Raw genomic sequence first — 327,848 nt, forward strand, 5'->3', positions numbered from 1 at the left:
TCTTTTTACATAACCAATCTTTACGGGTGTTTTCATTACACTAAAATTTTAGTGTATCGCTATTTCAGGACGGGACATTTCTTAGAATAAAAAAAGCCTCGCAATTGCGAGGCTTTTATATCCTTATTTTGTTTTATATATTCTATAAACCAGCATCTTTCCAAGTCCAAGTAGAAATGTCTAAAGCAGCAGCATCTTTCCCAGAATTTAATGTGTATTTACTAGTTTCACCAGATATAAGAGTAGCATCTGCATCCGCACCTTCTATTTGAACGTTAGCTAGAGCTCCAGCATCTTTCATATCTAAATCTACAGCATAACCAGATAAATGTAAACCAGTTATTGTACCACCAGAAGTTTTCTTGAACTGTAAAGCAGTACCATCTACAGAAGAAATAGCAGTTATGTTAGTAAAAGTTGGATTACCGTTATTTTTATCTCCTTCAAAAACTGTAGAGAAACCAGCAACAGTATGAGAAATGTAAGCATTAGTTACAGATCCATTCCACTCTTCTGTCCAGTCAACAGCATCATCACTGTTATTTTCTAAGTAGATATTAGTTACAGAAACACTTCCACCGAAAAATTCGATACCATCGTCATCACCATTAATTACAGCAATGTTTTCTAAAGTTGTTCCAGAACCTACAGCATATAAAGAAACACCGTTGTATTGAGACTCAGAGTTAATTTGAGCTCCTGTTCCTTTAAGTACTAAGTTTTTAACAGATCCAGAATTGTCAGTAGCATCAGTACCACCGTAAACAAAACCACCAATTTCAGCAGTAGCATCAACACCAGCAGATGTTATTGCATTACCACATATTGTTAATCCTCCCCAATCTCCAGGTTCACCTGCAGCAGAAGCAATAACAACTGGGTTAGTTTCAGTACCTTGTATGTCTATTGTACCACCTTGTAAAACTGCAATGTAAACACCAGTACCACCATCTCTAGCAGTAATTTTAGTTCCTGCAGGAATAGTTAATTTACCACCTTCTTGAACTATGTAAGAAGAGTTTAATGTATATGCTACAGAAGCATCTAAAGTTACGTCACCTGTAACCGCACCTTGTAATAAGCTACTTTCAAAAGAGATATCTGAGCTTACCCATGGGAAGTCTTCTGCAGTTGTATTAGGAACAGCAGTAGTATTTAATGAGTATTTTAATTTACTTTCATCCACATCTGTAGTAGTTTCATCATCTTCATTCATTGCTACAGGAGTATAACCATCAACAAAAATTACGTTAGCTACATCACCAGCATCTTTCATATCTAAATCAACATCATATCCTACTATAGAAAGACCGTCAATTGTACCACCAGAAGTTTTCTTGAATTGTAATGCAGTACCACCTACAGTAGAAACAGCAGTGATGTTATTAAATTCTGGGTTACCGTTATCTTTGTCTCCTTCAAAAACTGTAGAGAAACCAGCAACTGTATTAGATATGTAAGCATTTGTTACAGATCCGCTCCATCCTTCTGTCCAATCTATTGAATCGTCACTATTGTTTTCTAAATATAGGTTAGAAACTTCTACGGTTCCACCAAAAAACTCAACACCATCATCATCACCATTAATAACTGCAAGGTTATCAACTAAAGTTCCAGAACCTACAGCGTAAAAAGAAACACCATTGTATTGAGACTCAGAGTTAATTTGAGCTCCAGTACCTGATATTTGTAAATATCTTATAATACCAGAACTATCAGAATCATCAGTACCACCATATATAAAACCTCCTACTTCAGCAGTTGCATTAGCACCTGCAGTTGTAGTTGCCTTACCGCATAGTGTTAATCCTCCCCAGTCACCAGGGTTACCATCTGCAGAAGACATAATAACAGGATTTCCTTCAGATCCATTAATATTAATTGTACCACCAATAAGTGTTGCGATATAAACATCTGTACCACCATTATCTGCAAGAATTTTTGTTCCAGCAGGAATATTCAATGTAGCACCTTCATCAATAATAAATTGACCAGTTAAATTGTAAGAAGTACTAGCAGTAAGAGTGTAATCTTCTTTTAATGTTCCTTTTAAAATACCTGCTTCTAAGTTAGCGATAACTTCTGTTGCTTCTTTTCCTATTGGCGCTGGATCATCAGAGCTACAGCTCGTTAGTATAATAGCTGAAAACACTGCGGTTATACTTAAAAGTTTTACAAATAAATTTTTCATTTCAATTTTCAATTTAGAATTTGGTTAAATATTCTTATTATCTGTGCAAAATAAGTGGATTTCTGTTGCTTTGTGTTTAACTAAATATTAAGCATAAGTTACCTTTCTTTGGGTAAATGAGCACTTATGTTAAGCTAGTGTTAATCGTATTTTGCCCCTTTTGTGTATAAAATAAAACAGTCCTGAATACATAGTATTCAGGACTGTTTTATTTTATATTAGAACCCTTGTCATAAGGATTGTAATTTTTACCTTAAACTTATTTGGGATTAAAAATTATATTTTAAACTTAAGTTTAATTGAGCGCCTTTTTTATAGGATAAAACTACTTTGTCAGATTCAACACCTGTATTAAGATCTTGTATTAATTGGGTTTGTTGTATATCTGGATTAAGTAAATTTCTTCCTACTAATTTAAGTTGTAGTTTTTTAGTTAGCATTTTGCTTAAAACTAAATCTAGGGTAAAAAAGCCTTTTTCAATTATTTCATCATTATACAGAACATCACTATTGTTAAAATCTTCTGGAGAACCAAGAACATAAACTTTATCTGAAGAATAATTTCCTGTTAAAGTAGCATTAAACTCTTTTTCGGTTTTGCTATTATAGCTTAACGAACCATTTAATATTAAGTCTGACGCACCTTGTAAATCAGATTCTGTTTTGTTTTTGTATTGAAAAAACTCTGATAAATCTTGGTTAAACCACATTTTAGTAATGTTTGTATTAAAATCTAAAATGCTTTCTTCATCTTCGTTTTTAAGAAGACCTAATCTAGCTTCTATTTCTAAACCATAAATGGTAGCTTTTTCACCAGTGTTAGCATATTGAAAATTTCCTGAAGAACCTCTTGTTTGTGCTAAGTTTATAGGGTTTTTAATGTTTTTATAAAAACCAGTAGCGGAAAGTAATTGACCTCTACTCGGGAAAAATTCATACTTTAAGTCTACATTTAAAACATCAGATTTTTCTAAATTCGGATCACCGCTAGTAACACGACCAGTTGGGGATACATATTCAAAAGGAGCTAGCTCTTTAAATTCTGGTAAGGTTTGTGTTAGACTTGATGCAAAACGAATAGCATTTTTTTCGTTTAAAGCATATTTTAAATTTAAACTTGGATATATTTCTGTGTATTCCTTTTTAATAGAACCTACTCTTCCAACAAAGTTAGCAACATCCCAAAGAACATTTATTTCATCGCGCTCAAATCTTACACCAGCATTACCAGAAAGTTTTTCGCCAAAATGAAAGTCTAAGTTAGCATAACCTGCTATAACATTTAAATCTGCATCGTATCTATCCGCTTCTCTTTCTCTTAATACTAAGCCATTATCAAAGTTATCTGCAGTAAAAGTTTCGGAAAATTGATCTACTGTAGATACTTGAAAGTCTCTTGCTCTAACACCAGCAAATAAGGAACTAAATACTCTGTCTTTTTGACGAAAATTTACACCAATGTTTAGTTTAAATTTATGGATGTCATATTCATCTAAGGCTCCAAAAGAAATTGCATCATTAATATATGCGTTGTATTCAGTATCCTCAATTTTTTGACTAGATTTTCTTTGTTGAAAATCTCCAACGTGTGCATATTGTACTGTATTTGGGTCTAGTATATTTGCTTCGTTTCTAATTCTATTAGGCTCTTGTGCTAATACATAGTTATAACCACCAGCCCAAGTTAATTTGTTGTTCTCTTTAATGTTATGAACACCTTCTATTTGATTTACTAATAAAATAGTTTGCTTAAAGTTTTGGTCTCTTACAAATGCACCATCTTCTTGTGGATCCTGGTCAAAAACGTAGCCTTCACCGTTTCTACCTTGCTCATAAACATTATCATTACTTGTATTAACCGCTAAACTGCTAATTTTAAGCCTATGATTATCACTTAATTTTAAACCTAAATTTAAATATCCTGTAGTATTTGTTCTAGAGCTAAATGACTCCGCGTCTGTAAATTCGTTATCTAAAACATTAGAACGGTAGCTTCTAAAAACACCTTCTTGGTATTGGTATGATTTAGAGTGAGAACCAGCAACAAATACTTTTAATTCTTTTCCGAATATCTCAAATTTCTCAGCACCAGAAAGAGATATACCATAATTGCCAGTATTTTTTTGTTTTAAAGGATCCCATCCTTGTCTTGTAATTAAATCTACAAGAGCATATTGTTTTTTATGAAAACCTAAAGTTACATCTTCGGTAGCAATACTTCTTTTAAAATCACCATCTAAACCTAGAACATTAGTGTTGTATCCTGAGCTTAGACCTACAGATAATGCTTTTTTAGAATAACTTTTAGAAGAAATATCTACATTACCAGAAGTCTGGTCGGCATAGCTAGAAGTGGAATAGGTTTTACTAATACCAACATTTTCAATAATGTTAGTAGAAAATAAATTTAGATTAATATTTTTATTATTAACATCATCAGAAGGTATTGGCAAACCATTCATAGTGGTAGATAAATACCTGTCACCTAAACCTCTAATGTATATGTCTCCTGACCCTTCACTTTTAGAAACACCAGCAATTTTTGTGGTTGCAGCAGATGCATTAGATACACCAATTTTTGAAAGACGTTCTGCACCAATACTTTCTTTAATAACAAGAGCCTTCTTCTGATCTAGTAATAAAGCAGCTTCAGAATCTTTTCTAGCTGTTGTAGTTACAACAACTTCATCTAAAGACATTCCTTCAGAAGCACTCATTGGTGCATTTATAGTGGTTACTTTTCCACTCTCTACGGTTACGTTAGGAATTTCTACAGTTTCGTATCCTAAGTAACTAAATACAACAGTATAAGTTCCTGGCTCTACATTAGCTATTTCGTATAAACCATCAAAATCTGAAGTGGCACCTTTAGTAGTGCCTTTAATTAGAACATTAGCAAATGCCAAAGGTTCATTATTAACTTCTTTGTCTGTAAGAGTACCAACAATACTCCCTGTTTCCTGTGCCTGTAGTAGCGCTACGCTAAATATTAAAAGACACGTAAGTAATTTTCTCATTAAAAAATTTAGTTTGTTCTATTCTGGCGCAAAGAAAGTTCTAGGGTGTAAAAGTCGGGTTACCCCCATGTTAAACATTTATTGCCTTAGTGTTACTTTATTGTTACTATATTAAATCAACGTTAAGAGCTATTTAGTGTAATAGTATTATCTTTACATTTGGCGGATTAACCAATTTTGATGACCGATGAAAAAAAAAGAGATTAAGATTTTATTAGTAGATGATGAGCCAGATATTTTAGAAATTGTAGGATACAATTTATCTACAGAAGGTTATCAAGTACTAACGGCAAAGAACGGTGTAGAAGCAGTTGCAATGGCCAAAAAGAAATCTCCACATTTAATTATTTTAGATGTTATGATGCCAGAAATGGATGGTATTGAAGCTTGTGAAATAATTAGAGGTACAAAAGGGTTAGAGAATACAATCATTACTTTTTTAACCGCCAGAGGAGAAGATTACTCCCAAGTTGCAGGTTTTGATGCAGGCGCAGATGATTATATTACTAAACCAATAAAGCCAAAAGTTTTAGTTAGTAAGGTTAAAGCATTACTAAGAAGGTTAAAAGAAGAAAATGCTGCATCGGAAGATATTGTAAAGGTTGGTAATATTGTAATTAATAGAGAAGAGTATAAAATAATTAATGACGGAAAGGAAATTATTTTACCAAGAAAAGAGTTTGAACTTCTTGCATTACTAACTTCTAAACCAAGTAAGGTTTTTAAAAGAGAGGTAATATTAGATAAAGTTTGGGGTAATGAGGTTGTTGTTGGCGGCCGTACTATAGATGTTCATATTCGTAAGTTAAGAGAAAAAATAGGAGACGATCATTTTAAAACTGTAAAAGGAGTGGGGTATAAGTTTGTATTATAATGTCAATAAAATTAAAAAGGTCATATAGATTTGCATTAAGGTCCTCTATTACTATAGCCCTTACTGTTACCTTTTTTTTATTTTTTTTGCAAAAATATTTTAATACAGTAAATTTTTATATTTTAATAATAGTTGCCCTATTTTTATTTGGATTTTCATTTATAGTATTACAAGTAAGAATAGAAAAATTCATCTATAGAAGAATAAAAAAAATATATGATGATGTTGCTCTTTTAGAATCTTCTTCTTTAGCTGTGGATCCTATTACTACAGATATGCGAACCCTAACTGCAGAGATAGAAAAATTTGCCAAAGACAAAAAAATAGAGATAGACACTCTAAAGATTAGAGAAGAGTATAGAAAAGATTTTTTAGGAAATGTTTCTCACGAATTAAAAACACCATTATTTACTGTTCAAGGGTATATTTTAACCCTTTTAGATGGTGCAATGAATGACTCTAATATTAGAAAAAAATACCTTCAAAGAGCAGCAAAAGGAGTAGACCGTTTAATTTATATTGTTAAAGACTTAGATTTAATTACCAAATTGGAAGTTGGAGATTTAAATCTTGAAATGACATCTTTTAATATTATAGAGCTTATTCAAAATGTTTTTGATCTTTTAGAAATGAAAGCCCTTAAAAAAAAGATTACGTTAACTTTTGATATGGATTATCCAGAACCAATTCAAGTATACGCCGATCAAGAAAAAATACAACAAGTAGTAACTAACTTATTGGTAAACTCCATAAAGTATGGGCATGAGAATGGTACTACAGAAGTAAGTGTAGAAAATTTAATTAAAAACAAAGTTATTATTCGTGTAACAGATAACGGTGAAGGTATAGCAAAACAGCATATTCCGAGATTATTTGAGCGCTTTTACAGAGTAGATAAAAGTGGAAATAGGGCTGTTGGTGGTTCCGGACTTGGACTTTCTATTGTAAAACATATTATAGAAGCACACGAAGAAAAAATCTATGTAGAAAGCGTAGAAGATGTAGGTTCTGAGTTTTCTTTTACCTTAGAAAAGAGTATTAATGAAATAGATACAATTGTTTAATTGCTTAAGCGATTCAATTTCTTAGCTTTGCCACACAAAAAATACTACTTCTGTGGGAAGCAAAAACAAACTAAAAAGATTTAAAGAAAACGAAACCTTCTCTAATGTTATACAACCAACTAGAGAAGAAATTGTAGATAGTTCTTTTTCTTATAAAGGAAATTGGAGCAAACATTTTGGTAATACCAACCCTATAGTTTTAGAATTAGGCTGTGGTAAAGGAGAATATACTGTAGGTTTAGCTCGTAGAGATAAGAACAAAAATTATATTGGAATAGATATTAAAGGCGCACGTTTTTGGAGAGGTGCTAAAACTGCTATAGAAGAAAATTTGTCTAATGTTGTTTTTATAAGAACTCAAATAGAATTAATAGATCAAATTTTTGCTGCAAACGAAGTGTCCGAAATATGGATAACTTTTCCAGATCCTCAAATAAAATACAAGCGTACTAAGCATAGAATGACAAATAAAGAATTCTTGGCTAAGTACAAACAAATTTTAAAACCAGAAGGAACAGTTAACTTAAAGACAGATTCTGAGTTTATGCATGGCTACACTTTAGGGTTATTACATGGTTTAGGGTTAGAAGTTTTATATGCAAATCATGATATATATAAAAATGCTGGGAGCCCAGATGAGGTTTTAAAAATTCAAACTTTTTATGAAAATCAGTATCTTGAAAAAGAAAAACCAATTACCTACATTAAATTTAGAGTAGCTTAGTAGTTATGGGGCATTTATTAATTCTTTTTTTTGCAACATTTTTTGCAGCATTTATAGCTACAGTTCCTCCGGGTTTATTAAATATGAATGCAGCAAAAACAAGTGTAGAGAAAGGAAAATTAAATGGTATTATATTTAGTTTAGGCGTTTCTATAGTTGTTTTTATACAAGCTTATATTGCAGTATTAATTTCTAAGTTTTTACATAATAATCCAGAGGTAATAGAGGTTTTGTTGCAAATTGCCTTAGTAGTATTTGCTTTTTTTGCTGTGTTTTTTTTCATTGCTGCCCGAAAGAATAAGAAAAAGAAGAAAAAAGTCCTTAAAATAAGTAAAAAGAATAGTTTTTTTAAGGGAATGTTATTAGCCTCTTTAAATCTATTAACCATTCCTTATTACAGTGGACTAAATGTTATGTGGAATGCATCTGGTTGGATAAAATTTCAGCTTTGGGATATTGTAGTCTTTGTTTTTGCAGCAGGTTTGGCAACCTTCTATGTACTCTATTTGTATACTATTTATTTTAATAAATTAGAAAATAAGACAAATAAGTTCTCTAAAAACTCTAATTATATCTTAAGTGGTTTAATGCTGGTATTATTTATTATTACACTTATTAGATTGTTAATGACAGCGTAAATGGCAAACAATGAAAACTTTTTTGAAAGAGTCTATGAGGTAGCACGTTTAATACCAGAAGGAAAAGTAACTTCCTATGGTGCAATCGCAAAATATTTAGGAGCGGCTCGTAGTGCCAGAATGGTTGGTTGGGCTATGAATGGATCTAGTCTAAAAGAAGATGTTCCAGCGCATAGAGTAGTAAATAAAGCAGGAATTTTAACCGGAAAGCATCATTTTGATGGTACTAACCTTATGCAACAATTATTAGAAAATGAGGGGGTTGTAGTTATAGATAATCAAATACAAAATCTTGAAAAACATTTTTGGGATCCTTTTGAAGAACTTTCGGAATAGATTTTGATGCTGTAGTCTTGTATGAAGCAAACTATTTTTGGTGTTCTATTCTTTACTTTTTATTCGTTATTCGCACAAGTTGAAATAACGAATATAAAACTACCTAAAATTATTTTATCAGAGCACGATAGTATTCTTTCAAGTTCTGTTGATAGAATGGCTCCTGTTATGTCTCAATTTTTGGGAATAAATATTAAAGACAGTTTAGATTTAAACAAGAAAAAAGACTTTGGGAAGTATGAAGAGATAAATAGGATATCAGATAGTATTTCTATTTATGTAGATGCAAATAATACTAATTTTAGAGTACATTTCTGGTCTTCGATTCCGCCACCTCCACCGCTAATGGAGAATAAAAGATATTCAAAATTAAAAATAGAAAACCTTAGTGCATATAATGAATTGATGGCGAAAAAATGGGACAGTATGGCTGTAGCTTGGGAAAAGCAATGGGATATTGAAACAAGGCAACATCAAATTGCATATCCTGTGTATATATTTAATAATAGTAGTAAGAAAACTATAATTCAAAATCCAGTAGGTGGCAGAATAAACAAAGATTTATATGTTATTTTAGAAGGAATAGACAAAAATGGAGAATGGCAACCCATAAATTATTGGGAACAATTTAGTTTTGTCTGTGGGACAGGTCATCGTAATTATGTGCTTAATCCAAAATCATTTCTAATTGTTGCAATAAAAAAATACTCAGGGCATTATAGAACGAAGTTACGAGTTAAATTTAAAAATTTTGATGATATACATTATTCCAATGTTTTTGATGGATATATAGATTATTGTCAGTTTGATAAGCATGAGGTATTAGAGGATCTAAATTTAAGATTTTCTTACAGAGGTGTAGAATATCTGAGGGAAAGAGTAAATAGAACTTTTTTGGATAAATAAGGATTGCACCATTGTTTACAAGCAAGTCTTTTTCAATAGAATACCATTAAATTCTCAGCCCTAAGCATTATCTTTGTTGTTTAGAACGAATACAAAGTAAGTTTGATTATGACGTTGAAAAAACAAGACATTCTTAAAGCCCTAGAGTTAATAACTGTACCCGGAGAAGGCCAGAATATGGTAGAAAGCGGAGCTGTTAAAAATATTCAAGTTTTTGGGGATGAGGTAGAGGTAGATATTACAATAAATAATCCAAGTCTACAAGCAAGAAAAAAGACCGAGGTAGAGATTTTAAAAATTATTCATAAAGAAGTTTATGAAAAAGCTAAAATTAAAATCAACATTAAAGTAGATACACCAGCACCAAAGGCTAATAAACCTAATGAAATAAAAGGAAAGCCACTTCCTGGAATACAAAACATTATTGCTGTAGCATCTGGTAAAGGGGGTGTAGGAAAATCTACAGTAACCGCAAATTTAGCAGTTACTTTAGCAAAAATGGGATTTAAAGTTGGTTTGTTAGATGCTGATATTTATGGGCCATCTATGCCTATTATGTTTGATGTAGCACATGAAAAACCATTGGCTATTAATGTGGATGGAAAATCTAAAATGAAACCAATAGAAAGTTATGGAGTAAAAATGCTATCTATAGGTTTTTTTACAGAACCAAGTCAGGCTGTAATTTGGAGAGGGCCTATGGCTGCAAAAGCATTAAATCAAATGATTTTTGATGCCCATTGGGGAGAGTTAGATTTTCTACTATTAGATTTACCTCCAGGAACTGGAGATATACATTTAAGTATTATGCAAGCAATGCCAGTAACAGGTGCTGTAATTGTTAGTACACCACAAGAAGTTGCTTTAGCAGATGCTCGTAAAGGAGTAGCAATGTTTCAGCAAGATTCTATAAATGTGCCTGTTTTAGGAATTGTAGAAAATATGGCTTATTTTACTCCAGAAGAATTACCAAATAATAAATATTATATCTTTGGTAAAGAAGGAGCTAAAAATTTAGCGGAAGATTTAAAAGTACCTTTATTAGGAGAAATACCATTGGTGCAAAGTATTAGAGAAGCAGGAGATGTAGGAAGACCAGCAGCTTTACAAACTGCAACACCTATAGAAGCAGCCTTTGAAGAATTAACAAAAAATATAGCTCAAGAAGTGGTAAACCGAAATAAAAATTTACCTCCTACAGATGCTATTAAAATAACAACTATGGCAGGTTGTTCTAGTGTAAAAAAGTAAATAAAATGACTACAGAAGAAGTAAAACTAAACGTTGAAAAGGCATTAGAAGAAATTCGTCCTTTTTTAAAAAGTGATGGTGGAGATATATCTTTAATATCTATAGATGATGACAAATCTGTTAAAGTAAGATTAGAGGGTGCTTGTGTTGGCTGTAGTGTTAATCAAATGACATTAAAAAGCGGTGTGGAAATGACTATTAAAAAATATGTTCCGCAAATTGAAGAGGTAATTAACATTTCATAATATTTTTATAACAAAATAATACAGCCTGCCTTGTAAAGGCGGGCTTTTTTGTGCGACAATTATTTTAAAAAAAGGTATTTTTGCCATTTATTAGCAATTGCTAAAAAGATTAACTTTTAGAATACAAATTAATGTCAGACGTAAAAATTAAAATTACGGATAGAGAAGGGGTTTCTCACGAGGTAGATGCCCCTACAGATATGAATATGAATCTTATGGAGGTTGTACGCTCCTATGAGCTTGCTCCAGAAGGTACCATAGGGGTATGTGGTGGTATGGCCATGTGTGCCTCTTGCCAATGTTATATAAAGTCGGATCACAATCTTCCAGAAATGTCTGATGATGAGGAAGCAATGTTGGCAGAAGCTTTTAACGTAGAAGATAATTCTCGTTTAGGTTGCCAGCTTCACATAACAGAAGATATGGACGGCTTAGAAGTAGAACTTGCCCCAGAAGACCTTTAATCATTATAAAGCGTTTTGTTAAATCTAAACAGGACAGGTTTCTGGTATAAGTAAAGCACTTTTAATAGCATTACTCCAAATACTATAGCCTTTTTTGTTTAAATGTAAACCATCACTAATATAGAGCTCTGGTCTTGGTCTGTTTTCAGAACTAATCATTTGCGCAAAAACATTAATAAATTGTGCTTTTAGTTCTCCAATAATATATTTTGATAATAATAAATTGGTTTCTATAATATTAGGAATCATGGCTTCGCGTTCTACACTTGGTTTTAGGCTTATTAGCGCTAAGTTAACTTCGGGGTATTTGTTGTAGATTAAACGAACCAATTCTTGACAATCTGCCAAAACTTGCTGCGGTGTTTTCCCTTCACTTAAATCATTTTCCCCTGCATAAAGAACAATTTTAGTTGGGTTAACCGCTGTAAAAATTTCATCAAAATAATGAATACACCAGGCAAAAGTGGAACCGCCAAAACCAAGATTAATAATATTTAAAGGGTCTAAATCTTTTTTCATGCTAACCCACAAGCGTATAGATGAGCTACCATAAAATACAAAAAGCTGCTCTTGGTGATCTAATTTGTTAACACGCTTTCTTAATCTTTTAATTTCATTAGACCACATTGCAGGGGGCTCACTTAGATTATTAATATCCGTTGCATTACTTACAAGTTTGTCTACTGTTTTACGTGCTTCTTTTACATACTCGGCATACTTTTTTTGATATTTATTTACAAAGCTAATTAGGCTTTCTGTATCGTAATTTTTTACATGTTGGCTTAATGTAAAAGGAGGATAAATTTTACAATAAAATAAATTGTCTTTTATTCTATTATCAAAATTTACAATTACTATGGGAACAATACTAGGTTCAATATCCATATTCATGGCTAGTTTAAAACTACCTAACTTAAAAGGTCCTGGGGAGTTTTCTGTACTATATGAAGTTCCTTCTGGACTTATAATTAAATTACGACCATTTTTTAAATGCTCCTCTGCTTCTCTATAAAATATACTTCGAGATAATTTTTTACTCTCTTTCGTAGATTTTTCGGACTCCTTAGTATATACATTTATATGCCCTAATTTGTTGTAATAATTTTGGTGACCATATTCTTGACCACGGCCTATTCTAACCGTTCGTATACCAGAATCATTATATTTTTCTTGTAATACCATAGCACTAATAAAATGCGAGTCTAGTGTTATTTGAAAATTATTATTTAAGGTATATTGCGAATCATTTATTAGGTGATTGTATATGAAAATATTGCCGCTTTCTTCGGGTAAATTTTCCCAACCATCAATATGATAGTTTTGGTTTTTAAATAGTTTTTTTGTGGCTTCTGCACATTGTTTTCTAACTTCTAAAACGTTGTTGGTAGTACTGTTAACAACAGTACTATATATGTTTTCTAATCCTTTTATAAACTGTAATTCTTCATTGTCATCTTTTAAAAGTTCTAAGCTTAAAGAAGCAATATGACGTTCTAAAGAGGTGCCATTGGCCAATATATTTTTTAGACCTTCATAGGCAATTTCTTTAGTGTTTACATTATTTAAAAGGTGAATTGTTTGGTGTAATTTAGAGTGTAAAGGAAGTCTAGATTTGTTGTTTTCAATTAAATGGAATACAGCTTGTAAGTTATGCTTTCCTAATAGTCCAACATATCTTAAAAAAGCGGCGTTAATTTGGTTGCCAATAAGCCATAATAATTGTTTGTAAAATTGCTTTTCAAATTTAGTGTCTAAAGTAAAAAGTGATGAGAGTTCTTTGTAGGGAATAAAGTATATGGCTGTTTTTTTATCGGTAATAGCAGAACAAATGTCTTTATCTCCTAAAAAGCTAGACCACCCAAATATGAATCCAGCATCTCTAATAGACCGTTGTTTAATTTCTATGTTACCTTCAATTCTTTTAATACTTACTTCGCCATGTATTAAAATAGATAGGCCATTCGTAAAGCGATCTTGTATATAAAGAACCTCATGCGGTTCATATTCTCTTCGTTCTGCAAGAGCAGCTATTTTGGATAGTTTTTTTTCGGAAAACTGGTCTAAAAATGGCGAACAACGCATTAAGCTAATTATTTCAGACGGCTTGGCCTTAGGAGTCATAAAAAACTCTCTGTCATCTTCAAAAGGCCTAGAACGTACAGGTTGCAATAGTTCTATTTGTTTTAATAAAGCTGATTTTTGTTGATGGTATAATTTTGAGGCAATATTTTTTAGCAATGTATTTTTACTGTCTTTTGCTAAATAAGTTTCTAGTTGTGTTATAGGAATTTCAAAAAAAGTAGCTCCTTTAGAAGAGGTTACTGCTTTGTAATTATATCTTTTAGGGTTATTTAAACCATTTATACCAAGCGTACTCATGGGTTCAGAAATTTGGCAAACTAAAATGTCATTTTCTGGCTCTTTAAACTCAATGTAATAATCTACCAAACCTTTAAGAATCCATCTAAATTTTTTTACTTCTCTATGGATGTTAAAAAGGACATGATTTTTTGGGTATTCTTTAGTTTTTCCTTCTGGAAAAATGGCTTTTAATTGTCTGAAATGAGCGTCGTTTTCCAATCTTAGCATAATTTTGGTTTCTACTAACTTCATCAAATTAGTTAAGAATTGAAAAGATTGGACCCTTTACTTATAAATAAATATGATTTTGAAAATTACAGGGTATTTTTATATTGGTTTTGGTAAAAATAGGGGGTCTTAAATCTGGATACTATTTATAAGTTTTTTGTAAAACAGCAAGTTAGGCCCAAATTTTATATTCTAGCTTGGTAGGTAAATAAGTTATAATACCTTCCTTCTTTTTTAATAAGTTCATCATGAGTACCTTGTTCTGCAATGCGCCCATTTTCAATAACTAAAATTTGGTTTGCTTTGCGTATAGTACTTAATCTATGCGCTATTACAAAAGTGGTTCTTCCCTTTGTAAGTGTTGCTAAACTTTTTTGAATTAGAGCTTCACTTTCTGTGTCTAAATTAGAAGTGGCTTCGTCTAATATTAAAATTCTAGGATTTGCTAAAATGGCTCTGGCAATAGCAATACGTTGGCGTTGTCCTCCAGAAAGTTTTACACCACGCTCTCCTATTAAGGTTTCTAAGCCATCATCAAAACGGTCTGTAAACTCATCTACATAAGCAGCTTTTACTGCTTCTTGAAGTTCTTCTTCTGTTGCTTCTGGTCTTGGAAAAAGGATGTTATTGCGAATGGTACCTTCAAACAAAAATTCATCTTGTAAAACAACTCCTAAGTGTTGCCTAAAACTATTTAAGTTTATTTTAGACATATCTTTTCCATCAACAGTAATGGTTCCAGATTCTGGGTTTAAAAAGGTAGCTGCTAAACCAGCAATAGTAGATTTTCCGGACCCAGAACTACCAACAAGAGCTACTACATTGCCTTGTTCTACATTAAAATTTATATTATGAATAACTTCTTTGCCTTCTTCGTAGGCAAAAGACACATTGTTAAATACAATATCTCCTTTAATAGTATCTAGTAGGGTAGTTCTATTTTCTTCATCAGACTCTGGTGTCATATTCATTAGTTCTTCGGTACGATCTAGCCCTGCCAAAGCCTCTGTTAATTGACTTCCAATATTACTCATTTGTACAATTGGAGCAATCATTAAACCAAGTAAAAAAGTAAAGGTTAAAAAATCTCCTAAGCTAAGGTCTCCTTGCATAATTTTGTAACCGCCAATTCCCATTATGCCTGTGGTAGCAATTCCTAATAAAAAGGTAGAAGCACTTGTCATAAAAGCAGTGGCGGTTAAACTCTTTTTTACGTTCTGGAATAGCTTTTCTACACCTTCTTCAAATATTTTATTTTCTTGTTCTTCTGCGTTAAAACCTTTAATAACACGAACACCACTTAAGGTTTCTGTTAATCTTCCTTTTACTTCTGCATTAATTTTTCCGCGGTCTCTAAAAACGGGCCTAATAACTTTAAAAGCCTTTAAAGCAACAACCGCAAAAATGGCTAAAGGAATTATAGTAAACAAAGTCATGCTAACACTAATTCGTAATAATAATATAAGAGATACCACAGCTGTTATTGTTCCGCCAACTAGTTGCACTAATCCTGTCCCTATTAGGTTACGAACGCCTTCTACATCGCTCATAATTCTAGAAACTAAAGCTCCAGATTTAGCATTATCAAAAAAACGAATAGGAAGAGAAAGTACCTTTTTTTGTACTTGTGCTCTAAGCTCAGATATTAAATATTGTGCTTGTACACTTAGTATTTTAGTTAAAAGAAAAGATGTGATTGCTTGTACTGTAATAGCTAAAATTACAGCTCCTACTAAAAGTTTTAAAAACTCAATGTCCTTATTAGGGATAATATCATCCATTAAATATTTAAGAGAAAGTGGCGCTACAAAACTTGCAGCTTTACTTATTACAATTAATAATAAACCAATAAATACCAATTTTCTACGTGGCCAAATAATGGTTTTAAATGCGGAATAAATGCTAACTTTTTTAGCTGCCATATAATCTAATTACGTTATTGTGCAAGGTACTTTAAAAAGGTAAATTAGTGTATTTCTTATGGGTAGAATTTAGAAAATTTACTCTTTTGTAATAATTAAAGTAGCTTTAGAACCAGAAGATAGAAGCCATTTGTTTGCATATATTAATTCTCCTTTATCATCATACACATTTATTTGTGCTGTATTAGGAGCAGAAGAGCCATTATTTAATGCTTCAAAATCTATTCTATTAAACCCTTTTTTTAAATCTACATTTACGCCTTTAAAGGCGCTGGTTAAAAGAATGTTAGGGTCTGCAACTACATCATTTACCCAAATTTTTACACGATCACCATCTACATACTCATGATCACGACAAACAATACCTATAAATTTTCCATTGTTTTTTACATCTCCTAAATACTGATCTCCAAAAAAATCTTTGGAACCTTCTTTAGGTTCTCTAGGACCAACTTTGGGGTCTATTTTAAGGTCGTGTCCTGCTTGTACCAATTCTCTTTCGGGTAACATTTTTACGGGTCTACGACCAAGAGAGTCTTTAATATTTATGTCTGGTTGTTTGTTAATTACTGAAGGGATATTTAATACAGGTCTTTTGCTAGTAGTATTATTTTCTTCTGCTTTTATACTTAATGGGTTTTGGGTAGGTAAATCGCTCTGTGCATTCCCATACTGAAATATCAGAAGAAAAAAGAAAAGAAAAAATATTTTATGCAGGGGTTTCATTAAAGTCTAGAATTTAAAACAAAGATAGCAAATACCCTGCCATTGCGTGTTTTACAAATAGTTAAATACCACTATACTTTTTACAAAGTAGAAAGTATAGTGGTAAAATATATTAGTTATCTGTTTCTGGGGATATGTATTTATAAACAACTCCTGCTAAAATAGCACCAATAATAGGAGCAACCCAAAATAGCCATAATTGCCCAGTTGCCCAACTGCCATCTGCAAAAATAGCCTGACTTGTACTTCTTGCAGGGTTTACAGAGGTATTTGTAACAGGGATACTAATTAAGTGAATTAAAGTTAAACAAAGTCCTATTGCTAAACCGGCAAGATATTTTGGGGCTTTAGAATGTGTTGTTCCTAATATTACAAATAGGAAAATAAATGTCATTACAATTTCTGTAATTAAAGCAGAAGCCATGGAGTAATTTCCTGGAGAGTGTTCTGCAAAACCATTTGCTGCAAAGTCACCAACTTCAAAACCTGGTTTTCCAGTAGCAATTACATATAAAATTCCTGCACCAGCAATGCCGCCTAGCACTTGCGATAGTATATATGGAACTAACTCTTTACCGTTAAAACGGCCTCCTATCCATAAGCCAATAGAAACCGCAGGGTTTAAATGACAACCAGAAATGTGCCCTATAGCATATGCCATAGTTACAACCGTTAAACCAAATGCAAGAGAAACTCCTACAAAACCAATTCCTAAATCGGGGAAACCAGCTGCTAAAACTGCGCTACCGCAACCACCTAATACCAACCAAAATGTTCCAATAAATTCTGCTATTAATTTTTTCATGTTTAATGTATTTAAGTTAATGATTACTAAATGTTTAGTGTACTTAAATATATGAAATTATATAATAACAATTATGGGCTAAGTAATAGGAGCTATTATTTTATTCTCCTAACTCAGTAATTTTTTTTTCGTAAAGTTTTTTACTTTCTACAACCGCAACATTAAGTTCTTGCATAATACCTTCTACTCTACCTTCTATACTTTTCATTTGGTCATTAATGTTATCAAAAGAATTAAGAGCAGCAGCAACCTCTAAGGCTTTTACAACTTCTACCGCATCGCCATGTAAAATTCTAAGCTTTCCTATTGCTTTAGAAGTATTTTCTAGGGTAGCATTATATTTTGTTTTTGCTTTATTAATAGCACTTAATAATGTTTTTTTACTTGTTTCATCACTAAGGCTATTGGTTTGCTTTTCCATTGCTCCAAAAAGGTTAGAAGCTTTGGTTTTTAAATCTTCGTACTCTTTATTTAGATTTTCTACGCGTTTATTTACTTTTTCCCAATCCCCATATACTTTTGCAAATTCTTTGTCTTCATTTTTTGTGTCTTCTAATGCACTTTTTAAGGCATTTAAAGATTCTAGTCCTTTGTTAACATTTTTGTTTGCGTTAGACTTTTTCTTTTCAAAAGTGGAAACTTGCGATTTAAACTTGTCTTTTAAACGTATTAAATCTTCCGGGCTTTTATTTTTCCAACAAGAAACAAATAGTAAAGAAATTAGTACAATACAGAATGATTTTTTAAACATGGTTTGTGTTTTATTATTAAAGAATGCAAAGTTCGGTTAAAATTAATTAATAGGGTAAAATAGGTAATATTGTTAAAAATAATGCAAGTTTTTAGATTAGGGTAAGCAATGAGCATATTATTATATTGATAACAAACAGCTTTTTAAATTATATAATTAAAATAAAAAAGGGATATATTTTTTAAAAATGACAAATATCATATTCTTTGGCTTAGATATCATCTAGTTTTATTAAGAATAAAATTAGTGAGTTATGGAAGTCAAAAAAAACCCAAAAGCAGATTTAAATAGAGACAGTGGCCTCTTTTTTGTAATAGGCCTAACTATAGTATTGTTTGTAACTTGGAGAGCCTTGGAATACAAAACATATACTAAAAATGACGTAATTGTTGAGATGCTTAATGTTGCAGATGATTTGGAAGAAGAAGTACCGCAAACAAAAGAATTAAGAGCAGAATTACCACCACCACCGCCTGCTGCTCCAGAAATTATAGAGATAGTAGAAGATACAGAAGATATAGAAGAAACTATAATAGAAAGTACAGAATCTAGTGAAAATACTATAGTAGATTCTCCAATATTAAATGTAGATGATGTTGAAGTAGGCGATGAAATAGAAGAAGAAATAATAGTTCCTTTTGCAGTTATAGAGAATGTGCCTATTTTTCCAGGATGCGAAAAGTATAAAACAAATGCAGAACGTAAAAAATGTTTTGCAGAAGGTATACAAGCACATGTGATAAAACAATTTACATACCCAGAGAGTGCAGCAGATATGGGTGTAAAAGGAAGAGTTTTTGTTCTTTTTGCTATTAATAACAAAGGATATATAACTGGAGTAAAAACTAGGGGTCCAGACCCAAGATTGGAAAAAGAAGCTAGCCGTATTGTTACTACTTTGCCAAGAATGACACCTGGAATGCAAAGAGGAAAAGCTGTTAAAGTACCTTATAGTATCCCTATCAATTTTGTTTTAAAATAAAAATATTAAAGATTATTGGTTTGGTAATGAGATAATTTTTGAGGTCCTTCTAAAACTATTCTAACAATTTGTAAAGTGCCATCTTCTTTTGTAGCAATTTGCCATTTTATTAAAACTATTTTGCCATTTTCAATTTCAATACCTGTAATACTTCTAGGATGAACACAACTACCATCATTAAAAAAGGGAATGTCTCCTGGTTCTGGAAAACGGGGTCTATGTGTATGGCCAACAACAGTAATTTTTAGATTATTTTTTAATATCCATTTTTTTATTCTTTTCTCAACTTTTATAAGCTCGGTATAGTTTTTTGCCGGGCTTGTTGGGTCTGCAATACCCCATATTTGTAGTGGTTTCCAAAGTACACGCACTAGGAACCTGCCCCAGCGCCAAAAAATATAATTCCACCAATCTGCTTGATGTCCATGAGTTAAAAAAATCTCTTGGTTAGTTTCTTTATGTTTTAATACAACGGCTTCATTATAAACAATGTCTTTAAAAAGCTCTTTATCTTCTGCATCAATAGGTTCAAAATAACTAGATAAATGCTTTTTTACATATTCAGGGTCTTTATAAACCATATCATGGTTTCCCCAAATCATATGTAATCTATTAGTTAAATGAAATTTTTTAAGAAGTTTAAAAATACTTTTATGAGCTTCAAAAATAGATTTAAAATGCATATTCTCCCATAACTCATCTCCATCTCCTAATTCACAATAATTAAACCCCTCTCTGTAATAATGGCTTAGTGCGTGGTAATATATATTTCTGTTATTTGCAAAATCATCTGCAAAACTATTATCTCCTCTATGACAATCACTAAATAGTATAAATTTTGAAGAATCATCAAAAGGGACAATTTTCGCATTTTTATAAGCTTTTGTTAATCTAGAAAAAGAAGACATAGTATTAATTTTAGATAAATATCCGAAAAACTAGTTAAGAACACCCTTTTTTAACATAGTTAAAGCCTGTGTTTTTTGTAATTTTGTACGTAAATAACCGACATAAAGGGATATGATAAAAACTCTAGACAAATTAATGCCCATAAAGCATGTTATTAGTTTTAACAAGCTTTTAATGCGTTATGAGGAAATAGAAAAAGGAGATGATGCATTTTTGTCTGCTAGAGCTTCTCATATTTTAAAGACTCAAGAACCATTTCCTGAGCTTAGAGATGGTTTTACAGATGTATCTCTATTACTAAAACACAGAGATATTATAAAAATAATTTTACAGGATACCTTTTCTGAAGTGTTAACAGGGAATGAAATAAAAGTAGCCTCTTTACCATACAACAATGTAATTTTTAATTCTTCTAAAAGGTTCCAGAATATACTAAGAGATGCTGGGAAAGATTACGAGCCATCTATAAGTAATATAGATAATGGTAATGATTATATAATGGCCTGTATTATTATTTTAAATTTTTACTACGGTTATAAATTAGATTTTAGAAAGCCATTTTTTTATAATATACCAGATAAAAGTGGTGTTATGCACCATTATAGAATACTTTATAATGCCGATTTTTTAGAAATACTACCTACTGAGAAAGCTAAGGAAATTACTAGAAAAGATGTAGATGAGCTTTTGGCAAACCCTGATAATATAGCATTATGGATGGAAAAGATACCTCCCGGAAGTTTTATTTCTAAAGGCTTTGTTATTTCTAATATGTTTGATGTTACTACGGAGCATTCTATATCTCAAATAAAATCACAATTAATAGCTAGTGATAAAAGAGGAAACGAAAATTTTATAGATGATTTACAAGAAATTTTTAGATCATTTTTTAGGTTACCAGATATAGAAGTTGGTTTTGTAGTCTATAATTCTAGAGACAACCTATTAGAGCCAGTATATGGTAATAATGTAAAGAGCTTTATATTAAATGGAAAGAGTGCTGCAGATTGTAAAGATATACTTTGTGAAGATTCATATTCTAAACTACTTAATGAAAGTAGCTATTTTACAATTCCTAACCTTGACGAGTTTAATAAAGCTACAAACGGAGCCGCACCATATGAAGTTCTTAATAAACAGGGAGTAAAAAGTGTAATTTTTGCACCAATTGCATCTGATGGAGAATTACTAGGTGTTTTAGAAGTAGTTTCTAATAAAAAGAATGTACTTAATGGTGTTAATGCTAATAGGTTAGATGATATTATGCCATTTATAGTATCTGCGGTAGTAAGATCTAAAAACGAAGAAGAAAATTATATTGATGCAATCATACAAAACGAATGTACTTCTGTACATTCTTCTGTGTATTGGAGATTTAGAGAAGAGGCAAAATTCTTTATTAAAGACCAACTAGAAGGTTTGCAACCTTCCTTTAAAGAAATTACTTTTAAAGATGTATTTCCACTTTATGGGCAAATAGATATAAAAGATTCTTCTAAGGCAAGAAATGATGCTATTCAGAAAGATTTACTCATACAACTTACACAAATTAGTAAGGTTCTTGAAAGTACTTGGCAAAAATATAAATTACCAGTTTATGAGGAGTTATTATTTAGAGTAACAAACCATTTAGATAGCATAAAAGAAATGCTCTATACCAACAGTGAGCAATCTATTTTTGATTTTGTTCAAGAAGAAATAGTTCCTGTTTTTAATCATATTAAAAATTTAGATAAAGATCTTGAAAAAAAGGTCATAGAATATGAAAACGGAATAGATTTAGAAACTAATTCCTATTACGATCATAGAAAACAATATGATGATAGCGTAACTTTAATAAATAAAAAATTAGCATCTGTATTAGATAAAAAACAAGTTGAAGCACAAGAAATGTTTCCGCATTATTTTGAAAGATATAAAACAGATGGTGTAGAGCATAACATGTATGTTGGGGCTTCTATTTCCCAAGATAAGGAGTACAATAATATATACCTTAATAATTTAAGATTGTGGCAATTACAGGCAATGTGCGAAATGGAAAATAGGCACTACCAATTAAAAAAAGAATTGCCAGTTCCTTTAGATGCTGCTTCATTAATATTAGTACATAATTCCTCTTTATCTATTAGATTTAGGATGGATGAAAAAAAGTTTGATGTAGATGGTACTTATAATGCACGTTATGAAGTAATAAAAAAGAGAATAGATAAATCTTACATAAAAGGAACAAGCGAAAGGCTAACACAAACAGGAAAAATATCTATTGTTTATTCTCAAAAGAAAGACGAGTTAGAGTATTTAAGATATATTAAATTTTTAAAGTCTAAAGGATATTTTACAGACAAAGTAGAAATAGTAGAATTAGAAGGCTTGCAAGGTGTTTCTGGACTTAAGGCAATACGTGCAGAGATTTTATATAAAACAGATAAGTCTTCTAAAAAAACATATACCTACTCAGATTTAATGGAAGAGTTAAAAGAATAAAGTATATTTTTTAGGCCTAATTAGCTATAGGTACAAAGTATTTAAAAGAGATAGCAAAACCTATAACTGAAACTACCATTCCTATCATAAAAATGGTATACGTCCACCTTAAAATTTTGTACTTTTTATTTAAAACTAATCCAAGAAAATATAAATCCTTGGTCAAAGAAGAATAGATATAATCTTTGTCTTTAACTAGCTCATTAATTGCCCATTCATATTGCTCTAATTTCATTTTATGAAAATTACCAAAAAATAAAAGGTTTACTTTTTTTTGTTTTACATCATCTTCGGTAAATTCTCCACTAGTAACATTAGGTCTAGTAGCTAAAACAGCCAAAACCATAGAAATTACACTAAAAATTACAAAAATTATAGTAGGGTAAATTAAATAGCTATTAGAAGGGTTATCTAATTTAGGAATAAGATTAGATAGTGCTAAAGAAATAATAATAGCATTAACAGACAGTAAAATATTTGCTTTAGTATCTGCAATGTTACTAAGGGTTATATGGTTTTTTAGCGTAACTCTATATAAGGTTTGTATACCTCTATCTGGGCTTTCACTTTTATAAGAGGCTTTTAAAGCTTCTTTTTTAGCAATAGCTTTGTCTTCCTTTTTTTCTTTAATAAGCTTTTTTAAATTTTTGTCTTTTTTTGGCTGCCAGTTTTCTATAGCATAATCTGTATAATACCTATGTTCATTTCTAAACATTTTAATATTTAGATTTAACCATTCTCTGTAGGTGTATGTGGCAATGTTTAGTAAACGAAGTTCTTCTCTTAAAAACTCAGAAGTTTCTAAATAACTACTTTGTGCAAAATGAGAAGCATCTGCATCTCTAAGAATTTTTTCTTGTAAAGTTTCAGGAATAGCAAAGCGTTGTGTTGCCATTATACATTGGCTAACTTTTTCTAATAATTCTGGATTATAGTTTTGAGTATTTAGAAAATCTCTTGCAATTTTACAACTATTTTCCTCATGGTTGTCTTTACCTAGAGTATAGCCAGTATCATGTAACCATGATGCTATAATTAGAACTTCTTTTTCCGTTTCAGGTAAATCGCAGGAATCTAATAATTCTTTAGTACTTTTAACCACTCGTTGAGTGTGGCGTAGATTATGATAAAGGTAATTGGCATCCAGTTTATTAGATAATAATTCTTCGACAAAATGTTGTGTTTTTTCAATTATTCCTGTCATAATCCTAAACTATAATATTTTTACAAAGTACAAATTTTATATTGAAGAGCATAGTTATGAAAAAATATTACTTAGGATTACTATTTATGATAGTTTTGGGAAGTTGTGCTACAAAAAAAGAAAAGTATGCTAGCATGGATAGTGCTATAGATGTATCTACAAATAAAGAAATATCGCATACCTTTTATTTAATAGGAGACGCAGGTTTATCTCCAGAAAATAAGCTTAACCCCACCTTAGAATTATTTAAAGAAAGACTAGAAAAAGCGGAAGATAATAGCACCGTTTTATTTTTAGGAGATAATATTTACCCTGCAGGTTTACCAGATAAAAATAAAGATGTAAAAAATTATAAGATTGCTAAAAACCATTTAGATGCGCAATTAAAAACACTTTCTAATTATAAAGGCAATACAATTTTTATTCCTGGAAATCATGATTGGTATAATGATGGATTAAAAGGCCTAGAAAGAGAAGAAAAATACATACAAGATGCATTAAATAGTAAAGAAGTTTTTTTTCCTGAAAATGGTTGCCCTATAGAAAAAATAGAGATTAATGAGAAGGTTGTAGTAATAGCAGTAGACTCTCAATGGTATTTAACTAATTGGGATAAACACCCAACAATGAATGATGATTGTGAGATTAAAGATCGTGAAAAGTTTTTTCAGGAATTAGAAGGACTAATTAAGAAGAATGAAGATAAAACCACTATAATTGCTATTCATCATCCAATGTTTAGTTATGGTATACATGGCGGGCAAACATCTTTTAAAAAGAATATATATCCAGGGCATACAAGAATTCCACTTCCAATATTAGGCTCTTTTATTAATGTTTTGCGAAGAACAACAGGGGCTTCTGTGCAGGATATGAACAATCGTAAATACAGAGAGTTAAGAAAAAGGATAGTAACTTTAGCGCAGTACTCCGATAAAGTTATTTTTGCTTCTGGTCATGAACATACATTGCAGTACATAGTAGAAGAAAATATACCTCAGATAGTAAGTGGTTCTGGGGCTAAAGAAGAAGCCTCTAAGTTATTAAATGGTGCTAAATTTTCTACAGGTAAAAATGGGTATGCGGTTTTAGAGGTGTATAAAGATGGCTCTTCTAGAGTACGTTATTATGGCATTTCTGAAAAAAACACAGAGAAATTTTTATATACTTCAGAAGTTTTGCCATCGCAAAGAAAAGAAAATAAAAGAGCATACAACACCTCTTTTCCTCCTTTAGTAGAAGCTTCTATTTATAGTAAAGAAGAGGTAGAGAAATCTAAATTTTACACATGGTTTTGGGGAGAACGTTATAGAGAAATTTACGGACAAAAAGTAACAGCTCCTACAGTAAATTTAGATACTTTATTTGGGGGGTTAAAAGTAATAAGAAAAGGAGGTGGTCATCAATCTAAATCATTACGACTAGTAAATAGTAAAGGTCAAGAATATGTTATGCGTGCCTTACGTAAAAGTGCCGAAGTTTATTTACAAGCAGCAGCTTTTAAAGACCAATATATAATTGGTGATTTTGAAAATACGTATATACAAAAAACACTTTTAGATTTTTATACGGGATCTCATCCTTATGCTCCTTTTACTATTGGGACCTTGTCTGATGCTGTAGACATATACCATACAAATCCTGTATTATATTATATTCCTAAACAACCAGCAATTAAAGAATATGCAGATGAGTTTGGAGATGCATTATATATGATAGAAGAGCGCACAGATGATAATCATGGAGATCAAAAAAGTTTTGGTTACGCTAATAAGATGAAAAGTACAGATGACTTACTCAAAAAATTAAGAAAAGACGAAGATTTTAAAATAGATAAACAAGCTTATGTAAAAGTTCGCCTTTTTGATATGCTTATTGGAGATTGGGATAGGCATACAGACCAGTGGCGTTGGGCAGAATTTAAGGATAATGAAACTGGAGAAACTATATATAAACCTGTGCCTAGAGATCGGGATCAAGCTTTTTCTATTATGGGAGATGGGGCTTTTATGAGTTTTGCAACAAGAGGAATACCTGCGTTACGTTTAATGGAGGGTTTTCACGAAGAAATAAGAAATGTAAAAGGGTTTAATGGTTCTCCAATGACATTTGCTTTAGATATGACTTTGTTACCAGAAACAACGTTAGATTTATGGTTGCAACAAGCTAAATATTTACAAGAAAATATTACAGAAGAAGTAATAGATAAAGCTTTTTTAAATTTCCCAGAAGAAGTACGAGGAGAAAAAACTAAAGAATTAAAGAGTATTTTACTTTCGAGAAAGAAAAATATTGTAGAAACAGCTAAAACATATTACAATTTGTTAAACAAGTTTTCTACAATTACGGGTACAGATAAGGATGATTATTTTACTATTACAGGGCAAGAGAATAATAGTATAAGGGTAGAAGGGCATAGGATAAAAAAAGGAAAAAAAGGAAAACAGTTTTTTAGCAAAACATATACTAAAAATATAACTAAAGAGATTTGGATTTATGGTTTAGATGATGATGACTATTTTGATATAAAAAATGTCACAAAGAATATGCCTAAACTACGTATTATTGGTGGGCAAAATAATGATGTATATGATATAAAAAATAGTAAGGGAGTTTATCTTTATGACAATAAACTTAAAAAGAATACTTTAAAAAATACTAAAAGAGCAAAAGTACGTTTCACCAAAGATTATGAAACCAATACTTACCAACCTATAAAATATAAAACTAGTAATAACCAATTAATACCTACAATTGGTTCTAATCCAGATGATGGCTTTAGATTAGGAGTCTCTAACACCTATGTTTATAACGGACTTAGACAAAACCCATTTACAAGAAGGCATATTTTAAATGCACAATTTTATTTTGCAACAAATGGTTTTGATCTAGCTTATAAAGGAGAATTTGCAAATTTTATTGGGAAAGTTAATTTAGAGGTATTAGCAAAATTAACCAGCCCAAATTTTAGTGTTAATTTCTTTGGTTATGGTAATGATACAAACAACTTTGATAACGATTTAGAATTAGATTATAACCGTGTAAAATTAGAAACTTTTAAAATTTCTCCATCCTTAGTTTGGAGAGGAGAAATGGGTTCTAAACTTAGAGCAGGGATAGCATATGAATCTATTGAGGTAGAGGAAACACAAAACAGATTTATAAATACATTTTTAACATCTGCTAATATTGATAATAGTAAAAGTTTTGTAGGAATAGATGGGGAATATTCCTATAGTAATTTAGATAATAAAGCGTTTCCTACTATGGGGATGGCAACATCATTACGTGCAGGTTACACAACAAGTGTAGATGGTAAAGCAGATAGTTATGGGTTTGTTATACCAAGTATTTCTTTTGACTATAAATTGGTTTCTAGTGGCCGTTTGGTACTTGCAACAAAATGGAAAGCTCATTTTAATATAGGAAATGGGTATGAATTTTATCAAGCAGCAAGTATTGGGGGTATAGATGGGTTACGTGGTTTTAGAAACCAAAGGTTTACTGGGAAAACTGCGTATTATCAAAATACAGATATTAGATATAATTTAAGAAAAATGAAAACAGGAATAATGCCTATTACTATAGGGGTTTATGGTGGCTATGATTATGGTAGGGTATGGTTTCCAGGGTTAAGTTCTAACCAATGGCATACTTCTGCTGGAGGTGGGTTTTTCTTAAATGCTTCGGATGTTGCATCAGCTAAGTTTGCTCTTTTTAATAGTGAAGATGGCGTTCGCTTCTCTTTTGGAATAGGGTTTGGTTTCTAAATGTTATTTTAGTTTAAAAGAATACATATTTCTTCCAGTAGGCCCTTTTTTTTCATCAGATAGTAATAAGGTACTCTGATTTAAAAAACAAACAGATTCTAATTGGTTTGTAGATTCTAAATCTATAGTCTCTACTTTTCCTTTAGAAAAATTAGCATCTTTAAAATCGGTTATAATAAATAACTTTCCATAGCTTAATAAAACCAATTTAGAGCCATCTGGAGCTAAATCTGCAGAGGTTATCTGGCATGTGTTCCAATCATCACAAAAATTTAATGTATCTACTAATTGGGCTTTATGATTTCCTGCAATAGAAGGTATTTTGTATACAAAAGCTTCTCCGTTAAATGGGTGCGAACGGTTTTTAGTGATTAAATATAAAAAGTTGTTGTAATAAAAAATAGCCTCAGCATCATAAAATAAATGACTTTTTTTAGGAGGAAATTTTTCTTGTTCAGGATAATAAAAATGTATTGCTTCAGCATCAATTTTGTCTCCTTTTTCTATTTCAGGATTTGGGATTTTATATATAACTAAATCTTTACGTTTATTATCATTATTACCAGTATCTGCAATATAAACATTGCCTTTATCGTCTTTAGTAAGGTCTTCCCAGTCTTTATTTTTTCGTTTTTTAACTTCTAGTGTTTTTGTGATTTTGCCTTTAAAATTTGTTTGATAAATTTTATTTTTATTTCCACTATCTTCCACAAACCAGGCGTGGGTTTCAGAGAAAGATACAATACCAGAATTTTCACTTAATTCTTTTGGTAGCTCGGTAATTAAAACTAGTTTGCTAGAATTATTGCAAGTATTTAAGCTAAAAATTGTAATAAGAAAAACTAGAAACTTTAACATTGCACTGTTTTTTTTAGGATAACATACCCAAAGTTAAATTATAAAATAGAGAAGGGCTTTAGTTTCTACTTTGTTTAACATCAATTTATACAAGTTTGTGATAATTTTAGTTTTTAAATAAGATGTTTTTAAGATAGACTTGCTTTATAGAGAACTAAAATAAAAATGGGATAAGTGAGTATACTCACTTATCCCATTTTTATTAAACTATTTTTGTATTAGTTCCAGAACATAGCATAAAGAGCTACTAAGACAATCATTACGGCAAAAGAACCAATAGTAAATAAAGAAGATGTTTTAAATATATCTCCAGAAAGGTTGATTCCTTTTTCGTCGTCTTTTCCATTATTCTGCATATAACTTAATACAGCAATAACTAACATCGTTAATAAAGTAGTATATCCCATTTGATCCATGAAAGGAACATCTACAAATAAAGCACTTGTAGACCAACCATTAGGAGCTACTTTAAAGTACATAGCAATAGGAATAGAAACTAATGCTCCAATAATGGCAGCTTTGTTTGTTGTTTTTTTCCAGAATAGCCCTAAAAGAAATACCCCAAGAATACCAGGACTTACAATACCTGTATACTCTTGAATAAATTGAAAAGCTTGGTCTATTCCTCCAAGTAATGGAGCCATAATAGAAGCAATAATTAATGCAACTGCAGCAGAAATTCTACCAACATTCACGGTTTTTTTATCACTAGCATTCTTATCAATATATTGTTTATATATATCCATTGTAAAAATGGTAGATGTTGAGTTAAGCATAGATGCTAAAGAAGAAACAATAGCAGCAGCAAGTGCAGCAAAAGCAACCCCTTTTAATCCTGTAGGTAAAAATTGTAATAACCATGGGTATGCTTTATCGGCTTGTTCTAAAGAAGGTAAATTCTTTAAACCAGCTTCTCCAAGGCTAGCCAAAATTTCTGGGTCGTTAACCATTACGTAAGCTGCAATACCAGGTAAAACAACTATAACAGGTATTATTAATTTTAAAACAGCTGCCATAAGAATACCTTTTTGAGATTCCTTTAATGATTTAGCTGCAAGTGTTCTTTGTATAATATATTGGTTAAAGCCCCAATAGTAAAGGTTTGCTACCCATAAACCACCAACTAGTACTCCAATTCCTGGTAGGTTTTTGTATTGCGGGTTAGATTTATCTAAAATCATAGCAAATTTATCAGGAACAGCATTATATACAACTTTTACACCTTCAATAACTCCTTCGCCACCAGATACGGTATTTAAAGCAAGGTATGTAGTTACTAAACCACCTAAAACTAAAAATACTACTTGTATTACATCTGTCCATGCTACAGCAGATAATCCTCCGTATAAAGAATATGCAGCAGCAAATAATGCTAGCCCTATAACACCATAAACCATTGGTATTCCCATAATAGTTTCTAAGGCTAAAGAACCTAGGTATAGAACAGAAGCTAAGTTTACAAAAACATATAGTGCTATCCAGAATACAGCTAATATGGTTTTTAAGTTAGTAGAGAATCTTTTTTCTACAAATTCAGGAATTGTGTATAATCCTTTTTCAATAAAAATAGGAAGAAAATATTTTCCAACTATAATTAAAGTAAGTGCTGCCATCCATTCATAGGAGGCAATTGCTAAGCCTAATGCAAAACCGGAACCAGACATTCCAATAAACTGTTCCGCAGAAATGTTCGCAGCAATTAATGATGCGCCTATTGCCCACCAAGGCAAAGATTTACTTGCTAAAAAATAATCTTCAGCGTTTTTTTGATGGCCTTTTTTATCACGAGATACCCAAAGGCCCACTCCTAAAATTAATACAGCATATGCAGTAAAAATAAAATAATCCCAAAATTCAAATGCAGTGGTCATAATTTCTTGTTTGGTTGTTAAATTGTTTAAAAATTATATAAGTGTTGAGGCTTATATAAAAAGGGTAATAAACGTACAATATACGGTTAATATTAATAATGGTAAAAATTAAGCGATTTAATTAACATATTGGCCTTTTTTTTAACTTTTTTTATGTCAATTCATAATATCTGTTGTCTTCCATAAGAAAAAAAAGAGAAAATTACATGGGAGGGTTTGTAAATCCCTAAAAATCAGCATCAATTTTAAAAAAATTTATTTTAAAAAAGGATTAAAAATAACATATTCTTATTACTTGCTAACTAAAAAGTTCGGACTTTTACATCTCTGAATTTAAAGGAGTTTAAGCATTTATTTTTAAATATATTTTATGCAAAGTATTGGTTTTATTTTTGATTTAGATGGTGTTATTGTAGATACTGCTAAATATCATTTTTTAGCTTGGAAAAAACTGGCGAATGAGTTGGGTTTTGAATTCACCTTAGAACAGAATGAAATGTTTAAAGGGGTAAGTAGAAAAAGTTGTTTAGAAATACTATTAGATATAGGAAAAGTAACAGCAACACAAGAACAATTTGATACTTGGATGCATGATAAAAATGTAGACTATTTAGCTTATATAGAAAAAATGGATGCTTCAGAAATTCTTCCAGAAGTTCCTAGAGTATTAAGATTTTTAAAAGAAAATAAAATACCAATAGCACTTGGTTCTGCCAGTAAAAATGCGAAACCTATTTTAGAAAAAGTAGGTTTGTTGGCGTATTTTGATGCAATTTTAGATGGTAATAATGTTACTAAAGCAAAACCGGATCCAGAAGTGTTTTTATTAGCGGCAAAGGAATTAAATATAGCTCCAGAAAATTGTATTGTTTTTGAAGATGCGGTAGCTGGTATAGCTGCAGCAAATAATGCAAAGATGATAAGTATTGGTATTGGCGATGCCAGTATTTTAATAGAAGCTAAGCACAATTTTAAAGATTTTACAGAAATGTCTTTAGATTTTATTAAAGAATTAATAGGTAAAAAATGAATCAGGATTATATAAAACCAGACAATTGGTCTATCATAGAAGAGGGCTTTAATGCAGAAAGGGTAAAATCCTCCGAAAGCCTATTTAGTATTGGTAACGGGGCTATGGGGCAACGCGCAAATTTTGAAGAAAGCTATTCTGGCGAAACTTTTCAGGGTAGTTATATAGCAGGAGTATATTACCCAGATAAAACACGAGTAGGTTGGTGGAAAAATGGATACCCAGAATATTTTGCAAAAGTATTAAATGCTCCAAACTGGATTGGAATTAATGTTTTTATAAATAATGAACCTTTAGATTTAAATACTTGCAAAGAAATTTCCGATTTTAAAAGGGAGTTAAACATGCAAGAAGGATGGTATAAAAGAACTTTTAAAGCTACGTTACCTAATACCAATAAAGTAGAAGTTGCCATTACTAGATTTTTAAGTTTAGATATAGATGAGGTTGGTGCAATTTCGTATACTGTAAAAGTTGTAAACCATGATGCCGTTGTAAAGTTTGTACCTTATTTGGATAGTGGTATAACAAATGAAGATAGTAATTGGGACGATAAATTTTGGAATACAACTAGGGTAGATACCTCTGAAAACAGAGCTTTTATAGAGTCTCATACCATGAAAACCAATTTTAAGGTATGTACATTTATGCAAGCCAATGTAGTTTACAAAGCCAATGAAATTAGTGTTGTTAAAGGAGAAAGTTCAGAAACTTTTATAAGTGCTATTATAGAACAAGAGGTAGAAAAAGGAGAAGAAATTACATTATATAAATTTGGAGGTTATACGGTTTCTACAAATCATGAAAGTGGTAAACTACAAGAAGCAGCCAATATTGCTTTAGACAAAGCTAGTACGCTTGGGTTTCATAAATTATTAGAAAAGCAGAAAAATGCTTGGGCTAGTATTTGGGAAATGAGTGATATTTCAATCCTTGGCGACGTAAAAGCACAACAAGCCATTCGGTTTAATATTTTTCAATTAAATCAGACCTATTTAGGGACAGATTCTAGGTTAAACATAGGCCCAAAAGGATTTACCGGAGAAAAATACGGCGGTAGTACTTATTGGGATACCGAGGCTTATTGTATACCATTTTATATGGCAACAAAAGACCAACAAGTAGCAAGAAAATTATTAAAGTATAGATACAATCATTTAGAGAAAGCTATAGAAAATGCGCAAAAATTAGGCTTTGTAAAAGGCGCTGCGCTTTACCCAATGGTAACTATGAATGGTGAAGAATGCCATAACGAGTGGGAAATTACTTTTGAAGAAATTCATAGAAACGGTGCCATAGCTTTTGCCATTTATAATTATTACAGGTACACAGGAGACTATAGTTATATCCAAGAAATGGGTCTAGAAGTATTAATTGGTATTGCCCGTTTTTGGCAACAAAGAGCAACCTATTCTTCTGCTAAAGAAAAATATGTAATTCTTGGTGTTACTGGCCCTAATGAGTACGAAAATAATGTGAACAATAATTGGTATACTAACTATATTGCTAAATGGTGTTTAGAATTTACAGCAGCGCAACTACGCAAAGTAAAAGAAGAATATGCAGAGGAGTATACTAGAATTATAAATAAAACTGCAGTTTCAGATGCAGAGATTAAAGAATGGAAAACGGTTGCCCAAAACATGTATTTTCCATATTCAAAAGAGCATAATGTATACCTACAACAAGATGGTTTTTTAGATAAAGAATTAATAAAAGTATCCAATTTAGATACATCGCAAAGACCAATAAATCAAAAATGGAGCTGGGACAGAATTTTGCGATCACCTTATATAAAACAAGCGGATATTTTACAAGGTTTTTATTTCTTTGAAAACCATTTTACACAAGAAGAGCTAGAAAATCATTTCGATTTTTACGAACCATTTACAGTGCATGAATCTTCTTTATCTCCATGTGTACATAGCATACAAGCTGCTAAATTAGGAAGGATGGAGCAGGCATATAATTTTTACTTACGAACTTCTAGGTTAGATTTAGATGACTATAACAAAGAAGTAGAAGAAGGTTTGCATATTACAAGTATGGCTGGTACTTGGATGAGTATTGTAGAAGGTTTTGGAGGTATGCGCATACAGGAGAATACACTTTCATTTATGCCTCAAATTCCAGAACAATGGTCTTCGTATTCTTTTAAAATAAACTTTAGAAATACTATTATTACGGTTACGGTAAATACCAAAGAAACAAGTTTTAGTATTCTTGGAAACCAAGAGGTAAATATACTGGTAAACCATAAAAAGGTATTACTTATTCCAGGAGAAGTAGTAAAAGTTAGTAATTAGTATAACCACATGGCAAAAAAGAAAAAAGCAACAGTATACCAAGTTTTTACCAGATTATTTGGGAATACAAATACTACCAATAAACCTTGGGGTACTATTGAAGAAAATGGAGTTGGGAAGTTTAATGACTTTACTGTAAAAGCTTTAAAAAGTATAAAGGAATTAGGTGTTACACATATCTGGTATACAGGAGTACCACACCATGCGGTAATAAGAGATTATACAAAATTTGGAATTTCTAACGATAGCCCAGAAGTTGTTAAAGGTAGAGCAGGTTCCCCGTATGCTGTTAAAGATTATTATAATGTAAACCCAGATTTAGCGGTTGATCCAGAAAATAGGCTGCAAGAATTTAAAGATCTAATAGAGCGTTCTCATAAAATAGGCTTAGAAGTTATTATAGATATAGTTCCAAATCATGTAGCTCGTAAATACAAAGGAGAAACTAATCCAGACGGAATTGTAGATTTTGGTGCTAAGGATGATACTACGGTAGAATATAATAAAAATAATAACTTTTATTATATACCTGGAAAGGAGTACAAATCGCCAGATTGGAAAGAAGGACTTTTACCTTTAGGAGGTAACCCAGAAGAAAAAATAGAACCTTTTAAAGAGGTTCCTGCTAAGTGGACAGGTAACGGGTCTCGTTTAGCACAGCCAAATATTAATGATTGGTATGAGACTGTAAAAATAAATTATGGAATACGACCAGATGGAATGTATGATTTTGATACGTTACCCGAAGACTATTTTCATAAAAACTACGAAGAACATTATGCCTTTTGGAAAAATAAAGAGGTGCCAAATTCTTGGATAAAGTTTAAAGATATTGCACTGTACTGGCTAAATTTTGGTGTAGATGGTTTTAGGTATGATATGGCCGAAATGGTTCCGGTAGAGTTCTGGAGCTACCTAAACTCCCACATAAAAATGCAAAAAAACGATGCCTTTATAATGGCAGAAGTATATAATCCAGATTTGTATAGAGATTATATTTTTCTTGGTAAAATGGATTATTTATATGATAAGGTAGAACTGTACGATAGCCTTAAACATATTATGAAAGGATATGGATGGACAGACCATATAGCCGTGGTTCAAAATAATCTAAAAGATATTGAGCATAATATGCTTCATTTTTTAGAAAACCATGATGAACAACGTATAGCTAGTCCAGAATTTGTTAGTAAAGCAGAAATAGGAAAACCAGCTATGGTAGTTTCTGCAACATTAAGTACTGCACCAACTATGCTCTATTTTGGGCAAGAAGTAGGAGAGCCTGCAGTAGAAAATGCAGGTTTTGGAAGTGCTTCTAGAACCTCAATTTTTGATTATGTTGGGGTGCCAACTTTTCAAAGATGGGTAAACAATAAAAAGTTTGATGGTGGTCAATCTACAAAGCAAGAAAAGGAATTAAGAGATTTTTATAAAAGACTATTAAACTTTACAAAAAATAGTAGTGCGTTAATGGGTTTTTATCAAGAAATCCACTTTTACAATAAAGAAACTACGAAAGATTATGATCATCGAATATTTTCTTTTGTACGTTGGGATAAAGAAGAAAAACTACTTATTGTTTCTAATTTTGATGCAGAAAAAACCTATAATCTAGATTTAAAGTTGCCAGAAAGTATGGTAACCTCTTGGGGTTTAACAGATGACACGTATGAACTAGAAGAAAAACTATATGGAAAAATTAAGCCTCCTCTAGAAGTAAAAAATAAAGAAGGTCACATTAAAATAGAATTACTTCCATTAGAATCTTTTATCTTTCAGCTTCAATAAACAATATAAAACAGATGTTAAAATATTGGTTTAGTCTTGTTTTATTATTTTCATTTAGCTGTATACCAATGAATAAACCTTTAGTAATAGGACATCGTGGAGCCATGGGTCACGAAACGGAAAACACAATAACATCTATCCAAAAAGCTTTAGATTTAGGAGTAGATATGATAGAGATTGATGTTTTTAAAATTAAAAGTGGTGAGATTGTAGTTTTTCATGATGATACTTTAGAAAGGCTAACCAATGGTAAAGGGAAAATAGAAGAATATACCTTTACAGAGTTACGTAAACTTGTAGTAACGGGGAATCATAAAATTCCTTTGTTAACAGATGTTTTGGATGCAATAGATGCACAAGTGCCTTTAAATATAGAACTTAAAGGAGCAAATACCGCCAAAGAGGTTAATACTATTGTTTTAGAATATGTGAAAGATAAAGATTGGGCATTAAGTGACTTTATTATTTCTAGTTTTAATTGGGATGAGTTAAGAATAATGCGAGATACCAATAGAAATATTAGCATAGCGGTTTTAACAGAAGGAAACCCTGAAGATGCAATTACTATAGCAAAGGAGTTGCATGCAGAGGCAATTAATCCTAATTTTAAAATGCTATCCTTAGAAATTGCAAATACTATAAGAGATGCTGGCTTTAAAATATATACTTGGACCGTTAATGAGTCAAATGAAATTAACGGAGCAAAAAGATGGGCAGTAGATGGTATAATTACGAACTTTCCAGAACGAGTTAACTGATGTTTGATGTTTTAATAGTAGGAGGAGGAGCTTCTGGTTTTTATGCAGCCATACATATTGCAGAAAATAACCCTAATTTAAAAATAGGAATCCTAGAGAAGGGGAAAGATGTTTTATCAAAAGTAAAAATATCTGGCGGCGGCAGATGTAACGTTACACATGCCGAATTTGACCCAAAAGAATTATCCAAGAATTACCCACGAGGAGAAAAAGAAATTTTAGGACCTTTTCATACCTATTGTAGTGGAGATACGGTAGGCTTTTTTTCAGAAAAAGGGGTTAATTTAAAAATAGAAGAAGATGGCAGAATGTTTCCAGAATCTAATTCTTCGCAGACTATAATAGATTGTTTTTTAACCGAAACTACCAAACTTGGAATCAAAATTATAACGCAAAATGCTGTAGTAAATATGGAAACTTTGTCAGAAGAAAAAGGTTGGAAAATAACTTGCGTTAAAGAAATTTTTAAGTGTAAAAAATTGCTAATTGCCACAGGTAGTAGCCCTAAAATATGGTCTATTTTAAAAGGACTTGGGCATACAATAGTACCTCCGGTTCCATCCTTATTTACTTTTAATACAAAAGATAATCGTATTTCTAAAATTCCAGGAGTAGCTACAAATGCAATAGTAAAAGTATTGTCTAAAAATAAGATTTCTACAAAGATTACGGTGCCTTTAAAAAGTGCTTTAAAACAAGAGGCTTTATTAGAGACAGAGGGGCCAGTATTAGTTACACATTGGGGATTAAGTGGTCCTGCAATTTTAAAATTATCTGCTTGGGGAGCAACTATTTTAAACGGCCTTAATTATAAGTTTACGATTGCAATAAACTGGTTGCCAGATTTTCATGAAGGGGCTATTGTAGATTACTTAATGAAGATAAAAGAGGTAGAAGCAAAAAAAACTATCCTTAGAACAAAAGCTGTAGAACTCCCTCGTAGACTTTGGATTAATCTTGTAAAAGCATCCGGAATTAATGAGACCTTAAAATGGGCTGATGTTACTAAGAACCAATTACACCTTTTAGCAGACCAATTAACGAATTGTAAAATAAACGTTGATGGTAAAAGTACCTTTAAAGAAGAGTTTGTAACTGCTGGCGGGGTAGATTTAAAAGAAATAAACTTTAAAACCTATAAAAGTAAAAACTTGCCTAACTTGTATTTTGCTGGCGAAGTAATTAATGTAGATGCCATAACAGGCGGATTTAATTTTCAGAATGCATGGACAAGTGGGTATATTGCAGCGCAGGCAATTGCATCAGAATTTTAAAAATATGAAAACCTATATAGCTTTACTTAGAGGAATTAATGTTGGCGGTAAAAATAAAATTAAAATGGCCAATTTACGCCTTCTTTTAGAAGAAAACGGTTTTAAAAATGTACAAACATATATTCAAAGTGGCAATATTGTATTTAACACATCAGAAGAAAATAAAAGGGAACTAGAAAATATAATAGCAGAAATAATTAAAAAAAACTATGATTTTGAGGTTCCGGTGGTGGTAAAAACAGGGGAAGAAATACAATCTATTCTTACAAATAATCCATATAAAAATCAGGAAGATTTAAATAGTAATAAAATTTACTTTGTCTTATTAAAAAAACAACCTTCAGAGGAAAATAAAGAAATCTTAAACGCTATTTCTTTTACAAATGAATCCCTAGAAATTAACCCTAACTGTGTATATTTAAGATGTGCTTTAGGAGCAGGAAAAGCTAAGTGTACCAATAATCTTATAGAGAAAAAGCTTAAGGTAGCTGCAACTACTAGGAATTATAAAACAATGCTAAAACTGCAAGAGATGGCATTAATTTAATTCCCATATTTTATAATTTAAGATGGTAGCAAAACTTACCCATAAAATATAAGGAATAAGCATGTAAGCAGCAGTTTTGTTTACAATTTTAAACCATTTAAAAGTAATTAGAAGCATAACTACTAGTGCAATAATTATAAAAAGAGCCCATAATGGCTGTTTTAGTCCAAAAAAAACAATACTCCACAAGGCATTTAATAATAACTGAAAACCAAAGTGATATAGGGCAGTTTTTACCCACAAGTGGTAAAAGCCTTTTGCCAAAACCAAACCAGCAGCTATCCCCATTAAAATATAAAGAAGTGTCCAAACAGGAGCAAAGACCCAGTTAGGAGGATTAAAGTTTGGTTTGTTTAAAGTAACATACCAATCATTGACCGAACTTTGTGTTGCAAAGCTCGATAAAAAGCCAATTACAAGACAAAGACAAACACAAATTATAATATATAATAATTTCTTTTTCATGAAAAGTTGGTTAGGTCTAAAATAGTAATTTATTTTAACTAGTTACCAATTTATAAGTGGTTAAACTATCTTTGTTAAAAAAGTAATCTAAATGACCAAAAAAGACTTTATCCCTTCAGAGTATACAAAATTAATAGCGAAAGGAGAAGTAACTTGGAAATCGCCAAGTAATATAGCTTTAGTAAAATATTGGGGTAAGGAGGCTAATCAAATTCCGGCAAACCCATCTATAAGTTTTACTTTAGATACTTGTGCAACTACAACCACAGTAGTATACAAGAAATTAGAAAATAAAGCACAAGATTTTTCTTTTGATTTATTTTTTGAAGGAAGTCTTAAAGAAGACTTTAAACCAAAGATTCAAACTTTTTTTAAGAGAATAGAAGACTATTTACCTTTTTTAAAAAACTATCATTTTAAGATAGAAACATCAAATTCTTTTCCGCATAGTAGCGGTATTGCCTCTTCTGCTAGTGGACTATCTGCTTTGGCATTAGCGCTTATGTCTTTAGAAAAAGAATTAAATCCAGAGATAACACAAGAATACTTTATTAAAAAAGCTTCATTTTTAGCGAGACTAGGTTCTGGTAGTGCAGCACGTAGTATAGAAGGCAATTTAGTACAATGGGGAAACCATGAAGGTACCACAAATAGCTCTAATTTGTACGCAATTAAATACCCATATAAAGTACATGAGTCTTTTAAAAAGTATCAGGATACAATTTTGTTGGTAGATAAAGGACAAAAGGAGGTAAGTAGTACCGTTGGACATAATTTAATGCATAACCATCCTTTTGCAAAAGAAAGATTTAAACAAGCGCATGAAAATCTAGATGCATTAAAAGACATTTTTGCAAATGGAGATTTAAAAAAGTTTATAGAAATAGTGGAGAGCGAGGCATTAACACTACACGCAATGATGATGACAAGCTTGCCTTATTTTATATTAATGAAACCTAATACGCTAGAAATTATTAATAAAATATGGGCATTTCGTAAAAGAACAAACAAAAACGTTTGTTTTACTCTAGATGCAGGAGCTAATGTTCATGTTTTGTATCCGGAGTTTGAAAAGGAAGAAACATTGCAGTTTATTAAAGATGAGTTAGTTGCATATTGCCAAAACGGGCAGTATATTTGTGATCAAATAGGTTTAGGTGCGACACAATTAATAGTTAAGAAGGAATAATTATTAATTAAAACGTTCGTTATTTGTTTATGAAAGAAAACATAATCAAGAGTAAGAGCTTTAATTTTGCGGTAGATATTGTTTCTTTATATAAATCATTAGTAGCTCATAATAAAGAGTTTGTAATGTCTAAACAGTTACTCAAATCTGGTACCTCAATTGGAGCAAATATTAGAGAAGCTGAATTTGCAGTGAGCAAACCCGATTTTATTAATAAGATGACTATTAGCCTAAAAGAGGCAAATGAAACTGACTATTGGTTAGATTTATTAAATAAAACGGCGTATATTAATGATGTGGATTATAAAAGATATAAACATCAAATACAAGAGATATTGAAAATATTGGTAAGCATTGTAAAATCATCAAAACAATAATTATTAATTTTTCATTACTAATTATAAATTAAAATTATGAAGGGTCCCCTTTTTTATTCTAAAATATTATTGTTTGGCGAGTATGGTATCATAAAAGATTCCAAAGGTTTGTCAATACCTTATAATTTTTTCAAGGGAGCCTTAAAGATGGATGAAAATCCATCAAAAGAAGCAATAGAATCTAATGTTCATTTAAAGAACTTTGCTACATACTTAGAGAAAATACAAAAAGAGAGTCCAGAATTATTTTCTTTTAATTTTAAGGCTCTAACTAAAGATGTAGAAGCAGGAATGTATTTTGATAGTTCTATACCGCAAGGGTATGGGGTTGGTAGTAGTGGCGCTTTAGTTGCTGCCATTTATGATAAATATGCAACTAATAAAATTACAGTATTAGAGAATTTAACTAGAGAAAAATTATTAACTCTAAAATCTGTTTTTGGAACAATGGAGTCTTTTTTTCATGGTAAATCTTCTGGTTTAGACCCATTAAATAGTTATTTAAGCTTACCTATCCTTATAAATTCTAAGAATAATATAGAGTCTACCAGTATTCCTTCTCAGAATAAAGAAGGTAATGGCGCGGTATTTTTGTTAGATAGTGGTATAATTGGAGAAACAGCTCCTATGGTAGAACTTTTTATGGATAAAATGAAAAGTGAAGGCTTTAGAAGTATGTTAAAAGACCAATTTATAAAACATACCGATGCTTGTGTAGAAGATTTTATTAATGGTAATGTAAAATCTTTATTTGGTAATTTAAAGCAACTATCGCATGTTGTTTTAGATAACTTTAAACCTATGATACCTACAAAATTTCATAGCCTTTGGAAAAAAGGAATTGAAACAAACGATTACTACTTAAAACTTTGTGGTTCTGGTGGTGGTGGTTATATTTTAGGGTTTACACAAGATATAAATAAAGCAAAAAAAGCACTTAAAGGGCATCAATTAGAAGTGGTTTATAACTTCTAAATACAACACATGCTTTCTAAAAAAAACAAACAACTATTTCTTAAGTTATTAAGTTTGTTTTCTGTTGTTCGTGGCTACAATATTTTAATGGTAGTTCTTGCGCAATATTTAGCTTCTATTTACATTTTAGCACCAGATTTACGCGTTAGAGAAGTAGTTTTAGATATAGATTTGTTTATTATTATTCTAGCATCAGCATTAGTTATAGCAAGTGGTTATATTATTAATAATTTTTACGATTCGGAAAAAGACTTAATAAATAAACCAAGAAAAACAATGTTAGATCGGCTGGTAAGTCAGCGTTTTAAATTAACTACTTATTTTATATTAAATTTTTTAGCAGCTTTTGCTGCTAGCTATGTGTCCTTTAAGGCAGTAGTATTTTTTTCAGCATATATATTTGGTATTTGGTTTTATTCTCATAAACTAAAAAGAATCCCTTTTGTAGGTAATTTTATTTCGGCAACGCTAGCAATAGCCCCTTTTTTTGCAGTTTTTGTGTATTATAAAAACTTTGAAAATGTAATTTTTGTACATGCCATGTTTCTCTTCTTATTAATCTTAGCAAGAGAAATGATTAAAGACTTAGAAAGTATGAAAGGAGACATTGCGCAAGGATATAAGACTATTCCAATTTTGTATGGCATAAGAATGTCAAAATTTTTAATTGCAACTTTAATTTTATTAACCTTAATACCGTCCCTATCATTAATAACACAATTTAATATTGGTTACATGAATCTTTATTTTATAGTTTGTGTTGTATTATTAATTTTATTTCTAGTGTTATTATTAAAAGCACATTTAAAAAAACACTTTGTGTGGCTTCATAATATTCTAAAATTTATTATTATAGTAGGTGTTTTTAGTATTCTATTAATTGATATTGATTTGGTATTAAACAGGATATTATAGTTTAAAGATTTTATTTTTTAAGTATAACTATATAGGCAACATCCATTTATATACCTTTGCAAAAAATTATTAGTATGGCAAAGTCAGGTTCAAATGATAGAAAGAAGTTTTCAGGAAAGGGTGATAGAACTTTTAAGAAAAAAACGTATGGTAATAGTCCTGCTAAAAAACAAGCAGCACCAAAGAAGCCATCGGACCCAAACTCTATTCGTTTAAATAAATATGTAGCAAACTCTGGCGTATGTTCTAGAAGAGATGCCGATATTTATATTTCTGCAGGGAATGTTACGGTAAATGGAAAACCTATAACAGAAATGGGTTACAAAGTAAAACTAACCGATGAGGTTAAGTTTGATGGCCGTTTGCTAAACCCAATTAAAAGAGAATATGTACTTTTAAATAAACCCAAAGATTTTTCTACTACCGTAAGAGATGAAAGAGGTAGGCGTAATGTTGCCGGACTTATTTCTGCTGCATCTGATGCTAAACTATTACCTATAGATAAAATGGATAAAAATGCTACAGGACTTTTGCTTTTTACCAATGATGGAGATTTAACCAAAAGATTAAAAAGCCCTATAAACGGACTTCGTAAAATTTATCATATAGTTTTAGATAGAGATTTAAGAAGTGTAGATTTAAAACGTATTAAAGAAGGGTTAACTGTTGAGGATAAGGTTGTTAGAGTGCAAGATATTAGTTTTATAGATGACGCTCCAAAAAGAGAAGTTGGAATAGAAATATTTAGCTCTAGAAACCGTATTGTAGAACGTATTTTTGAGGAACTAGATTATAAAGTAGAAAAGATAGATAGAGTAGCTTATGCTGGTTTAACAAAAAAAGATTTACCAAGAGGGCATTGGAGGTATTTAACAGACCAAGAAGTTATTAATTTGGGAATGATTAAGTAAGATGAAATTTATACAAAATATAAAAGCAAAGCCATTTATAACTTTATGGGGATTGGCATTTATGTTTTTAGTGTATACTTTGTATTCGCAATGTTACTTAATAGATACTACATTAGATATTAACGTGCATGATACTTATTATGTAATTGCACACAGACATGTGTGTAATCTCCTTTTTATTTGGTTTGGATTATGCGGACTAGGGTATTGGGTGCTATCTAAGTTTAGTATAAAATTAATAGATTGGCTAACTATAGCTAATGTAGTATTTAGCTTAATAGGGTTATTTCGAATTATTCTCCCCATTAATATATTTCAACAAGAACCTAGATATTATACTAATACAGCTTTTTTAAAAGTAGATTATGTGCTTTCCTTTTTTTTATTTTTTATAGGTCAAATCATCTATTTTTTAAATGTGTTTCTGTCTATTATAAAAAAGTCAGAATAAAGAAGTAAGTCACTTTACAATAATTATAGATAAAAAAAGCATTGATCATAAATAAAGTAACCATAACCTAAGCTTAAGATAACTTTACAATAGTATAAAATCTAGATATTTGCAGTGCTACTTAATTAGTTAAGAGCATAAAAAAGCAAGCCTTAAGACCGATATTTTTATCGGTTTTGTCTTTTCTAGAGTTTTAATTTTCCTTCTAAAACGATTTTAGCACAACCTGTTATACTCATTTTATCCTCAGCAAGGAGGTTAACTTCTAAAAATCCAGTTCTTTTGGAGGATTGAAAAGACTTCATTTTTGTTTTTCCTAAAATAGCTCCCCAATATGGCGCTAAAAAAGTATGTGTAGCTCCAGTCACAGGGTCTTCATTGGTACCACTCCAAGGCCAAAAATATCTCGATTCAAAATCAAAATCACTTTTATTGGATAATGCGGTAACAAGAACTCCATTTATGGAATCATGCGATTTGTATAAAGCTTCAAAATTTGGAGTTAAGTTTTGTAAAACAATACAATCTTTTATATGAAGCAACATAATTTTAGTTTCTTCATTATAAACGCAATTAATTACTTCTTTTATTCCTAAAGCACTTAATAAATTGTTAGAAACCGTAAATGGAATTGTAGCATACTTGGGAAATTCCATTTGGATAGTATTGTCGTCGTTTTTTTCAATTTTTAGCTTTAAATTTTGAATATTGGTAAACTGAATGATATTAAGACTTTGGTTTTGTTCAAAAATAACTTTTGATGCTGCTAAACTGGCATGGCCGCATAATGGAATTTCCATTTTTGGAGAAAAAAAACGAATTAAAAATTCGTTTTCGTTTTGCTGAAATACAAAAGTGGTTTCTGAATGTCCTAACTCTTTAGCTATAGATAACATTATATCAGCTTCTAGTTCTTCGGTTGTAATACATACTCCAGCTGGGTTGCCCTTAAAGGGTTCATTTGTAAATGAATTAACAATATAGGTTTTCATGTTTATTTGGCTATAAGTGTGTTTTTTGAACTTCTCGTAATGCCTGTTTAAAAGAATGTACAGATTTAGTTACATCTTCTTTTGTTGTTGCCCAAGAACAAACACTAATACGAATTATTTTTCTGTTTTTCCAAATAGAACCGCCAACCCAGCATTCTCGTAATTCTTGAATTCTAACTAAAGTTTTATCGGTAAGGTCGTCTGTCTTGCAAGAGACCATTACCTGATTAAAAACAACATCATTTAGTACGGTAAACCCGTTTTCATTTTTTAATTCGTTGGCGAATTGCTGTGCTCTTTTATGCATTCCTAGAATCATCTCATCGATACCACTTTTGCCTAAATATTTTAGAATGGCCCAAAGCTCCACAATTCTGGCTCGTCTGGACATTTCTGGCGTATAAAAAGTCCCATCTCTCTCTTTACTTGTTACAATATAACTACCAGACATATGTAAGGCACTCATTAAAGCTTCTTTATCTTCACAAAGAACAATGCCATTATCATACGGAGTATTTAATGTTTTGTGCCCATCTACAGCCCAAGAATTTGCTTTTTCTGTACCTTTTGTTAAGTGTTTAAGTTGGTTTACGGCTCCAGCCCACATTCCAAAAGCACCATCAATATGCACCCATGCTCCAGCTTTATTGGCCTTTTTGCATATCTGTTCAAAATCATCAAACGAGCCACTATTTACATTGCCCGCTTGTAGAATAAGTAAGCTTGTATTATCCATTTCTGGTATTAAATGAGGTAGTATTCTCCCTTGCTCATCAACATTTACCCACTCTATATTGTTTTTTCCAAAACCTAACAAGCTAACAGCTTTCAATACAGTAGAATGCGCATGTTTTCCGGTTATTACTCTAATTTTTGGTGCATTAGAAAATCCTTGGTCATTAATATTCCAACCTTGGTTGGCTAGTAAACGATATCTGGCAGCGGCTAATCCGCAAAAAGTTGCCATAGATGTACCACTTACAAAACCAGCAACAGTTTGCTTTGGTAGATTAAATATATTTTTTAACCAATTTTCAACTACGGTTTCTAGTTTTGAACCAATAGGAGATAGCACATTCATTGTTGGCGATTGATCCCAATAAGTAGCTAAGTTTTTGGCAGCTAGCCCAACTGGTACAGAGCTACCGCATACAAAACCAAAGTACCTGCCTCCCATATTTGCTACGGTTGCAGGAGAACCAAATGTGTTTAAGTTTTCTAAAACAGTATGTGCATTAGAACTATTTTCTGGCATTTCTTCATCAAAATTCTTTAAACCCTCTAAGGCTTTTTTTGTAGGATAAACATTTCTATTAAAAATAGTAGTTAAATATTCATATCCTTTCTTTTGAGCGGTTTGGTATATATTAACGTCTTGTATATCGTTATACATTTTATCTTGAATTGTAACTTTTTTTTCCATACTAAAAGATTGTAATAATTCTTATCAAAGATGTTTTAAATAAAAACACCATAACAGATTCAGTTTTTGTAATTTTAACCAGTACAGATGATTATTTTAAAATGAAAAATGTAAACAAAACCTTTTTATATACCAATATTGCTTCGGCAATAGAGGAACAAATTAATAGCGGAGTTTTAAAATTTGGAGATAAATTACCTTCTGTACGTATTCTACAAAAAGAGTATGGAGTTAGTATAAGTACAGTTCTACAGGCTTACTATAATTTAGAAGCTAAAAGCCTTATAGAGTCTAAACCTCGTTCCGGTTATTATGTTCTTTTTTCAAAAGACAAATTATTAAAGAGTCCTGAAAAGACTACCCCTAATTCTAAAGCTTCTCATAAAAGTAAAGCAGAAATAATTATAGATTTTTATCAAACTATAAATGAGAAAGACATTATTAATTTTTCATTAGGAGTACCAGCTCCGGAGCTTTTACCAGTTGCCAAACTGAGTAAAACAATGCATGAGACAATAATACATTTAAAAGCAGGTGGAACCTATTATGATACAATACAAGGTAGTGAAAACTTAAGAAGACAAATAGCGCAAAGAACTCTATTATGGGGAGGAAATTTAAAAGAAGAAGATATAGTTATTACAGCCGGTTGTACAAATGCGCTGTCTTTATCTTTAATGGCAGTAACTAACCCAGGAGATACTATCGTTGTTGAAAGCCCAGTTTTTTTTGGAATACTGCAATTGGCAAATACTTTGGGTTTACGTGTCATAGAGTTACCAACAGAGTCTTCTTCTGGGATGGACTTGAGTGCTTTAAAGGAAGTATTGAAAAAGCAAGATGTTAAGGCTATAGTTTTAATATCTAATTTTAATAACCCACTTGGGAGTATTATGCCCGATTCTCATAAAAAAGAAATAGTAGAAATTATTAAAGCGCACCAAATACCACTAATAGAAGATGATATTTGCGGAGAAATTTATTACGGAAAAAATAGGCCAACTACATGTAAATCTTTTGATGATAGTGGGCTAGTGCTATGGGTGGGGTCCTTTTCTAAAACTTTAGCAGGTGGTTATCGTGTAGGGTGGGTAGCACCAGGGAGGTTTTTAAAAGAAATATTACAATTAAAACTTTGTTTATCTTCTTCTACAACAACAATTACACAAGAAGCAATTGCTAATTTTCTAAGGAAAGGAAGATACGATTATCATTTAAGAAAATTAAGACAAACATTACATGCTAATAGCTTAAAATATATTACTACCATAGCAAAATATTTTCCAAAAGATACTAGAGTAACAAAACCGAAAGGTAGTTTTCTTTTATGGGTAGAACTTAACCCCAAAATAAACGTAAAAGAGGTATTTAATATGGCAAAAGAGAAGGGTATGGTATTTAGTCCGGGGACTATATTTACTTTACAAAACCAGTACCAAAATTGTATGCGCCTGAGTTATGGTTTACTGTGGAATACTAAAGTCGAAAAGGCTTTGAAAGAATTAGGAGAACTTTTAAAAAATAGTAGTTTTTAATAAAGAACCTTTATCATCGTATATTTTCCAAGGACCACTTTTTTTACCATTTAGATAATTTCCTTGATCATGAATTTTACCGTTTTTGTAAAAAGAAGTCCATGTGCCGTTGGGTTTTCCGTTTTGGTAATTCTCTACGTTTGCTATTTCTCCAGAATCATAATAGGTTTTCCATTCTCCAGTGGCTCCTTTGGTATTGTAAATTCTAACATATTTTAGTGTGCCATCTTTTGCATAGTGTTTCCAGATACCATCTTTATTATTATTTAAATGATTTCCACCAAAATACAATTGTCCATTATTATGATACGCTTTCCACTCTCCGTCTAAAATATCCTCTTTAAAAGTTTCTATTTTAAAGATGTTGCCATTGCTATAATAGCGAACCCATTTTCCATTTTTTTTATTATTGATTAGTTGTCCAGTGAATTTTACACTTCCATCTTCAAAAAAGTCTTTTACATCAATAGTTTCTTTTTCATAGGAAACGGTAACACCATTTTTTTCTTTGTTTGATGTATTACAACCTTGGATTAACAAAAAAGTAACTAAAAGCAAGAATATGTATTTTTTCAATGTAAAAGTCTATTAATTAGCATTCCATTTTTCCCAATCATGAGGCTCTTTTTTACCATCCCAAAAATACTTAAAAGGCAATGGTTTTTCTTGCCACGGAGCAAGAGGGTATATATCGTAGTTATCATCATGGTCATAAAGACCGTAGGTAGGATTTTTTCCCCAGAAAAACTCAAATTTTACAGTTTCTTTAATTTCGTTAAGGTATACACTACCTAGCACCATACAGTGGGTAGATCCACTAACAGGTGTTGTAAATGCCTTAGTACTTTCTATTTTTAAAATTGTTCCAATTGGGATTTTATAAATTGGATCCGAAGTCTCATAAAAATTAGAATTAGTCAAATCTAAAATATAAGGGTTTTCTAAAGCGTGTTTATGTATGGTTATATAGCATTCTTGCTTGGTTTTTAAACTTTTATTAATAATAGTATTATAGGGGTATTTAGTAGATAAGTCTTTGGTTTTTGTCCTAAATACTAAAAAAAAAGAGCCAACAATAATAATTGCGCTAAGTATTAGTAATCCAATTATTATTTTTTTTAAAATCATAGTAGTAATTTTAATCTATAGCGTAACCATCTCCAAATTGATAACTTATAATTAATCCATGCGTATTTCCTAGAGGAGAATCATTAGTTGCAAGATTGTAATTATAAATAGCGCGTACATTATCAAACAAATAAATACCAGCTAAAATATTTATGGAGTTATTGGTTCTATATCCAGTACCAATTTCAAATTTATTTCTAAAACTTACCGCAACATTAATATCTGCTTGTAATGCAACGCCATCTTCATACTTTAATAAAACGTTTGGCTTTATCATTAAATCTTGAAAACGATTATTAAAGAAGCGATACCCAAAATACCCATAATACGGACTATTTAAATTTATGTTATCGTCTGTTGCTAATGCATCACCTAAAATATTTGGAGTAGAAACTCCTACATAAAAAGAGGCATGGTTAAAAAGAAATCCTAAGCCAATAGTAGGTATAGAACCATTAATATCTTGAGCAAAATTTTGGTCGCCAATAATTCCTAGTTGGGTTAAATTGTCTTGGTATTGTTGCAAGCCAGCTGTAATACCAAAAGAAAGTACACCAGCATCATAAAGCTGCCAATAGGGTCTATTGCTTTTAAAATCAAAAAATATTTTATAAGAATATGAAGCAAAAAAACTTGTTGAAGTTGTTACCCCAATTTCATCTCTAATTACTCCTGCTCCAATACCTACTTTATTGCGGTTAAGAGACCCATGACCACTTAATGAAAATGTTCTAGGACTACCATCAAACTGATTAAAAAAACCAGAATTACTCATAGAAAATTCTGTGTTTTCGGTTAAACCTGCGTAGGCAGAATTTAGGATAAAAGGATTATAATTATATTCTGTGAAAGTGGGCGTTTGTTGCCCAAATATAGAACTATAAGATACAAGTGACAGTATAACACCTAGTGCTAGCGTGCCAATATTTTTATTTAATTTCATTGGATTAACGCTTTAGAACTAAGAATCCTTTTGTTTTTTTAAGAATGGTTTCTCCTTCAATTTGAATATTAAAGAAATAGGTGCCTGCTGGTAATTTTCCAGCGCCCATTTTGGTTTTTAAATTTGCTTGACCTCGGAAAACGGCTGTATTATTATCATAATTATTTATTTCAAATACAGCATCTCCCCATCTGTTATAGATCATCACTACATTTTCTGGGTAGTACTCAATATTATCTATGTGCCAATATTCGTTTACTCCATCACCATCTGGTGAAAACCCATATTTAGTTTCATCTTCAGGAATAATGGTGGTAAAAGATTGTTCTTCGCATTGTATGGCATCTCCTTTACTATTGTATGGAGTAATTGTCACATATATTTGTGTATCATAAGGATATTCTTGATTAGGTGTGTAACTAGTTTCACTACCCATTTCTTGGCTGTTAACTATATCTGTTCCTCCTGGAGTTGTGCCAATGGATAAGCGATATCCATCTGTTTTTTCTACCTCTTCCCAAGAAATGGTACTCTCTAAAGGAACATCATTTTCGCCATTAAAAGGGCTAGATAATGGGGAACATTCAGGAACTGTTATTTCCGTCTCAAAACTTTCAGAAATACATCCAATAGCACTTCCAGATGTATTGTATGGTGTAATGGTAACATAAATTAAACTTTCGGAAGGTAAATCCTCGGCAAAAGTATAATTGGTTAAAGAAGCTACGTCTTCATTATTAACAATGTCGTTACCTCCTAATGAAGTACCTACAGAAATTCTATATCCATCTGCATCAAAACTTGTATTCCAAGAAATGTCAGTCATAACCGAAACTTCAGTTGCATTGTTTAATGGAGATACTAAATTTGTACAAGGAGGAATTGGTCTTACCGTAAAACTTTCGGTAGTACACCCAATGGCATCGCCAACTTCATTATATGGTATTATTGAAACTGTTACTATTTCTCCTGGGCCAAATGCATTTGCGAAAGTATGTGTGGTTCCAGTAACTACTAAATCGGTTTCATTGTTTGCCGTAGTACTGCTTCCAGAAATGTTTATTGTATAACCATCTGCATCCGTAATTTCATTCCAAGAAATTTCATTAACATTTGCCACTACAGCTCTATTTAATGGGCTAATAAGGTTAGTACATAATGGTACAGTTTTAATGGTAAAACTTTCTGAAGTACACCCAATAGCATTGCCAACTTCATTATATGGTATTATAGTAACCGTAACGGTTTCTCCTTGTTCAAAATCATTAGAAAAATTATAGTTTGTAGCGGTAGTATCAAAATTTGTAACATTGTTAGTTGTACTACTACTAGCAGAAACACTTAACCTATATGCTGTAGCATTAGCAATAGCATTCCATTCTAAATTAGTATCTATAGCAACATCTATAGCACCATTAACTGGTAGAGTTATGTTTGTGCATGATGGTACAGGTTTAATTGTAAAGCTCTCCGAAGTACACCCAATAGCATCCCCAACTTCATTATATGGTATAACGGTTACTGTGACTGTTTCTCCTTGTTCAAAATTATTAGCAAAATCATAAGATGTAGTTGTAGTATCAAAATCTGTTAAGTTGTTTGCGGTGCTACTACTAGCGGTTACAGATACTTTATAACCAGTGGCATCTGTTACAGTATTCCAGATAATATCAGAATCTACTGCAATATCTATAGAACCATTTGCTGGTGAACTTAGAGTTGTGCAAGTAGGCACAGGTTTTATTGTAAAACTTTCCGAAGTACACCCAATAGCATCTCCAACGGAGTTATATGGTATAATGGTTACGGTAACAGTTTCTCCTTGTTCAAAATCATCAGCGAAATTATATGTGGTACCCGAAGTAATATCAACATTTGTTATATTGTTTAACGTGCTATTACTTGCCATAACGGTAAGTTTATAACCGTCTGCATCTGTGCTTGCGTTCCATTCTAAATTAGTGCTTGGAGCAATATCAACAGCTCCTGCTGTTGGTGTTATTAAAGTAGTACACGTTGGTACTGGAGGAGGAATAATAGTAAAGCTCTCCGAGGTGCATCCAATAGCATCTCCTGTAGCATTGTAAGGAATAATGGTAACCGTAACAGTTTCTCCTCTTTCAAAATCATTTACAAAGGTATAAGTAGTACCAGAGGTTACATCAAAATTGGTTACATTATTTCCAGTACTGCTACTTGCGTTTACAGTTAGTTTGTAACCATCTGTATTACCGCTTGCGTTCCACTCAATATTTGTGTCTACAGGTATATTTGTAGCTCCATTATTGGGTGTTAATAAGGTAGTGCATAGAGGCACTCCGTCTGTTGTAAAACTTTCTTCAGAGCAACTAATAGCATCCCCATTACTATTATATGGGGTTACCGTAACATAAATAGTAGTGCTCTCAGGTAAATCAGCAGTTAGATCGTGAATTAAAACATCTCCAACATCTCCAGAATAAATATCAGAACTGCCTGAAGACGTACCTACGGATAATTTGTACCCCGTAGCAGAAGTTATTTCGGCCCATGTTAAATTGATATCCGGGGCAACTGCAGTTGCTCCATGTATTGGCGCAGATAAACTTGTACATGACGGTGGACTCGTAGAATCTCCTGTAGTAAAGGTTTCTTCTATACAACCTGTTGCATCACCTTCTGCATTATACGGAATAATAGTTACGTAATGCATCCTAACTTCTTGTAAATCTCCAGGAATATTATATGTGGTAAAATTACCAACGTCAATATTGTTTACTACTTCAATTCCACCAGAAGTAGTTCCAACAACTACTAAATATCCAGTAGCGTTAGATACCGCTGTCCAACTTAATTGCGTATCAATAGGTACGTCAGTTGCACCATTCAATGGAGTTGTTAAATTTGTACAAACTGGTGGTACAGGAATTATTTCTGTATGGAAGCTTTCTTCGGTACAACTTGTGGCATCACCCTCATCGTTGTAAGGAATAATAGTCACGAAAATATCACTGTCTTCAGGTAAATCCGTTGTAAGGTCATATGTAGTAATGTTTCCAACATCTTCAGCATTAAGAATATCGCTTGCGCCAGTAGAAGTGCCAACAGTTATTTTATAACCATCTGCATTAGAAATTGGGTTCCAACTTAAATCTGTGGTTACTGGAACATTTGTTGCGGCATGTAAGGGATCTGTTAAATTGGTACATTCAGGAATGGTTGCTGGGCTGTTAGATATAGTAAAACTTTCTTCGGTACATGGACCAATAGCATCTCCTTCTGTATTAAAAGGAATTAAGGTTACGTAGACTACATCTCCAGTATTGAAATCGGATGCAAACTCGTATGAGGTTTCATTGGTTATAGTGGCATTATTTACAATATCGTTGCCTCCTGGGCTTGTGCCTACTGTTAAGCGGTATCCTTCTGCGTATAAAGCGTGTTCCCAAGTAATATTGGTATTTACCGGTACATCTGTATCGCCATTAAGCGGAGAGGTTAATAGTGTACAATCTGGTATGGGACAATCGCGAACATCTTGGTTAAATGTCCATCCAAAATTGTCTATCATAGATTGTCTTTCTTCTTGCGCATCGCAATAGGGTAGGCCTTCTGCACCAAGGGTAATACCTGGAGTCAAATTTTGTTCTGACCAAGCTATTAGGGTGTTGTCGTAATTTTCTCTTACCAATGCCGTATTATCTAGCATATCTCGCATATCAGTTACGCTGCTTACATCCCATTCTGCTAAACTTTGGTTTAAAGCAATGGCATTATAGAAAGCAGAACGCATGCTTACAGTACCTAAATTCCATAAATTCATAGGTTGGTTGTATGCCGATGCATTGCTAAACATATAGTCCATATTGTTTACGCCAGACAAACGCCAATTGTTTATATTTTGGTTAAAGGTGGTTGCGCCGCTAAACATTTCTTCCATAGTAATTACTCCTCGTACATTCCAATCGCTAATATTTTCATTAAAGGCTATGGCATCTTTAAACATATCTTCCATAGTAGCTACAGAAGCTACATTCCAAGAGTTCATAGTTTGGTTATAGGCTGTAGCTCCATTAAACATAGCTTGCATTGTAGTTACAAAAGAAACATCCCAAGGGTCAATGTTTTGGTTAAAAGTAGAAGCTCCCATAAACATTTCTTGCATGGTTAATGCTTCACCAGTATTCCAATTGGATATTGGTTCATTAAATGCTAGAGCGTTTTTAAACATGGCTTCAAAATTGGTTACCACGGCTGTATTCCAATTATTCAAGGGCTGATTAAATGCTGCAGCATCTTCGAACATCGATTCCATTAAGGTAACCGAACTAACGTTCCATGTATTTATAGGTTGGTTGAACATTGTTGCATCTTCAAACATACTTATCATATAGGCTACGGCACTTACATTCCAGTTATTTAAAGGTTGGTTAAATGTACCTGAGCCTCTAAACATCGCAGACATGTCTACTACTGAATTAACGTCCCAATTGTTTAAGGGCTGGTTAAATGCAGATGCATAACTGAACATATAGGACATGTTTAAAACATTTGTTACGTTCCAAATATCAATATCTTGATTGAAGAGCCTAGAACCACTAAACATACTTCTCATATTAGTTACGTTACTTACGTCCCAATTATCCAAGGACTGATTAAATACAGATGTATTACTAAACATAGAATCCATGTTAGTAACATTATTGACTACCCATGAATTTAATGGTTGGTCAAAAGCCCTAGCAGTATTGAATGTGCCTCTCATGTTAATCACATTACTTACATCCCAATTATCTATATTTTGATTAAAAAGTTCAGCTGAATTGAACATTTCTTCCATACTGGTAACATTGATAACATTCCAGTTGTCCAAAGGTTGATTAAATACGTCGGCTCTTTGAAACATTGACCTCATAGATGTTACATTACCTACATTCCAAGAGTTCAATGGTTGGTTATATGCATCATTATTAGCAAACATATATTCCATGTTTGTAACGTTACTTACATCCCAGCTATCTATATTTTGATTAAAGGCTACTGCACTGTTAAACATATTTGGCATTGAGGTGACATTTCCTACATCCCAGCTATCCATGGGTTGATTGTAAATACTTGCTTGATAGAACATATTGGACATGTTGGTTACATTACTGACATCCCAATTATCTATATTAGAATTGAATAGATAAGTTCTCCTAAACATTCGAGACATATCTGTTACTTGGGTTAGGTTTGGTACATCTGTAGCATTATACTCCATATTTTCGCAGAAGTAAAAGGCCTGATTCATACTTTGCCATATCTGGTCTCCCCATTGGTCCATTGAAATAAGTTTTTTATTATCTCTATTGCTTGATTCTTGACGGAACGAAGGGAAATCTCCAATAATTGCAATGGTGTAAATGCCAGGATTTAAATAGGTGTGGGTTATGTCGGTAGATACATTGTTATCATATTGTCCATCTCCCCAATCAATATTAAAGTCGTATGTTAAATAGTCAGGATAGCCATCGTTTAGTTCTATTCTATATTGATTTGCTGCAGAAGAACTGGTATCTAAATTTCTAGTATCAATCGTAATTTTAAAAACATCTGTTCTATTTGCCCAGCTTTCTACAACTGTAAAGCTAGTTTCTTGACACCCAGTTGCTGGTCCTTCGTCATTATAGGGTACAACAGTTACATAAACGATATCTCCCGGGTCAAATTCGTTGGTAAAGCTGATGCCAACAGTATTTCCTACATCAAGGTTGTTCGCAGGAGAGCCATTAATGTTAACAAAACTTCTTACTCCACCCCTTTCTAATTCCAAGTAAATGCGGTATCCCGTAGCATTAGGTGCTGGATCCCATCTAATATCACTGTTCGCAGGCGTAGCCGTGTCACTTGCATGTGGCATGGTAATATCGGTACAAAGTACATACGAACAGTTGACCGCATCTCCAGAGATTGTCCAGCCATAATTGTCTATTAAACTTTGACGTTGGTTTAGGGCATCACAATATTGTAGGTTTGTTGCACCTAAATTTATTCCAGTATTTACAGCTTGAGCTGACCAAGCTATTAAAATATCATCATAATTTTCTTGTGAAATACCACTATTGGACAACATATTACCCATATTTGTTGCGGCACTTATATCCCAAATACCGAGATTTTGGTCGAACGCGGCGGCATTATTGAATGCACTTCCCATATTGGTGACACTACTTACATCCCAACTATCAAGTGAATGGTTGAACATTGAACAGCTAGCAAATATTGAAGAAATATTAGTAAGGCTACTAGTTATCCAGCTATTTAAGGGTTGGTTAAAACTGTCGTTTTGTAAAAACATGGATTGCATGTTAGTTACATTAGTGACATTCCAATTATTCAGTGGTTGGTCAAATGCATCTGCATTTCTAAACATTCCAGACATGTTCGTAACAGACGATACGTTCCAATCATTTATATTTTGATTGAATGTACTGCTATTGAAAAACATAGAAGACATATCAGTAACTGATGAAACGTCCCAATTATTTAAAGGTTGATTAAATGCAGAGGAAGTTGGACTTGTAGATGCAGCAAACATTTGTGACATGTTGGTTACAGCAGAAACATCCCAGTCGTTTAAAGGTTGGTTAAACACTCTGGCAGATTGGAACATTTGCGACATATTTGTTACAGAAGAAACGTTCCAATTGTTTAGAGGCTGATTAAAATTTGGTGTGTCGGCAAACATTTGTTGCATGTTGGTTACAGCAGAAACATCCCAATCATTCATTGGATAGCTAATAGCAGACTCATGAAATGCCCGGTACATATTGGTTACATTGCCAACTTGCCATGTACTTATATCCTGATTAAAATCGTTGGTTCTAAAGAACATTAAATTCATATCGGTTACTTGGCTAACATTCCAATTGTTTAGCGGTTGGTTAAATCTCCTACACGCAACGAACATTCCAGACATATCGGTAACTCGACTAACGTTCCAATTATTGATATTTTGATTAAAGTTTACACATGCATAAAGCATTTCTTTCATATTGGTAACAGATGAAGTATTCCAGTTATCCAAAGGTTGATTAAATGAGGTGTTTTTAAATGTTTCGGACATATCGGTAACCGAATTAGTAGTCCAAGAATCTACTGGTCTATTAAATATTGAACATTCAGCAAAGACTCCTGAAATATCTGTTATCGTAGAAACATCCCAATTATTCACAATTCCGGTGAATGAAGTTCCTCCTCTAAACATATTTTTTAAACTAGTAACCTGAGAAAGATCTGGCGAATCAATTAAATCAAAATTCATATTAGAGCAACCAAAGAAAGCATTCTCCATAGTCTGCCATTGAATATCACCCCAAGCCAATATTTCAATAATTTTTAGTTTATCATTAGCCCGGTCATCATTAAAATAAATAGCTGGGAAAGTGCCGCTTATTTCAATTGTATAGGTCCCTGGTGCTGCATAATCATGGGTTATATTGCCTGTTACTCCAGTATCTGTAGAGCCATCTCCCCAATCTACATCATAATTGTAAGTAGTGTATGCGGGGTTGGTAGGAATAGTTATTTGGTTGTTAGCAGAAGAACCTGTTTCTGTGTTATTGGTATTCCAGATAGAGGAAAATTCTTGCCCGAAAACACAAAAGCTAAAAAGTAATAGGAGCGTAGTAAGTATATGTTTTATCATAGTAGGTTTATGTATGGAATGGTAACGTTGCTTTTTTTTTATTATGATTTATGTTGTAATTGAATTTGTCTTTTTGTTGTGAACCTTATGTTTTTATAGGTAAACAAGACAAAATTAGAGGTTCATATATAGGTGTAGTAGGCTGAAAACAGGGAAAGTTATTAGGCTGTAAATAGCCTTTGCATTTTAATACATAATAAAAGCGGTAATTAAATAGTAGCTACTATTTAATTACCGCTTAAAAAATAAGAAAAATGGAGTTGGTGCTTTTACACCTTATTCATTTTCTCACGAATTTCATTTAAACAAAGGTTGCCTAAACTTCCTTCATGTGTGTGTCTAATATCTCTTTTTGGAGAAAAAGTACCTTCGTTAATTTCTATACCCATTTTTTTGTAAGCATCTCTAAAAGGTATTCCGCTTAATACTAACTCATTAAGGGTGTCTACACTAAATAGATAATCGTACTTAGGGTCTTCTAAAATTCCTGTGTTTACTTTAACTTCTTTTAGGCTAAAAGTTAAAATGTCTAAACAAGATTTTAATTCTTGAATTGCAGGAACAATAACTTCTTTAACTAATTGCAAATCTCTGTGATAACCACTAGGTAGGTTATTAGTAATAAGAATTAATTGGTTAGGTACTGCTTGTATTTTATTACACTTACCTCTTACCAACTCAAAAACATCTGGATTTTTTTTATGTGGCATTATACTACTACCTGTAGTAAGCTCATCTGGGAAGGAAATAAAATCAAAATTCTGGCTCATATACAAGCAAATATCCATAGCCATTTTAGATAGAGTAGAGGCAATACTACTCATACCAAAAGCAGTAGCCTTTTCTACTTTTCCTCTCCCCATTTGCGCAGCAACTACATTGTATTTTTGTGTAGCAAAATCCATTTCTTTGGTAGTAAAACTTCGGTCTATAGGAAAAGAACTTCCATAGCCAGCAGCGCTTCCTAGTGGGTTTTGGTCTGCAATTTTGTAGGCAGCATCAATAAAGTATAAATCGTCTATTAAACTTTCTGCATAAGCAGAAAACCATAGGCCAAAAGAAGAAGGCATCGCAATTTGTAAATGCGTGTAACCAGGAAGTAGCACTGTTTTGTATTTATCTGCAAGATTTATAAGAAGACTAAAAAGAGATTTAGTTTGCTCTTTAATTTCTTCTAATTCATTTTTTAAATACAAATGCATAGCAACTAAAACTTGGTCATTTCTAGATCTTGCCGTATGTATTTTTTTCCCAGTGTCTCCTAGTTTTTCAATTAAAAGATATTCTATTTTAGAGTGCATATCCTCAAAAGAATCTTCAATAGTAAAAGTTCCTTTTTCAATAGTTTTTTTAATAGATGCCAACTCTTGCACAAGAGCATCCGTTTCTTTTTGTGTAAGTAAACCAATTTTTCCTAGCATTTTAGCATGCGCTGTAGATGCAATTACATCGTACTTTGCTAATTGTAAATCGAGTTCCCTATCATTACCAACCGTAAAATGGTCAATTTTTTTATCGGTGCTAAATCCTTTATCCCAGAGTTTCATAATTAGTTATAAGTTTTTAGTTAGAAGATTTTAGTCTTCTGTTTTTGTGTATTTTTTTATTAATGTATAGGTCATTTTTTGCACTTCAGCACAAAGATTTAAAATAGGTTGTAGTTTTTGGCCTGAAATAAAATCTAATCTTTCTGAAATTTCTAATTGTGTTTTAAGTTCATTTATAGAACCATTGGATATTTCAAGAAAATGGCGAAATGAATTGTTAGAATTTCGTCCACTTCCTTCCGCAATATTACTAGGGATGGATACCGCACTTCTTCTGATTTGGCTTGTTAATCCAAATTTCTCTTCAGAAGGAAAATTTGCTGTAGCTTTATAGACTAGTTCAACCAAATTCATTGATTTTTGCCAAACGATAAGTTCTTTATAATTATACATCTTAAAACTTTAAACTACTAACTATTTACAAAAAAAGAAATCCGTTTAATATTTTAATATATAAATCTATTCCTTCTTCAATTTCATTTATGTAGATAAATTCATCTGCTGAATGTGAGCGAGTACTGTCTCCAGGTCCTAATTTTACAGATTGGCAAGTTAATGCTGCTTGGTCGGATAGTGTAGGCGAACCATAGGTTTCTCTTCCTAAAGCTATTCCACTTTTAACCAATGCATGGTTTTGGTCAATTTTTGAGGAGTTTAGCTTAAGTCCGCGTTCTTGAATTTCGCATGGCGCTTCTGCCTTTAATAAATCTGCTATTTCTTTATTCGTATAACTGTCATTAACACGAACATCAATAACTAGCTCTACTTGTGCGGGTACCACATTGTGTTGGCTTCCAGCATTTATTTGTGTTACTGTGAGTTTTACATCGCCTAATGCTTCAGAGGTTTTGGGAAATTTGTAATTCTTAAACCAATCTAAAACTTCAATAGTGTTATAAATAGAATTATTATTGTTTGGGTGTGCCGCGTGGGACGGAGTTCCTTTTACAATAGCATCAAAAACTACCAAACCTTTTTCTGCGATTGCTAATTGCATTAACGTTGGTTCGCCAACAATAGCAACATCTATTTTAGGAAGGCTAGGAAGTAATCCTCTTAAACTGTTAACTCCAGCATTTTCCTCTTCGGCCGAAGCTACCATAAGAATATTATGGTTTAAATTTTCTTGCGCATAAAAATGAGAGAAAGTTGCTAAAAGAGAAACCAAACATCCACCAGCATCATTACTTCCTAAACCGTATAATTTACCGTCAATTACTTCCGGTAAATATGGGTCTCTGGTGTAAGCTTTATTAGGTTTTACGGTGTCATGATGAGAGTTTAATAATAAGGTTGGTTTACTAGCGTCCCAATGTTTGTTTTTTGCGTAAACGTTATTATTATCTCTTGTAAAAGGAATAGAAAAACTAGTAAACCAAGCTTCAATAGCATTGGCTGTTTTATCTTCTTCTTTAGAGAAAGATTGGATACTTATTAGTTGCTTTAATAACGCAATAGCTTTCTCTGTAAGTGCTTTTTGTTCCATTTATAAAGTAATTGATGTAAAGAGTTTAGCATTTGGCTGTATCATTTCAATATCCCCCAAACAAACTTTATTTACGTTGTTATGAAGCGCATGAAAACAATTTTCCAATTTAGGAAGCATACCATCTGCAATAATTTTTTGCTCTAAAAGCTCTTGGTATTTACTAGTGTTAATGTCTGTTACTACAGAGTTTTCATTTTTAATGTCTAAAAGAACTCCTTTTTTTTCAAAACAATAATAAAGAGTTGTTTCATAAATTTTACTCATCCCAATAGCTACTTCAGATGCTATAGTATCTGCGTTTGTATTTAAGATGTTTCCTTCGCCATCATGAGATAATGCACAAAAAACAGGAGTTACTCCAGTTGTAATAAGGGTGTTTAAAAAGGATGCATTTATACCATCTATATCGCCAACAAAACCAAAATCTACTTCTTTTACAGGTCTTTTATGTGCTTGTATTGCGTTACCATCTGCGCCACTTAATCCTATAGCATTAGTTCCATTTGCTTGTAAGCTAGCAACTATATTTTTATTGGTTAATCCTCCATAAACCATAGTAATAATTTCTAGGCTTTTAGCATCTGTAACTCTACGACCGTTTACCATTTGGGATTCTATCCCTAATTTGGCTGCCAATTGTGTTGCAAGCTTACCGCCACCATGCACTAATATTTTAGCGCCTTTTAATTCAGAGAAAAAGTTTAAAAATTTAGCAAGCTCTTCTTTGTTCTCTATTACGTTACCTCCAATTTTTACGATGGATAATTTCTCTTTCATTATAGGTTTTCTAATATTTTCTTAAGTACTATTTGCGCAGCGTACGTTCTATTATTTGCTTGTTGTATAACGATAGATTGGTCACTATCTAAAACAGCATCATTTACTACTACATTCCTACGAACAGGTAAGCAGTGCATGAATTTAGCGTTTCCTAATTTTTCTTTAGTCATCATCCAACTGGCATCGGTATTTATAACTTTACCGTAGTCTTTATAATTACTCCAGTTTTTTACCGAAACAAAATCGGCATTTTTTAAAGCCTTTTCTTGGTCATGTTCTATAGTTACTCCATCAGTAATTTTTGGATCCAGCTCGTACCCTTTTGGGTGCGTTAAAACAAAATCGGCATCCTGTAATTGCATCATTTCTACAAAAGAATTTGCAACTGCATGTGGTAAAGCTTTTGGATGCGGTGCCCATGATAAAACTACTTTTGGTCTTTTAGTTGTTTTATTTTCGTCTATGGTAATAGCATCTGCTAGGGCTTGTAAAGGGTGGCCAACAGAACTTTCCATATTTAGAATAGGAACAGAAGCATATTTTTTAAAGCCATTAAGAACTACTTCGGCTTTATCTTTTTCTTTATCCGTTAATCCTGCAAAAGCTCTAATACCAATGATATCACAATATTGTGAGACTACTTGTGCCGCTTCTTTTATATGTTCTGATGTACCTTGGTTCATGATTGTGCCATCCCCATATTCTAACGCCCAACCTTCGTTACCAAAATTCATAACCATTACTTCTAAGCCTAAGTTTGTTGCAGCTTTTTGGGTACTTAAACGGGTACGTAAAGAGTTATTAAAGAATAGAAGTCCTATAGTTTTATTTGTACCAAGAGCAACATCTGCTTTTGGGTTTTTCTTAAGGTTTTTAGCTTCTTCTACTAGTTTTGGTAGGGAGTCAATATCGTTTATAGAAAGATAGTTTTTCATTGAAAAGGTATTAATAAGTAGCCAGTTACTGGATTACTTTTGTAAAATTACTTTTGTTATTTATGGCGTCTAGAATAAAGTTTTCTTTTAACCCGTTTACAATCCAAGTTTCAATATTTGCTTTTTGAGCAATAGTTGCAGCTTCAATTTTAGATTGCATACCACCTGTTCCGTGCGATGATTTTTCATCACTTATTTCCTTTACTAAATTGGATAGGTTATTAACGGATTGGATAGTTTCTGGGGTTTCTTTACTTATAGAGTCTTTAGTGTAAATACCATCTGTATTGGTTGCAATTATAAGCAAATCGGCTTGTAAAAGGCCTGCCGTAAGTGCTGCTAACTTATCATTATCCCCAAATTTTATTTCATCTGTAGAAACGGTATCATTCTCATTAATGATAGGGATAAAGTTGTTAGATACTAATACGTTAATAGTGTTTTTAATATTAATTTGTGATTCTTTTTTTTCAAAATCTGAATAAGACAATAAACATTGCGATGTAAAAAGACCAAGTTCTCTAAAGTTCTCTTGAAAAATGCGCATAAGATGGGGTTGCCCTATAGAAGCTAATGCCTGCTTTACATTAATTTCTTCTCCGTTGTGTTCTAGTTTTACAAACTGTTTTGCAGCAGCAATAGCTCCAGAGCTAACTATAATAAACTCATAGTCTTCTTTTAAACTAGCAATTTGCCTTCCAATATCTTCAATTTTACCTCTAGATATATGGTTGGTTTCTTTTGTTAGCGTATTAGAACCAATTTTTAGTAAGATTCTTTTTTTATTCATATTCTAGTTAACTCTTGAATTTTGGCTCTTCGCCTTTAGCTTTTTGTACTATTTTTTCATATTAACACCTCTAAGTTCATAGAAGTAAAATTTCCCTTTGAAGGATGGGGGCATTATCTTGTTTGTCCGTTTCCTAAAATATACCATTTATTGGTTACTAAATGCTGTAACCCAATTGGTCCTCGTTGGTGTAATTTATCTGTGCTAATGGCTAATTCTCCTCCAAGACCAAATTGCCCTCCGTCTGTAAATCTTGTAGATGCGTTATGGTACACAGCAGCAGTATCTACTAATTGCATAAAGGTGTCTGCATTCTCTTTATTAGCTGTTATAATTGCAGCAGAATGTCCGCCTCCGTATTTATTAATTTTTGTAATAGCTTCTTCTAAAGAAGGTACTTGCCCAAAAACAATTTTATAATCTAAAAACTCTTCATACCATATGTTTTCATCTTTTAGCATGGAGGTGCCCTCTAAAGAAGAAAAAGCTTCATCGGTAATAATCTCTACATTACTTTTCTTAAGCTCAGCCATTAAGTGTTGTACAAAATGTTGCTTTCTAGGCATATCTGCAGCAATAAGAACTTTGTCTAAAGCATTACAGGCCGATATTTTAGTAGTTTTTGCATTTATAATAATGTCTAAAGCCATTTGTAAATCGGCTTCTGCATCTACATACACAAAATTGTTTCCTCTACCACTTACAATAACTGGGCAGGTTGCATGCTGTTTTACAAAAGCAATTAATTTTTCGCCACCTCTAGGGACAATTAAGTCTAATTTTTGGGTTGGTTTTTCTAAAAATTCTTGGGTTTGTTTTCTGTCAAATTGCAAATAAGAAACCCAATCTTTAGTACAGTTATGAGACTCTAAAGCTTTATGCCATAAATTTACCAAAACCAAATTACTATTTAAAGACTCTTTACCGCCTTTTAAAAGTATTTTATTACCAGATTTAAAAGCAATACCAGCAGCTTCTATGGTAACATCTGGTCTAGATTCATAAATAATTAATATAGTTCCAAAAGGCGCTGTTTTATTACTTACTTGAATACCATTATCATGCGTAAAGGCAAAACGCTCAATCCCTAATGGATCTTGCTCGTTTGCTAATTGTTTTAGAGATAAGACCATACCATCTATTTTAGATTGGTCTACTTTTAAACGGTCACCCATGGCTAAATCTTCACCAGAATAGGCATCTAAATCTTTTTTGTTTGCGGCAAGGATGGTCAATTTATTTTCAATAATTAAATTGGCCATGGTTAGTAATACCGCGTTACGTTCTTTTATGTTTAGTAAAATGCTCACTACAATTCTTCTTTAAGGGCATTAAAAAATAAGTCTATATGTTCTTTGGTGCAGTTAAGGGCTGGTAAAAAACGTAGTAGTTTTTTATTCATAGCACCACCAGTAAAAATATGTTGGTTGTAAATCATTTTTTTGCGTAGCTCTCCTACTTCAAAATCAAATTCAATTCCAAGCATTAATCCTTTTCCTTTGATGTTTTTTATTTGTGGAATTTCCTTTGCTTTTTCTTTAAAATAAGCACCAATTTTAGCGGCATTTTCAATAAGATTTTCACTCTCTAATACTTCTAAAACAGCTGTTGTAGCAGCACAAGCTAAATGATTGCCGCCAAAAGTGGTTCCTAACATTCCGTAAGAAGCTTCTATACTCTCGTGTATTAGTACACCACCAACAGGAAAGCCGTTACCCATTCCTTTTGCAATACTTATAATATCTGGTTTAATATCATGATGTTGAAATCCAAAGAATTTACCACTTCTGCCAAAGCCACATTGTACTTCGTCTGCAATAAGAAGCGCTCCATTTTCTTTGGTTAATTTGGTAATTGTTTGAAAAAATTCTGTATTAGGCTCATCTAAACCTCCAACACCTTGTATTGCTTCTAAAATAACCCCGCAAATATCTCCTTTACTAATTTCTGCAGTAAAGGCAGCAATATCATTAAAAGGTAAAATAGTTACTTTTTGTTGTTTGTTTATTGGCGCATTAATTTTCTCATTATCTGTTGCAGCAACTGCTGCAGATGTTCTTCCGTGGAAGCCATTTTTAAATGCAATTACGCGAGATTTCCCAGTTTTAAAAGAGGCTAATTTTAAAGCATTTTCATTGGCTTCGGCCCCAGAATTACATAAAAATAAGTTGTAATCTTCACAGTTAGATAACTTGCCTAGCTTGGTAGCAAGCTCTACTTGTAAAGGGTTCTGTACTGCATTGCTATAAAAACCAATTTTGTCTAATTGGTTTTTAAGTTTTTCTGCATAATGAGGGTGCCCATGACCAATAGAAATTACAGCGTGTCCGCCATAAAAATCTAAGTATTCTTGTCCTTTATCATCTATAACTACCATTCCTTTTGCAGAAACGGGTGTTACATTATAAAGTGGATATACATCAAATAATTTCATACTATGTTTTTTAAGAATAGGTTGGATTTACCCTTTTTTAATTTGATTTATTTTTTCGAAGGATGCTACAATTCCTTGAATTAAGGAAGAGCTTAAGCCTTGATGCTCCATTTCATTTAATCCTTCAATAGTACAGCCTCCAGGAGTGGTTACACGGTCTATTTCTTCTTCCGGATGATTCCCAGATGCTAATAATAAACCGGCTGCACCATCGCAAGTGTGTTTTGCTAATTCTTGGGCTTCTTTAGCTTCAAAACCTAGTTGTATAGCACCTTGCGTGGTAGCACGTATTAAACGCATCCAAAAAGCGATACCGCTTGCACAAATTACCGTAGCGGCTTGCATTTGCTCTTCTGGAATAACCATAGATGCACCTACTTTATCAAAAATAGATTGCGCTATAGCTATTTTGCTTTTACCAATATCATTACTACACATACAAGTCATAGACTTACCTACCGCAATAGCAGTGTTTGGCATGCTTCGGATAATATTTTTATCACTACCAACAATACTTTCTATACGAGCAATACTAAACCCAGTAATTACAGAGATTATAATATGGTTTGACATTAGTAAATCTTTTACATCTTCTAGGATGGCCTCTAAATGGCGCGGTTGAATAGCAAAAATTAGAACGTCAGAATTTTTAACAGCTTCTCTGTTATCACTGGTTAAAACTACGTTTTCATAACTAGTGTACTCTTTAATGTCCTCTAGATTTCTTTTGGTTAGGTACATAGAACTAGCTCCTTTGCTATCTAATATTCCTTTACCAATGGCTAATCCTAAATTTCCTGTTCCTATGATGGCTACTCTCATACTCTTAGTATTATGTGGTTAGTACAACGTATTAAGTTTTTAATGCCTTAAAAATGTACAACTTTTGATGGTTTAAATTTTCTTTTCGTTCCTATTTATTATTGTTAGCAAAATGCGTTAAGTAGTTAGTATTGAGGTTGTTATTTCAATTCGCAATAATATTTTCATTACTCATTTAAAATACTCCAGCCTTTAAATTTAGACCTTCGTTTTCATTAAACCCAAACATTAAATTCATGTTTTGTACTGCTTGGCCAGATGCTCCTTTTAAAAGGTTATCTATGGCAGAAGTAACCAATAAAGTATTGCCATGTTTATGTAAATGAATATGACATTGATTGGTATTTACAACTTGCTTTAAGTTTATAGGCTCTTCAGAAATTTGCGTAAAAAGTGCATCTTTATAAAAATCATTGAAAATAACTTTGGCACTTTCTAGATCACCCTCATATTTTGTATAAACTGTTGCTAAAATTCCTCTTGTAAAGTTTCCTCTATTTGGAAGGAAGAAAAGCTCTCCTACATTTTCTTGTAAACTAGCTAGACTTTCTCCTATTTCTCCTAAATGCTGATGCGTAAAAGGTTTGTACCAAGACACATTATTATTTCTCCAGCTAAAATGCGATGTTGCCGATGGACTTACGCCTGCACCTGTACTACCGGTAACAGCATTTATATGTACATCTTTACTTAGTTTGTTTTCTTTTGCTAGTGGTAATAAAGCTAGTTGTATTGCAGTTGCAAAACAGCCTGGATTAGCAATATTTTTTGCTTTCTCAATTTCCAATTTTCTTAGTTCTGGAAGTCCATAAACAAAAGTTCTGTCGTTTAAAGTCTCATCCGCATTTAACCTAAAATCATTACTTAAATCTATAATCTTGGTATCTTTAGAAAACGCATGCGCATTTAAAAACTTGGTAGAATTACCATGCCCTAAACAAAGGAACACTAAATCTGCATTTAGATTTACATCGCCCGTAAAAGCCAAATCGGTAACACCCAATAAATCGGCATGAGCACTGGTAATTTTTTTACCAGCTCTTGTGGTACTATACACAAAATCTATTTCTGCTTGCGGGTGGTTTAATAAAATTCTAATGAGTTCTCCACCAGTATAACCAGAACCACCAATAATTCCTACTTTAATCATTTTTTTGATTTACATGGTTATATATTTTTCCAGAGTTAGAAAGTATTTTAATAAAACCTTTAGCATCATCTGCGGTCCAACCTTTATTTACTTCCCCATATTTACCAAAAGCATCGGTCATTAAATCGTGTTTAGAAGCTATTCCATTTAATCTAAACTGGAAAGGGTAAAGGCTTAAGAAAACATCACCAGAAACATTCTTTTGTGTATCTGTAAGGAAAGCTTCAATATTTCGCATTACTTCATCTAAGTAATTGCCTTCATGTAATAACATTCCGTAGAAGTTGCCTTGCTGTTCTTTTTGGTATTGTTGCCATTTGCTTAACGTATGTTTCTCTAGTAAATGGTGTGCTTTTATTATAATTAATGCAGCGGCAGCTTCAAAACCAACTCTACCTTTTGTGCCAATAATAGTGTCTCCAACATGAATATCTCTTCCAATAGCATACTTAGAAGCCATAGCTTCTAGCTTTTCTATATTTGCAACAGGACTATCTTTAGTACCATCAATAGCAACTAATTCTCCTTTTTCAAAAGTTAGTTTTACATCTTTAGGCTCTTTTTCTTGTAACTGACTAGGGTATGCGCTATCTGGCAATGCTTTTTCAGAAGTTAGCGTTTCTTCACCACCAACAGATGTTCCCCAAAGCCCCCTATTTATAGAATATTTAGCTTTTTCCCATGAATAGTCTACGCCGTTTTCTTTTAGATATTCTATTTCTGCTTCTCTAGATAGTTTATTATCTCTAATAGGAGTAATAATTTCTATTTCTGGAGCAATAATTTGAAAAATCATATCAAATCTAACCTGGTCATTACCAGCTCCAGTACTACCGTGCGCTATATAATTTGCACCAATTTTTTTAGCATAATTTACAATCTCAATAGCTTGTACAATACGCTCCGCGCTAACAGAAAGAGGGTACGTATTGTTTTTTAATACATTTCCAAAAATTAAATATTTAACCACCTTATCATAGAAGGTTTGTACGGCATCTAAAGATGTATAACTAGTAGCTCCTAAATCTATAGCTTTAGAATTAATAGTAGCAATTTCTTCTTTAGAAAAACCACCTGTATTTACACTTACAGCATGTACTTCAAATCCTTTGTCTTTTGATAAATATTTTGCGCAATAGGATGTATCTAAACCTCCACTATATGCTAAAACTAATTTTTTCATTCTATGTATTATTTACTCCCGTATAAACGGAAAATCTATTTTTGTTTCTTTTTTAGGAATAATTGTTCCTTTATTTTTTTTAACCTTTGAAAAGCCTTGCTATTCACTTTTTCTGGTTCTTGTATTTTTTGTTCTTTGGGTGCTACTTTGGGATCATGTAACATTCCTGTGCAGAGACACATTTTTCTTTCGGTACGAGTTAAAATATCGAAATTTTTACAGGTTTGGCAGCCTTTCCAGAATTCTGGGTCATCTGTAAGTTCTGAAAATGTAACAGGTTTGTAACCTAGCTCATAGTTAATTTTCATTACAGCTAATCCGGTAGTTATACCAAATATTTTAGCATCAGGAAATTTTTCTTTAGAGAGGTTAAAAACCGCTTTTTTAATTTTTTTTGCTAGCCCTTGGTTTCTATAATCTGGATGAACAATAAGTCCAGAATTGGCAACAAATTTTTCATGCCCCCAAACTTCTATATAGCAGAACCCTGCAAATTTATCCCCATCAAGAGCAATTACGGCATTACCGTTCTCCAACTTTTTTTGAATATATTCTGGAGTACGTTTTGCAATACCTGTACCTCTAACTTTTGCAGATTCCCCAATGGTATCGCAAATAATTTGAGCGTATTTAAAATGTGATGTATTAGCAATTACAATTTTCATTGAATGCTTGTTTTATTAAAAATAATGAATAACTTATTGTTTTTGAGAAGGGAAATGGACTCACCTATTTCCATAAATATAACGCACCCCTACGGGCGGCGGCGAGTGGGAACAAAAGAACATGCTGGAGCAGTTGTCCAGATGTTTGTATATGTATGTGCTTTTGTTTTCATTAGAGACCAAATGTACAAATTATACTGAAAAAACAATACGAACTGTTTAATTTTTACAAAAAAGCCGCTTTTTGTTACGTTGTGTTATTAATTCGTAAAGGATTATTGCAAAAACAGAACTATATTCAATGAAAAGAAACCATAAATTCTCCTTAAAATCTGGTTGACCATATGCCCAATAGCTTAAAATTACTGCTGAAGACCAGACTACTGCGTATTTGTAATTTGTGAAAAGGGTTAAAAGGGTTAAAAAGATAATATACCAAGGATGCACGGTTGTAGAGATAAAATAATAGATGGTTAATATAAATAACATGGAAGAAATAAGGGTGTTTAAATTCTTATTATCTCTTAAAAATGTAAAAAGCAGTACTATACTAATGGTTATAATGGGGGTTATTTTTCCATACGCTTTAATAAGCTCCCAGGGTTTAGCATCAAAAAATGAAATTGCAGTATGTTTTATAATATTATAGATACTACCATTAAACTCAAAATTAGAGAACCAAAGTCCAACGGTTTCAGAATAGTTTGCTATAAATTCGGAAGAATAAAAAGGCGCTAAAAGAATAGTTGTAGTTATGCCTACTATGGCGTAAAACGGAACACTTTTTTTAAATTTAAAATGTGTTAGGAAAAGTGGTAAAAAAAGTAGAGGAACTAATTTTGTTAGTATAGAAAGTGCATACACTACGGCACTAGTTTTCCACTTGTCTATAGATAATAAATATAAAGACCAGATAAAGAAAAAGAGCATTACACCTTCAAAATGTAAATTGCCAGTAAGTTCTATAAGTACTAACGGGTTTAAAAAATACCAAAATATTAGATGTGGCGAGCGGTTAAGGTTTTTTAAAAGTTTACGTCCAAAATAAACAATACCAATATCTGCAAGAATAATACTAATTCTCATTATGGTTATAGAACCTAATATTGTTTTACCGCCAAGTAAAGAAGCTAGAGCAAATATAAGTTGATTTAAAGGGGGATAGTTACTATAAAATTTTGGGCTTAATTCTCCCATGCCATTATAGAGTTCTTGCGCATTTGCAATTGGTAAATCTTTTTGCTCTATAAGTACCTTAGGAAGGTATAAATATGGATTCTTAAAATTATTTAGTAGCTCTCCGTCCCATATAAAGCGATAAAAATCTTGAGATAAATTGGGTTCAGCAAATAAAAAAACCAATCTAAAAAGAACACCAACACCCAATAGAAATTTAAAATTCCATTTTTGGAATTGTATAATTTTATAACAGAGAAAAAATAATGCAATACAGAGCGTAAGAAGTTTTATAAAATCTTCTCTTTGCAAGTTGTAAGCAAACGATGCATATAAAGCAATGCTTGCTAGGACAAGTAATATAGAATATTTATGTAGTTTCCAATGGGAAGTTAGTTGCCTCCACATACGTAAGTTGGTTTACTGCAATATACGAATAACCAATAATACAGATTGTTTTTTTAATTAGGTTTTGGAAATGTATTTTTAAAATTAAAAACACTAGTACTTGCTCCATTTTTTTGAAGCTCGGCAAGCTTTTCTACTGCTTCTTCCACAGAAGGATATTTTCCTTCTGGAATCCACCACATTGCAGTACTTACATTACCATAATTTTTAAACCACTCTTTGCGTCTTCTTAAAAAATCACTGTGTATTGTTTTATAAACATAATTACCTAAAGCTTCTACATTTTCCCAGACAGAAATGTTTATAATAATTTGAACATCATTAAAAGGGTTTAGGTTAGTGGCATTATTAGAATCATCTTTTAATCGCCAAATAAAACCATCACTATTTTCTGCAAGAGTATTTATAGTGTCTAGATTTTCTACAAACTCTTTCATTATAGAGTCCTCTATAGTTACTCCTTTAATTCTTGCAACATTTATTTCTGCTAATTTATATTTCATTCTATAGTATTGTTTTAACCCGCTTTATGCATTAGAACATCTGTTACGTATTGAAATTACTTCAAAATCAAACGCTTCGCTGTACTTTTTAATTTAACCATAGCGGTGCTATGCTAAAATTAATAAAGCACTTGACTTTATTATACTTTCAATCCTCACGACGACTTTCTAATACATAATTCGGGTTTAAGAAGTTTCAATAGTTCTAAAAGTTAAATTAATTCTAGTGCTATGTACTTTCTTGGTTGGTGGTAATCGGTGCAACCAGTGTTTTTGTGTTGTGCCTTTCATTACCAATAAGCTGCCTTTTTCTAGTACTATACTAATATTTTGTTTGGTGGTTTTATGTTTAAAAAGGAATTTTCTTTCTGCTCCGAAACTTAAAGAAGCTATAGCTCCATTTTGTTTTAAATCTTTTTCGCCATCGCTATGCCAAGCCATACCTTCTTCTCCACTATGGTAAAGGTTTAATAAACAAGAATTATAGGTTTCACCAGTCTTATTTTCAACAAGGTTTTTTAGCTCTAAAAGTTCTTTTGTCCAAGGGATAGAAATTTTTGTGTTGTTAGAATAGGTATATTCAAATGATTTTTCGGCATACCAAGCCACTTTACGTTTTGTAAAAATTTGTTTTCCAAAAATTATAGCTTCATCTGGTTTCCATTCTATGGTATTTAAGAGAATGTCATAATAATATTGACATTTAGAAAGGTCTAAAATAGTACCATAATAAAGTACTTCTCCATCAAAGGGTAAAATGTTTGGTGTTTCTTCTGTATTAAATAAATCCATCTTGCATAAAGATATACAAGATATTAAAATAAGAGTACTATTATTAAATTATGCTCTAGCGGTAAGCGATTTAAAAAACACGTATCCAAAACCTAGAAATAGCATAAAATGAAAAGGGAAAAGACCAAAATCATTTAACGGTACCGCACTATACATTCCAAAAAGGAAGTATAACATAAGGGCTGCTTCTAATATCATGTTCGGAGATAGTTTTTTGGTTAGGTATTTATTGCCTTTCCAACTATCTGTAATATTATTAAGATTAAATTTTGGAGTACGTACAAACTCACTTCTTTTACCCATGTGGCCTTCTAAAACAGCAATAGAATTGTGTAAAGAGAACCCTAGCGCAATAGAGAAAAAGGTGAAAAATAGTTTTATATAATCTATAAAATTATCAAAACTACTACCTTGAATACTTTTGTAGGTAAACCAATAACAGATAAATAGTATTATAGTACTTACAATAAAGAAACTTGTAACTTCAAAAACCCAACCTAGATGACCGTAACTGTTTTTAATATACAGCATAGGTATACTTAGTAATGCAACTATAAAAACGCATAAAAACATAGAGCTATTAAGCAAATGCATTACACCATGAAATTTAGTTTTAAAAGGAATGTTTTTAGAAGAAACAACACTTGTAACAGTCTTTCTAAAATTTTCGGCCCCACCTTTGTTCCATCTAAATTGTTGGGAACGAGCAGCACTAATAACTACAGGTAATTCTGCAGGAGTTTCTACATCTTCTAAATATTTAAACTTCCAGTTTTTTAATTGCGCTCTATAGCTTAAATCTAAATCTTCTGTTAGGGTATCTCCTTCCCAGTTACCAGCATCTAGAATACATTCTTTACGCCAAATACCAGCAGTACCATTAAAGTTAATAAAGTGTCCTTTTGCATTACGCCCAACTTGTTCTAACGTAAAGTGCGCATCTAAAGCAAAAGCTTGTATACGCGTTAAGGTAGAGTAGTCTCTGTTTATGTGTCCCCAACGTGTTTGTACAACACCAATTTCTTGGTCTTTAAAATAGATAACCGTCTTTTTTAACCAGTCTGAGTCTGGTAAAAAATCTGCATCAAAAATTGCAATAAACTCTCCTTTTGCAATTTCTAAACCTTCTTTTAAAGCACCTGCTTTAAAACCTTGTCTATTTTCTCTTCTTATGTGTTTTATATCTAAACCAGTAGCTTGTAATTTTTTTATATGCTTTGCAGTGTCATGAACAGACTCGTCCGTAGAGTCATCTAAAACCTGAATTTCTAATTTACTTTTAGGATATTCTAGCTTGGCAATATTTTCTAACAATCTATCCATTACATATTCCTCATTATAAACAGGAAGTTGTATGGTAACAAACGGAATTTCTTTTGGGTCTAAAAGGTTATATTTTGGAGCGGTTTGGTTTCTCCTTTTATAGCCTAAATAGTTGACTAATAGGTTAAGCTGAGCTAAACTATAAAAGAATATCAGCAATAACGCAATGCTGTAAATACCAATAATGATGTAAGCAATAGTTAGTCCCATTTTATTTGATGCTATATTTAAATATCCAACCTAATATTTTTATGCCCGCAAATATACTACCTTTTACTGTTCCAGACACTTTTGAGATACCAATTCTTTTTTTGTAACGCACTGGTACTTCGATATATGCTATTTTCTTTTTTAGAGCTTTTAATTGCATTTCTACGGTCCAACCATAGGTTTTATCTTCCATGTTTAAAGATAACAACGTATGGTACTCTATAGCTCTAAACGGCCCTAAGTCCGTAAATGTTGCCCTAAAAAACAACTTCATTAAACTGGTTGCTAGCCAATTACCAAAAATTTGCTGCGGTGTCATACTACCATCTTCTCTTAGTTCTTTTACTCTGGCACCTACTACAAAGTTTACTTTTTTATCTATAATTGGTTGTATTATTTTAGTGAGTTCTTCTGGATAATCAGAATAATCACCATCTATAAATACAATTATATCTGGTTTGTTGGGTTGTTTACTAATATAATTCATGCCTGCTAAACAAGCATAACCGTATCCCATTTTTGTTTCTGTTAAAACAGTTGCTCCAGCATTTTTAGCGTTTTCCACGGTATTGTCTGTAGAATTATTGTTAACAACAATAACTTCAGACACTAAAGATGGTATTTCTTTTATTACATGTGCAATAGAATCTGCTTCATTAAAAGCAGGGATAATAACTTTTACATTGGTCATTAATACAAATCAGATAATTTATTTTCTTTTTTAAAACTAGAAAAGCTAGTCCACTCTTTTATTCTTTTACCATTGGAGTATCTTACGGCAGCGGTTATTTTTTTGTTTTTATACTTTAAACAGTAACCGTTTTTTACACCATTGGTAAGCTGGCATTTATGGGCAATAGCTCCTTTAGAATCATAAAAAAGCCACCATTTAATCATTTGTCCGTTTTTATAATTTCCTTCTTTAACACGAACATTATGTTTGTTGTAAAAATACCAGTAGTTTTCTTTTTTGCCATTGTAATAATGCCCTTGTTTAGAGACTACACTATTTTCATGATAAAATTTCCAATATCCTGTTTTTATATTGTTTTTAAGCCAACCTTCAGACTTTATTTTTCCTGTTTTATAAAATTCCTTATGATAAATAGCGTATTCTTTTTCTTTTAGATTAAGAAAAAGGCAAAGAAGCGCCATCATGGGTATTTTAAAAATCATTTTATTTTTTATTAACTAATTCCATTAAATCTACATCATTCCCTAATAATACTTCGGTAGGGTTAATACGTCCTTCTTCTGGTCCGTTTTCCAGTTTTAATACCCCTCTTGGGCATACCGCAGAACATACACCACAACCTACACAACTAGAACGTACAATGTTTTCCCCTTTTTGAGCATAAGCTCTAACATCTATACCTTGTTCACAATAGGTAGAACAATTACCACAAGAAATACATTGACCGCCATTGGTTGTTATTCTAAAACGCGATTTAAAACGTTGTACAAAACCTAAATAGGCAGCTAACGGGCAACCAAATCTGCACCAAACTCTATTCCCAAAAATAGGGTAAAAACCAGTTCCAATTACACCAGCAAAGATAGCTCCTATTAAAAAGCTGTAGGTATTCATTATACTTTGAACTTTAATGCCTAGTACAGTTCCGGTTTCTGCAAAAAAGCCATATAATGTAAATCCGGTCATAACTAAAGCAAAAAGCAATACACCATGAATTAACCAACGCTCTACTTTCCATGAAAATAAAGATTTACTAGAGTGTTGGCGGTACGGGTCTCCTAGAGTTTCAGCAAGTCCTCCACAACCACAAACCCATGAGCAGTACCATCTTTTTCCAAAAAAGTATACCATTACAGGAACAATAACTACCGTTAATAAAATACCCCAAACAAGAATAAATAAACCTAAACCACCGCTTGAAATAAGCTCTTTTAAGTTCCAACTGAAAAAGAAATCATAATCTAATGGGAATGCATTTTTAAAATCGTATCCTTTGGAGTAAGATAACTGTAATCTTACCATGATTTCAGGTATTAAAAAAGCAAATACAATTTGAAAGAACAAAACCGATGTTGTTCTTACTATTTGGTACATATTATGGCGATATTTTATATACATACGAATAGCCATAACGGTCATAACAACACAATACATAAAGCCATAAACAAACCAGTGACCAGCTAAATTTCCGCTTAAGGACTGGCTTATTGGGTCTACTAAATACGTCCAGTTTACCGCATACTCCGATTTAAAGTATAAAACAAGGTAAAAACTTACCAGAAATATAAATACCAACCAAGCAATCCATCCTTTATTCGTAGAACTTTGGTGATAAATATGGTCATTTTTAATTCCTTTTTTTCCTAAGGTAACTACTTGCGGAAGAATAAACATGAGGGCTCCAATAATACCTAAGCCAAAGGTTAAAAACCACATTAATCCTTTATTTTCAGGTATGAACCCGTAGCCAGATTTTTTACGGATAGCAGTTGCAAAATCATCACTTCCGGCATATACTTTTTTACCCCATTCTTTGTTTTTAGAATGTACTTTGTTGGCATCATTAATAGTAGTTTCTACTATTGGGGCTAGTGATGTTATTCCTGAAAAATCTTTACCAACAATTTTGCTTTTAAGATCTTGTATAAAAATTTCACTTTTAATACCTTGATTGGTAATTAATTCCTCAAAGTTTTTTTCATCAAGTTTAAAATTGCCTAAAAATGGGAGGGCGGCAAAAATCCCGAATCCTACTAAAAAGATGGTTATCCCTATATTTTGTATTGTTTTCATCATTATGCTCTTGCTTTAGACGTTGCGAAAATTCTTTTCCAGCTTTTTTTCTTTGGAGTTATGTTTGTTCCGTTTTCATGGTTGTATTTTGCCAGTATTTCTTTTTCATAATGGGCATAAAATTCTGGATCAAAATGGGCATCTTTAAGATACTCTAAAACGTATTCTATACTCTTGTTTTCGGTTAGCCAACGGTCAAAAATGTTATGTCGCATGCGAATTCCAAAAGTGTTTATTCCTAAAAATGCTTTGGTATCTTTATGATAAGCAATGGTTACGCATATTTTTTCTTTGGCATGCCTCCAATGAAAGTGTTTTTCTTCTTCACTTTTACTTCGTTCGCTAAATACCCAACCATAAGTTTGGTATTCTAAGTCTAAAAATTTGGCAGAGTTAAACCAGTGTCCTGGCTTGTATTCTGTAGGGTTACCGCATATAGTTTGTGCAAGAGTTTCTCCCATCATTCTTCCGGTGTACCAAACAGCTTCTATAGGTCTTCGGTTACCAATTGCTTGGTGCTGTTCTGCACAATCTCCAATGGCATAAATATTAGGAATGTTAGTTTCTAATAGCCTATTAACTTTAACACCACGACCCAGTTCTATACCAGAATCTTTAAGGAAATTAATGTTAGGAGAAACACCAGCTGTTAAACCAACTACAGAACACTTTATTGTATCTCCTTTGTCTGTTACAATAGCTTTAGCATTACCATTTTCATCTGCCAAAATTTCAACTAAATTAGTTTCTAAGCGTAAATCTATATGGTGTTCTAGTATGTGCTCATTTATCATTTGCGATTCTCCGCTAGGTAATACTCCGTTCCAAAAACTACTTTCACGAACCAAAAATGTAACAGGAATATCTCTGCTGCGTAGCATTTCAGCCATTTCTATCCCAATTAAACCGCCACCAACAATAACAGCTCTTTTACATACCTCTTTATTAGGAGCATTTTTTTCTAAAGTATCTAAATCTTGTTTAGAATATAAGCCTTGTACACCTCCCAAATCTTGCCCTGGCCATCCAAATTTGTTGGGTTTAGAACCAGTAGCTATAATTAATTTGTCGTAAACAATATCTGTACTGTTTTCTATTTTAAGAATATTGTTTTTGTGGTCTATAGTTTTTACATATCCTTTCACTAAATCTATCCTATTCTTTTTCCAAAACCAATTTTCATACGGCTGCGTATGTTCAAATTTCATGTGACCCATATACACATACATAAGAGCAGTTCTAGAGAAAAAATAATCTGTCTCCGTAGATATAATTGTAATTTTCTTATCAGATAATTTTCGAATATGGCGAGCGGCTGTTACGCCAGAAATACCATTACCTATAATGACTATATGTTCCATAAATTTGATTGGTTATTGGGTTTAGGTCGAAGTTAATTATAAAAACTTAACAAAATTTCGAAATTTATTTTTGTGATAATCACGTGATATTTTTCGTGATAACTATGTGATACTTTTGAAGTTCCTTTGACCCAAGAAAGAAAAAGTATTGCTTTGTTAAGTTTTTAAAATATACGCGACATAGCATATGTGAATTGTATTTAAAACGTAAACAATACAATTTATGTTATAGTTTATCGATATAATTTATAGGAATTTTCTTTCAAAAAAATGAAACAATTAAAAATATAATTATGAAAAAAATAGTAATCTTGGCAGTATTATGTCTTATAAGCTATAAAAGTAATGCCCAAAGCACAGATATGTTTTTTACAAAAGCGGAAGCATTTTTTAGTAAACATGTTAAGAATGGAAGAGTAGCGTATTCAGAAATTAAAAAGGATACCAAAGAATTAAATGAAATATTAGATTTAGCAAAGTCTATAGAAGTAGATAAAGCAAAGTCTAAAGAATACAAAGCTTTTTGGATAAACGGTTACAATTTAATTGTAATAAAAAGTATTGTAGCCAATTATCCTATTAAGTCACCTTTAGATAAAGCAGGTTTTTTTGATAAGATAAAACATAATATTGGGGGTAAAAATATTACGCTTAATGATATAGAGAATAAGCTGTTAAGAGGAAATTTTCCTAAGGAACCTCGTTTTCATTTTGTTCTTGTATGTGCAGGTTTAGGCTGCCCACCAATAATAAACACTGCATACAAGCCAAGCACTTTAGAGAAACAATTACAGATGCAAACTGTTGCAGCACTAAATGATGCTAAGTTTATACAGGTAAATAAAAACAAAGTAAAAATTTCTCAAATATTTGAGTGGTATAAAGGAGATTTTACTAAAAATGGATCCTTAGTAGACTATATTAATACATATAAAAAGGAAAAATTACCAATGAAAGCTAAGGTGTCTTACTATCCTTATGACTGGACGTTAAATGATTTAAAATAAAATAATAGCAACCTAAAGAAAATATAATGAAATCAATAAAAAAATATATAGTTGCATCAGCAGTTCTTTTAGCAACTAGTGTAAGTTTTGCTCAAGAAGAAATGGAAGATAAAAAAATGATGTCTTCTGAACCAGAACAAGAAAAAAGTAATATTCAACAATACACACCATCTAAATTAATAGGAAAAGGACAGGTAGATATTAAATGGTTCAATAATTTATATACGCAAACAAAAAGTACTTTTTCTGATGGAAAAGAACCAAGGCAAACTTTTTTTACATCTACTTTAGAGGCGTATACGGGAGTTGGTAAGAATAAAAGATGGAATGTTGGAGCAATTTTTGAATTCCGTTCTAATGTTATAGGAGATAGAGGTGCGTTAGATGTTTTTAAATTTGATGGAGAAGATACTACAGCACGTTCTGGATTAACTTCTATAGCGCCATCTGTAAAATTTGTGCCTTTTAAATCGGTTAGTAATTTTAGTATTCAAAGTTCCTTCTTTATTCCTCTAGTAGATAATGAAACAGAAAATGGAGTTTTTCTAGATCAAAAAGGATATACTTGGCAAAATAGATTCTTTTATGATTACACATTTCCTGGAGATAAATGGCAGTTATTTACAGAGTTAAACTCGGAGTTAAATTTTGGAGATAAAGCAGATAGTTTTGCTAATAATAGTTTAAACCTTACTCCAGGAGTGTTTTTAAGCTATTTCCCAAGTTCTAAATTTACAGTTTTGGCATTAGTGCAACACTCACAGCGTATAGATTTAGGAAATAATTTTACACAAGATTTTACAGCTGCAGGTGGTGGTGTTAAGTACCAGTTAACAAATGCTTTAAACTTAGAAGCTTTGTATACAAATTTTTTAAGAGGAAATAATACAGGTTTAGGACAAACTTTTAATTTAGGACTTAGAGTTATCTTATAGAGAAAAATAATTACTGTATTTTAGGAGTCTTAATTACTTTAAATGAAAAAATTAGGACTCCTTTTTTTGTTGTTACAATTTTCTTGTGCTAGTCAAAAAAACATAAAAATTAACGGAGTTAGTTTTGTAGCTTCTAGAGCGCAAGTAACACAAGAACATGTAAATAGTGTTTTAAATGTAAATGCAAATCATGCTGCAATAATGCCATTTGGTTTTGTTAGAGATATAAACTCGTCAGAAATTTTTTTTAATACAGAAAGGCAATGGTTTGGAGAAACAAAAAATGGAGCAAAGCAATATATAAGTATCTTACATAAGAATAAGATAAAAGTAATGCTTAAGCCTCAAATATGGATAAGAAGAGGAGAGTTTACAGGAACTCTTAAAATGAAAACAGAAGAAGATTGGCTTGCTTTAGAAAAATCTTATGAGAAATTTATAATTACGTACGCTAAGTTGGCTCAAGAAAGTAAAACAGATTTACTATGTATAGGTACAGAGTTAGAGCAATTTGTTGTTCGCAGACCAGAATATTGGAAGCAGTTAATTATAAAAATTAGAAGTATTTACAAAGGGAAATTAACCTATGCTGCTAATTGGGATGAATACCCTAAAGTTCCTTTTTGGAAAGAATTAGATTTTATAGGAATAGATGCTTATTTTCCATTGTCAGAATCTAAAACGCCATCTGTGGAAGAGTTGAAAGAAGGATGGCAACCATGGAAAAGCAAAATGAGGGTTATTTCTGAAGAAAATAATAAGCCTATAATTTTTACGGAGTTTGGGTATAGAAGTGTAGATTATAATGCTAAAAAACCATGGACTGTAGATCGTACTAATGAGGCTGTTAATTTAAAAGCACAAGCTAATGCAAAAGAGGCTATATTTAGTGAGTTTTGGGAAGAAAAATGGTTTGCAGGCGGGTATGTTTGGAAATGGTTTGTAGACCATGAAAGTAGCGGAGGAAAAAAGGATAATAGGTTTACGCCCCAAAACAAACCAGCCGAAGAAATAATAAAGAGTTTTTATAAGAACAATTAAAATGAAAAATTATATTCTTTTTATATGCTGTATTTTGTTCGTTAGTTGTTCTGAAGATTTAGAAGAAACTAAAGAAACATTACAAAGCAACATAGACGGCAAAAATATTGTTGTAGATAATGTAATTGCCTGTGCAGCTAGTGGCAAAAATGAATCTAAAGTTAGCATATTTTTATACCCTAGACCTGGAGCTACCAATATTCAATGTTACGCAACAGCCACAGAAGATTTTGATAAAAATAATTATAGAAATTATAAGAAAGTTAATGCATCATTATCTAATGTATTTAATGGTTATTTAATGAAGTTTGATGTAGATTTTGATTCTGAAAAATGGGTTATTGTAACGTTTGATGAAGAAGATAAAACGCACTTGTGTAACCCAATTAGGTTAAAACAATTTACAAAACCTACAGAGTATTTAGTAGATAATGTTACTATAGATGCCAGTACCCAAATGCCTAATTTTATATGGGAAGATGGGAGTTTTTTAGATACTAAAATTTATTTTCAAGTAATATCAAACACTCAAAATAATCTTTTGTCTGGTACTTATACCTATGAGAAGCAGTTTGTATATTATAATTTAGATAATGTAATTTTAAATGTAACCAGAGATAATCCACCAGAGTTAAATAACAATACCAATTATAACTTTACATTAATGGGTGTGAGTGAAGATAATTGGGTAAATTTATTTTCAGAAAAAACTTTTACCACACAATTTTAAAAAATGTACAAAAGTATTCTTGTTCTAGTATTAATTTTAGCGGTAGCAATAGGTAATGCTCAAGAAGAGAATTTTACAATATCTAAAATAGAAATTACAGGAGCAAAGAGAACTAAGACCTCTTTTGTAAAGAATCTCATAAAAATAAAGGAAGGTGTAGTTTTAGACTCTGTTCAATTAGTATCAGACATTGCACATTTAAAAAGATTAGCATTTATTGCAAATGCAACATTCAAAGTAACTAAAAATGTAGATAATACCTGTGAGGTAAATTATCATTTAGAAGAGAATATTACTTTAATTCCGTTTGCTAATTTGTTTAGTTCCTCTAATGATGATTTTGCTTTTAGAGTTGGTTTGCAAGAGTTTAATTTATTTGGTCGCGGTGTTACCCTAGGAGGTTTTTATCAATATGATATTTTTAATTCTTATGGAGTTAATGTTAGAGCGCCTTATTTGTTTAGTACTAAATTTGGTTTAGCATTTAGCTATAAAGACTTAACCACACAAGAACCAGTTTTTTTTGATAACAATACCGCAGATTATAAGTACAACAATAAAGGAGCAGAGCTTTTAGGATTATATCAAATAAACTTTAAAAACAGAGTAGAGCTTGGTTTTAGTTTGTTTACAGAAGATTATAATTATATTTCTGGAGCTACAAACGCCTCAGTTCCACAGGCGTTAAAGGTAGATAAACATTTATTTAAGCTTATTTATAATTATTCAGATATAGAATATCATTACCAATATTTATCTGGTTTTAGGAGTAACCTTAATTTTCAATACGTTGGTAGTACCAATGAAAATTTACCAGAGTTTTTAATAGGCTTTAATGATTTTGCTTTCTACAAAAGAATTAAAGAAAAAGGAAATTGGGCTAGTAGAGTTCGTTTAGGATTGGCAACCAATGTAAATACTCCTTTTGCGCCATTTACAGTAGATAATAATATAAATATACGAGGAGTAGGTAATACTATAGATCGTGGTACAGCAGCAGTTATAATAAATTCAGAATACAGGCATACTTTAATAGACAAAGACTGGTTTGTTTTACAGAGTAATGTATTTATAGATGGTGGTACTTGGAGAAACCCTGGAGGAGATTTTGGAGATTTTAGCGATGACCAAAACTTGAGAATATACCCGGGAGTAGGATTGCGCTTTATGCATAAAAAAATCTTTAATGCCATTTTTAGGATAGATTATGGTTACGGTATTACTAAAAATGCATCTAGAGGCTTAGTCTTTGGTATTGGTCAGTATTTTTAATAGGAATAAAAATTTAATTACTTTTTTTAAAACCTGTAGCACATTTAAAAAAGTTATATAATTTTGATGCAGAACTTTAAAAAGTTAGGCATTATTTTTGAATCCTTTTTTATATGAAATTTATCTCTCTTTCTTTTTTTAAAAACGTTATAACACTTGTTTTTCTATGCCTCTCTTTAAGTGTTATGGCTCAAAAAGATTCTTTAGAAACTGTTATTGCAGAAAAAGGAGAAGGTATTTATGCCTTGTTACGAAAAAAAGGAGTTAATCCTTATGAAACTTTTGATGCTTTTGTAGCACTTAATATAGATAATATTAGAGATAGTATTCATGTATACGAAGGGCGTACGTATAAAATACCTAATGTAGAAGAAAAGGTAAAAGTACAAGAGCCACAAAAAGCAATACCTAATGTTGCGCCAAATGCAGGAAAAGGATATGGTATTTTTGGAAAAAAGTATAGAAAAGTCCCCATTAAAAGTAGCAAATTAAAAAATGCCGTTTTTTATTTAGTTGCAGGTCATGGAGGGCCAGACCCAGGAGCTATGGCTACGTATGCAGGAAAGCCTATTGCAGAAGATGAATATGCTTATGATATAACTTTAAGGTTGGCAAGAGAATTAATTTCGCATGGAGCACTTGTTTATATTATTATAAGAGACAATAATGATGGAATAAGAGATAAGCGTATTTTAAAAATAGACCATGATGAGGTTGCGTACCAAAATAAAGTTATTCCTCTAAACCAACTTGCTAGATTAAAACAGCGTGTAGATATTGTAAATGAATTATACGCAAAGCACAAAGGACAATACCAGCGTTTAATTGTTACACATGTAGATAGTAGAAGTAAAGGTCAGAATATAGATGTTTTCTTTTACCACCATGAAAAAAGTAAAAGTGGTAAAAATTTAGCAGAAAATATTCATAAAACTTTTCAGAAAAAATATAAAAAGTACCAGCCAAATAGAACTTACTCGGGTACTTTTGAGCATAGAACAGAACTTTATTTGGTAAGAAAAACATGGCCAGCAATGACCTTTATAGAAATTGGTAATATTAGAAATAAGAAAGACCAAAAAAGAATTTTAGAACCAGATAACAGGCAAGCCCTTGCTAAATGGATAAGTGAAGGGGCTATTTTAGATTTCCAAAAAAGATAATAAGTATTAATTTTTAAGAAGGCAAAAATTACCTTTTTAATAAAGAATTAGTGTCTCTAAATTAAATTAGTTAACTTAGTTAACTAATTTTTAAGTATTTTTGTTGTAGTTCCATTTTATATAAAAAGATAGAAGTAAAAAAATAAACCTAAAAAATATGGCCAACTATCGTATCACTATTGATAAAGAAGAAATTTTAATTGATAAACAGGCAGTAGAAAAAATAGATGTAAGTAGTATTAATGATACTCATTTTCATGTGTTAAAAAATGCAAAAGCTTATAATGTAGAGTTAATTAGTTCTAATTTTTTAGAAAAGGAAGTAACCATTGCCGTAAATGGGAACACACATGTTCTTAAAATAGAAGATAGTTATGACCAAATGGTTAAAGAGATGGGATTGTTTTCTAATGCTTCTCAAAAATTAAATAATGTAAAAGCACCAATGCCAGGTCTTATTATAGATATTCTTGTAGAAGAAGGGCAAGAAATAGAAGAAGGCACACCGCTATTAATTCTATCCGCAATGAAAATGGAAAATATAATCTTATCGCAAGGAGAAGGTACTATAACATCTATAGGTGTTAAAAAGGATGATGCTGTAGATAAAGGTCAAATAATAATTGAGGTAGAATAATATAATAGGATGAAAAAAATAGTAATAGCCAACCGTGGAGAAATAGCATTGCGTATAATGAAAACTGCCCAAAAAATGGGTATTAAAACCGTTGCAGTATATTCAGATGTAGACCGTAATTCGCCTCATGTAAAATTTGCAGATGAAGCAGTTCTTTTAGGAGCGGCACCATCCTCAGAGTCTTACTTAGTAATGGAAAAAATTATTGATGCAGCGAAGACTACTGGAGCACAAGGAATTCACCCAGGATATGGGTTTTTAAGTGAAAATGCTGTTTTTGCGCAAATGGTAAAGGATAACGGACTAACCTTTATTGGTCCTAAACCTCATGCTATAAAAGTAATGGGTAATAAATTAGCAGCAAAAGAAGCCGTAAAGGATTATAACATTCCAATGGTTCCAGGTATAGAAGAGGCCATTACAGATATAGATTTAGCTAAGAAAATAGCAAAACAAATAGGCTTTCCTATACTAATAAAAGCATCTGCTGGTGGCGGTGGTAAGGGTATGCGTGTTGTAGAAGCACTAGAAGAGCTTCAAGAGCAAATGGAAAGAGCCATTAGTGAAGCCGTTGCTGCTTTTGGAGACGGAGCCGTTTTTATAGAAAAATATGTAACCTCACCAAGGCATATAGAAATTCAAGTATTAGCAGATAATCATGGAAATGTTGTGCATTTATTTGAAAGAGAATGTAGTGTACAACGTAGACACCAAAAAGTAGTAGAAGAAGCACCATCTATAGTATTAACTCCTGAGATTAGAAAAGAAATGGGAGAAGCTGCTATAAAAGTAGCAAAAGCTTGTGATTATGTTGGAGCAGGTACTGTAGAGTTTCTTTTAGATGGCGATAAGAATTTTTATTTCTTAGAAATGAATACTAGGTTACAGGTAGAGCATCCTGTAACAGAGTTAATTTCAGGATTAGATTTGGTAGAGCAACAAATTAAAGTGGCTCGTAATCAAGAGTTAGAGTTTAAACAAGAAGACCTTAGTATAAATGGCCATGCCTTAGAAATTAGAGTGTATGCAGAGGATCCATTAGAAAATTTTATGCCAAGTATAGGAACCTTAGAAACATATATAAGACCAACAGGGGAAGGTGTTCGTGTAGATGATGGTTTTGAGCAAGGCATGCCAGTTCCTATTTACTATGATCCAATGTTATCTAAGTTAATTACTTATGGTAAAAATAGAGACGAAGCAATACAGTTAATGATTAAAGCAATAGAAGGGTATAAGATAGAAGGGGTTTCTACCACCTTACCTTTTGGAAAATTTGTGTGCGAGCATGAAGCTTTTCAATCTGGTGATTTTGATACTCATTTTGTAAAAAAATATTATAACCCAGAAAGCTTAGAAAAAGAATTTTCTAAAGAGAGAGAAGTAGCTGCCGAAGTTGGTTTGTGGTTATATCTAGAAAATCAAAAAAAGATTAAAACAAGCAAAGTACTAGCATCTAACTGGAAAAAAAATAGAATCTAGTTTTTCTAAAGAAAGGTAAAAAGCATACAATGAAAGACAATCAAACAATATTACAAGATAAATTAAAAGCATCTAAATTAGGTGGTGGTCAAGAACGTATTAAAAAACAGCATGCTAAAGGAAAACTAACGGCACATGAGCGTATTCATTTTTTATTAGATGAGGGTTCTTTTGAAGAAATGGGTGCTTTAGTAACGCACCGTACTAAAGATTTTGGTATGGATAAGCAGGTTTTTTACGGAGATGGTGTAGTTACAGGTTACGGTACAATTAATAGTAGACAGGTATATGTTTTTGCGCAAGATTTTACTGTTTTTGGAGGAGCTTTATCCGAAACACATGCCGAAAAAATATGCAAAGTAATGGATATGGCTATGAAAATAGGGGTGCCATTAATTGGTTTAAATGATAGTGGAGGGGCACGTATTCAAGAAGGAGTTAGGTCTTTAGGAGGATATGCCGATATTTTTCATAAAAACGTAATGGCATCGGGAGTAATTCCTCAAATTTCTGCTATTATGGGACCCTGTGCAGGTGGTGCTGTTTATTCTCCTGCAATGACAGATTTTACGTTAATGGTAGAAAACTCTAGTTATATGTTTGTTACTGGACCCAATGTGGTAAAAACAGTAACAAATGAAGAAGTAACATCAGAAGAATTAGGAGGAGCTAGTACACACGCTACCAAATCTGGGGTTACCCATTTAACTGCTGCTAATGATATTGCATGTATAAACCAAATAAAGCAATTGGTTAGTTATATGCCACAAAATTGTGAGGATACTCCAGAACAATTACCTTATGTATTAGGAGAAGAAATAAGAGACGTTTTAGAAGAAATAGTGCCAGAAAATGCAAATCAGCCTTATGATATGCGTCATGTAATTAATGGTATTATTGATGAAGAATCTTTTTTTGAAATACATAAAGATTACGCAGAAAATATTGTAGTTGGTTTTGCTAGAATTGCAGGAAAAAGTATTGGTATTGTTGCCAATCAGCCTATAAGTTTAGCTGGTGTTTTAGATGTAGAAGCATCTAAAAAAGCGGCAAGATTTACACGTTTTTGCGATTGTTTTAATATTCCTTTATTAGTATTAGTAGATGTCCCAGGGTTTTTGCCAGGAACAGATCAAGAATGGAATGGGATTATTACTAACGGCGCAAAATTATTATACGCTTTAAGTGAAGCTACGGTACCAAAAATTACAGTAATTACTCGTAAAGCTTATGGTGGTGCCTATGATGTAATGAATTCTAAACATATTGGTGCCGATATGAATTATGCATGGCCAGGAGCAGAAATTGCTGTGATGGGAGCAAAAGGCGCAAGTGAAATTATTTTTAGAAAAGAAATAGCTTCTGCAGAAGATTCAGAAGCAAAACTTATAGAAAAAGAAAAAGAGTATGCAGATAAATTTGCAAACCCTTATAGTGCAGCAGAAAGAGGTTTTATAGATGAGGTTATTTTACCTAAGGACACCCGTAAAAAACTTATAAAAGCTTTTGCAATGTTAGAAAATAAAAGTGTTACATTGCCTAAAAAGAAGCATGGAAACATCCCTTTATAAGTAAGTAACTTAGGGGAAAGACACTGCGTTTATAGGAAAATAATTTAAAATTCGAGGCTATCCTCGGAGCATTTAAATCTCAATTATCGAGTAAATAAAATAGAATGGATACAAAAACGATGTTTAAAGAATTTTCAGAAACATCTTCTAAGGAATGGACTTCTATTATTGAGGAAAATTTAAAAGGAGCCAGTTTTGAAGAAACTTTAGTTTGGCAATCTGCAGAAGGGATACAAGTAGCTCCTTTTTACCATAAAGATTTAAAAGGTTCAGAAACGCTAACGTCACTACAAACTAAAACTTGGAAAATTGGTCAGTTCATTACGGTAATAGATGCTGTTAGTGCAAATAAACAAGCAGTATCTTCCTTAAATGGCGGCGCGGAAAATTTATGTTTCTATATTACATCCGAAGAAATAAATATAAGTTTATTACTCTACGAAATCGATTTAGATAAGATTTCCATATACTTTAATTTTTCTTTTTTATCCTCTAATTATATTAAAGATATACTAAGTTTTATAGGTAAATCTAGGAACAATATATTCTTTAATGTTGCTATTCTAAGTAACCTTGGCACCTCTGGAAACTGGTTTACAAATAAAGAAACCGATTTTAAAATTTTAGATGAAATTGTAGATTTGGGTGTGCCAAATGTGTTAATGGTTAATGCAGCATCTTACCAAAATGCAGGAGCAAATATGGTAGAGCAGTTAGCAATATCTATAGCCCATGTAAATGAGTATTTTTCTTATTTTGAGGAAAGAAAAGAATTGGAGAAAATAAAAACCATAACTTTTAAATTAGCTATTGGTACCAATTATTTTTTTGAAATAGCAAAACTTAGAGCACTTCGCATCTTATGTAATGTATTACAAGAGGTTTATAATACCACAATTCAAATACATATTATAACAGAACCTACAAAGCGTAATAAAACATTGTATGACTATAATGTAAATATGCTTAGAACTACAACAGAGGGTATGTCTGCAGTTTTAGGAGGGGCAAATACAGTATTTAATATGCCTTATGACGCTATTTTTCATGCTAGTAATGATTTTGGAGAGAGAATAGCTTTAAATCAACTTTTGTTATTAAAAGAAGAAAGCTCTTTAGATAAAGTAAATAACCCTGCAGATGGTTCTTATTATATAGAAAGTATTACAAATCAGTTAGCAGAAAAAGCATTAGAACTATTTAAAGAAATAGAAAATGGTGGCGGCTTTATAGAATCTTTGAAAAAAGGAGAAATTCAAAAGATAATATACAAAAGCGCATTAAAGGAACAAGAAAAATTTAATACAAATGAAGAGGTTCTTGTTGGTACTAATAAGTATAGAAATCTTACGGATAAAATGAAGCAAAATTTAGATTTTGTACCATTTGCATCAGATATTTTAAAAAATACAGAAGTAGAGCCTATTGTAGAGAGAAGGTTAGCTGAAAAACTAGAACAAGAAATTTTAAAAGATGAGTAGAAAAGATTTTCAACATATAACCTTAAAAGAAAGTTCTAAAAGTTCTGTGTCAATAACAGAGGAAGAAAAACATACTACTGCAGAAGGTATTGCAATTAAAAAACAATATGAGGAAGATGCAATTAAAGGGGTTCCTCATTTAAATTTTGTTGCAGGAACACCTCCTTTTCTTAGGGGGCCTTATGCAACCATGTATGTGCAACGCCCATGGACAATAAGGCAATATGCAGGTTTTTCTACTGCAGAAGAAAGTAATGCTTTTTATAAACGAAATTTAAAAGGTGGTCAAAAAGGATTATCTGTTGCTTTTGATTTGCCAACCCATAGAGGTTATGATAGCGATCATGAAAGAGTAGTTGGCGATGTTGGTAAGGCAGGTGTAGCAATAGATTCTGTTGAGGATATGAAAATTTTGTTTGATAGTATACCGTTAGATAAGATGTCGGTTTCTATGACCATGAATGGTGCCGTATTACCAATTATGGCATTTTATATTGTAGCAGCAGAAGAACAAGGAGTAGATGCTAAATTACTTTCTGGAACAATACAAAATGATATTTTAAAGGAGTTTATGGTTCGTAATACCTATATATATCCACCAAAACCATCTATGCAAATTGTTTCCGATATTTTTGAATATACGAGTAAAAACATGCCTAAATTTAATAGCATTAGTATCTCTGGATATCATATGCATGAAGCTGGAGCAACTGCAGATATAGAGTTGGCTTATACTTTGGCAGATGGTTTAGAGTATATTAGAACAGGACTTGCTGCAGGCATGAAAATTGACGATTTTGCACCAAGACTTTCTTTTTTCTGGGGAATAGGAATGAACCATTTTATGGAAATTGCTAAAATGCGTGCAGGTCGTATGTTATGGGCAAAATTGGTAAATCAATTTAACCCAACAAATAAAAAATCATTAGCATTACGTACACATTGCCAAACTAGCGGATGGAGTCTTACAGAGCAAGATCCATTTAATAATGTAGCAAGAACAACTATAGAGGCTGCAGCTGCTGTTTTTGGAGGAACACAAAGCTTACATACCAATGCTTTAGATGAGGCTATAGCATTACCTACAGACTTCTCGGCAAGAATAGCAAGAGAAACACAAATATTTTTACAAGAAGAAACCAAAATTACGAAGACTGTAGATCCATGGGCAGGTAGTTATTATGTAGAAAGTTTAACCAATGACCTTGTTGCAAAAGCATGGGAATTGTTAGAAGAAGTAGAAGGCCTTGGAGGAATGACAAAAGCTATTGAAGCTGGTATTCCTAAAATGAGGATAGAAGAAGCTGCTGCAAGAAAACAAGCTCGTATAGATAGTGGGCAAGATGTTATTGTTGGAGTAAATAAATATATTTTAGAAGAAGATGAGGAGCTCCAAATTTTAGAGGTAGATAATGCTGAGGTACGCCGTAAGCAATTAGAACGTTTAAAGAATATAAAAGGAAAGAGAAATTCTGTAAAAGTAAAAGAAGCTTTAGATAAACTAACCCAAGCGGCAGATTATAAAATGAATTCTCCTTCTAAGATTATAGATAAAGATGAATTTAATTTATTAGCTTTAGCTGTAAATGCAGCAAGAGAAAGAGCTACATTAGGAGAAATAAGTGACGCTTTAGAGAAAGTTTTTGGGCGTCATAAAGCAATAATAAAAGCAATATCTGGAGTGTATTCTAAAGAGATTAAAAATGATGATGGTTTTGAGAAAGCCAAAAAAATGACAGATGCTTTTGCAAAACAAGACGGCCGTAGACCAAGAATTATGATTGCCAAAATGGGACAAGATGGTCATGATCGTGGAGCAAAAGTAATTGCAACTGGTTACGCAGATATTGGTTTTGATGTAGATATAGGACCACTTTTTCAGACTCCAGAAGAAGTTGCCAGGCAGGCGGTAGAGAATGATGTACACATACTAGGAGTTTCATCATTAGCAGCGGGGCATAAAACTTTAGTGCCTACAGTAATAAAGGAACTAAAAAAATATGGAAGAGAAGATATAATGGTAATTGTTGGGGGCGTTATACCAAAACAAGATTATCCTTTTTTATTAGAGGCTGGAGCCGTAGCTGTATTTGGACCAGGGACAAAAATAAGTGCTGCCGCAATACAAATATTAGAGATTTTATTAGACAACGATTAAGCCTGTTTTTAGGCTTTTTCAGCATCAATAAGTTTGTGAAAAGATTTAATCTTTTCGTCTTCATTAACTAATTTAGTAGTGCATTGTTCTAAAAACCTAAGAAAAGAATCTTTTTCATCAGAAGAAAATCCTTCGGTAAGGAAATGAATAACACCTAGTCTTGAGGGTTGCGTTTTATCTATTAAAGCAATTCCTTTTTTAGTTAATCTAAGACGTTTTTTTCTACGGTCTTGCCCATCTTCAAACTGTTTTATCAATTTCTTATCTAAAAGTACATTGATAAGATTCGTTATATTTGCTCTAGAAACATTTAAAGATTCTGCTAATTCGCTAGCCATAAGGTCTTTAACGTGTTTTTCTCTTTTGAAAAAAGGAAGATTAGGATTGCCTGAAAGGTGCAATAATATAAGCCATTGTTGTGTGGTTAGACCAACTTTTAAATAGACATCATCACCAATCTTTTTAAGTTGATTAGCTAAATCAAAAATACTTAATACAATAGATTCTTCAATGCTTTTATTAATCATGGTGTGTTTAGTTTATGTATAAAAATGGCGTGCAAATATATAATTTATATGCTTAATTATATAGTTTGTTAACTACTTTTAGTTGGGTTTGTATAAATAATTCTTTATTAGGAATTTTATCTTCAAAAGAATTAGCAGGATAATGTTTATAAGTAGCATAAGAATAAGAGTATAGTTCAAATCTTTGTCTTGCAATATAGTTTTGCATGGATATTTTGGAACGATAATCTCTTAATGCATTAATGTCTATATAACTGTTTGCTACCATACTATCTCCCGTGCCAGCTTCAGAAAGTACATGTCCTTCAAAATGTACAATTTTAGATAATCCATCCGTACTTGCAAATGGGAATTCTATTCCAGAAATACCTGCAGAGTTTGCAGAAACGGTGTAGGCCATATTTTCAATAGAACGAGCTCTTTTTGCAATATCTTTATGTGTTAAATTAGGGCTGCCGGCTTCAGAAGAAGAATGTAAAAATATTTCTGCTCCTCGCATCATTAAGCAGCGTGCAATTTCTGGGTATAATATTTCTTCAGATGCAATACAGGCTAATTTTCCAAGTTTTGTATTTGCAACAGGAAACAAGGATTCTTCACCATATAGTTTTATATATTTATCCAGAACATCATGAGGTGTGGGGGCAAACATAGAATTTAAACGTCTATATTTTAAAATAAGTTCTCCTTCATCATCTATAATAAAGCTACTTTGGAAATATAAGTCTGGAAAATTTTCATCCAATTCATAAAAATTACCAGATAAAAAAATAGATTCTTTTTTACAGAACTCTTTCATTTGCGAAAAAAGAGTATGATCTGTAGTTATACAAGCTTTGTTATGCCATTCTTTTATAGATTCTCCAAAAGGGAAGCTAGTTAAAAAATATTCTGGTAATACAACTAGTTTTAAATCTGGGCCTATAAATTTTTTAGAACCACTAGTTTGTGCTAATACAGTATTTAATGTTTTTTGCATTAATGCATGAGCAGATTCCTTGTCTTTACAAGAGTTTATTGCTGCACATTCTATTTGTAGCGCTAAAGCTTTGTATCTTTTTATCAATGGATATTTTTTTAATGATTTTCTTAAAGTTACATAAAATAGTTAACATTATTAACTATTTTATGTAAGAAATTCATTCTTTCTGTGATAAAAGATATTAAAGTTATTAATTAGTAAGTTTAAACTCTAATTCTTGAATTGGGGTATTTTTTGTTGGTTCTGTTTTTTCAATAATTTGCCAGCTTACACCTGCAGTATCTTTAAAAACAAAAGCATTTTCTTCAAATTCATTCTTTAGTATTTGTGTAGGGTTTAGTTTATGTTCTAAAACTAATTTATGAACCATTTTTAGTTTGGGGGTATAAAAAGAATGAAGTGTAATTCCTTTTTCGCCTACTTTTTGTTTATCAGATTTATTGGTTTTATCTCCTCTTGGAATAAAAAATTTCATTTTACCACAAATATTATTAGGAGACACAAATCCTTGGTACCAATGACTATAGCCAGGTTCCATTTGAAAAACACGTTTAGGACCTTTTAACCAATCGCCATCTATAGCAGGCGCTTCTTCTGCCTGTAGTCCTAAAGCAGAAGATAAATAAGACATTTGTTCTAAAGATGTGGCATTAATAACAAAATCATGATGTGTAAATTCACTTGTTTTAAGAGCAGTATCATCTTCAATAGTACCATAACCTGGAATTTTGTACCCATAACGTTGAAAGAAAATATGATTAAAAAACTCTCCATAAACAGCATTTTCACGGACTATTATTGGTCTATTAAAAAAATCTTTCTCTTCAGTATTTAATCCAAAAAGGTCATCTGCAATAGGCTCTGTAGGTAGCCATGGTTTCTTACCATCTTCTCTTGCAGTTTGGTATATATCAAATAATCTAAAAATATCATTGGTGCGCATAACAGCTATTCTTGAACCAATAGTTTCTACAGGAGCATAACCAATACCTTCTCCAAGTGGTTTTTCCCATTCTAATATACGTAACAAGCCATGGCTATCTATGGTACCATTTTGTAAACGGTATGAGGTAAGTTTAGAGTCTACACCATAAAGTGTTTTAGCTTTTTTTGCAGTAATAGAAGAACTATCTATTACTTTAAAACCAAAGTCTCCAAAGTATTTTTTTGCATATTCCGCATTACTTACACCAATCATTACTTCATATAATCCACTAATGCCAGTGTCTGGCAGTTTTTGTGTTACAGCTTTTGTTGTCATAAAATGTATAGTTAATAGTAAAGTGTATTTTCTTAAAAACATAGTACAGTTTTAAGAACCAATGTTAAGTATAAGTTTTCCAAAATTTTCTCCTGTATATAACATTTTCAAAGCAGATGAAAAGTTTTCTAGCCCAAAAATGGTATGCTCTTTTACTTTAATTTTACCGTCATTAATCCATTCCGCAATTTCTTTTACTGCAGCAGGCCATTGCTCAACATAATCAAAAACAATAATGCCGTTCATTTTGCCTCTTGCAGATACTATTTTCATATAATTTTTAGGGCCGTGAATATTTGCCATATCATTATATTGTGAAATAGCGCCACAGATAACAACACGTGCACCACGAGCTAAGTTTAAAAGAGCAATATCTAAGGTAGGACCGCCAACATTATCAAAAAATATGTGAATACCGTTAGGAGCAAACTTTTTTAATTGTTGGTCAATATCTTCTGTTTTGTAATTAATGGCATAATCAAATCCACATTCTTCTATTAGGAATTTGCATTTTGCATCACTACCTGCAGAGCCAATAACAGTGCAACCTTTTATTTTTGCAATTTGCCCTACAGTAGAACCCACTATACCTGCTGCACCAGAAATATATACTATATCTCCAGAAACTGGTTCTCCTCTTTTTAGAAGTCCAAAATAGGCGGTCATTCCCGGCATTCCTAAAATTCCTAAGTGATGAGAAATTTTACTGTTAGATATATCTAAAGGAGTAAGTCCTTCTCCATTAGAAATACAATAATTTTGTGCGCCTAATAATCCAGATAGATAGCTACCTTCTTTAAATTTGGAGTTTTTAGATTGTATTACTTGTCCTGCAGAAAATGTTCTAACAACAGCTCCAATTTCTATTCCTTTAATGTAGGTTGTTCCCTCGTTCATCCAACCTCTAATGGCTGGGTCTAAAGAAATATCATGTATTTTAATTAAGATTTCTCCGTCCTTAATTTCATTTAGTTCTTCAATTATAACGTCAAAATTACTATCTTCTATTTCTCTTTTTGGTCTATTAGCTAAAATTACCTTTGTGTTTTTCATTTCATCTGGTATTTGTAAAAGCATACGTAGGTTTTATACTTCATTTTTATAGAAGCATGTTAAATGTGCTTCAATTTTATCTAAAAATACAAAAAAATAGTTAACATTGTAAATAATTAACTATATTAACTAAAATTTTAAATATTACATTTGTTTTGATAAGGAGAAGGAAAGTTACAATAGACAATAAAAACATCCATTTTTACATTTTGGGTGCAGGCCCTGCTTTAGTAATGTTTCATCCATCTCCTCATTCTGGAGAGTTGCTACTGCCTTTGGCTAAAGAGTTAGCTTTAGATTATACCGTTATTTGTGTAGATACCCCAGGTTATGGTAAGTCTGATGCATTACCTAATAAGCCTATTGATTTAACAAATTATACTGCGGTATTTCATGCGTTTTTTAATAAACTTAATATGGAACAACCAGTTTTATATGGTTCTGCAACGGGAGCTCAAATAGCAATAAGATATGCTTTAGACTATCCTAATGAAGTGTCTCATATTTTTTTAGATAATGCAGCTCATTTTAATGATGCTTTAAGAGCAAGAATATTAAAACATTATTTTCCAGATTTAACTCCAGAATTAAGTGGTAGTCATATTAGAAAAGTTTGGGAAATTACAAATAAAATGTTTCAGTATTTTCCTTGGTGTTTTAATGAAGAAGAATATGCATTACATAGACCACAATTACCCAAAGAAGCTTTGCATGGTATAGCATTAGATTTTTTTAAGGCAGGAAAAGATTATTATGTAGCATATGAAACTGCTTTTAAACATGAAAAAGCAGAATATGTGCAAGAACTTAAAGTGCCTACTACTATTTTTAGATGGAAAGGAAGTATCATTAAGCCTTATATAGATGATTTGCTAAGTTTTAAATTTCCAAGTTGTGTAGAAACAGTTTCAATACCTGAAAGCCATGTAGAAAGAAATTTAGAAATGATAAAGCAACTGCGTAATAAAACAAAAAGGCTCGTAAGTTATAGTCTTCCTGAAGCATTAAATATAGAACCCAAAAAAGAAGCTAAAGCTAAAGGAGTTACGCCTAAAAAGACTTTGCCAAAGGTTTTAGAAAACGGCTCTCATTTTATAGAAGCGTGGGAATTACTTAAACGCTATAACCCAGAACTTAATGCTGTAGAATTACAAGATTTAATGATTGAATGGTTTTCAAAAAGTAAAAATTAGTAATATGAAATCTATATTTAAATTTCTAGGAATAAATTTTCCTGTTTTTTTTAGTGCAGAAAGTTTTAGTAAAAATAATGAAGAAATATCCAGTGACCTTTCTTTAATAGAAGGAGAGTGGGATAATTTTCAACAATACTGGCAAGAAAATACAGAAGAAGAAATTCATGGTATTAAAACGGATGATTTACACAGGCATTTATCATTAAAAATAAAAAAAGAAAAGAAGGGAACTTTTTTAATAGAAGTAAGAGAGGGTAGAAACGGAGAAAATTTTATAGAAAATCTACATTTCTCAATAGAAGACCTAAAAAATAATAATGTTAAACTAAGGGGAGATACTCTTTTTATAAAAGGAGAAAATCATTTTAAAAACAAAGATGCCTATAAGTTTATTAGAGTAAGAAAATTTTCTGGTTGGATAGAATATCCTATAACAGAAGATAATGTACATCATCAAGGAAATCTTGAAATTCATGATCAAGGAGGTATGGCAGAGTTAGCTATTGATGGTGTAGATTATACCGTAGAATTAACGCAATTAATTTATGGTAAAAAATTAGAAATCATGAAGCTTGCTGTTTATGACATGCCCTTAAATAAGGTGGGTATTAATAGCACTTCTATTAGCTATACTTGGGTAAACCCAGATGCAAAAAGAATAGGAATAAATTTAAGGAAAGTTATTTCTGGCTGGACATTTATTGAGCCAGGTTTAGTTAATCAGAATACCTGGAGAAAAAAAGAAGAATAATGAATGCTATTTATAAGTCTAAAGGAAATCATATAGTTGTTATTGGCAGTAATAGCGGAATAGGAGTAGCTTTAGTACAACAACTATTAGAAACCGGAGCAATAGTAATTGGTGCAGATATACAGGACAAATCTAAAATAACAAATAAAGAAGGTTACTTCTATTTAAAAACAAATCCGTTAGATACAGAATCTGTTAAACAGTTAGTGAGTTTTGTAAAAAATAAGACAGATGAAATTATTGGCTTAGTAAATTTATCTGGAGCTATTACGCATTTTAAATCTATAGAAGAAATAAGTCAAGAAGAATGGAACCACACCTATGATATTAGTTTTAAAAGTTGTTTTAATTCTTGTAAAGCATTTTTACCTTTATTAAGAAAAAACACCAATTCTTCTATTGTAAACATGTCTTCTGGTTTAGCCTTTATAGGGCAAAAAAACTATGGCCCTTATACTGCAGGAAAAGCATCTGTTATAGCTTTTAGCAAAACTTTAGCTGCAGAAGTTGCGCCAGAAATTAGAGTAAACACTCTTGCTCCAGGAGCAGTAGACACTAATTTTATTTATAAAGAAGATGGTACTACGCGTTTTAACAAAGAGCAATATAAAAAGATAGTCCCTTTAGGAAATGTAGGTAAATCAGAAGAAATTAGTTCTGTTATCCTATTTTTATTAAGTGATGGTGCAGTACATATAACAGGGCAATGTTTGCATGTTAATGGCGGTGCGGGAATGCATTAATAAGTTTATCCCATGGTTCCTTTTACCAAACCACCATCTACAGAAATAGTTTGTCCAGAGATATAACTACTATGTGGCGATAATAGCCAAAGTGCTAAAGATGCAAAATCTTCTGGCTTTCCTATTTTTTCCATTGCAGCTTGTTTAGCTACAGAAGCTCTAACCTCAGATTCCGGAATTCCTTTAAGTTCACTATTTTTCTTAAATAAATTTTCCATGCGTTGTGTAGCATGAAATCCAGGGCCAAGAATGTTTAAGGTAACCCCAGAAGTTCCTATTTCTTGAGAAAGTGTTTTTACATAACCCACTACAGCTAATCGCATGGCGTTGCTAAGTACTAAATTTTCTATAGGCTGTTTTACAGAGACACTTTCTATGTAAAGTAAACGCCCATATTGTTGCTCCATCATTTTAGGTAGTAGGGCTTGTGTTAACCCAATTTTCCAACGTACTACAGTTTTGTAAGCATCATCCCAATCTGTTAATTTTGTTTCCAAAACAGGCATTGCCGGTGGTCCGCCAGAGTTAATAACTGCTCCTGTTAAAACTCTATTTCCTATAGTATTTAAGATAGTATCCAAAACTTTTTCATCCGATAAATCGCCAGCAATTATTTCTATGTTATCACTTAATTTTTGAAGTTCTTTTAGTTTTTCAATAGTACGGGCAACTGCAATAACTTTAGCGTTCTCAGAAATTAATTGTTCTGTAATTGCTTTACCAAAACCGCTTGTTGCACCACCAACTAAAAACAGTTTATTGTTAAGATGTAAGTTCATTTTGTTTATTTATTATTTTTTTGAAAAAGAAAATTACTCCCACAGCAATTATACACATTACTACACCATAAACACCTGCTGTAGCGGCCATCTTTGGTTCGTTTAATAATCCTGCAGAAAGTGCAATTGTCATTCCTAGAACATTATTTTGCATACCAGTCTCTATAGCAATAGTAGCGGCTTGTTTGGTAGATACCTTTAAGGCTTTAGCGCTAAAAAAACCAACAGATAAAGTTATAATATTAAGTAAAATAACCCCTAAAAAAGAAGCTTTAATAAAAAACCAACTATCGCCAATTTCTTCAAGTTTCATAACCATTAGTACTAGAGCTAAAACAATTACTATTCCAGAACCCCAAGAAATTACGGGTTTGCTTTTTTCTGAGAAATCTGGAAATTTATTATTAATGTACATACCAATAAGTACTGGTAGCGCAGTTAATTTAAAAATATTTAGAATTGTTGGTCCAATTGGTAATTGTATGTTTTTAGAGGCTGCCCCTAAAATAGTATCTAACGAAAAGTTTATAATAAAAGGAATTGTAACAATGGTAACTAAACTTGTAATAGCAGTTAAGCTTATAGATAAGGCTGTGTCTCCTTTAGCTAAGTGCGAAAATAAATTAGAAACAGCGCCGCCAGGACAAGAGGCTACAACCATTAACCCCATTGCAATCATAGGTTGCATAGGGATAATAGAAATAATGGTGAATGCTATTATAGGAACCATAACAATTTGATTAAATAAACCAATAAAAATGGCTTTTGGAGCTGTACCAACACGTTTAAAATCTTTAGCGGTTAGTGTAAGTCCCATTCCTAACATAACTAGAAATAAAATAGTTTGAAGAATGACAGGTATGTATGTTAAAATTTGCTCTGTCATTTAGTTTTTTAATTATTTTTCCAAGCGTTTAAAATAGTATTAGATGAAGCAGACCAAACTGCTTCATGACTACCAAGATACTCTAAAATTTTTTCTAAATATTTTATTCTATGCGGTTGCCCTAGTACCCATGGATGAATATTTATACTTAAAATTCTTCCTCCTTGCGTTTCCGTTTCTTGTAACAGAAAATGAAAAGCATCTATTACTTGATGTTTCCAATCTTCAGCGGAATGAAGATTGTTTAAAATAATAAAATGATCATCTAATTCTGTAGTCAATGGCATAGCTGTTAAGATACCATTTTTTGTTTTAAAATTGTATGGCATTTCATCATTTACCCAATCGCAAAAATAAGTAATGCCATTTTCTGCTAATATATCTGGGGTGTTTTCCGATTCATTTTTTGCAGGACTAACCCAACCATTAATTTCTTGACCAGTAAGTTTTCGTAAACTATCTAAAGAACGTTTTACAAGTTCTTCTTCCTCCTTTATGTTTTGCCCTCCATAATGTAATTTGTCCATGTCATAACCATGACATAAAATTTCATTACCTCTATCTTTTAATGTTCCTGTTAGATAGGGTAGACGTTCTGCCAATCTAGTGTTCATAGCAAAAGTAGGAGTAATGTTATATTTGTCTAATGCTTTTAAAAAGCGATAAATTCCAATTCTGTTACCATAATCTCGTAAGCTGTAGTGTCTTAAATCGGGATAAGGCTTTGTCATACCACCAGGAACTTTAAATGGTATTCCTTTTTGATTTAATGGAAAAAATTGAACACCAACATTTACCCAAAGAGCTATTTTTTTACCATTAGGCCAAGTAATAGGTTTTCTGTTACTAAGCATATCCCAATCATAACGGTCGTGATCCATGCCATACGAGCGTTCCGGATACTCTAGGTAGGTTTTATTTAGTGCCATATTTCTTGTTTTTTTGATGAATGTCTTCCAAAGAGGCATCATAATAATTGTCTAAATAGTAAGAAGCTATTTCTTTCCCTGTTGTTATCCAAACATCAGAATGTCCTGTAATATATTCTAAAGCCTCTTCATAAGCTTTTATTCTATGCGCATTGGTTACCTGGTAATTGTGGGTAGGAATACACATAATGGTTCCACTTTCGGCTCCTTCTGCATAAAGGCGGTCAAAATTATCTTTAAGTTCTTGTCCGTATCTACGAGGAGTTATTTTTTGCACTAAATATGCTATTGTATCATTCATTTCTAAAGAATACGGAATAGAAGCAAAACGTTTCCCACTTCTTAAATTAATGGGAGTTGGTTGGTCATCGTGAAACAAATCACAAGAATAGAACCCTGCTTCATCTCCAAAAAGTTCTGTACCAACTTCTGCGAATAAATCTAAGGTGTTTTCGGAATGTGAAAGTGCGGGAGCTAAATATCCTGCACATTTTTGCCCTGTATGTTTATATATAGTTTCTATAGAATCTTTAATCATTTCTCTTTCCTGAGTTTCAGACATCCCGTAGGTATAGCGTGTATTATAAATACCATGGCTAAAAAATTCCCAATTACGTTCTTTACACAATTCTATTATTTCAGGATGATGGTCACATAAAGCAGTAGATAAAGAAATAGAACCACGAATACCGTATTTTTCTAAAAGCTTCATCTGGCGAATATGGCCAACTCTATTACCCCAATCTCTACTGGTATAACCAGGTAAAGCAGGACTAGGTTGCGGCCAAGGTTTCCTAAACGGATTATCTGGCGGGTTAAGCTCATAAAATTCAATATTTGGAGCTACCCAAAAAGCAACTTTAGCGCCATTTGGCCATTTTATTTTTGGTCTGTTTTCATAAGGCCAATAATCGTAATATCCTGGGTCTTCCTTCATAATTATATACTATTTAGCCATGTAAAAACTTCATCCACTTCAAGTACGTCACAATATTTTAAAGATAAATCTGTAAGATTTGCATAATGGTAACTCTCATGTTTATCTGCAACGCATTCTTCAGGAATTATAGTTCTATATCCTCTAGAAAGAGAATCTACTCCTGCAGCTCTAATACAGCCAGAAGTAGAGCCACCAGTAAGAATAATAGTATCTACCTGATGCCATACTAAAAGGGATTGTAATGGAGTTTCAAAAAAAGGAGAAGGCATTTTCTTTTCATAAAAAACATCGGTGCTCCTATCTAAAATTAAACGATCATCTAATTCCGAACGTTCGGAACCAAATTTTATGTTTTGTAAACTATCTGGAGTGTCGGTTCGGGTTCCCCAGATACCAGCATCTGCAGCAGTATCCATATAAGCAACATTGGTCCAGACTACTGGCCATCCTAATTTTCTGAATTTTGCAGCAAGCTCGTTTACGTAATCTAATTGTTTGGGATCCGCTTCATAGGCTGTTTTAAAAAGGTCTGTTCTTGTGTATGCTTTTTGAATATCTATATTAACCAGGGCAGCTTTTTTTCCAAATCCAAAACGTTTACGAGCAGGGTTGGCCTTTACTTCAAAATAAAGTTCTTTTGCGGTTTTATTTGTAGTCTGCATATTGTTATTTTTTTAATAGGTTTTTACCTTTTATTTTTCTTCTTAATTTTTGAGGATTGCATAGAAATTATAACCCAATTAGTTTCTTGTTTTTTCCATACTACAGTAAGTCTATATTCCCCTTCATCAAGCCCTTTAAACTTTCGTTTGTTACTATAATTTGTTAGAATTACATTAGTATCAATATTTAAAAAGGAAATATCCGAATTCTCATAACTTTCAAAAGCGTTCTTAATATTAGCTAAGGCTTCTTTTTTACTATATTTTTTTCCACTTTGTGAAGTAAGAATAAGATTATCATGGTATATTTTATCTGCCAAGACTGCATCGCTATTTAGATGTGCGGTTTTTAAATTCGTAATCTGAAGTAATATTTGTTCTTTTTCAGCAGTACTTATTTCTTGAGAAATACAACCCATGTAAATAAATAACGTACAAAATATGGTAGCTACTAATTTCATAAGATTATTCTGTTTTAATTATTCCTTCTGCAATCATTTTTTCAATAGTTGCATCATCTATATTTAGGCCTTTTAAAACTTCAGTTGTATGCTCTCCAATTTTTGGAGGATCTAATCTTTTTTCAACTCTAGTGCCTTTATATTCTATAGGGAATTTTGGTAGTTTGGTAATTTTACCACCTCCCATATCAACCTCCATAAGACTATTGCCTTTATTTAATTGTTCATCTTCAAAAAGGTCTTCGGGTCTACTTATTGGAGCAAAAGGAATATGTCCTTTTTCGCATTTTTCTATAATTTCTTGTTTGGTAAATTGTTTAACTCTTTCTTCTAATGCGGGGATAAACCATTCTCGTTCATCAATGCGTAGGTTGTTGGTTTTTAAGCGCTCGTCGGCTAACCAATCTTGCCAGTTAAAAACTTCGCAAAAACGTTCCCAATGTTTTTCACTTATAATGCCAATAAAAGTTTTGTCATTGTCCTTAGTGTCAAAAACTTTATAAATAGACCAAGCACTTACTCTAGATGGCATTGGCGGAATTTTATAATCTATTTGTGAAGAATATGCCATGTGTTGCCCCATTAAAAATGCACAGGTTTCAAACAAAGCAGATTTTACAAAGCCGCCTTCTCCTGTTTTCTCACGTTCGTATAATGCTTGTAAAATGCCAATATAACCAAACATACCGCCTGTAATATCTATTACGGATGTTCCTGCACGTAAAGGGTCTCCTTCACGACCGGTCATATATGCAAGGCCTCCCATCATCTGAACAACCTCATCCATTGCATGACGCTTCTCATAAGGGCCACTTAAAAAACCCTTAAGAGAGCAATAGATGAGGCGTTTGTTTAGATGTTTTAATTTATCATACCCAAGTCCCAAACGATCCATAGTTCCAGGACCAAAATTTTCTACAACAACGTCATATTCTTTTACAAGGTCATAAATAATTTTACGACCTTCTTCTGTTTTAATATTTACAGCAAGACTTTTTTTATTTCTATTATAAAACCAGAAATACCCTGTTCCAAAACCTTGTAGCCTTCTGGTACTATCGCCATGTACGGGTTCTACATGCAATACATCGGCACCCATATCTGCAAGCATAAGCCCAGCACAAGGCCCCATAACTGCATGTGTAAATTCTAATACTTTTATACCTTTTAAAGGAGAACTCATTTATTTTGAATTTAAAGATTTATAAAAAGTTTCTGGAGCATCTTCAATTTGTGTATCTAATGTAGCGTTCCATCTATTTAAAAAGCCGAACATAGAAATTACACCTACTATTTCTACAATAGCTTCACTGTCATAATGTTTTTTTAGCTCTATAAAATCGGCATCGGTAGTTTGGTTAGGAACCATACTGCCATTAACCGCAATATTTAGAGCAGCTTTTTCTGCTTCAGAAAAGATAGGGGAGGTTTTATATTCCCATAGTTTTTCTAATTTTTCTTTTTCTACACCTTGCTCGTTAGCTCCATAGGCAGTGTGGGCACTACAATATTGGCAACCACTTACTTTGCTAGAAAGGTGTCCTATCATTCTTTTTAGGCCAGCATTAACTTTACCTTCTTCATATACTGCTTTTGCTAATAAAAAAAAGGATTTTAGAACCTCTGGTTTATGTGCCATAATAAGTCCGTCATTAGGTAAAAAACCCATCCATTTTTCAGCATTAGAAAATAGGGAGCCTAACTCGCTTTCTTTTGGGTTTGCTATGGGATCTATTCTACTCATAATTTATAAAGTATAATTTCCATTTTTATTAAGATATGGTACTAATCCGCCTTCGTTTAAGATAGCTATCATTATATCTGGCAATTTTGTTGCAGTATATATTTTATTGGCAGTAATATCTGTAACTGTTCCTTCTTTTAGATTTACTGCAATTTTTGCTCCTTTTTGAATAGTATGTTTGCCAATTTCAAGAACAGGGAGTCCAATATTAATAGCATTTCTAAAAAAAATACGAGCAAAATCTTCTGCTATAACTACGGATATTCCGGATTGCTTTAATGCTAAAGGTGCTTGTTCTCTAGAGGAACCACAGCCAAAATTTATCCCAGCAATAAGTATATCTCCTTTTTGTACTATTTTATTAAAATTTGGGTCTAAATCTTCTAAAACATGATTTGCTAGCGTAGATAAATCTAGAGTTTTGGTGTATTTTCCTGGGATAATACGATCCGTATCAATATGGTCGCCATACACATGTGCTTTAGCTTCTATTATTGTATTTATGGAGCTCATATTAAATATTTTTTGGGGTTCATAATTTTACCTTCTAAAGCAGATGCAGCTACAGTGGCTGGTGCTCCTAAGTATATGTTAGAATTTGGGTTACCCATTCTTCCTCTAAAATTCCTGTTTGCTGCAGAAATAACAACTTCGCCATCCGCAGGAACCCCTTGGTGTGTGCCAACACATGGGCCACAACCCGATGTTATTAAAGATGCGCCAGATTCTATAAGCGTAGCCATAGTACCATTACTCATAGCATCTAGTAAAACACTTTGAGAAGCAGGAGCAATAATTAATCGCACATCTGGATGTATTTTTTTGCCTTTTAAAATCTTAGCAGCAATATCTAAATCTTCTAGCCTACCATTGCAGCAAGTACCTATAAAAGCATAGTCTACTTTTGTTCCTTCGTAGTTAGATATATTATGTACGTTATCTGGAGATTCAGGCGCACTTACTTGCGGTTCTAAATCAGAAACATCAAAGGAAAATGTTTTTATATAATTAGCATCTTCGTCTGGAGTTATAGCACTAAAATCATAGTCGAGTTCTAAACCAGTAGGATGTACTATACCGGTTTTGGCTCCCATTTCTGAAGACATATTTGCAATAGTCATTCTACTAGCAAGACTTAAACTTTCAAAAGCTTCTCCGCAAAATTCAATAGCTTGGTAAGTAGCTCCTGAAACGGTTATTTTACCAACTAAAAAAAGGATTAAATCTTTAGCAGTAACACCATCTTTTAATTTTCCTGAGCAATGTACCTTTATGGTTTGTGGTACTTTTAACCATATTTTTCCGGTCATCATTACCGCAGCTAAATCCGTAGAGCCAACCCCACAAGCAAACGCATTTAACGCACCGTAAGTTGGGGTATGAGAATCTGCACCAATAAAAATATCACCTGGTTTTACATATTCATTTTCTACCATAACTTGATGGCAAATACCTTCTCCAATCTCAAATAAGCGCATGCCTTGTTCTTTGGCAAAATCGCGCATCATTTTATGTAAATTGGCAATACGCTCGTTAGGAGATGGCGCGGCATGGTCAATAATTAAAGCACATTTATCAGGATTAAAAACCTTTGTGCCTCCCATTTCTTTAAATGCTTTTATAGTCAAAGGACCAGTAGTATCACTAGCCATACAACCATCTACTTTACTAATAACTAGTTCGCCTGCAAATACTTTACGGCCAACGTGATTAGATATTATCTTTTCTGAAATTGTTTGTCCCATTAAATTATTTTAATGTCATTATTATCTATTAACTGGTACATTTGTCCTGGTAGTTTATGACCAAGAGTAGTTTCCAATTCTCTACTTATTTTTGCAATCTTATTAATGTCTATACCGGTTTCATAACCCATTTGATGTATCATATGCACACTATCTTCAGTAGCTATATTACCAGTTGCATTTTTTATAAAAGGGCACCCACCTAAACCACCAAAAGCAGTATCAAAAATTTGAACACCAGCTTCTATAGCGGCATATAAGTTGGCATATCCTTTATTTTCTGTATTATGTAGATGAAGAATTACTGGAATATCTCCTGCTTTTTCAACTACTTTTTGCATTAGTTCTCTTAATTGTTTTGGGTTTCCCATTCCTGTAGAATCTGCTAATGCAAGCTCATTTATTCCAGAGTCTAAATGGTGATCTACCATGTCTAAGACATGAGACTCCTCTATTTTTCCTTCATACCTGCAACCAAAAGCACATTGAATTCCTCCTCTAACAGTAATATGATTTTCTTTAGAGAGTTGTACCATTTTTTTAAAAGCAAGTTTCGCCTCTGAAAGTGTTAAGCGAGCGTTTTTTTGACTATGCGTATTACTAGCAGAAATAGAACACGAAAGATGATCAAGTTTGGCAGCAATAGCACGTTCTACTCCTTTTAAGTTTAGTACAAGTCCGCTATAGATTACATTTTCCTTTTTGTCTAATTGGTTACATAATTCCTCTGCATCTGCCATTTGTGGAACCAATTTTGGATGCACAAAAGATGCAACTTGTATACGTGTAACACCAGCATCTACTAATTGATCTATATAATCTAGTTTTTTTTGGGTAAGAATAGTTTTAGAGAGGGTCTGAAAACCATCTCTTAAACCTTGTTCTTCTATAATAATGTGTTTATTATTCATAAAATAAATAGTAACAGCTAAATTAGTTAACTAAGTTAACTAATTTTATTGAAATAGCCTATTTTAAAATAGAAAAGTAGGTTTTATAGGTATAAAAAAAGTAACTTATATATGGTATGTTTTATATAAAAAGAAGCTAAAGTGCTAAAAATTAGTTAACTTAGTTAACTAATTGCTATTTTACATAAAAATAGTTCTCATAGAATTTTTGAAAATGTATAACATGATGAAGATAAGAAACCCGTATACAGGAATTTATGATTATAATTTGAAGACCGATACTATAGTTGAAATTCAGGATAAATCAAAAGAGCTTAGAAGTAATAAAAAATCTTGGCAAAATGCAGGAGTAACGTATAGAGCACAGATTCTTCAAAAATGGAAAAAAAGTATTGAAAAATATGAAGAAGAAATTGTACTAGCTTTAAGTGAAGATACTGGCAGAAATTATATTTCTAAATATGAAGTAAAAGGTATTTTAGGGATGATAGATGGTTGGTGTTATAAAGCGCCATTAATTATGAAAGATATTGATGAAAAGCCTTCTGTTTTTGATCCTAATGTTACCATAGTAGAAAAAAGAATATCTTTTGATTTAGTAGGGGTAATAGGGCCATGGAATTTTCCTATTACACTTTCTCTTATTGATGCAATACCTGCATTAATGGCTGGTTCTGCAGTACTTTTAAAACCAAGTGAAGTAACCCCAAGGTATTTAGACCCTTTAGAAAAGAGTATTAAAGAAGTTCCAGAGCTAGACGCCGTTTTAAAATTGGTAAGGGGTGGCGCAGAAGTAGGCAAGGAAGTAGTAAATACATCAGACGCTATTTGTTTTACAGGCAGTGTGGCAACAGGAGAACATATTGCTTTGGCTTGTGCAAAGCGTTTAATACCTGCTTTTTTAGAATTAGGAGGAAAAGACCCAGCCATTGTTTTAGAAGATGCAGATATAGAAATTGCAACAGATGCGGTTTTGCGTTCAGCTGTAGGAGCAACAGGGCAAGCTTGCCAGTCTTTAGAAAGGATATATGTGCATAAAAATATATACAGCAGTTTTTTAGAATTATTAATTAAGAAAGCCAAAGAAGCTACGTTAAATACAGGAGAAAAATCTAAAGGACAAATAGGTCCAATAATCTTTGAAAAACAAGCAACAGCAATCCAGGAACAAATTAATGATGCAAAGAGTAAAGAGGCAGTTATTCATTGTGGTGGAAAAATAGAAAACCATAATGGAGGATTATGGTGTAGACCAACAGTTTTATCTAATGTGAATCATGGTATGAAAGTTATGTCCGAAGAAACTTTTGGACCTTTAATTCCTGTAATGTCTTTTTCAACAATAGAGGAGGCAATAGAATTAGCAAACGATTCTGAATTTGGATTATCTGCATCTTTATTCTCAAGTAATACAGATGCAATTAATAAAATTTCTTTTGAGATTGAAGCTGGCGCAATTAGTATTAATGATGGTAGCTTAACTAATAAAATATATGATGCAGAGAAAAATGCATTTAAAAAATCTGGATTAAATGGTTCTAGAATGGGAGATGCAGGTTTGTTACGTTTTTTTAGAAAAAGAACATTACTTATTCAAACAGGAAAACCACAAAGTATACTAGATTTTGAGGAAATAAAATTAGAAAAATAAATTAAATATTAGGAAAGTATGAAAAGGTTGAAAGCATTTACAGTCGTAATTTTATTATTCTATTGTTGCTTCGTGCGATCTCAAGACGCTAAAGATATAAATGATGTATGGATTGAAGCAAAATTATCTGGAGCAGCCTTTGTAACTCATGATATTGAAGGTAGTGTTCAGTTTTATCAAGATTTCTTGGGCTTTAAAGAGTACAAAAGAATGTATTTAAATACTCCAACGGGTTTAGCTCCGTTTGGAGTTACTAAGGAAGAAAAATTATTATATGTAGCTTTAGTTCCTGCTGCTTGGTCTAAGGAAAACTCAAACTTTCCAGGTTTAAATTTTGTAGAAATAAAGAAAGCAAAAGTTGGTTCTCTTGAACAAAATGCTAAACGCAAGCCAATAGCAGGTGAAATATTAAAAGCATACGCGGTAAAGGGTTTAACAGAAATAGCTAAAAGAATGGAAGCTAAAAAAATCCCAATTGTTACACCTTTGGCTCTTTCCATTACTGGGAAGTCAATGACATTAACTGTGATTGATCCTAATGGAGTTAGGGTTCAAATGTATGAGTATATAAAGAAAGAATAATCTGATATCCAAATATTAAAAAAGGTACTATCGTAATGGTAGTGCTTTTTTATTCCCTTTTTTGGAGGCAATGTAATATGAAACGCATCTAATTTTGTGAAAGTTATAAAGTATAAAGGAGACTTTTTATGCGGTTGGGCATGAAATTCAATTAACTAATAAAATATAAGATGTAAAAAATTAGATATAAATATTAGGGTTAAAATAGTTTGTGTATTATAAGAAAGAGCTTCATTAAATTGTTTTAGAAAGTTTACTTTAATTTTTAGAATAAGAGCGCTATTGTATATTAAAAATATTTATGAAATGTGCTTAAGAAAAAAATGCCTTTTTGATAACATTATCAAAAAGGCATTAATTAGAATTCAAAAAAAAGAAAGTGTTGAAAATATCAATGCTTTCTTTTTTATATATAAGTTGGAAAAATTAAAGACATCTTGAAAAATCATAAACAAGATGCCTTTTAAGACTTACTAACTCAAAAAATATTTTTTTAAAAGGTATACCCTAAAGTAAATAATACTCTTTTAGGATTTTGGAATACAGCAGATGATATTCTTCCTATACCATCTGGATTAGCTTGTAATTCTCTTAAACTAGCATCTCCATCCTGCCCTCCAACAACAAGTTGTCTTGCATTGGCTCCATCAAAAAGATTCTTAATACGCATACTAATTTTTAATTCGTTTTTACCCATAGGGAAGGTATAATATGCGCCAAGATTATATTCAGATAATGTTGGTAATTCAACAAGATTTAGCACATCTGCGTAAGCTCCTGAATATGTAATACCTCCAAAGTCTGCACCCCATCTATCTGTGCCATAGCCAATATTTACATTATAAATAGTATTGGGTCTATTTTGTGCTTTTAATCCGCCTATATCAAAAGCTTGCGAACCATCATCTGCAGTAATTACGGTAAGCCCATATACATTGTCTGGATCCGTACTAGAACTTAATGGAACTAAGAATGTTTCATATTCAGAATTAGATAATGTAACAGCTCCTCTTATTAAAAGTCCTTTTATAGCTTTTGGCGTATATATGGCAGAAAGTTCACCACCAAATACTTTATTAGAACCAGCTGGCTCCTCTACAAACTCGCCTAAGTCACCATTAAAAATAGTTGCAGTTCTATTGTCTATAGTAGTATTAAACATCGTTATATCAACCGTTAAATCTCCTAAACCTGCTCTATATCCTATCTCTAAATTATTAACTACTTCGTTATCATCAGGTAGTTCTGTAGTTAAATTAATAGACCCAGGTAATGAAAATGCTCTAACAAAATTTCCATAAATAGCGGAGGATTTTCCTAATAAATAATTAGCACCTATAGAATATGATAAATCCTTGAATTTTAATTCATTTTCTTCAAATGTACCAGGGTCGTAATTTATTCCAGTAGATCTAATTTCTTCAGGATCATTGTTAAACCTTGTTTTTAACCAATCATAACGAAAAGATACATTAACACTTAATTTGTCGTTAAAAACCATTTCATCCCCAATAAAAATAGCCGTGCTTGTTTCCTCTCTATTGGATGAAGTGTTAGAAATGTAAGAGGTACTTGGTAAATTTGGATTACTAAAACTACCTCTAGTAAAACCATTTGGACCTACAGTTGGATTTCTAAAGGCAACGCTAGATCCGTAAATAAAGTTTAGCCCTAAACGATCTCTTTCGGCAGTACTATAGTAAACACCTCCACTAATATTGTGTTCAGTATTGGCTCCTTTAATCTGTTTTGAAATTCGATGTTCTGTAATTAAATCTCTATTTTGGTTATCTGCCTGACCATTAAATCTGCTGACAGTAGTATTAACATCGTAAAAAGTAGAGAAGTTAAACTCATTTATGTCTAGGTATTTAAAGTCATTATATCTAAACCTTTCATTCCAGAACCATCCGTTTCCTAAATCAATATTAAAATCAACACCGACTGTTGTTCCACGAGATTTCTCCTTGTTTCTTCCAGGATTATCTCTAAGAGCAGCACCAGTATTAGCATCTGTCGCAGCAGAAGTATCAAAGAAACCATTTCTAACTCCTACTTCACCAAAAGCCTGAGTAAGATTTCCTGCATCATTAAAGAATGTATTTGCGGGGTGCCATCCATCAAGTATTTTGCCATTTTCTAAATCCCAAGGAGCATCTGTAATATTTTGAAACTGGTTATTAAAAGTACTACCATAAACACGAATGGAAGATGTTTCCGTAATTAACCAATCAAAATTAGCTCTTATTTGCGCTCCTCTATCTTTTTCAAATTGTTCTTTTACACCAGAATCTTCTAAAAGGTACCCACCAATATTATAGCGAATTTTTTCAGTAAGAGGGCCATTAAAGTTAAAATCTGTACGAAAATCTACTTCATCTTCAAACTGGTGTCCTTCTCTTGAATTATTACTATACTTTGTTAAAGAAAAAGAACCTTTGTGTTCTGTTCCACCTGTTTTAGATATAATATTTATGGCACCAGCTGCTGCTGCTCTACCAAATAAAGTTGCCGCCGCACCACGAACTACTTCAATATTTTGAATACTTGGGTCAATACCATAGAATTCTTGAGTACCTCCAGTTAATCCTTGCGTACCAGAAATTGGTAAACCATCTATTAAGGTCGTTGTATAACTTGATCCACCAGGAAAACCACGAATGTTAAATCCACCTTTTCTACCTTGTGTTTCGTCAATGGTAACACCTGGTGTATTTTGAATTGCCTCTGTAAAGGATTCAGGTTTTAAAATATTTAATTCTTGTGTCCCAATAGTATTAATGGCAGTTGTAGCTTGTAGTTTTCTTACTGGTTTTCTTGTAGAAGATACTACTACTTCATTTAATAAACTAACATCTTCTTTAAGTTGAATGTTAACTACCGGCCCATTTACTTCAACTTTTTTACGGCCAAAACCAATATAAGAGATAACTAGAATATCTCCGTTTGCTGCTTGTATGCTATACATACCATTTTCATCAGTAATTACACCATTAGAGGTGCCTTGTTGCTGTACCGTTGCTCCCAAAATTGGAACATTGTTGTCGTCTGTTACTGTTCCTGTTACTGTTCCTTGAGCAAAAGCTCCTATGGAACATAGTAAAAAACTAAGGAAACAAATCAAATGTGAAATTTTGTACGTTTTCATAGGTGTTTAATTATTAGTTCAATTTAGTTGATTTAACATAGTGTTTTTGGTGGTTACAAGCTTTTCTATTGGTGTATTTATAATAGATTAGGCTCTAAATTCTTTACCAATATAATAATTAATAATGTTAATCGTTAATTAAATTAACTATTTTTTTAAAAAAAAGTTGATTTTTATAATTTTTAAGGTAAATTTTTAATATTATTTAATATTTAGCACGTATTTTTAATTATTATTCAATGGTTACTATATTACGTTGCTAATATTCTATAAATAATAGCCTATATATTAAGGTATATTTTTTCATTTTTTAGAATAATTAGTGGTAAAAATTCTTAACAATAAAATTAATTAATTATATGAACTATTAATTAAGTTAATTATTTATTTTGTACATTAGGATTGTAAAAATAATTTACGTTTACAGTTTAAATAACTAAGATTACCTAATTTAAAATATTTAATATGAGACTAATTAGTAGTTTATTCCTTATCTTTTTTATTCTTATAGGTTGTAAAGAAGAAAAACAATTAAATATCCAGAAAGAAAAAAAAGAAGTATTACATCCATCTCAAGATAAAATATCTTACCAAAATGCTCCAGAACCTCTTAAAATATGGGTTAATGCAAGAGCAGGTACTGGAGAACCTGTACACTGGATGGCAGAAGGTAGTGTATATGAATACCCATCAGGTAAAAAGCTTTTTGGAATGATAGGTTTTGATAGTTCTACAATTATTTGGCCAGAAGAAGAGAATGGAGAAATAACTCATTTAACCAGAAAAACTTTTGCATACACAGATCCTGAAACAGGAGATGTTATTACAGAATATAATGGAAATAAAGTAGCACCAATTGCATATCCATATCAAATGATAACTTATAGGTTAGAAAATAATAAAATTTATGGAGATGTAGAACAAGGAGTTGGAGATAGAGTTCAGAATATTAAGGCTAAAGAGGGTATACCATACAGAAAAATGGGAAATACATATGTTTATAATGCATCTGTTTTTTTAGATTTTCCTTTACCCTCAGGAACTCAATATCAGGCATGGGAAAATTATGATTTTTTTATTCACCCAGAGGGTAGTGTAGAAGAACCACACCAAATGAGTTGGCAGCGGTATGGGCAATTACCTAAATGGGCAGGCGGTGGCCCAGCTATTATTCAATTATATTCTTGGCGTGTAGAGAGTCAGGAAGAGTTTCCTGTTAATCTTTTAAAATGGGCAAAAGAAAATAAACCAAATTGGCTTAGTCCTCCAAAAAATATAGAAGAAGTAAGAATGTTACAGAAAGGAAAAGGAGGCCCAGGGTGGGGAGGTTAAAGAAATAAAAAAATGATTCAAAAAACCTTGTTTGTAAATATTTACAAGCAAGGTTTTTTTTATGGTTTCTATATAAATTTAGTAAAACCTATAGTACTAGCACTCTATATAATTAATTTTTATTGCATAAAAACATAGTTAACATTATTAATAGTTAACATTATTAATTAATTTTTATTACCTTTATACAGTATTTAACATACTCAATAGTAAGATTATGAATAAAACAGAGGTAACTAACGATTTAGAGTGGAATCAAGAAATAAAAGAATGGATAACATCTTTAGATGAAGTTATTCAGGATATGGGAGATGAGCAGGCAGCGAAACTTATTCGCCGTTTACGAGCATTTGCAATTAAAAAAGGAGTAAAATTAGCAGGAGAAGCACTCAATTCCCCATACATAAATACTATAAATGTAAAACACCAGCCTCCATATCCAGGAGATACGGTGTTAGAAACTAAAATAGAAAACATTAACCGTTGGAATGCTATGGCAATGGTATTACAAGGTTATGATAGTGGTGCGGGAGTAGGCGGGCATATTGCAACCTACGCATCGGCTGCAAGTATGTATGAAGTTGGGTTAAATCACTTTTTTAGAAAAAAATCGGAAGATTATGGAGGAGATTTAGTTTCTTTTCAGCCACATGCTGCGCCAGGAATTTATGCACGGGCATTACTAGAAGGAAGATTAACAGAAGATAATCTTAAAAATTTTAGAAGAGAACTACAGGAAGAAGGTGGCTTGCCATCGTATCCACATCCAAGAAGAATGCCATCATTTTGGGAAATACCTGCGGCTTCTATGGGGCTTATAGGTGTTAGCGCAATATACCAAGCACGTTTTCAAAAATATTTAGAAAACAGAGGTTTAAAAGAGAAAAAAGGAGGTAAAATTTGGGCATTTGTTGGGGATGGAGAAATGGATGAGCCAGAAACTCTTGGAACTTTAAATATTGCCGTAAGAGAGCAGTTAGATAATTTAGTGCTTGTAGTAAATTGTAATCTACAGCGATTAGATGGTCCTGTTCGTGGTAATGGAAAAGTTATTCAAGAATTAGAAAGAAGTTTCTTGGGAGCAGGTTGGAATGTAACCAAAGTTATTTGGGGTAGTGAGTGGGATTCTTTAATAGAAAGAGACCATAAAGGTATTCTGGTAGATAGAATGAATGAAGCCTTAGATGGTGATTACCAAATGTACTCTGTTTTACCAGGCGATGAAGTTCGTAAACATTGGATAAAAGATAATCCAGAGTTAGAGCAATTAATGCAATCTTTATCGGATGAGGAAATAAGAACTATTAGACGTGGAGGGCATGATTATAAAAAAATATTTGCAGCATTTGATAAAGCAGCAAAACCAAATGGAAAGCCAAGCGTAATCTTAATGAAAACCCTAAAAGGGTATGGAATGGGAGATTCTGGTGAAGGAAAAAATACCACGCACCAGAAAAAAAGTATGACGGCAGAAGAACGTATAGATGCTGCTGCAAGATTTGGTATTCCAATGAGTAAGGAAGATGCTGCAAAAGCTAAATTTTATATTCCCTCTCCAGATAGTCCAGAGATTAAATACCTTAAAGAAAAGAGAGAAGCTTTAGGGGGCTACTTACCAGAGCGTAAAGATGAAAGTATTACAATAAAAACTCCTGGAGACGATTTATTTGGAGAGTTTTATGAAGGTACAGGAGATAGAGAAGTTTCTACCACTATGGTTTTAGTAAGGTTAATAACAAAACTAATTAGGCATGATGGTATTAAAGAATATATAGTTCCTATTATTCCTGATGAGGCAAGAACTTTTGGTTTAGATGGCCTTTTCCGTTATGCAGGAATTTATCAACCCAAAGGGCAATTATACAAACCAGTAGATGCTGGTAGTGTATCTTATTACAGAGAAAGTGTAGATGGTCAAATACTACAAGAGGGTATTTGTGAAGCTGGTGCAATAGCTTCTTTCATGGCAGCAGGTTCTGCTTATGCTATGCATGGTTTACCAATGATTCCTTTTTATGTTTTTTATTCCATTTTTGGTTTCCAGCGTGTGGGAGATATGATTTGGGCCTGTGGAGATATGCTTTGTAAAGGTTTCTTAATTGGAGGAACTTCAGGAAGAACAACTCTTAATGGTGAAGGAGTACAACACCAAGATGGACATTCACATATGTTATCTAGCGTGGTTCCAAACATGAAAAGTTATGACCCTTCCTTTGCGTATGAATTGGCGCTTATTATTAAAGATGGTATCTATAGAATGTATGAGATGCAAGAAAAAATCTTTTATTATATCACCGTAACTAATGAAAATTATACCATGCCTGTAATGCCAAAAGGTATAGAAGAAGGGGTAATTAAAGGTATGTATCGCTACCAAAAATCAACTAAAAAATCTAAAAAGAAGGCGCATTTAATGGGAAGTGGTTCTATAATGAGTCAGGTTTTAGAAGCTAAAGAGTTGTTAGAAGGTATGAATATTTCTACAGATATTTGGAGCGTTACAAGTTACACAGAGTTACAAAGAGATGCTTTAAATGTAGAAAGAGAAACATTACTTTCTACAACTACTAAGAAAGCTAAATCTTATGTAGAAACTTTAGTAGAAAAAGAAACTGGAGTTTTTGTTTCGGTATCTGATTATATGAAATCTTGGGGTATGAGTATTTCTAAATGGATGCCAGATGCGTATCATGTTTTAGGGACAGATGGTTATGGTTTAAGCGAGTCTAGAACCGATTTAAGAGACTATTTTGAAATTAGTCCTAAGTACATTGCTTTAGCAGCACTTCAATTACTAAGAAAAGAAGGAGAGGTTACGGCAAAAGAAGTTAAAGATTTTATTAAAGCACAAAATATTGATAGTGCTAAAATTAACCCTGCATTGTAATAAAGCATAATTCTAGAAAGATGATTGAATTTAAATTACCATCCTTAGGAGAAGGCATAGAAAAAGGAACTATAATTTCTATCTTAGTAAAAGAAGGGGATACCATAGAGGCAGAACAATCTTTAATAGAGGTAGAAACAGATAAAGTAGTAGTAGAGGTACCTGCAGAGCAAGGTGGCGTAATAGCCTCTGTTTTAGTTGCTATTGGCGATGAAATAGGAGAAGGAACTCCTTTTTTAAAATTAACAGGAGGAGGAGATACTTCTGCTGCAAAAGAACCTATTAAAGAAGAAAAACACGTTGCTAAAAAAGAAGAGCTTAAACCTAAAGAGGAACCTGTAATAGAAGAACCTGCTAAAGTTGCGGTTGCAGCGCCTGTTGTTGCGTCACCAAAAATAGAGATACAAACAGAACTTAAAAAAGGGTATAGAGCATCTCCTTTAGCAAGAAAAATGGCAAAAGAAATTGGCATTAATTTGGCTAATGTTCCGTTAACCAGAGAAACTAAAAGAATTTCTTTACAAGATGTAAAAGATTTTGCCAAACAATTAAATGAGGGTAGAGCAAAAGGAATAGGCACTACGAATTTACCAGACTTTACTAAATGGGGAAGTATTTCTAAAAAGCCTTTATCAGGAATATCGCAAGCTACAAGTAAAAACATGAGTGGGTCTTGGTCTGTTATTCCGCATGCATGGTTACAGGAAAAAGTAGATATTACTAAATTAGAAGCAAAGCGTCAGGAGCATAAAATTGCTATAAAAGAAAAAGGAGGAGCATTAACAATTACTAGTATTTTGGTAAAGGTGGTTGCCAAGGCATTAGAAAATTATCCTATTTTTAATTGTAGTTATGATACTAATACTAATGAAATAATCTATAAAGATTTTATTAATGTTGGAGTAGCAGTAGATACAGATCGTGGACTTTTAGTGCCAGGTTTAAAAAGCCCAAATACTAAAAGTATTAGCCAAATAGCCATGGAATTAACAGATGTTTCTACCAAGGTAAAGCAAAAGAAAGTTTCTAAAGAAGATTTAGAGGGTATTACTTTTACTATTTCTAATCTTGGTGGAATTGGAACTACAGCTATTTTTCCTTTAGTAGCTTTTCCTCAAGTTGCTATTTTAGGAGTTGCTGCTAGTGCAACGGAGCCGGTTTGGGTAGATGGGGAGTTTAAACCCAGACTACTAATGCCTATTACTATTGGTTTTGACCATAGAATAATTAATGGAGCAGATGCAGCACGTTTCATAAAACATATAAAAGAGCTTTTAGAAGACTGGTTTTTGCTAAGCTTATAATAATTAAAAAAGAAATAACATGAGCGTATTTTTAATTCTTAAATATTTTCACATTTTGTTATTTGTATTTTGGTTAGGGACAGATATGGGAACCTATTATTCTAGCAAGTTTGTAATAAACTCAAAACTTACGGCTCCGCAACGAGCAACAGCATTACAAATTTTATTAGGTTGTGATTTGGGTCCCCGTATGGCTATGCCTTTAATTATGCCTACAGGAATTCATATGGCTAGTATAATGGGAGCTGTAAAAATTAGTAATCTTGGACTTGGCCTACTATGGGGGGCAGCGTTACTCTGGCTGTTTTTAGTTTTAAAAGTCCATTTTGGAAAAGATGAAACAAAAAAAAAGAATCTAAAAGAGATAGATTTTTGGATACGTCCTATTATTGTATTTGGAGTATCTGCTTTTGCTATATATTCCTTATTCGTTCCAACATATATTGTAGCGCCTTGGATATCGTATAAATTATTAATTGTCTGTGCATTAATACTTTTTGGTTTAGGAATAAGACATCAATTAGGAATATTTACACCTGCATTTGTGAATCTAATGCAAGGAAAAAATATAGAGGAATCTAATGCTATTATGAAGACTAGAATGGATAAATGCCTTCCTTATGTTTATGGTATTTGGATTGGTCTACTACTTAATGCCGCTTTTGGAGTACACTTAATTTAATTTAAATATGAAGCATAAAACCATAAGAGGATATATTAGGTATACTAGTAAAAAGCCAGAACGATTAAATGAAGAAAGAGGACGAGAGTTTTTTACTATAACTACACAGCGTGATGCAAAAGTAGTTATGCAAGCACATTGTGAAATTGATGACGCTCCTAATGTGGTTCGTGATGTGGTTTTAGCAATGGAAAAAGATGGCACGCCCATAGATTGTAGTGTTCGTTTATCTGTTGGAGATCAATTTGAGGGCTCAGGATGGTTTCGTATTACACCTACTTATGCAGAATGCGAAATGATTAACCGTAGCGATGGCCGCATTTCTCAAAAAATTGAAGTTACCTCACCTGTTCGTTGGTTACAAGCGCATCCTATTGTAGGCGATGGTATTTTAATGAAAACCTATGATTTATCTAAAGGCCCAGGAAAGCAAGTTTTAAAAGATTTTATGCTTACCTCTCCAGACCATAGAGGTGCTACTGGGCCAATGCTCTTTAAAATGACAAAAATGAGTATAGAATATATAGGCGAAGAAGAAATCACTATTGCTGCAGGGACATTTAAAGCGCGTCATTTTGCCGTGGGAGACACTGCAGGGAGTCTTCTAGAAGAACATCCGCCTTACCATGTTTGGGTAACAGCAGATGAGGATTACTTATTCTTAAAGGCAAGTGCTGCAGGGTATATGCAAACACATTATGAACTAGAGAGTGTAGAATATTTTAATTGATTTATTCTTTCTTAATGAAAATTATAAAAGCTGTTTTTTGATGTGTAATTCATATTCCTTCAAAATATCTTTTCGGTCTTCCTCACTTATCCTAGAAGCACCAAACGCAACAAAATCAGGTAGTATATCAAACCCAATTAAGTTAAAAATTCCTTGATGTATGTTTTTTAGAATATCAGAAATAGTTCTTTCATGTGCACCATTTTTAGAATAAAAATCCGCAGGACTACCAGTTGTTATACAGAGCAATGCTTTTTTATTTTTAAAGCGACCTTCCTTGTAAAAACCATAATCTCCCCCATAAGCAAAACCATATGCTAAAACACGGTCTACCCAACCTTTTAAAATAGCAGGCATACCAAACCACCAAAGCGGAAAATTAAAAATAAGAACATCGGCCTTGCTCAAAAGTTCCATTTCTTGTTTTAGCTCCTCAGAAAACAAATTATTTTGCTGTGCATATATTTGCTCTGAAGCATATTTGTAATAGGGAGCTTCGGAAGTCTTTTTAAAGTCGTGTTTACCGCCAACAGGGTTAAAATTCTTTTTATATAAATCTGAAACAGTTACGGTATGGCCGGCTTTTTCAAAAGTAGATTTAGCAATATTTACCAGAGCAGAACAAAAGGAATCTGCGTTTTCATGAGCATGTACAATTAGTATATTCATAGTGTTTTTTAGTTAAAGAGCAACAACTACTTTACCACAACTTTTACCTTCTAGTAAGTATTTAGATGCATCTATAATAGATTCAATTCCGTTAAAGATAGTTGGGTCAACTTTTATTTGAAGTTTTTTCTGTTGGTATAAATCAAATAAATAAGCACGTGCTTCTGGGTGTTGTTCCTTGTACAAATGATTCATAAAACAACGAACAGAAGCTCCTTTCCAATACATACTTTCATATACTCTAGGACCATGTACTTGCTCAAATTCTGGAGCAGTTAATTCTGTTGCTAGACCACTAACAACTAAACGACCTAAAGGAGCTAAGTTTTGTAAAAAAGCATCGAACATATAACTACCTACAGAATCAAATCCAACATCAATTTTATTGGCATATTCAGATTGAAGTATTTCCGAAATATTTTCTTTTCTGTAGTTAATAATTCTATCACAAGCATTAAGGTTTTTAAGTAATTCTACTTTTTTATCATTACCACAAATAGCAACCACATGGCAGTTTTTTTGTTCAGCAAGTTGCACTACAATATGTCCTAAACCACCAGAAGCAGCAGAAACAACAATGGTTTCTCCTTCTTTTAATTCTGCAGTGTTTTTTAAAGCTAAATAAGCAGAAACCCCAGTAGGATTCATAGTTAAATATTCTGGTGTTGCTTCTGGAATTTTAATAGCATTGTTTTCTAATACAACTTGATATTCTTGGTAAGCGGTACCAACTTTTACCGTGGAAATTGCATCTCCAATTTTTATATTTTTTACCGCTGTTCCAATATCAGAAACTATTCCAACAGATTCTACTCCAAATACATATGGAAATTGAACATTTATGTATGGTACTTTTCCTTTATAGAGTTCTCTATCATAAATAGCATTAATACCAATAAAGGTGTTTTTAATTAGAACCTCAGAACCCTTTAATTTAGAAATGGGAGATTCTATGATGTTACTAGCTTTATGAATGCTTTCTGAAAATTGTTGTATTACAAGTTGTTTGTTTAAAATCATATATTAATTACTTTAGAATAAACAAACTGTCTGGCAAGTTTTCATTTACCTCAAAATTTTTCCAAATAACTTCATTAGCTATCTTTTTGTCATAAAAGAGCTCTACTCTTCCTGCTTGCAACCAAGAATATTCGTCTTTACTAAAGAATTCAGAGTATTCTCTATGATGCCATCCGCGAGGAGTGTTAAAAGCTACTTTTACAATTTTAAAATCTTCTTTATCAATACCAAAGAAAGTTTCTCCCTTGTTTGGGTCGGTAACTTGTATAGTATATGCTGGCTTTGTTTTTACAGTGTCATCTGGCATAATTTTTAAGGAATAGCCTTTGTCTAGGGCATGGCGTATTGCACCGTATCCAAAGTTAGATGCCCATCTATTATCTGCTGCCGATTTTTCTTGCTTACCATTAAGATCATACGTGTTTTCACCATCATAGCTAACCATAAAAACTGGAGTACTATCTTTAAAGGATTCTATGCGTACTTTTCCGTTTGCTTTATGCGCAGCATCTTTTGTTTCTGCAAATTTACGCCACATATTATGGGTTTCATGAGTTACAGGCTTTCCTTCATAATAGAAAATTCCATACCCTTTTAGAGTTAAACTTTTAGGTTTTTGCCAAAAAATACCACCTGCTTTTTCATGTGCTTTTTGCATAATTTGCGTTGCAGTTAGCGGCTCTATAGTTTTGTTTTCTTTACAGCTATATAGAAATACTATTGCTAAAGAAATTAGAAAGAGTAATTTTTTCATGGATTATAGTTTTATTTACAAGTTTGTTCTTTTAGGTTAATTGTTGGTCCTTTATCATGTACCCCAAAAACAGCGTTTCCATCATTATCTGTGGCAGTATCTTCTAATAGTAAAGCGTCTTTTCTTAAGATTAAGGTTTCATTTAGGTATACTTGTTTTCCAAACCTATCTGAGTAATAATTACATTCGTTTTTCTTTAAATACCCTTTAAAAAAAGAGTCTTCTTTTTTCCAAAAAACATCGCATCCTGGTTTAAGGAAAAAATCATCTTCTGTTAAATCTTCAAACACTTCAGGATTTAAATGACCGTTTATTAGTTTCTTAGGTTCTTTTGGAGTGTATATTCTTAGTCTAATAGCTTGTTCTTTTTTAACAATCTCAAAAGCATATATTCTTTGACGATACAAATCATTTAAATCATAATGCTGTGATTGCTGTGCGTAAAGTTTTCGGCCTGGAATAAAATCTAATGGTACTTCATGAAATATATGATGTGTTTGTCGGTGCCTTTTATTTGCTTCTATTTTATCTGTAGCTTCTTTATATACCTGTTCATGATTATCATACTCTCCAGGAAACCATGCTAAAAGGGTATCTAAGTCTTGTTGTAAGGTGTTATAAGTACTTTCTTTTGAAGAGTTAGTGGTACTATTTTTTGTTTTTGAAGCACTAATTAGAGTACTTACAAGTACTAAAAATAAAATTGTTTTATATTTTTTCATGAGATTTATTTGTTATTAAATATTGGTTGTATTCTTGGGATAAAAATCATTATAAATAATGCCGATATAATATGTAGAAATGCTACTATAATAAATACAGGAGAATAAGAAATAGTGTCTACTAGCCAGCCAATAATTGGAGTAAAAAGCATGGCACCAAAACTACCTGCAGAACCAGTAATGCCCCAAATGGAAGCGGCATCTTTTTTGGAAAAAACATCAATAGGTAAAGTAAATAAAGAAGATTGTTTAAACTGCGTAGCAAAAAGTGAAATACTAATAAGTGCAATTGCTATGTATGGAGACTCTACATATAAACAACCTAACACGGGAACAACTAAGATGGCACCAATCCATAACACCCATTTTCTAGAAGCGTTTAAGGAAAACCCTTTGGATATTAATTTTTCACCGGTCCAACCACCAATAAAGCTACCTATATCTGAAAAAAGGAAAGGTATCCAAGCAAACATTCCAATTTCTGTTAAACTAAAACCCTTTTCATCTGCTAGCCATGATGGTAGCCAGAAAACAAAAAAGTAAAATGCCCCGTCTGATATAAATCTTGCTAATGCTAAACCCCAGACTTCTTTATACTTAAAATAATGTAGCCAAGGCAGTTTTTCGTTTTTTTGTTCTACTTGCTTTTCTGCTTGAATTAGTCTTAATTCTTCTTTAGATATTCTAGGATGCTCTTCAGGTTCATAGTAAATCCAACGCCATAAGAGTAGCCATAAAAAACCTAGAGCACCAGTTACTACAAATGCCATTTTCCAGCCAAAAGAAAGAATAAGCCAAGCTAATAATGGAGGGGCAATTATAGCGCCTAAACCAGGCCCCATATTTAAAATACCAACAGCTTTGGAGCGTTCCTCTTTTGGGAACCATTCGGATATGGCTTTCATTCCTGCGGGATAGTTGCCAGCTTCTCCTATTCCTAATAAAAATCTAAAAATACCAAGGCTTAGCATTCCTTTACCAAATGCATGTAACATATTTGCAATAGACCACCAGATAATAGCTAGAGAAAATCCTTTTTTTGTTCCTAAAACATCAATTAACCTGCCAGAGATTATTTGCATAATAGTGTAAGACAATAAAAAGGCACTTACAATCCAGCTATATTGTTCGTTAGAAAGGTTTAAATCTTTACGCATGACAGGAGCAGCAACAGAAAGAGCTTGCCTATCTATATAGTTAATAGTTGTAGCCAAAAAGATGGTTCCTACAATCCACCAGCGAAGATTTTTTTGATTTTTCATTATTAAAAATCATTCTTTTTTTCTCCAAAATTTCTATACTTACCTAAAAATAATAAGGGAAATGAGCCTGCAAGAAACGCAATCATGGCATAATATAAAATAGTATCATAACTACCAGTAGCAGTAAAGAATTTGCCAAAAATTACAGGTCCAAAGCCAGCTCCCATAGCAAAAAAGCCATATAAAAACCCGTAGATAGCAGCGTAGTTTTTCATGCCAAAATAACGAGAAACTAAATAGGCCATAAGATCATATTCTACACCAGCTCCAAAGCCTAAAATAACAACAGCAATAAGTGCATTTGTATAGGATAAATCTGCTCCTTGTAAAATATAACAAGATATGGCTGGTATACTTAATAATACAAAAGCCACGGCAGGAGCCCAAAATCTATCTATTAAATAACCTCCAAGCAATCTACCAACTAAAACTGCGTACCCAATAACACTTGCTAAGATAACAGCATCACCAGTATTAAAACCTTTAGTAGATAACATGTTTTCTAAATTTGGTATAGGCCCACCAACTGCAAATGATATTAAAATAAAACAGAAAGCTAGTAACCAAAATTTCCAATCCTTAAAGGCCTCTTTTACAGTCATTCCAGAGTCGTTATTTTTTCCATGGTTTGGAATTTCGGCACGTAATTTGGCAGCTTTTTTAGCTACTTTAGGGTCATTAATATCTCTAAAAAAGAAAAATGCAAGAGGAAGGGCTATTAGTAAGGGAAGTAGACCAACACCTAGGTATGCAGTTCTCCACCCAAAATTTTCAATCAATGAAAATGCATAAAGTTTTGCAAATGCACCAAACAAGCCAGTACCAAGTAAGGAAAGCCCTAGAGCTAAACCTCTATTTTCATTAAACCAGTTATTTATAGCACGTGTCCATGTCATTGGTAGCGTTCCTGCTCCTGCAAATGCCATTAATCCCCAAAGTATATAATATAAAAGAGGAGAACCGTTATTAAAATTAAAAGAAATAAAAATAAGTCCAAATAATAATAAAGAGCATAGAGCTGTTTTTCTTGCTCCAATTTTATCTGCTACATAACCAATTAATGGACTAGCTATTAATGCCGAAATAGTGAAAACCGTAAGTCCTCCCATTACAGTATCCATTCCCCACCCAAAATTTTTAGTTAATGGAATAGCAAATACACCTATGGTATAAAATGGTAAAGGAGACATTCCTAATCCAATACCAAAAGTAGAAGATAATATTACTGGCCATCCATATTTAAATTCTTTAAGGTTAGAAAATTTCATAGTTTATCTATTTAATTAGTAGTTCATTTTTTATTTAAAAAGCCTTTTTTCACGAAAAAATTACTCAATTTCCATCAAAAACAGGTAATTAGATTAGTTTTTTTTATTTTGTTTACTAGTTTTTAAGCAACACTTTTTTTGTTTTAAATATCTGACAATTAATTAATTGCAATGCTTTTAAGAGTGTTTTTTTAAATTGTTAGACCAAAAATTATTTATAAATTTAATGATTAAGTATGTTAATTATTAATAAAATTAACTATTTTTATGAAGTAAATGCAAAACACCTGACTTATAAATAAATTAATATGAAGAATTATGAATTAAAATTATTTCCTAAACATACAGGGATTTGGGAAGGTACATATAGAAGAATAGGAGCAGACGGAATTCTGATAGATCAATGGAAAAGTAGACTTACAATTAGATTTTTACCCGATGGAAGATACCATCAAGTAAATCAATATTTCTGGGAAGATGGTTTTGAAGAATGCTTAGATTTTGGAATAAATAGTTTTAATGATAAAGGAGAGCTAATTTTTGAAAATCCAAGATTATCAGGAAAAGCATGGGAAACTGGTAGGAGTGTGGTTCTTATTTGGGATTATAAACACAGACCAGGAATGACTCTTTTTGAACAAATAGATTTAATAGGCAATGACGATCATAGAATAAGAGTTTGGAAATGGTCCGAAAAAGATACCTTCAATGGTGTAACCATGATTGAAGAACGTAAAGTTGCTACAGAAGAAGAAATAGACCCTCAATTCTGGGTAGACCTTCCTAACAAAAGAACAAACGGACAAGCTTCAAGATCTGATAGTTAATTTCTAACATCAGCTAATAAAATTTAAAATACTCATAATATGGGAATGACCATTACTGAAAAAATTATGGCCCGCAATAGCGGAAGAGACCATGTAGTGCCAGGAGAATTAGTGTGGACAGATGTGCATACAGTAATGACAATGGATTACCTTGGTAAAACTTGTTTTGATAAATTTAGATCCCTTGGTAAAACCGAGGTGTTTAATAAAGATAGGGTAATATGTGTGTCGGATCACTTAGTGCCTCCTCCAAACCAAAAGTTTGCTACAATGTTAAACGAGTGGAGAGAGGTTGTAAAACAACATGATATTACTAATTTTTATGATTTAGGTAGGCAAGGTATTGCACACCAAATTATGGTAGAACAAGGCCATGTACTTCCTGGAACAATAAGTATTGGGACAGATTCTCATGCAAATACATATGGTGCCGTTGGTGCCGTTGGTAATGCAATAGGAGTTACTGATGCCGCTGTAGCTATGGCTACTGGAAAAGCATGGTTTAGAATTCCAAAAACAGTAAAGTTTCATGTTACAGGAAAGTGGCAGCCGTGGGTAATGGCAAAAGATTTAAGTCTTCATATTATGGGGATGATGCATTGGAATGGGCATTTATTGTACAAGTCTATAGAGTTTACTGGACCAGCAATTGAAAGTTTAAGCATGGCAGGTAGAATGACACTGTGTAATATGACGGTTGATTTAGGAGCAAAAAATGGAATTATAGCTCCAGACGCAATAACCCAAAGATATTTAAAAGATAGAGCTATTGGAGATTGGGATATGATAGCTAGTGATGCTGATGCAGAATACGATCAAGTGTATACTATAGACATTTCTGATTTAGGGCCAACAGTTGCTATGCCTGGAAAGTTAGATGATACAGTGCCCGTAGAAAAACTTATTGGCACCAAATTTAATAAGGCATTTGTAGGTACATGTACTAATGGTAGGTTAGAAGATATTGCTACAATTGCAAAAATTTTGAAAGGGAAACAAGTACATAGAGATGTAAATATGATTTTAGTGCCTGCTAGTCAAACCGTTTATTTGCAGGCATTACGTGAAGGTCATATAGAGACTTTAATAGAAGCAGGAGTAGCAGTAGATACTCCAAGTTGTGCTGCATGTGCAGGAATACATACTGGTGTTGCAGGTGATGGTGATATAGTTCTTAGTGCAGGAAATAGAAACATGACAGGGCGTATGGGAAGTAAAAAAGCAGAAATTTATTTAACATCGCCAAGTGTGGTTGCAGCATCTGCTTTAACAGGAGTAATTACAGATCCAAGAACTCTTAGTATATAAAGAATTATGAAAAGACGCTCCTTTATACAAAAAACAGGAATAGCTGGGTTAGGTGTAGCGCTAAGCCCTTTGGCTTGTACTAAAACCAAAGCTTTAGATACAGAATTCCTTATTTTGGGAGGGGGCTTATCTGGTCTTTATTTAGCATATCTACTTGAAAAAGAAGGAAGAGATTATATTTTATTAGAAGGTAGTGGTAGAATTGGCGGAAGAATGTTTACGCGCAAGGATATTAATAGAGATGTAGGAGGAAAAGGTATTGGAGATGGTTATGCAGAAGTCATGTCTCTTATTAACGAATTTAATACCGAGATGATAGATATAACGGATTATATGAATTCGCCAACGGCAATCTATAAAGACGGTGTATTGCATAATACTTGGGACAGTAAAGAACCAAACCCAAGAATGCTACAGTATATAGCATTTGGTAAAGAAAAACAATTAGGAGCGTTAGACGAATGGTATAAAAGACCAGAGTTAGATGAGGTTTATAGTAAAGTTTTAAAACGTAATGGTTTATCTGAAGCAGATTTAGATTTGGTAAATATTACTGCTAATTATAATGACGTTAGGGAAACTTCTGTTATGAATGCCTATCATAGTAGTGCTTTTAGAAAATATAATATCTCTAAGAGAGTACTTAATTTTAAAGGAGGAACAGCTCCATTTATAGAGTCTATAGCAAAAAGACTTAAAAAACCAGTTTTAAAAAATAAAATGGTTACTTCTATAGATGATTCTGGAGAGAGTGTTTTGGTTACTTGTAATGATGGTACAAGTTATAAAAGTAAAAAAGTAGTTTCTACATTGCCTTTTTCTACATTGAGAGATGTAAAAATGAACGCTAGTTTTAATACCAATCAAGAAAAGGCTATTCAAAATTTAAACTACACCAAAATTACTCAGATTCATTTAGCACATAGTGAACTTTTTTGGGAAGAAGATGGTAGCCCCGCTGCAATGTGGACAGATACTCCTTTAGAACGTGTTATGAATTTGAGCTCTCATAGAGATGAAAAACAAATTGCTTGTTGGGTAAATGGGACAGGAACTACTTTTTTTGATACTATGTCAGAGAAAGAAGTTGCAGCGTATACCATTAAAAAAATGAGTGAGATACGGCCAGCATCAACAGGAAAAATAGAATATTTAGGAATGCAAAATTGGGGGAAATATAAATATAATAAAGGAGCATACGCAGAATTTGGTGTAGGGCAAGCTGCTTGGTTTATAGATATGATAAAACCCGCGAGTAATTTACATTTTGCAGGAGAACATACAGCCCATATGTCAAGGGGAATGGAAGCGGCAGCGGAATCTGCCAAAAGAGTATTTTTTGAATTAATTAATTAAATTATAAAATAATGATAAAAGGAAAATGTTGGGTAGCAGACGATTATGTAATGGCCTACGATATTATCATTCAAGAATATTGGACATCTGCAATAGACCCTGCCGAAAATAGTAAGTGGGTAATGGCTGGTGTAAAAGAAGAGTTTAATAAGGAGAATGCATTTAAAGATGCCGGTTTTACTTTTATCGTAGCTGCGCATAATTTTGCAGGAGGTGGTAAATCTATAGAACATGTTATTACTGGCCTTATGGGAGCGGGAGTACAGGCTGTATTTGCAACAAGTTTTGCAAGATTACAGTTTCGTAATGCTATAAACTACGGATTACCATTTGTTACTTGTGATGATATTGATAAGGGGTGTGAAACCGGAGATGAGCTAGAATATAATCCAGAAACAGGTATAATAACAAATATATCTAAAGGAGCCTCTTTTCAATCTGTTCCTGCAGCACCTTTTGTTGCAGAGGTAGGTAGCGCAGGTGGCTTAATGAATTATGTTCGTGAAAAAATAGCTAAAGGAGAACCAATAGAATAAGGTTATGAAAGAGAATAGACTTAAAAAAAGAATAGAAGATGGTAAAGTAGGTTTTGGTATAATAGGACCTACAGTAGACCCTACTATTTGCGAGTATGTAGGCCTTACTGGTATGGATTTTTATATGATGGATGGAGAGCATGGAGCTATTACGGCATCAGAAGTTACCAATATGGTACGTGCATGCGAGTTAGTAAATACCACTCCATTAGCAAGAATTAGAAGCGTAGATACTAAATTAATTCTTCAATATATGGATGCAGGTGTTATGGGAGTAATGATGCCAAGTATTGATACTGTTGACGATGTTAAAAAACTGGTAGAAGCAATTAAATACCCACCTTTTGGAAAAAGAGGTTTAGGTCCTGTTCGTGCGGCAGATTATATGCAAGGGAGTATGAGCCAAGCAGAATATGTAGAGTATGCAAATAAGCAAACATTAGTATTACCGCAGATAGAATCTTTAGAATGTGTAAAGAATTTGCCAGAATTGTGTAAAATTGATGGAGTTGATGGGTTTATTATTGGCCCTAGAGATTTAGCAATGTCTATGGGATATTATGATGGACCGGGACATGATGAGGTAAAAAAACAATTAGATGAAATTTTTGAAACCATAAACCAATCTAATAAATGGTTTGGTACTGTTGCTGGTAGTGCAGCACAAGCAGAAGGATTAATAGAAAAAGGAGCTTCTTTTATCATGAACTCCGTACAAGGTCTTATCAAGGTTTCTGGAAATGCTTTCTTAGAAGCAAGAAAATAATTTGTAATACAAATACTACAAATTATTATTCCGTGTTAATAATAAAAGTTTAATCCTTAAATAGAAAATATGGCAGCATTAGTCGTTTTATTTAATCTAAAAAATAATGCTTCACAAGAAGCTTATGAAAAGTGGGCGCAAACTACAGATGTTCCAACAGCATCTAGCATGTCTTCAGTAGATTCATTTAAAGTATTCAAATTAGGAACCATAATGGGTACTGATAATACATCGCCTTTTCAGTATTGTGAGGTATTAGAAATTAATGATATGACAAAATTAGGAGAAGAGGTAACATCAGAAACGATGCAAAAAGTAGCAGCACAGTTTCAAGAATTTGCAGATAATCCTACGTTTATTATATCAGAACAAATAGCATAGTATATGTATAATCTAAAAGGCAAAACAGCTGTTATTACAGGCTCGGGCAAGCAAGGGGCAATAGGAGAGGCAATTGCAATAAAACTTGCAGGAGAAGGCTGTAATATTGTTATTTCGGATATAGGGGTAACTAAAGGAGAACAGTTTAGTGAAGAGCATGTTGGTACCACAGAAGAAATGGATACTATAGTTGCGAAAATTAAAAAGCTAGGAGTAAACGCAGTAGGTATTTCTTGTGATGTTCGGATAGAAAAGCAAGTAATGCAATTAATTAAAAAATCTAAAGAAGCTTTTGGGACTGTAGATATTTTAATTAATAATGCAGGTATTGGGTATATAATGGAATCTTTTACAGAATTCAAGGAAGAGAGCTGGGATGCTGTTTTAGATGTGAATCTTAAAGGAGCTTTTTTATGTTCTAAACATGCTGCTTTACAAATGATAGAACAAGGAAATGGCGGTTGTATTGTAAATATTGCAAGTCAAGCAGCTAAATCAGGTTTTCCTTTTGCTGCAGCATACACAGCATCTAAACACGGAATGATTGGCTTAACACGTTCTAATGCCGTAGAATTAGGAGCATATAAAATTAGAGTAAATGCGGTTTGCCCAAACCATATTACTACAGGTTTAGGGCATTGGCAAAACAAGTTTTTTAGTGATAAAATGGGGTTAGACTATGATAAATATTTACAATCTATTGTAGATAAAAACCCATTAAAAAGAACAGGTTTAGTAGAAGATATTGCAAAGGCAGTAGCTTTTTTAGCATCCGATCAGGCAGATTATATAACTGGAGAGGCTATGAATGTAACAGGGGGAGAAGAATACCATTAAAAGAAAAATGTATAATGTAGTGTTGGTTATTTAATTTACTTTCAAAAGAGGTAAGTAATGCAATTATCAACCTACAATAGAACTTACTACAATGAAATTAGGAATAGATATAGGCGGAACATTTACAGATTTTGTGTTGTTTGAAGACACAAGCAATCAACTTTATTTTGCAAAAACACTAACAACATACCCAGACCCTACAGTTGGTATTTTTAATGGGATAAAAGAACTAGAAGCTAAGTTTGGTTTTCCAGTAAAAAAGATAGATGCTATTGTACATGGAACAACTTTGGTTACTAATGCAGTAATAGAGCGTAAAGGAGCCAAAACAGCATTTATAACAACCAAGGGTTTTGAAGATGTTTTAGAAATTGGTCGTGAAATGCGTTATGATATTTACGATATCTTTTTAACCATGCCCAAACCATTAATTCCTAGAAACCTTAGAATGGGAATTTCTGAAAGAGTAGATACGCATGGTAATATACTAACAGAATTAGATGAAACACATTTACAGCCTTTAGCAAAAGCTTTAAAGGACAATGGTATAGAGGCAGTTGGAGTTTGTTTATTAAATTCTTTTGCCAATACAAAACATGAAAAAGTACTAGGAGACTTTTTAGCCAAAAATGTACCAGACGTTTATTACAGTCTTTCTTCTGAGATTATGCCAGAAATTAGAGAGTATGAACGTAGTTCGGCAACGGCAATGAATGCTTATGTGCAGCCTATTACAGATAAGTATTTAAAAGATTTTGAAACACAATTGCGAGAATCAGGCTTTTCTGGAAACATAAATATTATGATTTCTAGCGGAAAATTAACCACTATAGATGGCGCTCGTAAATCGCCAATTCATTTATTAGAATCTGGCCCAGCAGGAGGAGCAATGGCAGGTGTTTTTTATGGAACACATTTAGAAGAAGAGAACCTACTTTGTTTTGATATGGGAGGTACCACTGCAAAAGCCTGTGTAATTTATGAAGGAAAACCAGAAATTACCAACCATTTTGAAGCTGGTAGAGTAAAACGATTTAAAAAAGGAAGCGGACTTCCAGTGCGTATTCCAGTAATAGACTTAATAGAAATTGGTGCTGGTGGTGGTAGTATAGCAAGAGTTAATAACATTGGGTTATTAACCGTTGGGCCAGATAGTGCATCGTCTACCCCAGGTCCTGCATGTTATAATTTAGGAGGAGAAGACCCAACCGTAACCGATGCCGATTTAGTTTTAGGATATTTAAATGCAGATTATTTCTTAGGTGGCGATATGCAATTAAGTGTAGATGCCGCTAGAGAAGCAATACGTGTTAAACTTGCCGAACCTTTAAATATTTCTATAGAAGAAGCAGCTATGGGAGTTCATAAAATTGTGAATGAAAATATGGCAAATGCCGCTAGAGTTCATGTTTTGGAAAAAGGAATGGACCCTCGTCATTTTAATATGATAGGTTTTGGAGGTGCAGGACCAGTACATGCTTTTGGTGTAGCAAAATTATTGAATACAAAACGATTAATTATTCCTGTTGGAGCAGGGGTAACTTCTGCATTAGGATTTTTAGTATCTCCCGTGGCAAGCGAAAAAATACACAGTTTTATTTCAGAAATAGAAGAGATAGATTGGAAAGAAGTTAATAGCTTTTTGGAGAATATGGAGCAGGATGGCTATAATTTCTTAGCACAATCTGGAATAGATAAAAAAGACGCTACTGTAGAACGCGTTGTAGAAATGCGTTATAGTGGGCAAGGACATGAAATTACCATAGAAATTCCAGAAGGAGAATTAAGCGAAAATTCTATTCCAGAAATAGAAAAACGTTTTGTTAAAGAATACGAATTTAGGTATAACCGATCTATAGAAGGTATGTCTTTAGAAATGGTAACATGGCGTGTAGTAGTGCAAGGGCCAATTCCGCAAATGAAAGTAAAACAATTTTCTACCACGGCAACCGATGCAGAAGCTTACAAAGGAGTTAGAAAAGTGTATTTTGAGGAAACAGGCTATTTAGATTGCCCTGTTTATGATAGATATGCACTTAAATCTAACGAAAAGTTTGATGGACCAGCCATAATAGAAGAAACAGAAAGTACTACGGTTATAGGGGTTAATAGTTCTGTACATGTAGATAAAGACAAAAATATAATTATCGATTTACATCATTAATTATGAGTTATGATATTCTAATAGTAGGGGCGGGTACAGCAGGAATGAGCTGTGCTATTACTGCAGCAGAACGGGGACTCAAAGTTGGGGTAATAGAAAAAGCGGATTATGTTGGCGGAGCATTACACTGGTCTGGCGGTCATATGAGCGCTGGCGGTACGCACTTACAAAAAGAAAAAGGGATTGAAGATTCTCCAGAAAAACATTTAGCAGACATTTATAGAATTAATAGTAAATCTGGAGATTTAGACCTTACAGAAAAAGCAGTTTTTGAAGCCCCAAAAACGATTCAATGGTTAGATGATTTAGGAATGGAATGGGCGCCAGAATGTCCTAGAATTATATATGGTCATGTAGCTTATGAAACTGCAAGGACTATTTATGGCCCAGAAAAAGCATTAAGTATCTATAAAGTACTTCTTCCGCAATGGGAAAAATATGTAGCAAACGGAAGTATAGAAATTTATTTTAACACCTCATTTTCTGGACTAAGAAAAACAGGAAAACGTTTTGACGGAGTTTTATGTATTACTCCTGAAGGAGAAAAAATATATGAAGGAAAAAACATTGTAATTACTACAGGTGGTTATGGTAGTAATCCTGCTTATTTTAAAGAAAAACATGGCGATATTCCTTTGGTAAGTAGTGCTCATCCTAATGCCACAGCAGACGGACATAAAGTAGTAGAGAAAATAGGAGCCACATTTAGATTAGGAAATTTTCATTTACCTAGTTTGGGTGGTATGGAAGAAGTAGCAGGAAGCGGTCGTGTAGATTTTAATAAAGCTTGGGCAATGGTATTAACCTCTATTTACCGCCAGCCTAGAGATATATATGTAAACGCACATGGTAAAAGATTTATTAGAGAAGATGAGGTAAGTCCAGAAACAAGAGAGCTTACTGTAATGCAACAACCAGATTGGAGTTTTTGGATAATTTTTGATGAAAAAGCTTTGGTTTCTATGGACAATAATGGAAACCACAATCCTATTGTAATTGGTTGGACTGTAGAGCAAATGAAAGAAGAAGCATTAAAAAATAGAGCTTTAACTATGGCTAATACTATAGAAGAATTAGCAGAAAAAACAGGGCTTCCTTTAGATAATTTAGAAAAAACTATTAAAGAATACAACCAAATGGTAGCTACTAAAAAAGACCCCGTTTTTTGTAGAACTTATTTAGAAGACCCAATTAAAGAAGCTCCGTTTTATGCTTTAAAAGTACATGCCTCTGTACTTGTAACCTTTGGAGGTATTAAAGTGAATAAAGAATTACAAATTGTAGATACAAAAGGAATACCTATGGAAGGTTTATACGCCGCAGGAGAATTTTTAGGACTTGGAGCAACAAGTGGAAGTTCTTTTTGTAGTGGTATGGCAATTACCCCTGCGTTAAGTTTTGGAAGGCTTTTAGGAACAACTTTAAGCTAGTTTTTTTCAAAGTTTAACATTCAAAATAAGATTACTAATCAAAAATTAGTTAACTTAGTTAACTAATTGTAATACATGTTAATTCATGCAAACAAAAACAACATTTGATCCAATAGCGCTGAGTATTCTTTGGTCTCGGCTAATAAGTATAGTAGATGAAGCAGGAACAACCTTGCAGCGAACATCATTTTCCACGGTAACAAGAGAATCCAATGATTTTGCAGTAGTTTTAATGGATAGGAAAGGAAGGTCTATAGCACAATCTAGTGTTTCTGTTCCTTCATTCTTAGGAGTATTACCTATGCTTACAAAGGCTTTATTGGCAGATTATTTTCCGTTAGAAACATGGAAAGAAGGAGATGTAGTTATGACAAATGACCCATGGTTATGTGCTGGTCATAAACCCGATATTGGTATCGTTTCCCCAATTTTTCATGAAAATAAATTAATAGGTTTTATTGGCACTATTGCACACTCTCCAGATATGGGAGGCGTATTGTGGGGAGCTGGTTCTAGAGATTTATATGAAGAAGGGCTAATGGTTCCCCCGACCAAACTTATAGCAGAAGGAAAGCCTAACCATACATTATTCAATATTTTAGAACATAATGTAAGAGCGTCAGACCAAACTATAGGAGATATTAGAGCGCAAATTGCAGCTAATGATCAGGGAATAAAATCACTGATGAAATTGATGGAGGAAAATAACTTAGGTGACCTTCAAGATCTAGCAGATGCAGTTATTAACGCATCAGAAAAAGCCATGAGAGAAGCATTGTTAGCGGCTCCAGATGGCAGCTATCAATATAGTTATGATACCGATGGTGATGGTAGAGGAAATGGTTGTCATTTTGAAATTACAGTCACTATTAAAGGAGATGAAATTCATGCTGATTATGAAGGTACTTCTGGTGCACACCCGCTAAGTATTAATGCGGTACTTAACTATACGTATGCTTATACGGCGTATCCTATTAAGTGTACTTTTAGTCCAGATGTTCCAAACAATGATGGTTCTTTTTACCCTATAAAAGTTACCGCACCAAAAGGGTGTTTAGTAAATGCGCAGAAACCGTCTCCACTTGGGGCTAGGAATATTACTGGTAATATGTTGCACTCGGTAGTTTTTGGGGCATTAGCAAAAGCAGTTCCGGAACAGGTACAGGCAGATTGCGGAAGTGCGTGTTGGTGTATTGTATTAAATGGAGAACATAAAGGAAAAGAGTTTGTAGAATACTTCTTTTTAAATGGAGGATATGGTGCAAGGCCAACTATGGATGGAGAGCATGTACTTAGTTTCCCTACTAATGTAGCAAATGTACCTATTGAAGTTTTAGAAACAGATATTGCAGTTTTGGTTACCGAAAAATCGTTAGTACCAAATTCTGGCGGAGAAGGAAAGTATAGAGGAGGTTTAGGGCAACGTTTTAGCTTTAAAAATGTAGGAGAAAATGCTTTAAATATATCGTTACTAACGGAAAAAACACAAACTCCTGCTAAAGGAATTTTATTAGGTCAGGATGGGCAAATGGGAGCAATGGAAATTATTCCGCATAGAGATTTTCCGCCTAAAGGATTAGATAAATTACATCCAGGAGAAGAATTAATATTAACACTCCCAGGAGGAGGAGGTTATGGAGACCCAGCACAACGAGATAAAGTGTTGATAGAAGAAGATAAAGCATTAGGATATATAAATTAAGAGACATGGCAAAGAATTTACCACCAGTTTGGAACAAAATAGCAAAACATGCTATGATGCCAGAAACAAATCATGACGAGAGAGCTAGGTATAATTTCCTAGCAAGTTTAAATAAGCATTTGGCACATGTGTCGCAAGGCAATAAAATGGCTTATGAAAAAAGGGTAGAGCCAGCTTTTAAAGCAAAAAATGGTCGTAATATAGCATCTGTAGAAGAATTGCAAGAAGCCATAAGTAAAGATTCTCATTACCAAATATGGTCTTCTTTACGAAGAAGTACTATGGAAATGAGACAACAAGCTGGGCGATCTATTGTGTTAAGACAGGCGGAAGAATTAAGAGATAAAGCAGAGGGGTTTAATAAAGGAAAATCTACCTTAGTATTAGACCCTAATTGTAAAGTTCCAGAATACTTATTGGCAGTAGATAACCATTTAATGCCAGGTAGTTACCATACCGAATTAATTGAGGGAGACGTAACTCCTGCAGCAAATTACGATTCTGGTATTTTTGTTACTACCGCTGGTTTGTTAGGCAGGTATAATGATGGAGGCGGTAAAGCAATAACAAGTTGGGTAAAGAAAACGTACCCAGACTTTGCTCCAAAAAGAATTTTAGATATTGGTTGTGGCATGGGGCATAATGTATTACCAATAGCAAGAGCCTTTCCTAATGCCGAGGTAATTGCTATAGATACAGGAGCTCCAATGCTACGATATGCGCATGCTAGAGCATTAGATTTAGGAGTAACCAATGTTACGTTTATGCAAATGGATGCTGCAAAAACAATTTTTGAGAATGAATCTTTTGATTGGGTCCAATCCACTATGTTTTTTCATGAAACAGGAGGTAAATCTATATATAAAATAATGAATGAAGTTTACCGTCTTTTAAAACCTGGGGGACTTACCTTACACATAGAACAACCTCAGTATACCAATGATATGACCCTGTTCGAAAAGTTTATTAGAGATTGGGATGCTCTAAATAATAGTGAACCTTATTGGTCTAAAATGCATGATATAGAGCCTATAGATTTAATGCAAGCATCTGGTTTTAGAAAAGAAGATTTTATGCAAATAGGAGCAAAAGCAGAAAACGATTTGGATGATGGCACCCAAAAAGCAGAGGAACCAGAAGATCATGGGCGCTCTCCTATATGGAATGTTTTTGGTGCAATTAAAAATTAAAAAAGAATATTATGATCGATCATATAAAATTAGCATCTAGTAAATCTAAAGGCAAACGCCCGTATTTTCATGAGGATCCTGCGGTAGAACGTGTATTAAATATTACCATGGCAATTGCAGGAGAGTTAGCGGTAATGCGGGAACGTATGGATACTATGGAACGTTTATTAGAGAAAAAAGGACTAGTATCCCAAGAAGAAATAGATGCTTATGTACCAGAAACTAAAGAAGAAGAAACGCAAAGGCAAGAGTGGCATAGCGAGTATATTTCTAGAGTACTACGTATAGTACAACAAGAAATGGAAGAATTAGAAAACCCTGATAAGTCTATTGCCGATATTGCTAATGATATAGATAAAATGTAATGGCAGAACTACACGATAGAATTACTAAGTTTTTTAATGCTATTATTCAGGAGGATATAGAAGAAATAAGAAATGGGTACTGCCAGGATGAGAAAACTTATGTAGTATTAGAAGGACCACGTTACAGTACTAAAGGATTTTCAATGATAGCTAAAGGTTGGGAAGATTTTACGGTTTCCCCTATTGCTATGACTAAAATTGTTTGGACAGAAGGTCCTTTTGAAGAAATTGTAGGCGATATGGGGTGGATTAGCGGTATTACAGAGCTATATTTAAATGTAGGAGGTAAAGAAGTATTTAACACTTTTAGAACATCTTTTGTATTTAAAAGAGAAAATAATGATTGGAAAATTCGTCATGAGCATGTTTCTGCTCCACACCCCGATCCATATGGTGTTGGAGATTGGTTAAAAAATTAAACCATCAAACTTAATTATATGAAACCCATTAAGAAAATAATAATAACCCTAATTTTTTTAATGGGTTTTTTAGTAGGTAATAGTCAGCAAAAAAAAGAAAATAAGGGCTCTAGTTCTCCCGAAATGGTAGAAACCTCAAAAAGTACTATTAAAAGGCTAGCTACTACAGTAGAGCCAAATAGAAAATTTTCTTACCCAGAAAGAGAGTTAGATTATCTTATGCATATTTGGAAAGGAGAGTATGACAATGTAGAGCAGTTAGATTTTGATAAAATTCAGAAATTAGAAGATACTAAACATGATAGAGTTCATGTCTCTGTAAGTCAATTTCAGAATTCTAATTTTGGCGTTGGAGCAGTGTACATAGAAGAATATAGAGAGGATAATAAGAACTTAATTACAAGGCAATGCATATATCAATTAGTGCCAGATGATGCAGAAAATGCTATTAAAGTTAAGGTGTATCATTTTAAAACAAAGAAACCAATACTAGCAAAAGGAGATAGTTTTAATGAGGTGTCTAAATTAACACCAGAATCTTCTCTATTAGAAAAAGGGTGCACTATGCTACTTAGAAGGGAAGGAGATGGGTTTGTTACAAAAACTATTGCTAATTCTTGTACAGATAAAGATGCAAAAGAGTATCAATTTAGTATAACTGAAAATGCATTTAATTTTAGTGATGATAAGCAAAAGAGTGCTTACCAATTAGAAAAAGCGCGTTGTTTTACTTGCATGATAGATTTTCCGAATGATACAAATGGAAGATCTACAGTTACTAATCATTATATAGATATTTTAGATCAAGGAGGATCTTTTAAGTTTACCTATCCGGATGGTCGTAATATGCTGCTTGGAATGCGTAATACTTGGTCTTTTGGTATGCACAGAGAAACTTTTGTAATCTATATTTTAGACCAAGAAACAAATAAAACTTTAATATATTCTTGGGGTAACCCAGGTGCAGATCGTATTGGTTTTAACCCAGGATGGATTCGTGTTCAATGCGATTTAAAAACGCCTCGTAATGTAAAAATGCAACAGGAATTAAGGCCTGGTTCTTAATGTTTACTTTTCATTATGCTTACGTTCCTTTTTATAGCTTGCATAGGTGCTTCTTCTTCCTTTCCAAGGTCTTTCCTCTTCAAAATAATTGGGTTGTACTTTAGAAACATAATCTAGCATAGATGCGGGTATTTCAGAAATATCTACTATTTTTTTACCAGTAGCGCGCCACATTACAAATCCAGGTTTTTGACCCATATGTAACCAAGGCTCCCAGGAGTTTATTGCTGTCCAGAAAAAAGTCTGTTCGCAGGAATCTTTTTTAGGATTAAAAAGTTGTTTTGCATCTGTAACATAAGTTGTAGAAGAGCCAAAATGCATTTGTTCTCCTGCAGATGAAATTGGCCATTCTTCAGGTTGTAGCGGATTTTTAAAACTTGCAGAGCCAGATTCATCTAGCCAAATTTGTTCTCCAGATTGCACCCAATTCTCTTTATAGGGTTTAATGGTTTCTCCAGATAAGATTCCGTCTGGGGTATATGTTGTTTTACTGCCCCCGCCATACATAAAATGAAAAGGTTTTATAATCTTATTGGTATAAGGATTTTTCCAAGTATCTAGAACTTTGCCAGTTTCTATATCTCCAAAAAAACCTAAATCAAAACTTTCTTTAGTATAGTTTTTTTCTTCTTTTTTCCAGTTACTTTTAGCTAAACCTTGTAAAGTGGTTAGTGGTTTAGGGGCTTCACCAGGAATTATACCCCATAAATGTCCAGAAAACCAATTGTATATGGTAGTAGGTTTTAGGCTTCCCATTAAACGAATATGTAATTTAAAAAGATCTTCTTTAGAAAAGGAAGTACTTAATTCTCCTTTTTTTTCTGTGTTAGGAGTAAAAGAAGAAGCTAAGCCTATCCCAGGTATAGCGGCAAATGGTAAAACCGAAGATGTATTTAAAAAGGAACGTCTACTTATTTTTTTTATATCTTTTTTCATACTGTTAAAAATTAATTCTCTTAAATATATTTAAATAATTAATATAATTAACAGTTAACTATGTTAATTATTTTGTATCTTGTTGATGTAATGTCGAAATGAATGCATCAACTAAAGACAATTTTAGAAGTAATTTACAGTGTAGGAGACATAGATAAAGTGACTAATTTTTTCTGTGACTATGGTGGGTTATCTGTTATTGGAAAATACAAGACTAATACATCTGTACTTAAATTTTGGAATCTAAAAGAAGAGGCAACAGCAGACGAAGTTTTAATTCAGTTTAATAAACACACTTCGGGAAAGTTACGATTGGTGAAATTTAATAGTGTATCGCAAGAAATTATTAGGTCTTCTCAAAAACCATGGGATACTGGAGGCATTATGGATATTAACTTGCGAGTACCAGAAGTAGCTAAAACTTTTAATGAAATAAGAGATTTGGGTTGGCATGGTTTAAGTGATCCATTGTTACAGACCATGGGTCCTTTTAAATTATATGATATTTTAATGCAAGGATATGATGATATTATTGTTGCATTTACACATAGAGTAGAACCGCCTTTAGAATTGCCAGAGGGTTATAAAATACCTTCTCATATTTACAATTCTTCTTTAACGGTAAAAAATTTGGAAGCTTCTAGAGCTTTTTATGAGAATCAGTTAGGTTTCACTTTGTTAAATGAGTATCAAGTAAAGAAAGATGAACCTATTGAAAATATGTTTGGTATTCCTATGAACATGATTACAAATGTTACCTGTAAGGCAAATATTTTTTCATTAGACGGTACGCGAGATGTAATGTTTCAATTATGTGAGTTTGATGGTGTAGAGGGTAAAGATTTTTCTAGTCTGGCTATTCCTCCAAACAGAGGGTTGTTGATGTACCGTTGTGAGGTAGAAGATATAACATCTTATTATAATACTCTTTTAAAGAAAGAAGTAAAAATACATTCTTCGTTACAGGAAGTAATAATAGAACCATATGGCAAAGTAAGTTGCTTTGCACTATTAAGTCCAGATGGGGTATGGTGGGAATTTTTAGAGAAAACTAATTAAAAATGATAAAAATGAGAACAAAAATTACTTGGTTATTAGGTGTTGTGTTTACAGTTGGGTTACAAGCTCAAGAAATGACATTTGAAGGAGAAAAAGCTTTAGAGATAAGGCAAAAAACTTCTTGTAGTACTGTGGAAGAAGGTAAGCCTATGTATAGTATGTGGGAGGGTCGTATATACAGTCGTGTACAAGGAGAGAAAGACCGTCATTTATTTAATGTAATAGGGTTTAATGTTAGGCAATGTGATTGTGTAGAAGATCCGGTTAGAGGAAAAGGTTTTAAACTAGTAGGAAGAGAAATAATGATGTATCTAGACCCAGAGACAAACGAAATAATAGATAAATGGAAAAATCCGTGGACAGGTGAAGTTGTAGATGTGGTTCATGTAGCAAATGATCCAGTGAATATGAGAAATACTGTTTATGTTAATGATAAAGATGGTAAACCAACACTAAAAACAGGTTTTAGAAAGTACGGCGAAATTAGTGTTACCTCTCATGAAGTTCCTTTGTTTTATAAAAACCCGCTTGCCGGAGATTATCAAAAATATGTCGGAGGCACCTACCATGCTATGGAAATATTTAATACGTATTATAAGACCGAAGAATTAACTAACCCCAAAATTAAGAATATTAGCCAGTCTAATATATCATGGCAACGTATGTCGCAATGGTTACCATGGATGGAGATGGGAAGCCGTCCTGGGTGGATTATTGCCAATGCAACAGGTAAAAGTGTCTTAAAAAAAGATGAGATTTGGTCAAGATTACAAAAAATATTAGACGAGCGCTATCCAAAATATAATACTCCGCCTGCTATGGATGATAAAAGGCCAAACGAAACCTCTTGGACCGTTTTTAAAAAGTATATAGAAGATAAAGAGGATAGTAAGACACAAAAATAATATTAAAAATGGCAGCATTAAAACAAGGAGATAAAGCACCAGACTTTAAATTAGTTGGCACTAATTTAGAACCTATTACATTAGGTAATTATAAAGGAAAGAATGTAATACTACACTTTTTTCCTTTAGCGTTTACTAGTGTTTGTACAGAACAATTATGTACTGCTAATGGAGAGGATAACGACTATGCTTCTTTAAATGCAGAGGTAGTAGGGGTGTCTGTTGATTCTCCTTTTGTTTTGGACAAGTTTGCTAAAGAAAATAATTTAAAATTTCCTTTAGGGTCAGATTTTAACAGAAAGGTAAGTAAAGATTATGGTGTTTTATTCGATGGCGATTTTGCAGGAATGAGTGGTTTTTCAATGCGTTCTGCGTTTGTAATAGATGGGGCGGGAGTAGTTCGTTATGCAGAAATTACCGATGGGAAAACACTTCCAAGTTTTGTTAAAATTAAAGAGACATTAGCTGGTTTATAGTTTAAAATAAATAAAGTATTAGCTTATGAGAAAATATCTTTTAATAGTAATTATACCAGTATTATTTTCTTTAAAAAGTAATACTATAGAAGAGATAAAATCTTTTAAAGATTGTAAAAGCTGCCCAGAAATGATAGAAATTCCAGAAGGCTCTGTTTATATTGGTTCCCATGAAGAAGAGATTGGAAGAAAAAAAGGAGAGCGTAATAGGGTAAAGGCGACTATAGAAAAACCTTTTGCTATTGCAAAGACAGAGGTTACTCTAGCACAGTTTAGAGTATTCATGAAAGAATCTAAATATAAATCTAATGTGCCAATACGTAACGGAGAACCTTTAATTGGGTGTAACTATTATGATGGTAAAAGTTATGGTTATATAGCATCGCATAACTGGGAAAATCCTGGATATCCGCAACGCGAAGATGCTCCTGTAGTATGTGTAAGTTGGAGTGATGCTAAAGCATATTGCGATTGGTTAAGTAAAAAAACAGGAAGAGAATATAGAGTGCCTTCTACAGTAGAATTTGAGTACGCTACCAGAGCAGGAAGTTCTAGTCCTTGGTTTTGGGGAACAGATCCAGAATTAGCCTGTGATTATGCTAATGTTGGGGATCGTACTTTTTCAAATCAATTCCCTACGAGGCCTATATTTCCTTGTACAGACGGTTATGTGTTTACATCTTCAGTTGCAAAATTTAAGCCAAATGCCTTTGGTTTATATGATATGATTGGCAATGCTTGGGAATGGACAAATGACTGTTTTAAGAACAACTTAGATGATGCTCCCATAGATGGCTCTTCTTATCTAGGAACAAACGAAGAATGTGTTTTTAGAACACCAAAAGGAGGAAGCTGGATTAGCGGTGTAGCGTGGGGAAGAACAGCGGTACGCTCCAGAGATGGCGCAGATTATAAAAGTTTTATGTTAGGATTTAGAGTAGCAGCAGAAATTAAAAAATAATTAAACAGTATAAAATATGAAAACAATAACTAGTCTTTTTTTTATCATAAGTATGATGGTTACTTGTTATGCGCAAAACAAATCTCTAGACTCTCTAGAAACAGAGTTAAATAGTATCATGAATATTTGGCCAGGAAAGTATAACAATGATAAGCAAATTGCAAAAGTAAAAGAAGAAGGGGGAGATGTTTGGTTGTTAGATGATACAGGTAAAGATGGTTATTTACAAATAGAATCGCATTATGTAAAATTAAATAACCCAGCTATTGGTGAACATGTATTATATGTAGAAGAATATAGAGACCACCAACCAGATAGTACATATCGCCAACGTATTTATACCCTTACAAAAGATGATAGTTTAAACATTATTCGTGTTAAAATGTGGCCTTTTAAAGATAAAAAAAAGTATGTGGGAGCTTATAATAACTCAGAATTACTAAACTCAATAACTGCAGAAGAGATAAGTGCATACCCAGATAAATGCGATTTATTAGTTAAGAAAGAGGACGGTAAATTTAATATGTATATGAATGGAACAGACTGTGCTTTTGGAGATAAGTGTTTTAATTATCAGGTATTATTAAGTGAAAATATTTTTAGTTATCGAGATAAAATAACAAAACTATCTACTGGAGAAACAGTTTCAACTGCAGCTAATTATGCATATCATGATTTAGATAGAATTAAGTAAAAGGAGTAAAGAAAAAGATTATGAAAAAAACAAAAATAGATATTCCAACTGGCATAGGAGAAGGAGCTATAACAGGGTATATACATACTGCAACGTTATGTACGGTAGATTTAGATACCTACAAACATTTTTATGGCGATGTTATGAAAATGCAGATAGATGCTGTTGCTTTAACCAAAGATGAAAAAAATGCACAACGTTTATTTTGGCATATTCCATCAAATATTGATTATGATATATACCATTGTTATAGAGCTACAGTCCCAAGTTTAATACAGTTGCGAATTATTCATTTAAAAACCGCTACACCAAAAATTCATAATAGCTATAGTTCCTATGAAACAGGCTCTTTTTCATTAGGTTTTCCAACATCTAATGCAAAGAATATGGATAAAAGAATGCAAGAATATAATGTTCAAGCAATGGCACCAATGCAATTAGGAGATATTGTAAGAGCAGATGGCGAAAAAGGGCAATATCTTGAAACAATTTATAAAGGGCCAGATTATTTGCATTGTGTAGGTATAGAGCGCGTAAATTTTCCGCAATTAGCACCTTGTGATCCTGCAGATGGTTTTGGAGGGCCGGGATATTCTGCTTTTGTTGCAAAAGATTCAGATGCTGAGGTTGCATTTTATACCGATGTGTTAGAACATTACATTCTTTTTGATTCGGTTTGGGAAGCTGCAGATGAAGGAGCCTTAGGGGTGAAAGCAAATACGCCATTTCGTTTTTGCGGTATTTATGCTCCAGAAGCAAAGCAAAACCACTACCTTCTTTTAGATTTTAAAGATGGTAATATGGTAGATACCGGAGTACAAAGTTGTATTCCTAATCAAGGTTTAGGTATGTATTCGTTCCAAACTACAGATATAGATAAGGTTATGGCTAATGCTGTAAAAAATGGTATTACAGTTAAATCGGAAATTCAAGAAATTTCCGATTATATTTTAGGAGACGGAAAAGCCTGTGTCTTAGAAACGCCGAATGGATTATATGTAGAAATTTTTCAACAGCATTAAATGAATTCAATATTAAAGAAGTTTGCAAATATACTCTGCGGTACGCTAGACAATAAAGCACAAATAGAAGCTGAAATTTCCGAAGGGAAGCAGATACACCCGTATGCAAAACATGTAACGGATGTTTGTGACCATCGTATAATAAATAGACCAGAGGGGCATCCTGGAATATACATTTTAGAGGAAAGTTATTACGTTAAGCCAGGGCAATCGGAAACAGAAATTAAACCACTATTTTTTTATATCACTGTAAAAGGAGATACTTCGGTTTTATTACATTCTATGCAAGTTCCACTTCATATGAAACCTGAAGAGGTTATTAATACCAATGACGATTTAGTTTTTGATTTTAACGAATTAGAAATGAGACCTTGGGGGCCTGCAGAATATACTTGGCATGAAGACAAACAATGTTTCACCGTAGATCATGAAGGTCCCATAAATGGAATCTCATTTAGATTAACCGAAACTTTAAAAGAAGGGGAACTTTTTGTGATGGAGTTAGTACATAAAGACGGTGTTAAACTAACCCCATATAATACACCTATACACTATATAAAAATATAACTATGAGCGAAAAACAAACATTTGGCGCCTTATTTGGTATTGCAATATTAGGTACCATAACCTTAGTGGTTACCAACGGAATGACCATATCAGGTATTGGTGTTTTTGATACTGCAATACTCGAAGAATTTGGATTAACCCGTTCTGAACTTAAGCTTCGAGGTTTAGTTAATTTGGTTGCCTCATCGGTCATTATGCCGTTTGTAGGTGCTACTATTGACCGTTTTGGCGTAAAAAAAATGCTTGTAATTGGTTTGTTATTTATTGCTAGTTTACTTTATTCTTATTCACTTGTACAAGCTGCCTGGCATATGTATGTTATACATTTTTTGTTTGCCTTTGCTGTTTCTGCAGCTGGTACTCTTGCGGTTATTATAATGGTTTCACAACGCATAAAAAGTAAAAGAGGAACCGCAATAGGTATAGCTTTAGCTGGTACTTCATTAGGTGGTGTTATTATTCCTCAAATAGGATTACGATTGTTTAATAATTTTGGATGGCGCGGGGCGTTTCAATGGGAGTCTATTGTACCAGTTTTAATAGCTATTGCAATTTTTATTCTTCTAAAACCTGTAAAATATAAGAATAAGAATGTTGATACAGCAGTTACAGATGAAGAAACCGGCCTTGTAGAGTTCACCATTAAGGATGCCATAAAAACACCTGTATTTTGGGCAATTTGTTTTGCAGGTATTTTTTGTTTTTATAGTATCCTTGGTATCATAGATAACTTGTTTTTGTATCTAAGTGAACTTAATTTTACTGCGGAAGAGGCTACAAATGCATTTAGTATCTTTTTTGCTATAATTCTTATTGCAAAACTGTCTTCTGGAGTTGCTACAGATTATATTAATGAGCACATGCTATTTAAAATTCAATTGTTGCTAATGATTTCTGGAGCAGCACTTTTAGCAGTAAACTCTGCAGACCTTATATGGCCATCTCTTATACTATTGGGACTAGGTTGGGGAGGTCTTTACACATTATTTAATTATATAATTATAACCACATTTGGTGTAAAATCTGCCGGGAAAATAGGGGGTCTTATCTCATTTTTTGAAGGAGTAGGCTCAGGTTTAGGAATGTGGTTAACTGCCGTAATTGCAGATGCTACAGGGTCTTATAGTATAAGTTTTTGGTTTATTGTTGGTTTGCTGTGTATAGCTTTAGCTATTTCGTTTTTTATTAAACCCATCGTTCCTGAAAGTAAAAGTATTCCGACTACATAAATGTTTTAATAAATAGGCAAGTAAGCCATAACTCTAAAACAACTTAAAATATGGCAAACAAAAATTCTTTTATAAAGATACTAGGAGTAGCTATTCTAGGAACAATTTTATTAATAGTATCTAATGGTTTAACCATATCGGGAATTACAATTTTTGACGAAGCAATTTTGACAGATTTGGATTGGACTAAATCCGAATTAAAATTTAGAGATTTTATTAATTTAGTATCTGCAGCTTTACTTGCTCCCTTTGTTGGTGCGGTAATAGATAAATACGGAGCAAAACGATTAATGATAATTGGTTTGCTTGTAATCTCTGCAATGCTATACCTTTATTCTAAGATAGCGTTTACCTGGCACGTATACTTAATTCATTTTGTTTTTGCAATTGCACTCTCTGGTGCAGGAGCTCTTGCAGTCTTGATAATGGTTTCAAAACGTGTTACTGAAAAAAGAGGAATAGCTATAGGAATAGCATTAGCAGGAACTTCTGCAGGGGGTATTATTATTCCTCAAATAGGAATTCCGTTATTAAAGAATTTTGGTTGGCGTACTGCATTTCAGTACGAGGCTTTACTACCTATTTTAGTAGCACTACTATTATTTATTTTTATAAAACCTGTTAAGTTTAAAGAGAAAACAAGTACAGATACTTCTGCAAAAGATAAAGAAACTGGGCTAATTGAAATTCAATTTAAAAAAGCGTTAAAAACACGTGTTTTTTGGGCTATTTGTATCGTAGGGGCATGTTGCTTTTATAGTATAATGGGACTAATAACAAATCTTTTTCTATACTTGAGGGAGCAAGATTTTTCAGTGGTCTCTGCAGGAAATACGTTAAGTGTTTTCTTTATGATTATTTTGGGTTCTAAATTGGTATCTGGTACCATTGCAGAATACATAAATGAACATAAGCTTTTTAAAATTCAGGTGTCTTTAATGGCTTTAGGAGCTTTGTGTATTGCCCTTGATTCTCCTGTTTTAGTATGGCCTGCCTTAATATTATATGCCTTAGGCTGGGGAGGTCTTTACACTATAATTAACTATATTATTATTACCACATTTGGTGTTAAATCTGCAGGTAAAATAGGAGGGATAATAGCAGCTTTTAAAGGCCTTGGAGCTGGCTTAGGAGCTTGGATGACAGGTTTAATATCGGACCAAACAGGTTCTTATAGTATGAGTTTTTGGGTGGTAGTAATTATACTTTGTATAGCAATTTCTGTTTCCTTTTTTATAAAACCAATTATTGCTGTTCAAGAAACAGAAAAAGTAACTTCTTAATTTTTGTCCCTATGTTATTAGATATTTTAAAAAATAGAAAACCAGAAAATGTAATTACAGAAACTGAATATGATTATGTTAGACTTAGTGCTAACGAGAACCCTTTAGGTCCTTCTAAAAAAGTTAGAAAAGCTATGATAGATGCTCTTGATAAAGGGTGTCGTTACCCTTATGAAGAAACAGAAGCATTGGCAGAACTTATTTCAAGAAAAGAAGGGGTTTCTAGAGCACATATAGTTATTTGCGTGGGTTCCTCTGAGGGTTTAAATGCTACGGGGTTAACATATGGAGTTAATGGTGGAGAAATTATAACCGCGGATCCTGTATATGATTTTTTAATGACTTATGCAGAGCGTTTTGGTGCTTTTATTAATAAAGTACCGCTAACCAAAGATATGCGTCATGATTTAGCCGAAATGAAGAGAAGAATTACCAGCCGTACTTCTTTGGTTTTTGTTTGCAATCCTAATAATCCAACAGGGGATCTAATTCCAAAAGAGGAGTTGTTAGATTTCTTTACTTCGGTATCGGAAAAAACAACAGTATTTTCAGATGAAGCTTATTGTGACTATATAACAGAGCCAGATTATCCTTCCATGATTGAACTAGTTAAAGAAGGTAAAAATGTAATTGTGTCTAAGTCTTTTTCTAAAGTGTATGCACTTGCGGGTCTTAGAATGGGCTATTTAGTTGCTAGGCCAGATATTGCAGCAAGAATTAGAAAAAATATAATGGCAAGGCCAAATATGATGGCAATAGCAGCAATAAAAGCATCTTATGAAGATGAAGAGTTTTATGCAAAAAGTCTTGCTTATAACATGGAATGTAAACAGTATGTATATAAAATACTAGAAGAGCTTAACCTTTATTATATTCCCTCGCATACCAATTTTATTTTCTTTAATTCCGGCATAGATATTAGAGAGCTTCGCGTACAAATGAGGGATAAAGGAATAGCTATAGGACGCCCTTTTTTACCGCATACAAATTGGTGTCGTATAAGTATGGGAAACATGGAAGATATGATAAAATTTGGGGAGGCTTTAAAACAAGTTATAAATAGATAACCAATAGAATAATCCCTAAAAAAATAAGGCAATAAATAGCTTTTAAAAGCTATTTATTGCCTTATTTTATGTGTATAAGTAATTATTCTTCTTTAATTTGAACAATCATTTCTATTTCACATGCCCCATTAAAAGGAATTGCTGCCATACCCACGGCAGACCTGGCATGTAAACCTCGTTCACCAAAAACTTCAAACATTAAATCAGAAAATCCATTCATCACTTTGGATTGATCTGTGAAATTAGGGTCAGAATTTACCATTCCCAATACTTTTACAATTTTCTCTACTTTATTTAAGTCTCCCAAATACAATTTTAAAGTAGATAAATGATTAACGCCAACAAGTCGAGCGGCATCATAGCCTTCTTCAACAGTTAAATCTTTACCTAGTTTACCTTTGTAATTTTTGGTTTTAGAGAAAGGCAAATTTCCAGATAAATATAGCATGTTGCCACTTTTTACAGCTAATGATATTTTAAAAGTTTTAGGTTCTTTAGGCTCGGTTAATTCTATTCCTAGCTCATTTAATCGTTCTTCTATATCATAATCATACAAATCATTTATAGAAGAGTCTTGGGCATTAGAAAATGTTACTCCCACAAAAAATAATAACAAGATGGCGTTTTTCATAAATTTTAATTTACTGTTTAATATTAGTTGCAATAGTTTTATTGTTTCTAGACCATTCGCTCCAAGAACCAACATAAAGATTAGGAATTTCAAGATTTGCATGGGCCATTGCTAAAAGGGTATGACAAGCTGTAACTCCAGAACCGCAATGTACTGTTACATTTTCCATAGGTTTTGATCCTATTATTTTTTCATATTTTTCTTTTAAAATAGAAGGTTCTAGGTATAGCCCGTTTTCATCTAAATTAGTGCTGGTAAAAGGAATATTGGTTGCTCCAGGAATATGTCCGGCAATTAAATCTATTGGTTCTACTTCTCCGTTATACCGTTCTTTTGCTCTAACATCTATTACAAGATAATCGTTGTCTTGAGAAATTTTCTCTACCTCGTTCATTGTTTTCATTGGTAGCTTCCAGTTAGCTATAGAATAAGGAGCTACTTTGGCAGGTGTTTCTTTGCCAGAACTAGTAGGGTAACCAACTCTTAAAGCTTCTTTTAAGCCACCATTTAATACTTGTACTTTTTCGTGACCAATAGCAGTTAGCATCCACCATAATCGGGCAGAAGCAATAGCAGCACTTTTATCATCATAAATTACAATATGATTATCTGGAGAAATACCTAAATTGGTTAATATTTTTGAGAACTTTTCTATACTTGGTAATGGGTGTCTTCCACCATTTGCAAGATTTTCTTTTATATCAGACAAGTCGTTGTTTAAGTGTACATGTAAGGCACCTTTTAAATGGTTTTCTAAATAGATTGTCTTAATGTCTTTTCCCATTCTAGTATCTATGAGTACTAAATTGTTGTCATGACGAATGGTTAAAAGTTCTTCTGCGGAAATAAGTGGTTTTATCGTTTTGTTGCTCATAGCGTAATTATTCTTTTAAAATTTCATATAGTAAAATAAGGTGCCCATCAAAGTCTATAAAAGCTTGTTCTAAATAAGATTCACCATCTGTAGTATCTTTGCGAAGGTCTAATGTTTTTAACCCTAAAGAAGTAACTTTAGATATCCTATTTTTTAAATCATCTACTTGTAAAACTAAAACAGCCATTCTAGGGCCTTTTTGTTCTGGTAGTTTATATTCTTTTACCTCAGTAAGAGCAAAAGTTCGTTTTTGGGTAGGACTATCTAAAGCACAAAAAGAAACCTGTGCATTTTTTGGTAAGTTAAATACAGGGTAGGAGTAGGAGTCATCTTCCGATTTTTTAATATAGTTAACAGAGAACCCTAAAACATCTCTATAAATGGATAAGGATTTTTTTAAATCTGCAACTAACAGTGTAGCTCTTTTAAACTGTATTGGCATAACAAAAGGATTATATTTTCTCCATCAATTGGTATAGAACTATTAAGTGTCCATCAAAATCTACAAATGCTTGTTCTATAAAAGTTGCATAATCGTTTTCATCTGTTTTAATATCGGTAGTTTTTAGTCCCAAGGCTTTTATTTTAGAAATAACTTGTGCTAAGTCATCTACCTTAATTACAGAAGCAGTCATATGTATGCCTTCTTGTTTTGGTAGAGGTACACCTTTAATTTCAGTTAGCGCAAATGTTCGCTCTTGGGTAGGACTATCCATGGTGGCAAAATTTAAATCGGCTTCATTTGGAATATTAAATACGGGATAAGAGAAAGAGTCTTTCTCAGAAGGTTGAATATAATTAATAGTGAAACCTAAAATGTCTCTATAAATGCTAAGAGAACGTTCTAAATCTGCAACACAAAGGGTAATTCTTTTATATAATAATGACATACTATTTTCTTTTAGTGAATATTTTTTAATTTGCTGTTTTAACTGGTACATAACGGCTAATACTATCTAATAGCGTTTTCATTTCTTCACCAGTTTTGGGTAATTTATATTTTTCTATATCCAAATGATTTATTGGAATTTCTTGACGGTATTGCTCAAAAACAGGTTTTACCATCTCTAGCGCATAATTAGGTATAGTTCTATCTTTTCTAAATGCAGCGATAGGAATTTTAGCTTCTACAATACCATCTTCTTCTTTACTTGGGTGTTTTGCTAAAATTTTACCGTGCGGACTTACAATAATAGATTCTCCTGCATTATAGCCCGTACTTACTGGAAGTGTGAAATTAGCCATGGCCGAATAAAAATCATTACTCCATGCTGTAAAAACAACATCTTCTTGCGCAAAAAGAGTAGCGGTTCTGAGCATTATTTCGGTACCACGCATAGCAAAAGCAGCAAAGATGAAAGGGTCAAATTGCACAGTACTTACAGCTATATTTCCATATTCAGTTTGTAGTACAGGAAACTCTTCTTCTATTCCATATTTTTTACGATACGCATCTCTAACCCCTTCTATGGTGGTTGTAGTAATTTCTTTGGTTTTGTATAAACGTTTTATGTTTCTAGATTTCCAAAACGTTTTTGCAATTTTCCCATCTCTACCCAATACAGTGTTTATACTAAGTATATGGTCTGGCCATGCTGCATCTCTAACATAACTGCCAAAAATAACATAACAATCACAAGACTTTGCAACTTTTCCCAGTCTTTTGGTTTCTGGCCCTGGAACTTCAATTGTAAAAGGCATTTTCTCTTGCCTAGTACCAGAAGAATAGCCCGTAAGTGGAAACTCATGAAATAAAATAATATCTGGTTTGCTGCCTTCGGTTTGTGCTTGGTTAGCAAGTTTTTCCATATATTTCATATTCTCTTCTAACCCTTCTTCAATAGAGTTAAAACTAGAAAGAGATTTTACACGAGTTTGCATTACCTTAATAACTATAGTGTCTTTTTCTAAAGGTACTTTGTTATAGGAGCCATCTGCTTTTACAAGAGTCGCTTTTTTGTCTTGCCTTTCTGTTGCAGTTTTTTCTTGATTAGAATTTGAGCAAGCATTTGTTATGAGAACAAGCATTGCTAGGAAAAATAATTTTTTAGACATTATGTTGTTCTTTAAGTAATTCAATAAATTCTAGCCAAACGCCGTCTGGCGTTCTTATAGAAAAAGCATTGACTTTGCCATATGGCTTTATCTCTAAAGTTTGTATAGGAGTATTTAATTTGCCTCCTTTTTCTACTATTTGTTTTGCATAAACTGCTGCATTTTTTACAGGAAACCGAAGCATTAAAATGCCCAGGTTAGGTGGTTGTGCTAATTTTGAGCAATCTTTTCCTTTTAGTTCTTTTGTTTCCAGTAACTCTATAGAACCAAAGTTTTTACCTTCTGGGTGAATAACACATACAGGAGCAGTTATATCTCCATTAATATTTGGGGGAATACCAATTACATTATTGCCATTACTGCGTTTATCTCCGGCAGATTCGAAGTAGAGTTTAAACCCTAAAATATCGGTAAAAAAAGAAAGGGTTTTTTTATAGTTTTTACAGATGGTTGTTGAGTTAAAAAAGCGACTAGTTTTTTCAAACTCAAAACCCTCTAATGGAGGATGAAATCTTTGCATAATAGCAATAGTTATTCCGTCTGGACCTTTTAGAAGTGCTTCTGCAACATCAAATTCTCCAAAGGTAAAGCGGTGTGGATCTGTAAACCCATTCCAGCCTTCGTTCTGAAAGTTGCGATACATAGTTTCCATGTCTTTTACTCTAGTGTTTACATCAAAAATTCCACCAGAATCCCAAATCTGAGCTCCTGAACGTATTTGTTCTTGCTCCACATTATGGAACTTTACTAAACGTAAAAAACCCTGTGAATCACCAGGTATGACAAGAAGTGTCTCCTCAATGTTTGCCTTATTGTTTAGCTGCCATAGCGTATTTAAGCTTTTATCGGCATAAGCTTGGTGGGCAATTTGCCAACCACAAACATTAACCAAAAAATCAACCCATTTTTTGATATTATAAACACTAAAAACGGCTTCCTGCCATCCTTTAAGATGAGAGTCTGAATCTTTAAAATGTAAATTATGCTTCAGCATTTGTTTTGGTTTTAATTATCCTATTAAATTGAGTAATTCTAGTGCTGTCCTTTCGCCAGATTCCATAGCGCCTTCCATACCTCTGTTCATAACCGCAGTATGTTCTCCTGCAAAATGAATTCTTCCTATAGGAGTAGCAAGATGGTTTGCGAAATCTGTGATTTGTCCAGGTTTCCAGTAAGCATATGCACCACCAGCATAAGGGTTACTTATCCAGGTCCAATAATAAACAAAATCTAGAGCACCTTTAAGACTTGGTCTCATTTCTTCTAGCGTTTTGGTGACAATAGCAATTGCATCTTCTTGTTTCATTTTGTCAACTTCAATAGCAACATTACTATTAAGGAAAGCTACACAACTAGTTACCTTGTCAGGGTTTTGCGGGTCATTTTTCATTGCCATAAATCTACCTGCTAAATTATCGCACCACATGCTTGGAGGTAAGCCATCTTCTTCCCAATATTTTTTCTTTGGAACAAAATGTAATTGTACAACTGGAGTATATTCTAAACCATTAAAGCCCCTTTTTTGGTTCTCTGTAGTGCTTAGAGGTATATTAATATGGCGTAAAGCTGAGGTTGGTAATGTTACTAAAGTGTAGGGTGCTCTTAGGGTACTGCCATTATTTAAAGTTACAGTTGTAGCATCTTCTTCTGAAGAAATACTTTTTACAGGGCTATTTAACATAATATCTTGCTTAAATGCTGCGCCCATAGCCTCTGGTAGTCGTTGGTTGCCTCCTACAATAGCTCCGCCTTTACCAGTAGAAGCTGTTTGTTGTCCTATCCATGTTAGTATTTGAAAATACATCATTATAGAAATGTTTTTTGCATCTACACCGTAACTTGAATTTGTTCCCATACATAGTTTTATAGCATCCTCTGAGAATCCTTTTTCCTTTAGTACCGAATAAACCGACTTATCCCAATCTTTATATTTAGAATCTCTCCAAGCTGCCAAATCATTTGCGGGTAGCGGATTAATTTTAGAGAACATAGGCCAAGTAGTATAGGCCGGCAAAGATTTTCTAAATCCTTCCGGTAAGGTATTAAGCGAGTTTTCTGACCATTTTTCTGGTAGTATAAAATTATTTTTAATATGATATATTAACTCTCCTTTTCGGGCTTCGGTTCTAGGACGGTCGGGCCCTATTTCAATAGTATATTTTTGTGCAGCATCTATAACTCTAGCATAACCAGCACCAATACCATTTGCACCCAATTCTGGATGTCCTGGTACATCTTTTTCATTGGCAGTATGTACGCGCCCACCAAGCCTGTTTGTTGCTTCTACAATTTTTACTTTAAAACCAGCACTTTCTAATATTAGTGCGGCATTTAAACCAGATAAGCCAGCGCCTATGATAATAACATCTGCATCAAGGTTCTTTTTATTGCCTGAAATACACGAATTTAATCCAAAATAGAAAGGAGCAGCAGCCAAAAGAAGACTACTTTTTTTTAGCATATCTCTACGGTCTATTTTTGTAGTGCTCTTGTTCTTTTTATTTTTCATTTTCATCCCACTTTAGTTCTTCTCCAAAAATGTCTGGTTGTTTTTCTTCTGTAGCAGCAATAAAATCTTTTGGTAAATCTTCTTTATTAAAGAAAGTACCTCCACTAGAAGTCCATATCATATGTCCTGGAGTGCCTTGCATTTTTAATATAGAAAGCCAAGAAGTTTCACTAGTCCAATGGTATTCGGATGGTATGTGAGTTAAAGACCTATCTGTTAAGTATTTTTTATCTACATCATAAGTATCTAAAGTCATTTCAGTACGCCAAGTTTGGCTCTTTTTTTCGAACCATTTTGTAAATGCATGGCGAGTAATATGAATTTTATCTCCTAACTCTGTAAATACTAGATTAAGTGGAGCGCCAAAAGCAGTACTTTCCATAGTAAAACTAGCATCTACTTCTGGACCATTCGGTGTCATTATACCTCCGCGAATCCCTGCTCTAAAAGCTGGGACTTCTACTTCTTTACCAGTATATGGGTTTATCATATTACTTAAAAAAGCATTTGTTTTAGGGTCTCTATAAAGTAACCAACCTTTAGATTTAGTTTCTATATCTCCGTTTTCTAATAAGCGCATAATTTTCATTCCGCAACCAGAATATCTAAATACTTCTTTGCCAAATACATTAAGGCTATCTGGTTTGTCTGGTCGTATACCAAAAACACGACCTTCGGAGTAAGAATAAGTCATTTTACCAGAAAGATCTCCCTGCATTTTTTCAAAGATTAGTAATTGATCTTTTGGACTATTAAGGTCATATGCAATTTCTTTTGAAGGTAATGACGTATCTATTTGTTCTTTGGGTTTGTTTTCTTTAGTAGAGCAACTTACAATTAAAATACAGGCCAATAGGCCCAATGTTAATTTATACGAAGACCTAATTTTTTGTAAATAAATCATGAGTTTTGTTTTTAGAGTTAATTATTTTCACATTCGCAAACAGCAGAAACCCAACCTAACTGAAATCCTATTTTTTTAGCTCTTGGTTCTGCAAAAGCTAAAGCAACTGATGCTTTTTGACCTTCTTCTTTAAGACGTAGAAAGAAAAAATTAGAATCTTCTAGTTTGTAAAAAGGGTATTCTTTATCTCTTAATTGAATATAATATGTTTTCCCATTTATAGGGTTTACCATAGAGGCTTTGCCTCCTTGGTTATGTACTTTTAAGTTTTTAAAACTTTTATCTTTTTCGCTTGGAGCATAGTAAGCTGTTTCAAAAAAAGAAACATCGCAATTGTAATAGCTTACTTTTTTCATTTTATGCGGTTCTGCATTAGGATGCCCTTTATGAAAGGAATCGTCTTTAACCAAAAAAGTGCGATCTACGCGCCAATATTGTTTTTCGGACAAGATAATATCATGTACAGAGTACCTTTTTTCTTTTCCTTTTCCAAATTGACAGGCTTTGCTCTCCATGCTTCCATGGTATTGATCTCCTTTTCTTTGAAATATTACATCACAACCATCTAATCCAAAAAGATTTTTTTTAGAAATAGTGTTTATCATAGTTTGGTGCGTGACAGAATCTAAAGCATATTTTGAAGCATCTTTTAGAAAATAAATTTTCATTGCAATACCAGGTTTCTCTTTTAAACTATGAAAAGAGACAAGTCTTTGCCTACTAATTTTTGTTTGGTCATTATCTAAGTATTCTTCCACATAAAAAACAAAGTTCCCAATGCTATCTGCTTTTACTCTTTTATGAATGGCATGCATTTGTTGGTGTTTCTCATTCTCTTTTCCCCACCAATCTCCACGAGCTTCTACCCACATTTGATCGTCATTATCAAATTCGCCTTCAAACCAATTTGCCAAAACTTCTAGGTCGCGTGTATTTGGGTCGCCTAAATCCAGGCTTGTATTAGGCGCAGCCACTGTTAGCTGTAAACCAAAGATTGCTAATAAAATAAAAGTAGTATAGAGTTTCATATAATTAGTTTTAAGCATTAAGTATAATGTCTAGAGCGGCTCTTTCTCCAGATTCAAAAGCACCTTCCATTCCTCTTTCCATAATGGCTGTATGTTCTCCACAGAAATGAATATTTCCGTGCGACTTACGCATGTGATTAGCAAACTTTTTTACTTGTCCAGGTTGCCAATACACCCAATCCCCAGCACCATGAACATCTCTTTCACAGGATTGGATAATTAACCGTTCTAAAGCTCCTTTTGTGGAAGGTCTCATTTCTGCTAACTTCATTTCTACATAATTAAAAACTTGCTCATCCGTCATTAATCTAAATTTATTAGATTCTGGACCGTTTATATATGCAATTGCTGCATCTGGATCTGTTTTGTTTCTTTTAGTACGCACTGCAAAACGTTCTAATGGGCCATCGGTCCACATATTAGCTTCCATACCATCTTTTTCCCAGAAAGGTTCTTTAACAAGAAAGTGTACTTGTACAGAAAGTCCATAGTCCATTTGGTCTATTGCTTCTTTGGTTATTCCAGAAATATGAGGTTCAAAAGTTACATTACGTAAAACAGAAATAGGAATACTACAAATTACCTGTTTTCCTTTATATTCACTACCATCGGCACAACTCACTTGTACAATACCATCTTCTTCTTTAAAACCAACTACGGTTTTACCTAAATGAGGTTCGTTTTTTAAGCTCCCGGCCATGGCTTCTGGTAGTAAGGAGTTTCCGCCTTTTACCATTTTCCAGTTTGTACCATCTGGAAAACTAATTTTACCACTACTAAAATGCATTACGTGGTAACGGCGTAGTTCGTTTATTGCAGAGGTTCTGTGCATTCCGCCAGAATGTATAACAACATTCATTAAGCGAATAGTTTCTTCATTAACCCCTTTAGATCTAAGGTATTGATCATGTGGAATATCATATTTATGAAATTCTGGTTCTAACCAGGCATCTAAAGGTTTTCCAGATAAAGGATTATCTCTGTGCGATATGGTAGAAAGAAAACGATGAGGTAATAAGGTTCTGTCTTCGCCCTCTAGTGGGTTTAACTTATGAGATTCCCAGTTTTTAGCATCTATATAGTTTCCTTTAATGTTATACAACCAAGGTCTATTATTGCCGCCTCCTTCGGGGTTATAAAATTCTAATCCAAGTTTGTTAACCGTACTAATCATACGGGCATAATTTGCTCCTATATATTCTCCTGCAGCTTCTGGTTTTCCTGGAACATCATTAAGGGTGTATACTCTACCTCCCAGACGTTTTCTTCCTTCTATTACCTGTACGTCATATCCAGATTCTTCTAAAAGCATTGCAGCATGTAAACCCGAAAGCCCGGCACCAACAACAATAATATCATGAGAAGCTTTAATAGGTTTATCTTTTATATGAATTGCAGGAGCTTTAGAAGAAGTTACCTCTTTCTTAGGATCCGGAGAACAACTTGCGGGTAGTATTAAACCTGCAGATGCACCGGCAATACCTTGAATGAATTTTCTTCTATTAGTTTTCATGACATTGTAGATTAATTATTCTTCTATTTTTGTTTCTTCTTTAAGGTATTCAATTAAAGCAGTCTGCTGCTCTTCTTTTTTAATGCCAACAAAAGCCATTTTTGTTTGAGGTACGTAACCAGCTGGGTCTTGCATCCATTTACGAATAGTTTCTTCGCTCCATGTAATTCCAGAGTTTTTAAGAGCTTCTGAATATTCGAAACCTTCTGTAGTGGCAGCTTTTTTATTAAAAATACCGTACAGATTAGGGCCTACTTTATGTGCTTCTCCTTTTTTTAAATTGTGGCATGCGGCACAGGCAATAAACATTCTTTTTCCAAGAATGTTTGTATCTTGAGTTTTATCAGAACTAGTTTCGGCTACTGGAGTAGTTTTTGATTCGGTTTTTATGTTAAAGGTTGGCTCTTCTTTTTTTTCTTTTTGGCCACATGAAGAAATTAGCAAAAGGGTACATAAAAATAATGGATAGAAGATTTTCCTAGCCTTTAAATTTAACTTTTCATTTTTTGTTTTACACGCAATCATATTTGGATTTTTAAGGAATAGTAAAAATTAATTAATTAAATTAATAGTTAATAAAGTTAACTAAATATTTTAATAAACAAAAATCTGAATGTTAAAATGTTAGGATATTTTCACTTGAATATTTTTCCTTGTTTAATTACGGTGTTAATTTTTTTAGTGTTTTCTATATTTTCTAAAGGATTGGCATCAAGAATAAGTAGATCTGCCCACATACCTTCTTTAATTTGACCTAGCTCTTTTTCTAAGTTAAAATATTTTGCAGGATTTGTTGTTGCAGTTTTTAATACCTCTATGTTTGGTATACCAGTTTCTGCCAATGCAGCTAATTCTTCATGCAAGCTTAATCCAGGGGTTAAATAGGCTATGGGTGTGTCTGTGCCTGCCATAATAGGAATTTTTGCATCGTATATTTTCTTTATCATTTTAATATGCCAATGGTCATATTTTTTTCTAAAATCTGAGGCTTTCATTTGGGTTAAAGCTTCCGATCTATTTTGCCAATAATGTGCAATAGAATCAGGTAAGGCAAAATAGCTATTCTGCCATTCTTTTTTTTCAAAATACCTTCTACTAAAAAAAGTGTTTAACGCTAATGTTGGTATTTGCCAAGTATCATTTCTTTTTAGTATGGCCAGTATGGAATCTGCTTTAAATTCATCATAATTTTCAATTGCTTTTTTTTGTTGCGCTTTATGAATAGCAGCCCTAAGAGTCCCACCTTGTATATTTGTACCTGCTAAAAGCATGGCTTTTCTTTCTTTTAATAGCTCTTTAGCGTTTGAGGCGCAGGATAATTCTAGGTTACGTATATGCTCCATACTATGAAGGCCAGCATTAGATGCGCTTATTACATCCATACTAAGAGGTATATGGCCAGTAACTTTAAGACCTTTTTTATTAGCAGTTTTAATAATATGAATAAATTGTTCTGGACTAAGCATTTCATATGCTTTTAAGAGATCTACATTTTTTGTTTCAAGAAAATCTATTTGTTTTGTAATTGCTTCAGTAGAATTTAAACCAATAGATAGTTCTGGGTGTCCTGGATCACTACCATCATATACATTTGGAATTCCATCTAACAAGGGGCCGGCCATAAATATTCTGGGAGCTATGGTTGGGTTGGCAATAGCATGGTCTTTCCATTTTTTTACTATAGCTACTTTTCCTCCAGTATCTCTAACACTAGTAATACCATATTTTAAAAATAAATTAGACATAATTGGAGCTAATTCTTCTATATAAGCAAAATGCACATGTGTGTCCCAAAGGCCGGGTATTAAGTATTTATTTGTACCATTAATAATTGTATTTTCTTTAGATAGAACAATATTTTTAGTAGGCTCTATTTTTAAAATTTTGCCATCTAATAAAACTATTGTTTGGTTTTCTTTTAGCCCTTCTAAAGGGTCTATCGTATTAATGTTTTCTATGCAAATTGCATTCTCAAAAAAATACTCTTTAGAACCGCATGAGAAAAGGACTAGCAGTAAAAGTAGAGGTGTATATTTAATGTTTAAAAACATATAAGAGGGTTTAAATTTGTTTAGGTAAAAATAAATGATTAATTTAATTAACTGTTAATATAGTTAATTAAATATACAATTCATAAAATGTATCATTTTACTTATGCAAAATAAAAGATTGGTTCTAGCTTCTCGTCCTACAGATTTTATAACATCATCTAATTTTAAATTAGAAAAAATAGCATTACCAAAGCTTAAATCTGGAGAGTTTTTAATTAAAGTGTTTTATTTGTCTGTAGCTCCTGTTATGAAATTTTATATGTTAGATGGTGCTGGTATTGAGGCGCCTTTACAGGTAGGAGATTTAATGCGAGGAAGAGGAGTAGGAGAGGTAATAGAGAGCAAAAATAATGATTTTGCAGTAGGGGATATTGTACAAGGAAAATGTGGTTGGCAAGAATATGTTATATGCGATGGTAGTCCGTATTATATGATGTATAAAGTAGAACAGCGAATTTTGCCTTATTCTACGGCACTAGGTGTTTTGGGTATGACAGGTTTTACTTCTTATTTTGGTTTATATAAAGTTGGGGCTTTACAAAAAGGAGAAAACGTTTTAGTTTCTGCTGCTGCTGGTGGTGTGGGCTCATCTGTTGGTAGTCTTGCAAAGATTAAAGGGGCTAGAGCAGTAGGTTTTGCTAGTACAGATGAAAAATGCAAATTACTGGTTCAGAAATTGGGCTATGTAGGAGCTATAAATTACAATAGTGAAAATATTGCAGAACAAATTGATGGTTTTTTTCCTGACGGTATAGATGTTTATTTTGATAATGTAGGTGGGCCTTTGTTAGATATTGCTTTAACAAAGTTAAGAAGATATGCTAGAGTGGTTTGTTGTGGTAGAATTTCGCAATATTTGGATGGCAAAGACGCCTCTGTGTATCCTTTAAATAATTGGCATAGAATCGGCGCTACAAGGTCTAAAATGGAAGGATTTTTTATTTACGATTTTGAAAGTGACTTTCCTATAGCAGAAAAGGAAATGTCACAATGGATAAAAGAAGGTAAATTAAATTACCAGGAAGATGTTTTGGAGGGGTTAGAGAATATGCCAATTGCTCTTAATCGTTTGTTTCAAAAAAAGAATGTAGGTAAACAATTAGTTAAAATTAACTAGTAGTAATTTTTCTACGATAAAAATCATACAATTTATCTGGGCTTGCTCCAAAAAGTTTTTTAAAGTGGATTATGCCAAAATAGAATTGTAGCCTGTAAATTCCAATTTCTTCATATCTCCTAGCGGAGGTTTTTACTTTTTGAGGAAGAACAACGAATTTGGTATTCTCATAGACTCTTTCTATAATTTCATTGTCCTCATAAATCTTATATTCCTCATTAAACCCTTTAATTTTTGTGAATAAATTTTTGGTGATAAAAAGGGATTGATCACCTCCCCGGCAAATTTGATAATTAAGTTTAGAGAACCAAGCAAAGAAATTTAAAAAGAGATTACTACTATCAAAAGCCATCCTAAAACAACCGGACTCTTTATTCTTAGAAATAGATTCATGAATAAAAAAATCAAAATTTTTAGGAGGAAAAGTATCTACATGTAAAAAATAAAGAATGTCTCCGGTTGCTTTTTTTGCCCCAATATTCATTTGTACAGCTCTTCCTTTTTTAGAGGAAACCACTATTGCTCCATTTTCTTTAGCAATAGATACAGAGTTGTCTGTGCTGCCACCATCAACAATAATTATTTCTTTTATAAAGTTACTTTTAGAAATACTGGTTTTTAAATGAGAAAGTAATTTAGGAATACTTTTTTCTTCATTTAAAACAGGAATGATAATAGATATTTGTGGGGGATTATTTTTCATTTAAACTCCAATTGTAGTCTAGGTATTTTACACTTGTTTTTTTAGAAAGATTAGTGGTCGTATATGGTTTTATAAAGTCTACAATAGTACCTTTTGTGGTGAAATCTTTTTTAAACCATTTAAAAATTTGAGATATTTCTATTTTAGAAATAGATAGTATATTCCTTTTTGGGTCATTAATAAAATCTTTAGTTGCTTGTTCTAATTGTGCTTCCATTTTTGAAGCAATAAAAGCTTCGTTTTTTAATATTGGGCAAGAGAAAGAAGCACAGTTAATAGCAAAATGAATTCTTGGTTCCTCCATTTTTCTTAGAATTTTATGTTCAATGTCTCCTAAAGAAAGAGTTTTGTTCCCAACTTTTATCCATTGTTTATCCCAAGGTTTTACAATATTTTTAATACTTTTTGTTGGGTAGTTATCTAAAATAAGTTGTACAGTTGCAGCATTATAAAGATTTATATAATAGGCTAATTTTTCATTTTTATTAGCTGTGTTGCTTGTAGGGTTGCTTCCTAATTCGCTTATATAATTAGATAAAGTAATAGTATCTTTAAAAAACCCTTCATAATCTACATTTCCATTAGCATCTACATGAGTTTTTAAAAGGGTATCCCAGCTGCTATGGTCTATTTTATTAGTTTGGCCATTAACTAGGTTGCTAAATAAAGAAAAGATTAATAAGAAGGTGTAGCTATATAATTGCATTGTAAAGCTTTATTTTTTAGTGGTTAAAAATTTTGAAACCTTACAATGCAATAGTAATTTTTTAAGTTATAATTGTTTTATCAATTCTTTAAATAGCTGGATCATTTTAGGTTCTGTATTGCCTGCTACTTTTATTATTTCTTGAATATTAACTGGCTTTAAATTGTCTGGGTCACATTCATCTGTAAGTACAGATACTGCTACAATAGGTAATTTTAAGTGGTTTGCTACAATTACCTCTGGTACAGTGCTCATTCCTACCGCATCTGCACCAATAATTTTTAGCATACGGTATTCTGCTTTGGTTTCTAATTGCGGACCTACTACAGATGCGTATACCCCTTTTTGTATAGAGATATCGTTTTTAATAGCAATGGCTTCTATTTTTTTACGCATGGCAAGATCATAGGGTTCTAACATATCTACAAAGCGATCCCCAAATTCTGCTACATTTTTAAAAGCTAAAGGAGAGCCACCTTGAAGGTTTATATGGTCTTCAATAAGCATAATATCTCCCTTCTTGTAATTTAAATTTATTGCTCCTGCAGCATTGGATACAAAAAGGTTTTTTATTCCCAATTGGTGCATTACACGAATTGGGTAGGTTATGTCCATAAAATCATATCCTTCATATAAATGAAAGCGCCCTTCCATAACCACTACTTTTTTACCTTCTATAGTACCATAAATTAATTTCCCAGTATGAAATTCTACAGTTGCTAACGGAAAGAATGGAATGTGATTATAATGAGCCGTTATAGGGTCTTCTATTTCATTTACTAGCTTGCCTAAGCCAGTTCCTAAAATTATACCTATTTCTGGGTTTAAGAATCCTTTTTTTTCAAGAAAGTCTACAGACTCTTGTAATTGTTTTTTTGTAATTGTCATATGTTTTTAATAAATGGTTTAAAGGCTTCAATGTCTTTAATGTCTTCATAAACATCTACATCATTTTTTGCCTCTAAAATATGTGTTTTAGTGTTTTCTAAATCATTTAATGTGCTCTGTAAAACCGTATTTGTTCCCCATTCTTTGTTTTTAAATAACTTGGAGTTGGGGGTTTTCATTCCTAAAAGATAGTACCCGCCATCTATTGCAGGGCCAATTACATAATCATTAGTGTTTAAATGAATAAATGCATTTTCAATATCTTCAGTAGATAAATCATACATGTCACTACCAATAATAATAATATGCTCAAAACCGGAATTAAATCCGTCATTAAAAGCATTAAACATTCGTTCTCCTAAGTCCGTCCCTTTTTGTATTTTTTTGATATAAGTGGTTGTTTCCCAGGTGTCTTTTTCCCAAATCTCCTCAGAATAAAATACTTGTTTGGTGGCATAAATGCTTTTTGTAATGTTAGCAGTATGTTCTAATAGAAATTTATAAATATCTAAAGCTGCATTTTTTCCAACAGTGGCAGCTAAACGAGTTTTACATTTTCCTAATTCTGGATTTCTAGTAAAAATTAGAAGTAAGTTCTTAGAATTTGCGAGTTCAAAACGAATTGCTTTTTCATCAGTTTTGTTTTCATTTGGAGATAATACACCCATTATTTATGCAGACTTTGTATTTATTTGTAAATTTTTTCGCCCTTTTTTAAGAGCTTGCCCCAATGTTTGTTGTAGGCATGCACTTTTTCGGTTTTTTCTTGATCTAAATTATATACAGGTTGGTCTTGGTTTTTCCATTCAAAAATTCCGCCATATAAATTTTTAACATTAGTAAACCCCATTTTTAGCAAAGTTTCTCCAATGTTTTCTGAGCGAACACCAATAGAGCAATACACAACGATTGGAGTATTTTTATTTGTTATTTTTTTTGAAATACTATCTTTATTAAAAGTATCATAGCCAACCCAGATGGCATTTTTTATATGGCTAACATTAAATTCAGCCGCTTCTCGGCTATCTAATAAAACAATACTATCATTAGGAATTAAATTAGCAACTTGAATATAGGGTACAGATTCTTTGTTGTAGTTTTTTAGAATTTTATCTAGTTTGGATTGCGATTGCAATCTAAAAAAACTACAAATTAAAAATAAAAAAAACCACACATTACGCATACTTTAATTATAGTTTTAATGAGTATAACAAATATACTGTTTTACAAATGTCAGCTTAATCTTGACTTGTATTATTTGGTTGTAAATTTGTTTTTTTTCTAAAGTTTTAATTTAAAATTCGTCGGAAATACTTTAAAAACTTACGGATTATTAAAAATAATGAAGATTTAGTATAAACAAAAAAATCCTTACTCAAAAGAGTAAGGGTTTAATTGTGGTGCCTCCAGCCCCGAAGCTTCGGGGGAACCAGGTTATAGTTGTTTTTTGCTAAGTATATCTTCTAGAATTTCTGGGTTTAGGATAATTTTTTTGATGAACTTGGAACTTTTCATTCGTTTAATAAATTTTTCAAGATAGATTGCATCGGTTTTAAAATTACATTTTTTTGTTAAAACAATTTCCCAGTCATTAGCAGCATTGGTGAACCCTTTTTTAAAGTAATGAGAGTTATGTTGTTCCAGTCTAACTAAGGGATTGATTGATTCTCCCGTGTAATATTTATCTAATGCACCAGAGTAAATAATATATAAATAATGCATGGTAAGTTCTTAAAAACAAAAAACCCTGCATGTGCAGGGTTTAATTGTGGTGCCTCCAGCCCCGAAGCTTCGGGGGAACCAGGTTATAGTTGTTTTTTGCTAAGTATATCTTCTAGAATTTCTGGGTTTAGGATAATTTTTTTGATGAACTTGGAACTTTTCATTCGTTTAATAAATTTTTCAAGATAGATTGCATCGGTTTTAAAATTACATTTTTTTGTTAAAACAATTTCCCAGTCATTAGCAGCATTGGTGAACCCTTTTTTAAAGTAATGAGAGTTATGTTGTTCCAGTCTAACTAAGGGATTGATTGATTCTCCCGTGTAATATTTATCTAATGCACCAGAGTAAATAATATATAAATAATGCATGGTAAGTTCTTAAAAACAAAAAACCCTGCATATGCAGGGTTTAATTGTGGTGCCTCCAGGAATCGAACCAGGGACACATGGATTTTCAGTCCATTGCTCTACCAACTGAGCTAAGGCACCATGCCGTTAAGCGGGTGCAAATATATGTTCAAATTTATTATATACAAACAAAAATGAAAAAAAAGACGATTGTTTTTTTACATTTCTTAATCTTTGTAACATGAATTTAATTGTAGATGTAGGTAACACATATGTAAAACTAGCTGTTTTCGAGGAAGATAGCTTGCTGCATGTGGTTTCTGTAAAGTTAATTTCTTTATCAGAAAATTTAGAAAATATATTTAAGGATTTTCCCAATATTAGTAAAACTATAGTTTCTTCTGTTGGTAGGTTGCATAAGGAATCCTTAAAAAAAATAGCAAAAAGAACACAGCTACATGAGTTAACATCTAGTTCTAAAACTGCTTTTGTTAATAAATATGCAAGCCCAAAAACATTAGGGGTAGATCGTATTGCTTTAGCAATGGCGGGAGTTCTCCTGTATCCTAATACAAATGTGTTAATTATAGATGCAGGCTCTTGTATAACGTATGATTTTGTGACTAGTGGTGCAGAATATTTGGGAGGAGCCATTTCTCCCGGAATTGTTATGAGATATACGGCATTAAATAATTTAACAGCAAAATTACCATTGTTAGATAAAAAGCATGCCGAAGATTTTATTGGAAATTCTACAGAAACAAGTATTCATAGTGGCGTAGTTAATGGTGTTTGTGTAGAAATAGAAGGGATAATTGGTCAATATAAAAGCAGATTTAAAGATTTAACAGTTATTTTAACAGGAGGAGATACTCATTTTTTGTCAAAACGATTAAAAAATACCATATTTGCGGATTCCAAATTCCTGCTAAAGGGACTAAACTATTTGTTGGAATACAACAAACACTAGATGATTAAGAAAATTTTAATTGCAATTGTGTGCATAGCTTCGGTTGGTATGTACGCTCAAGAAGGGTCAGTTTCTCCATATTCTTACTTTGGAATAGGAGAGTTAAGAACTACAAGTACTGTAGAAAACCAAATGATGGGGGGCTTAGGAGTTTATGCAGATAGTATACACGTAAATCTCAAAAACCCTGCAGCATATAGTAAGTTAGGACTTTCTGGTAACAATAAGGTTGGTTTAACTACATATACAGCTGGTATTTCTCATAACAGAATAACACTTAAGAGTTTTGCAGAACAAGAAGAAAGCGCTTTAACAAATTTAGATTATTTAGCTCTTGGTTTTGGTTTAGGAAAAGGCCTAGGTATTGGTTTTGGAATAATGCCTCACTCTTCTGTAGGGTATAATATTGAACAAGGGGCAACTAGTAGCCAAGGGGCTGTGTCAAATGTATATACAGGTAATGGAGGATTAAATAAAGTTTATTTTTCTGTAGGCTATGAGTTTATGAAGGATCTTAGCTTTGGAGCAACTGCGAACTTTAATTTTGGTACTATTAATAGTAGTAGAGTACAATCTACAGAAGGGATTCAATTTGGAACTTTTGATCGTAGAGAATCTAAAATAAATGGTATAGATTTTAATTTAGCAGTAAATTATACACCTAAGGTAACAAAAAAACATACACTTTATACTTCTTTAAGAGTAAAGACTCAGGGTAATTTAACTTCAAGTAATACCCAGGAAATTGGTTCTTTTTCACCAGATAATGGCGTAAATATAGAATTAATAGACGTAGACTTAGATGCGCAAGGCTTAAGAAATACCGAATTTAAAATTGCTCCGGCAACTACTTTAGGAGTAGGTTTTGGAGAAGAAAAGAAATGGTTTTTAGGAGCAGAATATAGTATACAATCTTTAGATTCTTTTTCTAATGACTTTCTTAGAGCAACAAATGTTACCTACGGAGATGCTTCTGCTTTTTCGATTGGTGGTTTTTATATACCAGAATACTCGTCATTTACAAGTTACTTAAAAAGAGTTACTTATAGGGCTGGTTTGCGTGCAGATAACTCAGGAATGATAGTGAATAATAAAGAAATTAAAGATTTTGGCATAACTTTTGGGTTAGGTCTACCACTGGGAAGAAGTTTTTCTAATATTAACCTAGGTTTTGAATTAGGAAAAAGAGGAACTTCTACTGCAAATTTAATAGAAGAAAATTACTTTAAAATTAATATAGGACTTTCTTTAAACGATTTATGGTTCCAGAAAAGAAAAATTAATTAAAAAATAGTACATTAACCACTTTTAAATAAAACCGTAATATGAAAACGAAACTTTACTTCGCAGCAATATTGTTTTTGGGAACAATAGGAGTAAGCAATGCTCAGGCTCAAAATCAAGAATGTATGACCAACTTATCTATATATGTTGAGCATGCTAAAGTTAAAAATTATGAAGCAGCATATACACCATGGAAAATGGTATATGACAATTGTCCTGCTTTAAACTGGGCAAATTTTGCCTATGGAGAAAGAATTTTGAAAGACAAAATTAAAAAATCTTCTGGAGCAGATAAAGATGCGTTAATTACAGACTTATTAGGTTTGTATGATAATAGCGTAAAACATTTTCCAAAGAAAGCAACACCTGCATCGGTAGCAATAGATAAAGTGTTATTAAAGTATGATAACAAAATGACTAATGATGCAGAAATATATTCTATGTTAGGAGATGCGTTTGTTAATGATAAAGCAAATTTTAAAAATCCAAAAGCATTATACTTATATTTCTCTAGTTTGGTAGATTTACATAACTCAGGTGCGAAAGATTTGCAAGAAGTTTTTGATGTTTATGATGATGTTACAGAGAAAATAGAAGATGAAAATCTTAAGTTAACAAACATTATTACAAAGTTATTACCAAAAGAAGAAGCTGGTACATTAACTTCTAAAGAAAAGAAACGTTTAAGTTCTGCAACTACAAATTCAGAATCATTTGGTAAAATTGCAGGAAGTATAGATTCTAAATTAGGAGCTCTTGCAGACTGTGGAAACTTAATACCATTATACGAGAAAAACTTTGAAGCTAAAAAAGGGGATGTAAAGTGGGTAAAAAGAGCAGTAGGGAGAATGTTTAGTAAAGAATGTACTGAAGACCCAATGTTTAAAAAGTTATTTGATGAGCAATTAAAATTAGATCCATCTGCAGATGCTTACATGTACGGAGGTATGTTAAAGCTTAAGTCTGGAGATAAGAATGGTGCAATATCAGATTTTAATAGAGCTGGTGAGTTAGAAACAGATTCTTATAAAAAATCTAACTTATTATACAAAATAGCTACCATATACAAAAAAGGAGGAAGCAAATCTACTGCTAGAAGCTATGCGCAAAAAGCAATAAATGCAAATTCATCAAACGGTAAAGCGTATTTATTAATTGCAAGTTTATATGCAAGTAGTGCAAATAGTTGTGGAGCAACAACTTTTGAAAAACGTGCTATATATTGGAAAGCAGCAGAAATGGCAAGAAAAGCAGGAAGAGTAGATCCATCATTAAGTGGTAGAGCAAACCAATCTGCGGCTAGTTATTCTGCAAAAGCACCAACAAAAGAAATGATCTTTACAGCTGGTAAAGCTGGCCAAACAGTTACTTTTAAGTGTTGGGCAGGTGGTAGCGTAAAAGTTCCTAACTTATAAGATGAAAAATTTTTTTACAGATAATTTAAAAGGCATTGCCATGGTATTTTCCATGGCAATGCTTTTTTTTTCATGTAAAGACAACTATAAAAGAGTAGGAGAAGAGGCTAAGCCCAATATATTTCCTCAAGGAGTTGCTAAAAATTTTGTACTTACCTATACAGAAACAAAAGAAAAATTAGATTCCGACAGTAAAAAAAATTCAAAAGTTTTAGCTATTTTAACTAGTGCTATTAGTGAAGATTATGATAATTTAAATTTTCCGCATAGAACTTTTCCAAATGGAGTGCATGTAGATTTTTTTGATGAAAAAAATAAAAAAAGTACCATAACTGCAGATTATGGTATAATTTATAGTGCAACGAATGTTATAGATTTGCAAGGCAATGTGGTTATAAAAAGTCATGATGGTAAATTATTAGAGACCCCTCAATTATATTGGGATCAATCTAATGAGTGGATATTTACACAAGAAAAGTTTAAATTTACAAATCCGGAAGATGGTACCGTAATGGATGGAGAAGGAATGGATTTTAATAAAGATTTAAGTTTCTTAAACGCTCATAAAACCTATGGGTTAATGCTTATTAAAGAAGAAAAAGATGATTAAGATTTTACGTTATACAGAGTATTTATATTTAATAGTGTTTTTTTTCTCTGTATATAGAGTATTTACGGATTGGACAATAGATAAAAACTCTGCATATTTATTTATTTTTTTTGCGGCAGTATCTTTAGGGATGTTCTTTTTTAGAAGAAATTACCGTAGAAAATTTGAGCAAAGAAAACAAGATAACCAATAAGAGTTTTGGAGACTTCCATAATTATAATACTTATTTCTCTCTTGTTTTCTGCTTTTTTTTCAGGAATGGAAATTGCATTTATTTCTGCGAATAAAATACATATAGAAATAGAGAAAAAGCAAGAAGGTTTTTTAGCAAAAATACTTACAATGTTAACTAAAAAACCGTCAAAGTTCATTGCAACTATGTTAATTGGTAACAATATAGCATTAGTTATATATGGCTTGTATATGGGAGAGCTTTTAATGAGTGTTTTTCTAAATATACAAGGAACAACCACAGGATTCTTTAATGTCTTTTTAACAGATTTTAGTTTGTTTACGCAAACGCTAATCTCTACACTGGTTATATTAGTTACGGCAGAATTTTTGCCAAAAGTTCTTTTTCAAATCTATTCCAATACCCTTTTAAAAGTATTAGCTTTTCCTGCCTATGTATTTTATATTTTATTCTGGGTAGTATCTTATTTAGTATTAAAAGTTTCTGATTTTATTTTAAAAACATTTTTTAAAACAGACGGCGACGAAGTACAGTTAGCCTTTAGTAAAATGGAGCTAGGAGACTACATTACGGAGCAAATGGAGGCTGTAGAAGCTAATGATAATGTAGATTCTGAAATTCAAATTTTTCAGAATGCGCTAGAGTTTACTGCTGTTAAGGCTCGTGAGGTTATGGTCCCAAGGACAGAGATTACTGCGGTAGAATTACATGAATCTCCTAAAGATTTAGCCAAACTTTTTACAGAAACTGGTTATTCAAAAATATTAATATATAAGGAGACTATAGACGATATTATAGGGTATATACATTCTTATGAATTGTTTAAAAAACCAAAGACATTAAAAAGTATTTTATTGCCTGTAGAGCTAGTTCCAGAGACTATTTTAATTCATGACATTCTTAAAATACTTACTAAAAAAAGAAAAAGTATAGCAGTAGTTTTAGACGAGTATGGCGGAACCTCGGGAATAATTACGGTAGAAGATATAGTAGAAGAGCTTTTTGGTGAAATAGAAGACGAACATGATTCTACAGATTTGCGAGAAGAAAAAATAGATGAAACTAACTTTTTGTTTTCCGCTAGATTAGATGTAGATTATATAAATGAAAACTATAAATTAGAATTACCAGAAAGTGATGAATATGAAACTTTAGGCGGATTTATAGTATATAAAACAGGAGAAATTCCTGAGCAAGATTTAGAAATAGTAATAGATAATTTTCAATTTACAATTCTCGAAGTTTCTAATACAAAAATAGATTTAGTAGCTCTTAAAATAATAGAAGAAGACTAGAAGCAATAATAAGTGCTTTAAGGTATTTTTTAGGTTTTATTATTTCAATTAAAAATGGTAATTTCGCGAACTGATTTTAATTATTCCAAACAATGGCAATTTTAGAAAATATAAGAAAAAGAACAACCGTTTTAATCCTTATTATTGGTTTAGCACTATTCGCATTTGTAATTTCAGGTGTTTTTACTAGTAGTAATATGGGCGGTGGAAAAGTAGGTTCTGCTGTTGCAGAGATAAATGGAGAAGAAGTTTCTATAGATGCTTTTAGATCTAAAGTAGAAGCTGCATCTAGAAGAGTTGGGCCAACTACATCCTCTTTACAACTTGTAAACCAGGTTTGGGACCAGGAAGTTAGAAACACTATTTTAGGAGAACAATTTGAAGATTTAGGTATTGGTGTTGAGCAGGATCAAATTATTGATTTCCTTAAAACTACAGGATATGCTCAAAATCCAGAATTTCAAAATGAAAATGGAGTTTTTGATCCTAACAGATTTAAAAATACTATTGCAGATTGGAAATCTAATAACCCAGGACAGTATGATGCTTGGTTAGAAACGGAAAAAACAATTATTCAATTAGCAAAAGAACAAACCTATTACAATCTTATAAAAGCAGGTGTAGGAGCAACTCTAAAAGAAGGAGAGTTAGATTATAAGTTAGCTAATGATAAAGTAGATATAAAATATGCTAGAGTTGCTTACTCTTCTATAGCAGATAGTACTATCTCGGTTTCCAAAAGCGATATTTCTTCTTATATTAACGAGCATAAAGAAGAGTATAAGCAAGAAGACGCAAGAGATATTCAATTTGTATATTTTGAAGAAAAAGCATCTGCTGCAGATGAAACTGCTGTAAAAGAAAAAATAACAAAGTTATTAGCTAACACAGTAGAGTATAATTCGCAAACAGATAGAAACGATACTATCTTAGGATTTAGAAACACAAAAAATGTTACTGCGTTTTTAGATAGAAATTCAGATACTAAGTTTGATACTATTTATAAAGATAAAAAGCAATTACCAGCATTATTTGCAGATACATTAGCAGCATTAAATGTTGGCAATATATATGGCCCATATAAAGATGGTAACTTTTATAAGTTATCTAAGATGGTTGCTAAAAAAGCAAATGGTTCTGTTAAAGCTAGTCATATCTTAATTGCCTATGAAGGTGCAACAAGAGCTAACCCAGAAGTAAAAAGAACTAAGGAAGAAGCAGAAGAAAAAGCAAAGGAACTTTTAAAAGATGCTAAAAAGACAGGAACTGTTTTTGTAGAATTGGCAAGAGATAATTCAGATGGACCATCTGCTGCTAATGGTGGAGATTTAGGATATTTCCAAAGAGGTACTATGGTTCCAAAATTTAATGATTTTGCTTTTGGTAATAAAGTTGGTGCTATTGGATTAGTAGAAACAGATTTTGGTTTTCATGTTATTAAAATAGATGACAAACAAGACATTTATCAAATAGCAACTATTACTAGAGAAATTTTACCATCAGAAGAAACTATTAATACGTTATTTACAGATGCTACAAAATTTGAAATGGAATCTATAGAGGGTTCAAAAGCATTTTTAGATTTGGCAAAGGAAAATGAATATAGCGTGCGTCCTGTAAATAAAATAAAAGCTATGGATGAAAATTTACCTGGCTTAGGAACGCAACGTAGTATAGTACAATGGGCGTTTAATGAAGATACAGATAATGGGAGCATTAAAAGATTTAATGTTAATAATGGCTACGTTATAGCACAATTAACAGCAAAATACAAAAAGGGTCTTATGTCTCCAGAAGATGCTTCTGCTTCTGTGTTACCAATATTACGTAAACAAAGAAAAGCAGCACAAATTATTAGTGCTAACAATGGCAAGGCTTTAGATGCTTTTGCAAAGGATAATAATATTTCTGTTGCTACTGCATCTGCTTTAACAGTAAAATCTCCTACAATTCCTGGTGCAGGTAATGAGCCTGTAGTTGTTGGTAATGCTTTTGGTTTAGCAGAAAATGAAACTTCTAAATTAATAGAAGGTAATACAGGTGTTTTTATGGTTACGGTTACTAAAAAGACAGACGCCATTAAATTAGACAACTATAGTACATATGCAAATTCTTTAAAGAACTCTAATGGTACAAAGGTTACTACAGAAGTTTATAATGCATTAAAAGAAGGAGCAGAGATTAAAGATAATAGAGCTACTTTTTATTAGTAGTATATTTAAGATAGATAAAAAGCCTTCCAATTTGGAAGGCTTTTTTTATAGTACCATTTCTTTATAAGGTATTAGTGTTTCATATCCTTTTCTTTTAAAATAACGCATTTGTCTTGGGGTGCCAGTGGCTAAAACAAAATCGCCTCCCCAGGCGCCTAAACTCTTTATATGTCCTTCAAAATCAGAAAATAAAGCTTCTTTTTGCGTGGGTATTTGTAAAAAGCTAGAAAGGAGATTCTCATGCGCTAAAAGTAAAGAGTTAAAATCGGTAAGACTTTCAGCTATGAGCATTTGCTGTGTAAGCTCAGAGAGTTTTGCAATTAAGTTTGTTTTATCTTTAGCTATAGATTTATAATTAGCAATTCCTTCTCTGCTGTTTTGTTTTTTATTTAAATAAACAAAGTAGAGTTTATCTATAAAAGGAGGGTAAAAATCTGTTTTTTTAACTTCAGGTTTCCCCGCATTTAATTTATAAGTTATGGGGTAATTATGTTGTGCGCAAGCAATATCGTAAGCACTTCCAGAAAACGCATTCCATAATAATTTGTAAGCATCTACTTTAGCCCAACTAGCAATGTTATTTATTAATGTAGAAGAGGAACCAAGTCCCCAATTTCTAGGAAACGTTAATTTGGTTTCTACAAAGTAACCAGCAGTTGCCGAAAGAAAAGGATTAAGTTTCTGCGCTTCAGACAAAATCTTAATTAGTATATCAGCAGTAGATTGCGCTTCAATATTTAAATTATTTTTATTTTCAACTTCTAAGCGTATGGAGTTTGTAGAATCATCAGGTTTTATAAGAAAAGTTGTTTTAAACCAAGTGTCCCCTTTTTCATCTATACTTGTCCATACTATTTCTGGGGCATTATTTATTCTAATAGTAAGTAGTTGCCCATATTTAGTTGGTATTGCTAAACTTAAAGCACCATCTAAAACAGCATATTCACCAGTTAATAATAACTTGCCATTGCTATAGAAAGTTGAATTCATTTTTTATTTTTTAAGTTTTTCATAGGCTTCTATCACGGCACTATGAGAAACGGTATTATTTTTAAAATGATTAATAACCGCCTCTTTTTCTGTTTCTGTAGCTCCTAATTGATTAAGAATATTTAGAAGATGCATTTTCATATGTCCTTCTTGAATGCCAGTAGTAACTAAAGAACTAACAGCGCCAAAATTTTGAGCCAAACCAGCAACGGCAACAATTTGCATAAGTTCTTTGGCAGAAGGTTTTTGTAATATTTCAAAAGCTAATTTTACTAAAGGATGTAAATTAGTTAAGCCACCAATAGTTCCTAATGCAAGTGGTATTTCTATCCAAAATTTAAAAATATTATTCTCTATGGTAGCATGTGTTAAACTACTATAAGAACCATTTTTTGATGCGTAGGCATGTACACCAGCTTCTATAGCTCTAAAATCATTCCCGGTTGCTAATACTACAGCATCTACACCATTCATAATGCCTTTGTTGTGCGTAACAGCTCTATGGGGTTCTGCTTTTGCAATAGCAATAGCTCTAATCATTTTTTGAGCAAACTCTTTTGGGCTTACCTTTTTATGTAAGTTTAGATCTTCTATAGGGCAACTAACTTCTGCTTTTGCTAAACAGTTTGGAGTGTAGTTAGAGAGGATGCTCATTACTACCTCTATATTTTTTTCCTCGTTAGTAAACAACGCATAGTTTTTAGCTTCTTTTTTAAAAGTAGTGGCAAATTGTTCCAAACAACTATTAATAAAATTAGCACCCATGGCATCCATGGTTTCAAAAGTGCAATGTAGTTGGTAGTAATTTTCTAAGCTATCTGTTTTATCTCTTAATTCTATTTTAGTAATACCACCTCCTCTTTTCTCCATATTTTTTGTTATAGAAGAAGCTTCGGAAATAAGTTTAGAATGTACTGTAGTAAAAAAATCTTGTAATTTAGAGAAGTCTCCAGAAAATATAAAATGTACCTGTCCTATTTTTTCAGTACCAATAATAGTAGTTTTAAAACCACCACGATCTAACCAAAATTTTGCAGCTTTACTAGCTGCGGCAACAACAGAACTTTCTTCTATAACCATTGGTATAGAAAGTAATTTTCCATTTATTAAAAAGTTAGGCGCAATTCCTAGTGGTAAATAAAAGTTAGAAATAGTATTTTCTATAAACTCATCATGCAATTTTTGTAGTTGTGCATCTGTGTTCCAGTAGTCAGAAAGTATTTTTTTTGTAGCTTCTGGATGCTTTGTGTATTCTTTTGCAATCCAATCTATTTTTTCTGCTTTCGTAAGTTTAGAAAAACCTGTAATAGGCTTGGTCATAGGTGTTATTTTTTCAATAATACAAAGATAGTTTAAAGTTAACTAGGGGTATAAATTTATTACAAAACTCATGCCATCTAAATTCTCATATACACTAGAGTTTAAACATGTATAATAGTAAGAAATTACAATAAAAGTTATAGTCTTTCACTCATATGATATAATACTTTGATCATATGTTTATTTTTTTGATTTTTTATCGATGTAATATTGCACATATGCTAAGAGTTATTGTAAAGAAAATAGATTTTAACCTATTAAAAAGAATAGAATTAGTAGCTATTTCTATTTTAATAATTACGTTGCCGCAGGTTAATATAAAATCTTTTTTTAATTCAACGGTTACAAGTAAGTTTATTTATTTTTCCTATTTTTTACTTGCTTTACTAATACCATTTATATTACATTTTTTACGTTTAAAAAAAATAAAACTATCTAAATTAGATGGTTTCCTTGTGTCATTTATTTTGTACATAACCGTAAATAGGTATATAATTCAAGGAGATTATAGCTTTTCCATTAGATACTTGGAGTTATTAGGGTTAAGTTTATTATACTGCATTTTGCGAAGTATTAAACCTCACAATTTTTATTGGTTATTTCTTGCTATTGTTATATCAGGAACGATACAGGCTATTTATGGTAATCTGCAATTACTAGGGTATTTTGCTTCCAACCATTCCGGATTTAATATAACGGGTAGTTTTTTCAACCCTGGACCCTATGGTGGATTTTTAGTATGTGTTTGGATACTGGCATTAGGAATGTATCTTTTTAAAGAAAATATCATCCATAAAATCAAAGGTGAGTTTGATAATAAATCAAAATACTATATTAATACCGTTACATATCTTTTTAATTACATTCCATTAGTAGGTTTAGCTACAACCTTATTAGTAATTCCTGCAACACAGTCTAGAGCAGCATGGGTAGCACTTTTGTTAGGAAGTCTTTTCTTATTGATAATAAAACATAAGATTAAGAGTGGGATTTTTAAACCGCAGACTAAAATAAGAAAAGCAATTAGTATTTTATTGGTATTTAGCATTTTAGCGTCTATGTTTTATGGCGCTTATCATTTTAAAAAGAATTCTGCAGATGGTAGGTTATTAGTCTGGAAAGTTAGCGCAAATATAGTTGCAGACTATCCAGTTTTTGGGGTTGGTTTTGATAGGTTTATGGCACATTATATGAACTATCAGGCAAGCTATTTTTTGAATGATTTAGCCTCAAATGAAGTTGAGTTAGCAGGAAATACTCGTTATGCTTTTAATGAATTTATACAATTAATCGTAGAAAATGGGCTTGTGGGAGGAGTTCTCTTGTTATTACTAATTTATGGTATAGTTACAATTAAAATTATGAGTAGCAATAAAGAGATAAGTTACATTATAAAGAGTGTGCTTATAGGTATTGGCATTTTTGCTTCTTTTTCGTATCCCATGCAAATACTTCCTGTAAAATGTATTCTTGTATTGCTATTGGCTCTTATAGCAAATATAGATGTACAAAAGAAGGCTATTGGTTTATTTATGAAGAAAAGAATACAAATAGTATATAAAATATCTTTTCTTACTTGTGGGGTGTTCCTATTATTTTTTGGAATTACTACCCTTAAAAAATTTACAATAGGTTTTAAAACATGGAAAGAAGCTTCATATTCTTTTAACAATGAATTATATAATACAAGTGTAAAAGAATATGAAAGTGTACTAACTATTTTTCATAATAATGGTGTTTTTTTGGAACAATACGGACAAGCCTTAGGTTTTAATGGGCAACATGAGAAAGCATTGTTATTTCTTGCACTGGCCGAAAAGCATGTTAATAGTAATGTACAGCAAACAACACTAGGAGATAATTTTAAAAGACTTACTAAGTATAAAGATGCTGAAATGGCATACGTAAAAGCATCAAAAATGATTCCTAATCTTCTTTATCCTAATTATTTATTAGCAAAATTATATAATGAGAGTGGGCAAAAAGAAAAAGCTATTAAAATGGCTAACAAAGTATTAAAAATGCCTGTAAAAATACATTCTAATGCTGTAACGGAAATAAATAATGAAATGAAAATGATAATAAATAAAAATAATGGAAAACCAAAATTTTAATTTAAATCAAGATTTTATGAACGGATACACTACTATATTTCTAAAAATTGTATTAGCTATAGTTGTAATATATGCACTGGTGTTAGTTATTAGTTTTTTGAGAGATAAATATATTAGTAAAGAATTTAAGAGTTCTAGAGTAGATTATATAGAGTTATTATTATTACTTTATAAGGTATTTGTTACTTCTGGTTGGGGATTTATACTTGGTAATATATTACAATTTACCTTAAAGGCTTTTAGTGCCAATAAAAATAACTTTTTTAAGAAGTTACAAGGAGATTATGACTATTTAATTTTTGGAGTTGTAATAATTTTTATGGGTATTGGTTTTAATGCAGCTAAAAAAGCAATTGAGGCTAGTAGAGAAGAAAATAAAACCTCTGGGTCTTAAAAATAAAACATTCTATAGTATTAATTTAAAAATTGTAGCCTATGAAATAAACCAACAATAACCCAGAGGAAATCTTTAAAATTATAAAGGTTTTAGTTTAAGATAGTCTTATTACTATAACATTCCAAAAGTAGTGTTTCCTTAGTTTATACTTTACTAATAACATTAAATAAAAGAGATAATATCTCAAAATTTTTTAAATACATAAATTATGAAAAAAATAGTTTTAACAGTCCTTATTGCTGTTGTTGCAATTTTTAATTTTACAAATGTGACATTTCAATCTAAAAATTCAGATTTAGCCTTATTTCAGTTAAAAACTGCTCAAGCTTGTGATGGTGAAGAATCAAGTTTTGAAGAAGACGCTTGGGAATTAGACGAAGTAACAGTTTATGGAGATTTGGATGAAGTTCTAGATCCGCTTGATTATACTGATAGTGATGGAGATCCTTTTCCACATAAAACACCTAGTTGTGGTTCAAATTGTGAGGAAGGATGGCATCCAGATCAAGAAACTACTTGGAGCTCTTTTTGGGATACCAACGATGACTATTATCAGGTTCCTGTTGAAATAGTAACACAACATACAGATCCAATTTCTGGTGACGTTACAAATACTCCTGGGTATGCGGTTATTTGTCCAGAAGGACATGATGATTGTTAAAAACAATATAACTTAATGGAATTTTTTAGGTTAATTAATAAGAATTTAAATTTTATAATAAAACTAGTAGCCAATTTCTTTGGCTACTAGTAATAAAAAAACATGAAAAAAATTACTTTAATTACGTTATCCTTTTTTTTTCTTTTTTCTTGTGATAATAAAAATAAATCAAAGAAAAAAGATGATTTAATTTTTAGTGGAGTAAAAAAAAGCAAAAATATTATTGAAATAAAGATTGACTCATTATGCACTGATATTATTAAAATACCAAACGTAGACTCTACATCAAAATTATATTTATCTAAATTTATTGATTCTGTTAGGTTATTAAAGTTAGAAACTACTGAAAAAAGTATTATAGGTAAAATTGACAAAATAATTGTTAAAAATAAAAGTGTTTATATTTTGGATGCTTTTGTAACTAAAGGTATTTATGAGTTTAGTATTGATGATGGTAGTTTTATAAGAAAATATGGAAATTTTGGAAAAGGGCCCTCCGAATATATATATCCTGTTGATTTTAATATTGATAAAAATGAATTAATAATTTTAGATAATAATAAATCTAAATTATTAGTATATGATTTAAACGGAAAGTTTAAACGGAAATTAAGGTTAGGCTTTAGGGCATTAAAATTTATAATTGATAAAGATGGGAGGTATATATATTATACTGCAGGTTCTCCCAATTACTATATTGATAATAGTAATAATTTTTTATTATTAATTGGAAATGGTAAAGGAAATATAAAATACAAAGCTTTTTCTACCCTTCCTATACAGCATAAATTCTCTTTTTTAGGAAGTAATAGTTTAATCATTAATAATGATAATCCGATGTTTCATTTTAGATATGATAATAATATTTATATTATAGAAGGTAATAAAATAAGACCATTCCTTTATTTTGATTTTGGTGAAGAAGCATTGCCAAAAGACTATGACCATAATATTAATCATAAAGAGTTTGTGGCGAAATATCATGGAATAGAATCTCCTTATTTAACGTTTAGTGGGAATTACTTAATAAATAATAATCATATGTTTTTTACTTATAATAAATCTAATCGCCTTGTTACTTCAATATATTCGTTTAAAACAAAAGAAATTATTTCTGGTACGATTTTATCTTCAGAAAATTTTAAAAAAGGATTTGGCACTTTTTCTCCTACTACAATCTATAAAGATTTTTTTGTTAGTTATGCAAATTCGTATGAAATAATTAAAAACAAAGAATTATTGAAAAAATTTCGTGATGAAGAAACAAATAATTTAATTAAAGAAACAACCGAATATGATAATCCGATAATAGTTTTTCAAAAATTAAAAGAATTTTAATATGCTGAAATATATGGTTTTAATAGTATTCGTACTAACAGCGTTTAATTGTCAACAAAAAGAAGAAAAAGTTAAACCTGAAAAAGTAGTTAATGGAGGTTTGGTATATAAGATGTTCGAACAGATGAAATCAAATGGACAGATGTTATTTTCTAAAGAAGTTAAGAATGATACTTTAAATAAATTAAAAATAATCTTAAAGGAGAAACAAAAACTTGTTTTTAGATTTAACACAGCTTCTTGTGGAATTTGTGTAGATAGCGTTTTATTAAACCTAAATAGGTTTTCTAAAGAAAACAATTTAAAAAATGAAATTGTAATACTTACAGCTTATGAAAACAATAGGGATTTACATATTTTTAAGAAGATTAATAATGTAAATTTTAATGTGTTAAACTTTAAAGAAGGTGATTTAAATATCCCGTCTGATAAGGGGCATAAACCTTTCTTATTTGTTACAGACTCTACTCTAATTTGTAAAAGTTTTTTTATACCAGAAAAGAGTTGGCCTTTTTTAACAAAAAAATATTTGGAGCATATTAAGGAAACTTATTTTAATGAAATAAATGAAAAAAAATAAAATACAAGGTATTCTTTTATTAACAGCTGTTTTTTTATTTATAGTTGGTTGGTTATCAGTATATTTTTCATTCTTGCTATTATTTGCTTTTATACCACTACTCGTTTTATTTGAGAATACTAGTAAGGGTAAATTGTTAATTGTTTATATTGTTTTTATATTATGGCATAGCACCACTATTTTTTGGATTTATAAAATAAATGAAGAGGCTTTCATTGCAATTTCTCTAATTAATTCTTTATTTTTTCTTACCCCGTTTGTTTTATACAAATACGGTGTAAGAAAATATAATTATTTGACTGCTTCATTTTTATTTATAGTTTCTTGGGTATCTATAGAGTTTTTGCATCACAAGTGGGGTTTTGCCTTTCCTTATATGACTTTAGGTAATGGCTTAGCTGACATACCTAGATTCATTCAATGGTATGAGTATACAGGTGTTCTAGGAGGTAGTTTGTGGATTCTTGCGGCTAATTTTTTTCTATATGGTATTGTAAGAAAATACAGAAACAAGGAAAAATTTAGTAAAGTAATTGTTGTAGAGGCTCTAATTGTTATTTTTTTACCAATGGTAATTTCTATTGCCATAAATACAAAAAGTATAAATAAAAAAAAGAGTGTTGAAGTTGTTAGCGTGCACACTAATGCCGATTGTTATAATTTTAAATATAAGGTATCTCCTAAAAAATTAGTGAATCATTATTTAGATGCTATTTTGCCTAATATTACAGAAAATACATCGTTTATTATTTTGCCAGAAACAGCTATAAAAGGGAGGTATTGGATAGGTAGAAATAAAGTAAAAGAAAGTGGTCTGTTAAAATACATAAAAGATACTATTAAATTTAAAAGCCCTAATGTAAATCTTATATCTGGAATATTTTTAAACCAGGTTGTAAATGAAAAAGACAAAATAGCTGCTTATGCGCATTTTAATAAAAAATATAAGCGTTCGTTTTATAAATACAATGGGGCTATTAATATTGATCCTAATACATCTTTTTTTGAATATAGAACAAAACAAAAGTTAGTACCTATGGAAGAATCTACACCCTACCCTTCTATAATGTCAGGATTAAAGGGCGTGGTGAAATCATTAGGTAATTTTAATTTTTATTACGAAAAGGAAGACGGAAAAGTGTTTTATAATAAAAGCATAGATACTAAGGCATCTATGCTTATTTGTTACGAATCTTTGTTTGGTGAAGAAACTACTAAACATACTAAAAATGGAGCGGAAGTATTATTCGTAGGTCTAAATGAAGGCTGGTATAAAAACTTAAAAGCGGCATCTCATTTTAATAATTTTGGTGTTTTAAGAGCTATAGAAAATAGAAGGTATGTAGTACGTTCATCTAATGATGGCATAAGCTCTATTATTGACCCTAAGGGTACTCTTGTTAAACAAACAAGTGAATTTAAACCAAGTGCATTAAAAGCAACAGTGTTTGCTAATAAAACGATAACATTTTATGTTAAATATGGGGATTATATTGGTAGATTATCTGTAATTGTTTTAGGGATTTTAATTATTTATAATCTTGTTTTTAAGCTATTTATAAAAGTGAAGAGCCTTAAAAAAAGCTAATGACAAAAAAAGGGGTATCATATAAAAATAAAAGCATTTTTTCTGCTTTTAGCATTATTATCATCTTTGTAACACTAAGTATTATAGGCCTATCTTTATTACAAAGAATTCCTGTGCAATTAATGCCCTCTAAAGTAATACCAACACTTACGCTAAGGTACTATTGGAGCAACACGCCTGCATATGTTATTGAAAAAGAAGTAACTTCTCTACTAGAAGGCGGTTTAAGTACTATAAAAGGTATTAAAAATATTAAATCATCTTCCTATAACGGTAGCGGGGAAATTAATTTAGAGTTTGATGAAGATACCAATATGGATGTGGCGAGGTTTGATGCCGCTGCTATTATAAGGAACACCTATGGTACATTACCGAAACAGGTTAGTTATCCTGTGTTATTTAATAAAGGAGAGTCCTTTCGTTTACAACCTTTATTTACCTATTCTATTTTAAATAATAACGAACTCCCAAACATTCAAAACATTATAGAGAATGAACTCACAAAACCTTTACAATTATTAGATGGGGTTGCAGAGGTAAATACCTATGGTATTTTGCCAGAACAATGGCAAATTTCTTATAATTATTATAAAATGTTTTTAAATGGGATTTCTACTAACGATATAAGGGCAGCTATAAACAGTGCCAAAAATAGTTACCCTTTAGGGACAGCAAATGTTTCTCTATTTGATACTTCTGAAAAGGGACTGGTTTTTGAAACCTCGTTTAAAGATAATTTTGAATGGGAAAAGTTACCTATCAAAAATGTAAATGGCAGGGTTATTATTTTAGGGGAGATAGCAACTATAAAAAAACAAGCTAGTAAATCTACTTCGGGTTATCGTATTAATGGAGTGCAACCTATTGTTTTTGTGGTATATGCTAATGCAGGTATAGGGGAATTAAAATTTGCTAAAAATGTAAAAAGTAAAATTGAAGAATTAAAAAAGAACCTTCCCCCTGGGATGGAGATACTTTTAAGACGTGATAATACTGAATTTATTGAAAAAGAACTTCAAAAAAACAAGAACAGAACTGTTTTAACGATGGGTATTTTACTGGGCTTTATTTTATTCTTCACAAGAAATTTTAAATACTTAAGTATTATAGTTTTAAGTATTTTTTTCAATATTACCATAGCATTTTTATTCTACTATATATTTAACGTACAATTACACATTATTTCATTAGCAGGTATTACCATTTCTTTAGGTTTTTTGATTGATAATAGTATTGTGATGACAGACCATATTATTAATTTTAAAAACAAGAAAGTATTTCTACCGTTATTAGCTTCTTCATTAACAACAATATGCTCTTTATCCGTAATATTTTTCTTTGACGAAGAAACTAAATTAAATTTATTCGACTTTTCTAAAGTCATTATAATTAATTTAAGTGTTTCTCTATGTTCCGCATTGTTTTTAACCCCTGCTTTATATGCTGCTTTTTATAAAAAAAATAGCAATATTTCAGTAAAGAAAAAAAGAAACTATTTTCTAGAACCATTCTACAAGCGAATGCTATTGAGACTATCAAAGATTAGGGTTATAGTATTATTTATATGTCTTTTACTTTTTGGTTTACCTGTTTTTTTATTACCTAGTAAACTGCCTCAAGATAATTTTATAGGAAAAATCTACAACCAAAGTATTGGTAGTGAGTTTTATAATAAAAATATTCGCAGTAATATAAATTTAGTATTGGGTGGTACGCTCCGTTTATTTGTAAACGAAGTGCCGCATGGGAGGTATTTTACAGACAAACAAGAAACAATACTTACCATAAAAGCAATGTTGCCAAATGGAGCCACTTTAGATTTATTAAATGGTGCTTTAAAAAAAGTGGAAGATTACTTAACACAATTTAATGAGATAAAATCTTTTGAAACGAGTATTAAAAAATCAAATAATGCAACCATAACAGTCTACTTTAAGGAAGGTATAGAGGATACATCATTTCCAGTTAATTTAGAAAATTCGGTATTAAAAGAAGTAATTGCCATCGGGAGTACAGATTGGAGGATAAGTGGTGTTGGTAGGGGGTTTAATAATGCAATAAAAGAACGGACTGGAAAGTACAGATTAGAAGTTAAGGGCTATAACTATGATCAAGTTTCTATATATGCAAATAAATTTAAACAAGACTTGTTAAAAAACCCTAGAATAAAAGAAGCTAATATTATGGAGCGTAATTACGCTTTTAGAAATTATGATGAAGAATTTGTATTGGATATGAATCAAGAGAGATTAGCTATACAAGGTGCGTCTGTATTAAATTTATATGGTTTTGTTAAGCAATTATCAACGCGCCAAGAATATATAAGCCGAATTAATTTAGACACCATTTCAAGCGCTATTTATTTAAATTCTGGATATGCAAAAAACTATAAAAAATGGAATATTATGAATGAAAGTTCTATCTCTAATGATGTATTCCTTAAAATAAAAGAACACGGCACAATTAAAAGACAAAAAACGAATAAAGGTATTTATAAAGATAATCAACTTTACACATTGTTTTTAGAATACGATTTTATTGGACCAGATCAACAAGCTGCAATATTCCATCAAGATATAGTTGATAAATTTTCAAAAGAAATCCCAATAGGATATTCAGCAAACAATCCAAATAGAGTCACGCTTAATGAAGAGCAAAAAACTAATAAATTAATTTTTATTGGGATTATTCCTCTACTTATTTTCTTTGTTTGCGCTATTCTTTTTGAGTCTTTTAAATTACCGTTAATCGTAATTTTTTTCATTCCTTTTTCAATGATTGGTGTCTTTTTAACGTTTTATATATTCAATTTAAATTTTGATCAGGGAGGTTATGCTGCGATGATATTATTGAGTGGACTAACAGTGAACGCCGTTATTTATATCATTAATGAATGGAAAGTCCTAAAAAATAATACACCTAAAACTTTATTTAATGCATCTAATATTTTTCAAGAAGCATTTAATAGAAAAATAGTGCCAATACTATTAACAATTGCCTCAACAATTGTTGGACTTATTCCATTTGTTCTAGATGGTCAAAAAGAAGCTTTTTGGTTCTCACTTGCTATTGGTACAGGTAGCGGTCTTATATTTTCTTTATTAGGAATCTTCTTTATACTACCGTTATTTTTTATAAAACCACTAAAGACAAAAGCATGTTAAAATTAAAATACCTAGCAAAATATATGAAACAATATAATATTCCTTTTTATAATCATCTCATTTTAATTTTATTGTTCCTTTTTGTTCTAAATGGTTGTCAAGAAAGTAAAGAGCAAAAAATAGAGGTAACTAAAATCAAAGAGCAAGAAAAAAAAGAAGAAGTAGAAATTATAATAGCTAAAAATACGGGGTTTAATAAGCAAATTATTAGCAATGGTAAATTATATGCCAATAAAAAAAACAGCTTACGTTTTAGATCGTATGGTAAGGTGGCTAAAATTTATGCAAAAAATGGAGATGTTGTAAGTAAAGGAGCTAGAATAGCAAGTTTAGATACGTACGAACTAAATAATGGATTCAAAGTTGCCGAGAATCAATTAAAGAGGGCAGAAATTGATTTTAAAGACGGCCTTATTGGGCTGGGTATAGATCCGAATAAAACAAAAGCAGTACCAGATACCATTCTTAAAAATGTAAAAATTAGAAGCGGTTATTTAAAGGCAAAAACAGATTTATCTAAAGCCAGATACAACTTACAGGGTGCTGTTTTAGTTGCGCCTTTTAATGGGGTTATAGCAAACTTAAATTTATATGAAGGGAATTATATAGACAACTCAAAAACGTTTTGTGATATTATTGATGATAAGGAACTTGAGATACGATTTCCAATTATGGAGTCAGAGTTGTCTGTTATAAAGTCAAAACAAAAAATACAGGTAGTACCATATGCTAATCCAGAACAAAAGATAGAAGGTACTGTAATAGCCATAAACCCATCTGTAAACGAACATGGTTCCGCACAAGGGTATGCGGTTATAAAAAATATAGATAAAACACTTTATGAAGGTATGAATGTGAAATTATATGTTGATGTAAATGTTCCTAATAGAATTACGGTACCTAAAAAAGCGGTTGTGGTAAGGTCCCAAAGACAAGTTGTTTTTACATATGAAAAAGGTTTGGCAAAATGGAATTATGTAGAAACTGGGTTAGAAAATGCAACAGATGTTGTAATTCTAAAAGGAATAAAAGAAAAAGACACTGTAATTGTGGTAGGTAATTCGCATTTAGCAGATGACACTCCTGTTAAAATAAAACATTAGAATGATAAAATTTCTAATACATAGACCAATTGCTGTATGCATGGTATACCTCGCTTTATTTATAGGTGGAATTGTTGCGCTCTATAATTTACCTGTCTCTATGCTACCCAATGTAAAAATACCCAAGCTTAGTGTTCAGGTATCTCATCCAGAGTATAAGGCTAGAGAAATGGAAAAATATATAGTATCTAAGCTAAGATATCCCTTTTTACAAAGTAATCATCTTGAATCGTTACATTGTACTTCTAGAGATGGGCAATCTTTATTTCAATTAGAGTTTGAACATGGAACAGACATAGATTATTCTGCCATAGAAATTAGTGAAAAAATTGACCGAGCTATATCCTCACTTCCTGATGATATGGCGAGACCAAACGTAATAAAATCAAATGTTTCAGATATTCCAATTTTATACCTCAATATAACGTATAAGTCGCATGACGAAAAAAACAATAATGCAGAGCTAAGTAAATTTGCTAAATCAATTTTAAGAAAAAAGTTAGAACACTTAGAAGAAGTCGCTATGATTGATATAAGTGGTGCTGGTGATGAAGAAATTACAATAATTCCAAATTATAACAAATTAGTTACTTTAAACATATCTTATAATCAGCTTGAACGGGCTATCTCCGAAAACAATATAAATTTCAGAAATATTTCTGTTAAAGATGGGGAATATCAATTCAATGTGAAATTTGCCGATAAACTAAATTCTATAGAAGACATTAGAAATATTTATGTAAAATCCAATGCGAAACTTATTCAATTAAAAGATATCGCTGAGGTGAAGCTTAAAGAAAAGAAAAGATCCGGATTGTTTTTATTTTCTAAAGAACAAGCTATATCTATGGCAGTTATTAAACAACCCGCTGCAAAGATAAGTGAACTTAAAAAGGTAGTTTCAGAAACAATTAAAGAAGTAGAAAAAAATCACTCAAATATTCGTATTAATATTTCGAATGATCAAAGTTTACTTTTAGATGTATCTATAGGCAATTTGAAACAAAGTCTATGGATTGGTGCTTTACTGGCCTTTGTTGTTATGTACTTTTTTATGGCCAATATTAAGTTTCCAACTATTATTGGTTTAACAATCCCTATATCTGTGATAATATCATTTTTATTGTTTTATATCATGAATATTTCTTTAAATATCTTATCTATTTCTGGATTGATATTAGGTATAGGAATGATGGTAGATAATGCAATTATAGTCATTGATAATGTAATCCAAAAAATTAAAGAAGATAAGACTATAGAACTATCATGTATTGAAGGTACGAATGAAGTTATAAGACCTATGATAGGAAGTGTTATTACAACTGTTTCTATCTTTTTTCCTTTAATATTTTTAAGTGGTTTAGCAGGGTCTTTATTCTTAGATGAAGCTATTACTGTTGGTATTGGGTTAATTGTTTCTCTATGTATTGCTATTACACTTTTACCGACACTGTTTTATCTTTTATTTAAAGGTAAAGAAGAACAAATAAGAACAATTGGTATGAAGAATAAAAAAAGCCTTTTTTTTTATATAGAAACTTTTTATTCAAGAGGACTTCAATTTGTTTTTCAATATAAAATTTTCGTATTGTCTTTCTTTTTTGTGTTTATACTATTTGCTGTGTTGCTTTATGACAATATTGAAAAGAAAAGATTTCCAACAATTACACAAAATGATATTGAAATAAATATAGATTGGAATACAAATTTAACTCTTGAGTCGCACAGAAATAAAATTAATACTATTCTAAGTGAGTTAAGTGATTATATGGTTCTATCTACTACTTGGATAGGGGAACAAGATTACGTTTTAAATAATATTAATTTTTCTAAATCTGAATCTAAGGTTTATATAAAAAGTAGAAGCCCTGAAGAAATTGACAAGCTAAAAAAGCATTTTATTACGTTTTTTGAAAAAAAACACCCATCTGTTCAATATAGTTTTTCTCTTCCTGAAAATGTTTTTGATAAAACATTTGCTTCAAATAAAAAGGATTTTTCAATTAGAATACAACCCAATGATAAATTTAATAAGTACACTCAATTTAAAACGTTAAGAAATTCTTTAGACCACAATTTAAAGGAGACATCTTTAGAAAAGGATATAAAAGGAGAATATATATCTATTGTTATTGATTATGAAAAACTCAAATTATATAAGATTTCATTAAACAGTGTATACTCCAGGTTGCAGATAGCTTTTAATGAACGGAGCATAGGTTCTTTAAAATCATTTAATGATGTATATCCAATAGTTTTAGGAAGCTCACAAAGAAATCTTTTTGAAACTCTTGATAATTTAGAAATAAAAAATACTGCTGGTATTTCATTTCCTATAAAGTCTTTTATTAAAACTAAAGAATTTACAGATTATAAAACAATAAATTCAGATGAAAGGGGAGAGTATATTCCAATTTCTTATGCTATAAATAGTACTCAGAAAAGTGATTTTGAAAGTATTTCTAATACTTCAATTCAAAATGAAAATGCAGATTTAAATCACTATTTTTCAGGAGCTATATATGATAATGAAGTGCTTTTATCTGAACTATCAATTGTAATGATAATATCAGTTCTATTGCTTTATTTTATTCTTGCTGCTCAATTTGAATCACTTTTACAACCTTTAATTATTTTATTAGAATTACCTATAGATATTGCAGGGACATTATTTTTACTTTATTTAACAGGACAATCAATTAATGTGATGTCTGCTATTGGTATTATAGTTTTAGGTGGTATTGTAATAAATGATTCAATCTTAAAAATAGACACGATAAATAGATTATATAGAGAAGAAAACTATACTCTGTTTAATGCTATAAAAGAAGGTGGACATAGGAGGCTTCGGTCAATTCTATTAACAAGTGTAACAACCATTTTGGCTCTTGTTCCTACATTATTTGGTACAGGCATTGGGGTAGAGCTACAAAAACCTTTTGCTTTCGCCATAATAGGTGGTTTAGCCTTGGGAACAATAGTAAGTTTATATTTTATACCATTACTTTATTGGTTTATTAATAAAAAAAGCATTGATAATGAATAGGTTATTTATTTTTATTTTTATTTCATTTTGGTTTTCTGGATTTAGTCAAATAAATAAAGAAGTAATTTTAACCTTAGAAAACGCTATAAACTTAGCCAAAAAACAATCACCATATAGTATTAAAAATAAAGAAGCTTATGAGGTCTCTTTTTGGCAAAATAAATCTTTCATGGCGGATTTATTACCTCAAGTTTCATTAAGTTTAAAACCCTTTACCTACAATAGGTCTATTGTAAAGCAATTTATTCCAAGTCAATCCTTATTTGGTTATTTTGAACAAAGTAGTTTAAACTCGGATTTAACTTTAACTGTTCAGCAAAATTTAGCTTTTTCTGGAGGAAGAATCTTTTTTCAATCAGATTTTGCTAGGTTAGAAAATTTGGGTGATAATAAGAATTTAGCATTTAGTTCTGCTCCAGTTTTGTTAGGCATTAATCAGCCTCTTTTTAGCTTTAATTCGCTTAAATGGAATAAAATACTTGAGCGCCAAAGGTTTGAGATTTCGAAGCAAGATTACCTTTTTAATATTGAAACTACAGTTCTTGAAACAGTCAATTTATATTTTACTTTATTAGAAAAACAATTGGATTTATCGTTATATGAAAAAAATTATGAAAATTCAGAAAAGTTATTTCAATTAGGTAAGAAAAGATTTGAATTGACTACTCTAAATAAGGCAGAAATGTTAACCTTAAAAATGGAAATGCTTAAAAGTAAAGACAATGCCATTAACGCTAAACTAGCTCATAATGCTGCAAAAGAAAGATTAATTTCTCATTTAGACTTTTCAGAAAAAATGGAATTAAATCTTGAAATTCCGAATAATATTGTTTTAGAGCATATTGATATAGTAAAGGCATTAGAATTAGTAAGGTTAAATAATCCTAATTATTTGTCTCAGAAAAGAGAAGAGATAAATGCTGACATGCAAATAGATAGAGCAAAGAAAACAAATGGTTTTCAGGCTAATATTCAAGCTAGCTTGGGTTTTAACCAGCGTGCAGAAAGTATTAATCAATTTTATAGTGATTTACTTAATCAAGAGCATGTTAATGCTTCAATAACAATTCCTATAATTGATTGGAAAAAAAGAAAAAGTGAAGTTAATTTGGCAATGCATCGCAGTAATGTTATTAAAAGTGATAATACAATTAAGCGTTTCAATTTAGAACAAAACATGATACAAAATATTGAATCTTTTAACTTTCAAAAGAATACATTGTCTATGACAAAAGCTACTTCCGAAATGGCTTTAGAAGTATATGAAATTAACAGAAAACGTTTTTTACTAGGTAAATTAGATGTTAATAATTTAATTATTAGTCAAAACCGAAAAGATAGTGCTATACGAGAGAATTATAAAGCTTTAAGGCAATATTGGGAAAAATACTATTTAATAAGAAAAATGACACTTTATAATTTTGAAACTGATACCCCACTAGCAGTTGATTTTAAAAATTAATAAAAGTAAAAATTGAAAACACGTAGTAATCTTTTTGTAAATATCATACTAATAGCATCTTTATTGTTATTATGCCTTTCTTTTTTTATTGATTTTTATAAGATTCCTTCGGGTTCTATGAACAATACGTTAAAGAAAGGTGATGTGGTTACAATTTTAAAATTTAAAAAAAGTCTTTATAGCATAAAAAAGGATGATATAATTGTTTTTTATTTTCCAGAAGATGATTCTATTATAATAAAGAAAAATCAAAGGAATAATTATAATACAAAGGAGGTTTATGTTATAGATAGTGCCCATAATAACAAGGATAGATTTGATAAATATAAAAGTATTGAAATGATAAAAAGATGTGTTGCTACACCAGGAGATACTCTATTATTACAAAAAGACACCATATTTATAAATGGAAAAAAATGGAAAACTAATGGGGAAATAGTGGTTAAAAAAAATAAATATGTAAGTAGAAAAAAGGGATTTAAAAATAAAGGAAGGGGGAGTATCCAATTTTTTCCGCATTCTAAAGATTATAAATGGTATCTTAGAAATTTTGGTCCCTTGGTAATTCCAGGAGTAAATCAAAGCATTTCATTAAATTCAAAAAATATTTACATATATAAAAGAATAATTGAAGTTTATGAAAAAAATAAACTTAAAATTTCAGATGATAAAATCTTTATTAATGAAAAATTAGTAAATACATATACATTCAAGAATAACTATTATTTTGTTTTTGGTGATAACAGATTAAATTCATATGACTCTAGATACTGGGGATTTGTTCCTGAAAATCATATAATTGGCAGAGCTTTTTTGATTTCGTATTTTGTTGATAAAGCTGAAGAAAAAAGAAAATTAGAAAATTCGTAATGTAAATTTTTATCATGAAATGAAAAAAAACAAACATGTTATATTATCGATAATAATACTTTTTCTTTTAGGTTTTTATGTGTTTTGTAGTAAACAGCCTAGTGACATTAATAAAATGTTAAGCAACGCAGGAGCAAATAAAAAAGAATTACAACTAGTTTTAGATAATTACAGCCAAGAGAAAGATAGTTTAAAACTAAAAGCCGCAGTTTTCTTAATTAAAAATATGAAAGAATTTATTAGTAGTAAAACAAACACATCAAGTTTTTATAAGGATTTTTCTTTTCAAGTCGGAAAATTAAGTGATAGTTTATTTACCCTTAGTGCTAGTGAAAGAAAACATGAATTTAGGAATTCTCATTATGATAGAATTAAGTCTATTTGGAATTCTTTAAAAAATGCTTATGGTTTTAATGCGCATAAAGTAAAAAAGCAGTTAGATATTAATGTAGTTACATCTGAAATGTTAATAGAAAATATTGAATTATCTTTTAATGTATGGGAAATGCCTTGGGCCAAAAAGCTATCTTTTGAAGAGTTTTGTGAATATATATTACCATATAGAGGTTTTGGAGAACCAGCTGTTAAATGGCGAAAAGAGTATTACAAAAAAAACATTTGGGTAAAAGATTCTATGATGGGGTCAAAAGATAGAATTAGGGCTTGTAATTTTATTAATAATGATCTAAAAAAATGGTTTTTTTTTAACAAGTTTTTTATGGATAAATATCCAGGAGGGCAAAATCCTAAAATGCTACTTGAGAGTAAAGTAGGCAAATGCGTTGATCAAGTCAATTTATCTATTTATTCAATGAGGTCAATTGGCTTACCAGTAACTATGGATTATACACCTTTATGGGCTAATTCAAATAATGGTCATACTTGGAATGCTTTGTTATTAGAAAATGGTACTAGTTTAAATTTTCAAGGAGCATCACCATCAAATATTGGTGTAGGAAAAGAACAACGATTTTATTATAATTTATCTAAAGTATATAGAAAAACTTTTTCTGAAAATATGGAGAGTTTATCTAATAAAATTTCAAATTATGAAAATATCCCAATTACTTTAAGAGGGAAACATTTTATTGATGTAACAGGAGATTATAAAAATGTTTTTAAATCTAAAACAATTAGACTTCCAATAAAAAATGAAAATAGTATAAGTGATAAGTATGCTTACTTATGTACTTTTAATAATTCTAAATGGGTTGCTGTAGCATGGTCAGAAATTAAAAACGGGTACGCCACTTTTAAAAATATGGGAGTTGGTGTTACATATTTACTAGCTTATTATAAAAAAGGCAATTATACACCAATTAATGCCCCTTTTATATTAACAGATAAAGATGAATTACAACATTTAACTCCTGTAGATTCTTTTCAAGATATAAGATTAGAAAGAAAATTTCCTTTAAGAGAAAAAATGAAACGGATGTTATGGCCTTTAAAAAATGGAATTTTTCAAGGGGCTAATAAATCAGATTTTAGCGATGCTCAAAATATTTACGAAATTGATGAAAAAGAAGTAATAAAGCCATTTTATGTAATAAAGGAGATTGATAGGGAGAAGGCTTATAGATATGTGCGTTTTATTCCTAAAATTAAAACGGAAATAGCTGAACTTTCTTTCTTTTCTTTTAATAAAATATTGAATAAACACGAGATTCTTCATGGAAATGTTATATCATCAGTAAAGAATAGTGAAACATTAATAGCTAAAATGTTCGATGATAGGATGGATAACTATTTTTCTTACACTGAAAAGGAAAATACTTGGTATGGTTTAGACTTAAAAGAGCCTCGTATTATATCTCAAGTCGGATATTGTCCAAGAAACGATACAAATAATATAGAGCCTGATAATTTGTATGAGTTATTTTACTGGAATGAAGGTTGGAAATCTTTAGGGCAACAAAAAGCAAAATTTTATTATTTAGATTATAAAAATGTTCCTAAAAATGCCTTGCTTTGGCTACGGAATTTGACAAAAGGCAAAGAAGAAAGAATATTTACTTATGAAAAAGGGCAGCAGGTTTGGTGGTAATATTTTATATTAAAAATATGATAGCTAAGATAAATAGAAAAGCTATATAATGCTTAGAAACAAAAGTAATAATATTGTAATGCTAATTCAGAAAACATAAAATGTACCTGTCCTATTTTTTCAGTACCAATAATAGTAGTTTTAAAACCGCCACGGTCTAACCAGAATTTGGCTGCTTTACTAGCTGCGGCAACAACAGAACTTTCCTCTATAACCATTGGTATAGAAAGTAATTTTCCATTTATTAAAAAGTTAGGCGCAATTCCTAGTGGTAAATAAAAGTTAGAAATAGTATTTTCTATAAACTCATCATGCAATTTTTGTAGTTGTGCATCTGTGTTCCAGTAGTCAGAAAGTATTTTTTTTGTAGCTTCTGGATGCTTTGTATATTCTTTTGCAATCCAATCTATTTTTTCTGCTTTCGTAAGTTTAGAAAAACCTGTAATAGGCTTGGTCATAGGTGTATTTGTTTCAATTTACATCTAGATGTAAAAAACTATTAAAATAGGCGTAAATATAAGGATAAAGGGAATAAATTCTGGAAAATCTATTTAACACATTTCTTTGTTATATTTTTCTTATAAAATGCTCTTTTTAGTAAAATTATTAGTATTCTTGATGGATTTATTAAAATTTAAAACATTTATGAGAAAAAATTACATTTTTGTTCTTTTTGTGGTAGGTTTTTTACAAACAGCATTTTCGCAGGACAAAACAATAACGGTGGAAGAAATTTATCAAGGCGCTTTTAGAACAGAAGGGATGGATGTGCTACGTTCCTTAAAAAATGGAAAGCAGTATACGGTACTTAATTTTGATAGAAATACGAGAACAACATCTATTGATAAGTATAATTATAGTACTCTAAAAAAAGTAGAGACTATTGTTTCTTCATCAGATTTAAAAGACGTAAATTATTTTTCGTCTTATGAATTTAGTAAAGATGAATCTAAGCTAATTTTAGCTACAGATTTAGAATCTATTTACAGACATTCTGCTTTAGGAATTTATTTTATTTATGACATTGCAAGTAAGCAAAGTACAAAAATTGCGGATTACAAAATTCAAGAACCATCATTATCTCCAGACGGTAAGCAAGTTGCTTATGTAAAGGATAACAATATATTCTTATTTAATATAGCCTCAAAAGAAACAAAGCAAATTACTACAGATGGTAAGAAAAATGAAGTGATTAATGGTATTACAGATTGGGTTTATGAAGAAGAGTTTGCATTTGTTAGGGCTTTTGAGTGGAATTCTAACGGTACAAAAATTGCCTTTTTACGTTTTGATGAGACAAATGTCCCAGAATTTTCTATGGACGTCTATGGTTCTGCTTTGTACCAAACACAAGAGGTATTTAAATATCCTAAAGCTGGAGAAGAAAATGCTAAAGTGTCTTTACATATGTTTGATGTTGCATCTGGAAAAATAGCAGCCGTAAATCTTAACAATCCTTATTACATACCACGTATTAAGTGGATGCATAATGCTAATTATTTAAGTGTACAAACCTTAAACCGCCATCAAAATAATTTACAATTACTTGCTGTTAATGCTAAAAATAATAAGGTATCTGTTTTATTAGAAGAAAAAGATGAAGCGTATGTAGATATTACGGATGACTTAACTTTTTTAGCAGATGATAGCTTTATTTGGACTAGCGAAAAAGATGGCTGGAACCACATATATCTTTATAATGATTCTGGAAAATTGGTACATCAAATTACAAAAGGAGATTGGGAAGTAACTAGTTATTATGGGTATGACCAAAATGAAGATAAAGTATATTACCAATCTACAGAAAATGGATCTATAAATCGTGGTGTTTATAGTATAGAGAGTAACGGTAAAAACAAAAAAGAATTATCTATTGTAGAAGGACATAATTCTGCAGATTTTAGTGCAGATTTCACCTACTATATTAATACCTATTCTAGTGCAACAACGCCTTCAAAATATACATTACATACTGCTTTGAGTGGTAAAAAAGTAAAAGATATAAAAGACAACACCGCACTTTTAACTACTTTAAAAGAATATAAATTAAGCAAAAAAGAATTCTCTACTTTATCTGTTAACGGGAATGAACTTAATATGTACATGATCAAACCACTAGATTTTGATGCATCTAAAGAATACCCAATGATAATGTATCAATATAGCGGCCCTGGTTCTCAAAATGTATCTAATAGTTGGTTAGGAGCAAATGACTATTGGCACCAAATGTTAGTTTCAGAAGGATATATAGTTGTTTGTGTAGATGGTAGAGGTACAGGTTTTAAAGGTAGAGACTTTAAAAAAGTAACACAAAAAGAATTAGGAAAATTTGAAGTTCAAGATCAAATAGCCGCAGCAGAAAAATTAAGCGAATTACCATATATAGATAAAGATAGAACAGGAATTTGGGGTTGGAGTTATGGCGGTTTTATGTCTACCAACTGTATTCTAAAGGGTAATGACGTTTTTGAAACTGCAATTGCTGTTGCACCAGTTACTTCTTGGCGTTTTTATGATACTATTTACACAGAACGCTATATGCAAACACCACAAGAAAACGCAAGTGGTTATGATGAAAACTCACCATTAAATTACCCTGAACGTTTAAAAGGAGATTATTTATTGATCCATGGTACAGGAGATGACAATGTGCATGTGCAAAACACCATGCGTATGGCTGAAGCTTTAATACAAGCAAACAAGCAGTTTGAGTGGTCTATATATCCAGATAAAAACCATGGTATATATGGAGGTAATACAAGAATTCATTTATATAATAAAATGACTAATTTTTGGAATAAAAATTTAAGAGATAAGCCTAGAAAAGGCAAAAAGGAAAAGTCTATAGAAACTTCGACTAAAGTTAAAGGATAGACTATAAATAAACTTTAATTAAAATAAAAAAACTAACAAATTAGAATATGTCAGATATAAATAAACCAGCGCATCAGAAAGAACTTTTTGGGCACCCAATTGGATTATATGTTTTGTTTTTTACAGAAATGTGGGAACGTTTTTCTTATTATGGAATGCGAGCTTTATTAGTACTGTATATGACAGCAAAAACAATGCAAGCTAATGGGCAAAGTGGCTTAGGTTGGTTAGAGGGGGAGGCTTTAGCGCTTTATGGTTGGTATACTATGTTGGTATACTTAATGAGTATTCCAGGAGGGTTTATTGCAGATAGATACATAGGGCAAAAAAAATCAGTTTTAATTGGAGCAATATTGCTTACTGCAGGTCATGGAGTATTAGCAATTGATGCAATTTGGGCATATTTCACAGGTCTTGGATTAGTAATTTTAGGTGTAGGAATGCTAAAGCCTAATATATCAACAATGGTAGGAGGATTGTATAAGCAAAATGATATTAGAAGGGATAAAGGGTTTAGTGTTTTTTACGTTGGGATTAATTTAGGGTCTTTTTTAGCTTCTTTATCAGTTGGGTTAGTCGCAAAATTTTATGGATGGCATGCTGGTTTTGGTTTGGCAGGAATAGGAATGTTACTTGGCTTAATAGTATATATATATGGTCAACGTTATTTGGTGCATGTAGGTAATGAACCAACACTAGAAGATAAATCTAATGATATTAGTATAGCCACATTAATGAGTCAATTATTAAAATCTCCAATACATTTAGGAATTGTAGGATTAATTATAGCATATGCTATATATGCTGGATTTACTTATGCGGGAGCAGATAATTGGGGATACACAGCATTATATATTGTTATAGCATTAGTTACTGGTATAATGATGATGATTTACAAAAATTTAAACGGACAAGTAGAAAAAGATAGGTACGTTGTATTGCTTTTATCCTTGTTAATTGTAATTGTTTTTTGGGGATGTTTTGAACAAATGGGAGGATTAATGAATTTGTATGCGGAACAAAAAACTAATAGAGATTTATTTGGTTGGGAAGTACCTTCCGCTTGGTTCCAATCTGCTAATCCTGGGTTTATTATTTTATTTGCGGTATTCGTAGCTAATATATGGGCAAAGCGTAAGCTAAAAGGGAAAGAAGCAGGCTCGTTATTTAAAATGGCAACAGGTGTAATAATTATGGGGGTTGGTTTTGTTTATATGGTCTTTGCTTCTATGGAATATGAAGCTAACGGAAGTTCTGCAATGTATTGGTTGGTTTTAGCTTACCTTTTTCATACGATTGGAGAATTATGTTTATCACCAGTATCATTATCTTTCTTCACTAAATTAGCGCCAGCACGTTATATGGCATTAATGATGGGGGTTTATTGGGCTGCAACGGGATTAGGAAATAAAGTAGCAGGTGTTATTGGAGAAAATGCATCAAAAGCAGGAGAACTCAATATTTTTGGAGGACTTTTTATTTTTGCAGTTACTTTTGGAATTTTAGTAATTCTATTAATGAAGCCATTAAAAAGATTAACTCACGGTGCCGAAGATAAAGAAACCATTATTCATCATGATGAAACAGAGGGGTTTGAACTTTCTAATCACTAATATTTTTTAAATTAAATAGATAAGCTCCCTTTTCACCAGTATAGTGAAAAGGGAGTTTTCTTTTGTCACAAGTGGCTTTCCATCTAGCTATATAACTTTTGTAATTACTACCGTCTGCTATAATTTTTGTTGGTTGTACAGTATTTATAAATCTATCTAAATTTATTTTAGGGGAGTTGGATAGTAAATAGATGCCAGATTTTTGTGTGGGCATGTAAATTCCAGTAGAATCAATTATTCTAAAAACCAAGGTGTCGTATACATAAGAATTTAATAAAGGCTTGTAGGCAACAGAATCTATTCTTTTTTCAATTTTATACTTATTTAAGGTAGAGGTGTTCCCCTTTTTTTTGGAAGAAATAACAGTTAAACTAGTTCCATTTTGATGGTATATAACCGAATTTCTGCTTTCATGTAAAACCCATAACTGCTGCTCCTTTTGTAAATTATTATTTTGATAGATAGTTAGTATTTGCCAAAGCAGTAAACTAGCCAAAAAATAGCTTACTTTTTTAAAAGTAGTTTTACTTAGTGTAGTAACTAATAAAATTAAAATTCCGTAGCTAAGAAAAAGCTGTAGTTGGTTAAAAGATATGTTGGAAAATAAAAATGCTTCCTGTTCTGCAACCCAACCAATAATATAGTTCATCCAATAAATTATAGTATTGTACACAAAGACAATGCTATTTGGTAAGCAATTAGTAACTGCTAGTAAAATTACTAGAATTCCAAGCCCCATAATAACTTCTAAAAAAGGAATAATAAGAAGGTTTGTAATAAAAAATAAACCAGGAAATTGGTGAAAATAAAAGAGGGAGATGGGAAGCACGCCAACTTGTGCAGCAATACTAACCGATAAGAGTTGCCAAATTTTATTTAGTACTATGTTTTTAGGGAACCAAAAACGTTGCAGCATAGGAAATATCCAAACAATAGCAAAAACTGCCGCATAGCTCATTTGGAACCCTACCTGGAAAATTAAGTTGGGGTTAATAACCAATAATATAAACCCAATAGACAAGGCAAGAATATTAAAAGTGTTACTTGGTCTATTTAAGTATAATGCATAAGCCACAAAAGAGAACATAGTAGTTGCTCTTATTATGGATGCGCTAAAACCTGCTAACAAAGCAAAAGACCATAAGAGAAAAACTAAAGCGGCTAATTTTATTTTTCTGCCATACGGTAAATAGGTTAAAAATTGTAAAATAAATTCCAGAATAAATAATAAGATACCAATATGTAAACCAGAAACTGCTAAAATATGAACCGCTCCCGCCTTTTTATAATTATCATAAGTAGTCTCCGATAAATCTTGGCGTTGCCCTAATAAAAGAGCCTCTATAACTGCTAATTCTTGCGAGCCAAAAGGGGCTTGTTTTAGTTTTTTAATTATATGGTTTCTTATTTTGGAAGAAAAACCATAAAGTGTGCTATTACTATTTTTATTGCGAATTATATCTTCTTGCTTCAGATTTACTTGGTGGTAAACACCTAAGGATTGCATGTGCTTTTTATAATTAAACTGGTATGGGTTTAATGGGGCATTAATTTCTTTAATAGAAACCACGGTTTTTATTTCATCATCAATATGTAAAGGAAAATAGAGCGAATCTTTATTAATGTTTACTAGAATTTTACCAGAAGAATTTTTGTTTTCTATTGTTTTTACTTCGGCAATATATTTTTTGTAGTAGGTATTTGGTTTTAAAACTTCCGTAATTTTTAATGTGCATGTTTTTGGTGAAGAAGTTTTGTAATGACTGTAGTGCGAGTCGTAATTTAAAGGGGTGTTAAGTGTGGTTGTTAACACTCCTAAGCTTATGGTGGTGCAAACCATGAAAATCGTAAAGAGAAAGTGCTTTATATCCTTTTTTAAAACAAAAAAACAAACTCCTAATGCGGTTAAAAAAATACCAGTAAAAAGAAAAGCGTTATGAATAGTAACTTTTGTATATGTCCCAATAAAAATTCCTACAACTAATAATAAGGTAAGTTTAATAGAAGCAAATTTTAAAAGCTGCATAAAGGAAAATGTATCCTTCTAAAATACTTTATTTTAAACGTATTTTATAGCATCGCTATTAAAACGAAGGAAAACCCATCAACAAAAATTATAATATTCTGGTGGCTTTTACAAAAGCATAATTCCAGAAACCTTCTCTTAAAGAAGAAACAGTAACTCCTCTGGAGCTAGAGGCGTGTATAAATTTTATTTCATCGTTATCTATAGAAACCACCATGCCTACATGGTTTATTCTTTTTCCTTTTCTACTGGTTTTAAAAAAAAGTAAATCGCCCTTAACAACATCTTTAATTTTAACGCGCTTGCCTTCATTAGCCATAGCATAAGAAACTCTTGGTATAGTAATGTCGTGTTCTGCAAAAGAAACGTAGAGTAAACCAGAGCAATCCATCCCTTTTTTAGTGGTGCCACCATATTTATAGCGTACACCAGAGAAAGTAAGTGCTGTATTTATTATTGCATCTGCTTTAGAAAGTGTTTTTTCTGTTATTCTTGTAGTAGTCTTTTTAGGAGTTGGCGCAGTTGGTTCTAGGTCTCCAGCAACTGACACTTTATAGGTCTTACTTTTAGTAGTCGTTTTCTTTTTAGAAGTACCGCAATTTCCTAGCAAGAGTAATAGAGAAATAAAGTAGACTTTGCGATACATGAATTATGGTAATAGGTGTCTAAAGTTAGTTATTTTCTATTAGTAATGTGGCTGCTTTTTCGCTAGCACCACCGCCACCAAGCATTTTTTCTAATTGTTGGTACGCACTAATTTGTTCGTCTCTAGATTTTCCTTTTAGAATTTTGTGCAATTCTTCTTTTAAATTTTTAGTAGTTAAATTGTCTTGAATAAGCTCTTTAACAACTTCTTTTTTCAGTATTAAATTTACTAAAGAAATATATTCTAGAGTAATAATTCGTTTTGCAATTTGATAGGATATCCAGTTTGCTTTATAGCAAACTACTTGCGGTACTTTAAATAAAGCGGTTTCTAGAGTTGCAGTACCACTAGTAACTAATGCAGCAGTTGCATGGGAGAGTAAATCGTAAGTTTTATTGCTTACAAAAGAAATAGTATCATTTAGGTAAGGGGTATAAAAATCTAAATCTAGGCTTGGAGCCCCTGCAATTACAAATTGGTAGTCTTTAAAAGAAGACGTTAGCGAAAGCATAACGTTTAGCATTTTTTTTACCTCTTGTTTTCTACTACCAGGTAATAGTGCAATAATTTCTTTATCTGGGTCTAAATTATTTTCTTTTCTAAATACAGATGCTTCGGTTTTTGGAATATTTTCTATAGCATCTAATAATGGGTGGCCAACAAAATGTACTGGAAAATTATGTTTTTCCTCGTAAAATTCTTTCTCAAAAGGAAGTATAACAAACATGTTGTCTATATCTCTTTTTATTTTTTCTATACGCCCTTCTCTAGAGGCCCATATTTGTGGAGAAATGTAATAATTGGTCTTAAAATTATTGGTTTTTGCCCATTTAGCAATTCTTAAGTTAAAACCAGAATAGTCTATAAAAATTAATACATCTGGGTTAAAGTTGGTAATATCCTCTTTACAAAAGGCAATGTTTTTAAAGATTTTATTTAGGTTAGTAAGCACCTCTAAGAACCCCATAAAAGCAAGCTCTTTATAGTGCTTTGCTAAACTGCCACCAGCCTGTTGCATTAAATCTCCTCCCCAACAACGAATATCTGCATTGGCATCTTTAATACGCAATGCTTTTATTAAGTTAGAGCCATGCAAATCACCAGAAGCTTCACCAGCTATTATGTAGTATTTCATTCTTATTTTTATATTTTCTAAAGTCTAAAGTTCAATGTTTTATAGATTTTGTCTTTATACTATTCTCCCTCTTTTTTATTTATGCTTAGCAGTTTGTATTATGTTTAAAAAAATATTTTTTTGTTGTGGGTTTTAATTTTGAATATTACCATTAACCAACGAAATTAAAAAAGCTTATAATATAAAATAGCTAAGGCTGTAATTAAGGTTGCCAACAGTACACCACGTGCTCTTTGGTCTCTCTTAATTTTTAAAAAACCAAAGAATGCTATTAAGTTTAGAATAGCTCCTAAGGCAAGTAAACTACCAACATGCCCTTGTGTAACAGCTGCATTGTAGGTTTCTACAATTCCAAATTCCGAAAAAATAAGGATATATAAAATAGTACCAATAGTATTTGCAATAATACCAACAATAAATCCTATTAAAATTTCTTTTTTAGTGTTCATTTAAATTCCAGTTATTTATATGGTGAATAGCATGGTGGGCAGTTAAATCAAATTGTGTAGGAACCACAGATATATATCCTTGTGAAAGTGCCCACTCGTCTGTATCTTCCCCTTTATCTAGTAGCTCAAACTCTCCAGTTAACCAATAATAGTCTTTGCCCATTGGGTTGGTTCGTTTATCAAATTTTTCTTTCCAATTTGCTCTTGCTTGTCTGCAAATTTTAACCCCTTTTATTTCTTTTTCTTCTAGTTTAGGAATATTTACATTAAGAACAACACCCTTTGGAATACCGTTGGTAAGTGCTTCGGAAACAATTGTTATAATGTGTTTTTTTGCGGCTTTAAAATTGGCTTCCCAAGAAAAATCACATAAAGAAAAACCAATTGCAGGAACCCCTTCTATGCCAGCCTCAATAGCAGCGCTCATGGTTCCAGAATAAATAACATTTATAGAAGCGTTGGATCCATGGTTTATTCCGCTAACACAAATATCTGGTTTGCGATCTAAAATTTCTTGCAAAGCTAATTTTACACAATCCGCAGGAGTACCACTACAGCTATATTCTTGGTGTAAATTACCTAACAAATTTGTATTCATTTGTTTCACATAGAGAGTGTTGTCTATGGTAATGGCATGTCCCATTCCAGATTGGGGGCTATCTGGAGCAACTACAACAACATCTCCTATTTCTGCCATAAAGCTTACCAAATTGCGTAAACCAGGAGCAGTAATACCATCATCATTAGTAACAAGAATAAGAGGTTTTTTCATAGGGTATACTTTATAGAGTAAAAATACGTTTTTAAAAAAGATATGGCACCCACCTCGATTAACAAAAAAATAACTAAGAAGCATATTGCTGGCATGGTTTTTTCAGTATCTTAGAGAATTGTATGTATTTTGCCACAAAAAGCAGGTAATTTTTATAGCCGTACAAAATGCAAAAATAAAATTATTGAATTTATGAAAAGGAATTTAGTCTATGTATTAACAGTTTTAATGATAGCTGTAGCTTCCTGTAGTTTTACAAACAGGACTTTTGAGAATGACGATAAAGATAAATTGTTATTAGATTTAATCACCTATGTTTTAGAAAAAGGGCATTACGAACCTAAATCTATTGATGATGATTTTTCTGTAGAAGTCTTTGAAGATTTTATAGATATTTTAGATCCAACAAAACGTTATTTTTTAGCAAGCGATATTGAAGATTTTGAGCAGTACAAGTTTCAGATAGATGATCAAATAAAAAATACAGACATTACTTTTTTTAATGCAGTATATGAACGTTTAATGGTTCGTATGAATGATGCAAAGGGAATTTATAAAAACATATTAAAAACTCCTTTTGATTATACCGAGAACGAAACTATAAATATTAAGTACGAAGAAGAGTCTTTTGCAGATTCTAAAAAAGAATTACAAGAAAGGTGGAGAAAGCAATTAAAATATGCAACTTTAGGTACTTATGATGCTAAGTTAAAAAGGCTTACGGAAGATAATGAGAAAGCTGAAAAAGAAGCCTCTAAAGAGAAAAGTGCAATTAGTGTTGAAGCAGAAATTGCAGCAAGAGAAAGTACAGAAAATACGTTAGATGAATTTTTTGATTTTGTAGATGATTTAGAGCGTAAAGACTGGTTTGTACAGTTTATAAATAGTATTGTAGATGAGTTTGATCCGCACACTTTTTATTTTGCTCCAGAAGAAAAAGAAAAGTTTGATACCAGTATGTCTGGTAAGTTTGAAGGTATTGGTGCACGTTTACAAAAAAAGCCAGAAGGAGCTAAAATAGTAGAAGTTATTTCTGGAGGCCCAGTATGGAGAGACCAACGTATTGAAGTTGGTGATGAAATTACAAAAGTAGGGCAAGACGGGGAAGACCCTATAGATATTTCTGGAATGCGTTTAGACGATTCTATAAAACTAATAAAAGGAGCAAAAGGTACTGTAGTAGATTTAACTGTACGTAAAGTAGATGGATCTATAGAAGTAATTTCTATTACTAGAGATGTGGTAGAGTTAGAAGAGTCTTATGCAAAATCTGCAAATATTATAAAAGAAGACCAAAAATTTGGACTTATAAATCTGCCAAAATTTTATGTAGATTTTGAAGATTATAGTAATAGAAATGCAGCATCAGATGTAGCAAAAGAAGTAGAGCGTTTAAAAGAAGAAGGTGTAGAGGGGTTAATTTTGGATCTTAGAGATAATGGTGGAGGTTCTTTAAAAACAGTGGTAGAAATGGCTGGTTTGTTTATTAAAGAAGGCCCTATTGTACAAGTACGTTCTAGCGGAAAAGGAAAAGATGTGTATGATGATAAAGATGAAAGAATACAATGGGATGGTCCTTTAGTAATTTTAGTAAATGAGTTATCTGCATCGGCTTCCGAAATATTGGCAGCAGCAATGCAAGATTATAAAAGAGCTATTGTAATTGGTAGTAAACAAACTTTTGGAAAAGGAACGGTACAAAACGTAATACCTTTAGACAATATAGTTCGTAGTAACGAGCACGGAGATTTAGGCGCTATAAAATTAACAACACAAAAATTTTATAGAATTAATGGTGGCTCTACACAATTAGAAGGTGTAAAGAGTGATGTGGTTGTGCCAGACAAGTATAGCTATATAGATTTAGGAGAAAGAGACCAGAGTAATCCATTAAAGTGGGATAAAATTACACCTGCAGACTACCAAATTTGGGATGGGTATATAGATTATGACAAAACGGTAGAAAGTAGTACAAAACGTATGGCTGCGCACCCTCAAATTAAGTTAATAGAAGAAAATGCAAAGTGGCTTAAAGCGGAACAAGGAGAAACAGAGATTTCTTTAAATTATGAGGTGTATAAAGCAGAAGAGTCTAAAGACAAAGAAAAGTCCGATTATTTTAAGAACCTATCAGACTATGATTCGCATTTAACCTTTACCTCTTTAAAATATGAAGAAAACTTATTTACAAAAGATTCTTTGTTAAGAGAAAAAAGAAACCGTTGGCATAAAAATCTTGCAAAAGATGTTTACGTAGAAGAAGCGGTTAATGTACTACAAGACCTTAAATTAAATAATATTAAACATACAAAATTAGCGAGTGTAAAAGATTAAAAGCTACGTTTTAAAATAAAAATCCCGATTAAATTATTAATTTAATCGGGATTTTTTGTGCTTATTTTTCTTAAATTTAGTATAGAATAGTACTACATTTTAGTATATTTATATCCCTTTAAATCTTTACGAGTTTAAATTTCCCCCTCTACTTTATAAAAACAGAAAGTGACATAAGTATAAACTAATGCCGCTTTAAATGTTTTAGTTCACTTTTTAATAATTTAATAAAAAGGAGTTCATGAAACATTTAAGAAAAAAAATGCCCCGAATTAGAAGTCGAGGCGGCTTAAATGTTTTCACAACGGAATAATCCTTATTGTGAATTGCTTTCAGTGTTGTAAATATATGAAAAGAAAATAATATATAGAATACAGATTTCCGTAAATGTAAAAGAAAACTACTAGTTATATTTAGAGCAAGGTATAACTTAAAAAAAGAGAGCCTATAAAAGGCTCTCACTGAAAACAATTCACAACTAGTCATATACATTAATATATAACTAGAATGGTTAAGGTAATCAAACTATGTTTGACTTAGAGTAAAATTTGGACAATTACTCTAAACAATAAAATTAAAATAACAAATATGAGGTTGGAATTCATACTTCAATATTATTTTTATTTAGGTTGTCAACCTAAAATTGCTAGAGCAAAGATAATAATATTTTTTATATTTGTATATGACTATAATACATTTTTTTAAATGAAGAGAATTTTAGGATTGGATTTAGGAACCAATAGTATTGGTTGGGCGTTGGTAAGCGAAGCTGAAAGTAAAGATGAGAAATCAGAGATTATCAAATTAGGGGTTAGGGTAAACCCTTTGACTACTGATGAACAAACCGATTTTGAGAAAGGAAGACCACTATCTGTTAATGCGGATAGAACATTAAAACGTGGAGCAAGAAGAAATTTACAGCGTTTTAAACTTAGAAGGCAGTATTTAATAGAGATATTAGAAAAACACAAAATAATTTCTAATAAAACACCTTTAACTGAAAATGGTAAAGGAACTACTCATGAAACATTAAGGTTAAGAGCTACTGCTGCTGTTGAGAAAATTGAATTGGAAAATCTGGCAAAAGTTTTGCTGGCAATTAATAAAAAGAGAGGTTATAAAAGTAGTAGAAAGGCGGTAAACGAAGATGAGGGTGTAGCAATTGATGGAATGTCAGTTGCCAAAGAATTATATGAGAAGAATCTAACTCCTGGTCAATATGTTTACCAATTACTAAAACAGGATAAAAAGTACATCCCAGAGTTTTATCGTTCCGACTTACAAAGTGAATGGGATAAAGTTTGGAACACCCAAAAAACATTTTATTCAGAAATTTTAACGGATGAATTGTACAAAGAGCTACAAGGTAAAAACAAAGGTGCTACATGGACTATTTGTCAAAAACCTTTCAATATTGTTGGTAAGAAGCTAGATGGGAAAGCTCAGGAGCAAAAACTAAAAAAGTATCAGCTACGAGCAAAAGCTTTGTCAGAGCAGTTAGGCTTAGAACATTTAGCTATTGTTTTACAGGAAATAAATAATGATGCCAATAAATCGAGTGGTTATTTGGGCGCTATAAGCGATAGAAGTAAAGAGCTTTATTTTGATAAAATTACAGTTGGTCAATATTTAAATAAGCAAATAAAAGAAAATCCGCATACATCACTTAAAAATCAAGTGTTTTACAGACAAGATTATCTAGATGAGTTTGAGCAAATTTGGGAAACTCAAGCTAAACATCATTCGGTTTTAACTAAAGAGTTAAAAGAAGAAGTAAGAGATGTTATTATATTTTATCAAAGAAGATTAAAATCACAAAAACATTTAATTTCTAATTGCCAATTTGAAAAATATCATAAGGCGATTCCTAAATCATCACCTTTGTTTCAAGAGTTTAAAATTTGGGAAAATCTGAACAATGTAAAGTTTAAGGCTACTGATGAAAAGTTTAATAGTTCAAATAATAAAAGTGGAGAAGCAAATCACATTTTAGATGATGAAACTAAAATACTATTATTTGAAGAATTGAATCTAAGAGGAGATTTAAAAGCCAATGAAGTCCTTAAATTTTTAGGGAAGAAAACAAAAGATTGGAACTGTAATTTTGAAAAAATTGAAGGGAATAGAACTAACCAAGCGCTATATGCTATTTATAAAGAAATAGCAGAAATGGAGGGTTATGCTTTTGATTGGTCCAAAAAGACAGCGGCGGAAATAAAAGAGGAATTAAGAGCTGTTTTTCCAGAAATAGGAATTAAACCCGAAGTTTTAGATTTTGATGCTAATAAAAATGGTGCTGCATTTGATAAACAGTATGGTTATGAATTATGGCATTTGTTATATTCGGCTGAAGATGACCATAAAATAGCGGAAGAGGATAAGTTAGTCTACGGTAATTCTAATGTTGCCTTAAAAAAGAAATTACATGCTAAGTATGGTTTTAAACCTGAATATACAGCATGGTTAGTAAACATAAAACTACAACAAGACTATGGTAGCTTATCGGCAAGAGCTATTCGTAAAATTTTACCTTTTCTACAAGGCAGCAATGAGTTTTCAAAAGCTTGTTCCATGGCGGGTTACAATCATTCATGGAGTTTAACTCGAGAAGAATTAAACAATAGAGTGCTAAAAGATAAACTTGAATTACTTCCTAAAAACAGTTTGCGAAATCCAGTAGTGGAAAAAATATTGAACCAAGTGGTAAATTTGGTAAATCAAGTTATTCAAACTTACGGAAAACCAGATGAAGTTAGAATAGAATTAGCTAGAGAGCTTAAGAAATCGGCATCAGAACGTAAAGATGCAACCTCTTTTATTACAAAACGTACCAAGGAAAATGAGGATATTAGAAAATTAATCTCTAAGGAGTTTGGTATTCCTAATCCAACAAAAAATGATGTTGTTAGATATCGCTTGTATGAAGAATTAAAAGATTTAGGCTATAAAACTGTTTTTACTAACAAGTATATTTCTAAAGAGAAACTCTTTTCCAAAGAAATAGATATTGAACACATTATTCCAAAAGCTATGTTGTTTGATGATTCTTTTTCTAATAAAACCTTAGCTTACAGAAAAATAAACCTTCAAAAAAGAGAAAGAACAGCAGTAGATTTTATTGAAAACGATTTTAACGATGATTTAGAAAATTACAAAAATAGAGTTGAGGCACTTTACAACAAAGGTAACGGCATTAGCAAAGGCAAGTATAAAAAACTGCTAATGAGCCAGCAAGATTTACCCGATGGTTTTATTGAGCGCGATTTAAGAAACTCGCAATATATAGCTAAAAAAGCAAAAGCTATGCTGTTTGAAGTGTTTAAAAACGTAGTTTCTACAACTGGAAGTATTACCGATAAGTTGAGGGAAGATTGGGATTTAATTAACGTCATGAAAGAGTTAAACCTTCCAAAATATAAAGCGTTAGGCTTAACAGAAATACAAACAAGAAAAGGTAATAAAAAAGTTGAAGTAATAAAGGATTGGACCAAACGTAACGATCACCGCCATCATGCAATGGATGCATTAACGGTTGCATTTACAACACATAATCATATACAATACCTTAATAACTTAAATGCCAGAAAAGATGTTAAACATAAAAAACATTCAAATATTATTGCCATAGAAAAAGTAATAACCCATAAAAATAGTGAGGGTAAGAAAAAGTTTATTGCTCCAATGTCTAATTTTCGTATTCAGGCAAAAAAGGATATTGAATCTATTATAGTTTCTTTTAAGACAAAGAATAAAGTAGTAACTAAAAATATCAATAAAACTAAATTAAAAGGGAAAGAGAGCTTCAAATCTAAGATACAGCTTACACCAAGAGGTCAATTGCATAAAGAAACGGTTTATGGTAAATCTAAACAACCAATGGATAAAACCGTAAAAGTTAATAAGCGAATTACCTTAGAACAGATAAATAATATTATACATCCTCGAATAAAGGATTATTTATTAGACCATTTAGCAAAATATAATAATGATACTTTAAAAGCTTTTGATACAAAAACACTTAAGAAAGAGCCGTTGATTTTTAACAACAAACTTATAAAAGAAGTGTTCTGTTATGAAGATATTTATACCATTAGAAAAGCTGTTAATGCAGATAATTTTAAAAACGAAAAAAGTTTAGATAAAATTATAGATAGTAATATAAAGACACTTCTTAAAACACGTTTAAAAGCTAATAATGGAAATGCTAAAGAAGCATTTTCAGATTTAGATAATAACCCCATTTGGTTAAATAAAGAAAAAGGTATTGCGGTAAAACGAGTTGCCATTTCTGGTGTAAATAATGTAGAAGCACTTCATGAAAAAAGAGACCATAATGGTAATTTAATTCTAGATAAAAATGGAAAACCAGTACAAAATGACTTTGTGAGTACAGGAAACAACCATCATGTTGCTATTTATAGAGATAATAAAGGGAAACTACAAGATAAAGTAGTATCATTTTATGAAGCAGTTCAACGTGTTAATTCTGGACTTTCAATAATTGATAAAGATTATAACAAACACCTTGCTTGGCAATTTTTGTTTACAATGAAACAAAATGAATTGTTTGTTTTTCCTTCTGAAGACTTTAATCCAAGTGAAATTAATTTAATGGATCAAAAGAACTCAAAGATGATAAGTGAGCATATATTTAGGGTTCAAAAAATAGCAATTAAAAATTATGTATTTCGCCATCATTTAGAAACTACTGTTACAAATGATTTAGAGTTTACATATCGAAGTGTACGTTCTACAGGAGGTCTTGAGGGTTTAGTAAAAGTCAGAACTAATCATTTAGGGAGTATTGTGCAAGTAGGTGAATATTAATTTTTGATTTATGATCAAACGCACCCTCTTTTTTGGTAACCCAGTATACTTAAGCACCCGAAATGAGCAATTGGTAGCAACATACCCAGAAGAGGGTAAAGAAGAAAGAACGGCAGCCATAGAAGATTTAGGATTTGTAGTTTTAGAAAACTCACAAATAACCATTACTACTGGTTTATTAATGAAATTAGTACAAAATAAAACCGCCGTTTTAACCTGCGATAAGCAACATTTACCCTGTGGTTTTTTGCAACCCTTGGTAGGGCATACAGAACAGACGGAGCGTATGCGTCACCAATTAAATGCCAGCGTACCTTTAAAAAAGCAATTATGGCAACAAACCGTACAGGCAAAAATTGAGAACCAAGCACAGCATTTATTAGTACAATCTAAAAACGCCTTAAAGTTAAAACGCTGGGCAAAAGAAGTAAAAAGCGGTGATGCTCAAAACCATGAAGCTTATGCTGCGGCGTACTATTTTCAGGAGTTATTTACAGGTATAGAAGGCTTTAGTCGTAACCAAAAAGGAGTAGCGCCAAACAATCTTTTAAATTATGGCTATGCCATATTACGAGCCGTAACGGCAAGGGCTTTGGTAAGTAGCGGTATGTTACCCAGTGTAGGTATATTCCATAGAAATAAATACAATGCATTTTGTTTGGCAGATGATATTATGGAGCCGTATAGACCTTTTGTAGATATGCTGGTCTATGATTTAGTAGCTACGGGTTGCCAAATAGAAGAGCTTAATATCCAACTAAAAAATGAATTATTGCACATACCCGCAATGGATGTGGTAATAGATGGTAAAAAAAGTCCATTAATGAATGCCATGAGCCGTACCACCAATAGTTTGTACGAGTGTTTTTATGGCAGTAGCCGAAGAATATTATATCCAGCATTAAAGTTGTAAATATGTTTACATAAAGTTGTTTAAAATTAATGATTAGAACCAATATCAGTACGAGCGCAGTCGAGTAACCTTGTCAGTTCGAGCGCAGTCGGGCAACCTTGTCAGTTCGAGCGCAGTCGAGAACAAATTATGTCAATTAATAACAAATCATGAAAACCTATTTCGTATACATATTAAAATGTAATGACGGTCTTTTATATACAGGCCTTACTAATAATCTAAGCAGAAGATTAGAAGAACATCAGCTAGGTAAAAATAAAAGCAGTTATACCTATAAGAGAAGACCAGTGCATTTAATATGGCACCAAATATTTAATGACATTGCACAAGCTATTTTAGTAGAGAAACAAATTAAAAAATGGAGTAGTAAAAAGAAATGGGCTTTAGCCAATGGCGATGAAAAAATGCTAAAAATTTTAGCAGAATGTAGGAATGCTAGTCATTATACCTATAAGCCAGACTGAGGTCTCGACTGCGCTCGACCTGACAAGACTGCGCTCGATTTGACACGATTGCGTACGACCTGTGAAGGCTGCAATAAATCTAAAAAGACTGCACTAGACTTGACACTGTTGTTTTTAATATATAAATGATGAACCAGAGCAATTTTAGCCGTTTAAATCAATATCGTAGTATGTGGGTACTTGTTTTTTTTGATTTACCAACCGAAACTTTAACAGAACGTAAAACCGCGGCACGTTTTAGAAAAAACTTGTTGAATGATGGTTTTGCTATGTTCCAATTTAGTATTTATATGCGTTTTAGTGCTAGTAGAGAAAATGCAGCAGTACATATAAAACGAACAAAAAATATGTTACCCAAAAAAGGTAAGGTGTGTATTATGTAAATAACCGATAAACAATTTGGGATGATGGAGTTGTTTCATGGACAAAAAGAAACACCACCAGAACCACCTAGTCAGCAATTAGAGCTTTTTTAATACAAAAGTTGCGTTTAAAAATGTTAGGTCGAGCGCAGTCTTGTCAGGTCGAGCGCAGTCGAGACCTCGTTACTCTCTTTTTTTTATTTCTAAAAACAAGTTTAAATAACAGTATACCAGCTTTTTATGGCGGGTATACTGTGAATTATCCTATAAAGATAAGAACTGAAAGCAATTCACAACTAGGAGAGCCTTCACAAAAAGCCATAGGTACTGTGAATTATCCTATAAAGATAAGAACTGAAAGCAATTCACAACTCTGTAGTGTATATCGGTTTATATTTTTCAGACTGTGAATTATCCTATAAAGATAAGAACTGAAAGCAATTCACAACTTGCATAGGTTTTAATAGGTGTTGTCATTCACTGTGAATTATCCTATAAAGATAAGAACTGAAAGCAATTCACAACCAAACACTTCTTTAACTCCTCACTTATATGACTGTGAATTATCCTATAAAGATAAGAACTGAAAGCAATTCACAACTAGACAAATATGACCTTTTGGAACTTGGTTACTGTGAATTATCCTATAAAGATAAGAACTGAAAGCAATTCACAACCAGAAGAACCTACATATATACAAGTTACAACTGTGAATTATCCTATAAAGATAAGAACTGAAAGCAATTCACAACAACGGTACAGCTTTAAAAGATGAAACGGCAACTGTGAATTATCCTATAAAGATAAGAACTGAAAGCAATTCACAACGTATAATGAGGTGTACCAGGATGAACTAAAACTGTGAATTATCCTATAAAGATAAGAACTGAAAGCAATTCACAACCGGAATGGTCTCTATGTTGGTAGGTAACTAACTGTGAATTATCCTATAAAGATAAGAACTGAAAGCAATTCACAACTCTCCTGGGTGGGAAAGAATTTAAGATCGGACTGTGAATTATCCTATAAAGATAAGAACTGACCGAGCGTAGCGACCGATGAATACCTATAAAAAAATAAAAAATACATGAATAAAGCAATTTTAAACAGCAATCACCTAAAAAGTAAAAGCCCACTTTTTAAAAAGCAGGCTTTTATAGGTAATCTAAAAAGTATAACATCTTTAATTATGCTACTTTTATATAAGATTTTGGTTCCTCATTTTCTTTAGTTTTAGGGGTTTCTTTATGGTATTTTAGCTTTTTATTTTGAATGTAGGTAACCCAAACTAGTACTAAACAAACAACTGCTGCTGCTCCGTTGCCATCCTTTGCTAATAAATGAGCAATAATGCCAAATAAGAAATTCATGAAGAATCCTGCATAGGCCCATTCTATAAGCCATTTTCCTTTGTTTAATAAAATTATAGTTATGCCTAATAATTGTGCTGCTCCAATAACATATATTAAATAAGTAGGGTATCCTAGTTGTTGAAATTTAAGTACTATTGCATCATAGTTTATAAAAGAATTTGCTACAGCATATACTATAGCTATAGTGAATAAAGTAAGTGCAATACGGTAGTATGTTTTTGTGGTATTCATAGTAATGGGGTTTAAGATTGTTCTGCTAAAGTACTTTCTTAAACCCCATTTTTTAGCGCTTTGTAGCCCAGTTGCTATTTAGTGTAGACCAGTGGTAAAAATCTTTATTTTAACATGTTAGCATGCATTTTTCGCAATTTTGCAAGCTTAGGGGTTATAACAGCACTACAAAAACCTTGTTCTGTATTGTTGCTATAGTAATCTTGGTGGTAATCTTCTGCCTCGTAAAAAATAGGCAATTCGCTAATTTCGGTTACTATTGGGTCTTCGTAATAAGGGCTTACTTCTTTAATAACTTCTTTTGCAATTTTCTCTTGTTCTGGAGTATGGTAGTAAATTACAGAACGGTATTGGGTGCCTACATCACCACCTTGCCTATTTAGGGTAGTAGGGTCGTGGCTGGTCATAAAAATTACTAATATATCTTTATAAGAGATTATATTGGCATCAAAAGTAACTTGTATTACTTCGGCATGGCCAGTAAGTCCAGAACAAACTTCTCTATAGGTTGGTTTACCGGGGGCTGTACCACCACTATAACCAGATACTATTTTTTGTATCCCTTTTATTTGATTAAAAACAGCCTCTACACACCAAAAGCAGCCGCCACCAATAGTAGCAATTTGTATTTTAGAATTATGCATTTATTTCTTTGTTTAATGTTAATGATTCCGAGTTTACACAATAGCGTAAACCGCTTGGTTCTGGACCATCTGGGAAAATATGCCCTAAATGGGAATCGCAAGTGTTACACATAACTTCTACTCTAATCATACCATAGGTAGTGTCTTTCTCATACTTAATAGCATTTTCTTTTACAGGTTGTGTAAAACTTGGCCAGCCTGTACCAGATTCAAATTTAATAGTAGAATTAAATAATGGTGTGTTGCAACAAACACAATTGTATTTGCCAGCTTCATGGGCACTACAAAGCGCTCCAGAATGTGGTGCTTCGGTTCCTTTTTGTCTGGTAACTCTATACTGTTCTGGCGTTAATATTTTTTGCCATTCGGCATCCGTTTTTTCTACTCTTTTATCTGGAGTAGGGTTTCCTTTAACGCTAAAATTAATTATATCTTTCCATGTTAGCATGGTAATTTTCCTTTCTGTTTTTATGAATACTAAACTAGCATAATAGTCTTACACAAGGTACAAACCTTACGTTATATACCACTAAATTACGTTAAATTTGAAACATGAGAAAAAGCTATTCTAATAAGACTATATATTCTATATTAATGCTAATCTGTGTGGTTGGTTTTTGGTTGTTCGAAAATTTTTATACTCCAGCTACGTATTCCGATAAAAATTCTGAGGGTTTAAAAAAAGAGGTTTCTGCGTATTTTATGCCAAGTTCTACCACAGGAAGTATTATAGAGCATTCGTATTATTCTTTATCGTATAATGAGGCTTATGAGCAAGCAGAGTGGGTGGCTTATAAGTTAGATAAAAAGGATTTAACTTATGAGGATAGAAAAAGACCTTATTTTATAGAAGATCCAATGGTAAAAACAAAATCTGCAGATTGGCGAAATTACAAAGGTTCTGGTTATGATCGTGGGCATTTATGCCCTGCAGGGGATCGTAGGTTTTCTAAACAAGCTTATGATGAAACGTTTTATACAAGTAACATTAGCCCGCAAAACCGAGATTTTAATGCTGGTATTTGGAATAGGCTAGAAATGAAAACAAGATACTGGGCAAAAAAGTACGGGAGTGTATTTGTAATAACTGGAGGGGTTTTAGAAAAAGGTTTAGAAGAAATAGGAGACGAAGATGTTGCTGTGCCTAATTACTTTTATAAAATTATTGCGAAAGGAGAAAAAGATAATTTAAGTGTAGTTGCTTTTTTAATGGAGAATAAAGAGAGTTCTTCCCCAATAAAACAATTTTTAGTACCAGTAGATGTTATTGAGAAACGTACTGGAATTGATTTTTTTAAAGAACTTTCTAAAGAAAAACAGGATAAAATAGAGCGAAAAGTTACAACTAATGGCTGGAAATTTTAAAAACTTTCTTTTAGTCTATTAGCATCTAATCGTAAAAAGATAAAGAGTAATATGGTAAAAAATAGTAGACCAGACCCCCCATAACTCATAAATGGCAAAGGAATACCAATAGTTGGTAATATGCCTATTACCATACCCACATTAATTAAAAAGTGAATAAAAAGAATAGAAACTACGCCATAGCCATACATTCTAGAAAATGGGTTTTTTTGTCGTTCTGCCAAGTGTATTAACCTTAGAAAAAGAAATGTAAATGTGAGTACAACTAAAGAAGTTCCTAAAAAGCCCCATTCTTCTCCAATGGTACTAAATATATAATCCGAATGTTGTTCGGGTACAAAATCTCCTTTTGTACGTGTACCTTCTAAAAATCCTTTTCCTATTAATCCGCCAGATTCTATTGCTTTTTCGGACTGGTAGGTATTGTATCCAATAGTTTTTCGTATTTGCTCTAATTTTTTAGGGTCTTTTTCTAACCGCAGCCAAAGACTAAAACGGTCTCTGTGTCTTTGTTCAAAAACATGATTAAAAACAAAATTTACCGATAGCGAGAATAGCACAATAGCAACTAATGCAGATGCAAAAGGTATAATAGGGACTTTAAATGTTTTTCTTTTTATTAAAAAGAAAATGGTAGTTAATAACGCTAAGGAAATTGTAAGCCATAAAGTACCAAACTTTAAGGTAGCCACAAATATGAGAATAACTAAAAATAAGATTCCTAAATAGTATAGCGGTAAACCTTCTCTAAATATTACAAATAGTAGTGCAAAAAATACTAAAGCACTACCTGGGTCTGGTTGCGGTATAATTAAAATAGCAGGTATTAAGAGTATTAAAATGGCGTATAACTGGTCTTTTCTACGTTTAATATCTGTTTGTATATCACTTAAATATTTTGCCAAGGCTAGTGCTGTGGCTACTTTGGCAAGTTCTGAGGGTTGTAGGTTAAAAAAACCTAAATCGTACCATGAGGTTGCCCCAGCAATAGTTTTACCAAAGGGGTATAAACCAAGGAGAATTACCATGGCAATTAGGTAAAAAAGACTAGAGAAGCGCTCATAGAAATTAACTTCTAATGCTAGAACTAGTAAAATAGCTAAGATACTTACTCCTGCAAAAAAAAGCTGTTTGCCATGTAATGCCTTAAAATTAAGTATTTGTGGTTCTGCTTCTGTAACAGTACTAGAATAAATATTTAACCAACCAATGAATACTAAAATAAGGTAGAATAATACACTTAGCCAGTCTATACGTTTTAGAACACTTTTACCAGACATATTCATTAATCTTAAACTCTTCGCCACTATAGGGTTTAGCATATTCGTGCTCTAGAGTTTTTTCTAACATTCTTTTTTCTAAGTCTTTTCTAGTTACGTCTCCTTTAATGTATTTTTCTATCATTAAAGATGCTATGTGCCCTGCGTATCTAGATCCATAGTAGCCATTTTCTATATATACAGCAATGGCAATTTTAGGCTTATGTACAGGGGCAAAAGCAACAAAAACGGAGTGATCTGTTAGTTGCGTTCTTACACCATCAATTTTGGTAAAATTTTCTGCCGTTCCTGTTTTTCCTGCAATTTCTATATCTGGTATTTGCACCCATTTTGCGGTACCTTTTCTATATACATCGGCCATGCCTTGTACTACAGGTTCAAAGTATTTTCGGTCTATTGTAGTATGTTTAGGTTCTGTAAATTTTGGGTTAGAAATAGCTTCTCCTTCAATTTTCTTTAGAATATGTGGCGTAAAATAATGACCTCTATTTGCAATTGCTGCGGTCATATTTGCCAATTGTACTGGAGTAGCTAATACTTCTCCTTGGCCAATAGAATTAGATATTATATAAGAAGAACTCCATCTATTATCTCCATACCATTTATCATAGTATTCTTTACTAGGAATTCGGCCTTTTTGGCCATAGGGTAAATCGTATCCTAGGTAATTTCCTAAACCAAAACTCTTCATGTGTTTTTCCCAAACATCCATGCCTTCATCGGTAGTTTCAAATTTTTCGTATATTTTTCTGAACGTGCCAGCAAAATAAGCATTACAAGATTTATAGATTCCAGAATTTACATTTCGTAAACCACCACCACAGTGGCATCCTTTTTTAGAGCGCCCAACATAAAAACCATTATAACAACGTATAGTTGTATTTTCATCTATTACCCCTTCTTGTAATGCAACAAGAGCATTCAGAGTTTTAAATGGAGATCCAGGTGGTTGCTGTGCTAGAATAGACCTATCCCATGTTGGGTTTGCAATAGTATCATTATAAAGTTTGGTGTAATTTCTAGAACGCTTTCTGCCAACTAATAAAGAAGGATCATAGGTTGGCCCAGATATCATAGATAATATTTCGCCAGAGGAAGGTTCTAAAGCAACAATACCGCCACGTTTACCAACCATTAGTTGTTCTCCATATTCTTGGAGAACTTTATCTATAGTAAGGCTAATTTGTTTTCCTTGTTCCGGAATAGTATCTAAAGAGCCACTTTTATATGGACCTATATCTCTATTAAAACGGTCTTTTTGAATGTATTGTACGCCTTTACGACCTCTTAAAATTTCTTCGTACTGTTTTTCTACTCCTGTTCGGCCAGTTAATTCTCCCTGAACATAGTATTTGTTTTTGGCTAAATCTCTTTCATTAACCTCACTAATATACCCTAATACATTTGCAGCACTATTGGTATCATAATATCGTAGAGAACGTTTTTGAATATAAAATCCTTTGTACTTTCTCATTTTCTCTTGGAGCCTGCCATAGTCTTCTTTTGAAAGCTGATGTACTAATACCGATGGTAAACGTGGAGAATAAACTCTTGCCTTTCTAAGTTGTTTTATAAATTTTTCTTTCTCTAAATTTAATAAACTACAAAATTCTAAAGTATCTAGAGGTTTTACTTCTCTAGGGATTACCATTACATCATAAGCGGGGTCATTACCCACTAATAGCTTGCCATTGCGATCATAAATATAACCCCGTTCAGGGTAATCATAAATTGTTTTTATTGCAGGGTCTTCTGCTATTTGGTCTGGAGAAAAGCTAAATATTTGCAAATAAGAAAGCCTACCCAAAAAGGTAATTCCTATAAGTATAACTAAAGAGGATAATAATAGTCTTTTCATTCTTTTTTAACGCTAAATAAAGTGCTAAATAGTAAGCAAAGTATTAAAGTAGCTAGACCTATGGCTAATGTTTTTTTAAGTATTAGCAATAGGTTCGTAATACTAAATATTTCTAATGTAAAAAATACGAAATGATGCACTACTATTAATAACGCTAAAAAGGTGATTTGTTGTACTTTAGTTGTGTTTCCAAGTTTAAAACTTTGAAATTCTAAGTTTACTCCAAATACAAAATTCATTATAACAGGTCTTAAGTATGCTATAGTAACTGTTGCTGCTGCATTTATAGCCATAGTGTCTGAAAAAAAGTCTATACATAAACCAAGCAAAAAACTTAACCCAATAAAGGCTGCTCTGTTTTCTTTTATAGGATACCAGTATAAAAATAATATATATACCATTGGATTAATAAACCCAAAAAAGTGGAGTCTATTAAACACCAAAACTTGCACTAAGACTAATAGTGTAAAACGTAAAATATTTATAAAAAAATTAGTATTGATCATTGGAAATGGTCTCTTGTTCTAATTTTAGTATTTCTTCTCTATTAGGGTTATTAATTATATAAACGTTTTTAATGTTAGTCATGTCATTAAATAACGAAACATTTATATAGTAAAAACTTTTGGAGTCATCTAGGTCAAACTTTTTTATGGTTCCTATAGGAATATTTTCAGGAAAAATACTACTCATAGCTCCAGTTACTATGGTGTCTCCAATAGTAATAGGCACTAATCTAGGAATATCTATTAATTGCACCGTGTTATAGTGTTCTGTATTCCATATTAGAGAGCCAAAGTGGTCCGTATTTTTAATTTTTGCATTTATATTGGAGTGTTCATTTAAAACACTTTGCACAGATGCATAATTGTTAGAGGTGTTTTCTATAATACCCAATATACCTTTATCGGTTATAACCCCCATATCTTGTTTTATACTGTCTTTTTCTCCTTTATTTATAGTAATATAATTGCGCTGATCTGCATAATTATTTTTTATTACTTGTCCGGAAATTACAGTATAGTTTATGTTGGAAGAATCTATAAGAACGGTATCTTTTATTTTGCTGTTATATAATATTTGACGTAACCTTTTATTATCGTTTACTAGTTTTTGGTTTTCACTTTTTAAATCAAAATAAGAAGTAATATTATAGGAAGTTTGAAAAATTCCGCCTGTTACCCAATTAGAAGAATTAAAAAATTTAGATTGATGAAAAGAATGCGATTGAATAGTGAAAGACAATGAAATAATCATAAAAAAGATATAAAGCAAAAAGGTTTTATATCGAATTAAAAAATTTATTATCTGCCGCATTCAGTTCAAAATTATATACTACCAAAAATAGTATGTTTCAATTTGGGGAAATTGATAACAAAAAACAAAAGAATATACTTAAAGTTTATTTAATTAATATACTCTTATAACGCTCTAAGTTTTTAAGTGCAATACCTGTTCCTCTTACAACCGCTCTTAATGGATCTTCTGCAATATATACAGGTAAATCTGTTTTTTGTGATAATCTACGATCCAATCCACGTAACATAGAACCACCACCAGCTAAATAAATACCTGTATTATAAATATCGGCAGCAAGTTCTGGAGGTGTTTGGGATAGTGTTTCCATAACAGCATCTTCTACACGTAAAATAGATTTGTCTAATGCCTTCGCTATCTCTCTATAAGAAATTTGTACTTGTTTTGGTTTACCGGTAAGTAAATCTCTTCCTTGTACAGATTTTTCCTCAGGAGGTGTTTGTAAATCTTCTGTGGCAGAGCCAATTTCAATTTTTATTGCTTCGGCAGTTGTTTCTCCAACATATAAATTATGTTGTGTACGCATGTAGTAAATAATGTCATTGGTAAAAACATCTCCTGCAATTTTCACAGACTTGTCACAAACAATACCACCTAGGGCAATTACTGCAATTTCGGTAGTACCACCACCTATATCTACAATCATGTTTCCTTTAGGCTGCATAATATCTAAACCAATACCAATAGCTGCAGCCATTGGTTCATGAATTAAGTAAACTTCTTTACCATTTACACGTTCTGCAGATTCTTTTACGGCACGCATCTCTACTTCGGTAATTCCAGAAGGAATACAAATTACCATACGTAATGCAGGTGGAAACCACTTTTTCTTTAACGCAGGGATGTTCTTTATGAACATATTTATCATCTTTTCAGAGGCGTCAAAATCTGCAATTACGCCGTCTTTTAAAGGACGAATAGTTTTTATATTTTCATGGGTTTTACCTTGCATCATGTTGGCTTCTTTACCAACGGCAATTATTTTTCCAGAAATTCTATCACGTGCAACAATAGATGGACTGTCTACAACCACTTTATCTAAATGTATGATGAGTGTGTTGGCTGTTCCTAAATCTATTGCAATTTCCTCTGTTAAGAAATCAAAAAATCCCATAGTTTAAAGTTTGGTTTCGATTAAAAGTGCATTTCGTCGATAAAGGTACTAAAATTAATGCTTAAAATGACGTGTGCCTGTCATTACCATAGCAATTTCATTTTCATTACAGTAGTCAATACTCAATTGGTCTTTAATAGAGCCCCCTGGTTGAATTACACTTTTAATACCACTTTTTCCTGCTATTTCTACGCAATCCGGGAATGGGAAAAAAGCATCACTTGCCATAACAGCACCTTGTAAATCAAAATTAAAAGATTTTGCTTTATGTATAGCTTGGTTTAAAGCATCTACTCTGGAGGTTTGCCCTGTACCGCTAGCACACAATTGCTTGTTTTTTGCCAAAACAATAGTATTACTTTTTGTGTGCTTACATAATTTAGAGGCAAATATTAAATCGTCTAAATCTTCTTTAGATGGTGTAAGCGTAGTTACTGTTTTTAAATCTTCAAGAGCATCAGTTTTAGCATCTTTTTCTTGTAATAGTATTCCGTTTAAACAAGTGCGTACATTGTTTTTTGGTAACTCAATATCATTTAATATTAAGATAATACGGTTCTTTTTCCCTTTTAAAATTTCTAAAGCGTCAGGAGCATAACTAGGTGCGATTACAACTTCACAGAAAAGTTTATGAATTTCTTCTGCAGTTGCTTTATCTATTTCTTTATTACTAATAAGAACTCCGCCAAAAGCAGATACTGGATCACCAGCTAGAGCATCTACATACGCTTGGTGTAATGTGTCGCGTTGTGCAAGACCACAAGCATTGTTATGTTTTAAAATAGCAAAGGTAGGAGCATCATTCTTAAACTCATTCATTAAGTTTACTGCAGCATCTACATCTAATAAATTGTTGTATGATAATTCTTTACCGTGAAGTTTATTAAAAATAGCATCAAAATCGCCAAAGAAAAATCCTTTTTGGTGTGGGTTTTCTCCATAACGTAAAACTTTTCCTTTTGTCTCGCTAATTTTTAAAGCAGCTTCTTCATGATTTTTATTAAAGTAGTTAAAAATAGCGCTATCGTAATGAGAAGAAACATTAAAAGATTTTGCTGCAAAACGCTTACGGTCTTCTAAAGTTGTTGTACCATTACCTTCTGTAATTAGTTCTAAAACCTCGCTGTAGTCTTCCATAGAAGAAACACAAAGAACATCTTTAAAGTTTTTAGCAGCAGCACGTATTAAAGAAATACCACCTATGTCTATCTTTTCTATAATATCTTGTTCCGGAGCACCACTTGCAACTGTTTTTTCAAAAGGATAAAGGTCTACAATTACAATATCTATCTGTGGAATATTAAATTCTTCTAATTGTGCAACATCACCATCATGATCTTGTCTATTTAAGATACCTCCAAAAACTTTTGGGTGTAGCGTTTTTACTCTACCACCTAATATAGATGGGTAGCTAGTAACGTCTTCTACAGGTACAACATCTATTCCTAAGTCCTTAATAAATTTTTCTGTTCCTCCTGTGGAGTATATGGTTATTCCAAGTTCATTAAACTTTTTTACAATTGGTTCTAATCCGTCTTTATGGAATACAGATATTAAGGCTGATGTTGCTTTTTTGGTACTCATTTTTACTTTGCTTAAAATTAAAGTTCTAAGCTTGCAAAAGTAATTTTTTTGAAACTAAAAAAAGAGGTAGTTTATTAACAATAAACCTAAAGTTTTAAAGAATTTGTGATACTTTTTCATTTACATATTCTAAAAAGCGCTCATCTTCTTCAGAAAATGGGTTTGGTGTGTTAGAATCTATATCTATTTGCCCTATATTTTCTCCGTTTACAAATAAAGGGACTACAATCTCTGCCTTAACCGTAATGCTGCAAGCAATATAATTGTCTTGAGCAGCTACGTCTGGAACCACAAAATTCTCATTGCTTTCTGCTACTTGGCCGCAAATACCTTTACCAAAAGGAATAATAGTATGGTCTGTAGGTGCGCCAGCATAAGGGCCCAGTTTAAGTTCTTTTTTGTCTCCATTTTTAAAATAAAAACCAACCCAATCATAATAGGAGACAGATTCTTTTAAAAGAACACAAATTTCTTTTAGTTTTTCATCTGTGTTTGTTTTAGAAGAATTAAGAATGGTAGAAACTTTAGTTTTTAATATAGCAAACATAATAACAGTAATTATAAAAAAGTAAAGCGCAAATTTACAACCTTCTAAAGTTATCTTTTCTTTCTCCTTTAATTTATTAACAATTGTTTTACTAAAACGGATAAGCACAAAATAAAAAGCGGGTGTCTATATAAATATAGACACCCGCTTTTTATATTTTACAATAGTCTTTTGTTATGGCTGTACTTTAACATCAAACTCTATAAAGTCATTGTTTCCAAACCCTGCTTGTATAGCGGTTACTTTTATAAGACCTTTTTTGCCATAATTATCTACAAATTCCACAACATCACCAACTTCTAAGTTTGTTATGTTTTGACTGTTAGTTTTAACAACTACATCTAAATCACCAGAAAGTGTTATGTTGTCAAATGCAGTTACATCAAAATTAGATAAACCAAAAAACATTTCGTTTAAAGTCTCATCTGCATCTTCAGTGGCGCTAGGTTTAAGACCTTCTACAGGGAATCCAAAATTAGCATCATAAGTTGCAGTGGAAGAAAAAGAAGCTAATTCTCCACTAGAAGCTCCTGAAACACCGTAATAGTATCCAAAATCCCAAAAAGCTCTAAATTCTGGGCCTACATTAATTTTGTAAACAGTTTCATTTAATAATGAAAAGAAGGTTTCTGTTCTTCCTTCTACATCTGGAGCGTATAATTTTACTCCGGTATAAGAATGTACTTCTGCTTTAGGATTTGTTCCTGTACCAACGGTTACTGTTATTGTGCCAACTCCAAGAGCTTTTCTTTTGTTTGGGTCTCTAAAATCCCCTTTTCCTGTTGTTGTCCAAAAGCTGTAAACTATAGAACCATTATCTATATTTGGGACAGGTAGGTCAAAAGTAAAATCTATTTCTTTTTTAGTAGCACCATCTAAATCAATAGAACCATCTGCTTTTAAAGCCTTTTTTAAGTCGCTACTTGTTAAATCAAAATCATTAAAAGGCATATCTCCTGCTCCAGAAATATTTTGCGTAATATATAATCTGCGTTGTGTAATATCTGTTGAGGTATAAATAACTCTTCCTGGTACTTTAGTGCCAACTTGGCCATTTGCTTTTGCTGTAAAAATGTCTTTGGAAGGGTCTCCTTGGTTTATTACCAGTGTGGCTACAGTGTCGTCATTGTTTGGGGTTTCAAAAATGGAACCATCGTCACTGCTACAACTTACTAGGAATAAGCTAAAAACAATACTAGCTAAACTTACTTTTGAAAATAATTTCATGCTCTTTCTCATACTTATGCTTTTATAGTTTTAAAATGCGGTTATGTGCATATAGCCTTATTAACTTTAATGTTAGGTTTTAAGTATACTAATTCGTGTTTTTTTTTCTTTTTTTTTGCAGAGGTTCGTTAATAGAATGCTAAAAATTATTTTAAATACGGTTATTTAGTACCTTTGTTGTTATGAAAGAAAAGCTACATCGCTATTTTTCTTGCCTTATGGCTATTATAATTTTGTTATCTACTACCTCATGGAAAGTAGAGAAGCATTATTGTATGGGGCATTTGGTAGATGTTGCTTTTTTTGTAGATGCTCAAGATTGTGGAATGGATATGTCTTCTAATTCTAAAGAAATAGCTAAGGTTCAAAAAAAATCTTGTTGCGAGGATGAATTAATAGCTTTTGAAGGTCAAAACAATGTTAAGCCTTCTTTTAATGATTTTGATTTAGAGCATCAAATATTTTTAGTTACCTATATTCAATCCTTCATAGGTTTGTTTGTTTCTTCTGTAGAAAAAAACCAATCCTATGCAAAATACATTCCACCAAAAATTATCGAGGATATTCAGTTACTTGATAATGTTTTCTTAATTTGATTTTTAACAAATAACGTTGTTTTCTTATTTGAAAATGGCGTATGTGTTATTGTTTTCTGATTTTTTTAGGAAAGCAAATTATAAATCATTAAAAGAAAAACATGAAAAAAATATATAGTATTAATGGGATGACGTGCGGTGGCTGTGTGGCTTCCGTTACGAAAAAGCTTCACGAGATAAATGGCGTTGTTTCCGCTAGCGTTTCTTTAGAAAATTCCGAAGCTTTAGTGCAGTTAGAGAGTCCTTTAGAAATTGAAATTTTTAAATCTGCATTAGGAGACAAGTATACTGTTTCTGAAAAAAATGAAGGTATTAGCGTTGATTTTAACTCCCAAAATTCAACCAATGAGAAGTCAAAAATTCAACAATTAAAACCACTGTTGCTTATTTTTCTATATCTATTTGTTGCAGCAATTTTGTTACAGATAAAAGTGTGGAGTACTACTAGTTTTATGTTAGACTTTATGGGGCTTTTTTATATAGTATTTAGCTTTTTTAAATTGTTAGATTTAAAAGGGTTTCCTGAAAGTTTTAGAATGTATGATCCAATAGCAAAAGTATTTCCATTATATGGTTGGGTATATCCTTTTATTGAAATTGCTTTAGGACTATGCTTTTTAATGAGATTTAAGATACCCATGGCACTTGTAGTAACCATTATAATTCTAGGAGTAACTACAATAGGCGTACTTAAATCTTTGTTGGGTAAAAAAAGTATACAATGTGCATGTTTAGGTACGGCATTAAAATTACCTATGACGCAAGCTACTTTTATAGAAAATGCTATTATGATTGTAATGGCTCTTGTAATGTTATTAACTTTATAGAGCTAGGAATTATGAGAAATATTTATTTACTACTATTTGTAGCGCTTCCTTTTTTTTGTGTTTCACAAGAGAAAGTAGAAGGAATGGTTATGGAAGCAAATATTGCTAAAAAACATATTCCGTTAGAAGGAGCCAATGTATATTGGTTATACTCGCAAACTGGTGCGGTTACAAATGCTGATGGGTTATTTTCTATTCCATATGTAAAGGATTATAATAAACTTGTTATTAGTTACATAGGATATAAGTCGGATACGCTTACAGTTAATGCACCAAGAACTATACATCATAGTTTAAAACCATCAAATGAGTTACATGAGGTGGTGGTTAAACAAGAAAGAGAAAATGTGCAAAAAGCATATTTTAGTTCGCAAAATGTAATTACGGTAAATAGTGCAGAATTACTAAAAGCGGCTTGCTGTAATTTAGCAGAGAGTTTTGAAACTAACCCAGCAATTGATGTAAACTTATCAGACGGATTAACAGGTACAAAGCAGATTGAAATGTTGGGCTTAACTAGTCCGTATTTATTAATTACCCAAGAGAATATTCCTATGGTTCGTGGAGCCTCGCAGGCATATGGATTAACCTTTACTCCAGGTACATGGATAGAAAGTATTCAGATTACCAAAGGGGCGGGTAGCGTGGTTAATGGTTACGAGAGTATATCTGGGCAAATAAATACAGAGTTGGTAAAACCTTTAACGGATAATGCTGTTTTTGTGAATGGGTATGCAAACCAAAATGGACGTTATGAGCTCAATACCCATTTTAATAAAAAACTTACAGATAAATGGAGTACAGGTTTATATATACATGGTAATAAACGAACCCAAAAGGAAGATGGTAATAAAGACGGATTTTTAGATGCGCCTTTGGCAGACCAGATTAATGTAATGAACCGTTGGCAATACCAAGATGCAGAAAAAGGGTGGGTGAGTTTCTTTAATATTCGTTTTTTAAATGATGAAAAACAAGTTGGGCAAATCAATTTTAATCCTAGTATACATAGATTAGATAGTAATAGGTCTTTGCAGAGCGGAGTCGAAGTGTGGGGTAGTGAAATTAACACGCGTCGTTTTGGTACTTCACTGAAATTAGGTTATGTTTTTCCAGAACTTCCGTTTCAAAGTTTTGGGTTTCAGACTTCCTATAGTTTACATAAGCAAGATTCTTATTTTGGCTATAGAACGTATGCTATTAAACACGAAAGTTTGTATAGTAATCTCCTATTTAATTCCATTATTGGGGATACTAGAAACAAGTTTAAAACAGGAATTACTTTTGCGTATGATGGATATGATGAAGAGGTGAGTACGGCAGATTACTCTAGGGTAGATAATTCTGTGGGAGCCTTTTTGGAATATAGCTATGAGAATTTGGAGAAAGTGAGTCTTACTGCAGGTGTGCGAGTAGATAATCATAATAGATTAGGAACCTTTGTAACACCAAGATTTCATATTAGATATACGCCATGGGAAAAAGGAAGCTTACGAGGTTCTTTTGGTAGAGGAAAAAGGGCTGCCAATATTTTTGCAGAAAATCAGCAGTTATTTGGATCCGCTAGAACCATTAATATTGCAGATACCGGTGGTAGTGTTTATGGTTTAAAGCCTGAAGATGCATGGAACTATGGACTAAGCTTTTTGCAAGGATTTAATTTCCTAAATAAAAAAGGAGATATTTCGTTAGATTATTACATTACAGATTTTAAAAATCAAGTAGTAGTAGATTGGGAAAATCCGCAGGAGGTATCCTTTTATAATTTAGATGGAGAGAGTAGTGCTAAGAGTTTTCAAGTGGAAGTGAATTATGAGTTGTTTTCTCGTTTAGACCTAAGAACATCGTATAAGTTTTATGATGTTTCTACCGATTATAATATCGGGAATCTTCAAAAACCTTTATTAGCACAACATCGCTTCTTTGTTAATTTAGGATATGAAACAGAGGCCAAAGAGAATGGAGCACAATGGAAGTTTGATTATACGCTTAATAGTATGGGGAAAAAAAGGTTGCCAGATACCAGTAGTAATCCTGAAGAATATCAATTAGGAGCGTATTCATTGCCCTATAATCATATGAATGCACAAATAACAAAAGTGTTCTCCAATACATTTGAAGTGTATGTGGGCGGAGAAAATCTTTCTAATGTGCAGCAGGTTAGTCCTGTTTTAGGAGTAGATGACCCTTTTGGCTCTAATTTTGATACTACCATTATATATGCACCTATAATGGGAAGAATGTTTTATGGCGGATTTAGATTTAAAATTTAATATTAATTAATAATAAGAGAAATGAAAACAACAATTTTAACCTTAACAATGGCATTGTTTACAGTAATAACCTTTGCTCAGGAAAAGAATAAAAAATTAACTTTTGAGGTAGATGGTAAGTGTGAAATGTGTAAGATGCGAATAGAAAAGGCAGCTTTAAATTGTAAAGGAGTAAAATATGCATCTTGGGATATTCCTTCGCATCAACTTTCTTTAATAGTAGATGAGCGTAAAACAGACCCTATGAAAATAAAAACTGCCATTATTGCTGTGGGGCATGATACTAAAGAGTTAAAAGCCACGAATGAAGCTTATGATAATGTACATCCTTGTTGTAAATACAGAGAAGATAATTCGGATGATGGTGCAGCACATTAATTTGTGCCTTTACATAAAAGCCGCTTTCATATACTTATGAAAGCGGCTTTTATATTTATTCACTATAAATAGCCATTACAGGAATGTCTAAGTGATTTAAAATATCTTCTGCTAAACTAAGAGAAAATAATCGTTGGTAAAAATTGCGTTTATGGTTAATAACACAAATCATATCAATAGTATTATTAACACAGTATTCTGATAATGATTTTTTTAGATTAATAGTGTCAATAGATATAAACTTGGTGTTATTTAAATCTTTTAATTGCAATGAGTCTTTAAAAGAGCTCATTAAAGGGGATATGGACTCACCATGTGCTAAATCAAAATGTATAACATGTAAATTAGAATTAAATTCTTGGGTTTTTAAGATTACTTGCTCTAAAGGTTCTCTTTCATCTTCACGATAATCTACTAAAAAAGCTATATTATTTAGGTAACCATCAAAAGTAGCTTTTTCTGGAATAGCTATAACAGGTTTGTTTATTTCTTGAAGTATTTTAATTGTATTGGTTTCCATGAAAATATTAAACAAGCTATTTTCTTTGTTTTGGGTACCCATTATAATTAAATCTATTTTATCTTCTTTACGAGTAATATAGTTTTTTAGGGAGTCTATGAAATTGCCTTCATCTACAACATATTTTACTTTTAAATCTCCGACTTTACTATCTTTTATTAATTTTTCAAAGGGAGGGAATTTGTCTTTTTTGTTTCTAAAATTCTGTATATCTACCTTGTCGTAAACTTGCTGTGCTTCTTCCGGGATGTCATTATTTTCAGAATACGTATGGTAAACAATAAGTTTTGAATTAGATTTTTGAGCGTATTCCATTGCGTATGTAAAAGCATTTAAAGACAGCTCTGTAAAATCGGTAGGGAATAATATACTTTTCATCTCTTCTCTTTTTAATAAAATATAAAGTGCTTCTAATTACAGGGTAGCTAAAAATTTAACTACATATACTAAAACAATACTTACTATTAAACCAATAAACACTTTTAATAAATCCATGCCTAAATTTTTAAACATATTTTTTCGGTTTTCTTTTTTTCTAAGCATAAAGTTCAATGCTATTTCTCTACCAGCGAGAATACCAATAAAAACCCATGTAGTACTCATAGGAACATTGTTTAATTCTTTAAAATAGAAAAGAATAATACCGTAGGATAAATCTATTAATGTTGCAGAACGAATATCTACAGTGTTAGTTTTTGATTTTACAATTTTTTGAATTTCGCCACCTTTTTTGGCAATAATAAAAGCTAACATTCCAAGAATAATAACTAATGAAAATAGTAACTGCCATACTTTTAGTTCTCTTGGTAAATACACATATATGTTAGCAAAATCCTGAATTAACCATTGCGACCATAAAAACCCTGTAGAACACCATTGTAATGTTGTCCATATTTTTCTTTGTTTAGGAGTTATTGGGTTTTCTATAAATTTCTTTTCTAATAAATTAGCTACAATAGCATACAAAATAATTGCAGCAACAAAAGCAACGGCATAACCAGAAATAGATTTAATGATCATGTCATTTAAATTTTTCTGATTAAAGAAAGTTAGTACCATAAAAGAGGTGCTAACTGGGATTCCTGTTCTTGTTAAGAGCATTAATATTATAGGAGGGAGTATATAATACCACGCAAATGGGTCTGGCATTGGGTATTTTTCTAAACGCCCGTACGAGACATCACCAGCATGTGTAATATATCCGTAAATAAGAGTAACGCTTAATATACCGCCGGCAAATAACCATAGTACCCACCATTTTTTTCTTTCATTAGAACTTAAGAATGTTCCAAGTGTTTGTATAGTGTCATTTCCAACTACAGAGTAAGCAGCTAGGGTAAATCCTAAATATATTACAACAAGAGAAAAATCCATTTACTGTATTTTTAGTTTGGTTTTGCAAAAAAAGCACTTTTAGATGGGCTCTAATGTTATCTTTGGGTTATATCTTTAGAAAAATACGCTTTTTTAGTTATTGTTAGGAAATGTATTACATTATTTTAGCTTTTTACTAGTATATATGTAATAAGTATTAGGTTTTCTTTTAATATTTATTACTATTCTTTTGATCCAAACTTAATGAACATTATGGAATAAAACGTATAATTAATATAGTAGTTTGGGTTTAACCTTAAAACTAGTATTAAAATGTTAAATTTTTAGAGTTTGTGTTTCTAATATGTAAGGTTTTCTTTTTAATGGAGTACTAAAATGAAGTAATAGATTCATTTATGTATTTTAAAATTACTTTTCTTGCTTTTATTTTAGGGATAAGTCAGCAAATTTATTCCCAAACATGTTGTTCTGGTGGTGTACCGTTGTCTAATAATTTAGGATTGTCTAATAATGGAAAAGGAGGTTTTCAATTAGGGGTTAATTATGATTATAATAATCTAAATACTTTAAATGCTGGTTCAAGTAAATTAAATGATGATTCTAGACAAAGGATAACTAATTCTATTCTAGTAAATACAAATTATGCTTTTACAAATCAATTTTCTTTAGAAACACTTTTTACATGGGTTAACCAAACTAGAACTATATCACAGTTTGGAAATGAAAATTTCACAGAAACTTCAGGAATAGGAGATGCGGTTGTTCTACTAAAATATAGAATGCTAGATGTTTTAGGGGAAAACACATTTCTTAATTTAGGTACAGGAGTAAAAGTGCCATTGGGGAAGTCTGATTTTACTTCGGAGGAAGGAATTCAATTAACTTCAGATTTACAACCTGGTAGTGGAGCTTGGGATGGTTTAGGTTGGCTTTCTTTTTCTAAAAACGGAATTTTAAGACCTTCAGGAACTGTTTCTACCAGTGCTATTTATAGGTTTACGGGAGTTAATTCTTCTTATTTAAATAATACTTCTACATATGAATTTGGTAATACCCTTCAAATAAGTGCAGGTTATACAGATCAACTGTTAATTTTTAATACTATAGTTAACCCTGGGTTAGTATTTAAGTATAGAAAATCATGGAGTGATAAAATAGATGATTCAGAAATACCTAATACAGGTGGGAATTGGGTTTTTGTTAGACCAGAATTAAATATTCAAATTACACCAAACTTCAATGCAATTACTAAAATGGAAGTGCCATTATATAGCTACGTTGAAGGAACACAATTAACACCCACATTTAGAGTAACAGCAGGATTGCTGTTAAAAATTAATAAAAAAAATAAGAACTCTTTAAATATTAAATGATGAAAAAAGGATTAAGATTATTGTTTTGTATTAGCATGTTAGTATCCTGTAGCTCTTCTAATACAAATAATTCTATGGATGATAATAATTCATCCGAATGGAGTATTCCTATTCAGGATGTATTAGATGGAGGACCTGGTAGGGATGGAATACCGGCGTTAGAAAATCCAAATCTTATTAATGTATCTGAAGTAACATTTTTAGCAGATTCAGATTTAGTAATTGGCTATAAAAATGGAGATGATGTTAGAGCATACCCACATGTAATTTTAGATTGGCATGAAATTATTAATGATAATGTAGGAGCTACTTCTGTAGCAATTACATATTGCCCATTAACAGGAACGGGTATAGGGTGGAATAGAGTAATTAATGGTGCGGAGACTACTTTTGGTGTTTCGGGACTTTTGTATAATACGAACTTAATTCCATTTGATAGGGCTACGGGAAGTAATTGGTCACAAATTTTAAATGAATCTGTTAATGGCGATTTAATAGGGAGTAAGGCAGCTATTGTACCCCTATTAGAAACTACTTGGGGGGTCTGGAAAACTTTATATCCAGATTCAAAAGTTGTTAGTACTAATACAGGTTTTTCTAGAACTTATGGAACATCCCCATATGGAGACTATAACACCAATAATACTCGTTTTCTTTTTCCTGTAGAAAAGGATTCTAGATTGCCTTTAAAAGAGAGGGTTTATGCTGTTATTAATGGGAGTAAGGCAAAAGCATATAGATTTAGTGATTTTTCGCAAGGAGTAGTTGTTAAAGATAATTTTGAAGGAAATAATTATTTAGTAGTTGGCAATGCTAATTTTATTCTTGCATTTTTATTAGATGCAGATACGGAAAATTTAGATTTTACTTATATATATGACGATACTGAATTAATGCTAGAAGATAATGAAGGAAATGTATGGAATGTTTTTGGAGAGGCTGTGTCTGGATCAAGAATGGGGCAATTACTAAAGCCTGCCGTAGCATTTAAAGGTTTTTGGTTTTCTATTCCTGCATTTTATAGTACAGAGATTTATAGTAACTAAAAAATGGTATAAAATAAAATCCCGCTTTGAAATTTTTCAAAGCGGGATTTTTATTGTGATTTCGTAAAGAATATTACATCATTCCTGGCATTCCGCCACCGCCCATTGGAGGCATAGCAGGAGCATCTTCTTTAATATCTGTTAAAGCACATTCTGTAGTAAGGATCATTCCAGAAACAGAAGCAGCATTTTCTAAAGCAACACGGGTTACTTTTTTAGGGTCAATAATACCAGCTTTCATCATCTCAACATATTGTTCTGATTTAGCATCGTAACCAAAATCGCCTTTTCCTTCTAAAATTTTAGCGACTACTACAGATCCTTCACCACCAGCATTAGCTACAATAGTTCTTATAGGAGCTTCTATTGCTCTAGCAACAATTTGTAACCCAGTTTCTTCATCTGCATTTTCTGCTTTTATCTTTTGTAAAACAGATTTAGCTCTTACCAAAGCAACACCACCACCGGCAACAATACCTTCTTCTACAGCAGCTCTAGTTGCGTGTAAAGCATCATCTACTCTGTCTTTTTTCTCTTTCATTTCTACTTCAGAAGCAGCACCAACATAAAGAACTGCTACACCGCCAGCTAATTTAGCTAAACGCTCTTGTAGTTTTTCTTTATCATAATCAGATGTCGTAGTTTCTATCTGCGCTTTTATTTGGTTAACTCTAGTTTTAATAACCTTAGCATCACCACCACCATTAACAATAGTTGTGTTGTCTTTGTCTATAGCTACTTTTTCACAAGTACCAAGCATCTCTAATGTAGTATTATCTAAAGAAAAACCTCTTTCTTCAGAAATAACAGTACCGCCAGTTAAGATTGCAATATCTTCTAACATTGCTTTTCTACGATCTCCAAATCCAGGAGCTTTTACAGCAGCAATTTTAAGAGAACCTCTTAATTTGTTTACAACTAAAGTTGCTAATGCTTCGCCATCTACATCTTCCGCAATAATTAACAATGGTTTTCCAGATTGAGCAACAGGCTCTAATACAGGAAGTAAATCTTTCATTGCAGATATTTTCTTATCAAATAATAAGATATATGGGTTTTCTAAATCGGCAATCATTTTTTCAGAATCTGTAACAAAGTATGGAGAAAGGTATCCTCTGTCAAACTGCATACCTTCAACAACATCTACATACGTATCTGTCCCTTTAGCTTCTTCAACAGTAATTACTCCTTCTTTACCAACTTTTCCAAAAGCTTTAGCAATTAAATCGCCAATAGTTTCGTCGTTATTAGCAGAAATAGAAGCAACTTGCTTAATTTTTTCTGAAGAATCACCAACTTTTTTAGATTGTTTAGCAAGGTCTGCAACAATAGCTTCAACCGCTTTGTCTATACCTCTTTTTAAATCCATTGGATTAGCGCCTGCAGCAACGTTCTTTAAGCCTTCTTTTACTATAGCTTGTGCTAGAACGGTTGCGGTAGTAGTACCATCACCAGCTAAATCATTAGTCTTAGAAGCAACTTCTTTAACCATTTGCGCTCCCATGTTTTCAAGAGCATCTGCTAATTCTATTTCTTTTGCAACTGTAACACCATCTTTAGTAACTGCAGGAGCCCCAAAAGATTTGCTAATAATTACATTTCTACCTTTAGGTCCTAAGGTAACTTTTACTGCGTTTGCTAGAGCATCAACTCCTCTTTTAAGGCCGTCTCTTGCGTCAATATCAAATTTTATATCTTTTGCCATTGTGTGTAAATTTATTTTTAGCCGCTAGCTTTTAGCCTTTGGCTTTTAGAATTAATAAAAAAAGCTAATAGCCAAAAGCTAATAGCCAAAAGCAATTAAACAATTGCTAGAATATCGCTTTCACGCATCATTAAATAATCGGTTCCTTCTAATTTTAATTCGGTTCCTGCATATTTTCCATAAAGGACAGAGTCTCCAACTTTTACAGTTACAGCTTCATCTTTAGTTCCTGGACCAACTGCAACAACTTTTCCTTTTTGAGGTTTTTCTTTTGCAGTATCTGGGATATAAATTCCAGAAGCTGTTTTAGTCTCAGCAGCCATTGGCTCTATAAGAACTCTATCTGCTAATGGTTGAATTTTTACTTTTGCCATTATATAAATTTTTAAATTGGTTTATTAAAATCTAGATTTATTTAGGCAGTAATTATGCCATTGCTATTTTTCTGCCATATTTAAATAAAAAATGCCAGCTTGTCATAAAGCTGGCATTTTTTAAAATATATTTTATGTAGTTATTACTCTGCTGGAGCAGTTTCTTGTGTTGCTGGAGCAGGAGTTGTTGTTTCTACAGGTGCTGTTTCTTCAGGAACAACGGTCTCTATATCATCTCCTTGTAATAATTTAGAATCTGCATCACCAAAGTTTCCTTTTAAAGCAATGTTAGATGCTAGTATTAAAACAACTAAAAGAGCAGCTAATGTCCATGTACTTTTATCTAAAAAGTCACCGGTTTTTTTAACACCGCCCACTACTTGTGTGCCACCGCCACCAAAAGAAGAAGAAAGTCCTCCACCTTTAGGGTTTTGTACCATTATTACTAATATTAGTAAGAAACATACGATGATTATAAGAATCAAAAAAATGGAAAAGGTGCTCATTGTGCTTAGTTATTATCCTGTTGTAATTTTTCTACCGCTTTAATTCGGTCTGCAAAGAAACTACTTTTTTCTGGATATTTCAAACTTAATATTTTATAGGCCTGTATTGCTTTTTTGTACTTTTTTTGCTCTAGGTAAACCTTGGCTAAAGTTTGTGTCATTAATTCATTCTGATTAATGGTTGTAGAGTCTTTTATATCTATTTTTGGTGTACTGTTTTTTTGCGGTACAATTTTAGGGCTTTTTGCAATAAACTCATCTATACGATCAAATTTTTTGCTTTTCGGAGTCTTTTTTTCGGGTACCTTATTCGTTACTTCTTTTGTTTCTTTTTGCTTAGGGGTGTCTTCTGTTCTATTAATTTCTTTGAAAGATGCTAATTGAAGCCATTGCGCAAAAGAATGTTTTTCCTTTTTATCAAAAGGTATTGGAGTTCCAATTTCTAATTTGTCTTTGGAAGATTGTATAGGGTCTATATTTTTCTTTTCAGTATTTGAGGTGTTTGGCGTTTCTTTACTTTTAAAAAGTTTTGGGTCTAATATTTTGTTAGCGTCCTCTTTGTCTTGCGGTAATGGTTTGTCTTCAGATTTTTCTATAAGAAGTTTTTCTTCTTTCGTAGGGATGTTTATTTCTTCGACACTAACGTTTAAATCGGCTATTTCTACTTCCTTAACAGGAGTGTTAGATTTTTTTATTTTTTGTAAAAAGTTTTTACTTGTTATAAAATTAAAAAGAACGTCTCTATCTGCAGTATAAGCAGCAGTAATTTTTAATGCATTATTGTATTTGTAGCTATTTAAATTTTTTAGTCCTTTTAAGTGTAGTGCTCTTGCAGCTTGAAAATAAGGGTATTCTTCAAGAATTTCTTCTAATTGATTTGTTTGAATAGGGGTAACAACCTTATTCGGATTTTTTAATAAATATGTGAAATCTTCTACATTCATAAGAAATTACCAATCTGCTAAAGAGGCGTTAAAAATATCTTGGGTTATACGTTCAAAAATAACTTCATGCGCCGTACTTTTTACATTAATTAACTGTAAGTTGGCATCAAAATCATAAAAGAAAGAAAAATTTTGTTCAAAATCTACATCTTCTTTAGTGTTATTAAAAAAGCGACATTTAACACGAACAGTTAAGCGGTTTTGTGCTGCTGTTTGTTGTGCTGTAGCAGTCATAGGGGAAATACGATATTCTGTTATTTCGCCCTCATATAATAAATCTGCGTTGCCATTATTTACTAAATCTAAGTTAGATTGGTTTAAAATACGGTCTTGTAATGCTAACGTAAAATCACGATCCATGCCTGGTTCAAAAGTAGAGCCTGGGCTTTGCGAAGCATAGTTTTGAAAATAGTTTACTTGAAACGTTTTTGCAGTACCAGGATTACCGCCTGTAAAATTATAAACACCACAGCCATTTAGGAGCAAGGCAATAAAAATAGGTAATGCACTATTTTTTATTTTAAGTAATACTTTCATTTTTTATAAATCGTATTGTTTAATTTTTCTATACAATGTTCTTTCAGATATGCCTAATTCAGATGCGGCAGCTTTACGTTTACCTCTATTACGTTCTAAAGATTTTTTAATTAATTCTATTTCTTTTTCTTGTAAAGATAGGGTTTCTTCTTCTTCAATTTCTTCTGCAAAATGGTATTTGTCATCTATAGTAGATAGCGGTCTTGTTACATTTGCTTTCTCTGTTGTTGGCTCTGGTAACTGTAAAATAGGTAATATAGAATCTTCTGTTTGCGATTCCTCGTTATCATTAGTGTTAGTGTCCCCGTATATTTTTTGAATAAGGTGCTCGTTTTCTTCTTGTACTTTTTGGGTGTCGTTGTTTTTTAACAACTCCATGGTTAGTTTTTTAAGGTCATTTAAATCCCCTTTCATATCAAACAAAACCTTGTAAAGAATTTCGCGTTCGTTACTAAAGTCACTTTCTTTTTTCTCTTGCCCAATTACAGCAGGCAAATTGTTTTTGCTAGCATTAGGAAGGTATCCGTTTAACGTTTCTAAAGTGATATTTCTTTTTTCTTCTAATACGGAAACTTGTTCTGCAATGTTTCTTAGCTGGCGGATATTTCCTGGCCATCTATATTTTAATAATAATTGTATGGCATTATCATCTAGCCTAATAGTTGGCATTTTATACTTTTGACCAAAATCTGAAGCAAATTTTCTAAATAGTAAATGAATGTCACCTTCTCTTTCTCTAAGAGGAGGAATATTTAATTCTACAGTGCTTAATCTGTAATATAAATCTTCTCTAAACTTTTCTTTTTTTATGGCTTCAAACATATTCACGTTTGTTGCTGCAACAATACGAACATCTGTTTTTTGCACTTGAGAGGAGCCTACTTTTAAAAATTCGCCATTTTCTAAAACACGTAATAAACGTACCTGTGTGGTAAGAGGCAATTCACCAACTTCATCTAAAAAAATGGTTCCACCATCTGCAACTTCAAAATACCCACTTCTAGTAGATGTAGCACCAGTAAAGGCACCTTTTTCATGTCCAAAAAGTTCACTGTCTATAGTTCCCTCTGGAATAGCTCCACAGTTTACAGCAATATATTTTGCATGTTTTCTATGCGATAAAGAATGTATAATTTTTGGAATAGATTCTTTACCAACACCACTTTCTCCTGTAACCAAAACAGAAATATCGGTAGGGGCAACCTGTATTGCTTTTTCTAAGGCACGATTTAGTTTTGGATCGTTACCAATAATTTCAAATCGTTGTTTTATGGCCTGAATACTTTCCATGGTATACTTTAATTATTATCAGAATATCCTACAGCAGTTCCTTTTAAGGTTGCAGAGGTGCAATCTTCAATTTTTACATTTACAAAATCTCCTACTTTGTAATTTTCTTTAGGAAAAACAACTACGGTACTTTGCGAGTTGCGTCCCATCCAATGTTTGTCCGATTTTTTAGAAGAACCTTCAATAAGAACTTCTTCTACTTTTCCTAAATGCATTTGCGTTCTATAATGGCAATGCTCTCTTTGTAAAGCAATTACTTCTGCAAGTCTTCTTTGTTTTATTTCTTGGGGAATATCGTCTTCTAATTTTCTTGCCGCCATAGTTCCTGGTCTTTCGGAATAGGCATACATATAACCAAAATTATATTTTACATACTCTAAAGCCTTAAGTGTATCTTGGTGGTCTTCTTCTGTTTCTGTTGGGAAACCAATAATCATATCTTGAGAAATAGAGCAGTCTGGAAGAATTTCACGAATGTTATCTATTAAAGTAAAATACTCTTCAATGGTATGTAATCGGTTCATTTCTTTAAGAATCCTATTACTTCCACTTTGTAATGGTAAATGAATATGGTTGCATATATTTTTATACTTAGCTACGGTTTTAATGACATCTAAGGTCATGTCTTGCGGATTAGAAGTAGAAAAACGAATTCGCATTTTTGGTTGTGTCTCAGCAACTTTAGCTAATAAGTTTGCAAAGTTTACAGCCGTTGCCTTTTGCATTTCAGAGGCATTTTCAAAATCTTTTCGTAATCCGCCACCATACCATAAGTAGCTGTCTACATTCTGACCAAGAAGGGTGATTTCTTTATATCCTTTATTCCATAAATCGTTTACTTCTTCTAAAATAGATTGTGGTTCTCTACTACGTTCTCTTCCTCTAGTAAAAGGAACTACGCAAAAGGTACACATATTATCGCAGCCACGGGTAATAGATACAAAAGCATTTACGCCATTAGTGTGTAAACGTATTGGAGCAATATCTCCATAGGTTTCTTCTTTAGATAAAATTACGTTTACTGCATTTTTACCATCATCAATTTCTTGGATAAGATTAGGAAGGTCTTTATAGGCATCTGGACCAACCACCATATCTACTATTTTTTCTTCTTCAAGAAATTTACTTTTTAGTCTTTCTGCCATGCAACCTAAAACCCCAACTTTTAAATGCGGTCTGTCTTTTTTTACGGCGTTAAATTTTTGTAAGCGTTTACGAACCGTTTGTTCTGCTTTATCCCGAATAGAACAAGTATTTACTAAAACTAAGTCTGCATCTTCTAGTTTTTGAGTAGTGCTAAAACCTTCTTTGGTTAAAATAGAAGCTACAACTTCACTATCGGCAAAATTCATAGCACAGCCATAACTTTCTAAATATAATTTACGACTATTAGTGTCATTATTACCTAAAGAAATTGTGGTTCCTTGTATAGATTCGTCTATAGTTTTTTCCATGTAATTACTTGACTTCATTTTGGATTAAAAGAATTGCAAAGATAACGCTAAAATCAAAATTATGACAAATTGACAGTTGTAAAGTTTTTATAAAATTTAAAGTACACCAGTTAAAATATCTATAGTTTAAAATTTATTACCAATCGTTCGGTAATTCAATAAATTTTATTACTTTTGTCTTATGAGACCGCAAAAAGTATTAGATATAGAAATTTTAACAGGCTTAGCTAAAGTTTTTCGTTCTAAAGGATACGAAGGAGCAAGTTTAAAAGATTTGTCTGAGGCTGCAGGTCTAAAAAAGGCTAGTTTGTATCATAGATTCCCTAATGGAAAACAAGAAATGGCCGATGCAGTTTTAAATCATATATCTGATTGGGTTGATGAGAATATTTTTAGCAATTTATTAGATAACGATTTAACGCCTGAAAATAGACTAAAAAAAGGACTAGCAGGAGTTAGAATGTTATATGATGGCGGAAAGGAAATTTGCATATTTAGAGCATTATCAATGCAAGCGGGTATAGAACTATTTGAAGAACAAGTGAAAAATGGTATGAATGTATGGATAACAAACTTTAAAAAACTTGGATTGGCTTTTAATTTATCTCATGACGAAGCTGAAAATAGAGCCATACAAGTTTTAATTGAATTGCAAGGAAGTTTAATTGTTGCAAAAGGTTTAGGAGAACTAACTGTTTTTGAAAATACATTGCAAAAAATTGAAAATAAATATTTAAGGGATTAAAAAAAATTATTATTGTAATTTACCGAATGTTCGGTAATAAATTTAAAACTATGAAGAAATTACCAGTACCACCTTTTAATGAAGAAACTGCTAAGCAAAAAGTGCAAATGGCAGAAAATGCATGGAATAGTAAAGACCCTGTTGTGGTTTCTATGGCTTATACTATAGATACAGAATGGCGAAATAGAGTCAGTTTTATCAATGGTAGAAAAGAAGTGCAAAATTTTTTGAAAAACAAGTGGAGTAATGAGCTAAACTATAAGCTAAAAAAAGAGCTTTGGGGTTTTAGGAATAATAGAATTGCAGTACGTTTTGAATATGAATATATGAATGTAAAAGGGCAATGGTTTAGAGCTTACGGAAATGAAAATTGGGAATTTGACGAAAACGGATTAATGCAAAAACGCTTTGCAAGTATTAATGATATAGAAATTAAAGAATCTGAAAGAAAATTGTAAATAATTTATCCTATGAAAAAAATACTGACTTTATACGTAATAATACTGGCAACGATGATTTCGTGTCAAGAAAAAAATAATACAACAATACATAAAGATAACGTAACTACAACTGAAACAAAAATGACACAAATAAAATATAAAAAAATAGATATTAATGGCGTAAACATTGCATACAGAGAATCTGGAAATAAAGAGAGGCCAACTATTGTACTTTTACATGGTTTTCCTTCCTCATCCCATCAATATAGGAAAGTATTAAATCAGCTTTCTAATGACTTTCATTTAATTGCACCAGATTATCCTGGGTTTGGAAATAGCGATTTTCCATCAGCAAACGATTACGAATATACTTTTGATAATATTGCATTAACTATTGACGCTTTTCTAGTTAAAAAAGGAATCTCATCTTATGCATTAATGCTACAAGATTATGGCGCTCCTATTGGTTTTAGAATAGCTACTGCACACCCAGAAAAAGTTACTGCTATTATTAATCAAAACGGAAATGCTTACGAAGAAGGCTTAGGGGAATCATGGGCAGGAATAAGAGAACTTTGGGCTAACAGAAATAAAAATACTGAAAACGCTCTTTTACCAGCGTTCTCATTGGAAGGGTTGGAGTGGCAATATACACATGGAACCAGAAACCCTGAGAATGTGAATCCAGATACGTGGCATTTAGATTTTTTAAGATTATCAAGACCAAATGCGCATGCAGTTAATATTGATTTGTTTTATGATTATCAAAACAATTTAAAATTATATCCTAAATGGCAGCAATATTTAAGAGATAATCAACCGCCATTATTAATAGTTTGGGGTAAAAATGATGCATTCTTTCCTGAAAGTGGTGCAGAAGCTTTTAAGAAAGATGTAAAAAATATTGATTACAACATTTACGATACTGGACATTTTGCTTTGGAAGAAGATGGAGATAAAATAATTGCAAAAATGAAAGTATTCATGCAAAAAGCACTAAAATAGCGTCATAATAATTAGGTATAAAAACAATAGCGGTTTTGGGGGGGCAACTTTAAACCGTTATTGTTTTTATTTAAGTATATTGTTAATTAAAAAGCAGTTATTATTTTACCTATCAATTGCTTTTATATTAGCCAACACTTTTGCTTTAAAAAAGTTAAGATTAAATCTGTTTATGACAATAAAACGCAAAAAAGAACCATGGCCTACAAAGGCAGTAATGCACCAGATTTACGAAAAAAAGATGTGGGGCGGAGATGTTGATTTTTATTCTGGTTTGGGTTCTCATTCTTCAAAATTTGTTGCCCCTTATGTAAAAGAAGTTTCTCTTTTTTTTAATTCTTTTAATACGCGCTTGGAGGTTTGTGATTTGGGTTGTGGAGATTTTAATGTTGGGATACAATTAGTGAATTTAACTAAAAAATATATTGCGGTAGATATTGTTCCTAACCTTATTGAACGGAATAAACACCTTTTTAAAGAAGACAATTTAGAGTTTTTGTGTTTAGATATTAGCAAAGATAAATTGCCAAATGCAGATTGTGCAATTGTTAGGCAGGTAATGCAACACATAAGTAATACAGAAATTATAAGCCTTCTTAAAAAACTAAGAAAGTATAAATATCTTATAATTACAGAGCACTTGCCTGTACATAGTTTTGTTCCAAATAAAGATATTATATCTGGTCAAGGAATACGATTAAAAAAGAACAGCGGAGTAGATATTTTACAACCGCCTTTTTTAGCAAAAACCAAATTAATTAAAAATTTAACAATCTCTTCTTACGATAGTAAAAGCGCAATTTTCACCAATTTGTATCAAAATTTTTAAAGGCAAATAAAAAAATATTGCAACCAACTTCTAAGTAATGCATCTAAATTATAACCACTTAAAATAAATAGTTATGAAAATTAGATTTGCTTTAATTATAGTTGCTCTAACCTTTAGTTTTTTTTCTTGTGAAAAAGAGGAGGATGGTAAGTATGCAGATTATTTAGTAGCAAGACCTTTAAAAATATCCAAAACAGAATTTAATAATGGAGTAGATATTATTGCTCCTATGCCTATAAAGGAGTCTGGAAAAATATATGCTTATAAGAATTATATTTTTATAAATGACAAGTACAAAGGAGTGCATGTAATAGATAATACAAATTCGGCTTCTCCAAAGAAAATAGCTTTTATTAAAATAGCTGGCAATGTAGATATATCTATAAAAGATGATTATTTATATGCAGATAGTATTACAGATTTAATGGTATTAGATATATCGGATATTAATACTATTAAAATTGTAAATCGTTTAAAGAATGTTTTAAAAGATAATGTGGTGTGGCCAGTGGCAGATTTTTATGAATATGATGAGGTAGATTATGAAAATGAAGTTGTTGTTGGTTGGGAAACTGTAACAGAAAGGCGATTAATAGAAGAGTATGAGGAGCGTTTTGGAGGGCCAGACATTGCTCTTTTTGAAGATACAAATGCACGTTCCGTTGGGCAAGGAGGGTCTTTAGCACGTTTTAAGATTGTGGAAGATTATTTATATGCGGTAGATAGCCATACTATAAATGTTTTTAATATTGAAGATTTAGGTAATCCAAAAGATTTAGAAGATGTATTCGCAGGTTTTGATATTGAAACTATTTTTAATAAAGGAAATCATCTTTTTTTAGGAAGTATGCGCGGTATGTATATCTATGATATTACTACACCAGCTACTCCTACTTTTGTTTCAGAATTTCAACACGGTACCGCATGTGATCCTGTTGTAGTAGATGGCGATTATGCGTATGTTACTTTAAGAGGGGGCAATGCTTGTGGTGCAACGGAGAGCGGTTTGTTTATTGTAGATATTTCTGTAATATCTAATCCTGTTTTAGCAGAAAATTACCCTCTAGAGGGGCCTTATGGTTTGGGAATAAAAGATGAGAAACTATTTATTTGCGATGGTGAAGCAGGATTAAAAGTATACGATAAAACAAATATTGAAGATTTAAAAGAGCTAAATCATTTTAAAGATATAGATACTTTTGATGTAATTCCGTTAGAAAACCAGTTATTAATGGTAGGCGATGAAATTTTATATCAATACGAGTATTTAAATAATAACATAAAGTTAATAAGCACTTTAGAACTAAATTAGAATACTCTAATACTTAGTAAAAAGCTCTTTAAAAAGGAGCTTTTTTTTATACATATATATTAGGTATAACATTTAATTAAAAATTTCGACTACTTTTGTTGCTTCAAAAAGGAATGAATGGCTAAGAATTTAGTAATAGTAGAGTCGCCAGCAAAGGCAAAAACCATAGAGAAGTTTTTAGGTAAAGATTTTAAAGTAGAGTCCAGTTTTGGGCATATTGCAGATTTACCTTCTAAAGAATTAGGTGTAGATGTCGACAAAGATTTTGAACCTAAATACATAGTAGATAAGGATAAGAAAGCCTTAGTCAAAAAACTAAAAGATTTAGCAAAGAAGGCAGATACTATATGGCTAGCGAGTGATGAGGATCGTGAGGGAGAGGCTATTTCTTGGCATTTAGCAGAGGAGCTAAAATTGGATAAAGACAAAACAAAAAGAATTGTTTTTAACTCTATTACTAAATCGGCAATTCAGAAAGCAATTGAAAATCCAAGAGAAATAAATTATAATTTGGTAAATGCCCAACAAGCCAGAAGGGTGTTAGACCGTTTGGTAGGGTACCAATTATCCCCAGTACTTTGGAAAAAAATTAAGCCAGGACTTTCTGCGGGTAGAGTACAATCTGTAGCAGTGCGTCTAATTGTAGAACGAGAGCGTAGTATAGAAGCCTTTACACCAGTAGCTTCCTATAGAATATCAGCACAATTTGTTACTAAAGAAGGTAGCGTGTTTACTGCAAAACTTAATAAAACATTTGCTTTTAAAGAAGAAGCACAAGCGTTTTTAGATAAGAATATAGATGCTAATTTTTCAGTTGGTAATTTAGACAAAAAACCAGCTAAAAAATCACCATCTGCACCATTTACAACATCAACCTTACAACAAGAAGCCGCAAGAAAATTATATTTTTCGGTTGGTAGAACCATGCAAGTAGCACAGCGCTTATATGAAGCAGGACTTATTACTTACATGAGAACAGATAGTGTAAACCTTTCTTCCGAGGCGGTTAATGCAGCAAAGGACGCTATTATTCAAAACTACGGAGAATCCTATAGTACTGTACGTAATTTTACAGGAAAAACAAAAGGAGCGCAAGAGGCACATGAAGCCGTTAGACCTACAGAAATGTCGCGTTCATCGGTTTCTTTAGAGCGTGATCAATCTAAGTTATATGAGCTTATTTGGAAACGTACTATAGCATCCCAAATGAGTGATGCGCAATTAGAAAGAACAAACGTTAAAATAAAAACCAACACCCATTCTGAAGAATTTACAGCAAATGGAGAGGTTATAAAATTTGATGGTTTCTTAAAAGTATATTTAGAAAGTTCTGATGATGAGGATCAAGCAGAAGAGCAGGAAGGCATGTTACCTGCAATGCAAGTTGGAGAAGCTTTAAGCAATAAATATATAACAGCTACAGAGCGTTTTTCTAGAGCACCATATAGATTTACAGAAGCTTCTTTAGTTAAGAAATTAGAAGAATTAGGAATTGGAAGACCATCTACCTATGCGCCAACAATATCTACAATTCTTAATAGAGGATATGTAGAAAAAGGAACTATAGAAGGTGTAGAAAGAAAATATACGCAATTAGTTTTAGAATCTAATGCGGTATCAGAAAAGAACCTTACAGAAACAGTAGGCTCTGATAAAGGTAAAATGGTTCCTACAGATATAGGGATGATTGTTACCGATTTCTTAGTAAGTAATTTTGCTAACATTTTAGATTACAATTTCACAGCAAAAGTGGAAGAAGATTTTGATGAAATAGCAACAGGCGAAGAAGACTGGAAAAAAGTAATGAAAACTTTTTATAAAGATTTTCATCCAACAGTTCTAGATGTAGAAGCAAATGCAGAGCGTGCAAGCGGGGAACGTATTTTAGGTAAAGACCCAAAATCTGGCAGACAAGTATCTGTACGTTTAGGAAGATTTGGACCTATGGTACAAATTGGTACTGCAGAAGAAGAAGAGAAGCCATTATTTGCTAGTTTACTACCAGAACAAAATTTAGGGAGTATAACCTATGAAGAAGCAATGGAACTTTTTAAATTACCTAGAGATTTAGGAGTTTATGAAGGAGAAGAAGTTGCAGCAAATGTTGGTAGGTTTGGGCCTTATGTTCGTTTTGGTAAGAAATTTATTTCTCTTCCAAAGGATGAAAGTGCTATGAACATTACCATGGAAAGAGCCATAGAACTTATTATAGAAAAACAAAAAGCAGATGCACCAATTGCTACCTACGAAGATAAAGATGTAGTTAAAGGCGTAGGGCGTTTTGGGCCATTCATAAAATGGAATGGTATGTTTATTAATGTTAACAAAAAGTACGATTTTGATAATCTATCACAAGCAGATATCGAAGAATTGATAGAAGCTAAAAAACAGAAAGAGATAGATAAGGTTGTTCATAACTGGGAGGAAGAAGGTATTCGTATAGAAAAAGCAAGATGGGGAAGGCATAATGTTCTAAAAGGTAAAATTAAAGTAGAGCTTGCTAAAACAGTGGATGCTGCCGCTATGACTTTAGAAGAAGCAAAAGCATTAATAGAGGCAAAAACGCCAAAGAAAAAAGCAAAGGCTAAACCAAAAGCGAAAGCAAAACCAAAAGCTAAGAAATAAATATGGCGTATGATTTTTTAGTGCCTGTGGAAGATAAAGTAATGGCACATTGTGAGTTATTACCAGAGCAAGCTTTAGGGAAAAATATTTATGCGCATACAGAAAGAGATGGTTTGCCAGTACTGGCAAATGCATCTATAGCCCTTTTAGGAGTAAAAGAGTCTAGGAATGCATTTGAAAAGAAAACAGAAAAATTAGATGTTTCTGCTATAAGGATACAGTTTTATAAATTAATGTCTGGCAATTGGAATTCTACCATTGTAGATATGGGGGACATTGAAGAAGGAGAATCTGTTGAAGATACCTATTTTGTAGTAAAAGAAATTGTTGCAGGATTATTAGAAGAAAATATTGTTCCTATTATTTTAGGAGCAACACAAGATATTACCTATGCGGCTTATAGAGCTTTTGATGGGATAAAAGACATGATTAATTTAGTGGCTGTAGATAGCCGCTTTGATTTTGGAATGGAAGACGAACTTATTTCTTCGCATTCCTATATGAGCAAAATTATTACAGATAAGCCTAATAACTTATTTAACTTTTCTAACATAGGATACCAAAGTTATTTTAATGCGCAAGAAGAATTAGACCTTATGGAGCGTCTTTTTTTTGATTCTTATAGGTTAGGAGAAATGGTTAATGACATTACCTTGTCAGAACCAGTGTTAAGAAATGCACATATGGTAAGCTTAGATGCAAGAGCAATTAGAGCTAGTGAAATATGCCTATCTGCAAATTTTTCTCCAAACGGGTTTAGTGGACCAGAAATTTGTGCTATTGCAAGATATGCGGGCATTAGTGATAAAGTTAGCGTGTTTGGTATTTATGAAATGGAAAATACCGTACAATCCAGCCAATTAATTGCACAAATGATGTGGTATTTTGTAGAAGGTTATAACTTTAGAATAGAAGAATCTCCATACTCAAATACAGACTTTAATAAGTATATAGTACCTAATGAGACCGAAGAACTTATTTTTCATAAAAGCTTATTAACAGAAAGATGGTGGGTAGAAGTACCATCAATAATATCTTCACATACTAAAACAAATTCACCTGCGTTATTACCATGCACAGAAAAGGACTATTTAGATGCATGTAATCAAAATATTCCGGAAAGGTGGTTTAAAGCTTATAAGAAAGGCTTTAATTAACATAAAATTTTTTTAAAAGGATTACAAGTACAATACAATAATTTGCTCAAAACGTAGTTTTAGAGAGTAGAATAAACAATTGTGTTTGCAATTTTTAACCATAATCGAAATTTAACCTAAAGTATGAAGAAGCTATTGTTATCATCTATAGCGTTTGTTTTTTTACTCACGAGTTGTGGGTCTAAAACTAAAGGAGAGCTAGTCGGAGTCCAAGGAAAGAAGTGGTATCCGGAAAAACCCTATGGAATGGAATTAATCCCAAGAGGATCTTTCATTATGGGTAAGAGTGAGGAAGACCAAGCTAAAGTTCTTAACGCACCAACAAAAACAGTAACCGTTCGTTCTTTTTATATGGATGATACTGAAATTACAAATAGCGAGTATCGCCAGTTTGTAGAGTGGGTAAAAGATTCTATTACTAGAACAAAATTAGCTATCCTTGCTGATGAGTTAGGTATAGGTCCAGAAGAAGGAGGAATTGGAGATTTTGTATTTAAAGATGCAGATACCACCAAAGCCTCAGTTTATGACAAGTATATGTTAGATAACTATTCTGGTATGGGCGAAACTGGTTTTGAAGGAAGAGCGCTTAATAAAGATGAAAATCTTATTTGGGACGTTTCAGAATATCCAGATGAATATTATACCGAAGTAATGGACTCTCTTTATATTCCTGAAGAAGAATCATACAATGGGCAAAGAACAATAGACGTTACTAAACTTAAATATAAGTATAGTTGGATGGATATTGAAGCTGCAGCGCGTGCATCTAGAAAAGGAAATAAGAGTAGAAAAGACTTTATTCGTCATGAAGAGTTAGAAATTTATCCAGATACAACGGTATGGATTCGTGATTTTGAGTATTCTTATAATGAGCCAATGCACAATGATTATTTTTGGCATGATGCATATAGCGAATATCCTGTAGTTGGGATCTCTTGGAAGCAAGCACAAGCTTTTTGTAACTGGAGAACTAAACACAAAAATGACGACCAAAAAAGTAAAGGAAAGCAATTTGTAAATAAATTTAGGCTACCTACAGAAGCAGAATGGGAGTATGCAGCAAGAGGTGGTATTGAAGGAGGAACGTACCCATGGGGTGGTCCTTATGTAATTAGTGATACAGGATGTTTTATGGCAAACTTTAAACCACAACGTGGGGATTATGCAGCCGATCAAGCATTATATACTGTAGAAGCTAAATCTTACGAACCTAATGATTTTAACTTATACAACATGGCTGGTAATGTTTCGGAATGGACAAACTCTAGCTATGATCCAAACTCTTACGAATATGTATCTACTATGAACCCTAATGGTGGCGATGGTAGTAACGAAAGAAAAGTTATTAGAGGTGGTTCTTGGAAAGATGTTGCTTATTTCCTACAAGTAAGTACAAGAGATTATGAATACGCAGATTCTGCACGTAGTTATGTTGGTTTTAGAACCGTACAAGATTACATGGGAGAAGAAGATTCAACTAGATAAGAATTATTTTAAACAATTATAATTAAACAAGTATCAAATTTTAACCAAATCTTTATTATTTATTAAACCTTAAATTAAATTAAATTATGGCACAGTCAAAATCAACAAAGAAATTATTTAATATGGCCTACGGTCTTGGGGCATCTATTGTAATTATCGGAGCATTATTCAAAATCCTTCACTGGGAATTAGGACCATTAAATGGTGGCGTTCTTTTAGCGATAGGTCTTATTACAGAGGCAGCAATTTTTGCAATTAGTGCATTTGAACCAATAGAGGACGAGTACGATTGGTCTTTAGTATATCCAGAATTAGCAGGTGGAGAAGGTTCTCCAAGAGCTGTAAGTGAAGCTGCTGATGTTAAAGAAGCAGAAGCATCTTTATCTAAAAAATTAGATAATTTATTACAAGAAGCAGGTGTAGATGCAAACTTAATGGAGAGCTTAGGTTCTAGCATTAAAAACTTTGAAGGAGCTGCAAAAGGAATTGCACCTACTGTAGATGCAATGGAGTCTACTAAAAAGTATTCTGAAGAAATGGTACATGCTGCCGCTCAAATGGAATCTTTAAATAGTCTTTACAAAGTACAGTTAGAAAGTGCAAGTAAGCAAGCTTCTGTAAATGAAGAAGTAGTACAAAATGCAAGTGCATTAAAAGAGCAAATGGCTTCTTTATCTACAAACTTATCTTCATTAAATGGAGTATATGGTGGAATGTTATCTGCAATGAGCAAAAACTAATTAGAGATTAGTAAATAACCCCAAATTAATAACAAAATCTAATTAGAAAAACATGGCAGGAGGAAAACAGTCACCACGTCAGAAAATGGTAAACCTAATGTATTTGGTTTTCATTTGTATGCTGGCTTTAAATATGAGTAAAGAAGTTCTAGCGGCATTCGGTATTATGAATGTAAAAATGGAAGCTTCTAATGCAAAAACCACAGAAAGTAACCTAGCTTTCTTAACAGGTTTAGAAACAAAAGCATCAGAAAATGCTGAAAAATTTGGTCCTTTATATAAGGATGCAAAGAAAATTAAAGAATTATCTAAAGATTACTATGATTACTTGGAAGGTCTTAAGTCAGAAATGATGACAGGCGTTAAAGATCCAAAGGATTATGCAGTAATGGATAAATCAGATTTCTTAGATCAAAAATTCTTTCAAGGAGAAAACCTTGCCGAAGGTGGCCAAGAGTTCTTAAAAAGAATTAACGATTATCGTACACAAGTATCTGCTGTTTTACCAGCAAACATGAAAGATGTTAAGTCTTCAGTTGCTACTAGATTTGAAACTGGTGATGCTAATGGTAAAGTTGAAAAGAGAGATGGTACAAAGCAAGATTGGATTAACTATCATTATGAAGGTTTCCCATTAATTGCTTCTTTAGCTAAAATCACAGCTTTACAGTCAGATATTAAAGCTACAGAAGAAGATGCTTTAAAATCTATGTTACAAGGACAATTAAGTAGCGAAGTTTCTATGACAAACTATACTACTTTATTAGAGCAAGAGAAATCTGCATTCTATTCTGGAGAAAAGTTTTCAGGAAGCGTAGTATTAGGTCGTAAAGATGCTACTACAAAGCCAAATGAAGTTAACTTAAAGTTAGACGGTAGAAAATTAGTAGAAGGAAAAGATTACGAGATTAAAGATGGTCAGGTGAAGTTATTAGTTAGCGCTGGTGCTCCTGGAGATCATAAGATTGAAGGTAATCTAGTATTTATGCAAGATGGCGAGCGTACAGAAGTACCTGTATCTTCAACATTTGCTACAATATCTAAGCCTAATGCAGCATTAATTGCAGCAGATAAGATGAACGTTGTTTATCGTGGTGTTCCTAACCCAATGTCTATCTCTATACCTGGTATACCTAACAATAAAGTTAGTGCTTCTGCAGCTGGTCTTAGAAAGAGTTCTGGTAGCAAGTATATTATGACACCAGGAAAAGGAAGAACAGTAAGTATTGTTGCTTCTGGTACATTACCTGACGGACAAAGAGTATCTTCTAAATCTGAATTTAGAATTAAAGATATTCCAAGACCATCTGGAGCTATTAGAGGAGAATCTGGTTCTGCAAAAATGCCAAGAAAAAACTTAGAAATGTCTACAGTTGGTGCATTATTAGAAGACTTTGATTTTGACTTGAATCTTAAAGTAAGCGGATTTAAATTTAAAGTTCCTGGACAACCTACAGTTAGTGTTAAAGGTAGTAGATTAGACTCAAGAGCTAAATCTGCACTTAAGAGAGCAAAAAGAGGTGATGCAGTTCAAATATTTGATATTAACGCATATATCACAAACAATAAAGGTTATAAATTAAAGAAAGTATCTCCAGTAGTTGTTGAGATTACTAACTAATAGTTTATAAATACAAAAATGTAATGAGTTATTTTCTAAATAGCTCATTACATTTTAAAAAGTAAAAACAATAAATAGTTACAAATGAATTGGAAAAAAGTTTTATTAATCGGAGCTGTTAGTTTTTTACCATTATCTATGATGGCCCAAGCGAACATTTTGAACGCTAAAAAGCCACAAGATATTGGGATTAGAACAACAGAACAAAAAGCGTTAGATAATGATGCTCCTTTAAAATATGGTTATGTAGATGACAGAGACATTCTTTGGTCTAAAACTATATGGGAGACAGTAGATTTAGATGAGCGTGTAAACTTTCCATTATACTACCCTATAGATACTATAGATATAGGAGCAGATAGAAGATCGTTATACGATGTTTTAATTAAAAACATTAAAAACGGGAAACTAGAAGATGTATATGTGGATTCTTATTTTACCGAGAAAAGAAAATTTAGTGATTTAGAAGCTACATTACAAAAAGTAGATACAACAGATTACGGATACGAGCAATTAAATGCAGGAGAACAAATTTCTGAAGAATATATAAACAGAAGAGATTTAACTGCTGCAGATATAGAAGAGTACCGTATTAAAGGAATCTGGTATTTTGACAAAAGACAAGGAGAATTAAAATATCGTTTATTAGGTATTGCTCCAGTTGCGCCAGATGTTAACTTTATTGATGATGAATCTATGGATCCAGGAGATGCGAAAGTGGAACTTTTCTGGGTATGGTACCCAAGTGCAAGACAAATTCTGCACGAAGCAAAAGTTTTTAACCAACGTAACTCTGCACAGCCAATATCTTTTGATATGTTACTTAATGCAAGAAGGTTTAATGCCGTAATTTATAGAGAAGATAATGTGCATGGAGACCGTAAGGTAAGCGATTATATTGCAGATAATGCATTGTTTCAATTATTGGAAGCCAAACGTATAAAAGAGGTTATCCGAGACAGGGAACAAGATATGTGGGCATATTAACCACGGAATATTCCAATTCAATATAATATGATGAAAATCCTCAGTGAAAACTGAGGATTTTTTTTATTTTAAAATAGGTCAGACATTTCATTTAAACTTATAATACCTTTGCGCTATGGTAGATTATTTAGTAGTAGGTTTAGGGTTGGCAGGTATTTCTTTTTGTGAACAATTAGAAAAAAACAATAAAACGTTTAAAGTAATTAGTGATACTTCCCAAACGTCTTCTATAGTTGCTGGGGGGCTTTATAATCCAGTAATCCTTAAGAGATTTACTTTGGCATGGAATGCAAACCATCAATTAGAATTGGCAATGCCTTTTTATCAAAATTTAGAAGAAAAACTAAAAACTAAATTGGATTATAAAGTTCCGGTATATAGAAGATTTGCATCTATAGAAGAACAAAATATGTGGTTTGAAGCAGCAGATAAGAATACGTTACAACCTTTTTTGTCTACCCAAATAAAAGTAAATAATAATACTGCAATTGATGCTCCCTTTGGTTACGGAGAAGTTTTAGATACTGGTAGAATAGATACAAAGGTGTTGTTAAAGAAGTATAAATCTTTTTTAAAAGATAAAAATGTATTAGAAGAAGAAACCTTTAATTATGATGCACTTATTTTAGAAGAAGACGATGTTTCTTATAAAGCCATAAAAGCTAAAAAAATAGTTTTTGCCACTGGTTATGGTTTAAAAAGCAATCCGTTTTTTAATTATTTGCCATTAAACGGTACAAAAGGAGAGCTTTTAACTATAAAAACGCCAGAGTTAAAAGAAAATAATGTAATTAAATCATCGGTATTTATTATTCCTTTAGGAGGAGATTTATACCGTATAGGAGCAACCTATAAATGGAAAGATAAGAGCAATACTCCGACAGAAGAAGCTAAGTCTGAATTGTTAGAAAAACTAAATACGTTTTTAAAGTGTAATTACACTATTGTAAACCATGTTGCAGGAATACGACCTACAGTGGCAGATAGAAGACCTTTGTTAGGTAAGCACCCTAAACATAAAAATATGTTTGTTTTAAACGGTTTTGGTTCTAGAGGAGTTATGATTGCTCCTTATGCATCAAACTTATTATTAGAATATATAGAAAGTGATAGGGCATTACCTCCCGAAATAGATATTTCTAGATTTACAAAAAAATATTATAAAGCACTTTAGCTTACTTTATTCTTTGCAGTAGCATCATATTTTACAAAAAGATTAATCCATATATTTCTAGAGAGACGCATTATAATTGGCATAAAAACAACCAAAGTACCCATTATAATAAAAAAGCTATTTAAAAGTGTAGTTTGTATAAAAAATCTAGAGATAATAAAAGCAGCTACAGCAAAGGCAATACCAACGCCATAACTTACATACATTGCACCATAAAAGAAAGAAGGTTCTATCTTATATTTTGTATTACAATGGGAGCAGCGTTCGTGCATTTTTAAAACATTTCCTAAATGGAAAGGGTTTTTGTCTAAATACATGCTTTCTTCATGACATTTAGGACAAGTTCCTGTTAAAATACTGTAGAGTTTGTTTCCTTTTTTTAACATTTGCAAAATGTTTTTGTAAAAGTACAAGAATGTGTACTATTTAATATATAAATCAATTATAAAAAATGCTTAATATCCATAACCTTTCTGTTTCTTTTGGAGGCGAATATTTATTTCAAGAAATATCTTTTAGATTAAACGGAGGTAACCGAGTTGGCTTAGTGGGAAAAAACGGTGCAGGAAAATCTACCTTACTTAAATTACTCTCTAAAGATATGCCTATAGACTCTGGAACTATTGCTATAGAGAAAGATATTAAAATAGGTTTTTTAAGACAGGATATTGATTTTGTATTGGGTAGAACGGTCTTAGAAGAGTCTTACCAGGCATTTGAAGAAATAAAGGCTTTAGAGCTTAAATTAGATGAGATAAATCATCAATTAGCAGAACGTACAGATTATGAAAGCGAAAGTTATAACCAACTTATAGTAGATTTAAGTGATGCTACACATCATTATGAGATATTAGGAGGGTATAATTACCAAGGGGAGACCGAAAAAATTCTACAAGGTTTAGGTTTTAAGCGTGAGGATTTTGATAAAAAAACGGAGACTTTTTCTGGAGGTTGGCGTATGCGTATTGAACTAGCTAAGCTATTATTACAAAGTAATGATGTATTGTTACTCGATGAACCTACAAACCACTTAGATATTGAATCTATTATTTGGTTAGAGCAGTTTTTAAATAATTATTCTGGGGCAGTAGTTATTGTATCACATGATAAAATGTTTTTAGATAACGTAACGAATAGAACCATAGAGATTTCTTTAGGGAGAATATATGATTATAATAAACCGTATACAGAGTATTTAGTTTTAAGACAAGAAATAAGAGATCAACAGTTAAGTATTCAGAAAAACCAAGATAAAGAAATACAGCAAGCAGAAAGACTTATAGAAAAGTTTAGAGCAAAATCTACAAAAGCATCCATGGCGCAGTCCTTAATGAAAAAGCTAGACAAAATGGACCGTATAGAGGTAGATGAGGATGATAATAGTGTTATGAATTTACGCTTTCCTATATCTATAACTCCAGGAAAAGTTGTGGTAGAGATAGAAGATTTAGCAAAAAGCTATGGAGAAAAACAAGTTTTAGAAAATATAAACTTGTTAATAGAAAGGAATAGCAAGACCGCTTTTGTAGGTCAAAACGGCCAAGGAAAATCTACTTTAGCAAAAATAATGGTTGGCGATATTACGTATGATGGGCATTTAAAACTAGGACATAATGTACAAATAGGATATTTTGCGCAAAACCAAGCAGAGTATTTAGATGGTAATAAAACCATTTTAGATACTATGATAGACGCTGCAAATGAAAAAAATAGGAGTAAGGTAAGAGATATACTTGGATCTTTTCTTTTTCGAGGAGATGATGTTGAGAAATATGTAAAAGTACTATCTGGAGGAGAACGTAATAGGTTAGCATTAGCAAAAATGTTACTACAACCGTTTAATGTTTTGGTGATGGATGAGCCAACAAACCACTTAGACATTAAATCTAAAAATGTATTAAAACAAGCATTACAAAATTTTGAAGGTACTTTAATATTAGTATCTCATGATAGAGATTTTCTACAAGGCTTAACCAATAGTGTATATGAATTTAAAGACAAGCGTATAAGAGAATACCTTGGAGATGTAGACTATTACTTAGAACAGCGTAAAGAGGAGAATTTTAGAAATATAGAAAAAAAAGAAACCAATACTAAGAAAAAAGAAGTGGTTTTAAAGAATACAAATGACTTTCAGTATCAGAAAAAAGTTAAATCATTAAAGAATAAATTAAGTTCTGTAGAAAGTAAAATATCTAGTTTAGAAAAGGAGATTGCAGAAATAGACCATTCCTTATTAATGAACTATGATGAAACTATAGCAAAGCCTAATTTCTTTGATGGTTATGAAAAAAAGAAAAAATCTTTAGAAGATTTAATGCAGAACTGGGAAAATTTAACAACAGAGTTAGAAGAAATTAGCTAAACACAACAAAAGCAATAGTAGTAAAATTCCTACACCACAAAAAACAGTATCTACACAACAAAATAGAGTAGTTCACCGATTATTTTTGATTTTTAGCCGTTAATAACTCATATTTGTAAGGTAATTCTTAATCACTAGTGTTTAATTATTTGATTAGATTTACAAGAAGCGTAAAAATATAGATATGAAAAGAGGATTATATATTTTATTTCTGGCATTTATAACATCAAATTTAGTGTTGGCTAAAGTTTCTAAAAAAGAAAAAAAGGCACTTATAGATTTGTATGAAAGTACAAATGGTGCACATTGGATAAAAAAATGGGATTTAACCGCGCCAGTATCTAGCTGGTATGGGGTAACATTGAAAGATAATCATGTAGTAGAAATTAGTTTATTTAGGAATAATTTAATGGGAAAACTTCCCGCTAGTATTGGTAAGCTAACCTTTTTAACAAAATTAAACCTTGCTTTTAATTCTATTACAGGAGAAATACCAAAAGAAATAGTGTTTTTAGACAATCTTAAAACATTAAAATTAGAAATGAACCGTATTAAAGGAGAGTTACCTAAGGAATTAGGAAATTTGGCAGGACTACAAGAATTAACAATGTTTAATAATTTTATTACTGGTAAAATTCCTGAGAGTATTGGGCAAATGGCAGGTTTAAAGGTATTAAACTTATCTAGTAATAATTTAAGAGGAGAAATACCTAATACATTAGGAAGTTTAAAAGATTTAGAAATTTTAGGCCTTTTTGAGAACTCTTTATATGGTTCTATTCCAAATGAAATGGGAAATCTAAGTAATCTTAAAGAATTAGTTTTAGCAAATAACCAGTTAAACGGAGCTATACCAGAAGAATTTGGACAATTAGCAAGTTTAGAAGTATTGCAAATACAGAATAATAAATTTAATTCTTTTAAGAATTTACAAATGATGGATAGCAAACAGTTTTTAGTGTTTGACTATGATAAAGAAGACGAAAATTTAGAATTTAAAGATTTAAACTTTAGTAAGTCTAGAATGGCAGATACAAAGTTTAATGATGAGGATTAAAAGTAATTTTAGTTAGTTTGGTTAATGGTGGGGGTGTGTGGTGCACCCCTTTTTTTGGTTTTAAAAAATTAACAACTTGTTTATCAGAAAACTATATATTTTACGTTAGTACTATATTACTGTAGTTTAATAATAGGTTTACCATATTTTAAGGAAACAATTTTAATCTATATTTTTAACCAACCACTAACATTTTAGATTATGAAACGAATTTTACTCCCCCTTAAGGTTCTTTTATTTTTCCTATTAACTACTACCATAAGTGCACAACTACCAAAGCAAGAAAAAACAGCTTTAATTAGTTTGTATAAATCTACGAATGGAGAAGGCTGGACTAACTCATGGAATTTAAAAGAAAAAGTTAGTAAATGGTATGGGGTGCAAATAGAAAATAATCATGTGGTTTCTATTAACTTACATAGAAATAATTTAGATGGCACACTTCCAAAAGACATTAAAGGTTTAAGGCACTTAGAAAAATTAAATTTAGCTTTTAATAATTTACAAGGAACAATACCAAATGAGATAACAGATTTAGAAAATCTTAAAATCCTAAAGCTTGAAATGAATAGTTTAAAAGGGAATTTACCTAAGGACTATTCTAAGTGGAATAATTTAAAAGAATTAACCCTTTTTAATAATAAATTAGAAGGCGAAATTCCAAATGGAATAGGGGCTTTAGTAAATTTAGAGTTACTTAATTTATCTAGTAACTATCTTACAGGAAATTTACCAAAAGCAATAGAATCTCTTACAAAATTGGAACAGTTAGAACTTTTTGGTAATAAATTTTCTGGGCAAATAATTGTAGATTTAGGAAAACTATCTGGTTTAACATCGTTAGTTTTAGCATATAATAATTTTGATGGTGTAGCTCCTGAGAGTCTTCAAAATTTAAAAAAATTAAAATTTGTTCAAATACAAGGAAATAAATTTAGTTCATTTAAAGGTCTAAATTATATGCAAAGTGAAACATTATTAACTTTTGATAGTGATAATGATGCTTTAAACCTTAAATATAATAACCCAAGATTTTCATTTTCTCGTTTAGCAGATACTAAATACGAAGACAAAAGAATTGAAGAGTAACTTTTAATTAATAAAGAAATGCAAAAGGGATGCTAATTAGCATCCCTTTTCTGTTTTTATAAATGTCTTAGGATTTTTTTAACATTAGTTGTATATGCAACTAAATAGTTTTGCATTAGTTTCGTAGTATGAAATTTTCAGAAGATTTTGTGGATTTTGAAAACGCTATAATTCCTTGGCTAGGAAAAACATCAAAGATTATAGACTATTATTTTCACGAAGATTTAAAAAAACACAATTTAGATTTAAGTAAAGAGCAAGTTATTGTTTTAAAAAAACTGCATCAAAAAAATGGGTTAAATCAAAATGAGTTAGCTTTTTTAACCCTCAGAAATAAATCTACCTTAACAAGACTGCTTTCTAAAATGGAAGCAAAAAATTATATAAAGAGAAAAAGAAGTAATGAGGATAAGAGAATAAGCCACGTTTTTTTAACCGATGAAGGAAGAGCAATTTATAAAAAAACAATCCCTGTTTTAAAAAATTGCATTTCATTTTTAGAAAACGGTATTACTGTAGAAGAAAAACAAATTGCGATTAAAATTTTAAAGAAAATTCAATATAATATTACATTACAAAAAGAGCCTTTATAACAACCAACTATGAGAAAAATAATTTTATCTGTAATAGGAGTTCTACTGATTGTTGGAGCATTTTTTCTTGCGCAAACACTAATAGCAAACAAAAAAAAGCCTAAGCCTAAAGTAGAAAAGGTAGTAAAAACTGTATTTGTAGAAAAAATAGAAAATAAGACTATACCAATTATAATACCTGCTAATGGAAATTTAATGGCAAAAAGGCGGGTAGATATTTATGCAGAGGTACAAGGTGTTTTTAAAACTGGAAGTAAACTTTTTAAAGCAGGTACGGTATACCGTAACGGAGAAACTATTATAAATATAGATAATGCAGAATATATTGCTTCTGTAAAATCTGCTAAAAGTAATTTGTATAACCAAATTACTTCTATAATGCCAGATGTTCGTTTAGATTATCCAGATATTTATCCTAAATGGCAATCTTATTTAGCGGGTTTTGATATAGACAAGACTACACCAAAGTTGCCAGAAATGAGTTCCGAAAAGGAGAAATTTTTTATTTCTGGTAGAGGTGTTTTAACTAGTTATTATAATGTCAAAAATTTAGAACAAAGATTATCTAAATATAGAATAGCAGCTCCTTTTAAAGGGGTAGTAACAGAGGCATTAGTAACGGAAGGAACTTTAGTTAGATCAGGGCAAAAATTAGGAGAATTTATTAATACTGACGTTTATGAGTTAGAAGTTTCTATTAGTAAAGAATATAGCGATCTATTAAAAATAAATGAAAAAGTAACACTTAGTAACTTAGATAAAACCCAAACGTATATAGGAAAAGTAGTAAGGGTTAATGGTAGAGTAGATGTTGCTTCTCAAACCATAAAGGCGTTTATAGAAATAAAAGATAGTAGCTTAAAAGAAGGCATGTACTTAGAGGCTAATCTTAATGCAAAAGCAGAAGAAAATGCTATAGAAATAGACCGAAGCTTACTTTTAGAAGGAGACAAAATTTACGTTGTAAAAGATTCAATTTTAGATGTTATAGAGGTAAAGCCAATATATTTTTCGGATAAGAAAGTAGTGCTAAAACAAGTTCCAGATGAAGCGGTAATTTTAGCAAAACCTGTAGTAGGTTCTTATGCAGGAATGGCGGTTAAAGTTTATAAAAAGAAGCAAGCTAAATCTAAGGAATAATGCGTAAAATAATTGAGTATTTTATAAAATACCACGTTGCTGTAAGTGTCTTAATTATTGCGGTAACTGTTTTTGGTATTGCAGGAGCAGTTACTTTAAAGTCTTCTTTTTTTCCATTAACAGATTCTAAAAACATATCAATCAATATAACATATCCAGGAGCATCTCCACAAGAAATAGAAGAGGGTATTGTCTTAAAAATTGAAGATAATTTAAAAGGTTTAGAAGGGGTAGATCGTGTAACATCAACCTCTAAAGAAAATAGTGGAAATATAAATGTAGAAATTGAAAAAGGTAGAGATATAGATTTTATGCTCTTAGAAGTAAAAAATGCTGTAGATCGCGTACCAACCTTTCCAACAGGAATGGAACCTTTAATTGTATCTAAATTAGAAGCCATAAGACAAACTATTGGTTTTGCAGTAAGCGGAGACAAAGTTCCTTTGGCAACTTTAAAACAAATTGGAAGAGAAATAGAAAACGATATTAGAGCAATTGATGGAATATCGCAAATAACTATTACAGGTTACCCAGATGAAGAGATAGAAATAGCGGTAGATGAAAATAGTTTGTTGGCATACAGCATTTCTTTTTCAGAAGTAGCACAAGCCGTAAGTAACGCTAATATTCTTGTTACAGGAGGTAATATAAAAACGGATGCCGAAGAATATTTAATACGAGCTAATAATAGAGCATATTACGGAGATGAGCTTTCTAATTTAATTGTAAAGGCTGATGCTTTTGGAAGAACAATTAGATTAAAAGATGTAGCTACACTAAGAGATCGTTTTGCAGAAACTCCTAATGGGTCTTATTTTAATGGAGATTTAGCAGTAAATATTAGTATCACAAGTACAAATACGGAAGATTTAATTGACTCTGCCGAAAAAGTTAAAGTGTATATAGAAACCTTTAACCAGAAGCACAATAACATACAATTAAACGTTGTAAGCGATCAATCTAAAACGTTAACACAAAGAACAGAATTACTTACAGAAAATGCAGTAATGGGGATGCTATTGGTACTCATTTTTTTATCCCTATTCTTAAATACTAGATTGGCTTTTTGGGTAGCATTTGGCTTACCAATTTCTTTTTTAGGAATGTTTGTTTTTGCTGGCTTTTTTGATGTTACAATAAACGTGTTGTCTCTTTTTGGGATGATTATTGTTATTGGTATTCTAGTAGATGATGGTATTGTAATAGCAGAAAATATATACCAACATTACGAAAAAGGAAAATCTCCTATACAAGCAGCAATAGACGGTACTTTAGAAGTAATTCCTCCTATTGTATCTGCAATTATTACTACTATTTTAGCATTTTCTATTTTCCTCTTTTTAGATGGTAGAATAGGAGAGTTTTTTGGAGAAGTATCTGTTATTGTAATACTTACCCTTGTAGTTTCTTTAGTAGAAGCTTTAATTATATTACCAGCCCATTTAGCACATTCAAAAGCGTTAAAGCCTATGGCTAAAAAACCAAAAACGCGTGTTGGACAAGCATTTGCAAAGTTAAGAGTTATTAACGAGATGGGAGATCGTTTCATGAAATGGATGCGAGATAACTTGTACAGCCCTTTGCTTAAGTTTTCAATGGAATATAAATTATTAACCTTTGCAATCTTTGCAGCAACTCTAATTTTAACTATTGGGTCTGTTGGTGGCGGAACAATTAGAACGGCTTTCTTCCCTAGAATTGCTAGTGATAGGATAGACGTAAAGTTGTTAATGCCAAACGGTACAAATGAAAAAGTTACCGATTCTATAATTTCTTTAATAGAAGAAAAAGCAGCAATTGTAAATAAGGACTTATCAGAAGAATACCTTAACGGACAAGATAAAATGCTTTTCGAGAATATGATTAAAAGGTTAGGCCCGGGTTCTTCCTCTGCAACCTTAACAATTAATCTGCTTCCTGGAGAAGAAAGGCCAGATGCAATACGAGCAGATATGGTAACAGGGAAACTAAGGAAGCTTGTAGGGCCAGTAATAGGAGTAGAAAGTTTAATATATGGTTCTGGAGGTAATTTTGGAGGTTCTCCTGTAGCTGTATCCCTTTTAAGTAATAATATAAAAGAGTTAAAAGCTGCTAAAAAGGAATTAAAAAACGCACTTATAAATAATGCCAATTTAAAAGATATTGCAGATAATGACCCAGAAGGAATAAAAGAAATACGATTAGAACTTAAAGAAAATGCCTATTTATTAGGATTAAATCTAAGAGATATTATGTCTCAGGTAAGAGCAGGTTTTTTTGGAGTACAAGCACAGCGTTTTCAAAGAGGGCAAGATGAAATTCGTGTTTGGGTTAGGTATGATAGGGATAATAGGTCATCTATAACAAACTTAGATCAAATGCGAATAGTTACCCCTAGTGGTAGTCGTGTTCCTTTAAAAGAAATTGCAAACTATGTTATAGAGCGTGGCGATGTGGCAATTAATAGGTTAGAAGGGCGTAGAGAAATACAAATTTCTGCAGATTTAGTTAATGAAAAAGAAACTAGTGGTACAGATATTATGGAGGATATTCAAAAGAATGTTATGCCAGATATTGTTTCTAAGTACCCAACAGTCTCCCCATTATATGAAGGGCAAAATAGAGAAGCAGGTAAAATGTTAGACTCTTTAACATCAGTAGGTCTTACGGTATTAGTATTAATATACATAACAATAGCATTTACTTTTAGGAGTTTTAGCCAGCCTTTAATGTTATTACTTCTAGTTCCTTTTAGTTTAACAGCTGTAGCTTGGGGACATTGGATTCATGATTTTCCGGTAAACATTTTATCTATGTTAGGAATCATTGCCTTAATAGGTATTATGGTAAATGATGGCTTAGTATTAATAGGTAAATTTAATAGCAATCTTAGAGAAGGAATGTCTTTTGACGATGCTTTGTTTGATGCTGGAAAATCTCGTTTTAGAGCAATATTTTTAACATCGGTTACTACAATTGCTGGTTTAGCGCCATTAATGTTAGAAACTAGTAGGCAAGCACAGTTTTTAAAGCCAATGGCAATTTCTATAGCTTATGGTATTGGGTTTGCAACAATATTAACTCTTGTAATGTTACCAATATTCTTATCCTTTAGTAATAAATTAAAAGTTAGTACTAAATGGTTAGCAACAGGTAATAAAGTCTCTAAAGAAGAAGTAGAGCGTACAATAAAAGAACAAAAAGAGCAAGAACATAATTCTTAACACGTAGTGTATGTATTTGCATTTAGATGATATTAAAAAAATGAAAAAAAATATAGGTGTAATTTTTATTATTCTTAGTGTATATTTTCCTTTAGAAATAATAGGGCAAGAAAATATATTAGCAAAAGAAGATGCAGTTTCTATAGCATTAGAAAATAACTATGGTATTAAAATGGCAAAAAACAGAGCCGTAATTGCCAAGAATAATAAAAGCGTTCTTAATTCAGGATATTTGCCAACGCTTACGGGAAATGCTGGGGCTAATTATAATGATTTAATAAATAGTACCACAGAATACCCTGGTCAGTTTGAAACCGATGGGACTCCAAGAGCAGATATAGAAATTAAAGATGCAGAATCTCAAACCTATAATGCTGGATTAGCAATTAATTATACTCTTTTTGATGGTTTAGGGCGTTTGTATAATTATAAGAGGTTAAAAGAGCAGCATGCATTAAGTGAATTACAAGCAAGAGAAACTATAGAAAATACAGTAATACAATTATTTAGTGTGTATTATGAAGTGGCAAGACTAACAGAAAACAAAAAAGTCTTAGAACAGGCTTTAGAAATTTCTAAGCAAAGAATAACAAGAGAAGAATACGGTTTTGAATACGGGCAAAGCACTAAGTTAGATGTTTTAAATGCGCAAGTAGATGTTACAAACGATAGTATAAATGTAATGACTACAAAACAATCATTATATAATGCAAAAAGGGATTTAAATGTAGTTCTTAATCAAGAATTAAATACCTTTTATAAGGTAGACACTTTAATACAATTTATACCTAAGCTGCAATTAGAGGAGTATTTAAAAAAAGCGCAAGAAAATAATATAAATCTATTAATAGTAAATAAAGGGTTAAAAATTAATGACTACGATATTAAGGTTAGTAAATCTGGCTATTTACCTACAGTAGGTTTAACCGGCTCTTATGGTTGGAATTTAAACCAAAGCGCACCTTCTTCATTTATTCCAGGCCAAGTATTTCCAGGAACCAATAGAACTTCCTATAATATGGCGTTAGGAGCAAGTTTATCCTGGAATCTTTTTGATGGTGGAGGAACTTCGGTTAGAGTAAAAAATGCTAAAATAGCCCAACAAAATCAAGAGCTTTTAGAAAAGCAAGTAACTTTAGAGGTTAATAGAGATATTGAAAATGCACTAGGAATTTATGAAAACCGACTGCGTATATTTAAAATTCAAGAACAAAATGTAATTACAAATAAAAATAATTTTGAACGCTCTAAAGAACAATTTCAATTAGGAAGAATAACATCTATAGAATTTAGACAAGCACAGATTAACTTATTAAATGCGCAGACCAATAAAAATTTAGCAAAGTATGATGCAAAATTATCAGAATTGCAATTGTTACAATTAACAGGGCAACTTTTAAATGTTCCTTTTTAATAAGAAAATTATGCAAGAGCATTTTTTTCAATGTCCATATTGTTGGGAACAAATTTCTATGTTACTAGACAATTCCATACCAAACCAAACCTATGTAGAGGATTGTGAAGTATGTTGTAATCCTATAGAAATAACACCTGTATTTTTAAATAAAGAGCTACAAAGCTTTACTGTAAATAGTATAGAGCAGTAAACAAATATCTTTAATCCATTATTTTTATTTTGCCTCCAAACATTTTGTCTTTTTCTATGCTTTTAGGATTGCCGTAAATGTAAATATAGCCGCCTGCTTTTACTTTGGCTTCTACACTGTTACTAGCTTTGACATCAGCTCTTCCGCCAGCCATAACAACTACATTAGTATCTTTTGTATCTAGGTTTTTGTTGAATGCTTTACCACCGGTATTTACAGTAATCTCTTGTTTGTCAGTATTTCCAGAAAGTGTAATTTCACTACCAGAGATAGATTTTACATACACACTTTCTAAGTTTACTTTTAAATCAACTTTCCCTCCTTCTTGGCCTTTTATTTGTGTATAATTTCCTTTAAAAGTCTCCTCTGAAGTAACTTTAGCGTTCTCATTAGCATCAATTAAACTAAGGTCTTCTGTATAGTATAATGTTGCTTTTGCTTCTCCACCGTCAAGAAAATTATCAAATTCCATACGTACTTTTAATAATCCACCTTTGTTAGATATGCTTACTTCATCTTTATCATCTCCAGAAATTACTATTTTATTTTCAGTGCTTTTTACTAGAGTTACAATTATACGATCATAAACTTTTAATTGGGTAAATGGTTTTAACTCTTTTGTATTTTTTCTTTGAGCAGTAACTGTAAAAGTAATAAGCGTAATTAAAAATAGACTTAAGATATTTTTCATTTTATTTTCATTTAGGTTCTTAATAGTGCGTAAATGCAAATTATGTTCCAAAATTTACTAGAGCTCTATAAAAGAAGTAGATAATCAAATTTACAATTTATTAGAGTAGATTTAATTTATGTGGGAATATTAACAAATTTTTAAAAAACATGCTATAAAAAATAAGCCCCAGAAGTGTATAATTTCTGAGGCTTTTCCAATTATTTGTGATGGCAGAAGGATTCGAACCTTCGACCGCCTGCTTAGAAGGCAGGTGCTCTATCCAGCTGAGCTATGCCACCATTCTTTAAATGGTGCGGCGAAGGTAATAAAAATATAGTTTTTTAAAAGAAAATTTATCAAATAATTTATGCTTTTTTTAAAGTTATGTATTAAAAATCTTAAGTATTTGATAATTAGAAAATTAAAATTTTGCTTGTTTTAAAAAGAATTTGCCTATAAATAGATTATATTTTTCTAAGTAGTAAGAATACAAATATTATAGTTTTATAAAAGGCATTTTAGAGTAAAAATTAATATTAAAATGAGTTTTCTTTTTCTTTTTTAGTGGTTTTACCCTCTTATCCAATTTTTTTGAGGGTTTTAACTTACAGTTCACAAATTAAATAGCTTAATTTTCTTACATTTACTAGGTGTATCTCGCTTTAAAAGGTAAGTATGATTCAAACAAAGAGCAATATTTCAAAATGGTTAGGAAATCTTGATGGAGACACTACAATAGATGAGTTCTTTTTTGATGGTTTGTGGAGGGTTAATCTTGTAACTCCAGAAGATTTTTGGTGTAGCCAAAAATTTTGGAACACCTTAGGTTATGTATCTAATAAAGAATATTCAAGTAAAAAAACTTTATCATTTTTAATTCATGAGGAGGATAGAGAAGATTTTATTAAAGCTTGTAATAAAATTAAAAATAATCCTAATACAACAGAACTTAATTGTACCATAAGATTTTATGCCAAAAGAGGAATTGTTTGGATGAAATTAAGAGGAAAAATTACAGGTGAAGAAGATAGTAGTACAATATTTGGCTCTGCAATATCTGTTACACAAATAAAAAAGCAAGAAAAAGAACTAATAAACAAAGTTCAATATTATAAAAATATTATAAAAGGAGCCAATGTTGCTATATGGGAACTTAATTTTAACACAGGTTTAGTAGATGTAAACGAAAGGTATTTAGAAATAATAGGATACACTCTCTCAGAATTGCAACCCCTAACAAAAAGCTTGTGGAAAAGTTTTGTACATCCAGAGGATAAACATATTATAGAGGAAACTTATTTTTCAGTTATAGAAAATAAAGGTTCTTTTGAAAATGAATTTAGATTAAAACATAAAAAAGGGCACTGGGTTTGGGTTTTGAGTTCTGGAAAATTAACAGAAACAAATATAGACGGCACGGCAAAAATTGCATCAGGATTTTTATACGATATTACTTCTAAGAAAAAAAATGAATTACTTCTAGTAGACTACTCTAAAATTATACAGCGCATAAATAATGTTGCAAAAATTGGATTTTGGGAGATCCCTATTTTTGACACACAAAAACCGCATTCATCGGTTGGTATTTGGGATAAGAATACAAGAAGTTTTTTTGAAGTTTCTAAGGAATTTGTGCCAACCCATGAGGATGTACTTAATTTAATAAATGAAGAGTATAAAGAATCTTATTTAAATGATATAAATAATGCTATTGCTAATGCCGAAGAATTTGATTCTATTTTTGCAATTAATAGTAAAAAAGATGGCAATAAAAAATGGGCTCGTGTTATAGGTATTCCAGAGTTTGAAGATAATAAGTGTGTTAGAATATATGGTTTTTTTCAAGATGTAGATAAAGAAACAAAACTATCTCAAGAATTAGCTTTTAAAGAAGAAGAATTTAGGCAAACCTTTAATCAAGCTGCCATTGGTATGGGCGTTGTAGATTTAAATAACAACTTAAAGAAAGCAAATAAAAGTCTTATAAATATATTTGGCTATACTAAAGAAGAAGCATATAAAGTTCCTTATAAAGCTATTATACATCCTGATGATTATAAAATAACAATGCCTTTAATACAGGAGTTAATAGATGGCAAACGTAATTTTTTTGCAAAAGAAATAAGAGGGATTAATAAATTTGGTAAACAAGTTTGGATACATATGAATATCTCTGCGATAAAGAATGATAAGGGAGAACTTATTCATATGTTAAACCAAATGTTAGATATAACAAGTAAAAAAAATACAGAGCTTAAGTTAGCAGATTACTCTAATTTAATGTCTCGTATAAATGTAGCAGCTAAAATTGGTATTTGGGAATTAGATATAGATACTAAAAAAGTTTATTGGGATAAAAATATTAAAAGACTTTTAGGGGTGGATGAGGATTATGTAGCATCTTTAGAAGAAGATATATCTTATTTTAAAGAAGGGTATTCTAGAGATACAATTACACTTGCGGTTAAAAATGCATTAGAAAAAGGAATTGGTTTTGATGTTTTTTTAGAGGTCTTTTCTGAACCAAGAAATAAGTATATATGGACAAGAACCACAGGAATTGTAGAGTTCTTAAATGGAGAATGTATACGATTATACGGCTTTTTCCAAGATGTAGATAAAGAAACAAGAGTTTCAAAAGAATTAACAATTAAAGAAGAAGAACTTCGTAACACTTTTAACCAAGCATCTATAGGAATGGCATTTATAGGGCAAGAAGCCAGAGTGTTAAAAGTAAATAATTCACTATCAAAAATTGTAGGCTATTCTAAAGACCAATTATTAAAATTAACGTATGGTAGTTTAACGCACCCAGAAGATAAAGAAAAGGCAAAGATTTTATTAAAAGATGTTTCATCAAATAAAAAAAGCTCTGTAAAAGGGGAAATAAGAGTTATACATAAAGATGGGTACATAATATGGGTAACGCTTGTAATTTCTGCTGTAAAAAATGATAACGGAAAGCTGGTACACATGTTACTGCAAGTTCATGATACAACAAAAAATAAATTACTTACAGAAAATTTAAAAGAACATAATAATCGTCTCGTAAATTTTGCTCATATAGTTTCTCATAATCTACGCTCGCACGCTAGTAATATATCTATGCTCTTAGATTTAACTAGTAAAGATTTTCCAAAAATAATGGAGAATGAATTTCTTAAAAATATAAAAATAGTATCAGATAATATGAACGATACTATTTATGATTTAAATAAAATTGTAGAAATAAAATCTAATATTAGTGCAAGTTTGTCTTCGTATAAACTTATAGATTTTGTAGATAAATCTATCCAAAACATTAATTCATTAATAAAAGAAGCAAAAGCAAAAATAGTTATAGATGTTCCCAAAGATATATCTGTTTTGGCAATACAGGCCTATTTAGAAAGTATTGTACTTAATTTAATTACAAATGCAATAAAGTATAGAATGCCTGATCGCCGCTTAAAAATATTTATTACTGCAAAAATAGAGTGGGACAATGTAGTTTTTAGTGTAGAAGACAATGGTTTAGGAATAGATTTAAATAAGCATGGAGATAAACTGTTTGGATTATATAAAGTTTTTCATGCGCACAAAGATGCTAAAGGAATTGGGTTATTTCTTGTTAAGAACCAATTAGAGGCTATGGGTGGTAAAATTAAAGTAGAAAGTAAAGAACATATAGGAACCAAGTTCACAACATATTTTAAAATAGGATGATTGTAGATACCATTTGTATAATTGATGATGATCCAATTTTTATTTTTGGAACCAAGATTTTATTAAAGAATAATAATTTTTGCGATACAATTTTGGTAAGTAATAACGGTGAAGAAGGCCTAGAATGTTTAAAGCGTTTTTTTAAAGAAAATAATAAATTCCCGGAGTTAATTTTTCTAGATTTAAATATGCCAGTTTTAGATGGATGGGGCTTTTTAGATGCATTTAAAGAACTTTTTAAAGAGGTGGATACAAAAATTTATATTCTAAGTTCTTCGATAGATTCTAGAGATATAGAGCGCGCTAAGGAATATTTTTTAGTAAAAGATTTTATAGCTAAGCCTCTTACAGATACTATTATTACGGATTTAAAAAATAATATTAAATAGTGTTTTAAAGTACAATACAATACACTGTATTAATATATGTCATAATAAGCTTTGTGATTTTGTAGAATTAGTAATTTTTAAACATATTTTTTGCTTAATCAATAAATAACTATATATTTGGTAAACCAATTTGGTAAACCAATTTATTATTATGAAACAAATTCTCATCTTATCCGTATTATTTTTAGGAGTCTTAACTTCTTCTTGCTCAAAGAAAAAAGAAGAAAAATCTTTAGTTCATACTATAGAAGATTTTAATACGCTTGTAAAAGAAGCTAAACCTGGAGATGTAATTACATTAGCAAACGGAGTCTGGGAAAACACGGAGCTGTTGTTCCAAGCTAAAGGAACTGCAGAGGAACCAATTACTTTAACAGTAGAAGAAAAAGGTAAAGTAATTTTAGAGGGGGAATCTAATTTAAGAATTGCAGGAGAACACTTAATTGTAAGTGGGTTGGTATTTAAAAATGGATATACACCAACAACTGAGGTAATTTCATTTAAAAAAGACAACAACACCTTGTCTAGCAATTGTAGGTTAACAGAGTGTGTAATTGATAATTTTACTAACCCAGAACGTCATGAGCCAGATACATGGGTAGCAATTTATGGCAAAAACAATAGGGTAGATCATAATCATCTAGAAGGCAAGTCTAATAGAGGTGTTACTATGATTGTTCGTTTAAACTCTAAAGAAAGCCATGAGAATAATAATAAAATAGACCATAATTATTTTGGTCCAAGACCTAATTTAGGCTCTAACGGTGGGGAAACTTTAAGAATAGGAACAAGTCATTATTCTATGATAAATTCTAAAACTTTAGTAGAGGCTAATTATTTTGATAGATGTAATGGCGAGCATGAAATTATATCTAATAAATCTAATCAAAACACTTATAAGGATAATGTTTTTTATGAGTGTACGGGTACATTAACAATGCGTCATGGAAATGAAACACTAGTAGACGGTAATGTTTTTATAGGAAACAACAAGCCAAGTACAGGTGGTGTGCGGGTTATTAATGGGCAACAAACAGTTGTTAATAATTATGGAGTAGGATTAACTGGTTACCGTTTTAGAGGTGCTTTTGTTATGATGAATGGTGTGCCAAATTCTCCTATAAATAGATATTTTCAAGTAGAAGATGCAAAAGTGTCTAATAATACATTTATTAATTGTGATCATGTACAGCTATGTGCTGGGAGTGATGCGGAACGTAGTGCTGCTCCCATAAATTCTATAATAAATAATAATATTTTTTATAATGAGAAGAAAGATGATTTATTTACAGTTTATGATGATATAAGTGGAATTACTTTTAAAGATAATATAATAAGTTCTAATGTTAAGACTATAGCAAAAGAAGGCTTTGAGGGCGTTTCTCTACAATTAGAAAAAAATAGCGCAGGGTTATTAATGCCAGTAAATGCGCCAAAAAATGTTGGGGCAAAATTAAGAGAAACCATAGCAACTAAAGAAAATACTGGAGTAACATGGTATTCTAAAGAAGATAAAACGGTGGCGTTATCTTCAGGAAAAACAATTGAAGTTTCTAAGGATCTAAATGCTTTGTATGAAGCCGTGAAAAATGCAAAAGCAGGAGACATTATAGAATTAAATACAGAAGGTCCTTATGCAGTAACTAAAACGGTTGCAATAGATAAGCCAATAACTATAAGAGGAAAATCTACAAATAAACCTATTGTCCTATTTGAGAAGAAAAATTTATTTGAAATTAAAAATGGAGGAAGCTTAAAACTAGAGAATGTAGTTTTTGATGGTGCCTCTTCTCCAGATAGAACAGGTAACTCTGTAATATCTACAAGTAAATACTCTATGACAGATAATTACAAGCTTTTTGTAGAGAGTTGTGATTTTGTGAACCTAGATGTTAATCATTCTTTTGATGCTATTCGTGTATATAAAAATACGTTTGCAGATACAATAAGCATTAAAAATTCAAAATTTAAAACTATATCTGGTTCTGTTATGGCATTAGATAAAGAGACAGATGATATTGGTATTTATAATGTAGAATATGTAATACTTAAGAACAATACATTTGCAGATGTAAAAGGAGCAGCATTAAGGTTGCATAGAGGAGGAAAAGATGAAAGTACATTTGGACCATTTTTAGAAATAGATCATTGCGTTTTTGATAATGTAGGGCAAGGAAAACGTAATAAATATAATGCTGCAATATCATTATATGGCGTACAGGAAACTAACATTAAGAATAACATTTTTAAGGACAGTAAAGTTCTTAACATGCACCTTGTAGTTGGGGAGCCTCTTGTATCTGTTAGGAACAATAATTTTTATAAATCTAATGGGATAGAAGTTACGGGAGACCAAAAGTATACTTTAGAAAGTAATTGGAAATTAAATCCAAGTTTTAAAGAAGGAAAATATACTTTAAAAGAAGATTCTCCACTAATAAAAAAAGGAACTAATGAAACAAGTTTAGGAGTTTTACCTCACAAAATGTAAATAATAACTATAGTCTTATCCTATGAGTTTAATATTTAAAAAAAATAAAAGGGAAATAAAACCATTAATAGTTTTATTCTTTTTTCTTGCAGTTACGTTTTGTAATGCTCAAAACAAGATAGAACATCCAAATTTAATTCTTACAAAAAAAGGGGTAGAACAAATTAGAAAAGAATTAGGGAATATTCCAATTTTTGATGCTACTCTAAAAGCAGTTAAAGAAGAAGTAGATGCAGAAATTGCTTTGGGTATACACACGCCAATTCCTAAAGACTATTCTGGGGGGTATACACATGCAAGGCATAAACGTAATTTTTTAATACTTCAGAAAGCAGGTGTTCTTTTTCAAATATTACAAGATGAAAAGTATGCTGTTTATATAAAAGACATGTTGTTTCAATATGAGGCAATGTATAAAGATTTGCCGGTACACCCACAAACGCGCTCTTATGCTAGAGGAAAGATTTTTTGGCAATGTTTAAACGACTCTAATTGGTTGGTTTATGTAAGCCAGGCATACGATTGTATATATGATTGGTTGTCTAAAGCAGAGAGAAGAAAATTAGAAAAGAATTTGTTTAGACCCTTTGCCGATTTTATTTCTGTTAAAAATCCCCAGTTTTATAATAGGGTTCATAACCATAGTACATGGGGTAATGCAGCAGTAGGAATGATTGGGTTGGTTATGAATGATGAGAAATTAATTCAACGTGCATTGTATGGTATTAAGGATGCAAATTTAGACCCTAATGCCAAAGATAATGATGGAGGATTTATAAACAAGAATGGAAAAGCAGGCTTTTTAGCAAATATAGAAGAACCTTTTTCTCCTGATGGTTATTATACCGAAGGTCCCTATTATCAAAGGTACGCAATGTATCCTTTCTTAATTTTTGCAGAGGGATTACAAAATGTAAGACCAGATTTAAAGATTTTTGAGTATAAAGACAGTGTGCTATTAAAATCTGTAAATGCGTTAATTAATTTATCTGATGCAGATGGTGAATTTTTTCCATTAAATGATGGGCAAAAAGGAATGTCTTATTATTCTAGAGAACTAGTTACAGCTTTAGACATTGCATACCATAATGGAAACCAAGACCCTGGTTTGTTAAGTATCGCAAAACAACAAAATAAAGTGTTGTTAGATGATTCAGGTTTTTCTGTTGCAATGGGAATAAAAGAAGAAAAAGAAAAGCCTTTTGTAAAAAAATCTATAAACTTTAGAGATGGCGCAGATGGAAAACAAGGAGGAGTAGCAATTTTAAGAAATAATAATTTAGAACTTGTTTTTAAGTATGCTGCGCAAGGATCAAGTCATGGTCATTATGACAAACTTTCATATTCCGTTTATGAATCAGGAGATGAGGTTTTGCAAGATTATGGTTTGGCTAGGTTTGTAAATATTAACCATAAAGGAGGTGGTAATTACTTAAAAGAAAATAAAACTTGGGCAAAGCAAACCATTGCACACAATACTTTAGTTCAGAATGAAACTTCTCATTTTTCTGGAAAGTATGAAATTGGGAGTAAACACCATTCAGAATTCTATTTGTTTGATGATACAAATTCGGACTTACAAATTGTAAGTGCTAAAGAAAATAATGCGTACCCTGGAACGCAAATGCATAGAACTTTAGTAATGCTAAAAAGTGAGGAGTATGAAAAGCCAATACTATTAGATATTCTAAAAGTTAATTCGGCACAAAAAAATCAATATGACTTACCTTTTTATTATATGGGGCAAGTAATGAAAACAAATTTTAAATATTCTCCTTTCCCAACACTAAGTCCATTAGGAAAAGATAATGGGTATCAACATTTATGGAAAGAAGCAGTTGGTAAACCAAGTAGCACAAATAATAGTAGGCTAACTTGGTTAAATAAAGGTAAATTTTATTCACTTACTACAATAACAAAAGAAACAGATGAATTAATTTTTTCTAGAGTAGGAGCAAATGACCCAGAATTTAATTTAAGAAGAGATGCAGGGTTAATAATTAGACGGCCAAATACACAGAATACACTTTTTGTTTCCACTATAGAACCACATGGAAACTATAGTACAGTTTCAGAATTTGCGGTAAATGCAAGTAGTAGTATTAAAGAGTTAAAAGTTGTTTTAGATACAGAAGAATATACGGCTGTTTTAATAACTAGTTTAAAAGGAAATTCTAAACTCTTTATTGTAGCAAATACAAATGCTTTAAAAGAAACAAAACATAGATTAAAAATTAACAATAAGAACTATACTTGGTTTGGTTCTTATTATTACAATTAAACAATCCAAAAAAATAAAAAAATGAATCGTTTTAGTGAAAAATACCTCATTACAAAAGAAATAAAATGGGAAGAGCTTGGAGGTGGAGTGTCCAGAAAATTCCTAGGATACGATAATCAAATCATGATGGTAAAAGTGAAGTTTGATAAAGGAGCATTAGGTTCCCCGCATAAACATTTTCATACGCAAGCTACCTATTGTGTTTCAGGTAAATTTGAATTTGAAATTGATGGAGAAAAGAAAATTGTAGAAGCAGGAGACGGTGTTTATATTGAGCCTAATTTACTACATAGCGCAGTTTGTTTAGAAGAGGGAATATTAATTGACACATTTAGCCCTGTAAGAGAAGATTTTTTAAGTGGTGATGGTGTATCTTATTTTGGAGATAAATCATAAAAAGAATAGGAAACATTTTTAAGTACTTCATACACAACTGGTGTTATGTTAGTTTTTAGTCTAATTCATGAATATTTTATGAAGTAACCATAGAGATATTACCTATTTGCATTATTAAGCGCAGTTATTTTATGAATTTCTCAAAAAATGAAGGTAAAATTTTTAAATATATTTTTTATTAACAAAAAAATAACATATATTTGGTAAACCAATTTGGTTTTCCAATTTGGTTTACCAAAAAATACTAACTTATTAAATCTAACAAAAACTCAAAAAACTATGAAAGCTATTCTCTTTTTAAAATAGAAAAAGGATAGGTGCACGCCTATCCTTTTAGAAAATTACCTCTTGTCGGAGGGAAGTAATACTTAAAACATGTAAACTATTAGGTGAACATGAATTTCTGCTAAATTAATAAAAATTCATTTGATTAAGTTGAAAAACGTTGTTCAATCCTAAATAGTGGGTAATGAGGCTCTAGTTCTCATTAATAAATGCTCTCGCTAGCATTTTAGTTAAACATTATTAATATAATAAAATCACAAATGAATTTAAAAACTAAACTAAGTTTAATTGCAATCTTGTTATTTAACATAACATTATTTGCACAAGACGGCTACGTACTATCTGGTACGGTTTCAGATGCGGACAATGTGCCAATTCCAGGTGCAAACGTTATTATTGTGGGTACAACAACTGGTACGGCAACAGACTTTGATGGTAATTATCAAATTAAAGTAAGTAACGGAGATGAACTTCAGTTCTCTTATATTGGGTATGTTACAAAAACTGTTTCAGTAACTGGTCAAGAAAGCTTAAACATGATTTTAGCAGAGGATGCTGCCCAATTAGAAGAGGTTGTTGTTGTAGGTTACGGTACTCGTAAAAAATCACATTTAACAGGAGCGGTAGCAAAAATAGGTGGTGATGATGTTGCTGCTGTGCAGGCTGTTCGTGTAGATGATGCATTGGCGGGTAAGCTTCCAGGTGTATTAATTCAAAATCAAGACGGTTCTCCGGGTGCAGCTCCAAAAATTCAAATTAGAGCAGCTTCATCTATTTCAAGTGCATCTAATCCTTTAATAGTTGTAGATGGGTATCCAATTTCTGGAGGTTTAGATACAGTTAACCCAAATGATATTCAGAGTTTAGAAGTTTTAAAAGATGCTGCTTCTGCTGCCATTTATGGTTCTAGAGGTGCAAATGGTGTTGTTTTAGTTACTACAAAAAAAGGAAAATCTGGTAAAGCTAAATTTAGCTATAATGCTTTCACAAGCACATCTAGTAAGTACAGAGATAATATACTTATGAATGCTAGTGAGTGGGCTAATACTATAGAAAAAAATGTAGCAAACGGTACTTTTGACATATCTAATGTAGATAATACATACCCAGGTATGTATGATTATAGATTAAACGCTCTTAAAAATTCACCTGGAGCTGTTAGTCCGGAAGAGTGGCTTTTTCAAAATGGTAGTGCTACAAGTCATGACTTTAGTATGAGTGGTGGTAACGATGATGTAAATTATTTTGCTTCAATGGGGTACCAAAATGCAGAAGGTGTTGTAAGAACTCAAGGATATGAGAGGTTAAATGCACGTTTAAATGTGGATGCTAAATTAGGAGATAAGTTTAAGAGTGGTGTAAGTTTTAATGGTTTTACTTCTAAGAGAGACATCTTAGGGCATGATATGAGAGATTTATTAAGAGCTTATGGTGTTCATCCTGTTTACCATACAGAAGAATCTATTGCCTTTGTACAACAATTAGACCGTGACGCACAAGCGCTTGGACTTGCTGGTATGGACTCTGGTTATAGAGGTTCTGGTTACGAGGCTAGTAGTATTTATGACTTAGAGCCAGGTATGGCAGCGCAAGACTGGCATTATGGTAGAGCGCAAAATGGAGGTAATGATGGTTTAGGTAGAAGAGATGCTAATGGTATTGGTGGTTCTGGTGATGCAGGTCCTGCTGCTAAACTTGATAATACAGATGCTTGGGAAAAAACGTTTTTTGGTAATGTTAGCGGGTATTTACAATACAGTATTATAGATGGTTTAAATTTAAAAACTGTTTTAGGAGGAGATTTAAGAGACACGCAAGCATATTCTCATAGATTACTTGGGTTTGATTCTAGAGCTAGAGATTCGCAAACATATATGAACCAAACTGACCTTAAAGTATCTACAGTATTAAGTGAAACTACTTTAAGTTATGCTAAAGTGATAGGTAATCATGATATATCTGCAGTAGCAGGTATAGAATACCAATCTACTTCAATAAAAGGAACAGCTTTAGCAGGGTCAAATGTACCAGATACGGCTATTCAAAATTTTAATCTTTTAGCACCAGCAGATATTGTAGTTACAGAGAGAGATGAGACTAGGGCAAGAGAAAGCATCTTTGGAAGAGTTAATTATGCTTATGATGATCGTTATTTAATATCTGCATCATTAAGAAGAGATGGTGATTCTCGTTTTGGAGCTAATAAAAGATATGAAACATTCCCTGCAATTTCTTTAGGATGGAATGTACATAATGAAGCATTTTTAGAAGATAGCGAAACATTGAGTCAATTAAAATTAAGATTTAGTACAGGTTCTTTAGGAACAGCTTCTTTTTTAGGGTCTTATGATTCACAAAGTCTTTTACAGGCTGCACCAACAGCATTTGGTACAGGGTTTTTAATTCCAGATAATGTACAAAATGATGATTTAACATGGCAAACAAATACAGAGACTAACTACGGTGTAGATTTAGGATTTTTTAATAATCGTTTAAGAATAGGTGTAGATTACTATACATCTGATATTGAAGATATTTTAATTAATCAAAGTGTTTCGGAAGTATTAGGTACACCTTCTATAGTACTTAACTCAGGAGATGTAAGAAGCTCTGGTTTAGAGATTGAGTTAAATGCAAGCATAGTTAACAGCGAAAACTTTAGATGGAGCATGGGAGCTAACTTATCTACTGTAGAGACAGAAATTACAGACTTAGGCGGTTTAGATGAATTACCTCAGGCAGTTTATGGACAGAGTGGTAGAGGACCAGTATTTAGAAACTATGTTGGTGGTGAGATTGGTGAAATGTGGGGATTAGAAACTATTGGAGAAGTTGAAATGATACACGTTGCAGATCCTACATTAAACATTGGAATTAATAGTGGAGAACAATATGTTGTAGATCAACAATCTCCAGGAGAAGATGGCCATGGAGAAATAGATTTTACTAGAACTGTTGAGGATGGCGGAGATTTAGTTAAAATAGGACAGGCTACACCAGATTTTTACTGGGGTATGACGCATAACTTTAACTATAAAGATTTTGATCTTTCGTTCCAATTTCAAGGTTCTCATGGTGCTGAGCTTTATAATATAGACCCACTTTATTACAATTCGCAATGGGGAAGAAGATTGCCTTATAGTATTTTTGATGCTAATAGTGATGGTATTGCGGATCATAATGGTGAGCACTATACATTAACTAGAAATAGAACAGATGCTATGATACAAGATGCTTCTTTTATTGCCTTAAGAAACTTAACTCTTGGTTATACTTTTCAATCTGATTTAACAGATAAAATTGGTTTAAATTCTGTAAGAATATATGGAGCTGCATCTAATTTATTATACTTTATGGCGAGCAATTATACCTCTTACAACCCAGAAGGTGTAAAAACTTCAGGTAGTGATTATTTAGGGCCAACAACATACGGTGCGCAAGTAGGTGCTAGTCCAGTTGTAAAGAGCTTTACTTTAGGTTTAAATGTTAACTTTTAATTAAAAAAAATGAAAAAAATATATATACTATTGGGATCGCTGTTATTTATTACAGCATGTTCAACAGATTTGGACCAATCCCCATCTAATATTGCCAGCGCAGACTCTTTAACAGATTTTACAGGGGTTTTAAATGCAGCATATTACTATCAATTATCTACCTCTGCACCTATGGCTTTAATGGGAGACTTTAGAGCAGATAATGCTTTAATGCTAGAATCGCCTAATGCAGATATTGATGTGTTTAATAATGCTTTACCGTCGCAAGAAGATCAATTTTTTGGACCTTTTTATACCGCTTTGTATAAGTCTATATTAAGTGCAAATATTGTAATTGAAAATTCTACTAATGATGTAGATGTGGCAGAAGCAAAATTTTTAAGAGGCTTATCTTATTTTAAGCTTGTAATGGCTTTTGGAGATGTACCTGTTAATTTAAGCGCTTCGCCAAGTCTTACAGATACGGAAGCATTGGCAAGACAACCAAAAGCAAGTGTATATTCAAATGTTATTATTCCTGATTTAACAGATGCAATGGCTGTCTTAAGTACAGAAATTGTAGATGGTAGAGCTTCTAAATATGCCGCACAAGGAATGTTAGGTAAAGTATATGCTACTATGGGAGATTATGCAAGTGCTGTTCCACATTTAGCAGATGTTGTAAATGGAGCTGCGAGCGCAGGAATTGTTTTAGAACCAAACTTTAGTGAAATTTTTGGTGTAGCAAATGAAGTAGGTAATACTGAAATTATATTTGCAACTCAAAAGTCTGCTTCTATAGCAGATGAATATAATTTTGCTACTGATTTTTCAGGATGGTTTTCAGGAAACGATTCAAAATCTGATTTTCCAATAGATGCAGATTTAATTGCTGCGTTTGATGCTGCCGGAGATGTTACAAGAAAAGCAGTAACTCTAGACGATGTAGGTACTAGGGCAATAAAATTTCCTATAGATGGAGCAGATGATCATGACTGGATAGAACTAAGATTAGCAGATGTTATTTTGTTATATGCAGAAGCTTTAAATGAAACAGGTTCTCCTGCTTCAACGGTATTACCTTTATTAGACGATATTAGAACTAGAGCAGGTTTAGCAAGCTTAACAGGAACTGCAACAACACAAGCAGAAGTTAGACAAGCAATTTTAGACGAAAGAAGACTAGAGTTAGCTTTGGAAGGTCATAGATGGTTTGATTTAATAAGAGCAGGTGTTGTTGATGCAGAAATGGGAGAAGCAATTAATACTAATTATTATTTATTTCCAATTCCAGTATCCGAAGTTTTAGCAACTAATGGAGTAATTACTCAAAATCCTGGTTACTAATATAAGAATAAGTAATATAAATAAATTATTGAGTTAGTTTTTTTTAAAGTGTATCAGCCTAGTTTCTAGGTTGGTACATCTTAAAAAAGCACCAAGTAAATTTAATATGTAATAAATAAAATATTAATTGTATAGAATACTTTTGTAACAATAAATATTTTTATAAATTTAACAAACCAATCTGGTTAACCAATTTTAGATTACTTATTTATATATGAAACTAGAACTACATACTAAAAGCGATAATAAAGAAATTCAAAGTAAGATTATTTCGAGTATCCGAGAGTTAATTAATTATAAAAACTTGGAACCTGGAGATAAACTGCCTTCGGAAAGAATGCTGTCTGAGAAGTTTGGTGTAAGTAGGAGTAATATAAGAGAAGCAATTCAAAAATTAGAATTCTATGGTATATTACATTCCAAGCCTCAAAGCGGAACTTTTGTAGCAAATATAGGAGTTGTTGCTATGAATGGAATGTTAGAAGATATTTTAGAATTAGAAGAGCCAGATTTTAAATCTTTAGTAGAAACAAGAATTTTATTAGAATTAAAAACGGTACGATTAGCCGCTAATAGAAGAACAGAAGAAGATTTAGTTCGATTAAAAACAGCTTTAGAAGCATATAGAGATAAAACATTAAAAGGAGAAGATGCTGTTCAAGAAGATTTGCTTTTTCATTTAGCAATTGCCAAAGCAAGTGGAAATAGTACTATGAATACTTTAATGTTAATAATAACACCAGAAATAATAACAAATTTTGAAAAGTATCATGTATGTAATGAAAACCAATCCTTTTTAGGTATTCAAGAACATCAAGATATTTATGATGCTATTAGAGATCAGGATCCTCAATTAGCAAAAGAAAAAATGAAAGTACATTTTAAAACATTATATCAATACTGTTATAGTAAATAACTTCGAGGTATAACTCGGAGCATATAAAACTCGATTATCGAGTAGATAAAAAAACTAGGAGTATAAAATTGCACGCTTTTATACTCTTATATAGATACAAAGGAGGGATAATTACTTAGGACTAATACTATTAAATTTTCTATGCTTTTGCATAGAACACTTTTCGTAGTTTATAGCTTATAAGTATCATTTATCTTAAGAAAATAATTAAACAAGACCCTATGTAGGGTGGTTTGGTTGTGGTTTTATATTGCTAAGAATTAAATAAAAAAGCATGAAAATAAAAGGGTTAAGATGGTGGATAATAGTACTAATATTTCTTGCCACAGTTATAAATTATATAGATAGAACAGCCTTCGCATTATTATGGCCAGAAATGGGCGAGGACTTAGGCATGGACAAATCAGACTATGCTTTCATGTTCAATGTATTTTTAGCGGCTTACGCTATAGGTAAATTTGCATCAGGTAAATTATATGATGAAATAGGAACGCGCTTAGGTTTTACCGTATCTATCATTGTATGGTCTGTGGCTTCTGTTTTACATGCCTTTGCTGGCGGACTAGTTTCCTTATCAATTTTTAGAGGTTTATTAGGTTTAGGAGAAGCGGGTAATTGGCCAGGAGCTGTAAAAAGTAATGGAGAATGGTTTCCTGTTAAAGAAAGAGCTATTGCACAAGGTATATTTAACGCAGGTGCCTCTATTGGTAATGTAATAGCACCATTTGTAATTATATTTTTATATACCCAGTTTGGGTGGAAAACAACATACATAATATTAGGACTTGTGGGATTATTATGGGTTATTCCATGGTTATTTTTAAACAAATCTACTCCAGAAAAGCACCCTTGGGTTACAGAAGAAGAAAGAAATTTAATTCTTAATAGTAGAATAGATAAACAGCCAAAAGAAGATAGTTTAACTAAAGTAAAAAGTTTAAGTGTAGGTGCAATATTAAGTTATAAACAGTCTTGGGGAGTTTTATTATGTAGATTTTTTATAGAACCAATCTGGTGGTTTTTTGCGGCTTGGATGCCAATTTATTTAAATGATAAGTTTGGTTTAAGTATTGAAGAAATTGCTGGTACAATGTGGATTTCTTACTTAATGGCAGCAGCAGGTAGTATTGTGGGAGGCATATTCACAAAAGAGATAATGAAGAGTAGTTCTGTAGATTTTTCAAGAAAATTAACTATAGCAATAGGAGGGCTTTTAATAGTAATAGGCTTTGTGTGTATAATTACATTGGTAAGACAAGATGACTTTATGATGTTTATCTACTTTGCAGGATTAGCATTATTTGGATTTCAATTTGCCATTGGAAATATACAAACAATCTCAAGCGATTTATTTAGAGGACCTTCAGTAGGAACATTAGCAGGTCTTGCGGGAACAGTTGCTGCAGTATCGCCAATGATTATGAATTGGTTTATTGGACAAATAACGGAAAGCTCCTATACACCAGCATTTATTGCAATATGTTTAGCAGTTATTTTAGGTGTTTTATCAATTTTCATATTTATAAAAAATATTGGGCCAGTTAGGAAAGTAGAAGAAATTAAAAATTAGAATAAACAGATTAAAAAAGATAAAGATGAGTAGAAAAGGAAAAGTTGCAGTTGTTACAGGTGCTACAGGAGGTATAGGATTTGAAGTAGCAAAAAGGTTAGGAAAAGATGGATATATTGTAGTTTTAAATGGAATACAAGACGGAGAAGGAGCAAAAAGAGTAGAGCAACTTACAGCGGAAGGTATTACTGCAGAGTATTTTGGATTTGATGTTACTAGTGATGAGGCTGTGACTTCAAACATTACCGCAATAGGAGAAAAATATGGAAGAATAGATGTTCTTGTAAATAATGCAGGAGGTCTAGGAGGTAGATCTAGATTTGAAGAAATGACAACAGATTTTTACAGATTTGTAATGGCATTAAATTTAGATTCTGTGTTCTTTGCATCTAGAGCGGCAATTCCTTTTCTTAAAAAAGGTGAGCACCCTTCTATAATTAATTATACTTCAAATGCAGGATGGACAGCAGGCGGTCCGGGAGCAGGAATTTATGGAACATCTAAAGCTGGTGTACATGCAATAACAAGAGCATTAGCTAAAGATTTAGCAGAATATGGTATTAGAGTAAACGCAGTATCTCCGGGTACAATAGATACTCCTTTCCATGCGCAAATTAAAGCTACAAAACCAGAAGTTTTTGCTTCTTGGGCAAATAATATTATGTTAGGTAGATTAGGACAACCAGAAGATGTAGCTGGTGTTATTTCTTTCTTAGCAAGTAAAGATGCATCATTTATTACCGCAGAAACTATCCAAATTGGAGGAGGTCAGGCATTAGGAATATAGTACACGAAACACATTCCCCCGCTAAATTATAATTAGGCGTTAATGTGTAGTAAAGAGGCGCTTAATTATTCTATTTATGATTAAAAATATAGATACAATTTTGTAGTAAAAACTTAAGTGTATATACCTACTTAATTAGTAATAGTTTTTTATTTATAGCAGGAATTAATGAAGGCTTAGCCTTTAGTTAATAATTGGTTTTATAATTTTAATTGTTAAGAAATTGGCAATGCGACATCTCGTATTGCCAATTCTTTTAAACAGCCTAATTAGTAGTTAAAATGGGAAATGATAAAAAATCTATCATTATTATTTGCGGTGGCGGACCCGCGCCAGGAATTAATTCTGTAATTAGTACAGTTGCTAAATCATTCTTAAAAGATGGGTATAGGGTTTTAGGATTACATGAAGGTTTTAAAGGCCTTTTTAGTGAAAATCCAAAAATTAAAGAGTTTGACTTTGATCATGCTGATAGAATTTTTAGTAGAGGAGGGTCAACCTTAATTATGAGTAGGTTTAAGCCTAAGAATGAAGAACTAAATACACAATTATTTTTAAAAAATAACGTAGAATTGTTGGTTAGTATAGGAGGGGATGATACTGCTTCTACAGCAAATAGAATAACGTCTTTTTTAGAAAAAGAAAACATTTCTATTTCTAACATACATGTACCTAAAACAATAGATAATGATTTGCCATTACCAGATAGGAATCCAACTTTTGGATTTCACTCTGCTAAAGATGAAGGTGTGCGTATAGGTAATACAACATATGAAGATGCAAGAACAAGTCAAAACTGGTTTGTAATGTGTGCTATGGGGAGGTCTGCTGGTCATTTGGCTTTTGGGATTGCTACAAGTTGCCATTTTCCAATGTTAATAATACCAGAAATGTTTAAAGAAGGACAAATTACTTTAGAAAAAGTAGTTAATCTTTTGGTATCTACAATTGTAAAGCGAAAATCTAAAAATATAAATTACGGTGTGGCAATGATTAGTGAAGGAGTTTTTCATAACATGCCAAAAGCAGAACTAGATAAGATAGGAATAGAATTTACATATGATGATCACGGGCATCCAGAATTAGGTAATGTTAGTAAATCACATATATTTAATATGCTACTTCAGAAAAAATTAGAAGAACTTCAATTACAAGTAAAAACAAGACCTGTAGAGTTAGGATATGAGCTTCGTTGCTGTAGACCAATTGGTTTTGATTTAACGCTATGTACACTTTTAGGTTTAGGAGTTAAAAAGCTGTTTGATGAAGGAATAAGCGGTTGCATGGTAACGGCAAATTCTAGAGGAGAAATAGCACCTCTTTACCTTACAGATATACAAAATGAAGAAGGGAAAATTGAACCAAGGTTGGTTAATGTTAAATCTGAATTTGCAAATTTATGCTTTCAAAATTTAGATTATATAACAGAAGAAGATTATACAACGGCTTCAAAATATGTAAAAAAACCCTCTGCATATGACTTTAACAAAATAGTGACTATAGGCTAATTTTTTTTATAATGATCTAAAAAACAAATTATGGATAACTCTGCAACTAAGAATTCGCTTTTAAAGAAAATATTAGGATTTATTTTAGCTTTTGGACCTGGAATATTTGCTATTGGTTATACTATAGGTACAGGTAGCGTAACTTCTATGATTGTTGCAGGAAGCACATATGGAATGCAGCTTTTATGGGTGCTTTTACTTAGTTGTGTTTTCTCTGGCTTGTTAATGTATGCTTATGGAAATTATGCTTTAATCTCAGGAGAAACTGCCTTATACAGTTTTAAAAAACATATTAAAGGGGGAAAGTTTATTGCTATATTTATTATTCTAGGAATAACATTTGGTCAATGGAATTCTTTAATGGGTATTCTAGGTATATCTGCAAATATTATTTATGAAATATTTTATATCTATTTTCCGCAAATAGAGGGGTATAAATACGAAACTGTTTTAGCAATAGCAGTAGTTGTAATAGGTATTATGTATTCTCTTTTATTAGTTGGTAAATACACTTTTTTTGAGAAAATACTTGTAGTTTTTGTTACTATAATGGGCCTTTCTTTTTTGGTTTCTTTATTCATGGTTTATCCATTGCCAATAGAGGTTGTTCAGGGACTTGTTCCTTCCATACCACAGGTAGAAGGAGGTAAAATGATGGTTGCAGCGTTTGTAGGTACCACTATGGCAGCAGCAACGTTTTTATCAAGGCCATTATTTATAAAAGGAAAAGGATGGACAATTAAAAATAGAGGGCAGCAAAAGAAAGATGCAATAACAGCTGCAATATTGGTATTTCTTATTAGTGGAGCAGTAATGGCAGTTGCTAGCGGAGCTTTATTTCATGAAGGAAAACCGGTAGTTAGGGTTTTAGATATGGTAAATACTTTAGAACCAGTTGCAGGTAAATTTGCACTTACTCTTTTCTTTTTTGGAACTTTAAGTGCAGGACTTTCTTCTATTTTTCCATGCCTTTTAATAGCACCAATACTATTGGCAGATTATCAATCTGGAGAATTAGATACGAAGTCTAAACAGTTTAAAATTATTACCGCTCTAGCATGTTTATTTGCATTAATAGTACCAGTTTTTGGAGCTAATCCAATACAAATGCAAATACTATCTCAAGTATTTAATGTGTTTGTGTTACCAATGGTAATTATAGGAATATTATTAATCCTAAACAATAGGACAGTTATGAAAGGACATAAGACAAGCATTTGGATAAAAGCAGGGTTATGGCTTGCTCTTATTTTTGCCTGCGTTGTTTCTTATAATGGGGTTTTAGGAATACTAGAGCTTTTTTAAAACCCATTTAGTTGTTCTATAGCTTCGTCTGCAGTTGCAACGGGTAGTTTACAAGAATTATCCCTACATACATAAATATAAGTGCCATCTGCAGTGTAGCGTCCTTCAAATAAAGGAAGTTTACTGTCTTCGGTACTTCCTACAAGGAGAGTGTTAGGAATATAAGTATTATGTATTTCTTTAGATAATTTTTTTGCATTTGTCCCTACTACAGCTATCTCATAATACGTATAAGTAGTATTTAATAAAACAGAATTCCACCTAGCGTAACTAGAAGCATTAGGAGTAATCATTGGTAACATTGCAGCTACCATAGATTTAGATTTTTCTATAAAAGTCTTATCATAATTTATATGCCCTAATCTTAAAAGGTTTTGAGCCATTATAGCATTAGGAGACGGTATTACGCCGTCATTAGTTTTAATTATTTGCGCAATTAAATCTTTGTTTTCATTATAACGATACATTCCAGAAGCAGTATCATTAAAACTTGTCATTGCTTTTGTATTAAGACTATTTGCTAGGTCTAGATGTTTGGTATCTAAAGAAGCGCTATATAAATTTATTAAAGCATCTACCATGAAAGAATAATCTTCTAAGAACCCTTTAGATTGCTTTGAATTTTCTTTGTAAGAATGTCTTAATTCATTATTAGTAAGGCTAAATTTTTTGATAGATTTTAAAGTGTTTTTAGCATGATCTAAAAAAGAAGCGTCACCAAACGCTTTATAAGCATCAACAAAACCAGAAATTAATAAAGCATTCCATGAAGTAATAATTTTGTCATCTAACCTTGGTGGAACTCTTTTTGTTCTTTCTTTTAAAAGAAGTGTTTTCCATTGTTCTTTAGATTCTTGTAATGTACTATTTACAAGTTTGTTTTTAGAACAAAACTCAGCATCTGTAATAGTTCTATGTAAAACATAATTTTGGTGTTCCCAAATGTTTTCTGGTTCTATAGTAAAGTAAGATTTAAACAAATCAAATTCATTACCAAGCGTTTGCTCTAATTCTTCTTTTTTCCAAACGTAATATTTTCCTTCTTCCCCTTCGCTATCGGCATCTATAGCAGCATAATACCCGCCATTAGGGTTTTTCATATCGCGTTCTATAAAAGAAATAGTAGTGTAAACAATTTCTTTATAAATAGGTTCTTTAAAAATGCTATATGCTTTAGCGTAAATACTAATAAGTTGTGCATTATCATAAAGCATTTTTTCAAAATGTGGAACTTTCCAATTTGGGTCTGTACTATATCTATAAAACCCACCACCTACAAAATCATAAATACCACCATAGGCTATTTTATTTAATGTGTTTTTAATATGTTTTTTAACATCAGTATCCCCTGTTAAAATTGCATAATCGAGTAAAAAATTAAGATTGCTAGGAAGCATAAATTTTTGCTGCAATTGGTCTCCTCCATTTTCGGTGTCCCATGAGTTGCTCCAGTTTTTAACACTTTCATTTACAGCTTCTTTTGTAAGGGTTTCGTAATTGTTAGAAGGGGTTATTAAGTTAGCTTCTTGAATACCTTGTGCAACCATATCTGCATATTCGTTGGCTTTTTTAGGGTCGTTTTTATATAAGGAACTTACTTTTTCTAAAACCTGTGACCATTCCTCTTTAGTATGGTATGTACCTCCATAAATAGGTTTTCCATTAGGTAAGGTAATAACATTTAAAGGCCAGCCTCCGCTACCTTTTATAAGCTGTAGAGCAGTCATATATACTTGGTCTACATCGGGTCTTTCTTCTCTATCTACTTTAATGTTGATGAAATTTTTATTCATTATTTCTGCAACACTTTCATCCTCAAACGATTCTTTTTCCATAACATGACACCAATGGCAAGAAGAATAACCAATGCTAACAAGAACCAGTTTGTCCTCTTTTTTAGCGTCTTCAAGAGCAGTATTACTCCAACCCCTCCAATTAACAGGATTATGTGCATGTTGTAATAGATAGGGGCTGGTTTCTTCTATTAGGGAGTTGGTAAACTTGTGTTCCGAAGCTTGTTTTTTCTCTTCTTTACAAGAAAAAAAGAGGAAACAAAAGAAAAGGGTATATAGTATGGACTTAAAATGCATAATGATATTTATAAGAGACTAAAAATACAATATATATATGGAAGCAAAATAATATTTTAATTGCCTTAGAAATAATATATTTTTTAATCATAAAAGATATGTGAATGATATGTTTTTATCATTAAGCAATTAAAGAAAAAATATTTTTGATGAATTCACTTAAATTTTCCAGAGTATAATATTTTACTTTAGGATGGGAAAAGGATATAAAAAAAGCCTCTCAGTTTCCTGAAAGGCTTTTGGTAGTAGCGGGAACAGGACTCGAACCTGTGACCTTCGGGTTATGAGCCCGACGAGCTACCTACTGCTCTATCCCGCGATGTGCGTTTCCAAAACTATCAACTTTGCTTTAAAAGCACTCAGTTCATAATGCTGACTGATTTATTTTGGACTGCAAATATACAATGCTTTTTGTTTACTATCAAAATAAAAACACATATTTATTTTACTGCCATCCGTTTTAAAATTCCTAAATTACCCAATCTTTAAGATTACCGTTATTTATGAATTATTTAAACGATTTATTGTCATCCATTCTACCATACACAGAGTGGCCTATGTTTATTCTCTTAATAGGCGGAGGACTTTTTCTATTTTTCTATTCTAAGTTTGTTCCTTTTCGTTTTTTTGGGCATGCCATTGCAATAACTGCTGGTAAATATGATGATAAAAATGCAAAAGGAGATGTTAGTTCTTTTCAGGCATTATCTGCAGCAGTTGCTGCTACTGTTGGATTAGGGAATATTTCTGGCGTTGCCATTGCTATTCATGATGGTGGCCCTGGCGTAGTTTTCTGGATTTGGATTACAGCACTTTTAGGTATGGGGATAAAATTTTATTCCTGTAGTTTATCTATCATGTTTAGAGGTAAGGATTCTGATGGTAAAATGCAGGGCGGTCCTATGTATTATATTACAGAAGGTTTGGGTAAAAAGGCAAAGCCACTGGCAGTGTTTTTTGCAATTTGTGGGTTATTTGGTTTTTTAGGTGTTTTTACTGCAAATCAGTTCACAGAGACATTTATGAGTGTAATAAACCCATCAGAAACGGTATATGCTATGGAAAATGAAAGTTGGAAATGGGCAATAGGTGTTTTTTTAGCGGTAATTACTTCATTTGTAATATTTGGAGGACTCACAAAAATTGCGAAGGTGGCATCTGCAATTGTACCTTTTATGGTATTTGTTTATTTAGTTGCAGTAATCGTAGTAATGGTTTTAAACTCTAGCCAAATAGTACCATCTTTAAAATTGATATTTACAGAAGCTTGGAATTTTAAAACCATTGTTACTGGAGGTTTTTGGGGATTAGTTATTATTGGGGTTCGTAGAGCTATGTTTTCTAACGAAGCAGGTTTAGGAAGCGCACCAATGTATCATGGGCAATCTAAAACGGATAACCCTATTAAAGAAGGATTAGTAGCTATGTTAGGCCCGTTTATAGATACCATTTTGGTATGTACCTTTACTGCGATAGTAATTATATTAAGCGGCGCATATTTAGAAGATATGAGTGGTATTGTTATGACCTTAGAGGCATTTAGACGAACACTTTTTGGTTATGGGGACGATTTGTTAATGATAATTGTATCTGCCTTTGCCCTTTCTACCTTATTTACCTATTCCTATTACGGTGTAAAATCACTTTCTTTCTTAACAAACGCACGAATAGGTAAATTATATAATGTCTACTTTGTTATAATGATTATTTTTGCCGCAGTAGCTTCTTTAGATTTAGTAAAGAATTTAATAGACCTTTCTTACGCTTTAATGGTAATACCAAATATGATAGCAGTATTGTTATTAGCCCCGAAAGTAAATAAAGCTGCAAAAGCATATTTTAAAAAGTTAAAGAATGACAGAGCATAAAGCCGGATTTGTAAATATTATTGGTAATCCTAATGTGGGGAAATCTACATTAATGAATGCTTTTGTAGGGGAAAAGTTATCCATAATTACCTCTAAAGCCCAAACTACAAGACATCGTATTTTGGGTATAGTGAATGGAGATGATTTTCAGGTGATTTTATCGGATACTCCTGGGATAATTAAACCAGCATATGAGTTGCAAACTTCTATGATGGATTTTGTAAAATCTGCTTTTGAAGATGCTGATGTCTTAATATATATGGTAGAAATTGGAGAAAAGGCTTTAAAAGATGAAAAGTTTTTTGATAAAATAAAAAGTTCTAAGATCCCTGTTTTATTACTATTAAATAAGATTGATGTTACAGAACAAGAAATAATAGAAGAACAGGTGCAGTATTGGCAAGCACAGCTGCCAACGGTAGAGATTCATTTAATATCGGCACTTCAGAATTTTAATGTTACTGGTGTTTTTGAACGTATTATAGAGTTGCTACCAGCTTCTCCAGCCTATTATCCTAAAGATCAGTTAACAGACAAACCAGAACGTTTTTTTGTAAATGAAACTATTCGTGAGAAAATATTAATACATTATAAAAAAGAGATTCCATACTCTGTAGAAATAGAAACCGAGGAATTTTTTGAAGATGAAGATATTATTCGCATGCGTGCTGTAATTATGGTAGAGAGAGATTCTCAAAAAGGTATTATTATAGGGCACAAGGGAAGTGCATTAAAAAGAGTAGGAGTAGAGTCTCGCAAAGACTTAGAAAAATTCTTTGGAAAACAAGTACATTTAGAATTGTATGTAAAAGTAAATAAGAATTGGCGTAGCGATTCTAGACAGCTGAAACGTTTTGGTTACAATAAGAACTAATTAGTAACCATAGGATATACTTTTCTTTACTTTAGAATTAAGTAGGATGTTCATTTTTGTTGGCTAATAATAATCAACGAAACACCAAAAATGAAAAAATCACTTATTCTAGCGGCTTCAATGGCCCTAATTTTTAGTTCATGCATTAATGATGACAATACGGACTTTGATGGCGATAAAGATATTGATGTATCTGCATTAACCTTTACAAAATTAAGCACTTCTATTAATGGTGCAGGAGACGAAGGCTTTTCAGAAATTAGTGCATTTGATTCCAAAACTAATAAGCTATTTGTAGTAAACCCAAATGAACAAGAAATATCTGTTTGGGATATATCTAACCCATCTGCAACAGTAAAAGTAACTTCTATACCGTTAACAGGAACACCAAATAGTGTTGCAACTATGAATGGATTGTTGGCAGTTGCTGTAGAAAATGACCCAAAACAATTAAATGGACAAATAGTTACTTTTAATACAGAAACACAAGAGCAGGAAAACATTTATGATGCAGGAGCTTTACCAGATATGGTAACTTTTAGCCCAGATGGTAAATATATTATTTCTGCAAATGAAGGGGAGCCAAATGATGCATATACTGTAGATCCAGAAGGTTCTATTTCTATAATTAATGTAGAAAAAAATGAAATAAACACCTTGTTTTTTGGAGCATTTAATGGGCAAACAATAGGAAATGGATTTCGTGTTTTTGGACCAGGAGCATCTTTTAGCGAAGATGTAGAGCCAGAATATGTAGCCGTTTCAGAAGATAGTAAGTTTGCTTACATTACATTACAAGAGAATAATGGTATTGCAGTAGTAGATTTACAAGCAATGGCAATAACAAATATATATGGTTTAGGTGTAAAAGATTTTTCTCTTCCAGAAAATACTATGGATGCTAGTAATAAAGATGATATTGTTGGTAATTTTAAAAACTGGCCAGTTTTAAGCTTTTATATGCCAGATGCTATTACATATGCAAAAATTAACAAATCGGAATACATAATTACAGCTAACGAAGGAGATTCTAGAGATTATGATGGGTTTTCTGAAGAAGAAAGAGTTAAAGATTTAACTTTAGATGCAACTGTTTTTCCTAACGCAGCAGAATTACAATTAGACGAAAATTTAGGGCGTTTAAAAATCACAACAGCTAATGGGGATACTGATGGCGATGGAGATTTTGACCAAATTTATGGTTACGGTGGTCGTTCTTTTACGATATGGGATACTGCAGGATCAAAAATATATGACAGCGGTGATCAAATTGGGAAAAAAACATTGGAATTAAATCCAGAGCTTTTTAATAATGATGAAGGAGATGTAGATGATCGTAGCGATGATAAAGGAGCAGAGCCAGAATCTGTTACTACTTTAAAAATAGGAAATAGCACCTTACTTTTTGTTGGATTAGAAAGAACAGGAGGAGTAATGGTTTACGACATAACAACGCCAACTGCACCGGTTTTTGTAAACTGGTTATATAACGCAGAAGATATTGCTCCAGAAGGATTATTAGTTATTCCTAGTGAGCAAAGCCCAACTAAAGAAAATTTATTAGTAGTAACTAATGAAGTGTCTAATACGATTACTATTTACGAAATTAAATAAGTTATTATTATATTTTATAAAATCTCAAAATTTACATATTAATGTAAATTTTGAGATTTTTGTATATAAGAAATCTATCAACATATTATTCTTATCTTTTATTTAAGTATTAGCACTACCTTTGTGGCTTAATTTTATATTATGAGTGCTATTGTTGCTATTGTAGGGAGGCCAAATGTTGGAAAATCTACATTTTTTAATCGTTTAATCCAAAGAAGAGAAGCTATTGTAGATGCTGTTAGTGGTGTTACAAGAGACCGTCATTATGGAAAGAGCGACTGGAACGGAAAAGAGTTTTCTTTAATAGATACAGGGGGTTATGTTGTTGGTAGCGACGATATTTTTGAACAAGAAATAGATAAGCAAGTAGAGCTTGCTATAGAAGAAGCCGATGCTATAATTTTTATGGTAGATGTAGAATCTGGTGTTACAGGAATGGATGAGGATGTTTCCAAGTTACTTAGAAGAGTAAATAAACCAGTATTTTTAGCAGTTAATAAGGTAGATAATGCTATGCGTGCAGAAGACGCTGTAGAATTTTATAATCTTGGGTTAGGAGATTTTTATACGCTTTCTAGTATAAATGGTAGTGGTTCAGGGGAACTTTTAGATGCAATTGTAGAAGTCCTTCCAGAAGTAGAAGAAGAGAAAAGTGAGCTTCCTAGGTTTGCAGTTGTTGGTAGGCCAAATGCAGGAAAATCTTCGTTTATAAATGCATTAATTGGAGAAGACCGTTATATAGTGACTGATATTGCTGGCACAACCAGAGATAGTATAGATACTAAATATAATCGTTTTGGGTTTGAATTTAATTTAGTAGATACAGCAGGTATTCGCCGTAAGGCAAAAGTTAAAGAAGATTTAGAGTTTTATTCAGTAATGCGTTCTGTAAGAGCTATAGAACATAGTGACGTTTGTTTGTTGTTGTTAGATGCCACTCGTGGTTTTGATGGGCAGGTAGAAAATATTTTCTGGTTGGCGCAAAGAAATAATAAGGGTATTGTAATCTTGGTAAATAAATGGGACTTAGTAGAAGACAAGGAGACAAATACCATAAAGCATTATACAGATAAAATTAAGAAAGCAATTGAGCCTTTTACAGATGTTCCAATTTTATTTATATCCGTATTAACTAAGCAACGTATTTTTAAAGCTATAGAAACCGCTGTGGAAGTCTATAATAATAGAAACATAAAGATACCTACACGTAAGTTTAATGATACGATGTTGCCTATTATAGAGAATTATCCACCGCCAGCATATAAAGGTAAGTTTGTGAAGATTAAATTTTGTATGCAACTGCCAACGCCATATCCGCAATTTGCATTCTTTTGTAATTTACCGCAATATGTTCGCGAGCCATATAAGCGTTATTTAGAGAATAAATTAAGAGAAAACTTTAATTTTTCTGGAGTTCCTATTAGTGTGTTTATGCGTAAAAAATAAAAAAACATAGTTTTTTTAAGTCGCTTTTGGGGCGTTTCTTTTATTTATTAGTCGGTAAAGTGTTGTTTTTTAGTGATTTGTGTAAATTTAGATGTTTCTGTACATAGAAGAAAAAATACCGCTCAGCGGATATTTCACAATCCATCGAATATTTTATGCGTTGCTCGAATCTTAAGTCCAAATATTCCACACTTCTCGTTTTACTAATAAACCCAAGTATTATGGATGATAAATCTACTTTTAATGATTACTTAGTTTATTCGTATTGTGCTTTTTGTATTTTATGGGGAGCATACTTAGTATTTTTTGCGGACTAACAATTTTGGAAAACATACCCTTGAGGCTTAGTAGGTCTCAAGGGATAAATCCACTGCCTAAAAAAAGAAAGAAATAGAGTATATTTTGGAATTTTGTTAATCAATCAATTCCCTTGTTGAATGCTTAAATCTTTGTTACTTCCTTTTAAATATAGCGTAATTAGAATTTGGGCAATGGAATTAATGAAAATTTTTTAATGTAGAAAATTAACGAATAACCTGTATTTGTTTTACATTTAGATACTAATAACGGATTCTATTAATTTCTGAATATGGGTAAATTTGTAAATTGTCTTTTGTGTATAATTTTTTTTATTACTAATAGCGCATGTAATAATCCTGATGTTTATGCAATACCTACTTTTGCTGAAGATTTAGAAGTTATAAACTCGGTTACTTCTCCTGTTATTTTAAAAGATGGAGAAAGGCAAATAGTTGTTTCAAGTGACTTTCAGGGGAGAGTATTTACAAGTACGTCTCAGGGTTTAAACGGGATGAGCAATGGCTGGTTTAATAAAAAGATTTTACTTAGTGATAGTGTTCTTGTAAATAGAAGTAAACTAGGAGGAGAAGGTAGAATATGGTTTGGTCCAGATCAAGGGCCAAATACTATTTTTTTTGATATTGATAAAGTTTCTGGGGAACAAAAACATGCCGCGCCAAAAGACTTAGACACATTATCATTTAAAATTGTACAGCAATCTTCAATGGCTGTTACATTACAGAATAAATTACGAATTAAGAATTTAAAAGGGTTTCAGTTTTTTATTGATGTAAAAAGAAATATAGAAATACTAAAGGAAGATTACGTAGCAGATTTTTTGGGAGATAGTTTTTTTAATGAATTGTCTTTTGTTGGTTATAAAACCAATACAAAAATGACAAATGTTGGTGAGCAGGATTGGTCTAAAGAATCTGGGCTTATTTCTTTGTGGGATTTAGGGTGCTACCATCCAACACCAAAAACAACGGTAATTATTCCTTTAAAAGAAAATCCAGAAAATGCTACAGTTTATTTTACAGAAATTGATAGTTCAAGAATTGTAATTAAAAACAATTTTCTTTTTTATAAGGCAGATGCAAATTATTTAAATAAAATTGGAACTCTTGCAGAGTATACATTACCTTATTTTGGTAGTTACAGTCCAGAATTAAACTCTTTAACCATTGTAAAATTTAGTTTTAATTCTTTAGATAAAGAGTATGTAAATGCACACCCAGTAAATGTGGAAAATCAATATAGGGGAGATGTTATAAATGTTTTTAATGATGGTGTTTGGAACAATGTAGGTCCTTTTGGTCCTTTTTATGAATTAGAGACATCATCTCCTGCCAAAGAATTAAAAGTAGGAGAGAGTATAAGTCATTTTCAAGAAGTATATCATTTTAATGGTTCGGAAGCTGAGCTTAATAAAATTTCCGAAAAAATATTTGGGATAAAATTAAAAACAGTACAAGACGCTTTACCTTAGAAGGGGTTTTACCATCCACCAGACGCGCCGCCGCCGCCAAAGCCGCCGCCGCCAAAACCACCACTGAATCCACCTCCACCTCCGAAGCCACCGCTTCCAAAGCCTCCACTAGAAGAGCCGCCACGTCCCATATTACTTAGAATAATAATATCTCTAAAGTCTAATCCAGAACCTCGTTTGCCACCTTTGTTGTTATGATTATTTCCTTTTCTATTCCATAAGATTATTAGAATAATAAAGAAAATAATAAATGGTAAAAAGGCCTCAAATGGTATCCCTTCGTTAAAAGTTCTATCTTCTGTAAATTCTCCGTTTAAGACTTTTATAATTGCATCGGTGCCTTTATTGAGTCCGCCATAGTAATCATTTTGTTTAAATTTAGGAATAATTACGGTTTCTATAATTCTGCGAGACATGGCATCGGTTAAAGAGCCTTCTAAACCATAACCTGTATTTATAGCAATTTTACGGTCGTCTCTAGCAAGCAATACTAATACGCCATTATCTTTTCCTTTTTGACCAATTCCCCATTTTTGTCCCCAATTTGCTCCTAAGTAGGTTATATTTTCACCTTTGGTAGAACTAATTATAGCAACTACTATTTGTGTTGAGGTACTATCTGCGTATTGGGTAAGTTTTCTGGTAAGTATTTTGTTTTGAGATTCAGATAACAGACCAATATAGTCATAAACACTAGTTTGGTTTTGTTTACCAGGTTTTTCTGGAATATTAAATTGCGCTTGTGAAATAGTCCAAAAGCATAAGAAAAGAAGAAGAAAACTACCCTTTAGATATTTCATTACTTAATTCATTAGTGTCGCCATGTAGCCATGGAAAATGTTCTTCTAGCTCTTTACCAGCTTTTAAAACACCATTAATAATTCCTTCTTTAAAGTTACCGGCAACAAAATCTTTACGTATACCTTCTTTGGTAGCATCCCAAAAGTTGTTGGGTACAACTTTGTCTATACCTTTATCACCGTAAATTGCAAATTTTCGGTCATTAACAGCAATGTAAAGAAGTACTCCATTTTCTTGTTTGGTATTATCCATTTTAAGAAAATGAAAAACTTCTTTAGCTCTATCTAATAAGTCTAATCGAGAGTGTGCTTCAATGTGTACACGAATTTCACCAGAAGTATTTTTCTCTGCTTTAATTATAGCATCTACAATTTCTTGCTCTTCTTCTGCTGTTAAAAATTCTTCTACTCTAGACATTAATTTTATTTAAAATCAAAGTTAACATCAGGAGCTTCTTCAGAGCCAGCTTCGGCTTTAAAGTATGCTAGTTCATCAAAATTAAATATACCAGCTAAAATAGATCCAGGGAATTTCTTGATCAAAACATTGTACGGTTCTACAGTTGCATTAAAACGGTCTCTTGCAACATTAATTCTATTTTCAGTACCTTCTAACTGTGACTGTAATTCTAAAAAGTTTTGGTTTGCTTTTAAATCGGGGTAACGCTCTACCGTAACTAAAAGGCTTTTTAAAGCACCGCTAAGACCACCCTGAACTTTATTAAATTGCGCAAGTTGCTCTGGCGTTATATTTGTTGGGTCTATAGATACAGATGTAGCTTTTGCTCTTGCCTCTATAACATCGGTTAAGGTTCCACGTTCAAAATCTGCTGCGCCTTGTACTGTTTTTACTAAATTACCAATAAGATCATTCCTTCTTTGGTAAGCACTTTCTACATTTGCCCATGTTTTAGTAGAGGTTTCTTTTAGTTGTACAGCGGTATTGTTAAAGCCTACTGCCCATTGGTAAATTCCAAATGCTAATACTCCAAGTACTAGTAAAGCAATTAATCCTTTTTTCATAATAGTGTTTATTTAGTGTTTATAGGTTGTTCTTTATTTTTATAAGTTCCATTTTTACTTTTTCTAATTTTTGTATAATATCAAAATTAGATAAAGTTTTGTGTCGCTCTTCTTTTAAATGCGTTTTTGCTCCTTCTAAAGTAAACCCTCTTTCTTTAACAAGGTGGTATATTAATTTTAAATTGGTAATGTCCTGTGGTGTAAACTTACGATTGCCCTTAGCATTTTTTTTTGGTTTTAGAACATCAAACTCTTTTTCCCAAAAACGAATTAAAGAAGTGTTTACATCAAAAGCTTTGGCAACTTCGCCAATACCATAATATCTTTTTTCTGGTAGTTCTATATGCATTAATCTAGGGATTGATTTTCTTGATTAGCAAACTTTAGCATATTCTCAAATTCTATAGGCGATAAACTACCATAATAAAAATTAATTGGGTTTATACGATCCTTTTCTTTCCAAACTTCATAATGCAAATGCGGAGCTTCGGAACGTCCTGTGCTACCTACAAAGCCAATAAGATCTCCTCGCTTTACTTTTTGCCCTTTTTTTACATTGTATTGGCTTAAGTGTGCGTATAAACTAAGATAGCCATATCCATGGTCTATACGTATGTGTTTACCGTAACCAGAAGAATTATTGTCTGCTCTAACTATTTTACCATCTCCAGAGGCATAAATAGGAGTTCCTTTAGGAGCGGTAAAATCCATTCCATAATGCATTTTTCTTGCCTTTGTAAAAGGGTCTGAACGCCAACCGTAACCAGATGCCATTCTGGTTAAATCTTCATTGTTTATTGGTTGTATAGCTGGTATTGCGGCAAGTAATTTTTCTTTTTCTTCGGCAAGGATAGTAATTTCATCTAAGGACTTAGATTGTATAGCCATTTGTTTTTTAATAACATCTAAACGTTTGGTAGTAGCAATTACCATATCAGAATTATTAAAACCTTCTAAGGATTTATATCTATTAATACCGCCAAAACCTGCTCTTCTTTGCTCTTCAGGAATAGGGTTTGCTTCAAAATATAGCCTGTAAATATTATTATCTCGATCCTCTATATTAGCAAGAACGTCTTCAATTTGCTCCATTTTTTTATCTAACAACTCAAACTGAAGTTCGTAGTTTTTTACCTCTCTTTGTAAGGATAGTTCTTTGGGAGTATTAATTAAATTAGTGTTTAAAAGGAAAATTAATCCTAATAAACCAAATAGAAAAGATCCTAAAAAAAAGAAACTTATGTTTCTATACCGTTTAGATTTTTTTGGTTCAATCTTACGGTAAGATAACGTATCTGGATCGTAATAATATTTTACTTTAGACATGAATAGATTTTATCCTATTTTTGTGCTTTAAATATAGCGCAATAAACAAATATAAAAATTGTTTTGCAGAAACCATTATTTTTTAAGAAACCTTACCATTTTAGATGAATTCCAAGGAAATTAGAAGTCAGTTTTTAAATTTTTTTAAAGAAAAAAACCACAAGATAGTCGCATCTGCCCCAATGGTTATTAAAGATGACCCTACTTTATTGTTTACAAATGCTGGTATGAACCAGTTTAAGGAGTATTTTTTAGGAAATAGTGTGCCTAAAAGTTCTAGAGTTTCTGATACTCAAAAATGCCTAAGAGTAAGTGGTAAGCATAACGATTTAGAAGAGGTAGGTAAAGATACGTACCACCATACTATGTTCGAGATGCTTGGTAATTGGAGTTTTGGAGATTACTTTAAAAAAGAGGCCATAGAATGGGCTTGGGAGTTATTAACCGATGTTTTAAAAATAGATAAGAACAGTCTTTATGTTTCTATTTTTGAAGGAAGCTCGGATGCAGATAATTTAGAAATGGATATGGAAGCTTACAATTTATGGAAGGCTATTGTACCAGAAGACCGAATTATAAAAGGAAATAAAAAAGACAATTTTTGGGAAATGGGAGAGCAAGGGCCTTGCGGACCATGTTCAGAAATACATGTAGATATACGTTCTGAAGAAGAAAAAGCAAAAATTTCTGGGGCAAGTTTGGTAAACAAAGACCATCCTCAGGTTGTAGAAATATGGAACCTTGTATTTATGCAGTATAACCGTAAAGCAAGTGGCCAGTTAGAACCTTTGCCAGCAAAACATGTAGATACAGGAATGGGATTTGAGCGTTTGTGTATGGTTATGCAAAATGTAAAATCTAATTATGATACCGATGTTTTTACCCCAATTATTAGAGAAATAGAGACTATTACCAATTCTAAATATGGGAAAAATGAAGAGGTAGATATTGCAATACGTGTAATAGCAGATCATATTAGAGCGGTGTCTTTTTCTATTGCAGACGGGCAGTTGCCTAGTAATACTGGTGCAGGTTATGTAATACGAAGAATTTTAAGAAGGGCAGTACGCTATGGTTTTACCTTTTTAGGAACCAAAGAACCTTTTATGTATCGTTTGGTAGGAGTGCTAAATAATATAATGGGAAGTGCTTATCCAGAATTAAAAGAGCAACACCAATTAATAGAAAATGTAATTAAAGAAGAAGAGCATTCTTTTTTAAAGACATTGGATCAGGGATTGGTTTTATTAGATACTATAATTAGTAATACCAAAGGAAAAGAAGTAAATGGGGCTAAAGCTTTTGAACTTTATGACACCTATGGCTTTCCTATAGATCTTACTGCTTTAATTTTAAGTGAAAAGGGATTTAGTTTAGATGTGGCAGGTTTTGATAAAGCAATGCAGGAACAAAAAAATCGTTCTAAATCTGCATCAGAAACCTCCAAAGAAGATTGGACTATTTTACGAAATGACCAAGAACAAGAGTTTATTGGTTATGATAGATTAGAGGCGGATGTAAAATTGGTAAAATATAGAAAAATTACTTCTAAGAAAGATGGGCAGCAATATCAATTAGTTTTTAATTTAACTCCGTTCTATGCAGAAGGAGGAGGGCAAGTTGGAGATAAAGGATATTTAGAAGCACCTAACGGAGATGTTATTTATATTATAGATACTAAAAGGGAGAATAACGAAATTGTTCATTTTTCTAAAAATTTGCCTAAGAAATTAGAAGAGACATTAAAAGCGGCGGTAGATAAAAAACAAAGACAAAGAACCGAAGCAAACCATACTGCTACACACTTATTACACCAAGCTTTAAGAGAAATTTTAGGGACACATGTAGAACAAAAAGGTTCTGCTGTACATTCTAAATATTTACGTTTTGATTTTTCTCATTTCTCTAAAGTTACCCCAGAAGAGTTAAGTGAAGTAGAAGATTTTGTGAATGCTAGGATAGAGGGGAAATTACAATTACAAGAAAGTAGAGCTGTTCCTATGAAGCAAGCTATAGAAGAAGGAGCAATGGCTTTATTTGGCGAAAAATATGGCGATGCTGTACGTACTATTCGTTTTGGGCAATCTATAGAGCTATGTGGAGGAACACATGTTGCAAATACAGCAGATATTTGGCATTTTAAAATTAAGAGCGAAGGTGCTGTTGCTTCTGGAATTCGTAGAATTGAAGCCATAACTTACGATGGTGTAAAGGAGTTTTATACAGATAATAATAAAATATTAATAGGTATAAAAGAGTTGCTTAATAATGCAAAAGACCCAATAAAATCGGTATCCACTTTACAGGAAGAAAATAGCGCTTTAAAAAAACAGGTAGCTGAGCTTTTAAAAGATAAAGCAAAGAATTTAAAGGGAGATTTATTAGGAAGTTTGGAAGAAATTAATGGCGTACAATATTTAGCAAAAAAAGTAGATTTAGATGCTGCAGGAATAAAAGACCTTTCTTTTGAGATGGGACAAAATAAAGACAATTTGTTTTTACTTTTTGGAACAGAGCAAAAAGGAAAAGCATTATTATCTTGCTATATCTCTAAAGAATTAGCAGCGTCTAAAAACTTACATGCAGGAACCATTGTTCGTGAACTAGGTAAATACATCCAAGGTGGTGGTGGTGGCCAGCCATTTTTTGCAACAGCAGGGGGTAAAAATCCGGCAGGTATAGAAGAAGCTTTAAGTAAAGCAAAAGAATATATCTCATAAACTAGTAATGAAACTACAAACCCAAATTCCTTTGCAAAAGGAAAAAAACCAGATAAATTATGACAGTAAATTACTGTTATTAGGTTCTTGTTTTGTAGAGAATATTGGGGAGAAATTAGAATATTATAAATTCCAGACGGTTCAAAATCCGTTTGGAATTTTATTTCACACCCTCGCAATAGAAAGTTTAATAACTAGAGCTGTTACTTTTCGAGAGTACACTAAAGATTCTATTTTTTTACATGAAGAGCGTTGGCATTGTTATGATGCCCATTCCGAGTTAAGTTCTAGTACTCCTGAGGAATTGTTAGAAAAGCTAAATAGTGGATTGCAGATTACTAGAGACCAAATACAAAAAGCATCTCATATTGTAATTACTTTAGGAACTGCTTGGGTGTATACTTTTTTAGAGGCGAAAAAAGTAGTAGCTAATTGCCATAAAGTTCCGCAAAAACAATTTTCTAAGAGAATACTCTCCGTAAAAGAAATTCAAGAAAGTTTGGAGTATATAAAACAGCAAATTAAAATTATAAATAAAGAAGCAATTCTATTATTTACAATCTCTCCAGTACGTCATATAAAAGACGGATTTTTAGAAAACCAACAAAGTAAGGCACATCTTATTACTGCTGTACATGAGGTAGTTAAAAAAAGTGGTGCAGCTTATTTTCCATCTTATGAAATTATGATGGATGAATTACGCGACTATCGTTTTTATAAAGAAGATATGGTACACCCTAATACAACTGCTGTAAATTATATATGGGAAAAATTTACTTTAAGTTGGATTAATGAGGAGGCACAAAAAGTGATGGATAAGGTTTCTGTGGTTCAAAAAGGACTGGCACACAGGCCTTTTAATGAAAAATCTCTTAAGCATAAAGAGTTTTTAAAAGCGCTTGAAAAGAAAAAAACGTATCTTCAAGAAACGTATTCTTTTATGAAATTTACGGTATGAAGAAAATTTTAATAGGCGCTCTGGTTACATTGGCCATGGTTTTTGTTTTTCGTTCTTGTATGGATAGTGATAAAGAAAAAGCAATTCTAGAAGAAAATTCAATGCTTATTCAGGAACAAATTAAAAATGTTTCTAAACTAGTTGTAACCGAAGGGCATTTTGCAGAGGTATATAATTATAAGGATTCTCAAGAACTTTTTGGCCCTTTAATTACAGCAGATAAAAAAGCTTTAGTGGTAGTTAATGCCGAAGTTACTGTTGGGTATGATTTAAGTAAATTAACTTTTAAAGTAGATGAGAAAGCAAAAGTCTTATACATAGAAGAAATCCCAGAACCTGAAATTAAAATAAACCCAGATTTTGAGTATTATGATGTTACTGCAGATTATTTAAATCCTTTTAAAGCAGAAGATTATAATACTATAAAGAAAAACATACGCGCTTCTTTATTAAAGAAAGTAGAAGTTTCTTCATTAAAAAGCAATGCCAAAAATAGATTGTTGAGTGAGTTGTCTAAATTCTATGTACTTACCAACAGTATGGGATGGACATTAGAGTATAACGAACACATTATTCAAGAAAATAGTTTAGAGCAATTTATAAAGGATTAAGCTTTTTTACTTTTTGATAGACCTTTTACAAGGGTTATGCCATCATCAATAAGATGTTTAACTTTAGGATTATTTAGTTTTATATTTTCTAAGTGAGCGGCAATAGAAGTTGCAAATTCTATAGCGTTACTTTCCATTGCCAGTTCATAAAGTTCTATAGAAAGAAGCCAGTCATTAGGGTAATTTTCTTGTATTTCTTTAAATACTTTATTTCTAGAAATTGTTTTGTTTTTGCCTTCTCTATAGTCTCTAACTTGTTGGTACAAATCTTCTAGTTTTAATTGTTTAGCAGTCTTTTTAATTTTATAGGTTGTTGTTTTAACTTCATGTGTTATTCTATCAAAACTAGATAAATCTGCAGGGCCATTAAAAGCAGAAACAATTTTTTCTCCTATTGCCATATTATAAAGTTCGTCTTCCGAATTAAATAATACCTTTCCTAAATGCGTAACAACGCAATTTTTTAATGTAATTAAAATAATTTCTCCTTGTAAGTTTCGTGTTCCAGTAATAATTTTTCCTTTCACGGTAATATCGCCTTCAAATTCTAGAGAAATTAATTCGCCTTCAAAAATGTTATATGCCTTAAGGTCTCTAGGGCTCATATCCTCAATTGCAATATTAATACCCTTTAATTTTCCTACAGGAGAACCAAAACCGGAATAATGTTGGTTAATTCCTTGTCCTATAAGCTCTTGGTTGCGATAAGAAAGTGCGGTAGGTCCTGCTGTCTGAAAAAATATTGGATTACCATTATCTTCAAGAACCGAAATAAAATTACCAGAGATTTGTAAACCTGTACTTAGTTCTATAGTACCTATTTCTGCTGCATCTATTAATTTTTGAACACCACTTAGTCCTCCAGTTCTTAATGCCATAGTATTTGCAAATTCTTCTAAAACTTGGCTCAGAAATGAAAAATCTGGTGTTACAAATAGTTGCGGTTGTGGTTTGGTAATATCAAAAGCAGTGTGCGCTGCTATTTTGGAATAGGGTATTTTTTTTACTTCGTTTGTCATGCACCAAGCACTTTCTCCAATAGAGGATAAAAGTCCTGCGCCGTATATTTTAGGAGAGTCAACAGTACCAATTAAACCATACTCTACAGTCCACCAATGCAGGTTTCTAATAAGAGCCATTTCACTAGGTTTACCCATATTTTGCTGAAGGTGTTCTATTAGGTTTTCGGCCTCTTTAATTTCGTCTTCTGGAGTGTTTGGAGCTTCTTTTATAATAGATAAATGACGTACAGCTTCATATAATTCATAATCTTTTTTACTAGAAATAGCTTTACAACCTATTTCTCCAAATCGTCTTAAATATTCTGCGTATTCAGGATTAGCAATAATGGGAGCATGCCCAGCACCTTCGTGTATAATATCTGGAGCAGGAGTGTACTCTATGTTTTCTAATTGCCTTATATCTGATGCTATTACAAGAACATTGTATGCTTGGAACTCCATAAAAGCGGATGGAGGAATAAAACCATCTACGGCAACAGCTGCCCATCCAATTTCTTCCAAAATACGGTTCATACCGTACATGTTGGGAATGTTATTTATGGATATTCCTGTTTTTTGTAATCCTTCTAGGTAAGATGCGTGTGCAACTTTTCCTAAATAATCTACATTTTTACGCATAACATATCTCCAAACAGCTTGATCTATAGCAGAGTAATCCTCATAGTTTTGGGGTTTTATAAATTGCCTTAGGTGTTCGGGTAATTTATCTAAAATTGGATTGCTTTGGTAATTGTTTTGCATATTATATATGTAAATATAAAAATGTGTAATTACTATTAAAAATACATATTTGGTTATTTAGTAGTGTAAAATGTATAATTATTAGTAAAAATTCCTGTACTTTTAATTTATTAGGGAATAAGTACTTTTAATTTGAATTTATAGTGCTAAAACAGGAAAATTTATGGAACAAAAAATAGATAGTATAGACAGGAAAATATTGAAAATACTAGAGAAAGATGCAAAAACTAATGCTAAAGAAATAGCAGAGCGTTTGCAAATGACCAAAACTCCAGTTTATGATCGTATAAGAAGGTTAGAGCAGAATGGTTTTATTTCTAAGTACGTTGCTATTATAGATAAAAATAAAGTAGAGCCTAGTATTACTGTTTTTAGCTTTGTATCCTTAGATGCTCAAAAAGAACGCTTAATGGATGATTTTGCTGCTAGTGTAAAAAAGTATCCAGAAGTTGTAGAGTGTTTTGTAGTAGGTGGGGAGTTCGATTTTTTATTAAAAATAGTAGTTAAAGATTTAGATGACTATTTTAAATTTTCAAAAGATAAAGTAGCGTCCTTGCCACACATAGGAATGGTTAAAAGCGCATTTGTTTTAAACGAAGTAAAAGACAGTACTTATTTTCCTTTATTATAAATAAAAAGAGATTGTTTCGCGAAACAATCTCTTTTTTTAAATTTATAAACGGATGCTTATTTTACAGCCATTATTTGTGGTGGATAAGCTTTTAATATTTCGCCAACAAACTGCTGTATACGTTCTTCTTTCTTTTTTATACTTTTAGAAGGAGAAAGAGTTCCAATTCCTTTTCCTTGCCAAACCAATTCTTTGCTTTTAGCATCAATTAAATCTATATAGAGAGAACCTTGCGTTCTAGTGCTTACTTGGGTGCCATTGTTCCACCCTGGGCCCCAGTAATAAGGATTCCAGCCCCAACCAAAACCACCACCCCAGTAGTTGTTGTAAACATCAACTTGTTCTTTTTCCTTGGTGAAAATGCTTACCAAAATATCTGGAGAGTTAGATTTTGTAAAGCCTCTTGTAGCCATTTCAGTATCAATAGCTCTTAAAATTCTTTTTTTATCTAAGTCAGAAATTTGCGCTTTATCAATACCAGTCTTGTAAAATGCGAATGATTTATAAGAATTAAAATTAGCATCTTTATCATAATCAGAAAGTACGCGTACCGAGGTACAAGAACTTAATACAGCCAATACTAATATTGGTATTGCGAGTAATTGTAGTTTTTTCATAACAACTATATTTTTTGGGATTAGAATAGATTTTTTGTAATTAAAACATCTCAAAAATCATGCCGAAGAAACAGCTGGTTATTGTTTATTCGTCTTGGTATTATAACCATAAGGGCAATGTCTGCAACCACTTTCGCAACAATACCCTCTTTTTAAATGAAATTGTTCTGTAAATACTTTGTACCCTTCTTTAGATAAGTAAAAATCACCTTCTTCTAACGGAATAATCTCTTTCATGTACAGTAATTAGCTTATAAATTTTTGCTATAAAATTACGGATTCTTTGTTGATAACTGCCTTGTGTTTGCTAGAAACCCATATATTTTAGTATGGTTTTTAGGCTTTTTATTCTTTAATCGATTTTGTTTGTATGTAAATCTAGGAACTTTTAAAGATTAAAAAATTACAATTATCTTTGAGGATAAGCGTTTGTAAAAAGTATTTATGATATTAATATTCAAACATTTCTTCTATAAAAATTACGTAGGCTTGTCTTTATGGCCTTTTATAATTCTAAAGGATACTACCTTAAAAGAAGATATTGTACTTATTAATCATGAAAAAATACATCTTAAACAACAGCAAGAACTACTTATTATTCCTTTTTATATTTGGTATGTAACAGAATGGCTTTTACGAAGTATTTTTTATTTAGATACATATAAGGCATACCAAAATATTAGTTTTGAGCGTGAAGCTTATTATAATGAGAATAATTTAGATTATTTAAATCAAAGAAAATTCTTCAGCTTTATTAAATACCTTTGGCGTAATTAAACAAGAGTTTAGTGCAAACGCAAAATCAAAAAGTACACCTTCCTATACTTAAAGAAAAAAAAATTTCGCTCTACATAAAGCGAGAAGATTTAATACACCCATTAATTTCTGGAAATAAGTACCGTAAATTAAAATACAACATTTTAGCAGCTAAAGAAAAAAAGCAAAATTGCATACTAACCTTTGGTGGCGCATACTCTAACCATATTGCGGCAACGGCGTATGCTGGTAAAGAGCAAGGTTTGCGAACTATTGGTATTATTAGGGGAGAAGAACTTAAAGATAAATGGCAAAATAATGCTACGTTATGTTTGGCAAAAGAGCATGGTATGCATTTTAAATTTGTTACAAGAGAGGCATATAGATTTAAAGAAACATCAGAGTTTATAAATAAATTAAAGGAAGAATTTAATGATTTTTATGTATTACCAGAAGGTGGTAGTAACTCTCTAGCAATACAAGGGTGCGAAGAAATTTTAACTCCGGAAGACAATGTCTTTAATGTAATTACTTCAGCTGTAGGTACTGGAGGTACTATTGCCGGAATTATAAATACATCAAAAAATAATCAAAAAGTAATTGGTTTTCCTGCCTTAAAGGGTAATTTTTTACAAGAAGATATTCGTAAATTTGCAACCAAAATAAATTGGAAACTTCAAAATAAGTATCATTTTGGAGGTTATGGAAAAGTTTCTCCAGAATTAATTATGTTTATTAATACTTTTAAAAAAGAAACTAATATTCCGTTAGATCCAATATATACAAGTAAAATGGTATACGGTTTGATAGAGATGATAAAAGAAGACTTTTTTATACCTGGCACAAAAATATTAGCAATCCATACAGGAGGCTTACAAGGAATTAAAGGAATGAATGCAGTATTAAAAAAGAAAAATCAATTAGAAATAGTAGAATGAAAAAATATAGTTTATTTCTTTTAGTAGTTTTTTTAGTAATTGGTTGTAAGTCCAAAAAAACAACCATTCATTCTGGTAAATTAAAAACACAAAATGTTGTTACCCATAAAAAAAGGAAAACTGTAAAAACGAATAAAGAACTACCAAAAGATTCAGAAAAGTTTATTCATTTTAAATTTAATACGGCTCAAGAATATATAGATACTTTCTCAGAAATAGCGCAGATAGAAATGATGGCTTATGGTATACCTGCAAGTATAACTTTAGCGCAAGGATTATTAGAAAGCGGTTATGGGAAAGGAGAATTAGCCATGAAAACAAATAATCATTTTGGAATAAAATGCCATACAGGATGGGAAGGCGATTACGATTTTCATGACGATGATGAAAAAGGAGAGTGTTTTAGAAAATATAACCACCCAAGGTATTCTTATAGAGACCATAGTGTTTTTTTAACAACAAGGTCTAGGTATGCTTTTTTATTTGATTATCATCATAAGGATTATAAATCATGGGCTAAAGGGTTACGAAAAGCAGGGTACGCTACAGATAAAAAATATCCTCAAAAACTTATTTACCTTATAGATAAGTATCAGTTATATACCTATGATACTCCAAAGGGAAGTGTAGCAAACGTAAAAAGAAAACCAATAATAGTACCTAAAGCAAATTCTAAAAAACACATTGTTCAAAAAGGAGATACCTTGTATTCTATATCAAGAAAATATTTTGTTTCTGTAGAAGAATTAATGCGAATAAATAGAATGCAAAACACCAATTTGTCAATTGGTCAGGAACTTGTAGTAAAATAAAATAGCAATTATAAAAGATGATTTATAAAAGAAGTAGTGCCTTATTTAAGGATGCCAAAAAATATATTCCTGGAGGTGTAAATTCTCCGGTACGTGCTTTTAAAGCTGTTGGTGGGGACCCAATTTTTGTAAAGGAAGCAAAAGGCGCATATTTGTATGATGAGGATGGTAATACACTTATAGATTATATAGCTTCTTGGGGGCCATTAATATTAGGGCATGCTCATGAGCCTGTAATAAATGCTATTGTAGATAAAGCAAAAAAAGGAACATCTTTTGGAATGCCTACAGAAATAGAAACAGATTTAGCAAAACTAGCAGTTTCTATGGTTCCTAATGTAGATAAAATACGCTTTGTTAATAGTGGTACTGAGGCTTGTATGAGTGCCGTACGTTTAGCAAGAGGGTATACAGGAAAAGATAAAATCATAAAATTTGCAGGATGTTACCATGGGCATTCCGATTCTTTTTTAATACAAGCGGGTAGTGGTGCAGTAACTTTTGGTAGTCCTAATAGTCCGGGAGTTACTCAAGGAACCGCAAAAGATACATTATTAGCAAATTATAATGACTTAGCCAGTGTAAAAGCACTTACAGATGCTAATGCTGGGGAAATTGCAGCAATAATAATAGAGCCTATTGCAGGTAATATGGGTTGTATTATTCCTACTCCAGAATTTATTAAAGGCCTAAGAGAACTTTGTACTAAAGAAGGTATTTTATTAATTTTTGATGAGGTAATGACAGGGTTTCGCTTAGGAGCCGGCGGCGCACAAGAAGCTTTAGGCATAGATGCGGATATTGTTACTTTTGGAAAAGTAATAGGTGGCGGTTTACCCGTTGGTGCTTTTGCTGCTAGTAATGAAATTATGAGTTATTTAGCTCCAGACGGGCCAGTTTACCAAGCAGGAACACTTAGTGGCAACCCATTAGCAATGAGTGCAGGTTTAGCAATGTTGACCGAATTAAATAATAACCCAGATGTTTTTAAAAGTCTTGCAAAAAAAACAGAGTATTTGCATAAAGGTTTTGATGCTGTTTTAAAAACCAAGGGAATTCCGTACCAAATAAACCGTTATGGAAGTATGATTTCTGTGCATTTTACAGATACTCCTGTAGTAGATTTTACATCTTCTGCTAAAGGAAATAACGACACTTTTAAAACCTATTTTCATGGCATGTTAGAACAGGGTATTTATTTGCCTCCTTCTGCTTTTGAAAGCTATTTTTTAAATGATGCCTTGTCTTATGAAGATTTAGATAAAACTATAGATGCTTTAAAGAAGGTATTTTAATTTATAGCTTTTTTATAAAGAATTAAAATACTTTTTTACCTCTAAAATATGTTTTTCTTTACCTTTTGAAGGCAACCAGCAAGATTTAAAGGCATTAATTGCCAATTGCATTATCTGTTTTTTATTTAGGTTAAGAGCTTTAGCTGTTTCGTAATAATTAGCATTCATATACCCTCCAAAATATGCGGGGTCATCAGAATGTATGGTGGCAACAAGTCCTTTATCAAGCATTTTTGCAACAGGATGTTCTTCCATTTTAGAAATAACTTTAAGCGCTACATTACTTAATGGGCATAAGGTTAGGGCAATCTTTTCTTTAACTAATCTTTGAACTAGTTTTTCATCCTCTAAACAACGATTTCCGTGGTCTATTCTTACAACCTTTAAAAGGTCCAAAGCTTCCCAAATATAATCTACAGGGCCTTCTTCACCAGCATGGGCTACTAATTTGTAACCGTGTTTTGCAGAGGCGTTAAAAACTTTCGCAAATTTACTAGGTGGGTTTCCAATTTCAGAAGAATCTAAACCAACACCATCAATCCAATCTTTATAGGGTAATGAGGACTCTAATGTTTTAAAAGCTTCTTCTTCACTTAAATGTCTTAAGTAGGACATTATTAATTTAAAAGAAATATTTAATTCTTGTTTTGCTTTTTCAAGAGCTTTGTATATGCCATTTATAACTACAGAAAAAGAAACACCTCTATTGGTATGTGTTTGGGGGTCAAAAAACACCTCTACATGAACCACATTTTCACTATGTACTTTAGTTACATATGCCCAGGTTAAATCAAAAAAATCTTTTTCATATAAGAGCACTTTAGCTCCAGTATAATAAATATCTAAAAATTCTTGAAGGTTATTAAACTGGTATGCTTTTTTTAAAGAGTCTATAGAATCATAATCTAAAATTATATTATTTCTTTTAGCTATCTGGAACATGAGTTCAGGTTCAAAACTACCTTCAATATGTAAATGAAGTTCTGCTTTTGGAATACCAGCAACAACTTTTTTAAGATTAAATACTTCCATGTAATTATATATAGTTAAGACTAGGGTTAATGTATAGATTTAAACCTAAATCTATATAAAAATACATAAGTACTATTATAAATTTCCTAAAAGTTAGGAATGCCATTTTTTATTATTTAGCGCTAATACTTGGTAAGAACACTTTTTGCATTATTTCAAATGCTAATTTGTCTTCTGTAGAATTATATGCACCACCTGTAAATATGGCAACTATATTCATTTTAGGTATAACCATAATATATTGCCCACCATTTCCTGTTGCGGTTTTTGAAATTACAATTTCATTATTTATTTTGTAGGGTATGTTCCACCAAAAGTAACCATAATTAATTCCTGTAATTTTTGTTTTAGGAGTGGTAGACTCATCAATCCATTTTTGCGAAACAATTTGCTTTTTATTCCACATTCCGTTATGGAGTATTAAAACTCCTATTTTTGCTAAATCTCGGGAGGTCATATATAATCTTTTTCCAGAAGGAAGAATTTTTTTGTCTGATGTATGACCCCAATATAAGTTTGTTATTCCTAATGGGGTAAATAAATACTTTTGAGCAAATTCTTGGATTGTTATCCCGGACGCCTGACTTATTATCTCTGCTATTAAAATTGCACCCATAGAGCAATAAGTAGAAACTTCTCCAGGTTCATTTACAATAGGTAAGTTAAGAGTATACTGAAGCCAATCCTTTTTTTTATAAACTTTATCTTCTTGCCCTTTAGATGTTTTATCCCAATCATTACAATCTAATCCACTAGACATTGTCAAAAGATGCTTTATAGTTATTTTCTCTTTTCTGGGATCTAGATTTTTAGTCGGAATAATACCTTTTAAATATTTTAAAATGGGGTCATTAATACTTTGAATAAAACCTTTGTCAATGGCAATTCCCATTAAAATAGACCGAATGCTTTTTGTAGTAGAGCGCAAGTCATGGGGTTGGTTAGCTAATTGTCCATTAAAATACTCTTCAAGAATTAACTGTTTATCTTTTACTAAAAGGATACTATGAATTTTATTTTCCCTATTCAGTACTTGGTTAAATAATTCATGTATTGCTGTGGTATCTATATTTTGTGCTAATAAAGTGTTAGTTTTCCAGCCGTCTGTATGTTCTTTTGGTTTAGAATACGAATAGGTGTTTTGGCCATGGCAGTATGCATTAATAATAAGTACTAATACCAATATTGAGGCTATCTTTTTCATAAATTTTTAGTTAGAACTTTTTCATATTCTATACAGTCTATTCTAATTTTGTATGCGAATAATTTTTTTTGCAACAAATTACAATAAACATTTTTATAATTCCTTAAATACCATAAACGGTAGAATAAAAAAACGGTTTAAGATTACTCCTAAACCGTTTTTAATGGGGGTATTAAAATTTATTTTGCGTTCTCTAGAGTAGGGTAAGTTAAATATCCTTCTTCACCAGGAGTATACATAGTATCTTGGTCTACTTCATTTAATTGGGCACCTTCCGTAATACGTGTTATTAAATCTGGATTTGAAATAAAAGGAAAGCCTATAGATACTAAGCTATCTTCATTTTCAGATACTATTTTCTCAGCACGTTCTAAATCGTAACCTAAGCCACCATTGTAAATTACGGTTCCATTAAATTTGGCACCTAATTCTGTTAAATACCCTTCAGGAATTTTGGCCGACATGCCTGCCATATGTAAGTAAGCTAAATCTAAAACGTTTAATTGCTCTACTAAATAAGCATAGGTTTCTCGCATGTTATCAAAAATAAGCATGTCATTAAACTCACTAAATGGAGAAATACGAATTCCGGTTTTATCACCTCCAATAGCTTCGGCAATTTTTGTTGTTGTTTCCAAAACAAAACGTGTTCTATTTTCTATAGAACCACCATAATTGTCTGTTCTTTGGTTGGTACCTGTGTTAATAAACTGTTCGGCTAAATAACCGTTTGCAGCATGAATTTCAACCCCATCAAAACCGGCTTCAATGGCGTTTTTAGCAGCTTGTACAAACTCTTCTTGTGCTTGCTCAATATCTGCAATAGTCATTTCACGTGGTGGCGTGTGTGCTTTTGCTCCTTCACTAGTAAAAATTTCACCAGCAGCTTGTATTGCTGATGGTGCAACTACTTCACCTCCTTCTGGTAAATTTAGTGTATGTGCAATACGGCCTGTATGCATAATTTGAAGAAATATTTTTCCCCCATTTTTATGCACAGCATCGGTTGTTTTTTTCCAACCAGCTACTTGCTTGGTTGAATATACAGCAGGAATATTTGGGTACCCTAATCCGTTTTTTGAAGGCGAGGTAGCTTCGGTAATAATTAAACCTGCGCTGGCACGTAAACCGTAATAGGTTGCCATGATATCATTTGGCGTGTTCCCTATAGCACGAGAACGAGTCATTGGTGCCATAACCACATGGTTATTTAGATTTAAACTGTTTGATTTAAAAGGAGATAATAATTTTGAATTTTTCATTGTTTTAAGTTTTAAGATAGATTAGAGGCTAAGAATTTTATTATTTCTGCTGGTTCTGCTCTGTTACGGTATTCTGCATCTAAAAAGGCGTATGCTATGGTTCCATCTTCATTGATAATGTAGGTTGCAGCTAACGGTAGCTCGTTAGAATCGTCTCCATTGTAATCATTTAAGCCAAAAGAGCTGTTGTAGCTTTTTGCAACATCATCTGTTAGTTTGTATACAATACCGTATTCTCTAGCAATTTTGTTTCCTAAATCGCTCAATACTTCAAATTCTAGATTGTGTTTTTCAGAAGTACTTAAAGATTGGTCTGGTACTTCTGGAGTTAACGCAATTAATGTGGCGTTATTTGCTTTAAAATTTGGTAATTCTTGCTGTAATTGACGTAAGGTTAGATTACAGAAAGGACACCATCCGCCTCTGTACCAGGTTAAAACTACTTTCCCTTTTTTAAGATATTCTTGCAGTTCTACAGGGTTGCCAAGGGCATTTTTTAAAACGAAATTTGGAGCAGTATCTCCCACATTTTTAGCATTTTCTACCACGCCACTTTTGGTAACAGACTTAATACCATCATTATATATTTTTATTATAGATGCATCTGCTTTAGATTCAAAGTTGTTTTTTACTTCGTCTAATTGTGTTTGTAAATTTTGTTCTTTTATTTCCATGTAATTATTATTTATATTAATTATTTCTAAACAATCGGTTAGTTATAAGTCAAAAAAAGTTATATGTTCTTAAAAACCATTTTTATATAATTTTCAATGTCTTCTTTAGAACTTATTCTAGAAGCAGTACTTAAAGAATGTAATGACAGTGCTAAAAAATTTGCTTCTTCTAAAATAGTTTCTTCTGTTTTAGCACCACTTAATCGTAATTTTTTAATAATTATATCTTTTAGGTCTTTGCGTTGTTCTATTTGGTCCATTACTAAAGCATCATCACTATCTGCAAACTCATTACGAGTATTTGTTATAAAACAGCCTTTTAGTTTATCATTTAGATACCAGATATTTAAAGAATCTTGGAATAGCCTTTTAATGTCTTCTATACCACCTTCAGAATTTTTAAATCGTAAATAAATGTCTTTGGTGTCTTGATGATACAATTTTAAACATGCAATAAAAACACCATGTTTATTACCAAAGCTAGAGTAAATGGAAAACTTATTTATCCCCATTTCTTTTTCAAGCATTTGCATAGAAGTGCCTTTGTAACCATGTTTCCAAAATACAGGCATGGCTTTTTTAATTACTTCTACTTCACAATAATTTTTAACTCTAGGCATTTAATTTTCAATTACAGTACAAAACTAACCAACTGGTTAGAAATAAAAAATGTTTTAACTTTTTTTTAATTTTTAAATGCTTGGGCATTTCTACTGCATCTAATTCTAGAAATAAGAATATTTTTGAAGAGTTTTTAGTAAAAAATATTTTGCCGTAATGGCTAACTTTAAAGCCGCTGCATCTCCTTTCCTATTAATTTTTTTCCCAGAACTATGTCATTAGGAACTCTATATTTTAACTGCTTAATCTTTATTAAAAGAATCATCTGCTAATTCTCTATTAATCATTGCTCCTGTAACATTACCAGCATAAACAGCATTGGCAAGGGAGCGCATAGGAGCGCTATTATCTCCACATGCATAGATGTCATTTACAGTGGTTTTATACATGGGATTTATTTTAAGGTGGCCATGTTCTGTAAGTTCACATCCCAAATCCATAGGTAAAGTAGTATTTTGTTCAAAAGGGATTGCAGCATAAGCACAATCAAAATTTTCTTTACTACCATCTTTAAAAATAATTTTTTCTAACTGCCCGTTAGTGTGTTTAATTTCAGAAATTTCTTTTTCTATAATTTTAATATTGTTTTTTTCAAGTTTAGCAATTTGTTCAGTGCTAAAATTTGCTTTACCAGAAGTTAAAAGAGTACTATTTTTAGTTAAATTTTTTACTAAAGGAGTAATGTGTATTGCCTTTTCTCCATTTGCTATAATAGCAGTTTTCTTGTTTCTAATTTCATACCCATGGCAATATGGACAGTGTACAACAGAAATTGCCCAGCACTCTGCAAACCCTTTTATTTTTGGTATTAAATCTTTAATTCCTGTAGCAAAAACAATTTTTTTAGCTTTAAAAGTAGTTTCTAAAGAAGTTGTAATTTCAAACCCTTCTTTTGTCTTTTTTGCCCCGGTTGCTAACCCTTCATAAAATGTTACAGTGTTATACTTTAAAACTTGGTTTTTAGCAATTTCAGATATTTCTTGTGGTGTACTACCATCTTGAGTTAAAAAGTTGTGGGAATTTGGTGTTTGCCTATTACATGGTTTTCCAGAATCTATAATTAATGTTTTTCTTAGGGAGCGTCCTAAAGCCATTGCTGCGGAAAGTCCAGAATAGCTACCACCTATTATAATTACTTCATATTCATTTTTGCCCATAATTTATATTTTAAGTGTTAATACACGTATTATCTAAATTTTTTTAATCAATACTTTTACTAAATGCGAACATGTCGCAATAATTATTTAGCAAATATAGAGTAATTTTTGTATTATTGCGACACATTCGCATTTGCATATGAAAAGAAGAAATACGCCAGCAAAAGAAGCAGTACTTAATTTGTTATCTAGCTCAAGAAAAGCTTTAAGCCAAGATGCAATAGAAAAGCAACTTAATATAGTTATTAATAGAGCAACTATATATAGAGTCTTAAACAGGTTTTGTGAAGATGAACTAGTTCATAAAATTGTTGCTGAAGATGGCAAGCAATATTTTGCAATATGTAGAAATTGTAAGGAAACAAATGAAGTCCTTCATCATTTTCATTTTAGGTGTTTATCTTGTGATAGTATAGAGTGCCTCCAAGTACCAGTTAATTATTCGGTACCTAAAGGATATAAAGTTCAAAATACAAGTTGTGTCTTAACAGGAGTTTGTAAAGATTGTTCTTAAATAGTATTTTATTTAGCAGACATTATTTTCTTAATATTATTTTTTCAATTAGAGTATTATCTTCTCTGTTTTGCACATGTTTAGAATTTTCTAATTAAAAGACATCTTTTAAAGACGGAAATATTTTGTTTGCGCTGTTAAGCATTTTAATTCAAGGAAACATAATATCTTTTTTAGCAGCAAATAAATATATTGGAGTGGTTATTTTAATTGGGCACCTAGATCAAGTACTTTTTTTAACCATTTTTCTCTAAAATTAGAGCTAGAATTTTTAATAGGTGCAATATAAGTTACTTTGACTGGCTTTATTCCACAAAATTGTAAAGTCCCTTTTTTAAACTGATTTATAGTAGGACGTTTCATAATTAAAAGGTCATACCATTTTGGAGTGTCTGCTGTAATAATTAATCTTGCAGATTTTCCTTTTAAAAGTTTTTTTGGAAAAGGACTTCCATCAATCGGTTCAAAAGTAATTCCGGGTAAAAATGTTCTGTCGATAAAACCTTTCATTAATGCAGGATAGCCATACCACCAAATTGGAAATATCCATACTATATGATGAGCTTCTTTTATTTTATGAATAGCATCAACTAAGTCAGGTTCTAATTTTATTCTTTTATGATAACCAAATGCTAGATTAGGATTAAATTCCAATTCTGCAATGTTAATTTGGGTTACTATTGAATCTGTTCTATTTACTCCTTTTTTATAAACTTCTGATATGGCGTAATTAAAACTCTCTTTGTTTGGATGCCCATTAATTATTAATATTTTTTTCATACTTCTTTCTTTTTTACAAAGAACAGCAGCAGCATTATTATCTGAAAGGACATTTGTCTAAATCGAAGTAGACTTTCTTATTCTGCTAAAATGTCTTTGGGTAATACCTAAATATGACGCGAGAAAGTTAAGAGGTATTAATTGTAAAAGTTTTGGTTGATTCGTTAATAAATCATGATAACGTTGTTTAGCATTTTCTTTTTGTAACAAGAAAATTCTCTTTTCCATTTTAATATATTCTTGTTCTGCAATAAACTTAAAAAACCTTAACCAATTAGTACTTGATTTTTCTAATTTCAGAATCTCATCTTTTGAGATGGTTAATAGCTCAATAGTAGTTAAAGCTTGAATATTTTCTGCAGTTTTTTCTTGAGATAAAAAAGAAGAGTAGGCACTTACAAAAGAGTTAGAAAAAGTGAAACAGTATGTTACTTCTTCAGAAGATGAGGAATGATAAAATGACCTAAGTAATCCAGAAATTACAAAACCAACTTCCTTAGATACTTGACCTTCTTTGATAAAAAAATCACCTTTATTTAGTTTTTTAAGAACTACTTTTTTCTCAAATATATTAATTTCGTCATCAGTTAATATATTAAACGTTTTTAAATAATCTCTCATTTTTTTATTACTGCAAACGTGTTTGTGTGTGATTACGTTACGTGTTTCATCAACTAAAGTAGCAAATACAAGCCAAATAGAAAATTCGCTAGTCCCGACGCTTTGTGTTTCGTAAGTAGACTAGAATCAGAAATAAATTTTACACGGCGTTGGGGGTATATTTACTATTAATTTAATCATTAAATATTCCTTCTCCTATAAAGTTTTTAAATTTTTGAGGGTTTCCATTATCATCCCTTACAAGTAAATAATAAAATAAACCACAATCTGAAATGTCTGCATGACCCAAACTATGTGCTTGTATGCGTGTATACATCCATCTAATGTTTGTGTCTTTGTGGTCTCTCATCCAATACCAAACTGAAAAGTCATCCATTGAATGCCATAAATTTTTAGGATTTTTTTTATCATTCTGATCTTTAATTTTTTTATACTTAATACGATTGCCACATAATTCTTGTACATCATCCCAAGTGTGATGATAATCTCTTCGAATTTCATTTTCATTGAATTTACTATGAGATAAAAGATAGACATGATTAAGTGCTTCAATATTTCCTTGAACAATTACCTCATCTATTACCTGATATAAAAATTCTGATAAACCTGCATGTAAAAAGTATAATGGATCTTCAGCAGTTGATTTTCCCATCTCTGTTGCTAAATTTATTTTTGCTTCTTTTAGTTGAGTTGTAACATCAAAAAACACGTCTTTTTTAAAATTCCATCTTTCAATACATCCATCAGCACTAATTTTTAATTGATTTTCATTGTCAGGTCCAGCAGGAGCATCAATAAAATTATTATAAGAACAATGTACTAGTTTATCCTGCAATTCTAATTTAGCTATTATTGCACAAGAAGCTACTAAAGCTCCCCAATCATCAGGGTCTCCTGTAGGCCACTTGTAAAGATTGTCTGGGGCACTATTACCGTCAAAACTAACTGCAATCCTGTTGTTCGTGTAGTTAAATTCTTGTGAGTGTAACTCAAAAACACCTATCAAACTTATTATTAAAATCGTTAATTTTTTAATCCTATTCATATTTTTTTTATTGGTAATTACCAGCAACTACGGATTTGTATAGGAAACGTAGCGTGCAAAAAGTTTTTTTTGGGGATTAGTAAAGAACCTAATTTAAGATTTTCGTTTTGTGTTTTTAAAATCGTATTTTTTTGATTCTCCCGCTTTTAATACTCCCTCACTTGTTAAACATTAATACAAAAGTTCAATTTTTGAATCTTTAGTTTGCTTCTCAAGTATAAGTCCTTCAAGTATTGAAACACTTTCGTTTTGGTTTATTAGTTGGCTAAATATAAATGTTTTGCTTTTATTTTTTCTATTATAAAGCCATATTTTATATTTAGCGAACTTTGTTAATAATCGTGGACCTTTTGGTTTAGTACAAATACCCTATGTTTTTTATGACCTGGTAGCAACGTTTTATATTCGCCTTAATTTTATTTGGAATGTTTGTTCTGTTATTTTATGTTTGTATTCGGAACGATTGTTCCAGTATTATTAATGATAAAAAAAATATTAAATGAGTACATTAAAAGGTAAAGTAGCAGTAATAACTGGAGGTAATAGTGGTATAGGTTACTCAACTGCTAAAAAATTAAAAGAGGAAGGAGCAACAGTAATTATTACAGGCCGTTCACGTGAAAAGGTTAATTTAGCAGCAAAAGAACTTGATGTAATCGGAATTATTGCTGACGTATCGGATTTATCAGCTATGGATGCAGCAGTTAATCAGGTTAAAAATGAGTTTGAGAGGATTGATATTTTGTTTGTAAATGCAGGTGTTTTTATTCCTATGCCAGTAGGACAAAATTCAGAAGAAGGTTTTGATACTTTAATGAATATTAATTTTAAAGGGGCCGTTTTTACAATAGAGAAATTTTTACCAATTCTTAATGATGGAGGTAGTATTATAAATTTATCTTCAATTAATGCATATACAGGGATGCCTAATACGGCTGTTTATGGTGCAACAAAAGCGGCATTAAATTCTTATACGCGAGCAGCTGCTACAGAATTGGCTCCACGAAACATTAGAGTAAATGCTGTTAATCCTGGACCTATAGCCACACCAATTTTTAGCAAAACAGGAATGTCAGAAGAGCAACTCAAAGGAATGGGTGATATGATGCAAAATCGAATTCCTCTAAAAAGATATGGGAAACCCGAAGAGATTGCAGAAATGGTAGCTTTTTTAGTTTCAGAAAAAGCTTCGTTTATTACAGGTTCAGAATTTAATGTGGATGGAGGTCTTAATGTGAATCCAATATTTGCAATATAGTTTTTGTTTAAATATTTGGAATGATAGTTCCAGTAATTTATTTTTGTGAAAGCACGTTACGTGCTTTCACATTTTTTATTATGCCTAGAGTAAAGTTATTTAATGAAAAAGAAGTCTTAACCAAAGCAATGGATTTATTTTGGAAGCAAGGTTATTCAGCTACTTCTGTTAAGGATTTGGTTAGTCATCTAGGTATTAATAGAGCAAGCTTGTATGATACTTTTGGTGATAAGGAAAAACTTTTTAAAAAATCCTTTGAGCTTTATCGTAAGCAAAGTATTGATAAAATTTGTAAATTATTTCAAAATCAGCCAAATGTTAAAGAAGGTTTTTCTGAACTTTTTAATAATGCAATAAATGAAGCTTTTCTAGATAAAGATAGGAAGGGGTGTTTTGCAGTAAATAACACTACAGAACTTGTCCCCAATAGTGAAAGTTGTCTAGAGATTTTGTCAAGTAATAGGCGTGATTTTGAAAAATTATTTTATGAATATCTTAAAAAGGGTCAAAAGAAAGATCAATTAATTGAATGTAAAGATTTAAAGTCATTAGCATCTTTTTTATTCGTAATTTATAATGGCATTCTAGTTGTTTCTAAAATTCAAACTAACAAAAAAGAACTAACAGATTCTGTTAATTTAGCAATGTCTGTCTTGTCCTGAAATAGGTTGACCTTTTTTTGTGATGATTAAAAGGATAATAATTCCAGATTATTTTTATTTTTTCGATACAATTTGTAGTCTATATTTTGTTTTAAGTGGATCTTGTTTGTTGTGCTTTCGTTTTTTCTTTAATTATTAGTTTTCATTCTCAGTGTGATTTCTCCAATATTATATGCATAAATAGAAGCTGGTAGAAAAGTAAATCTCAAGTCTTGTGTTTCTTTCATTCCTATTTGATTAATTGAAGTGACAACTGAAGCTTTAAGTTTATTTGTTTCACAAAATTTAATTAGACTTTTCAATTCTTGTGGTTTGTCAAAATATCGATTACTCCACTTAATTTCTACTCCCCAAACAGGTTTATAATTTTTATCATCTACTAAAACAAGGTCTACTTCTCCTTCATTTCTGCCGTCTTTCCATCTAGCATAGGTTAAATCTAATTGCTCCCGATGCATCCATTGTGAAAGAATTGCAGTTTCAACCATATTTCCCATTTCTTGATCTGTTTCACTCATCGGTGAAAACAAAGCAGTACGAAGTGATGGATTAGTAAGGTATACTTTGAAGCTTGTAATCCTTTTCAATCTTTTTGCATTTACCCCGACTTTGTTTAATACTTTAATTAAGAATGCTGCTTCTAAATATTCTAGATATTTTTTTAATGTATCCTTTTGAATTCCACTTTCCCTAGACATTGTCTCATATGAAAATTCATTTCCCGTATTATAAGCTATATATGTGAAAAATCTGTTTAACTCTTGGACGTCTTTGATGCCATACAAACTTGGTAAATCTCTAAGAAGAACTTTGTCTACAATATCATTTTTCACATATCTACCCATATCGCCTTGTATTTTTTCAGATAATACAACCTCAGGGTAGCCTCCAAAATTTAAATAGTGAATGAATTCTTTATTTAAAGCTTTTGAATCATGAGTTAAGCAATATTCTATATCCTTGTCTCCATATTGAATATCGCCTTCAAAAATTAAATGGTCTAGGTTTTTCAAATGAATATACTCCTGAAATGTCAACGGAGGTAATAAGAAATCAGTAAATCTACCCGCTCCACTTTCCGTGCTGTGCCATTTCAATGCTGCAGCTGCTGAACCTGAAACAATGAATTTAGTTTCTGGATATGAGTCAACCAATACTTTTAAGTGTCTTTCCCAATCTTTCAAGTATTGAATTTCATCAAAAAAGACATAACAACCATTAAGATTGTCAAGGTTTAAAGATTCTTTACAAAGGCTTAGAACGTCTTCTAAACTTAAGTTTACATAAATCGGGTTGTCAATTCCAATAAAGAATAGTTTATGAGGATTTGTTCCTTCTTTTAGTAGGTTTCCAATGCAATGAAATAGCATTACCGTTTTACCTACTCGTCTTGGTCCCATTAGAACTAATGCCCTTTTTATACTTCTTTCAAGGACGAATGGATAAAAGAGATCGAAATATAATCTTTTGGACATTGAACTATAAGTGTCTGGAATCTCTTTGGTAATCCACCAAGGATTTTCGTATCGAAGACGTTCGATGATTTTTTCTGTCGGAATAGGGTTTAGTATTGCCATATATTCATCTCAATAAGACAAATATAATCAAATAAGTAGATTTAAAACTATCTATTGGTGCATAATTGAGTAAATAGGCAGATTTTTGGAGGAAGAATGAGTTAATCCGACAATCGAATATTTTTAAATGTGTGGTAACCGTGCTCGTGTATGAGTAGTAGCGGGTTTTGAACTACTACTTTTCGATTTACAATATACTTTAATAAAATGAAAAGCGGCTCAAGTTTTCACTTAAACCGCAATTGCTTATACACATTTTTAGCAACAGTTATTAATTAGTTTTCATTCCCATCTCTTTTTTAAATTCTTCTGCATCGTAGTATATTCTCATAGATTGTATTTTTCCATCTTTAATTTCATACCATTCGCACATATCTAATGTTATCGTCTTTCCTGATTCCATTGCTACTTGCATTTCTATTTGAGTAATGACATAATTACCACTTTCAACAACTTGTTTCATTTTGTTTCCTCTTATTGCAGGCATAAATGATTCATTGAGTTTTATAAAGGCATTTTTTCCATTTACTTGGTCAACAGGGCCTATAAATTTTATGTCGTTTGCGATATAATCTTTCCACGAGTCTGTTCCTGACATCATTCCTTGTCCGAATACTTCAAATACTTCCATTGCTGTTTTTTCCATTTTTTTATTGTTTTTAGTAGTCTGTCCGTATGATATTTTTCCTAAAAAAATCAGACATATTAATAATATATTTTTCATTTTATTTGTTGTTTAATGTATTTTTTCTACTTCTTTTTTCAGAGCTTGGTTCATAGTGTTAAGCATTCCAATAGCATCTGTACTTAATTTTTTCCAAAAAAGAAAAACCATAATTCCTGTGTAAATTTCTCGTTGAATAAAAACTGTTTCTTTTTCAGTTTGCTTTATTTCAATTATTCTTTCTGCTGAAAACATAAATTTAGCCATCATTGTTGCGATAAATGAAAAACGTTTATTAGTAGTCAATTCCGAAATAGTAGCATTATACTTTTTTGCATTATTTCCTTTAGAATCCGACATAGTAATAGTTAACTCTTCACCAATGTTTAGTTTTCCTTTAATATTATTCACTATTGGATTCCATTTGTTCCAATTTTCTAAATCAATAAGAATGTTCCATATTTTATTTGGTGTTGATAATATTCTGATTTCTGTATTTATCTCTTTCATTATTTTAGTTTTAATTCAATAAGAAGTGTTTCAAGTCTTTCAAATACAGAACCCCAACCATTCAAAATCCCCATTTTCTCTTGCTGAATTCTATACTCTTCAGTTGGATGGACAATGTTGAACGTAAAGTTGGTCTTTTTCCCATTTTTTTCGAATAGTGATTGTATTTCTACACCTTCAGTCATAGGTTTAAAGTTGGCTAAAGAAATAATTTTTACAAGTTTTACAATCTCTATATATTCTCCATCTGCAATAAAGTTTTGTCCGTTTGGCATAGGCATAGAATATTTCCATTTTCCTCCAATGCTAAAATCGTGTTCAATGACTTTAGTTTCGATTCCTTTAGGGCTCCACCATTTTGCAATATGTTCGGGTTGTGTCCAAGCTTCCCAAACCAATTCAATTGGGGCGTTAAATGTTCTTTCTATTGTTACTGTTCTTTTTGATTTATCCATTGTTTCTGTTTTTTAACTCCATTAAATAATTTTCGAAAGAATCGATTTTGTCTTCCCATAGTTTTTGATATTGCTCAATCCATAAAAAAGCTGGTAAAAGATTTTTTGGCTGTATTAAGCAAAAGCGTTCTCTACCCTTTTTATGTATTTCGATTATCCCACATTCATTTAATATTTTTAAATGTTTTGAAATAGCAGGTCTACTAATTTCAAATTTTTCAGCCACCTCATTTACGCTTAATGATTCGGTTGAAACTAATTCGATAATATCTCTTCTTATAGGGTCTGCAATTGCTTGAAAAACATCTCTTCTCATAATTTATGTAACTATTCGGTTACGAATATATGAGTAATCATTCGGTTACGCAAACAATTGTGGTAAAAAAATGATTTTAATATAGAACTCTGAAATTTGAGTGGTAATTGTTGCTAACGTGTTCGTGTATGGTTAGTTGCGTTGGGTAGAACTAAGTTAACAAAAGAAAACGAACCAGAGGAAAATCCGCAGGATTTTCCGAGTAAGCAATAAATTATATACGTTGTGCCTGTTGCACAAGTCATTTTCTAAAAATAATAAATTTGCTTAACTTTAGTTATGCAGGGTAAAAAAGATTATCAAGAGAAGCTTTTCAATAGTTTTCAATTAAGTGAGCGTGTCCCCGAGACGAATTTTTACAGGCGTTTAAAAGGAGTTTTAGATTTACATTTTCTTTATAAGCTTACTAGAGAATATTATGGAGAAAGTGGTCCAAAGCGCAAGACCAAAGGCCAGGTGCAGGGAACAAAGGCTCTAAATATACGAGTAATAAGACGCATTACAGCCCTACGGATCCAGATGCTAGAATTAGCGTAAAGCCAGGTAAGGCAAGAAAGTTAAATTACTTGAGTCAACTCAGTGTAGATACAGCCCATCATGTGATAACAGACATTAGAGCGTACCATGCGGATGGTAAGGATAACCAACAACTGCCGGATATTGTAAATCGCTTACAAAGTCGTTTATGGCAACAGGGCTTGTATTGGGAGAACTGCGTAGCAGATACAGGATATAGTAGTGGAGAGAATTATGCATTTTTAGAAAACGAAGGTTTACAGAGTTTCATTCCACCGCACGGTACGTACAAAGGCGGGCCAACAGACTTCATTTACAATGAAATAGAAGATAACTATACCTGCCCACAAGGTAAGGTAATACCCTTTACCAAAATATTTAGCGACTACCGTACAGGCACAAAAAAGAAGGAGTACCGCGCAAGAAAACATGTCTGCATTGCTTGTCCATTAAAAACAAGATGTTTGGGCAAGAGTGCTCAGGAGAAGAAGTTTAGTGTTACCTACTATAGAGCAGAATATGAGCGCAATATAAAGCGAGTAAATAGTCCACAAGGCAGGTATATGAAAGGCAAGCGCCAGAGTACGGTAGAGCCCGTTTTTGGCACTTTAACCCAGTTTATGGGCATGCGTAAAATAAATACCATAGGTATTAAACAGGCCAACAAGGTAATGCATCTATCCGCAATAGCTTACAATCTCAAGAAGTATCTCAAATTTGAACAAAAACGTTCCAATAGTGGGCTAGGACAGTGTGCTTTTATTATAAATATCAAAAGGACGTTTCAGAACCTATTTTTGATAGATGTAAGACCATCAAAACTTAGTCTAAGCTAGGAATATTACAAAAATAAAGCCTCTTAGTGAGGCTTATAGTAGTACTATATTTAATGAATTAATGGCTTGTGCAACGGTTACTATTGTTGTGGGTAGTTTTATTCTGGTGTTAAATAAGAAATTAGGTTTCCGTCTTTTGTTGCTCCAATATATCCATGACCTTTGAAATAATAAAACCTATAGTTTCCATAATGCATTTTGGCTTCAATTACCATCAAATTCTTATAATTACAGTAAGGGGTATTTAATTTCCCTTTAAAACTTATAATTTCATACTCTGATTTACCATCAGCGGTTTTCCATTTATGGCTTTTCTTGAATTCAGGATTATATCTTATGGTATCTTCTTCACAACATTCCTCAAATTGATATACAATTCCGTTTTCTTCTCTTAAATAAAGTTTATGAGTATCAGATTTATCCCATCTTTGCTCAAATTCAAAATATTCTTTATCATCTATTTCTTTTGTTTGAGTTTTTTCTTCAATATAGTACGTGTCATACCATGTCAATTTTTTTGTCTTATATTTTAAAGTGAAAATACTTTCATTTATAAGTTCATCACAAAATATTTGACCTTCAAAAAGTTGAGCATTTACTGAAAAACTCAAAGTTAAGGTTAGTATTGAAATATATAATTTTGTATTCATTGATAATTAAAATCTAATTAATTCTTTCTTGAGGTAATTACCCACAACGGTTTTGTGTATGGCTCGTTGCGGAAAATCAGCTATGATTTTCCGCCGTAACCGAAAGATAGCAAATTGCAATGAATTCCGATTAGGAATTCAGCCGCAATGAGCTATACACGTTGTGTGTGCCCAGCATGGGCATCTTTAATTTATCGAAAGATAACTAATTCATCTAGAGGGTGCAAGTCCCTTATGC

285 protein-coding genes, 3 tRNA genes, 2 pseudogenes and 1 CRISPR repeat array are annotated in these 327,848 nt (G+C 31.9%); of the genes and pseudogenes, 153 read left to right on the top strand and 137 right to left on the bottom strand.

Annotation, left to right across the window (positions count from 1 at the left end):
• Positions 1-142 precede the first annotated feature (142 nt).
• Positions 143-2,191, bottom strand: a complete 2,049-nt coding sequence (locus tag Q0820_RS09490; RefSeq protein ID WP_298487301.1) for a hypothetical protein — start codon at positions 2,189-2,191, stop codon at positions 143-145.
• A 269-nt stretch (positions 2,192-2,460) separates the two neighbouring features.
• The gene (locus tag Q0820_RS09495; protein ID WP_298487303.1) at positions 2,461-5,208 is read right to left on the bottom strand and encodes a TonB-dependent receptor; all 2,748 of its coding nucleotides are present in this window, start codon (positions 5,206-5,208) and stop codon (positions 2,461-2,463) included.
• A 187-nt stretch (positions 5,209-5,395) separates the two neighbouring features.
• Between Q0820_RS09495 and Q0820_RS09500 the strand changes: the two genes are divergently transcribed.
• The 9 genes from Q0820_RS09500 (at position 5,396) to Q0820_RS09540 (ending at position 11,710) form a co-directional block, all read left to right on the top strand.
• Entirely contained in the window at positions 5,396-6,082 is a 687-nt protein-coding gene (locus Q0820_RS09500) for a response regulator transcription factor (RefSeq protein ID WP_298487305.1), read from the top strand.
• Positions 6,082-7,146 carry an ATP-binding protein gene (locus Q0820_RS09505; RefSeq protein ID WP_298487307.1) on the top strand — a complete coding sequence of 355 codons (1,065 nt, stop codon included), beginning with the start codon at positions 6,082-6,084 and terminating at the stop codon, positions 7,144-7,146. The genes Q0820_RS09500 and Q0820_RS09505 overlap by 1 nt, the downstream gene beginning before the upstream one ends.
• A gap of 52 nt (positions 7,147-7,198) precedes the next feature.
• Positions 7,199-7,870, top strand: a complete 672-nt coding sequence (gene trmB, locus Q0820_RS09510) for a tRNA (guanosine(46)-N7)-methyltransferase TrmB (RefSeq protein WP_298487309.1) — start codon at positions 7,199-7,201, stop codon at positions 7,868-7,870.
• Positions 7,871-7,875: 5 nt separating this feature from the next.
• Complete coding sequence (locus tag Q0820_RS09515) at positions 7,876-8,508, top strand: LysE family transporter (protein ID WP_298487311.1); 633 nt, start codon at positions 7,876-7,878, stop codon at positions 8,506-8,508.
• Positions 8,509-8,844, top strand: a complete 336-nt coding sequence (locus Q0820_RS09520) for an MGMT family protein (protein ID WP_298487312.1) — start codon at positions 8,509-8,511, stop codon at positions 8,842-8,844. It begins immediately after the preceding gene.
• A 21-nt stretch (positions 8,845-8,865) separates the two neighbouring features.
• Complete coding sequence (locus tag Q0820_RS09525) at positions 8,866-9,750, top strand: hypothetical protein (RefSeq protein WP_298487314.1); 885 nt, start codon at positions 8,866-8,868, stop codon at positions 9,748-9,750.
• 108 nt (positions 9,751-9,858) lie between these two features.
• Entirely contained in the window at positions 9,859-11,001 is a 1,143-nt protein-coding gene (locus Q0820_RS09530; protein WP_298487315.1) for an Mrp/NBP35 family ATP-binding protein, read from the top strand.
• Between the two features lie 5 nt (positions 11,002-11,006).
• Entirely contained in the window at positions 11,007-11,246 is a 240-nt protein-coding gene (locus Q0820_RS09535) for a NifU family protein (protein ID WP_298487317.1), read from the top strand.
• Between the two features lie 131 nt (positions 11,247-11,377).
• Positions 11,378-11,710 (top strand): 2Fe-2S iron-sulfur cluster-binding protein, encoded by a 333-nt coding sequence (locus tag Q0820_RS09540; RefSeq protein ID WP_298487319.1) that lies wholly within the window; start codon positions 11,378-11,380, stop codon positions 11,708-11,710.
• A 24-nt stretch (positions 11,711-11,734) separates the two neighbouring features.
• On the opposite strand, the gene Q0820_RS09545 is transcribed toward Q0820_RS09540, so the two are convergent.
• The 5 genes from Q0820_RS09545 to Q0820_RS09565 form a co-directional block, all read right to left on the bottom strand.
• Entirely contained in the window at positions 11,735-14,323 is a 2,589-nt protein-coding gene (locus tag Q0820_RS09545; RefSeq protein WP_298487321.1) for a cyclic nucleotide-binding domain-containing protein, read from the bottom strand.
• A gap of 161 nt (positions 14,324-14,484) precedes the next feature.
• The gene (locus tag Q0820_RS09550) at positions 14,485-16,221 is read right to left on the bottom strand and encodes an ABC transporter ATP-binding protein (protein ID WP_298487323.1); all 1,737 of its coding nucleotides are present in this window, start codon (positions 16,219-16,221) and stop codon (positions 14,485-14,487) included.
• A 78-nt stretch (positions 16,222-16,299) separates the two neighbouring features.
• Positions 16,300-16,947 carry a hypothetical protein gene (locus Q0820_RS09555; RefSeq protein WP_298487324.1) on the bottom strand — a complete coding sequence of 216 codons (648 nt, stop codon included), beginning with the start codon at positions 16,945-16,947 and terminating at the stop codon, positions 16,300-16,302.
• Between the two features lie 112 nt (positions 16,948-17,059).
• Positions 17,060-17,752 (bottom strand): aquaporin Z, encoded by a 693-nt coding sequence (gene aqpZ, locus Q0820_RS09560; RefSeq protein WP_298487325.1) that lies wholly within the window; start codon positions 17,750-17,752, stop codon positions 17,060-17,062.
• 100 nt (positions 17,753-17,852) lie between these two features.
• Positions 17,853-18,503 (bottom strand): hypothetical protein, encoded by a 651-nt coding sequence (locus Q0820_RS09565; protein WP_298487327.1) that lies wholly within the window; start codon positions 18,501-18,503, stop codon positions 17,853-17,855.
• Positions 18,504-18,756: 253 nt separating this feature from the next.
• Between Q0820_RS09565 and Q0820_RS09570 the strand changes: the two genes are divergently transcribed.
• A complete protein-coding gene (locus Q0820_RS09570) occupies positions 18,757-19,485 on the top strand; it encodes an energy transducer TonB (protein ID WP_298487329.1) in 729 nt (242 codons plus the stop codon).
• A gap of 5 nt (positions 19,486-19,490) precedes the next feature.
• Here Q0820_RS09570 and Q0820_RS09575 read toward each other — a convergent pair whose 3' ends face one another.
• Complete coding sequence (locus Q0820_RS09575) at positions 19,491-20,393, bottom strand: metallophosphoesterase (RefSeq protein ID WP_298487330.1); 903 nt, start codon at positions 20,391-20,393, stop codon at positions 19,491-19,493.
• Positions 20,394-20,505: 112 nt separating this feature from the next.
• Here Q0820_RS09575 and Q0820_RS09580 point away from each other — a divergent pair, with 112 nt between their 5' ends.
• Positions 20,506-22,878: a GAF domain-containing protein gene (locus Q0820_RS09580; RefSeq protein ID WP_298487332.1), complete on the top strand. Its 2,373-nt coding sequence runs from the start codon at positions 20,506-20,508 to the stop codon at positions 22,876-22,878.
• 16 nt (positions 22,879-22,894) lie between these two features.
• Here Q0820_RS09580 and Q0820_RS09585 read toward each other — a convergent pair whose 3' ends face one another.
• Positions 22,895-24,082 (bottom strand): Pycsar system effector family protein, encoded by a 1,188-nt coding sequence (locus Q0820_RS09585; RefSeq protein ID WP_298487334.1) that lies wholly within the window; start codon positions 24,080-24,082, stop codon positions 22,895-22,897.
• A gap of 56 nt (positions 24,083-24,138) precedes the next feature.
• On the opposite strand from Q0820_RS09585, the gene Q0820_RS09590 reads away from it, so the two are divergent.
• Positions 24,139-27,852: a metallophosphoesterase gene (locus Q0820_RS09590; protein ID WP_298487335.1), complete on the top strand. Its 3,714-nt coding sequence runs from the start codon at positions 24,139-24,141 to the stop codon at positions 27,850-27,852.
• Positions 27,853-27,855: 3 nt separating this feature from the next.
• On the opposite strand, the gene Q0820_RS09595 is transcribed toward Q0820_RS09590, so the two are convergent.
• Together Q0820_RS09595 and Q0820_RS09600 are read right to left on the bottom strand one after the other, a co-directional pair.
• Complete coding sequence (locus Q0820_RS09595) at positions 27,856-28,710, bottom strand: hypothetical protein (protein ID WP_298487337.1); 855 nt, start codon at positions 28,708-28,710, stop codon at positions 27,856-27,858.
• A gap of 218 nt (positions 28,711-28,928) precedes the next feature.
• Positions 28,929-30,581, bottom strand: a complete 1,653-nt coding sequence (locus Q0820_RS09600; RefSeq protein ID WP_298487339.1) for a sodium/sugar symporter — start codon at positions 30,579-30,581, stop codon at positions 28,929-28,931.
• A gap of 370 nt (positions 30,582-30,951) precedes the next feature.
• Here Q0820_RS09600 and pgmB point away from each other — a divergent pair, with 370 nt between their 5' ends.
• The 6 genes from pgmB (at position 30,952) to Q0820_RS09630 (ending at position 38,284) form a co-directional block, all read left to right on the top strand.
• Positions 30,952-31,611 carry a beta-phosphoglucomutase gene (gene pgmB, locus Q0820_RS09605; RefSeq protein ID WP_298487341.1) on the top strand — a complete coding sequence of 220 codons (660 nt, stop codon included), beginning with the start codon at positions 30,952-30,954 and terminating at the stop codon, positions 31,609-31,611.
• Positions 31,608-33,917: a glycoside hydrolase family 65 protein gene (locus Q0820_RS09610; protein ID WP_298487343.1), complete on the top strand. Its 2,310-nt coding sequence runs from the start codon at positions 31,608-31,610 to the stop codon at positions 33,915-33,917. Before pgmB ends, Q0820_RS09610 begins: the two co-directional genes overlap by 4 nt.
• 9 nt (positions 33,918-33,926) lie before the next feature.
• On the top strand, positions 33,927-35,705 hold the full coding sequence (locus Q0820_RS09615; protein ID WP_298487345.1) for an alpha-amylase family glycosyl hydrolase: 1,779 nt from the start codon (positions 33,927-33,929) through the stop codon (positions 35,703-35,705).
• A gap of 68 nt (positions 35,706-35,773) precedes the next feature.
• Complete coding sequence (locus Q0820_RS09620) at positions 35,774-36,463, top strand: glycerophosphodiester phosphodiesterase family protein (RefSeq protein WP_298487347.1); 690 nt, start codon at positions 35,774-35,776, stop codon at positions 36,461-36,463.
• Positions 36,463-37,737 (top strand): NAD(P)/FAD-dependent oxidoreductase, encoded by a 1,275-nt coding sequence (locus tag Q0820_RS09625; protein ID WP_298487349.1) that lies wholly within the window; start codon positions 36,463-36,465, stop codon positions 37,735-37,737. Before Q0820_RS09620 ends, Q0820_RS09625 begins: the two co-directional genes overlap by 1 nt.
• 4 nt (positions 37,738-37,741) lie before the next feature.
• Entirely contained in the window at positions 37,742-38,284 is a 543-nt protein-coding gene (locus Q0820_RS09630) for a DUF1697 domain-containing protein (protein ID WP_298487351.1), read from the top strand.
• Here Q0820_RS09630 and Q0820_RS09635 read toward each other — a convergent pair.
• Complete coding sequence (locus tag Q0820_RS09635; protein WP_298487353.1) at positions 38,276-38,749, bottom strand: TspO/MBR family protein; 474 nt, start codon at positions 38,747-38,749, stop codon at positions 38,276-38,278. The genes Q0820_RS09630 and Q0820_RS09635 overlap by 9 nt on opposite strands.
• Positions 38,750-38,840: 91 nt before the next feature.
• Between Q0820_RS09635 and Q0820_RS09640 the strand changes: the two genes are divergently transcribed.
• From Q0820_RS09640 to Q0820_RS09665, 6 genes are all read left to right on the top strand, one after another.
• Positions 38,841-39,938, top strand: coding sequence for a diphosphomevalonate decarboxylase (locus tag Q0820_RS09640; protein ID WP_298487355.1), 1,098 nt, complete (start codon positions 38,841-38,843; stop codon positions 39,936-39,938).
• Between the two features lie 29 nt (positions 39,939-39,967).
• Complete coding sequence (locus Q0820_RS09645; RefSeq protein WP_298487357.1) at positions 39,968-40,315, top strand: four helix bundle protein; 348 nt, start codon at positions 39,968-39,970, stop codon at positions 40,313-40,315.
• A gap of 36 nt (positions 40,316-40,351) precedes the next feature.
• The gene (locus Q0820_RS09650) at positions 40,352-41,290 is read left to right on the top strand and encodes a mevalonate kinase (RefSeq protein ID WP_298487359.1); all 939 of its coding nucleotides are present in this window, start codon (positions 40,352-40,354) and stop codon (positions 41,288-41,290) included.
• 9 nt (positions 41,291-41,299) lie between these two features.
• Positions 41,300-42,205 carry a geranylgeranylglycerol-phosphate geranylgeranyltransferase gene (locus Q0820_RS09655; RefSeq protein WP_298487361.1) on the top strand — a complete coding sequence of 302 codons (906 nt, stop codon included), beginning with the start codon at positions 41,300-41,302 and terminating at the stop codon, positions 42,203-42,205.
• Between the two features lie 74 nt (positions 42,206-42,279).
• A complete protein-coding gene (locus Q0820_RS09660; protein WP_298487363.1) occupies positions 42,280-43,116 on the top strand; it encodes a S4 domain-containing protein in 837 nt (278 codons plus the stop codon).
• Between the two features lies 1 nt (position 43,117).
• Entirely contained in the window at positions 43,118-43,567 is a 450-nt protein-coding gene (locus Q0820_RS09665; RefSeq protein ID WP_298487365.1) for a hypothetical protein, read from the top strand.
• 185 nt (positions 43,568-43,752) lie between these two features.
• On the opposite strand, the gene Q0820_RS09670 is transcribed toward Q0820_RS09665, so the two are convergent.
• Positions 43,753-44,559, bottom strand: a complete 807-nt coding sequence (locus Q0820_RS09670; protein WP_298487367.1) for a PhzF family phenazine biosynthesis protein — start codon at positions 44,557-44,559, stop codon at positions 43,753-43,755.
• A gap of 10 nt (positions 44,560-44,569) precedes the next feature.
• Positions 44,570-45,982: an aminotransferase class V-fold PLP-dependent enzyme gene (locus tag Q0820_RS09675; RefSeq protein WP_298487369.1), complete on the bottom strand. Its 1,413-nt coding sequence runs from the start codon at positions 45,980-45,982 to the stop codon at positions 44,570-44,572.
• Positions 45,983-46,083: 101 nt separating this feature from the next.
• On the opposite strand from Q0820_RS09675, the gene Q0820_RS09680 reads away from it, so the two are divergent.
• Positions 46,084-47,517 carry a PLP-dependent aminotransferase family protein gene (locus tag Q0820_RS09680; RefSeq protein ID WP_298487371.1) on the top strand — a complete coding sequence of 478 codons (1,434 nt, stop codon included), beginning with the start codon at positions 46,084-46,086 and terminating at the stop codon, positions 47,515-47,517.
• Here the strand turns inward: Q0820_RS09680 and Q0820_RS09685 are convergent.
• The 24 genes from Q0820_RS09685 to Q0820_RS09800 all read right to left on the bottom strand — a co-directional run bounded on the left by Q0820_RS09685 (position 47,497) and on the right by Q0820_RS09800 (position 77,592).
• Positions 47,497-48,093, bottom strand: coding sequence for a toxin-antitoxin system YwqK family antitoxin (locus Q0820_RS09685; RefSeq protein ID WP_298487372.1), 597 nt, complete (start codon positions 48,091-48,093; stop codon positions 47,497-47,499). The genes Q0820_RS09680 and Q0820_RS09685 overlap by 21 nt on opposite strands.
• A gap of 12 nt (positions 48,094-48,105) precedes the next feature.
• On the bottom strand, positions 48,106-48,645 hold the full coding sequence (locus Q0820_RS09690; protein WP_298487374.1) for a hypothetical protein: 540 nt from the start codon (positions 48,643-48,645) through the stop codon (positions 48,106-48,108).
• Between the two features lie 10 nt (positions 48,646-48,655).
• The gene (locus Q0820_RS09695; RefSeq protein ID WP_298487376.1) at positions 48,656-49,588 is read right to left on the bottom strand and encodes a PorP/SprF family type IX secretion system membrane protein; all 933 of its coding nucleotides are present in this window, start codon (positions 49,586-49,588) and stop codon (positions 48,656-48,658) included.
• Between the two features lie 4 nt (positions 49,589-49,592).
• The gene (locus Q0820_RS09700; protein WP_298487378.1) at positions 49,593-57,257 is read right to left on the bottom strand and encodes a BspA family leucine-rich repeat surface protein; all 7,665 of its coding nucleotides are present in this window, start codon (positions 57,255-57,257) and stop codon (positions 49,593-49,595) included.
• A 269-nt stretch (positions 57,258-57,526) separates the two neighbouring features.
• Positions 57,527-58,804: an argininosuccinate lyase gene (argH, locus tag Q0820_RS09705; RefSeq protein ID WP_298487380.1), complete on the bottom strand. Its 1,278-nt coding sequence runs from the start codon at positions 58,802-58,804 to the stop codon at positions 57,527-57,529.
• 30 nt (positions 58,805-58,834) lie between these two features.
• Positions 58,835-59,197: a four helix bundle protein gene (locus tag Q0820_RS09710; protein WP_298487382.1), complete on the bottom strand. Its 363-nt coding sequence runs from the start codon at positions 59,195-59,197 to the stop codon at positions 58,835-58,837.
• A gap of 25 nt (positions 59,198-59,222) precedes the next feature.
• Positions 59,223-60,290, bottom strand: a complete 1,068-nt coding sequence (locus Q0820_RS09715; RefSeq protein ID WP_298487383.1) for a M20 family metallo-hydrolase — start codon at positions 60,288-60,290, stop codon at positions 59,223-59,225.
• On the bottom strand, positions 60,291-61,070 hold the full coding sequence (gene argB / locus Q0820_RS09720; protein WP_298487384.1) for an acetylglutamate kinase: 780 nt from the start codon (positions 61,068-61,070) through the stop codon (positions 60,291-60,293). It lies immediately after the preceding gene.
• On the bottom strand, positions 61,070-62,008 hold the full coding sequence (locus Q0820_RS09725; RefSeq protein WP_298487385.1) for an acetylornithine carbamoyltransferase: 939 nt from the start codon (positions 62,006-62,008) through the stop codon (positions 61,070-61,072). The genes argB and Q0820_RS09725 overlap by 1 nt, the downstream gene beginning before the upstream one ends.
• A gap of 25 nt (positions 62,009-62,033) precedes the next feature.
• Positions 62,034-62,798, bottom strand: coding sequence for a glutamate 5-kinase (proB, locus tag Q0820_RS09730; protein WP_298487387.1), 765 nt, complete (start codon positions 62,796-62,798; stop codon positions 62,034-62,036).
• 113 nt (positions 62,799-62,911) lie between these two features.
• Positions 62,912-64,108, bottom strand: a complete 1,197-nt coding sequence (locus Q0820_RS09735; protein ID WP_298487388.1) for a glutamate-5-semialdehyde dehydrogenase — start codon at positions 64,106-64,108, stop codon at positions 62,912-62,914.
• Positions 64,108-65,232 (bottom strand): aminotransferase class III-fold pyridoxal phosphate-dependent enzyme, encoded by a 1,125-nt coding sequence (locus Q0820_RS09740; RefSeq protein ID WP_298487389.1) that lies wholly within the window; start codon positions 65,230-65,232, stop codon positions 64,108-64,110. Before Q0820_RS09740 ends, Q0820_RS09735 begins: the two co-directional genes overlap by 1 nt.
• Positions 65,233-65,259: 27 nt before the next feature.
• On the bottom strand, positions 65,260-66,054 hold the full coding sequence (proC, locus tag Q0820_RS09745; protein ID WP_298487391.1) for a pyrroline-5-carboxylate reductase: 795 nt from the start codon (positions 66,052-66,054) through the stop codon (positions 65,260-65,262).
• A gap of 175 nt (positions 66,055-66,229) precedes the next feature.
• Positions 66,230-67,204 carry an N-acetyl-gamma-glutamyl-phosphate reductase gene (gene argC / locus Q0820_RS09750; RefSeq protein WP_298487392.1) on the bottom strand — a complete coding sequence of 325 codons (975 nt, stop codon included), beginning with the start codon at positions 67,202-67,204 and terminating at the stop codon, positions 66,230-66,232.
• The gene (locus Q0820_RS09755; protein WP_298487393.1) at positions 67,197-68,387 is read right to left on the bottom strand and encodes an argininosuccinate synthase domain-containing protein; all 1,191 of its coding nucleotides are present in this window, start codon (positions 68,385-68,387) and stop codon (positions 67,197-67,199) included. The genes argC and Q0820_RS09755 overlap by 8 nt, the downstream gene beginning before the upstream one ends.
• A 35-nt stretch (positions 68,388-68,422) precedes the next feature.
• Complete coding sequence (locus Q0820_RS09760; protein ID WP_298487395.1) at positions 68,423-69,052, bottom strand: GNAT family N-acetyltransferase; 630 nt, start codon at positions 69,050-69,052, stop codon at positions 68,423-68,425.
• A 219-nt stretch (positions 69,053-69,271) separates the two neighbouring features.
• Positions 69,272-70,636, bottom strand: coding sequence for a mannosyltransferase (locus Q0820_RS09765; protein WP_298487396.1), 1,365 nt, complete (start codon positions 70,634-70,636; stop codon positions 69,272-69,274).
• A gap of 53 nt (positions 70,637-70,689) precedes the next feature.
• Entirely contained in the window at positions 70,690-71,139 is a 450-nt protein-coding gene (locus tag Q0820_RS09770; RefSeq protein ID WP_298487398.1) for a DUF3291 domain-containing protein, read from the bottom strand.
• A gap of 186 nt (positions 71,140-71,325) precedes the next feature.
• Positions 71,326-71,931, bottom strand: a complete 606-nt coding sequence (locus tag Q0820_RS09775) for an alpha-ketoglutarate-dependent dioxygenase AlkB (RefSeq protein WP_298487400.1) — start codon at positions 71,929-71,931, stop codon at positions 71,326-71,328.
• Between the two features lie 48 nt (positions 71,932-71,979).
• On the bottom strand, positions 71,980-73,464 hold the full coding sequence (locus Q0820_RS09780; protein ID WP_298487402.1) for a cellulose synthase family protein: 1,485 nt from the start codon (positions 73,462-73,464) through the stop codon (positions 71,980-71,982).
• 1 nt (position 73,465) lies between these two features.
• On the bottom strand, positions 73,466-74,155 hold the full coding sequence (locus Q0820_RS09785) for a glycosyltransferase family 2 protein (RefSeq protein WP_298487404.1): 690 nt from the start codon (positions 74,153-74,155) through the stop codon (positions 73,466-73,468).
• The gene (locus Q0820_RS09790; RefSeq protein ID WP_298487406.1) at positions 74,155-74,640 is read right to left on the bottom strand and encodes a hypothetical protein; all 486 of its coding nucleotides are present in this window, start codon (positions 74,638-74,640) and stop codon (positions 74,155-74,157) included. Before Q0820_RS09790 ends, Q0820_RS09785 begins: the two co-directional genes overlap by 1 nt.
• A gap of 1 nt (position 74,641) precedes the next feature.
• The gene (locus Q0820_RS09795) at positions 74,642-76,231 is read right to left on the bottom strand and encodes a 4Fe-4S binding protein (protein WP_298487677.1); all 1,590 of its coding nucleotides are present in this window, start codon (positions 76,229-76,231) and stop codon (positions 74,642-74,644) included.
• A 2-nt stretch (positions 76,232-76,233) separates the two neighbouring features.
• Positions 76,234-77,592, bottom strand: coding sequence for an FAD/NAD(P)-binding oxidoreductase (locus Q0820_RS09800; RefSeq protein ID WP_298487408.1), 1,359 nt, complete (start codon positions 77,590-77,592; stop codon positions 76,234-76,236).
• Between the two features lie 293 nt (positions 77,593-77,885).
• Here Q0820_RS09800 and Q0820_RS09805 point away from each other — a divergent pair, with 293 nt between their 5' ends.
• The 11 genes from Q0820_RS09805 to scpA all read left to right on the top strand — a co-directional run bounded on the left by Q0820_RS09805 (position 77,886) and on the right by scpA (position 91,069).
• Positions 77,886-78,599, top strand: coding sequence for a DUF547 domain-containing protein (locus Q0820_RS09805; RefSeq protein WP_298487410.1), 714 nt, complete (start codon positions 77,886-77,888; stop codon positions 78,597-78,599).
• Positions 78,600-78,625: 26 nt separating this feature from the next.
• A complete protein-coding gene (locus Q0820_RS09810; RefSeq protein ID WP_298487412.1) occupies positions 78,626-79,534 on the top strand; it encodes a hypothetical protein in 909 nt (302 codons plus the stop codon).
• A 42-nt stretch (positions 79,535-79,576) separates the two neighbouring features.
• Positions 79,577-80,575: a glycoside hydrolase gene (locus tag Q0820_RS09815; protein ID WP_298487414.1), complete on the top strand. Its 999-nt coding sequence runs from the start codon at positions 79,577-79,579 to the stop codon at positions 80,573-80,575.
• A gap of 1 nt (position 80,576) precedes the next feature.
• Entirely contained in the window at positions 80,577-81,305 is a 729-nt protein-coding gene (locus tag Q0820_RS09820) for a hypothetical protein (protein WP_298487416.1), read from the top strand.
• A 3-nt stretch (positions 81,306-81,308) separates the two neighbouring features.
• Positions 81,309-82,577: a POTRA domain-containing protein gene (locus Q0820_RS09825; protein ID WP_298487418.1), complete on the top strand. Its 1,269-nt coding sequence runs from the start codon at positions 81,309-81,311 to the stop codon at positions 82,575-82,577.
• A 113-nt stretch (positions 82,578-82,690) separates the two neighbouring features.
• Entirely contained in the window at positions 82,691-83,740 is a 1,050-nt protein-coding gene (locus Q0820_RS09830) for an N-acetylmuramoyl-L-alanine amidase (protein ID WP_298487420.1), read from the top strand.
• A gap of 157 nt (positions 83,741-83,897) precedes the next feature.
• Positions 83,898-84,377, top strand: coding sequence for an acetyl-CoA carboxylase biotin carboxyl carrier protein subunit (locus tag Q0820_RS09835; RefSeq protein ID WP_298487422.1), 480 nt, complete (start codon positions 83,898-83,900; stop codon positions 84,375-84,377).
• A gap of 9 nt (positions 84,378-84,386) precedes the next feature.
• Positions 84,387-85,859: an acetyl-CoA carboxylase biotin carboxylase subunit gene (gene accC, locus Q0820_RS09840; RefSeq protein ID WP_298487424.1), complete on the top strand. Its 1,473-nt coding sequence runs from the start codon at positions 84,387-84,389 to the stop codon at positions 85,857-85,859.
• 29 nt (positions 85,860-85,888) lie between these two features.
• Positions 85,889-87,430 (top strand): acyl-CoA carboxylase subunit beta, encoded by a 1,542-nt coding sequence (locus Q0820_RS09845; protein WP_298487425.1) that lies wholly within the window; start codon positions 85,889-85,891, stop codon positions 87,428-87,430.
• A 104-nt stretch (positions 87,431-87,534) separates the two neighbouring features.
• Positions 87,535-88,911: a methylmalonyl-CoA mutase subunit beta gene (locus Q0820_RS09850; protein WP_298487427.1), complete on the top strand. Its 1,377-nt coding sequence runs from the start codon at positions 87,535-87,537 to the stop codon at positions 88,909-88,911.
• Positions 88,904-91,069: a methylmalonyl-CoA mutase gene (gene scpA / locus Q0820_RS09855; protein ID WP_298487429.1), complete on the top strand. Its 2,166-nt coding sequence runs from the start codon at positions 88,904-88,906 to the stop codon at positions 91,067-91,069. Before Q0820_RS09850 ends, scpA begins: the two co-directional genes overlap by 8 nt.
• Positions 91,070-91,077: 8 nt before the next feature.
• Here the strand turns inward: scpA and Q0820_RS09860 are convergent, their stop codons facing one another.
• From Q0820_RS09860 to Q0820_RS09875, 4 genes are all read right to left on the bottom strand, one after another.
• On the bottom strand, positions 91,078-91,596 hold the full coding sequence (locus Q0820_RS09860; protein ID WP_298487431.1) for a MarR family transcriptional regulator: 519 nt from the start codon (positions 91,594-91,596) through the stop codon (positions 91,078-91,080).
• A gap of 52 nt (positions 91,597-91,648) precedes the next feature.
• A complete protein-coding gene (locus Q0820_RS09865; protein WP_298487433.1) occupies positions 91,649-92,662 on the bottom strand; it encodes a nitrilase-related carbon-nitrogen hydrolase in 1,014 nt (337 codons plus the stop codon).
• Positions 92,663-92,768: 106 nt separating this feature from the next.
• Complete coding sequence (locus Q0820_RS09870) at positions 92,769-93,881, bottom strand: hypothetical protein (protein ID WP_298487435.1); 1,113 nt, start codon at positions 93,879-93,881, stop codon at positions 92,769-92,771.
• A gap of 9 nt (positions 93,882-93,890) precedes the next feature.
• Positions 93,891-94,916: an NADP-dependent oxidoreductase gene (locus Q0820_RS09875; RefSeq protein WP_298487437.1), complete on the bottom strand. Its 1,026-nt coding sequence runs from the start codon at positions 94,914-94,916 to the stop codon at positions 93,891-93,893.
• A 131-nt stretch (positions 94,917-95,047) separates the two neighbouring features.
• Between Q0820_RS09875 and Q0820_RS09880 the strand changes: the two genes are divergently transcribed.
• From Q0820_RS09880 to Q0820_RS09890, 3 genes are read left to right on the top strand one after another with little or no spacing between them, the layout of a single operon-like run.
• Entirely contained in the window at positions 95,048-96,085 is a 1,038-nt protein-coding gene (locus tag Q0820_RS09880) for an alpha/beta hydrolase (protein WP_298487439.1), read from the top strand.
• Positions 96,086-96,089: 4 nt separating this feature from the next.
• Positions 96,090-96,839 carry a hypothetical protein gene (locus tag Q0820_RS09885; RefSeq protein WP_298487441.1) on the top strand — a complete coding sequence of 250 codons (750 nt, stop codon included), beginning with the start codon at positions 96,090-96,092 and terminating at the stop codon, positions 96,837-96,839.
• Positions 96,839-97,582 carry an SDR family NAD(P)-dependent oxidoreductase gene (locus Q0820_RS09890; RefSeq protein ID WP_298487443.1) on the top strand — a complete coding sequence of 248 codons (744 nt, stop codon included), beginning with the start codon at positions 96,839-96,841 and terminating at the stop codon, positions 97,580-97,582. The genes Q0820_RS09885 and Q0820_RS09890 overlap by 1 nt, the downstream gene beginning before the upstream one ends.
• A gap of 5 nt (positions 97,583-97,587) precedes the next feature.
• On the opposite strand, the gene Q0820_RS09895 is transcribed toward Q0820_RS09890, so the two are convergent.
• Genes Q0820_RS09895 through Q0820_RS09945 form a run of 11 tightly spaced genes read right to left on the bottom strand, consistent with a single transcriptional unit; the run spans position 97,588 to position 106,639 of the window.
• Positions 97,588-98,361 (bottom strand): SDR family oxidoreductase, encoded by a 774-nt coding sequence (locus tag Q0820_RS09895; protein WP_298487445.1) that lies wholly within the window; start codon positions 98,359-98,361, stop codon positions 97,588-97,590.
• Entirely contained in the window at positions 98,345-99,247 is a 903-nt protein-coding gene (locus tag Q0820_RS09900; protein ID WP_298487446.1) for a bile acid:sodium symporter family protein, read from the bottom strand. Before Q0820_RS09900 ends, Q0820_RS09895 begins: the two co-directional genes overlap by 17 nt.
• Before the next feature lie 8 nt (positions 99,248-99,255).
• Complete coding sequence (locus tag Q0820_RS09905; RefSeq protein ID WP_298487448.1) at positions 99,256-100,176, bottom strand: polysaccharide deacetylase family protein; 921 nt, start codon at positions 100,174-100,176, stop codon at positions 99,256-99,258.
• Entirely contained in the window at positions 100,163-101,113 is a 951-nt protein-coding gene (locus tag Q0820_RS09910; RefSeq protein WP_298487450.1) for a polysaccharide deacetylase family protein, read from the bottom strand. Before Q0820_RS09910 ends, Q0820_RS09905 begins: the two co-directional genes overlap by 14 nt.
• Before the next feature lie 2 nt (positions 101,114-101,115).
• Entirely contained in the window at positions 101,116-101,778 is a 663-nt protein-coding gene (locus Q0820_RS09915; protein WP_298487452.1) for an isochorismatase family protein, read from the bottom strand.
• A 23-nt stretch (positions 101,779-101,801) separates the two neighbouring features.
• Positions 101,802-102,239 (bottom strand): nuclear transport factor 2 family protein, encoded by a 438-nt coding sequence (locus Q0820_RS09920; RefSeq protein ID WP_298487453.1) that lies wholly within the window; start codon positions 102,237-102,239, stop codon positions 101,802-101,804.
• A 4-nt stretch (positions 102,240-102,243) separates the two neighbouring features.
• Positions 102,244-103,422, bottom strand: coding sequence for a CaiB/BaiF CoA-transferase family protein (locus Q0820_RS09925; protein WP_298487455.1), 1,179 nt, complete (start codon positions 103,420-103,422; stop codon positions 102,244-102,246).
• Complete coding sequence (locus Q0820_RS09930; RefSeq protein WP_298487457.1) at positions 103,423-103,983, bottom strand: carboxymuconolactone decarboxylase family protein; 561 nt, start codon at positions 103,981-103,983, stop codon at positions 103,423-103,425.
• 3 nt (positions 103,984-103,986) lie between these two features.
• Positions 103,987-104,496, bottom strand: a complete 510-nt coding sequence (locus tag Q0820_RS09935; RefSeq protein WP_298487459.1) for a 3-isopropylmalate dehydratase — start codon at positions 104,494-104,496, stop codon at positions 103,987-103,989.
• Entirely contained in the window at positions 104,493-105,728 is a 1,236-nt protein-coding gene (locus Q0820_RS09940; RefSeq protein ID WP_298487460.1) for a 3-isopropylmalate dehydratase large subunit, read from the bottom strand. The genes Q0820_RS09935 and Q0820_RS09940 overlap by 4 nt, the downstream gene beginning before the upstream one ends.
• On the bottom strand, positions 105,728-106,639 hold the full coding sequence (locus Q0820_RS09945; RefSeq protein WP_298487462.1) for a hydroxymethylglutaryl-CoA lyase: 912 nt from the start codon (positions 106,637-106,639) through the stop codon (positions 105,728-105,730). Before Q0820_RS09945 ends, Q0820_RS09940 begins: the two co-directional genes overlap by 1 nt.
• 223 nt (positions 106,640-106,862) lie before the next feature.
• On the opposite strand from Q0820_RS09945, the gene Q0820_RS09950 reads away from it, so the two are divergent.
• Both Q0820_RS09950 and Q0820_RS09955 read left to right on the top strand, forming a co-directional pair.
• Positions 106,863-108,290 carry an aldehyde dehydrogenase family protein gene (locus Q0820_RS09950; protein ID WP_298487464.1) on the top strand — a complete coding sequence of 476 codons (1,428 nt, stop codon included), beginning with the start codon at positions 106,863-106,865 and terminating at the stop codon, positions 108,288-108,290.
• 18 nt (positions 108,291-108,308) lie between these two features.
• The gene (locus Q0820_RS09955) at positions 108,309-108,872 is read left to right on the top strand and encodes a VOC family protein (protein ID WP_298487465.1); all 564 of its coding nucleotides are present in this window, start codon (positions 108,309-108,311) and stop codon (positions 108,870-108,872) included.
• Positions 108,873-109,365: 493 nt separating this feature from the next.
• Here the strand turns inward: Q0820_RS09955 and Q0820_RS09960 are convergent, their stop codons facing one another.
• Positions 109,366-112,020 (bottom strand): TonB-dependent receptor, encoded by a 2,655-nt coding sequence (locus tag Q0820_RS09960; RefSeq protein WP_298487466.1) that lies wholly within the window; start codon positions 112,018-112,020, stop codon positions 109,366-109,368.
• A gap of 465 nt (positions 112,021-112,485) precedes the next feature.
• Between Q0820_RS09960 and Q0820_RS09965 the strand changes: the two genes are divergently transcribed.
• The 5 genes from Q0820_RS09965 (at position 112,486) to Q0820_RS09985 (ending at position 118,955) form a co-directional block, all read left to right on the top strand.
• Complete coding sequence (locus tag Q0820_RS09965; RefSeq protein WP_298487468.1) at positions 112,486-113,352, top strand: DUF1838 family protein; 867 nt, start codon at positions 112,486-112,488, stop codon at positions 113,350-113,352.
• A 217-nt stretch (positions 113,353-113,569) separates the two neighbouring features.
• Entirely contained in the window at positions 113,570-116,239 is a 2,670-nt protein-coding gene (gene aceE / locus Q0820_RS09970; protein ID WP_298487470.1) for a pyruvate dehydrogenase (acetyl-transferring), homodimeric type, read from the top strand.
• 20 nt (positions 116,240-116,259) lie between these two features.
• On the top strand, positions 116,260-117,543 hold the full coding sequence (locus Q0820_RS09975) for a dihydrolipoamide acetyltransferase family protein (protein ID WP_298487472.1): 1,284 nt from the start codon (positions 116,260-116,262) through the stop codon (positions 117,541-117,543).
• A gap of 19 nt (positions 117,544-117,562) precedes the next feature.
• The gene (locus Q0820_RS09980) at positions 117,563-118,225 is read left to right on the top strand and encodes a hypothetical protein (RefSeq protein WP_298487474.1); all 663 of its coding nucleotides are present in this window, start codon (positions 117,563-117,565) and stop codon (positions 118,223-118,225) included.
• Between the two features lie 7 nt (positions 118,226-118,232).
• The gene (locus tag Q0820_RS09985) at positions 118,233-118,955 is read left to right on the top strand and encodes a hypothetical protein (RefSeq protein ID WP_298487476.1); all 723 of its coding nucleotides are present in this window, start codon (positions 118,233-118,235) and stop codon (positions 118,953-118,955) included.
• A 21-nt stretch (positions 118,956-118,976) separates the two neighbouring features.
• On the opposite strand, the gene Q0820_RS09990 is transcribed toward Q0820_RS09985, so the two are convergent.
• From Q0820_RS09990 to Q0820_RS10015, 6 genes are read right to left on the bottom strand one after another with little or no spacing between them, the layout of a single operon-like run.
• Complete coding sequence (locus Q0820_RS09990; protein WP_298487478.1) at positions 118,977-119,624, bottom strand: NAD(P)H-dependent oxidoreductase; 648 nt, start codon at positions 119,622-119,624, stop codon at positions 118,977-118,979.
• Between the two features lie 12 nt (positions 119,625-119,636).
• Positions 119,637-120,644, bottom strand: coding sequence for a zinc-binding dehydrogenase (locus Q0820_RS09995; RefSeq protein WP_298487480.1), 1,008 nt, complete (start codon positions 120,642-120,644; stop codon positions 119,637-119,639).
• Positions 120,645-120,651: 7 nt separating this feature from the next.
• A complete protein-coding gene (locus tag Q0820_RS10000) occupies positions 120,652-121,398 on the bottom strand; it encodes a hypothetical protein (RefSeq protein ID WP_298487482.1) in 747 nt (248 codons plus the stop codon).
• 11 nt (positions 121,399-121,409) lie between these two features.
• Complete coding sequence (locus Q0820_RS10005) at positions 121,410-122,120, bottom strand: chromophore lyase CpcT/CpeT (protein WP_298487484.1); 711 nt, start codon at positions 122,118-122,120, stop codon at positions 121,410-121,412.
• 5 nt (positions 122,121-122,125) lie between these two features.
• Positions 122,126-123,382, bottom strand: coding sequence for an MFS transporter (locus tag Q0820_RS10010; RefSeq protein ID WP_298487487.1), 1,257 nt, complete (start codon positions 123,380-123,382; stop codon positions 122,126-122,128).
• A gap of 2 nt (positions 123,383-123,384) precedes the next feature.
• Positions 123,385-124,650, bottom strand: coding sequence for an MFS transporter (locus Q0820_RS10015; RefSeq protein ID WP_298487488.1), 1,266 nt, complete (start codon positions 124,648-124,650; stop codon positions 123,385-123,387).
• 308 nt (positions 124,651-124,958) lie between these two features.
• Between Q0820_RS10015 and Q0820_RS10020 the strand changes: the two genes are divergently transcribed.
• From Q0820_RS10020 to Q0820_RS10085, 14 genes are all read left to right on the top strand, one after another.
• Positions 124,959-125,477: a DUF3598 family protein gene (locus tag Q0820_RS10020; protein WP_121065116.1), complete on the top strand. Its 519-nt coding sequence runs from the start codon at positions 124,959-124,961 to the stop codon at positions 125,475-125,477.
• A 39-nt stretch (positions 125,478-125,516) separates the two neighbouring features.
• Positions 125,517-126,785 carry a 3-isopropylmalate dehydratase large subunit gene (locus Q0820_RS10025; protein WP_298487491.1) on the top strand — a complete coding sequence of 423 codons (1,269 nt, stop codon included), beginning with the start codon at positions 125,517-125,519 and terminating at the stop codon, positions 126,783-126,785.
• A gap of 6 nt (positions 126,786-126,791) precedes the next feature.
• Entirely contained in the window at positions 126,792-128,141 is a 1,350-nt protein-coding gene (locus Q0820_RS10030; RefSeq protein ID WP_298487493.1) for an NAD(P)/FAD-dependent oxidoreductase, read from the top strand.
• A gap of 11 nt (positions 128,142-128,152) precedes the next feature.
• Complete coding sequence (locus Q0820_RS10035) at positions 128,153-128,677, top strand: hypothetical protein (RefSeq protein ID WP_298487494.1); 525 nt, start codon at positions 128,153-128,155, stop codon at positions 128,675-128,677.
• Positions 128,678-128,681: 4 nt separating this feature from the next.
• Positions 128,682-129,443 carry an aldolase/citrate lyase family protein gene (locus tag Q0820_RS10040; RefSeq protein ID WP_298487496.1) on the top strand — a complete coding sequence of 254 codons (762 nt, stop codon included), beginning with the start codon at positions 128,682-128,684 and terminating at the stop codon, positions 129,441-129,443.
• A gap of 69 nt (positions 129,444-129,512) precedes the next feature.
• Positions 129,513-129,824 carry a hypothetical protein gene (locus Q0820_RS10045; RefSeq protein WP_298487498.1) on the top strand — a complete coding sequence of 104 codons (312 nt, stop codon included), beginning with the start codon at positions 129,513-129,515 and terminating at the stop codon, positions 129,822-129,824.
• Positions 129,825-129,827: 3 nt separating this feature from the next.
• Positions 129,828-130,661, top strand: a complete 834-nt coding sequence (locus tag Q0820_RS10050; protein ID WP_298487500.1) for an SDR family NAD(P)-dependent oxidoreductase — start codon at positions 129,828-129,830, stop codon at positions 130,659-130,661.
• A gap of 91 nt (positions 130,662-130,752) precedes the next feature.
• Positions 130,753-132,825: a hydantoinase/oxoprolinase family protein gene (locus Q0820_RS10055; RefSeq protein ID WP_298487501.1), complete on the top strand. Its 2,073-nt coding sequence runs from the start codon at positions 130,753-130,755 to the stop codon at positions 132,823-132,825.
• A 2-nt stretch (positions 132,826-132,827) separates the two neighbouring features.
• Entirely contained in the window at positions 132,828-134,255 is a 1,428-nt protein-coding gene (locus tag Q0820_RS10060) for an FAD-dependent oxidoreductase (RefSeq protein WP_298487502.1), read from the top strand.
• A gap of 85 nt (positions 134,256-134,340) precedes the next feature.
• The gene (locus Q0820_RS10065) at positions 134,341-135,957 is read left to right on the top strand and encodes a hydantoinase B/oxoprolinase family protein (protein WP_298487504.1); all 1,617 of its coding nucleotides are present in this window, start codon (positions 134,341-134,343) and stop codon (positions 135,955-135,957) included.
• Positions 135,958-135,962: 5 nt separating this feature from the next.
• Positions 135,963-137,147 carry a class I SAM-dependent methyltransferase gene (locus Q0820_RS10070; protein ID WP_298487506.1) on the top strand — a complete coding sequence of 395 codons (1,185 nt, stop codon included), beginning with the start codon at positions 135,963-135,965 and terminating at the stop codon, positions 137,145-137,147.
• An 11-nt stretch (positions 137,148-137,158) separates the two neighbouring features.
• Complete coding sequence (locus Q0820_RS10075; protein ID WP_298487508.1) at positions 137,159-137,512, top strand: hypothetical protein; 354 nt, start codon at positions 137,159-137,161, stop codon at positions 137,510-137,512.
• Positions 137,512-137,931 carry a nuclear transport factor 2 family protein gene (locus tag Q0820_RS10080; protein ID WP_298487510.1) on the top strand — a complete coding sequence of 140 codons (420 nt, stop codon included), beginning with the start codon at positions 137,512-137,514 and terminating at the stop codon, positions 137,929-137,931. Before Q0820_RS10075 ends, Q0820_RS10080 begins: the two co-directional genes overlap by 1 nt.
• Positions 137,932-137,949: 18 nt before the next feature.
• The gene (locus Q0820_RS10085) at positions 137,950-138,996 is read left to right on the top strand and encodes a CpcT/CpeT family chromophore lyase (RefSeq protein ID WP_298487513.1); all 1,047 of its coding nucleotides are present in this window, start codon (positions 137,950-137,952) and stop codon (positions 138,994-138,996) included.
• Positions 138,997-138,999: 3 nt separating this feature from the next.
• Here the strand turns inward: Q0820_RS10085 and Q0820_RS10090 are convergent, their stop codons facing one another.
• The gene (locus Q0820_RS10090) at positions 139,000-139,932 is read right to left on the bottom strand and encodes a DUF1838 family protein (protein ID WP_298487515.1); all 933 of its coding nucleotides are present in this window, start codon (positions 139,930-139,932) and stop codon (positions 139,000-139,002) included.
• 102 nt (positions 139,933-140,034) lie between these two features.
• On the opposite strand from Q0820_RS10090, the gene Q0820_RS10095 reads away from it, so the two are divergent.
• From Q0820_RS10095 to Q0820_RS10140, 10 genes are read left to right on the top strand one after another with little or no spacing between them, the layout of a single operon-like run.
• Entirely contained in the window at positions 140,035-140,991 is a 957-nt protein-coding gene (locus tag Q0820_RS10095) for a VOC family protein (protein WP_298487517.1), read from the top strand.
• Between the two features lie 11 nt (positions 140,992-141,002).
• Positions 141,003-141,896: a DUF1838 family protein gene (locus Q0820_RS10100; RefSeq protein ID WP_298487519.1), complete on the top strand. Its 894-nt coding sequence runs from the start codon at positions 141,003-141,005 to the stop codon at positions 141,894-141,896.
• 8 nt (positions 141,897-141,904) lie between these two features.
• Entirely contained in the window at positions 141,905-142,372 is a 468-nt protein-coding gene (locus Q0820_RS10105; protein WP_298487520.1) for a peroxiredoxin, read from the top strand.
• 25 nt (positions 142,373-142,397) lie between these two features.
• Positions 142,398-143,333, top strand: a complete 936-nt coding sequence (locus Q0820_RS10110) for a formylglycine-generating enzyme family protein (RefSeq protein ID WP_298487521.1) — start codon at positions 142,398-142,400, stop codon at positions 143,331-143,333.
• Positions 143,334-143,349: 16 nt separating this feature from the next.
• A complete protein-coding gene (locus Q0820_RS10115) occupies positions 143,350-144,027 on the top strand; it encodes a CpcT/CpeT family chromophore lyase (protein ID WP_298487522.1) in 678 nt (225 codons plus the stop codon).
• A 20-nt stretch (positions 144,028-144,047) separates the two neighbouring features.
• The gene (locus Q0820_RS10120; protein ID WP_298487523.1) at positions 144,048-145,049 is read left to right on the top strand and encodes a hypothetical protein; all 1,002 of its coding nucleotides are present in this window, start codon (positions 144,048-144,050) and stop codon (positions 145,047-145,049) included.
• The gene (locus tag Q0820_RS10125) at positions 145,050-145,616 is read left to right on the top strand and encodes a hypothetical protein (protein ID WP_298487524.1); all 567 of its coding nucleotides are present in this window, start codon (positions 145,050-145,052) and stop codon (positions 145,614-145,616) included. It begins immediately after the preceding gene.
• 2 nt (positions 145,617-145,618) lie between these two features.
• Positions 145,619-146,845, top strand: coding sequence for an MFS transporter (locus tag Q0820_RS10130; protein WP_298487525.1), 1,227 nt, complete (start codon positions 145,619-145,621; stop codon positions 146,843-146,845).
• Positions 146,846-146,895: 50 nt separating this feature from the next.
• Positions 146,896-148,128 carry an MFS transporter gene (locus tag Q0820_RS10135; protein WP_298487526.1) on the top strand — a complete coding sequence of 411 codons (1,233 nt, stop codon included), beginning with the start codon at positions 146,896-146,898 and terminating at the stop codon, positions 148,126-148,128.
• An 11-nt stretch (positions 148,129-148,139) separates the two neighbouring features.
• The gene (locus Q0820_RS10140; protein ID WP_298487527.1) at positions 148,140-149,195 is read left to right on the top strand and encodes a histidinol-phosphate transaminase; all 1,056 of its coding nucleotides are present in this window, start codon (positions 148,140-148,142) and stop codon (positions 149,193-149,195) included.
• An 82-nt stretch (positions 149,196-149,277) separates the two neighbouring features.
• Here Q0820_RS10140 and Q0820_RS10145 read toward each other — a convergent pair whose 3' ends face one another.
• From Q0820_RS10145 to Q0820_RS10200, 12 genes are all read right to left on the bottom strand, one after another.
• Positions 149,278-149,826 (bottom strand): RidA family protein, encoded by a 549-nt coding sequence (locus tag Q0820_RS10145; protein WP_298487528.1) that lies wholly within the window; start codon positions 149,824-149,826, stop codon positions 149,278-149,280.
• 10 nt (positions 149,827-149,836) lie between these two features.
• On the bottom strand, positions 149,837-150,700 hold the full coding sequence (locus Q0820_RS10150) for a sulfurtransferase (RefSeq protein ID WP_298487529.1): 864 nt from the start codon (positions 150,698-150,700) through the stop codon (positions 149,837-149,839).
• A 7-nt stretch (positions 150,701-150,707) separates the two neighbouring features.
• Entirely contained in the window at positions 150,708-151,142 is a 435-nt protein-coding gene (locus Q0820_RS10155) for a VOC family protein (RefSeq protein WP_298487530.1), read from the bottom strand.
• 10 nt (positions 151,143-151,152) lie between these two features.
• Entirely contained in the window at positions 151,153-151,590 is a 438-nt protein-coding gene (locus tag Q0820_RS10160) for a VOC family protein (protein ID WP_298487531.1), read from the bottom strand.
• Positions 151,591-151,615: 25 nt separating this feature from the next.
• The gene (locus Q0820_RS10165; protein WP_298487532.1) at positions 151,616-152,755 is read right to left on the bottom strand and encodes a carbon-nitrogen hydrolase family protein; all 1,140 of its coding nucleotides are present in this window, start codon (positions 152,753-152,755) and stop codon (positions 151,616-151,618) included.
• The gene (locus tag Q0820_RS10170; RefSeq protein ID WP_298487533.1) at positions 152,748-153,749 is read right to left on the bottom strand and encodes a VOC family protein; all 1,002 of its coding nucleotides are present in this window, start codon (positions 153,747-153,749) and stop codon (positions 152,748-152,750) included. The genes Q0820_RS10165 and Q0820_RS10170 overlap by 8 nt, the downstream gene beginning before the upstream one ends.
• A 15-nt stretch (positions 153,750-153,764) precedes the next feature.
• On the bottom strand, positions 153,765-155,264 hold the full coding sequence (locus Q0820_RS10175) for an NAD(P)/FAD-dependent oxidoreductase (RefSeq protein WP_298487534.1): 1,500 nt from the start codon (positions 155,262-155,264) through the stop codon (positions 153,765-153,767).
• Complete coding sequence (locus tag Q0820_RS10180) at positions 155,254-156,168, bottom strand: DUF1838 family protein (protein ID WP_298487535.1); 915 nt, start codon at positions 156,166-156,168, stop codon at positions 155,254-155,256. The genes Q0820_RS10175 and Q0820_RS10180 overlap by 11 nt, the downstream gene beginning before the upstream one ends.
• Positions 156,169-156,185: 17 nt before the next feature.
• Positions 156,186-157,196, bottom strand: a complete 1,011-nt coding sequence (locus Q0820_RS10185; RefSeq protein WP_298487536.1) for a chromophore lyase CpcT/CpeT — start codon at positions 157,194-157,196, stop codon at positions 156,186-156,188.
• A gap of 10 nt (positions 157,197-157,206) precedes the next feature.
• Complete coding sequence (locus tag Q0820_RS10190; RefSeq protein ID WP_298487537.1) at positions 157,207-158,709, bottom strand: FAD-dependent oxidoreductase; 1,503 nt, start codon at positions 158,707-158,709, stop codon at positions 157,207-157,209.
• Positions 158,710-158,724: 15 nt separating this feature from the next.
• A complete protein-coding gene (locus Q0820_RS10195) occupies positions 158,725-159,234 on the bottom strand; it encodes a c-type cytochrome (protein ID WP_298487538.1) in 510 nt (169 codons plus the stop codon).
• A 110-nt stretch (positions 159,235-159,344) separates the two neighbouring features.
• Positions 159,345-160,760: an amidohydrolase family protein gene (locus tag Q0820_RS10200; protein ID WP_298487539.1), complete on the bottom strand. Its 1,416-nt coding sequence runs from the start codon at positions 160,758-160,760 to the stop codon at positions 159,345-159,347.
• A 103-nt stretch (positions 160,761-160,863) separates the two neighbouring features.
• Between Q0820_RS10200 and Q0820_RS10205 the strand changes: the two genes are divergently transcribed.
• Positions 160,864-161,877 carry an NADP-dependent oxidoreductase gene (locus Q0820_RS10205; RefSeq protein ID WP_298487540.1) on the top strand — a complete coding sequence of 338 codons (1,014 nt, stop codon included), beginning with the start codon at positions 160,864-160,866 and terminating at the stop codon, positions 161,875-161,877.
• On the opposite strand, the gene Q0820_RS10210 is transcribed toward Q0820_RS10205, so the two are convergent.
• The 8 genes from Q0820_RS10210 to Q0820_RS10245 all read right to left on the bottom strand — a co-directional run bounded on the left by Q0820_RS10210 (position 161,870) and on the right by Q0820_RS10245 (position 166,387).
• Positions 161,870-162,580, bottom strand: coding sequence for a TIGR04283 family arsenosugar biosynthesis glycosyltransferase (locus Q0820_RS10210; RefSeq protein ID WP_298487541.1), 711 nt, complete (start codon positions 162,578-162,580; stop codon positions 161,870-161,872). The two genes, Q0820_RS10205 and Q0820_RS10210, sit on opposite strands and share 8 nt — an antisense overlap.
• Positions 162,570-163,286, bottom strand: a complete 717-nt coding sequence (locus Q0820_RS10215; protein WP_298487542.1) for a DUF547 domain-containing protein — start codon at positions 163,284-163,286, stop codon at positions 162,570-162,572. Before Q0820_RS10215 ends, Q0820_RS10210 begins: the two co-directional genes overlap by 11 nt.
• Positions 163,287-163,352: 66 nt before the next feature.
• Positions 163,353-164,168, bottom strand: a complete 816-nt coding sequence (locus Q0820_RS10220) for a purine-nucleoside phosphorylase (protein ID WP_298487678.1) — start codon at positions 164,166-164,168, stop codon at positions 163,353-163,355.
• A 2-nt stretch (positions 164,169-164,170) separates the two neighbouring features.
• Complete coding sequence (locus tag Q0820_RS10225) at positions 164,171-164,842, bottom strand: TIGR04282 family arsenosugar biosynthesis glycosyltransferase (RefSeq protein ID WP_298487543.1); 672 nt, start codon at positions 164,840-164,842, stop codon at positions 164,171-164,173.
• Positions 164,843-164,862: 20 nt separating this feature from the next.
• A complete protein-coding gene (locus tag Q0820_RS10230) occupies positions 164,863-165,309 on the bottom strand; it encodes a rhodanese-like domain-containing protein (protein WP_366941655.1) in 447 nt (148 codons plus the stop codon).
• A 299-nt stretch (positions 165,310-165,608) separates the two neighbouring features.
• Positions 165,609-165,896 (bottom strand): GIY-YIG nuclease family protein, encoded by a 288-nt coding sequence (locus Q0820_RS10235; protein WP_298487545.1) that lies wholly within the window; start codon positions 165,894-165,896, stop codon positions 165,609-165,611.
• A gap of 83 nt (positions 165,897-165,979) precedes the next feature.
• Positions 165,980-166,267, bottom strand: coding sequence for a GIY-YIG nuclease family protein (locus tag Q0820_RS10240; protein ID WP_298487545.1), 288 nt, complete (start codon positions 166,265-166,267; stop codon positions 165,980-165,982).
• A gap of 47 nt (positions 166,268-166,314) precedes the next feature.
• Positions 166,315-166,387: transfer RNA gene (locus Q0820_RS10245), tRNA-Phe, on the bottom strand.
• Positions 166,388-166,487: 100 nt separating this feature from the next.
• Between Q0820_RS10245 and Q0820_RS10250 the strand changes: the two genes are divergently transcribed.
• The 7 genes from Q0820_RS10250 (at position 166,488) to Q0820_RS10280 (ending at position 174,223) form a co-directional block, all read left to right on the top strand.
• Entirely contained in the window at positions 166,488-167,216 is a 729-nt protein-coding gene (locus tag Q0820_RS10250) for a type III pantothenate kinase (RefSeq protein ID WP_298487546.1), read from the top strand.
• Positions 167,217-168,503, top strand: coding sequence for a hypothetical protein (locus tag Q0820_RS10255; protein WP_298487547.1), 1,287 nt, complete (start codon positions 167,217-167,219; stop codon positions 168,501-168,503).
• A gap of 38 nt (positions 168,504-168,541) precedes the next feature.
• Complete coding sequence (locus Q0820_RS10260; protein WP_298487548.1) at positions 168,542-169,915, top strand: hypothetical protein; 1,374 nt, start codon at positions 168,542-168,544, stop codon at positions 169,913-169,915.
• A gap of 1 nt (position 169,916) precedes the next feature.
• Positions 169,917-170,525 (top strand): LPS export ABC transporter periplasmic protein LptC, encoded by a 609-nt coding sequence (gene lptC / locus Q0820_RS10265; RefSeq protein ID WP_298487549.1) that lies wholly within the window; start codon positions 169,917-169,919, stop codon positions 170,523-170,525.
• A complete protein-coding gene (locus tag Q0820_RS10270; protein WP_298487550.1) occupies positions 170,518-170,718 on the top strand; it encodes a hypothetical protein in 201 nt (66 codons plus the stop codon). The genes lptC and Q0820_RS10270 overlap by 8 nt, the downstream gene beginning before the upstream one ends.
• 5 nt (positions 170,719-170,723) lie before the next feature.
• Positions 170,724-172,013: a hemolysin family protein gene (locus Q0820_RS10275; protein WP_298487551.1), complete on the top strand. Its 1,290-nt coding sequence runs from the start codon at positions 170,724-170,726 to the stop codon at positions 172,011-172,013.
• Between the two features lie 92 nt (positions 172,014-172,105).
• A complete protein-coding gene (locus Q0820_RS10280; protein ID WP_298487552.1) occupies positions 172,106-174,223 on the top strand; it encodes a peptidylprolyl isomerase in 2,118 nt (705 codons plus the stop codon).
• Positions 174,224-174,271: 48 nt separating this feature from the next.
• Here the strand turns inward: Q0820_RS10280 and Q0820_RS10285 are convergent, their stop codons facing one another.
• Both Q0820_RS10285 and Q0820_RS10290 read right to left on the bottom strand, forming a co-directional pair.
• Positions 174,272-175,216 carry a GYDIA family GHMP kinase gene (locus tag Q0820_RS10285; protein WP_298487553.1) on the bottom strand — a complete coding sequence of 315 codons (945 nt, stop codon included), beginning with the start codon at positions 175,214-175,216 and terminating at the stop codon, positions 174,272-174,274.
• Positions 175,217-175,219: 3 nt separating this feature from the next.
• The gene (locus Q0820_RS10290) at positions 175,220-176,536 is read right to left on the bottom strand and encodes a hydroxymethylglutaryl-CoA reductase, degradative (protein WP_298487554.1); all 1,317 of its coding nucleotides are present in this window, start codon (positions 176,534-176,536) and stop codon (positions 175,220-175,222) included.
• Positions 176,537-176,754: 218 nt separating this feature from the next.
• Between Q0820_RS10290 and Q0820_RS10295 the strand changes: the two genes are divergently transcribed.
• From Q0820_RS10295 to Q0820_RS10350, 12 genes are all read left to right on the top strand, one after another.
• A complete protein-coding gene (locus tag Q0820_RS10295) occupies positions 176,755-178,650 on the top strand; it encodes an O-antigen ligase family protein (RefSeq protein ID WP_298487555.1) in 1,896 nt (631 codons plus the stop codon).
• Positions 178,631-179,044 carry a hypothetical protein gene (locus Q0820_RS10300; protein WP_298487556.1) on the top strand — a complete coding sequence of 138 codons (414 nt, stop codon included), beginning with the start codon at positions 178,631-178,633 and terminating at the stop codon, positions 179,042-179,044. Before Q0820_RS10295 ends, Q0820_RS10300 begins: the two co-directional genes overlap by 20 nt.
• 211 nt (positions 179,045-179,255) lie before the next feature.
• Positions 179,256-179,708, top strand: a complete 453-nt coding sequence (locus Q0820_RS10305) for a hypothetical protein (protein WP_298487557.1) — start codon at positions 179,256-179,258, stop codon at positions 179,706-179,708.
• Positions 179,709-179,810: 102 nt separating this feature from the next.
• The gene (locus Q0820_RS10310; protein WP_298487558.1) at positions 179,811-181,046 is read left to right on the top strand and encodes a 6-bladed beta-propeller; all 1,236 of its coding nucleotides are present in this window, start codon (positions 179,811-179,813) and stop codon (positions 181,044-181,046) included.
• A 1-nt stretch (position 181,047) separates the two neighbouring features.
• Entirely contained in the window at positions 181,048-181,626 is a 579-nt protein-coding gene (locus Q0820_RS10315; protein WP_298487559.1) for a hypothetical protein, read from the top strand.
• The gene (lnt, locus tag Q0820_RS10320) at positions 181,613-183,214 is read left to right on the top strand and encodes an apolipoprotein N-acyltransferase (protein WP_298487560.1); all 1,602 of its coding nucleotides are present in this window, start codon (positions 181,613-181,615) and stop codon (positions 183,212-183,214) included. Before Q0820_RS10315 ends, lnt begins: the two co-directional genes overlap by 14 nt.
• Positions 183,214-186,378, top strand: a complete 3,165-nt coding sequence (locus Q0820_RS10325; RefSeq protein ID WP_298487561.1) for an efflux RND transporter permease subunit — start codon at positions 183,214-183,216, stop codon at positions 186,376-186,378. The genes lnt and Q0820_RS10325 overlap by 1 nt, the downstream gene beginning before the upstream one ends.
• Complete coding sequence (locus Q0820_RS10330) at positions 186,372-187,481, top strand: efflux RND transporter periplasmic adaptor subunit (RefSeq protein ID WP_298487562.1); 1,110 nt, start codon at positions 186,372-186,374, stop codon at positions 187,479-187,481. The genes Q0820_RS10325 and Q0820_RS10330 overlap by 7 nt, the downstream gene beginning before the upstream one ends.
• A 1-nt stretch (position 187,482) precedes the next feature.
• On the top strand, positions 187,483-190,527 hold the full coding sequence (locus Q0820_RS10335) for an efflux RND transporter permease subunit (RefSeq protein WP_298487563.1): 3,045 nt from the start codon (positions 187,483-187,485) through the stop codon (positions 190,525-190,527).
• Entirely contained in the window at positions 190,520-191,989 is a 1,470-nt protein-coding gene (locus Q0820_RS10340; protein WP_298487564.1) for a TolC family protein, read from the top strand. Before Q0820_RS10335 ends, Q0820_RS10340 begins: the two co-directional genes overlap by 8 nt.
• Before the next feature lie 12 nt (positions 191,990-192,001).
• Entirely contained in the window at positions 192,002-192,859 is an 858-nt protein-coding gene (gene lepB / locus Q0820_RS10345; RefSeq protein WP_298487565.1) for a signal peptidase I, read from the top strand.
• 115 nt (positions 192,860-192,974) lie between these two features.
• Positions 192,975-194,906, top strand: a complete 1,932-nt coding sequence (locus Q0820_RS10350) for a transglutaminase domain-containing protein (protein ID WP_298487566.1) — start codon at positions 192,975-192,977, stop codon at positions 194,904-194,906.
• Between the two features lie 92 nt (positions 194,907-194,998).
• Here Q0820_RS10350 and Q0820_RS10355 read toward each other — a convergent pair.
• Positions 194,999-195,364 (bottom strand): annotated as a pseudogene (locus tag Q0820_RS10355) (hydroxymethylglutaryl-CoA reductase); the annotation flags it as partial.
• A 187-nt stretch (positions 195,365-195,551) separates the two neighbouring features.
• On the opposite strand from Q0820_RS10355, the gene Q0820_RS10360 reads away from it, so the two are divergent.
• Both Q0820_RS10360 and Q0820_RS10365 read left to right on the top strand, forming a co-directional pair.
• On the top strand, positions 195,552-197,780 hold the full coding sequence (locus Q0820_RS10360) for a S9 family peptidase (RefSeq protein WP_298487567.1): 2,229 nt from the start codon (positions 195,552-195,554) through the stop codon (positions 197,778-197,780).
• A gap of 47 nt (positions 197,781-197,827) precedes the next feature.
• On the top strand, positions 197,828-199,393 hold the full coding sequence (locus Q0820_RS10365) for a peptide MFS transporter (protein WP_298487568.1): 1,566 nt from the start codon (positions 197,828-197,830) through the stop codon (positions 199,391-199,393).
• Here the strand turns inward: Q0820_RS10365 and Q0820_RS10370 are convergent.
• The 5 genes from Q0820_RS10370 to surE all read right to left on the bottom strand — a co-directional run bounded on the left by Q0820_RS10370 (position 199,383) and on the right by surE (position 204,421).
• Positions 199,383-201,419 carry a ComEC/Rec2 family competence protein gene (locus Q0820_RS10370; RefSeq protein WP_298487569.1) on the bottom strand — a complete coding sequence of 679 codons (2,037 nt, stop codon included), beginning with the start codon at positions 201,417-201,419 and terminating at the stop codon, positions 199,383-199,385. The two genes, Q0820_RS10365 and Q0820_RS10370, sit on opposite strands and share 11 nt — an antisense overlap.
• Before the next feature lie 88 nt (positions 201,420-201,507).
• Positions 201,508-202,065 (bottom strand): C40 family peptidase, encoded by a 558-nt coding sequence (locus tag Q0820_RS10375; protein WP_298487570.1) that lies wholly within the window; start codon positions 202,063-202,065, stop codon positions 201,508-201,510.
• Positions 202,066-202,090: 25 nt separating this feature from the next.
• Complete coding sequence (lpxB, locus tag Q0820_RS10380; RefSeq protein WP_298487571.1) at positions 202,091-203,200, bottom strand: lipid-A-disaccharide synthase; 1,110 nt, start codon at positions 203,198-203,200, stop codon at positions 202,091-202,093.
• 164 nt (positions 203,201-203,364) lie between these two features.
• On the bottom strand, positions 203,365-203,649 hold the full coding sequence (locus tag Q0820_RS10385) for a hypothetical protein (RefSeq protein WP_298487572.1): 285 nt from the start codon (positions 203,647-203,649) through the stop codon (positions 203,365-203,367).
• Positions 203,639-204,421 carry a 5'/3'-nucleotidase SurE gene (surE, locus tag Q0820_RS10390; protein ID WP_298487573.1) on the bottom strand — a complete coding sequence of 261 codons (783 nt, stop codon included), beginning with the start codon at positions 204,419-204,421 and terminating at the stop codon, positions 203,639-203,641. The genes Q0820_RS10385 and surE overlap by 11 nt, the downstream gene beginning before the upstream one ends.
• A gap of 192 nt (positions 204,422-204,613) precedes the next feature.
• Here surE and Q0820_RS10395 point away from each other — a divergent pair, with 192 nt between their 5' ends.
• The 5 genes and pseudogenes from Q0820_RS10395 (at position 204,614) to cas2 (ending at position 213,435) form a co-directional block, all read left to right on the top strand.
• Positions 204,614-206,755 (top strand): carboxy terminal-processing peptidase, encoded by a 2,142-nt coding sequence (locus Q0820_RS10395; protein ID WP_298487574.1) that lies wholly within the window; start codon positions 204,614-204,616, stop codon positions 206,753-206,755.
• A 705-nt stretch (positions 206,756-207,460) separates the two neighbouring features.
• The gene (cas9, locus tag Q0820_RS10400; RefSeq protein WP_298487575.1) at positions 207,461-211,582 is read left to right on the top strand and encodes a type II CRISPR RNA-guided endonuclease Cas9; all 4,122 of its coding nucleotides are present in this window, start codon (positions 207,461-207,463) and stop codon (positions 211,580-211,582) included.
• Between the two features lie 10 nt (positions 211,583-211,592).
• Entirely contained in the window at positions 211,593-212,495 is a 903-nt protein-coding gene (gene cas1, locus Q0820_RS10405; protein ID WP_298487576.1) for a type II CRISPR-associated endonuclease Cas1, read from the top strand.
• 149 nt (positions 212,496-212,644) lie between these two features.
• Positions 212,645-212,959 (top strand): GIY-YIG nuclease family protein, encoded by a 315-nt coding sequence (locus Q0820_RS10410; protein WP_298487577.1) that lies wholly within the window; start codon positions 212,645-212,647, stop codon positions 212,957-212,959.
• A 128-nt stretch (positions 212,960-213,087) separates the two neighbouring features.
• Positions 213,088-213,435: pseudogene (cas2, locus tag Q0820_RS10415) on the top strand (CRISPR-associated endonuclease Cas2).
• 137 nt (positions 213,436-213,572) lie between these two features.
• A CRISPR array of direct repeats spans positions 213,573-214,363; the repeat unit is 32 nt; unit sequence ACTGTGAATTATCCTATAAAGATAAGAACTGA.
• 145 nt (positions 214,364-214,508) lie between these two features.
• Here cas2 and Q0820_RS10420 read toward each other — a convergent pair.
• From Q0820_RS10420 to msrB, 3 genes are all read right to left on the bottom strand, one after another.
• Positions 214,509-214,925 carry a DoxX family protein gene (locus tag Q0820_RS10420; protein ID WP_298487578.1) on the bottom strand — a complete coding sequence of 139 codons (417 nt, stop codon included), beginning with the start codon at positions 214,923-214,925 and terminating at the stop codon, positions 214,509-214,511.
• Between the two features lie 104 nt (positions 214,926-215,029).
• Positions 215,030-215,569 carry a peptide-methionine (S)-S-oxide reductase MsrA gene (gene msrA, locus Q0820_RS10425; protein WP_298487579.1) on the bottom strand — a complete coding sequence of 180 codons (540 nt, stop codon included), beginning with the start codon at positions 215,567-215,569 and terminating at the stop codon, positions 215,030-215,032.
• Complete coding sequence (gene msrB / locus Q0820_RS10430) at positions 215,562-216,017, bottom strand: peptide-methionine (R)-S-oxide reductase MsrB (RefSeq protein ID WP_298487580.1); 456 nt, start codon at positions 216,015-216,017, stop codon at positions 215,562-215,564. Before msrB ends, msrA begins: the two co-directional genes overlap by 8 nt.
• Positions 216,018-216,121: 104 nt before the next feature.
• Here msrB and Q0820_RS10435 point away from each other — a divergent pair, with 104 nt between their 5' ends.
• A complete protein-coding gene (locus tag Q0820_RS10435; protein WP_298487581.1) occupies positions 216,122-216,934 on the top strand; it encodes a DNA/RNA non-specific endonuclease in 813 nt (270 codons plus the stop codon).
• Here Q0820_RS10435 and rodA read toward each other — a convergent pair.
• The 8 genes from rodA to Q0820_RS10475 form a co-directional block, all read right to left on the bottom strand.
• Positions 216,931-218,214, bottom strand: coding sequence for a rod shape-determining protein RodA (rodA, locus tag Q0820_RS10440; protein ID WP_298487582.1), 1,284 nt, complete (start codon positions 218,212-218,214; stop codon positions 216,931-216,933). The two genes, Q0820_RS10435 and rodA, sit on opposite strands and share 4 nt — an antisense overlap.
• On the bottom strand, positions 218,204-220,072 hold the full coding sequence (gene mrdA / locus Q0820_RS10445) for a penicillin-binding protein 2 (protein WP_298487583.1): 1,869 nt from the start codon (positions 220,070-220,072) through the stop codon (positions 218,204-218,206). Before mrdA ends, rodA begins: the two co-directional genes overlap by 11 nt.
• Complete coding sequence (locus Q0820_RS10450) at positions 220,069-220,473, bottom strand: rod shape-determining protein MreD (protein WP_366941656.1); 405 nt, start codon at positions 220,471-220,473, stop codon at positions 220,069-220,071. The genes mrdA and Q0820_RS10450 overlap by 4 nt, the downstream gene beginning before the upstream one ends.
• 91 nt (positions 220,474-220,564) lie before the next feature.
• Positions 220,565-221,389 carry a rod shape-determining protein MreC gene (mreC, locus tag Q0820_RS10455; protein ID WP_298487585.1) on the bottom strand — a complete coding sequence of 275 codons (825 nt, stop codon included), beginning with the start codon at positions 221,387-221,389 and terminating at the stop codon, positions 220,565-220,567.
• Between the two features lie 85 nt (positions 221,390-221,474).
• Complete coding sequence (locus Q0820_RS10460; RefSeq protein WP_298477967.1) at positions 221,475-222,503, bottom strand: rod shape-determining protein; 1,029 nt, start codon at positions 222,501-222,503, stop codon at positions 221,475-221,477.
• Between the two features lie 54 nt (positions 222,504-222,557).
• Positions 222,558-224,087: a bifunctional phosphoribosylaminoimidazolecarboxamide formyltransferase/IMP cyclohydrolase gene (gene purH, locus Q0820_RS10465; RefSeq protein ID WP_298487586.1), complete on the bottom strand. Its 1,530-nt coding sequence runs from the start codon at positions 224,085-224,087 to the stop codon at positions 222,558-222,560.
• A gap of 94 nt (positions 224,088-224,181) precedes the next feature.
• Positions 224,182-224,634, bottom strand: a complete 453-nt coding sequence (locus Q0820_RS10470; protein WP_298487587.1) for a GAF domain-containing protein — start codon at positions 224,632-224,634, stop codon at positions 224,182-224,184.
• 174 nt (positions 224,635-224,808) lie between these two features.
• The gene (locus Q0820_RS10475; protein WP_298487588.1) at positions 224,809-225,873 is read right to left on the bottom strand and encodes a hypothetical protein; all 1,065 of its coding nucleotides are present in this window, start codon (positions 225,871-225,873) and stop codon (positions 224,809-224,811) included.
• Between the two features lie 170 nt (positions 225,874-226,043).
• Between Q0820_RS10475 and Q0820_RS10480 the strand changes: the two genes are divergently transcribed.
• The 4 genes from Q0820_RS10480 (at position 226,044) to Q0820_RS10495 (ending at position 229,935) form a co-directional block, all read left to right on the top strand.
• A complete protein-coding gene (locus Q0820_RS10480) occupies positions 226,044-226,457 on the top strand; it encodes a hypothetical protein (protein WP_298487589.1) in 414 nt (137 codons plus the stop codon).
• A 101-nt stretch (positions 226,458-226,558) separates the two neighbouring features.
• The gene (locus Q0820_RS10485; protein ID WP_298487590.1) at positions 226,559-227,284 is read left to right on the top strand and encodes a heavy-metal-associated domain-containing protein; all 726 of its coding nucleotides are present in this window, start codon (positions 226,559-226,561) and stop codon (positions 227,282-227,284) included.
• A gap of 11 nt (positions 227,285-227,295) precedes the next feature.
• Entirely contained in the window at positions 227,296-229,557 is a 2,262-nt protein-coding gene (locus tag Q0820_RS10490) for a TonB-dependent receptor (RefSeq protein ID WP_298487591.1), read from the top strand.
• 21 nt (positions 229,558-229,578) lie between these two features.
• Positions 229,579-229,935 carry a heavy-metal-associated domain-containing protein gene (locus Q0820_RS10495; RefSeq protein ID WP_298487592.1) on the top strand — a complete coding sequence of 119 codons (357 nt, stop codon included), beginning with the start codon at positions 229,579-229,581 and terminating at the stop codon, positions 229,933-229,935.
• Positions 229,936-229,990: 55 nt separating this feature from the next.
• Here the strand turns inward: Q0820_RS10495 and Q0820_RS10500 are convergent, their stop codons facing one another.
• On the bottom strand, positions 229,991-230,833 hold the full coding sequence (locus tag Q0820_RS10500) for a universal stress protein (RefSeq protein ID WP_298487593.1): 843 nt from the start codon (positions 230,831-230,833) through the stop codon (positions 229,991-229,993).
• 36 nt (positions 230,834-230,869) lie between these two features.
• Complete coding sequence (locus Q0820_RS10505; protein WP_298487594.1) at positions 230,870-231,829, bottom strand: hypothetical protein; 960 nt, start codon at positions 231,827-231,829, stop codon at positions 230,870-230,872.
• Between the two features lie 356 nt (positions 231,830-232,185).
• Here Q0820_RS10505 and Q0820_RS10510 point away from each other — a divergent pair, with 356 nt between their 5' ends.
• Together Q0820_RS10510 and Q0820_RS10515 are read left to right on the top strand one after the other, a co-directional pair.
• Entirely contained in the window at positions 232,186-233,163 is a 978-nt protein-coding gene (locus Q0820_RS10510) for a transporter (RefSeq protein WP_298487595.1), read from the top strand.
• Positions 233,163-234,209 (top strand): DUF3179 domain-containing protein, encoded by a 1,047-nt coding sequence (locus tag Q0820_RS10515; RefSeq protein WP_298487596.1) that lies wholly within the window; start codon positions 233,163-233,165, stop codon positions 234,207-234,209. The genes Q0820_RS10510 and Q0820_RS10515 overlap by 1 nt, the downstream gene beginning before the upstream one ends.
• A 73-nt stretch (positions 234,210-234,282) precedes the next feature.
• Here the strand turns inward: Q0820_RS10515 and groL are convergent, their stop codons facing one another.
• The 7 genes from groL to miaB form a co-directional block, all read right to left on the bottom strand.
• Positions 234,283-235,914 carry a chaperonin GroEL gene (gene groL / locus Q0820_RS10520; protein ID WP_298487597.1) on the bottom strand — a complete coding sequence of 544 codons (1,632 nt, stop codon included), beginning with the start codon at positions 235,912-235,914 and terminating at the stop codon, positions 234,283-234,285.
• Positions 235,915-236,009: 95 nt separating this feature from the next.
• On the bottom strand, positions 236,010-236,288 hold the full coding sequence (locus Q0820_RS10525; RefSeq protein WP_121065268.1) for a co-chaperone GroES: 279 nt from the start codon (positions 236,286-236,288) through the stop codon (positions 236,010-236,012).
• 143 nt (positions 236,289-236,431) lie between these two features.
• Complete coding sequence (gene secG / locus Q0820_RS10530) at positions 236,432-236,794, bottom strand: preprotein translocase subunit SecG (protein ID WP_298487598.1); 363 nt, start codon at positions 236,792-236,794, stop codon at positions 236,432-236,434.
• Positions 236,795-236,799: 5 nt separating this feature from the next.
• Entirely contained in the window at positions 236,800-237,738 is a 939-nt protein-coding gene (locus tag Q0820_RS10535) for a hypothetical protein (RefSeq protein WP_298487599.1), read from the bottom strand.
• A 6-nt stretch (positions 237,739-237,744) separates the two neighbouring features.
• On the bottom strand, positions 237,745-238,275 hold the full coding sequence (locus Q0820_RS10540; RefSeq protein WP_298487600.1) for an LptE family protein: 531 nt from the start codon (positions 238,273-238,275) through the stop codon (positions 237,745-237,747).
• 3 nt (positions 238,276-238,278) lie between these two features.
• Positions 238,279-239,565 carry a sigma-54 dependent transcriptional regulator gene (locus Q0820_RS10545; protein WP_298487601.1) on the bottom strand — a complete coding sequence of 429 codons (1,287 nt, stop codon included), beginning with the start codon at positions 239,563-239,565 and terminating at the stop codon, positions 238,279-238,281.
• An 8-nt stretch (positions 239,566-239,573) separates the two neighbouring features.
• Positions 239,574-241,019, bottom strand: coding sequence for a tRNA (N6-isopentenyl adenosine(37)-C2)-methylthiotransferase MiaB (miaB, locus tag Q0820_RS10550; RefSeq protein WP_298487602.1), 1,446 nt, complete (start codon positions 241,017-241,019; stop codon positions 239,574-239,576).
• A 181-nt stretch (positions 241,020-241,200) separates the two neighbouring features.
• Here miaB and Q0820_RS10555 point away from each other — a divergent pair, with 181 nt between their 5' ends.
• From Q0820_RS10555 to Q0820_RS10610, 12 genes are all read left to right on the top strand, one after another.
• Complete coding sequence (locus Q0820_RS10555; protein ID WP_298487603.1) at positions 241,201-241,764, top strand: TetR/AcrR family transcriptional regulator; 564 nt, start codon at positions 241,201-241,203, stop codon at positions 241,762-241,764.
• Between the two features lie 50 nt (positions 241,765-241,814).
• On the top strand, positions 241,815-242,222 hold the full coding sequence (locus tag Q0820_RS10560) for a nuclear transport factor 2 family protein (protein WP_298487604.1): 408 nt from the start codon (positions 241,815-241,817) through the stop codon (positions 242,220-242,222).
• A 12-nt stretch (positions 242,223-242,234) separates the two neighbouring features.
• The gene (locus tag Q0820_RS10565) at positions 242,235-243,209 is read left to right on the top strand and encodes an alpha/beta hydrolase (protein ID WP_298487605.1); all 975 of its coding nucleotides are present in this window, start codon (positions 242,235-242,237) and stop codon (positions 243,207-243,209) included.
• 172 nt (positions 243,210-243,381) lie between these two features.
• Positions 243,382-244,038 carry a class I SAM-dependent methyltransferase gene (locus Q0820_RS10570; protein WP_298487606.1) on the top strand — a complete coding sequence of 219 codons (657 nt, stop codon included), beginning with the start codon at positions 243,382-243,384 and terminating at the stop codon, positions 244,036-244,038.
• Between the two features lie 73 nt (positions 244,039-244,111).
• Positions 244,112-245,350 carry a hypothetical protein gene (locus Q0820_RS10575; RefSeq protein WP_298487607.1) on the top strand — a complete coding sequence of 413 codons (1,239 nt, stop codon included), beginning with the start codon at positions 244,112-244,114 and terminating at the stop codon, positions 245,348-245,350.
• A 117-nt stretch (positions 245,351-245,467) separates the two neighbouring features.
• Positions 245,468-247,975 (top strand): type I DNA topoisomerase, encoded by a 2,508-nt coding sequence (gene topA / locus Q0820_RS10580; RefSeq protein WP_298487608.1) that lies wholly within the window; start codon positions 245,468-245,470, stop codon positions 247,973-247,975.
• A gap of 2 nt (positions 247,976-247,977) precedes the next feature.
• Complete coding sequence (locus Q0820_RS10585; protein WP_298487609.1) at positions 247,978-249,132, top strand: formimidoylglutamase; 1,155 nt, start codon at positions 247,978-247,980, stop codon at positions 249,130-249,132.
• A gap of 123 nt (positions 249,133-249,255) precedes the next feature.
• Positions 249,256-250,620 (top strand): gliding motility lipoprotein GldK, encoded by a 1,365-nt coding sequence (gene gldK, locus Q0820_RS10590; RefSeq protein ID WP_298487610.1) that lies wholly within the window; start codon positions 249,256-249,258, stop codon positions 250,618-250,620.
• An 86-nt stretch (positions 250,621-250,706) separates the two neighbouring features.
• Complete coding sequence (gene gldL / locus Q0820_RS10595) at positions 250,707-251,360, top strand: gliding motility protein GldL (protein WP_298487611.1); 654 nt, start codon at positions 250,707-250,709, stop codon at positions 251,358-251,360.
• A 52-nt stretch (positions 251,361-251,412) separates the two neighbouring features.
• Positions 251,413-252,981, top strand: coding sequence for a gliding motility protein GldM (gene gldM, locus Q0820_RS10600; RefSeq protein WP_298487612.1), 1,569 nt, complete (start codon positions 251,413-251,415; stop codon positions 252,979-252,981).
• A gap of 84 nt (positions 252,982-253,065) precedes the next feature.
• Complete coding sequence (gldN, locus tag Q0820_RS10605) at positions 253,066-253,968, top strand: gliding motility protein GldN (protein ID WP_298487613.1); 903 nt, start codon at positions 253,066-253,068, stop codon at positions 253,966-253,968.
• Positions 253,969-254,083: 115 nt separating this feature from the next.
• Positions 254,084-255,142, top strand: a complete 1,059-nt coding sequence (locus Q0820_RS10610) for an FAD-binding oxidoreductase (RefSeq protein WP_298487614.1) — start codon at positions 254,084-254,086, stop codon at positions 255,140-255,142.
• Here the strand turns inward: Q0820_RS10610 and Q0820_RS10615 are convergent.
• The gene (locus Q0820_RS10615; RefSeq protein ID WP_298487615.1) at positions 255,139-255,528 is read right to left on the bottom strand and encodes a DUF983 domain-containing protein; all 390 of its coding nucleotides are present in this window, start codon (positions 255,526-255,528) and stop codon (positions 255,139-255,141) included. The genes Q0820_RS10610 and Q0820_RS10615 overlap by 4 nt on opposite strands.
• Positions 255,529-255,593: 65 nt before the next feature.
• On the opposite strand from Q0820_RS10615, the gene Q0820_RS10620 reads away from it, so the two are divergent.
• The 8 genes from Q0820_RS10620 to Q0820_RS10655 all read left to right on the top strand — a co-directional run bounded on the left by Q0820_RS10620 (position 255,594) and on the right by Q0820_RS10655 (position 266,196).
• A complete protein-coding gene (locus Q0820_RS10620) occupies positions 255,594-257,507 on the top strand; it encodes an ABC-F family ATP-binding cassette domain-containing protein (protein ID WP_298487616.1) in 1,914 nt (637 codons plus the stop codon).
• A gap of 184 nt (positions 257,508-257,691) precedes the next feature.
• Positions 257,692-258,564 carry a hypothetical protein gene (locus Q0820_RS10625; protein ID WP_298487617.1) on the top strand — a complete coding sequence of 291 codons (873 nt, stop codon included), beginning with the start codon at positions 257,692-257,694 and terminating at the stop codon, positions 258,562-258,564.
• A gap of 201 nt (positions 258,565-258,765) precedes the next feature.
• Positions 258,766-259,653 (top strand): hypothetical protein, encoded by an 888-nt coding sequence (locus Q0820_RS10630; RefSeq protein ID WP_298487618.1) that lies wholly within the window; start codon positions 258,766-258,768, stop codon positions 259,651-259,653.
• Positions 259,654-259,781: 128 nt separating this feature from the next.
• Positions 259,782-260,246: a MarR family transcriptional regulator gene (locus tag Q0820_RS10635; RefSeq protein WP_298487619.1), complete on the top strand. Its 465-nt coding sequence runs from the start codon at positions 259,782-259,784 to the stop codon at positions 260,244-260,246.
• A 9-nt stretch (positions 260,247-260,255) separates the two neighbouring features.
• Positions 260,256-261,386, top strand: a complete 1,131-nt coding sequence (locus Q0820_RS10640) for an HlyD family efflux transporter periplasmic adaptor subunit (RefSeq protein ID WP_298487620.1) — start codon at positions 260,256-260,258, stop codon at positions 261,384-261,386.
• Positions 261,386-264,589 (top strand): efflux RND transporter permease subunit, encoded by a 3,204-nt coding sequence (locus Q0820_RS10645; protein ID WP_298487621.1) that lies wholly within the window; start codon positions 261,386-261,388, stop codon positions 264,587-264,589. Before Q0820_RS10640 ends, Q0820_RS10645 begins: the two co-directional genes overlap by 1 nt.
• Positions 264,590-264,629: 40 nt before the next feature.
• A complete protein-coding gene (locus Q0820_RS10650) occupies positions 264,630-266,003 on the top strand; it encodes a TolC family protein (RefSeq protein ID WP_298487622.1) in 1,374 nt (457 codons plus the stop codon).
• Between the two features lie 10 nt (positions 266,004-266,013).
• Entirely contained in the window at positions 266,014-266,196 is a 183-nt protein-coding gene (locus Q0820_RS10655; RefSeq protein ID WP_298487623.1) for a CPXCG motif-containing cysteine-rich protein, read from the top strand.
• Between the two features lie 10 nt (positions 266,197-266,206).
• On the opposite strand, the gene Q0820_RS10660 is transcribed toward Q0820_RS10655, so the two are convergent.
• On the bottom strand, positions 266,207-266,887 hold the full coding sequence (locus Q0820_RS10660) for a head GIN domain-containing protein (protein WP_298487624.1): 681 nt from the start codon (positions 266,885-266,887) through the stop codon (positions 266,207-266,209).
• Between the two features lie 207 nt (positions 266,888-267,094).
• A tRNA-Arg gene (locus Q0820_RS10665) sits at positions 267,095-267,168 on the bottom strand.
• Between the two features lie 376 nt (positions 267,169-267,544).
• Here Q0820_RS10665 and Q0820_RS10670 point away from each other — a divergent pair.
• From Q0820_RS10670 to Q0820_RS10725, 12 genes are all read left to right on the top strand, one after another.
• Positions 267,545-270,574: a PAS domain S-box protein gene (locus Q0820_RS10670; RefSeq protein ID WP_298487625.1), complete on the top strand. Its 3,030-nt coding sequence runs from the start codon at positions 267,545-267,547 to the stop codon at positions 270,572-270,574.
• Positions 270,571-270,963, top strand: a complete 393-nt coding sequence (locus Q0820_RS10675) for a response regulator (RefSeq protein WP_298487626.1) — start codon at positions 270,571-270,573, stop codon at positions 270,961-270,963. Before Q0820_RS10670 ends, Q0820_RS10675 begins: the two co-directional genes overlap by 4 nt.
• Before the next feature lie 151 nt (positions 270,964-271,114).
• Positions 271,115-273,454, top strand: coding sequence for a chondroitinase-B domain-containing protein (locus tag Q0820_RS10680; RefSeq protein ID WP_298487627.1), 2,340 nt, complete (start codon positions 271,115-271,117; stop codon positions 273,452-273,454).
• Between the two features lie 22 nt (positions 273,455-273,476).
• Positions 273,477-275,735: an alginate lyase family protein gene (locus Q0820_RS10685; RefSeq protein WP_298487628.1), complete on the top strand. Its 2,259-nt coding sequence runs from the start codon at positions 273,477-273,479 to the stop codon at positions 275,733-275,735.
• Between the two features lie 21 nt (positions 275,736-275,756).
• Positions 275,757-276,131 (top strand): cupin domain-containing protein, encoded by a 375-nt coding sequence (locus Q0820_RS10690; protein ID WP_298487629.1) that lies wholly within the window; start codon positions 275,757-275,759, stop codon positions 276,129-276,131.
• Between the two features lie 545 nt (positions 276,132-276,676).
• Positions 276,677-279,913, top strand: coding sequence for a SusC/RagA family TonB-linked outer membrane protein (locus Q0820_RS10695; protein ID WP_298487630.1), 3,237 nt, complete (start codon positions 276,677-276,679; stop codon positions 279,911-279,913).
• Between the two features lie 9 nt (positions 279,914-279,922).
• Positions 279,923-281,239, top strand: coding sequence for a RagB/SusD family nutrient uptake outer membrane protein (locus Q0820_RS10700; protein WP_298487631.1), 1,317 nt, complete (start codon positions 279,923-279,925; stop codon positions 281,237-281,239).
• Positions 281,240-281,453: 214 nt separating this feature from the next.
• A complete protein-coding gene (locus Q0820_RS10705; RefSeq protein ID WP_298487632.1) occupies positions 281,454-282,155 on the top strand; it encodes a FadR/GntR family transcriptional regulator in 702 nt (233 codons plus the stop codon).
• 274 nt (positions 282,156-282,429) lie between these two features.
• Positions 282,430-283,725, top strand: a complete 1,296-nt coding sequence (locus Q0820_RS10710; RefSeq protein ID WP_298487633.1) for an MFS transporter — start codon at positions 282,430-282,432, stop codon at positions 283,723-283,725.
• A gap of 25 nt (positions 283,726-283,750) precedes the next feature.
• Entirely contained in the window at positions 283,751-284,512 is a 762-nt protein-coding gene (locus tag Q0820_RS10715) for an SDR family NAD(P)-dependent oxidoreductase (RefSeq protein WP_298487634.1), read from the top strand.
• Between the two features lie 281 nt (positions 284,513-284,793).
• Positions 284,794-286,020, top strand: a complete 1,227-nt coding sequence (locus Q0820_RS10720; protein ID WP_298487635.1) for a 6-phosphofructokinase — start codon at positions 284,794-284,796, stop codon at positions 286,018-286,020.
• A 30-nt stretch (positions 286,021-286,050) separates the two neighbouring features.
• Positions 286,051-287,325 carry an Nramp family divalent metal transporter gene (locus Q0820_RS10725; RefSeq protein WP_298487636.1) on the top strand — a complete coding sequence of 425 codons (1,275 nt, stop codon included), beginning with the start codon at positions 286,051-286,053 and terminating at the stop codon, positions 287,323-287,325.
• On the opposite strand, the gene Q0820_RS10730 is transcribed toward Q0820_RS10725, so the two are convergent.
• Both Q0820_RS10730 and Q0820_RS10735 read right to left on the bottom strand, forming a co-directional pair.
• Positions 287,322-289,415: a thioredoxin domain-containing protein gene (locus Q0820_RS10730; protein ID WP_298487637.1), complete on the bottom strand. Its 2,094-nt coding sequence runs from the start codon at positions 289,413-289,415 to the stop codon at positions 287,322-287,324. The genes Q0820_RS10725 and Q0820_RS10730 overlap by 4 nt on opposite strands.
• Before the next feature lie 246 nt (positions 289,416-289,661).
• Positions 289,662-289,734 (bottom strand) — tRNA-Met (locus Q0820_RS10735).
• A gap of 184 nt (positions 289,735-289,918) precedes the next feature.
• Between Q0820_RS10735 and Q0820_RS10740 the strand changes: the two genes are divergently transcribed.
• The 5 genes from Q0820_RS10740 to Q0820_RS10760 all read left to right on the top strand — a co-directional run bounded on the left by Q0820_RS10740 (position 289,919) and on the right by Q0820_RS10760 (position 297,006).
• A complete protein-coding gene (locus Q0820_RS10740) occupies positions 289,919-291,283 on the top strand; it encodes a sodium:alanine symporter family protein (protein WP_298487638.1) in 1,365 nt (454 codons plus the stop codon).
• On the top strand, positions 291,270-292,157 hold the full coding sequence (era, locus tag Q0820_RS10745) for a GTPase Era (protein ID WP_298487639.1): 888 nt from the start codon (positions 291,270-291,272) through the stop codon (positions 292,155-292,157). Before Q0820_RS10740 ends, era begins: the two co-directional genes overlap by 14 nt.
• A gap of 90 nt (positions 292,158-292,247) precedes the next feature.
• On the top strand, positions 292,248-293,771 hold the full coding sequence (locus tag Q0820_RS10750) for a choice-of-anchor I family protein (protein ID WP_298487640.1): 1,524 nt from the start codon (positions 292,248-292,250) through the stop codon (positions 293,769-293,771).
• A gap of 141 nt (positions 293,772-293,912) precedes the next feature.
• Positions 293,913-295,217, top strand: coding sequence for a ribosome biogenesis GTPase Der (der, locus tag Q0820_RS10755; protein WP_298487641.1), 1,305 nt, complete (start codon positions 293,913-293,915; stop codon positions 295,215-295,217).
• A gap of 589 nt (positions 295,218-295,806) precedes the next feature.
• Positions 295,807-297,006 carry a DUF6786 family protein gene (locus Q0820_RS10760; protein ID WP_298487642.1) on the top strand — a complete coding sequence of 400 codons (1,200 nt, stop codon included), beginning with the start codon at positions 295,807-295,809 and terminating at the stop codon, positions 297,004-297,006.
• 8 nt (positions 297,007-297,014) lie between these two features.
• On the opposite strand, the gene Q0820_RS10765 is transcribed toward Q0820_RS10760, so the two are convergent.
• From Q0820_RS10765 to Q0820_RS10785, 5 genes are read right to left on the bottom strand one after another with little or no spacing between them, the layout of a single operon-like run.
• Complete coding sequence (locus Q0820_RS10765; protein ID WP_298487643.1) at positions 297,015-297,806, bottom strand: YgcG family protein; 792 nt, start codon at positions 297,804-297,806, stop codon at positions 297,015-297,017.
• On the bottom strand, positions 297,787-298,224 hold the full coding sequence (locus Q0820_RS10770; protein WP_298487644.1) for a TPM domain-containing protein: 438 nt from the start codon (positions 298,222-298,224) through the stop codon (positions 297,787-297,789). Before Q0820_RS10770 ends, Q0820_RS10765 begins: the two co-directional genes overlap by 20 nt.
• 5 nt (positions 298,225-298,229) lie before the next feature.
• Positions 298,230-298,829, bottom strand: coding sequence for a LemA family protein (locus tag Q0820_RS10775; protein WP_298487645.1), 600 nt, complete (start codon positions 298,827-298,829; stop codon positions 298,230-298,232).
• Positions 298,830-298,848: 19 nt separating this feature from the next.
• Positions 298,849-299,178 (bottom strand): MerR family transcriptional regulator, encoded by a 330-nt coding sequence (locus tag Q0820_RS10780; RefSeq protein ID WP_298487646.1) that lies wholly within the window; start codon positions 299,176-299,178, stop codon positions 298,849-298,851.
• On the bottom strand, positions 299,178-300,155 hold the full coding sequence (locus Q0820_RS10785; RefSeq protein WP_121065386.1) for a M23 family metallopeptidase: 978 nt from the start codon (positions 300,153-300,155) through the stop codon (positions 299,178-299,180). Before Q0820_RS10785 ends, Q0820_RS10780 begins: the two co-directional genes overlap by 1 nt.
• A 104-nt stretch (positions 300,156-300,259) precedes the next feature.
• On the opposite strand from Q0820_RS10785, the gene alaS reads away from it, so the two are divergent.
• From alaS to Q0820_RS10800, 3 genes are read left to right on the top strand one after another with little or no spacing between them, the layout of a single operon-like run.
• Positions 300,260-302,875 (top strand): alanine--tRNA ligase, encoded by a 2,616-nt coding sequence (gene alaS, locus Q0820_RS10790; RefSeq protein WP_298487647.1) that lies wholly within the window; start codon positions 300,260-300,262, stop codon positions 302,873-302,875.
• A 7-nt stretch (positions 302,876-302,882) separates the two neighbouring features.
• Positions 302,883-303,833 (top strand): GSCFA domain-containing protein, encoded by a 951-nt coding sequence (locus Q0820_RS10795; protein WP_298487648.1) that lies wholly within the window; start codon positions 302,883-302,885, stop codon positions 303,831-303,833.
• Positions 303,830-304,444 (top strand): DUF4230 domain-containing protein, encoded by a 615-nt coding sequence (locus Q0820_RS10800; protein WP_298487649.1) that lies wholly within the window; start codon positions 303,830-303,832, stop codon positions 304,442-304,444. Before Q0820_RS10795 ends, Q0820_RS10800 begins: the two co-directional genes overlap by 4 nt.
• Here Q0820_RS10800 and Q0820_RS10805 read toward each other — a convergent pair.
• Positions 304,441-306,207 (bottom strand): aromatic amino acid hydroxylase, encoded by a 1,767-nt coding sequence (locus Q0820_RS10805; RefSeq protein WP_298487650.1) that lies wholly within the window; start codon positions 306,205-306,207, stop codon positions 304,441-304,443. The two genes, Q0820_RS10800 and Q0820_RS10805, sit on opposite strands and share 4 nt — an antisense overlap.
• Positions 306,208-306,370: 163 nt before the next feature.
• Between Q0820_RS10805 and Q0820_RS10810 the strand changes: the two genes are divergently transcribed.
• Positions 306,371-306,838 (top strand): Lrp/AsnC family transcriptional regulator, encoded by a 468-nt coding sequence (locus Q0820_RS10810; RefSeq protein WP_298487651.1) that lies wholly within the window; start codon positions 306,371-306,373, stop codon positions 306,836-306,838.
• Positions 306,839-306,894: 56 nt separating this feature from the next.
• Here the strand turns inward: Q0820_RS10810 and Q0820_RS10815 are convergent, their stop codons facing one another.
• Complete coding sequence (locus Q0820_RS10815; RefSeq protein WP_298487652.1) at positions 306,895-307,455, bottom strand: DUF4136 domain-containing protein; 561 nt, start codon at positions 307,453-307,455, stop codon at positions 306,895-306,897.
• 78 nt (positions 307,456-307,533) lie between these two features.
• Complete coding sequence (locus tag Q0820_RS10820) at positions 307,534-307,692, bottom strand: DUF5522 domain-containing protein (RefSeq protein ID WP_298487653.1); 159 nt, start codon at positions 307,690-307,692, stop codon at positions 307,534-307,536.
• Positions 307,693-307,899: 207 nt separating this feature from the next.
• Here Q0820_RS10820 and Q0820_RS10825 point away from each other — a divergent pair, with 207 nt between their 5' ends.
• Genes Q0820_RS10825 through hemL form a run of 4 tightly spaced genes read left to right on the top strand, consistent with a single transcriptional unit; the run spans position 307,900 to position 311,256 of the window.
• Positions 307,900-308,232 (top strand): hypothetical protein, encoded by a 333-nt coding sequence (locus Q0820_RS10825; RefSeq protein ID WP_298487654.1) that lies wholly within the window; start codon positions 307,900-307,902, stop codon positions 308,230-308,232.
• An 11-nt stretch (positions 308,233-308,243) separates the two neighbouring features.
• Positions 308,244-309,149 (top strand): 1-aminocyclopropane-1-carboxylate deaminase/D-cysteine desulfhydrase, encoded by a 906-nt coding sequence (locus tag Q0820_RS10830; RefSeq protein ID WP_298487655.1) that lies wholly within the window; start codon positions 308,244-308,246, stop codon positions 309,147-309,149.
• Positions 309,146-309,961 (top strand): glucosaminidase domain-containing protein, encoded by an 816-nt coding sequence (locus Q0820_RS10835; RefSeq protein ID WP_298487656.1) that lies wholly within the window; start codon positions 309,146-309,148, stop codon positions 309,959-309,961. The genes Q0820_RS10830 and Q0820_RS10835 overlap by 4 nt, the downstream gene beginning before the upstream one ends.
• 17 nt (positions 309,962-309,978) lie before the next feature.
• On the top strand, positions 309,979-311,256 hold the full coding sequence (hemL, locus tag Q0820_RS10840) for a glutamate-1-semialdehyde 2,1-aminomutase (protein WP_298487657.1): 1,278 nt from the start codon (positions 309,979-309,981) through the stop codon (positions 311,254-311,256).
• Positions 311,257-311,268: 12 nt separating this feature from the next.
• Here the strand turns inward: hemL and Q0820_RS10845 are convergent, their stop codons facing one another.
• The 6 genes from Q0820_RS10845 to Q0820_RS10870 all read right to left on the bottom strand — a co-directional run bounded on the left by Q0820_RS10845 (position 311,269) and on the right by Q0820_RS10870 (position 317,206).
• On the bottom strand, positions 311,269-312,288 hold the full coding sequence (locus Q0820_RS10845) for an adenosine deaminase (RefSeq protein ID WP_298487658.1): 1,020 nt from the start codon (positions 312,286-312,288) through the stop codon (positions 311,269-311,271).
• 112 nt (positions 312,289-312,400) lie between these two features.
• A complete protein-coding gene (locus Q0820_RS10850; protein ID WP_298487659.1) occupies positions 312,401-313,492 on the bottom strand; it encodes a serine hydrolase in 1,092 nt (363 codons plus the stop codon).
• Positions 313,493-313,671: 179 nt separating this feature from the next.
• Positions 313,672-314,754: an alkene reductase gene (locus Q0820_RS10855; RefSeq protein WP_298487660.1), complete on the bottom strand. Its 1,083-nt coding sequence runs from the start codon at positions 314,752-314,754 to the stop codon at positions 313,672-313,674.
• Positions 314,755-314,765: 11 nt separating this feature from the next.
• Positions 314,766-315,428, bottom strand: a complete 663-nt coding sequence (locus tag Q0820_RS10860; protein WP_298487661.1) for a peroxiredoxin-like family protein — start codon at positions 315,426-315,428, stop codon at positions 314,766-314,768.
• Between the two features lie 59 nt (positions 315,429-315,487).
• Positions 315,488-316,048, bottom strand: a complete 561-nt coding sequence (locus tag Q0820_RS10865; protein WP_298487662.1) for a TetR/AcrR family transcriptional regulator — start codon at positions 316,046-316,048, stop codon at positions 315,488-315,490.
• Positions 316,049-316,291: 243 nt separating this feature from the next.
• Positions 316,292-317,206, bottom strand: a complete 915-nt coding sequence (locus tag Q0820_RS10870; protein ID WP_298487663.1) for an NAD(P)/FAD-dependent oxidoreductase — start codon at positions 317,204-317,206, stop codon at positions 316,292-316,294.
• 139 nt (positions 317,207-317,345) lie between these two features.
• Between Q0820_RS10870 and Q0820_RS10875 the strand changes: the two genes are divergently transcribed.
• A complete protein-coding gene (locus Q0820_RS10875; RefSeq protein WP_298487664.1) occupies positions 317,346-317,720 on the top strand; it encodes a transcriptional repressor in 375 nt (124 codons plus the stop codon).
• A 201-nt stretch (positions 317,721-317,921) separates the two neighbouring features.
• Here Q0820_RS10875 and Q0820_RS10880 read toward each other — a convergent pair whose 3' ends face one another.
• The 3 genes from Q0820_RS10880 to Q0820_RS10890 form a co-directional block, all read right to left on the bottom strand.
• Positions 317,922-318,500: an NAD(P)H-dependent oxidoreductase gene (locus Q0820_RS10880; protein WP_298487665.1), complete on the bottom strand. Its 579-nt coding sequence runs from the start codon at positions 318,498-318,500 to the stop codon at positions 317,922-317,924.
• 57 nt (positions 318,501-318,557) lie between these two features.
• On the bottom strand, positions 318,558-319,121 hold the full coding sequence (locus Q0820_RS10885; protein ID WP_298487666.1) for a Crp/Fnr family transcriptional regulator: 564 nt from the start codon (positions 319,119-319,121) through the stop codon (positions 318,558-318,560).
• A 172-nt stretch (positions 319,122-319,293) separates the two neighbouring features.
• Entirely contained in the window at positions 319,294-320,166 is an 873-nt protein-coding gene (locus tag Q0820_RS10890; RefSeq protein WP_298487667.1) for a hypothetical protein, read from the bottom strand.
• A 499-nt stretch (positions 320,167-320,665) separates the two neighbouring features.
• Between Q0820_RS10890 and Q0820_RS10895 the strand changes: the two genes are divergently transcribed.
• Positions 320,666-321,424 carry an SDR family oxidoreductase gene (locus Q0820_RS10895; RefSeq protein WP_298487668.1) on the top strand — a complete coding sequence of 253 codons (759 nt, stop codon included), beginning with the start codon at positions 320,666-320,668 and terminating at the stop codon, positions 321,422-321,424.
• A gap of 20 nt (positions 321,425-321,444) precedes the next feature.
• Positions 321,445-322,086 carry a TetR/AcrR family transcriptional regulator gene (locus Q0820_RS10900; protein ID WP_298487669.1) on the top strand — a complete coding sequence of 214 codons (642 nt, stop codon included), beginning with the start codon at positions 321,445-321,447 and terminating at the stop codon, positions 322,084-322,086.
• Positions 322,087-322,214: 128 nt separating this feature from the next.
• Here the strand turns inward: Q0820_RS10900 and Q0820_RS10905 are convergent, their stop codons facing one another.
• The 5 genes from Q0820_RS10905 to Q0820_RS10925 all read right to left on the bottom strand — a co-directional run bounded on the left by Q0820_RS10905 (position 322,215) and on the right by Q0820_RS10925 (position 325,608).
• The gene (locus tag Q0820_RS10905; RefSeq protein WP_298487670.1) at positions 322,215-323,663 is read right to left on the bottom strand and encodes an ATP-binding protein; all 1,449 of its coding nucleotides are present in this window, start codon (positions 323,661-323,663) and stop codon (positions 322,215-322,217) included.
• A 271-nt stretch (positions 323,664-323,934) separates the two neighbouring features.
• Entirely contained in the window at positions 323,935-324,387 is a 453-nt protein-coding gene (locus Q0820_RS10910) for a nuclear transport factor 2 family protein (RefSeq protein WP_298487671.1), read from the bottom strand.
• Between the two features lie 12 nt (positions 324,388-324,399).
• Entirely contained in the window at positions 324,400-324,837 is a 438-nt protein-coding gene (locus tag Q0820_RS10915) for an SRPBCC domain-containing protein (RefSeq protein WP_298487672.1), read from the bottom strand.
• Positions 324,837-325,292, bottom strand: coding sequence for an SRPBCC domain-containing protein (locus tag Q0820_RS10920; RefSeq protein WP_298487673.1), 456 nt, complete (start codon positions 325,290-325,292; stop codon positions 324,837-324,839). The genes Q0820_RS10915 and Q0820_RS10920 overlap by 1 nt, the downstream gene beginning before the upstream one ends.
• Positions 325,285-325,608 carry a metalloregulator ArsR/SmtB family transcription factor gene (locus Q0820_RS10925; protein ID WP_298487674.1) on the bottom strand — a complete coding sequence of 108 codons (324 nt, stop codon included), beginning with the start codon at positions 325,606-325,608 and terminating at the stop codon, positions 325,285-325,287. Before Q0820_RS10925 ends, Q0820_RS10920 begins: the two co-directional genes overlap by 8 nt.
• A 566-nt stretch (positions 325,609-326,174) precedes the next feature.
• Between Q0820_RS10925 and Q0820_RS10930 the strand changes: the two genes are divergently transcribed.
• On the top strand, positions 326,175-326,960 hold the full coding sequence (locus Q0820_RS10930; RefSeq protein WP_298487675.1) for a transposase: 786 nt from the start codon (positions 326,175-326,177) through the stop codon (positions 326,958-326,960).
• 98 nt (positions 326,961-327,058) lie between these two features.
• On the opposite strand, the gene Q0820_RS10935 is transcribed toward Q0820_RS10930, so the two are convergent.
• Entirely contained in the window at positions 327,059-327,571 is a 513-nt protein-coding gene (locus Q0820_RS10935) for a hypothetical protein (RefSeq protein ID WP_298487676.1), read from the bottom strand.
• Between the last annotated feature and the right edge of the window lie 277 nt (positions 327,572-327,848).

This window comes from uncultured Maribacter sp. (assembly GCF_947495965.1).
GTDB lineage: Bacteria > Bacteroidota > Bacteroidia > Flavobacteriales > Flavobacteriaceae > Maribacter_B.

Bases quoted from the DNA above. Each gene is read 5' to 3' on its own strand.
- Q0820_RS09690 (WP_298487374.1), bottom strand. From the start codon at position 48,645: ATGATTTTAAAAAAAATAATAATTGGATTACTAATACTTAGCGCAATT.
- aceE (WP_298487470.1), top strand. From the start codon at position 113,570: ATGAATAAAACAGAGGTAACTAACGATTTAGAGTGGAATCAAGAAATA.
- Q0820_RS10800 (WP_298487649.1), top strand. From the start codon at position 303,830: ATGAAGAAAATTTTAATAGGCGCTCTGGTTACATTGGCCATGGTTTTT.
- argB (WP_298487384.1), bottom strand. From the start codon at position 61,070: ATGAAAGAGAAATTATCCATCGTAAAAATTGGAGGTAACGTAATAGAG.
- secG (WP_298487598.1), bottom strand. From the start codon at position 236,794: ATGAGCACCTTTTCCATTTTTTTGATTCTTATAATCATCGTATGTTTC.
- Q0820_RS10515 (WP_298487596.1), top strand. From the start codon at position 233,163: ATGAAAAAAGGATTAAGATTATTGTTTTGTATTAGCATGTTAGTATCC.
- Q0820_RS09775 (WP_298487400.1), bottom strand. From the start codon at position 71,931: ATGGATTTATTTAATACAGAAGAAACACCAAACATTTTACCCTTTGAT.
- Q0820_RS10655 (WP_298487623.1), top strand. From the start codon at position 266,014: ATGCAAGAGCATTTTTTTCAATGTCCATATTGTTGGGAACAAATTTCT.
- Q0820_RS10100 (WP_298487519.1), top strand. From the start codon at position 141,003: ATGAGAACAAAAATTACTTGGTTATTAGGTGTTGTGTTTACAGTTGGG.
- Q0820_RS09595 (WP_298487337.1), bottom strand. From the start codon at position 28,710: ATGTTAAAGTTTCTAGTTTTTCTTATTACAATTTTTAGCTTAAATACT.
- Q0820_RS10000 (WP_298487482.1), bottom strand. From the start codon at position 121,398: ATGAAAAAATTACTCTTTCTAATTTCTTTAGCAATAGTATTTCTATAT.
- Q0820_RS09580 (WP_298487332.1), top strand. From the start codon at position 20,506: ATGATAAAAACTCTAGACAAATTAATGCCCATAAAGCATGTTATTAGT.
- Q0820_RS10915 (WP_298487672.1), bottom strand. From the start codon at position 324,837: ATGAAAGAGATAAATACAGAAATCAGAATATTATCAACACCAAATAAA.
- Q0820_RS09845 (WP_298487425.1), top strand. From the start codon at position 85,889: ATGAAAGACAATCAAACAATATTACAAGATAAATTAAAAGCATCTAAA.
- Q0820_RS10395 (WP_298487574.1), top strand. From the start codon at position 204,614: ATGAAAAGGAATTTAGTCTATGTATTAACAGTTTTAATGATAGCTGTA.
- Q0820_RS09565 (WP_298487327.1), bottom strand. From the start codon at position 18,503: ATGTTTAAAAAATCATTCTGTATTGTACTAATTTCTTTACTATTTGTT.
- Q0820_RS10050 (WP_298487500.1), top strand. From the start codon at position 129,828: ATGTATAATCTAAAAGGCAAAACAGCTGTTATTACAGGCTCGGGCAAG.
- Q0820_RS09540 (WP_298487319.1), top strand. From the start codon at position 11,378: ATGTCAGACGTAAAAATTAAAATTACGGATAGAGAAGGGGTTTCTCAC.
- Q0820_RS10855 (WP_298487660.1), bottom strand. From the start codon at position 314,754: ATGAAAAATTCAAAATTATTATCTCCTTTTAAATCAAACAGTTTAAAT.
- Q0820_RS10850 (WP_298487659.1), bottom strand. From the start codon at position 313,492: ATGAAAAAGATAGCCTCAATATTGGTATTAGTACTTATTATTAATGCA.
- Q0820_RS09610 (WP_298487343.1), top strand. From the start codon at position 31,608: ATGAATCAGGATTATATAAAACCAGACAATTGGTCTATCATAGAAGAG.
- lnt (WP_298487560.1), top strand. From the start codon at position 181,613: ATGAAAAAAAATAAAATACAAGGTATTCTTTTATTAACAGCTGTTTTT.
- Q0820_RS09990 (WP_298487478.1), bottom strand. From the start codon at position 119,624: ATGAATATACTAATTGTACATGCTCATGAAAACGCAGATTCCTTTTGT.
- Q0820_RS10070 (WP_298487506.1), top strand. From the start codon at position 135,963: ATGGCAAAGAATTTACCACCAGTTTGGAACAAAATAGCAAAACATGCT.
- Q0820_RS10065 (WP_298487504.1), top strand. From the start codon at position 134,341: ATGCAAACAAAAACAACATTTGATCCAATAGCGCTGAGTATTCTTTGG.
- Q0820_RS10255 (WP_298487547.1), top strand. From the start codon at position 167,217: ATGATTAAGAAAATTTTAATTGCAATTGTGTGCATAGCTTCGGTTGGT.
- Q0820_RS10005 (WP_298487484.1), bottom strand. From the start codon at position 122,120: ATGAAAAAATATAAAACAATTTTATTTTTAGTACTTGTAAGTACTCTA.
- Q0820_RS09625 (WP_298487349.1), top strand. From the start codon at position 36,463: ATGTTTGATGTTTTAATAGTAGGAGGAGGAGCTTCTGGTTTTTATGCA.
- Q0820_RS10210 (WP_298487541.1), bottom strand. From the start codon at position 162,580: ATGAAAAATAATCCCCCACAAATATCTATTATCATTCCTGTTTTAAAT.
- Q0820_RS10795 (WP_298487648.1), top strand. From the start codon at position 302,883: ATGAAACTACAAACCCAAATTCCTTTGCAAAAGGAAAAAAACCAGATA.
- Q0820_RS09555 (WP_298487324.1), bottom strand. From the start codon at position 16,947: ATGAAACCCCTGCATAAAATATTTTTTCTTTTCTTTTTTCTTCTGATA.
- Q0820_RS10885 (WP_298487666.1), bottom strand. From the start codon at position 319,121: ATGAGAGATTATTTAAAAACGTTTAATATATTAACTGATGACGAAATT.
- msrB (WP_298487580.1), bottom strand. From the start codon at position 216,017: ATGCTAACATGGAAAGATATAATTAATTTTAGCGTTAAAGGAAACCCT.
- Q0820_RS10130 (WP_298487525.1), top strand. From the start codon at position 145,619: ATGAGCGAAAAACAAACATTTGGCGCCTTATTTGGTATTGCAATATTA.
- Q0820_RS10575 (WP_298487607.1), top strand. From the start codon at position 244,112: ATGAAAATTAGATTTGCTTTAATTATAGTTGCTCTAACCTTTAGTTTT.
- Q0820_RS09920 (WP_298487453.1), bottom strand. From the start codon at position 102,239: ATGAAATTAGTAGCTACCATATTTTGTACGTTATTTATTTACATGGGT.
- Q0820_RS09805 (WP_298487410.1), top strand. From the start codon at position 77,886: ATGAAAAAAATAGTAATCTTGGCAGTATTATGTCTTATAAGCTATAAA.
- Q0820_RS09680 (WP_298487371.1), top strand. From the start codon at position 46,084: ATGAAAAATGTAAACAAAACCTTTTTATATACCAATATTGCTTCGGCA.
- Q0820_RS10460 (WP_298477967.1), bottom strand. From the start codon at position 222,503: ATGGGATTTTTTGATTTCTTAACAGAGGAAATTGCAATAGATTTAGGA.
- lptC (WP_298487549.1), top strand. From the start codon at position 169,917: ATGAAAAATTTTTTTACAGATAATTTAAAAGGCATTGCCATGGTATTT.
- Q0820_RS10200 (WP_298487539.1), bottom strand. From the start codon at position 160,760: ATGTTTTTAAACATTAAATATACACCTCTACTTTTACTGCTAGTCCTT.
- groL (WP_298487597.1), bottom strand. From the start codon at position 235,914: ATGGCAAAAGATATAAAATTTGATATTGACGCAAGAGACGGCCTTAAA.
- Q0820_RS10055 (WP_298487501.1), top strand. From the start codon at position 130,753: ATGAAATTAGGAATAGATATAGGCGGAACATTTACAGATTTTGTGTTG.
- Q0820_RS10720 (WP_298487635.1), top strand. From the start codon at position 284,794: ATGGGAAATGATAAAAAATCTATCATTATTATTTGCGGTGGCGGACCC.
- hemL (WP_298487657.1), top strand. From the start codon at position 309,979: ATGATTTATAAAAGAAGTAGTGCCTTATTTAAGGATGCCAAAAAATAT.
- Q0820_RS10185 (WP_298487536.1), bottom strand. From the start codon at position 157,196: ATGAAACTCTATACTACTTTTATTTTATTAGCAATCTTTGGTTTACAG.
- Q0820_RS10510 (WP_298487595.1), top strand. From the start codon at position 232,186: ATGTATTTTAAAATTACTTTTCTTGCTTTTATTTTAGGGATAAGTCAG.
- Q0820_RS10435 (WP_298487581.1), top strand. From the start codon at position 216,122: ATGAGAAAAAGCTATTCTAATAAGACTATATATTCTATATTAATGCTA.
- Q0820_RS10865 (WP_298487662.1), bottom strand. From the start codon at position 316,048: ATGCCTAGAGTTAAAAATTATTGTGAAGTAGAAGTAATTAAAAAAGCC.
- Q0820_RS10095 (WP_298487517.1), top strand. From the start codon at position 140,035: ATGCATCAACTAAAGACAATTTTAGAAGTAATTTACAGTGTAGGAGAC.
- Q0820_RS10150 (WP_298487529.1), bottom strand. From the start codon at position 150,700: ATGAGCAACAAAACGATAAAACCACTTATTTCCGCAGAAGAACTTTTA.
- Q0820_RS10105 (WP_298487520.1), top strand. From the start codon at position 141,905: ATGGCAGCATTAAAACAAGGAGATAAAGCACCAGACTTTAAATTAGTT.
- Q0820_RS10895 (WP_298487668.1), top strand. From the start codon at position 320,666: ATGAGTACATTAAAAGGTAAAGTAGCAGTAATAACTGGAGGTAATAGT.
- Q0820_RS10060 (WP_298487502.1), top strand. From the start codon at position 132,828: ATGAGTTATGATATTCTAATAGTAGGGGCGGGTACAGCAGGAATGAGC.
- Q0820_RS10685 (WP_298487628.1), top strand. From the start codon at position 273,477: ATGAGTTTAATATTTAAAAAAAATAAAAGGGAAATAAAACCATTAATA.
- Q0820_RS09940 (WP_298487460.1), bottom strand. From the start codon at position 105,728: ATGGGACAAACAATTTCAGAAAAGATAATATCTAATCACGTTGGCCGT.
- Q0820_RS09995 (WP_298487480.1), bottom strand. From the start codon at position 120,644: ATGATTTTAAACAAACAACTTGTAATACAACAATTTTCAGAAAGCATT.
- Q0820_RS09935 (WP_298487459.1), bottom strand. From the start codon at position 104,496: ATGAGCTCCATAAATACAATAATAGAAGCTAAAGCACATGTGTATGGC.
- Q0820_RS09505 (WP_298487307.1), top strand. From the start codon at position 6,082: ATGTCAATAAAATTAAAAAGGTCATATAGATTTGCATTAAGGTCCTCT.
- Q0820_RS10075 (WP_298487508.1), top strand. From the start codon at position 137,159: ATGATCGATCATATAAAATTAGCATCTAGTAAATCTAAAGGCAAACGC.
- Q0820_RS10925 (WP_298487674.1), bottom strand. From the start codon at position 325,608: ATGAGAAGAGATGTTTTTCAAGCAATTGCAGACCCTATAAGAAGAGAT.
- Q0820_RS10280 (WP_298487552.1), top strand. From the start codon at position 172,106: ATGGCAATTTTAGAAAATATAAGAAAAAGAACAACCGTTTTAATCCTT.
- proC (WP_298487391.1), bottom strand. From the start codon at position 66,054: ATGAGAGTAGCCATCATAGGAACAGGAAATTTAGGATTAGCCATTGGT.
- argC (WP_298487392.1), bottom strand. From the start codon at position 67,204: ATGATTAAAGTAGGAATTATTGGTGGTTCTGGTTATACTGGTGGAGAA.
- Q0820_RS09530 (WP_298487315.1), top strand. From the start codon at position 9,859: ATGACGTTGAAAAAACAAGACATTCTTAAAGCCCTAGAGTTAATAACT.
- Q0820_RS09895 (WP_298487445.1), bottom strand. From the start codon at position 98,361: ATGAACTTACATCTTAACAATAAACTGTTTTTAGTTGGTGGTGCAACA.
- Q0820_RS09975 (WP_298487472.1), top strand. From the start codon at position 116,260: ATGATTGAATTTAAATTACCATCCTTAGGAGAAGGCATAGAAAAAGGA.
- Q0820_RS09945 (WP_298487462.1), bottom strand. From the start codon at position 106,639: ATGAATAATAAACACATTATTATAGAAGAACAAGGTTTAAGAGATGGT.
- gldN (WP_298487613.1), top strand. From the start codon at position 253,066: ATGAATTGGAAAAAAGTTTTATTAATCGGAGCTGTTAGTTTTTTACCA.
- Q0820_RS10785 (WP_121065386.1), bottom strand. From the start codon at position 300,155: ATGTCTAAAGTAAAATATTATTACGATCCAGATACGTTATCTTACCGT.
- lpxB (WP_298487571.1), bottom strand. From the start codon at position 203,200: ATGAAATACTACATAATAGCTGGTGAAGCTTCTGGTGATTTGCATGGC.
- Q0820_RS10640 (WP_298487620.1), top strand. From the start codon at position 260,256: ATGAGAAAAATAATTTTATCTGTAATAGGAGTTCTACTGATTGTTGGA.
- Q0820_RS09755 (WP_298487393.1), bottom strand. From the start codon at position 68,387: ATGAAAAAATTAGTTTTAGCATATAGTGGAGGTTTAGATACATCCTAT.
- Q0820_RS10085 (WP_298487513.1), top strand. From the start codon at position 137,950: ATGAAACCCATTAAGAAAATAATAATAACCCTAATTTTTTTAATGGGT.
- purH (WP_298487586.1), bottom strand. From the start codon at position 224,087: ATGAGTACCAAAAAAGCAACATCAGCCTTAATATCTGTATTCCATAAA.
- Q0820_RS10295 (WP_298487555.1), top strand. From the start codon at position 176,755: ATGCTAAGAGTTATTGTAAAGAAAATAGATTTTAACCTATTAAAAAGA.
- Q0820_RS09810 (WP_298487412.1), top strand. From the start codon at position 78,626: ATGAAATCAATAAAAAAATATATAGTTGCATCAGCAGTTCTTTTAGCA.
- Q0820_RS10525 (WP_121065268.1), bottom strand. From the start codon at position 236,288: ATGGCAAAAGTAAAAATTCAACCATTAGCAGATAGAGTTCTTATAGAG.
- Q0820_RS09815 (WP_298487414.1), top strand. From the start codon at position 79,577: ATGAAAAAATTAGGACTCCTTTTTTTGTTGTTACAATTTTCTTGTGCT.
- Q0820_RS10660 (WP_298487624.1), bottom strand. From the start codon at position 266,887: ATGAAAAATATCTTAAGTCTATTTTTAATTACGCTTATTACTTTTACA.
- Q0820_RS10565 (WP_298487605.1), top strand. From the start codon at position 242,235: ATGAAAAAAATACTGACTTTATACGTAATAATACTGGCAACGATGATT.
- alaS (WP_298487647.1), top strand. From the start codon at position 300,260: ATGAATTCCAAGGAAATTAGAAGTCAGTTTTTAAATTTTTTTAAAGAA.
- mrdA (WP_298487583.1), bottom strand. From the start codon at position 220,072: ATGAAAAGACTATTATTATCCTCTTTAGTTATACTTATAGGAATTACC.
- Q0820_RS10570 (WP_298487606.1), top strand. From the start codon at position 243,382: ATGACAATAAAACGCAAAAAAGAACCATGGCCTACAAAGGCAGTAATG.
- Q0820_RS10835 (WP_298487656.1), top strand. From the start codon at position 309,146: ATGAAAAAATATAGTTTATTTCTTTTAGTAGTTTTTTTAGTAATTGGT.
- Q0820_RS10910 (WP_298487671.1), bottom strand. From the start codon at position 324,387: ATGAAAAATATATTATTAATATGTCTGATTTTTTTAGGAAAAATATCA.
- Q0820_RS09850 (WP_298487427.1), top strand. From the start codon at position 87,535: ATGGATACAAAAACGATGTTTAAAGAATTTTCAGAAACATCTTCTAAG.
- msrA (WP_298487579.1), bottom strand. From the start codon at position 215,569: ATGCATAATTCTAAAATACAAATTGCTACTATTGGTGGCGGCTGCTTT.
- Q0820_RS09670 (WP_298487367.1), bottom strand. From the start codon at position 44,559: ATGAAAACCTATATTGTTAATTCATTTACAAATGAACCCTTTAAGGGC.
- Q0820_RS09960 (WP_298487466.1), bottom strand. From the start codon at position 112,020: ATGAAAACGTACAAAATTTCACATTTGATTTGTTTCCTTAGTTTTTTA.
- argH (WP_298487380.1), bottom strand. From the start codon at position 58,804: ATGAAACTCTGGGATAAAGGATTTAGCACCGATAAAAAAATTGACCAT.
- Q0820_RS10205 (WP_298487540.1), top strand. From the start codon at position 160,864: ATGCAAAATAAAAGATTGGTTCTAGCTTCTCGTCCTACAGATTTTATA.
- Q0820_RS10175 (WP_298487534.1), bottom strand. From the start codon at position 155,264: ATGAAAAATAAAAAGAACAAGAGCACTACAAAAATAGACCGTAGAGAT.
- Q0820_RS09650 (WP_298487359.1), top strand. From the start codon at position 40,352: ATGAAGGGTCCCCTTTTTTATTCTAAAATATTATTGTTTGGCGAGTAT.
- Q0820_RS09860 (WP_298487431.1), bottom strand. From the start codon at position 91,596: ATGATTAATAAAAGCATTGAAGAATCTATTGTATTAAGTATTTTTGAT.
- Q0820_RS09985 (WP_298487476.1), top strand. From the start codon at position 118,233: ATGAAGCATAAAACCATAAGAGGATATATTAGGTATACTAGTAAAAAG.
- Q0820_RS10090 (WP_298487515.1), bottom strand. From the start codon at position 139,932: ATGAAAAAAGATATAAAAAAAATAAGTAGACGTTCCTTTTTAAATACA.
- Q0820_RS09955 (WP_298487465.1), top strand. From the start codon at position 108,309: ATGAAAAGGTTGAAAGCATTTACAGTCGTAATTTTATTATTCTATTGT.
- Q0820_RS09870 (WP_298487435.1), bottom strand. From the start codon at position 93,881: ATGTTTTTAAGAAAATACACTTTACTATTAACTATACATTTTATGACA.
- Q0820_RS09665 (WP_298487365.1), top strand. From the start codon at position 43,118: ATGAAATTTATACAAAATATAAAAGCAAAGCCATTTATAACTTTATGG.
- Q0820_RS10340 (WP_298487564.1), top strand. From the start codon at position 190,520: ATGAATAGGTTATTTATTTTTATTTTTATTTCATTTTGGTTTTCTGGA.
- Q0820_RS10310 (WP_298487558.1), top strand. From the start codon at position 179,811: ATGAAAAAAATTACTTTAATTACGTTATCCTTTTTTTTTCTTTTTTCT.
- Q0820_RS10270 (WP_298487550.1), top strand. From the start codon at position 170,518: ATGATTAAGATTTTACGTTATACAGAGTATTTATATTTAATAGTGTTT.
- Q0820_RS09515 (WP_298487311.1), top strand. From the start codon at position 7,876: ATGGGGCATTTATTAATTCTTTTTTTTGCAACATTTTTTGCAGCATTT.
- Q0820_RS10860 (WP_298487661.1), bottom strand. From the start codon at position 315,428: ATGGAAATAAAAGAACAAAATTTACAAACACAATTAGACGAAGTAAAA.
- Q0820_RS10560 (WP_298487604.1), top strand. From the start codon at position 241,815: ATGAAGAAATTACCAGTACCACCTTTTAATGAAGAAACTGCTAAGCAA.
- Q0820_RS10540 (WP_298487600.1), bottom strand. From the start codon at position 238,275: ATGAAAGTATTACTTAAAATAAAAAATAGTGCATTACCTATTTTTATT.
- Q0820_RS10290 (WP_298487554.1), bottom strand. From the start codon at position 176,536: ATGACCAAGCCTATTACAGGTTTTTCTAAACTTACGAAAGCAGAAAAA.
- Q0820_RS09800 (WP_298487408.1), bottom strand. From the start codon at position 77,592: ATGGAACATATAGTCATTATAGGTAATGGTATTTCTGGCGTAACAGCC.
- aqpZ (WP_298487325.1), bottom strand. From the start codon at position 17,752: ATGAAAAAATTAATAGCAGAATTTATTGGAACATTTTGGTTGGTATTA.
- Q0820_RS10845 (WP_298487658.1), bottom strand. From the start codon at position 312,288: ATGGAAGTATTTAATCTTAAAAAAGTTGTTGCTGGTATTCCAAAAGCA.
- Q0820_RS10300 (WP_298487556.1), top strand. From the start codon at position 178,631: ATGGAAAACCAAAATTTTAATTTAAATCAAGATTTTATGAACGGATAC.
- Q0820_RS10350 (WP_298487566.1), top strand. From the start codon at position 192,975: ATGTTAAGCAACGCAGGAGCAAATAAAAAAGAATTACAACTAGTTTTA.
- mreC (WP_298487585.1), bottom strand. From the start codon at position 221,389: ATGCGGCAGATAATAAATTTTTTAATTCGATATAAAACCTTTTTGCTT.
- pgmB (WP_298487341.1), top strand. From the start codon at position 30,952: ATGCAAAGTATTGGTTTTATTTTTGATTTAGATGGTGTTATTGTAGAT.
- Q0820_RS09785 (WP_298487404.1), bottom strand. From the start codon at position 74,155: ATGACCAATGTAAAAGTTATTATCCCTGCTTTTAATGAAGCAGATTCT.
- Q0820_RS09570 (WP_298487329.1), top strand. From the start codon at position 18,757: ATGGAAGTCAAAAAAAACCCAAAAGCAGATTTAAATAGAGACAGTGGC.
- Q0820_RS09715 (WP_298487383.1), bottom strand. From the start codon at position 60,290: ATGGAACAAAAAGCACTTACAGAGAAAGCTATTGCGTTATTAAAGCAA.
- Q0820_RS10710 (WP_298487633.1), top strand. From the start codon at position 282,430: ATGAAAATAAAAGGGTTAAGATGGTGGATAATAGTACTAATATTTCTT.
- Q0820_RS09525 (WP_298487314.1), top strand. From the start codon at position 8,866: ATGAAGCAAACTATTTTTGGTGTTCTATTCTTTACTTTTTATTCGTTA.
- Q0820_RS10420 (WP_298487578.1), bottom strand. From the start codon at position 214,925: ATGAATACCACAAAAACATACTACCGTATTGCACTTACTTTATTCACT.
- Q0820_RS10880 (WP_298487665.1), bottom strand. From the start codon at position 318,500: ATGAAAAAAATATTAATAATTAATGGGCATCCAAACAAAGAGAGTTTT.
- Q0820_RS09890 (WP_298487443.1), top strand. From the start codon at position 96,839: ATGAATGCTATTTATAAGTCTAAAGGAAATCATATAGTTGTTATTGGC.
- Q0820_RS09795 (WP_298487677.1), bottom strand. From the start codon at position 76,231: ATGAAAACAATACAAAATATAGGGATAACCATCTTTTTAGTAGGATTC.
- Q0820_RS09820 (WP_298487416.1), top strand. From the start codon at position 80,577: ATGAAAAATTATATTCTTTTTATATGCTGTATTTTGTTCGTTAGTTGT.
- cas1 (WP_298487576.1), top strand. From the start codon at position 211,593: ATGATCAAACGCACCCTCTTTTTTGGTAACCCAGTATACTTAAGCACC.
- Q0820_RS10670 (WP_298487625.1), top strand. From the start codon at position 267,545: ATGATTCAAACAAAGAGCAATATTTCAAAATGGTTAGGAAATCTTGAT.
- Q0820_RS10760 (WP_298487642.1), top strand. From the start codon at position 295,807: ATGGGTAAATTTGTAAATTGTCTTTTGTGTATAATTTTTTTTATTACT.
- Q0820_RS09790 (WP_298487406.1), bottom strand. From the start codon at position 74,640: ATGATTTTTAAAATACCCATGATGGCGCTTCTTTGCCTTTTTCTTAAT.
- Q0820_RS09830 (WP_298487420.1), top strand. From the start codon at position 82,691: ATGAAATTTATCTCTCTTTCTTTTTTTAAAAACGTTATAACACTTGTT.
- Q0820_RS09695 (WP_298487376.1), bottom strand. From the start codon at position 49,588: ATGAAATTAAATAAAAATATTGGCACGCTAGCACTAGGTGTTATACTG.
- Q0820_RS10475 (WP_298487588.1), bottom strand. From the start codon at position 225,873: ATGAGAAAGAGCATGAAATTATTTTCAAAAGTAAGTTTAGCTAGTATT.
- Q0820_RS10505 (WP_298487594.1), bottom strand. From the start codon at position 231,829: ATGGATTTTTCTCTTGTTGTAATATATTTAGGATTTACCCTAGCTGCT.
- Q0820_RS10890 (WP_298487667.1), bottom strand. From the start codon at position 320,166: ATGAATAGGATTAAAAAATTAACGATTTTAATAATAAGTTTGATAGGT.
- Q0820_RS09550 (WP_298487323.1), bottom strand. From the start codon at position 16,221: ATGGCAGCTAAAAAAGTTAGCATTTATTCCGCATTTAAAACCATTATT.
- Q0820_RS10115 (WP_298487522.1), top strand. From the start codon at position 143,350: ATGAAAACAATAACTAGTCTTTTTTTTATCATAAGTATGATGGTTACT.
- Q0820_RS10180 (WP_298487535.1), bottom strand. From the start codon at position 156,168: ATGATTTATTTACAAAAAATTAGGTCTTCGTATAAATTAACATTGGGC.
- Q0820_RS10040 (WP_298487496.1), top strand. From the start codon at position 128,682: ATGAAAGAGAATAGACTTAAAAAAAGAATAGAAGATGGTAAAGTAGGT.
- Q0820_RS10820 (WP_298487653.1), bottom strand. From the start codon at position 307,692: ATGAAAGAGATTATTCCGTTAGAAGAAGGTGATTTTTACTTATCTAAA.
- der (WP_298487641.1), top strand. From the start codon at position 293,913: ATGAGTGCTATTGTTGCTATTGTAGGGAGGCCAAATGTTGGAAAATCT.
- Q0820_RS10240 (WP_298487545.1), bottom strand. From the start codon at position 166,267: ATGCATTATTTATATATTATTTACTCTGGTGCATTAGATAAATATTAC.
- Q0820_RS09545 (WP_298487321.1), bottom strand. From the start codon at position 14,323: ATGAAGTTAGTAGAAACCAAAATTATGCTAAGATTGGAAAACGACGCT.
- Q0820_RS09520 (WP_298487312.1), top strand. From the start codon at position 8,509: ATGGCAAACAATGAAAACTTTTTTGAAAGAGTCTATGAGGTAGCACGT.
- gldL (WP_298487611.1), top strand. From the start codon at position 250,707: ATGGCACAGTCAAAATCAACAAAGAAATTATTTAATATGGCCTACGGT.
- Q0820_RS10120 (WP_298487523.1), top strand. From the start codon at position 144,048: ATGAAAAAAACAAAAATAGATATTCCAACTGGCATAGGAGAAGGAGCT.
- Q0820_RS10315 (WP_298487559.1), top strand. From the start codon at position 181,048: ATGCTGAAATATATGGTTTTAATAGTATTCGTACTAACAGCGTTTAAT.
- Q0820_RS09980 (WP_298487474.1), top strand. From the start codon at position 117,563: ATGAGCGTATTTTTAATTCTTAAATATTTTCACATTTTGTTATTTGTA.
- Q0820_RS10825 (WP_298487654.1), top strand. From the start codon at position 307,900: ATGATATTAATATTCAAACATTTCTTCTATAAAAATTACGTAGGCTTG.
- Q0820_RS10485 (WP_298487590.1), top strand. From the start codon at position 226,559: ATGAAAAAAATATATAGTATTAATGGGATGACGTGCGGTGGCTGTGTG.
- Q0820_RS10695 (WP_298487630.1), top strand. From the start codon at position 276,677: ATGAATTTAAAAACTAAACTAAGTTTAATTGCAATCTTGTTATTTAAC.
- Q0820_RS10645 (WP_298487621.1), top strand. From the start codon at position 261,386: ATGCGTAAAATAATTGAGTATTTTATAAAATACCACGTTGCTGTAAGT.
- Q0820_RS10305 (WP_298487557.1), top strand. From the start codon at position 179,256: ATGAAAAAAATAGTTTTAACAGTCCTTATTGCTGTTGTTGCAATTTTT.
- Q0820_RS10725 (WP_298487636.1), top strand. From the start codon at position 286,051: ATGGATAACTCTGCAACTAAGAATTCGCTTTTAAAGAAAATATTAGGA.
- miaB (WP_298487602.1), bottom strand. From the start codon at position 241,019: ATGGAAAAAACTATAGACGAATCTATACAAGGAACCACAATTTCTTTA.
- Q0820_RS10740 (WP_298487638.1), top strand. From the start codon at position 289,919: ATGAATTATTTAAACGATTTATTGTCATCCATTCTACCATACACAGAG.
- Q0820_RS10385 (WP_298487572.1), bottom strand. From the start codon at position 203,649: ATGAACACTAAAAAAGAAATTTTAATAGGATTTATTGTTGGTATTATT.
- Q0820_RS10155 (WP_298487530.1), bottom strand. From the start codon at position 151,142: ATGCCAATACAGTTTAAAAGAGCTACACTGTTAGTTGCAGATTTAAAA.
- Q0820_RS10615 (WP_298487615.1), bottom strand. From the start codon at position 255,528: ATGTTAAAAAAAGGAAACAAACTCTACAGTATTTTAACAGGAACTTGT.
- Q0820_RS09675 (WP_298487369.1), bottom strand. From the start codon at position 45,982: ATGGAAAAAAAAGTTACAATTCAAGATAAAATGTATAACGATATACAA.
- Q0820_RS10810 (WP_298487651.1), top strand. From the start codon at position 306,371: ATGGAACAAAAAATAGATAGTATAGACAGGAAAATATTGAAAATACTA.
- Q0820_RS10900 (WP_298487669.1), top strand. From the start codon at position 321,445: ATGATAGTTCCAGTAATTTATTTTTGTGAAAGCACGTTACGTGCTTTC.
- Q0820_RS10610 (WP_298487614.1), top strand. From the start codon at position 254,084: ATGGTAGATTATTTAGTAGTAGGTTTAGGGTTGGCAGGTATTTCTTTT.
- scpA (WP_298487429.1), top strand. From the start codon at position 88,904: ATGAGTAGAAAAGATTTTCAACATATAACCTTAAAAGAAAGTTCTAAA.
- Q0820_RS10700 (WP_298487631.1), top strand. From the start codon at position 279,923: ATGAAAAAAATATATATACTATTGGGATCGCTGTTATTTATTACAGCA.
- Q0820_RS09590 (WP_298487335.1), top strand. From the start codon at position 24,139: ATGAAAAAATATTACTTAGGATTACTATTTATGATAGTTTTGGGAAGT.
- Q0820_RS09950 (WP_298487464.1), top strand. From the start codon at position 106,863: ATGATGAAGATAAGAAACCCGTATACAGGAATTTATGATTATAATTTG.
- Q0820_RS10765 (WP_298487643.1), bottom strand. From the start codon at position 297,806: ATGAAATATCTAAAGGGTAGTTTTCTTCTTCTTTTCTTATGCTTTTGG.
- Q0820_RS10680 (WP_298487627.1), top strand. From the start codon at position 271,115: ATGAAACAAATTCTCATCTTATCCGTATTATTTTTAGGAGTCTTAACT.
- Q0820_RS09640 (WP_298487355.1), top strand. From the start codon at position 38,841: ATGACCAAAAAAGACTTTATCCCTTCAGAGTATACAAAATTAATAGCG.
- Q0820_RS10780 (WP_298487646.1), bottom strand. From the start codon at position 299,178: ATGCATATAGAACTACCAGAAAAAAGATATTATGGTATTGGCGAAGTT.
- Q0820_RS09740 (WP_298487389.1), bottom strand. From the start codon at position 65,232: ATGAAATTATTTGATGTATATCCACTTTATAATGTAACACCCGTTTCT.
- Q0820_RS10035 (WP_298487494.1), top strand. From the start codon at position 128,153: ATGATAAAAGGAAAATGTTGGGTAGCAGACGATTATGTAATGGCCTAC.
- Q0820_RS10225 (WP_298487543.1), bottom strand. From the start codon at position 164,842: ATGGGTGTATTATCTCCAAATGAAAACAAAACTGATGAAAAAGCAATT.
- Q0820_RS09500 (WP_298487305.1), top strand. From the start codon at position 5,396: ATGAAAAAAAAAGAGATTAAGATTTTATTAGTAGATGATGAGCCAGAT.
- Q0820_RS09965 (WP_298487468.1), top strand. From the start codon at position 112,486: ATGAGACTAATTAGTAGTTTATTCCTTATCTTTTTTATTCTTATAGGT.
- Q0820_RS10330 (WP_298487562.1), top strand. From the start codon at position 186,372: ATGTTAAAATTAAAATACCTAGCAAAATATATGAAACAATATAATATT.
- Q0820_RS09535 (WP_298487317.1), top strand. From the start codon at position 11,007: ATGACTACAGAAGAAGTAAAACTAAACGTTGAAAAGGCATTAGAAGAA.
- Q0820_RS09825 (WP_298487418.1), top strand. From the start codon at position 81,309: ATGTACAAAAGTATTCTTGTTCTAGTATTAATTTTAGCGGTAGCAATA.
- Q0820_RS09655 (WP_298487361.1), top strand. From the start codon at position 41,300: ATGCTTTCTAAAAAAAACAAACAACTATTTCTTAAGTTATTAAGTTTG.
- Q0820_RS09780 (WP_298487402.1), bottom strand. From the start codon at position 73,464: ATGGGACTAACTATTGCTTACATCATTATTGGTATTTACAGCATTGCG.
- Q0820_RS09900 (WP_298487446.1), bottom strand. From the start codon at position 99,247: ATGACAGAGCAAATTTTAACATACATACCTGTCATTCTTCAAACTATT.
- Q0820_RS10365 (WP_298487568.1), top strand. From the start codon at position 197,828: ATGTCAGATATAAATAAACCAGCGCATCAGAAAGAACTTTTTGGGCAC.
- Q0820_RS09770 (WP_298487398.1), bottom strand. From the start codon at position 71,139: ATGAAATATAAATTAGCAGAAATAAATGTTGCAAGAATTAAAGGAGTA.
- Q0820_RS10250 (WP_298487546.1), top strand. From the start codon at position 166,488: ATGAATTTAATTGTAGATGTAGGTAACACATATGTAAAACTAGCTGTT.
- Q0820_RS10020 (WP_121065116.1), top strand. From the start codon at position 124,959: ATGAAGAATTATGAATTAAAATTATTTCCTAAACATACAGGGATTTGG.
- Q0820_RS09635 (WP_298487353.1), bottom strand. From the start codon at position 38,749: ATGAAAAAGAAATTATTATATATTATAATTTGTGTTTGTCTTTGTCTT.
- Q0820_RS10920 (WP_298487673.1), bottom strand. From the start codon at position 325,292: ATGGATAAATCAAAAAGAACAGTAACAATAGAAAGAACATTTAACGCC.
- Q0820_RS10545 (WP_298487601.1), bottom strand. From the start codon at position 239,565: ATGGAAAGTATTCAGGCCATAAAACAACGATTTGAAATTATTGGTAAC.
- Q0820_RS10495 (WP_298487592.1), top strand. From the start codon at position 229,579: ATGAAAACAACAATTTTAACCTTAACAATGGCATTGTTTACAGTAATA.
- Q0820_RS09630 (WP_298487351.1), top strand. From the start codon at position 37,742: ATGAAAACCTATATAGCTTTACTTAGAGGAATTAATGTTGGCGGTAAA.
- Q0820_RS09905 (WP_298487448.1), bottom strand. From the start codon at position 100,176: ATGGCACTAAATAAAACCTACCTAGAGTATCCGGAACGCTCGTATGGC.
- Q0820_RS09495 (WP_298487303.1), bottom strand. From the start codon at position 5,208: ATGAGAAAATTACTTACGTGTCTTTTAATATTTAGCGTAGCGCTACTA.
- Q0820_RS10555 (WP_298487603.1), top strand. From the start codon at position 241,201: ATGAGACCGCAAAAAGTATTAGATATAGAAATTTTAACAGGCTTAGCT.
- gldM (WP_298487612.1), top strand. From the start codon at position 251,413: ATGGCAGGAGGAAAACAGTCACCACGTCAGAAAATGGTAAACCTAATG.
- Q0820_RS10730 (WP_298487637.1), bottom strand. From the start codon at position 289,415: ATGCATTTTAAGTCCATACTATATACCCTTTTCTTTTGTTTCCTCTTT.
- Q0820_RS10705 (WP_298487632.1), top strand. From the start codon at position 281,454: ATGAAACTAGAACTACATACTAAAAGCGATAATAAAGAAATTCAAAGT.
- Q0820_RS10335 (WP_298487563.1), top strand. From the start codon at position 187,483: ATGATAAAATTTCTAATACATAGACCAATTGCTGTATGCATGGTATAC.
- Q0820_RS10190 (WP_298487537.1), bottom strand. From the start codon at position 158,709: ATGAAAACTAATAGAAGAAAATTCATTCAAGGTATTGCCGGTGCATCT.
- Q0820_RS09725 (WP_298487385.1), bottom strand. From the start codon at position 62,008: ATGAAAAACTATCTTTCTATAAACGATATTGACTCCCTACCAAAACTA.
- Q0820_RS09760 (WP_298487395.1), bottom strand. From the start codon at position 69,052: ATGAAAATTGTAATTGCTAATACATCACATTTTAAATACGCTCAAATT.
- Q0820_RS10140 (WP_298487527.1), top strand. From the start codon at position 148,140: ATGTTATTAGATATTTTAAAAAATAGAAAACCAGAAAATGTAATTACA.
- Q0820_RS09925 (WP_298487455.1), bottom strand. From the start codon at position 103,422: ATGAGTTCTCCTTTAAAAGGTATAAAAGTATTAGAATTTACACATGCA.
- Q0820_RS10170 (WP_298487533.1), bottom strand. From the start codon at position 153,749: ATGCTGAAGCATAATTTACATTTTAAAGATTCAGACTCTCATCTTAAA.
- Q0820_RS10195 (WP_298487538.1), bottom strand. From the start codon at position 159,234: ATGATTGCGTGTAAAACAAAAAATGAAAAGTTAAATTTAAAGGCTAGG.
- Q0820_RS10285 (WP_298487553.1), bottom strand. From the start codon at position 175,216: ATGAATTCAACTTTCTATAGCAATGGCAAGTTATTATTAACTGGTGAA.
- Q0820_RS10135 (WP_298487526.1), top strand. From the start codon at position 146,896: ATGGCAAACAAAAATTCTTTTATAAAGATACTAGGAGTAGCTATTCTA.
- Q0820_RS10635 (WP_298487619.1), top strand. From the start codon at position 259,782: ATGAAATTTTCAGAAGATTTTGTGGATTTTGAAAACGCTATAATTCCT.
- Q0820_RS09600 (WP_298487339.1), bottom strand. From the start codon at position 30,581: ATGACCACTGCATTTGAATTTTGGGATTATTTTATTTTTACTGCATAT.
- rodA (WP_298487582.1), bottom strand. From the start codon at position 218,214: ATGTCTGGTAAAAGTGTTCTAAAACGTATAGACTGGCTAAGTGTATTA.
- Q0820_RS10045 (WP_298487498.1), top strand. From the start codon at position 129,513: ATGGCAGCATTAGTCGTTTTATTTAATCTAAAAAATAATGCTTCACAA.
- Q0820_RS10585 (WP_298487609.1), top strand. From the start codon at position 247,978: ATGGCGTATGATTTTTTAGTGCCTGTGGAAGATAAAGTAATGGCACAT.
- Q0820_RS10080 (WP_298487510.1), top strand. From the start codon at position 137,512: ATGGCAGAACTACACGATAGAATTACTAAGTTTTTTAATGCTATTATT.
- proB (WP_298487387.1), bottom strand. From the start codon at position 62,798: ATGAATAAAAAAAGAATCTTACTAAAAATTGGTTCTAATACGCTAACA.
- Q0820_RS10410 (WP_298487577.1), top strand. From the start codon at position 212,645: ATGAAAACCTATTTCGTATACATATTAAAATGTAATGACGGTCTTTTA.
- Q0820_RS10010 (WP_298487487.1), bottom strand. From the start codon at position 123,382: ATGAAAAATCAAAAAAATCTTCGCTGGTGGATTGTAGGAACCATCTTT.
- Q0820_RS10110 (WP_298487521.1), top strand. From the start codon at position 142,398: ATGAGAAAATATCTTTTAATAGTAATTATACCAGTATTATTTTCTTTA.
- surE (WP_298487573.1), bottom strand. From the start codon at position 204,421: ATGAAAAAACCTCTTATTCTTGTTACTAATGATGATGGTATTACTGCT.
- Q0820_RS09910 (WP_298487450.1), bottom strand. From the start codon at position 101,113: ATGAAGGAAGACCCAGGATATTACGATTATTGGCCTTATGAAAACAGA.
- Q0820_RS10375 (WP_298487570.1), bottom strand. From the start codon at position 202,065: ATGTATCGCAAAGTCTACTTTATTTCTCTATTACTCTTGCTAGGAAAT.
- Q0820_RS10690 (WP_298487629.1), top strand. From the start codon at position 275,757: ATGAATCGTTTTAGTGAAAAATACCTCATTACAAAAGAAATAAAATGG.
- Q0820_RS10775 (WP_298487645.1), bottom strand. From the start codon at position 298,829: ATGAAAAAAGGATTAATTGCTTTACTAGTACTTGGAGTATTAGCATTT.
- Q0820_RS10770 (WP_298487644.1), bottom strand. From the start codon at position 298,224: ATGTCTAGAGTAGAAGAATTTTTAACAGCAGAAGAAGAGCAAGAAATT.
- Q0820_RS10535 (WP_298487599.1), bottom strand. From the start codon at position 237,738: ATGAATGTAGAAGATTTCACATATTTATTAAAAAATCCGAATAAGGTT.
- Q0820_RS10630 (WP_298487618.1), top strand. From the start codon at position 258,766: ATGAAACGAATTTTACTCCCCCTTAAGGTTCTTTTATTTTTCCTATTA.
- topA (WP_298487608.1), top strand. From the start codon at position 245,468: ATGGCTAAGAATTTAGTAATAGTAGAGTCGCCAGCAAAGGCAAAAACC.
- Q0820_RS10030 (WP_298487493.1), top strand. From the start codon at position 126,792: ATGAAAAGACGCTCCTTTATACAAAAAACAGGAATAGCTGGGTTAGGT.
- Q0820_RS10450 (WP_366941656.1), bottom strand. From the start codon at position 220,473: ATGGTATATATATTATTTTTATACTGGTATCCTATAAAAGAAAACAGA.
- Q0820_RS09875 (WP_298487437.1), bottom strand. From the start codon at position 94,916: ATGCTTTTACAAATACCAGATGAAATGAAAAACACAAAGGTAATTTTA.
- Q0820_RS09490 (WP_298487301.1), bottom strand. From the start codon at position 2,191: ATGAAAAATTTATTTGTAAAACTTTTAAGTATAACCGCAGTGTTTTCA.
- Q0820_RS10165 (WP_298487532.1), bottom strand. From the start codon at position 152,755: ATGTCTAAAAAATTATTTTTCCTAGCAATGCTTGTTCTCATAACAAAT.
- Q0820_RS09765 (WP_298487396.1), bottom strand. From the start codon at position 70,636: ATGTGGAGGCAACTAACTTCCCATTGGAAACTACATAAATATTCTATA.
- Q0820_RS10125 (WP_298487524.1), top strand. From the start codon at position 145,050: ATGAATTCAATATTAAAGAAGTTTGCAAATATACTCTGCGGTACGCTA.
- Q0820_RS09615 (WP_298487345.1), top strand. From the start codon at position 33,927: ATGGCAAAAAAGAAAAAAGCAACAGTATACCAAGTTTTTACCAGATTA.
- Q0820_RS10235 (WP_298487545.1), bottom strand. From the start codon at position 165,896: ATGCATTATTTATATATTATTTACTCTGGTGCATTAGATAAATATTAC.
- Q0820_RS09585 (WP_298487334.1), bottom strand. From the start codon at position 24,082: ATGACAGGAATAATTGAAAAAACACAACATTTTGTCGAAGAATTATTA.
- Q0820_RS10875 (WP_298487664.1), top strand. From the start codon at position 317,346: ATGAAAAGAAGAAATACGCCAGCAAAAGAAGCAGTACTTAATTTGTTA.
- Q0820_RS10160 (WP_298487531.1), bottom strand. From the start codon at position 151,590: ATGTCATTATTATATAAAAGAATTACCCTTTGTGTTGCAGATTTAGAA.
- Q0820_RS10025 (WP_298487491.1), top strand. From the start codon at position 125,517: ATGGGAATGACCATTACTGAAAAAATTATGGCCCGCAATAGCGGAAGA.
- Q0820_RS10675 (WP_298487626.1), top strand. From the start codon at position 270,571: ATGATTGTAGATACCATTTGTATAATTGATGATGATCCAATTTTTATT.
- Q0820_RS09575 (WP_298487330.1), bottom strand. From the start codon at position 20,393: ATGTCTTCTTTTTCTAGATTAACAAAAGCTTATAAAAATGCGAAAATT.
- Q0820_RS10370 (WP_298487569.1), bottom strand. From the start codon at position 201,419: ATGCAGCTTTTAAAATTTGCTTCTATTAAACTTACCTTATTATTAGTT.
- gldK (WP_298487610.1), top strand. From the start codon at position 249,256: ATGAAGAAGCTATTGTTATCATCTATAGCGTTTGTTTTTTTACTCACG.
- Q0820_RS09710 (WP_298487382.1), bottom strand. From the start codon at position 59,197: ATGTATAATTATAAAGAACTTATCGTTTGGCAAAAATCAATGAATTTG.
- Q0820_RS09620 (WP_298487347.1), top strand. From the start codon at position 35,774: ATGAATAAACCTTTAGTAATAGGACATCGTGGAGCCATGGGTCACGAA.
- accC (WP_298487424.1), top strand. From the start codon at position 84,387: ATGAAAAAAATAGTAATAGCCAACCGTGGAGAAATAGCATTGCGTATA.
- Q0820_RS09645 (WP_298487357.1), top strand. From the start codon at position 39,968: ATGAAAGAAAACATAATCAAGAGTAAGAGCTTTAATTTTGCGGTAGAT.
- Q0820_RS09660 (WP_298487363.1), top strand. From the start codon at position 42,280: ATGGCAAAGTCAGGTTCAAATGATAGAAAGAAGTTTTCAGGAAAGGGT.
- Q0820_RS10815 (WP_298487652.1), bottom strand. From the start codon at position 307,455: ATGAAAAAACTACAATTACTCGCAATACCAATATTAGTATTGGCTGTA.
- Q0820_RS09930 (WP_298487457.1), bottom strand. From the start codon at position 103,983: ATGAGTAGAATAGATCCCATAGCAAACCCAAAAGAAAGCGAGTTAGGC.
- Q0820_RS10015 (WP_298487488.1), bottom strand. From the start codon at position 124,650: ATGAAATTTTCTAACCTTAAAGAATTTAAATATGGATGGCCAGTAATA.
- cas9 (WP_298487575.1), top strand. From the start codon at position 207,461: ATGAAGAGAATTTTAGGATTGGATTTAGGAACCAATAGTATTGGTTGG.
- Q0820_RS10500 (WP_298487593.1), bottom strand. From the start codon at position 230,833: ATGAAAAGTATATTATTCCCTACCGATTTTACAGAGCTGTCTTTAAAT.
- Q0820_RS10215 (WP_298487542.1), bottom strand. From the start codon at position 163,286: ATGCAATTATATAGCTACACCTTCTTATTAATCTTTTCTTTATTTAGC.
- Q0820_RS10325 (WP_298487561.1), top strand. From the start codon at position 183,214: ATGACAAAAAAAGGGGTATCATATAAAAATAAAAGCATTTTTTCTGCT.
- Q0820_RS10490 (WP_298487591.1), top strand. From the start codon at position 227,296: ATGAGAAATATTTATTTACTACTATTTGTAGCGCTTCCTTTTTTTTGT.
- Q0820_RS10715 (WP_298487634.1), top strand. From the start codon at position 283,751: ATGAGTAGAAAAGGAAAAGTTGCAGTTGTTACAGGTGCTACAGGAGGT.
- Q0820_RS10480 (WP_298487589.1), top strand. From the start codon at position 226,044: ATGAAAGAAAAGCTACATCGCTATTTTTCTTGCCTTATGGCTATTATA.
- Q0820_RS10870 (WP_298487663.1), bottom strand. From the start codon at position 317,206: ATGGGCAAAAATGAATATGAAGTAATTATAATAGGTGGTAGCTATTCT.
- Q0820_RS10470 (WP_298487587.1), bottom strand. From the start codon at position 224,634: ATGTTTGCTATATTAAAAACTAAAGTTTCTACCATTCTTAATTCTTCT.
- Q0820_RS10625 (WP_298487617.1), top strand. From the start codon at position 257,692: ATGAAAAGAGGATTATATATTTTATTTCTGGCATTTATAACATCAAAT.
- Q0820_RS10360 (WP_298487567.1), top strand. From the start codon at position 195,552: ATGAGAAAAAATTACATTTTTGTTCTTTTTGTGGTAGGTTTTTTACAA.
- Q0820_RS10905 (WP_298487670.1), bottom strand. From the start codon at position 323,663: ATGGCAATACTAAACCCTATTCCGACAGAAAAAATCATCGAACGTCTT.
- Q0820_RS10260 (WP_298487548.1), top strand. From the start codon at position 168,542: ATGAAAACGAAACTTTACTTCGCAGCAATATTGTTTTTGGGAACAATA.
- Q0820_RS09700 (WP_298487378.1), bottom strand. From the start codon at position 57,257: ATGATAAAACATATACTTACTACGCTCCTATTACTTTTTAGCTTTTGT.
- Q0820_RS10750 (WP_298487640.1), top strand. From the start codon at position 292,248: ATGAAAAAATCACTTATTCTAGCGGCTTCAATGGCCCTAATTTTTAGT.
- Q0820_RS10620 (WP_298487616.1), top strand. From the start codon at position 255,594: ATGCTTAATATCCATAACCTTTCTGTTTCTTTTGGAGGCGAATATTTA.
- Q0820_RS10650 (WP_298487622.1), top strand. From the start codon at position 264,630: ATGAAAAAAAATATAGGTGTAATTTTTATTATTCTTAGTGTATATTTT.
- Q0820_RS09915 (WP_298487452.1), bottom strand. From the start codon at position 101,778: ATGCAGACTACAAATAAAACCGCAAAAGAACTTTATTTTGAAGTAAAG.
- era (WP_298487639.1), top strand. From the start codon at position 291,270: ATGACAGAGCATAAAGCCGGATTTGTAAATATTATTGGTAATCCTAAT.
- Q0820_RS09885 (WP_298487441.1), top strand. From the start codon at position 96,090: ATGAAATCTATATTTAAATTTCTAGGAATAAATTTTCCTGTTTTTTTT.
- Q0820_RS09835 (WP_298487422.1), top strand. From the start codon at position 83,898: ATGGCCAACTATCGTATCACTATTGATAAAGAAGAAATTTTAATTGAT.
- Q0820_RS10805 (WP_298487650.1), bottom strand. From the start codon at position 306,207: ATGCAAAACAATTACCAAAGCAATCCAATTTTAGATAAATTACCCGAA.
- Q0820_RS10145 (WP_298487528.1), bottom strand. From the start codon at position 149,826: ATGAAAAACGCCATCTTGTTATTATTTTTTGTGGGAGTAACATTTTCT.